The organism is Rhizobium sp. SRDI969, assembly GCF_025152725.1.
In the GTDB taxonomy this organism is placed as follows: Bacteria; Pseudomonadota; Alphaproteobacteria; order Rhizobiales; family Rhizobiaceae; genus Rhizobium; species Rhizobium leguminosarum_I.
The window spans coordinates 1,120,860-1,572,150 of sequence record NZ_CP104035.1 but is presented as its reverse complement, the minus strand read 5'-3'; the positions used below and the strand labels follow the sequence as shown (position 1 = coordinate 1,572,150).

At 61.1% G+C, this 451,291-nt stretch carries 438 protein-coding genes, 9 tRNA genes and 5 pseudogenes (2 of these 452 only partly in view); 212 read left to right on the top strand and 240 right to left on the bottom strand.

The genetic code is table 11. The annotated features are described in order from the left end of the window. Both N2A41_RS07930 and N2A41_RS07925 read right to left on the bottom strand, forming a co-directional pair. Window positions 1-617, bottom strand: the 5' end (the start) of a protein-coding gene (locus N2A41_RS07930) for an acyl CoA:acetate/3-ketoacid CoA transferase (RefSeq protein ID WP_222384805.1). It extends 997 nt beyond the left edge of the window; only the first 617 of its 1,614 coding nucleotides appear in the window; it begins with the start codon at window positions 615-617; its stop codon lies off the left edge, out of view. Between the two features lie 9 nt (window positions 618-626). Further along, the gene (locus N2A41_RS07925; protein WP_260110660.1) at window positions 627-1,673 is read right to left on the bottom strand and encodes a LacI family DNA-binding transcriptional regulator; all 1,047 of its coding nucleotides are present in this window, start codon (window positions 1,671-1,673) and stop codon (window positions 627-629) included. Window positions 1,674-2,045: 372 nt separating this feature from the next. Here N2A41_RS07925 and N2A41_RS07920 point away from each other — a divergent pair, with 372 nt between their 5' ends. The 3 genes from N2A41_RS07920 (at window position 2,046) to N2A41_RS07910 (ending at window position 4,924) form a co-directional block, all read left to right on the top strand. After that, complete coding sequence (locus N2A41_RS07920) at window positions 2,046-2,450, top strand: Imm6 family immunity protein (protein WP_222384803.1); 405 nt, start codon at window positions 2,046-2,048, stop codon at window positions 2,448-2,450. 251 nt (window positions 2,451-2,701) lie between these two features. After that, on the top strand, window positions 2,702-4,237 hold the full coding sequence (locus N2A41_RS07915) for a sensor histidine kinase (protein ID WP_260110659.1): 1,536 nt from the start codon (window positions 2,702-2,704) through the stop codon (window positions 4,235-4,237). A gap of 63 nt (window positions 4,238-4,300) precedes the next feature. Next, complete coding sequence (locus N2A41_RS07910) at window positions 4,301-4,924, top strand: carboxymuconolactone decarboxylase family protein (RefSeq protein WP_222384801.1); 624 nt, start codon at window positions 4,301-4,303, stop codon at window positions 4,922-4,924. 70 nt (window positions 4,925-4,994) lie between these two features. Here the strand turns inward: N2A41_RS07910 and N2A41_RS07905 are convergent, their stop codons facing one another. Next, the gene (locus N2A41_RS07905) at window positions 4,995-5,969 is read right to left on the bottom strand and encodes an alpha/beta hydrolase (protein ID WP_222384814.1); all 975 of its coding nucleotides are present in this window, start codon (window positions 5,967-5,969) and stop codon (window positions 4,995-4,997) included. Window positions 5,970-6,318: 349 nt separating this feature from the next. On the opposite strand from N2A41_RS07905, the gene N2A41_RS07900 reads away from it, so the two are divergent. Then, window positions 6,319-7,323: a ketopantoate reductase family protein gene (locus N2A41_RS07900; protein WP_260110658.1), complete on the top strand. Its 1,005-nt coding sequence runs from the start codon at window positions 6,319-6,321 to the stop codon at window positions 7,321-7,323. Between the two features lie 43 nt (window positions 7,324-7,366). Here N2A41_RS07900 and N2A41_RS07895 read toward each other — a convergent pair whose 3' ends face one another. Next, on the bottom strand, window positions 7,367-8,362 hold the full coding sequence (locus N2A41_RS07895) for an alpha/beta fold hydrolase (RefSeq protein ID WP_260110657.1): 996 nt from the start codon (window positions 8,360-8,362) through the stop codon (window positions 7,367-7,369). A gap of 396 nt (window positions 8,363-8,758) precedes the next feature. Between N2A41_RS07895 and N2A41_RS07890 the strand changes: the two genes are divergently transcribed. Further along, a complete protein-coding gene (locus tag N2A41_RS07890) occupies window positions 8,759-9,067 on the top strand; it encodes a DUF1883 domain-containing protein (RefSeq protein ID WP_017963919.1) in 309 nt (102 codons plus the stop codon). Window positions 9,068-9,079: 12 nt separating this feature from the next. Here N2A41_RS07890 and N2A41_RS07885 read toward each other — a convergent pair whose 3' ends face one another. Together N2A41_RS07885 and N2A41_RS07880 are read right to left on the bottom strand one after the other, a co-directional pair. After that, window positions 9,080-10,396, bottom strand: a complete 1,317-nt coding sequence (locus N2A41_RS07885; RefSeq protein ID WP_222384798.1) for a replication-associated recombination protein A — start codon at window positions 10,394-10,396, stop codon at window positions 9,080-9,082. Then, the gene (locus N2A41_RS07880) at window positions 10,393-11,796 is read right to left on the bottom strand and encodes a DegQ family serine endoprotease (protein WP_222384797.1); all 1,404 of its coding nucleotides are present in this window, start codon (window positions 11,794-11,796) and stop codon (window positions 10,393-10,395) included. The genes N2A41_RS07885 and N2A41_RS07880 overlap by 4 nt, the downstream gene beginning before the upstream one ends. A gap of 146 nt (window positions 11,797-11,942) precedes the next feature. Here N2A41_RS07880 and N2A41_RS07875 point away from each other — a divergent pair, with 146 nt between their 5' ends. Both N2A41_RS07875 and N2A41_RS07870 read left to right on the top strand, forming a co-directional pair. Continuing rightward, complete coding sequence (locus tag N2A41_RS07875; RefSeq protein ID WP_222384796.1) at window positions 11,943-12,323, top strand: YkvA family protein; 381 nt, start codon at window positions 11,943-11,945, stop codon at window positions 12,321-12,323. 23 nt (window positions 12,324-12,346) lie between these two features. Beyond that, window positions 12,347-12,700 (top strand): lysozyme inhibitor LprI family protein, encoded by a 354-nt coding sequence (locus N2A41_RS07870; protein ID WP_222384795.1) that lies wholly within the window; start codon window positions 12,347-12,349, stop codon window positions 12,698-12,700. 56 nt (window positions 12,701-12,756) lie between these two features. Here the strand turns inward: N2A41_RS07870 and ilvD are convergent, their stop codons facing one another. Beyond that, the gene (gene ilvD, locus N2A41_RS07865; protein ID WP_260110656.1) at window positions 12,757-14,595 is read right to left on the bottom strand and encodes a dihydroxy-acid dehydratase; all 1,839 of its coding nucleotides are present in this window, start codon (window positions 14,593-14,595) and stop codon (window positions 12,757-12,759) included. 428 nt (window positions 14,596-15,023) lie between these two features. On the opposite strand from ilvD, the gene msrP reads away from it, so the two are divergent. Both msrP and msrQ read left to right on the top strand, forming a co-directional pair. Then, window positions 15,024-15,971: a protein-methionine-sulfoxide reductase catalytic subunit MsrP gene (msrP, locus tag N2A41_RS07860; protein WP_260110655.1), complete on the top strand. Its 948-nt coding sequence runs from the start codon at window positions 15,024-15,026 to the stop codon at window positions 15,969-15,971. Beyond that, complete coding sequence (gene msrQ, locus N2A41_RS07855; protein WP_222384792.1) at window positions 15,971-16,627, top strand: protein-methionine-sulfoxide reductase heme-binding subunit MsrQ; 657 nt, start codon at window positions 15,971-15,973, stop codon at window positions 16,625-16,627. Before msrP ends, msrQ begins: the two co-directional genes overlap by 1 nt. Before the next feature lie 113 nt (window positions 16,628-16,740). On the opposite strand, the gene N2A41_RS07850 is transcribed toward msrQ, so the two are convergent. The 32 genes from N2A41_RS07850 to rpsL form a co-directional block, all read right to left on the bottom strand. After that, window positions 16,741-17,157 (bottom strand): DUF2809 domain-containing protein, encoded by a 417-nt coding sequence (locus tag N2A41_RS07850; protein WP_260110654.1) that lies wholly within the window; start codon window positions 17,155-17,157, stop codon window positions 16,741-16,743. Window positions 17,158-17,241: 84 nt separating this feature from the next. Continuing rightward, the gene (rplQ, locus tag N2A41_RS07845) at window positions 17,242-17,664 is read right to left on the bottom strand and encodes a 50S ribosomal protein L17 (protein ID WP_003558556.1); all 423 of its coding nucleotides are present in this window, start codon (window positions 17,662-17,664) and stop codon (window positions 17,242-17,244) included. A 178-nt stretch (window positions 17,665-17,842) separates the two neighbouring features. Then, complete coding sequence (locus N2A41_RS07840) at window positions 17,843-18,853, bottom strand: DNA-directed RNA polymerase subunit alpha (RefSeq protein WP_003547579.1); 1,011 nt, start codon at window positions 18,851-18,853, stop codon at window positions 17,843-17,845. A 97-nt stretch (window positions 18,854-18,950) separates the two neighbouring features. Beyond that, window positions 18,951-19,340, bottom strand: coding sequence for a 30S ribosomal protein S11 (rpsK, locus tag N2A41_RS07835; RefSeq protein WP_003547577.1), 390 nt, complete (start codon window positions 19,338-19,340; stop codon window positions 18,951-18,953). 133 nt (window positions 19,341-19,473) lie between these two features. Beyond that, a complete protein-coding gene (gene rpsM / locus N2A41_RS07830; protein ID WP_003573772.1) occupies window positions 19,474-19,842 on the bottom strand; it encodes a 30S ribosomal protein S13 in 369 nt (122 codons plus the stop codon). A 222-nt stretch (window positions 19,843-20,064) separates the two neighbouring features. Further along, window positions 20,065-20,715: an adenylate kinase gene (locus N2A41_RS07825; RefSeq protein WP_017963910.1), complete on the bottom strand. Its 651-nt coding sequence runs from the start codon at window positions 20,713-20,715 to the stop codon at window positions 20,065-20,067. After that, on the bottom strand, window positions 20,712-22,052 hold the full coding sequence (secY, locus tag N2A41_RS07820; RefSeq protein ID WP_018067985.1) for a preprotein translocase subunit SecY: 1,341 nt from the start codon (window positions 22,050-22,052) through the stop codon (window positions 20,712-20,714). Before secY ends, N2A41_RS07825 begins: the two co-directional genes overlap by 4 nt. Before the next feature lie 234 nt (window positions 22,053-22,286). After that, complete coding sequence (rplO, locus tag N2A41_RS07815; protein WP_003547567.1) at window positions 22,287-22,763, bottom strand: 50S ribosomal protein L15; 477 nt, start codon at window positions 22,761-22,763, stop codon at window positions 22,287-22,289. A 16-nt stretch (window positions 22,764-22,779) separates the two neighbouring features. Continuing rightward, on the bottom strand, window positions 22,780-22,989 hold the full coding sequence (rpmD, locus tag N2A41_RS07810) for a 50S ribosomal protein L30 (protein WP_003547566.1): 210 nt from the start codon (window positions 22,987-22,989) through the stop codon (window positions 22,780-22,782). Between the two features lie 14 nt (window positions 22,990-23,003). Continuing rightward, a complete protein-coding gene (gene rpsE, locus N2A41_RS07805) occupies window positions 23,004-23,573 on the bottom strand; it encodes a 30S ribosomal protein S5 (RefSeq protein ID WP_017963908.1) in 570 nt (189 codons plus the stop codon). 131 nt (window positions 23,574-23,704) lie between these two features. Then, the gene (gene rplR / locus N2A41_RS07800) at window positions 23,705-24,067 is read right to left on the bottom strand and encodes a 50S ribosomal protein L18 (RefSeq protein ID WP_003547564.1); all 363 of its coding nucleotides are present in this window, start codon (window positions 24,065-24,067) and stop codon (window positions 23,705-23,707) included. 12 nt (window positions 24,068-24,079) lie between these two features. Next, complete coding sequence (gene rplF, locus N2A41_RS07795; RefSeq protein ID WP_017963907.1) at window positions 24,080-24,613, bottom strand: 50S ribosomal protein L6; 534 nt, start codon at window positions 24,611-24,613, stop codon at window positions 24,080-24,082. Between the two features lie 42 nt (window positions 24,614-24,655). Then, on the bottom strand, window positions 24,656-25,054 hold the full coding sequence (rpsH, locus tag N2A41_RS07790) for a 30S ribosomal protein S8 (protein ID WP_003547562.1): 399 nt from the start codon (window positions 25,052-25,054) through the stop codon (window positions 24,656-24,658). A gap of 12 nt (window positions 25,055-25,066) precedes the next feature. Beyond that, window positions 25,067-25,372, bottom strand: a complete 306-nt coding sequence (gene rpsN / locus N2A41_RS07785; RefSeq protein WP_003547561.1) for a 30S ribosomal protein S14 — start codon at window positions 25,370-25,372, stop codon at window positions 25,067-25,069. Window positions 25,373-25,404: 32 nt separating this feature from the next. Further along, a complete protein-coding gene (gene rplE, locus N2A41_RS07780; protein ID WP_003547560.1) occupies window positions 25,405-25,962 on the bottom strand; it encodes a 50S ribosomal protein L5 in 558 nt (185 codons plus the stop codon). After that, the gene (gene rplX / locus N2A41_RS07775) at window positions 25,955-26,263 is read right to left on the bottom strand and encodes a 50S ribosomal protein L24 (RefSeq protein ID WP_003547559.1); all 309 of its coding nucleotides are present in this window, start codon (window positions 26,261-26,263) and stop codon (window positions 25,955-25,957) included. Before rplX ends, rplE begins: the two co-directional genes overlap by 8 nt. Window positions 26,264-26,274: 11 nt before the next feature. Beyond that, the gene (rplN, locus tag N2A41_RS07770) at window positions 26,275-26,643 is read right to left on the bottom strand and encodes a 50S ribosomal protein L14 (RefSeq protein WP_003547558.1); all 369 of its coding nucleotides are present in this window, start codon (window positions 26,641-26,643) and stop codon (window positions 26,275-26,277) included. A gap of 258 nt (window positions 26,644-26,901) precedes the next feature. Continuing rightward, complete coding sequence (rpsQ, locus tag N2A41_RS07765) at window positions 26,902-27,141, bottom strand: 30S ribosomal protein S17 (RefSeq protein ID WP_003547557.1); 240 nt, start codon at window positions 27,139-27,141, stop codon at window positions 26,902-26,904. Between the two features lie 12 nt (window positions 27,142-27,153). Further along, the gene (gene rpmC, locus N2A41_RS07760; protein ID WP_003558545.1) at window positions 27,154-27,354 is read right to left on the bottom strand and encodes a 50S ribosomal protein L29; all 201 of its coding nucleotides are present in this window, start codon (window positions 27,352-27,354) and stop codon (window positions 27,154-27,156) included. 12 nt (window positions 27,355-27,366) lie between these two features. Continuing rightward, a complete protein-coding gene (gene rplP / locus N2A41_RS07755; RefSeq protein ID WP_003547555.1) occupies window positions 27,367-27,780 on the bottom strand; it encodes a 50S ribosomal protein L16 in 414 nt (137 codons plus the stop codon). 36 nt (window positions 27,781-27,816) lie between these two features. Further along, window positions 27,817-28,548 (bottom strand): 30S ribosomal protein S3, encoded by a 732-nt coding sequence (gene rpsC / locus N2A41_RS07750; RefSeq protein ID WP_003547554.1) that lies wholly within the window; start codon window positions 28,546-28,548, stop codon window positions 27,817-27,819. After that, window positions 28,548-28,937: a 50S ribosomal protein L22 gene (rplV, locus tag N2A41_RS07745; RefSeq protein WP_003547553.1), complete on the bottom strand. Its 390-nt coding sequence runs from the start codon at window positions 28,935-28,937 to the stop codon at window positions 28,548-28,550. Before rplV ends, rpsC begins: the two co-directional genes overlap by 1 nt. A gap of 2 nt (window positions 28,938-28,939) precedes the next feature. Beyond that, window positions 28,940-29,218: a 30S ribosomal protein S19 gene (gene rpsS / locus N2A41_RS07740; RefSeq protein ID WP_003547552.1), complete on the bottom strand. Its 279-nt coding sequence runs from the start codon at window positions 29,216-29,218 to the stop codon at window positions 28,940-28,942. 15 nt (window positions 29,219-29,233) lie between these two features. Continuing rightward, a complete protein-coding gene (gene rplB, locus N2A41_RS07735) occupies window positions 29,234-30,070 on the bottom strand; it encodes a 50S ribosomal protein L2 (RefSeq protein WP_003547551.1) in 837 nt (278 codons plus the stop codon). Between the two features lie 11 nt (window positions 30,071-30,081). Further along, complete coding sequence (locus N2A41_RS07730; RefSeq protein ID WP_003547550.1) at window positions 30,082-30,375, bottom strand: 50S ribosomal protein L23; 294 nt, start codon at window positions 30,373-30,375, stop codon at window positions 30,082-30,084. Next, window positions 30,372-30,992 carry a 50S ribosomal protein L4 gene (rplD, locus tag N2A41_RS07725; RefSeq protein ID WP_017963906.1) on the bottom strand — a complete coding sequence of 207 codons (621 nt, stop codon included), beginning with the start codon at window positions 30,990-30,992 and terminating at the stop codon, window positions 30,372-30,374. The genes N2A41_RS07730 and rplD overlap by 4 nt, the downstream gene beginning before the upstream one ends. Before the next feature lie 13 nt (window positions 30,993-31,005). Beyond that, a complete protein-coding gene (rplC, locus tag N2A41_RS07720) occupies window positions 31,006-31,647 on the bottom strand; it encodes a 50S ribosomal protein L3 (protein ID WP_003547548.1) in 642 nt (213 codons plus the stop codon). 39 nt (window positions 31,648-31,686) lie between these two features. After that, window positions 31,687-31,995, bottom strand: coding sequence for a 30S ribosomal protein S10 (gene rpsJ, locus N2A41_RS07715; RefSeq protein ID WP_003547547.1), 309 nt, complete (start codon window positions 31,993-31,995; stop codon window positions 31,687-31,689). Window positions 31,996-32,149: 154 nt separating this feature from the next. After that, window positions 32,150-33,325 (bottom strand): elongation factor Tu, encoded by a 1,176-nt coding sequence (gene tuf / locus N2A41_RS07710; RefSeq protein WP_017963897.1) that lies wholly within the window; start codon window positions 33,323-33,325, stop codon window positions 32,150-32,152. Window positions 33,326-33,393: 68 nt separating this feature from the next. Beyond that, window positions 33,394-35,493, bottom strand: a complete 2,100-nt coding sequence (gene fusA / locus N2A41_RS07705) for an elongation factor G (RefSeq protein WP_260110653.1) — start codon at window positions 35,491-35,493, stop codon at window positions 33,394-33,396. Between the two features lie 29 nt (window positions 35,494-35,522). Next, window positions 35,523-35,993, bottom strand: coding sequence for a 30S ribosomal protein S7 (gene rpsG, locus N2A41_RS07700; protein WP_011651422.1), 471 nt, complete (start codon window positions 35,991-35,993; stop codon window positions 35,523-35,525). 77 nt (window positions 35,994-36,070) lie between these two features. Further along, window positions 36,071-36,442 (bottom strand): 30S ribosomal protein S12, encoded by a 372-nt coding sequence (gene rpsL, locus N2A41_RS07695; protein WP_003547537.1) that lies wholly within the window; start codon window positions 36,440-36,442, stop codon window positions 36,071-36,073. Window positions 36,443-36,939: 497 nt separating this feature from the next. Here rpsL and N2A41_RS07690 point away from each other — a divergent pair, with 497 nt between their 5' ends. Continuing rightward, a complete protein-coding gene (locus N2A41_RS07690; protein ID WP_003547528.1) occupies window positions 36,940-37,233 on the top strand; it encodes a hypothetical protein in 294 nt (97 codons plus the stop codon). A 123-nt stretch (window positions 37,234-37,356) separates the two neighbouring features. Here the strand turns inward: N2A41_RS07690 and rpoC are convergent, their stop codons facing one another. From rpoC to N2A41_RS07620, 14 genes are all read right to left on the bottom strand, one after another. Then, window positions 37,357-41,565, bottom strand: coding sequence for a DNA-directed RNA polymerase subunit beta' (gene rpoC / locus N2A41_RS07685; RefSeq protein WP_260110652.1), 4,209 nt, complete (start codon window positions 41,563-41,565; stop codon window positions 37,357-37,359). Window positions 41,566-41,755: 190 nt separating this feature from the next. After that, window positions 41,756-45,895 carry a DNA-directed RNA polymerase subunit beta gene (rpoB, locus tag N2A41_RS07680; RefSeq protein WP_170278542.1) on the bottom strand — a complete coding sequence of 1,380 codons (4,140 nt, stop codon included), beginning with the start codon at window positions 45,893-45,895 and terminating at the stop codon, window positions 41,756-41,758. A gap of 263 nt (window positions 45,896-46,158) precedes the next feature. Then, complete coding sequence (rplL, locus tag N2A41_RS07675) at window positions 46,159-46,536, bottom strand: 50S ribosomal protein L7/L12 (protein ID WP_017963902.1); 378 nt, start codon at window positions 46,534-46,536, stop codon at window positions 46,159-46,161. Window positions 46,537-46,594: 58 nt separating this feature from the next. Next, complete coding sequence (gene rplJ / locus N2A41_RS07670) at window positions 46,595-47,113, bottom strand: 50S ribosomal protein L10 (RefSeq protein WP_003547522.1); 519 nt, start codon at window positions 47,111-47,113, stop codon at window positions 46,595-46,597. A 328-nt stretch (window positions 47,114-47,441) separates the two neighbouring features. Further along, window positions 47,442-48,143, bottom strand: coding sequence for a 50S ribosomal protein L1 (rplA, locus tag N2A41_RS07665; RefSeq protein ID WP_017963901.1), 702 nt, complete (start codon window positions 48,141-48,143; stop codon window positions 47,442-47,444). 4 nt (window positions 48,144-48,147) lie between these two features. Then, window positions 48,148-48,579, bottom strand: a complete 432-nt coding sequence (rplK, locus tag N2A41_RS07660; protein WP_003547518.1) for a 50S ribosomal protein L11 — start codon at window positions 48,577-48,579, stop codon at window positions 48,148-48,150. A 176-nt stretch (window positions 48,580-48,755) separates the two neighbouring features. Beyond that, window positions 48,756-49,286, bottom strand: a complete 531-nt coding sequence (gene nusG / locus N2A41_RS07655; RefSeq protein ID WP_003547516.1) for a transcription termination/antitermination protein NusG — start codon at window positions 49,284-49,286, stop codon at window positions 48,756-48,758. A 17-nt stretch (window positions 49,287-49,303) separates the two neighbouring features. Continuing rightward, window positions 49,304-49,504, bottom strand: coding sequence for a preprotein translocase subunit SecE (gene secE / locus N2A41_RS07650; protein ID WP_003547514.1), 201 nt, complete (start codon window positions 49,502-49,504; stop codon window positions 49,304-49,306). 195 nt (window positions 49,505-49,699) lie between these two features. Then, window positions 49,700-49,775: transfer RNA gene (locus N2A41_RS07645), tRNA-Trp, on the bottom strand. Between the two features lie 167 nt (window positions 49,776-49,942). Then, window positions 49,943-50,836: an NAD-dependent epimerase/dehydratase family protein gene (locus N2A41_RS07640; RefSeq protein WP_170283009.1), complete on the bottom strand. Its 894-nt coding sequence runs from the start codon at window positions 50,834-50,836 to the stop codon at window positions 49,943-49,945. Window positions 50,837-51,007: 171 nt separating this feature from the next. Then, complete coding sequence (locus N2A41_RS07635) at window positions 51,008-51,142, bottom strand: hypothetical protein (RefSeq protein ID WP_017963898.1); 135 nt, start codon at window positions 51,140-51,142, stop codon at window positions 51,008-51,010. Between the two features lie 202 nt (window positions 51,143-51,344). Then, window positions 51,345-52,520 carry an elongation factor Tu gene (tuf, locus tag N2A41_RS07630; protein ID WP_017963897.1) on the bottom strand — a complete coding sequence of 392 codons (1,176 nt, stop codon included), beginning with the start codon at window positions 52,518-52,520 and terminating at the stop codon, window positions 51,345-51,347. 347 nt (window positions 52,521-52,867) lie between these two features. After that, window positions 52,868-52,941 (bottom strand) — tRNA-Gly (locus N2A41_RS07625). A 24-nt stretch (window positions 52,942-52,965) separates the two neighbouring features. Beyond that, window positions 52,966-53,050: transfer RNA gene (locus tag N2A41_RS07620), tRNA-Tyr, on the bottom strand. A gap of 201 nt (window positions 53,051-53,251) precedes the next feature. Between N2A41_RS07620 and rlmB the strand changes: the two genes are divergently transcribed. The 3 genes from rlmB to N2A41_RS07605 all read left to right on the top strand — a co-directional run bounded on the left by rlmB (window position 53,252) and on the right by N2A41_RS07605 (window position 55,149). Further along, window positions 53,252-54,142: a 23S rRNA (guanosine(2251)-2'-O)-methyltransferase RlmB gene (gene rlmB, locus N2A41_RS07615; RefSeq protein WP_017963896.1), complete on the top strand. Its 891-nt coding sequence runs from the start codon at window positions 53,252-53,254 to the stop codon at window positions 54,140-54,142. A 27-nt stretch (window positions 54,143-54,169) separates the two neighbouring features. Continuing rightward, window positions 54,170-54,862 (top strand): protease inhibitor Inh/omp19 family protein, encoded by a 693-nt coding sequence (locus N2A41_RS07610; RefSeq protein ID WP_260110650.1) that lies wholly within the window; start codon window positions 54,170-54,172, stop codon window positions 54,860-54,862. A gap of 128 nt (window positions 54,863-54,990) precedes the next feature. Next, a complete protein-coding gene (locus N2A41_RS07605) occupies window positions 54,991-55,149 on the top strand; it encodes a hypothetical protein (protein ID WP_003558513.1) in 159 nt (52 codons plus the stop codon). Window positions 55,150-55,384: 235 nt separating this feature from the next. On the opposite strand, the gene N2A41_RS07600 is transcribed toward N2A41_RS07605, so the two are convergent. Together N2A41_RS07600 and N2A41_RS07595 are read right to left on the bottom strand one after the other, a co-directional pair. After that, window positions 55,385-55,834 carry a hypothetical protein gene (locus N2A41_RS07600; protein WP_260110648.1) on the bottom strand — a complete coding sequence of 150 codons (450 nt, stop codon included), beginning with the start codon at window positions 55,832-55,834 and terminating at the stop codon, window positions 55,385-55,387. Between the two features lie 112 nt (window positions 55,835-55,946). Next, window positions 55,947-56,022: transfer RNA gene (locus tag N2A41_RS07595), tRNA-Thr, on the bottom strand. A 158-nt stretch (window positions 56,023-56,180) separates the two neighbouring features. Here N2A41_RS07595 and N2A41_RS07590 point away from each other — a divergent pair. The 3 genes from N2A41_RS07590 to N2A41_RS07580 are packed head-to-tail and all read left to right on the top strand — an operon-like array spanning window position 56,181 to window position 58,528. Then, window positions 56,181-56,954 carry an NAD kinase gene (locus N2A41_RS07590; RefSeq protein WP_170256828.1) on the top strand — a complete coding sequence of 258 codons (774 nt, stop codon included), beginning with the start codon at window positions 56,181-56,183 and terminating at the stop codon, window positions 56,952-56,954. 4 nt (window positions 56,955-56,958) lie between these two features. Further along, window positions 56,959-57,474 carry a hypothetical protein gene (locus N2A41_RS07585; RefSeq protein WP_260110647.1) on the top strand — a complete coding sequence of 172 codons (516 nt, stop codon included), beginning with the start codon at window positions 56,959-56,961 and terminating at the stop codon, window positions 57,472-57,474. A gap of 34 nt (window positions 57,475-57,508) precedes the next feature. Further along, window positions 57,509-58,528, top strand: coding sequence for an alpha/beta hydrolase family protein (locus tag N2A41_RS07580; RefSeq protein ID WP_222384788.1), 1,020 nt, complete (start codon window positions 57,509-57,511; stop codon window positions 58,526-58,528). A 57-nt stretch (window positions 58,529-58,585) separates the two neighbouring features. Here N2A41_RS07580 and prfB read toward each other — a convergent pair. From prfB to N2A41_RS07565, 3 genes are all read right to left on the bottom strand, one after another. Continuing rightward, a protein-coding gene (prfB, locus tag N2A41_RS07575) for a peptide chain release factor 2 (RefSeq protein WP_112902571.1) occupies window positions 58,586-59,717 on the bottom strand; the annotation gives its coding sequence in 2 pieces (ribosomal slippage) (window positions 58,586-59,647 and window positions 59,649-59,717; 1,131 coding nt in all). A gap of 102 nt (window positions 59,718-59,819) precedes the next feature. After that, window positions 59,820-62,279, bottom strand: coding sequence for a penicillin-binding protein 1A (locus tag N2A41_RS07570; RefSeq protein WP_170280156.1), 2,460 nt, complete (start codon window positions 62,277-62,279; stop codon window positions 59,820-59,822). 373 nt (window positions 62,280-62,652) lie between these two features. After that, window positions 62,653-63,909, bottom strand: a complete 1,257-nt coding sequence (locus N2A41_RS07565; protein ID WP_260110644.1) for an N-acetylmuramoyl-L-alanine amidase — start codon at window positions 63,907-63,909, stop codon at window positions 62,653-62,655. Between the two features lie 624 nt (window positions 63,910-64,533). Here N2A41_RS07565 and N2A41_RS07560 point away from each other — a divergent pair. Both N2A41_RS07560 and N2A41_RS33415 read left to right on the top strand, forming a co-directional pair. Then, the gene (locus tag N2A41_RS07560) at window positions 64,534-67,416 is read left to right on the top strand and encodes an Rne/Rng family ribonuclease (protein WP_260110643.1); all 2,883 of its coding nucleotides are present in this window, start codon (window positions 64,534-64,536) and stop codon (window positions 67,414-67,416) included. A gap of 189 nt (window positions 67,417-67,605) precedes the next feature. Further along, window positions 67,606-67,764, top strand: a complete 159-nt coding sequence (locus N2A41_RS33415; protein ID WP_441005670.1) for a type II toxin-antitoxin system VapB family antitoxin — start codon at window positions 67,606-67,608, stop codon at window positions 67,762-67,764. A 55-nt stretch (window positions 67,765-67,819) separates the two neighbouring features. Here the strand turns inward: N2A41_RS33415 and N2A41_RS07555 are convergent, their stop codons facing one another. Continuing rightward, window positions 67,820-69,478 carry an acyl-CoA dehydrogenase family protein gene (locus N2A41_RS07555; protein WP_260110642.1) on the bottom strand — a complete coding sequence of 553 codons (1,659 nt, stop codon included), beginning with the start codon at window positions 69,476-69,478 and terminating at the stop codon, window positions 67,820-67,822. A 178-nt stretch (window positions 69,479-69,656) separates the two neighbouring features. On the opposite strand from N2A41_RS07555, the gene N2A41_RS07550 reads away from it, so the two are divergent. From N2A41_RS07550 to rpmG, 9 genes are all read left to right on the top strand, one after another. Then, on the top strand, window positions 69,657-70,613 hold the full coding sequence (locus tag N2A41_RS07550) for an aspartate carbamoyltransferase catalytic subunit (protein WP_017963884.1): 957 nt from the start codon (window positions 69,657-69,659) through the stop codon (window positions 70,611-70,613). Continuing rightward, window positions 70,610-71,899 (top strand): dihydroorotase, encoded by a 1,290-nt coding sequence (locus N2A41_RS07545; RefSeq protein ID WP_260110641.1) that lies wholly within the window; start codon window positions 70,610-70,612, stop codon window positions 71,897-71,899. Before N2A41_RS07550 ends, N2A41_RS07545 begins: the two co-directional genes overlap by 4 nt. A gap of 75 nt (window positions 71,900-71,974) precedes the next feature. Next, window positions 71,975-72,595 carry a glycerol-3-phosphate 1-O-acyltransferase PlsY gene (gene plsY / locus N2A41_RS07540; RefSeq protein WP_260110640.1) on the top strand — a complete coding sequence of 207 codons (621 nt, stop codon included), beginning with the start codon at window positions 71,975-71,977 and terminating at the stop codon, window positions 72,593-72,595. Then, on the top strand, window positions 72,595-73,737 hold the full coding sequence (gene dprA, locus N2A41_RS07535) for a DNA-processing protein DprA (protein ID WP_170280150.1): 1,143 nt from the start codon (window positions 72,595-72,597) through the stop codon (window positions 73,735-73,737). The genes plsY and dprA overlap by 1 nt, the downstream gene beginning before the upstream one ends. 248 nt (window positions 73,738-73,985) lie before the next feature. Next, the gene (topA, locus tag N2A41_RS07530; RefSeq protein WP_222384784.1) at window positions 73,986-76,640 is read left to right on the top strand and encodes a type I DNA topoisomerase; all 2,655 of its coding nucleotides are present in this window, start codon (window positions 73,986-73,988) and stop codon (window positions 76,638-76,640) included. A gap of 1 nt (window position 76,641) precedes the next feature. After that, on the top strand, window positions 76,642-79,014 hold the full coding sequence (gene rnr, locus N2A41_RS07525; protein WP_170256824.1) for a ribonuclease R: 2,373 nt from the start codon (window positions 76,642-76,644) through the stop codon (window positions 79,012-79,014). A 19-nt stretch (window positions 79,015-79,033) separates the two neighbouring features. Beyond that, on the top strand, window positions 79,034-79,486 hold the full coding sequence (locus N2A41_RS07520) for a DUF983 domain-containing protein (RefSeq protein ID WP_260110639.1): 453 nt from the start codon (window positions 79,034-79,036) through the stop codon (window positions 79,484-79,486). Window positions 79,487-79,735: 249 nt separating this feature from the next. Beyond that, window positions 79,736-80,920: an MFS transporter gene (locus N2A41_RS07515; protein ID WP_260110638.1), complete on the top strand. Its 1,185-nt coding sequence runs from the start codon at window positions 79,736-79,738 to the stop codon at window positions 80,918-80,920. A gap of 91 nt (window positions 80,921-81,011) precedes the next feature. After that, window positions 81,012-81,179 (top strand): 50S ribosomal protein L33, encoded by a 168-nt coding sequence (gene rpmG / locus N2A41_RS07510; protein ID WP_003547442.1) that lies wholly within the window; start codon window positions 81,012-81,014, stop codon window positions 81,177-81,179. A gap of 742 nt (window positions 81,180-81,921) precedes the next feature. On the opposite strand, the gene N2A41_RS07505 is transcribed toward rpmG, so the two are convergent. Beyond that, on the bottom strand, window positions 81,922-83,295 hold the full coding sequence (locus tag N2A41_RS07505; RefSeq protein ID WP_260110637.1) for a PleD family two-component system response regulator: 1,374 nt from the start codon (window positions 83,293-83,295) through the stop codon (window positions 81,922-81,924). Between the two features lie 18 nt (window positions 83,296-83,313). Beyond that, window positions 83,314-83,685 carry a response regulator gene (locus tag N2A41_RS07500; protein WP_003547430.1) on the bottom strand — a complete coding sequence of 124 codons (372 nt, stop codon included), beginning with the start codon at window positions 83,683-83,685 and terminating at the stop codon, window positions 83,314-83,316. A 132-nt stretch (window positions 83,686-83,817) separates the two neighbouring features. On the opposite strand from N2A41_RS07500, the gene N2A41_RS07495 reads away from it, so the two are divergent. Together N2A41_RS07495 and N2A41_RS07490 are read left to right on the top strand one after the other, a co-directional pair. Further along, a complete protein-coding gene (locus tag N2A41_RS07495; protein ID WP_260110636.1) occupies window positions 83,818-84,126 on the top strand; it encodes a DUF3572 domain-containing protein in 309 nt (102 codons plus the stop codon). A gap of 2 nt (window positions 84,127-84,128) precedes the next feature. Beyond that, window positions 84,129-84,790, top strand: a pseudogene (locus N2A41_RS07490) (hypothetical protein). Here the strand turns inward: N2A41_RS07490 and N2A41_RS07485 are convergent. Beyond that, entirely contained in the window at window positions 84,765-85,352 is a 588-nt protein-coding gene (locus N2A41_RS07485; RefSeq protein ID WP_260110635.1) for a GNAT family N-acetyltransferase, read from the bottom strand. The pseudogene N2A41_RS07490 and the gene N2A41_RS07485 sit on opposite strands and share 26 nt — an antisense overlap. 76 nt (window positions 85,353-85,428) lie before the next feature. Here N2A41_RS07485 and N2A41_RS07480 point away from each other — a divergent pair, with 76 nt between their 5' ends. Beyond that, window positions 85,429-86,721: a DNA polymerase IV gene (locus N2A41_RS07480; protein WP_260110634.1), complete on the top strand. Its 1,293-nt coding sequence runs from the start codon at window positions 85,429-85,431 to the stop codon at window positions 86,719-86,721. 92 nt (window positions 86,722-86,813) lie between these two features. Beyond that, on the top strand, window positions 86,814-88,070 hold the full coding sequence (locus N2A41_RS07475) for a L,D-transpeptidase family protein (RefSeq protein WP_260110633.1): 1,257 nt from the start codon (window positions 86,814-86,816) through the stop codon (window positions 88,068-88,070). Between the two features lie 74 nt (window positions 88,071-88,144). On the opposite strand, the gene dnaE is transcribed toward N2A41_RS07475, so the two are convergent. Further along, entirely contained in the window at window positions 88,145-91,639 is a 3,495-nt protein-coding gene (gene dnaE, locus N2A41_RS07470; protein ID WP_260110632.1) for a DNA polymerase III subunit alpha, read from the bottom strand. A 501-nt stretch (window positions 91,640-92,140) separates the two neighbouring features. Here dnaE and N2A41_RS07465 point away from each other — a divergent pair. Continuing rightward, complete coding sequence (locus N2A41_RS07465; RefSeq protein WP_222384775.1) at window positions 92,141-92,605, top strand: DUF5680 domain-containing protein; 465 nt, start codon at window positions 92,141-92,143, stop codon at window positions 92,603-92,605. Between the two features lie 233 nt (window positions 92,606-92,838). Here the strand turns inward: N2A41_RS07465 and N2A41_RS07460 are convergent, their stop codons facing one another. From N2A41_RS07460 to N2A41_RS07335, 26 genes are all read right to left on the bottom strand, one after another. After that, the gene (locus tag N2A41_RS07460; RefSeq protein ID WP_017963867.1) at window positions 92,839-93,522 is read right to left on the bottom strand and encodes an ABC transporter ATP-binding protein; all 684 of its coding nucleotides are present in this window, start codon (window positions 93,520-93,522) and stop codon (window positions 92,839-92,841) included. Window positions 93,523-93,536: 14 nt separating this feature from the next. Then, window positions 93,537-94,841, bottom strand: coding sequence for a lipoprotein-releasing ABC transporter permease subunit (locus N2A41_RS07455; protein ID WP_260110631.1), 1,305 nt, complete (start codon window positions 94,839-94,841; stop codon window positions 93,537-93,539). Window positions 94,842-94,856: 15 nt separating this feature from the next. Further along, window positions 94,857-96,179: a proline--tRNA ligase gene (gene proS, locus N2A41_RS07450; protein WP_260110630.1), complete on the bottom strand. Its 1,323-nt coding sequence runs from the start codon at window positions 96,177-96,179 to the stop codon at window positions 94,857-94,859. Window positions 96,180-96,769: 590 nt separating this feature from the next. Next, window positions 96,770-97,045, bottom strand: coding sequence for a DUF1467 family protein (locus tag N2A41_RS07445; RefSeq protein WP_017963864.1), 276 nt, complete (start codon window positions 97,043-97,045; stop codon window positions 96,770-96,772). A gap of 135 nt (window positions 97,046-97,180) precedes the next feature. Beyond that, a complete protein-coding gene (mce, locus tag N2A41_RS07440) occupies window positions 97,181-97,585 on the bottom strand; it encodes a methylmalonyl-CoA epimerase (protein ID WP_170278529.1) in 405 nt (134 codons plus the stop codon). Between the two features lie 2 nt (window positions 97,586-97,587). After that, window positions 97,588-99,258 carry a ribonuclease J gene (locus tag N2A41_RS07435; protein WP_260110629.1) on the bottom strand — a complete coding sequence of 557 codons (1,671 nt, stop codon included), beginning with the start codon at window positions 99,256-99,258 and terminating at the stop codon, window positions 97,588-97,590. A gap of 17 nt (window positions 99,259-99,275) precedes the next feature. Continuing rightward, on the bottom strand, window positions 99,276-100,040 hold the full coding sequence (locus N2A41_RS07430; RefSeq protein WP_260110628.1) for a biotin--[acetyl-CoA-carboxylase] ligase: 765 nt from the start codon (window positions 100,038-100,040) through the stop codon (window positions 99,276-99,278). Next, window positions 100,040-101,485 carry an NADH-quinone oxidoreductase subunit NuoN gene (nuoN, locus tag N2A41_RS07425; protein WP_260110627.1) on the bottom strand — a complete coding sequence of 482 codons (1,446 nt, stop codon included), beginning with the start codon at window positions 101,483-101,485 and terminating at the stop codon, window positions 100,040-100,042. The genes N2A41_RS07430 and nuoN overlap by 1 nt, the downstream gene beginning before the upstream one ends. An 18-nt stretch (window positions 101,486-101,503) precedes the next feature. After that, entirely contained in the window at window positions 101,504-103,015 is a 1,512-nt protein-coding gene (locus N2A41_RS07420) for an NADH-quinone oxidoreductase subunit M (RefSeq protein WP_260110626.1), read from the bottom strand. After that, window positions 103,015-105,015, bottom strand: coding sequence for an NADH-quinone oxidoreductase subunit L (nuoL, locus tag N2A41_RS07415; protein ID WP_260110625.1), 2,001 nt, complete (start codon window positions 105,013-105,015; stop codon window positions 103,015-103,017). The genes N2A41_RS07420 and nuoL overlap by 1 nt, the downstream gene beginning before the upstream one ends. A gap of 7 nt (window positions 105,016-105,022) precedes the next feature. Then, on the bottom strand, window positions 105,023-105,331 hold the full coding sequence (gene nuoK / locus N2A41_RS07410; protein WP_027685143.1) for an NADH-quinone oxidoreductase subunit NuoK: 309 nt from the start codon (window positions 105,329-105,331) through the stop codon (window positions 105,023-105,025). A 23-nt stretch (window positions 105,332-105,354) separates the two neighbouring features. Continuing rightward, window positions 105,355-105,969 carry an NADH-quinone oxidoreductase subunit J gene (locus N2A41_RS07405; RefSeq protein WP_017963856.1) on the bottom strand — a complete coding sequence of 205 codons (615 nt, stop codon included), beginning with the start codon at window positions 105,967-105,969 and terminating at the stop codon, window positions 105,355-105,357. Window positions 105,970-106,113: 144 nt separating this feature from the next. Next, on the bottom strand, window positions 106,114-106,605 hold the full coding sequence (nuoI, locus tag N2A41_RS07400; protein ID WP_017963855.1) for an NADH-quinone oxidoreductase subunit NuoI: 492 nt from the start codon (window positions 106,603-106,605) through the stop codon (window positions 106,114-106,116). Between the two features lie 40 nt (window positions 106,606-106,645). Continuing rightward, entirely contained in the window at window positions 106,646-107,689 is a 1,044-nt protein-coding gene (gene nuoH / locus N2A41_RS07395) for an NADH-quinone oxidoreductase subunit NuoH (RefSeq protein WP_260110624.1), read from the bottom strand. Window positions 107,690-107,701: 12 nt separating this feature from the next. After that, a complete protein-coding gene (gene nuoG / locus N2A41_RS07390; protein ID WP_260110623.1) occupies window positions 107,702-109,783 on the bottom strand; it encodes an NADH-quinone oxidoreductase subunit NuoG in 2,082 nt (693 codons plus the stop codon). Window positions 109,784-110,001: 218 nt separating this feature from the next. Further along, window positions 110,002-110,670: a 5' DNA nuclease gene (locus N2A41_RS07385; RefSeq protein WP_260110622.1), complete on the bottom strand. Its 669-nt coding sequence runs from the start codon at window positions 110,668-110,670 to the stop codon at window positions 110,002-110,004. A gap of 2 nt (window positions 110,671-110,672) precedes the next feature. Next, window positions 110,673-111,977, bottom strand: coding sequence for an NADH-quinone oxidoreductase subunit NuoF (nuoF, locus tag N2A41_RS07380; protein WP_003558451.1), 1,305 nt, complete (start codon window positions 111,975-111,977; stop codon window positions 110,673-110,675). A 10-nt stretch (window positions 111,978-111,987) separates the two neighbouring features. Continuing rightward, on the bottom strand, window positions 111,988-113,154 hold the full coding sequence (locus N2A41_RS07375) for an NADH-quinone oxidoreductase subunit E (RefSeq protein WP_260110621.1): 1,167 nt from the start codon (window positions 113,152-113,154) through the stop codon (window positions 111,988-111,990). A gap of 16 nt (window positions 113,155-113,170) precedes the next feature. Then, window positions 113,171-113,440 carry a hypothetical protein gene (locus N2A41_RS07370; RefSeq protein ID WP_260110620.1) on the bottom strand — a complete coding sequence of 90 codons (270 nt, stop codon included), beginning with the start codon at window positions 113,438-113,440 and terminating at the stop codon, window positions 113,171-113,173. After that, entirely contained in the window at window positions 113,440-114,630 is a 1,191-nt protein-coding gene (locus N2A41_RS07365) for an NADH-quinone oxidoreductase subunit D (protein WP_017963849.1), read from the bottom strand. The genes N2A41_RS07370 and N2A41_RS07365 overlap by 1 nt, the downstream gene beginning before the upstream one ends. A gap of 79 nt (window positions 114,631-114,709) precedes the next feature. Continuing rightward, window positions 114,710-115,033, bottom strand: coding sequence for a four helix bundle protein (locus N2A41_RS07360; RefSeq protein WP_206120164.1), 324 nt, complete (start codon window positions 115,031-115,033; stop codon window positions 114,710-114,712). Between the two features lie 84 nt (window positions 115,034-115,117). After that, window positions 115,118-115,720 (bottom strand): NADH-quinone oxidoreductase subunit C, encoded by a 603-nt coding sequence (locus tag N2A41_RS07355; protein WP_260110619.1) that lies wholly within the window; start codon window positions 115,718-115,720, stop codon window positions 115,118-115,120. 18 nt (window positions 115,721-115,738) lie between these two features. Further along, a complete protein-coding gene (locus tag N2A41_RS07350) occupies window positions 115,739-116,323 on the bottom strand; it encodes a NuoB/complex I 20 kDa subunit family protein (RefSeq protein ID WP_003547368.1) in 585 nt (194 codons plus the stop codon). Further along, window positions 116,314-116,679: an NADH-quinone oxidoreductase subunit A gene (locus tag N2A41_RS07345; RefSeq protein WP_010055493.1), complete on the bottom strand. Its 366-nt coding sequence runs from the start codon at window positions 116,677-116,679 to the stop codon at window positions 116,314-116,316. Before N2A41_RS07345 ends, N2A41_RS07350 begins: the two co-directional genes overlap by 10 nt. 246 nt (window positions 116,680-116,925) lie before the next feature. Then, a tRNA-Asp gene (locus N2A41_RS07340) sits at window positions 116,926-117,002 on the bottom strand. Between the two features lie 84 nt (window positions 117,003-117,086). Beyond that, window positions 117,087-117,163 (bottom strand) — tRNA-Asp (locus tag N2A41_RS07335). Window positions 117,164-117,568: 405 nt separating this feature from the next. Here N2A41_RS07335 and N2A41_RS07330 point away from each other — a divergent pair. Next, a tRNA-Val gene (locus tag N2A41_RS07330) sits at window positions 117,569-117,644 on the top strand. Between the two features lie 99 nt (window positions 117,645-117,743). Then, window positions 117,744-118,142 (top strand): hypothetical protein, encoded by a 399-nt coding sequence (locus tag N2A41_RS07325; protein WP_162117237.1) that lies wholly within the window; start codon window positions 117,744-117,746, stop codon window positions 118,140-118,142. A gap of 59 nt (window positions 118,143-118,201) precedes the next feature. Here the strand turns inward: N2A41_RS07325 and N2A41_RS07320 are convergent, their stop codons facing one another. Continuing rightward, entirely contained in the window at window positions 118,202-118,750 is a 549-nt protein-coding gene (locus N2A41_RS07320) for a glutathione peroxidase (protein ID WP_260110618.1), read from the bottom strand. A 132-nt stretch (window positions 118,751-118,882) separates the two neighbouring features. Next, entirely contained in the window at window positions 118,883-119,236 is a 354-nt protein-coding gene (locus tag N2A41_RS07315) for a hypothetical protein (protein ID WP_260110617.1), read from the bottom strand. A gap of 164 nt (window positions 119,237-119,400) precedes the next feature. Between N2A41_RS07315 and N2A41_RS07310 the strand changes: the two genes are divergently transcribed. Continuing rightward, on the top strand, window positions 119,401-120,006 hold the full coding sequence (locus N2A41_RS07310) for a class I SAM-dependent methyltransferase (protein ID WP_017963844.1): 606 nt from the start codon (window positions 119,401-119,403) through the stop codon (window positions 120,004-120,006). Here the strand turns inward: N2A41_RS07310 and N2A41_RS07305 are convergent, their stop codons facing one another. Together N2A41_RS07305 and N2A41_RS07300 are read right to left on the bottom strand one after the other, a co-directional pair. After that, a complete protein-coding gene (locus tag N2A41_RS07305) occupies window positions 120,007-120,408 on the bottom strand; it encodes a (R)-mandelonitrile lyase (RefSeq protein WP_246726208.1) in 402 nt (133 codons plus the stop codon). Beyond that, a complete protein-coding gene (locus N2A41_RS07300) occupies window positions 120,408-120,593 on the bottom strand; it encodes a hypothetical protein (RefSeq protein ID WP_260110616.1) in 186 nt (61 codons plus the stop codon). The genes N2A41_RS07305 and N2A41_RS07300 overlap by 1 nt, the downstream gene beginning before the upstream one ends. Before the next feature lie 47 nt (window positions 120,594-120,640). Here N2A41_RS07300 and N2A41_RS07295 point away from each other — a divergent pair, with 47 nt between their 5' ends. After that, window positions 120,641-121,627 (top strand): aldo/keto reductase, encoded by a 987-nt coding sequence (locus tag N2A41_RS07295; protein ID WP_260110615.1) that lies wholly within the window; start codon window positions 120,641-120,643, stop codon window positions 121,625-121,627. An 84-nt stretch (window positions 121,628-121,711) separates the two neighbouring features. On the opposite strand, the gene N2A41_RS07290 is transcribed toward N2A41_RS07295, so the two are convergent. The 5 genes from N2A41_RS07290 to clpP form a co-directional block, all read right to left on the bottom strand. Then, window positions 121,712-123,910 carry an esterase-like activity of phytase family protein gene (locus tag N2A41_RS07290; RefSeq protein ID WP_260110614.1) on the bottom strand — a complete coding sequence of 733 codons (2,199 nt, stop codon included), beginning with the start codon at window positions 123,908-123,910 and terminating at the stop codon, window positions 121,712-121,714. Between the two features lie 212 nt (window positions 123,911-124,122). Continuing rightward, window positions 124,123-124,398 carry a DNA-binding protein HupB gene (hupB, locus tag N2A41_RS07285; RefSeq protein ID WP_003558438.1) on the bottom strand — a complete coding sequence of 92 codons (276 nt, stop codon included), beginning with the start codon at window positions 124,396-124,398 and terminating at the stop codon, window positions 124,123-124,125. A gap of 206 nt (window positions 124,399-124,604) precedes the next feature. Then, window positions 124,605-127,022, bottom strand: coding sequence for an endopeptidase La (lon, locus tag N2A41_RS07280; RefSeq protein ID WP_162117231.1), 2,418 nt, complete (start codon window positions 127,020-127,022; stop codon window positions 124,605-124,607). Between the two features lie 400 nt (window positions 127,023-127,422). Further along, complete coding sequence (gene clpX, locus N2A41_RS07275) at window positions 127,423-128,700, bottom strand: ATP-dependent Clp protease ATP-binding subunit ClpX (protein ID WP_017963839.1); 1,278 nt, start codon at window positions 128,698-128,700, stop codon at window positions 127,423-127,425. A gap of 303 nt (window positions 128,701-129,003) precedes the next feature. After that, window positions 129,004-129,633 (bottom strand): ATP-dependent Clp endopeptidase proteolytic subunit ClpP, encoded by a 630-nt coding sequence (clpP, locus tag N2A41_RS07270; RefSeq protein WP_017963838.1) that lies wholly within the window; start codon window positions 129,631-129,633, stop codon window positions 129,004-129,006. Between the two features lie 465 nt (window positions 129,634-130,098). Here clpP and N2A41_RS07265 point away from each other — a divergent pair, with 465 nt between their 5' ends. Together N2A41_RS07265 and N2A41_RS07260 are read left to right on the top strand one after the other, a co-directional pair. Next, window positions 130,099-131,352 (top strand): sensor domain-containing diguanylate cyclase, encoded by a 1,254-nt coding sequence (locus N2A41_RS07265; RefSeq protein WP_260058105.1) that lies wholly within the window; start codon window positions 130,099-130,101, stop codon window positions 131,350-131,352. A 59-nt stretch (window positions 131,353-131,411) separates the two neighbouring features. Continuing rightward, the gene (locus tag N2A41_RS07260) at window positions 131,412-132,656 is read left to right on the top strand and encodes a cytochrome P450 (protein WP_260058104.1); all 1,245 of its coding nucleotides are present in this window, start codon (window positions 131,412-131,414) and stop codon (window positions 132,654-132,656) included. Window positions 132,657-132,892: 236 nt separating this feature from the next. On the opposite strand, the gene N2A41_RS07255 is transcribed toward N2A41_RS07260, so the two are convergent. The 4 genes from N2A41_RS07255 to N2A41_RS07240 all read right to left on the bottom strand — a co-directional run bounded on the left by N2A41_RS07255 (window position 132,893) and on the right by N2A41_RS07240 (window position 137,474). Further along, window positions 132,893-135,022, bottom strand: a complete 2,130-nt coding sequence (locus N2A41_RS07255) for a bifunctional diguanylate cyclase/phosphodiesterase (protein WP_260110613.1) — start codon at window positions 135,020-135,022, stop codon at window positions 132,893-132,895. 255 nt (window positions 135,023-135,277) lie between these two features. Continuing rightward, complete coding sequence (locus N2A41_RS07250) at window positions 135,278-135,622, bottom strand: cupin domain-containing protein (protein ID WP_222384758.1); 345 nt, start codon at window positions 135,620-135,622, stop codon at window positions 135,278-135,280. A gap of 22 nt (window positions 135,623-135,644) precedes the next feature. Next, complete coding sequence (locus tag N2A41_RS07245) at window positions 135,645-136,928, bottom strand: O-acetylhomoserine aminocarboxypropyltransferase (protein ID WP_222384757.1); 1,284 nt, start codon at window positions 136,926-136,928, stop codon at window positions 135,645-135,647. A 117-nt stretch (window positions 136,929-137,045) separates the two neighbouring features. After that, entirely contained in the window at window positions 137,046-137,474 is a 429-nt protein-coding gene (locus N2A41_RS07240; RefSeq protein WP_170261164.1) for a CoA-binding protein, read from the bottom strand. A 121-nt stretch (window positions 137,475-137,595) separates the two neighbouring features. On the opposite strand from N2A41_RS07240, the gene N2A41_RS07235 reads away from it, so the two are divergent. Both N2A41_RS07235 and N2A41_RS07230 read left to right on the top strand, forming a co-directional pair. Then, window positions 137,596-137,919, top strand: coding sequence for a hypothetical protein (locus N2A41_RS07235; RefSeq protein WP_260110612.1), 324 nt, complete (start codon window positions 137,596-137,598; stop codon window positions 137,917-137,919). Between the two features lie 476 nt (window positions 137,920-138,395). Beyond that, window positions 138,396-139,232, top strand: coding sequence for a DMT family transporter (locus N2A41_RS07230; protein WP_260110611.1), 837 nt, complete (start codon window positions 138,396-138,398; stop codon window positions 139,230-139,232). Here the strand turns inward: N2A41_RS07230 and N2A41_RS07225 are convergent, their stop codons facing one another. Next, window positions 139,233-140,063 carry an enoyl-CoA hydratase gene (locus tag N2A41_RS07225; protein ID WP_260110610.1) on the bottom strand — a complete coding sequence of 277 codons (831 nt, stop codon included), beginning with the start codon at window positions 140,061-140,063 and terminating at the stop codon, window positions 139,233-139,235. Window positions 140,064-140,159: 96 nt separating this feature from the next. Continuing rightward, window positions 140,160-140,390: a DUF1127 domain-containing protein gene (locus N2A41_RS07220; protein WP_170278509.1), complete on the bottom strand. Its 231-nt coding sequence runs from the start codon at window positions 140,388-140,390 to the stop codon at window positions 140,160-140,162. A 73-nt stretch (window positions 140,391-140,463) separates the two neighbouring features. On the opposite strand from N2A41_RS07220, the gene N2A41_RS07215 reads away from it, so the two are divergent. The 7 genes from N2A41_RS07215 (at window position 140,464) to N2A41_RS07185 (ending at window position 147,255) form a co-directional block, all read left to right on the top strand. Beyond that, window positions 140,464-141,363: a LysR family transcriptional regulator gene (locus tag N2A41_RS07215; RefSeq protein WP_260110609.1), complete on the top strand. Its 900-nt coding sequence runs from the start codon at window positions 140,464-140,466 to the stop codon at window positions 141,361-141,363. Window positions 141,364-141,679: 316 nt separating this feature from the next. After that, window positions 141,680-142,144: a 50S ribosomal protein L13 gene (gene rplM, locus N2A41_RS07210; protein ID WP_003558420.1), complete on the top strand. Its 465-nt coding sequence runs from the start codon at window positions 141,680-141,682 to the stop codon at window positions 142,142-142,144. Window position 142,145: 1 nt separating this feature from the next. Next, window positions 142,146-142,613, top strand: a complete 468-nt coding sequence (gene rpsI, locus N2A41_RS07205; RefSeq protein ID WP_017963826.1) for a 30S ribosomal protein S9 — start codon at window positions 142,146-142,148, stop codon at window positions 142,611-142,613. Window positions 142,614-142,920: 307 nt separating this feature from the next. Next, complete coding sequence (gene cml, locus N2A41_RS07200) at window positions 142,921-144,108, top strand: CmlA/FloR family chloramphenicol efflux MFS transporter (protein ID WP_260110608.1); 1,188 nt, start codon at window positions 142,921-142,923, stop codon at window positions 144,106-144,108. A 220-nt stretch (window positions 144,109-144,328) separates the two neighbouring features. After that, window positions 144,329-145,291 (top strand): agmatinase, encoded by a 963-nt coding sequence (gene speB / locus N2A41_RS07195; protein WP_260110607.1) that lies wholly within the window; start codon window positions 144,329-144,331, stop codon window positions 145,289-145,291. Between the two features lie 60 nt (window positions 145,292-145,351). After that, the gene (argC, locus tag N2A41_RS07190) at window positions 145,352-146,284 is read left to right on the top strand and encodes an N-acetyl-gamma-glutamyl-phosphate reductase (RefSeq protein ID WP_170256790.1); all 933 of its coding nucleotides are present in this window, start codon (window positions 145,352-145,354) and stop codon (window positions 146,282-146,284) included. A 182-nt stretch (window positions 146,285-146,466) separates the two neighbouring features. Then, on the top strand, window positions 146,467-147,255 hold the full coding sequence (locus tag N2A41_RS07185; protein ID WP_260110606.1) for a sulfite exporter TauE/SafE family protein: 789 nt from the start codon (window positions 146,467-146,469) through the stop codon (window positions 147,253-147,255). Window positions 147,256-147,280: 25 nt separating this feature from the next. On the opposite strand, the gene N2A41_RS07180 is transcribed toward N2A41_RS07185, so the two are convergent. Further along, complete coding sequence (locus tag N2A41_RS07180; RefSeq protein ID WP_260110605.1) at window positions 147,281-148,384, bottom strand: COX15/CtaA family protein; 1,104 nt, start codon at window positions 148,382-148,384, stop codon at window positions 147,281-147,283. Window positions 148,385-148,499: 115 nt separating this feature from the next. On the opposite strand from N2A41_RS07180, the gene N2A41_RS07175 reads away from it, so the two are divergent. Further along, entirely contained in the window at window positions 148,500-148,709 is a 210-nt protein-coding gene (locus N2A41_RS07175) for a DUF2842 domain-containing protein (RefSeq protein WP_012756929.1), read from the top strand. Window positions 148,710-148,932: 223 nt separating this feature from the next. After that, window positions 148,933-150,171: a GNAT family N-acetyltransferase gene (locus tag N2A41_RS07170; RefSeq protein WP_260110604.1), complete on the top strand. Its 1,239-nt coding sequence runs from the start codon at window positions 148,933-148,935 to the stop codon at window positions 150,169-150,171. A gap of 4 nt (window positions 150,172-150,175) precedes the next feature. Here the strand turns inward: N2A41_RS07170 and N2A41_RS07165 are convergent, their stop codons facing one another. Beyond that, entirely contained in the window at window positions 150,176-152,356 is a 2,181-nt protein-coding gene (locus N2A41_RS07165; protein WP_260110603.1) for a GumC family protein, read from the bottom strand. Window positions 152,357-152,547: 191 nt separating this feature from the next. Here N2A41_RS07165 and N2A41_RS07160 point away from each other — a divergent pair, with 191 nt between their 5' ends. From N2A41_RS07160 to N2A41_RS07145, 4 genes are all read left to right on the top strand, one after another. After that, the gene (locus N2A41_RS07160; protein ID WP_260110602.1) at window positions 152,548-153,123 is read left to right on the top strand and encodes a polysaccharide biosynthesis/export family protein; all 576 of its coding nucleotides are present in this window, start codon (window positions 152,548-152,550) and stop codon (window positions 153,121-153,123) included. Between the two features lie 3 nt (window positions 153,124-153,126). After that, entirely contained in the window at window positions 153,127-154,293 is a 1,167-nt protein-coding gene (locus N2A41_RS07155; protein ID WP_260110601.1) for a glycosyltransferase family 4 protein, read from the top strand. Window positions 154,294-154,366: 73 nt separating this feature from the next. Continuing rightward, window positions 154,367-155,929, top strand: coding sequence for an undecaprenyl-phosphate glucose phosphotransferase (locus tag N2A41_RS07150; protein ID WP_260110600.1), 1,563 nt, complete (start codon window positions 154,367-154,369; stop codon window positions 155,927-155,929). Beyond that, window positions 155,926-157,167: an O-antigen ligase family protein gene (locus N2A41_RS07145; RefSeq protein ID WP_260110599.1), complete on the top strand. Its 1,242-nt coding sequence runs from the start codon at window positions 155,926-155,928 to the stop codon at window positions 157,165-157,167. The genes N2A41_RS07150 and N2A41_RS07145 overlap by 4 nt, the downstream gene beginning before the upstream one ends. Before the next feature lie 57 nt (window positions 157,168-157,224). On the opposite strand, the gene N2A41_RS07140 is transcribed toward N2A41_RS07145, so the two are convergent. From N2A41_RS07140 to N2A41_RS07130, 3 genes are all read right to left on the bottom strand, one after another. Next, the gene (locus N2A41_RS07140; protein WP_020486073.1) at window positions 157,225-158,058 is read right to left on the bottom strand and encodes a carbohydrate ABC transporter permease; all 834 of its coding nucleotides are present in this window, start codon (window positions 158,056-158,058) and stop codon (window positions 157,225-157,227) included. Beyond that, entirely contained in the window at window positions 158,058-158,951 is an 894-nt protein-coding gene (locus tag N2A41_RS07135) for a carbohydrate ABC transporter permease (protein WP_170256836.1), read from the bottom strand. The genes N2A41_RS07140 and N2A41_RS07135 overlap by 1 nt, the downstream gene beginning before the upstream one ends. Window positions 158,952-159,075: 124 nt before the next feature. Continuing rightward, complete coding sequence (locus N2A41_RS07130; RefSeq protein ID WP_017963812.1) at window positions 159,076-160,413, bottom strand: extracellular solute-binding protein; 1,338 nt, start codon at window positions 160,411-160,413, stop codon at window positions 159,076-159,078. 177 nt (window positions 160,414-160,590) lie between these two features. Between N2A41_RS07130 and N2A41_RS07125 the strand changes: the two genes are divergently transcribed. The 3 genes from N2A41_RS07125 (at window position 160,591) to N2A41_RS07115 (ending at window position 163,311) form a co-directional block, all read left to right on the top strand. Continuing rightward, complete coding sequence (locus N2A41_RS07125) at window positions 160,591-161,205, top strand: GNAT family N-acetyltransferase (protein ID WP_020486072.1); 615 nt, start codon at window positions 160,591-160,593, stop codon at window positions 161,203-161,205. Window positions 161,206-161,750: 545 nt separating this feature from the next. Then, entirely contained in the window at window positions 161,751-162,932 is a 1,182-nt protein-coding gene (locus N2A41_RS07120; RefSeq protein WP_017963810.1) for an ROK family transcriptional regulator, read from the top strand. A gap of 85 nt (window positions 162,933-163,017) precedes the next feature. Next, complete coding sequence (locus N2A41_RS07115) at window positions 163,018-163,311, top strand: helix-turn-helix domain-containing protein (protein WP_017963809.1); 294 nt, start codon at window positions 163,018-163,020, stop codon at window positions 163,309-163,311. A gap of 92 nt (window positions 163,312-163,403) precedes the next feature. On the opposite strand, the gene N2A41_RS07110 is transcribed toward N2A41_RS07115, so the two are convergent. Further along, window positions 163,404-163,616 carry a hypothetical protein gene (locus N2A41_RS07110; protein WP_032985048.1) on the bottom strand — a complete coding sequence of 71 codons (213 nt, stop codon included), beginning with the start codon at window positions 163,614-163,616 and terminating at the stop codon, window positions 163,404-163,406. A gap of 196 nt (window positions 163,617-163,812) precedes the next feature. On the opposite strand from N2A41_RS07110, the gene N2A41_RS07105 reads away from it, so the two are divergent. After that, window positions 163,813-164,046 carry a DUF982 domain-containing protein gene (locus N2A41_RS07105; RefSeq protein ID WP_260110598.1) on the top strand — a complete coding sequence of 78 codons (234 nt, stop codon included), beginning with the start codon at window positions 163,813-163,815 and terminating at the stop codon, window positions 164,044-164,046. 6 nt (window positions 164,047-164,052) lie between these two features. Here N2A41_RS07105 and N2A41_RS07100 read toward each other — a convergent pair whose 3' ends face one another. Further along, complete coding sequence (locus N2A41_RS07100; RefSeq protein WP_017963806.1) at window positions 164,053-164,271, bottom strand: hypothetical protein; 219 nt, start codon at window positions 164,269-164,271, stop codon at window positions 164,053-164,055. A 536-nt stretch (window positions 164,272-164,807) separates the two neighbouring features. Between N2A41_RS07100 and N2A41_RS07095 the strand changes: the two genes are divergently transcribed. After that, window positions 164,808-165,440, top strand: coding sequence for a class I SAM-dependent methyltransferase (locus N2A41_RS07095; protein WP_017963805.1), 633 nt, complete (start codon window positions 164,808-164,810; stop codon window positions 165,438-165,440). 185 nt (window positions 165,441-165,625) lie between these two features. On the opposite strand, the gene N2A41_RS07090 is transcribed toward N2A41_RS07095, so the two are convergent. From N2A41_RS07090 to bcsN, 7 genes are all read right to left on the bottom strand, one after another. Beyond that, a tRNA-Pro gene (locus N2A41_RS07090) sits at window positions 165,626-165,702 on the bottom strand. Window positions 165,703-165,800: 98 nt separating this feature from the next. Further along, window positions 165,801-166,469, bottom strand: a complete 669-nt coding sequence (locus tag N2A41_RS07085) for an HAD family hydrolase (protein WP_222384741.1) — start codon at window positions 166,467-166,469, stop codon at window positions 165,801-165,803. Window positions 166,470-166,544: 75 nt separating this feature from the next. Next, window positions 166,545-168,899 carry a cellulose synthase gene (locus N2A41_RS07080; RefSeq protein WP_260110597.1) on the bottom strand — a complete coding sequence of 785 codons (2,355 nt, stop codon included), beginning with the start codon at window positions 168,897-168,899 and terminating at the stop codon, window positions 166,545-166,547. After that, on the bottom strand, window positions 168,896-169,942 hold the full coding sequence (locus N2A41_RS07075) for a glycosyl hydrolase family 8 (RefSeq protein WP_222281010.1): 1,047 nt from the start codon (window positions 169,940-169,942) through the stop codon (window positions 168,896-168,898). Before N2A41_RS07075 ends, N2A41_RS07080 begins: the two co-directional genes overlap by 4 nt. Continuing rightward, the gene (locus tag N2A41_RS07070) at window positions 169,939-172,428 is read right to left on the bottom strand and encodes a cellulose biosynthesis cyclic di-GMP-binding regulatory protein BcsB (protein ID WP_017963801.1); all 2,490 of its coding nucleotides are present in this window, start codon (window positions 172,426-172,428) and stop codon (window positions 169,939-169,941) included. Before N2A41_RS07070 ends, N2A41_RS07075 begins: the two co-directional genes overlap by 4 nt. Then, window positions 172,425-174,617, bottom strand: coding sequence for a UDP-forming cellulose synthase catalytic subunit (gene bcsA / locus N2A41_RS07065; protein ID WP_032985274.1), 2,193 nt, complete (start codon window positions 174,615-174,617; stop codon window positions 172,425-172,427). The genes N2A41_RS07070 and bcsA overlap by 4 nt, the downstream gene beginning before the upstream one ends. Window positions 174,618-174,675: 58 nt before the next feature. After that, window positions 174,676-175,656: a cellulose biosynthesis protein BcsN gene (gene bcsN, locus N2A41_RS07060; protein WP_020486071.1), complete on the bottom strand. Its 981-nt coding sequence runs from the start codon at window positions 175,654-175,656 to the stop codon at window positions 174,676-174,678. A gap of 326 nt (window positions 175,657-175,982) precedes the next feature. Between bcsN and N2A41_RS07055 the strand changes: the two genes are divergently transcribed. After that, window positions 175,983-176,297 carry a DUF1236 domain-containing protein gene (locus N2A41_RS07055; protein WP_260110596.1) on the top strand — a complete coding sequence of 105 codons (315 nt, stop codon included), beginning with the start codon at window positions 175,983-175,985 and terminating at the stop codon, window positions 176,295-176,297. 39 nt (window positions 176,298-176,336) lie between these two features. Here the strand turns inward: N2A41_RS07055 and N2A41_RS07050 are convergent, their stop codons facing one another. After that, complete coding sequence (locus N2A41_RS07050; protein ID WP_260110595.1) at window positions 176,337-177,983, bottom strand: ATP-binding protein; 1,647 nt, start codon at window positions 177,981-177,983, stop codon at window positions 176,337-176,339. A 379-nt stretch (window positions 177,984-178,362) separates the two neighbouring features. Between N2A41_RS07050 and N2A41_RS07045 the strand changes: the two genes are divergently transcribed. After that, window positions 178,363-178,710: a response regulator gene (locus tag N2A41_RS07045; protein WP_170256774.1), complete on the top strand. Its 348-nt coding sequence runs from the start codon at window positions 178,363-178,365 to the stop codon at window positions 178,708-178,710. A gap of 8 nt (window positions 178,711-178,718) precedes the next feature. Here the strand turns inward: N2A41_RS07045 and N2A41_RS07040 are convergent, their stop codons facing one another. The 6 genes from N2A41_RS07040 to N2A41_RS07015 all read right to left on the bottom strand — a co-directional run bounded on the left by N2A41_RS07040 (window position 178,719) and on the right by N2A41_RS07015 (window position 183,212). After that, window positions 178,719-179,258 (bottom strand): MerR family transcriptional regulator, encoded by a 540-nt coding sequence (locus tag N2A41_RS07040; protein WP_017963795.1) that lies wholly within the window; start codon window positions 179,256-179,258, stop codon window positions 178,719-178,721. A 149-nt stretch (window positions 179,259-179,407) separates the two neighbouring features. After that, the gene (locus N2A41_RS07035; RefSeq protein WP_017963794.1) at window positions 179,408-179,746 is read right to left on the bottom strand and encodes an integration host factor subunit alpha; all 339 of its coding nucleotides are present in this window, start codon (window positions 179,744-179,746) and stop codon (window positions 179,408-179,410) included. A gap of 106 nt (window positions 179,747-179,852) precedes the next feature. Then, complete coding sequence (locus N2A41_RS07030) at window positions 179,853-180,824, bottom strand: beta-ketoacyl-ACP synthase III (protein WP_026154102.1); 972 nt, start codon at window positions 180,822-180,824, stop codon at window positions 179,853-179,855. Window positions 180,825-180,844: 20 nt separating this feature from the next. Next, entirely contained in the window at window positions 180,845-181,891 is a 1,047-nt protein-coding gene (plsX, locus tag N2A41_RS07025) for a phosphate acyltransferase PlsX (RefSeq protein WP_026154101.1), read from the bottom strand. A 98-nt stretch (window positions 181,892-181,989) separates the two neighbouring features. Then, window positions 181,990-182,544 carry a YceD family protein gene (locus tag N2A41_RS07020; RefSeq protein WP_170261186.1) on the bottom strand — a complete coding sequence of 185 codons (555 nt, stop codon included), beginning with the start codon at window positions 182,542-182,544 and terminating at the stop codon, window positions 181,990-181,992. Between the two features lie 11 nt (window positions 182,545-182,555). Continuing rightward, the gene (locus N2A41_RS07015; protein WP_260110594.1) at window positions 182,556-183,212 is read right to left on the bottom strand and encodes a ubiquinol-cytochrome C chaperone family protein; all 657 of its coding nucleotides are present in this window, start codon (window positions 183,210-183,212) and stop codon (window positions 182,556-182,558) included. A 136-nt stretch (window positions 183,213-183,348) separates the two neighbouring features. On the opposite strand from N2A41_RS07015, the gene N2A41_RS07010 reads away from it, so the two are divergent. Beyond that, window positions 183,349-183,882 (top strand): outer membrane protein assembly factor BamE, encoded by a 534-nt coding sequence (locus N2A41_RS07010; protein ID WP_017963789.1) that lies wholly within the window; start codon window positions 183,349-183,351, stop codon window positions 183,880-183,882. 91 nt (window positions 183,883-183,973) lie between these two features. Here the strand turns inward: N2A41_RS07010 and N2A41_RS07005 are convergent, their stop codons facing one another. The 3 genes from N2A41_RS07005 to ribH form a co-directional block, all read right to left on the bottom strand. Then, window positions 183,974-186,112 carry a sodium-translocating pyrophosphatase gene (locus N2A41_RS07005; RefSeq protein WP_260110593.1) on the bottom strand — a complete coding sequence of 713 codons (2,139 nt, stop codon included), beginning with the start codon at window positions 186,110-186,112 and terminating at the stop codon, window positions 183,974-183,976. A 198-nt stretch (window positions 186,113-186,310) separates the two neighbouring features. Continuing rightward, window positions 186,311-186,793 carry a transcription antitermination factor NusB gene (gene nusB / locus N2A41_RS07000; protein WP_017959878.1) on the bottom strand — a complete coding sequence of 161 codons (483 nt, stop codon included), beginning with the start codon at window positions 186,791-186,793 and terminating at the stop codon, window positions 186,311-186,313. Window positions 186,794-186,796: 3 nt separating this feature from the next. Next, complete coding sequence (gene ribH, locus N2A41_RS06995) at window positions 186,797-187,252, bottom strand: 6,7-dimethyl-8-ribityllumazine synthase (RefSeq protein WP_170261188.1); 456 nt, start codon at window positions 187,250-187,252, stop codon at window positions 186,797-186,799. Between the two features lie 345 nt (window positions 187,253-187,597). Here ribH and N2A41_RS06990 point away from each other — a divergent pair, with 345 nt between their 5' ends. From N2A41_RS06990 to N2A41_RS06950, 9 genes are all read left to right on the top strand, one after another. Further along, window positions 187,598-187,957: a hypothetical protein gene (locus N2A41_RS06990; RefSeq protein WP_162117198.1), complete on the top strand. Its 360-nt coding sequence runs from the start codon at window positions 187,598-187,600 to the stop codon at window positions 187,955-187,957. A gap of 214 nt (window positions 187,958-188,171) precedes the next feature. After that, window positions 188,172-188,672, top strand: a complete 501-nt coding sequence (locus N2A41_RS06985; RefSeq protein ID WP_162117197.1) for a cupin domain-containing protein — start codon at window positions 188,172-188,174, stop codon at window positions 188,670-188,672. A 26-nt stretch (window positions 188,673-188,698) separates the two neighbouring features. Next, entirely contained in the window at window positions 188,699-189,214 is a 516-nt protein-coding gene (locus N2A41_RS06980) for a GNAT family N-acetyltransferase (RefSeq protein ID WP_260110592.1), read from the top strand. 310 nt (window positions 189,215-189,524) lie between these two features. Continuing rightward, complete coding sequence (locus N2A41_RS06975) at window positions 189,525-191,501, top strand: glycosyltransferase family 1 protein (RefSeq protein ID WP_162117195.1); 1,977 nt, start codon at window positions 189,525-189,527, stop codon at window positions 191,499-191,501. A 24-nt stretch (window positions 191,502-191,525) separates the two neighbouring features. Then, window positions 191,526-192,092, top strand: a complete 567-nt coding sequence (gene rfbC / locus N2A41_RS06970) for a dTDP-4-dehydrorhamnose 3,5-epimerase (RefSeq protein WP_162117194.1) — start codon at window positions 191,526-191,528, stop codon at window positions 192,090-192,092. Between the two features lie 17 nt (window positions 192,093-192,109). Next, window positions 192,110-193,165, top strand: a complete 1,056-nt coding sequence (gene rfbB, locus N2A41_RS06965; protein ID WP_260110591.1) for a dTDP-glucose 4,6-dehydratase — start codon at window positions 192,110-192,112, stop codon at window positions 193,163-193,165. A gap of 3 nt (window positions 193,166-193,168) precedes the next feature. After that, entirely contained in the window at window positions 193,169-194,056 is an 888-nt protein-coding gene (rfbD, locus tag N2A41_RS06960; protein WP_260110590.1) for a dTDP-4-dehydrorhamnose reductase, read from the top strand. A 10-nt stretch (window positions 194,057-194,066) separates the two neighbouring features. Further along, a complete protein-coding gene (gene rfbA / locus N2A41_RS06955) occupies window positions 194,067-194,936 on the top strand; it encodes a glucose-1-phosphate thymidylyltransferase RfbA (protein ID WP_026154098.1) in 870 nt (289 codons plus the stop codon). Between the two features lie 141 nt (window positions 194,937-195,077). After that, a protein-coding gene (locus tag N2A41_RS06950) for an IS630 family transposase (protein ID WP_162115351.1) occupies window positions 195,078-196,026 on the top strand; the annotation gives its coding sequence in 2 pieces (ribosomal slippage) (window positions 195,078-195,413 and window positions 195,415-196,026; 948 coding nt in all). A 39-nt stretch (window positions 196,027-196,065) separates the two neighbouring features. On the opposite strand, the gene N2A41_RS06945 is transcribed toward N2A41_RS06950, so the two are convergent. The 7 genes from N2A41_RS06945 to N2A41_RS06915 form a co-directional block, all read right to left on the bottom strand. Then, a complete protein-coding gene (locus tag N2A41_RS06945; RefSeq protein ID WP_162117191.1) occupies window positions 196,066-196,677 on the bottom strand; it encodes a riboflavin synthase in 612 nt (203 codons plus the stop codon). Further along, window positions 196,677-197,984: a bifunctional diaminohydroxyphosphoribosylaminopyrimidine deaminase/5-amino-6-(5-phosphoribosylamino)uracil reductase RibD gene (ribD, locus tag N2A41_RS06940; protein WP_222384731.1), complete on the bottom strand. Its 1,308-nt coding sequence runs from the start codon at window positions 197,982-197,984 to the stop codon at window positions 196,677-196,679. Before ribD ends, N2A41_RS06945 begins: the two co-directional genes overlap by 1 nt. Window positions 197,985-197,987: 3 nt before the next feature. Next, a complete protein-coding gene (nrdR, locus tag N2A41_RS06935) occupies window positions 197,988-198,464 on the bottom strand; it encodes a transcriptional regulator NrdR (protein WP_003547190.1) in 477 nt (158 codons plus the stop codon). Between the two features lie 9 nt (window positions 198,465-198,473). After that, window positions 198,474-199,772 (bottom strand): serine hydroxymethyltransferase, encoded by a 1,299-nt coding sequence (glyA, locus tag N2A41_RS06930; RefSeq protein WP_260110589.1) that lies wholly within the window; start codon window positions 199,770-199,772, stop codon window positions 198,474-198,476. 216 nt (window positions 199,773-199,988) lie between these two features. Beyond that, a complete protein-coding gene (locus N2A41_RS06925; RefSeq protein WP_222384729.1) occupies window positions 199,989-201,290 on the bottom strand; it encodes a L,D-transpeptidase family protein in 1,302 nt (433 codons plus the stop codon). A 444-nt stretch (window positions 201,291-201,734) separates the two neighbouring features. Continuing rightward, entirely contained in the window at window positions 201,735-202,250 is a 516-nt protein-coding gene (gene ldtR / locus N2A41_RS06920) for a transcriptional regulator LdtR (protein ID WP_003547156.1), read from the bottom strand. A 128-nt stretch (window positions 202,251-202,378) separates the two neighbouring features. Next, window positions 202,379-202,816, bottom strand: a complete 438-nt coding sequence (locus tag N2A41_RS06915) for a DUF6163 family protein (protein ID WP_026154097.1) — start codon at window positions 202,814-202,816, stop codon at window positions 202,379-202,381. A 274-nt stretch (window positions 202,817-203,090) separates the two neighbouring features. On the opposite strand from N2A41_RS06915, the gene hemB reads away from it, so the two are divergent. The 6 genes from hemB (at window position 203,091) to N2A41_RS06885 (ending at window position 207,167) form a co-directional block, all read left to right on the top strand. Further along, complete coding sequence (hemB, locus tag N2A41_RS06910; protein WP_017963773.1) at window positions 203,091-204,104, top strand: porphobilinogen synthase; 1,014 nt, start codon at window positions 203,091-203,093, stop codon at window positions 204,102-204,104. Between the two features lie 73 nt (window positions 204,105-204,177). Further along, window positions 204,178-204,636, top strand: coding sequence for an RDD family protein (locus tag N2A41_RS06905; RefSeq protein ID WP_017963772.1), 459 nt, complete (start codon window positions 204,178-204,180; stop codon window positions 204,634-204,636). Between the two features lie 192 nt (window positions 204,637-204,828). Continuing rightward, the gene (locus N2A41_RS06900; RefSeq protein ID WP_260110588.1) at window positions 204,829-205,605 is read left to right on the top strand and encodes an arginyltransferase; all 777 of its coding nucleotides are present in this window, start codon (window positions 204,829-204,831) and stop codon (window positions 205,603-205,605) included. Beyond that, window positions 205,606-206,493, top strand: a complete 888-nt coding sequence (locus tag N2A41_RS06895) for a DMT family transporter (protein WP_222384728.1) — start codon at window positions 205,606-205,608, stop codon at window positions 206,491-206,493. A gap of 57 nt (window positions 206,494-206,550) precedes the next feature. Beyond that, a complete protein-coding gene (locus N2A41_RS06890; RefSeq protein WP_003547144.1) occupies window positions 206,551-206,772 on the top strand; it encodes an AbrB/MazE/SpoVT family DNA-binding domain-containing protein in 222 nt (73 codons plus the stop codon). Continuing rightward, window positions 206,772-207,167 carry a type II toxin-antitoxin system death-on-curing family toxin gene (locus N2A41_RS06885; protein WP_222384727.1) on the top strand — a complete coding sequence of 132 codons (396 nt, stop codon included), beginning with the start codon at window positions 206,772-206,774 and terminating at the stop codon, window positions 207,165-207,167. Before N2A41_RS06890 ends, N2A41_RS06885 begins: the two co-directional genes overlap by 1 nt. Here the strand turns inward: N2A41_RS06885 and N2A41_RS06880 are convergent. Both N2A41_RS06880 and parC read right to left on the bottom strand, forming a co-directional pair. Beyond that, entirely contained in the window at window positions 207,151-207,609 is a 459-nt protein-coding gene (locus N2A41_RS06880; RefSeq protein WP_017963768.1) for an SRPBCC family protein, read from the bottom strand. The two genes, N2A41_RS06885 and N2A41_RS06880, sit on opposite strands and share 17 nt — an antisense overlap. 156 nt (window positions 207,610-207,765) lie before the next feature. Continuing rightward, entirely contained in the window at window positions 207,766-210,021 is a 2,256-nt protein-coding gene (gene parC, locus N2A41_RS06875; RefSeq protein WP_260110587.1) for a DNA topoisomerase IV subunit A, read from the bottom strand. A 235-nt stretch (window positions 210,022-210,256) separates the two neighbouring features. Between parC and N2A41_RS06870 the strand changes: the two genes are divergently transcribed. Beyond that, a complete protein-coding gene (locus N2A41_RS06870) occupies window positions 210,257-211,444 on the top strand; it encodes a membrane protein (RefSeq protein ID WP_017963766.1) in 1,188 nt (395 codons plus the stop codon). 234 nt (window positions 211,445-211,678) lie between these two features. Here the strand turns inward: N2A41_RS06870 and aspS are convergent, their stop codons facing one another. Next, on the bottom strand, window positions 211,679-213,469 hold the full coding sequence (gene aspS, locus N2A41_RS06860) for an aspartate--tRNA ligase (RefSeq protein ID WP_170280083.1): 1,791 nt from the start codon (window positions 213,467-213,469) through the stop codon (window positions 211,679-211,681). 253 nt (window positions 213,470-213,722) lie between these two features. Here aspS and N2A41_RS06855 point away from each other — a divergent pair, with 253 nt between their 5' ends. From N2A41_RS06855 to N2A41_RS06840, 4 genes are all read left to right on the top strand, one after another. Then, on the top strand, window positions 213,723-215,114 hold the full coding sequence (locus tag N2A41_RS06855; RefSeq protein ID WP_260110586.1) for a multicopper oxidase family protein: 1,392 nt from the start codon (window positions 213,723-213,725) through the stop codon (window positions 215,112-215,114). 161 nt (window positions 215,115-215,275) lie between these two features. Then, window positions 215,276-216,421: a ribonuclease D gene (rnd, locus tag N2A41_RS06850; protein WP_162117182.1), complete on the top strand. Its 1,146-nt coding sequence runs from the start codon at window positions 215,276-215,278 to the stop codon at window positions 216,419-216,421. 184 nt (window positions 216,422-216,605) lie between these two features. Continuing rightward, window positions 216,606-217,667, top strand: a complete 1,062-nt coding sequence (locus N2A41_RS06845) for an adenylate/guanylate cyclase domain-containing protein (RefSeq protein WP_260110585.1) — start codon at window positions 216,606-216,608, stop codon at window positions 217,665-217,667. Between the two features lie 153 nt (window positions 217,668-217,820). Continuing rightward, window positions 217,821-219,179: an esterase-like activity of phytase family protein gene (locus N2A41_RS06840; RefSeq protein WP_260110584.1), complete on the top strand. Its 1,359-nt coding sequence runs from the start codon at window positions 217,821-217,823 to the stop codon at window positions 219,177-219,179. A 268-nt stretch (window positions 219,180-219,447) separates the two neighbouring features. Here N2A41_RS06840 and ppx read toward each other — a convergent pair whose 3' ends face one another. The 4 genes from ppx to N2A41_RS06820 form a co-directional block, all read right to left on the bottom strand. Further along, entirely contained in the window at window positions 219,448-220,968 is a 1,521-nt protein-coding gene (ppx, locus tag N2A41_RS06835; RefSeq protein ID WP_260058033.1) for an exopolyphosphatase, read from the bottom strand. A gap of 12 nt (window positions 220,969-220,980) precedes the next feature. Beyond that, window positions 220,981-223,143 (bottom strand): RNA degradosome polyphosphate kinase, encoded by a 2,163-nt coding sequence (locus N2A41_RS06830; protein WP_441005718.1) that lies wholly within the window; start codon window positions 223,141-223,143, stop codon window positions 220,981-220,983. Window positions 223,144-223,251: 108 nt separating this feature from the next. Continuing rightward, a complete protein-coding gene (gene hdaA / locus N2A41_RS06825) occupies window positions 223,252-223,965 on the bottom strand; it encodes a DnaA regulatory inactivator HdaA (protein WP_260110582.1) in 714 nt (237 codons plus the stop codon). Further along, window positions 223,958-225,082, bottom strand: coding sequence for an AI-2E family transporter (locus N2A41_RS06820; protein ID WP_026154094.1), 1,125 nt, complete (start codon window positions 225,080-225,082; stop codon window positions 223,958-223,960). Before N2A41_RS06820 ends, hdaA begins: the two co-directional genes overlap by 8 nt. A gap of 246 nt (window positions 225,083-225,328) precedes the next feature. On the opposite strand from N2A41_RS06820, the gene purM reads away from it, so the two are divergent. The 3 genes from purM (at window position 225,329) to N2A41_RS06805 (ending at window position 228,282) form a co-directional block, all read left to right on the top strand. Then, entirely contained in the window at window positions 225,329-226,402 is a 1,074-nt protein-coding gene (gene purM, locus N2A41_RS06815; protein WP_260110581.1) for a phosphoribosylformylglycinamidine cyclo-ligase, read from the top strand. Beyond that, a complete protein-coding gene (gene purN, locus N2A41_RS06810; protein WP_260110580.1) occupies window positions 226,399-227,073 on the top strand; it encodes a phosphoribosylglycinamide formyltransferase in 675 nt (224 codons plus the stop codon). The genes purM and purN overlap by 4 nt, the downstream gene beginning before the upstream one ends. A gap of 270 nt (window positions 227,074-227,343) precedes the next feature. Next, the gene (locus N2A41_RS06805; protein ID WP_260110578.1) at window positions 227,344-228,282 is read left to right on the top strand and encodes an IS110 family transposase; all 939 of its coding nucleotides are present in this window, start codon (window positions 227,344-227,346) and stop codon (window positions 228,280-228,282) included. Between the two features lie 208 nt (window positions 228,283-228,490). Here the strand turns inward: N2A41_RS06805 and N2A41_RS06800 are convergent, their stop codons facing one another. Further along, window positions 228,491-229,660, bottom strand: a complete 1,170-nt coding sequence (locus tag N2A41_RS06800) for an alpha-D-ribose 1-methylphosphonate 5-triphosphate diphosphatase (protein WP_260110577.1) — start codon at window positions 229,658-229,660, stop codon at window positions 228,491-228,493. Between the two features lie 179 nt (window positions 229,661-229,839). Between N2A41_RS06800 and N2A41_RS06795 the strand changes: the two genes are divergently transcribed. Beyond that, window positions 229,840-230,079 (top strand): type II toxin-antitoxin system Phd/YefM family antitoxin, encoded by a 240-nt coding sequence (locus tag N2A41_RS06795; RefSeq protein WP_017963751.1) that lies wholly within the window; start codon window positions 229,840-229,842, stop codon window positions 230,077-230,079. Then, window positions 230,079-230,534 carry a type II toxin-antitoxin system VapC family toxin gene (locus N2A41_RS06790; protein ID WP_260110576.1) on the top strand — a complete coding sequence of 152 codons (456 nt, stop codon included), beginning with the start codon at window positions 230,079-230,081 and terminating at the stop codon, window positions 230,532-230,534. The genes N2A41_RS06795 and N2A41_RS06790 overlap by 1 nt, the downstream gene beginning before the upstream one ends. Here the strand turns inward: N2A41_RS06790 and N2A41_RS06785 are convergent. Together N2A41_RS06785 and N2A41_RS06780 are read right to left on the bottom strand one after the other, a co-directional pair. Then, window positions 230,479-231,069 carry an NUDIX domain-containing protein gene (locus N2A41_RS06785; RefSeq protein ID WP_260110575.1) on the bottom strand — a complete coding sequence of 197 codons (591 nt, stop codon included), beginning with the start codon at window positions 231,067-231,069 and terminating at the stop codon, window positions 230,479-230,481. The genes N2A41_RS06790 and N2A41_RS06785 overlap by 56 nt on opposite strands. After that, entirely contained in the window at window positions 231,066-233,204 is a 2,139-nt protein-coding gene (locus N2A41_RS06780) for a molybdopterin-containing oxidoreductase family protein (RefSeq protein ID WP_260110574.1), read from the bottom strand. Before N2A41_RS06780 ends, N2A41_RS06785 begins: the two co-directional genes overlap by 4 nt. Window positions 233,205-233,285: 81 nt before the next feature. Between N2A41_RS06780 and N2A41_RS06775 the strand changes: the two genes are divergently transcribed. Next, window positions 233,286-234,155, top strand: coding sequence for a 23S rRNA (adenine(2030)-N(6))-methyltransferase RlmJ (locus N2A41_RS06775; RefSeq protein WP_260110573.1), 870 nt, complete (start codon window positions 233,286-233,288; stop codon window positions 234,153-234,155). Between the two features lie 59 nt (window positions 234,156-234,214). Beyond that, window positions 234,215-234,811: a glutathione S-transferase gene (locus N2A41_RS06770; protein ID WP_170261213.1), complete on the top strand. Its 597-nt coding sequence runs from the start codon at window positions 234,215-234,217 to the stop codon at window positions 234,809-234,811. Window positions 234,812-234,895: 84 nt separating this feature from the next. On the opposite strand, the gene N2A41_RS06765 is transcribed toward N2A41_RS06770, so the two are convergent. Further along, window positions 234,896-235,531 (bottom strand): outer membrane protein, encoded by a 636-nt coding sequence (locus N2A41_RS06765; protein WP_017963745.1) that lies wholly within the window; start codon window positions 235,529-235,531, stop codon window positions 234,896-234,898. Between the two features lie 365 nt (window positions 235,532-235,896). Here N2A41_RS06765 and N2A41_RS06760 point away from each other — a divergent pair, with 365 nt between their 5' ends. The 5 genes from N2A41_RS06760 to N2A41_RS06740 all read left to right on the top strand — a co-directional run bounded on the left by N2A41_RS06760 (window position 235,897) and on the right by N2A41_RS06740 (window position 240,398). Then, window positions 235,897-236,664: an SDR family oxidoreductase gene (locus tag N2A41_RS06760; RefSeq protein WP_017963744.1), complete on the top strand. Its 768-nt coding sequence runs from the start codon at window positions 235,897-235,899 to the stop codon at window positions 236,662-236,664. Next, the gene (gene uvrC, locus N2A41_RS06755) at window positions 236,661-238,706 is read left to right on the top strand and encodes an excinuclease ABC subunit UvrC (RefSeq protein WP_260110572.1); all 2,046 of its coding nucleotides are present in this window, start codon (window positions 236,661-236,663) and stop codon (window positions 238,704-238,706) included. The genes N2A41_RS06760 and uvrC overlap by 4 nt, the downstream gene beginning before the upstream one ends. A 192-nt stretch (window positions 238,707-238,898) precedes the next feature. Further along, window positions 238,899-239,489 carry a CDP-diacylglycerol--glycerol-3-phosphate 3-phosphatidyltransferase gene (gene pgsA / locus N2A41_RS06750; RefSeq protein ID WP_017963742.1) on the top strand — a complete coding sequence of 197 codons (591 nt, stop codon included), beginning with the start codon at window positions 238,899-238,901 and terminating at the stop codon, window positions 239,487-239,489. Then, window positions 239,486-239,740 carry a molybdopterin converting factor subunit 1 gene (gene moaD / locus N2A41_RS06745; protein ID WP_260110570.1) on the top strand — a complete coding sequence of 85 codons (255 nt, stop codon included), beginning with the start codon at window positions 239,486-239,488 and terminating at the stop codon, window positions 239,738-239,740. Before pgsA ends, moaD begins: the two co-directional genes overlap by 4 nt. A 196-nt stretch (window positions 239,741-239,936) precedes the next feature. After that, a complete protein-coding gene (locus N2A41_RS06740) occupies window positions 239,937-240,398 on the top strand; it encodes a molybdenum cofactor biosynthesis protein MoaE (RefSeq protein WP_260110569.1) in 462 nt (153 codons plus the stop codon). Window positions 240,399-240,407: 9 nt separating this feature from the next. Here N2A41_RS06740 and N2A41_RS06735 read toward each other — a convergent pair whose 3' ends face one another. Next, window positions 240,408-241,304, bottom strand: a complete 897-nt coding sequence (locus tag N2A41_RS06735; RefSeq protein WP_222293310.1) for a branched-chain amino acid ABC transporter permease — start codon at window positions 241,302-241,304, stop codon at window positions 240,408-240,410. 65 nt (window positions 241,305-241,369) lie between these two features. On the opposite strand from N2A41_RS06735, the gene N2A41_RS06730 reads away from it, so the two are divergent. Both N2A41_RS06730 and N2A41_RS06725 read left to right on the top strand, forming a co-directional pair. Beyond that, window positions 241,370-241,915, top strand: coding sequence for a CGNR zinc finger domain-containing protein (locus tag N2A41_RS06730; RefSeq protein WP_260110568.1), 546 nt, complete (start codon window positions 241,370-241,372; stop codon window positions 241,913-241,915). Continuing rightward, window positions 241,912-242,415: a hypothetical protein gene (locus tag N2A41_RS06725; RefSeq protein ID WP_017963737.1), complete on the top strand. Its 504-nt coding sequence runs from the start codon at window positions 241,912-241,914 to the stop codon at window positions 242,413-242,415. The genes N2A41_RS06730 and N2A41_RS06725 overlap by 4 nt, the downstream gene beginning before the upstream one ends. Before the next feature lie 84 nt (window positions 242,416-242,499). Here the strand turns inward: N2A41_RS06725 and ndk are convergent, their stop codons facing one another. Together ndk and N2A41_RS06715 are read right to left on the bottom strand one after the other, a co-directional pair. Next, window positions 242,500-242,922, bottom strand: coding sequence for a nucleoside-diphosphate kinase (gene ndk, locus N2A41_RS06720; protein ID WP_004680549.1), 423 nt, complete (start codon window positions 242,920-242,922; stop codon window positions 242,500-242,502). A gap of 81 nt (window positions 242,923-243,003) precedes the next feature. Further along, window positions 243,004-243,693 (bottom strand): glutathione S-transferase family protein, encoded by a 690-nt coding sequence (locus N2A41_RS06715; protein ID WP_260110567.1) that lies wholly within the window; start codon window positions 243,691-243,693, stop codon window positions 243,004-243,006. 136 nt (window positions 243,694-243,829) lie between these two features. Between N2A41_RS06715 and N2A41_RS06710 the strand changes: the two genes are divergently transcribed. From N2A41_RS06710 to N2A41_RS06680, 7 genes are all read left to right on the top strand, one after another. Beyond that, window positions 243,830-244,339: a DinB family protein gene (locus N2A41_RS06710; protein ID WP_260110566.1), complete on the top strand. Its 510-nt coding sequence runs from the start codon at window positions 243,830-243,832 to the stop codon at window positions 244,337-244,339. A 184-nt stretch (window positions 244,340-244,523) separates the two neighbouring features. Next, on the top strand, window positions 244,524-245,573 hold the full coding sequence (locus tag N2A41_RS06705) for a GGDEF domain-containing protein (protein ID WP_260110565.1): 1,050 nt from the start codon (window positions 244,524-244,526) through the stop codon (window positions 245,571-245,573). A 114-nt stretch (window positions 245,574-245,687) separates the two neighbouring features. Further along, complete coding sequence (locus N2A41_RS06700; protein ID WP_260110564.1) at window positions 245,688-247,571, top strand: ABC-F family ATP-binding cassette domain-containing protein; 1,884 nt, start codon at window positions 245,688-245,690, stop codon at window positions 247,569-247,571. A gap of 128 nt (window positions 247,572-247,699) precedes the next feature. Then, window positions 247,700-248,545: a polysaccharide deacetylase family protein gene (locus N2A41_RS06695; RefSeq protein WP_222293300.1), complete on the top strand. Its 846-nt coding sequence runs from the start codon at window positions 247,700-247,702 to the stop codon at window positions 248,543-248,545. A 167-nt stretch (window positions 248,546-248,712) separates the two neighbouring features. Further along, on the top strand, window positions 248,713-250,755 hold the full coding sequence (locus N2A41_RS06690; RefSeq protein ID WP_260110563.1) for a prolyl oligopeptidase family serine peptidase: 2,043 nt from the start codon (window positions 248,713-248,715) through the stop codon (window positions 250,753-250,755). Window positions 250,756-250,844: 89 nt separating this feature from the next. Then, on the top strand, window positions 250,845-251,771 hold the full coding sequence (locus N2A41_RS06685; protein WP_170278208.1) for a Gfo/Idh/MocA family protein: 927 nt from the start codon (window positions 250,845-250,847) through the stop codon (window positions 251,769-251,771). Window positions 251,772-251,843: 72 nt separating this feature from the next. Then, on the top strand, window positions 251,844-252,341 hold the full coding sequence (locus N2A41_RS06680; protein WP_222384809.1) for a hypothetical protein: 498 nt from the start codon (window positions 251,844-251,846) through the stop codon (window positions 252,339-252,341). 122 nt (window positions 252,342-252,463) lie between these two features. Here the strand turns inward: N2A41_RS06680 and N2A41_RS06675 are convergent, their stop codons facing one another. Then, on the bottom strand, window positions 252,464-252,913 hold the full coding sequence (locus N2A41_RS06675; RefSeq protein WP_260110562.1) for a DNA polymerase III subunit chi: 450 nt from the start codon (window positions 252,911-252,913) through the stop codon (window positions 252,464-252,466). After that, window positions 252,913-254,403 (bottom strand): leucyl aminopeptidase, encoded by a 1,491-nt coding sequence (locus N2A41_RS06670; protein ID WP_222384704.1) that lies wholly within the window; start codon window positions 254,401-254,403, stop codon window positions 252,913-252,915. Before N2A41_RS06670 ends, N2A41_RS06675 begins: the two co-directional genes overlap by 1 nt. 144 nt (window positions 254,404-254,547) lie before the next feature. On the opposite strand from N2A41_RS06670, the gene N2A41_RS06665 reads away from it, so the two are divergent. From N2A41_RS06665 to rsmA, 7 genes are all read left to right on the top strand, one after another. Beyond that, the gene (locus tag N2A41_RS06665) at window positions 254,548-255,321 is read left to right on the top strand and encodes a phosphatase PAP2 family protein (protein ID WP_260110561.1); all 774 of its coding nucleotides are present in this window, start codon (window positions 254,548-254,550) and stop codon (window positions 255,319-255,321) included. Between the two features lie 100 nt (window positions 255,322-255,421). Further along, window positions 255,422-256,603 carry an LPS export ABC transporter permease LptF gene (lptF, locus tag N2A41_RS06660; protein ID WP_017963725.1) on the top strand — a complete coding sequence of 394 codons (1,182 nt, stop codon included), beginning with the start codon at window positions 255,422-255,424 and terminating at the stop codon, window positions 256,601-256,603. Then, window positions 256,600-257,688, top strand: coding sequence for an LPS export ABC transporter permease LptG (lptG, locus tag N2A41_RS06655; protein ID WP_017963724.1), 1,089 nt, complete (start codon window positions 256,600-256,602; stop codon window positions 257,686-257,688). The genes lptF and lptG overlap by 4 nt, the downstream gene beginning before the upstream one ends. Next, window positions 257,688-260,015, top strand: a complete 2,328-nt coding sequence (locus N2A41_RS06650) for an LPS-assembly protein LptD (protein ID WP_222384702.1) — start codon at window positions 257,688-257,690, stop codon at window positions 260,013-260,015. Before lptG ends, N2A41_RS06650 begins: the two co-directional genes overlap by 1 nt. Window positions 260,016-260,199: 184 nt before the next feature. Then, window positions 260,200-261,144 (top strand): peptidylprolyl isomerase, encoded by a 945-nt coding sequence (locus tag N2A41_RS06645; protein ID WP_017963722.1) that lies wholly within the window; start codon window positions 260,200-260,202, stop codon window positions 261,142-261,144. Window positions 261,145-261,150: 6 nt separating this feature from the next. Further along, a complete protein-coding gene (pdxA, locus tag N2A41_RS06640) occupies window positions 261,151-262,179 on the top strand; it encodes a 4-hydroxythreonine-4-phosphate dehydrogenase PdxA (RefSeq protein WP_170280063.1) in 1,029 nt (342 codons plus the stop codon). Continuing rightward, window positions 262,179-263,006 (top strand): 16S rRNA (adenine(1518)-N(6)/adenine(1519)-N(6))-dimethyltransferase RsmA, encoded by an 828-nt coding sequence (rsmA, locus tag N2A41_RS06635; RefSeq protein WP_222384701.1) that lies wholly within the window; start codon window positions 262,179-262,181, stop codon window positions 263,004-263,006. Before pdxA ends, rsmA begins: the two co-directional genes overlap by 1 nt. 63 nt (window positions 263,007-263,069) lie before the next feature. Here rsmA and gmk read toward each other — a convergent pair whose 3' ends face one another. From gmk to fabD, 7 genes are all read right to left on the bottom strand, one after another. Next, window positions 263,070-263,732 (bottom strand): guanylate kinase, encoded by a 663-nt coding sequence (gene gmk, locus N2A41_RS06630; protein WP_017963719.1) that lies wholly within the window; start codon window positions 263,730-263,732, stop codon window positions 263,070-263,072. Between the two features lie 3 nt (window positions 263,733-263,735). Then, on the bottom strand, window positions 263,736-264,623 hold the full coding sequence (locus N2A41_RS06625) for a YicC/YloC family endoribonuclease (protein WP_260110560.1): 888 nt from the start codon (window positions 264,621-264,623) through the stop codon (window positions 263,736-263,738). Between the two features lie 18 nt (window positions 264,624-264,641). Next, window positions 264,642-265,859 (bottom strand): endolytic transglycosylase MltG, encoded by a 1,218-nt coding sequence (gene mltG / locus N2A41_RS06620; protein WP_260110559.1) that lies wholly within the window; start codon window positions 265,857-265,859, stop codon window positions 264,642-264,644. A gap of 181 nt (window positions 265,860-266,040) precedes the next feature. Continuing rightward, window positions 266,041-267,303, bottom strand: a complete 1,263-nt coding sequence (gene fabF, locus N2A41_RS06615; protein ID WP_222384698.1) for a beta-ketoacyl-ACP synthase II — start codon at window positions 267,301-267,303, stop codon at window positions 266,041-266,043. A 93-nt stretch (window positions 267,304-267,396) separates the two neighbouring features. After that, complete coding sequence (locus N2A41_RS06610) at window positions 267,397-267,633, bottom strand: acyl carrier protein (protein WP_003547058.1); 237 nt, start codon at window positions 267,631-267,633, stop codon at window positions 267,397-267,399. A 286-nt stretch (window positions 267,634-267,919) separates the two neighbouring features. After that, window positions 267,920-268,657 carry a 3-oxoacyl-[acyl-carrier-protein] reductase gene (gene fabG, locus N2A41_RS06605; protein WP_017963715.1) on the bottom strand — a complete coding sequence of 246 codons (738 nt, stop codon included), beginning with the start codon at window positions 268,655-268,657 and terminating at the stop codon, window positions 267,920-267,922. Between the two features lie 30 nt (window positions 268,658-268,687). Beyond that, a complete protein-coding gene (fabD, locus tag N2A41_RS06600) occupies window positions 268,688-269,632 on the bottom strand; it encodes an ACP S-malonyltransferase (RefSeq protein ID WP_162118494.1) in 945 nt (314 codons plus the stop codon). A gap of 214 nt (window positions 269,633-269,846) precedes the next feature. Between fabD and N2A41_RS06595 the strand changes: the two genes are divergently transcribed. From N2A41_RS06595 to N2A41_RS06570, 6 genes are all read left to right on the top strand, one after another. Further along, window positions 269,847-270,890: an aldo/keto reductase gene (locus N2A41_RS06595; protein ID WP_260110558.1), complete on the top strand. Its 1,044-nt coding sequence runs from the start codon at window positions 269,847-269,849 to the stop codon at window positions 270,888-270,890. Between the two features lie 314 nt (window positions 270,891-271,204). Further along, window positions 271,205-271,672: a 30S ribosomal protein S6 gene (gene rpsF, locus N2A41_RS06590; protein WP_003547040.1), complete on the top strand. Its 468-nt coding sequence runs from the start codon at window positions 271,205-271,207 to the stop codon at window positions 271,670-271,672. A 14-nt stretch (window positions 271,673-271,686) separates the two neighbouring features. After that, on the top strand, window positions 271,687-271,935 hold the full coding sequence (gene rpsR / locus N2A41_RS06585) for a 30S ribosomal protein S18 (RefSeq protein WP_003547038.1): 249 nt from the start codon (window positions 271,687-271,689) through the stop codon (window positions 271,933-271,935). A 156-nt stretch (window positions 271,936-272,091) separates the two neighbouring features. Beyond that, the gene (locus N2A41_RS06580; protein WP_017963712.1) at window positions 272,092-273,078 is read left to right on the top strand and encodes a DUF2232 domain-containing protein; all 987 of its coding nucleotides are present in this window, start codon (window positions 272,092-272,094) and stop codon (window positions 273,076-273,078) included. Between the two features lie 22 nt (window positions 273,079-273,100). After that, the gene (gene rplI / locus N2A41_RS06575; RefSeq protein WP_162118496.1) at window positions 273,101-273,679 is read left to right on the top strand and encodes a 50S ribosomal protein L9; all 579 of its coding nucleotides are present in this window, start codon (window positions 273,101-273,103) and stop codon (window positions 273,677-273,679) included. Window positions 273,680-274,051: 372 nt separating this feature from the next. Next, window positions 274,052-275,548 (top strand): replicative DNA helicase, encoded by a 1,497-nt coding sequence (locus N2A41_RS06570; RefSeq protein ID WP_026154092.1) that lies wholly within the window; start codon window positions 274,052-274,054, stop codon window positions 275,546-275,548. Between the two features lie 24 nt (window positions 275,549-275,572). Here N2A41_RS06570 and N2A41_RS06565 read toward each other — a convergent pair whose 3' ends face one another. From N2A41_RS06565 to N2A41_RS06555, 3 genes and pseudogenes are all read right to left on the bottom strand, one after another. Beyond that, window positions 275,573-275,875: an AzlD family protein gene (locus N2A41_RS06565; protein WP_260111116.1), complete on the bottom strand. Its 303-nt coding sequence runs from the start codon at window positions 275,873-275,875 to the stop codon at window positions 275,573-275,575. Beyond that, a pseudogene (locus N2A41_RS06560) lies at window positions 275,872-276,577 on the bottom strand (AzlC family ABC transporter permease). Before N2A41_RS06560 ends, N2A41_RS06565 begins: the two are co-directional and overlap by 4 nt. A gap of 67 nt (window positions 276,578-276,644) precedes the next feature. After that, window positions 276,645-277,463: pseudogene (locus N2A41_RS06555) on the bottom strand (AraC family transcriptional regulator). A gap of 188 nt (window positions 277,464-277,651) precedes the next feature. Here N2A41_RS06555 and alr point away from each other — a divergent pair. Continuing rightward, a complete protein-coding gene (gene alr, locus N2A41_RS06550) occupies window positions 277,652-278,815 on the top strand; it encodes an alanine racemase (RefSeq protein WP_260110557.1) in 1,164 nt (387 codons plus the stop codon). Window positions 278,816-278,827: 12 nt separating this feature from the next. On the opposite strand, the gene N2A41_RS06545 is transcribed toward alr, so the two are convergent. Then, window positions 278,828-279,463, bottom strand: a complete 636-nt coding sequence (locus tag N2A41_RS06545; protein ID WP_026154091.1) for a LysE family translocator — start codon at window positions 279,461-279,463, stop codon at window positions 278,828-278,830. 234 nt (window positions 279,464-279,697) lie between these two features. Here N2A41_RS06545 and radA point away from each other — a divergent pair, with 234 nt between their 5' ends. The 4 genes from radA to N2A41_RS06525 all read left to right on the top strand — a co-directional run bounded on the left by radA (window position 279,698) and on the right by N2A41_RS06525 (window position 284,274). Continuing rightward, on the top strand, window positions 279,698-281,098 hold the full coding sequence (radA, locus tag N2A41_RS06540; RefSeq protein WP_026154090.1) for a DNA repair protein RadA: 1,401 nt from the start codon (window positions 279,698-279,700) through the stop codon (window positions 281,096-281,098). 89 nt (window positions 281,099-281,187) lie between these two features. Then, on the top strand, window positions 281,188-281,814 hold the full coding sequence (locus N2A41_RS06535; protein ID WP_017963702.1) for a CvpA family protein: 627 nt from the start codon (window positions 281,188-281,190) through the stop codon (window positions 281,812-281,814). Window positions 281,815-281,962: 148 nt separating this feature from the next. Then, a complete protein-coding gene (purF, locus tag N2A41_RS06530) occupies window positions 281,963-283,453 on the top strand; it encodes an amidophosphoribosyltransferase (RefSeq protein ID WP_017963701.1) in 1,491 nt (496 codons plus the stop codon). Between the two features lie 80 nt (window positions 283,454-283,533). Further along, on the top strand, window positions 283,534-284,274 hold the full coding sequence (locus N2A41_RS06525) for an SDR family NAD(P)-dependent oxidoreductase (RefSeq protein WP_162118499.1): 741 nt from the start codon (window positions 283,534-283,536) through the stop codon (window positions 284,272-284,274). Window positions 284,275-284,283: 9 nt separating this feature from the next. Here the strand turns inward: N2A41_RS06525 and N2A41_RS06520 are convergent, their stop codons facing one another. Continuing rightward, window positions 284,284-285,033: a glycoside hydrolase family 25 protein gene (locus N2A41_RS06520; RefSeq protein ID WP_260110556.1), complete on the bottom strand. Its 750-nt coding sequence runs from the start codon at window positions 285,031-285,033 to the stop codon at window positions 284,284-284,286. A 353-nt stretch (window positions 285,034-285,386) separates the two neighbouring features. On the opposite strand from N2A41_RS06520, the gene cysS reads away from it, so the two are divergent. The 7 genes from cysS (at window position 285,387) to rarD (ending at window position 292,298) form a co-directional block, all read left to right on the top strand. Next, the gene (gene cysS / locus N2A41_RS06515; RefSeq protein WP_260110555.1) at window positions 285,387-286,778 is read left to right on the top strand and encodes a cysteine--tRNA ligase; all 1,392 of its coding nucleotides are present in this window, start codon (window positions 285,387-285,389) and stop codon (window positions 286,776-286,778) included. A gap of 208 nt (window positions 286,779-286,986) precedes the next feature. Next, window positions 286,987-287,463 carry a GFA family protein gene (locus N2A41_RS06510; protein WP_162118502.1) on the top strand — a complete coding sequence of 159 codons (477 nt, stop codon included), beginning with the start codon at window positions 286,987-286,989 and terminating at the stop codon, window positions 287,461-287,463. Continuing rightward, window positions 287,460-287,948 (top strand): GFA family protein, encoded by a 489-nt coding sequence (locus tag N2A41_RS06505; RefSeq protein WP_222384689.1) that lies wholly within the window; start codon window positions 287,460-287,462, stop codon window positions 287,946-287,948. The genes N2A41_RS06510 and N2A41_RS06505 overlap by 4 nt, the downstream gene beginning before the upstream one ends. After that, window positions 287,945-288,421, top strand: coding sequence for a GFA family protein (locus N2A41_RS06500; RefSeq protein WP_170256720.1), 477 nt, complete (start codon window positions 287,945-287,947; stop codon window positions 288,419-288,421). Before N2A41_RS06505 ends, N2A41_RS06500 begins: the two co-directional genes overlap by 4 nt. After that, window positions 288,418-289,380, top strand: a complete 963-nt coding sequence (pip, locus tag N2A41_RS06495; protein ID WP_222384688.1) for a prolyl aminopeptidase — start codon at window positions 288,418-288,420, stop codon at window positions 289,378-289,380. Before N2A41_RS06500 ends, pip begins: the two co-directional genes overlap by 4 nt. Before the next feature lie 187 nt (window positions 289,381-289,567). Then, window positions 289,568-291,184: a citramalate synthase gene (cimA, locus tag N2A41_RS06490; protein WP_162118506.1), complete on the top strand. Its 1,617-nt coding sequence runs from the start codon at window positions 289,568-289,570 to the stop codon at window positions 291,182-291,184. 202 nt (window positions 291,185-291,386) lie between these two features. Continuing rightward, complete coding sequence (rarD, locus tag N2A41_RS06485) at window positions 291,387-292,298, top strand: EamA family transporter RarD (protein WP_260110554.1); 912 nt, start codon at window positions 291,387-291,389, stop codon at window positions 292,296-292,298. Between the two features lie 78 nt (window positions 292,299-292,376). Here the strand turns inward: rarD and N2A41_RS06480 are convergent, their stop codons facing one another. The 3 genes from N2A41_RS06480 to N2A41_RS06470 form a co-directional block, all read right to left on the bottom strand. Beyond that, window positions 292,377-293,309 (bottom strand): hypothetical protein, encoded by a 933-nt coding sequence (locus N2A41_RS06480; RefSeq protein WP_260110553.1) that lies wholly within the window; start codon window positions 293,307-293,309, stop codon window positions 292,377-292,379. A 90-nt stretch (window positions 293,310-293,399) separates the two neighbouring features. Beyond that, window positions 293,400-294,407 (bottom strand): alpha/beta hydrolase, encoded by a 1,008-nt coding sequence (locus N2A41_RS06475; RefSeq protein WP_260110552.1) that lies wholly within the window; start codon window positions 294,405-294,407, stop codon window positions 293,400-293,402. Continuing rightward, the gene (locus N2A41_RS06470; protein WP_260110551.1) at window positions 294,400-295,293 is read right to left on the bottom strand and encodes an MBL fold metallo-hydrolase; all 894 of its coding nucleotides are present in this window, start codon (window positions 295,291-295,293) and stop codon (window positions 294,400-294,402) included. The genes N2A41_RS06475 and N2A41_RS06470 overlap by 8 nt, the downstream gene beginning before the upstream one ends. 89 nt (window positions 295,294-295,382) lie before the next feature. Between N2A41_RS06470 and N2A41_RS06465 the strand changes: the two genes are divergently transcribed. Next, window positions 295,383-296,318, top strand: a complete 936-nt coding sequence (locus N2A41_RS06465; protein WP_017963688.1) for a LysR family transcriptional regulator — start codon at window positions 295,383-295,385, stop codon at window positions 296,316-296,318. Window positions 296,319-296,363: 45 nt separating this feature from the next. On the opposite strand, the gene N2A41_RS06460 is transcribed toward N2A41_RS06465, so the two are convergent. Then, window positions 296,364-296,987, bottom strand: a complete 624-nt coding sequence (locus N2A41_RS06460; protein WP_003558142.1) for a TIGR00730 family Rossman fold protein — start codon at window positions 296,985-296,987, stop codon at window positions 296,364-296,366. A 155-nt stretch (window positions 296,988-297,142) separates the two neighbouring features. On the opposite strand from N2A41_RS06460, the gene N2A41_RS06455 reads away from it, so the two are divergent. From N2A41_RS06455 to N2A41_RS06435, 5 genes are all read left to right on the top strand, one after another. Further along, on the top strand, window positions 297,143-299,167 hold the full coding sequence (locus tag N2A41_RS06455; protein WP_260110550.1) for a LysM peptidoglycan-binding domain-containing protein: 2,025 nt from the start codon (window positions 297,143-297,145) through the stop codon (window positions 299,165-299,167). 212 nt (window positions 299,168-299,379) lie between these two features. Next, window positions 299,380-301,257, top strand: a complete 1,878-nt coding sequence (locus tag N2A41_RS06450) for an ABCB family ABC transporter ATP-binding protein/permease (protein WP_017963686.1) — start codon at window positions 299,380-299,382, stop codon at window positions 301,255-301,257. Between the two features lie 131 nt (window positions 301,258-301,388). Then, window positions 301,389-302,087 (top strand): phosphatidylserine decarboxylase, encoded by a 699-nt coding sequence (locus N2A41_RS06445; protein ID WP_222384683.1) that lies wholly within the window; start codon window positions 301,389-301,391, stop codon window positions 302,085-302,087. 79 nt (window positions 302,088-302,166) lie between these two features. Further along, on the top strand, window positions 302,167-303,012 hold the full coding sequence (gene pssA, locus N2A41_RS06440) for a CDP-diacylglycerol--serine O-phosphatidyltransferase (RefSeq protein WP_026154087.1): 846 nt from the start codon (window positions 302,167-302,169) through the stop codon (window positions 303,010-303,012). Window positions 303,013-303,341: 329 nt separating this feature from the next. Beyond that, window positions 303,342-303,488, top strand: coding sequence for a hypothetical protein (locus tag N2A41_RS06435; protein WP_170280042.1), 147 nt, complete (start codon window positions 303,342-303,344; stop codon window positions 303,486-303,488). A 224-nt stretch (window positions 303,489-303,712) separates the two neighbouring features. Here the strand turns inward: N2A41_RS06435 and N2A41_RS06430 are convergent, their stop codons facing one another. Together N2A41_RS06430 and N2A41_RS06425 are read right to left on the bottom strand one after the other, a co-directional pair. Then, window positions 303,713-304,477 carry an SOS response-associated peptidase gene (locus tag N2A41_RS06430; RefSeq protein WP_260110549.1) on the bottom strand — a complete coding sequence of 255 codons (765 nt, stop codon included), beginning with the start codon at window positions 304,475-304,477 and terminating at the stop codon, window positions 303,713-303,715. Between the two features lie 41 nt (window positions 304,478-304,518). Continuing rightward, window positions 304,519-304,839 carry a YnfA family protein gene (locus N2A41_RS06425; RefSeq protein ID WP_260110548.1) on the bottom strand — a complete coding sequence of 107 codons (321 nt, stop codon included), beginning with the start codon at window positions 304,837-304,839 and terminating at the stop codon, window positions 304,519-304,521. 72 nt (window positions 304,840-304,911) lie between these two features. Here N2A41_RS06425 and N2A41_RS06420 point away from each other — a divergent pair, with 72 nt between their 5' ends. The 8 genes from N2A41_RS06420 to N2A41_RS06385 all read left to right on the top strand — a co-directional run bounded on the left by N2A41_RS06420 (window position 304,912) and on the right by N2A41_RS06385 (window position 309,978). Then, window positions 304,912-305,328 carry an NUDIX hydrolase gene (locus tag N2A41_RS06420; protein WP_162118512.1) on the top strand — a complete coding sequence of 139 codons (417 nt, stop codon included), beginning with the start codon at window positions 304,912-304,914 and terminating at the stop codon, window positions 305,326-305,328. Window positions 305,329-305,362: 34 nt separating this feature from the next. Next, on the top strand, window positions 305,363-305,806 hold the full coding sequence (locus tag N2A41_RS06415) for a TIGR02301 family protein (RefSeq protein WP_017963680.1): 444 nt from the start codon (window positions 305,363-305,365) through the stop codon (window positions 305,804-305,806). A 103-nt stretch (window positions 305,807-305,909) separates the two neighbouring features. Then, window positions 305,910-306,167, top strand: coding sequence for a hypothetical protein (locus N2A41_RS06410; RefSeq protein ID WP_003546972.1), 258 nt, complete (start codon window positions 305,910-305,912; stop codon window positions 306,165-306,167). Between the two features lie 18 nt (window positions 306,168-306,185). After that, entirely contained in the window at window positions 306,186-306,944 is a 759-nt protein-coding gene (locus N2A41_RS06405; RefSeq protein WP_260110547.1) for a hypothetical protein, read from the top strand. Between the two features lie 98 nt (window positions 306,945-307,042). Beyond that, window positions 307,043-307,897: a CAF17-like 4Fe-4S cluster assembly/insertion protein YgfZ gene (gene ygfZ / locus N2A41_RS06400; protein WP_260110546.1), complete on the top strand. Its 855-nt coding sequence runs from the start codon at window positions 307,043-307,045 to the stop codon at window positions 307,895-307,897. After that, entirely contained in the window at window positions 307,894-308,502 is a 609-nt protein-coding gene (locus tag N2A41_RS06395) for a YfbR-like 5'-deoxynucleotidase (protein WP_018070590.1), read from the top strand. Before ygfZ ends, N2A41_RS06395 begins: the two co-directional genes overlap by 4 nt. Continuing rightward, complete coding sequence (locus tag N2A41_RS06390; protein ID WP_260110545.1) at window positions 308,499-309,029, top strand: tyrosine phosphatase family protein; 531 nt, start codon at window positions 308,499-308,501, stop codon at window positions 309,027-309,029. The genes N2A41_RS06395 and N2A41_RS06390 overlap by 4 nt, the downstream gene beginning before the upstream one ends. A gap of 58 nt (window positions 309,030-309,087) precedes the next feature. Then, complete coding sequence (locus N2A41_RS06385; RefSeq protein ID WP_170256708.1) at window positions 309,088-309,978, top strand: mechanosensitive ion channel family protein; 891 nt, start codon at window positions 309,088-309,090, stop codon at window positions 309,976-309,978. An 8-nt stretch (window positions 309,979-309,986) separates the two neighbouring features. Here the strand turns inward: N2A41_RS06385 and N2A41_RS06380 are convergent, their stop codons facing one another. Further along, entirely contained in the window at window positions 309,987-310,502 is a 516-nt protein-coding gene (locus N2A41_RS06380) for a superoxide dismutase family protein (RefSeq protein ID WP_170256707.1), read from the bottom strand. Between the two features lie 128 nt (window positions 310,503-310,630). Further along, complete coding sequence (locus N2A41_RS06375) at window positions 310,631-310,984, bottom strand: hypothetical protein (protein ID WP_170257615.1); 354 nt, start codon at window positions 310,982-310,984, stop codon at window positions 310,631-310,633. A 439-nt stretch (window positions 310,985-311,423) separates the two neighbouring features. Between N2A41_RS06375 and N2A41_RS06370 the strand changes: the two are divergent. The 3 genes and pseudogenes from N2A41_RS06370 to N2A41_RS06360 all read left to right on the top strand — a co-directional run bounded on the left by N2A41_RS06370 (window position 311,424) and on the right by N2A41_RS06360 (window position 315,104). Continuing rightward, a pseudogene (locus N2A41_RS06370) lies at window positions 311,424-313,327 on the top strand (putative bifunctional diguanylate cyclase/phosphodiesterase). Between the two features lie 265 nt (window positions 313,328-313,592). Next, on the top strand, window positions 313,593-314,237 hold the full coding sequence (locus N2A41_RS06365) for an HD domain-containing protein (protein ID WP_407767257.1): 645 nt from the start codon (window positions 313,593-313,595) through the stop codon (window positions 314,235-314,237). Between the two features lie 9 nt (window positions 314,238-314,246). After that, window positions 314,247-315,104, top strand: a complete 858-nt coding sequence (locus N2A41_RS06360) for an MOSC domain-containing protein (protein ID WP_222281048.1) — start codon at window positions 314,247-314,249, stop codon at window positions 315,102-315,104. Window positions 315,105-315,172: 68 nt separating this feature from the next. Here the strand turns inward: N2A41_RS06360 and N2A41_RS06355 are convergent, their stop codons facing one another. The 12 genes from N2A41_RS06355 to rpoZ all read right to left on the bottom strand — a co-directional run bounded on the left by N2A41_RS06355 (window position 315,173) and on the right by rpoZ (window position 325,660). Further along, window positions 315,173-316,168 (bottom strand): aldo/keto reductase, encoded by a 996-nt coding sequence (locus N2A41_RS06355; RefSeq protein ID WP_260110543.1) that lies wholly within the window; start codon window positions 316,166-316,168, stop codon window positions 315,173-315,175. 101 nt (window positions 316,169-316,269) lie between these two features. Next, window positions 316,270-317,040 (bottom strand): DNA repair protein RecO, encoded by a 771-nt coding sequence (gene recO / locus N2A41_RS06350; RefSeq protein WP_260110542.1) that lies wholly within the window; start codon window positions 317,038-317,040, stop codon window positions 316,270-316,272. Window positions 317,041-317,136: 96 nt separating this feature from the next. Further along, a complete protein-coding gene (locus N2A41_RS06345; RefSeq protein WP_170257620.1) occupies window positions 317,137-317,622 on the bottom strand; it encodes a hypothetical protein in 486 nt (161 codons plus the stop codon). A gap of 206 nt (window positions 317,623-317,828) precedes the next feature. Further along, window positions 317,829-318,581, bottom strand: a complete 753-nt coding sequence (locus tag N2A41_RS06340) for a Crp/Fnr family transcriptional regulator (RefSeq protein WP_260110540.1) — start codon at window positions 318,579-318,581, stop codon at window positions 317,829-317,831. A gap of 72 nt (window positions 318,582-318,653) precedes the next feature. After that, window positions 318,654-319,595, bottom strand: coding sequence for a GTPase Era (gene era / locus N2A41_RS06335; RefSeq protein ID WP_260110539.1), 942 nt, complete (start codon window positions 319,593-319,595; stop codon window positions 318,654-318,656). Window positions 319,596-319,602: 7 nt separating this feature from the next. Then, window positions 319,603-320,322 (bottom strand): ribonuclease III, encoded by a 720-nt coding sequence (gene rnc, locus N2A41_RS06330; RefSeq protein ID WP_260110538.1) that lies wholly within the window; start codon window positions 320,320-320,322, stop codon window positions 319,603-319,605. After that, complete coding sequence (gene lepB / locus N2A41_RS06325; protein ID WP_131702305.1) at window positions 320,319-321,062, bottom strand: signal peptidase I; 744 nt, start codon at window positions 321,060-321,062, stop codon at window positions 320,319-320,321. Before lepB ends, rnc begins: the two co-directional genes overlap by 4 nt. Before the next feature lie 248 nt (window positions 321,063-321,310). Next, window positions 321,311-321,715 (bottom strand): holo-ACP synthase, encoded by a 405-nt coding sequence (gene acpS, locus N2A41_RS06320; protein WP_260110537.1) that lies wholly within the window; start codon window positions 321,713-321,715, stop codon window positions 321,311-321,313. A 38-nt stretch (window positions 321,716-321,753) separates the two neighbouring features. Beyond that, a complete protein-coding gene (locus N2A41_RS06315; RefSeq protein WP_222384664.1) occupies window positions 321,754-322,344 on the bottom strand; it encodes a DUF2062 domain-containing protein in 591 nt (196 codons plus the stop codon). A gap of 161 nt (window positions 322,345-322,505) precedes the next feature. Beyond that, on the bottom strand, window positions 322,506-322,655 hold the full coding sequence (locus tag N2A41_RS06310; RefSeq protein ID WP_003558084.1) for a DUF3563 family protein: 150 nt from the start codon (window positions 322,653-322,655) through the stop codon (window positions 322,506-322,508). 184 nt (window positions 322,656-322,839) lie between these two features. Next, entirely contained in the window at window positions 322,840-325,074 is a 2,235-nt protein-coding gene (locus N2A41_RS06305) for a RelA/SpoT family protein (protein ID WP_017963662.1), read from the bottom strand. Window positions 325,075-325,255: 181 nt separating this feature from the next. Next, complete coding sequence (rpoZ, locus tag N2A41_RS06300) at window positions 325,256-325,660, bottom strand: DNA-directed RNA polymerase subunit omega (protein WP_017959757.1); 405 nt, start codon at window positions 325,658-325,660, stop codon at window positions 325,256-325,258. Window positions 325,661-325,958: 298 nt separating this feature from the next. Here rpoZ and N2A41_RS06295 point away from each other — a divergent pair, with 298 nt between their 5' ends. Further along, window positions 325,959-326,540: a LabA-like NYN domain-containing protein gene (locus tag N2A41_RS06295; protein ID WP_003546927.1), complete on the top strand. Its 582-nt coding sequence runs from the start codon at window positions 325,959-325,961 to the stop codon at window positions 326,538-326,540. A 120-nt stretch (window positions 326,541-326,660) separates the two neighbouring features. Here the strand turns inward: N2A41_RS06295 and smpB are convergent, their stop codons facing one another. Beyond that, complete coding sequence (gene smpB / locus N2A41_RS06290) at window positions 326,661-327,140, bottom strand: SsrA-binding protein SmpB (protein ID WP_026154084.1); 480 nt, start codon at window positions 327,138-327,140, stop codon at window positions 326,661-326,663. 209 nt (window positions 327,141-327,349) lie between these two features. Further along, window positions 327,350-328,234 carry a 4-hydroxy-tetrahydrodipicolinate synthase gene (dapA, locus tag N2A41_RS06285; RefSeq protein WP_162118525.1) on the bottom strand — a complete coding sequence of 295 codons (885 nt, stop codon included), beginning with the start codon at window positions 328,232-328,234 and terminating at the stop codon, window positions 327,350-327,352. A 214-nt stretch (window positions 328,235-328,448) separates the two neighbouring features. Here dapA and N2A41_RS06280 point away from each other — a divergent pair, with 214 nt between their 5' ends. Continuing rightward, complete coding sequence (locus tag N2A41_RS06280; protein ID WP_260110536.1) at window positions 328,449-330,524, top strand: lytic transglycosylase domain-containing protein; 2,076 nt, start codon at window positions 328,449-328,451, stop codon at window positions 330,522-330,524. A 64-nt stretch (window positions 330,525-330,588) separates the two neighbouring features. Beyond that, a complete protein-coding gene (locus tag N2A41_RS06275) occupies window positions 330,589-331,485 on the top strand; it encodes an alpha/beta fold hydrolase (RefSeq protein WP_260110535.1) in 897 nt (298 codons plus the stop codon). 613 nt (window positions 331,486-332,098) lie between these two features. Here the strand turns inward: N2A41_RS06275 and N2A41_RS06270 are convergent. The 4 genes from N2A41_RS06270 to N2A41_RS06255 all read right to left on the bottom strand — a co-directional run bounded on the left by N2A41_RS06270 (window position 332,099) and on the right by N2A41_RS06255 (window position 336,511). Further along, complete coding sequence (locus tag N2A41_RS06270) at window positions 332,099-333,166, bottom strand: porin (protein WP_260110534.1); 1,068 nt, start codon at window positions 333,164-333,166, stop codon at window positions 332,099-332,101. A 566-nt stretch (window positions 333,167-333,732) separates the two neighbouring features. Further along, a tRNA-Ser gene (locus tag N2A41_RS06265) sits at window positions 333,733-333,823 on the bottom strand. Between the two features lie 169 nt (window positions 333,824-333,992). Then, complete coding sequence (locus N2A41_RS06260) at window positions 333,993-335,210, bottom strand: NAD(P)/FAD-dependent oxidoreductase (RefSeq protein ID WP_260110533.1); 1,218 nt, start codon at window positions 335,208-335,210, stop codon at window positions 333,993-333,995. Between the two features lie 185 nt (window positions 335,211-335,395). Further along, the gene (locus tag N2A41_RS06255; protein WP_017963655.1) at window positions 335,396-336,511 is read right to left on the bottom strand and encodes a Gfo/Idh/MocA family protein; all 1,116 of its coding nucleotides are present in this window, start codon (window positions 336,509-336,511) and stop codon (window positions 335,396-335,398) included. Between the two features lie 206 nt (window positions 336,512-336,717). On the opposite strand from N2A41_RS06255, the gene N2A41_RS06250 reads away from it, so the two are divergent. The 8 genes from N2A41_RS06250 (at window position 336,718) to N2A41_RS06215 (ending at window position 345,379) form a co-directional block, all read left to right on the top strand. Next, the gene (locus tag N2A41_RS06250; RefSeq protein ID WP_222387266.1) at window positions 336,718-337,593 is read left to right on the top strand and encodes a MurR/RpiR family transcriptional regulator; all 876 of its coding nucleotides are present in this window, start codon (window positions 336,718-336,720) and stop codon (window positions 337,591-337,593) included. Between the two features lie 92 nt (window positions 337,594-337,685). After that, a complete protein-coding gene (locus tag N2A41_RS06245; protein WP_260110532.1) occupies window positions 337,686-339,620 on the top strand; it encodes a bifunctional 5-dehydro-2-deoxygluconokinase/5-dehydro-2-deoxyphosphogluconate aldolase in 1,935 nt (644 codons plus the stop codon). A 192-nt stretch (window positions 339,621-339,812) separates the two neighbouring features. Beyond that, the gene (iolD, locus tag N2A41_RS06240; protein ID WP_260110531.1) at window positions 339,813-341,663 is read left to right on the top strand and encodes a 3D-(3,5/4)-trihydroxycyclohexane-1,2-dione acylhydrolase (decyclizing); all 1,851 of its coding nucleotides are present in this window, start codon (window positions 339,813-339,815) and stop codon (window positions 341,661-341,663) included. Between the two features lie 167 nt (window positions 341,664-341,830). After that, window positions 341,831-342,748 (top strand): myo-inosose-2 dehydratase, encoded by a 918-nt coding sequence (gene iolE, locus N2A41_RS06235; protein WP_222387269.1) that lies wholly within the window; start codon window positions 341,831-341,833, stop codon window positions 342,746-342,748. Between the two features lie 190 nt (window positions 342,749-342,938). Further along, window positions 342,939-343,736 (top strand): 5-deoxy-glucuronate isomerase, encoded by a 798-nt coding sequence (gene iolB, locus N2A41_RS06230; protein WP_260110530.1) that lies wholly within the window; start codon window positions 342,939-342,941, stop codon window positions 343,734-343,736. A gap of 89 nt (window positions 343,737-343,825) precedes the next feature. Beyond that, entirely contained in the window at window positions 343,826-344,053 is a 228-nt protein-coding gene (locus tag N2A41_RS06225; RefSeq protein ID WP_162119002.1) for a DUF1127 domain-containing protein, read from the top strand. A 164-nt stretch (window positions 344,054-344,217) separates the two neighbouring features. Then, window positions 344,218-345,054, top strand: coding sequence for a helix-turn-helix transcriptional regulator (locus N2A41_RS06220; protein ID WP_260110529.1), 837 nt, complete (start codon window positions 344,218-344,220; stop codon window positions 345,052-345,054). A 163-nt stretch (window positions 345,055-345,217) separates the two neighbouring features. Then, window positions 345,218-345,379, top strand: coding sequence for a hypothetical protein (locus N2A41_RS06215; RefSeq protein ID WP_222387270.1), 162 nt, complete (start codon window positions 345,218-345,220; stop codon window positions 345,377-345,379). Between the two features lie 44 nt (window positions 345,380-345,423). Here N2A41_RS06215 and N2A41_RS06210 read toward each other — a convergent pair whose 3' ends face one another. Together N2A41_RS06210 and N2A41_RS06205 are read right to left on the bottom strand one after the other, a co-directional pair. Continuing rightward, window positions 345,424-346,791, bottom strand: coding sequence for an MATE family efflux transporter (locus N2A41_RS06210; RefSeq protein WP_260110528.1), 1,368 nt, complete (start codon window positions 346,789-346,791; stop codon window positions 345,424-345,426). 85 nt (window positions 346,792-346,876) lie between these two features. Then, complete coding sequence (locus tag N2A41_RS06205) at window positions 346,877-347,317, bottom strand: glyoxalase superfamily protein (protein ID WP_017963646.1); 441 nt, start codon at window positions 347,315-347,317, stop codon at window positions 346,877-346,879. A gap of 354 nt (window positions 347,318-347,671) precedes the next feature. Here N2A41_RS06205 and N2A41_RS06200 point away from each other — a divergent pair, with 354 nt between their 5' ends. After that, window positions 347,672-348,004 carry a hypothetical protein gene (locus tag N2A41_RS06200; protein ID WP_260110527.1) on the top strand — a complete coding sequence of 111 codons (333 nt, stop codon included), beginning with the start codon at window positions 347,672-347,674 and terminating at the stop codon, window positions 348,002-348,004. Here N2A41_RS06200 and N2A41_RS06195 read toward each other — a convergent pair. Next, window positions 347,955-348,218, bottom strand: a complete 264-nt coding sequence (locus N2A41_RS06195; RefSeq protein ID WP_260110526.1) for a hypothetical protein — start codon at window positions 348,216-348,218, stop codon at window positions 347,955-347,957. The genes N2A41_RS06200 and N2A41_RS06195 overlap by 50 nt on opposite strands. A gap of 90 nt (window positions 348,219-348,308) precedes the next feature. Between N2A41_RS06195 and N2A41_RS06190 the strand changes: the two genes are divergently transcribed. Further along, window positions 348,309-349,175: a LysR family transcriptional regulator gene (locus N2A41_RS06190; protein WP_260110525.1), complete on the top strand. Its 867-nt coding sequence runs from the start codon at window positions 348,309-348,311 to the stop codon at window positions 349,173-349,175. Between the two features lie 133 nt (window positions 349,176-349,308). On the opposite strand, the gene N2A41_RS06185 is transcribed toward N2A41_RS06190, so the two are convergent. Next, window positions 349,309-349,755, bottom strand: a complete 447-nt coding sequence (locus N2A41_RS06185) for a host attachment family protein (protein WP_260110524.1) — start codon at window positions 349,753-349,755, stop codon at window positions 349,309-349,311. Between N2A41_RS06185 and N2A41_RS06180 the strand changes: the two genes are divergently transcribed. The 3 genes from N2A41_RS06180 (at window position 349,742) to N2A41_RS06170 (ending at window position 351,833) form a co-directional block, all read left to right on the top strand. Beyond that, a complete protein-coding gene (locus N2A41_RS06180; RefSeq protein WP_020486063.1) occupies window positions 349,742-349,894 on the top strand; it encodes a hypothetical protein in 153 nt (50 codons plus the stop codon). The genes N2A41_RS06185 and N2A41_RS06180 overlap by 14 nt on opposite strands. A gap of 319 nt (window positions 349,895-350,213) precedes the next feature. Then, complete coding sequence (locus tag N2A41_RS06175) at window positions 350,214-350,645, top strand: PilZ domain-containing protein (RefSeq protein ID WP_260110523.1); 432 nt, start codon at window positions 350,214-350,216, stop codon at window positions 350,643-350,645. A 72-nt stretch (window positions 350,646-350,717) separates the two neighbouring features. Then, on the top strand, window positions 350,718-351,833 hold the full coding sequence (locus N2A41_RS06170) for a pyridoxal phosphate-dependent aminotransferase (protein WP_260110522.1): 1,116 nt from the start codon (window positions 350,718-350,720) through the stop codon (window positions 351,831-351,833). Between the two features lie 252 nt (window positions 351,834-352,085). Here N2A41_RS06170 and N2A41_RS06165 read toward each other — a convergent pair whose 3' ends face one another. Next, a complete protein-coding gene (locus N2A41_RS06165; RefSeq protein ID WP_018071017.1) occupies window positions 352,086-352,352 on the bottom strand; it encodes an SEL1-like repeat protein in 267 nt (88 codons plus the stop codon). A gap of 441 nt (window positions 352,353-352,793) precedes the next feature. On the opposite strand from N2A41_RS06165, the gene N2A41_RS06160 reads away from it, so the two are divergent. The 4 genes from N2A41_RS06160 to N2A41_RS06140 all read left to right on the top strand — a co-directional run bounded on the left by N2A41_RS06160 (window position 352,794) and on the right by N2A41_RS06140 (window position 355,815). Further along, on the top strand, window positions 352,794-353,132 hold the full coding sequence (locus N2A41_RS06160) for a DUF2147 domain-containing protein (RefSeq protein ID WP_170280458.1): 339 nt from the start codon (window positions 352,794-352,796) through the stop codon (window positions 353,130-353,132). Between the two features lie 70 nt (window positions 353,133-353,202). Continuing rightward, window positions 353,203-353,472 (top strand): CopG family ribbon-helix-helix protein, encoded by a 270-nt coding sequence (locus N2A41_RS06155; RefSeq protein ID WP_260110521.1) that lies wholly within the window; start codon window positions 353,203-353,205, stop codon window positions 353,470-353,472. Window positions 353,473-353,959: 487 nt separating this feature from the next. Continuing rightward, entirely contained in the window at window positions 353,960-354,139 is a 180-nt protein-coding gene (locus N2A41_RS06145; RefSeq protein ID WP_017963636.1) for a hypothetical protein, read from the top strand. A gap of 173 nt (window positions 354,140-354,312) precedes the next feature. Next, window positions 354,313-355,815, top strand: coding sequence for an AMP nucleosidase (locus N2A41_RS06140; RefSeq protein WP_260110520.1), 1,503 nt, complete (start codon window positions 354,313-354,315; stop codon window positions 355,813-355,815). A 46-nt stretch (window positions 355,816-355,861) separates the two neighbouring features. Here the strand turns inward: N2A41_RS06140 and N2A41_RS06135 are convergent, their stop codons facing one another. After that, window positions 355,862-356,029, bottom strand: a complete 168-nt coding sequence (locus tag N2A41_RS06135; RefSeq protein WP_170280456.1) for a hypothetical protein — start codon at window positions 356,027-356,029, stop codon at window positions 355,862-355,864. Window positions 356,030-356,184: 155 nt separating this feature from the next. Between N2A41_RS06135 and N2A41_RS06130 the strand changes: the two genes are divergently transcribed. From N2A41_RS06130 to N2A41_RS06115, 4 genes are read left to right on the top strand one after another with little or no spacing between them, the layout of a single operon-like run. Next, entirely contained in the window at window positions 356,185-356,535 is a 351-nt protein-coding gene (locus N2A41_RS06130) for a YciI family protein (RefSeq protein WP_170278253.1), read from the top strand. A gap of 12 nt (window positions 356,536-356,547) precedes the next feature. After that, complete coding sequence (locus N2A41_RS06125) at window positions 356,548-356,907, top strand: YciI family protein (protein ID WP_170278254.1); 360 nt, start codon at window positions 356,548-356,550, stop codon at window positions 356,905-356,907. Window positions 356,908-356,909: 2 nt separating this feature from the next. After that, window positions 356,910-357,269: a YciI family protein gene (locus tag N2A41_RS06120; protein ID WP_017963631.1), complete on the top strand. Its 360-nt coding sequence runs from the start codon at window positions 356,910-356,912 to the stop codon at window positions 357,267-357,269. A 19-nt stretch (window positions 357,270-357,288) separates the two neighbouring features. Beyond that, complete coding sequence (locus tag N2A41_RS06115; RefSeq protein ID WP_170280477.1) at window positions 357,289-358,524, top strand: RNA polymerase sigma factor; 1,236 nt, start codon at window positions 357,289-357,291, stop codon at window positions 358,522-358,524. Here N2A41_RS06115 and N2A41_RS06110 read toward each other — a convergent pair. Next, on the bottom strand, window positions 358,514-359,482 hold the full coding sequence (locus N2A41_RS06110) for a flippase-like domain-containing protein (protein WP_260110519.1): 969 nt from the start codon (window positions 359,480-359,482) through the stop codon (window positions 358,514-358,516). The two genes, N2A41_RS06115 and N2A41_RS06110, sit on opposite strands and share 11 nt — an antisense overlap. Window positions 359,483-359,653: 171 nt before the next feature. Here N2A41_RS06110 and N2A41_RS06105 point away from each other — a divergent pair, with 171 nt between their 5' ends. The 4 genes from N2A41_RS06105 to N2A41_RS06090 all read left to right on the top strand — a co-directional run bounded on the left by N2A41_RS06105 (window position 359,654) and on the right by N2A41_RS06090 (window position 365,300). After that, a complete protein-coding gene (locus tag N2A41_RS06105; RefSeq protein WP_260111115.1) occupies window positions 359,654-361,147 on the top strand; it encodes an ArnT family glycosyltransferase in 1,494 nt (497 codons plus the stop codon). 135 nt (window positions 361,148-361,282) lie between these two features. Further along, entirely contained in the window at window positions 361,283-362,299 is a 1,017-nt protein-coding gene (locus N2A41_RS06100) for a glycosyltransferase family 2 protein (protein ID WP_222387275.1), read from the top strand. A 12-nt stretch (window positions 362,300-362,311) separates the two neighbouring features. Continuing rightward, complete coding sequence (locus N2A41_RS06095) at window positions 362,312-363,811, top strand: glycosyltransferase family 39 protein (protein WP_260110518.1); 1,500 nt, start codon at window positions 362,312-362,314, stop codon at window positions 363,809-363,811. Window position 363,812: 1 nt separating this feature from the next. Further along, window positions 363,813-365,300 (top strand): ArnT family glycosyltransferase, encoded by a 1,488-nt coding sequence (locus N2A41_RS06090; protein ID WP_260110517.1) that lies wholly within the window; start codon window positions 363,813-363,815, stop codon window positions 365,298-365,300. Between the two features lie 6 nt (window positions 365,301-365,306). Here N2A41_RS06090 and N2A41_RS06085 read toward each other — a convergent pair whose 3' ends face one another. Continuing rightward, a complete protein-coding gene (locus N2A41_RS06085; RefSeq protein ID WP_260110516.1) occupies window positions 365,307-366,674 on the bottom strand; it encodes an aspartate aminotransferase family protein in 1,368 nt (455 codons plus the stop codon). An 81-nt stretch (window positions 366,675-366,755) separates the two neighbouring features. Between N2A41_RS06085 and N2A41_RS06080 the strand changes: the two genes are divergently transcribed. Further along, a complete protein-coding gene (locus tag N2A41_RS06080) occupies window positions 366,756-368,108 on the top strand; it encodes a glutamine synthetase family protein (protein WP_260111114.1) in 1,353 nt (450 codons plus the stop codon). A gap of 17 nt (window positions 368,109-368,125) precedes the next feature. Here N2A41_RS06080 and N2A41_RS06075 read toward each other — a convergent pair whose 3' ends face one another. Next, window positions 368,126-369,070 (bottom strand): diacylglycerol/lipid kinase family protein, encoded by a 945-nt coding sequence (locus N2A41_RS06075; RefSeq protein ID WP_017963622.1) that lies wholly within the window; start codon window positions 369,068-369,070, stop codon window positions 368,126-368,128. A gap of 300 nt (window positions 369,071-369,370) precedes the next feature. On the opposite strand from N2A41_RS06075, the gene N2A41_RS06070 reads away from it, so the two are divergent. Further along, window positions 369,371-370,597, top strand: a complete 1,227-nt coding sequence (locus tag N2A41_RS06070) for an MFS transporter (protein ID WP_260110515.1) — start codon at window positions 369,371-369,373, stop codon at window positions 370,595-370,597. Here the strand turns inward: N2A41_RS06070 and N2A41_RS06065 are convergent. Then, entirely contained in the window at window positions 370,556-370,960 is a 405-nt protein-coding gene (locus N2A41_RS06065; RefSeq protein ID WP_222387280.1) for a winged helix-turn-helix transcriptional regulator, read from the bottom strand. The two genes, N2A41_RS06070 and N2A41_RS06065, sit on opposite strands and share 42 nt — an antisense overlap. Before the next feature lie 103 nt (window positions 370,961-371,063). Between N2A41_RS06065 and N2A41_RS06060 the strand changes: the two genes are divergently transcribed. Continuing rightward, complete coding sequence (locus N2A41_RS06060; RefSeq protein ID WP_222387281.1) at window positions 371,064-372,077, top strand: zinc-binding alcohol dehydrogenase family protein; 1,014 nt, start codon at window positions 371,064-371,066, stop codon at window positions 372,075-372,077. Window positions 372,078-372,402: 325 nt separating this feature from the next. Beyond that, window positions 372,403-373,776, top strand: coding sequence for a magnesium transporter (mgtE, locus tag N2A41_RS06055; RefSeq protein WP_260110514.1), 1,374 nt, complete (start codon window positions 372,403-372,405; stop codon window positions 373,774-373,776). A 24-nt stretch (window positions 373,777-373,800) separates the two neighbouring features. Here mgtE and N2A41_RS06050 read toward each other — a convergent pair whose 3' ends face one another. Next, window positions 373,801-374,322, bottom strand: a complete 522-nt coding sequence (locus tag N2A41_RS06050; RefSeq protein ID WP_260110513.1) for an Lrp/AsnC family transcriptional regulator — start codon at window positions 374,320-374,322, stop codon at window positions 373,801-373,803. A gap of 97 nt (window positions 374,323-374,419) precedes the next feature. Here N2A41_RS06050 and N2A41_RS06045 point away from each other — a divergent pair, with 97 nt between their 5' ends. Beyond that, the gene (locus N2A41_RS06045) at window positions 374,420-375,325 is read left to right on the top strand and encodes a DMT family transporter (RefSeq protein ID WP_222293137.1); all 906 of its coding nucleotides are present in this window, start codon (window positions 374,420-374,422) and stop codon (window positions 375,323-375,325) included. Between the two features lie 200 nt (window positions 375,326-375,525). Here N2A41_RS06045 and N2A41_RS06040 read toward each other — a convergent pair whose 3' ends face one another. Together N2A41_RS06040 and N2A41_RS06035 are read right to left on the bottom strand one after the other, a co-directional pair. Then, window positions 375,526-376,140 carry a L,D-transpeptidase gene (locus tag N2A41_RS06040; RefSeq protein ID WP_260110512.1) on the bottom strand — a complete coding sequence of 205 codons (615 nt, stop codon included), beginning with the start codon at window positions 376,138-376,140 and terminating at the stop codon, window positions 375,526-375,528. Between the two features lie 136 nt (window positions 376,141-376,276). Next, window positions 376,277-377,941 (bottom strand): electron transfer flavoprotein-ubiquinone oxidoreductase, encoded by a 1,665-nt coding sequence (locus N2A41_RS06035; protein WP_222293135.1) that lies wholly within the window; start codon window positions 377,939-377,941, stop codon window positions 376,277-376,279. A 251-nt stretch (window positions 377,942-378,192) separates the two neighbouring features. Between N2A41_RS06035 and N2A41_RS06030 the strand changes: the two genes are divergently transcribed. Next, on the top strand, window positions 378,193-378,981 hold the full coding sequence (locus tag N2A41_RS06030) for an SDR family oxidoreductase (protein ID WP_017963613.1): 789 nt from the start codon (window positions 378,193-378,195) through the stop codon (window positions 378,979-378,981). Between the two features lie 10 nt (window positions 378,982-378,991). On the opposite strand, the gene N2A41_RS06025 is transcribed toward N2A41_RS06030, so the two are convergent. Beyond that, window positions 378,992-379,870, bottom strand: a complete 879-nt coding sequence (locus tag N2A41_RS06025; protein ID WP_222293132.1) for a phosphotransferase family protein — start codon at window positions 379,868-379,870, stop codon at window positions 378,992-378,994. Window positions 379,871-380,175: 305 nt separating this feature from the next. On the opposite strand from N2A41_RS06025, the gene N2A41_RS06020 reads away from it, so the two are divergent. The 6 genes from N2A41_RS06020 (at window position 380,176) to N2A41_RS05995 (ending at window position 387,664) form a co-directional block, all read left to right on the top strand. Next, window positions 380,176-381,486, top strand: a complete 1,311-nt coding sequence (locus N2A41_RS06020; RefSeq protein WP_222293129.1) for an efflux RND transporter periplasmic adaptor subunit — start codon at window positions 380,176-380,178, stop codon at window positions 381,484-381,486. Next, window positions 381,483-384,599 carry an efflux RND transporter permease subunit gene (locus N2A41_RS06015; RefSeq protein ID WP_260110511.1) on the top strand — a complete coding sequence of 1,039 codons (3,117 nt, stop codon included), beginning with the start codon at window positions 381,483-381,485 and terminating at the stop codon, window positions 384,597-384,599. Before N2A41_RS06020 ends, N2A41_RS06015 begins: the two co-directional genes overlap by 4 nt. A gap of 228 nt (window positions 384,600-384,827) precedes the next feature. Next, complete coding sequence (locus tag N2A41_RS06010; protein WP_222293122.1) at window positions 384,828-386,120, top strand: Hsp70 family protein; 1,293 nt, start codon at window positions 384,828-384,830, stop codon at window positions 386,118-386,120. Between the two features lie 68 nt (window positions 386,121-386,188). After that, complete coding sequence (locus N2A41_RS06005; protein ID WP_222387289.1) at window positions 386,189-387,085, top strand: uracil-DNA glycosylase; 897 nt, start codon at window positions 386,189-386,191, stop codon at window positions 387,083-387,085. A gap of 131 nt (window positions 387,086-387,216) precedes the next feature. Further along, window positions 387,217-387,408, top strand: a complete 192-nt coding sequence (locus tag N2A41_RS06000) for a hypothetical protein (protein ID WP_017963605.1) — start codon at window positions 387,217-387,219, stop codon at window positions 387,406-387,408. Window positions 387,409-387,505: 97 nt separating this feature from the next. Further along, window positions 387,506-387,664 carry a hypothetical protein gene (locus tag N2A41_RS05995; RefSeq protein ID WP_168724950.1) on the top strand — a complete coding sequence of 53 codons (159 nt, stop codon included), beginning with the start codon at window positions 387,506-387,508 and terminating at the stop codon, window positions 387,662-387,664. Window positions 387,665-387,754: 90 nt separating this feature from the next. Here the strand turns inward: N2A41_RS05995 and N2A41_RS05990 are convergent, their stop codons facing one another. Together N2A41_RS05990 and N2A41_RS05985 are read right to left on the bottom strand one after the other, a co-directional pair. Further along, on the bottom strand, window positions 387,755-388,627 hold the full coding sequence (locus tag N2A41_RS05990; RefSeq protein ID WP_162118970.1) for a hypothetical protein: 873 nt from the start codon (window positions 388,625-388,627) through the stop codon (window positions 387,755-387,757). 244 nt (window positions 388,628-388,871) lie between these two features. Further along, window positions 388,872-389,810, bottom strand: a complete 939-nt coding sequence (locus tag N2A41_RS05985; protein ID WP_162118969.1) for a DMT family transporter — start codon at window positions 389,808-389,810, stop codon at window positions 388,872-388,874. 344 nt (window positions 389,811-390,154) lie between these two features. Between N2A41_RS05985 and N2A41_RS33305 the strand changes: the two genes are divergently transcribed. The 3 genes from N2A41_RS33305 (at window position 390,155) to N2A41_RS05970 (ending at window position 396,598) form a co-directional block, all read left to right on the top strand. Further along, entirely contained in the window at window positions 390,155-391,261 is a 1,107-nt protein-coding gene (locus N2A41_RS33305; protein ID WP_170261269.1) for a methyl-accepting chemotaxis protein, read from the top strand. 187 nt (window positions 391,262-391,448) lie between these two features. Beyond that, window positions 391,449-394,097 (top strand): aminopeptidase N, encoded by a 2,649-nt coding sequence (pepN, locus tag N2A41_RS05975; RefSeq protein ID WP_222387290.1) that lies wholly within the window; start codon window positions 391,449-391,451, stop codon window positions 394,095-394,097. A gap of 191 nt (window positions 394,098-394,288) precedes the next feature. Continuing rightward, entirely contained in the window at window positions 394,289-396,598 is a 2,310-nt protein-coding gene (locus N2A41_RS05970) for a PAS domain-containing sensor histidine kinase (protein WP_222387291.1), read from the top strand. A 12-nt stretch (window positions 396,599-396,610) separates the two neighbouring features. On the opposite strand, the gene N2A41_RS05965 is transcribed toward N2A41_RS05970, so the two are convergent. From N2A41_RS05965 to N2A41_RS05905, 13 genes are all read right to left on the bottom strand, one after another. Then, window positions 396,611-397,261, bottom strand: a complete 651-nt coding sequence (locus N2A41_RS05965) for a glutathione S-transferase family protein (RefSeq protein WP_260110510.1) — start codon at window positions 397,259-397,261, stop codon at window positions 396,611-396,613. Between the two features lie 103 nt (window positions 397,262-397,364). Further along, complete coding sequence (locus N2A41_RS05960) at window positions 397,365-400,322, bottom strand: bifunctional [glutamine synthetase] adenylyltransferase/[glutamine synthetase]-adenylyl-L-tyrosine phosphorylase (RefSeq protein WP_260110509.1); 2,958 nt, start codon at window positions 400,320-400,322, stop codon at window positions 397,365-397,367. Between the two features lie 139 nt (window positions 400,323-400,461). Next, window positions 400,462-401,871 carry a sensor histidine kinase gene (locus N2A41_RS05955; RefSeq protein ID WP_017963596.1) on the bottom strand — a complete coding sequence of 470 codons (1,410 nt, stop codon included), beginning with the start codon at window positions 401,869-401,871 and terminating at the stop codon, window positions 400,462-400,464. Next, window positions 401,868-402,614: a response regulator transcription factor gene (locus tag N2A41_RS05950; RefSeq protein ID WP_311202878.1), complete on the bottom strand. Its 747-nt coding sequence runs from the start codon at window positions 402,612-402,614 to the stop codon at window positions 401,868-401,870. The genes N2A41_RS05955 and N2A41_RS05950 overlap by 4 nt, the downstream gene beginning before the upstream one ends. Before the next feature lie 76 nt (window positions 402,615-402,690). Further along, entirely contained in the window at window positions 402,691-404,271 is a 1,581-nt protein-coding gene (locus tag N2A41_RS05945) for a Do family serine endopeptidase (protein ID WP_260110508.1), read from the bottom strand. A 246-nt stretch (window positions 404,272-404,517) separates the two neighbouring features. Next, entirely contained in the window at window positions 404,518-404,979 is a 462-nt protein-coding gene (locus N2A41_RS05940) for a cytochrome c-type biogenesis protein (protein ID WP_260110507.1), read from the bottom strand. Window positions 404,980-405,158: 179 nt separating this feature from the next. Beyond that, window positions 405,159-407,147 carry a heme lyase CcmF/NrfE family subunit gene (locus N2A41_RS05935; protein ID WP_260110506.1) on the bottom strand — a complete coding sequence of 663 codons (1,989 nt, stop codon included), beginning with the start codon at window positions 407,145-407,147 and terminating at the stop codon, window positions 405,159-405,161. Then, window positions 407,144-407,656 carry a cytochrome c maturation protein CcmE gene (gene ccmE / locus N2A41_RS05930; RefSeq protein WP_260110505.1) on the bottom strand — a complete coding sequence of 171 codons (513 nt, stop codon included), beginning with the start codon at window positions 407,654-407,656 and terminating at the stop codon, window positions 407,144-407,146. Before ccmE ends, N2A41_RS05935 begins: the two co-directional genes overlap by 4 nt. Further along, window positions 407,653-408,828, bottom strand: a complete 1,176-nt coding sequence (gene ccmI, locus N2A41_RS05925; RefSeq protein WP_441005717.1) for a c-type cytochrome biogenesis protein CcmI — start codon at window positions 408,826-408,828, stop codon at window positions 407,653-407,655. Before ccmI ends, ccmE begins: the two co-directional genes overlap by 4 nt. Window positions 408,829-408,963: 135 nt before the next feature. Continuing rightward, window positions 408,964-409,386 (bottom strand): lipA protein, encoded by a 423-nt coding sequence (locus N2A41_RS05920; RefSeq protein ID WP_017963589.1) that lies wholly within the window; start codon window positions 409,384-409,386, stop codon window positions 408,964-408,966. Between the two features lie 118 nt (window positions 409,387-409,504). Then, complete coding sequence (locus N2A41_RS05915) at window positions 409,505-410,908, bottom strand: sensor histidine kinase (RefSeq protein WP_017963588.1); 1,404 nt, start codon at window positions 410,906-410,908, stop codon at window positions 409,505-409,507. Then, entirely contained in the window at window positions 410,898-411,569 is a 672-nt protein-coding gene (locus N2A41_RS05910; RefSeq protein ID WP_003546765.1) for a response regulator transcription factor, read from the bottom strand. The genes N2A41_RS05915 and N2A41_RS05910 overlap by 11 nt, the downstream gene beginning before the upstream one ends. 55 nt (window positions 411,570-411,624) lie before the next feature. Then, a complete protein-coding gene (locus tag N2A41_RS05905) occupies window positions 411,625-411,873 on the bottom strand; it encodes a hypothetical protein (RefSeq protein ID WP_017963587.1) in 249 nt (82 codons plus the stop codon). Between the two features lie 346 nt (window positions 411,874-412,219). On the opposite strand from N2A41_RS05905, the gene N2A41_RS05900 reads away from it, so the two are divergent. Next, window positions 412,220-413,443: an MFS transporter gene (locus N2A41_RS05900; protein ID WP_260110502.1), complete on the top strand. Its 1,224-nt coding sequence runs from the start codon at window positions 412,220-412,222 to the stop codon at window positions 413,441-413,443. 243 nt (window positions 413,444-413,686) lie between these two features. Here the strand turns inward: N2A41_RS05900 and N2A41_RS05895 are convergent, their stop codons facing one another. Further along, a complete protein-coding gene (locus N2A41_RS05895) occupies window positions 413,687-413,992 on the bottom strand; it encodes a Dabb family protein (protein WP_162118052.1) in 306 nt (101 codons plus the stop codon). A 51-nt stretch (window positions 413,993-414,043) separates the two neighbouring features. Beyond that, window positions 414,044-414,748, bottom strand: coding sequence for a hypothetical protein (locus N2A41_RS05890; protein WP_260110500.1), 705 nt, complete (start codon window positions 414,746-414,748; stop codon window positions 414,044-414,046). A gap of 157 nt (window positions 414,749-414,905) precedes the next feature. On the opposite strand from N2A41_RS05890, the gene N2A41_RS05885 reads away from it, so the two are divergent. Then, window positions 414,906-415,037, top strand: a complete 132-nt coding sequence (locus N2A41_RS05885) for a hypothetical protein (protein WP_260110499.1) — start codon at window positions 414,906-414,908, stop codon at window positions 415,035-415,037. Between the two features lie 142 nt (window positions 415,038-415,179). Here the strand turns inward: N2A41_RS05885 and N2A41_RS05880 are convergent, their stop codons facing one another. The 4 genes from N2A41_RS05880 to N2A41_RS05865 form a co-directional block, all read right to left on the bottom strand. Beyond that, window positions 415,180-415,740: a TetR/AcrR family transcriptional regulator gene (locus N2A41_RS05880; protein WP_260110498.1), complete on the bottom strand. Its 561-nt coding sequence runs from the start codon at window positions 415,738-415,740 to the stop codon at window positions 415,180-415,182. A 20-nt stretch (window positions 415,741-415,760) separates the two neighbouring features. Further along, window positions 415,761-416,222: a nuclear transport factor 2 family protein gene (locus tag N2A41_RS05875; protein WP_017963583.1), complete on the bottom strand. Its 462-nt coding sequence runs from the start codon at window positions 416,220-416,222 to the stop codon at window positions 415,761-415,763. A 105-nt stretch (window positions 416,223-416,327) separates the two neighbouring features. Further along, complete coding sequence (locus tag N2A41_RS05870; RefSeq protein WP_260110497.1) at window positions 416,328-417,260, bottom strand: pyridoxamine 5'-phosphate oxidase family protein; 933 nt, start codon at window positions 417,258-417,260, stop codon at window positions 416,328-416,330. A 60-nt stretch (window positions 417,261-417,320) separates the two neighbouring features. Further along, on the bottom strand, window positions 417,321-417,932 hold the full coding sequence (locus tag N2A41_RS05865; RefSeq protein WP_170261255.1) for a glutathione S-transferase family protein: 612 nt from the start codon (window positions 417,930-417,932) through the stop codon (window positions 417,321-417,323). A 143-nt stretch (window positions 417,933-418,075) separates the two neighbouring features. Between N2A41_RS05865 and N2A41_RS05860 the strand changes: the two genes are divergently transcribed. Next, window positions 418,076-418,975, top strand: coding sequence for a LysR family transcriptional regulator (locus N2A41_RS05860; protein WP_260110496.1), 900 nt, complete (start codon window positions 418,076-418,078; stop codon window positions 418,973-418,975). Window positions 418,976-419,073: 98 nt separating this feature from the next. Here the strand turns inward: N2A41_RS05860 and N2A41_RS05855 are convergent, their stop codons facing one another. From N2A41_RS05855 to N2A41_RS05845, 3 genes are all read right to left on the bottom strand, one after another. Then, complete coding sequence (locus tag N2A41_RS05855; protein WP_017963579.1) at window positions 419,074-419,442, bottom strand: DUF983 domain-containing protein; 369 nt, start codon at window positions 419,440-419,442, stop codon at window positions 419,074-419,076. Between the two features lie 319 nt (window positions 419,443-419,761). Further along, window positions 419,762-421,165 (bottom strand): aminotransferase-like domain-containing protein, encoded by a 1,404-nt coding sequence (locus N2A41_RS05850; RefSeq protein ID WP_260110495.1) that lies wholly within the window; start codon window positions 421,163-421,165, stop codon window positions 419,762-419,764. A gap of 349 nt (window positions 421,166-421,514) precedes the next feature. Then, entirely contained in the window at window positions 421,515-422,474 is a 960-nt protein-coding gene (locus tag N2A41_RS05845) for an SDR family NAD(P)-dependent oxidoreductase (protein WP_260110494.1), read from the bottom strand. Window positions 422,475-422,598: 124 nt separating this feature from the next. On the opposite strand from N2A41_RS05845, the gene N2A41_RS05840 reads away from it, so the two are divergent. Both N2A41_RS05840 and N2A41_RS05835 read left to right on the top strand, forming a co-directional pair. Next, complete coding sequence (locus N2A41_RS05840; RefSeq protein WP_260110493.1) at window positions 422,599-423,543, top strand: AraC family transcriptional regulator; 945 nt, start codon at window positions 422,599-422,601, stop codon at window positions 423,541-423,543. A 156-nt stretch (window positions 423,544-423,699) separates the two neighbouring features. Continuing rightward, window positions 423,700-424,605, top strand: coding sequence for a S1C family serine protease (locus N2A41_RS05835; protein WP_026154076.1), 906 nt, complete (start codon window positions 423,700-423,702; stop codon window positions 424,603-424,605). Between the two features lie 67 nt (window positions 424,606-424,672). Here N2A41_RS05835 and N2A41_RS05830 read toward each other — a convergent pair whose 3' ends face one another. Then, complete coding sequence (locus N2A41_RS05830) at window positions 424,673-425,674, bottom strand: LacI family DNA-binding transcriptional regulator (RefSeq protein WP_260110492.1); 1,002 nt, start codon at window positions 425,672-425,674, stop codon at window positions 424,673-424,675. 206 nt (window positions 425,675-425,880) lie between these two features. On the opposite strand from N2A41_RS05830, the gene N2A41_RS05825 reads away from it, so the two are divergent. Genes N2A41_RS05825 through N2A41_RS05815 form a run of 3 tightly spaced genes read left to right on the top strand, consistent with a single transcriptional unit; the run spans window position 425,881 to window position 428,936 of the window. Continuing rightward, window positions 425,881-426,795, top strand: coding sequence for a sugar phosphate isomerase/epimerase family protein (locus tag N2A41_RS05825; RefSeq protein WP_222351198.1), 915 nt, complete (start codon window positions 425,881-425,883; stop codon window positions 426,793-426,795). A 43-nt stretch (window positions 426,796-426,838) separates the two neighbouring features. Continuing rightward, window positions 426,839-427,762 (top strand): sugar phosphate isomerase/epimerase, encoded by a 924-nt coding sequence (locus tag N2A41_RS05820; RefSeq protein WP_260057860.1) that lies wholly within the window; start codon window positions 426,839-426,841, stop codon window positions 427,760-427,762. A gap of 10 nt (window positions 427,763-427,772) precedes the next feature. Further along, a complete protein-coding gene (locus N2A41_RS05815; protein ID WP_170280416.1) occupies window positions 427,773-428,936 on the top strand; it encodes a Gfo/Idh/MocA family protein in 1,164 nt (387 codons plus the stop codon). A gap of 80 nt (window positions 428,937-429,016) precedes the next feature. On the opposite strand, the gene N2A41_RS05810 is transcribed toward N2A41_RS05815, so the two are convergent. From N2A41_RS05810 to N2A41_RS05795, 4 genes are all read right to left on the bottom strand, one after another. Further along, window positions 429,017-429,187 carry a hypothetical protein gene (locus tag N2A41_RS05810; RefSeq protein WP_222386221.1) on the bottom strand — a complete coding sequence of 57 codons (171 nt, stop codon included), beginning with the start codon at window positions 429,185-429,187 and terminating at the stop codon, window positions 429,017-429,019. 65 nt (window positions 429,188-429,252) lie between these two features. Then, the gene (locus N2A41_RS05805) at window positions 429,253-429,639 is read right to left on the bottom strand and encodes a hypothetical protein (RefSeq protein WP_222386220.1); all 387 of its coding nucleotides are present in this window, start codon (window positions 429,637-429,639) and stop codon (window positions 429,253-429,255) included. A 66-nt stretch (window positions 429,640-429,705) separates the two neighbouring features. Next, window positions 429,706-431,331, bottom strand: a complete 1,626-nt coding sequence (groL, locus tag N2A41_RS05800) for a chaperonin GroEL (RefSeq protein ID WP_222386219.1) — start codon at window positions 431,329-431,331, stop codon at window positions 429,706-429,708. 49 nt (window positions 431,332-431,380) lie between these two features. Next, the gene (locus N2A41_RS05795; protein WP_017963568.1) at window positions 431,381-431,620 is read right to left on the bottom strand and encodes a co-chaperone GroES; all 240 of its coding nucleotides are present in this window, start codon (window positions 431,618-431,620) and stop codon (window positions 431,381-431,383) included. Window positions 431,621-432,131: 511 nt separating this feature from the next. Between N2A41_RS05795 and N2A41_RS05790 the strand changes: the two genes are divergently transcribed. The 6 genes from N2A41_RS05790 to N2A41_RS05765 all read left to right on the top strand — a co-directional run bounded on the left by N2A41_RS05790 (window position 432,132) and on the right by N2A41_RS05765 (window position 434,904). Next, the gene (locus N2A41_RS05790; RefSeq protein WP_170278297.1) at window positions 432,132-432,395 is read left to right on the top strand and encodes a hypothetical protein; all 264 of its coding nucleotides are present in this window, start codon (window positions 432,132-432,134) and stop codon (window positions 432,393-432,395) included. Beyond that, on the top strand, window positions 432,392-432,727 hold the full coding sequence (locus N2A41_RS05785; RefSeq protein ID WP_170278298.1) for a hypothetical protein: 336 nt from the start codon (window positions 432,392-432,394) through the stop codon (window positions 432,725-432,727). The genes N2A41_RS05790 and N2A41_RS05785 overlap by 4 nt, the downstream gene beginning before the upstream one ends. Continuing rightward, entirely contained in the window at window positions 432,724-433,053 is a 330-nt protein-coding gene (locus N2A41_RS05780; RefSeq protein WP_222386218.1) for a hypothetical protein, read from the top strand. Before N2A41_RS05785 ends, N2A41_RS05780 begins: the two co-directional genes overlap by 4 nt. After that, on the top strand, window positions 433,044-433,292 hold the full coding sequence (locus tag N2A41_RS05775; protein ID WP_222386217.1) for a DUF1488 domain-containing protein: 249 nt from the start codon (window positions 433,044-433,046) through the stop codon (window positions 433,290-433,292). The genes N2A41_RS05780 and N2A41_RS05775 overlap by 10 nt, the downstream gene beginning before the upstream one ends. Before the next feature lie 54 nt (window positions 433,293-433,346). Beyond that, window positions 433,347-434,189: a transglutaminase-like domain-containing protein gene (locus N2A41_RS05770; RefSeq protein ID WP_260110491.1), complete on the top strand. Its 843-nt coding sequence runs from the start codon at window positions 433,347-433,349 to the stop codon at window positions 434,187-434,189. Window positions 434,190-434,523: 334 nt separating this feature from the next. Beyond that, window positions 434,524-434,904: a VOC family protein gene (locus tag N2A41_RS05765; RefSeq protein WP_222386215.1), complete on the top strand. Its 381-nt coding sequence runs from the start codon at window positions 434,524-434,526 to the stop codon at window positions 434,902-434,904. Window positions 434,905-434,908: 4 nt separating this feature from the next. On the opposite strand, the gene N2A41_RS05760 is transcribed toward N2A41_RS05765, so the two are convergent. Further along, on the bottom strand, window positions 434,909-435,871 hold the full coding sequence (locus N2A41_RS05760) for a LysR family transcriptional regulator (RefSeq protein WP_260110490.1): 963 nt from the start codon (window positions 435,869-435,871) through the stop codon (window positions 434,909-434,911). A 123-nt stretch (window positions 435,872-435,994) separates the two neighbouring features. Between N2A41_RS05760 and N2A41_RS05755 the strand changes: the two genes are divergently transcribed. The 5 genes from N2A41_RS05755 (at window position 435,995) to N2A41_RS05740 (ending at window position 440,154) form a co-directional block, all read left to right on the top strand. Further along, a complete protein-coding gene (locus tag N2A41_RS05755; protein ID WP_260110489.1) occupies window positions 435,995-437,395 on the top strand; it encodes an MFS transporter in 1,401 nt (466 codons plus the stop codon). Window positions 437,396-437,490: 95 nt separating this feature from the next. Continuing rightward, the gene (locus N2A41_RS05750) at window positions 437,491-437,904 is read left to right on the top strand and encodes a hypothetical protein (protein ID WP_260110488.1); all 414 of its coding nucleotides are present in this window, start codon (window positions 437,491-437,493) and stop codon (window positions 437,902-437,904) included. A 4-nt stretch (window positions 437,905-437,908) separates the two neighbouring features. After that, window positions 437,909-438,172 (top strand): hypothetical protein, encoded by a 264-nt coding sequence (locus N2A41_RS33300; protein WP_311202877.1) that lies wholly within the window; start codon window positions 437,909-437,911, stop codon window positions 438,170-438,172. 466 nt (window positions 438,173-438,638) lie between these two features. Continuing rightward, window positions 438,639-438,782, top strand: coding sequence for a hypothetical protein (locus tag N2A41_RS05745; RefSeq protein ID WP_003546677.1), 144 nt, complete (start codon window positions 438,639-438,641; stop codon window positions 438,780-438,782). 304 nt (window positions 438,783-439,086) lie between these two features. Further along, on the top strand, window positions 439,087-440,154 hold the full coding sequence (locus tag N2A41_RS05740; RefSeq protein WP_168724878.1) for a fatty acid desaturase: 1,068 nt from the start codon (window positions 439,087-439,089) through the stop codon (window positions 440,152-440,154). A gap of 97 nt (window positions 440,155-440,251) precedes the next feature. Here the strand turns inward: N2A41_RS05740 and N2A41_RS05735 are convergent, their stop codons facing one another. Then, the gene (locus N2A41_RS05735; RefSeq protein WP_260110487.1) at window positions 440,252-441,166 is read right to left on the bottom strand and encodes an SDR family oxidoreductase; all 915 of its coding nucleotides are present in this window, start codon (window positions 441,164-441,166) and stop codon (window positions 440,252-440,254) included. 119 nt (window positions 441,167-441,285) lie between these two features. On the opposite strand from N2A41_RS05735, the gene N2A41_RS05730 reads away from it, so the two are divergent. Next, window positions 441,286-441,846, top strand: coding sequence for a TetR family transcriptional regulator (locus tag N2A41_RS05730; protein WP_260110486.1), 561 nt, complete (start codon window positions 441,286-441,288; stop codon window positions 441,844-441,846). 6 nt (window positions 441,847-441,852) lie between these two features. On the opposite strand, the gene N2A41_RS05725 is transcribed toward N2A41_RS05730, so the two are convergent. Then, on the bottom strand, window positions 441,853-442,326 hold the full coding sequence (locus N2A41_RS05725; RefSeq protein ID WP_222386210.1) for a YcgN family cysteine cluster protein: 474 nt from the start codon (window positions 442,324-442,326) through the stop codon (window positions 441,853-441,855). A 204-nt stretch (window positions 442,327-442,530) separates the two neighbouring features. Here N2A41_RS05725 and N2A41_RS05720 point away from each other — a divergent pair, with 204 nt between their 5' ends. The 3 genes from N2A41_RS05720 (at window position 442,531) to N2A41_RS05710 (ending at window position 446,160) form a co-directional block, all read left to right on the top strand. Continuing rightward, window positions 442,531-444,729, top strand: coding sequence for a transglycosylase domain-containing protein (locus N2A41_RS05720; RefSeq protein ID WP_222386209.1), 2,199 nt, complete (start codon window positions 442,531-442,533; stop codon window positions 444,727-444,729). Between the two features lie 302 nt (window positions 444,730-445,031). Continuing rightward, window positions 445,032-445,619, top strand: coding sequence for a DUF1214 domain-containing protein (locus N2A41_RS05715; RefSeq protein ID WP_260110485.1), 588 nt, complete (start codon window positions 445,032-445,034; stop codon window positions 445,617-445,619). Further along, complete coding sequence (locus tag N2A41_RS05710; RefSeq protein WP_162118071.1) at window positions 445,612-446,160, top strand: DUF1254 domain-containing protein; 549 nt, start codon at window positions 445,612-445,614, stop codon at window positions 446,158-446,160. Before N2A41_RS05715 ends, N2A41_RS05710 begins: the two co-directional genes overlap by 8 nt. 13 nt (window positions 446,161-446,173) lie before the next feature. On the opposite strand, the gene N2A41_RS05705 is transcribed toward N2A41_RS05710, so the two are convergent. Beyond that, complete coding sequence (locus N2A41_RS05705) at window positions 446,174-446,341, bottom strand: hypothetical protein (protein WP_222386207.1); 168 nt, start codon at window positions 446,339-446,341, stop codon at window positions 446,174-446,176. Between the two features lie 539 nt (window positions 446,342-446,880). Here N2A41_RS05705 and N2A41_RS05700 point away from each other — a divergent pair. Then, complete coding sequence (locus N2A41_RS05700) at window positions 446,881-447,087, top strand: hypothetical protein (RefSeq protein ID WP_260110484.1); 207 nt, start codon at window positions 446,881-446,883, stop codon at window positions 447,085-447,087. Between the two features lie 247 nt (window positions 447,088-447,334). After that, window positions 447,335-448,384 (top strand): DUF2336 domain-containing protein, encoded by a 1,050-nt coding sequence (locus tag N2A41_RS05695; protein WP_222281945.1) that lies wholly within the window; start codon window positions 447,335-447,337, stop codon window positions 448,382-448,384. Between the two features lie 70 nt (window positions 448,385-448,454). Here N2A41_RS05695 and N2A41_RS05690 read toward each other — a convergent pair whose 3' ends face one another. The 4 genes and pseudogenes from N2A41_RS05690 to N2A41_RS05675 all read right to left on the bottom strand — a co-directional run. Then, window positions 448,455-448,799, bottom strand: a complete 345-nt coding sequence (locus tag N2A41_RS05690) for a DUF1491 family protein (protein WP_017963546.1) — start codon at window positions 448,797-448,799, stop codon at window positions 448,455-448,457. 62 nt (window positions 448,800-448,861) lie between these two features. After that, window positions 448,862-449,416, bottom strand: a pseudogene (locus N2A41_RS05685) (methyl-accepting chemotaxis protein); the annotation flags it as partial. 257 nt (window positions 449,417-449,673) lie between these two features. Further along, the gene (locus tag N2A41_RS05680) at window positions 449,674-450,627 is read right to left on the bottom strand and encodes a peptidoglycan-binding domain-containing protein (protein ID WP_260110483.1); all 954 of its coding nucleotides are present in this window, start codon (window positions 450,625-450,627) and stop codon (window positions 449,674-449,676) included. After that, on the bottom strand, window positions 450,599-451,291 hold the 3' portion of the coding sequence (locus N2A41_RS05675; protein ID WP_017963543.1) for a sensor histidine kinase. 888 nt of this gene lie beyond the right edge of the window; the window shows 693 of its 1,581 coding nt (coding positions 889-1,581); its start codon lies beyond the right edge, outside the window; it ends in the stop codon at window positions 450,599-450,601. Before N2A41_RS05675 ends, N2A41_RS05680 begins: the two co-directional genes overlap by 29 nt.

Genomic DNA, 451,291 nt, shown 5'->3' with positions numbered 1-451,291 from the left:
TCGAGGCCGCCGAGATAGGCGCCTTCATGTTCGTATGTCAGGTTGCCGCGCACGTCGGCGGTGGTGGCGCGGATGATGGCGACCTCAGGGACGATCGAGGGAAAGAACAGCCAGTCGTCGCCCTCGAAACGCACGCGCTTGACCACCGGATGCTCCGAAGCCAGCCCGTTCATCGCGCAACCCTGCCGCTCTGGATCGACGAATGTGTCGATGCCGATCTTGGTCAGGACACCCGGCCGCTTCGCGGCGGCTTCGCGATGGATGTCGAACATGATGCCGGACGGAATGTTGTAGGCCGGGATTTCGTTGTTGGTGATCATTTTCCAGATCAGCGGCGGCTCTGACGATGACGGACCGGACGGATAGGAACCACCGATGATGCGCTTGAGCAGACCCTTCTTGGCGATATGGTCGACGCCCTTGATGCCGCTCATGTCGCCGGCAGCGATAGGATGAAGGGTCGTAATATCACGGGGATGGCCGGTCGCATCGAAACGTTCGCCAATCGCCTTCAGCATGAGGTCCGGGCAGCCGAGACCGCTCGAGGAAGACACCGTTACAACAGCGCCATCCGGGATCAGCGCGGCCGCTTCGGTGGGGGTGAGATGCTTCTTCATCAGCGCTACTCAGAGTCCTGTTTCAATTTTTACGCTCCTGCGGGCTCCGCAGCTCTCGCGAACAACCAGCCGAACCGCCGTCGTCACCGCCTCCGCCTCGGCCTTTCCCGCGTTGATCTGCTTCAGAAGCAGCTGCGCACCTCGGCGCCCGATGCCCTGCGGATCGACCGAGACCGTCGTGAGCGCGGGAACCGCCGCCTGAGCCTCTATGACGTCGTCGAAACCCACGACCGCGAAGTCGGAGCCGGGTTCCAGATGGCGCGCGCGCAATCCGTCGCAAACACCGAAGGCGACGGCATCGTTGAAGCAGACGGCTGCCGTGGGTTTGTCGGCAAGAACGAGTGCTTTTCCGATCGCCTCTACCCCGCCGGCTCGCGAAGGCGCGGACGAGATGACAAGCTCTTGGTGATAGCCGAGCCCGGCTGCCTCCATGCCGCTTCGGTAACCGGCAAGGCGGTCGTCGAAGACGGCGGTATCTAGGAAGCCGCCGAGAAAAGCGATGCGCTGGTGACCGAGCTCCGCCAGGTGCTTGACCGCGGACATCATGCCCGCCTGGTTGTCGGAGACGACGGACGAGACCTTGGCGCCAGGCAGGTTTCGCACGACGACCACCACCGGAATCCCTGCTGCGACAAGCGGCTTGAAGTCTGCGGCATCGGTGGCGCGCGCCGGCGACACGATGAGCCCCGAAATGCCATGTTCCCGCATCGACGCGACAACCTCGCGCTGCCTATCGATGCTCTCGCTGGTGTTCGACAGGAACTGCACGAATCCGGCCGACTGAACGACCATATCGACGCCGACTGCCAGCTCCGCGAAGAAGCTGTTCGTCAGGTCGTTGACGACGACCCCGATGATCCTCGACTTGGCACTGGCCTGCCGAAGATTGGCGGCGCCGCGATTGTAGACATAGCCCAGCTCGCGCATCACCGCATTGACCTTGGAACGCGTCCCCTCATTGACCAGGGAGGAACCCTGAAGCACCAGCGAAACCGTCGATTTCGAGACGCCTGCGGCTTTCGCAATGTCGATGACGGTTACCCGCGCCTTTGTCATTTCCCCTCCCGACGCCAACGTCGACTGATCATTAGATATTTGGAACGTTCCAATTCTGTCAAGAGAAATTTGTACGGATTGTTATTAACTAGCTATTCCTTGGCAAATTTTGGCCTTCTCCTACCGCCGGAATCCCATCGTAGAAATTGGAACGATCTAAATATTGACCTTGGCTGAGAAGCCTATGTCGATGTTTTTTGACTGGAAAATCGTAGGTGGCGCACGACCGACAGATGCGTTGGCTGCAAAATGTGGAAAATTCGGGCTCGTCCGTTATTTCCGTCAAAGCGACAAGACCTTCTGAGAAAAGCAGGGGGGCTTCTATTCTGTGTTGATAAACTTTGCGACAAACCCAGTGGAGGACATGGCGACATGAAACTGCGCGCCGAGTTGACCGTTCTGCCACCACGCGAACAAGCACGGCGCTTGGCAGCCGTCGCCGCGTCCTTGGTCGCACAAATCGAGCGCACCGAACCCCACGCGCCCGAAGCCGAAGCCGCCTTGGGGGCAATCCGCACTTGGGGTGATGGCGCACACCTGATGGGCCGATACTTCTCGGATCTTATCTACAGTGACGATGAGCGCGGGACGCTCCGTCGGCTCTCCGAGGCAGCCGGAAAACCCAGCGAAGACGGCTGGAACGCCCTGACGACGGCAACCATGTATGTCGCCTGGCTTGTTTACCAGGAGACCGGCGAGCCCATGCCGAGTGACGTCAACGAGGTCGGAGAGGACAGCCTTGACCTTCTGGACAAGCGACTGGCCAAACTCGGCTAAAACCAAGCGCGCGATCCCCTCTCGAAACACATCGGCTTTTACACGAATTCGTTGACATGTCGGGAGGGGTCATCCCACGCCTCTCGATGCGAGCTCGAACATCCCGGAACGCTGGTTCGCCTATCGCAAAACGATAGGAGGGTCTCCAGGATTCCGTCGAGGAATTCCCGACGATAGCCATTAGCGAAACTTTATCGTTTGTGACGAATGCTACGGATACGTGCAACGCGCCAGATCTGAAGCAGGGCCGGATGATGTCACACTCGTTTGAATCCATTCTGGAGAGCCTGCCTCAGGGCATAGTTCTGCTTGATCCTGCCGGTACAGTGACGGCTTTCAATTCACGCACGTTAGACATTCTCGGCCTTCCGCAAGGAGCTATCCGCGAAGGCATGAATATCGACGGATTGCCGGGCACTGCAGACTGCCGTGCAGTGGCATCCCGCCGGTCGATGGTCGGTGGACCGCCCACGTCTCAGTTTGCCCTTTCCGACGGAGGGATGGTCTCACTGACCTGTGCCCCGTCGAGGGATGGAGGCTGGATCCTCAGCTATGAAGACATCTCGACTCTCATTCGCGTCGAAGACAGCCTGACCGAGCAACATCGCCGGTTCGACGCAGCCTTCAGCAATATGCCGCATGGGCTGTGCATGTTCGATTCGACAAAGAATCTCATCCTGTGCAACGCCTCCTATGCACGGATGTACAATCTGCCGGACCTTCTGACGCAACCGGGAACGCCACTTGTGGATATCCTGGCCTATCGCAGCCGCGAGGGAAATGGCCCGGCCGATACCACGACCTATTTTGATGTAGTCTTCGAAGCGACAACCCGCGGTGCGCCGGCCAGCCAGAACATCGTCCTGGCCGATGGGCGCATTATCAAGATCACCCACAATCCGATGCAAAACGGTGGATACGTGGCCCCCCATGAGGACGTCACCAAGACCGTCCGGCTGGCGGAAGAGCTGCGCCGGCATCACGATCAGCTCGAAGCGACGGTGAAGAGCCGCACGGCGGAAGTCGAGCGGCAGGCGCGCGAACTCAAGCGAATGCTGGCGCAGGAGCGAAACATCAACGAACTGCAGCGGCAGTTCGTGGCGATGGCATCCCATGAATTCAGGACGCCGCTTGCAATCATCGACGCTGCTGCCCAGCGGCTGCTGCGAAAAAGAGGGGCGGTCGAGCCCGAATTTCTCAGCGACAAGGTCGATCAAATCCGCGCATCAGTGACCCGAATTGTCGATCTCATGGAGAGCATCCTGTCAGCCGGACGCCTCGATACCGGCAAGATCGATATCAATTACGACGCCTGCGCATTGAAATCATTGATAAACACCTGTTGCGAGCGGCAGTCGACGATTGCAAAGTCGCATAGGTTTGTGTTGGATATCGATGGGCTGCCGGAGTTCATCGATGCCGATCCTCGGACGTTGGCACAGGTCTTTACCAACCTGCTTTCCAATGCTGTCAAATACGCGCCCGGAACCTCCGAAATTCGCGTCACGGCATGGGCAGAGACGGGAAACGTCAAAGTTTCGATCAGCGATGATGGAGTGGGGATCGATGCCGAAGACGTGCCGCGGCTCTTCCAGCGCTATTTTCGGGCCCGGACTTCGACCGGGATTGCCGGAACCGGTATCGGCCTCAATCTGGTGAAGCAGATCATCGAAATGCACAACGGCTCGATAGAGGTTCGAAGCGCAAGAGGATGCGGATCGACATTCACCGTAACGCTTCCAATCAAGAGAAACGGCGACGCTTCCGCGGCCAATAACGCCGCCTGATGTTTCAGGATTGCTGTCCTGCATATCTACCCTATCCTTCTTACAATAGAGGAGGATCATGCCATGGCTTTCATTCACACCCCCAATGCATCCGCCAGCGAGAAGACGACGTCGATGTATGCGTCGGCCGAGGCGAATTATGGTTATCTGCCGAACATGTATCGAGCCTTCGGCCATCGGCCTGAGGTGATGGAGAGCTGGGCGGCGCTGCTTTCGAGCATTCGCGGCCATATGAGCCTGCGGCGCTACGAACTGGTGACGCTGGCCGCGGCCAAGGAGCTGAAATCCTCATATTGCATGCTGGCGCACGGCTCGGTGCTGTTGCGCGAGGGTTTCACCGGCGATAGTTTGACGGCTGTTGTCAACGAGACGGAGAAGGCGCCGATCGATGCCGGCGAACGCGCGATCATGGCTTTTGGCGCCAAGGTGGCGCGCGATGCGACATCGGTCACGCAGCAGGATATAGACGGGCTGAAGAAACACGGCCTGAGCGATGCCGAGATCTTCGACGTCACGGCAGCGGCAGCGGCCCGGTGTTTCTTCTCGAAAATGCTGGATGCGCTGGGCGCTGCACCCGACCACGCCTATATCGAGCGGCTGGAGCCGAACGTGCGAAAGGCGCTCAGCGTCGGCCGGGAGGTCGAGCGGCCTCTGGCGCCCTCACCGTCCCGTGGCACACAGCAATGATGTGATGCCTGAGGACGTCGCATCTGCTCTTTTGCGGCTCCAACTCCTCCAGGCCCCATTCCTGCGGCCTCTACTCCTGCGGTTTGTCCGCAAAATGCCGGATTGCAAACTCGGCGATATTCTGGCTCGACCGATCGGCATCGTCGAGCAGCGATGGAAACAGCTGCCACTGATGGGGCATGCCCGGCCAGACCTCGGTGGTGACATCCACGCCCGCCTGGCGCGCCTTGTCGGCAAGCCGCAGCGTGTCGTCCAGCAGGACTTCACCGGAGCCGACCTGCAGCAGCAGCGGTGGAAAGCCGGTCATGTCGGCATAGAGCGGAGACACCCGGGGATCGGCCGGAGACCGGCTGCCGAGATAGGTCTTGCGCAAGGTCTCGATCCAGGCCTTGTCGACCAGCGGATCGCTTTCGGCATTTGTTGTCATCGATCCGCCCGTCGCGGCAAGATCGGTGATGGGGCTGAGAGCAATCACAGCTGCCGGCAACGGCTTTGCCGCCTGCATCTGCCGTAGAACCGTCTCGATCGCGATATTGCCGCCGGCGCCGTCACCCGCCACGACCACGTTCTCGCTGCGATAGCCATTATCGAGAAGCCAGCGATAGGCCGTCAGCGCGTCGTTGATCTGCGCGGGATAGCCATATTCGGGCATCAGCCGATAGTTGATGAGAAAAACGTCGCTGGATGCGGCTTTGGCGAGCGAGCCGGCAAGCAGGCTGTGCGTGCGGATCGAGCCGCTGGAAAAGCCGCCGCCATGAATATAGAGGATCACCCTTTGGCCGATCGGATGATGAAGACGAGCGGGCCACATCAACTCGGCATCCACGCCGTCGGCATCGACCTGCCGAACCTGGATGCGCGTCGGCCCCGGCGTCGCCTCCATCAGCGCCCTGAAAGCAGTCCGCCGCTCCTGCAGGCTATCGGCGCCGGCAAAGTGATCTTTCCAGAGGCCGACGAGTTTTTCGACCTGCTCGTGCGAGGCTGGGCTTTGCGGTCCAATGTCCCGCCCGACCGCAGCCGAGGCGAGCAGCATCAGCACGGCCAACGCGGAAAACAGACCGCTGGGCCACTTTGGTCCTCTTCGATTGGCAGTTGGCAAAATCCGACGGTTCATCAACCTCTCCCGATGATGTTGGCTGTGGTGGCCATGGCGGCATCTTTGGCCAGTTCACGCGTCGGAGTCAAAAGGATGACGGATACGAATCCCGATTTTCCGAGCGATGCAACGACCTCGGCCTGAAGACCGGCATTACCCGTCGCATCCCCATATCTCGGGGATCCGGCGGGCAGCGCCGCTGTGACCGCAGGAAAGCGCATCATGCGGCAAATTAGCATTCGCCTCACGTCTGGAATGACCTAGATCTAGGTTCGATCATCACCGCAAAGAGGCGAGCATGTCCATCAAGTCCATCTGCATCTATGGCGCTGGCGCACTCGGCGGCGCTATCGCCGTCAAGCTTGCAAGCCAAGCCGCAAACGACGCCACCATCTCCGTCGTCGCGCGTGGAGCGCACCTCGACGCCATCCGCGACAACGGTCTCAGCCTGCGCGAAGCCGATGCAGAAAGGCCGCTCAATGTCCGCCTGACTGCGACCGACGATCCCAGCACATTGCCACCGCAGGATCTCGTCATCACCGGCCTCAAGGGGCATCAGCTGGCACCCGCTGCCGAAGGCATTGCAAGCCTCCTCAAGGAAGGTACCCGCGTCGTCATGATCCTCAACGGCATTCCGTGGTGGTATTTTCACCGCGATACCCAGAGCCGGCATGCCGAGCTGCAGTTCGACGAGCTCGATCCCGGCGGCAGGCTCTGGCGGCTGATCGGGCCGGAACGCGTCATCGGCTGCGTCGCTTATCAGGGCGCAGAGGTGATCAATCCCGGCGAGATCCAGCTTGCCAACAACGGCCGCTTCGTGCTCGGCGAGCCCTCGGGCGAAATCTCGCCCGATCTCGAGGCGATCGCCGCGGTGCTGACCGACGCCGGCCTCAACATCACGACGACGCCTGTTATTCGCGACGAGATCTGGAGCAAGCTGATGGGCAATACCGCCTTCAACCCGATCAGTGCGCTGACCAGGGCGCTGATGACCGACATCATGGCAGATCCAGCACTTTCGACCACAGTCGGCACGGTGATGAACGAGGTCCGCGCCGTCGGCGAGGCCTTAGGCGCGCGTTTCAGCATGACCGTCGAGCAGCGGCTCGAACAATCGCGCCATATCGGCGCCGTGCGCACGTCGATGCTGCAGGATCTGATCGGGGGCAAGGCGCTCGAAATCACGCCGCTGGTCGGTATGGTGGTGGCGCTCGGACGCCTCGCTGCCGTGCCGACCCCGGTCTCGGAAACGATCCTGGCGCTGGTGACGCAATTGGATCGGGAAAACCAGCGCGGTAACTGATCGCAGAGGAAAGGGCGGCCGGGGAGAGCCCGGCCGTCTTCCCTTACTTTCCGACCTGCTCGGCCCAGTTCGGCGCCTTGCCGCCGCCATCGAGGAAGGTCACTGCCATATTCGCCATCAGGGGAGAGGCGAAGGTCTCGTAGTGAGTGAGATCGGGCAGGATCGCCAGCCGGTTCTTCGACATGTTTTCCCGCATCCAGCCCGCATCGCCCAGACCGCCGCCGAGCTTGTGGTAGAAGTCGATCATATGCTCGGGCCGGATCATGTCGGCATCGCCGTAGATCAGCATAACCGGCATGGTGAGCTTGGCGACGGCATCGCTATAGTCGATAGGTTCGCGCATCAGGGCGCCCATGGCATCGAGCAGCTTCGGAAATTCGGAAACGTCAGGTGCTACCGCCTTGTAGGAGAGGAACATCGGCGTGTCCTTCATCATGTCGGCCATACCGGCGCCGACGGCCGCCTGCTGCGGCAGCATTTCCGGGAAGAAGCCGTTCTGCGCATAAGGCGCCGACAGTATCACCAGCCGACGCACCTGGTCGGGCGCGTTCGCCGCCATGTTCAACGCTACCCCGCCGCCGAATGAATAGCCGAAGACGTCGACCCTGTCGTAACCGAGCTGCTTCACCAGGATCGCGAGATCGGCGCCGATGGCCGGAAGCTCGATCGGCCGCTTGCCGAGGGGCGTGCGGCCATGGCCCTGCAGATCGACGGCGATCACCTGCCGGTGGTCGGTGAAAACAGGCATGACCGGCGCGAACATCTCGATCTGCCCGAGGCCGCCGTGCAGCAGCAGCAGCGGTTCACCCTCGCCACGGATCTCGTAATAATAGTCGATACCGTTGACCGGCACGCTGCCTTTCCTGACGATCGGCGCGGCGGCCTTCTTCTCCTCGGTGACAGGCGCGGCACCGCCGGCACCCGCCATATCGGGCGCGGCCAAGAATGCGGCAGTGGTTGCGATCATCGAAATCAGCGTCATCTTCGACATGTCCTTGCTCCATGTTTGCATCGATACCGCAAGGACGGCGGTGCTCATGCCTTTCCGACATCACGCTTCGAGATTTCTCGCTTCGGCCTTTATGCCATTCCTATATTTTCATGCCCCGCTCCGAATGGATTTCCTATCGGCCGCAGCAGTAGACTTTCGCCATCACTGCAAAGGTCAAATGCCATGCGAAATGTCATGTCCTCAGGTTTTCAGTTCCCTCGCCCACACAGGATGACTCGCGGCAGTAAGCAGATGCGCGAGAAACGCACCGCCCAGGCGCTGCTCGTCTTTGGCGTAGTGCTCGCCTGTGTCGAACTCTACGTCATTTTCGGCGTGCTCTGAGGCGGAGCGCGAAGACACGAGCTGAAAAGCCGAGTTCCAACTTTTCCTTAACCGACATACTGGTAAAATCGCGTCGCAGAGACTTCAGACGCCACGAGACCGATGAAACCGAATTTCCGCTTCACCCATTACGATCTTAAGGAACAACGCGCCGGAACGATCATCGAGGTGTCGTTGAATGCGGTGAACAATGTCCGCCTGATGACGGCGCCGAATTTCCAGCGGTTCACCGAGGTTCTCGATTTCAAATATATCGGCGGCGTGGCGCGCAAATCGCCGATCAAGATCGCCGTTCCGGAAAGCGGCCACTGGCATGTCATCGTCGATATGGAAGGGCATCACGGGCTTGCGGAATCGTCCGTCAAAGTGATCGCCGCGCCGGCAAATCAAAAGACGCCGCGCGCCTCCTGAGTTCGCCGGGCTTCAGCGCGGATTGCGCTCCTTGCGAAGCTTTGCCCACCACTCCAGCCGCTTGCGGATATCGCGCTCGAAGCCGCGCTCCGGCGGATCGTAGAAGATCTGGCGACCCATCTTCTCCGGGAAATAGTCCTGGCCGGAAAAGGCATCCGGCTCGTCGTGGTCGTATCGGTAGCCGTCGCCGTAACCCTCGCCCTTCATCAGCTTGGTCGGCGCGTTGAGGATATGCTTCGGCGGCAACAGCGAGCCGTTCTGCTTTGCCGCCTGGCTTGCCGCCTTGAAGGCGGTGTAGACGGCATTCGATTTCGGGGCGGTGGCGAGATAGACGCAGGCCTGCGCCAGCGCCAGCTCGCCTTCCGGCGAGCCGAGATACTCATAGGCATCCTTGGCGGCGTTACAGATCACCAGCGCCTGCGGATCCGCAAGACCGATATCCTCCACCGCCATGCGCACCAGCCGCCGGCCGAGATAGAGCGGGTCCTCGCCGGCATCGAACATGCGGGCGAGATAATAGAGCGCGGCATCGGGATCCGAGCCGCGTACGGATTTATGCAGCGCCGAGATCAGGTTGTAGTGGCCGTCCTGCGCCTTGTCGTAGACCGGGGCACGGCGCTGGACGATGCGTGTCAGGCCTTCGGTATCGAAGCTCTCGCCTTCGCGCGCCGCCCGCCAGACTTCTTCGGCGAGCGTCAGCACCGCGCGGCCGTCGCCGTCGGCCATGCGGATCAGGCTGACGCGGGCATCCTCCGCCAGCGGCAGCGGCTTCTGCTCGATCGCCTCAGCACGCTTCAGCAGTTCCTCAAGGCTCTCCTCGTCATGCGACTTGAAGGTCAGCACACGGGCCCGCGACAGCAGAGCGGCGTTGAGCTCAAAGGATGGGTTCTCGGTGGTGGCGCCGACGAGGATGACGGTGCCATCCTCCATGACGGGCAGGAAACTGTCCTGCTGGGCGCGGTTGAAACGATGGATCTCGTCGACGAAGAGCAGCGTCTGACGGCCGTCCATACGCCGCAAGCGGGCAGTCTCGAACACCTTCTTCAGATCGGCGACGCCGGAGAAGATCGCCGATATCTGCTCGAAGGCGAGGCCCGCCTCGCCCGAAAGCAGCCGTGCCACCGTCGTTTTGCCGGTGCCGGGCGGACCCCAGAAGATCATCGAGCCGAGCGAGCCGCTTTCGATCATCCTTTTCAGCACGCCATCCTCACCAGTCAGGTGTTCCTGACCGGTGACATCGGCAAGCGTCTTCGGCCGCAGCCGGTCGGCAAGCGGCCGCCTGGCAGCGACCTCCTCCGGAACACGCGGCGCGAAGAGATCGTTGCTCATCGGAAGAATTGCCGGATGCGCTGGCCGTTGCGCTCTATCTCGACCCGCCAGAGGCCGGGGTCGCTATCGGCGATCTCGGACAGTTCGCTGGTCGACTTCACGTCCGTGCCATTGATCGAAACGATGATATCCTTCGGTTCGAAACCGAGACGGGCAGCAGGCGAATCGTCCTTCACCTCGGATACGACGACGCCTGCCGATTCCGGTGGCATGCGCAGTTCGTCGGCGACCCGCGGCGACAGGTTCTCGACGACGGCGCCGGTAAACGGTGTGTGTCCGCCGATCGTGCGCTGGTCGCGTGGCGAGGTTTCCGGGGCTCGGGCAAGCACCAGCGGCAATTGCTGCTCGCGGCCATTCTCGACGACGGTGAGCTTGACCGAGTTGCCGAGACCGGCCGTCGTCAAGCGGTAGAGCAGCGCATCCGGATGCTCGACGGAAATTCCGTCGACGGCGGTGACGATCTCGCCAGCCTTCAGCCCGGCCTTGGCCGCCGGCCCGCCTTCCGAAACCTTGACGACGAGGGCGCCGCGAGCCTTGTTCAAGCCGAGCGCTTCGGCCACCTCCGATGTCACGGCATCGAAGCTCGCGCCGACATAGGGCCGCTCGAAGGATTTGACGCCGGCATCGGCGGAAGTGAGGAAGACCTTGACCAGATTGGCGGGGATGGCAAAGCCGATGCCGTTCGAGCCGCCGCCGCGTGAGAAGATCGCCGTGTTGATGCCGATCAGCTCGCCCTTCATGTTCATCAGCGCGCCGCCGGAATTGCCGGGATTGATCGAGGCGTCGGTCTGGATGAAGAAGCCGAACTCGTTCCTGACCACCTGGTTGCGAGCAAGTGCGGAGACGATGCCGCTGGTCACCGTCTGGCCGACGCCGAAGGGATTGCCGACCGCCAGCACGAGATCGCCGACCTCAACCGTGTCGGAATTGCCGATCGGTAGCGTCGGGAAGCTCTCCTTGGTATCGATCTTCAGGACGGCAAGATCGACGCGATCATCGCGCAGCACCACCTTGCAGGGGAATTCGCGGCCATCCGACAGCGCTATCTTGATGTCGTCGGCGCCCTCGATGACGTGATTGTTGGTCACGACAGTGCCGTTCGCCTCGACGATGACGCCGGAACCGAGCGAAGACTGCTTTTCCGAACGGTTCGGCATCTGCTGGCCGAAAAACTGCTCGAAGAAGGGGTCGCCGGCAAAGGGCGACTGGCGCTGGACGGTCTTCTCCGCATAGACATTGACGATGGCGCCTGCCGTCTGTTTGACGAGCGGCGCGAAGGAGAGCTGCATCTGCATCTGGCTTTCGGGCACTGTCTTTGCCGTCTGCGCATGGGCGACAGCCGGCAGTACGAGCATCAGAGCGAACAGCGAGACGAAGGCGCGCTTAAAAAAGCCTTGCATGGGTATTCCTTTTGAATCCTCTTGAGGAACGTTGTAGCGCCCGACGCTAGAAAGGAAAGAGGGCGGAAGCATGGAAGAATAAGGCAACGGAACGTCGCGGAAGTGCCACTTAAAGCGATTGCGAATTTGATTCAGGAAGTACGGCCATGCAACTGATATCAAAAGCCAAAATCTGGGCGAAGTCACTGAAGCGTGACATCGTGGCCCTGTGGCTTGCCGCGCGCGATCCGCGCGTGCCGTGGTATGCCAAAGCGGTGGCCGGCGGCGTTGCCGCCTACGCGCTGTCGCCTATCGATCTCATCCCCGATTTCATCCCCATCCTCGGCTATCTCGACGATCTCCTGATCGTTCCGCTCGGCATCATGCTGGCGATCCAGCTCGTGCCAGTAGAGGTGATGAACGAGCTTCGTATGGAGGCGACAAGGCGCATCGAGCGCCCCTCCAGCCGGGTCGGATTGATCTTCATCCTTGCCGTCTGGCTGATCTGCATCATCTTCCTGGCTCTGGCACTGCGCAAGCTCGCCTGATCGGCGGCAACAGGAACATAGGAATGATCACGACACGAACGACGATAGTGGCCCTCGGCTTTGTGATCCTGCTCATCGCATCGGACCTGGCGCAGGCAGCAAGCTTCGATTGCGATGCGAAAGAATTGAAGCCGGATGAAAAAGCGATCTGCGACAACCGCGCGCTCAACGATGCCGACGTGAAGATGGTGACGACCTTCGAGCTGCTCTCCGGCCTGCTGGCGATGGGTTCGCGCGGAACATTGCAGGACGAACAGACGGCCTGGCTGAAGAAACGGCAGGAATGCGGGGCGGATGCCGTCTGTATCAAGGCAGCCTATGACGAGCGGCTGAAGCAGCTTGGCGAGACCTATAAAAACATCAACCGGCCGCTTTGAAAGCGACCGATTGGAAGAGCAACTGACTCTTCATCAGCGGGTCGTAGGTGGATGACCTACCGCGCGTTCAGATCCCGCACAGCGCCGCGATCGGCGCTCGTTGCGAAGGCCGCATAGGCCTTCAGGGCGGTGGTGACGTTGCGCTTGCGGACTTCTGTGGGATACCAGCCCTTGGCATCCTGCTCGGCGCGGCGGGCGGCGAGTTCGGTGTCGCTGACACGCAGGCCGATCGTGCGGTTGGGGATGTCGATGTCGATCATGTCGCCTTCGCGCACCAGGCCGATCGTGCCGCCATTTGCCGCTTCCGGCGAGGCGTGGCCGATCGAGAGGCCGGAAGTGCCGCCGGAGAAGCGGCCGTCGGTGATGAGCGCACAAGCCTTGCCGAGGCCCTTCGACTTCAGATAGCTCGTCGGATAGAGCATTTCCTGCATGCCCGGGCCGCCCTTCGGACCTTCGTAGCGGATGACGACGACGTCGCCGGCGTTCACCTCGTTGGCAAGGATCGCCTTGACCGACGCATCCTGGCTTTCGAAGACGCGGGCGGGGCCGGAGAATTTCAGGATCGATTCATCGACGCCGGCGGTCTTGACGATGCAGCCGTCAATCGCAAGGTTGCCCTTGAGCACGGCAAGGCCACCATCCTTGGAGAAGGGATGCTCGACCGAGCGGATGACGCCGTTTTCGCGGTCGGTGTCGAGTTCATCCCAGCGGGCCTCCTGACTGAAGGCGACCTGGGTCGGGATGCCACCGGGAGCGGCGCGATAAAAGTTGCGCACGGTCTCGCTGTTGGTGCGGGTGATATCCCAGCGATCGATCGCATCGCCCAGCGTCTCGGCATGGACGGTCGGGCAATCGCGGTTCAAGAGACCGCCCTTGTCTAGTTCGCCGAGGATCGACATGATGCCGCCGGCGCGGTGGACGTCTTCCATGTGAACATCGCTCTTGGCGGGTGCGACCTTCGACAGGCATGGCACCCGGCGCGACAGCGCATCGATATCAGTCATGGTGAAATCGATCTCGCCTTCATGGGCGGCAGCAAGGATGTGCAGGACCGTATTGGTCGAGCCGCCCATGGCGATGTCGAGCGCCATGGCATTCTCGAAGGCCTGCTTGGAGGCGATGGTGCGCGGCAGCGCCTTGACGTCGTCCTGCTCGTAGTAACGGCGGGCGAGATCGACGATCAGATGGCCGGCCTCGACGAAGAGGCGCTTGCGGTCGGCGTGGGTGGCAAGCGTCGAGCCGTTGCCAGGCAGCGACAGGCCAAGCGCTTCCGTCAGGCAGTTCATCGAATTGGCGGTGAACATGCCGGAGCAGGAGCCGCAGGTCGGACAGGCAGAGCGTTCGATGGTCTGGACGTCCTCGTCGCTGATCTTGTCATCGGCTGCGGCGACCATGGCATCGACGAGGTCGAGCGCATGCGTCTTGCCGTGCAGCACGACCTTGCCGGCTTCCATCGGACCGCCCGAAACGAAGACGGTCGGGATATTAAGGCGCAGCGACGCCATCAACATGCCAGGGGTGATCTTGTCGCAGTTGGAGATGCAGACCATGGCGTCGGCGCAATGGGCATTGACCATGTATTCGACGCTGTCGGCGATGAGCTCACGCGAGGGCAGCGAATAAAGCATGCCGTCATGGCCCATGGCGATGCCGTCATCAACGGCGATCGTGTTGAATTCCTTGGCGACACCGCCGGCCGCCTCGATTTCGCGGGCAACGAGCTGGCCAAGGTCCTTCAGGTGCACGTGGCCGGGCACGAACTGGGTGAAGGAATTCACCACGGCGATGATCGGCTTGCCGAAATCCGAATCCTTCATGCCCGTGGCGCGCCAAAGGCCGCGGGCGCCTGCCATGTTGCGGCCATGGGTCGTGGTTCTGGAACGGTAAGCTGGCATCGGTGTCTTCCTCAACGTGTCGGAATTATCAGGCGAAGCCGGGCGGCATGGAGCCTGCGGGCCGGCAAACGCTGCTTTTTGGGATTGTCCTAATCCAATCGACAGGGGCTGTCACTACCGGGAAGCCCAAATCCGGTACGCCGGGGAGAAGCGCCATGAGACCCATCGATCATATACGCTTCGACACGGCGTTTTGTTACAGCCTATTCCATCACGACCGAACACAAAAAATTGGCTTCCCGTCAGCAATCTTCAAGGCTTAGACACTATAGCGCCGCACGTCGTTTCAGATGCGCACAGGACGCAGTACACGTTGAATTGCTGCATAATTCCTAAATCGATTCTGATTAGGAATTATGCAGCAATATAGACATGCCGGCGGTTCGTTTAAGGGCTATATTTCAGGATATCCGCCGAGGAGGTTCGACATGCCAAACTATTGCCCACCGAAGATCGCGTCGTCGGAGATCACGCCGCGCCAGATCTATGTGCGCCGCCGTGAATTCCTGGGCGCGGCAGCGCTTGGCGCCATGGCGCTCTACGGCGCTGGCAAGGCAAGCGCTGCGGCGCTCTCCGCCGTTGAGAGCAAGTACAAGGTCGACGAGAAGGCGACGCCGATCAAGGACGTCACAACCTACAATAATTTCTACGAGTTCGGCCTCGACAAGGGCGATCCAGCAGCTCTTTCCGGCGATTTCAAGCCGCTGCCCTGGACGATCAAGGTCGACGGCATGGTCAACAAGCCAGGCACCTTCGACCTCGAGGCGCTCATAAAAGAATTCCCGATCGAGGAGCGCACCTATCGCATGCGCTGCGTCGAGGCCTGGTCGATGGTCATCCCCTGGGACGGCTTTCCGCTGGCATCGCTGCTCGACAAGGTCGAGCCGCTGGGCAGCGCCAAATACGTCGCCTTCGAAACCGTGGTGCGGCCGGAGGAGATGCCTGGGCAGAAGGGTTTCTTCCAGTCACTCGACTGGCCCTATGTCGAGGGTCTGCGCCTGGATGAGGCGCGCCATCCGCTGACACTGCTGGCTGTCGGGCTCTATGGCGAAACGCTGCCGAGCCAGAACGGCGCGCCGATCCGGCTCGTCGTGCCGTGGAAATACGGTTTCAAGGGCATCAAGTCGATCATCAGGATCACACTCACCGACCAGCAGCCGAAGAATACCTGGCAGGTCACCAACGCGCAGGAGTATGGCTTCTACGCCAACGTCAACCCTGAGGTCGACCATCCGCGTTGGAGCCAGGCCAGCGAACGGCGCATCGGCGAGAGCGGCTTCTTCGGCGCGAGCCGCCATCCCACCCTGCCCTTCAACGGCTATGCCGACGAAGTGGCAAGCCTTTATGCCGGCATGGACCTGAAGGCGAATTTCTGATGGCGGAACTGTCGCTCGCCATCCCGAAGCGCTGGCAACCCGCCTCCGTCTGGCTGCTTTATGTCGTTGGGCTCTTGCCTGCGGCGTGGACGTTCTATCTCGGCGCAACCGATCAGCTCGGCGCCGATCCGGTCAAGACCTTCGAGCGTTTTCTTGGGCTCTGGACGATCCGTTTCCTGATCGCAACACTTGCCGTTTCCCCTGCCCGTGAGCTCTTCGGCTGGAACTATCTCCGCTATCGCCGCGCGCTTGGCCTGCTGGCCTTCTATTACGCGCTGATGCATTTCACCGTCTACATGGTCCTCGATCAGGCGATGGATATTTCCGCCGTCATCAACGACGTGCTGAAGCGCCCCTTCATCATGTTCGGCATGGCCGGGCTTGCGATGCTCATTCCGCTGGCGGTGACATCCAACAATCTCTCGATCCGCCGCCTCGGCAAGAACTGGATCTGGCTGCACCGCCTCGTCTACATCATCGCCGCCTGCGGGGCGCTGCACTTCGCTCTCTCGACCAAGATCCTCGACCTCGAGCAATATATCTATGTCGGGCTGATCATCGCGCTCATCCTCTATCGCTCCTACCGGCCAATCGCACGCAACAGGCAGAAGGGCAAAGGGCGGACGCGCAATCGCGCAATGGCGTCGGCTTCGTGAGACGGCAGGTTTGGCGCATAACCCCGAAAATCGGAATCGATTTTCGGGAAGGGTTATGCGCTGTTTCAAAGCGATAGAGCGTCCTTAGCGCGTCTGAAAAGACGCGCGGCGCTCTAACGAGGACGCAACGCAGTCCGGCGCGCCGGATCCAAGGCGCAGGCCGCAGCTATGCCGATTGCATAAGCCAGCATGTTCCAAAGCGAAAAGACTCGGCCAAGCAGCAGCGCACCGGCCGTGGTCAGCCGAAACGCGCCGAGCCAGGGCGTGTGATAGAGCCGGAACAATTCAACTGAGATTGCTGTGAACAGAGCCGTGACAGCAATTGCTGCCGGCCGTAACCTTGCGACAAAGAGCGCCACGAGCAAATAGACCATCGCTCCCCAGAGTGCGGATCCACCATATTTGACGACGGTGAAGGGCAGATCGGCTGCATAGCCAAACCAGCGGAGCACCAGCCCGAGAACGATGACGAGAAACAGGGCGGCGAGACGAAGGAACTGCGGTGAGCGAGCCTGAATGATTTTGCGCAATGGAGCCGGTCCCGTCACTATATCAGAAACAAAAACAGCCGGGCTTTGCAGCCCGGCTGTTTTGTTTCCGCCGAAGCGGAAGACTTAAGCAGCGACGGCCTGCTCTTCGGCAGCGACGCGGGCCTTGTCGGCTGCGCCCTTGGCATAGGCATCGCGGTCAACGAATTCGATCACAGCCATGGCGGCATTGTCGCCCTGGCGGAAGCCCGCCTTCATGATGCGCAGGTAGCCCCCGTTGCGGGTGGCGTAGCGGGTTGCGATCGTGTCGAACAGCTTCGAAACGACGGCCGCATCGCGGATCTGCGAGATCGCCTGACGGCGAGCATGCAGGTCGCCGCGCTTGCCGAGCGTGACGAGCTTCTCGACGATCGGACGGATTTCCTTGGCCTTCGGCAGGGTCGTGACGATCTGCTCGTGGGTAATCAGCGAAGCCGCCATGTTGGCGAACATCGCCTTGCGGTGGCTTGCAGTTCTATTCAGCTTGCGGCCGGCTTTACCATGGCGCATTGCTATTCTCCTTTAATGCAGGTGCCCTTGACACTAAGTGGGCCTGCCGTTTCCTGGCACATGCAGGCGATCGGCCTGCTGTTTGACGGGGAAAGGCAGCCGAAAGAGCCTGCCTTTTGTTATGTTCTTGCGATCGGCGTGCGGGCGGAAAACCGCTTTACACTTTTCCTCACGCCGCTCAGTACTGGTCTTCGTAACGCTTGGCGAGATCTTCGATGTTCTCGGGCGGCCATGCCGGCACTTCCATGCCGAGGTGCAGGCCCATGGAAGCGAGAACTTCCTTGATTTCGTTCAGCGACTTGCGACCAAAATTCGGCGTGCGGAGCATTTCTGCTTCGGTCTTCTGAATGAGGTCGCCGATGTAGACGATGTTGTCGTTCTTCAGGCAGTTTGCCGAACGGACCGACAGTTCGAGTTCGTCCACCTTCTTCAGGAGAGCCGGGTTGAAAGCGAGTTCGGTGACTGCTTCCTCTTCGGTTTCCTTCTGCGGCTCGTCGAAGTTGACGAAGACGCCAAGCTGATCCTGGAGGATGCGCGCCGCAAAAGCGACGGCGTCTTCGCCGGTGATCGAGCCATCGGTTTCGATGGTCATGTTCAGCTTGTCGTAGTCGAGAACCTGTCCTTCGCGGGTATTTTCAACCTTGTAGGACACCTTCTTGACCGGCGAATAGAGGCTGTCGACCGGGATGAGACCGATCGGAGCATCTTCCGCACGATTGCGTTCGGCCGGAACGTAGCCCTTGCCGTTGTTGACGGTGAATTCCATGCGGATCTCGGCACCCTCGTCGAGCGTGCAAATGACATGCTCGGGGTTGAGGATTTCGATATCGCCGACCGTCTGAATGTCGCCAGCCGTGACAACGCCCGGGCCCTGCTTACGCACGACCATGCGCTTCGCGTCGTCGCCATCCATCTTGATGGCGATTTCCTTGATGTTGAGCACGATGTCCGTCACGTCTTCGCGGACGCCCGGAATCGAGGAGAATTCATGCAGCACGCCATCGATCTGCACCGCCGTGACGGCAGCACCGCGCAGCGAGGAGAGCAGAACGCGACGAAGCGCGTTGCCGAGGGTGAGGCCGAAGCCGCGCTCCAGCGGTTCGGCAACAAGCGTCGCCCTGGTGCGCGAGCTCGAGGAGAACTCCACCTTGTTCGGCTTGATCAGTTCCTGCCAGTTCTTCTGAATCATGAGTTTGCCTTCCGTTCGTTGCCACCATCCAATCGTGGCAACCGAGCTTGAAAACCACCGGGAACGCGCAAGCGCTCACCGGTGACGAGAGCGATGATCAGACGCGGCGCTTCTTGCGCGGACGGCAGCCATTGTGCGGGATCGGGGTCACGTCGCGGATGGACGTGATCATGAAACCTGCAGCCTGGAGCGCGCGCAGAGCCGATTCACGACCCGAACCCGGACCGCAGACTTCGACTTCCAGCGACTTCATGCCGTGCTCCTGGGCCTTCTTGGCGCAGTCTTCGGCAGCGATCTGGGCAGCGAACGGGGTCGACTTGCGCGAGCCCTTGAAGCCCTTGGCGCCAGCCGACGACCAGGCGATCGCATTGCCCTGCGCATCGGTGATGGTGATCATCGTGTTGTTGAAGGTCGAGTTGACGTGAGCGACACCCGACGAGATATTCTTGCGCTCGCGACGGCGAACGCGGACGGCTTCCTTAGCCATGGTATTCCTTTCGTTGATCTCTTCACCGCCGTAATGCCAGCGGCTACACCGGAACGGCGCCTATATGGTCCCGCTCCAAACTCAAAAGAGGCCGGCGCAGACCACCAGCCTCCCTACCCCGGTTTCCCGGAAATTACTTCTTCTTGCCAGCGATTGCCTTTGCCGGGCCCTTGCGGGTGCGGGCATTGGTGTGCGTGCGCTGACCGCGGACCGGAAGGCCGCGGCGATGACGCAGGCCGCGGTAGCAGCCGAGGTCCATCAGGCGCTTGATGTTCATCGCGGTATCGCGACGAAGATCGCCTTCGACCTGATAGTCGCGGTCGATGGCTTCGCGGATCTGAAGGACTTCTGCGTCCGTCAGCTGATGCACACGACGTTCGGCCGGGATACCGACCTTTTCGACGATTTCCTGTGCGAATTTCGGACCAATCCCGTGAATGTAGGTCAGCGCAATAACAACGCGCTTCGCAGTCGGGATGTTGACGCCAGCGATACGTGCCACGCCTGTTCTCCTTGCATTCCAGTTGCCATCCGGCAAGTGGGCTTCGTTATGCGGCTCTTGAGAACCGCCCGTTCAGATTTACGTCCGTAACATGTCAAAACGACCGCACCCGGACTTCCTTGGGAAATCCGCGCCGATCGCATGGAATGTCGCGAGTTGGCGCGGTGTTTAGCGGAATCACTGCTGAAAAGCAACCGTTCCGCCAAGTTTATTTTCAAAGCCTTAAAGCTTGGAAAGAATGCTTTCGACCTCGGCCGTCACCTGATCGATCTCGGCCATGCCGTCCACGGACTTCAGTTTGCCCTTGGCATGGTAATAGCCGATCAGCGGCGAAGTTTCCTTGTAGTAGACCTGCAGCCGGGCCGTCATGGTCTCCGGAGTGTCATCAGGACGGCGCTTGAAGTGCGTCGAACCGCACTTGTCGCACACGCCCTCAGCAGCCGGAACCTTATCGGTATCGTGATAGACGCTGCCACACTGTGCACAGGAGTAGCGACCGGCAACACGTCGAATCAACTCATCATCATCGACACGGAATTCAATGACGACGGAGAGGCCGAGACCCTTTGCCTTCAGCATCGCCTCGGTAGCATCAGCCTGGACGAGCGTCCTGGGGAAGCCGTCGAGAATGAAGCCGTTGGCGCAATCGGGTTGATCGATACGCTCGGAAACGATGGCAATGACGATCTCATCCGAGACGAGCTTGCCGGCGTCCATGACCGCCTTCGCGCGCTTGCCGACATCCGTGCCGGCGTTAACCGCTGCACGCAGCATGTCCCCCGTGGAAAGCTGCGGAATGCCGTGCTTTTCCACGATCCGCTGGGCCTGGGTTCCCTTACCCGCGCCCGGCGGCCCCAAAAGGATAAGTCTCATCGCCCCCTCTTTCCTCCACGCAACTTCGATTTCTTGATCAGGCCTTCGTATTGCTGCGCGATCAGGTGACCCTGGATCTGTGCAACCGTATCAAGAGTTACGCTAACCACGATCAAAAGCGAAGTCCCACCAAGGGATAACGGGATGCCGGTTTGCGACACCAAGATCTCCGGAAGGATGCAGACGAAGACGAGATAGATTGCGCCGATCACCGTGATGCGGGTCAGCACGTAGTCGATATATTCGGCGGTGCGCTCGCCCGGACGGATGCCGGGAATGAAGCCGCCATGCTTCTTCAGATTGTCGGCCGTGTCCTTCGGATTGAAGACGATGGCCGTATAGAAGAAGGCGAAGAAGGCGATCAGCGCGCCGTACAGCACCATGTAGAGAGGCTGACCATGGCCGAGAGCCGCGACGATCGATGTCACCCAGGAGGGCATTGCCGAGGTGTTGGCGAAACCCGCGACCGTTGCCGGCAGCAGCAGCAGCGACGATGCGAAGATCGCCGGAATGACACCCGATGTGTTGAGCTTGAGCGGCAGGTGCGAAGTATCGCCCTGGAACATCCGATTGCCAACCTGACGCTTCGGATACTGAATCAGCAGCCGGCGCTGGGCGCGCTCGACGAAGACGATGATGCCGATGACGGCGATCGCGACGATGATGACGAGCAGGATGAGGAAGGTCGACAGCGCACCGGTGCGGCCGAGTTCGAGCGTGCCGGCAAGGGCAGTCGGAAGGCCGGCGGCAATGCCGGCGAAAATGATCAGCGAGATGCCGTTGCCGATGCCGCGCGAGGTGATCTGCTCGCCGAGCCACATCAGGAACATCGTGCCGCCGAGCAGCGTCAGAACGGTGGAAACACGGAAGAACCAGCCCGGCTCGACGACGAGGCCCTGGCCACTCTCAAGGCCGGCGGCAATGCCATAGGCCTGGAGCGCACCGAGGATGACGGTACCATAGCGGGTATACTGGTTGATGATCTTACGGCCCTGCTCGCCTTCCTTCTTGAGGTTTTCGAGCGCCGGCACGACCGAGGTCATGAGCTGCACGATGATCGAAGCGGAGATATAGGGCATGATGCCGAGCGCGAAGATCGCCATGCGCTGAACAGCGCCGCCCGAGAACATGTTGAAAAGGCCGAGAATGCCACCTGCCTGGCCGCGGAAAGCCTGGGCATAGGCTTCGGGATTGAGACCCGGAAGCGGAATATGCGTGCCAAGTCGGTAGACGAGGAGAGCGGCCAGTGTGAACCACAAGCGCTTCTTCAGATCCTCGGCTTTGGCGAAGGTCGAAAAATTGAGGTTGGATGCCAATTGTTCCGCTGCAGAAGCCATGCGTTTCTCCGCGCTACCAATTCCGGCGTCTCTGAGGGACAGACCGGACCCGGAATCAGTATGAAATTATTCAAAACCGGGCTCAGGACGGATTGCGGCGCAACCCCATGCCTCACCCTTGTTTTCGAGTCTTACCGGCATGACGCGGGCGCGCCAGCCAAGTTTTTGTGAGGCCCACATATGGGAGCAAAATCGCCCGGTGTGAAGCACCCCGGGCGATATATCATCAGATTATTATTCGGCTGCAGCCGGAGCCGAAAGCAGCGTCACTGTGCCACCGGCCTTTTCGATCTTCTCGACGGCAGGCTTGGAGGCGCCTGCAACGACGATGGTGATCTTGGCCTTGATCTCGCCGTCGGCGAGAACGCGAACACCATCCTTGACGCGGCGGATGACACCAGCAGCCTTGAGGGCAGCTGCGTCAACGGTCGTCTTGGCATCGAGCTTGCCGGCGTCGATCGCCGTCTGGATACGGGCCAGCGACACGACAACAAAATCGGAAGCGAAAATGTTGTTGAAACCGCGCTTCGGCAGGCGACGATAGATCGGCATCTGGCCGCCTTCGAAGCCATTGATGGCGACGCCCGAACGGGACTTCTGACCCTTCACGCCGCGACCACCAGTCTTGCCCGAGCCCGAGCCGATACCGCGGCCGAGGCGCTTGCGGCTGTGGGTCGAGCCTTCATTGTCCTTGATTTCATTGAGTTTCATGAGCGTTTCCTCCGTCTCACTTCTCGTCGACGACGCGAACGAGATGCTGGACAGCACGGATCATGCCACGAACGGAAGGGGTATCCTCCAGCGTGCGGCGACGGTGCATCTTGTTCAGTCCGAGACCGATCAGCGTGCGCTGCTGGACATCCGGACGGCGGATCGGGCTGCCGATCTGTTCGATCGTGACAGTCTTCGCTTCAGCCTTCTTAGTAGCCTTGGCCATCTGTCAAACTCCTCTTATTCTTCAGAGGCGTTGCCGGAGGCGCCACGACGAGCCTGCAGCGTTGCATACTTGATGCCGCGCTGAGCTGCGATGTCCTTCGGGTGAACCTGGTGCTTCAGAGCGTCGAAGGTGGCGCGAACCATGTTATAGGGGTTCGACGAACCGGTCGACTTGGCGACGACGTCATGCATGCCGAGCGTCTCGAATACGGCGCGCATCGGACCACCGGCGATGATGCCGGTACCAACCTTGGCCGAGCGCAGCAGAACCTTGCCGGCGCCATGGCGGCCATGGACGTCGTGATGCAGCGTACGGCCGTCACGCAGCGGTACGAAGATCAGTTCGCGCTTGGCGGCTTCGGTTGCCTTGCGGATGGCTTCCGGCACTTCACGTGCCTTGCCATGGCCGAAGCCGACGCGGCCCTTCTGGTCGCCAACGACGACGAGTGCTGCGAAACCAAAACGACGGCCGCCCTTGACGACCTTGGCGACGCGGTTGATCGCGACAAGCTTGTCGACGAATTCGCTATCGCGCTCTTCGCGGCTCTGGCGGTCGTCCCGCTGCGGCCTTCTTTCCTGTGCCATTGTCCTCTTCCTTTTTCTTTTCCGGGTGCAATCGGCAAACAAATGTGGACCGCATCAGCCTCCCCTTTCGGAGAGCGCCTGCGGTCCGGCGAAAATCCGGCCGGCGCCTGAGGCATCCGGCCGGAAACTGATCAGAAGGTGAGACCGCCTTCGCGGGCCGCTTCGGCGAGAGCCTTGATGCGGCCGTGATAGATGAAGGCGCCACGGTCGAACACGACTTCCGTAACACCGGCCTTGGAGGCGCGCTCTGCGAGGAGCTTGCCCACAACGGTAGCGGCGGCGGTATCGGCACCGGTCTTCAGAGAACCGCGCAGATCCTTCTCGAGGGTGGAGGCAGACGCAAGCGTCTTGCCGGCCACGTCATCGATGACCTGGGCGTAGATGTTCTTCGAGGAGCGATGAACCGACAGGCGCGGACGGCCGTTGGCCACCGACTTGAGATGACGGCGCACGCGGTTGGCACGACGTGCAAGTGCTTCTTTCCTGCTAGCCATTTCGCGTGATCCTTACTTCTTCTTGCCTTCTTTGCGGACGATCCGCTCGTCAGCGTACTTGACGCCCTTGCCCTTGTAGGGCTCAGGACCGCGATATTCGCGGATTTCGGCGGCAACCTGACCGACCTGCTGCTTATTGATGCCGCTGACGACGATTTCCGTCGGCTTCGGAACAACGATCGAGATACCGACCGGCGGCTCGTAGATCACGTCATGGCTGAAACCGAGGGCCAGCTGCAGGTTCTTGCCCTGCATGGCGGCGCGGTAACCAACGCCGTTGATTTCAAGCTTGCGCTCGAAACCGTCCTTGACGCCCTTGAAGATGCCTTCGATCATCGTGCGGGACATGCCCCACTTTGCGCGCGCATCCTTGGTCTGGTTCACCGGCGTCACGACGACGGCGTTATTTTCAAGCTTGAGGCTGATTTCGTCGTTAGCAACGAAAAACAGCTCGCCCTTCGGGCCCTTTGCAGTCACCTTCTGGCCATCGACCGTAGCCGTGATCCCAGCAGGCACCTGAACGGGCTTTTTACCGATACGAGACATGTTTCAATCCTGTCTGTTCGCTATGGAGATCCCTGCTCGATCTTAGAAGACCGAGCAAAGAACCTCGCCACCAACGTTCTGTTCGCGAGCCTGGTGATCGGCCATCACACCCTTCGGAGTCGAAAGGATAGTGATGCCGAGACCGTTCGCGACCTGCGGAATGGACTTGACCGAGACATAAACCCGGCGGCCCGGCTTGGACACACGGCCGATCTCACGGATCACCGATGCGCCTTCATAATATTTCAGCTCGATGCTGAGTTCCGACTTGCCATTGCCGAAATCGACAACGGAGTAGCCACGGATGTAGCCTTCGGACTGCAGAACATCGAGAACACGTGCACGGAGCTTCGAAGCAGGCGTCGAGACCGACGACTTGCGGCGGGAAGCGCCGTTACGGATGCGAGTGAGCATATCGCCCAACGGATCAGTCATTGTCATGTAACCTGCTCCTTACCAGCTCGACTTGACGATACCCGGCACCTTGCCGAGATTGCCGAGTTCACGCAGCGCAATACGCGACATGCGCAGTTTGCGGTAATATGCGCGCGGACGCCCCGAAACTTCGCAACGGTTGCGAATACGGGTCTTCGATCCATCACGCGGCAGGGATGCCAGCTTGATCGAGGCCTTGAACCGCTCTTCGATCGGAAGAGCCTGGTTCATGATGATCGCCTTCAACCCAGCCCGCTTAGCGGCCTGGTTAGCGACCGTAGTACGGCGGCGCTTGTTCTTTTCAACTGCGCTTGTCTTCGCCATGTCAGGTTCCTTTTCTACGCTCGTCGTTACGGTTATTGACGGAACGGGAAGCTGAACTCTTTCAGAAGAGCCCGTGCTTCGTCGTCGGTCGTCGCCGTCGTGCAAACGATGATGTCCATGCCCCACATCTGATCAACCTTGTCGTAGTTGATCTCAGGGAACACAATGTGCTCCTTGATGCCCATGGCGAAGTTGCCACGGCCGTCAAAGCTTTTCGGGTTCAGGCCGCGGAAGTCGCGAACGCGCGGGAGCGCGATGTTCACGAGACGGTCCATGAACTCGTACATGCGGGCGCCGCGCAGGGTAACCTTCGCGCCGATCGGCATCTGTTCGCGGACCTTGAAGCCTGCGATAGAGTTGCGTGCGCGGGTGATGACCGGCTTCTGGCCGGCGATCGCTGCGAGGTCGGCGGCAGCTACCGTCGGCTTCTTCGAGTCAGCGGTCGCTTCGCCGACACCCATGTTGATCACGATCTTGTCGAGCTTCGGAATCATCATCTCGTTGGCGTAGGAGAACTGCTCCTGCAACGCCTTGCGGATGCGCTCGACATATTCCTTCTTGAGCCGCGGCTCATATTTTGCCTCAGCCATCGATCACTTCTCCAGAACGCTTGGCCACACGGACCTTCTTGCCGTCAACAACCTTGAAACCGACGCGGGTCGGCTTGCCGTCCTTGTCGATGATTGCAACGTTGGACAGGTGAACCGGGGCTTCCTTGTTGATGATGCCGGCTTCCTGGGTCTGCGTCTGGCGCTGGTGGCGCTTGACGACGTTGACGCCACGAACAACGGCACGATCTTCCTTCGGCATGACCTGAACAACTTCGCCAGTACGGCCCTTGTCCTTGCCAGCGAGCATGACGACCTTGTCGCCCTTACGAATCTTCTGCATCGCTTCGCTCCTTACAGTACTTCGGGAGCCAGCGAGATGATCTTCATGTGGTTCTTGGCGCGAAGTTCGCGCGGAACCGGTCCGAAGATACGGGTGCCGATCGGCTCTTTCTTGTTGTCGATGAGGACTGCTGCATTGGTGTCGAAGCGGATGACGGAGCCATCTGCACGACGGATGTCCTTGGCGGTGCGAACGACAACCGCCTTCATCACGTCACCCTTCTTCACGCGGCCGCGCGGGATCGCTTCCTTGATCGAAACGACGATGACGTCGCCGATCGAGGCATACTTGCGCTTCGAGCCGCCCAGCACCTTGATGCACATGACACGACGTGCGCCGGAATTATCCGCGACGTCGAGGTTTGTTTGCATCTGAATCATATCAGGTCGCCTTCTTGGTTTACCGGAATGGTTGGGCTAGCCCCCTACTCCGGCTTATGAAAATTTTCGCCGGCCGAGCTGCCGTGAGGCAGCACTGACGCGGCAATAGCTGAATAGCGCGGGGTCGATCGTGCCAGGGTGGTTTCCCGAACGGGACCTTCCGTGCGCTCAAAGCAAAAGAACGCCCGGCATTCGAGCGTTCTGACGCTGCTTCATACAGATATTTCGGCGAGACGCAAGGCCTCGCGCAAAATTCTGTTACTTGCCCTGGGCGGAAATCACCGTCCAGCGCTTGTCCTTGGAGATCGGCGCGCATTCCTCGATGGATACGGTATCGCCGATCTTGTACTGGTTATTCTCGTCGTGGGCCTTGTACTTCTTGGAACGACGAACGGTCTTCTGGAGCAGCGGGTGAGCGAAACGACGCTCGACGCGAACCACTACCGTCTTCTCGTTCTTGTCGCCAACGACGACGCCCTGCAGGATGCGCTTCGGCATATTTTTCTTCCTTTAGGCCTTAACTTCTGCCGCCTTCTGGCGGGCAATGGTTTTCACGCGGGCGATGTCCTTGCGGACTTCGTTGATGCGCGAGGACTTTTCGAGCTGGCCGGTCGCCTTCTGAAAGCGCAGGTTGAACTGCTCCTTCTTCAGCTTGGCAAGCTCGTCCTTGAGTTGGTCGGCGGTGAACGCGCGAACATCTGAGGCTTTCATGAGCTCAATTCCTTACTCTGCAATGCGCTGAACGAAGCGCGTCTTGACCGAGAGCTTGGCAGAGCCGAGGCGAAGCGCCTCACGGGCGATTTCTTCGCTGACACCGTCGATCTCGAACATCATACGGCCGGGCTTGACCTTGCATGCCCAGTATTCAACGGAGCCCTTACCCTTACCCATACGGACTTCGGTCGGCTTTTTGGTTACCGGAACGTCCGGGAACACGCGGATCCATACACGGCCGGCGCGCTTCATATAACGCGTGATCGCGCGGCGGGCCGCTTCGATCTCACGCGCATTGACGCGGTTGGGTTCCTGTGCCTTCAGGCCGAATTCGCCGAATGCCAGGTCAGAACCGCCCTTGGCGACGCCCTTGATGCGGCCCTTGAACTGCTTGCGGTACTTGGTACGCTTTGGCTGCAACATTTTCTTATTCTCCGAACTTCTCTGCCACGCGCGCTATCAAGCGTTGTCGCGGCGACGGTCTCTGTCGCGGTCACGATCACGGCTTGCCGGACCCTGGGCGTCACCTTCCATCGCGCGGCGCTCGGAAGCCATCGGATCATGCTCAAGGATTTCGCCCTTGAAGATCCAGACCTTGATGCCGCAGATGCCGAATGCGGTTTCTGCTTCAGCCGTGCCGTAGTCGATGTCGGCGCGCAGCGTGTGCAACGGCACACGACCTTCGCGGTACCATTCCGTACGGGCGATTTCAGCGCCGCCGAGACGGCCGGCGCAGGTGATCTTGATGCCTTCGGCGCCAAGACGCATCGCCGACTGGACGGCGCGCTTCATGGCGCGGCGGAAAGCCACGCGACGCTCGAGCTGCTGGGCGATCGACTGAGCGACCAGCGTCGCATCGACTTCGGGCTTGCGCACTTCGACGATGTTGAGGTGCGTCTCCGAATTCGTCATCTCCGACAGCTTCTTGCGGAGCTTGTCGATGTCTGCGCCCTTGCGGCCGATGATCAGGCCCGGACGTGCCGAGTGGATCGTGACCCGGCACTTCTTGTGCGGACGCTCGATGACCACCTTGGAGATCCCGGCCTGCTTCAGTTCGCTCATGACGAACTTGCGCATCTTCAGGTCTTCGTGCAACAGCTGGCCGTACTCGGCATTGTCCGCAAACCAGCGGCTATCCCAGGTACGGTTGATTCCGAGACGGAAACCGATTGGATTGATTTTCTGACCCATTATGCGGCCTCCTCTGCTGCCTGCACTTCACGAACGACGATCGTCAAATGCGCGAAGGGCTTTTCAATGCGCGACGCGCGACCGCGGCCACGAGCGTGGAAACGCTTCATGACGATCGACTTGCCGACATAGGCCTCGGCGACAACCAGCGAGTCGACGTCGAGATCGTGGTTGTTCTCGGCGTTGGCGATCGCAGATTCGAGCGTCTTCTTGACGGCGCCCGCGATGCGCTTGCGGGAGAACTCCAGCTCAGCGAGTGCGCGCTCGACCTTCTTGCCGCGGATAGCCGCAGCAACCAGGTTGAGCTTCTGCGGGCTGACGCGGAGCGTGCGGGCGACTGCTTGCGCCTCGTTGTCCTTCAGCCGGCGTTCGGCTTTTGCCTTGCCCATTGTTACTTCCTCTTCGCCTTCTTGTCCGCGCCGTGACCGTAGTAGGTGCGGGTCGGAGAGAATTCACCGAATTTGTGACCGACCATGTCTTCATTGACGCTGACCGGGATATGCTTGCTGCCGTTGTAGACGCCGAAGGTGAGACCGACGAACTGCGGCAGGATCGTGGAGCGACGGCTCCAGATCTTGATCACTTCACTGCGACCGCCTTCACGAACCTTCTCAGCCTTCTTGAGAAGATAGCCGTCAACGAACGGACCTTTCCATACTGAACGAGCCATTGGAGACTTCCTCTCTTACTTCTTACGCTGATGACGCGAGCGCATGATCATCTTGTCGGTCGACTTGTTCGACCGGGTGCGCTTGCCCTTGGTCGGCTTGCCCCACGGTGTCACCGGATGGCGACCACCGGAGGTGCGGCCTTCGCCACCGCCGTGCGGATGGTCGACCGGGTTCATGACGACACCGCGGTTATGCGGACGCTTGCCGCGCCAAACGGTACGACCGGCCTTGCCGTCGTTGATGTTGGCGTGATCAGGGTTGGAGACGGCGCCGATCGAAGCAAGGCAGGAGCCATGAACGAGACGCTGTTCACCGGAGTTCAGGCGAAGGATCGCCATGCCCTGGTCGCGGCCGACGAGCTGTGCGTAGCCACCGGCGGAGCGAGCGATCTGACCACCCTTGCCCGGCTTCATTTCCACGTTGTGGATGATGGAGCCGACCGGGATGAACTGCAGCGGCATGGTGTTGCCGGGCTTGACGTCGACAGCCTTCTCGGAAGCGATAACCTTGTCACCGGCAGCGAGACGCTGGGGAGCGAGGATATAAGCCTTCTCGCCGTCAGCATAGTTCACCAGCGCGATGAAAGCCGTGCGGTTCGGATCGTATTCGATACGCTCGACCGTGCCTTCGACGTCGAACTTGCGACGCTTGAAGTCAATCAGACGGTAGGTGCGCTTGTGACCACCGCCGATGAAGCGGGCGGTGATGCGGCCGAGGTTGTTACGACCGCCGCTCTTGGTCAGACCTTCCGTCAGCGCCTTGACCGGCTTGCCCTTGTAGAGGGCCGAGCGGTCGACGATGACCAGCTGGCGCTGGCTCGGGGTGATCGGATTGAAAGTTTTCAATGCCATTTTCTTATACCTCAGAGACCGGTGGAGACGTCGATCGTCTGGCCTTCAGCCAGCGTCACAACAGCCTTCTTCACGTCCTTCTGCTTGCCGACGAAACCGCGGAACCGCTTGGTCTTGCCCTTGCGCAGCAGAGTGTTGACAGCCGTGACCTTGACGCCGAACAGCGCCTCGACCGCAGCCTTGATTTCCGGCTTCGTCGCCTGCTTGGCGACATTGAAAACAACCTGGTTGTTTTCGGATACCAGCGTGGACTTTTCGGTGATCGCCGGAGAGACGATCACATCGTAGTGGCGAAGATCGGTCACTTGAATCGCTCCTCTAGCGCTTCAACCGCGGCCTTGGAAAGCACGAGCTTGCCGCGGCGCACGATGTCGTAAACGTTGATGCCCTGGATCGGCAGAACATCGATGTTTGGGATGTTCTGAGCTGCGAGCTTGAAGTTGCCGTCAAGCTCTGCGCCGCCGATGAAGAGGGCGTTGGTCAGGCCGAGCGTCTCGAAAACGGACGCGAGAGCCTTGGTCTTGGCTTCGGTGGCAATCAGGTTGTCGATGACGATGACGTCATCGGCCTTGATCTTGGCCGAAAGGGCGTGGCGAAGGCCGAGTGCACGAACCTTCTTCGGAAGATCGTGCTCGTGGCTGCGGACGACCGGGCCATGAGCCTTGCCGCCGCCGCGGAACTGCGGAGCGCGAGCCGAATGGTGGCGGGCGCGGCCCGTACCCTTCTGCTTGTACATCTTGGCGCCGGTGCGCGAAACTTCCGCGCGGCCCTTAGCCTTGTGCGTGCCCTGCTGCTTCTTGGCAAGCTGCCAGCGGATGACGCGGGCGAGAATGTCTTCGCGGGGCTCGAGGCCGAAAATCGCGTCCGAAAGGGAAACCTTCCCGGCGTCTTTTCCCTCGAGGGTCTTGACGTTGAATTCCATTGATCTGGCTCCCTTACTTCGCGGCCGACTTGACGGCGTCGCGCACGATGATCCAAGCACCCTTGGAACCAGGAACAGCACCCTTGATCAGGATCAGACCACGATCTTCGTCGGTCGAAACCACTTCCAGGTTCTGCGTCGTGACGCGCGTCTGGCCCATGTGACCAGCCATCTTCTTGTTCTTGAAAACCTTGCCCGGATCCTGGCGCGAGCCGGTCGAACCGTGCGAACGGTGAGACACCGACACACCGTGCGTGGCACGCAGACCGCCGAAACCGTGGCGCTTCATGGCGCCGGCAAAACCCTTACCGATCGTCGTGCCCGTCACGTCGACGAGCTGACCGGCTGCAAAGTGACCCGCCTTGATCTCAGTGCCGACCTCGAGCAGCTGATCTTCCGACACGCGGAATTCCGTCAGCTTGGCCTTCGGCTCGACGTTGGCGATGGCAAAGTTGCCGCGCATCGCCTTCGACGTGTTCTTCACCTTCGCCTGGCCGGCACCGAGCTGAACTGCGGTATAGCCATTCTTTTCGACAGTGCGCGTGGCTACGACCTGGCAGCCTTCCATACGCAGTACCGTTACCGGGACATGCTCGCCGGCGTCGTTATAGACGCGGGTCATTCCCACCTTCTGTGCAATCACACCTGAACGCATCGGTTCAATCCTTCTCACTCAGCCCGAAGACCCGAGGTCTCAGAGCTTGATCTCAACATCGACACCGGCGGCGAGATCGAGCTTCATCAGCGCGTCTACCGTCTGCGGGGTCGGGTCAACGATATCGAGAAGGCGCTTATGCGTGCGCATCTCGAACTGTTCGCGGCTCTTCTTGTCGATGTGCGGGGACCGGTTGACCGTAAACTTCTCGATGCGGGTCGGAAGCGGAACGGGGCCCCGGACGCTTGCACCGGTGCGCTTAGCCGTCGATACGATCTCGCGCGTGGAGGCATCGAGAATCCGGTGATCGAACGCCTTCAGGCGGATGCGGATATTCTGGCCGTTCATTCGACTTTATCCTTGTGTCTGTTATCCGCGTGTCACCACTTAGGGACACGACTTACCTTCAGTTACGTTAGCGGGCCACCGGTTTCAAAGATCGAGAGGGACACCGAGATCGGCGTCCCTATCCTTTCCTTGGGCCAGGTGGCCCAGCCGCTAATTACTCGACGATCGAGGCGACGATACCGGCGCCGACGGTGCGGCCGCCTTCGCGGATGGCGAAGCGCAGCTTTTCTTCCATCGCGATCGGAACGATCAGCTCGACCGATACCGTGACGTTGTCGCCCGGCATCACCATCTCGGTGCCTTCCGGCAGCGTCACGATGCCGGTCACATCGGTCGTGCGGAAGTAGAACTGCGGACGGTAGTTGGTGAAGAACGGCGTATGACGGCCACCCTCTTCCTTCGTCAGGATGTAGGCTTCAGCCATGAACTTCTTGTGCGGCTTGACCGAACCCGGCTTGCACAGAATCTGGCCACGCTCAACGCCGTCACGGGTAACGCCGCGGATCAGCGCGCCGATGTTGTCGCCAGCCTGGCCCTGGTCGAGCAGCTTGCGGAACATTTCAACGCCGGTCACCGTCGTCTTCGTCGTCGGGCGGATGCCGACGATCTCGACTTCTTCGCCAACCTTGACGATGCCACGCTCGACGCGGCCGGTCACAACCGTGCCGCGGCCAGAGATCGAGAACACGTCTTCGATCGGCAGCAGGAACGGCAGGTTGATCGGACGCTCAGGCGTCGGGATGTAGGCGTCGACCGCAGCCATCAGCTCGCGGATCGCGTCTTCGCCGATCTTCTTGTCGGAATCTTCAAGAGCAGCCAGCGCCGAACCCTTGACGATCGGGATTTCGTCGCCCGGGAAGTCGTAGGACGACAGCAGTTCGCGAACTTCGAGCTCGACCAGTTCGAGGAGCTCGGCGTCGTCAACCTGGTCGACCTTGTTCAGGAACACCACGATTGCCGGAACGCCGACCTGGCGGGCCAGCAGAATGTGTTCGCGCGTCTGCGGCATCGGGCCGTCAGCGGCCGAGCACACCAGGATCGCGCCGTCCATCTGGGCAGCACCGGTGATCATGTTCTTGACGTAGTCGGCGTGGCCGGGGCAGTCGACGTGCGCATAGTGGCGCGCCGGCGTCTCATACTCGACGTGCGCCGTCGAAATCGTGATGCCGCGGGCCTTTTCTTCCGGAGCCGCGTCGATCTGGTCGTACGCCTTGTACTCACCGAAGTACTTCGTGATCGCTGCCGTCAGAGACGTCTTGCCGTGGTCAACGTGGCCAATCGTGCCAATGTTGACGTGCGGCTTGTTGCGCTCAAACTTACTCTTTCCCATTTTCGGGTCTCCGTTTTGCTAGTCCCCGAAGGGATCTAATTCTTGTTATCGGTCAATTGGTATTCCGGTCACTTCTGACCGGAATACTTTGCCTGGATTTCAGTTGCGACGTTCGACGGTACCGGCGAATAGTGATCGAAGGTCATCGTGTACTGGGCGCGGCCCTGGGACATGGAGCGCAGGTTGTCGACGTACTTGAACATGTTCGCGAGAGGAACGTTCGCATTGATGACAACGGCGATACCGCGGCTTTCCTGGCCCTGGATCTGACCGCGACGGGAGTTCAGGTCGCCGATAACGTCGCCGACATAATCTTCCGGGGTGACGACTTCGACCCTCATCATCGGCTCGAGCAGCTGAGCGCCGGCCTTTTTGGCTGCTTCACGGAAGCAAGCACGCGATGCGATTTCGAAGGCGAGAACCGAAGAGTCGACGTCGTGGAAGGCGCCATCGATGAGGGTTGCCTTGACGCCGAGCATCGGGAAGCCTGCGAGCGGACCCGAAGACAGAACGCTTTCGATGCCCTTCTGAACGCCGGGGATGTATTCCTTCGGAACGGAACCGCCGACGATCTTGGATTCGAACTTGAATTCGTCGCCTTCCGGGTTCGGTTCGAAGACGATCTTGACGCGCGCGAACTGGCCGGTACCACCGGACTGCTTCTTGTGGGTGTAGTCTTCTTCATGCTTCCGGGTGATGGTTTCACGGTAGGCAACCTGCGGCGCGCCAACGGTTGCTTCGACCTTGAATTCACGACGCATGCGGTCGACGATGATGTCGAGATGCAGTTCGCCCATGCCGGCGATGATGGTCTGGCCTGATTCCTGGTCGGTCTTGACACGGAAGGACGGATCTTCAGCAGCCAGGCGGTTGAGCGCAAGGCCCATCTTTTCCTGGTCGCCCTTGGTCTTCGGCTCGATGGCGATCTGGATGACCGGCTCCGGGAATTCCATGCGCTCGAGGATAACCGGCTTCAGCGGATCGCAGAGCGTGTCGCCCGTCGTGGTTTCCTTGAGGCCGGCGAGAGCCACGATGTCACCTGCGAAGGCTTCTTCAATGTCTTCGCGCGAGTTGGAGTGCATCTGCAGCATGCGGCCGACGCGCTCGCGCTTGTCCTTGACCGTGTTGATGACCGAGGCGCCCTTTTCGAGCTTGCCGGAGTAGATGCGGGCGAAGGTCAGCGAACCGACGAAGGGGTCGTTCATGATCTTGAAGGCGAGCATGGAAAGCGGCTCGCTGTCGTCGGCATGACGCTCGATTTCGGCTTCCGTCTTGAAGTCGATGCCCTTGATCGCCGGGATGTCCATCGGCGACGGCAGGTAGTCGACGACGGCGTCGAGCAGCGGCTGCACGCCCTTGTTCTTGAAGGCGGTGCCGCAGAACATCGGGTGGAACTTGACGTCGATCGTGCCGCGGCGAACCAGCGCACGGATCTGATCGTTGTTCGGCAGAATGCCTTCGAGGTAAGCTTCGGTGGCGGCTTCGTCGATGTCGACGACCGTCTCGATCAGCTTTTCGCGATATTCCTCAGCCTTGGCCTTCATGTCCTCGGGGATCTCGACGACATCCCACTGGGCGCCGAGCGACTCGTCGCGCCAGATGAGTGCGTTCATCTCGACCAGGTCGATGACGCCCTTGAATTCGGTCTCCGCACCGATCGGCAGCTGCATAACAACAGCCGTTGCACCGAGACGGGTCTTGATCATCTCGACGGAGCGGTAGAAGTCCGCACCGGTCTTGTCCATCTTGTTGCAGAAGATCATCCGCGGGACATTGTACTTCTCGGCCTGACGCCAGACGGTTTCCGTCTGCGGCTCAACACCGGCGTTAGCGTCGAGCAGCGCGATGGCGCCGTCGAGAACGCGCAGCGAACGCTCGACTTCAATGGTGAAGTCGACGTGGCCGGGAGTGTCGATGATGTTGAAACGGCGCATTTTGCCGTCACGGCCCTTCCAGTAGGTCGTGGTGGCAGCAGAGGTGATCGTGATGCCACGCTCCTGCTCCTGCTCCATCCAGTCCATGGTGGCTGCGCCGTCGTGGACTTCGCCGATCTTGTGCGACTTGCCGGTGTAATAAAGAATACGCTCGGTGGTCGTGGTCTTGCCGGCGTCGATATGCGCCATGATACCGAAATTGCGGTAGTCTTCGATTTTATATTCGCGAGCCATGGTGGACTGCCTTTCGATACCGTTCGGAATTACCAGCGATAGTGCGAGAACGCGCGGTTGGCGTCAGCCATCTTGTGCGTGTCTTCGCGCTTCTTGACGGCGGAGCCGCGGTTGTTGGACGCATCGAGCAGCTCGCCGGAAAGGCGGTCAACCATAGTCGTTTCATTGCGCTTGCGGGCAGCAGCGATCAGCCAGCGAATAGCAAGAGCCTGGCGGCGCTCCGGACGAACATCGACGGGGACCTGATAGGTCGCACCACCGACACGACGCGAGCGAACTTCAACGTGCGGGGCAATGTTCTCAAGCGCAGAATGGAAAACCGTGAGCGGCTCCTGCTTGGCCTTGCCCTGGACAACGTCGAACGCACCGTAGACGATGTTTTCAGCAACGGACTTCTTGCCGTCGAGCATGATGGCATTCATGAACTTGGTGACGACGAGATCGCCGAACTTCGGGTCCGGATTGATCTCGCGCTTTTCTGCTTTATGACGTCTGGACATACTTTTGTCTCTTCAACCGTTAAGGCGCTTCATGACGCGGAGGACCTCGCGCAGCGCCGGATTATTCAAAACCCGAATTACTTCGGACGCTTCGCGCCGTACTTGGAGCGGCGCTGCTTGCGGTTCTTGACACCCTGGGTATCGAGAACGCCGCGGATGATATGATAACGGACACCCGGAAGGTCCTTGACGCGGCCGCCACGGATCATGACGACAGAGTGTTCCTGAAGGTTGTGACCTTCGCCGGGGATGTAACCAATGACTTCGAAGCCGTTGGTCAGGCGGATCTTTGCGACCTTACGCAGAGCCGAGTTCGGCTTCTTCGGCGTCGTCGTGTAGACGCGCGTGCAAACGCCGCGCTTCTGCGGGTTCTCCTGGAGTGCAGGAACCTTGTTACGCTTTACGTTCGCCTGGCGAGGCTTGCGGATCAGCTGGTTTACGGTAGGCATTCAACCATCCCTTACGTTTTATCTCAGTACCCTTGCGGGCTTGAACTCGCGCCGTCTCCGGCAGTGACGTACGCTTTCCGTCAATGCGCAAAATATGGCCCGATCCGCTTCCGCAGATGGACCACAAGGAGCAGAGGACGCATAGAACATGCGTCGTGCGTGCAGCATCATGACTTCAACGTGCGTTTAGAACCTTGTTTGAGGTGAACTTCAGGGCGAGTCGCCCCGAACAGCCAAGCCTCACATGGGATCTGATGGCCGGGGTACTACTGGTTTCCACCCGTCTCGTCAAGGCCGGTTAAGAAATAAACTCGCCGTATCGCCTTGATATGCCGGCCGAACGCCCTGTTTCATTCTTCTAGACGAAATCACGGCCGTGCTCGAACATAAAAACTTGGGCATTGCAGCAAAAGCAGTTAAGGAATCAGCAATTGCGACGTTCGGCCCTCACAGCGGGATTCGAGCGACCGAATCGTCAAAGAGCCGAAGGACAGGCGATGATCACGACACCTGATAACGACAATAATTTCGACGGCCCGATGATCTTCATCATCATCGGCAAGGGCTACGAGTCCGACGCCAGCGAAGGTATCGACCTGCACATCATGCTGAAGGCGCCTGACGACGACACTGCCGTACGCGAGGCCTTGAACGCCCTTGCCGAGGAAGGCTTCATCGAGGCCGATCTCGACCAGATCGGCATGCTGACCGAGGTCCCGGCCGAAGAGCCGCACGCATCTGCCTACCAGGGAGCCGTCGAAGGCGAAGTCGCGATCATCCGGTTCAACTGAACGGAGCCGCCGCTGGCGCTTTCAAGGCAGCATAAGCGGAAGCAGCCTCAGAGCAGACCAAAAAATGAAAAACCGCCCGGATCGCTCCGGGCGGTTTTTCAATTCGTCGACTTCAGCCGCGGGTTATTCCGCAGCCGGAGCCTTTTCGGCCATGTCCTGCAGCATCGGCGTGGCGACGGCAGCACCCGTGCCCTTGCGGCGCTCTTCGAGGATCATCTCGTCGCGCGACGTGGCGATGCGGCGGATCTGGGTCATGGTGCCGCCGGTACCGGCCGGGATGAGGCGGCCAACGATGACGTTTTCCTTCAGACCCTGCAGGCCGTCGGTCTTGCCGGCGATCGCAGCTTCCGTCAGCACCTTCGTCGTTTCCTGGAAGGACGCGGCCGAGATGAAGGACGGGGTCTGCAGCGACGCCTTGGTGATGCCGAGAAGAACCGGATCGCCATAGGCTGGCTTCTTGCCCTGCTCGATCAGGTGATCGTTGACGTCTTCGAGCTCGATCCGGTCGACATTGTCGCCGACGATATAGGTCGAGTCGCCTGCATCGGTGATTTCCACCTTCTGCAGCATCTGACGGACAATCACCTCGATGTGCTTGTCGTTGATGACGACACCCTGCAGGCGGTAGACTTCCTGGATCTCGTTGACGAGGTAGGAGGCCAGAGCCTCCACACCCTTGATCGCCAGGATGTCGTGCGGAGCCGGGTTACCGTCGAGGATGTAGTCACCCTTTTCGATATAGTCGCCTTCCTGAAGGTGGAAGGGCTTGCCCTTCGGGATCAGGTATTCGACAGGCTCGACACCGTCTTCCGCCGGCTCGATGATGACGCGACGCTTGTTCTTGTAGTCGCGGCCGAGGCGGATCGTACCATCGATCTCTGCGATGATGGCGTGGTCCTTCGGACGGCGGGCTTCGAACAGCTCGGCAACACGCGGCAGACCGCCGGTGATGTCCTTGGTCTTGGCGCTTTCGAGCGGCGAACGGGCGAGAACGTCACCCTGGGAGACCTTCGTGCCCGGCTCGACCGACAGAATCGCATCGACCGAGAGGAAGAAGCGGGCGTCACCACCACGGGACAGCTTCGCGATATTGCCGCTAGCATCCTTGATGACGATCGCCGGCTTGAGGTCCGAGCCGCGCGGGGTCGAACGCCAATCGATAACCTGACGCTTGGTGATGCCGGTCGATTCGTCGGTCGCTTCCAGAACGGAGAGACCGTCGACCAGATCTTCAAACTGAACGGTACCGGCCACTTCCGTCATCATCGGACGGGTGTAGGGGTCCCACTCTGCCAGGCGCTGGCCGCGCTTGACCTTGTCGCCTTCGTCGACATGCAGTTTCGAACCGTAGGCCACACGCTGCGACGACCGCTCGACACCACGTTCGTCCAGGATCTGGACGGTCATGTTGCGGCCCATGGCAACGAGGTTGCCATCGGAATTGCGCAGGATGTTGCGGTTCTTGATCTGCACCGTACCTTCGTACGAGGCTTCGAGGAACGACTGGTCGACCACGGTTGCCGTACCGCCAAGGTGGAAGGTACGCATGGTGAGCTGGGTACCCGGCTCGCCGATCGACTGAGCAGCGATGACGCCGACGGCTTCGCCCATATTGACCGGCGTACCGCGCGCGAGGTCGCGGCCGTAGCAGACCGAGCAGACGCCCGTCTGGATTTCGCAGGTCAGCGCCGAGCGGATGCGGATCGACTGGATGCCGGCCTTCTCGATTTCGACGACGTCGGGCTCGAGAATCATCCTGCCCGCATCGACGATCCGCTCACCCGTGACCGGATGATCGATGTCGTCGAGCGCCGTGCGGCCGAGGATACGGGCGCCGATCGAGGCAACCACCTGGCCGGCATCGACGATGGCGGTCATGGTGAGGCCCGTCTGCGTTCCACAATCGACGTGCGTGACGATGCAATCCTGAGCGACGTCGACGAGACGGCGGGTCAGGTAGCCGGAGTTGGCGGTCTTCAGGGCGGTGTCTGCCAGACCCTTGCGGGCGCCGTGGGTCGAGTTGAAATACTCGTTGACGGTCAGGCCTTCCTTGAAGTTCGAGATGATCGGGGTCTCGATGATTTCGCCCGACGGCTTGGCCATGAGGCCACGCATGCCGCCCAGCTGGCGCATCTGGTTCGGAGAACCGCGGGCACCGGAGTGGCTCATCATGTAGATCGAGTTCATCGGCTTCTGGCGACCGGTCTTCTCGTCGAATTCGACCGCCTTAATGCGGGCCATCATCTCTTCGGCGACCTTTTCGGTCGCCTTGCCCCAGGCGTCGACAACCTTGTTGTACTTTTCGCCCTGGGTGATGAGGCCGTCATTGTACTGCTGCTCGTATTCCTTCACCAGGTTTTCGGTGTCGGCAACGATCTTGGCCTTGGCGTCCGGAATGACCATGTCGTCCTTGCCGAACGAAATGCCGGCGCGGCAGGCGTGGGCGAAGCCGAGCTGCATGATGCGGTCGCAGAAAATGACCGTGTCCTTCTGGCCGCAATGGCGATAGACCGTGTCGATCATCTTCGAGATGTTCTTCTTGGTCATTTCCTGGTTGCAGATATCGAAGGGCACCTTGCCGTTTTTCGGCAGCAGTTCGCCGATGAGCAGACGGCCAGGCGTCGTCTCATAGATCTTCGAGTAAGGCTTGCCATCCTCGTCGATCGACTTGAAGCGGCCACGGATCTTGGTGTGCAGCGTCACGACCTTGCTTTCGAGGGCGTGATGCAGCTCGCCGAGATCAGAGAAGGCCATGCCTTCGCCCGGCTCGTTCTGATTGAGGATCGACAGATAGTAGAGGCCGAGAACCATGTCCTGCGAGGGAACGATGATCGGCGCGCCGTTGGCCGGATGCAAGATGTTGTTGGTCGACATCATCAGCACGCGGGCTTCGAGCTGAGCTTCGAGCGACAGCGGCACGTGAACGGCCATCTGGTCGCCGTCGAAGTCGGCGTTGAAGGCCGTGCAGACGAGCGGATGCAGCTGGATCGCCTTGCCTTCGACCAGGATAGGTTCGAAGGCCTGGATACCCAGGCGGTGCAGCGTCGGTGCGCGGTTCAAGAGAACCGGATGCTCGCGGATGACCTCGTCGAGGATATCCCAGACTTCCGGCTTTTCCTTCTCGACCAGCTTCTTGGCCTGCTTGACGGTCGAGGAGTAACCCTTGGCGTCAAGGCGGGCATAGATGAACGGCTTGAAGAGCTCGAGCGCCATCTTCTTCGGCAGGCCGCACTGATGCAACTTCAGTTCCGGACCGGTGACGATAACGGAACGGCCGGAATAGTCGACGCGCTTGCCGAGCAGGTTTTGACGGAAGCGGCCCTGCTTGCCCTTCAGCATGTCGGAGAGCGACTTCAGCGGACGCTTGTTGGCGCCGGTGATGACACGGCCGCGACGGCCGTTGTCGAACAGCGCGTCAACGGATTCCTGCAGCATGCGCTTTTCGTTGCGGATGATGATGCCAGGCGCACGAAGCTCGATCAGACGCTTCAGACGGTTGTTACGGTTGATGACGCGGCGGTAGAGATCATTCAGATCCGACGTCGCGAAACGGCCGCCGTCGAGCGGAACCAGCGGGCGCAGATCCGGCGGGATGACCGGAACGACCTTCATGATCATCCATTCCGGACGGTTTCCCGACTCCATGAAGTTCTCGACGATCTTCAGGCGCTTCATCAGCTTCTTCTGCTTGAGATCCGACGTGGTGTCGGCAAGCTCTGCGCGCAGGTCGCCAGCGATCTTTTCGAGGTTCATCGACGCCAGCATCTCGTAGATCGCCTCAGCGCCGATCATCGCGGTGAACTGGTCTTCGCCGTATTCGTCGACAGCGAGCATGTACTCTTCTTCCGAGAGGAGCTGGTGCTCCTTCAAGGCGGTCAGGCCCGGCTCGGTGACGATGTAGTTTTCGAAGTAGAGGACGCGCTCGACATCCTTCAGCGTCATGTCGAGCAGCGTCGAAATGCGTGATGGCAGCGACTTCAGGAACCAAATGTGGGCAACGGGAGCTGCGAGCTCGATATGGCCCATGCGCTCACGGCGAACGCGCGACAGCGTGACTTCGACGCCGCACTTTTCGCAGATGATGCCCTTGTACTTCATACGCTTGTACTTGCCGCACAAGCATTCGTAGTCCTTGATCGGCCCGAAGATGCGCGCACAGAACAGACCGTCGCGTTCCGGCTTGAACGTACGGTAGTTGATGGTTTCCGGCTTCTTGATCTCACCGTAAGACCAGGAGAGGATCTTCTCCGGAGACGCGATCGAAATCCGAATGGAATCGAAATTCTGTGCAGGCACCTGCGGATTGAAAAGATTCATGACCTCTTGGTTCATGCCTGTCTCCTTCATGGGCTAAAGCGCCCTCAAAATGCGATGGTCGGCGGCAAATTCCCGGGAGCCGCCTTCCTCGCTTAAACGAGAATAACCGCTGGATGCGGCGAAACTTCCCTTCCGGGCCGACACGGATACGGCGCCCGGCGGGACCGGCGTGCGCCGCATTGGCAGCGCACGCCCTATCAAGTGCTTACTCGGCCGCGTCGGGCAGCTGAGCTGCCTGCGCCTCGTCAAGCTTGGTGTTCTCGAGCTCGACGCTGAGGCCCAGCGAGCGCATTTCCTTGACGAGAACGTTGAAGCTTTCCGGAATACCGGCTTCGAACGTGTCGTCTCCGCGGACGATGGCTTCGTAGACCTTGGTACGGCCGGCGACGTCATCCGACTTCACCGTCAGCATTTCCTGCAGCGTGTAGGCCGCGCCGTATGCTTCGAGCGCCCAGACTTCCATTTCGCCGAAGCGCTGGCCGCCGAACTGCGCCTTGCCGCCCAGCGGCTGCTGGGTCACGAGCGAGTAAGGACCGATCGAACGAGCATGGATCTTGTCGTCGACCAGATGGTTGAGCTTCAGCATGTAGATGTAGCCCACCGTCACCTGGCGGTCGAACTGCTCGCCGGTACGGCCGTCATAGAGCGTCGACTGACCGCTATCCTTAAGACCTGCCAAACGCAGCATGTCGTTGACGTCGGCTTCGTTCGCGCCGTCGAAAACAGGCGTCGCAATCGAAACGCCGCGCTTCCACTGGTCGGCGAGACGCAGAACCGAGTCGTCGTCGAACTCGTGCACCTGCTCGGCCTTGGGGCCGTCTCCGACGACATCGCCGATGGTCTTGCGCAGCGGCTCAATGTTGCCATTGGCCTTGTATGCGTCGATCAGTTCGCCGATCTGGCGACCCATGCCGGCGCAAGCCCAACCCAGATGGGTTTCCAGGATCTGGCCGACGTTCATACGCGAAGGCACGCCGAGCGGGTTCAGAACGACGTCGACATGCGTGCCGTCTTCGAGGAACGGCATGTCCTCCACCGGCACAATGCGCGAGACGACGCCCTTGTTCCCGTGACGGCCGGCCATCTTGTCGCCAGGCTGGATCTTGCGCTTTACGGCGACGAAGACCTTGACCATCTTCATGACGCCAGGGGGCATTTCATCGCCGCGCTGGACCTTTTCGACCTTGTCCATGAAGCGCTGTTCGAGGCGCGACTTGGATTCGTCGTACTGACCGCGGAGCGCTTCGAGCTCGCTCTGGACCTTTTCGTCTTCGACCGCGAACATCCACCACTGCGAGCGGGGATATTCGGAGACGACGGCGTTCGAAAGCTCGCTGCCCTTCTTGAAGCCCTTCGGGCCAGCAATAGAGGCCTGGCCGCGCAGCATTTCGATCAGACGGCCGTAGACGTTACGGTCGAGGATCGCCTGCTCGTCGTCACGGTCCTTTGCCAGACGCTCGATCTCTTCGCGCTCGATCGCCATCGCGCGCTCGTCCTTTTCAACGCCGTGGCGATTGAAGACGCGAACTTCGACGATGGTGCCGTAGGTGCCGGGCGGCATGCGCATGGAGGTGTCGCGCACGTCGGAGGCCTTTTCGCCGAAGATGGCGCGCAGAAGCTTTTCTTCCGGCGTCATCGGGCTTTCGCCCTTCGGCGTGATCTTGCCAACGAGGATATCGCCCGGCTGAACTTCGGCGCCGATATAGACGATGCCGGCTTCGTCGAGGTTTTTCAGCGCTTCTTCCGAAACGTTCGGAATATCGCGGGTGATTTCCTCAGGACCAAGCTTGGTGTCGCGTGCCATCACTTCGAATTCCTCGATGTGAATGGAGGTGAACACGTCGTCGGCAACGATACGCTCGGAGAGCAGGATCGAGTCTTCGTAATTGTAGCCGTTCCAGGGCATGAACGCGACGAGCGCGTTGCGGCCGAGCGCCAGGTCGCCGAGATCGGTCGATGGGCCGTCGGCGAGGATGTCGCCGCGGTTGACCTCGTCACCGACGGTGACCAGCGGGCGCTGGTTGACGCAGGTGTTCTGGTTCGAACGCTGGAACTTCTGCAGACGGTAGATATCGACGCCGGACTTGCCGGCTTCGAGGTCTTCCGTGGCGCGGATAACGATACGCGTCGCGTCGACCTGGTCGACCACGCCGCCGCGGCGGGCGCCGATGGCAGCACCCGAGTCACGGGCGACGACCGGCTCCATGCCGGTCCCGACGAACGGAGCTTCGGCACGCAGCAGCGGCACTGCCTGACGCTGCATGTTCGAGCCCATCAGCGCGCGGTTGGCGTCGTCGTTTTCCAGGAACGGGATGAGCGCGGCTGCGACCGAAACAACCTGCTTCGGCGAGACGTCCATCAGGTTCATGCTGTCGCGCGGAGCGAGCATAACTTCACCGGCATGACGGCAGACGACGAATTCGTCGACGAAGGACCCGTCAGCGTTCATCTCGGCGTTGGCCTGGGCGACGTAGTACTTCGCCTCTTCCATGGCGGAGAGGTAGAGCACGTCGCTCGTCACCTTGCCGTCGACGATTCGGCGGTACGGGCTTTCGATGAAGCCGTACTTGTTGACGCGGGCAAAGGTCGCAAGCGAGTTGATCAGACCGATGTTCGGGCCTTCCGGCGTTTCGATCGGGCAAATGCGGCCATAGTGGGTCGGATGCACGTCGCGGACTTCGAAGCCGGCGCGCTCACGGGTCAGACCGCCCGGGCCAAGAGCCGAAAGACGGCGCTTGTGGGTGATTTCCGAGAGCGGGTTGACCTGGTCCATGAACTGCGAGAGCTGCGAGGAACCGAAGAATTCGCGCACGGCGGCGGCTGCCGGCTTGGCGTTGATCAGATCCTGCGGCATGACCGTGTCGATCTCGATCGAGGACATACGTTCCTTGATCGCGCGCTCCATACGCAGCAGGCCGAGACGGTACTGGTTTTCCATCAGCTCGCCGACCGAACGGACGCGGCGGTTGCCGAGGTTGTCGATGTCGTCGATCTCGCCCTTGCCATCGCGCAGTTCGACCAGCATCCTGACCACGGCCAGGATGTCGTCCTTGCGCAGGATGCGGACGGTGTCTTCGACGGTCAGGTCGAGGCGCATGTTCATCTTGACGCGGCCGACGGCGGAGAGGTCGTAACGCTCCGCATCGAAGAACAGCGAGTTGAACATGGCTTCCGCCGATTCCATGGTCGGCGGCTCACCCGGACGCATGACGCGGTAGATGTCGAACAGAGCGTCCTGACGGTTCTCGTTCTTGTCGGCTGTCAGTGTGTTGCGGATATAGGCGCCGACATTGATGTGGTCGATGCCGAGAACCGGGATCTCGTCGAAGCCGTTCGCCAGGATGATGCCAAGCGTCTTCTCGTCGATTTCGTCGCCAGCCTCGAGGTAGATTTCACCCGTCGAGTAGTTGACGATGTCACCGGCAAGGTAGTTGCCGTAAAGATCGTCGTCGGCGGCCTTGAGTGCCTTCAGGCCCTTGTCGGAAAGCTGGCGCAGCAGGCGCGGGGTCAGCTTCTTGCCGGCTTCCACGACGACTTCGCCGGTATCGGCGTCGACCATCTCGGTGATCGCCTTGGCACCCTTCAGCGTTTCCGGCTTGAAAGGAATACGCCAGCCTTCGCCGTCGCGCTTGTAGAGCGACTTCGTGTAGAAAGTGTCGAGGATTTCCTCGCCGTCCATGCCGAGCGCCATCAGCAGCGACGTCACAGGGATCTTGCGGCGGCGGTCGATACGGGCGTAGACGATGTCCTTGGCGTCGAATTCGATATCGAGCCAGGAACCGCGATAAGGGATGACGCGCGCAGCAAAGAGCAGCTTGCCGGACGAATGGCTCTTGCCCTTGTCGTGGTCGAAGAAGACGCCCGGCGAACGGTGCATCTGAGAGACGATGACGCGCTCGGTACCGTTGACGATGAACGTGCCGTTGTTGGTCATGAGCGGCATGTCGCCCATGTAGACGGACTGTTCCTTGATGTCCTTGATCGACTTCGCGCCGGTATCCTCGTCGATATCGAACACGATGAGGCGCAGAGTCACCTTCAGCGGCGCCGCATAGGTCAGGTCGCGCTGACGGCATTCGTCAACGTCGAACTTCGGCGGTTCGAATTCGTAGGACACGAATTCCAGCATCGATGCGCCGGAGAAATCGGTGATCGGGAAAACCGACTTGAAGACGGCCTGAAGGCCCTCGTCGGGCCGGCCGCCCTTCGGCTCTTCAACCATCAGAAACTGGTCGTAGGACGCCTTCTGAACCTCGATGAGGTTCGGCATTTCTGCGACTTCGGGGATCTTACCAAAAAACTTGCGTACGCGCCTGCGACCGTTGAACGAAAGGGTCTGAGCCATCGTCGCTCCTTCAAAATCTTGCACCCGGGCCTGCAACGGACGGGAACCGATGGCCAGTCGATCCCGTCAATCAATGAGTAGTTCAATCTCGTCCGACCCCGGAAAACGCTCAGCTCGGATTGCTGTGCTGCCCTCGGTGGGAGACCATCCTTTTGAAGAACCCATTACCCAAAAGCCGTTTCGACGCGGCTTTTGGGTAATTCGTTCAGAAAAACGGCAAATGGGAGGCAGTAGAAATACTGCCTCCCAAAAGCAGTTCAAGATTACTTGACGTCGGCCTTGGCGCCAGCGTCTTCAAGCTTCTTCTTGATGTCAGCGGCTTCAGCCTTGTTGACGCCTTCCTTGACAGCCTTCGGAGCGGCTTCAACGAGATCCTTGGCTTCCTTGAGGCCGAGACCGGTGATGGCGCGGACTTCCTTGATGACGTTGATCTTGTTGGCGCCGACATCCGTGAGGATGACGTCGAATTCGGTCTTTTCTTCTTCAACGACAGCAGCAGCAGCACCGCCACCAACGGCAGCAACAGCTACCGGAGCAGCGGCGGAAACGCCCCACTTTTCTTCGAGAAGCTTCGACAGTTCTGCAGCTTCCAGAACGGTCAGCGAGGAGAGGTCGTCAACGATCTTTGCGAGATCAGCCATTTTACTAGTTCCTTTTGTTCGGTTCGAACCGGTTGATTATAAACAGCGAAAAACCGCCTTACGCGGCTTCGTCCTTCTTGGCGTAGGCCGCAAACACGCGAGCAAGCTGGCTTGCCGGTGCTGCAACAACCCCAGCGATGCGGGTAGCCGGTGTCTGGATCATGCCCAGCAGCTTCGCACGCAACTCATCGAGCGAAGGCAGGGTCGCAAGCGACTTGACTGCATCGGCGTTGAGCGTGGTTGTTCCCATGGCGCCGCCCAGAACAATGATCTTGTCATTGGTCTTGGCGAAATCCATGACGACCTTCGGAGCGGTGATCGGATCGGTGCTGTATGCAATCAGCGTCTGACCCTTGAAGAGATTGGACATCCCTTCCGCTTCCGTACCCTGAAGGGCAATCTTGGCCAGGCGGTTCTTCGCGACTTTGACGGTGCCGCCAGCTGCGCGCATCTTCGAACGAAAATCGTTCATCTGCGCGACTGTGGCACCAGCATAGTGGGCCACGACAACTGAGCCCGAAGCCTTGAAGACTTCGTTCAGTTCCGTGACGAATTCGCGTTTTTCCGCTCTTTCCACTGCCTATCTCCAGTTGGCGGGACCGAAAATGGGCCCGCCGGTTGCCTTTTGCCTCCTGGGATCAAGCGAGATCCCAAGCGACGCTTGAGGATCCTGTCCCCCCGCGCTCTCGCGCCAATCAAGGCTAAAGAGGCACAAGGCATCCAAGGCTCGAACCGAGTTCCTAGAAGCGAACTTCTTGCAATTCGGGTCTTACCCGTCTCATGCAGGCACAGTGATTAAGGGAAAACCACCTGCAATCTCGGACAGGATTCCGGATTTCTCCGGAATATTCCGGCCCCTTGCGAGGCCGGAAATTCAGTCGCCGGACTTAAAGCCCGGCATAAACTTATGCGGTCGGCGCTCCGGTGACCGAGCCGGGCTCGATCTTGACGCCCGGGCCCATGGTCGACGAAATCGCCACGCGTTTGACGTAGTTGCCCTTGGCGCCAGCCGGCTTCGCCTTGATGACGGCGTCGGCAAAGGCGCGGATGTTTTCTTCCAGAGCCTTGGCTTCGAAAGAGGCCTTGCCGATACCGGCATGGACGATGCCAGCCTTCTCGACGCGGAACTCGACAGCGCCGCCCTTGGAAGCCTTGACGGCACCAGCGACATCCATAGTAACGGTGCCGACCTTCGGGTTCGGCATCATGCCGCGGGGGCCGAGAACCTTACCGAGACGGCCGACGAGCGGCATCATATCGGGGGTGGCAATGCAGCGATCGAATTCGATCTTGCCGCCCTGGACGATTTCGACGAGGTCTTCGGCGCCAACGATATCGGCACCAGCGGCCTTGGCTTCGTCAGCCTTGGCGCCACGAGCGAAAACAGCGACGCGAACCGTGCGGCCCGTGCCGTTCGGCAGGTTGACGACGCCACGAACCATCTGGTCCGCATGGCGCGGGTCGACGCCGAGGTTCATCGAGACTTCGATGGTTTCGTCGAACTTGGCGACAGCCCGTTCCTTGACCATGCCGATGGCCAGGGTCAGAGCGTAGAGCTTGGTGGGATCAACACCTTCGTTGATCTTCTGCGTGCGCTTACCAGCCATGATCTTAACCCACCACTTCCAGGCCCATGGCGCGGGCGGAGCCCTCGATCATCGCCATTGCACCTTCGATATCCGCTGCGTTCAGATCCTTCATCTTGGCTTCTGCGATCGACTTGATCTGAGCCTTGGTGAGGGAGCCGGCCTTGGCGCCCTTGCCGGGCGTCTTGGAACCGGATGTGATCTTCGCTTCCTTCTTCAGCCAGTAGCTGACCGGCGGCTGCTTCATCGCGAAGGTGAAGGACTTGTCCTGGTAATAGGTGATGACGACCGGAATCGGCATGCCCTTTTCCATTTCCTGCGTGGCGGCATTGAACGCCTTGCAGAATTCCATGATGTTAATGCCACGCTGACCAAGCGCCGGACCAATCGGCGGGGACGGGTTTGCCGATCCTGCCTTGACCTGAAGCTTGAGCTGGCCTGCAACTTTCTTAGCCATATCTCTCTGCCTTTCATGAACGGCCGGTCGCCCGGCCCGTGATGCCGGATCTCTCCGGCGGCTGCGGTTGCGTGGTGCGGATCATTAGGGTCCGGCTAAGACCCCTCACCTTCCACGCGGGTGCGGACAACGTCCGCAGGAAACAGGCCGCAAGAGCCAGCCTCCAATTTCTGCAATCAGACCTTCTCAACCTGAGCGTATTCCAGCTCGACTGGCGTCGCTCGGCCGAAGATCGACACTTCCACCTTCAGGCGCGAACGCTCTTCGTCCACATCCTGAACCGTGCCGTTGAACGAAGCGAACGGACCGTCGGAAACGCGGACCTGCTCGCCGATCTCGAAGGTAATGGAGGCCTTCGGCCGCTCGACACCTTCCTGGACCTGGCCGAGAATGCGCTCGGCTTCATAATCCGGAATCGGAACGGGCTTATTGTCGGAGCCGAGGAAACCTGTGACCTTCGGCGTATTCTTGATCAGGTGGTAGGCTTCGTCCGTCAGATTGGCACGAACCATGACATAGCCCGGGAAAAACTTGCGCTCGGAATCGACCTTGCGGCCGCGACGCACTTCCACCACCTTTTCGGTCGGCACGAGGATCTTCTCGAACAGGTGCTCAAGCCCTTTCTGGCGAGCCTTATTCTCGATGTCTTCAGCCACCTTCTTTTCAAAATTGGAATATGCGTGGACGATGTACCAACGTGCCGCCATTTTCATCTCCACCCGTATCAGTTGCCGGTATTCAGCACGAAGCTCAGAGCCCAGCCGATCAGCTGGTCAGCGGCAAAGAAAAACAGCGCGGCGAAAACCACCATCACCAGCACCATGACCGTCGAGATCATGGTCTCGCGGCGCGACGGCCATGTAACTTTCGACGTCTCGGAGCGAACCTGCTGCAGAAACGCAAACGGATTGGATTTGGATGCCATCGACTGCCCACGCAATTACGGCGCGTAAAGCTGAAACTATCAGCCCCACGCACCGCGTGTCTGTTGAACCCTAAATAAACACCGATTTCCGAATACACAAGAGGGAAACCGAAGTTTAACGAAATTACTTACCACCAATCAATCCCCGGCCGGAAATGCCGCGAGCATGTGCGCGCTGTCCCGCATCCAGGAAAATGGCAGGGGCAGTAGGGCTCGAACCTACGACCTGCGGTTTTGGAGACCGCCGCTCTACCAACTGAGCTATACCCCTTCATACCGATCATTCAGCGCCTGAGCCAAGGCCCGCAAATCGCTGCTGAAAAGCATGGCGCTCCCTTTAAGACGGCGACAAGGGATTGGCAAGCACGATTTTCGATTTTCAAAGCCATTCTCCTGATATGCGAACGATCGGCTTTTCAATCGGCGACCAAGGTCGGTTCAGACCTTCACATATTTCCGCCAATCGTGCTCTTCCTTAAAGCCCAGCACCTCGCGGATCTTGCGGTTGGAGAGCAGGCCCTCATATTCGCCGATCTCGCGGGTGAAGGGCACGTTCGGGAAGAATCGCTTTGCGAGCTCCTTCGATGGCGTATTGGCCGAGACGGTGTCGTTGGCGGCATTGAACACCTGGTAGCCGAGACCGTCCTTCTCGACGCAAAGATGGCAGATCTGCCCGAGGTCGCGGGCGTCGATATAGCTCCAGGCGATACGCTTGCGCATCTCGGGATGGGCGAAATAGGTCGGGAACTTCTCGTATTCGTCAGGCTCGATGACGTTGCCGATGCGCAGCGCATAGATGTCGAAGCCCGAACGTTCGGCAAAGGCGCGCGCCGTCTTTTCGTTGACCACCTTCGAAAGGCCGTAGGAATCCATCGGATTGACGTCGTAGTCCTCCTCCAGCGGGAACTGGTGGAAATCGCGATGGCCTTCGGCAAAGCAGACTCCATAAGTCGTCTCGCTCGATGCCACGATAATCTTCCGGATGCCGAGCTTCACCGCCGCCTCGATGACATTATAGGTGCCCATCGTGTTGATGCGGAAGGTTTCGTTGTCGGGCTTGATCAGGATGCGCGGGATGGCGGCGAAATGCACGACGGCGTCGAAGGGCTGCACGCCCCTGCCCGCGTCGAGATCGGGAAAATCGCGATGCATCGAAAGCGCGTTGAAGACCTGACCGCTATCGGTGATGTCGGCGATGAGATTGGTGACGCCGGGGCTATCCAGCGGCACGAGATCGAGGTTGTGAACCTCGTAACCTGATTTGACGAGCCATGGCACAGCATGGCGACCTGCCTTGCCCGAACCGCCTGTGAACAGAATACGTCTCTTCATGGAATATCCTCCGCGTCATGAAATCGGAGGCATAGATAGACGCTTCCGCGCGAAGAGCAAGCGAGCGTCCGGCAGGGGTTCACCCCCGCGTCGCCAGGAGCATCCTATCCGGGAGCACCTGGCCAATCATTTCCGGTCACCGCAGAACCCTGCGATGGCCTGTAAGGGTCGTTACTTGACGACACTTACCTCGTCGATCTGCACTCCGGCTGACTGAACAACCTCTTGCGGAATTGCAGCGATGAAAAACATCGTAAAAACATACATCGCGAATATCGTCGCAGCGAATGTGGCCTTGGGAATCATCCGGGCTCTCCTCTTTGCAAGGAGGAGTCTGGACTAAAATGGTCCAATCACAAACCGGTTTCTGAACGTGAGATGAACAAAATACTGTGACAGGCATATTTAACGATATTTTTACAACACCTGTTAAACCTACAAGAAGCCATGAAAATCAAAAACCCCGCTGTTTCCAGCGGGGTCTTCATAATTGCGGATAACTCGAAAGTTACTCGACGATGGAGGCGACGATACCGGCGCCGACGGTGCGGCCGCCTTCGCGGATGGCGAAGCGCAGCTTTTCTTCCATCGCGATCGGAACGATCAGCTCGACCGATACCGTGACGTTGTCGCCCGGCATCACCATCTCGGTGCCTTCCGGCAGCGTCACGATGCCGGTCACATCGGTCGTGCGGAAGTAGAACTGCGGACGGTAGTTGGTGAAGAACGGCGTATGACGGCCACCCTCTTCCTTCGTCAGGATGTAGGCTTCAGCCATGAACTTCTTGTGCGGCTTGACCGAACCCGGCTTGCACAGAATCTGGCCACGCTCAACGCCGTCACGGGTAACGCCGCGGATCAGCGCGCCGATGTTGTCGCCAGCCTGGCCCTGGTCGAGCAGCTTGCGGAACATTTCAACGCCGGTCACCGTCGTCTTCGTCGTCGGGCGGATGCCGACGATCTCGACTTCTTCGCCAACCTTGACGATGCCACGCTCGACGCGGCCGGTCACAACCGTGCCGCGGCCAGAGATCGAGAACACGTCTTCGATCGGCAGCAGGAACGGCAGGTTGATCGGACGCTCAGGCGTCGGGATGTAGGCGTCGACCGCAGCCATCAGCTCGCGGATCGCGTCTTCGCCGATCTTCTTGTCGGAATCTTCAAGAGCAGCCAGCGCCGAACCCTTGACGATCGGGATTTCGTCGCCCGGGAAGTCGTAGGACGACAGCAGTTCGCGAACTTCGAGCTCGACCAGTTCGAGGAGCTCGGCGTCGTCAACCTGGTCGACCTTGTTCAGGAACACCACGATTGCCGGAACGCCGACCTGGCGGGCCAGCAGAATGTGTTCGCGCGTCTGCGGCATCGGGCCGTCAGCGGCCGAGCACACCAGGATCGCGCCGTCCATCTGGGCAGCACCGGTGATCATGTTCTTGACGTAGTCGGCGTGGCCGGGGCAGTCGACGTGCGCATAGTGGCGCGCCGGCGTCTCATACTCGACGTGCGCCGTCGAGATCGTGATGCCGCGGGCCTTTTCTTCCGGAGCCGCGTCGATCTGGTCGTACGCCTTGTACTCACCGAAGTACTTCGTGATCGCTGCCGTCAGAGACGTCTTGCCGTGGTCAACGTGGCCAATCGTGCCAATGTTGACGTGCGGCTTGTTGCGCTCAAACTTACTCTTTCCCATTTGAATGCTTCCTGTGAACGAAAATGGTGGCCCCGGCGAACCGGTTTAGTGCCGCCGTTTAAGGCTTTCGGCGAGATTGCGCAAGACTTAATTGCAGACGCCATTCTTGGCCTGAGAGCGCATATGGGAGACAATTTGCCGCCTGCAAGGCGATTCGCCAAAGCCCCCTTGAAAATCGCTGAAATCTTAAAGAAAATCGCATCGAACACCGGGGACGCGCCATAGACGTTCGGCGTCGAGCGCCCTTCCCTGCCAGCCGATAACCGCAATCATCAGCGTCTCCGCCAGCGCCGGAGACATCTTGAGATGACCGCGGCAGCTGTCGTATGAAGTGGCTTAACGGAAAATGGAGCGGGTAGCGGGAATCGAACCCGCGTATTCAGCTTGGAAGGCTGCTGCTCTACCATTGAGCTATACCCGCGGGGTGGTCCGATCCGATGACGAATGGTGGAGAGAGTTGGATTTGAACCAACGTAGGCTGAGCCAACGGATTTACAGTCCGTCCCCTTTAACCACTCGGGCATCTCTCCAGTTTTCGTCCGGATCGCAAGACCAAGTTCGTCAGACTTCGAAGCGTTGCCGCCCGTCGTCTGCGCCGCGTATATGACCGGAGCATTTCAGTCTGTCAACACGATGACAACGGAAAAAACACGAAAAATTTCATTCGCCACCGAAAGCCGGCATATGAAAGAAAGCCTATGCGGCAGCGAGCGCCATGGCTATAAAGCTGCATGAGCAAAGACAACAAATCCGGCGGCAAGACCGCGACAGACCCATCCGCCAAGGATACGCATTACGCCACTCTGCGGCGCGCCCACCGTGACGCCAAGCGCGAACGCGGCGAGATTCCGACACCCCAGCCGCAAAAGCGCAAGCGCGGCGGCGAAGACTGGAAGCCGCCGGCGCTTGCGCCCGACCAGGTGCATCTCTATGGCCTGCATACCGTGCGCGCGGCCCTCGACAATTCCGAACGCAAGAAGATCAAGCTGTTCGTGACGCAGAATGCGCTAGCGCGCCTCGAAGTCGATGTCGAGGCGCTCGGCATTCCCTTCGAGATCGTCTCGCCGCAGGAGATCGACAAGGTGCTCGGCCCCGAGGCGATTCATCAGGGCGTTATGCTGGAAACACGGCCGCTTCCGGTACGCCGGCTCGAAGCGCTGAAGGACAGCCCTCTCCTGCTCGTCCTCGATCAGGTGACCGATCCGCACAATGTCGGCGCGATCATGCGCTCGGCCGTCGCCTTCAACGCGGGTGCGGTCATTACCACGCAGCGACACAGCCCGACCGAATCGGGCGTGCTCGCCAAGTCTGCCTCGGGCGCGCTGGAGCTGATACCTTATATACAGGTTACCAATCTCGCCGATGCGCTCGGCGAATTGCACAAGCTCGGTTTCTCCACCATCGGCCTCGATTCGGAAGGGCCGGCGCCGCTCGAAGGCACCTTCTCCGGCGAGAAGGTGGCGCTGGTGCTGGGATCCGAAGGCAAGGGGCTTCGGCAGAAGACGCGGGAAACCGTGAACGCACTTGCCCGTCTCGACATGCCGGGCGCGATCAAATCGCTCAATGTCTCGAATGCGGCGGCGATCGCGCTTTATGCGGCGCGGCTCCACTTGAAGGTATAGGCTGGCTGCGGGCAAAGGGTAATTGTCATGGTCCGTTTCCTCCCTAAACTGGTGGCTCCGGCAGCGGCGCTGCTTGTCTGTGGACTTGCATATGGACAGGGTATCGATCCCGATATTCTCAAAGCACAGGCCGGAACCTATCTCGTTGCCCCGGAAGACGGTGCGACCGGATGTCGGTTGACGCTGGAAACCGGCGAAGCGATCGGCGGCCATTCGCTCTCCGGCCAGGACTCTTGCATGATGCCGCTGCCTGCACTTGCCGAAGCCTACTCCTGGAATTTCGACGGCAATGGCGGCGTTATCCTGATCGATGCGACACGCAAGGTGCTCGCCCGTTTCGTCGAGAACGAAGGGCAGCCGATGAAGACTGAGGATGGCGCGCCGCTGTTGCTGATCGCCGCACCTGACGGCGTCGATCGCCTGCCGACTGTCGCCAGTCTTGCCGGGACATGGGCGATGCAAAGACCGGACGGCGAAAGGCTTTGCGGCGCGACGCTCAACGGCCGCGTCGATGCGGAGGGCAACGCGCCGCTGTCCCTTTCGGGAGACTGCGCTGCCAACGTCGCCAGACTGAAGCTCGCCCTCTGGCATATTGAGGGTTTCGGGCTGACGCTGATGAGCCTTGACGGTTCGTCGCTTGGCTTCGACATGCGCGCTGACGGCAATTTCGACAAATCGAAGGAGGAAGGCGGCAAGCCGCTTTCACTCGTTCGCCACTAACCCATAGTCAGTCGGCTCCGATGCCAGAAAAATCCACTTTTGCCTTGGAATGACGCCCCGGAGCACTATGATCGAGCAATGATCGGTTGCCGCAACCGGCCCAGAAGCAAGAAGGAACGATCTCTATCATGGCCATTCGACCACTGATTTTCGGTATCCTCTTCATCGCGGTCTTCGTCGTGATTATCATCAGCATCATCTGGGTGGACACGTCACACCCCATCCACCAGCCCGATCCTCTGTCGCCGACGGCGCCCGGCCCCGCGACGCCGGGACAGGTACAATAATTACTGGCAGGAACGCGGACTGCGATCATGCGTTAATCCCGGAATCGAACGAGGATTGAACGCTTATGCGCATAATGATAGCCGTCGTCTCCCTCATGGCTGCCTCCGTGCCCAGCATCGCGATGATGTCGCCCTCTCGCGCCGGACAGGCCGGCAATGGCGACAAGGATCGAGGCGAGCGTCAACGAACGCATCACTCAATGACTAGAGGCCCGGATGACCCGGGCCGTTATCGTCAGCTGCGGTAGAGCCAGAACGGCATGCCGCGATCGCGCCACTCGCGGCGCTCCTGCCAACGCTCGGCACGCCACCGCCGCCAGTGACGGCGATCATCGCGCCAGTCGGAGCGGCGCCAGTCGCGCTGATCGCGCCAGCCACGGTCGTCACGATAGTCACGGTCGTCACGATAGTCACGATAGTCACGGTCGCGATCATATCGCCAGCCACGATCGTCACCGTCGCGATCACCTTGCCAGCCATCACGAATTTGAACGATATCGCCCTGCGTCGACACCGCCGGCCGCTCGGCCGGCATGGCGGCCGCCGGTGCGACGGACGCGAAAGCCGCACCGACGGAAATGGTTGCGGCGAGAAAGAGATGAGCGAGCTTCATGGCTGTTTCCTCATTGATGATGAGGCGAAGATATGCGGGCGCGCCTGAATTGGCGCTGAAGCAGCCCTTCACGCGCGGTTCATCAAGCGATGCGTGCTATCTGAAAAGATCTGCGGTGCGAGATTGAGCGAAGCAGCGTCGAACCAACGTCATGAGTTGGCAGGCCGTATCGCCCGGAAAAGAATGGTGCCCCCGGCAGGGTTCGAACCCGCGACCCCCTGATTACAAATCAGGTGCTCTACCAACTGAGCTACAAGGGCGATAGTTGCCCCAACTAGCAGATTCTGTGATTCTGTAAAGGGAAATCAGCGGTCGCGCGGACTGGTATGCTGCAGCTCAAAACGCTTCGCGATAGAAAACGTCCTTGTCGCGCAAGGCCTTTATCCTTTAGCTAAGACAGCATCATAAAGGGCATTGCATGGGCCGTTCATTTCAGACGCTTTCCTTTCTCGCTTCACCAACGACGGAGGCGCTTGCCGCGCGCGAGGAGTTGATTGGCATCTATGGTGACGTCCCGGCTGACGAAGCCGACGTCATCGTCGCGCTCGGCGGTGACGGTTTCATGCTGCAGACGCTGCACAACACCATGAACTCGGGCAAGCTGGTCTACGGCATGAACCGCGGCTCGGTCGGCTTCCTGATGAACGACTATCGCAGCGAACGACTTCAGGAGCGCATCTGCGCTGCCGTCGAAAACGTCTTCCGGCCATTGCAAATGACGACGGCCAATGCCGACGGGACCAACTCGACGGCGCTCGCCATCAACGAGGTCTATCTTTTCCGCCAATCCTATCAGGCGGCGAATCTGAGGGTCACGGTAGACGGGCGTGTTCGCCTGGAGGAACTCATCTGCGATGGGTTGATGGTGGCGACCCCTGCCGGATCGACGGCCTATAATCTTTCCGCCCATGGCCCGATCCTGCCGCTCGAAGCGCCACTGCTCGCCATGACGCCGGTGAGCGCTTTCAGGCCACGGCGCTGGAGGGGCGCACTGCTTCCAAATAAGGTGACCGTCGATATCGACGTCCTCGAGCCGGTGAAGCGGCCGGTGAACGCAGTGGCCGACAATACCGAGGTCAAATCGGTGCTGCATGTCCGCATCGCCCAGTCGGAGCATATGACGGCACGCATCCTTTCTGATCCCGACCGCTCCTGGTCCGACCGTATCCTCGCCGAGCAGTTCAAGGATTGAGACGATGGCAATGCGACGGGTATTAATGACGAGCCTCCTGCTTGCGGGATGGAGCATTGCAGCTGAGGCCGCGTCCCTCCAGGATGCCATCCTGCCGGCATCGGTGATTTTCGCGACCAGCACCGGCTACTGGGAGGATGACGGCAACGCACCGGCGATTGAGCGCGCGCCGACGGGCACCGAGAGCGTTGCCGACCCCGAAGGAAAGGCCGCGCAGCGCCACGGCTATTACAAACTTTTTGCCGTGCGCCAGCCGGACAGGACTTCGAAGGTTTACCTGCAGCAGATTGCCCAGACCGAGACCGGCCCGGTGATCGCCTCGACCATCGAGTTGCAGGAGTTCAGCGAACTGAAGCCTTACGTGACCGATATCCGCCCTGAGAATTCGAACGGCATCATCAAGGAACCAGGGCTCTTCGCCACGGTCTATCTGAAGACCGACCCTGCGGCGGAGCCGGATGGCTGGACCGTGCTGATCGACGAATTCGGCGACATCACCGTGGAGAAAGCGACGAATTGAAGGGCTTGGAAGTGTTCAGCGAGGCATCCAAGAGATGAAACTGGGCTTTCGTGACGGCGTCCTCTCCGACGAGAAAAGGTCGAACTGGGACGCAGCCGGCCCCAGACCCATTAGTTGGTCCCTCTGGTATCCCGCCGCCGATGACGCGCGAGAAAGCGAAATGCCGGAAAGAAGCTGGTTCCAGAAAGCGGCCGTCGCCCGCGATGCCCCGATCCGACCGGAGGCCGTGCCCTATCCCCTTGTTCTTCTGTCGCATGGCACCGGCGGATCCGCGGCCGGACTGGAGTGGCTGGCTCGACGCCTGGTCGATCGCGGATTTGCAGCGCTCGGCGTCAGCCATCACGGCAATACCGGCATCGAGCCCTATCGCGCTGAAGGCTTCGCCTGCCTTTGGGAGCGGGCGCCGGATCTAAGCTACATGCTCGACCATCGCGACGACTGGCTCAGCGATCTCTCAGGCCATATCGATACGAACAGTGTCTTCGCAGCCGGATTTTCGGCCGGAGCCTATAGCGTGATGCTGCTGCTTGGGGCTGTCGCCCAGTTCTCGCAGTTCGAACCGTCGAGGCTGAAGCCGGGTGGCGCGCGCGGACCACGGGAGTTTCCCGACCTTGCCAATCATATCCCGGCATTGCTGCGCACCAGCGATGTATTTCGCGATTCGTGGTCCCGGATGTCGAAGTACTACCGAGATGACAGAATCAAGGCCGCACTCATCTGCGCGCCGGGCCGGTCCGTTCTCGGGTTCAGCGAGAAAAGCCTGAAAGCTGTCGATGCGCCTGCCCTTATCCTGGTCGGTGATGCCGACAGGGCCGCTCCGGCCGAAGAATGTTCGTCGTGGCTGCATGCGCGGCTCCGGCGCAGCGCCCTTAAAATCTTCGGCGGCGGCCTCGGACACTATGTCTTCGTGCCAGAGGGCACAGCGCTCGGCCTCGCCTTTGCGGCAGAACTCTTTACCGATCCGCCGGGCATCGAACGCGCAGCCGTTCATGAAGAGATTGCCGATCTTTCGGCAGCGCTGTTTCAAAACGTCGATAAAGCCGCGATGGCTTGAACAAAACAAAAACCCGGTCTCCGGAGCTTTTGTTGTCTCAATCCATCGTCAATCCGATCAGTCGACATCCTCGACAACCGCGTCGGCGGCGCCGCTGATGCGGTGAGCGAGTGCTGCTTCCATGAACTCGTTCAGGTCGCCGTCGAGCACGTCATCCGGCGCGCTGCTGGCGACGCCGGTGCGCAGGTCCTTGACCAACTGATAGGGCTGCAACACATAGGAGCGAATCTGGTGGCCCCAGCCGATCTCGGTCTTGGAAGCGGCTTCGGCGCTGGCGGCATCCTCACGCTTCTTCAGTTCCGCTTCGTACATGCGGGCGCGCAGCATGTCCCACGCCTTGGCGCGGTTCTTGTGCTGCGAGCGCTCCTGCTGGCACTGCACGACGATGCCCGTCGGAATATGCGTGATGCGCACGGCCGAGTCGGTGGTGTTGACGTGCTGGCCGCCGGCACCCGAGGAACGGTAGGTGTCGATGCGGCAGTCGCTTTCGTTGATCTCGATCTGGATCGAGTCGTCGACAACCGGGTAGACCCAGATCGACGAAAAGGAGGTATGGCGGCGCGCATTGCTGTCGTAGGGCGAGATGCGCACCAGGCGGTGCACGCCCGATTCCGTCTTCAGCCAGCCATAGGCATTGTGGCCCTTGACGAGCAAGGTCGCGGACTTGATGCCGGCTTCTTCGCCGTCATGGACTTCGAGAAGCTCGACCTTGAAACGCTGGCGCTCGGCCCAGCGGGTGTACATGCGCAGCAGCATGTTCGCCCAGTCCTGGCTTTCGGTGCCACCGGCGCCGGAATGGACTTCGAGATAGGTATCGTTGCCATCGGCTTCGCCGGAGAGCATGGCTTCCACCTGGCGGCGCGCGGCCTCGGCCTTCAAGGCCTTCAGCGTATCCTCGGCTTCCTTGACGACGCTCTGGTCGCCCTCTTCCTCGCCAAGCTCGATCAGCTCGATATTGTCGTTCAGCTGCTGTTCGAGCTGCTTGACGCCATTGATGCCGTCATCGAGCTGCTGGCGCTCGCGCATCAGCTTCTGCGCTTCGGAAGCGTCGTTCCAGAGGTTCGGATCCTCAGCCTTGTTGTTCAACCAATCCAGCCGTCTTATTGCCTGGTCCCAGTCAAAGATGCCTCCTCAGCAGGGTGATAGCCTGCTTGGTTTCATCGACCACGTTTTCGATTTCCGCTCGCATTATCCTGCTTCTCTATCTCGGTCTTCTCAAGTGCTGGTGACATAGAGACGCCCGCCGCGGATGTAAAGGGCCGCGGCGGGCGTTCAAAAATTCGGGCCTCGATCAGAACAGGCCGGGCGTGCCGGTCTGGACGGCCTGGTTGGCCTGCGGCGAGGTCTTCAGGATTTCTTCAGGCGCCATGGTGCTGTCCATGCCGATGACAGAGAAGCTGTCGGCCGGGCCGGTGCCGGGCTTGAAGGCCTCGATGATGGTGTTCGGATCGCCGTCGACGGCCGCCATGCCGGTCTTGCGGTCGATCGGGATCAGATTCATGCCTGATGGAATGACGAATTTCGATTCTGGCATGTCCTTGACGGCCGCCTGCATGAATTCGTTGAAGATCGGGGCAGAGAGAACACCCCCGGTGCCGCCGCGGCCGAGCGGGGCCGGCGTATCGAAGCCCATATAGAGGCCGGCGACCAGATCCGGCGTGAAGCCGACGAACCAGGCATCTTTCTCGTCGTTGGTGGTGCCGGTCTTTCCGGCGACATCGCGACCGCCGAGATCGACCTTGCCGGCGGCGGTGCCGCGCTGGATGACGCCCTGCATCATCGAGGTGATCTGGTAGGCGGTCATCGGGTCGAGCACGGTTTCGCGGTTGTCGACGATATTCGGCTCTTCCTGGTTCTGCCAGTCGCCGGCATTGCAGCCCTCGCAGAGACGCTCCTCATGCCTGAAGATGGTCTTGCCGTAGCGGTCCTGGATGCGGTCGATCAATGTCGGCTTGATCTGCTTGCCGCCATTGGCAATAACCGAATAGGCCGAGACCATCCGCAGCACGGTCGTGTCGCCGGCGCCGAGCGACATGGAGAGAACCGGCAGCATGTGATCGTAAATGCCAAAGCGCTCGGCATATTCGGCGACGATGTTCATGCCGAGATCGTTGGCGAGGCGCACCGTCATCAGGTTGCGCGAATGCTCGATGCCCGAGCGCAGCGTCGACGGGCCGCTTACTTCGCCGCCGTAGTTTTCCGGCCTCCAGACCTGGCCGCCCGAGACGATTTCGATCGGAGCGTCCATGATGACCGAGGCCGGCGTATAGCCATTGTCCATCGCCGCCGCATAGACGAAGGGCTTGAAGGAGGAGCCCGGCTGGCGCATCGCCTGAGTGGCGCGGTTGAATTCGGACTGGCCGTAGGAGAAGCCGCCGACCATGGCGAGCACGCGGCCCGTCTTCGGGTCCATCGCGACGAGACCACCCTGCACCTTCGGGGGTTGACGCAGGCGATAGGAGGTCGAGGTGTTATCGCCGAGCTTCTCGACATAGACGACGTCACCGGCAGCTACGGCGCCGACCGGCGACTTCGTGGACTTGCGGGCGCCGTCTGCCGAACGGAAGGCCCATTGCATATTCTTGGCGTCGATCGTGCCGCGTTGACGGTCGGCCGCAACCTTGCCGCTTCCATCCTTGGCCGGCTGCAGGCCGATGTCGACGGTCGAGTCGGAAACTGCGAGTACGACGGCAAGCCGCCATTCCGGTACGTCGGACAGTGCGGGGATATCGGCAAGCGCCTTACCCCAATCGCCGCTTGCATCGATCTGCTTGATCGGGCCGTGGAAACCGCGGCGCTCGTCATAGGTAACCAGACCGTCCTGCAGCGCCTTGCGAGCAGCGAGCTGCATCTGCGGATCGAGCGACGTCCGTACCGAAAGGCCGCCCTCATAGAGGACTTTTTCCCCGTACTGGTCGATCAACTGGCGGCGCACGGCTTCGGCGAAATAATCCGAAGCAAAGAGCGAGGGGCCGGTGGTGCGGGCGGTGACGCCAAGCGGCTGTTTCTTGGCTTCCTCGCCGTCAGGCTGGCTGACATAGCCGTTCTCGACCATCCGGTCGATCACCCAGTTGCGGCGCTCGAGCGCAGCTTCCGGATGGCGGAAAGGATGATAATTGGCAGGTCCCTTCGGCAGCGATGCCAGATAGGCGGCTTCGGCGACGGTCAGTTCGGTGACGGATTTGTTGAAATAGGTGAGTGCCGCGCCAGCGATGCCGTAGGAATTCAGACCGAAGAAAATCTCGTTCAGGTAGAGTTCGAGGATCTTGTCCTTGCTGTAGGCCTGCTCGATGCGAAAGGAGAGGATTGCTTCCTTGATCTTGCGGTCGATCGTCTGGTCCGAACTCAAAAGGAAGTTTTTGGCCACCTGCTGGGTGATCGTCGAGGCACCGACCGGGCGGCGGCCGGAACCGAAATTCTGCAGGTTGACGAGGATTGCACGGCCAAGGCCGGTGAGATCAACGCCCGGATGATTGTAGAAATTCTTGTCTTCGGCCGACAGGAAAGCGGCCTTCACGCGGTCGGGAATGGCCTGGATCGGCAGGAAGAGACGCTTTTCCTTGGCGTATTCGGCCATAAGCGCGCCGTTGCCGGCATGGACGCGGGTCGTCACCGGCGGCGCGTAGCTGTTCAGAACGGCATAATCCGGGAGATCCTTCGCGACATTGGCGAGATAGATGGCAACACCCGCCGCCGCGACCAGAAACAGGACGCAGGCCATTCCGAAGAAATATCCAAAAAGTCTAACCATATTTCAGCTACCGGTCTCTTCGATCTTCAATCGGCGCAGCCGCAACGATTGCACAGATCAAGGCAATTTGCACGTTGCGCGGCTTACTCTATGAGCGCAACCGCCACAAGCCGATTTCGCGCCTCAGGCTGCGAAACATAAGCCGGAGTAACGGCGCGAATGTGAGCAAAATAGGGCTGTCTGCGCCGCATTCACCGCTGCGGCCGCGTTTCATTAGGACTGTCACATCCAAGCAACGCCGTCCCAACTGCCGATCTGGGTATCCTGCTCAGAATTTGATTCATGCGGCGGACTTAAATCTTTGTTTTTATGAATCTTTGTTTTTATGCGGGCCGCCGTGCCGCAACCGCTACAGATTTTTGGGCGGCGGCTGTCAGCCGCCATTCGCCATGACGGCGGCTCGGTATCGCTTCACTGCGTCGGTCAAGAGACCGGCGATCTTGCCGCGCCAGGCCTCGTCGAGCAGCAGTTTCTCGTCTTCGGCATTCGAGAGGAACCCGATCTCGAGAAGGATCGACGGCACGTCGGGGGCCTGCAGCACGCGGAAGCCGGCATGACGGTGCGGATTGTTGATGGTGCCGACCTGATCCTTGAAGGAATTCAGCACACTCTCGGCCAGCGAGATCGAGAACGCCTGCGTCTCGCGCCGTGTCAGATCGAGCAGGATGTCGGCGACCTCGGGCGGCTCGGCAACCGTCTCCTTGCCGGCGATCTGATCCGAGAGGTTTTCACGTTCGGCGAGATCGGCGGCGAGCTTGTCGGATGCCTTGTCGGAGATCGTGTAGACGGTGGCGCCGCGGATATCCTTCTGCTTCAGCGTGTCGGCATGCAGCGAAATGAATAGGCCGGCATGGTTCTGGCGGGCGATCAGCACGCGCTGCGAAAGCGACAGGAACTCGTCATCCTCGCGCGTCAGGAAAGCCTTGATGCCCGGCTCCTTGTTCAGCCGGTCGGTCAAAGCCTTGGCGAAAGCAAGCGTCACCTGCTTTTCCTCGGTCTTGGTGTCGACGCCGATGGCGCCGGTATCGATGCCGCCATGGCCGGCGTCGACGGCGATGACAAAATCGCCGGGGGCAGCTTTTTCCGGTGCCGGAATGGCGCTCGTCGTCTGCTCCGCCTCAGTCCGATCGCTCCAGGATTGCGTCTTTACCAGTTCGGCAAAGGCCTTCTTGTCGATCATCTCCGCATCGAGCACGAGGCGATGGCCGTTGCCCGTCTCATCGGCCTGCACCTTGGCAAGCGCCAGCTTCACCGGCCCTGCCGTCGTCAGCACGATGCGGGCGCTCTCCTCGTCCATCTTGCCGTAGCGGATATCCTTGAACAGGCCGCGGGCGGCAAGATCCTTCGCCGGAAAACCGAAGGCGGTCGCCGGCAGGTCGACGACGATGCGTTCCGGATTGGCGATATAGTGGACCGAAAAACGCGGCTCGCGATCGAAATCGATGACGATGCGGGTCCTTGCGTCGTCGCCGACGATGCGCGCGCCATAGGCAAGCAGCGGATCCCTGGCCTCGACGGAGCTGACAGCGACCGGCAGGAGACTGGCGGCCAAAAGCGCCGCCAGAACCCGCCTTGCGATTATCGATCGCCGCGCTGCGGATTTCGTCGCGATCCGAGCCCTCTTAAACAATAAACCGCCACACCCTATTTGTAATGCGATGGACCCGACGCCGCAGCAGTGAACGTCGGTGTGACGAAACACCCGCTGCAGCCTGCCGAATCGCGATCACTTTATCCCCAGCTTCTATGCGTTGCGAAATCCATCAATATTATGGCACATTTGGCTTTTCCCTTGCTATTGTGACACAGAAAACATACAACGAATTTCAGGGTAAAGTGTTGACGGGATAGAGTCGCCGCAAAGGCTGCCAGCCAGATCAGGACCTGGCGCCACACCGGTCATCGTCCGCCGTCTCATGCGCTTAATCCCTAAAACTGGATCCTGATTTTCCGGCTTATTGTCGGAATTCATTGGTGGATCAGCCACCACGCTCTCAGGGAGCAAACTCATCGGACCCGAACGGGTCTTCACATTTGTCGATCACGCTTGGTTGTTGATGGTTTCGCAGCAGGTTTTATCTGAAGTGTACAGGCCCCGGACCGAAATGGTTCCGGCTGCGGTCTGGCTGCTGCCCTCCCCCTCGCATCAGGCGCGACTTTCATTATCCGGCGCGGCCACTGCGGACCGCATTCTTTCTGTCTCAACAGCAGTCGGGAATGCGCTCTCGCGGCCACGCCGAGGAGCACAGCTTACATGGCAGACAAAATGCTTATCGATGCGTCTCACGAGGAAGAGACGCGCGTCGTTGTCGTTCGCGGGAACCGCATAGAAGAATTTGACTTCGAGTCCCAGCACAAGAAGCAGATCCGCGGCAACATCTATCTTGCAAAGGTAACGAGGGTCGAGCCCTCGCTGCAAGCCGCCTTCGTCGATTACGGCGGCAACCGGCACGGCTTCCTGGCCTTCGCCGAAATCCATCCCGATTATTATCAGATACCGCTTGCCGACCGTCAGGCGCTGCTTCGGGCCGAAGCCGAAGAGCATCGCCGCGACGAAGACGTCGAGCATGTCGAAACCGCGCCGATGGTCGATCTTTCCAAGCAGGATCAGCCGGATGTCGGCATCGTTCCGGCAGAGGCGCCAGAAACCGATGCCGCAACGGAAGAGACGGCAGCGGTAGAGACCGCGGCGTCGCCCGCGGCCGCCGAGGAAGCGCCTGCGAAGAAAGCAAGGCCGCGCCGCAGCCGCAAGAAGGTCGTAGAACCGGCCGCCGAAACGACCGAGACCGAAGACGCTGTTCCCACAGACGTTGAAGCCGAAGGCGCTTCAACCGTCGACAATGAGGATGACGGCTCGACCGGCGGCGCAATGGCCGCGATGGTAGAAACCGACTCGATCTCCGAAGACGTCGATACCAGCAAGCGTCGCAACGACGATGACGACGATGATGACGATCACGGCGAAGAGGAAATCATCGAATCCGTCGGCGCCGAAGACGCGATGGAAGAGGTGCCGGACCGCGTGCAGCGCAAGCCACGCAAGCAGTACCGCATCCAGGAAGTCATCAAGCGCCGCCAGATCCTGCTCGTGCAGGTCGCCAAGGAAGAGCGCGGCAATAAGGGCGCAGCCCTTACCACCTATCTCTCGCTCGCCGGTCGCTATTCCGTCCTAATGCCGAACACGGCGCGCGGCGGCGGCATTTCCCGCAAGATCACCAATCCTGCCGACCGCAAGCGCCTGAAGGAAATCGCGCGCCTGCTCGAGGTGCCGCAGGGCATGGGCGTCATCCTTCGCACCGCCGGTGCCAACCGCACCAAGGTCGAGGTCAAGCGTGACTTCGAATATCTGATGCGCCTGTGGGAGAACGTGCGCACCCTGACGCTGGCGTCTACCGCTCCCTGCCTCGTCTATGAGGAAGGCTCGCTGATCAAGCGCTCGATCCGCGACCTCTACAACAAGGATATCAGCGAAGTCATCGTTTCAGGTGAAGAAGGCTATCGTGAAGCGAAAGACTTCATGAAGATGCTGATGCCGAGCCATGCCAAGGTGGTTCAGCCGTACCGCGACATCCATCCGATCTTTTCGCGTTCCGGCATCGAGGCTCAGCTCGACCGCATGCTGCAGCCGCAGGTGACGCTGAAGTCCGGCGGCTACCTGATCATGAACCAGACCGAAGCGCTGGTTTCGATCGACGTCAACTCCGGCCGCTCGACCCGCGAACATTCGATCGAAGACACCGCGCTGCAGACGAATCTCGAGGCTGCAGACGAAGTCGCCCGCCAGCTTCGCCTTCGCGACCTTGCCGGCCTGATCGTCATCGACTTCATCGACATGGAAGAGAAGCGCAACAACCGCGCCGTCGAGAAGAAGCTGAAGGAATGCCTGAAGAACGACCGCGCCCGCATCCAAGTCGGCCGGATCTCGCATTTCGGCCTGCTCGAAATGTCGCGACAGCGTATCCGCGCGTCGGTTCTCGAATCGACCACGCAGGTCTGCTCGCATTGCGGCGGCACCGGCCATGTGCGCTCGCAGTCCTCCGTCGCCCTGCATGTCCTGCGCGGTATCGAGGAATATCTGCTGAAAAACACCACGCACAACATCACCGTGCGCACCACGCCTGACATCGCGCTCTACCTGCTCAACCACAAGCGCCAGACGATCATCGATTACGAAAGCCGTTTCGGCGTCGCTATCGTCATCGATGCAGACGGTTCGGTCGGCGCACAGCATTTCGCGATCGATCGCGGCGATCCGGTGGAAAACCCGGTCAAGATCGAAACGCTCTTCAACTTCGCAGCCATTCCCGAGGATGACGACGACGATATCGTCATCGAAGTGGATGAGGAGGAAGACGAGGAACTCGAGGAAAAGCCGGCCGTTGCCGAACGGCCCGTCGCAGCACGCTCGGAAGGCGAAGCTGACGGCAACCGCAAGCGCAAGCGCCGCAGGCGCCGCCGTGGCCGCAACGGCACTGCCGAGCAGCCGGCATCGGCAGCAGGCGAAGCCGGCGACGAGGATGAGGACGGTGACGACGAGGGCAGCGAAGGTGATGAAAACGCCGAAGCTACGCCTGAGACACGCGCTGAAAGCGAGGAATCGCAGCGCCGCAAGCGGCGCCGTCGCGGCAAGCGTGGCGGCCGTCGCAATCGCGCCGAAGATGGTTCCGAACTGACGGCCGGCGAAGCCGGTGAAGCCGGTGAAGACAATGGCGGCGACGAGGACGAAGGCGACGACGTTTCGAACGACGGCGCTCCGAGCGAAGCCGTGGCGGTCGAGGCGATTGCCGAACAGGCCGACGAAGGCCAGCCCGCAATGGCAGCTGTCGAGAGCGCACCTGTCATAACCGAAGAGGTGAAGCCCGCCCGCAGTCGCGGCCGCCGCAAACCGGCCGCATCGCCGGTCGAGGAACCGATTGCAGAGACGGTACCTGCGGTCGAGGCCGAACCGGAATTGGTGGAAGCCTCCGCCGATCTCGCACCGCCAGTCCAGGAAGAGGCAAAGCCGCTTCGCGCCAACCGTGAATCCAACATCTCCTCCTCCGAGCCGACGGTGAAATCCACCCGCGTCGAGAATGGCGAAGGCGATGACGGCAAGCCGAAGAAAGCCGGCTGGTGGCAGCGCCGTGGCTTCTTCTGAACGCTGATTTTCGGACGTATACACTGAAATCCGGCCGTGGCGACGCGGCCGGATTTTTGTTTATGCCGATGGAGATCGTTGCCAAACTTGAACCGTCGTGAGGTGGACGTGTATCTCTGATGATGATCACAAATTGGGCGCGATCATGCGGACGATATCGATATCGATGACGCCTTGCTCGACGCGGCAATGACCACCGCGCGATTGGCGACGAAAAAAGACACTGTTCGAGCAGGCTTTGCGAAATCTTGTCGAGAAATACCGGCGGAAAAATGCGATCGCGCGCGGATAGGCTGGGAAGGCGACCTCAACGAGAGGCGTCACGACCGGTCTGAAGATACAAAGTGATCGTCGTCGACAGTTCAGCGTCTCGGTGCTCGGGATCGCCTGACCCCGCTTATGATCAGGCGGCCGGGGGATAGAGCAGGTCGACGATGTAGCTGGCGTCGAAGCGGGAATCGAGCATGCCGTAGGTGGAGCGCCAGCCGCCGGCAAGACGCGTCTCGATGAAGGCATCGGCAATGCGCCCTGCCCCCAGCCGGTACAGTTCGGCGGCACCGGCGGCGAGCGCCAGTTGCTCGACGAGCAGGCGCGCGGCGCCCTCATCCTGTTCGCACAGCGCGATTGCGGCGCGCAGCACGTCGATGGTCTTCTTGCCGGCAGGGCCGAGATCGCGGGCAAGGCCGGCAAAGACCGTCTCGAACAGATCCTTGCCGCGGTTGAGCACACGCAGCACGTCGAGCGCCATGACGTTGCCGGAGCCTTCCCAGATGGCGTTGACCGGAGCCTCGCGGTAATGGCGGGCGATCGGGCGCTCTTCGATGTAGCCGTTGCCGCCGATACATTCCATCGCCTCATAGATCAACGCTGGCGCGATCTTGCAGCACCAGTATTTGGCGACCGGCGTCATGACGCGGGCATAGGCCGCTTGCTCGGCATTGCCGCGCGCCTTGTCGAAGGCGTCGGCCAGACGGAAGGACAGCGCCGTCGCGGCGGCGACGTCGAGCGCCATGTCGGCGAGCACGCGCGTCATGATCGGCTGGTTGACGAGCATCTTGCCGAAGACGCTGCGGCCGCGGGTGTGGTGCACGGCTTCGGCGAGCGAGCCGCGCATCATGCCTGAGGAGGCCAGCGCGCAGTCGAGCCGGGTCAGCGTCACCATGTCGAGGATCGTGCGGATGCCGGCATCCGGACCACCGAGCAGGAAACCAAACGTATCGGTGAACTCGACCTCGGCCGAGGCGTTGGAGCGGTTGCCGACCTTGTCCTTCAGCCGCTGGAACTGCAGCCCGTTGGCGGAACCATCCTCCAGAAGGCGCGGCACGAGAAAGCAGCCCATCCCCTCTTTCGTCTGCGCCAGCATGATGAAGGCATCGCTCATCGGCGCGGACATGAACCACTTATGCCCGGACAGCCGGTAGATGCCCTCGCTGACCTTTTCGGCAGCGCTCCTGTTGGCGCGCACATCCGTGCCGCCCTGCTTTTCCGTCATGCCCATGCCGATGGTCACGGCCGATTTCTGCATGGCCGGCTTGTTCGACGAATCATATTTGCGCGAGAGAATTTTCGGCGCCCAGTCCTTCTGGACCGCGGGCGAGGCCGAGAGCGCCGCGACGGAGGCGCTCGTCATCGTCAACGGGCAGAGATGGCCGGACTCCAACTGCGACGTCAGGTAAAACCGCGCGGCGCGAACTCTATGGGCCTCGTCCTTGGCCTCGGTATCGGCCTGGGGGTCCCAGACGGAGGAATGCAGGCCGACCGACATGGAGCGGCGCATCAATGCATGCCAGGCGGGGTGAAACTCGACGACGTCGAGGCGCTCACCGCGTGGACCATGAGTGCGCAGCTGCGGCACGCCCTGGTTTGCCATGCGCGCCATCTCCTGCGCCTCCGGCGAGGTGACGTAGCGGCCCATATTTTCCAGGTCTTCGCGGATGCCGCGCGGCAGAGCCGCCGTCAGATCGACGATCAGCGGATCGGATCGATAGGCGTTGATGCCGGACCACAGGCTCGGCTGGTTGAGTTCTGCGAGTTTGTCGTCAATCCGGTTGGCGGAGGTCATAATTCGCTTCTAGTGTAAGAACCCGGCAAAGGGAAACCGGAAGTTATGATTCGGTTCATTCTGCTCTATCGGAATTCGGGCAAAAATGCATGGGGACATAAGCCTTTGCCCACAGCGCATGCTTGCCCCGGCGGGCCGCACTCTTTATAGACCGCCAGAGACAGCAAGAGGCAGGGTCATGGTCTTTTTCCCCCACCGCCACCTCATCGGCATCAAGGGCCTCACCGAGCAGGATATCACCTATCTTCTCGACAAGGCGGACGAGGCCGTCAAGATCAGCCGCCAGAGAGAAAAGAAGACGTCGACGCTGCGCGGATTGACGCAGATCAACCTCTTCTTCGAGGCATCGACCCGCACGCAGGCCTCCTTCGAGCTTGCCGGCAAGCGGCTCGGCGCCGACGTCATGAACATGTCGGTCGGCAATTCCTCGGTGAAGAAAGGCGAAACGCTGATCGACACGGCGATGACGCTGAATGCGATGCGCCCCGACGTGCTGGTAATCCGCCATTCGAGCGCCGGTGCGGCCGCCCTTCTCGCCCAGAAGGTCTCCTGCTCTGTCGTCAATGCCGGTGATGGGCAGCATGAACATCCGACCCAGGCGCTGCTCGACGCGCTGACGATCCGCCGTGCCAAGGGCAAGCTTTCGCGCATCATCGTGGCGATCTGCGGCGACGTGCTGCATTCGCGGGTGGCGCGCTCCAATATCCTGCTGCTCAATGCGATGGGCGCCCGCGTGCGCGTCGTCGCACCGGCGACCCTCCTGCCCGCCGGCATCGCCGAGATGGGCGTCGAGGTCTTCCATTCGATGCAGGAAGGGCTGAAGGACGCCGACGTCGTGATGATGCTGCGGCTGCAGCGCGAGCGCATGTCCGGCGCCTTTGTGCCTTCGGTGCGCGAATACTTTCACTTCTACGGTCTTGACGCCGAAACGCTGAAAGCGGCGAAGGACGATGCCCTGGTCATGCATCCCGGCCCAATGAACCGCGGCGTCGAGATTGCCTCGGAAGTGGCGGACGGGCCGCAGAGCGTGATCGCCGAACAGGTGGAAATGGGAGTCGCGGTGCGCATGGCTGTGATGGAGACGCTGCTCGTCTCGCAGAACCAGGGTCCCCGAAGCGATGGAATGATGGCATGAGCAACCCGATCGTCCTCAAGAACGTCCGCATCATCGACCCGTCGCGCAATCTCGACGAGGTGGGGACGATCATCGCCGAAAACGGCGTGATTCTCGCCGCCGGCCACAAGGCGCAGAACCAGGGCGCGCCTGATGGCGCCGTCATCCGCGACTGCACGGGCCTTGTCGCGACGCCCGGGCTCGTCGATGCGCGCGTCCATGTCGGCGAACCCGGCGGCGAACACCGTGAGACGATCGCCTCGGCGAGCCGGGCGGCAGCGGCTGGCGGCGTCACCTCGATCATCATGATGCCGGACACCGATCCCATCATCGACGACATCGCGCTCGTCGAATTCGTCAAAAAGACGGCGCGGGATACGGCCGCCGTCAACGTCTATCCGGCAGCCGCCATCACCAAGGGCCTTGCCGGCGAGGAGATGACGGAGATCGGCCTGTTGATGCAGGCAGGCGCCGTCGCGTTTACCGATGCCCATTCCAGCGTCCACGACACGCAGGTGCTGCGCCGGATCATGACCTATGCGCGTGAATTCGGCGCCGTCGTCTGCTGCGAAACGCGCGACAAATATCTCGGCGCCAACGGCGTCATGCATGAGGGGCTTTTCGCCAGCTGGCTCGGGCTTTCCGGCATTCCAAAGGAAGCCGAGCTCATCCCGCTCGAACGCGATCTCAGGATCGCGCAGCTGACCCGCGGCCGTTATCACGCCGCGACGATCTCGGTGCCGGAATCGGTCGAGGCGATCGAGCGCGCCCGCAGCCGCGGCGCCAAGGTCACCTGCGGCATCTCGATCAACAATCTGGCGCTCAACGAAAACGACATCGGCGAATACCGCACCTTTTTCAAGCTCTATCCGCCACTGCGCCCGGAAGATGACAGGGTGGCCATGGCCGACGCCCTTGCCAGCGGCGCGATCGATATCATCGTTTCCTCACACGACCCGCAGGATGTCGATACGAAGCGCCTGCCGTTCGGCGAGGCGGAGGATGGCGCGATTGGCCTTGAAACCATGCTGGCGGCAGCGCTCAGGCTTCACCATGGCGGCCAGGTGAGCCTGATGCGCCTGATCGACGCCATGTCCACCCGCCCCGCGCAAATCTTCGGCCTCGCGGCCGGCACGTTGAAGCCGGGCGCTGCGGCCGATATCGCACTGATCGATCTCGATGAGCCTTGGCTTGTCGCCAAAGACATGCTTCTCTCCCGCTCGAAGAATACGCCGTTCGAGGATGCGCGCTTCAGCGGGCGGGCGGTCGCGACATACGTCTCGGGAAAGGTTGTCCACGCAATTTAGGATCGACCTCACCGTCCATCCCGCAGCGGGAGAAGGCTGACTCGAGGATAGGCCACGGAGGGGCTGAGGGGACATATGTTATCCAATCTCATATCATGGCAGATCACGCTGCCGATCGCGCTTGCTGCCGCCGTTATCGGTTATCTCTTCGGCTCGATCCCGTTCGGCCTGATCCTGACGCGTGCCGCCGGCCTCGGCGACGTGCGCAGCATCGGCTCCGGCAATATCGGCGCGACCAATGTACTCAGAACAGGAAACCGATCGCTCGCCGCGGCGACGCTGCTGCTCGATGCGCTGAAGGCGTCGGCGGCGGCCTGGATCGTCGGTTATTTCCTTGGTGAGGAGGCCGCGATCATCGCCGGCTTCTTCGCCTTCATCGGCCATCTCTTCCCGGCCTGGATCGGCTTCAAGGGTGGCAAGGGTGTCGCCACCTACATCGGCACCCTGCTCGGCGTCGCGCCGATCATGGTCGTGCTCTTCGCCGCCGTCTGGCTGGCGGTCGCCTTCACCACCCGCTACTCCTCGCTATCGGCGCTTGTCGCCATGCTTGTCATTCCGGTTGCGCTGTGGATACTGGGTAACGAAAAGGTTGCGGCTGTCATGGCGATCATGACCCTCATCTCCTACTGGAAGCACAAGGCGAATATTTCCCGCCTGATGAGCGGGACGGAAAGCAAGATCGGGGCAAAGGGATAATGGATGCGCTGAGCGCCGGACCAAAAGGCGTGGTGCTGACCGAACGGCAAAGAATTGCCTGGCTGCGCCTTATCCGTTCCGACAATATCGGCCCTGCCACCTTTCGCGACCTCATCAATCATTTCGGCTCGGCCGAGGCAGCGCTTGCCGCACTGCCGGAGCTTTCGGCGCGTGGCGGCGCCACGCGGGCAATCCGCATCGCCAGCGAGGCCGAGGCGCATCGGGAACTGGAGGCGGCGCATCGCTTCGGCGCCCGCTTCGTCGGCATCGGCGAGCCGGACTACCCGCAAGCGCTGAAGCAGATTGACGGCGCGCCGCCGCTTCTCGCCGTCAAGGGTGCGCTTGCCGCTGCCAAACGCCCGGCCGTCGGCATCGTCGGCTCGCGCAACGCCTCGATCGCGGGCGCGAAATTCGCGGCGATGGTGGCGCGCGACTGCGGCCGGGCTGGATATACCGTGGTCTCCGGCCTGGCGCGCGGCATAGACACTGCCGCCCACCGGGCAAGCCTCGGCACAGGAACGATCGCGGCGCTCGCCGGCGGCCTCGACCAACCTTACCCGCCGGAGAATATCGACCTGCTCGAAGAGATAACCGGCGGCAACGGCTTGGCGGTGAGCGAGATGCCCTTCGGCTGGGAGCCCCGCGCCCGCGACTTCCCGCGCCGGAACCGGCTGATCGCCGGCATCGGCCTCGGCCTCGTCGTCATCGAAGCGGCGGCGCGTTCGGGCTCGCTGATCACCGCACGGCTGGCTGGCGACTTCGGCCGCCTGGTGTTTGCCGTGCCCGGCTCACCGCTCGATCCGCGCTGCCATGGCACCAACGGCCTGCTGAAGGACGGAGCTTCGATCGTCACCGCACCCGCCGATGTCGTCGAGGCCCTGGCGCCGCTTGCGCAATTCGACCTGTTCCCGTCATCGATGGCGGAGGAGCCGGCGCCTGGCGGTAAAGCAATGTCGGTGCCACCAGGCGATTCCGATCGATACCGCATCATCGATGCGCTCGGGCCGACGCCGGTCGAGATCGACGACGTCATCCGCCATACCGGCCTGTCGGCATCCGCGGTCTATCTCATCCTTCTGGAACTCGATATATCAGGCAGGCTGCACCGGCATCAGGGCGGCCTCGTCTCGCTCTCCGATTGAACCTGGGTACGACATCGGATGGCGGCTTTTCGCATTGTCGAACGCTGCGTCGAAAATCTTAGGACATATACTATAATCGTATTTTGCTGGTTTCCGCCCTTTGGTTGCAATAGACACAAGAGGTAAAATTGTAGCAAACCCCTTGACCGCGGCGATTTCCCTGTCCATGTCGGGTGGCCGATATCCATGTTGCGGTGTGTGTCGCGCTGGCTTCAACGCTGGCGTCGTTTCCCTTTTAGAGAATCATCATGAATGTTGTAGTGGTGGAATCGCCTGCCAAGGCCAAGACGATCAATAAGTATCTCGGTCCGGGATACAAAGTGCTCGCCTCCTTCGGCCATGTGCGCGATCTGCCTGCCAAGGATGGCTCAGTTCTTCCTGATCAGGATTTCGAAATGCTTTGGGAGGTCGATAGCGCCTCCGCCAAGCGGATGAAGGACATTGCCGACGCGGTGAAGTCCGCCGATGGCCTGTTTCTCGCGACCGACCCGGATCGCGAAGGCGAAGCGATTTCCTGGCATGTTCTCGACATGCTGAACAAGAAGCGCGTGCTGAACGGTAAACCGGTCAAGCGCGTCGTCTTCAATGCGATCACCAAGAAAGCCGTGCTCGACGCGATGGCCGATCCGCGCGACATCGACGTGCCGCTGGTTGACGCTTATCTCGCCCGCCGCGCGCTCGATTATCTCGTTGGCTTCAATCTTTCGCCGGTGCTGTGGCGCAAGCTGCCCGGCGCGCGTTCGGCCGGCCGCGTTCAGTCAGTGGCGCTTCGCCTGGTCTGCGACCGCGAATCCGAGATCGAGCGCTTCATTTCGGAAGAGTACTGGAACATCTCGGCGCTGCTGAAGACGCCGCGCGGCGACGAGTTCGAGGCAAGACTGGTTTCGGCGAGCGGCAAACGGCTGCAGCCGCGCGCAATCGGCAACGGCGAAGATGCCGGCCGGCTGAAGGCATTGCTCGAAGGCGCGAGCTATGTCGTCGACACGGTCGAGGCGAAACCGGTCAAGCGCAACCCGGGACCGCCGTTTACGACCTCGACGCTGCAGCAGGCGGCCTCCTCCAATCTCGGCTTCTCCGCTTCGCGCACCATGCAAATCGCGCAAAGACTCTATGAGGGCGTCGATATCGGCGGCGAGACGGTTGGTCTCATCACCTATATGCGAACCGACGGCGTGCAGATGGCGCCCGAGGCGATCGATGCTGCGCGTAGCGCCATCGTCGACCAGTTCGGCGAGCGCTACATGCCGGAAAAGCCGCGCCTCTACTCGACCAAGGCGAAGAACGCCCAGGAGGCGCACGAGGCGATCCGGCCGACCGATTTCTATCGTTCGCCCGACCGCGTACGCAAATTCCTCGATGCCGACCAGATCCGACTCTACGAGCTGATCTGGAAGCGCGGCATCGCCAGCCAGATGGCATCGGCCGAGATCGAGCGCACGACGGCTGAAATCACCGCTGACAACAAAGGCGAGAAGGCCGGTCTGCGTGCCGTCGGTTCGGTCATACGCTTCGATGGTTTCATCGCCGCCTATACCGACCAGAAGGAAGATGGCGAGCAAAGCGACGACGGCGACGAGGATGGCCGCCTGCCGGAGATCAATGCGCGCGAGGCGCTCGCCAAGCAGAAGATCAATTCGACGCAGCATTTCACCGAACCGCCGCCGCGTTATTCGGAAGCCTCGCTGATCAAGAAGATGGAAGAGCTCGGCATCGGCCGCCCCTCCACCTATGCCGCGACGCTCGCGACGCTGCGCGACCGCGACTATGTAACGATCGACAAACGCAAGCTGATCCCGCAGGCCAAGGGCCGGCTGGTGACGGCATTCCTCGAGAGCTTCTTCACCAAATATGTCGAATACGACTTCACCGCCGATCTCGAAGAGAAACTTGACCGGATTTCCGCCGGCGAGTTGAACTGGAAGCAGGTGCTGCGCGATTTCTGGAAGGATTTCTTCGCCCAGATCGAGGACACCAAGGAACTTCGCGTCACCAACGTGCTGGATTCGCTGAACGAGGCGCTGGCACCGCTCGTCTTCCCGAAACGAGAGGACGGTAGCGATCCGCGCATCTGTCAGGTCTGCGGCACCGGCAACCTGTCGCTGAAGCTCGGCAAATACGGCGCCTTCGTCGGCTGCTCGAACTATCCGGACTGCAACTACACCCGCCAACTCTCCTCCGAAAACGGCGGAGAAGCGGACGGTGCCGCCCTCAACGAGCCGAAGAACCTCGGCACCGATCCGACGACCGGCGAGGAGCTGACGCTGCGTTCCGGCCGCTTCGGCCCCTATATCCAGCGCGGCGACGGCAAGGAAGCCAAACGCGCTTCGCTGCCGAAGGGCTGGAAGCCTGAGGACATCGATTATGAAAAAGCGATGGCGCTGATCTCGCTACCGCGCGATATCGGCAAACATCCAGAAACCGGCAAGATGATCTCGTCGGGCATCGGCCGCTACGGGCCGTTCCTCCTGCATGACGGTTCCTATGCCAATCTGGAAACCGTCGAAGACGTGTTTTCGGTCGGTCTCAACCGTGCCGTGACTGTTATCGCCGAAAAGGCGAACCAGGCCCCGGGCCGAGGTTCGCGCGGGACACCGGCAGCGCTGAAGACGCTCGGCGATCATCCTGGTGGCGGCGCCATCACCGTTCGCGACGGTAAGTACGGCCCCTATGTCAACTGGGGCAAGGTCAACGCCACGCTGCCGAAGGGCAAGGATCCGCAGGCGATCACCGTCGAAGAGGCGCTTGCGCTGATCGCCGAGAAGGCCGGCAAGACCCCTGCGGGCAAGGCGGCCAAGGCGAAAGCCAAGCCAAAGGCCGCAGCCGCCGAAGCCAAGAGCACCAAGACGGCCGCCAAACCGAAGATAACGAAGGCGAAAGCGCCCGCGAAATCGAAAAAGGGCTGACGTGAGCAGAATACCGCGCGAGAGAACGAACCCTGCGGGCAAGCGCCCGGGCAAGACCGGCCGCGCCGGCAAGGATGCTCCCGCCGTCGAGCCGCTGAACATCGTCCACGGCGCGCTGCCTTCCCGCGAGGTGATCCTGCGCTTCATCGCCGATCATCCGCAGAAAGCGTCCAAGCGTGAACTCGCCAAGGCGTTCGGCCTGAAAGGCGATAGCCGCGTCGAGCTCAAGCAGATGCTGCAGGAGCTCGAGCAGGAAGGCATGCTGCAGAAGAACCGCAAGTCGCTGATCCGGCCCGGTGCGCTGCCGCCCGTCACCGTTCTCGACATCACGACGCGCGACAAGGACGGCGATCTGATCGGCCGGCCGGCAGAGTGGCCGGAGGACCAGGGCGTGGCACCCGCCGTCGCCATCCGCCAGCAATCGCCGGCAGGCCGCCAGGGCAAGGGTAAGGCGCCGGTCGCAGGCCTCGGCGATCGCATCCTGGCGAAGATCTTCCCGGCTGTCGATCGCGGTGGGCCGGCCTATACGGCACGGATCATCAAGGTGATCGACAGGCGCCGCGGCGCCTCGATGGGCGTTTTCCGCACTGCGCCGGGCGGCGGCGGGCGGCTGCTGCCGATCGAACGGCGCGGCGAGGAGATGGTGATCGATCCCGATTTCACCGGCGGCGCCACGGACGGCGATCTGGTCGAAGTCGAAATCGCCCGTCTCGGTCGTTTCGGCCTGCCGCGTGCCAAGGTGCTTTCCATCGTCGGTTCCGTCGGTTCGGAAAAGGCGATCTCGATGATCGCCATCCATGCGCACGGCATCCCGCATGTCTTCCCGCCTGCCGTCATCGCCGAGGCGGAGGCCGCAAAGCCCGCCACCATGTCGCATCGCGAGGACTGGCGCGACGTGCCGCTGATCACCATCGACCCGGCCGATGCCAAGGACCATGACGACGCGGTTTATGCCGAGCTCGATCCCTCGCCCGACAATCCCGGCGGCGTCATCGTCACCGTCGCGATTGCCGACGTCTCCTGGTATGTCCGCCCGAATTCGCCGCTCGACCGCGAGGCGCTGAAGCGCGGCAACTCTGTCTATTTCCCCGATCGTGTCGTGCCGATGCTGCCCGAGCGCATCTCCAACGATCTCTGCTCGCTGAAAGAGGGCGTCGACCGCCCGGCGCTCGCCGTGCGCATGAGCTTTTCCGGCGAAGGCCGCAAGATCGGCCACATCTTTCATCGCATCATGATGAAGAGCGCGGCCAAGCTGTCCTACCAGCAGGCGCAGGCGGCGATCGACGGCAAACCGGACGATCAGACCGGACCGATGCTCGAGCCGATCCTGAAGCCGCTCTGGCACGCCTATGAGGTGATGAAGCGCGGACGCGACCGGCGCCAGCCGCTGGAACTCGACATGCCGGAGCGCAAGATCCTGCTGAAGCCCGACGGCACGGTCGACCGGGTCGTCGTGCCGCCACGGCTCGACGCGCATAAGCTGATCGAGGAGATGATGATCCAGGCGAACGTCTGCGCTGCCGAGACCCTGGAAAAGAAACGTCAGCCGCTGATCTACCGCATTCATGACGGCCCGACGCTTGCCAAGCAGGAGATCCTGCGCGAGTTTCTGGCCACGCTGGGGATCTCGCTTGCCAAGGGCGGCAACATGCGCGCCAACAACTTCAACGGCATCCTGGCGAAGGCGGATGGCACGCCGCATCAGACCATGGTGAGCGAGATGGTGCTGCGTTCGCAGAGCCAGGCGATCTACGGTCCGGAGAATATTGGCCATTTCGGCCTCAACCTGATGAAATACGCCCACTTCACCTCGCCGATCCGCCGTTATGCCGACCTCATCGTGCATCGCGCCCTCGTCGGCTCGCTAGGCTTCGGCGAAGGCGGCATCACGCCCGACGAAGAGGCGGCGCTCGACGATATCGCCGCCGAAATCTCGACCTTCGAGCGCCGAGCCATGGCAGCCGAGCGCGAGACGGTCGACCGGCTCATCGCCCATCACCTCAGCGGCCGGGTCGGCGAGGAATTTGCCGGACGGGTCTCGGGCGTGACAAAATCGGGGCTTTTTGTCGCCCTGCCGGACTATGGTGCCGACGGTTTCGTCCCCATATCTACGCTCGGCACCGATTACTTCATTTACGACGAGGCACATCAAGCGCTCTCGGGTGAACGAACGGGGCTCGGCTATCGCTTGGGCGACAGCGTCACTGTGAAACTTGCCGAAGCGATCCCGCTTGCCGGCGCGCTGCGTTTCGAAATGGTCAGCGAGGGCCGCGAGATGCCGGCGGCAGTGCGCTCCTTCCACAAGGCAGGTCGCCGCGACAGGGGCCAGGTCCGCAAGAAGCCTGGGACAAGGCCGCCACGCGGACGCCACTAGATCCGAAGAGGAACATGCGATGAGCACACCGACCGATCCGGCCCTCCGCTACGGGGACACGCCCGAGGTCGAGCGCCCAGTTGGGCGCTCCATCATGCGCGGGCTGATGAATCGTTGCCCGGCCTGCGGCAGCGGCAAACTCTTTCGCGCCTTCCTGAAGTCGGTTGATCATTGCGCGGCCTGCGGCGAGGCGATGCATCACCAGCGCGCGGACGACCTGCCGCCCTATATCGTCATCCTCGTCCTCGGACACGTCGTGGTCGGCGGCTATATGCTGACCGACATGACCTTCGTGCTGCCGGTCTGGGCCCATTTTGCCATCTGGGCGCCGATCACCGTCATGACAGCGCTCGCCTCGATCCAGCCGATCAAGGGCGGGGTCATCGGCCTGCAATGGGCGCTGCGCATGCACGGCTTCGGTGGCGAGAGTGATGGCCCGGACGATTATGACATTCCCCAACGGCCTGATTGAGCGCCTTCACCTTCCAGACATATTTAACGTGTAGTGCCAGCCCTCCACCGACCCGCCGGGGTAGCCGGCGATCCTCAACGACTTGACAAGGTAAGCTTTTCTTGTCTGAACAAGCTTTACATTCCGCAGGTGGTCACTCACATCGGAAATACTGCGAAACGCTGCCCGTCACCTGGAATTGGCACGCCTGTGTCTTTCTATGCGAGGCGATCGGCCGATTCGCTCGCACAGCTTTCTAAGGATGCATAAATGTCTCAGCCGAGAAACGGCACACCGGGCGATGTCGAAGAAATCCATTGGCCTTCTCTGGTGGCAGCCATCTCGTCCATATCAGCCGTTGGCATAGCAATCGGCCTCGGTCTGCCCCTCCTCAGCATCATCCTCGAAAAACGCGGCATCTCGTCCACCCTGATCGGGCTCAACACGGCGATGGCTGGCGTCGCGGCGATGGCCGCCGCACCGATCACCACCAAGCTTGCCCATAAATACGGCGTGGCGCCGACAATGCTCTGGGCCGTGCTGATTTCGGCGCTGAGCGCGCTCGGTTTCTATTACGCCCAAGATTTCTGGATGTGGTTTCCGCTGCGTTTCGCCTTTCATGGCGCGACGACGACGCTCTTCATCCTCTCCGAATTCTGGATCAACGCCGCTTCGCCGCCGTCCAAGCGCGGTTTCGTGCTCGGCATCTATGCGACGGTGCTTTCCCTCGGCTTCGCCGCCGGACCACTGCTCTTTTCAATCCTCGGCAGCGACGGCATCTTCCCCTTCCTGATCGGCGCCGCCGCCATCCTGCTTGCGGGCATTCCGATCTTCATCGCCCGCGACGAGAGCCCGGTGCTCGAGGAAAAACCGGAACTGCATTTCATGCGCTATGTTTTCCTGGTGCCGACGGCGACGGCGGCGGTCTTCATCTTCGGCGCGGTCGAAGCGGGCGGACTGTCGCTCTTTCCGATCTTTGCCGTGCGCGCCCATTTCACCGAATCGCAGGCCGCACTGCTGCTCACCATGATGGGCGTCGGCAACGTCATTTTTCAGATCCCGCTCGGCCTGCTTTCCGACCGCATCGCCGATAAGCGGCCGCTTCTGGCCGGCATGGCGCTGATGGGCTTCATCGGCTCTATGATGTTGCCGCTACTGCTCGACAATTGGCTGCTGATGGCCGGGCTCCTGCTTTTCTGGGGCGGCTGCGTCTCAGGCCTCTATACGGTCGGCCTCAGCCATCTCGGCTCGCGGTTGACGGGTTCCGATCTTGCGGCGGCCAATGCTGCCTTCGTCTTCTGTTATGCGATGGGAACCGTAGCCGGGCCGCAGGCGATCGGCGCGGCGATCGATGTCGCTGGAAATAACGGTTTTGCCTGGGCGATTGCCGCTTTCTTCGGTCTCTACGCCCTACTTTCCGGCATCAGACTGATGTTCATTCGAAAACGGACTTGACTTTTCGGGCGGGATTCGTAGTTTCGCGCCAGAATTTGCCGTGGAGCCCTCCGGCTTCCACGGCTTTCATTTTCTTAAAGGCAGGACGACCATGGCCAAGGCTACAACAATCAAGATCAAGCTGCTGTCGACAGCCGACACCGGTTTCTTCTACGTCACGACGAAAAACAGCCGTACGATGACGGACAAGATGACGAAGACGAAGTACGACCCGGTTGCAAAGAAGCATGTCGAGTTCAAGGAAACCAAGATCAAGTAATCACTTGGCCTGACGGATTTCAAAAAGCGCGCGCCTTCGGTGCGCGTTTTTTATTGCCAGTTTGTGGTCTTTGAAAAATGATAGCGCAAACAGACAAAACGCCGCCCTTCCATCTTCGGGAAGTGGCGGCGTTTTCTTGAAAGGGGGTCGGCCAGCATGCAAAACGGCACGAGGAACCGCTATAACTTGCCTACTAGCCGACCGACCCCACGACCCAGGAGATGCGGCGGACCTGAGCATCATGGGGTATCGACAACTCCTCACGGGAGCGCTTCTCTTATGAGCCGATAATTTGCGCAAAAATGAAAGAAAATCAACAAATTCTTAATGATGAATTTTCTTATCTTGATTCTATGGTTAAAAGTCCAGATTTGGGACATACAAAGATTGATCGGCTCTGCTTGAGCTTGAAGCGTAGCGCCTCGCCCTTCGAAGAAATTCGACAATATAGCTTAACAACTTACGCCTGCCCTACCCTTACGTGAGGTGACGTCGCCGCAATCTATTTGACACTGTCGGCGGCAGGCATTTTTTATAGTCTCCATTTCACTCTGAGCTACGGCCTGATGCTCGCAAGACTATCGCGTCGCACATCTCCGCAGCAACGCGGCGAGTCCATTTTTGGGCTATTGAGTTGCGAAATTTTCGCCCCGCATTGCCCAGGCGAAGATTAAAAATCGGTAACAATTCGCTTACCGCAGTGGAAAACTCGCAAATGGCACATATGGCGGCAGGTGATTCGTCACGCGGCCGCGGCGACCACACGGTTGCGGCCGGTATTCTTGGCCTCGTAAAGGGCCAGATCCGCCTGTTTCATCAGCTGGCCGGGGGTCAGCACCGACGCAATACGCGAGGCGATGCCGAAGGAAGCAGTGACATTCAGCGCTTCCCCGGAGTGTTTCAGCATGAAGGGAGCGCTTTCGATCGCCGCGCGCAGGCGCTCGGCGACGGCGGCGGCAATTTCCGGCGAGGTGTCGGGCATCACGACGACGAATTCCTCTCCACCGTAGCGGCAGGCGAGATCGGCACCGCGGATGGTCGAACGGACGCGATTTGAAAATTCCCGCAACACCTCGTCGCCGCCGTCATGGCCGTAGGTGTCGTTCACATGCTTGAAGCGGTCGATATCGGTGATCAGCACCGAAAGCGGCCGGCCACGCGCCATCGAACGGTTGAAGAGCACGTTCAGGTGATTGTCGAGATAGCGCCGGTTATAAAGGCCGGTCAGCGGATCGGTCACGGCAAGCTCGATCGTCTGCTTGACGCTGGCGCGCAGCCGGTCGTTGTAGCGCTTGCGGCGGATTTGCGTCAGGCTGCGGGCGACCAGTTCATTGGCATCGACCGGGCGGATGAGGTAGTCATTGACGCCGAGATCGAGTGCGCGCACGACCATGTCGTCAGCGCCCTGCTCGGTGATGATCAGGATCGGCAGGAAGCGCGTGCGCTCCAGAGAGCGCAGCTGTGAGCAGAGGCGAAGCGGATCGTAATCGTCGAAATTGGCGTTGACGATGACGAGATCGAACGCGCTTTCGGCCGCCTCGAAGAGGGCGGCCTGCGGATCTGAGAGGGCAAGCACGTCGGCGACGGGCTTCAACGCCTTGATGATGCGCTCCTGCGAATTGGCGCGGCCGTCGACGAGCAGGACCTGAGCGGTCTCGTCGGCGCGGCCCTCGCCTGCCCGCGTCAGGTCGTCGATACCCATCGTATGGGCGGTTTCGGCGCGAATGCGCAGCTCATCGCTCAACGTCTTCAGCCGCAGCAGACTCTTCACCCGGGAGATCAGTTGCAGATCGTTGACCGGCTTGGTGAGAAAATCGTCGGCGCCGGCCTTCAGGCCTCGTACGCGATCGGTCGGCTGATCGAGCGCGGTGACCATGACGACTGGAATATGGGCGGTCTTCTGGTTGGCCTTCAGCCGTTCGCAGACCTCGAAACCGTCTATGCCGGGCATCATGATGTCGAGCAGGATGAGATCGACCTGGTTGCGCTCGCAGATCGCCAGTGCCGTGTAGCCGTCCGCTGCGGTCATCACGTCGAAGTACTCCGCAAGCAGCCGCGCCTCGAGCAGCTTCACGTTGGCCGGAATATCGTCAACCACCAGTATTCGCGCAGTCATAAGCGTCTTTCCGATGCGTCAGGCATCGCCCAGATAGGTCTTGATCGTCTCGATGAATTTCGGAACCGAGATCGGCTTGGAAACATAGGCCTCGCAGCCGCCCTGGCGGATCCGCTCCTCGTCGCCCTTCATCGCGAAAGCCGTAACGGCGATGACGGGAATCACGTGCAACTCGTCATCTTCCTTCAGCCATTTCGTAACTTCGAGGCCAGAGACCTCGGGAAGCTGAATATCCATAAGGATGAGGTCGGGGCGATGCTTGCGCGCCAGGTCGAGCGCCTCCATGCCGTTTCTGGTCTGGATTGTCGTATAGCCGGACGCCTCGATGAGGTCGCGAAAGAGCTTCATGTTGAGCTCGTTATCTTCTACAATCATCACCTGTTTGGGCATGACATGCTGTCCCTACGTCCGTTCGCGCAGCGGTTCGTCCCATGAGAAAGGCACATGCGGACAAAAGCTGCGTGAAACCGATAGCGCACGCTACCGGTATTTGGTTGAAGAAAAGGTAACTTACCCCGCGAAATGCAAAGCAACTTCAAGACTTCGAAACAACAGGCTGCCGACCCGCACGAGACGGCGATCGCCGTGCTTGGCTGGCTTGCCGGTGATTCCGACATGTTCGGCCGCTTTCTCGCCCTGACGGGTGTGGCGCCCGGCCAGGTGCGCAACGCCGTCAACGATCCGGGATTCCTCGCCGGCATGATGGATTTCCTGATGAACCATGAACCAACGGCGATGGCCTTCTGCGCGGCGAGCGGTATCAGCCCGGAGACGGTGACGGCGGCCTGGCAGCATTTCTCTTCGCCGGGTCTCGATTCCGGAGAGGACTGACCGTGACCTCCGGGGAATTCGACATCTCGCATATCCGCCTCGGCGAGCGGCCGTTGATCGTCTGCGACGTCGACGACGTCGTGCTGCAGTTCATCGGTCCCTTCCAGCTTTTCCTTCAGAGCCAGGGCCACGCGTTTCTGCCGCGATCGTTCCGGCTTCACGGCAACATCGTCTCGCAAGCCGACGGCGTGGAGATCGAGGATCAAGAGGTCAGCCGGCTGATCGAGGAATTCTTCGAGGCCCAAGAACTGTGGCAGACGCCGCTCGATCGCGTCGTCGAAACGCTCGGCCGGTTTTCGGAAGAGGCCGATGTGCTTTTCCTGACAGCCATGCCGCCGCGGTTCCAAGACCAGCGCCGTCGCCTGCTCGACAGGATGGGCCTGCTTTTTCCGCTGCTTGCCACCGAACAACCCTTCACGCATTGCATGCCAGCCGCTCCCTTCCCGTCGTCTTCATCGATGATATGGCGCGCAATCTGCATTCCGTCAGGGATCACGTCGCCGATTGCCTGCTGATTCACCTGATGCCGAACTCGCCCGTCCATCGTTTCGCACCGGCCGCCGCTGACGACATCACGCGCGCCAGCGACTGGACGCATGCGGCCGCTCTCATCGAGGCGCATTTTGTCTCCGGCACTGTCAGGTGCGCAGTTCCAGCCGCATGAGCGGACGGCCGTCCTTGCGCCGTGCCACAGTCTCGAAACCGGCGGCTTCGAAAACTGCGGTCGAGCCGACGCAGAGCGTCACTGATTTCGACTGCTTGACATGATCGATCGGACAGGCTTCGAGCATCCGTGCTCCCTGGCGCCGGGCATGATCGATCGCGCCGGCGAGCAGACGATGGCTCATTCCCTTGCCGCGTAGCTTGGGCAGCAGGAAGAAGCAACTGACGGCCCAAATGGATGGATCATGCGCATCGCCCTCCTCCAGCGGTCGCGAGACGGTGCGCGGCGAATTGAACTGCGGCACGTCATGGCGCGGCCCGACCTGCACCCAGGCGACCGGCGCGCCGTCGGCATAACCGAGGATACCAGGCGGCGGACCCACGTTGATCCTCCCCCGCATATGCGCCTTGCGCTCGTCGGCCGCCATCTTCGTCCTGACTGCATGCGGCAGGCGCAGCGCGACGCACCAGCAATTATAGAAGGCACCCTGCGGCCCGAACACGATTTCGAAATCGTCCCAGCGTTCTGCCGTCACCGGCTCGAAACGAAGATCGTTATCCAAAGGCAAAGCTCCCGCCCTCTCTTGAGACTCGGAAGCATAAGGCGTAACCTCGCGACGTTCAATCTTTGTTCTCATCATGACACCCGCGCCTGACAAGACACCCGGCTTCTGTCGCGACTGCCTTGCCGAGCAGAAAGGCGAGGCGCGCCGTTGCGTTTCCTGCGGCAGCCCGCGCCTCGTGCGCCATCGCGAACTCTACGCATTGACGCTTGCGCATATCGATTGCGACGCCTTCTACGCCGCGGTGGAGAAACGCGACAATCCGAAGCTTGCCGACAAGCCTGTCATCATCGGCGGCGGCAAACGCGGTGTGGTTTCCACCGCCTGCTATATCGCCCGTATCCACGGCGTGCGTTCGGCCATGCCGATGTTCAAGGCGCTGGAGGCCTGCCCTGAGGCGATTGTCATCCCTCCCGATATGGAAAAATATGTCCGGGTCGGGCGGCAGGTGCGCGCAATGATGCAGGATCTGACGCCGCTGGTGCAGCCGCTGTCGATCGACGAGGCCTTCCTGGAGCTCGGCGGCACCGAGAGGCTGCATCACGATCCGCCAGCGCGCACGCTGGCCAAATTTGCCCGTCGCATCGAAAGGGAGATCGGCATCACCGTTTCGGTAGGGCTTTCCTATTGCAAATTTCTCGCCAAGGTCGCCTCCGATCTGCAGAAGCCGCGCGGCTTTTCCGTCGTCGGCCGCGAGGAAGCGGTCGAGTTCCTGGCACCGCGTCCCGTCACTACGATCTGGGGCGTCGGCAAGGCCTTTGCGGCAACGCTGGAGGCGGACGGCATCCGCACCATCAGCCAATTGCAGCAGATGGAGGAAAACGATCTGATGCGCCGCTATGGCAGCATCGGCCAACGGCTCGCGCGGCTGTCGCGCGGCATCGACGACCGCGAAGTGCATCTCAATGATGCCGCCAAGAGCGTGTCGTCCGAGACCACCTTCTTCGATGACATCTCGCGTTATGACGATCTGGTGCCGATCCTGCGCAACCTCTCCGAAAAGGTCTCCTGGCGGCTGAAGAAAAACGGCATTGCCGGCCAGACCGTGGTTCTGAAGATGAAGAGCGCCGATTTCAAATCGCGCACCCGCAACCGCAAGCTCGAAGACCCGACCCAGCTTGCCGACAAGATCTTCCGCACCGGGCTCGAGCTTCTCGAAAAAGAGACTGACGGTACGAAGTTCCGCCTGATCGGCATCGGCGTCACCGATCTCGGCGATGCCGCCCGCGCCGATCCGCCCGATCTCATCGACCAGCAATCGGGCCGGCGAGCGGCGGCCGAAGCGGCGATGGACAAGCTGCGCGACAAGTTCGGCAAGAAAACGGTCGAGACGGGCTATACCTTCGGCAGCGGCAAGCGCGATCACTAACGCGTGAGGGCAGCCGGCGATCCGGCCTATAAAATCTTCCTTAAACTTCGTCTCATAATGTGCCGGGCAAGTATTGCGTATGGTTGGGTTTCATGTTCTCGCGTCTCGTCTTCGGCCTCGGCTTGCTGTCGGCCACCGCACTCGTGCACCCCGCTCTTGCCGCGGATGCGCGCACGCTGCAGATCATCGTTTCCAAGGATAAGCAGTCGCTTGTGGTCTATGACGGCACCGAGGTCGTCGCGGCCTCGAAGGTCTCGACCGGCAAGGACGGCCACACGACGCCAAGCGGCATCTTCTCGGTGCTGGAAAAGCAGAAATATCACGAATCCAATCTCTATTCGGCGGCGCCGATGCCGTTCATGCAAAGGCTGACCTGGTCCGGCATCGCGCTGCACGAATCCAATTCGGTGCCGCGTTATCCGGCCTCGCATGGCTGCGTGCGCATGCCCAGCGCCTTCGCAAAAATGCTCTATGGGATGACCGATCCCGGTGTCCCCGTCATTATCAGCGACGGTGAACTGGTGCCGCAACCGATCGATCATCCGACTCTTTTCCATCCGGATGCACCGGCGGCGATGCCGCTACTTTCGGATGTGGAACTGCGGCCCTCCATGCCCGACAGCCCTGAGAAGCCGGTGCAGGTGGCGATGAACGATACCGCTGCGATGCCGATGCCGGCAGTGCAGCCGATTGCAGCGCCCGAACCCAAGCCGCCGTCCGAGCCGATCAGCATGCTGATTACGCGCCGGACGTTGCGCGAGACGGTGATTGACATCCAGAGCCTGCTCAACCAGCTCGGTTTTTCCGCTGGCAATCCGGACGGCTTGCTCGGTTCGTCGACCATGCAGGCGATCAAGGCTTTCAAGACGCTACGGCCGGCGGAATTTGCCGGCGACAGGAGCCTGGTCTCCGACACGCTCCTCAGAGAAGTCTATGCCGCGGCTGGCAAGGGCGAGCCGCCGAACGGCGTCATCATGGTGCGGCAGGCCTTCAAGCCGATCTTCGAAGCGCCGGTGACGATCGCCGATCCGAGACTGGCGCTCGGCACACATTTCTTCACGCTGCATGCGGTCGATGAAAAGGCCGGCACCGCCGACTGGCTCGGTATCACGCTCGAGAACAATCTCTCGCGGGAGACTATGAAACGGCTCGGCATCACCAATCAGGAAAGCTCGATCGTCACAGGCGAGCCGATCGCTCGATCGCTCAGCCGAATTACCATCCCCGACGAGACCCGCCGCCAGATCGACGCCCTCGTCGCGCCCGGCTCGACGCTGACGATCTCCGATACCGGCCTCGGCCGAGAGACCGGCGAAGGCACGGATTTCATCACGATCACCCGCGGATGATGGCCATCACGCTCTTTGTTTTATGCATGTCGTTATCCCGGAACCGCTGCACACTTCCGAGGCACATACATTAATCAGACAAGCTCGACGTCGACGACGCCGGGGGCGGCGCGAAGGGCGGCGGCGATCTCCGGCGTGATGCGGTATTTCTCCGGCAGCGCCACCTCCACCTCGCGTTTGCCCTCTTCCTTGATGACGATGAAGGAAACGAGGCCATCGCCCTTGGCGTTCAAATGGCCGGCAACCATTCCCAGCGGTCCGGAATCGCGGACATAAACGCGTAGCGCCTTCTGCATCTGCAGCGACTTTTCCTCCAGCGACTGGATCGTCTGGATGCGCAGGCCAATGCCCTCCGGCCGCTCCTCGCCGGTCGCAGTCAGCACGAAGGATTTTCCAGACTCAAGCACGTCGCGATACTGGTTCAGCATTTCCGAAAACAGCACCGCTTCGAACTGGCCCGAAGAATCGGAGAAGACGATGATGCCCATCTTGTTGCCGGTGCGGGTCTTGCGCTCCTGCTTCGAGATGACGGTACCGGCAAGGCGCGCATTGGCCGCGCCCTGTTTGATGGCGGCGGAAAATTCGGCAAAGGTCTGCACCCGCATCTTCTGCAGGATATTGTTGTAGGAATCGAGCGGGTGGGCTGTGAGATAGAAGCCCAGCACCTGGAACTCCTTGAGCAGCCGCTCGGAGGGGAGCCAGGGCGAGAACGGCGGCAGTGAGATTTTCTCAGGCCCCGACGTCAACGTACTGCCGAAGATGTCCGACTGGCCGCTCAGCTTGTTCTCCTGGGCGCGTTGGGCATAACCGAGAATGCGATCAAGGCCGGCTGCTAGCTGGGCGCGGTCCATGTCGAAACAATCGAAGGCGCCGGCATAGATCAGGCTTTCGAGCACGCGACGATTGACCTGACGCGGATCGATGCGCAGGCAGAAGTCCTCGATGCTCGCAAAGGGCTTGTCGCCACGCACCTCGACAATATGGTCGACGGCGGATTCGCCGACGCCCTTGAGGGCGGCGAGCGCGTAGTAGATGCGGTTGTCGCCGGTCTCGAAATGACGGAAGGAGCTCTGCACCGAGGGTGCGATCACCTCGATGCCGAGGCGCTTAGCATCCTGACGGAAATCATTGACCTTTTCCGTGTTGGACATGTCGAGCGTCATCGAAGCGGCCAGGAATTCGACCGGGTAGTGCGCCTTCATGTAGGCCGTCTGGTAAGAGACAATGGCATAAGCGGCGGCATGCGATTTGTTGAAGCCGTAATTGGCGAACTTCGCCAGCAGTTCGAAGATATTGTCGGCCTGCGGCTTCGATACGCCGTTCCTGACGGCGCCAACGACGAAGCGCTCGCGTTGCTGGTCCATCTCGGCCTTGATCTTCTTACCCATGGCGCGGCGCAGAAGGTCGGCCTCCCCCAGCGAATAGCCTGATAGAACCTGGGCGATCTGCATCACCTGTTCCTGATAGACGATGACCCCTTGCGTTTCCTTGAGCAGGTGGTCGATCATCGGATGGATCGATTCCAGCTCTTCGTCGCCGTGCTTGCGAGCATTGTAGGTCGGGATGTTCTCCATCGGGCCTGGACGATAGAGCGCCACCAGCGCGATGATGTCCTCGATGCAGTCCGGCTTCATGCCGATCAACGCCTTGCGCATGCCGGCACTTTCCACCTGGAACACACCGACCGTCTCGCCGCGCGACAGCATCTCGTAAGTCTTCTTATCGTCGAGAGGAATGGCCGCGAGATCGACCTTGACGCCGAGCTTGGCGACGAAATCGACCGCGACCTTCAGCACCGTCAGGGTCTTCAGGCCGAGGAAGTCGAATTTGACCAAGCCTGCCTGCTCGACCCATTTCATGTTGAACTGAGTAACCGGCATATCGGAGCGCGGATCGCGATACATCGGCACCAGCTTGGAAAGCGGCCGGTCGCCGATGACGATGCCGGCGGCATGGGTCGAGGCGTGGCGGTATAGCCCCTCGATCTTCTGGGCGATGTCGAGCAGGCGCGCGACAACAGGTTCCTTCGCCGCCTCCTCCTGCAGCTTCGGCTCCTCCTCGATCGCTTTGGACAGCGGCGTCGGATTGGCGGGGTTGTTCGGCACGAGTTTGCAGATCTTGTCGACCTGGCCGTAGGGCATCTCAAGCACGCGGCCGACGTCGCGAAGGGCGGCACGTGCCTGCAGCGAACCGAAGGTGATGATCTGCGCCACCTGCTCACGGCCATATTTGGCCTGGACGTAGCGGATCACCTCTTCGCGGCGGTCCTGGCAGAAGTCGATGTCGAAGTCCGGCATCGAGACGCGTTCCGGATTGAGGAAGCGCTCGAAGAGCAGCGAAAAACGCAAGGGATCGACGTCGGTGATCGTCAAGGCATAGGCGACCAGCGAACCGGCGCCCGAACCACGGCCGGGGCCGACCGGAATGTCATGCTGCTTGGCCCATTTGATGAAGTCGGCAACGATCAGGAAGTAGCCGGGAAAACGCATGCGCTCGATGACGCTGAGTTCGAAATCCAGCCGTTCGCGATAATCCTTTTCCTCGTAACCCGGCGACATGCCGAGCGTCGCAAGCCGCATGTCCAGCCCTTCGACCGCTTGGCGGCGCAGCTCGCTCGCCTCGGCGCGTTCGGCCTCCTCGGCATCGTTGGTCGCACCGGTGAAGCGCGGCAGGATCGGCTTTCGCGTCTTCAGCACGAAGGAGCAGCGCCTGGCGATCTCGATGGTATTTTCAAGCGCTTCCGGCAGGTCGGCGAAGAGCTTGGCCATTTCGGCCCGGCTCTTCAGATAGTGATCCGGCGTCAGGCGAAAGCGGCTGTCGTCGGAGACGATGGCGTTGTGCGCGACCGCCATCAGCGCATCATGGGCGTCGTAATCGTCGCGCGTCGGGAAGAACGCCTCGTTGGTCGCAACCAGCGGCAGGTCGTGAGCATAGGCGAGCCCGATAATCTTCTGCTCGTGCCGCTTGTCGTAAGTGCCGTGCCGCTGCAGTTCGACATAGAGCCGGTCGCCGAAGAGACGCTTCAGCGTGAGCAGCCGGGCTTCCGCCTGAGCGGGATGGCCCTCCTTGATCGCCACGTCGACTGGCCCGGTCAGGGCGCCGCTCAATGCGATCAGCCCTTCCGTGCCTGCCTCCTCCAGCCAGGAGGTGCTGATATGAACAGCCTGGTTGCTCTCGCCGCCGAGATAGGCCCGGCTGACGAGATCGACCAGCCGTTCGTAACCGGCATCCGTCGCAGCGAGAAGAACGATCGCCGGCAGCTTGACCAGAGCCTGCTGACCGCCGCGCTTTTCGGTTTCCAGCCCGTCTTCCATGTCGATCGAGACCTGGCAGCCGATGATCGGCTGCAGGCCGTCCTCCATCGCCTTCTGGGAGAATTCGAGGGCGACGAACAGATTGTTAGTGTCGGTAATCGCAATCGCCGGCTGGCTGTCGCCGGTCGCCTTGTAGAGGATCTTCTTCAGCGGCAGAGCGCCCTCGAGAAGCGAATAGGCGGAATGGACCCTCAGGTGGATGAAGCCCGGCGTGCCGGCCGCCTCACCCGTTGAACCCTTTGCCGTATCCGCCATGACATGCCTTCCCAATCACCCGAATGAATCGGACGCATTGTCGGGCATAAAGGGCGATGATGTCCAGAAGAAGTCCCGCGTCCGGACCGCATGATTGCCATGCGATCCCCTGAAAACTTTAGAACGCCATGACGATGAGCGAGAAGCTGGCAACGAACATTGCGATGGAGGTGAATGCTGCGATATCACGGATCATGTCAGTCACCGGGCTCTCCTTTACTCGTTATGTTTTCAGTTTGTTCTATGTATGTTCTGTTGTCAACAGGAATCTTTTCCTTCTTTCTTGTGTTGGAAAAATGCCGGGATGTGCACCTGTGAATCGCTGCGAGCCAGCGCCCAATGTGACGGCTAGCAGGTTTCCCCTTCTCGGCCCGTCCCGGATCCTCACGGCGCCTAGACGGCCAGCCTCCTCGGCCGTCCGTCTAATTCCGGCCATCGTTCCCTTTTTGTTCTTTACACTTCGCAGCGTATTTGCCAGCATCTAGCGGAGAGGAGAATGGCATGTTGGATATTGCGATGCTGAACGCATTCGTGGTGGAGGCGAAGGCTGCAACCTATGTCGGCGGCGGCGTGGCGCGCCCGCCCTGCCGGCCAAGCTCCCACGACATCGGTTACGAACGCGGCAACTGGCGCTATCTCGACAGCTATTTCGGCGGCACCGATTTCGCCGGACAGGAAGTGGTATGGTTTGCCGACGAGCCCGTCTGGGCGATGAATTATTTCGGCTGCGTCATTGCGCCTGATCTCATCAACGGCGCAGCAGCCGGAACGGTGATCAAGGCGGCCCTTTCGGCGATGTATCGAGAGGGCCGGTTTCTCGGCGGAATGGAATTCGACCATCCGTTCGGCCGCTATATCGATCGCAGCGAAGGCGACTGCGCGCGGTTCGCCGGGCACGAATGCATCATGGTCTACGGCCAGAAGCCCTATATGCTCGACTATCGCGGCGGACTGATCATCCCTTGATCGCTGCCCACTGCTGTTCTGTCAAAAGTGCATATTGTCCGGCCAGGAGGTCGACGAGATCAGCCCCTCATCCGGCTGCCGCCACCTTCTCCCCGCTCGCGGGGCGAAGGGACATGCCGCAACGGCTTTCCCTACCCTCGACGCTGCGTTTGGCACGTCCCCTCGCCCCGTTTTTTACGGGGAGAGGGTGAGGGGCAGCCATCGGCGCAAACCGGACACCGTGAGCCGCAGTCTCAGAAATCGACGATCTTGCCGTCGGAGATCGTCACGCGCCGATCCATGCGGCGGGCGAGCTCGTGATTATGGGTGGCGATAAGAGCCGCAAGGCCGGACTGGCGCACCAGCGCTTCCAGCGCGTCGAAGACATAGCTTGCCGTCTCAGGGTCGAGATTGCCGGTCGGCTCGTCGGCAAGAAGCAGGGTCGGCGCATTGGCGACGGCGCGGGCAATCGCAACCCGCTGCTGCTCGCCGCCGGAAAGCTCGCCCGGGCGATGCGAGCCGCGATGGCCGATGCGCATATAATCGAGAAGCTGGCCGGCCCGCTCTCCGGCCTCCTTCCAAGACAGCCCGGCGATCAGCTGCGGCATCATGATATTTTCGAGCGCCGAGAATTCCGGCAGCAAGTGGTGGAACTGGTAGACGAAGCCGATTTCGCTGCGGCGGATTGCGGTGCGTTTCTCATCGCTCAAGCCGTCACAGGCATGGCCGTTGATGTTGACTTCACCGCCGTCCGGATGCTCCAACAGGCCGGCGACATGCAGCAGTGTCGACTTGCCGGTACCGGAAGGGGCGACGAGAGCGACAATCTCCCCCTTCGATATCGAAAAGTCCGCGCCCTTGAGGATCGAGAGCAGCGTACCGCCCTGCCCATAATGGCGCTCGACGCCGGTAAGCTTGAGAACGACGTTGCGTTTCATGAAGGCGGCATTCCTTATTCGTAGCGCAGGGCCTGCACCGGATCGAGCCTGGAGGCTCGCCAGGCCGGGAAGATGGTCGCGATGAAGGAGAGCGTCAGCGCCATGACGACGATCGAGATCGTTTCGCTGAGATCCATCTCGGCCGGCAGTTGGCTGAGGAAATAGACCTGCGGACTGAAGAGCACGGTGCCCGAAATCCAGGAGAAGAACTGGCGGACGGATTCGATGTTGACGCAGACGAGAACACCGAGCAGCACACCGGCAATGGTGCCGACGATGCCGATGGCCGCTCCGGTCATGAAGAAGATGCGCATGATCGCGCCGGCGCTGGCACCCATGGTGCGCAGGATGGCAATATCGCTGCCCTTGTCCTTCACCAGCATGATGAGACCGGAGATGATATTCAGCGCCGCGACAAGCACGATCAGTGTCAGGATCATGAACATGACGTTGCGCTCGACCTGCAGCGCCGAGAAAAAGGTCTGGTTGCGCTGGCGCCAGTCGGTGATGGCAATCTGGCGGCCGGCCGCCTCCTCCACCTTGGGCTTCAGATTGTCGATATCGTCGGGGTGGTCGACGAAGAGCTCGATCGACTGCACCAGTCCCTCGGCATTGAAATAGAGCTGCGCTTCCTCGAGCGGCATGAAGATGATCGAGGAATCATATTCCGACATGCCGATCTCGAAAAGGCCGGAAATCTTGTAGGACTTGATGCGCGGGCTGACGCCCATCGGCGTAATGTCACCATCTGGCGACGTCAGCGTAATGAGGTCGCCGACGCGCAGACCGAGTTGGTCGGCCATGCGGGTGCCGATCAGGACGCCGTCGCCGGAGGCATACCCCACCATGTCGCCGGATTTGATGTTGTCGGAGATCGTCTTGAGCTTGGTCAGGTCCTCGGCGCGGGCGCCGCGCACCAGAGCGCCGGTGCTGCCGCCGGCCTGGGAGGAGGCGAGCACCTGGCCTTCCACCAGGGGCAGCGCCATCTTGACGCCGGGCACGGCGGCGAGCTTGCCGCTGAGAGCGGGATAATCGGTGAAGGGGCCGTCGACCGGCTGGACGATCATGTGGCCATTAATGCCGAGGATGCGCGATACGAGCTCGGTTCGGAAGCCGTTCATGACGGCCATGACGATGATCAGTGTCGCAACGCCCAGCATGATGCCGACGAAGGAGAAGCCGGCGATCACCGAGATGAAGGCCTCCTTGCGGCGGGCGCGCAGATAACGCCACGCCACGAGTCGTTCGAAGGTGGAAAATGGCTTGCCAGCCGGACCCAAGCCGGATTTTGAACTCCGGTCCACTGCTGCCTCTGCCATTTCGCCTCCGTTTCCTTAAGCCACGAACCGATTGATCGCCGCTTCGATGGTCATCGTTTCGCGGGCGCCGGTCTTGCGGTCCTTCACTTCCACTTCGCCGTTTGCGACCGCGCGCGGGCCGGCGATGATCTGGACGGGTATACCGATCAGGTCGGCGGTCGCGAATTTCGTGCCGGCCCGATCGTCGGTATCGTCATAGAGCACATCCTTGCCGGCCTTGCTCAGCGCGGCATAGATCAGCTCGCAGGTATCGTCACAGGCCTGATCGCCCGCCTTCATGTTGATCACAACGATATCGAAGGGCGCGACGGATGCCGGCCAGATGATTCCGTTATCATCATGCGATGCTTCGATGATGGCGGGAACAAGGCGTGTCGGGCCGATACCGTAGGAACCCATATGAACGAAGTGTTCCTTGCCGTCAGGTCCCTGCACTTTCGCGCCCATCGGCTCGGAATATTTCGTGCCGAAATAGAAGATGTGGCCGACCTCGATGCCGCGTGCCGACAGGCGGTTGCCTTCGGGAACGGCGTTGAAGACCGCCTCGTCGTGCATTTCCGAGGTCGCGGCATAGAGCGAGGTCCATTTGTCGAAGATCGCCTGCAGGCCCTCGACGCTATCGAAATCGGTGTGTGCACCGGGAATATCGAAATCGACGAAATCCTTGTGGCAGAAGACTTCGGATTCGCCGGTGTCGGCGAGGATGATGAATTCATGGCTGAGCTTGCCGCCGATCGGGCCGGTATCGGCGCGCATCGGGATAGCGCGCAGGCCGAGCCGGTCGAAGGTTCTGAGATAGGCGGCGAACATCTTGTTATAGGAATGCTCCGCCGCTTCGCGCGTCAGATCGAAGGAATAGGCATCCTTCATCATGAATTCACGCGATCGCATGGTACCGAAGCGCGGACGGATCTCGTCACGGAACTTCAGCTGAATATGATAGAGATTAAGCGGCAGGTCCTTGTAGGACTTGACGGAGGAGCGGAAAATATCCGTCACCATCTCTTCGTTGGTTGGGCCGTAGAGCATCGGCCGATCCTGACGGTCCTTGATGCGCAGCATCTCCTTGCCGTAGGCGTCGTAGCGGCCGCTTTCCTGCCAGAGTTCGGCCGATTGCAGTGTCGGCATCGACAGCTCAATGGCGCCGGCGCGGTTCTGCTCGTCGCGGATAATGGCGTTGACCTTGTCGAGCACGCGCTTGCCCAGCGGCAGCCATGAATAAATGCCCTGCGATTGCTGGCGGATCATGCCGGCACGCAGCATCAGCCGGTGGGAGACGATTTCCGCCTCCTTGGGGTTTTCCTTAAGGATGGGCATGAAATAACGGGACAGACGCATGGCGGATTCCGGAGCAGTTGAGATCCCGCAGCAGGCGGAATCGAAAGACCATTGTTAATGTCGGGAGCGTTCATAGCCGCTTCGCGGCAGGAAGGAAACCCGCAACGGATGGCGGCAACCTCCCGGAAGCGCATGTTCGCACCCGCAAAATAAAAGGGCATGAAAAAGCGCGTGTTTATAAGGACTTGAACGAAAATCTTGTCAACAGAAAAATTTTACTAGAGTGTAGCAAAAATGCAAAAAAAGCTGATGACAAAGCCCAATGTTTGAGCTAGTTTTAGCTCACAAAACAGGCAGGAAGTTAAATTCTTGTCGAATTCGCGGTCAAGTCTTGGGAGGATCAGATCTTAGGCGCGCTCGTCGCAGCCCCGGCAACGGTTACAGATCACGCGATACTTAAAACAAGGCTTTTAGCCTTGTTTTTTTTTGGCTTTTCGTCATCCATCCCATCCAAAAACCCGACCGACTTCCGTAAGGGAATAGCCGTCATTCCGTTAGGCGAGCTCTTTGCCGCAACAGCGTGACGCTGGTATGACGAAACTCGCCTTCAATAGGTTGCATCTGCTCAAAGTTTGAGCAAAAGCTACGATTCAATAGAAGCTAGGACCGAGCTGCGGCAGGGCGTCGAAGCCCCAGCCGAAATAGGTGTCGCAGACGTACCAGAGGCCATAGACCAAGGCCGAAATCAGCGTCGTCAGCGAAAACACGAAAGCGGCGCGAAACCGGGTGGGCGCGCTCGGGACGGTGCCGAGCACGACATTATCATCTTCCGCCTGGGTGCGCAGGCCGATTGGCAGGACGGCAAAAAGCGTCATCCACCAGATGACGAAGTAGACGGCAAATCCCTGAAGAAAGATCTGGAGCATTATGGTTCCCGTTGATGCCGCGCTGATATCGCGTCGTTATACGGCGGAATCGCGACCAACTCAAAGCGAACGAAAGGTTTAGCCGTCTTCGGGTCACTCTGCCGCAGCAGGGCTATCATTCTGCCGTTGCAGGGCTCAGGCCTGTTCGAGTTCGATCAGCGTGCCGAAGAAATCCTTGGGGTGCAGAAAGAGCACCGGCTTGCCGTGCGCGCCGGTCTTCGGCCGGCCGTCGCCGAGCACCCTTGCGCCCGCATCGACCAGTCGGTCACGGGCGAGAAGGATATCGTCCACCTCGTAGCAGATGTGGTGCATGCCGCCGGACGGGTTCTTTTCGAGGAAGGCGGCGATCGGCGAGGTAGCCCCGAGCGGCTGCAGCAACTCGACCTTGGTGTTCGGCAATTCGACGAAGACGACGGTGACGCCATGCTCCGGCAGAGCCTGCGGCTGCGATACGGCAGCACCCAGCGTATCGCGATAGGCCGCCGTCGCCGCGGCCAGATCGGGCACGGCGATGGCGATATGGTTGACCCGGCCGAGCATGGTCAGACCTTGGTGACGAAGGCGGTGACAAGGGGTTTCTTGCCCCAGGTGTTGTTCGCGGCCGAGCGGATGGCGCGGCGCACGGCCTCCTGCAGCATGTCGATATCCTTGCGGCGGGCGCGCGGAATGCTCTCGATGGCGCTGACCGCCGCGTCGAAGAGCATATCCTCCATATCCTCTCCCTCATCATCGTAGGTCGGCAGGCCGATCGAAATGAGGTCGGGTTCGCCGACGATGTCATAGCGGGCGTCGAGCACGACGTTAACAGCGACATGGCCGACATAGGAGAGCTTCTTGCGCTCGCCGATCCCCATCTCGTCGAAATCACCGATCAGCGTGCCGTCCTTGTAGATGCGACCATGCGGCGCCTCGCCGATCACCTCGACCGGACCGGGCGCCAGCCGCAGGATGTCGCCGTTGCGCACCCGCGGCACCAGCGCGATGCCGGATTGCTCGGCAAGCTCCTTGTGGGCCGTCAGATGTATCGCCTCGCCATGCACCGGCACGACGATCTTCGGCCGCGTCCATTCATACATCCGCTGCAGCTCGTTGCGCCGCGGATGGCCGGAAACGTGGACCAGCGCCTCGGTATCCGTGATGATGTGCACGCCTTGCTCGACGAGGCCGTTCTTGATGTCCTGGATCGCCTTCTCGTTGCCGGGAATGGCGCGCGAGGAAAAGACGACGATATCGCCCGCCGCAAAGGCCACATTACGCATTTCGTCGCGGGAGAGCTTGGCAAGAGCTGCCCGCGCCTCGCCCTGGCTGCCGGTGAGAATGACGACGACCTTGTCACGCGGGATATAGCCGTATTCCTCCTCGGAGATGAAGGGCTTCACCCCTTCCATCAGGCCGACATCCTGGGCGACGTCGACGACGCGCTTCAGCGAACTGCCGAGCAGCAGCACTTCGCGGCCTGCCGCCTCGGCAGCCTCGGCTACGGTGCGGATACGCCCGACATTCGACGAGAAGGTGGTGATCGCCACCCTGCCCTCGGCATCCTCGATGATCTTGCGCAGGCTTTCGGACACATCCTTTTCGGAGGGCGAGACGCCGTCGCGCAGCGCATTGGTGGAATCGCACATCAGCGCCAGAACGCCCTCGTCGCCGAGCTGGCGGAAACGTGTCTCGTCGGTCAGGGGTCCAAGCGAAGGCTCGTGGTCGATCTTCCAGTCACCGGTATGGATGACATTGCCGACCGGCGTGCGGATCATCAGCGACATCGGCTCGGGGATCGAATGGTTGACGGCGACGCCTTCGATGCTGAAGGGGCCGACATTGATCGTATCGCCGGCTTTGAACGGCGTCACCGGCACTTCGCCGATCTTGGCCTTCTCGAAATTGCGCTTGGCTTCGAGCAGACCTGATGTAAAACCAGAGGCATAGACCGGCACGTTGAGGCCGGGCCAAAGGTCGGCGAGCGCACCATAATGGTCTTCATGCGCATGGGTGATGATGATCGCCTTGAGGTTCTTTCGCTCGCTGGCGAGGAAGCGGATATCGGGCAATACGAGGTCGACGCCCGGCAGGTCCGGCCCCGGAAAAGTGACGCCGCAATCGACCATGATCCACTGGCGATGCTCGGGCGGGCCGTAGCCATAGAGAGCGAGATTCATGCCAATCTCACCGACACCGCCCAGAGGCAGGAATACCAGTTCGTCCTGTTTCGCCATAATTTTTGTTTTTTCCGCTATCCAAAAAACACATCACCGGCAGCAATGGGCATTATCCTGCCAGTGCCGGTATCGAGCATCAACAAGCCATTATCATCAATTCCGGCGAATTGTCCGGAAATCGATCGGTCCGGCAAATTCACCGTAATCTTTTCGCCGATGCCGCAGGCGATCGCGCGCCAGAGCGCCGTGATCTCGCCGATGCCGCGGCCCTGGTCCCATATTTCAAGCACTTCCGCCGTGGCGGCGAAGAGATGCGCGAAGAGCTCCTCCGGCGAAGCCGCACTTCCCTGCTGGCGCAGGCAGGTGGCGGGGTAGAGCGGATTGTCCGGCATCACAGAGATATTGATGCCGATGCCGACGATCAGCGCGTAACGTCCGTCCGGCAGCCCCTCGCCTTCGACGAGAATGCCGCAGGTCTTCTTTCGGCCGATGAGAATATCGTTCGGCCATTTGACCTCGAGCGGTTCGGCACCGAGCGGCAGCACCCTGCGGATCGCCTGGTGCACGGCAACGGCGATCGCCAACGGCAGGGAGCCAAGGCGCTCCATCGGGGCGGGGTCGATCAGAAGAAGGGAAGCGTAGAGATTGCCGCGCTCGGAAACCCAGAGCCTGCCGCGGCGGCCGCGGCCGCCCGTCTGCCTCTCAGCGGTCACCCAGAGATTGCCGCCATCGCCCGCCCGAGCCCGGGCGAGGCATTCGCTGTTGGTAGACGATGTTTCCGACAGAGCCTCGTGCCTGAAATCGCCGAGCGATATCCGGCGCCGTCCGTCGGCAGCCATCAAAAGAGCGTCGCGGCGGCAAGCTCTGCCGCGCCGCCGATCGGGCCGCCGATGAGGACATAGGCGGTGACGAAGAGACCGGAGAGGCCGAAGACCAAACGCAGCGCTCCGGAGACACGGGCGAATTCGCCGGTGGCCTCATCGAACCACATCAGCTTGATGACACGCAGATAATAGTAAGCGCCAACGACCGAGGCGAGAACGCCAATGATGGCGAGCGCATAGAGCTTGGCTTCAATGGCGGCGACGAAGACGAAGTACTTCGCGAAGAAGCCGGCGAGCGGCGGGATGCCGGCAAGCGAGAACATCAGCGCCGTCAGCACCACGGCCATAAACGGGTTCGTTGTGGAGAGGCCGGCGAGATCATCGACATTTTCGACGATGGTGCCGTCCTTGCGGCGCATCGACATGATGATCGCAAAGCTGCCGAGCGTCATGACCATATAGATGACCATATAAAGCATCACGCCGGTGACGCCGGTCTGGTTGCCGGCGGCGAGGCCGACCAGGGCATAACCCATGTGGCCGATCGAGGAATAGGCCATCAGTCGCTTGATGTTCTTCTGGCCGATCGCGGCAAACGAGCCGAGCAGCATTGAGGCGATCGAGATGAAGACGACGACCTGCTGCCAGTCCGCCAGAACCGGCTGGAAGGCGGTGATGACGATGCGGGTCATCATCGCCATGGCGGCGACCTTGGGTGCGGCGGCCAGGAAGGCGGTGACCGGTGTCGGTGCGCCTTCATAAACATCCGGCGTCCACATATGGAAGGGAACGGCGGAGATCTTGAAGGCGATGCCGGCGAGGATGAAGACCAGGCCGAAGATCAGGCCGAGCGAACGCGCGCCCTCGACGGACAGCGCCTGGGCGATCTCGGAGAAGTGGGTATGGCCGGTGAAGCCGTAGACCAGCGACATGCCGTAGAGCAGCATGCCGGAGGAAAGCGCGCCGAGGACGAAATATTTCAGGCCGGCTTCGGTCGACTTCAGGCTGTCACGGTTGATCGCTGCGACGACATAGAGCGCCAGCGACTGCAGTTCCAGCGCGAGATAGAGCGAGATCAGGTCGTTGGCCGAGATCATCAGCAGGATGCCAAGGGTCGCAAGCACCAGGAGAACCGGGAACTCGAACTTGTCGAGCTGATTTTCACGGGCGTGGCCGATCGACATGAATATGGCGACCAGCGAACCGATCAACGCCACCAGCTTCATGAAGCGCGAGAAGCCGTCGGCCATGTAGACGCCGCCATAGGCAAGGCCTTCTGCCGGCACGAAGAGCAGCCACAGGCCGGATGCCAGGAGCAGGACGATCGCCAAGCCGGTGACGACAAGGCCCGACCGCTCGCCGGAGAAGACGCCGACCATCAACAGGACAAGGGCGCCGACCGCGAGGATGAGCTCCGGCGCGGAAAGATGCAGACTGAGGAGAATTGTTTCAGCGGTCATGTCCAATAAGTCCCGTCATCATTTCATAGACAGCGCAACATTCTGCGCTGCGTGCACGGCGGCCGTGTAATTGTTGACCAGCAGATCCACCGAGGCGGCCGTCGCATCGAAGACCGGAGCCGGATAAACGCCGAAGAAGATGGTCAGCGCGACCAGTGGGTAGAGGATCAGCTGTTCGCGCCTGGAAAGGTCGAGCAGCGCCTTCAGCTTTTCCTTCTCCAGCGCGCCGAAGATCACCCGGCGATAAAGCCAGAGCGCGTAGGCGGCTGAGAGGATGACGCCGGTGGCGGCAAAGAGCGCTACCCAGGTGTTGACGCGGAAGACGCCGATCAGCGTCAGGAATTCGCCGATGAACCCCGACGTGCCGGGAAGCCCGACATTGGCCATGGTGAAGACCATCATCGCCACGGCATATTTCGGCATATTGTTGACGAGGCCGCCATAGGCGTTGATCTCGCGGGTGTGGGTACGGTCGTAGACCACGCCGACGCAGAGGAAGAGCGCGCCGGAGACGATGCCGTGCGACAGCATCTGGAAGATCGACCCCTGAACACCCTGCATGTTGGCGGCAAAGATGCCCATGGTGACGTAGCCCATGTGGGCCACGGAGGAATAGGCGATCAGCTTTTTGATATCGTCCTGCATCATCGCCACCAGGGAGGTGTAGATGATGGCGATGACGGACATGGCGAAGACGAGCGGCGCGAAATAATCGGACGCGACCGGGAACATGCCGAGCGAGAAGCGGATGAGACCGTAGCCGCCGAGCTTCAGCAGCACGCCGGCCAGGATCACCGAGCCTGCCGTCGGCGCCTGAACGTGGGCATCAGGAAGCCAGGTATGGACCGGCCACATCGGCATCTTCACCGCAAAGGAGGCGAAGAAGGCAAGCCATAACCAGGTCTGCAGCGCCGGTGGGAACTTGTGGTCGAGCAGCGCGGCGATATCGGTCGTGCCAGCCTGCCAGTACATCGCCATGATGGCGAGCAGCATCAGCACCGAGCCGAGCAGCGTATAGAGAAAGAACTTGTAGCTCGCATAGACGCGGTCCTTGCCGCCCCAGACGCCGATGATCAGGAACATCGGAATGAGGCCCGCCTCGAAGAAGACGTAGAACAGCACGATATCGAGCGAGACGAAGACGCCGACCATCATCGTTTCGAGGATGAGGAAGGCGATCATGTATTCCTTCAGGCGCTTCTCGATCGAGAGCCAGCTCGCCAGCACGCAGAAGGGCATGAGGAAGGTCGAGAGGATGACGAACAGCATCGAGATGCCGTCGACGCCGAGGTGGTAGCCGATGCCGGTGCCGAGCCAGTCATGCTTCTCGAGCATCTGGAAGCCTGGATTGGCATTGTCGAACCTGGTCCAGACGAAGAGCGAAACGACGAAGGTGAAGACGGTGGTGATCAGCGAGATCCACAGCACGTTCTTGCGACCGCTTTCGCTCTCGCCGTTCATCAATAGCAGGAGCACCACGCCGACCAGCGGCAGGAAGGTGACCGTTGAAAGAATAGGCCAATCGGTCATCAGAAGGAACTCCCGAGCATCATCCAGGTAACGAGCGCCGCAATGCCGATCAGCATGGCGAAGGCGTAGTGATAGAGGTAACCGGTCTGCAGGCGAACCACGCGATCGGTGACGGCGACAACGCGAGCGGCGACGCCGTTCGGGCCGTAGGTGTCGATGACGCCGACATCCCCCTTCTTCCACAGGAAGCGACCGAGCGCCTTGGCGGAGCGGACGAAGAGGAAATCATAGAGTTCGTCGAAATACCACTTGTTCAACAGGAACTGGTAGAGCACGCGGTGCTGCTGCGCGAGGATGCGCGGCGTCTGCGGCGAGCGGATATACATGTACCAGGCGGTGACGAAGCCGAGAACCATGGCGATGAAGGGGCTCAAGCCGACGAGCGCCGGAACATGGTGGAACTCTTCGACGAGTTCGTTCTCTGCGCCTGTGAAGAGCGCCCCCTTCCAGAACTCGGCATATTCCTCGCCGTAGAACCGGCCTTCGAAGATCACGCCGGCAACTACCGCGCCGATCGCCAGAAGATAGAGCGGCACCAGCATGACCTGCGGCGACTCGTGGACGTGGTGCATCACCTCGTGCGAGGCGCGCGGCTTGCCGAAGAAGGTCATGAAAATCAGGCGCCAGGAATAGAAGCTCGTAAAGAGAGCCGCGATGACCAGCAACGCGAAGGCGAAGCCCGCGACCGGCGAATGCGATGCATAGGTCGCCTCGATGATCACGTCCTTGGAGAAGAATCCGGCAAAACCGATCGGCGTGAAGGGAATGCCAAAACCGGTGATTGCCAGCGTGCCGATGATCATCAGCACGGCGGTAACTTTAATATGCGGCCACAGGCCGCCCATGTAGCGCATGTCTTGCTCGCCATCGACGGCATGGATAACCGAACCGGCGCAGAGGAAGAGTAGCGCCTTGAAGAAGGCGTGCGTGAAGAGATGGAAGATCGCTGCGCCATAGGCTCCGGCTCCCAGTGCCACGAACATATAGCCGAGCTGCGAGCAGGTGGAATAGGCGATGACACGCTTGATGTCGTTCTGCACGAGAGCGACGGTTGCCGCAAAGAAGGCGGTGATGGCGCCGATGACGGTGACGACAACCAGCGCATCCGGCGACAGTTCGAAAAGCGGCGACATGCGGGCGACGAGAAAGACGCCGGCGGTGACCATGGTGGCGGCATGGATAAGGGCCGAGACCGGAGTCGGGCCTTCCATGGCGTCCGGCAGCCACGTGTGCAGCAGGAACTGCGCCGACTTGCCCATCGCGCCCATGAAGAGCAGCAGGCAGATACCGGTCAGTGCATGCGCCTTGTCGAGTTGCATGCCGAAGAGATTGAGGATCACCTCGCCCGCTTCGCCGCCGCCCTCATGCGGGGCGAAGTTCGAGGCATTGGCAAAGATCGTGTCGAGGTTGATCGAGCCGAACAGCGCGAAGACGCCGGCAATGCCGAGCACGAAGCCGAAGTCGCCGACGCGGTTGACGATGAAGGCCTTCATCGCCGCAGCCGTCGCCGACGGCTTCTTGAACCAGAAGCCGATCAGCAGATAGGAGGCGAGACCGACGCCTTCCCAGCCGCAGAACATCTGGGCAAGGTTATCAGCAGTCACCAGCATCAGCATGGCGAAGGTGAAGAGCGAGAGATAGGCGAAGAAGCGCGGGCGATGCGGATCGGTATGCATGTAGCCGATCGAATAGACATGCACCAAAGTCGAGACCGTGTTGACGACGATCAACATCACCGACGTCAGCGTATCAACACGCAGCGACCAGGAAACGTCGATGCCGCCGGACTGGATCCAGCGCAGCACCTCGACCTTGATCGGGCCGCCTTCGGCATGACCCATGCCGACGGTGAAGAAGACGACCCAGGACAAGATGGCGGCGATGATCATAAGGCCGCTGGTGACATATTCCGAAGCCTTGGCGCCAATCGCGCGGCCGAACAGGCCGGCGACGATCGCACCGATCAAGGGAAGAAAGACGATAGCCTTATAGAGGAACATGAGCCACTCAGCCCTTCATCATATTGACGTCTTCGACCGCGATCGAGCCGCGGTTGCGGTAGAAGACAACGAGAATTGCAAGACCGATCGCCGCTTCGGCAGCCGCCACTGTCAGGATGAACAGCGCGAAGACCTGGCCGACGATGTCGTTCAGGAAGTGGGAGAAGGCGACCATGTTGATGTTGACGGCAAGCAGGATCAGTTCGATCGACATCAGGATGACGATAACGTTCTTCCGGTTCAGGAAGATGCCGAAGACGCCGAGCGTGAAGAGGATGGCGCTGACCGTCAGGTAGTGGGAAAGTCCGATGACCATGTTCTTTGTTCCTTGACCTGCCTTTAGACGCCCTGCCCGGGCTTGACCGAAACCACCTCGACGGCGGTGGCGGGCGTGCGGGCAACTTGCCTCGGAATATTCTGCCGCTTGATGTTGGTGCGGTGTCTCAACGTCAGCACGATCGCGCCGATCATCGCGACCAGGAGCACCAGACCGGCGATCTGGAAGAAATAGATGTAGTTGGTGTAGAGCACGTCACCGAGGGCGGCGGTATTGGTGCGCTCGCTCAACGCCGGAATCGGCATGGCGACTGATTTGGCGATTTCAGGCGAGATGACGCTGCCGCCGATGACGACGATCAGTTCGGCCGCCAGGATCACCCCAATCAGCCCGCCGATCGGCGCATATTCGAGAACGCCGGCCCTCAGTTCGGTGAAGTCGATATCCAGCATCATCACCACGAAGAGGAAGAGAACGGCGACGGCGCCGACATAGACGACGAGCAGGATCATCGCCAGGAATTCGGCACCGGCCAGCAGGAAGAGGCCGGCCGCGTTGAAGAACACCAGGATCAGGAAGAGAACCGAGTGAACCGGGTTCTTCGCCCAGATGACCATGAACGCCGACGCCACCGCGACAAAGGCGAAAAGATAGAAAAATAGAGCCTGCAGACCCATGTTGGTGCCTTTTTCATCTTCCCCCGGGCAGCCGGGAGTTTCCCTGCCCGATGGAGCTTTCGCTGGTGCTAACCGGCAAAGCTCCTGTGCATGTTGACCACGACAGGAGCACTTAAGCTCCATCGCGGCATTTCAAAATCTCAATCAGCGATACGGCGAGTCGATCGCGATGTTGCGGGCGATTTCGCGCTCCCACCGGTCTCCGTTGTCCAGAAGCCGCGCCTTGTCGAAATAGAGCTCTTCGCGGGTTTCCGTCGCAAATTCGAAATTCGGGCCTTCGACAATCGCATCGACCGGGCAGGCTTCCTGGCAGAAGCCGCAATAGATGCACTTCACCATGTCGATGTCATAACGGACCGTGCGGCGCGTACCGTCATTGCGGCGCGGCCCCGCCTCGATGGTGATTGCCTGGGCAGGACAGATCGCCTCGCAAAGCTTGCAGGCGATGCAGCGTTCCTCGCCGTTCGGATAACGGCGCAGCGCATGCTCGCCGCGGAAACGCGGGGAAACTGGACCCTTTTCGAAGGGATAGTTGATCGTCGCCTTCTGGCGGAAGAAATAGCGCATCGACAGAAAGAACGCGCCGACGAATTCCTTGAGAAACAGCGAGCTGATGGAGCCGGACATGCTTGCCATCTTCAACCTCCAATTTTGCCGGAAACGAGAGCGGGCACCATCATGCCCAACCCATCAGTTTCAGCACGAATGCAACGATGACGACCATGCCGAGCGACAGCGGCAGGAAGACCTTCCAGCCGAGGCGCATGAGCTGGTCGTAGCGGTAGCGTGGAACGAAGGCCTTGACCATCGCGAACATGAAGAACACCAGGCAAGCCTTCAGCGTGAACCAGATGATGCCTGGGACCCAGTTGAGGATCCAGATATCAACCGGGGGCAGCCAGCCGCCGAGGAAGAGGATCGTCGTCAGCGCACACATCAGGCAGACGGCCGCATATTCGCCGAGCATGAACATCATGTATGGCGACGAGCCGTATTCGACCATGAAGCCGGCGACGAGTTCCGATTCGGCTTCCGGAAGGTCGAAGGGCGGGCGGTTTGTCTCGGCAAGTGCCGAGATGAAGAAGATGATGAACATCGGGAAGAGCGACAGCCAGTGCCAGTCGAGGAACGACGCCGGCAGGCCGAGCATGGTGCCGAGGCCGGTATGCTGCGCATTGACGATATCGGTCAGGTTCAGCGAGCCGACGCAGAGAAGCACGGTGACGATGACGAAGCCGATCGAGACTTCATAGGACACCATCTGTGCCGCCGAGCGCAGCGCGCCGAGGAACGGATACTTCGAGTTCGAAGCCCAGCCGCCCATGATGATGCCGTAAACCTCAAGCGAAGAGATCGCGAAAATATAGAGGATGCCGACATTGATGTTGGCGATTACCCATCCATCGGCCAGCGGCACCACCGCCCAGGTGGACAGTGCCAGAAGCACCGTCACCAGCGGAGCAAGCAGGAAGACCGCCTTGTTGGCGCCGGCCGGAATGATCGGCTCCTTGAAGACGAACTTCAAAAGGTCGGCGAAGGACTGGAACAGGCCGAAGGGACCGACGACGTTCGGGCCGCGGCGCAGCTGAACGGCCGCCCAGATCTTGCGGTCGGCGAGGAGCACATAGGCGATGAAGACGAGCAGGCAGACGAGAAGCAGCAGCGACTGGCCGACCATGATGATCGTCGGCAAGACATAGCTTGAAAAGAAAGAATCCATAGTCCCCTGCCCTTACTCTGCCGCGACTTTGAAGTTGTTGCGGGCCAATGCCGAGCACTCCGCCATGACAGCCGAGGCACGCGCTATCGGGTTCGTCAAATAGAAGTCTTTCACCGGCGACGCAAACCCGGATTTGTTCATCTTGCCGGCTTTTTTCGCAACTGCGGCAATTTGGGCGCTATTGGTTTCGGCGATCTCGTCGATGGCGGCGAAATGCGGGAAAGCGGTATAGAGCCGGACACGCAATTCGCTGAGCGAATCGAAGGGAAGCTTCTTGCCGAGCACATCGGAAAGGGCACGGATGATCGCCCAGTCCTCGCGGGCGTCACCCGGCGCAAAACCTGCGCGGTTGCCCATCTGGACGCGGCCTTCGGTATTGACCCAGGTGCCGGACTTTTCGGTATAGGCTGCCGCCGGCAGGATGACGTCGGCATGATGCGCGCCATTATCACCATGCGAGCCGATATAGATGGTGAGCTTGGCCTTCTTGGCGGTGAAGTCGAGCTCGTCGGCGCCGAGCAGGAAGAGCACGTCCATCGCCGTCAGCATCTCGGCGGCATCGACACCCTTGGCGCCCGGCACGAAGCCGAGATCGAGGCCGCCGACACGCGCGGCAGCAGTATGGAGGACGGCAAAGCCGTTCCAGCCTTCGACGACCGCGCCGACCGAGCCGGCGAGCTTGGCAGCACTGGCGAGAACGCCGGGGCCATCGGTGCGCGACAGCGCGCCCTGGCCGATGATGATCATCGGCTTGGCGGCGTTCTTCAGCACGTCCGCGAAGGCGTGGGTGCCGTCGACCAGATCCTTCAGCGTGTCGGGACCGCCGCCGAGGTAATCATAGCTGTAGCGCAGTTCAGCACGCTCGCCGATCACGCCGATCGGGAACTTGCCGCGGCGCCAGCGCTTGCGGATGCGGGCGTTGAGGATGGCCGCCTCGAAGCGCGGATTGGCGCCGATGATCAATAGCGCATCGGCCTGGTCGATGCCGGATATGGTCGGGTTGAAGAGATAGCTTGCACGGCCGAGCGAAGGATCGAGTGCCGCCCCATCCTGGCGACAGTCGAGATTGGCCGACCCCAGCGACTTCACCAGTTCGGAGAGCGCATACATTTCCTCGACGGAAGCGAGGTCGCCTGATATCGCGCCGATCTTGTCGCCCGAGGTTGCGCCGACGGCGGCCTTGATAGCGCCGAAGGCTTCGGCCCAAGTGGCGGGCTGCAGGCGGCCGTCGCGGCGAACATAGGGCCGGTCGAGGCGCTGGGTCTTCAGGCCGTCCCAGATGAAGCGGCTCTTGTCGGAAATCCACTCCTCATTGATCGCCTCATTGACGCGCGGCAGGATGCGCATGACTTCGCGGCCGCGGGTGTCGACGCGGATCGCCGAACCGACGGCATCCATGACGTCGATCGATTCGGTCTTGTTCAGCTCCCACGGGCGCGCGGTGAAGGCGAAAGGCTTCGAGGTAAGCGCACCGACCGGGCAAAGGTCGACGACATTGCCCTGCAGCTCGGAGGTCATCGCCTGTTCGAGATAGGTGGTGATCTCGGCATCCTCGCCGCGGCCGATCAGGCCGAGCTCGGAAATGCCGGCGACCTCGGTGGTGAAGCGGACGCAGCGCGTGCAGTGGATACAGCGGTTCATCACCGTCTTGACGAGCGGGCCGATATACTTGTCCTCGACGGCGCGCTTGTCTTCCTGGTAGCGCGAGGTGTCGATGCCGAAGGCCATCGCCTGGTCCTGCAGGTCGCATTCGCCGCCCTGGTCGCAGATCGGGCAATCCAGCGGATGGTTGATCAGCAGGAATTCCATCACACCTTCGCGGGCCTTCTTGACCATCGGGGTGTTGGTGAAGACCTCAGGCAGTTCGCCGTTCGGGCCGCCGCGGATATCGCGCACGCTCATGGCGCAGGAAGCCTGCGGCTTCGGCGGGCCGCCCTTCACCTCGACAAGGCACATGCGGCAGTTGCCGGCAACCGACAGGCGCTCATGGAAGCAGAAGCGCGGAACCTCAGCGCCGGCATCCTCGCACGCCTGCAGTAGCGTGTAATGATCCGGAACTTCGATCTCGTTGCCGTCAATCTTCAGTTTTGCCATCGTCGCTCAGTCCTGTTTCCCGTTTGCCTGATGACGGCAAACAAACCTATTTTTGCAGCACTCTCATTGCCAAGCCGGATCTTTCGTCCTGCCGGCAGCTGATGTCGCTCAAATTCTCTGTCGCGCGTTCCAGATCCGGAACCCGCACCGGCATCTTGAGGCCCCCGCCCGTCCGCCGACCTGCCCATCTTTCCGGCCGATCGACACGGCCGGACAGTTCATTTCTTCCTGCGGCCCCGTCCTGCCAGAACTTTTGCTTGACCGGTCCAGTCGTCACGGCCGATGCGGCCGTTGAAGCCGAGTTCGACGTCGAGCCGGGCGATTTCCTCGTCGGTCCAGGCGGCAATCTCGGCGAAGCTACGAATGCCCTTGGCCTTCAGCACCTGCTCCAGCTTCGGGCCGATGCCGGCGATCAGCTTGAGATCGTCTGCCTTTCCTGCCCGCGCAACCGGTTTTGCCTTCACTGCCGGCTTTGGCTGGCTGACGGATATCGGCGCGCTGATCGACCTGACAACAGTCAGTGTCGGCTTTGCCTTCTTCTCGGCCGGCGGCTTGGTGAAAGGCTTGACCTGCGAGCGAATATTCTCCGGCCGGATATCGACATCGGGCATCGGCTCGTCCGGCGGCGTGTCATCGAGGGCGGCCGCGACCTTGCCGGTGGTTTCCAGGGCGCTGTGCCAGGCCCCGAAGAAAGCGCCGGCCATCTGGGTCGAGATACCGAATCCGATCGCCGTTGCGGCGGCAAAGGCTGCCGCGGGCTGCGCCATCAGCGGATGCACCGGCATCGCCCGTGCATTTTCCAGCATCTCGGCGGCTAGACGGCCGAAACCGGCCGCGAAATCGGCGACTTCTTCCTTCTTCCCATCCTTGGATGCGTTGTCCGCCATGATTATTCAGCCGCCTCCAGAACCGCACCGTGATCAAGCGCGCTTGCCGTATACTGGTCGATACGCTTTTCGATCTCGGGACGGAAGTTACGGATCAGACCCTGCACCGGCCATGCGGCGGCATCGCCCAGCGCACAGATAGTGTGGCCTTCAATCTGCTTCGTCACCTGGAACAGCATGTCGATTTCGCGCTTCTGGGCATTGCCCTTGGCCATGCGCTCCATCACGCGCCACATCCAGCCGGTGCCTTCGCGGCAGGGCGTGCACTGGCCGCAGCTCTCATGCTTGAAGAAGGCGGAGATACGGGCGATCGCCTTGATGACGTCGGTGGACTTATCCATGACGATCGCGGCGGCCGTACCGAAGGAAGAGCCGACGCCGCGCAGGCCGTCGAAATCCATCGGGCAGTCGATGATGTCCTTGGCCGGAACGATCGGGCAGGATGCGCCGCCCGGAATGACGGCGAGCAGGTTGTCCCAGCCGCCGCGGATGCCGCCGGCATGGCGGTCGACCAGTTCGCGGAAGGTGATGCCCATTTCCTCTTCGACCGTGCACGGCTTGTTGACGTGGCCGGAGAGCATGAACAGCTTGGTGCCGACATTGTTCGGACGGCCGATGGCCGAGAACCAGCCGGCGCCGCGGCGCAGGATCGTCGGCGCGACAGCGATCGATTCGACATTGTTGACCGTCGTCGGGCAGCCGTAGAGGCCCATATTGGCCGGGAACGGCGGCTTCAGGCGCGGCTGGCCCTTCTTGCCTTCGAGGCTTTCGAGCAGCGCGGTTTCTTCGCCGCAGATATAGGCGCCGGCGCCGTGATGGACGAAGATATCCATGTCCCAGCCGAGCTTGTTGTTCTTGCCGAGCAGGCCATAATCATAGCATTCGTCGATCGCCGCCTGCAGCGCTTCACGCTCGCGGATATATTCGCCGCGCACATAGATATAGGCCGCATTGGCGCCCATCGCGAAGCTCGCAACGACGCAGCCTTCGATCAGCGTATGCGGATCGTGGCGCATGATGTCGCGGTCTTTGCAGGTGCCGGGCTCGGACTCGTCGGCGTTGACCACGAGGTAGTGCGGGCGGCCGTCGCTTTCCTTCGGCATGAAGGACCATTTGAGGCCTGTGGGGAAACCGGCGCCGCCACGACCGCGAAGGCCTGACGCCTTCATCTCGTTGATGATCCAGTCGCGGCCCTTTTCGAGGATCTGCTTGGTGCCGTCCCAATGGCCGCGGCTCATCGCGCCCTTCAGGGATTTGTCCTTGAGGCCGTAGATGTTGGTAAAGATGCGGTCTTTATCTTGTAACATGCTTCACCTCTTACCGCGGCTTCTTGCCGAAGACCTTGATATATTCCGCTTCCCCGCCCTTGGCGAGCGCCTTGGCCTGCTTGACCCAGTCGTCGCGCTCGATGCGGCCGCGGAAATTCAGATAGCCGTCGACCCATTCGCGTTCGGCCTTCTTCCAGCCTTCGACCTGCGCGAAGGTGAAGATGCCGATTTCGTTCAACGTCGCCTCGATCTTCGGGCCGACGCCCGAGATCATCTTCAAATCATCCGGTGCGGCGGGCTTTTCGATGCCGACCGGCCGATTCTTGTCGGTCAGAGCGGGCTTTGCCGCGGGGGCAGCTTCCGCTTTGACGGCAGCTTTCGGCGCCGGTTCGGCAGCCCCAGTGCCCGATATCGGCTGCTGCTCGGCTGCCTTTGAGTTTTTCGCAGCCGCCTTCGGCGCCGTTGCCGGCGTCTTCAGGGCGGCATTGGTTTCGGCATCGGTGCTTTTCGCGCGGCCGGCCTCGGAGGGCGGAACGGGAGCGCGGTCGACCGGAGCCGACACGGTTTCGACGTCGGCCTTCTTGGCGCGCGTCCTTGCCTTCGGCTCTTCGGTCGTCAGCGAGGTCAGGCCGCCTTCGGGCGCCGAAAACACCCGATCGATCTGGGTGCCGGGCTTGATGCTGGCGCCATTGCCGGCGGCAAAGATGTCGATGATCTCTTCGAGACGCTCGGGCGTCAGGTCTTCATAGGTGTCCTTGCCGATCATCACCATCGGCGCGTTGACGCAGGCCCCGAGACATTCGACCTCTTCCCAGGACAGCGTGCCTTCGGCATTGCGCTCGAAGGCATGGGCATGGATCTTGCTCTTGCAGACCGACATCAGCGCTTCGGAGCCGCGCAGCATGCAGGGCGTCGTGCCGCACACCTGGACATGGGCGCGCGTGCCGACCGGATGCAGCTGGAACTGCGTATAGAAGGTCGCGACCTCGAGCACTCTTATATAGGCCATGTCGAGCATGTCGGCGATCTTTTCGATCGCCGCGCGCGTGACCCAGCCGTCCTGCTCCTGCGCCCGCATCAACAGCGGGATGACCGCCGATTGCTGGCGGCCGGCGGGGTATTTCTGGATCGTCTTGTCCGCCCAGACCGCATTCTCATCGCTGAATGCGAATGCGGCAGGCTGGAATTGATCTTCGGCTAATCGACGAACGGACATTCTTCCTCACGCCTTGTCAGTTTAGGGTTCCACACCGCGAAGCGGTCAAAGACTGCATTTCGCAGGCATAGGCCGACTGGTCTTTTTGCAAAAACACTACGAATTTGCTGCCGTTCGGAATGGCAGCCTTGATCTGATAGCCCTTGGACAAAAGCTCGCCCATGGACGATTGCTGCGCCGGCGGCGTCTCTTCCTTACGGCCCAGCGGCGTGCCGAGATTATCGGAGTCCTGAGCCGAAACCCCGGATGCCGAAAGAAGAATTGCGATGGCCAGCAGAAGCTGCATCAGCGGTCCACCTCGCCGAAGACGATGTCGAGCGAGCCGAGCACGGCCGCGACGTCGGCAAGCTGGTGACCGCGGCACATGAAGTCCATCGCCTGCAGATGGGCGTAACCCGGCGCGCGGATCTTGCAGCGATAGGGCTTGTTGGTGCCGTCGGAGACGAGATAGACGCCGAACTCACCTTTCGGCGCCTCGACGGCGGCATAAACCTCGCCGGCCGGCACATGGTAGCCTTCGGTATAGAGTTTGAAGTGGTGGATTAGCGCTTCCATCGAGCGCTTCATCTCGCCGCGCTTCGGCGGTACGACCTTGCCGTCGATCGACGAGAAGGGACCGGTCTTTGCATCCGAGAGCAGGCGGTTGACGCATTGCTTCATGATGCGGACCGATTCGCGCATCTCGATCATGCGGATCAGATATCGGTCGTAGTTGTCGCCATTCTTGCCGATCGGGATGTCGAATTCGAGATCGGAATAACATTCATAGGGCTGGGCGCGACGCAGATCCCAGGCCGCACCCGAACCACGCACCATGACGCCGGAGAAGCCCCAGGCCCAGCATTCCTGCAGCGAGACGACGCCGATATCGACGTTGCGCTGCTTGAAGATGCGGTTGCCGGTCAATAGGTTGTCGATGTCGTCGAGCGCCTTCAGGAACGGGTCGCACCAGTTACCGATATCCTGCACAAGCTGTTCGGGCAGATCCTGGTGGACGCCGCCCGGACGGAAATAGGCGGCGTGCATGCGTGAGCCGCTGGCGCGCTCGTAGAACACCATCAGCTTTTCACGCTCTTCGAAGCCCCAGAGCGGCGGCGTCAGCGCGCCAACGTCCATGGCCTGCGTGGTGACGTTCAGAAGATGCGAGAGGATGCGGCCGATTTCCGAATAGAGAACGCGGATCAGCTGGCCGCGAATCGGGATCTCGATGCCGAGCAGCTTTTCGACAGCCATCGCATAGGCATGTTCCTGGTTCATCGGCGCGACGTAATCGAGCCGATCGAAATAGGGCACGGCCTGAAGATAAGTTTTGGTCTCGATCAGCTTCTCGGTGCCGCGATGCAAAAGGCCGATATGCGGATCGACACGCTCCACAATTTCGCCGTCAAGCTCCAGGACAAGACGAAGAACGCCGTGCGCCGCCGGATGCTGCGGTCCGAAGTTGATGTTGAAGTTGCGGACGTTATGTTCGGTCATGCTGCGTGCTCCATGCCAAACGCGTTGCCAATCAAGCGAATAGCGAATGGCGAATAGCGAATAGTTTCGTTCGGTCTCATTACTTCTCCTGGAGACTCCGTATCAGCGCCCGAATCATTCGTCCGATCTCGTCGCACTTTCCGGTCATCTGCCTGAACTCACTCTCGTCGATCAGGCCGATGCGATGAGAAATGAGCATATGCGTTTCCAATTCCTTCAACGAACCTTGAGAGATACGCAGAAACTGAATGAAACTTCCCGTGACCTCACGTCCGTGTCCTTCAGCAATATTGGCTGCGATCGAACTCGCCGCCCTGCGTATCTGAGCTGTCAGACCGTAAACCTCCTCCCTGGGAAATTTTCTGGTCAGTTGATAACAATCCACCGCGAGATCGATCGCAATCTGCCAGACCTTAAGATCCTTGTAGGAGTTTATCGTCTGCCCGCCCCTTCCAACTATTCGCTATTCGCTACTCACTATTCGCCGCTACGGCTTCGCCTTCTCATCGCCCGGCAGCACATATTCCGTGCCTTCCCAGGGAGACATGAAGTCGAAATTGCGGAATTCCTGTTTCAGTTCGACCGGCTCGTAAACGACGCGCTTTGCCGCATCGTCATAGCGAACCTCGACGAAACCGGTCGTCGGGAAGTCCTTGCGCAGCGGGTGGCCTTCGAATCCGTAGTCGGTCAGAATGCGGCGCAGGTCCGGATGGCCGGTGAAGAGCACGCCATACATGTCCCAGGTCTCGCGTTCGAACCAGTCGGCGCCCGGATAGACCGGGCAGGCCGACGGGACCGGCGTATCCTCGTCGGTCGCGACCTTGACGCGGATGCGCAGGTTCTTCTTCGGCGACAGCAGGTGATAGACGACGTCGAAACGCAGCTCGCGCTGCGGCCAATCGACCCCGCAAATATCGATCAGGTTGACGAAACCGCATTTGGCGTCGTCGCGCAGGAAGGTCAGCAGGGCGATCAGGTTCTCACCCGTCGTCGTCAGCGTCAGTTCGCCATACTTCATCTGCGATGCGGCAATCAGATTAACGCGCGCTTCGCCAAGGTAGGACGCAAGCTCAGTCAGGGCTTCACTCATATGCCTTGTCCTTAACCCTTAGCGTTCGATCGTGCCGGTACGCCGGATCTTCTTCTGCAGCAGAAGCACGCCATAAAGCAGCGCCTCTGCCGTGGGGGGACAGCCCGGCACGTAGATGTCGATCGGCACGATACGGTCGCAGCCGCGCACCACCGAATAGGAATAGTGATAATAGCCGCCGCCATTGGCGCAGGAGCCCATCGAGATGACATAGCGCGGCTCGGGCATCTGGTCGTAGACCTTGCGCAGCGCCGGCGCCATCTTGTTGGTCAGCGTGCCGGCGACGATCATCACGTCGGACTGGCGCGGCGAGGCGCGCGGCGCAAAACCGAAGCGCTCGACGTCATAACGCGGCATCGACAGCTGCATCATCTCGACGGCGCAACAGGCAAGGCCGAAGGTCATCCACATCAGCGAGCCGGTGCGGGCCCAGTTGATCAGTTCGTCGGTCGAGGTGACGAGAAACCCTTTGTCAGCAAGCTCGTTGTTGATCTCGCCAAAAAACGGGTCGTTGCTGCCGATTGGCTTGCCGGTCGAGGGATCAATGATCCCCTTCGGCTGCTGTGCCACAAGCGGCTGATTGCTCACAGGGGCTACTCCCATTCCAGGGCTCCCTTCTTCCATTCATAGATAAAGCCGATGGTCAGCACGAGAAGGAAGACCATCATGGACCAGAAGCCGAACCAGCCGATGGCGCCGAAAGACACGGCCCAGGGAAAGAGGAAGGCGACTTCGAGGTCGAAGATGATGAAGAGGATCGACACGAGGTAGAAACGGATGTCGAACTTCATGCGGGCGTCGTCGAAAGCGTTGAAGCCGCACTCGTAAGCCGAGAGCTTTTCCGAATCGGGCGCTTTGAACGCCACGGCGAACGGCGCAATGAGCAGCGCCAGGCCGATAACGAGCGCAATAGCAATGAAGATAGCGATCGGAATATAAGAACTGAGCAGTTCAGTCATCATGTTCATCCCTGCTTGCCGGTGACGCCAGGCGGCGCATTTGGGCAAATGCCCGGCAAGCGAATGTGCGTTGCAACAAGCCGTGGTTAGCGCAGCCGAGGCCTCGGCGCAAGACTTTTACGGAGGCAATTCGACGCGTGTCGCGCGGACATTATCAAGCAGGTGCAACGATGTCGCGACAAATCCGTGCAAGCCGCTTCAGCGCGCATGGCTGACCACTGGAAACTGCATGGCTTTCGGAAGAAATGGCGCGAGTGACGGGGCTCGAACCCGCGACCTCCGGCGTGACAGGCCGGCACTCTAACCGACTGAGCTACACCCGCGCATTGATCGGCCATTTTACGGCCGCGAGGATTAGGAAATCCGGACAAACGACAAATCGCATTTGCGTTTTACAAGACTTGAAATGGCGCGAGTGACGGGGCTCGAACCCGCGACCTCCGGCGTGACAGGCCGGCACTCTAACCAACTGAGCTACACCCGCAATTCATTTCAAGCAGTCCGGATGCCTTCGCACCCTCTCCAAAACGGCTGCCCGTTTCGATGAGCGGCTAACTACGGGGTTCGCCTTTTAGTGTCAAGCAGGTTTGGAGACAAAACAATGACAGTCGGTGAATTGTTTCGGCGGGTTGGGCGCCAGACGAACAAAAGCCGGCACTTCCGTCTTCCGCAGCGATGCTCAGCCGCAGACGCAACGCCTTCGAAACGGGAATGCTCGCCGCCCCTCCCCTCACTTTTCAACAGCCGAGCCCAGCCTAAGGGTCATTGCAAGACACGGGACCACCACCAAAAAAATCAAAAAATCTTCACAAACACTCTTGCGGTTTTGCCTCGATCCGCATAGATCACGGCCACCAACGCGGCAGGCCGATCCGGCTTCGTTTGCGATGGGCGATTAGCTCAGTTGGTAGAGCGCCTCGTTTACACCGAGGATGTCGGCGGTTCGAGTCCGTCATCGCCCACCATTTCTAAAGTTCCCGCTGCTTGTCCATCAGAGTGGGATTCCGAATTAGTTCGCTAATCCGGTCACGATCTGCGCAAGGTGTTTCGTCAGGAGACACTTCATGAAAATCGCTATCAAAATCTCTGCGCTGCTTATCGCCAGCGTGGCTGCGCCCCCGTGCATTGCCAAAGAGCCGGCCCAAGAGGTTTTCCTGTCTGCCGGGGACCAGACGATCAAGACCTCGGGAGAAACCCCGGCCCGTGAAGCCAGGACCTATCTCCTGAGAATGCCGTCGGATCTGCCGATTAATTTTTCGGTCGATGCCGACAATTCAGCCTGCAGCCTGGAAATCAGCAAAGCCAGCCAGCGCGGCGTCTTAAGCACAATCAGCCGATTCCCCGCGTCTTTCAGAGACAGCGGTCAAAGTGGCGATGAATATACATTTTCGTTTTTCCAAAACCGGGTTTCATTTATGAGCGGCGCGCGATGCGCCTTCTCATTTTCTCTGACGCAGATGTGACCATGTTTTTGGGGTGATGGGCATGCCTCGCCGTCCACAGGCACTCATCGCCCACCATTTCATCTCTTCGCCAGTTCTTTCTCCACCGCCGAAACCAGCCGCGAATCATCCGCCGTCACGTCAGGCGCGAAGCGGGCGGCGACTTTGCCGTCGCGGCCGATCAGGAATTTTTCGAAGTTCCAGAGGATGTCGTCCTCATCTCCGCCTGTCAGCCCATGGGATTTCAGGCGTTCTCGCATCGGGCCGTCGCCCGTCGTCGCGACACCCGACTTGGTCAGTTGCCGGTAAAGCGGATGCTGGGCTTCGCCCTTGACCGAGATCTTCGAGAAGATCGGGAAGGTGACGTCGTAGGTGCTGGTGCAGAAATCGAGGATCTCGGCGTCGGTGCCGGGCTCCTGACCCTTGAAGTCGTTAGCGGGAAAGGCGGCGATGACGAAGCCGCGCTCGCGCTTTTCCCCATAGAGCTTTTCCAGCCCCTCATATTGTGGCGTGAGACCGCATTTCGAGGCGACATTGACCACCAAGAGCACCCTGCCCTTGTATTCGTTGAGCGTGGTCTCGCGACCATCCGCAGTTTTGACCGGGATATCCAGCGCATTGCCCGTCACGGGAACCTCCAATTTCGTAAGGATATGTTTCGCCAAGCTTAGCGATATCGCCGCTGTTGTCATCAGCGTCGGGATCAACTTGGCTTCCACAGGACGCCGGTGCGGCTTCCGGCCGCACCGGGCCTCAGCACCTCAGGCGGGAGACGTTTCCTTCACGTCGTCGAGCAGGAAGTGCACGACGAGATAATCCGTCTTGTAATGGCGGCCACTTTCCGACACGGAATCGACGCTGCCGCCGTCCTTCGGGTGCCAGGGATGATAGTGGGGGTTGGTGGTAATCAGCGTGATGGCCTTGCCATCTCTTTCGCCAAGCCGGAAGCGCATCTCGGCGAGCGGCCAGATCCGCTCGTAATCCTGCATGGTGATTCGCGCCTTCAGCGCCTTGCGCTGCAGCGGCGCTTCGCCGGCCTCGGCTGGTGTTTCCAACATCACCTCCTCAGCTCCGCTGATGATGGCGTTGAATTCTTCAGGCCACATGCGTCTCATGAAATCGCTCCTCCCGAGGCTTTTTCGTCAGTTCACAGATGGAACTTAGCGGTTTGTTCGAAAGAAGCAAATTCCTGTCATGCGGTTGTCATCGGTGCCGGCTGCTCCTACCTTCCCGTCAAACCGCATCAGGGCCGTCAGTCGCCCGCAATCCCGGGATCAAGATGAAGACACGTGAAGAAAGGCAGGCGCTCCGGGCGAGCATGCCGCGCACCCCGCTCAGCGCCTACCACATGGAAAACGCCCGGCTGCTGCCGGATCGCGGCGAACTGCTCTATCGGATTCCGAACGGCGGTATCGGCGTCGAGGTAGGAGCAGCCTTCGGCGAATATACGGCGGAGATCCTGGAAAAGAATCGCCCGGCAGAGCTCTATCTCATCGATCCCTGGTCGATGGATCGCTACAGCTCCGGGCTCGACGCGATCCACACGAATTTCGCGGCCGAGATCGAGGCCGGCCGGCTGCATCTGATGCAGGGCACATCGCTTGAGAAGCTTGCCGAATTCGCGGACGATTTCCTCGACTGGGCCTATATCGATACCGATCATTCCTTCGAGCTGACCTGGCAGGAATTGCTGCTCTGCGAAAAGAAGGTGAAGCGCACGGGGCGTATTGCCGGGCATGATTTCTGCACCGGCAATACGGTCAAGCCGATCGTCTATGGCGTCGTCGAGGCGGTCACCAAATTCTGCAAGGATTACGGCTGGCAATTCGAGTTCCTGACGGTCGAATCGCACGCGCATTTTTCCTATTGCCTGAAGCGGCTCTAATCAGACCTTGCCGGAATATTGCTCGTCGCTGACCTTTTCCATCCAGTCGACGTGGCTGCCGTCCAGCGCTTCATGGATGGCGATGTGCGTCATCGCCGTGTCGGGGGCAGCACCATGCCAATGTTTTTCGCCCGGCGCGAACCAGACGGTATCGCCAGCGCGGATCTCGCGGATCTCCCCGCCCCAGCTCTGGGCGAGACCTTTGCCTGATGTCACGATCAACGTCTGGCCGAGCGGATGCGTATGCCAGGCCGTGCGGGCGCCGGGTTCGAAGGTGACGGAGACCGCCCTCGCCCGTGCTGGCGCCGGCGTCTCCATCAGCGGATCCTGACGAACGGCGCCGGTGAAATAGTCGGCCGGTGGCTTCGTCGAGGGGCGAGAGCCGGCGGGTTTGATCTCCATCATCTGTCCTTTTCCATCCATGCGGTTGAAGCCTTGTAGCAGAACGATATTTCATCGGGGCGACCAATCAAAGCCTGATCGGCAATTGCCGCGGAGTCGCCCGGCTGATAGTGCCAGTGTCTTTCATCAGCGCGTTGCATCTTGCTTGAATCATGCGACGCGCTTTGGCTCTTTGTTTCATGCATGTCGTTGTCCCCGCACTTCCGGCGACATGCAGTAGGGAGGATTTTTCATGAAACACCATGCTTTTGGCCGCATGCCCTTCACCGTCACCAACGTCGGCTTCGGCGCCTGGCAGATCGGCGGCTCCTGGGGCGACATCAGCGAGGCCGACGGACGCGCGGCGCTGAATGCCGCGCTCGATGCCGGCATGACATTCATCGACACGGCGGATGTCTATGGCGACGGCCGCTCGGAAAAAATCATTGCCGACGTGTTGAAGACGCGCGGCGGCGAACGGCCGATGGTTGCCACCAAGGCGGGCCGTCGCCTCAACCCGCATGTCGCCGAAGGCTACACCAAGGCTAATCTCGAAGGCTTCATCGACCGCAGCCTGACGAATCTTGCCGTCGACAGTCTCGACCTCGTACAGCTCCACTGCCCGCCGCGCGACGTGCTTTACCAACCGGAGGTATTCGGGGGCCTGGACGCGCTGCAGAAGGCCGGCAAGATCAAGGGTTACGGCGTCAGCGTCGAAAAGGTCGAGGACGGCCTGAAGGCGATCGAATATCCCGGCGTCGTCAGCATCCAGATCATCTACAACATCTTCCGCCAGCGCCCCAATCACCTGTTCTTCCAGGAAGCACGCCGCAGGAATGTGGCGATCGTCGCCCGCGTGCCGCTCGCAAGCGGTCTTCTCTCCGGCAAGATCACCCGGGACACACATTTTGCCAGCGACGACCACCGCAATTTCAACCGCAACGGCGAAGCCTTCGATGTCGGCGAGACATTTGCCGGCGTGCCGTTCGAGGTCGGCCTGCAGGCGGTGGAAGAGGTGCGCAAGCTGGTGCCCCAGGGCGCGACCATGGCCGCCTTCGCGCTCCGATGGATCCTGATGAGCGATGCGGTCATCGTCGTCATCCCCGGTGCCCGCAATGGCGAGCAAGCCAAGGCCAACGCGGCGGCCGCCGACCTTGCGCCGCTGTCGGCCGACGTCATGGCGGCAACGCGCGAGATCTATGAGCGGCTGATCGCGCCGCATGTGCATCAGCGCTGGTAGGCGTCCAACACTTCAAAATGCAAATGGCCGGGTTTTCGCCCGGCCATTTGCATATTATCGATCCGTCAAGGTCTGTTGGTGGGCTCAGTTGGTGCCGACCAGATCGACCGGGAAGAACAGGGTCTCGCCGGAGGAGTCGCTGACGCCGTCATTGTCGGTGACCGCGTAGGGCTTGCCCGACGCGTCGAAAGTGAAGCCTTCAAGCTTGTCCAGCACATAGCCGTTGGTGGCAGACTTCAGCTCGCCGAGGAAGTCGTGCGCTTCGGTCTTCTTGACGACCGGCAACTCACCGCCGAGCTTGGCGGGCTTCAGGTCCGATATCGCGATCTTGTAGAGCTTCTTCAGCCTGGCGGCATCGCCGATGAGGTTGTCGCGCTCGATGATGTAGACGCTGTCGCCTTGAGCCGAGATTTCCGACAGGCCGACCCAGCCGCTTTCCGTCTTGTCGAGCGGATAGCGAACGGCACCCCATTCCTTCTTCTTCGGATTGTAGGAGACGAGCTTGACGAAGCCCTTCTCATCGTCGCTCCACTCGCGCTGGACCGCCATCCAGAGCGTGGTGTCGTCGCCGGTGCCGATAATGGTCACGCCTTCGAAGCCGTAGCGGATTTCGTTGGCGACGAGCTCCTTCGGCAGGGCGATCTCGGCCTTGATGCCACCCTTGGCATTGACGTTGTAGAGCGCGTGCGGAACGAGACGCTCGCTGTAGCCTTCCGAGGCGAGCCAGAAGGAGCCATCGGCGGCAGCCGCGATGCCTTCGATGTCGAGCTTCTGGGCTGGGGCACCGTCACGCTTGACGACGAGGGCGTCGGTGATGACGGCCGGCTTCTTGCTGGCGTCGATCGTGTAGATCGTCGGCTGCGAGCCCAGAACGCTGTCGCTTACCGCGTAGAGCATGCCCGGCTCGCCCGGAACGGCGGCGAGACCCGAAAGGGCTGCGAAGCCGATCGGATTGCCGTCCTTTTCGGCAGAGACGATCTGCGGATAGGCCTTCTCGCCTTCCGAGCGCTCGTAGATCATCACATGCGAACGCGCGCCGCCGTCCTTGCCGAGGTCGAGTTCGTTGGCAGTCGCAAGAAGATTACGCGCGGGAATGGCGATCGCGCCTTCCGGCGAAATGCCCGACGGCAGCAACTGGACGAGCTCGGGACCGGCGCCGGTATCTTTGTAGACGCCGACGACCGAGGCACGCTCGGCGAGCAGAAAGAAATACTGATCATCGCCGAACTTGGCGGCTTCAAGGCCTTCGGGCTCGACGCCCTTCGATCCCGAACGGCTTTCCGGATAGTGGCCGATATGGGCAACGGCGCGTTCGAAAGATGCGCCTGATTCGTAGAGAAGCTTGCCCGTCTTGTCGAAGATGGTGAAGCCGCGCGAGCCGCCCTGGTAGTCGCCTTCATTGGCGACGACAAGGCGGTTGTCGTCCAGCCACTTCACGGCGTCGGGCTCGCGCAGCACGCCCTTGGCTTCGCCCGAGAATTTCAGGGCGCCGTCACGCTTGGTGTCGATACCGGAGAGATCGACGCTGCCGGCGGAAAAATGCGTCTTCACGTCAGCCGTGTTGGCGTCGATGATGACGATCTCATTGTTCTCCTGCAGCGTCAGGGCAATTTCGTTCAGGCCGTTGAAGGCGACAAATTCCGGCTCCGGATCTTCAGGGGCGACGCCGGTAAGCCCGGTCAGCGCCACGTGCTTGATGGTACCGCAGTCGACGGTGCCGTTCTTGACCTGGAAGACGACGAGGTCGCCGGCCGGCATTTGCGGGATCTTGCCGTCATTGACGTCTTCGTCGCGCTCGTTTTCGATTGCGATGGCGCCGAGCGTCTTGTCCTTGTTGAGGGCGATCGAATCCGGCTGGCCGCCGAGATCGCAGGTGCTCTCGATCTTCTTGGTCGCCACGTCGACGATCGCGAGACGGCCCGAGGGCTTCGCCTTGCTTTCGGAGGTGTTGACAGCAACGAGCGCCTTGCCGGCGCTGGAGGTGACCGATGTCGGCTCGCCGTCCATCATCACCGCGCCGCCGGCCTTCGGTGCCTTGGCGTCGGTAATGTCGATGAAGCCGATCGCGCCGAGCGGGCTGTCGCTATAGATCAGCGTGTTGCCGTCGTCGGTCGCGGTGATGATTTCTGCGGAGCTCGCCGACAGCTTGTCCTTGTCGGCCGGCAGGTTCGCCGCAACCGGAAAGGAGGCGATGCGGTTGAAAACCGGTTCGGCCGCGGCCGGAAAAGCAACGGATGCGAGAAGCACGGCAGCAAGCGCTGCCTTGCGCGATGAAATTGTCATGAAATCCCCCATGTATCGAACATTCGAAACATAGGTTTTCTGGGGGAGCGGCATGACACAGGCATGACAGATGCGGCATTTTGCACCTGATCACGTCAGGCGATTGTCCGCTCGCTTCGCACCGACCGCCAAGCAAAAGGGGTCCGGCAAAGCCGAACCCCTCTCAAATCCTGCACAGCCGGTCTCGTTTCCGACTGGTGGATAATCTCAGATCAGCCGTTGACGGCGTCCTTCAGGCCCTTGCCGGGCGTGAATTTCGGCACGTTGCGAGCCGGAATGTCGACTTCAGCGCCCGTTGACGGATTACGGCCCTTCGTTGCGGCACGATGAGAAACGGTGAAGCTGCCGAAACCCGCGAGGCGGATGTCGCCCTTGTTCTTGAGCTCAGCCTGGACAACGTCGAAAACCGCGTCAACAGCGGAAGCCGCGTCAGACTTCGTCAGTCCTGCCTTTTCGGCTACTGCGGACACGAGTTCATTCTTGTTCATGTTTCCACCCCTTTCTAAATGGTATGAAACGACTCAAAAGTAAGCTAGGCGCAGAATAGGTTTCATCAGGCCCGCCGAAAACCCAAAAGCCCTGCAAATCAAGGAAAAGCAAGCGTCTACATGACGTTTTCACAAAAAAGGCTGGCGTTTCCGCCAGCCTTTTTCCGTGTTTTGTCCCAATGGGGCATAAATGTGGCAAAGGCCACTCAATGCGCTATGGTTGCGCCTGTCTCATCGAGGCCTTCGACCGTTGCGATGACCGGCGTTTCCACCGTACCATCCCATTCGATCGGCTCCGGCCGGCGGATCAGCGCATGCTTGATCACCTCGCCCATGCGGGATACCGGGATGATCTCCATGTTGTTCTTCACGTTATCAGGAATCTCCGCCAGGTCCTTGGCGTTTTCCTCCGGAATCAGCACCTTCTTGATGCCGCCGCGAAGCGCTGCGAGCAGCTTTTCCTTGAGACCACCGATCGGCAGCACACGGCCACGAAGGGTGATTTCACCAGTCATGGCCACATGCCTGTCCACCGGAATGCCGGTCATGATTGAGACGATCGCGGTTGCCATGGCGACGCCGGCCGAGGGGCCATCCTTCGGCGTCGCGCCTTCCGGCACGTGCACGTGGATGTCGCTCTTGTCGAAGCGCGGCGGCTCGATGCCGAAATCGACAGCGCGCGAGCGGACATAGGAGGCCGCTGCCGAGATCGATTCCTTCATGACTTCCTTCAAATTGCCAGTGACCGTCATGCGGCCCTTGCCCGGCATCATCACGCCTTCGATGGTCAGCAGTTCGCCACCGACTTCCGTCCAGGCAAGACCGGTCACGACGCCGACCTGATCCTCGCCCTCGGCTTCGCCATGGCGGAAGCGCGGGACGCCGAGATAGTCGGAGATGTTGGCGGCCGTCACATGAACGGACTTCGCCTTGCCCTTGATGATTTCGGTGACCGCCTTGCGGGCGAGCTTCATCAGTTCGCGTTCGAAGTTGCGGACGCCGGCTTCGCGGGTGTACTGCTGGCTGATCGCCATCAGGGCGTCGTCGCTGACCGAGAATTCTTCCGGCTGCAACGCATGTTCCTTGATGGCCTTCGGCAGCAGGTGCCGCTTGGCGATTTCGCGCTTTTCATCCTCGGTGTAGCCGGCGATACGGATGATCTCCATGCGGTCCATCAGGGGCGCTGGAATATTCAGCGTATTCGCCGTCGTGATGAACATCACATCCGACAGGTCGTATTCGACTTCCAGATAGTGGTCCATGAAGGTCATGTTCTGTGCCGGATCGAGCACTTCGAGCAGGGCCGAGGACGGATCGCCGCGATAGTCCTGGCCGAGCTTGTCGATCTCGTCGAGCAGGAAGAGCGGGTTGGACTTCTTCGCCTTCTTCATCGACTGGATGACCTTGCCGGGCATCGAGCCGATATAGGTGCGGCGGTGACCGCGGATTTCGGCTTCGTCACGAACGCCGCCAAGTGCCATGCGGACATACTCACGGCCGGTCGCCTTGGCAATCGACTGGGCAAGCGAAGTCTTGCCGACACCCGGAGGACCGACGAGGCAGAGGATCGGGCCCTTGATCTTGGTGGCACGGGCCTGCACGGCCAGATATTCGACGATGCGCTCCTTGACCTTATCGAGACCGAAGTGATCGGCTTCGAGGATCTTCTCGGCATTGTTGAGATCGGCCTTGATCTTCGACTTCTTGCCCCAGGGAATGCCGAGCAGCCAGTCCAGATAATTGCGCACGACGGTGGCTTCCGCCGACATCGGGCTCATCTGGCGCAGCTTCTTCAGCTCCGCATCGGCCTTTTCACGGGCTTCCTTGGACAGCTTGGTCTTGGAGATGCGCTCTTCCAGTTCGCTCATCTCGTCGCGGCCTTCCTCGCCGTCGCCGAGTTCCTTCTGGATCGCCTTCATCTGTTCATTGAGGTAGTATTCGCGCTGGGTTTTCTCCATCTGGCGCTTGACGCGCGAGCGGATCCGCTTTTCGACCTGCAGGACCGAGATCTCGCCTTCCATGAAGCCGAGGGCTTTTTCGAGGCGCTGCTTGACGCTGGTGGTCTCCAGCATCTCCTGCTTCTCGGTGATCTTGATCGACAGATGCGAAGCGACCGTATCGGCGAGCTTGGAATAGTCGTCGATCTGGCTGGCGGCGCCGACCACTTCAGGTGAAATCTTCTTGTTGAGCTTCACGTAGCTCTCGAATTCGGAGACGACCGAACGCGACAGGGCTTCCAGCTCGACCGGATCGTCATGCGGCTCCTCGAGCACATGGCCGAGCGCCTCATAGAAATCCTCGCGGCTGGTATAGGTGTCGATCTCGGCGCGGGCGCGGCCCTCCACCAGAACCTTCACGGTGCCGTCGGGCAGCTTCAAGAGCTGCAACACGTTCGCCACGGTGCCAACATTGTGGATCGCGGAAGGATCCGGATCGTCGTCGCTGGCGTTGATCTGTGTCACCAGCATGATCTGCTTGTCGGAACCCATGACCTCTTCGAGCGCACGGATCGACTTTTCCCGTCCCACGAATAGCGGCACGATCATATGCGGGAAAACCACGATGTCGCGCAGGGGCAGAACAGGGTAGGCAGTGCTGGTCGCTACAGACGTTTTCTTCGTCATTTTATGTCCTTTCCATCGTCCCGTTGCCGGGCTCTGTGCACGGCCGCTTGGGACCGGCCGGCAATCTCACTTGTTCCTACAAGTGGAGGTTCTGACTACGCTTTTCAAGCACGCCAACGCCCGCGTCCCTCGGATGTGACAGCTTTATTACAACGGAACGCCAACACTATGACGCGTGTGGCTGGACCGGCGCTTACCACTTCCGACCCGGCTAAATGCAAACGCCAGCAAGAGACTTACGGATCATTGCATCATTGCCAGGCACGAACCTTGCGCAACATCGGCAAAAGCAACTTCGGTTCCCACCGGCAAATACTAACAGCGCCTCGCATGGTTTTTCAAATAGAAAGGGGCCTGCCTATGGCAAGCCCCCAAAATAATCACACGAAAGCCATCAAGCTCACGCCGAAGCGTTTGCCTTTTCTTCCTGGCGATCGGCATAGATGTAAAGCGGACGGGCCGAACCGCGCACCACTTCCTCTGATATGACGACCTCGCGCACGCCTTCCAGCGTCGGCAGTTCGAACATCGTGTCGAGCAGGATCTTCTCCATGATCGAGCGAAGGCCGCGGGCGCCGGTCTTGCGCACGATCGCCTTACGGGCGATTTCACGCAGAGCGTCCTCATGGAAGTTCAGTTCCACATCCTCCATCTCGAACAGCCGCTGATACTGCTTGATCAGCGCGTTCTTCGGCTCGGACAGGATCTGGATCAGTGCGTCCTCGTCGAGGTCCTCGAGCGTCGCCAGAACCGGCAGACGGCCGATGAATTCCGGGATGAGGCCGAACTTGACCAGATCTTCCGGCTCCAGTTCGCGCAGGACCTCGCCGACGCGACGGTCGTCCTGGGACTTGACGGTGGCGCCAAAGCCGATCGAGGTCTTCTCGCCGCGAGCCGAAATGATCTTGTCGAGGCCAGCGAAGGCGCCGCCACAGATGAACAGAATGTTTGTTGTGTCGACCTGCAGGAATTCCTGCTGCGGGTGCTTGCGGCCGCCCTGCGGCGGAACGGAAGCAACCGTGCCTTCCATTATCTTCAGCAGCGCCTGCTGCACGCCCTCGCCCGAGACGTCGCGGGTGATCGACGGGTTGTCAGACTTGCGCGAAATCTTGTCGACTTCGTCGATGTAGACGATGCCGCGCTGCGCACGCTCGACATTGTAGTCGGCCGACTGAAGGAGCTTCAGGATGATGTTTTCGACATCCTCGCCAACATAACCGGCCTCGGTCAGCGTCGTCGCATCGGCCATCGTGAAGGGAACGTCGATAATACGGGCGAGCGTCTGGGCAAGATAGGTCTTGCCGCAGCCGGTCGGACCGACGAGCATGATGTTCGACTTCGCCAATTCGACTTCGCCGTTCTTGGAGGCGTGCGCCAGGCGCTTGTAGTGGTTGTGAACGGCAACCGACAAGATCTTCTTCGCCTGCCGCTGGCCGATGACGTATTCGTCGAGGACCTTGATGATGTCCTGGGGCGTCGGAACGCCGTCGCGGGACTTGACCATCGAGGATTTGTTCTCCTCGCGGATGATGTCCATGCACAATTCGACGCATTCATCGCAGATGAAGACGGTCGGTCCGGCAATCAGTTTCCGGACTTCGTGCTGGCTCTTTCCGCAGAACGAACAATAGAGAGTGTTCTTGGAGTCGCCGCCGTTGCTGCCGCTGACCTTGCTCATATCATTTTCCTTCCAGCACGCCGCATTTCAAGGCGAAATCGCGGTCCACTCTATCAGCTCCTGGCGGCACTCCGTTTCCGGAGCCTTTGCCGAGAAGGGCTTCAGGGGGTACGAACCGGCCCCAACCAATCATGTCCGGGTTCCGGCGGCAACGAATTCCCCTTCGAATACCGAATGCTATGTCATAAAAATTCAACATAGCATTAATAGTTACTATTAGCGTCTTCGTCGCCGGATGAAAGCCCTTGTTCAATCACAAATGGGATAGAACTGTGGCGAGGAAAACACCATCCCTATTAATTACTAGGCCTGTTCGCCTTCCATTTCGAGGCGCGACGTCAGAACCTTGTCGATCACGCCCCAGCTCTGCGCTTCGTCCGCATCCATGAAATGGTCACGATCGAGCGTCTTTTCAACTTCCTCGTAGGTCCGGCCGGTGTGCTTGACGTAGACCTCGTTCAGGCGGCGCTTCATTTTGAGGATGTCGCGGGCGTGCCGCTCGATGTCCGAGGCCTGCCCCTGGAAGCCGCCCGAGGGCTGGTGCACCATGATGCGGGAATTCGGCGTCGCAAAGCGCATGTCCTGGTGGCCGGCCGCCAGCAGCAGCGAGCCCATGGATGCGGCCTGGCCGATGCAGAGCGTCGAAACCGCGGGCTTGATGAACTGCATCGTATCGTAGATCGCCATGCCGGCGGTGACGACGCCACCGGGCGAATTGATGTAGAGGGCGATTTCCTTCTTCGGGTTTTCGGCCTCGAGGAAGAGCAGCTGGGCGCAGACGAGCGTTGCCATATGGTCTTCGACGGCACCCGTCAGGAAGATGATGCGTTCCTTCAACAGACGGGAATAGATGTCGTAGGAGCGTTCACCGCGGTTGGTCTGTTCCACGACCATCGGCACGAGGGCCATTGCGGTATCGACTGGGTTTCTCATGTGCGTCCTTTGTCAGCGTCTCGCCGGCCGGCGCCGGGAATCAAAGAAAAATATCTTACCCCTACATAGAGTGTCCCGGCCCTCCTCTTCAAGACACGCATGAGGATAACGTTAAGAAGGCGGGGCCAAGCGGCTTTAGCGCCTTCTTCATGCATGTCGCTATCCCGGAACCGCTGCACACTTCCGACCGACATGCATTAAGTTTCGGCTCCTGGTAGCCTCTTTCCCCCAAACGCCTGTTAACGGCGAGCCCTCGGCCTGATCTCCCCCATCTTTTCTCCATGGCAGGATGAAGGAAGGCTTACTCTATTCGATAATACTCATGCACGTTTACCCAACGGAAAGCCTACCGGCAGATATCGGCCCAAAACAATGCCGCAGCGCAGCGACATTAAGGAAGTGGCGAGCTTCCTCGGCAAGGATGCAAGCCAACAGAAAAGAGCGGACAGACAAGGGGTTGCTGCCGTGTTCAATATTGCTACAGGTCTCGCCATCTGGTGTTCAGAGGCCATGACGCTCGCTTTGGTGCTGTTCGTCGCCTGGCGCCACAACGTCAGGAACGAGGCCTATCTCTATTGGGGCTTGGGCTTCCTCCTGACCGGCATTGGCTTTGCGATGGTCGCGCTGCGCGGCGAAATCCCCAGCGTGCTTTCCGTAGAGGCGGGCAACGCCATCGCCTTGCTCGGCCAGAGCGCCTGGGTGGCGGGTTTTCTGGCGCTCGACCGCAAGCGGATCGAATGGTGGGCGCTGCTGCCGCCGGCAATCTGGCTCGCCGGGGTCTTCCTGCCCTGGGTCAACAGCGATTATTCAAACCGGGTGGTGCTCTATAACCTTGCTTCGGCGACGGGTGCGACGGCACTTGCAATGGCGGTCGCCGCCGGCGACATGCGCCGCGAGCGTACCCGCCGTAAGCTGATGGGCGTGTTCGTCCTCCAGGGCTGCCTGTGCTTCGGCTCGGCGCTGATGATGGCGCTGACGATGCCAAGCGATATCGAAGCGACGAATCTCGGCGGCGTTTCCGCCATGGCCAGCGCCTTCCTGCTCACCATCGCGTTCGCGTTCACCTGCCGGCTGATCATGGAGCGTTCCGAACGGCACCTGCGTGCGCTCACCCTGACCGATTCGCTGACCGGCGTGCTCAACCGCCGCGGCCTGCTCGGCTATTTCGACGCCACCCAGGAAAAGGCCCATGACGACCGGCGCCAGGTCGCGGTCATGCTTTTCGATCTCGACCATTTCAAGCGGGTCAACGACCGTTTCGGCCACCAGTCCGGCGACGCGGTGCTGACCGCATTCGCGCGGATGGCCCGCCAGTATATTCCAAACAACATCTTCGGCCGCATGGGCGGCGAGGAATTCGCCGCCTTCGCCGCGGTCACGGACCAGACGGAAGCCGAGGCGATCGCCGAAGCGATCCGCACCGAATTCTGCAGTCTTCCCGTCAGCACCGGCGAAGCTATCGTTCCGGTCACGGTCAGCATCGGCATCGCGCTCGCCTCCTCGATCGAAGCCAATATCGACAAGCTGATCTCGGCTGCCGACCGGGCGCTCTATGCGGCGAAGGCCGCCGGCCGCAACTGCACGGTCACCTTCGGCGAAGCGGAGGCCGCGGCCCCTGCCCCGGCTGCGCCGCCAAGCACCGCCGGCGAACTCGTACCGACGGTCGACGACCAGGTCGAGGCGCTGCGACGCATGGGCACACTGTCGCGGGCCGGGTAGTCCGGGATCCCTCTCCCCACATCTTTTCGAGGCTTACCAAATCCGCTAAGCCTCGGGGCATGATGATCCCATCCTTTCTCTCGATCGACCGCGCCAACCGTCATGTCTCTCTGGACGGCCGCAACCCGGCCTTCTACAGTAACCCGAATGCCGTCTATGCGGCCCTTCACGCCCATTGCCCGACCTTCTACTGGCTTGAGCAGAAGCAGTGGTTCTTCACGGGTTACGACCATGTGAACGGTCTGCTGCGCGACCGCCGCTTTGGCCGGCAGATCCTGCATATCGCCAGCCGCGAGGAGCTCTGCCTTGCCGAGCCGATGCCGCATCTTGCCAGTTTCGATCTCTCGGAACGTTATTCCCTGCTCGAACTCGAACCGCCGGAGCACACGCGGCTGCGTACGCTCGTCAACCGCGCCTTCGTTTCCCGCCATGTCGAGAAGATGAAACCGGAGCTTGCCGAACTCGCCAATCGGCTGATCGACGGTTTCGCGGAGAAGCGTGAGGTCGAGCTGCTCTCGGCCTTTGCCGACATCATCCCGGTGACGATGATTGCCCGGATGATCGGTATTCCCGAAGAGATGGGACCGCAACTTCTCGCCTGGTCGCACGCCTATGTCCGCATGTACATGTTCGGCCGTACGCGCGAGCAGGAGGACGAGGCCGAACGGGCGGCGAAGGAATTTTCCGACTACGTCAAAACGGTCATCACAGAACGCCGCACCGAACCGCGCGACGACCTGCTGACCCACATGATCCATACCGAGCACAAGGGTCAGTATCTGACCGAAGAGGAGCTCGTCTCGACAACGATCGTGCTGCTCAATGCCGGGCATGAGGCGACCGTGCACCAGATCGGCAATTCCGTACGCACCATCCTCGACAGCGGCTGCGATCCGGCGGAACTCTTCCGTGACGAGGCGACGACGGAGCGCACCGTAGAGGAAACCTTGCGCATCTGCGCGCCGGTCCACATCTTCCAGCGCTGGGCGCTGGAGCCAGCCGAAATCGACGGGGTCTCCTTCAAGCGCGGCGACAAGGTGAGCCTCATCCTCGCCGCCGCCAATCTCGACCCGACGAAATTCACCGATCCGCTGACCTTCCTGCCTGGTCGTAACGAAGCGGCGAACCTCTCCTTCGGCGCCGGCATCCATTTCTGCATCGGCGCGCCGTTGGCACGGCTGGAGCTCAACGTCGTGCTGCCGATCCTGTTCGAACGGCTGGCCGGACTCAAGCTGGCAAAGACACCCGTGGTCAAGGACGTCTACCATTTCCACGGGCTAGACCGGCTGGATCTGCAATGGTGATCGATTCCTCCTTCGGGCATCGCTGAAGCGATCCCGGGATTGCGGATCAGCCGTAACGGCCGGTATAGTCTTCCGTGCGCTTGACCTTCAGCGACTGGCAGCAGGACAAATGTTACCGGTTAACGGTGAAGACGTCCGGCAGCGAGTGAAAGGGAGTCACGTTCAGCGGTCACCGCTCTGCTGGAACGCCGGTAACGAGCCATCAACACCGAGTCTATGCCACGACCTTGGCGGCATCATGCGGCTGACTCTTCTAACAGCCTGCTGGATATGTCATATGCCGACATAGGCTTTCCCATCAGATATCCTTGAAGCTGATCGCAGCCGGCATCGCGCAAGATCGCCGCCTGGCGAGCAGTCTCGATCCCTTCCGCGGTCACGGGAACCCGCAGCGCGGTCGCGAGCGAGATGGTTGCCCGCAGAACATCGGCGCCATTTGAGTCTTCGTCGAGAGCAGACACGAGCGAGCGGTCGATCTTCATGCGATCGAACCCGAACTGCCGCAATGCGCCAATGCTTGCGTAGCCGCAGCCAAAGTCATCAAGCGCGAACTTGATGCCGACATGCTTGAGCTGGTCTATCGACCGCCGGGCCTGATCCGGATTTGTCATCAGAACGCCTTCGGTGATTTCCAATGTCAGGCGGTTGGGATTAAAATCGAGCTCCTGCAGGACCGAGATCACTTCAGCGGCAAATTCCGGATTGCAGAGCTGGATTGGCGAAACGTTCACCGACAATGCCAGATCGGGCCAGCTCTTGGCGTGCTCGATCGATGTTCTCAGCATATGAACGCCGAGCGCATCGATGAGGCCGCACCTCTCGGCAAGAGGGATGAAAATCTCCGGGCTGATATTTCCGGTTGCAGTTCGCCAGCGCGCCAGTGCTTCAAGACCGGTCACAGCGCCGGTCGAAGCAGAGACGAGAGGTTGGAAAACGGCTTCGATTGCGCCACTGCTGATGGCGCTCTTCAACAGGCCTTCCAGTTCGGCGACCCGTTGGCGTTCCCGGTCCAGTTCGGGGTCGTATTCGATCGCCTGGCCCCGACCATTTGCCTTGGCACGATAGAGGGCCATGTCCGCTCTGCGGAGCAGCTCCAAGGGCGGGACGTCGCCGCTGCGGGCAGCAGCGCCGATGCTTGCGCCAACCTCGATCGTTCGTCCGTCGATTTTGAAGGGCTCGGCAAACAGCGCCAGAATGGTCTTTTCCATCTCTCCGCGCGTGGCAGAACCGACGTGCACCAGCGCAAATTCATCGCCCCCGAGCCGCGCCGTGGCAATGATCTCGGGGTGGCAGGCGGCTAGCGCCTTCGAGACCAGCCGGATCAAATCGTCCCCCACCGCATGGCCCCAGGCATCGTTGACGGCCTTGAAGCCATCAAGGTCGACCAGATAGAGCCGATGTGGCGAAGAGGCCGAATTTTCCAGCCCTTCCAACAGGTTGAGAAGCCCGTGTCTGTTCAACAGACCGCTCAGGCTATCGTGGTCGGCTTCGAAAATCGCTGTTTGCGCCAATTGGCGCAGGCGCCGCGCCTCGGAGGCGCCAACCAGCAGAACGCCGATCAGGAACAGCGCGAGGATGACGATAGCGGCTGCAACATAGGGGTACACCTGATGAAACACGGCGCTTCCCGGCGCTTTGCTGGGCCAGACGAGATAGCCGATGACGGCCCCCTTCATGTCGGTGATCGGCGTGTTCAAGAACTCAGGCTTCGGCGTCGTCTCAAGTCGCAAGCCTTCAAGTTCATGTTCATTCGAAAGCGTGTCGATAACTTCCGATGTAAATTCCTTGTAGAAACTCAGCGTGCTAAGCTTCGGAAGCTCCGCGGTCGCTTGGAAAGGCTGGATTGCCTGCGATGCGATCAGAGCGATACCGTTTTCGGTCTTGATGAAATTGATCACTGGCGCCCGCTCCGGATCGGCAGCCACATTGATCTGCTGATAAAAACCTTGCCCGAAAAACGCGCTCGGCTGGAAGGGCTTGCCTTTGGCATAGGCCGAGACGATCGAAGACCGATCAGGGCCAATCACGATCGCGCCATCATAGAGCGCGTAATCCTCGCTGGTTTTCCCCCAATTCTCATAGGCCCAATCCGCGGCAGCCGAAGATGAGACAGCGCTATAGGCATCATCCCATACGGCATTATCCGTCGTTGTCGCGCTCAGGCGACTGACAAACGCACCGATTGCCGCGCGGGCGGCGCGACTGGCCCTGGCATCATCGATTTCGTTCGCAGACCGGGTCATCGTAACGACGACATGTGCCACCAGGCCGGTCAGTACGAGGGCGACGACAAGGAAGAAGACCGTTGTTGCGATGATGGAAGACGTCTGGGTGCGAACGTACCTACCTGCAAGATTCGACGACATGCAAATTCCGGAAAGATTAATTGCAAGGCCATGTCTGTGGGACGGCAGGAGACATCATGTCCGCAATGCGCTGCAGATAATGTTTAGCATTTGTCGATGTAGGCGCGATTAATGGGATTGGTTAAAAGCATTTCAATCCGGGACAACGCGTCACGAACACCGTCGTTGCCCGCTTGCCGTTGCGGAGCACCGCCGTGAAAGTGACGACAAAGGCGAAGCCGAAAACGGGACAGGCTCGGCTTCGTTCGCCCCCGCTCAAACCTTGATCACATAATCCTTGCGAGTCGTTTCAACGACTTCCCACGTTCCCTTGAAGCCGGGCTTGAGGATCATCCGCTCGCCCGTCTTCAGATGAACCGGTTCACCGCCATCCTCCGTCACGATCGAATGGCCGGACAGCAGACTGAAATATTCCCATTCCTCGTAGGTGATCCGCCACTTGCCCGGCGTCGCCTCCCAAACGCCGGAATAGAGGCCGCCTTCGGCTTCCTCCAGATTCCATGTGCGGAAATGCGGATCGCCGGAAATGATCCGGCCGGGCTCTGGGGCGCCGAAATCGGGTTCGACGCCGTCGATATCGAAGGTGATGAAATTTGTCATGGTCGCCGTAGATCCCTCTGACTCAGATCTTGGACAATGCCTGTTCGAGATCGGCTATGATGTCCTTGACGTCCTCGATGCCGACGGAGAGGCGCACGACGTCTGGCCCGGCGCCGGCAGCAATCCTCTGCTCGTCGGTTAACTGCCGGTGCGTCGTCGAGGCCGGATGAATGACGAGCGAACGGGTATCGCCGATATTGGCAAGATGGGAGAAGAGCTCCAGCCCCTCGACCAGTGTCTTGCCCGCCTCATAGCCGCCCTTGACGCCGAAGGTGAAGACGGAGCCGGCGCCCTTCGGCGAGTAGCGCTGCTGCAGGGCGTGGTTCGGGTCGTCGTCGAGGCCGGCATAATTCACCCAGGCGATCTTGCTGTGCGCCTTCAGCCATTTGGCGACGGCGATCGCATTGTCGCTGTGGCGCTGCATTCTGAGCGGCAGCGTCTCGATGCCGGTCAGGATCAGGAAGGCATTGAAGGGCGAGATCGCCGGCCCGAGGTCGCGCAGGCCAAGCACGCGTGCAGCGATCGCGAAGGCGAAATTGCCGAAGGTCGCGTGTAGCACCATGCCGTTATATTCCGGCCGCGGGCTCGACAGCATCGGGTAATTGCCGGATTTCGACCAGTCGAAGGTGCCGCCGTCGACGATGAGGCCGCCCATGGAATTGCCGTGGCCGCCGAGAAACTTGGTCAGTGAATGCACGACGATGTCGGCACCGTGCTCGATCGGGCGGATGAGATAGGGTGTCGCCATCGTATTGTCGACGATCAGCGGCAGGCCGTGGCGATGTGCGACGTCGGCAATCGCCGCGATATCAACGAAGGTGCCGCCGGGATTGGCCAGGCTTTCGATGAAGATGCCGCGTGTCTTGTCGTCGATCTGGCTTTCGAAGCTTGTCGGATCGGCGGCATCGGCCCAACGCACCTGCCAGCCAAAATTCTCGAAGGCATGGCCGAACTGATTGACCGAGCCGCCATAGAGCTGGCGGGCAGCGATGAAATTCTCGCCGGGGCGCATGATGTTGTGGAAGACGATCACCTGCGCCGCGTGGCCGGAAGCAACGGCAAGGGCTGCCGTGCCACCCTCGAGCGCTGCGACGCGCTCCTCAAGCACGGCTTGCGTCGGGTTCATGATGCGGGTGTAGATGTTGCCGAAGGCCTGCAGCCCGAAGAGGGCGGCGGCATGATCGGAATCATTGAAGACGAAAGCGGTCGTCTGGTAGATCGGCGTTACCCGCGCCCCGGTCGTCGGGTCGGGCTGTGCGCCGGCATGAATCGCCAACGTATTGAATCCCGGATCATTCTTGGCCATGTCGTCCTCCCGTTGTTGCTGACGGGCGGGATCATAGCCTGTCGCTTACGAAAGTTAACCGCGATCCGTTTCAACCCATGGGCCTTCGGTGGAAAATCCATCTCAGCAGACCGCAACTCAGGCAATAAGACGAGGATACTCGATCGCAGGGCAGCGGTTCATCACGACCTGGATGCCGGCAGCCTCCGCCTTTGCCGCAGCCGCATCGTCGCGGACGCCAAGCTGGGCCCAGATGATCTTCGGCAGCGGCTTCAGCACCAGCGCCTCCTCGACGACACCATCCAGATATTCGGAGGCGCGAAATACGTCGACCATGTCGATCGGCACGGGAATGTCGGCGAGTCGGGCATAGACGGTACGGCCTTGGATCTGTTTGCCCGCCTGCCCTGGATTGACAGGAATGACCTCGTAGCCACGCGACAGCAGATAGCCCATGACGCCGTTGCTCGGTCGGGCCGGATTGGGCGAAGCGCCGGTCAGCGCGATGGTTTTTGCCGAATGCAGAATTCCGGCGAGGTATTCATCCGTGTAGGCGTCGTGATTCATGTCCGCTTCTCCATTCCCGAAAGCCCTTCGGCACAGCCGACATGTTTTTTTTGCGTTTTCATGAAACCGGCGGTGTGTCTCTTTCGTATATATGCATTGGCTGCTCTCTGAGGATGATTCGATGAAAAAAATCGCTCTTGCCCTCATGCTCGTGCTCGCCGCATCGCCGGCGCTGGCGATCTCGCGTTACAATCCGCTCGCCATGATCTGTGCCAGCGTGCGCGCTGCCATCCACAATCAAGGCGCCGTCATCTTCCGCTACCAGTCTCCGCGTGACTTGCCGCTCTATGATCGCTATGTCCGCAACAGCAATTATTGCGACGCGACCGATTATGCCGAATGGACGCATATCCCTTCGAAAGACAATCCCCGCTGCCAGGTATTGAACTGCCAGAGCATAGACAACCTTGACGGGATGCTCTTCGTTCCGCATCATCAGCTTTGATTTTTTCGCCGTCGTGACAGCCGCCTAAACTGTACGTCTTTCGCGTTTGCGAAAGGCCTGAGCTCAATTCCGCGCTGCGATTTCTTGAAGATTGCACAACCAAAGGCTTTAATTTTCCCCCTATGTCAAAGCTATAGAATAATATCTATATTTCAGTAGCATAGAATAACCGCCTCCCGAATTCTCGCAGATATTTTCTCCTTCTGTTCGCGATAATTCCGCCATTTGTTCCCTCGTCCATTAGAAACATCTCATAGTTGAAAGCATCGCGTGGATTGAACGTATATCGCGCGCACGCAAAAATTGCCGCAATGCCCACCATTGTTCACATCCTGAAAGGATGCTATTCGACATATGAACGCATAAGCGACCGCAGCCGCACGTTTTCGTGCAAATCCCAGTTGTCTTTTCAGAAATTTCAGACGCCGAAGGCGAGGCGTATTCCGCTTCCTCTCATCTTTTCCGGACTTACTCCCTTGCCTCTCGACGTTATCCTGCTCGTTCTCTTCGGCGCACTGCTGCACGCGACATGGAACGCCATCGTCAAGGCAGGGAGCGATAAATCCCTGGATGCGGCGCTGATCTCTGCCGGCGGCGCCGTTTCGGCACTGCCGTTGCTGGCGTTCCTGCCGCTGCCACACGCCTCCGCATGGCCGTTCATTGGCGCCTCGGCCATCCTGCAATTCGCTTATTTCCAGCTGGTCGCCGCCGCCTATCGGGCAGGCGACATCGGCCTCGTCTATCCGCTGATGCGTGGCTGTGCTCCTCTCCTGATCGCCGCGACAAGCGGTTTCATCCTCAAGGAAAATCTTTCCGGCGGCGCTCTTGCCGGCACAATGACAATCTGCGCCGGCGTGCTGATGCTCGCCTTGGAGGCGCGACGCGGCAGCCGCAGCGCAGTCGTCCTCTCGCTTGCCAATGCCTGCGTCATCGCCAGCTACACCTATGTCGACGGCGTCGGCGCGCGCATCTCCGGCAATGCGGTTTCCTACACCTTGTGGATGTCGCTGCTGCCGCCGGTACTGCTGTTTTCCTGGGCGGTGTCGCAGCGCGGCGCTTTCGCAGTCGTGCGTCACGTTCGCCGCAACTGGTGGCGCGGTCTTATCGGCGGCGCCGGCTCGATCGCTTCCTACGGGCTGGCACTCTGGGCAATGACGAAAGCCCCGGTCGCGACCGTTGCAGCCCTGCGCGAAACCGCGATCCTCTTTGCGTTGGTGATCTCGATCACCGTCTTCAAGGAAAAAGCCAGCATCTGGCGCTACGTCGCCGGCGTCGTCATCGCGATCGGCGGGCTGGTTCTGAAACTGGCGTGATTACTCGCAGTTCCATTCAGGTTTACGCTTGCCGAGGAAGGCGCTGATCCCTTCCTGCGCATCCTGCGTCAGCATGTTCTCGACCATCACCCTGGCGGTATAATCATATGCCGCTTCCACCGGCAGTTCGAGCTGCCGGTGGAAGGCTTCCTTGCCGATCTTCAGCGTCAGCGGCGATTTGCTGGCGATCACAGCCGCATATTTGGAAACCACCTGCGCCAGATACTGCTTCGGCACGATACGGTTGACGAGGCCGAAATCCTTGGCGGTCGAGGCGTCGATCGTCTCGCCGGTCAGCAGCATCTCCATTGCCTGCTTTCGGTGCGCTGCACGCGAAACGGCCACCATCGGCGTCGAACAGAAGAGGCCGATGTTGACGCCCGGCGTGCAGAATGTCGAACTATCCGTGCAGATCGCCAGATCGCAGGAGGCAACGAGCTGGCAGCCTGCAGCCGTCGCCAGCCCATCGATCTCGGCAATGACGGGCTTCGGCAGATGGGCGATCTTCAGCATCAGATCGGCGCAGAGCCGGAAGGTCTTTTCGAAGAAACCGGCACCCTGATCTTCATCGGCGCGATGGGCCGTCAGCTCTTTCAGATCATGTCCCGCGGAAAAGACGTTGCCGGTCGAGGCGATGACGACGACACGCACATCCGGCTCCGCTCCGGCCGTATCGAGCTCTTCCATCAGGCCTTCGAGAAGCGCGATCGAAAGCACATTGGCCGGCGGGTTATCGAGCACGAGCCGCAGCACGCCGTCGCGCAGAGAGCGGGTCAGCAGTCCGCCCCCCTCCGCTCTGGCTGCGTCCGGGAAGGATACGATTTCGGCCATGATGCTGCTCCCTGCGCTCGATTCCAGTCAGACGTTTTGCCACAAGGCGCCGGCAATTTCGAGCAGGATCCGCACTCCCCGCGTAGCTGCGGGACGTCAGGACCAGAACCACGACTTCGATGTCTCGGCCCGCGCCTGCGCACGGGTCAGACCGACATCAGAAAGCTCGTCGTCAGTGAGTTCCGAAAGCGTGCGGCGGCTGCGGCGCTTTTCGAGGTGATGTTCGATCGTCATCAGCAGCCGCAGGCTCCAGCGCGCCATGCCGCGAAGTCTCGACCGAGCGATATCGCGAGGTGTGTCAAGGATCCCGCTCAATTCCAGGGCCATCTCTTCTTCCTTTCTTCAACGGATGAAAGATGCGCTGGAAGATGCCGCGAAAGAAGCTTATGGATATTATGATATGCATAAGGATTTCTTTTGTATGCCTCTCCACCTCGATCAGCTTGCCGCCTTCGTCAACGTCGCCGATCTCGGAAGCTTTACGGCTGCGGCCGACAAGGAAGGCCTGACGCAACCGGCCGTCAGCCTGCAGGTCAAGGGGCTCGAACAGCGGCTCGGCGTCCGGCTGATCGAGCGTGTCGGGCGGCGGGCGCAGCCGACCGCGGCAGGCCTCGACCTGCTCGTGCACGCAAGGCGGCTGCTCCAGGAATCGGCCGCCGCGGAAGAAGCGATGATGCCGTACAGAGATGGAGCCAGCGGCCGCGTGCGCATCGGTAGCGGCGGCACGGCGTCGATCCATCTGCTTCCTCGCACCATCGCCGTCGCCAGAAAATCCATGCCCGGCCTCGAAATCACCGTGCGCATCGGCGATGCCGACGACATTCTGCGCGATCTGGAGGCCAACAGCCTCGATATCGCCGTCGTCGCCCTGCCGGCATCGGGACGGAACTTCGAGATCGAACCGTTCTACGAGGAGGAATTGCTGGCCGTTGCCCCCGCGGGCAGTCTCATGCCCGACGGCGGACCGGACGCCGCGTTCATGCGCGACAGGACACTGCTGCTTTATGAGGGAGGCAATACCAGGCGGGCAATCGACACGTGGCTGGCTGCACCGGATACCAGGATCCGACCTGCGATGGAGTTCGGCAGCATCGAGGCGATCAAGGAGCTGGTGGCCGTGGGGCTCGGCTGGTCGATCCTGCCGGGGCTGGCGCTGAAGCGCGACCGCGCCGGCCTCGTCACGACTTCATCGCTGAACCCGCAGCTCACGCGCCGCCTCGGCATGGTTCTACGGCGAGACAAACATCTGACCCGCGGTCTTCGCGAAATGATCAAATGCCTGCGCGAGTTCGAGGATTAAAACGGCTTTCGGCCGTGGAGCGTTGGTTCAAACCCGGTGAAAGCGACGCGGAAAAGGCCAAACACGGCAGATCTCCGGCCGACAAATGTGAGGTATTATAATACCATATACATAACTCGTTGTTTTCACTTATTCTTTTTTCCGATCTCTCAGAAAAGTCGATATTGACCGAATATCACATTCCCTTTATACACCGCGCCAGAACGCAGCCTATCCGGGCTGCTTTCTTTTTGGCATGCCTCAAGCCTGCCAATCCAAGCAACAAGAAACGCCCTTCAAGCCTTCGGGCCAAGGGTCCCAAAAGAGAGTATTCACTATGGCAACCTTCTCCCAGAAGCCTGCAGAGGTGGAGAAGAAGTGGGTGATCATCGACGCCGAAGGGCTGGTCGTTGGCCGTCTCGCTTCCATCATCGCTATGCGCCTGCGCGGCAAGCACAAGGCAACCTTCACGCCTCACGTTGACGACGGCGACAACGTCATCGTCATCAATGCCGAAAAGGTCGTTTTCACCGGCAAGAAGTATTCCGACAAGGTCTACTACTGGCACACCGGTTATGCCGGCGGCATCAAGGAACGCAGCGCACGCCAGATCATCGAAGGCCGCTTCCCGGAGCGCGTCCTCGAAAAGGCCGTCGAACGTATGGTTCCGCGTGGCCCGCTCGGCCGTCGCCAGATGAAGAACCTGCGCGTTTACGCCGGCTCCAACCATCCCCATGAAGCCCAGCAGCCGGTCGCCCTCGACGTTGCCGCGCTCAACAAAAAGAACGTAAGGAGCGCCTGATATGGCTGACCTCTCCTCCCTGAAGGATCTCGGCACGGCTTCCGAAGCTGCTGCTCCGGCCCACGTCCGCAAGGTCGATTCGCTCGGCCGCTCCTACGCGACCGGCAAGCGCAAGAACGCCGTCGCCCGCGTCTGGGTCAAGCCGGGCTCCGGCAAGATCACCGTCAACGGCAAGGAATTCGCGGAATATTTCGCACGTCCGGTGCTGCAGATGATCCTGCGCCAGCCGATCGTTGCGGCTGCCCGTGACGGCCAGTTCGACATCGTCGCAACCGTTGCCGGCGGCGGCCTCTCCGGCCAGGCCGGTGCCGTTCGCCATGGCGTGTCCAAGGCGCTCACCTACTTCGAACCGGGCCTGCGCGCGGTGCTGAAGAAGGGCGGCTTCCTGACCCGCGACAGCCGCGTCGTCGAACGCAAGAAGTACGGCAAGGCAAAGGCCCGCCGCTCGTTCCAGTTCTCCAAGCGTTAATCGCTTCGGACAGACGGAATTTACGAAGGCCGGGGCAACCCGGCCTTTTTGTTTTGCGCTGCTTAAATCAATCGGAAGCGTGTTGGCATGCCATTGTCGCATACCAGTTCTGCTGGTAGAAACTTGGCAAAGCGCTTCGGGAATGAGCGGAGCCGCAGTCAGGGGCGCATGATGGGAACAACCAAGTCCGCAGACAAATAGGCCGCAACAACTTTGTCCTGTTGTTGCGGCGTCTGTCCGGTGAATCCCGATACCGATGAAGAGACAGATCGCCGCCGAATGAAATCATTTGAGCGGGTTCTTTCCCATGTCTTATCCCAAAATCCAGCACTGGACTTATTCCCTGCCGACAGCCTTGCTGCTGATGGCACCGTTCGACATCCTGGCCTCGCTCGCCATGGATATCTATTTGCCGATCGTGCCGATGATGCCGGAGGCACTCGGCACTTCGCGGGCCATCATCCAACTGACCCTCAGCCTCTACATGATCGTGCTCGGTGTCGGCCAGATCGTCTTCGGCCCAATTTCCGATATTATCGGACGACGGCCTGTCCTGCTTGGAGGTGCTGCACTCTTTGCCGCTGCATCCTTTCTGCTTGCTGGCTCCTCGTCGGCGCCGCTCTTCGTCGTCTTGAGATTGCTGCAGGCAGTCGGCGCGTCGGCGACCCTCGTCGCAACTTTCGCAACTGTGCGTGACGTCTACGGCGGGCGTCCCGAAAGCAGCACGATCTATAGCCTTCTCGGCTCCATTCTCTCGTTCGTGCCCGCATTGGGTCCGATCGCTGGAGCTCTGATATCGGATCGCTTCGGCTGGCGCGCCATCTTCCTCGTCATCGGTCTCCTTTCCATCGCCGCGCTTTTCAACGCCAGCATGCGGTGGCACGAAACCCGCCCTGCCGTTACCGCGAAGATCGATGTCCGCCCGATCCTTACAAGCCTTCCCTTCTGGGTCTATACGGGTGGCTTCAGCACGGCGATGGGCGCCTTCTTCGTCTTCTTCTCGACGGCACCTCGTATCTTGATCGACGAAGCCGGCTTCTCCGGCATCGGCTTCAGCTTCGTCTTTGCTACGGTGGCGCTGGTGATGATCGTGACGGCGCGTTTCGCCAAAGGCTTCGTGATGCGCTGGGGCATTGCAGGCAGCCTTGCCAGAGGCATGGCAGTACTGCTTCTCGGCGCCGCGCTGCTTGTCTTCGGAGAGTTGTTTCTGCAGCCTTCCCTGGTCAGCTTCGTCATGCCGATGTGGATCATCGCAATCGGCATCGTCCTTGCAACGGCGGTCACGGCCAACGGCGCGCTCGCCGCCTTTGGCGACACGGCGGGAACGGCGGTCGCGTTCTATTTCTGCGTCCAGAGCATCATCGTCGGCTTTGCCGGAACCTTCTTTGTGATTCTGCTCGGCGGCGACAATGCCTGGCCGCTCGCGGGCTATATCTCAGCGACCGCGCTGACGACGCTGGCTGGATTGTGGTGCCTGTGGGAGCCGGCCCGATAGGCAGCGGGCGAATGACGGTCGCTCGACGATCACGAGCGGCCGTCGTCCGAACGATTGCTTGAAATCCGTCCGCACCTCGCCTACCCCTTTCTGCGCGCAGAGGATCGGCCAATTCCTTCGCGAGAGACCCGCCGCCGACACCTCGCGTCGAACGGCAATCCTGCAATGCAGAGTCCGCATCGAACGCGACTATGGTTTTGCGGCGAAAAAGGAGCATGACTTGGCGAACAGATCGATTGACCACGCCTTCACGGCGACCAGCCTCACCTCCGCTGCCAGCGACCCGACCTTTGCCGGCGCGCTGTCCTTCATGCGCCGCCGCTTCACCAAGGAGCTCGCCGGCGTCGACGTCGCCGTCTGGGGCATTCCCTTCGATGCCGCGACATCGAACAGGCCGGGCACACGTTTCGGGCCGCAGGCGATCCGGCGCGCCTCGGCGATCTTCGACAATGATGCGCAATATCCCTTCAACCGCGACCTCTTCGCCGAAATGGCCGTGATCGACTATGGCGACTGCCTGCTCGATTATGGCAATCATCAAGACACGCCAGCCGCTATCGAACGCCAGGCAAATGTCATCCTCGACAGCGGCGCCTTCCTGCTGACGCTCGGCGGCGATCATTACGTCACCTGGCCGCTGCTGAAAGCCCATGTAGCAAAACATGGGCCGCTGGCGCTCGTGCAGTTCGACGCGCATCAGGACACCTGGTTCGACGAGGAACGGCGCATCGACCATGGCTCTTTCGTGGCGCGGGCCGCCCGCGAAGGCATCATCGATCCCGACCGCTCCATTCAGATCGGCATCCGCACCCACGCGCCGGAGGATTGCGGCGTCAATATTCTCTACGGTCATCAGGTCGAGGAGATGAGCGCCAGCGATATCGCCTCGGCGATCATCTCCCATACGCGGGGGGCGCCGGCCTATCTCACCTTCGATATCGATTGCCTCGATCCTGCCTTTGCGCCGGGCACCGGCACGCCGGTTTCAGGCGGGCCGTCGAGCGCCAAGATCCTCTCGGTGCTGCAGCGTCTGCACCAGCTCGATATCCGCGGCGCCGATGTCGTCGAGGTGTCGCCGCCCTATGATCATGCCGATATTACCGCCGTTGCGGGGGCAACGGTGGCGATGTATATGCTGGGGCTTCATGCCGAGCGACGCGCCATCGCCGTGTCACAAGGCTGACTTATCATCCTCAAACTGAATCCGGAAACCTTCAGAACCCATTGAAAGCGCAGGTTTAACATGGCACCGAAAATCTTCATCGACGGCGAACACGGCACGACGGGTCTGCAGATCCGCACCCGTATGGCCGGCCGCCGCGATGTCGAGCTTCTGTCAATTCCCGAAGCAGAGCGGCGCAACGCCGCGATGCGCGAGGACATGCTGAACAGCGCCGATATCGCCATCCTCTGCCTGCCCGACGACGCGTCGAAGGAAGCCGTGCAGATGGTTTCGGCCAACAACAATGTGCGCGTCATCGACACCTCGACCGCCTTTCGCGTCAATCCCGGCTGGGCCTATGGCTTTGCCGAAATGGACGGCGCACAGGCCGACAGAATCAGAGCCGCCCGTTTCGTCGCCAATCCCGGCTGTTATCCCACCGGAGCGATCGGCCTCATTCGGCCGCTGCGCGCCGCCGGCATTCTGCCGGACGGCTATCCGGTTACGGTCAACGCGGTTTCCGGCTATACCGGCGGCGGCAAGCAGATGATCGCGCAGATGGAAAACCCGGATCACCCGGATGCGATCACCGCGCCGCATTTCCTCTACGGCCTGCCGCTCACCCATAAACACGTGCCCGAGATGACCGTGCACGGCTTGCTCGATCGCGCACCGATCTTCTCGCCGTCGGTCGGCAAGTTCGCCCAGGGCATGATCGTGCAGGTGCCGCTGCATCTCGACGATCTCGCCGAGGGCACGACGATGGAAAGCATTCATACCGCACTCGTCGCCCATTATGCCGGCCAGGATATCGTCAGTGTCGTGCCGCTGGCCGAAAGCAAGGCCCTGCCCCGGGTCAACGCCGTCGAACTCGAAGGCAAGGATACGATGAAGCTCTTCATCTTCGGCACGCCAGGTGCTTCGCAGGTGAACCTCGTGGCGCTGCTCGACAATCTCGGCAAGGGTGCCTCGGGCGCTGCTGTGCAGAACATGGACCTGATGCTCGCCTCGTAAAGCGCGACGGCGGCGACATGGATGCCGCTCGAGCTTTGTGTCGATCTCTTCATCATGATCTTTCCTGCGGCCGCTCGCCTCGGCGGTCGCAGCATCGCTTTCGCGCTCGATCGCCGATGACGATTGGGTTATGAAAACGGACCCTTCCTCGCTACCAATCCCGAATCACGGAGCCTGACGTCATGACGCTCGATGCGCTTATCGCTGGCGTAGGCGCATGGTTTGCCACCGCCCTGCCCGATCATGGCATCTATGCGCTGATGGCGTTTGCCTTCATCGCCGGGCTTGCCCGCGGCTTTTCGGGCTTCGGCGCCGCATTGATCTTCATTCCGCTCGGTGGCGCGATCGTTGGGCCGAAGCTGATCTCGCCGATCCTGCTCGTCATCGACGGCATTGCGGCGCTTGGGATGATCCCTTCCGCCTGGCGCGGCGCCAACCGACCCGAGGTCTTCGTCATGGCGGCGGGGGCCGCCCTCGGCGTGCCGGCCGGCACGGCGATACTGGCGTTGCTCGACCCGCTGCTCTTGCGCTGGAGTATCACGATCATCGCCATCTGCCTGCTTGCGCTGGTATCGGGATGGCGCTATCACGGGGAGCCATCCGCGCCGCTGACCTGCGGCATCGGCTTGATCGCCGGGCTTTTCAGCGGCACCGCGCAGCTCGGCGGACCGCCGGTCGTCGCCTACTGGCTCGGCGGCAAAAGCGACTTTACCCGCGTCAGGGCGAATGTCGTGCTCTATTTTTCGATCTCGTCCGTTTTCAGCGCCATCAGCTATTATGTCGGCGGACTGTTCGTGCCTGCCGTCTTTGCGCTCACCGCCGTCATCCTGCCGAGTTATGCGGTCGGGCTTTACGGCGGCTCGAAACTGTTCGGGCTTGCCGAAGAGCGGACCTTCCGCATCGCCTGCTACATCCTGATCGCCGCCGCCGCGATCATCGGCATGCCGCTGCTCGACGGCGTGCTGCGGTAGATCCGCCCCGAGAAGGCCGCTCGCTTCAGTCGCGTTCGGCGATCATCGTTCCGTGCGGATATTCGCCGCAAAAGCCGCGCCAGTTGGCGACGGCGAAGCCGAAAACCACAAGCGCGCCGGCCTGATGCAGCAGGCCCCAGTGAAGCGGCACCTGCATCAGCAGCGTCGCGATGCCGATCGCTGCCTGCAGCGTCACCAGCACGAAAAGCAGGACGGCGCGGCGTGCATGGGTCGTCCATGGCGCTGCACGAAGGGCGATCACCATGTTGATCAGCGTCAATGCGAAGAGCGTATAGGCGCCGATGCGGTGAATGAACTGCACCGTCTTCGGGTTCTCGAAGGCATTGATCCAGAAGGGCTGCTGGATCAGCAGATCGGAGGGAATGACGGCGCCATCCATCAGCGGCCAGGTATTGTAGGAAAAACCGGCGTCGAGGCCCGCCACCAGCGCGCCGAGATAGATCTGGAACAGCGCAAAAATGGCGATCGCGGCGGCAAAACCGCGCGAGCTTCGTGCCGGCGCCGGATCGTCGGAATGTCTGGAGAGACCACGCATGATCCACATGCAGCCGGCAAAGATCAGGCAGGCCATGACGAGATGCGTCGCCAGCCTGTACTGGCTGACGTCGGTGCGGACGGACAGGCCCGAGGACACCATCCACCAACCGATAAAACCCTGCAGGCCGCCGAGCGCCAGGATGCCGACGAGCGGCCACCGCAGACGTTTTTCGATCCGCCCCGTCAGCCAGAAATAGATGAGCGGCAGCGCGAAGATCACGCCGATACCGCGGGCGATCAGCCGGTGCGCCCATTCCCACCAGAAGATGCCTTTGAACTCATCGACGGTCATGGAGTTGTTCAGCTGCTGAAATTCAGGAATGCGCTGGTAGAGACGGAATTCCTCCTCCCATTCGGCAGCCGACAGCGGCGGGATGACGCCGTGGATCGGCTTCCATTCCGTGATCGACAGGCCGGAATTGGTCAGCCGCGTGGCACCGCCGACGAGCACGAGACAGAACAGCGCCAAAATCACGAAACCGAGCCAGAGGCGCAAGGCGCGGCGGTCGCGGTTCTGCTTGCGCACTTCGCTCAGGATCGCCTGTTCCGTGGTCGGGTTTGCGACGGCCATGATGTCTCCTTCTATCCGGCAGTTGATTTGCCCCACCGGCTCATGCAAAACAAGCCCCGAACCTTTGCGGCATGCCGTCGCGCCGGTTCGATCCGTCCATGCCGAGAGATAACCGATGCCCGTCCGCCTCCGCAAATTCATCGGCACGATCCTCATCATCGTGCTCGTGCTCGTCTATGCGCTGGTGGCGAATACGATCGCGGTGGCAACGCTCGGCAACGCGCCGTGGTGGGGACATCTCCTCTACTTCCTGCTCACCGGACTGCTATGGGTGTTGCCGGCGATGGTGATCATCAAATGGATGGCCGGCCCCCCGCTGCGCTAAAGCGCGTCGCGATCTTTCAGATTCGCTTGTTGCGCTTCAGGTCTTTGCTTTTACGCATGTCGTTGTCGCAAAAACCGCTGCACGCTTTTGCGCGCATACTTCAGGGGCATTAACGGCCGAATAACCGTGATCTGCGGAAAACCTCGCCCATCGCGTGCGGTTAAACCAAATATACGTCTGCCGTATCTACCTTCCCGTTCAGCATTCTTGACCGGAGAAAACCGTGCAGACGCAAAAGCTCGACGTCCATGAACAGCCATCCGACAAGGCGCTGGCCGACATGGCCATTTCGCGCCTGCGCCAGCTGAGCATGAAACTCGCCATGGCTGAAATCAACATCGAAGTCTTCGACACGATGCCGCTGCTTGAGGATGAATGGCGGGCGCTGGAGCGCGACAATCTCCAATCACTCCATCAGAGCTACGACTGGTGCGCCGCCTGGGTGAGCGCTTTCCAGCGGCCGCTTGCGATCCTCAAAGGCGTCCACGCCGGCCAGACTGCCTTCATTCTGCCGGTCGAGATCGTCAAGTCTCGCGGGCTCACGACAGCGAAATTCATCGCCGCCGATCACAGCAATATCAATACCGGCCTGTTCGCAGAAAGCTTTGCCGAAGCCGGCAGAACCATCGACTCCCATGAGTTCGCCGGCCAGCTCCAGCGTGCACTGAAGGGCCGCGCCGATCTCCTGCTGCTGCAGAACATTCCGGTGGAATGGCGCGGGCGCGAGAGCCCGCTCGCGGGGCTGCCGATGGTGCACAACCAGAATCACGCCTATCAGCTGCCGTTCCTTCCCGATTTCGAGGACACGCTGAAGCAACTCAATGCCAAGAACCGGCGCAAGAAATTCCGCGTTCAGTCGAAGCGCTTCGAGGCGGCCGGCGGGTTCGAATACGTCATTCCCGAGACACCAGAAGAACAGCATAGCCTGCTCGATATCTTCTTCCGGCTGAAGAGCGCCCGCTTCGCCAGCCTCGGCCTTCCCGACGTCTTCGCCGAAAGGAAAACGCAGGCCTTCCTGCACGGTCTCATCGACAAGCGGGATGACACCAGGCAGTACTTCGGGCTGCAGATGCATATGCTCCAGCTCAAGGGCGAGCTTGAGGGTAAGATCGCCGCGATTTCAGGCATTTCGCGCAAGGGTGACCACATCATCTGCCAGTTCGGGGCGATCGATGAAGAGCTCGTGCCGGATACGAGCCCCGGCGAATTCCTCTATTGGCAGACTATCTCGGGATTGCATGGCAAGGGTGTGGCGCTGTTCGATTTCGGCCTCGGCGACCAGACCTACAAGCGTTCCTGGGCGCCGGTCGAGACCGCACACTACGACGTGGTGCTGCCGGTTTCGCCGTTCGGTGTGATCGCCGGCGCCGCACACCGGATCGTCACCCGCGGCAAGGCACACATCAAGGCGCGCCCGAAACTCTATAAATTCGCCCAAGGCATTCGGGCACGGATCGGCTAACCGTTCAAGCAGCCCGGCCGAGCGTCTGCTCGGCCCCTTCGCCGCCGGACATCAGCACGACGCGCTCATAGCCTGCAGCCTGGAATTCCGTCATCAGAGCCACAAAGACGGTTTCCTCGACCTCAGGCAGCGAGAGGATGATCTCGACGTCCCGGCTGCGCGTCAGCCGCGAGACGCCGGCGACATCGGCCGAACCGCATTCGACCACCACGAGGTCATAGGCGGCGGCGAGTGCATCGAGCAGCAACGACAGCCGGTCGACGCCGCGCATGGCGCGGCGCACATCGCTCTGGCCTTGAGGGATGAGATGGGCATCGGAAAGGCGGTCGCCGTGGATCGTATCGCCGAAGGCGGCCTCGCCGCAAAGCAGATCGGTGACACCGAGAGCGGCCCGGTCCTCGGCCATCAGTTCTGTGGGGTAGCCGGAACCTGTCATGTCGATCAGGATGACGCGACGGCCGGCGTCGGCGAGCATGCGGGTCAGCGAAACCGTCGCCGCCGAGCCATTGTCACCGGTCGGAGATATCGCGATAGCAAGTGATGCGCGGCTGCCAGTGAGATAGTCTGCAACTGAGGCGACGGAGAATTCATTCTCGTCCTCCGGCTCGTCCTCTGGCGCCTCCTCGGCGGCCTTAACGTGCTCGATCACATCCTCTTCGTCCGCGACCACGGCAAGCATGCTCGGCTGGACGGGCTTTTTGGCGGCAGCGACGGTCGCAACGGCCTGCGGCACATGCTTCTCCTCGACGTACGCTTCTGCCTCGATTGTCTCCGGAGCCGCATCTGTCGGGCGGAGTGCCCGGCCGCTGAAGAGTTCGGACAGCATGATGGCGATGGCGCTGATGATCAGCGTCGCGACGGCAGCAACGACGACGATCGGCACCACTTTCGGGAAATAGGGATCGACCGGCTCGATGGCCTTGGAAACGATACGGGCATCCGCCGGGCTCGAATTGCTGTCGGCGCGGGAGGCGGCCTCACGGTAGCGCACCAGATAGGTTTCGAGCAACTGGCGCTGGGCGTTCGCCTCGCGCTCCAGCGCATTCAGGCCGACCTCGTCCTCGCCGGCACGGGCGCTGTTGGCTTGCGCAGTGTCGGACTGGCGCTCCAGTTCGTTCGCCCTCAGATCCGCAACCTTGGATTCATTCTCGATGCTCGCCAGTATCTTCTGCGTCTCCTGGCGGATCTGGGTGCGGATATCGGAGAGCTGAGCGCGCAGGCTTTTCAGCCGCGGATGGTTGTTGAGAAGGCTGGTCTGCAGATCGGAGATCTGCGACTGCAGGCCGGATTCCGTCCCCTTCAGCCGCTGGATCGCCTGTGAGGACATGATGTCCGGCAGCGTATCGAAGGCCTCGCCCGAGGACAGTGCATTTCGAACCGCCTGCGCCCGCGCCTCGGCATTGGCCTTATCGCCCCGCACGCGGGTCAGCTCGGCGGAGATATCGTTCAATTGCTGGGCCGGAAAAGTGGTCGTGCCGTTCGTCTGCAACAGCCCGTGCGACGTGCGATATTCGGCGACCTTCTTCTCGGCTTCGCTGACCTTCTGGCGCAAGCCCTCGATCTCCGGCTCCAGCCAGCGGGTCGCCTCGGAGTTGGAATCGAGCTTGGCGCCGCTTTGGGTCGAGAGATAGACATTCGCCATGGCGTTCGGGATGGCGGCCGCGAGCTTCGGGTCCTTGGAGGTGAAATTGATGCCGATGACGCGCGAACCCGGCACCTGATAGACCTGCAGGCGTTCGACGAACGCGTCGATGACGCGCTCTTCCGGCGGGTTCTCCAGCGGGTTCTTCTTCAGATGCAGCTTCACCAGGATACTGCCCATCGCCGAGCCGCTGGCGGCATCGTCGAATTCCGGCAGGTTATAAAGCTTCAGGTCGTTGATGACCTTCTTGAGGAGATCGGCCGATTGCAGAAGCTGCACCTGGCTGGCGATGTTCAGTTCGTCCATCAGCGGACCGGCGCTGGCGTCATTGATCTGCTGGGTGCTGGCGAAGGCCGGCGCACGGGGTTCGATGAGGATGCGTGTTTCGCTGCGATATTGCGGCGACATGATCTTGGCGCCGGCAAAGGCGACGCCCGCCCCCACGAGGGTGATTGTCAGAATCCGCAGACGGCGCGCCCAGACCGCACGGACCAACTGGCCAAGGTCTATGTCCACATCCTGATCACGAGCTACGCCGGACATGCTCTTACTCCACAACAAAGGTGCCGCAAGCGTAAACGACCATGGTAACTCAACGGTTAATGACAAGCTCGCCAAGAGAATGGCCGATGATCGATGAAGGAAACCGGGAAATTGCAAGCGCCCTTTACCGGGCATTAACCCTAACGGATCGATAACGACTGCACCGAGTTCATTTTTGTGAGCACAAGCGGATGTCTGTCGTCCAGCCCAAGATCCTTTTGGCCCTGAGCCTTGCAGCCACGACCGCAGCATTGGGCGGCTGCACGACGTACAAGCCTGCGCCGAAGGCCTTCAACGAGGCAACTATTCAGCCTTATACGCTGGACAGCGGCGATCGACTGCGCATCACCGTCTTCGACCAGCAGAGCCTGACCAACACCTATACGGTAGATCAGGCCGGCTATGTCGCCTTCCCGCTCATCGGCCAGGTCCCTGCCCGCGGACGAACCCTGCAGCAACTCTCGGGGCAGATCGCCCAAAAACTGCAGCAGGGCTATCTTCGCGATCCCGACGTCACGATCGATGTCGATCGCTACCGTTCGGTCTTCATCATGGGTGAAGTGGGCCAGCCCGGCCAGTATGCCTATGTTCCCGGCATGACAGTGCAGAATGCCATCGCGGTTGCCGGCGGCTTCACCAGCCGCGCCAACCAGCGCGTGGTCGATGTCACCCGCAAGATCAATGGACAGGTGCTGACCGGCCGCATCAACATATCGGGGCCGATCATCGCAGGTGACACGATCTACGTTCGCGAACGGCTTTTCTGAGCGATGGCACAGCAGCCGCTCCGCATCCTCCATTGCTTCAGGTCGCCGGTCGGCGGAATTTTCCGCCATGTCCGCGATCTCGTCGAGGAGCACAGCAAGGCCGGCCACGACATCGGCATCCTCTGCGACAGCTCGACCGGCGGCGAGTACGAGGACAGCCTGTTCGACGATATCCGTCCGTATCTCTCGCTCGGCCTGACACGCGTGCCGATCCGGCGCTCGATCAGTCCGTCCGATATTGCGACGATGTGGGATACATACAAGAAAATCAAAAGTTTGCGGCCGGATGTGCTGCACGGACACGGCGCCAAGGGCGGCGTGCTCGCGCGACTTGCCGGCTCAGCGTTGCGGGTGAACAGGTATCGCGTAGCCCGCCTCTATACCGCGCATGGTGGAAGCCTGCATTATTCGCGCTCCTCGCTCAGCGGACAGTTCGTTCTCAGGATGGAGCGCCTGCAGGAATATTTCACCGATGCGCTGGTCTTCATCTGCGAATATGAGCGCGATACCTATGCGCGCAAGGTCGGTCGACCGCGGACGAAGACGAGGCTGATCTACAACGGTATCAGCGAGCGCGATTTCGAGACGATCCCGACCCGCTCGGATGCCGTGCATTTCATCTATGTGGGAATGCTGCGGGACCTCAAGGGTCCCGATCTGTTTGTCGATGCCTTCGCCAAGACCGAGCGGCTGCTCGGCAGGCCACTATCGGCGCTGATGATCGGCGACGGGCCGGATCGCGACCGCTACCGCGAGATGATGGTCGAACGCGGCCTTGGCAAACGCATCGGCATGCTGCCGGCAATGCGGGTCCACGAAGCCTTCTCCATGGCGCAGAACCTCGTCGTTCCCTCGCGCGCCGAAGCCATGCCCTATATCGTGCTCGAAGGGCTCGGCGCCGGCAAGACGATCATCGCAAGCCGTGTCGGCGGCATTCCCGAGGTGCTCGGCGCCGACAGCGCGGCGCTTGTGGAGCCCGGCAATTCCGACGACCTCGCCCGCGTCATGGCGGAAACGCTGAGCACACCCGACTGGCACGTCAGGACGATGCCGAAGCCCGAAGCGGTGAAGGCGGTGTTTTCGTCCGCCGTCATGGCGCTTGATGTCCTGAAATTGTACCATGAGCTCGTCAACCCGGCTGCCGGCCAAGCCATGCCCGCCGCCTCGTAAATATTTCTTAGGGGCTTTCTGGTATTTCGCTCGGTGACAACGAGCGACAATGCCCCATGAACAAACTGGCCCCATGAACAAGCTGGAAAAAGGCGATCAATTCGACGTGGAAGCACTGCGCAAGCAGGTCTCCGACATCGAGGTTCGCGGCGACGCGGTTCAGGAGAATTCCTCCGAGCCGACCGAAATTAATCCCTATGCCCGCCAGATCGCCGAACAGTTCCGCGACGGAACTCATTCGCCCGCGATCATCATCGGGCAATTGCGGCTGCTGGAATTCCTGGCACTCTTTGCGATTGCCCTGACCATTCACTATTTCTGGCCCGGCGAGGGCAACGATTCCACGCTGGTGCTGGCGGGCATGGCGGTGATCGCTTCGGCCTTGACCGTTATCGGCCTGCAGCTTGCCGACACCTACACCATTCCCGCACTTCGGGCGAAGCTGCGGCTGATGCCGCGCATCGTCGCCGCTTGGACGATCGCGCTTCTCCTGAGCGTCGGCCTGTTCGGGCTCATTCGCGGCACCACGTGGGCGATGGTCGACGCCTACATCCCTTGGTTCGTCGCAGGCGCGCTCTTCCTTGCAGCCGAACGCTTTGTCGTCGCCTACGCCATCCGCAACTGGGCGCGCAACGGCATCATGGAACGCCGCGCCGTCATCGTCGGTGGCGGCGAGCCGGCCAAGGACCTGATCCGCGTCCTCGAACAGCAGGCCGACAACGACATCCGCATCTGCGGCATCTTCGACGACCGCGGCGAGAACCGCTCGCCGATCATGGTCGCCGGTTATCCGAAACTCGGCACTGTCGCCGAACTCGTCGAATTCGTACGGCTGACACGCATCGACATGCTGATCATCGCCCTACCGCTGTCGGCCGAGGCCCGTATCTACGACCTTTTGAAAAAGCTCTGGGTTCTGCCGGTCGATATCCGCCTTGCCGCGCATGCCAACCGGCTGCGCTTCCGGCCGCGCGCCTATTCGCATGTCGGCTCGGTGCCGATGCTCGACATTTTCAAGAAGCCGATCCGCGACTGGGATTCCGTTGCCAAGCGCGGCTTCGACATCTTCTTCACGATCGTCGCACTGGCGCTGCTCTGGCCGATCATGGTCGCAACCGCGATCGCCATCAAGGCGACCTCCGCGGGACCGGTGTTCTTCATGCAGAAGCGCCACGGCTTCAACAACGAAATCATCAATGTCTTCAAGTTTCGGTCAATGTACACCAACATGGCCGACCCCACGGGCAAGGCCGCGGTGACCAAGGGCGATCCGCGCGTCACTCGCGTCGGCCGCTTCATCCGCAAGACCTCGATCGATGAACTACCGCAGCTTTTCAACGTGCTGAGGGGCGATCTCTCGCTCGTCGGCCCGCGTCCGCATGCCGTTCTCGCCCAGGCGCGCGACCGCGCCTTCGGCGATGTCGTCGAGGGTTATTTCGCCCGCCACCGCGTCAAGCCCGGCGTCACCGGCTGGGCCCAGATCAACGGCTGGCGCGGCGAAGTGGACAATGACGAGAAGATCAAGTTCCGCACGGCCTACGACCTCTATTACATCGAGAACTGGTCGCTCTGGTTCGATCTCAAGATCCTGTTCCTGACGCCGATCCGGCTGCTCAACACGGAAAACGCCTATTGAGCGCGATCGAGGCGACATATCCCCGTGTCGCCCAACCGCAGCGGATGACGCTGCGCCTGATCGGCTCGGCCTTCGTCGCCTTCGGCGTCTTCCTCTCCGGTTTCGTGATCGACGAGCCGGCGCCCTATGAACTCTGGATGGCCGGGCTGATCGGCCTCTGGTTCATCCTGGGCCTCCGGATTTCGCGCGGCGTAGCACCACTGCTCGCCCTGCTGCTGACCTTCAATATCGGCGGCATGCTGTCGCTGACGCAGATGAAGGACCTGGCAACGGCGCCGATGTATATCGCAGTGTCGACCTTTCTGGCGCTGACGGCGGTCTTCTACGCGGCAATCATCGAGGACAGCTACAAGCGGCTGCCGCTGATCTTCAACGCCTGGACCTTTGCCGCTGTCGCCACCTCCGCGCTCGGCATACTCGGCTATTTCCATGCCTTTCCGGGCGCGGAAATTTTCACGCTCTACGACCGCGCCAAGGGCGCCTTCCAGGATCCAAACGTCTTTGGGCCCTTCCTGGTGCCGCCATCGCTCTATCTCGTCCACGGTATCCTGGCCGGCGATTTGAAGAAATCGCCGTTGAAGGCCGCCGCCCTGCTCGTGCTTGCGCTCGGCATCTTCCTCTCTTTCTCCCGCGCCGCCTGGGGGCTCTTCGCGCTTGGCGTGGTGCTGCTGATCTTCATCATGCTGCTGAAAGAGCGCAGTGGCGCTTTTCGCCTGCGAGTCCTGGTCCTGTCGCTGGCGGCGATCATCATGTTGGTCGCCTCGCTGCTGGTAGCACTGCAGATCCCCAAGGTCGCCGAACTGTTTTCGGCGCGCGCCCAGCTGGTGCAGCAATATGATGGCGAACATCTCGGCCGCTTCGAGCGCCACCGGATCGGCTTCACCATGATGATGGAGCGCCCGCTCGGTATCGGGCCGCTGGTGTTCGGCACGATGTTTCCCGAGGACGAGCATAATATCTGGCTGAAATCGCTCACTTCTTATGGCTGGCTCGGCTTCGTCAGCTATGTCGGCATGCTTCTCTGGACGCTGGCTCTCGGCTTCCGAAACCTGCTGCTCGACCGGCCATGGCAGCCCTTCCTGATGATCGCCTGGATCTCGGTTCTCGGCCATGCGACAATCGGCAACGTCATCGATATCGACCACTGGCGCCATGTCTATCTGCTGCTTGGAACCGTCTGGGGCTGCGCGGCGCTGGAAGTGCGCCACAAGCGCGATCAAAGACGAAGGGCAGCGTGACCTCTTGCTGTCCAAGTAGGCGTGTGGCTCCGAAACGACACCTTCGCATATGGCTGTTTATTTTGTCGCTCCTGCCGTCAGGCCGGCAATGAACCGTCGCTGGAAAACCAGATAAGTCAGGATGAGCGGGAAAATCACGATCACCGCACCGGCGGTCAGAACCGGTGTGTTGACGGTATAACGCCCCTGGAAAAACAGCATGCCGAGGGGCAGCGTCCGATAAGCGTCGTCGTTGACCAGAATGAACGGAATGAGAAACTCATTCCAGGTCCATATGAACAGAAACAGCGCCAGCGTCGACATTGCCGGCACCATGAGCGGGATAACGATCTTGCGCAGGATATAGAAGCGTCCGGCGCCATCGAGAACCGCCGCTTCGAGAACTTCTTCCGGCAGTTGCTGCATCGCGCTGGCGAGGAAGATCGTCGAGAATGGTATCGACATCGCGATCTGCGGCACAATGAGAGCCGCATAGGTATTGATCAGTCCGAGATACCGCATTTCATAATAAAGCGGGATGATGAAGGCTTCCGCCGGCACCATCATGCCGAGCGTCAGGATAGCGAACAGCGTACGCCGCAGCGGAAATGACAGGTATGCGAAGGCAAAGCCGGTCAGCAGGCCTAAAATGACGCTTGCAGCAACGACGGGTATGACAACGATGATCGAATTCCAGAAGTAAATGTTGAAATGTCCGGCATTCCAAGCATCGACGTAATTTTCGAAATGTGGATATGCCGGCAACGCGAATGCACCCTGCAGAACGTCGGCCTTGCTCTTTATTGAGGTTAGAAGCAGGAGCAGGAAGGGGATGATCGTGACGAAAGCAAGAAGCCAGAGGACAATGCGGAGGAATAGCGGACCGGAGGAAATGTTAAATGAACGGCTCATCAAGCCAATCCCTTATGCTGCGATCCCACAAATCGGTGAATTGCATAGTTGATGACGAATGTGAGTATCGCGCCGACAATGGCGATGGCCGCCGCGGCGCCGAACCGATTGAGCTCGAAGCCGAGCTGATACATGTATATGTTCGGCACGAGCGTAGCGTTGGCGGGTCCGCCCCGGGTCATTGTAAAAATCAGGTCGAAGCTTTTGATCGACGCTATGACCGTCAAAAGCAAAACCACCCTTATTTCAGGCAATAGAAGCGGCAGCGTTATCCAGAAAAAAGTTTTTCGCGCCGAAGCACCATCGACCTTGGCAGCGTCGAAAAGCGACGGGTCGATGCGTTGGATTCCGGTCAGGAAAATGACCATGCAAAAACCAAAGAAATACCAAGTGGCAACGATCCCGACCGCGGGAAGAACAAAATTGAAATCTCCCAGCCACGGGAGTGCGAAGGCGCCTAACCCTACTGCTCTGAGAAACTGATTGAACGGGCCGAATGCAGGATTGTAGAGCCACGCCCAGATGATGCCCAACACGGCAGTCGGCATGATATAAGGCAGGAACAAGAATGTGCGTAGGGCGAGTTGTTCGCGTTGCTTCAGATTCCAGACGCAAGCAGCAAGAGCGATACCGAGCACGAGCGGCAGGACACAGTAGAAGATCATAAGCTCGGCATTGTTACGCAAGGCAGTATAAAAACGACTGTCAGAAAAGAGATCGGCGTAATTGCCCAAACCAACCCATTTGGGCATGGCCAAGCCGTCCCAGCTGGTCAGGCTCAAACCCAAAGCCGCGAGGATCGGTCCAAAGACAAAAGCCGCGTAGAACAGCAATCCAGGCAATAAATAGATAAAATTGGTATGTTGCGAGCCATCAAGTGCGGAGCGTTTCATCCAGTACTCCATAAAGCCAAAGCTGTGGTCATCGCGCAGCAAGCCGATCGCGATGTTCATTTATCTCGATCGACGAGACTGAGGTCACGACCGCAGGGGGCGGCCGTGACCTGCGTCGCAATCTTTATTTCTTATCCTTCAGGTAGGCCTGATAATCCTTGTCCATAGCATCGACAAAGGCTTCGGGCGTGATATTGCCGGACAGGAGAAGCGGCGTGTTGTCGTCTATTGTCTTCAGCATCGTTGGGCTCGACCAATCGGGGTAATGGCCGAGAGCGTCGTTTGCGTTGAGTGTCTTCCACATTTCGATGCCGGAGCTGAGGAGCGGCGTGAGCTTTGGCTTTGCGTCAGCCGCGAGCGAAGTTGCCGGGAGATAGCCAGCATTGGCCCAGGTTTCAGCAGCCTTTTCTGAGACCATATAGTCGATATATGCGCCGGCTAGGTCCTGTGTCGGCTTCGTTTTGGCAAGGCTCGTTATCGCCCAGGCAAGATCCACGCCCCCGACACTCATGGGCTTGGAAATGCCTTTCGGGGCGGGAATGGCCATAAAGCCGATATCCGGATTGTGCTGCATGTCACCGAAATACCAGGTCCCGGAGATCAGGAACGCGCCCTGCCCGGAAATGAAAAGCTGGACGGCGTCGTCACCTGAGATGCCTTCGAAACCGGGGAAAAAATAACCGCCCTGTGCCCACTGCTGCACGAGTTTGGCGGATTCGATGTTTCCCTTGGTGTTCCAGGAGCCGCCACGGCCGTAAATCAGGTCGTCAAGCTCGGCGCGATTGCTCGCGTCGATATGCGCTTGGTCGATGGCGCCGATCATGTGCAAGGCCAGATGCTGCTTTGCCGAGCCCATCATGAAGGGCGGAATGCCCTTTTCCTTCAGCTTGTCGAGATCGGTTAGAAGCTCCTCGAAGGTTTGCGGCAGCGCTACTCCCGCATCGCCGAGGATCTTTTTATTGTAGTAGAGGCCAACGATCTCGCCGAGGCCTGATATGCCGTAGGTCTTACCGACCCCAAATTTTCCATCTCCCCAGCGGTCTCGAGCAAGCACGGAATCCGACTGGAGTTTATCCCAGCCATATTGTTTGATGTAGTCGTCGACCGGCAGGAGCAATCCCTCCTTGACCATTGCCCCCATGTCACCGGCGCCCTGGTTGACCTTCGTGATGACCGGGCCATCACCCGCCGAAACCGCAAGCTTCAACGTCAACTTCATGTCATCAAAGGTGCGGGCGGTGCGTTTGATCGTGACGCCGGGGTGGGCAGCTTCGAACTCCTTGTTAAGTTGCTCTATGACCGCACTCTGGCCTTCATAGGTTTGGTCATCCCACACAGCCAGGTCGTCAGCACGCGCGGCTGCCGAAAGGCCAAAACTCAAAAGCGCCGCGCCAGCAAGCGCGACAGCTGCTTTCAATCGGTATGCCGGCAGTATGCTGATCGATTTCACGGTTCTGTTCATCTGCTCCACCTCATCTGGTTTATTCTCCACTCTCCGCCCAGGCCTTGTGCTAGGCACCGGCCGAACGTTTTCTTCCCCCAGAGCTTTGCCTGGCTGGCGAATCTGAGGTAATCGTCAATGCATCGGCTCCTCTCGCGACCTAAAATGACCAAGCGCCACGCAGGAGGTGGCAAAGTGATGGACACCAGCTGCTTCATCCGCCCCGCGATTGAAGCGGATATCGACGCTCTTTTCGACATCTGCCTGAAAACCGCGAATGGCGGTCAGGATGCCAGCGCGCTTTATAGCGACCCGCATCTGCCCGGCTACATCTGGTCGGTACCCTACCTGAAATTCGCCAAAGACTTTGCCTTTGTTCTCGTTCAGGACGGTCGGCCGGTCGGCTACGTTGTAGGGGTGCCGGACACAGGTGGGTTCGACAGAGACTTGCAAACAAACTGGTGGCCGTTCGTCCGCCAGCAGATTGCGGGACTGGCACCCACCCGTCCGCGCGACGCCGACGTGATGGAACGAATTCAAAATCCGCGCAGCGGAACGGCGTGGCTTCAAGACCAGTACCCGGCGCATCTTCACATCAACATTCTTCCCGGACTTCAGGCAAGCGGTTGGGGGCGCAGGATGATCGACACGGAGCTTCAAGCGCTTCGGAATCACGGGGTCGGAGCCGTGCATCTCGGGGTCGACCCAAACAACGAACGCGCCAAGGGTTTTTACCGTCACCTTGGCTTTTCCGAATTCGAGCGGGACGGCTCCGTCGCCTTTGCTATGCGGATTGATCAGGGATTGGGTTGAAGCATTTCCTGGTTTCTCCGAGGCATGGAAAGGCCCTATCTCGTAGGTACGAGAACCCTTGATTGGCGAAAATCTCACACGCCCAAAGCTGCTTGCCCCGCACAAGGCGAGATCAGCGGACCCGTCTGGATGAACGTCCGCCGGAAGGCGTGGCGCCGTTATCGGCAGTAAAACAGGTTTCTCGGCTCTATCAATCGAGGGCTTCATCATGAGCAAATCCTCGGCAGCTAGGTTCAAGGAGTCGGCGGAACGCAAATAAGGAAAATAGCCAGGTAGGCCTAGGCCAGTTCCTCTTCGAGCTATCTTGACGGGCGCACGGCTAACCAGACGATACGTATGGCGCATACTTCTACTCGACCCTCTTTATTTCATCGCGCATTTTCATCGCACGTTAATCCAAAGCCTACAGCTGGCCTCCCATTTGTCAAGGACATAGACAAATTGCCTGCTTCGATGTATTGAAATCCGGTTGGCCGCGATAGTTGTGAACTCGATATCGCCCCCAATAAGTATGTGCTCCGAACTAATTGGACTGAGCTAGCCGGATGGCAATGACATCTTCTGTCGCACAGACTCCGATCGCACGAAAAATTTCAACCAATGCCGTCATCCGAACCGTGTTCGCGAACGGGTCGATCTCTCGCGCCGATATTGCCAAGCTAACCGGCTTATCAAAGCAGACGATTTCCGATGTCGTTCGCGACCTTGAGGATGACGGCTGGCTGAAACCAGTCGGGCAGACTGATGGCCGCCCGGGCCGGAATGCGATCACCTATGAAATCAATGCCAGGGCGGGACTGGCCGTCTCTATAGATCTCGGGAGCACCAAGATTGCTGCGGCTATTTGCGATCTGTTGGGGAATGTGGTTGCTGAAACCAAAGTATCCACCGACCCGCGCGGCGGAATGCATCTCGTCAATCAGTTCAGCGATCTTATCGTGGAACTCGCGTCTGCTGCCGGGACGAGTGCCGACAAACTGCGCCTCATCGTTCTAGGCAGTCCCGGTGTGCTCGATCCGGCCACCGGACATATCAACGTAGCGCCAAGCATCCCAGGCATCGACGCAATCAATCTGCGGCAAGTCTTCAGCGACCGAATGGGTATACCCGTGATCGTTGAAAATGATGTCAACCTGGCCGCGCAAGGGGAGAGATGGCGGGGACACGGTATCGAAACCAGCAATTTTGCATTCGTTGCTCTCGGCACGGGCGTCGGCATGGGCATCATCGCCAACGGAACTCTGTTGCGCGGCGCGCGTGGGGCGGCCGGCGAAATCGCCTATCTTCCGATCGGCGGAGACGTTTTTGATCCTGGCGGATTTACGCTTGGAACCTTTGAGAGTGCGGTCGGCAGCGCCGCGATGTTGCGCCGCTACGTCGGTTTCGGCGGGCGCAACGCATCCACCGTGGCCGATCTCTTCGCCGCGTTTAGTGCAGGAGAGACAAGCGCCGCGGCTGCAATCGAAGAGACGGCAAGGCTGGTCGCGGTCGCCATTGCGGCAATCGGAGCGGCTCTCGATCCTGAACTGGTGATCACCGGTGGCAGCATCGGAGCAAGACCGGAACTCGTAAACGCCATCCGTGGTTTCCTGCCGCGCTGTACGCCTTATCCGCCGCGCATCGAGATCAGTCGCTTTGGGAACCGGGCCGCCCTGATGGGAGGAATGGGGATCGCGGTCGAACGCATGCATGACGATCTTTTTGGTGTAAAATTGAGGGAAGTTTGAAGAGCGAGTGCCTTCGGCACCGAAACCGCCCAACGTGAGAGCGCGGCCACTTGAGAAGTGCTGGAAATGCGCTAGATTTTCCATCATGATAACAGCAACGCAGATACGCGGCGCGCGCGCCATGATCGGAATGAGCATCGAAGAGCTCGCGGCCGCCAGCGGCCTGCCGGTCGAGACTGTGAGAGCGCTGGAAAACGGCGAATTCGCCGGCGAGCCACATGCGCTGTTCGATGTGCGCAGCACGCTCGAGGCGAACGGCATCATCTTCCTGTCGAGCGGTAATCAGGATGAAGGCGGACCCGGCATCCGCTTACGCGCCCGCACCTTCAGCGATGACGGCATCCGGCCCGAAAACCTCAACGCCGCCAACGACGATTGACGGAGCTAATCGGGCGCCCGGGCGTTTCGCTGTCCCATAATTTATCGGGGGTCATCGGCAAGAACGGTGTCTCGATCGAGCAGAACTAATCGTCAAAGATAAGTTTTTGCAAGATCCGCGAGTTTGCCGCCATCCTTCACGCCCTGCCTGTAGAGCTGAATGATGACCGCACCGATCCGCTCGGCCTCCGGCGTCGTTTTGACGAGGCCGCGTTCGTAGCAGACCTTGTCGAGCACCTGCGAAAGCAGATCGAGATCTTCCGAAAATAGCGGTAAATCATGCGGATGAATTGATGATCGTAACATCACGCCGCATATCCTCCGAGGGCAAACGCATCCACGCTTGCATCGCCGGCCGCCCTCCGCAACCGTCATAAAGCCATTATGCGCGAGGGCCTGAACTTTAGCAACCGCGCAAATTTCAGCAGGACAAAATTATGGAACAAAATTTTGTCCTGCGCGTTGTGAGCGCGTTTTGTGGCAGGAATCGGTGAGTGCAGACGTGAGTGAAAAACGCTTTCCCTCCCCCGTCCGGGTCCTTTCTCCAAACAGCAGCCCGATCGTTTCGACTGTCTGGGAGGCCGTCGAATATCTGAAAAGGTGGCCGAGCAAGCGTGGGCGCGACTATCGCATTGCGCGCCAGCACTGCCTGGATGCGCTCGACGGACTGCGCAGCCCGCGCGCAGCGCAGGCTTCCTTCGTCACGGCAGCGAAAACCGCAGGATTGCTGGTTTAAGATCGGTTAGCCGTTACGACCGCCGGCGGCGATGCGCTGGGGATGGATGAAACCTTCCATGATCACCTTGGCGGTCACTTCGATCACCCGCTCCTCGGCGAGTTCGGCGAGCGCGAGGGCGACATCGCCCTCCGACCAGCCGGCTTTGACGGCCTCGTCCGACAGAGCCTGGAACGCGTAGGCGAGACTCTGTCTGCAAGTTAGATTGTGCTTCATATCCGCCATGCGCTCGCACTAGGCTATCTGTGACAGGGATAATGTTAATCTACACAAGTTCGCGAGAATGCGAAGAGGTTTCGGATTTGCTTCAATTCAAAATTAGTTTATTCACTTCTAATCTTTGTATAACCTTAACAAAAATCGACAAATACCGTCTATCCCAACTAAGGGAGCACCAAAAAGAACTAAAGGATTTATTTGCGACGCACCTTCAAATGGTATTTCATCGCCTTATTTAGTTTAAATGGTCGAAGCGCCCGGAGCCGATGCAGCGGCCCATTGACTGACGAGAATACGGTAGACCCGGACGCGGCCCGTTTTCAGCATCTTCTTGGCACCCTGTCAATCAGCTTCGGGATCTTCTCTAGGGCGAGCGTTGGGCACACTGGAGGATGTCGCGCATGGTCGATACAGCCAGTCGGCGGCTGGCCTCCCGCGAATACCTTCGGCCTTAATCACCTTAATACCACAACGGCACCACACTCCGGTCAAAGTCCGCCGTACCATTGGCAGCTCACTTCTTCAGCTTTTCAGGAGGTAAAATGTCTATCGAACTAGACGCTACTACCTATGTACACGCCAAGCCGGCGACCGCCCATTCCTATATTTTGCCGGCCGTTGTCGATGTTCTCGAGAACAGTTTCCAGGAGGCAAATGAAACGGCTGTCTTCGACCTCGGTTGCGGCACCGGCGGTGCTGCAGCTGTGCTTGCAGAAAAAGGCTATGACGTCGTCGGTGTCGATCCGTCGAAGGACGGCATCGCGAAAGCGAGAACGGCCCACCCCGATCTTCCGCTGGAAATCGGTTCCGGCTACGAGGATCTTTCCAGCCGGTATGGGACCTTCGACGCGGTGATCAGTCTTGAAGTGGTGGAACATGTCTATGATCCCAAGGCCTTCTCGACGACCATTTACGATCTGGTGAAGCCTGGCGGCATCGCGGTCGTATCGACGCCTTTCCACGGCTACTGGAAAAATCTGGCTCTGGCCGTGAGCGGAAAGATGGACGACCATTTTATGCCTCTGAAGGACCATGGCCATATCAAATTCTGGTCTCCCGGAACGCTCAGTACGCTCCTGGTTGAAACAGGCTTCGAAGACGTCGACTTCGAATATGTCGGGAGAATTCCACTGCTGGCGAAATCGATGATCGCGATCGCTCAGAAACCGCACTGAAGGCGGTCGGGGGGCCACCACTCTTTGCAAGGACGATGCTACAGCTGACTTGCAACATGAACAATGACATTTTCGTTCGGGACTCTCAGTTCCCGTTTCAACATTTCCGCCGATGTCTCGTTCCGTTTTCCGCTGCCAGCGGGACGAAGAAAGTGACATTCTGACTGGGACTTCAAGGGGATAAATGGTCGGGGCGACTGGACTCGAACCAGCGACCCCTTGACCCCCAGTCAAGTGCGCTACCGGGCTGCGCTACGCCCCGACCTGCCGAAACGGCTTGCTTCGTTTAGTTTTTCAGCGCGTGCAATGCAAGCGGAAAAATCTTGCCTCCAACAAAAAGGCAGCGGTTTGCCCGAATGGTCAGATCGCAGCCAGCGCCAACTGGCCTTCGGCGGTCTGGCGGGGCTGCCATGCCTGGTAGTTGACGATCGAAAAATGCGGTGTTTCGAACGGCGTGGCGTGGGTTTCGGTGATCACGGTGACATCGGCGCCGGCGGCCTCGCCGGCAAGGATGCCGGCGACGGCATCTTCGAAGACCAGGCATTTTTTCGGATCGACGCCGAGGCGGCTTGCGCCGAGCAGATAACCTTCGGGGCTGGGCTTGCCTGATTTGACCTCCTGGCCGCTGACGATGACCTTCGGCATCGGGATGCCGGCGGCGGCCATGCGGCGCCTGGCGAGCTCGATCGGCGCCGAAGTGACGATTGCCCATCTGCCCTCAGCGATGGCGGAGAGGAAGCGGACTGCGCCGGGGATCTCGACGATGCCGGAGACATCCTCCATTTCCTCGACGAGCAGCAGATCCGCCTCATGGGCCGGATCGACACTGGGCAGGCCGAGCCCGCGTATAACGTCGGAGGCGCGGATGCCATGGATCGTCTTCAGGAATACCTCGGGCTCGAAGCCGTGGCGTCTTGCCCATTCGCTCCAGACGCGTTCGACGACGGCGATAGAATTCAGCAACGTTCCGTCCATGTCGAAAAGGAAAGCGTCGTAGGACCTATCGAGGATGTCATGGAGAGCGGGCACGGGTGTTTCCTTCCAGCATGAGGCCGGGGCAGCCCCTGCGCAGGCGAGTAGCGGAGAGCGGCGGTGGCGTCAACGTCAGTCGTTGACGTCGGGGTGTGTAACGTTTCTGACGTCGGCAAGACCGCGGGCAGCATCGCGGCTGCCGGTCGCGGCAGCGGCCTCGAAAATGCGAGTCGCATCGCCGTACAGTTTGAGATTGAGGTAGCAGTAGCCGCGCAGAACCATCAGGTCGATGCGTTCCTGCTGCAGCTGGGCGCGCTGATCGAGATAGATGAGGGTTTCGCGGTAACGCCCGGCGTCGAAGGCTGAAAGCGCACGGTCGGCGAGGATCGCCACCTGGAGTTCGGCGGCGCGCTGCCGGTTCTGCGGCGCCTTGGTGGCCGCGACGGCCGCATTGGTGGAAAGGCCGGCGCGCAAATAGGCAAGGCTCTGGCCGTAGGCTGCGTCTTCGCGGACCTTGCGCGCAGGGCTGTGCAATGCCGCCTCGAACGCCGAGATTGCCTCCATCGGCCGGTTGATATCCATCAGGCACCAGCCGCGCGACAGCGCATCGGCCGGCTCAAGCTGCGCCGCATCGATTGTCGTCGAGCAGCCGCGCGTCTGGCGCGGACCGCGCGGGACGGTCACCGTCTCCATCGCCGGCCTCGCCGCGCGAACGACCACTTCCGACCCCGGCTGCAGGGTGATGCGGCGATCGGCCGGAAGCGGCTCGGTCGGGGGACGCTGCGTCGGCTGCGCCGGTTGCTGTGCGGCAAGCCCGCCCTTCTCCGGCGGCGGCGTGACGGCATTCGGCATTAGGGAGGATGTGTCTTCGAGATTGGTGATCCGGCTCGACCGGCCGGCCCAGGCGCGCTGAAGGTCGAGCACGCCCTTGCGATCGCTCAGTTGCTCGCGGGTGACGACAAGGCCATAGGCGGACGGTTCGTCATCAGGTTTCCAGGCAAGCGCCGTCTCGAACCAGCGCGCGGCGGTCTGGAACTGGTTGAGGGAGCGGGCATACCAGCCGAACTGCTGCGCCGTCGGCACATATTTCCGGGCGATGACCTCGGTGGCGATGCGGTGCAGCACGTCTTCGGCCAGATCGGCCGGCGGCTGTAACGCCATCAGGTTGGCGGTGGCGGCGAGATAGGTTGATGTCGCATCCTCGGAATCGGCGCGCCAGCGGAACATCACGTCCTCGGCTTCCTCAGGCGCCTTGCGGGCAATCAGCGCCAGCGCCAGCCCCTGCGAAGCGGCCGCCGAATCTTGCTTGGCTCGGGCAGCGCGGAACCACTTCTCGGCATCGGCATCGTTGTTGCGGCGAAGCTGATACCAGCCGAGCAGCAGCGCGTCGGAGGCGAGCCCCTCGGTCTCGGCGAGTTTTTCGAGACGGGCGATGTAGTCGGGTGCGATAACAAGCTTCAGATCGTCATTGCCCTCGGCCACGAAGCGTCGGGTGAGATTGCCGCGGATCGCATCGAATTCCTTGCTGCCGTCGGCAGCAGGCCTCTCCAGCGTGAGCAATGCCTGCATCGGCTGGTAGCCAAGCAGCGTCGAGGCTTTTTCGACCGTCGCCTGCCGCTCGGCGGGATTGGTGCAGTTCTTCAGGATATAAGCGTAGGCATCCTGGCCGCGCTGCACCCTCTCCGTCCGGATGAAGGCTTCGGCGACACGCCAGAGGACATCGATCTCGCTACAGGTGAGCAGGCTCGGTGTTGCAGCAGCGATATCGACGACCGTCGCATGTTGCTTGAGGTCCGAGGCATTGACGAGACGGGCACGGGCCTCGGCGACGTCGAGCCGGTCGAGCAGATCGGCCGGCGGCTGCCATCCGGCATCGGCTGCCTGGCGGTCGGCGACGGCCTTGCGCAACTCCGCATAGCGGCCGTCGGAATAGAGCTGCCACATGGCCTCAAGCCTTTTGTCGCCATTCTGCGGCACGGCGAGCGGATCGGCCGGCGGAACCCAGTTTGGGTAGAGCGCCTGAAGGCGGGAGATTTCGGCCTGCAGGCGCACCTTGTCGCCGCGGCTGGCGAAATAACGAAGCGCACTTTCATCGACGGCAGGCTGCGCAGGCGCGGCCGCCTGTTGCGGTGCTGGCGGCGCGGAAACGATGGGCGGCGTGACCGGCGCCGGCTGGGCGACCGTCTGAGGTGTCGCGGGCGGTGCCGCCGGTTGCGGTGCTGCGGCATCCGGCTCGCGCACGCCCGGTGCTGGCGGCGACGGAGATGTGATCGCCTCGATCTTGTCGGCCACCAGCTGCGCATTGAATTCAGGATCGCCGGCGGAAGCATCAGTCGGCTTGATGCGGCCCATCATCATCAGCTCCGGTGCCGGCTTGCCGGCAGACTCAAGGCCGAACTTTTCCTGCAGAGCGACACGATCTTTCAATCCGGTGACGAGGGTTGCCACCACGACTGCCGCTGAAACCGCCACGAGAGAAGACTTCACAGACACTCCGGATGCTTCTCCCCAATATAGGCCAGCCCCAGCAGTTGAAGCGTGGACGGATAATAGAGTGCGGGCGCAAATTGCAGGGCCGAGACCGGCAACTTGGTCCCATCGACCACACAGGCCACAACATCATTAACAATTCGATAACCTGGGTCCGGCAACACGGTCTTCGTCCGGCCGGTGGTCAGATCGATGGTGGCGGGAACGCCGTCTTGCGACATCCCCTGCTGCAGACGGGTCAACAGCGCCTTGTCGGTGACGCCGCCACGAACAAGATAGAGCGGGATGCGGATGGCGTTATAGGCAAATTCGGCGTCGAAACCCTGCGCCGGCTGCGGCTGACCGCTGAGACTCACCCATTCGGCGGGAAGTTTGCGCGGGCCGAACTGCATCGTCTTCAACAGCGTTAGGCCACCATCCGACAGTTTTTGCCAGGCGTCCGACGGAGCGAGCACCGCCATCACCGGGATCGCCTCGTAAATCCAGTAGGACGGGTTGACGACGGGGCCATCCTCACGGTCGGTAGCGGCAAAACCCTGGCTCCCCGGCAACAGGAGTGTGTGGCCGGCCGAGCGCACGACGGTTTCGGCAAGCAGCGCCTGCGCCATTCGGGAGGCGGCGAGGATATAGTCGTTGCGTTTCCACGCCGTGCCGGCAAGCGCCAGCGCATAGGCGATCAGCATGTCGCCGTCCGTGGCGTTGTTAGCGTCGGTGACGTGCGGCTTGCCGTTCGGATCCCATTTCCACACGGCCAGGCCATCGTCGCGCAGCAGCAGCTCCGTGCGGGTAAAATACCAGATCTGTTCGAAATCGGCGGGGCTGGCTGAGAGATAGGCGAGCAGCATGCCATAGCCCTGCCCTTCGCTGTGGCTGATATTGCCGTTGCCGTTATCGATGATGCGGCCGGTCGCATCGAGAAACTTCGCCTTGTAGGCCGACCATGCGCCGGCATTGATCATCGCTTGCTGCGCAACAGCGGGCGGGCCTGCCGGGGCAAGCGCGACCGTTGCCGCCATCAGGAGCGCGCGCCACTGCCTCATTTGGACCGGCCCAGTTTTCTGAGCATGCTCGAGGTGGTGATCCCGATAAGCAGCACGAAGACGACCAGCAGGAAGGAGTAGGAGAGGATATTCGTCGATAGCCAGTTGGCGGCGATCAGACGGTAATTGGCGATCGACCAGGGGGTGGACGGCACGAAATCGAAACGGGTAACGGGCAGGGTTTCGATCTTGCCTGTCTTGCTCGAATAGGTGGTGATGTGGCCCGATATCTGCGGCCAGTTCAGTTGCGCGGTCAAAACCTCGAGCCCTTCGCGCAGGTCCTTTGCCGACGGCGCCGCCACCACGGTCCAGGCGCCGGACCCTGCGGGGCTGGAGCCCTGGGCAACCAGCAGCGTGTCGGCGTTGGCCGGCGTGAAAATCTGCTCGGCGCCCGGGATGAATTGCAGCGAACTGCGGGAGATATCGAAATTGCGCGACAGCCACTCGCGGATAGCCGTGATCCGGCTGCGCAAGACACCGCCGCTGACCTTGGAATTCCATTCCTCGAAGGCCGTACCGGTATCGACGACGCCCACCTGCGTATCCACCACCGAACGCCACGAGGCTTGGCTCGCCGTGGAGATGTTGGTCTGTGACAGCGCCGTTGTCGGCATCTGCGAGATGGAGCCGATGAAGATTGCGTCACGATCGCCGATCGCATTCGGCGAGGCGACGGTTTCGACGACGATCGGATGGCCGGCGGTGATCGCCATCTGGCCGAGCAGCGTGGCGGCGGCCGAAAGCGTATCGGCATCGACGCGGTCGATGAAGAGCGGCGTCGGTTCCGTGACCCGACCATAGGGATAGGCAGTGCCGGCCATTGCCGCCAGATTCGGACGCTGACCGACGCGGGCGAAATCCGGAATCTGCAGCTCGGAGGTATCGAACAGGGCAAAACGCGGGGTGGTGCCGGTAGCCGCGCCCGGCGCGCAGACGGCATCGTCCTTGGTCATCAGGATCGCTTCGATCGCCACCGAATTGAGACCTGGCTTGAAGTGCCGCATCGTCACGCGGATCGGCAGATGACGCAGAATGCCGCCTGATGTCGTGGTGATCGGGACGGTGGAGGCGATGTTGTCGTTGACGTAGATATCGATGTGGCTGCCGGGCATCACGTTATCGGTATAGGCGGCGTCGAGCAGCACCTTCGCCTCGCCATAGGCATTGGCATAAAAATCGGCCGGCACAGCGATATTGAAACTCGTCCGCAACCGCCGGCCGGAGAATTCGGTGGTCTTCACACCGAGCTGAGACAAGGCGATGTTTGTATCGGAAAAGACCAGAGGCGCGTTCGGCGCGCTCCAGCGCTCGGTGGTCAGCACGTCGCGGCGAACATCCGAGGACCGGTCTGTCGATGAAACGATGGTGTCGATCGCCGAGGAGACCGCCTGCCAGGAGGGGCCGCTGATCAGAAGGATCGGCGAGCCGCTGCGCGGGTCGGTGACGAAAGCGGCGAGTGCCGCACTTTCGGCGCCGGGTGGCAGGTCGGGAAAGAGCGGCCGCAGTTCTGCCGCGGTGCCGACGAGCACGCTGAGCTTACCAGGCCCGGCGGCCGGAAGCGACGCGGTGCTGAAGGCAAAAATCTGGTTCGGCATACTGCTCAGCACCGACAGGCCCTGCGCCAGCCGTAGCAGCGGCTTGGTGGTTCCCGGCTGCTCCAGTGCCGGGACAACGAAGTCGAACTCCGTCTTGCCAGCGCCGTTGACGCCGATGGCGCGGATTGCATCGGCGCTCGATAGCTGGGCGGCGTCCCTGCCGGCAAAGCTCAGATAGGTTCCGGCCGGATCGATATTCGACCACAGTTCATAAGTGGATTGGATGCTGCAATCGGTGCGATGCCGCTGATCGGCTTCGAACGTGACGAGGTTGGCGCCCGGCTGCAGCAAACCGGGCGGAACCTCGAAGGTGACGGCCGAAGAGCCATCCGGCGAGCCGACGCGCTGCTGGCCGATCGGGCGATTGTTGAGATAGACGGTCAGCGCGGAGGCCTCGGGCGCAACGACGATCGAATTCTGGTAGGCGAAGGTGAAGCTTGCCTTGGCCCTCGCCTGCTCCGGTGTCAGATAAACAGTCCATGACCGGCGATCGTATTCGCCGCCAAGGCCGAGTTTCGAAAAGGGCACGACAAAGCGACGGACATCGCCTGTATGCAGCGGCGCAACGCTGTTTGCGGCTGCGGCAGGCCGGGGCGCAGGCATCGCCGGCTGCGCCTGAGTGGCAACCGGCGAAGCAACAGGAGGGGGAGCAGCCGGGGTTGCAGGAGGGGGAGCACCCGGGGTTGCAGGCGCGGGTACGACGGGAACTGGAGGCGTGAGGGGAACGGGCGCAATGACCGCAGGCGGCGCGGCCTGTGTGGGCGGCATCAACCTCGGGGTAACGGACGCACCAGGCGGCCGCTCGCCGGACATGTCGAAGGGCGCCGTCTGCGCCTGGGCGAAGGCGGAGGCATTCAGCAGGAAAAGCGAGGCGACGACGATCCTTCTCATCCGGCGTTGACCTTTGCCGCCTGCTGCTGGGCTTCCCGCTCCGGCCGCATGCTGCGGAAGAAGTAAACGAGGCCTCGGCTCGTCTGGTAGAACGCCATGCCGAGAAACCAGATGGTGCCGCGGATCAGGCCCGGATTGCGGCGGCGCGAGGCCTGAAACTGGGTCCACTGGTCGGAATTGGCAAACATCAGATCGGCGATCAGGCGATGGTCGAGCGCGCTTTTCGGCACGTATTGGCAGCCGACATTGCTGATGTCGCCCGACGGCTCGATGTTGCGGACGATGAGCGGCAGGGTTTCCAGATCCGCGCCGCTATAGGGCCGGAAGCGGATTTCGCCGACGGCGCCGACCAGCATCTCGTCGAGATGCTTGTTGAAGATGTGCAGCCTCGCGCCATGCACGGAGACGTCCTCGATCGAGGCCGTGTACCACTTGCCGTTGGCGCCGAATTCGCAGCGCCGGTTGACGCGGACGCGACGGGACGAGGCGCGCTCGCCGCGCTCCGATACGACTCCAAGCGCGCAGCCGGCCATGATCAGGTTGATGACATTCCATCCGCCGACGACGAGCGTGACGTCGGCCTTATAGGGCTCGGCATAGATCTTGTAGATGGTGATGACGAGCGCGACGATCTGCACCGCAAAGATGACGAAGAACGGGCGGCTGATCTCCGACAGACGGCTGACGGCGATCGATTCGTCCTTGGCGGTGACCTTGAAGGTCGGCTTCCTCGGATTGAGCATGACGGAGACGACAGCCGGCAGCAGATGTACGGTCTGGACATATTCGTAGAGCTCGGAAATCCAGGGCCAGCGGAATGACCCATAGAGGTAGTTCTGCATCATCAGATTCACGAGCATATAGGCAAGCGTATAGGCGAGGAACTCGCCGCCCGAGGCGGTGAAGATTTCCAGATCGAAGAACAGATAGAAGAGCGGCGCAAACAGAAAGATCGTGCGCGGGAACGGGAAGAGCCAGAACAGCGTGGAGGACATGTAGCAGAAGCGCTGTGGGATCGTCAGGCCGCGCTTCAGAAGCGGAAAGCGGAAGCGCAGGATCTGCATCATGCCCTGCGCCCAGCGACTGCGCTGGCCGATGAAGCTTGCGAAGGTGGCTGGCTGCAGGCCGGCGATCAGCGGCTTGTCGACATAGATGCTGTTCCAGCCGCTGCCATGGAGCGCCAGCGCCGTCTCGCAATCCTCGGTGATGCTGATTCCGGAAAACCCATTCTGGGATTCGAGCGCCTTACGGCTCAAAACCGCAGCCGAGCCGCAAAAGAAGGCCGCGTTCCATTTATCGAGGCCGCGCTGGATGATGCCGTAGAACATCTCATTCTCGCTCGGCATCTTGTCGAAGGTGCGAAGGTTGCGCTCCAGCGGATCGGGATTGATGAAGAAGTGCGGGGTCTGGACGAGGAAGAGCTTCGGATCGTCTTCGAAGTAACCGACGGTCTCGAGCAGGAAATCGCGGGCCGGCGCGTGGTCGGCATCGAAGACGGCGATAAGTTCACCGGTCGAATGTTTCATGCCGTTGTTGAGATTGCCCGCCTTGGCGTGCTCGTTACGGTCGCGCGTGAGGTAGTGGACATCGAGATCGTCGCAGAGCTGCTTCAGCTCGATATGTCGGGCAGCCGCCGCCTGGGCTTCGAGCAGCTTGCCGGAATTGCGCTTCTGCAGGGTGCCGCCGTCGTCGAGCAGCCAGACATGCAGTTTCTCGGCCGGATAGTCCATGGCCTTGGCGGCGGCCAGCGTGTTTCCGAGAAGACCGGCATCCTCATTGTAGGATGGCACGAAGACGTCGACATGAGGAAGGCGCCCGGGATTGGCGGCACGCGAGGGGCGCGACGGCAGCGGGGTGGCGACGATGAACAGGCTGAGCGCCAGCATCGCGACGCTATACATTTCGGCCAAATAGAGCAGCAGGCCGGGAATGAAGTTTTCCAACTGATTCAGAGGCGGCAGCGTATTGGTGGTGCGCCAGTAGACATAGCGCAGCACGATCGACGTGCCGAAGGCGAGCGCCACCAGGCGCCACGTCCCCTCACCCTTCAAAACTTTGATCAGCGCCATGACGGTCACGACCGTGATGCTGGTGATGAGCTGGGTCTGCAGGTTGACCGGCAGCGTGATCAGCACGATCATGCAGAGCGAAACCACGGCCCATATGATGACACTGCGGGCTTTGCGCATCGACGTTCCTTCGAAATTGCTCAACCGGGGCACCAACGGGCGCCCGCGGGCATGCTCACTATCTCCGGCAGGCGGCCGTCATGGCCGCGTCGCCTATGCAGTCCGGCGAAGGCACGGTGACGCCGATTGCCCTTTCCGATTGTTCGATTGGCGCAGCGGCCGCATTCGGCCGTGCGCTCGTCTGCGGCGCCTCGCCCGGCAGCGGCACGCGCGGGCCGATGGGTGCAGGCACCGATGCGGCGCCTTGAGCCGGTTGCGAGGTCGCAGCGCTGCCAACGGCAGCGGCCCGCGGCCGGCTGACGAAGGCAGGCGCCGGCTCGTAACCGATCGGCATCGGGCTGGCGCGGTAACCACCCTCGTCCGGATAGATCGGCTCTCCGGTGCGCCCGAGTGCTGCGTCGGCGGGCGGCGGATTGCCGTAAGCGTTCCAGACCTCGCCCTCGAAGGTGCCGGTGACGGTGTAGCCATAGACGATGCCGAGCAACTGGCGCTCGCTCGCTCTGGCATCGCAAAGGCGCAGGCGCAGCTGGATCATGCCGAAATTGCGCGCCTGGGTATTGGCAGCGGTGCTGGAGCGGATCTGCTGCCAGGCATAGACGCAGGTGTCGCCGGCACGGCTGCGGCCGGAGGCATAACCGAAGGGGCCATAGGCGTTCTGCAAGAAGGTCGCCGACGTCGCCATCCGCACGCCGGGGGCCGAACGGGCCACCTCGCGGCTAATACCGCTCTCGTTGATCGTGCTGAAGCCGGCATTGCCGGTACCGGGATTGGCTCCGGAAGCGCCTAAGAACTGGACCTTCAGGAAATTCTGGCCGGGCACGGAGGATGAGGTAAACAGCGAGATCGTCTGCTCGACGCCGTTGCCGCGCTTGCGCTCGACGACGCTGACGATCGACGGGCCGCCCGGCGGCGGCAGGACCAGCGCCTTTTCAGGCGCCACCGTCTCTGGCCCGGAAAGCTGACGTACGCCGCCTGTCGATGTGCAGCCGGCCATCACGCCCGCCACGGCCAACAGCAATATGGTCTTCCGCAAGCGCATGTCTCGAGCCGCCGCAATCGTCTCTCTAGAGATCCATTCGCAAGCCGAAACGCGACGGATCGTCGAATCAACGACCGGTTGGTCGTCCGTTCAGAATAAACGTCCAACATGGTTAGCGAAAAGTAAACAAGCGGGCTCTAACATCATCGGCTGGAGTCTTTTCGAACTTTGTTCAGACAGCTCAACCGTACGACGCATAAATCAATTTAGTAACAACTTAATTACTCTCATTGCGCCTGTGTTCCGCTACGGCGAAAAGCTCGCGGGGAACCATGCCGCATGGCCGGCGTTGCCTTGAGGTCTGGGGTAGAAAAGGAGACCATCCCATGCGCAAGACCATGCTGGCTGCGGCCGCCATACTGACCATCAGCTCCGCCGCCTTCGCGCAGAGCACCGTCATTGTCACTGATCCCGCACCGACCGGCTCAGTCGTATTGCCCGGCGAGGTGCGCACTTATGTGATGGAGCAAAACACTCCGTCCATCGCCTATGACGGCGACATCACGGTTGGAACGACCCTTCCCGATACCGTCGAAGTGCACACCGTGCCAAAGAACGACGGCTACGGCTATGCCGTCGTCAATGAGCGGCGGGTGATTGTCGAGCCGAAGACGCACCGCATTATCCAGGTCCTGGAATAACGCGATCGGGAATTGTGGACGTGCGGCCGTATTCCGGCTTCACGTCCGCTCGTCTCCCACCCTCGCCGGTACATTCAGAAGTTCGCGAATCTTATGGGCGAGTTGCTCCAGACTGAAGGGCTTGGCGAGCAGGGAAACGCCGTGATCGAGCACACCATTGTGGACGATGGCATTACGGGTGTAACCCGTCGTGTAAAGGATCCGGATCGTCGGCCATTTCTCCTGGACGACATCGGCAAGCTGACGTCCGCTCATCTGCGGCATGACGATATCGGTGAAGATCAGGTCGACTGCCGGATTTTCTTCGAGCAGCAGAAGCGCCTCTATGCCGCTTGCCGCCTGCAACACGGCGTAACCGAGTTCATGCAGGCTTTCGGCGGTCATGGTGCGGACGTTCTCATCGTCCTCCACCACCAGGATCGTATCATTGACACTGCCGTGAGGAATCGGCTGGGCGCCGGCCGCGCCCGACCGGGAGTCCGTCATGGCGACACGACGGGGAAGATAGATCTTCACGGTCGTGCCCCTGTCGATCTCCGAATAGATCTTGATGTGGCCGCCGCTCTGCTTGATGTAGCCATAGACTTGGCTGAGGCCGAGGCCAGTGCCCTTGCCGGGTCCCTTGGTCGTATAGAACGGGTCGAAGGCGCGCTCGATCACCTCCGGCGACATGCCGGTGCCAGTGTCGGTAATGCTGATCATTACATATTGGCCTGCCTCGACCTCCGAATGCATGCGCGAATATCGCTCGTCGAGTTCGGTATTGGCTGTCTCGATCGTCAGATTTCCGCCGCCCGGCATAGCATCGCGGGCGTTGACGGCAAGGTTCAAGATGGCATTTTCGAGCTGGCTCAAATCGGCAAAGCTCGGCCAGAGACCCCCGGCAAGCACGGTCTCGATCCGGATCTGCTCGCCGAGCGTGCGCCGCAAGAGCTCAGACATGCCGCCGACCAGCTTGTTGAGGTCGATCACCTCCGGGGCGAGCGGCTGCTGGCGCGAGAAAGCAAGAAGACGCGCGGTCAGTACCGCCGCCCTCTGCGCACCGTCTTTGGCATTCTGGATGGAGTATGGCAGGCGGGGATCCTCGCTGCCGCTCAGGCGCCGCTGCGCGAGATCGAGGTTGCCGATGATGATCGCCAGCATGTTGTTAAAATCATGGGCGACGCCGCCGGTCAGCTGGCCGATCGTCTCCATCTTCTGCAACTGGCGGACCTGCGCCTGAGCGGCAGCATTCTCTTCCATCTCATGCCTGAGCTCAGCAGTGCGCTGAACCACTGTCTCTTCGAGGCGCGTGTTGAAGCTGTTGAGTTCGCTGCGAAGGCGGCTCTGTCGCTCATGTGCGATAATGATCATCTCCATCAGGCCGACGATGATCGCGGCATTGATGAAATAAGTGGAAAGGCCGACCCATTGGCTGGCGCTGACCGGCCAGAAGACATTGTGCGGCTCGACGAAAAACTGCTGGACTACGAAACCGGCAACCAAGGCCGCGACAAGGCCCGGCCCCACGCCACCTATGAAACTGGCGAGCAATATCGCCGGAAGAAAGCTTAGGAAGGGAAAGCCGGAGAGAGTGTCGCTGGCGGCAAGCCTTAGAAGAAACGTCAGGCCAACGAAGGCAATGGCCAGCGGATATGTATAATCCGGCCTGTGACGCAGCCAATCCGTGGCACTCAGCAAATCCATTCGACACCCCTTCTTACAGCGCCGCCATGTCTTTTCAGACGCGCAAAGGGCGCTGCAACGCTTTGAATTGCTGCATAATTTTATTCCTCGAATCGATGCCGGTTTAGGAATTATGCAGGAGCCGCTGCGGAAAACGGCATCCCAGCTTTTGCACATCGAATTTCAACCGGCAATATGCTGTTTCTCGTACTGGCGGGCACAACGTCTTGACGAGCCGTGCAGGCAGTCCACATAAATCTCCGTGCCTAAAGCGCGTCGCGATCTTTCAGATTCGCTCCTCGCGCTTTAGGTCTTTGTTTTTACGCATGTCGTTAGCGCAAAACCGCAGCACACTTTTGCGCGACATGCTTTAGCAAGGGGGCAATGGGTGGACGGGATCATGAAAGACATATTCATCGTCGAAGACGACACGCTGATTGCCATGCTGCTTGAGGACATGCTCGCCGATTTGGGTTACCGGGTCTGCGCAAGCGCGCCCGATCTGGAACGGGCGCTTGCAACCGCCAGGGATACGGAGTTCGACGCTGCCATCCTCGACGTCTCGCTTGCCGGGCAGAGCTCGCTGCCAGTCGCAAAGCTGCTCGACGAACGCGGAAAACCCTATCTCTATGCAACGGGATATGGCGCGCCGCCTGATGGCAGCGGCCCAAGCATGCTGCCCGTTCTGCAAAAACCCTTCCAGCTCAGCGAACTCGAACAAGCGATGAAGCGGCTTACTGAAACCTGAGTTCCTGTTCAACGCACCTGATCAAGCAGACGCTTGCATTCCAGAAGGTCGTAGAGCGCCTCCTGCAGCAGCGCTCGGTCTTCCTTGCCAACGCTCGATTTGCCGATCGAGACTTCCTGCTCGTCGTCTCCAGCGACGAAGTTGAAGAACCTGCGGGTGATCGGCGGTTTGGCGCGACCGACAATCTGGTCTTCATCAGCCATGCCGACGCGCGGTTCCCCGGCACCCACCTCCTGCACGCCCGACGCAAGCGCCTCGACGCTGGCGAGATCGCCGTGGCCGACCGATATGACAAACTTGTTGCCGTTGGTCTTCAGAAGCTTCTGCACACCCTTGATCGTATAGCCGTGATCATAGAGCAGATGCCGGATGCCCTTGAGGAGATCCACATCTTCCGGCCGGTAGTAGCGACGGCCGCCGCCGCGCTTCATCGGCTTTATCTGGGGAAAACGCGTCTCCCAGAAGCGCAGCACATGCTGCGGCAGATCAAGATCGTCTGCGACTTCGCTGATGGTGCGAAAGGCATCGGGGCTCTTGTCCAACGTCATACTGCTACGCGACCTCGCGGCTCGATCCTACGGCGACTCATCATATTTCAACGGTTTGGCGCCGACAATTCAAGTCATGTCTCGACGTTGCGCACAAGGATGGTCAGTGCGAGAGAGAAAAAAGCCGTTTCGAAACGGGAAGCCGATTGTCAAGGAGACGGATTCAGCGGCTTCAGCTTGATCTTGCGAGCGACATGCGCCTTGAGGATCCGCGTCTTCAGCACGTTCGACGCTTTGAAGGTCATGACCCGGCGGGGGGAAATCGGAACCTCCTCGCCAGTCTTTGGGTTGCGGCCGATTCGTTCGTTCTTGTCGCGCACCTGGAAGGTGGCGAAGGAGGAAAGCTTGACGGTTTCACCACGCACGATGGCGTTGCAGATCTCGTCGATGACAGTTTCGACCAGTTCGGCAGATTCGGTCCGGGACAGCCCAACCTTTCGGAAAACGGATTCCGCCAGGTCTGCTCGCGTCACTGTTTTTCCGGTCATGGTTTCCCCGCCCATACAAAATATTTTGTGAAATCGCACGAAGAGTATTTGTCTTGCGCCTTACGGTCAAGCTCTTGTTCGCCGCCAGTTTTTTAGGATTCGTGCCTTACCAGCGCAGCAGAACCGCACCCCAGGTAAAACCGCCGCCCATCGCTTCGAGCATCACCAGGTCGCCCTTCTTGATGCGGCCGTCGCCGGCAGCGGTGGCAAGTGCCAGCGGGATCGAGGCGGCCGACGTATTGCCGTGCAGGTCGACGGTGATGACGACCTTCGCCGCATCGATGTTCAGCTTTTTCGCCGAACCGTCGATGATGCGGCGATTGGCCTGATGCGGTACCAACCAGTCGAGATCATCGGCGGTGGTCCCGGTCGCATCGAAAGCCGCCTGAATGACATCGGTGATCATGCCCACGGCGTATTTGAAGACCTCGCGGCCTTCCATGCGCAGCTTTCCGACAGTGCCCGTCGTCGACGGCCCGCCATCGACATAGAGCTTTTCCTTGTGCGAGCCGTCGGAGCGCAGATGCGCGGTCAGCACACCGCGATCGGCAACTGTGCCCTCGCCTTCGGTCGCTTCGAGTATGATCGCGCCGGCGCCGTCGCCGAAAAGCACGCAGGTGGTGCGGTCGTTCCAGTCGAGAATGCGCGAAAAAGTTTCGGCGCCGATGACGAGAACGCGCTTGGCAAGCCCGCCACGGATATAGGCATCGGCGGTCGTCACCGCGTAGACGAAACCGGTGCAGACGGCCTGGACGTCGAAGGCGAAGCCGTGGCTCATGCCGAGGCGGTTCTGGATGTTGACCGACGTTGCCGGAAAGGTGTTATCCGGCGTCGAGGTGGCACAGATGACAAGATCGATATCGGCAGGCGTCAGGCCGCCATTGGCAAGGGCTGCGCGCGCGGCGGCCTCGCCCAGCGACGCCGTCGTTTCGTCATCGCCGGCGACATAACGCTGGCGGATGCCGGTGCGCTGGACGATCCATTCGTCTGATGTGTCGACGATGGCCTCCATGTCACGATTGGTCATCACGCGCTTCGGAAGTGCGGCTCCGAACCCGCGAACCACTGAACGGATCATCTTTGATTGAACCCTATCGCTCATGCCGCTTCCGGGCCCATCGGGGGCAGCCGCTTGGCATGGTATTTCTTAAGATCGTTTTCTATTTTCTGATTGAGGCCGTTCTTGGCCATGTCGTAGCCGACTTCGATGGCGGCTGCGATGCCTTCGGCATTCGCCCCGCCATGGCTCTTGATGACGATGCCGTTCAGGCCGAGAAACACGCCGCCATTGACCTTGCTCGGATCGAGCTTCTCGCGAAGCATATCAAAGGCGCTTTTGGCAAAGAGATAGCCGATGCGGGCCAGCAGCGTGCGCGACATGGCGGCACGCAGATATTCGCCGATCTGCTTGGCGGTGCCTTCGGCCGTCTTGAGAGCGATATTGCCGGAAAACCCTTCGGTGACGACGACGTCGACCGTGCCCTTGCCAAGGTCGTTGCCCTCGACGAAGCCGGAATATTCGAGCGAATCGATGTTCGCCTCGCGCAACAGCCGGCCGGCCTCCTTGACTTCCTCCTGGCCTTTCATCTCCTCGACGCCGACGTTCAGAAGGCCGACCGTCGGACGTTCGACCTCGAAAAGCGCGCGCGCCATGGCGCCGCCCATCAGGGCAAAATCCATCAGCTGCTGTGCATCGGCGCCGATCGTTGCACCGACATCGAGCACGATGCTCTCACCCTTCAGCGTCGGCCAGATCGCAGCAATCGCCGGACGCTCGATATTGGCCATGGTGCGCAGACAGAACTTCGCCATTGCCATCAGCGCCCCGGTATTGCCTGCCGAGACGGCGACATCGGCGTCACCCGTCTTCACCGCCTCGATCGAACGCCACATGGTGGAGATATAACGGCCACGGCGCAGCGCCTGGCTCGGCTTCTCATCCATGGCGACGGCAAGCTCGCAGTCGTGAAAGAGCGACTTTTCCTTGAGCTTCGGAAACTTGGCGAGAACCGGATCGCACTGTTCCTTGAGACCATAGAGAACGAAGGACATATCAGGATGCCGATCCAGCGCCTTGGCGGCCCCGGGGATGACAACCTGGGGACCAAAGTCGCCACCCATGAGGTCGAGAGATATTCTGATCACGCGTCCCTGATCCTTCTTTTCGCCGAGGGCGAAATTTCGGCCAAAATACCGGTTTTGGCGTCGCTTACAACTGAATTGTGTCAAATGCCAGCGGGGCTTCAGTCCTTTTTCCAGTCCTTGAGGGCTGCGAAAGCGGAGGGCTTTTTGTCGTCCTCGCCGCTGTCCTCGACATGGCCGGCGAATTCGATGCCCTGCTTGCGCGGATAGGGATCGATTGCGAGAGCGGCGAATTCGGCAACCACCTCGCCGGCGTCGATCGTATCGCCGACGAAGGTCTCGGGCAGATCGGGACCATCCGGATCAAGCAGCATCTCGCCGGCGTCGTTACCCGCCTGGCGGGCAAGCTTGGAGCCCTCCGGCACGAAGATCTGCTCGAAGCTCTCGTCGATGGCTGATTCGACCGGTTCCAGCGTCACGACGCAGGACTGGACGATCTTCGCCTGCACGCGGCCCTTGATGCGCACGCCGTCGCGCTTCCAGCGGGCAATCTGCAGATCGGCGCGCAAATCATCCACGGAGACGACGTTCCAGGTCTCGGCAAGCGCCTTCAGTTCGCTGGTGTCGGCCTCGACATGAACCTCGACGGGGTTGGCCGAGATGTGGCCGACCTTGACGTGATAGGAGAAGGGAACACCGTCCCGATCGTTCTTCATCGTTTCCTCCTTCAGGTGACCGGTGGGTGGGCGACCGGCGGGAGCGTCGCCGAACCGGTAGCGATCACCTCTTCGGGGACGGCAGACAGATGCGATTCTGCGGCCATCATCCATCCGGCGAGGCCGGACATATCTGCAGGCGCCGAGGTTTCGGGGTAGATATTGCGCTGAAGAGCGAGAGCGAGCGCTTCGGCATCGCCTGTGTCCATCGCCTTCGAATAGGCTTCAAGCCGGCCGTAAAACATACCGGCGAGCTTCTTCATGCGCTTCGGCACGCTGTTGTCGCCGATGCCGAGTTCGCGGATCGAATAGTCGATATCCTGGAAGAAAGCATCGACGATCTCCTGGGCGATCTCCTGGCCGCTGGTGGTCGAAGCACGTGTGCGGCGAAAAAACAGAATCATGGCTATCGACAGCATCTCGAAACGGCCCATGACCGTATCCGGCACATTGAGCCGCTCGTAGAGTTCCGGCATGCGCGCAGCCGCCGCTAACGCCGCATATTGCCGATCGACGATCGCCTGATTGTTGTTTTTCTTGCGGAAGAGCCCGAAGATCATTGTTTTTTCCGGAAATGCCTCATTCTTCATGCCGGCTGGCGCCTGGCCTTGTTGCATGATTTCGAAAGCTGGTTTACCGAAGCAGGCGCGAATTGCAATGCCGCTCATGGCCAGTTTCGGGACGACGCCTTCGATGCGTCAGCGAAGCGAATTCGGGACATTCGACCCGGAATGGCCACAATGGTTTTGCAGGAGGAAAGCGTGCAAGGCCCCAAATGGCTGCTATCGACACTCAAGGGAGTAGATGTCGTTGAATAAACGGTATTTCAAGTCTGACGTGAAATTCTTCAGCAGTGCGGCCATTGCCTTCATAATCGCCTCCACATCAGCTCTTTCCGGTTGCCAGACCAGCACCGTGCTCAATGGCGGCTACGTCGCCGACCAGCAGTCGCTGAACCTCGTTCCGGAAGGCTCCAGCCGCGAGCAGGTGCTGCTTTCGCTCGGCACCCCGTCGACGACGGCGACATTCGATGGCGAAGTCTTCTATTACATCTCGCAGCGGCGTACGCGTGCCGTCGCCTTCCAGAAACTGAAGGTCGTCGATCAGAGCGTTCTGGCCATCTACTTCGACAAAGACGGCGTCGTCAGCCGCCGCGCCAACTATACGCTGCAGGACGGCAAGGTGTTCGACACGATCGGGCGCGTCACGCCGACCGGCGGCAAGGAACTCACCTTCCTGCAGCAGATGCTTTCCGGCGGCAGCGCCGCGAGTGCTGCCCGCAGCCTGTTCGGCGGTGGCGCCGGCGGCACGCCGCAGAACCCAAGCAGCCTGCGCTGATCGGATGCGCCTTATACGAAAACCCCGCCGGATCGCTCCGGCGGGGCTTTTAATGGTCGCTATTCCGGTTTGCCGCGCTGAGCGGCATGCCTCATCCAGCAAGAATGGCGAGCAGCAGCAGCGCGACGATGTTGGTGATCTTGATTGCCGGGTTGACGGCCGGGCCGGCAGTATCCTTGTAGGGATCGCCGACTGTATCGCCCGTGACGGAAGCCTTGTGCGCATCCGAACCCTTCATGTGGCGCAAGCCGTCCTTGTCGACGAAACCGTCCTCGAAGCTCTTCTTGGCGTTGTCCCAGGCACCGCCGCCCGAGGTCATCGAGATGGCGACGAAGAGGCCGTTGATGATGACGCCGAGCAGCGATGCGCCGAGGGCGGCAAAGGCGGAGGCCTTGGAGCCGGAGATGAGCAGCACGCCGAAATAGACGACGATAGGCGCCAGCACCGGCAACAGCGACGGCACGATCATCTCGCGGATGGCGGCCTTGGTCAGAAGGTCGACCGCCCTGCCGTAATCCGGCTTTTCCGTGCCCTGCATGATGCCGGGTTTTTCCTTGAACTGACGACGTACTTCCTCGACGATCGCGCCGGCCGCCCGGCCGACGGCGGTCATGGCGATGCCGCCGAAGAGGTAGGGAATGAGACCTCCGAAAATCAATCCAGCCACCACGTAAGGGTTGGAAAGATCGAAGGAAATTTCGCCGATGCCGGCAAAATAAGGGAACTTGTCGCCATTCGCCGCAAAATATTTGAGGTCGTAGGAGTAGGCTGCAAAGAGAACCAGTGCGCCGAGACCGGCGGAACCGATGGCATAGCCCTTGGTGACGGCCTTGGTCGTGTTGCCGACGGCATCGAGCGCATCGGTGGATTTGCGCACCTCCGGCGGCAGGTGCGACATTTCAGCGATACCGCCGGCATTGTCCGTCACGGGTCCGAACGCGTCGAGCGCGACGATCATTCCGGCGATGCCGAGCATCGCCGTGACCGCAATGCCGGTGCCGAATAGGCCGCCGAGCTGGTAGGTGGCGAGAATGCCACCAACGATGACAATCGCCGGCAGTGCCGTCGATTCCAGTGAGACGGCGAGACCCTGGATGACATTGGTGCCATGACCGGTGACCGATGCCTGGGCGATCGAGACGACCGGGCGCTTGCCCGTGCCGGTATAATATTCAGTGGTCACCACGATCAGCGCGGTGACGACGAGGCCGATGATGCCGCAGAAGAAGAGGTGCGCGCCTGATATGTCGGCGCCTCCGACGGCGCCGATCGATCCCCAGCCGATGGTGAGGGAGGTAGCAGCACCAAGGCCGACGATCGACAGCAGTCCGGTGACGATGAGGCCTTTGTAGAGAGCGCCCATGATCGAGCCGTTCGCGCCAAGCTTGACGAAGAAGGTGCCGATGATCGAGGTGATGATGCAGGCACCGCAGATCGCCAGCGGATAGACCATCGCAGACTGGAGGATCGGCGCGCCGGCGAAAAAGATCGCGGCGAGAACCATGGTGGCGACGACCGAAACCGCATAGGTCTCGAAAAGGTCGGCGGCCATGCCGGCACAGTCGCCGACGTTGTCGCCGACGTTATCGGCGATGGTTGCGGGGTTGCGCGGATCGTCTTCGGGAATGCCGGCTTCCACCTTGCCGACGAGATCGCCGCCGACATCGGCGCCCTTGGTGAAGATGCCGCCACCGAGACGGGCGAAGATCGAAATCAGCGAAGCGCCGAAGCCGAGCGCCACCAGCGCATCGATGACTTCGCGCGAGCCGCTCTCATGGCTGAGCCCGACGGTCAATACCGTATAGTAGATGGAGACGCCGAGCAGCGCCAGGCCGGCCACCAGCATGCCGGTGATCGCACCCGACTTGAAGGCGATGTCGAGGCCGGCGGAAAGGCTGACGGAAGCCGCCTGGGCGGTGCGCACATTCGCGCGGACGGAGACGTGCATGCCGATGAAACCGGCAGCACCGGAAAGCAGGGCACCGATCAGGAAGCCGATCGCGGCCTCGGCGGAAAGAAGCAGCCAGGCTAAGATGAAAACGACAACGCCGACAATGGCAATGGTTCTGTACTGGCGCGTCAGATAGGCTTGAGCGCCTTCGCGGATATAGCCCGCGATCTCCTGCATGCGGCTATTGCCCTGATCGGCAGCAAGCACCGACCGGGTTGCCCAGGCGGCATAAACCACCGAGAGCAGACCGCATGCGATTACGCATAAAAGAATCGTCATTTCGCTCTTTCCTCCCAAAGGCCGGAGCTCACTCCTTCTCCGGCAGATACGCCGCCGAATCGCCTTCCTCTCCACAGAAATGCCACAGCTAAGCGCTGCGGAGATTGCGTGGTCGATCACGTGGCGTCAAGACCGCAACGGGCGAAAACTATTGCGGTGCGAAGAAAGACGCAGGCGGATTGTTTGGCGACTAAAGACTTATTTCTTCGCCTCGCCGCGGACCTGCTTTGCGATGCGGTCGAGCACGGCGTTGACGAGCTTCGGCTCATCGTCATCGAAAAAGGCCTGGGCGATCTCGACATATTCGGTGACGATGACCGCCACCGGAACGTCCTTGCGATCGGTGATCTCGAAGACGCCGGCGCGCAGGATGGCGCGCACGGTGCTGTCGAGGCGCGACAAGGCCCAATCATCCTGCAGGGCTGCGGCAATCAGCGGATCGAGGCGAACCTGATCGCGCACGACACCGGAGACGATGGAACGGAACCAGGCGGCATCGGCCTTCAGATAGGTCGCGCCATCGATTTCCTGACCAAGACGGTGCGCCTCGTATTCAGCCACGATTTCCAGAACGCCCGTGCCGCCGACATCCATCTGATACAGGGCCTGAACAGCAGCAAGACGGGCAGCGCCCCGCTGGTTCGCAGTCTTGACCGGCCGTTCCGTCTTGTCGTCGTTCATTCGTTATGCACCCAGTTTCTGCTTCAGCTCGATCATGGTCAGAGCTGCACGAGCGGCAAATCCGCCCTTGTCCTTTTCCAAGCGGCGCACGCGCGCCCAAGCCTGTTCGTCGTTTTCGACGGTGAGGATACCATTGCCGATGGCAAGGGACTCGCTGACCGCGAGATCCATCAAGGCGCGCGAGGATTCATTCGACACGATATCGAAGTGATAGGTCTCGCCGCGAATGACCATGCCGAGGGCGACATAGCCGTCATAATGCGTTCCGCCATTGTCGTCTCCATCGAGCGACATGGCAATCGCCGCCGGAATTTCCAGTGCGCCGGGAACGGTGACGACCTCGAATGTAGCGCCGGCCTCTGTCAATGCGAAGGTCGCGCCTTCGAGCAGGGCGTCGGCCATGTCGTCGTAGAAGCGGGCCTCAACGATCAAAATATGGGGAGCGGTCTCTCTCGGCATGGTTCACCTTCGGTTTGCGGGACATTTACCCACTCGGCAGCCCGCGGTCAAAACATGCCTTCGTCCGAATGGCAAGCAATTTCGCCCGATGCCGCAATAGGAAAGAGGAAATATCTGCAAGGGGATAGCGGGACCACAGATGCACAGCTGGGCAAGCCTCTGAAATCAGCTTTCTCCGACGCCTGGAAAGCGACAATTCGAAGGCGGCTTTCATGAACAATTCTTAATGTGTTTTCAGTGGCTTAACCCATTGAATCGCGAAACGGAGAGAGCCAATTCCATGTCGTGACGCAGACGATCCCTGCAACGACAGCCGACCGTCTAAGCAGATGAAAGGATACCATCATGAACCGCGTTGTCACCATTACTATCGCTGCAGCCCTCTCCTCTCTCGCATTTGCCGGCGTCAGCCGGGCCGAAAGCCTTGGGATGAACACGGCCCAGGGCATCGAGCGGACACTCAGGACCTTCCAGGGCAATGACTTCAATGTCGAGCAGGTCCATAACTGGCGCAATCTCGATGACGAGACGACCGGTCCGCGCTCGGCACCGGAACGTTCCAGCCAGGCCGTCCACGGCATCCAGGCCTCGATCGACGCCAACAGGTCGCTTGCCCACAGGCTTAACAACGAAGGCGTCGACGTCCGCAACATCGTCAACGCCGAGCAGGCAGCCGACGGAAGCTTGACCTTCTACGTCCGCTGACGCGCCAGCGCATACCACCCGAGGCCGGAATCGATCGTCGGGGGTATGCGTGGGTTGAGTGATCGAGCGTCCCTCGCGTTTCCATTCGACGCACGGCTCTCAAAGCATGGGCGCGGTCTCCTCTCCGCCCATGCTGGGGATATCGGAGATAGGCCCAGATAATCATTGAATTCTCCTGGGATGACGGCTTCTCTTGCTGAAACAGGAGGACGTCATGACGGAATCGAAGGCGGTGATCAATACCGCCGATCTCAAGCTCGACCACTGGAAACAGGGCGAGCTCTATGAAAGCACCGACACCTCTTTCAGCACGCTTATCGGCCTTGTCGGCCTCGGCGTCAGCTACAACGAGGTGCCGCCGGGCAAATCGGGCTGCCCCTTCCACAACCACCACGTCGAAGACGAGCTCTTCTATGTGATCGCGGGTACCGGCGAATACCGCTTCGGCGATGCGCGCCATGCGATCAAGGCGGGCGACGTACTCGGCGCGCCGGCCGGCGGGCCTGAAACGGCGCACCAGATCATCAATACCGGCATGGTCACACTCGTCTATCTCGGCATTTCGACGATGGCGAAGACCGAGATCGTCGAATATCCCGATTCCGGAAAATTCCTTGCCAAGACGAATAGGGACGGTGCAGAAAACAAGCGCTTTCGTCATATCGGACGGCCGGAAGGCGATCTCGACTATTGGGACAGCGAGCCCGGCGCCTGAGGACGTGTTTTTTTATAAGGACCGATGTGACCGACATTCCAATCCTCGAAACGGAGCGGCTGACGCTTCGCCCTCACCGCCTCGACGATTTCGACGCACATGCGGCACTATGGGCGGACGAGGATGTCGTGCGCTTCATCACCGGCGTGCCGTCGACGCGCGAGCAGAGCTGGAGCCGCATGCTGCGCGTCGCCGGCATGTGGCATCACATGGGCTTCGGCTTTTTCGCGATCGTCGAAAAGGAGAGCGGCCGGTTCATCGGTGAAGCGGGCTTCCAGGAATCCCGGCGCGAGCTGGAACCGTCGATCGAGGGGACGATGGAGGTCGGCTGGGCGCTGATGCCCTCGGCGCACGGCCGCGGTTATGCCACTGAGGCGCTGAAAGTCCTGATCAGCTGGGCGGAAACGCATTTTCCCGAAAAACAAATGAGCTGCATCATCGGTCCCGAGAACCAGGCGTCGCTACGGGTCGCAACCAAGCTCGGATTCCGCGAGACGGCGCGCACGCAGTACAACGGCGAGATCATCCAGTTTTCGCGGTAGGGAATGAGAATTGGCTACCGTGTCGAATGATGGGGTCTACAAAAGCGGCGTATAATCCGAGGCGGCCCAATTCCAAATGTGCCATCGCAGCTCTTTGCGATACTGGCAGCAGAAGCGGCTGAGCCAATAAAGCTGGCTAGAGAAAACTGAGCAAGGAAGTCCGGCGCCCACACCCGCTCCATGCTGACCAGCGAAAGTTCTGCGAACAGTGTGGCGCAAGCTTCATCTCAAATAGTAGGCATCAAACAGGCTCGAATTGCCGTTCTGCGGATTCCCCATGCAGACGGCAGCTCTTCGCAAAGGACATACCTTGACGATCAATCAGCCCATTTCTTCTTTGCCGGCCGGTCTTCCCGACCTAGCGCTTCTCACGGAGAAGGCTGCCGGCACGGGATCCGTCATTGTCTATCAGCCTTATCTCGATCTTTCGCAGCGCAGCCAGCTCGATGCGGCTGCCATGCCGCTCGACATCTCGTTCAATACGCAGGCTACGACCCGCGAATATGAACTCTTCCTCACCCTGCATCAGCATCACGAGGCGATCGGCCTCGGTGAAGACGTGTTTTGGGGGCTGCTCTCCAGCAAATTCGAGATGAAGTCGGTGACGAGCTTTCCATCTTTTGTCACGGAGGCGGAAAAGGCCAGGGCAGAAGGTGCTGACGCCTATCTTTACAACCCGCTGATCGGCCACGCGGCGATCTACAGCAACGTCTGGGAGCATTCACTGCTTGGCGGTCACCCCGGCATGGAGCCGATCTTTCTGCATATCCAGGAGCTCGGCTATCCGATCGCGCCGCCGCAGGACAAGACTGCCTTCATGTTCTGCAACTATTTCTGCGGCAACCGCAAATTCTGGTCGGGGTATTTCGCCTTTTGCGAACGCATTCTCGAATCGCTGGAAAACCAAGCCCGCACCGGCACGGCAGCGGGCGCCGCCTATGCCGGTTCGGCTCACTATTCCCGCGATGCCAGCGCGCAGATGCGCCCCTTCGTGATCGAGCGTCTGCTCGGACTTTATGTCCAGCAGGCTATCGCCTCCGGACTGAAGATCGCCGCCTTCGTACCGACCGTTGCCGATTTCGAATGGAAGTTCGGTGTCCGCCTCGGCCGAATGCTGCATGGCCTCTTCGCCGCCAAGGAAGCTTTTCTGCAGAGCCGTGACGAGGCTCTCCTGACCTCGTGGCAGCAAGGCCGCCAGCCCCTCATCAAGCAGCCGCACCTGATCTGGGGGGCTGATGATCCGCCCGGCTGGATGCCGCGCGGCCAATTTATCGGCGGCCGCGAATTGATGCGCACCTATGCCCAGCAGGCCTCAGACGCTTCCCCGGTATCGCAGCAGCCGGTGCGGACGGAAAGGCCCGCGATACCAGCCGCGCCGAAGATCGAGCAGCCGCTCCGCAACCTTTTGCAGCCCTTTGCCGGCGGATGGCAGGCACACAGGGACCGTCATTGCATCTGGATCGTGACGCCCGACAACTACAATCACAGCCACGCCTTCGACGAAGTCGCGCTTGGCCTACAGGGCGCCTTCGAGGAACTCGGCGGCACGGCACCGATCACCCGGGACATGAACGCATTCGCCGGTCGTGCGCCGATCATCTATGGCGGCAATCTTCTCCCGGCCGAAATCGTCAGCCATCTGCCGAAGGACAGTGTCGTCATCAATCTCGAGCAGGTGTCCGAAGAAAGCATCTGGATCAATTCGCGCTACACCTCGATCCTGAAGTCGTTTCCGGTTCTCGACTACAGCCCGCGCAACCGGGAAAATCTCGCCGCCAAGGGCATTGATCACGCCGGCGTGCTCGAAATCGGCTATAGCCGCTGCCTCAGCCAGATACAGCACGCCGCTGTCAAAGATATCGACGTGCTCTTCTACGGCTCGATGAACGAACGCCGCCACCATATCCTGAAGACGCTGAAGGACGGCGGGCTCGAGGTCGCGCATCTCTTCAACATCTATGGCACGGAACGCGATGCGGCGATTGCGCGCGCCAAGATCGTGATCAACATCCATCATTATGCGAGCGGCGTCTTCGAGATCGTGCGCATTTCCTATCTGCTCGCCAATCGCGTTTGCGTGCTGACGGAAGGCAACATCCGCGATCCGGACCTTCAGCCCTTCATCGGCGGCTTGGCAATTGAGCCCTATGGCGACATGATCGAGCGCTGCTACAAGCTGGTCGCAGATGCCGACGAGCGCCATGCCATTGCCGCGAAGGGCCTTGCGGCTATGCAGAGCCGCTCGCAGGCGGACATGCTGATGAGCGTCATGAGGGCGGACGCTTGATGAAGGCCGCAGAAAAGGTAAATCATGCGTATTGAGACCACGGTCATCGAGGGCATCATTGCGATCACGCCGCCACGCTTCGGCGATCACCGCGGCTACTTCTCCGAGGTATTCAAGGATGCTTGGTTCCGGGAAAATGTGGCAGACGTCACATTCATCCAGGACAATGAATCGCTTTCGGCGCAGGCGGGCACCGTTCGGGGGCTGCATTTCCAGATACCGCCCTTCGCACAGGGCAAGCTGGTACGCTGCCTTGCCGGCCGGATCATGGATGTCGTCGTCGATATTCGCGAGGGATCGCCGAGCTTCGGCAAATGGCTCTCTCAGGAGCTCTCGCCGGAAAACGGCATGCAGCTCTGGATACCGGCCGGTTTCGCTCACGGATTTGCAACCATCGAGCCGAACAGCGTCATCAGCTACAAGGTAACCGCACCCTACAGCCCGCAGCATGATCGGGGCATCGCGTGGAACGATCCGGCGATCGGCATCCGCTGGCCCTTCGATGAGGGAGACATTGTGTTGTCCGACAAGGACAAGACGCTGCCGTGGCTCGCCGATCTGCCAAGCCATTTTTCCAATTCAGCACAGTAACCAGGGATTGATTCACTATGCGCATACTGGTCACGGGCGGAGCGGGCTTCATCGGATCGGCATTGGTGCGCCATCTCGTCAGCGGGATCGGCGCCGAGGTGCTGAATGTCGACGCGCTGACCTATGCCGGCAACCTGGCATCGCTGAAATCCGTCGAATCGGCGCCGAACTATCAATTCCTGCACGCCGACATATGCGACCGCGCCAGGATGCAGGAAGCATTCGCGTCCTTCCGCCCTGATACCGTCATGCATCTCGCGGCAGAGAGCCATGTCGACCGCTCGATCTCGGGCGCGGACGATTTCATTCAGACCAACATCGTCGGCACATTCAGTCTGCTGGATGCCGCACGGCACTATTGGGATGGGCTTGAGGCTCGCCGCAAGAGTGCCTTCCGCTTTCTGCAGGTGTCGACCGATGAGGTCTACGGCTCGCTCGGCGACGAGGGCCTCTTCGAGGAAACGACGCCTTACGATCCCTCCTCGCCCTATTCCGCCTCCAAGGCCGCGAGCGACCATCTGGCGATCGCTTGGCACCGAACCTACGGCATGCCCGTCGTCGTCTCCAATTGCTCCAATAACTACGGCCCGTTCCATTTCCCCGAAAAGCTCATTCCGCTGATGATCCTGAACGCACTGGAGAGCAAGCCTCTTCCGGTTTACGGCAATGGCGCGAACGTCCGCGACTGGCTCTATGTCGAAGACCACGCCCGCGCGCTCTTCACGATCGCATCCAGAGGGCGCCCCGGCGAAAAATACAATGTGGGCGGTCGCAATGAGCGCAGGAACATCGATGTCGTTCATCGCATCTGCGCTATTCTCGACGACGTCTACAGTGACAAGAGACGGCATAAACGTCTGATCAACAACGTCACCGATCGTCCCGGACACGACGCACGCTATGCGATCGATGCCTCCAAACTCGAAAGCGAACTCGGCTGGAAGGCGCAAGAGACCTTCGAAACTGGCATCGAGAAGACCGTGCACTGGTACTTGGAAAACGAATGGTGGTGGAGGCCGCTGCGCGAAAACGTCTACTCCGGCGAACGCCTCGGCGTTTTCAAGGGACGATAAGCGATGCGCATTGCCGTCACCGGCAAACAGGGCCAGGTCGTTCAGTCGCTGCTCAGACGTGGCGCCGAAATGGGCGTCGAAATCAGCGCGGTCGGGCGCCCGGAAATGGACCTCGCGGATCCTGCAAGCATCGCAGCCGTCTTCTCGGCTCTGCGGCCGGATGTGATCGTCTCCGCCGCCGCCTATACGGCGGTCGACAAGGCCGAGAGCGAACCCGAGCTTGCTTTTTCCGTCAACGCAGCAGGCGCCGGGGCGGTTGCCGAGGCTGCCGCGCGGATCGGGGCCCCGGTCATCCACATTTCGACCGACTACGTCTTCAGCGGCGACAAGGCCTCAGCCTATTCCGAAGAGGATGCGACGGCGCCGATCTCCGTCTATGGGCGTTCGAAGCTCGCAGGCGAGAAGGCCGTCGCGGCGGCGAACCCGAACCACGTCATCTTGCGCACCGCCTGGGTCTATTCGCCCTTTGGCACTAATTTCCTGAAAACAATGCTGCGGCTTTCCGAGACGCGCGATCATCTTCGCGTTGTCGCCGATCAGACAGGATGCCCGACCTCGGCACTCGACATCGCCGATGCGATTGTTGCGATCGCAACCCGAGTTGTAGCGGACCCTGAGCCATCGCTCCGCGGCACTTTTCACCTGACCGGCAGCGGCGAAGCAAGCTGGGCTGATTTCGCCGAAGAGATATTCACGGAGCTTTCCCAATCCGGCGGCAGAAACGTCGGCGTCGAGCGCATCCCGACCGCGGACTATCCGACACCGGCCAAGCGTCCCGCCAATTCACGTCTCAACGGTGACAAGCTCGCCAGAACATATGGTATCCGGCTGCCGGAGTGGAAGCAGTCTATGAAGATTGTCATGCAAGACCTCTTGAATAAAGGTCTTTAGGGAGATGGGCATGAAGGGGATTATTCTCGCCGGCGGCACGGGCACGCGTCTGCATCCGATCACGCAGGCCGTCTCGAAACAGTTGATGCCGGTCTACGACAAGCCGATGATCTACTATCCGCTGACGACGCTGATGCTCGCCGGCATCAGGGAGTTGCTGATCATCACTACGCCTCACGACATCGAAGCCTTCAAGCGCCTTCTCGGCGACGGCTCGCAATGGGGAATTTCGCTGACCTATGCCGTACAGCCGAGCCCGGACGGCCTCGCCCAGGCCTTCATCATCGGCGCCGACTTCTTGCACGGCGACAGCTCGGCACTCGTTCTCGGCGACAACATCTTCTACGGGCACGGACTGCCGGAAATCATGAAATCCGGCACGAGCCGGCGGGAAGGCGCGACGGTATTCGCCTATCACGTCACCGATCCGGAACGCTATGGCGTTGTCGGCTTTGACGAAAAAATGAATGCGCTGTCGATCGAGGAGAAACCGAAGGAGCCAAAATCGAACTGGGCGGTGACCGGCCTCTATTTCTACGACCAGCAGGTGGTCGATATCGCCGCCAACCTGAAGCCATCACCGCGCGGCGAATTGGAAATCACCGACGTCAACCGCACCTATCTCGAGCGCGGCCAGCTTTTTGTGGAGCTGATGGGCCGGGGCTATGCCTGGCTCGATACCGGCACGCCGGACAGCCTGCTCGATGCCGCAGGCTTCGTCAGCACGCTGGAGAAACGCCAGGGCTTCAAGATCGCCTGTCCTGAAGAAGTCGCCTGGCGCATGGGCTACATCTCGCAGGACGACCTCGCCAAGCTCGCCGAGAAGCTCGGCAAGAGCGCCTACGGCCAGTATCTGACGAAGCTGTCCCCGGATTGGTGAGCTATCCGGCCGGCGCAGTACAACGGCGAGATCATTCGATTTACGTGTTAGAGCGTATCCGGATTTAGTTGAATCGGAAGGGATTCCGTTTTTGTGTGTTTTGTGATTCAAGATGCTGGCTGGAGTGGAGGCCAGCATCGAATGACGCGACCTCTTTCCAATGATCTTCGTGAGCGTGTTGTTGCTGCAATCGAAGCCGGTGAGAGCTGCCGGTCGGTTGCGGCGCGGTTCGGTATTGCCGTGTCTTCAGCGGTAAAGTGGTCGCAGCGTTATCGTTCGAGCGGATCTGTCGCGCCTGGGAAGATGGGCGGCCACCGCAAGCGGGTTCTGGAGCCGCATCGGGCGTTTATCGTGGAGCGGATCAACCAGACGCCGCATGTGTCACTGCACAGGTTGAAGGAAGAGCTGGCCGCGCGAGGGGTGAAGGTATCCCACGATACGGTATGGCAGTTCCTGCGACGTGAGGGATTGCGGTTCAAAAAAAACACTGTTCGCCCTTGAGCAGGCGCGCGCTGACGTCGCGCGACGGCGACAGCGCTGGCGATCCTGGCAGGCTGGCCTCGATCCAAGACGGCTGGTCTTCATCGATGAAACCTGGATCAAGACCAACATGGCGCCGCTTCGAGGGTGGGGGCCGAAGGGCAAACGCCTGCGCAGCTTCGCGCCGCACGGACATTGGCGCACCCTGACTTTCCTCGGCGCGTTGCGCTGCGATCGGCTTACCGCACCCTGTGTCTTCGATGGACCGATCAACGGTGAGTGCTTTCGCGCCTATGTCGAGCAGCAACTCGTACCGGTGCTCAAACCCGGCGACATCGTCGTGATGGATAATCTCGGCTCCCACAAGTCGGTCGCCATCCGTCAGATGATCCGCAACGCTGGTGCTCGGCTCTGGTACTTGCCGCCATACTCCCCCGACCTCAATCCGATCGAACAGGCTTTCGCCAAAATCAAGCACTGGATGCGCCTGGCTCAGAAGCGAACCATCGATGACACCTGGCGCCACATCGGACACCTCGTCACAACCATCGAGCCCAGCGAATGCAGCAACTACTTCGACAATGCCGGATACGCTTCCGTCAAAACCTGAAACGCTCTAGAGCGCCGCGTCCAATTCCGGTTGGCGGCGTTATCCAGCAGGGAATTCCGCCAGCCGGGCGGCGTAGCGCGCCATGGTGTCGACTTCGAAATTGACGAAATCGCCGGCCTTGCGCTCGCCCCAGGTGGTGACTTCGAGCGTGTGGCGGATGAGCAGCACGTCGAAATCCGTGCCGTCGACCGCATTGACCGTCAACGAAGTACCGTCGAGTGCGATCGAACCCTTGGGGGCGACGAATTTCGCCAGATGTTCGGGCGCGCGCAGGCGGTAGCGGGTGGCGTCGCCCTCTGCTGTCACCGAGAGGATTTCCGCCTTGCCGTCGACATGGCCGGAAACGATGTGGCCACCGAGTTCATCACCGATCTTCAGCGACCGTTCGAGATTGATGCGGCTGCCTTCCTGCCAGGTGGCGATCGTCGTCAGCCGCAGCGCCTCTTCCCAGGCCTCAACCTCGAACCAGCGGCCATTGCTGCCTTGCTGCGGCAGGCCGGTGACGGTGAGGCAGATGCCGGCATGGGAGATCGAGGCACCCATGTCGATGGTTGAGGGATCATAGGCGGTCGCGACCCGCAGGCGGATGCCTTCCTTCAGGGGAGAAACGGATTCAACCGTGCCGACATCGGTGACTATTCCAGTGAACATCAAAGCCCTCTTTCGTATTCGTCCAGGCGATCGCCGCCGAACATCAGCGTGCCCGTATGGGCAAAACCCGATGGTATGTCGGATCTCGTCAGCGGCGATTCAATACCGCGCTCGCCGATGACGACAGGCGCCTGATAAAGCTGGATGCGGTCAACGAGGCCAGCCTCGAGGAAAAGCCGCGCCGTCTTTGCGCCGCCCTCGACCAGAAGCGAGGAAATACCGCGCGTCGCGAGTGCCGGCAGCAAGACTTCCGGATGATAGGGATTGCAATGGACGACCTCAACGCCGGCGGCCTCGAGGGCTGCACGGCGGGAGTCCAAGTCGGTGGGTGCGGCACCCCCCTCTGCCCTGCCGGGCATCTCCCCGACAAGGGGGGAGATCGGATCGGGGTTAGCCCCTTGCCCCACGTCTTGCCTCAAGGCGAAACCATCACCATCGGAAACAGGGGAATTCGGATCGCGCCTCTTGCCGATCTCCCCCCTTGTGGGGGAGATGCCCGGCAGGGCAGAGGGGGGTAATCCCTCCGCATCCGATGACAACGGCCACACTTCCTCCCTCGCCACCACGATAACAGGCACTTCCCGCGCTGTCTCCACAAGCTTGCTGGTCAACGGCAATGCCAGCGAGGGATCGAGCACGATGCGGATCGGCGATTGCGATTGAAGACCTGGCAAACGCACAGTCAGCAGCGGATCATCCGCAATCGCGGTACCGATGCCGACCAGGATGGCATCGGTTTCGGCGCGCAGCGCCTGCACCTGGGCGCGGGCCTCCGGGCCTGTTATCGCCACCTGCCCCTCCCCCTCGCGGCCGATCATGCCATCGGCGGAAACGGCAAGTTTGAGAGTCACATAGGGCCGGTTCTTCGTCTGGCGGGTGAGATAGGCGGCAAGCGACTGCCGGCCCTCCGCCTCCAGCACGCCGGCATCCACCTCTATGCCGGCTTCGCGCAGCATGGCGATACCGCGGCCTGAAACCCGCGGATCGGGATCGGTGACGCTGATGACGACGCGGGCAACGCCATAGTCGATCAGCGCCTCGGAACACGGCGGCGTCCTGCCGTGATGCGAGCAGGGTTCGAGCGTCACATAGGCGGTGGCGCCGCGGGCAAGCGCGCCGGCTTCAGCGAGTGCCTGCGTCTCGGCATGCGGGCGGCCACTGAGCGCCGTCACCGCACGGCCGACGATGACGCCATCCCTGACGATCAGGCAGCCGACGGAAGGATTGGTGGCGGTGCGGCCGAGATGCCAGCGCGACAGGCGGATCGCCGCCGCCATGAAACGTTCGTCATGCGGCGTGATGCTCATGGCTCACCTGTCCAGCGGGTCGCGGGCAATCTTGGCGTTGATCTCGGAAATGACCTTCTCGAAATCCTCGGCAAGCGAGAAATCCCGGTAGACCGAGGCGTAGCGCACGAAGCCGACATCATCGAGGCTCTTCATGGCTTCCAGCACCTGCAGGCCGATCTGCTCGGAGGAGATCTCGGTCTCGCCGGAGCTTTCAAGCCGGCGGACGATGCCTGAGACGGCGCGCTCTATGCGGTCCCGCTCGACGGGGCGCTTGCGCAACGCCACTTCGAAGGAGCGCACCAGCTTGTCGCGGTCGAAGGGCACTTTGCGGCCGGTCTTCTTGATGACCATCAGCTCGCGCAACTGCACGCGCTCGAACGTCGTGAAGCGGCCGCCGCAATCCGGACAGATGCGCCGCCGGCGGATGGACGTGTTGTCCTCCGCCGGGCGCGAATCCTTGACCTGAGTATCTTCCGAACCGCAATAGGGGCAGCGCATCCCTACTCCTTATCCCAAGTAATCATACATGGGGAAGCGGTCGGTGAGGTTGACCACCTTGCCGCGCACCGCGGCTTCGACGGCAGCGTTGCCTTCATCGGAATTGGCGACCTTCAGGCCGTCGAGAACCTCGACGATCAGATTGCCGATCTCGCGGAATTCGGCTTCCTTGAAGCCGCGGGTCGTGCCGGCCGGTGCGCCCAAGCGCACGCCGGAGGTGACGAAGGGCTTTTCCGGATCGAAGGGAATGCCGTTCTTGTTGCAGGTGACGTAGGCGCGGCCGAGAGCTGCCTCGGCGCGCTTGCCGGTGGCGTTCTTCTTGCGCAGGTCGACCAGCATCAGGTGGTTGTCGGTGCCGCCGGAGACGACGTCGAGGCCGCCCTCCATTAACGTTTCAGCAAGCGCCTTGGCGTTCTTGACGACCTGGGCGGCGTAGTCTTTAAATTCCGGCTGCAGCGCCTCGCCGAAGGCCACAGCCTTGGCAGCGATGATATGCATCAGCGGGCCGCCCTGAAGACCCGGGAAAACGGCCGAATTGAACTTCTTCGCCAGATCCTCGTCATTGGTGAGGATGACGCCGCCGCGCGGACCGCGCAATGACTTGTGGGTCGTCGTCGTCGCGACATGGCAATGCGGGAACGGGGACGGATGAACGCCACCGGCGACAAGGCCGGCGATGTGGGCCATGTCGACCATCAGATAGGCGCCGACGCTGTCGGCGATCTCGCGGAAGCGCTTCCAGTCCCAGATACGGGAATAGGCAGTGCCGCCGGCGATGATGAGCTTCGGCTTGGTTTCTTCGGCCTTGCGGGCAACTTCATCCATGTCGAGCAAGTTGTCGCCTTCGCGCACGCCGTAGGAGACGACGTTGAACCACTTGCCGGACATGTTGACCGGCGAACCATGCGTGAGGTGGCCGCCCGAATTCAGGTCGAGACCCATGAAGGTGTCGCCGGGCTGTAGCAGCGCCAGGAACACGGCCTGGTTCATCTGCGAACCGGAATTCGGCTGGACGTTGGCGAAATTGACGCCGAACAGCTTCTTGGCGCGCTCGATTGCCAGTTCTTCGGCGATATCGACGAACTGGCAGCCGCCGTAATAACGCTTGCCGGGATAACCCTCGGCATATTTGTTGGTCATGATGGAGCCCTGGGCTTCCAGCACGGCGCGGGAGACGATGTTCTCAGAAGCGATCAGTTCGATCTCGTGCCGTTGGCGACCGAGTTCCTTTCCGATCGCGCCGAAAATGTCCGGATCGACGTCCGCAAGCGAGCGATTGAAGAAGGATTCGGTGGAAGCATTGGTCATGGGCGGGCTCCTCAACTGGAATGCGCTGAGGTATTAGCCTTCCGCCGGGGCGAGGGCAATACGAAGAACGACATTTGCTGAGCAAAGCGCGCGCTCACGCTCTTTTGCGGTCGCGCCGCGCTGATCCTTGGCGACCACATCGAGGAGTGTCTCCTCGGACTTAAAAAAACCGCGCCCGAAGGCGCGGTTCTCAAATCACGATGCAGGGGCGGCCGCTTACTGGACCGGCTGTTCCATACCGGCCGTGGTGTCGAGCGCCAGCTCGGCATTGCCGTCCATCTGATAGATGTCGTCGCGGAACTGGACGATGCCGTCGGGCATGCCCCAGGCAGAGATATAGACGAAATAAACCGGAACTTCCGTGGCGAGCTTGACCGGTGTGTTGACGCCGGTTGCGATCACCTGCTCCATCTGCTGACGGCTCCAGCCGGGGGTCTCGCGCAACAGCCAGTTCGACAAGTCGCGGACGTTCTGGACGCGGACGCAGCCCGACGATTCAAAGCGCATCAGCTTGTTAAACAGGCCCTGCTGCGGCGTGTCGTGCATATACTCGCCATTCTTGTTGTAGAAGTTGATCTTCGTCGAGGCCATGGCGTTGGTCTTGCCGGGGTCCTGACGGAACATCAGGTTCGGCGCCTCGCCGTTCCAGTCGATGGTCTCGGGGGCGACTTCGTTGCCCTTGCCGTCGATCAGGCGGATGGCGTTCTTTTCGAGATAGGTCGGATCCTTGCGCATCAGCGGCATGATGTCCTTCTCGACGATCGAGCGCGGCGCAGTCCAGTAAGGATTGAGGATGACCTCGTAAATCTTCGAATTGACGAGATGCGTCGGGCGGCTGAGACGGCCGACAACCGCCGTGTGGCGCGTCGCGACACTGCCATCTTCAACAGCCTCCACATAGGCGGCCGGGATGTTGACCATCAGGTGACGGCGGCCCATGTCTTCGGGGAAGGTCTGCAGGCGAATCAGATTGGTGTTCAGCTGCTGCAGGCGGACATCGGCAGGAATGTTCATCGCCTTCAGCGTGAATTCGCCGAGAACGCCATCGGCCGGCAGGCCGTGACGCGCCTGGAAGCGCTTGACCGCACCATCGACATAGGAATCAAAGGCGTTGGACAGGCCGGCCTCGCGCGGCAGGTCGCCGGTGATCGCAAGGCGCTGGCGCAGCGCCTGGACGGTGGGAGAGCTGACGCCGAGCTGCAGGCGCTGGTCACCGGGATTGACCTCAGGCCAGCCACCGGCTGCGGCAATCTGCTGATACTGCATAATCGCCTGCTGCGCGCTTGCGACCGATTGGGGTCCGAGAATCGGCGTGTTGGAAACCATGGCGGTCGCCGTGCGCGACGCCGCCTTGGCGTCGAACTGGTCGTCCCAGTTGCCGCGGCGCGGCGCATTGATCAGCGTATCGAGCGCCGATTGCGCGAATGCCGGCGCGGCAAGCGCGCCGGCGCCAATCGTTGCCGCGGACGCCAGGAAAGCGCGGCGCGAGAGAGCTTCAATTCCGTTTTTCTTCGACATAGTCCCAACCACTGAATGCCGCTATTAAAGAGAATCTGCGGCTCTTTGCGATATCACTGCGCTTCAACGCAGATCCCAGTCCATTAGTTGTCCCGGCGCACCGAAAAATTCCGCTTGCCCCATCACAAGATTGCGATGCGGCAGCCTGAACATTCCTGATCGGTCTATTGAAAGCGCCGGTTGTTAAGCCTTCCGCTGCCACACCAATATGGCCAATTCGTGTTGCCGGTTGGGTAGAAGGACTGCCGGCTACCGGAAACACGACGCAACGAACCATATGACGGGTAAAGCGTGCCGGTTAATAACGGCTAAAAAACGGCTTGAATACAGGCCTTTGCGCTTGCCTGCCATGCGTTGCAAAGATGCCACGCAGATATAAACGGCAAATCGGACGTGCAGGGAACACGTCCGATTTTCTGCAACCCTGGAAGGAGGTCAGGGGTCTTAGAGACGGTACAAGATCTGGTCGTTCCAGAAACGGTCCAGACGCTGGAGCAGCTTGTTCATCTGGGTGAACTCGTCCGTGCCGATCCCGCCGACCTTGTCGATCGAGGCGATGTGGCGTTCGTAGAGCTTGGCCACTGTTTCGGCGATGTCCTGGCCGGTTTCGGTCAGGCTGATGCGGACCGAGCGACGGTCGATGCGCGAGCGCTGATGGTTGATGAAGCCGAGATCGACCAGCTTCTTGACGTTGTAGGAAACGTTGGAGCCGAGATAGTAGCCACGCGAGCGCAGCTCGCCCGCGGTCAGCTCGGAATTGCCGATGTTGAAAAGGAGCAGCGCCTGGATGGCGTTGACGTCGCTGCGACCCTGACGGTCGAATTCGTCCTTGATGACGTCGAGAAGACGACGGTGCAGACGTTCAACGAGATGAAGGGATTCCATGTAAAGATCACGGATGTCGTGGTCCTGCTGGTCACGGAAGGTCGATACCGCCTGCGGCTTGATTTTCGTGTTCATATTGACTGCCTCACTGTTTGTTTGGCGGTGTGTTCTCTTCCCGCCTTGAGTGAGACCCTATCGAATACATATAAAATTCGACTTAAACCGCAGGCTTAACGGAGCCTTACCGGTAACCCCACGTTGTCTCAGGGTAAATCAACACTTACCTGGCGGCGGTGCCGGCGTTTTTCCAGCCACAGCAGCAGGCGGAAAATCAAGTAGACGACGGCGACCATGACATGCAGCAGGATGATCAGCTGGTTGGGGCCGAAAATATCCGGCAGCAGGCCATACATGAGGATTTGTCCGCCGGCGGCCAGCACCCAGATGACCGGTCCCCAGGAGACGGTGAGCCAAAGGCCGAGGGAGGCGACGGGGAAGAGCACGGCGAGGCTGGTGCTCGCCACCTTCCATGGCAGGCTCAAAAGATCGAAGCGGCCGGCGCCGACCAGCGAATAACCGACGAGCATCGCCCAATATTGCAGGCCGAACCAGAAGCAGGATACGGCAACCAGTCTCAAGAAGAGAATGAAGAGAATATCCGCCAGTGTGTGTTTCGGTATCGTCGGAGAGTCGGTTTCCATAGCGCAGACATCGGTTCGGGGTTGCATCTTCGCAAAAGCGCCGCGCGTCGGACAAGACGCACCAAGGACGCTCTATAACATTGCGTTGGCGCATAACGCTGAAAATCCGCTCCGATTTTTGGGATTATGCAATAAAAGCACCTTGTTTTTATGCATGTCGTTATCCTGGGCGACATGAATGGGTTTTCAGCCGCGGCCAATCGTCCGGTTTGGATTTTCCAGGCGCCATGATAATGAGCGCTCCGATAAATGGAATGGGCCGAGGACAGATATCATGCAGGACAGGACGCATCTCGTCGACGACATCACTGGTCATCGCCGTATGCGGCGCAACCGCAAGGCGGATTGGACACGTCGGCTGGTGCAGGAGAACCGGCTGACCGTCGATGACCTGATCTGGCCGATCTTCATCGTGCCGGGTTCCGGCATCGTCGATCCGATCGCGGCCATGCCCGGCGTCAACCGCATGAGCATCGACAAGGCTGTCGAAGCCGCGCGGGAAGCGGCCGGCCTCGGCATTCCGGCCCTCGCCACCTTTCCGAATATCGAGATGGAACTGCGTGACGAGACCGGCTCGAACAGCCTCGAAGCCAACAACCTGATCAATCGGGCGACGGCGGCGATCAAGAAGGCGGTACCTAATATCGGCATCATCACCGACGTCGCGCTCGATCCCTTCACCAGCCACGGCCATGACGGCATCCTCAGAGGCGGCGAGATCGTCAATGACGAGACGGTCGACCAGGTGGCACGCGCCGCCGTGATGCAGGCGGATGCGGGCGCCGACATCATCGCGCCGTCAGAGATGATGGACGGACGCATCGGCGCGATCCGCATGGCGCTCGATGCAGCCGGTCACCAGAGCGTCGGCATCATGAGCTATGCGACGAAATTCGCCTCCGCCTTCTACGGTCCCTATCGCGAGGCGATCTCGACCGGCGGGCTGCTGAAAGGCGACAAGAAGACCTACTATATCGACCCCGCCAACGGCACCGAGGCGATCCGCGACGCTGCCCTCGACGTCGAGGAAGGCGCCGACATGCTGATGGTCAAGCCCGGCCTGCCCTATCTCGATATCTGCTGGCGGATGAAGGAGGCCTTTGGCCTGCCGACCTTCGCCTACCAGGTGTCAGGCGAGTATACGCAGATCAAGGCGGCGGCGATGAATGGCTGGATCGACGGCGAGCGGGCGATGCTCGAAACGCTGCTGTCGTTCAAGCGGGCGGGATGCGACGGTGTCCTCACCTATTTCGCGGTCGAAGTGGCGAAAATTCTCGCAAAGCGGTGATTTTGGGGCAGATTATTGCATTTGGCCCTGCCGATACCATATCAGCGGCATCGCTTTTCCTGAGGAGATTGAGATGAGCTACAACCCCAATCCGCTTTATGCCGCACCGGAGGACTGGCGCGCCTATAGCGGCGTGTTGAGCCGCCGGGTCTTCGCCTTCATCCTCGACTACGTCATCGTGGCGCTGCTCTGCATTCCCGCGGCGATCGTGCTGTTCTTCGTGTCGATCGTCACGCTGGGGCTCGGCTTCTTTCTCTACCCTGCTCTTTTCGTCATCGTCGCCGGCATTTACTTCGGCCTGACGGTGGGCGGGCCGAGCCAGGCCTCGCTCGGCATGCGGGCCATGGGAATTGCGATCGTGCGCGTCGACGGACGGCCGATGGATTTCATGACAGCGATCGTGCATCTCGCACTGTTCTGGATCCTCAACTCGGTGCTGACGCCGCTCATCCTGCTTGCCGGCCTGTTCATTGAACGCAGCCGTCTCGTTCACGACCTGCTTGTGGGCACCGCGACGGTGCGCACGGCCTGAGACCCTAACTGTGACCCCGGGCGGAGACCAAATAAAGTCTCCGCCTCCCTTTGCCGATGGGTGCAGGCGCTCCATATCTGAAATTAGAAGACTGATATGAAGGGCGAAACGCGCCCCGCTGTTGACGTTTTTTATTCTTAGGTCATGCTGTCAGGAAACGGCACGGTCTCGACAGGGAAATTTCCGCGACAAATGAATACGCAGACGACGCCATCCCCGCAGTTTTATCTGACGGCTCCGGCTGCGTGTCCGTACCTGCCGCATGAGATGGAACGCAAGGTGTTCACCCATCTGGTCGGCCCGCGCGCCGCCGAGATGAACGACATCCTGACACAGGGCGGTTTCCGCCGCTCGCAGAACATCGCTTATCGCCCGGCCTGCGAATCCTGTCGCGCGTGCGTTTCCGTGCGAATTCTCGCCCAGGAATTCGAACCGACCAAATCGATGAAACGGGTGCTTGCCGCCAATTCCGACGTCATCGCCACCGAATTCGCGGCCCAGCCTTCCAGCGAGCAATATTCGCTCTTCCGGCGCTATCTCGATTTTCGCCACCAGCAGGGCGGCATGTCCGACATGACCGTGCTCGACTATGCAATCATGGTGGAAGACACGCATGTGAATACGAGAATCATCGAATATCGCCTGCGTGAGGAAGGCTCAGGACTGGAGCAGCGCCCGAAGGGCGAGCTGCTTGGCGCTGCGCTGACCGACACGATGAGCGACGGGCTGTCGATGGTCTATTCCTATTTCAATCCGGCACTCGAGCGCCGTTCGCTCGGCACCTTCATGATTCTCGATCATGTCAGGCGCACGAAAGCGCTGGGACTGCCGCATGTCTACCTCGGCTACTGGGTTCAAGGGTCGCGAAAAATGGATTACAAGACGCGCTTTCAGCCGCAGGAGCACCTGACCCCGCGCGGCTGGGAACGCTTCGATCCCTCGTCCATGCCCGAGAGCACCCACGGCTGAATGTTCCCCACCGCTCTTTCCGACCACCGGAAGGGCCTGCTGCTGACGACAATCGGCGGGCTGGCGCTTTCCGTGGATATCCCGCTGATGAGGCTCGCCGACGGCGAGCTGTGGTCGATCCTTGCCGTAAGAAGCATAGCGACCCTTGGCGTGACGCTTCTGGTCGCAACCGCGCTCAGGATTGCCAAGGGGCGATGGCCAATGCTGGTGCCGGGCTGGCCGGGCCTCTTTACCGGTCTGCTCTACGGGCTGACGACGGTGATCTTCATTCTCGCCGTTTTCAACACGTCGACGGCCAATGTCGTTTTCATCGTCGCCTTCAATCCGATGTTCGCCGCGCTGCTTTCCTGGATTTTCCTCAAGGAGCGGCCGGCGCCAGCAACGCTGATCGCCATGGCGGCGATGATTTTCGGCGTCGGCCTGATCGTGCGGGACGGGCTTTCGGGCGGCCATGTCTTCGGCGATATCATGGCGCTGCTTACCGCGTTCATCATCGCCGCCGCCATCACCGTCAGCCGCGCCTCACGCCGGGAGATGGGCTTCGTCTCGCTGCTTTCGACGGTTCTGCCGGCGGCGGTCGGCCTGATCTCGGTCATGCCGGCAGGCGGTCTTTCGATCGAGCATCCTGTCTGGATCCTCTTCAACGGCGCGGTGATGATGCCGCTTGCCTTCTGGTGCCTGGCGACCGGGCCGCGTTACCTCTCCGCGCCTGAGGTCGGCATGTTCTACCTGCTCGAAACCGTACTCGCACCGATCTGGGTGTGGCTGATCTTTGCGGAAACGCCGACGCCGATGACGCTGGTCGGCGGCGGTATCCTGGTGACGGCGATCGCGGCGCACTCGGTCTGGATGGTGCGGAGGAAAAGCATCAGGCAAATGGCAGGATAGGACGTTGTTGCCCGCTCGGCCTCATGTTATAACTCCGTTACCACAGAGGACAAAGCGATGAACGTCACAATCCGCAAGATCGGCAATTCAGAGGGTATTATCATCCCTAAGGAAACCCTCGACCGTCTTGGGTTGAAGACCGGCGATTCATTGGAATTGCAGATGGAAAACGGCGGCATCACTTTGAAGCCGGCCGATGAGGATTTGTCTCGTCAACTCGAGGCGGCGCGATATTTCATGGACAAATATAAGGTCGCCTTGAAAAAGCTGGCCGAATAATGGCCTTCAAATTCCTGACGAGACCATTGGTGGCGAGCCTGCAGAAAATGCAGATCGAGCGCTTCGGCGGTCTCGCAGGACTGCGTAACGAAGGCGCGCTGGATTCGGCGCTCGGCCGGCCGATCCACAAGGCAAACTATGGCTGCGACGACGTCATTGAGCTCGCCGCCGCCTATCTTTTCGGCCTCGCCCGCAACCACGCATTCGCTGACGGCAACAAGCGAATCGCAATCGTAACCGCCGGTGTGTTCCTTCTCGAAAACGGCTACGAGATCGAAACGACCGATGCCAATCTCTACGCTTTCGTTCTTGCCGTCGCCGCCCGCGAGATCGACGAAGAAGGTGCGACCCGCTTCCTGCGGGATTTCTGCATACCGCTCAACCCGTCGCCTTGAACTGCTGCTGCTCCAGTTCCCTGCCAAGCCCCTCGACCACATGCGCCCAGCCCTTCCGGGTCTTTTCCTCGTGTTCAGCCCATTCGGCGCACATTTCATGGGTCAGCGTCAGACGGCTGCCGCTGCCGAGAGGTTCGATGTCGATCTCGACGCGGTCGCAATTGTGATCGTGCTCCTCGACGGAAAGGCTGAAGACCATGCGTCGCGGGCGCTTCAGCTCCAGGAAGACGCCCTGGTGAAAGGCGTCGCCGGTCGGGCGGCGATCGACGACGAAGAAACGGCCGCCGACATGGGGATCGATATCGGCGCGGATGACATGACCCTCGTCAGTAGCAAACAGGAAGCGGCGGGCTATTTCGGGGTTGAGCCAGGCGTCATAGACAACGGCAGGCGGCGCTTTATAGGTGTGCGTGACATGCAATTTGATGGTGCTGGCGGGCATCGATTTTCCTCCGTTAAGGCGCGCGCACTTCCCCAAGCGCACGGGCCGCGGCCATTCCGTCCGCCCTCGGAGCCGGCCTGTTTGTATTTTTGGTAACAGGAGAGAAATAGAGGCATTGCCGCGCCCGCCAAGAGTCGGGCGCGGAATTTTTAAGCCTCAGCCGGCGAATTTGCCGCTGCGCGGGAAGCCCTTCGGCACGGTGCGGCCGGCGGTGGCGCGGTCGGCCAGCCATTCGGCGAGCTCGTCCTTGTTCTTCGTGAACGTGCGGCCGGCGCTGTCTTCCCAGACGAGACCGTCCGATATCGCAAAGCAGCGGACGTCGGAAATGCCGCCATCCTTGTAACGCTGCAGACGCACGCCCTTGCCGCGCGACATTTCCGGCACCTGCACCAGCGGGAAGACCAGCAGCTTGCGGTTTTCGCCGACGACGGCGACATGGTCGCCGCTGACGGGCACGAGCAGCTGCGTTTCCTCGGGCAGCGCGACGTTCATGATCTGCTTGCCCTTGCGCGTATTGGCGACCAGCTCGGCCTCCGGTACGACGAAGCCGTTGCCGGCGGTCGAGACGATCAGCTGCTTGCGCGAGGGCTCATGGACGAAAGCGGTCAGCACCGCCTGGTCGTTGTCCATATCGACGATGATGCGCAGCGGCTCGCCGTGACCGCGACCGCCCGGCAGCTTGTCGCCGCCGAGCGTGAAGGCCTTGCCACCGGTGGTGACGATCAGGATCTTGTCCGTCGTCTGCGCCGGGAAGGCGATCTTCAAGCCGTCACCTTCCTTGAAGGTCAGCGTCGCCGTATCGGCGATATGGCCCTTGAGCGCACGGATCCAGCCCTTCTCGGAAATGACGACGGTGATCGGTTCCTTCTCGATCATCGCCTGCTGGATTGCTTCCTCGTCGGTCTCGGGCGCGTCGGCAAACTGGGTGCGGCGGCGGCCGACCTCGGTCGCCTTGGCGAATTTCTTCTTCACTTCGCCAATTTCCCAGGCGACCGTCTGCCACTGCTTGTCGTCGGAGGAAAGCAACGCTTCGATCTCGCCCTTCTCCTTGGTGAGTTCGTCGAATTCCTTGCGGATCTCGAACTCTTCGAGCTTGCGCAAGGCGCGCAACCGCATATTGAGGATCGCCTCGACCTGATTGTCGGTGAGATCCCAGCGCGCCATCATGACCGGCTTCGGCTCGTCCTCCTCGCGGATGATGCGGATGACCTCATCGATGTTGAGGTAGGCGACCAGCAGGCCGCTGAGGATTTCGAGGCGCCTATCGATCGCCGCCAGACGGAAGCGCGAACGGCGCTGCAGAACTTCGCGGCGGTGGTCCAGCCACTCCTTCAACACCTCGTTCAGCGCCATGACCCGCGGGATGCGGCCCATGGAGAGCACGTTCATGTTGAGCGGGAAGCGGCTTTCGAGTTCCGTCAGCTTGAACATCGATTCCATCAGGATCGTCGGATCGACGCTGCGGGTCTTCGGCACCAGCACGACACGAATATCTTCGGCCGATTCGTCGCGGATATCTTCCAGCAGCGGCAGCTTGCGGGCGATCAGCAGCTCGGCGATCTTCTCGATCAGCCGCGATTTCTGCACCTGGAACGGAATTTCGGTGATGACGATCTGATAGCCGCCGCGGCCGAGATCTTCCGTCTGCCATTTCGCCCGCACGCGGAAACCGCCGCGCCCCGTGCGGTAGCTCTCGATGATGCTGTCGCGGCTGTCGATAATGATGCCGCCGGTGGGGAAATCCGGGCCGGGAATGAATTCGACGAGCTTTTCGACGGTCGCATCGGGATGCTTGATCAGATGCAGGGCGGCATCGCAAAGCTCGTGGGCATTGTGCGACGGGATCGAGGTCGCCATGCCGACGGCAATGCCGGAGGAGCCGTTGGCGAGCAGGTTCGGGAAGGCGCCGGGAAGGACAACCGGCTCGGAATTCGATTCGTCGTAAGTGTCGCGGAAATCGACGGCATCCTGGTCGATGCCTTCGAGCAGCAGTTCGGAGACCGCCGTCATCTTCGATTCGGTGTAACGCATGGCGGCCGGGCTATCGCCGTCGATATTGCCGAAATTGCCCTGGCCGTTGACCAGCGTGTAGCGCTGCGAGAAGTCCTGGGCGAGACGGGCAAGCGCATCGTAGATCGACTGGTCGCCGTGCGGATGGTAATTACCCATCACTTCGCCGACGATCTTGGCGCATTTTCTGAAGGCCGAGTTCGGCCTCAGCCCCATCTCGTTCATCGCATAGACGATGCGGCGATGGACAGGCTTCAGCCCGTCGCGCACATCAGGCAGGGCGCGGTGCATGATGGTCGACAGCGCATAAGCAAGGTAACGCTGCTCGAGCGCCGCCTTGAGGTCGACCGGTTGGATGTGATCGTCGTCTCCGCCTGAAGGCGGCAAAATCTCTTGTCCCATAGGTTCTGACTAGCTCAGAAGCGGCCGGTGGGCAAGGAAACCGGGCCGTTGCAGCTGTGGATGAAGTCTTGGGACTGACATCAAAGGATGAGACAAACGCTCCGCCGCAATTTGGACTTCGTTTGCCGTTCCTCTCAATAGAAATTTAGAGATCCGCAAATATAAAGTGGGCCCAATCCGTAGTAGCGTCACTGCAGATTTCCAACCGCCACCACGCCACCAGAGGAATCACCCCATGAATTTTTACCGGACAACGCGGCTGATGCTGTCGGGCGCCGCCTTTTTCTCACTTGCCGGCTCGGCTTTCGCTCTCGACAGCGCCGACCTGCTGAAAAAGATCAACGCTGCCTATGCCGCGCAGGGCGGAACGATTTCGGCCGACGGCGTCGATATCGATGGCACGACCGTGACATTGAAGAATGTCAGCGTCAAACCGGCCAACGGCGAAAGCCTGCCCATCGGCGAGGTCACCCTATCGGGCGTCGAAGAAGACGAGGATGGCGGCTATTACATCGAAGAAGCCGCCTTCCCCGACATCAACAAGACGGAAGACGGCGTCACGGTGACGGCGGAAGGACTGACGCTTGGCGGCATCTCGGTCCCGGCAACGGCGGGCGGCGATACGCTCGATACCATGATGCTTTACGAGACCGCCCATACCGGCCCGCTGAAGGTGGTCAAGGACGGCGAGGAAATGTTCTCGCTGCTCGAAAGCGACGTCAATCTGACACTGCGTGAAGACGAATCCGGCTTCGATTTTGACGGCGCCTTCAAAAGCATGAAGGCCGATCTCAGCAAAGCCGAAGATCCGCAGAGCAAGGACGCGATCGAGAAGCTCGCCCTGCAGCACATCCAGGGCGACATCACCATGAAGGGCGCCTGGGAACTCGCCCCCGGCACGATCGACATTTCTGAGTTGGCGTTCGACTTCACCAACATCGGCAAGCTGAACCTCGGCTTCAAATTCTCCGGCTACACGATGGCCTTCATGAAATCGATGCAGGATGCGATGAAGCAATCCGAAGCCGGTGCGAACAAGGAACAGTCGCAGCAGGCGCTTGGCCTTGCCATGCTCGGCCTGATGCAGCAGCTGTCCTTCGAGGCGGCGCAGGTGCGCTTCGAAGATGCCTCGATCACCAAGCGCGCGCTCGATTATGCCGGTTCGCAGCAGAACATATCGGGCAAGCAGATGGCGGATTCGCTGAAGGCGATGACGCCGATCATGCTGGCGCAGCTCAATATCCCGGAACTGCAGAACGCCGTTTCGGCTGCCGTCAACACCTTCCTCGACGACCCGAAGAGCCTGACCGTCAAGGCCGCTCCTGAAAAGCCGGTGCCGTTCCCGACGATCGTGGGCGCCGCCATGGGCGCTCCGAATACGCTGCCGCAGGTGCTTGGCGTCAAGGTGACCGCCAACGACTGATCGCTTCGATCTTGCGATGAAAGGCCCGGCAGTCCTTCTGCCGGGCCTTTTCGTATTCAGGCGCGGTGCCGGGCGACTTCAGAAATGGCAAGGGCTGCGATATCAAGCAATTGCCCGCGGGATGCTCCGTGCCTCGCCTGCACCGACACATTCCCTGAATGATGGCGCCTGAGCGACCGAACCAAAAGAAAAGCCCGGCGATTGTCGGGCGTTTGCACTCGGGATCAGGCGATCTCAGTCCTTCTTGACCGGCGGGATCGGCCGGATCGAGAGCTCGCGCAGCTGCGTCGGCGTTGCCGGGCTCGGCGCGCCCATCAGAAGGTCCTGGGCCTGCTGGTTCATCGGGAACAGCGAGATTTCGCGCAGGTTCTTCGCGCCGACGAGCAGCATGATGATACGGTCGATACCGAAGGCAGCACCGCCATGCGGGGGCGCGCCATACTGGAAGGCACGGTAGAGGCCGCCGAAACGATCCTCGACATCCTGCTGGCTGAGGCCGACCTTCTCGAAGGCGGCGACCATGGTTTCCGGCGATTGGTTACGGATCGACCCCGAGGCGATTTCGAAGCCGTTGCAGACGGCGTCATACTGGAACGCCTTGATGGTCAGCGGATCCTGGTTCTGAAGCGCATCGAGGCCGCCCTGCGGCATCGAGAACGGATTGTGGGCGAAATCGACCTTCTTTTCTTCCTCGCTCCATTCGAAGAACGGGAAGTCGACGATCCAGCAGAGTTCGAAACGGTCGCGGTCGACAAGGTTCAGCTCTTCGCCGGCCTTGGTGCGGGCTTCACCGGCAAACTTGTAGAACTTGGCCGGATCGCCGGCAACGAAGAAGCAGGCGTCACCGTCATCGAGGCCGAGCTGGGTACGGATCGCGTCGGTGCGCTCCTCACCGATGTTCTTTGCAAGCGGGCCGGCGCCCTCGAGCTTGTCACCTTCCTTGCGCCAGAAGATGTAACCGAGACCAGGCTGACCAGTCGACTGCGCCCAGGCATTCATACGATCGCAGAACGCTCTGGAACCGCCGGTCTTTGCCGGGATCGCCCAGATCTCGACCTTCGGGTTCGAGGCGATCATGCCGGCGAAGACCTTGAAGCCGGAGCCGGCGAAATGTTCGGTCACAGCTTCCATGACGATGGGATTGCGCAGGTCCGGCTTGTCCGAACCATATTTACGGATCGCCTCGTCATAGGGGATGCGCGGCCATTCCTTGGTGACCGGCTTGCCGTCGGCGAATTCTTCGAAAATGTTGGTCATCAACGGACCGATCGTGTTCCAGACGTCTTCCTGGGTGACGAAGCTCATTTCAAGGTCGAGCTGGTAGAATTCGCCCGGCAGGCGGTCGGCGCGCGGGTCTTCATCGCGGAAGCACGGCGCAATCTGGAAGTAGCGGTCGAAACCCGCCACCATCAGCAGCTGCTTGTACTGCTGCGGCGCCTGCGGCAGCGCGTAGAAGGTGCCGGGATGGATGCGGCTCGGCACCAGGAAGTCGCGCGCGCCTTCCGGCGAGGAAGCCGTCAGGATCGGCGTCGTATATTCGGTGAAGCCGACATTGCTCATTTCGCGGCGCATGGCCGAGATGACCTGGGTGCGCTTGACGATGTTCCGATGCAGCGTTTCGCGGCGAAGGTCGAGGAAGCGATATTTGAGGCGGACGTCTTCGGGATAGTCCGGCTCGCCGAAGACCGGCAGCGGCAATTCCTTGGCGGCGGAGAGGATTTCGATCTCCTGCGCGTAGAGCTCGATCTCGCCTGTTGCCATGGTCTTGTTGACGGTATCTTCGGTGCGGGCCTTGACGAGGCCGTCGATACGGATGACCCATTCGCCACGCACAGTTTCCGCCATCTTGAAGGCCGGGCTGTCGGGATCGGCAACGACCTGGGTGATGCCGTAATGGTCGCGAAGGTCGATGAAGAGAACGCCGCCATGGTCGCGAACGCGGTGGACCCAGCCGGAAATACGGACGGTCGAGCCGACATCCGACTTGCGGAGGGCGGCACATGTGTGGCTGCGATAGCGATGCATGATCTCAAATCCTGGGCTATGCTGAGACGGCAGCAAGGGTTCCAAGAACCCTCAAGCGCCGACAAGAAAATCGGGCGGAAAAGCGCATGGACGCTCCGATTTGTCAAGGCTTGGCGCACGCGGCCGGGCGTTTGGCAGGCGTTTATGGCGAGGCTGCGGCGGAGAGCACTGCGGCAGTTTGGCTGCGCTTCGCGTATTGCTGAAGGCTCCAGTCAACTTTAAAAGGGTCGGCATCGTCACCGCGGAGCATCCCATGCCTCTTCTCACCCGCCGCAATCTCCTGAAGGCGTCCGCCGTCGCCGGCGCTTATGGAGTGGGCATCGGCATCGCCGGCAGATTCGGGCTTGCGGAGGCGGCACCGGAGCCGCAGCTGCTGAAAGCCTTGAAAACCGAGGCCATGCTGACGGAAGCGGGCCCGACCAAAGATATCATGAGCTGGGGCAATGACGGCATGCCGCCGGTTCTCAGAATGACCAAGGGCCGGCCCTATGCGGCACGGCTGACCAACGGGCTCGACGAGCCGACAACGATCCATTGGCACGGGCTTCGCATCGACAACCGAATGGACGGAGTGCCCTTCATGACGCAGCCCTACGTCTATACCGGCGACAGCTTCGATTATGCCTTCACGCCGCCCGACGCCGGCACCTTCTGGTATCATCCGCATTGTAACACGCTGACGCAGATGGGACACGGCATGACCGGCGTCATCGTCGTCGAGAACCCGGCCGATCCGGAGTTCGATGCGGAGGTGGTGCTGAACCTGCGCGACTGGCGGCTCGGCGGCGACGGCCAATTCATCGCCCCCTTCCGCCCGCGCGATGCGGCCAAGACCGGCACCTACGGCACGGTGCGCACCGCCAACTGGCATCAGGAACCGCGATACGACGCGCCAGCCGGCGGGCTGGTTCGGCTGCGCATCGCGGTCACCGACGTAACGCGGATCTTCTCCCTGAAGATGGAAGGCGCCGACGCCACCGTGATTGCGATCGACGGCAATCCGGTGCCGAAGCGTTTTTCCCTCGACCTGCTGCAGATCGGACCGGGCCAGCGGCTCGATCTTGCCGTGCGCATGCCCGACGGCGAAGGCGCGATCGCGACGCTGGAAGATATCCGCGGCACGACGCCGAAGACGATCGCCAGCCTGCGCGCGGTCGGATCATCATTGAAGCGCGCCATCGGCGATCTCGGGCCGCTTGTCGACAACCCCATCCAGAAGGCCGATCTAACCGCCGCCGAGCAGATCCCGCTGATACTGAGCGCCACTGCCGAGAATGCTAGCGTCGAAAGCATCTGCGGCACGCTAGGCTACAGTTTCTGGGCAATCAACAAGGTGCCGTGGCCAGGCGACACGCCCGATCCGACAGCGCCGCTTGCGGAATTGAAGCTCGGCAAGAGCTATGTCTTCAATCTCGAAAATACCACGCCGCATGCGCATCCGATCCATCTGCACGGGATGAGCTTCACGGTGATCTCCTCCTCGACGCGGCAGGTAATGCCGCTGGTGTCAGATACCTATCTCATCCAGCCGGACGAGAAGGTGCAGCTTGCCTTCGTCGCCGACAATCCCGGCGACTGGCTGCTGCATTGCCATATCATCGAGCATCAGAAGACGGGGATGACGAGCTATCTCAGGGTAAGCTGAGGCAGTGCGCTTTCACTGAGGTTGGGCTGTGCTTCGCGCCTTGCCTCAGTTTGGACGTGATTCTTAGCCAGCAATGCTCGAAGCGTATGCTGTTGTATTGACATATCGAACCGAAAGGAGAAGGAAGGTTTAACCGACCTTTTCCTTGCGAATGAAATGATATGATCGAAACCACCGCCGATTTGGCGGCCGCCTGCAAAGAGCTGGCCAAGTCCGACTTCATCACCATCGACACCGAATTCCTGCGCGAAACGACCTTCTGGCCGGAGCTCTGCCTGATTCAGATGGCAAGCCCGACGACGGAAGTTCTCGTCGATCCGCTGGCCAAGGGCATCGATCTCGCCCCCTTCTTCGAGCTCATGGCCGATACGAAGGTGCTGAAGGTCTTTCATGCGGCCCGCCAGGACATCGAAATCATCTTCAATCGCGGCAATCTCATTCCGCATCCGATCTTCGACACGCAGGTCGCCGCCATGGTCTGCGGCTTCGGCGACAGCGTCTCCTATGACCAGTTGGTCAGCCGTATCAAGAACGTGCATATCGACAAGTCGTCGCGCTTCACCGACTGGAGCCGCCGGCCGCTGTCGGACAAACAGCTGGATTATGCGCTGGCCGACGTCACCCACCTGCGCGACGTATACCTGTCGCTGAAGGCGGAACTTGATCGCGAAGGCCGCACCTCCTGGCTCTCCGAGGAAATGGACATTCTCGAGTCGCGCGAAACCTACGACATGCATCCCGACGATGCATGGCAGCGGCTGAAGATGCGCCTGCGCAAGCCGCAGGAGCTGGCGATCCTCAAATACGTCGCTGCCTGGCGCGAACGCGAGGCGCGGGCCCGCAACGTGCCGCGTTCGCGGGTGCTGAAGGACGATGCGATCTACGAAATCGCCCAGCAGCAGCCCAAGGATACCGAGGCGCTCGGCCGGCTGCGCACCATTCCGAAGGGCTGGGAGCGCTCGGTCTCCGGCGCTGCGGTCATTGAGGCCGTCAACACCGCTCTTGATCTTCCGAAGGCCGATATGCCGCATGTGCCGCGCCAGGCGCAGGCGCCCGAAGGGGCCGCTGCTGCCGTCGAATTGTTGAAGGTGCTGCTGAAGCTGATTTCGGAAAAACACGGCGTGGCGCCGAAGGTGATCGCCAACAGCGAGGATCTCGACAAGATCGCCGCCGAGGGCGAGAAGGCCGAAGTCGCTGCCCTGCACGGCTGGCGGCGCGATCTTTTCGGCGAGCCGGCACTGCAGCTGATCCAGGGCGCGATCGCCCTGCGCTTCGTCGGGCGGAAGGTCGAAACCGTCAGCCTCTGAGACGGCTGCAGAATTCCTTAAATCTGAATCGATTTGAGGATAAATTGTGCGGCAATTCAAAGTGCTACGGCGTCCTTTAGCGGCTCTCGAAAAGACACGCTAAGGACGCAGTAGTTTCGAATTCGCTTGACGGTTTTTTCCGGCCTGAAACAATGGCCGGGAAAACTCACGGCGCAGAGGCGGCATGCGGGAAATATCTCCGACACAGAATTGGATCCTCATCGCGATCGTCCTCGCGGCCAGCGGCGTCGTCTATGATCTGATGTTCTACTCCAATCAGACGCCGGTTATCGGGGCGATCTTCGCGCTGTTCATCGGCATGCCGATTCTCGCCTTCGAGCGCAAGGTGCTATTTCGGGCGCTCTATAGACGCATCCAGAAGCTGCCGACCTTCGCCTTCATCATCACCGAACTGGTGATCTATGAGATCCTGATGAGTATCGGCTTTGCCTGCGCCGGCCTGTTGCTCTGGTCGCTCGGCATGCTGAAGCCGGCGTCGCTCCTCGACCTCATCATCATGCCGTTCGAGGTGTTCCTATATGCGCTTGCGGTCTGCACGATGCTGATCTTCGTCTTGCGCGTGCGAGAACTGCTTGGTCGTGAAGTCTTCCTCAGCATGCTCATCAGCCGCTACCGCAATCCGGTCAAGGAAGAGCGCGTCTTCCTGTTCATCGACCTCGTCGATTCGACGGCTTTTGCCGAGAAGCATGGCGACCTCAGGGCGCAACAGCTGCTGAACTCGCTGTTTGCGACCTTCGCCGAGCCCGTCAGGCGCCACAAGGGCATGATCAACGACTATGTTGGCGATGCGGCGATCATCACCTGGCCGCTTGCCCGCGGCGTCAAGGAGGCGCGTTGTGTGCGTTGCATTTTCGATATCCTTGCCGACATCGAAGCCAATGCCGCCGGCTGGCGGAAAAATTACGGGCAGGTGCCAAAGCTCCGTGCCGCCCTTCACGGCGGCGAGATCATCACCGCCGAAATCGGCGTCGACCATCACAAGATCAGCTATTTCGGCGATACGGTGAACACCACCGCCCGGCTGGAGACACTCTGCCGCAGTCTGAACCGATCGGTTCTGATCTCCAGCGAACTTGCCCGGCGCATGAATTTTCCCGACGACATCACCTGCGAGGATCTCGGCACCCATGCTGTGAAGGGACGCGGCCAGGCGCTCGGCGTCATGGCGCTTACCTCGCGCGCGGTCACCGTGCTGAACACGCCGGCGGTCGTTCTGCACGGCTGATGCGTAAATTCAAAGTGTTACAGCGTCCTTTGCGCGTCTGAGAAAGACGCGCGACGCTGTAGTACGTCACCAAAGCTTCACCCAACCGTCAATTCGCTGACACGGAAGCCCTGCTAAGCGGAAGGCCTTTGCAATCCGTTCCACGGGGATATTATGAAGAACGTCCTTTTTGCTTCCGTATCGCTTTTCATCTTGGTCGCAGGCTCCGCATCGGCCGACCAGCAGCAGTTCCCGGCCAAGCTCGCCGGCCAGGCGATCCTGCCTGCCAACACCATGGTTCCGGCACTGGCCGATGCCCCCGAATTCCTCAAGCATTCCGGCAAGTTTACGACGCCGGACCGCAAGCGTGCCGAAGCGCTCGGCACCGTTCCCGGCAAGGACGGCGCCCGCATAACCGATCTGAAGCTTCCCTTCGACGGCCAGCCGATCCAGGGTTTCTCGGGCGTCAAGACGATGGCCGACGGCACCTTCTGGACACTCTCCGACAACGGCTTCGGCTCGAAGTCCAACTCGTCGGATTCCATGCTCTTCCTGCACCAGATGAAGTTCGACTGGGCCGGCAACAAGGCTGAAGTCGTCAAGAACCTCTTCCTTTCCGACCCCAATAAGATCGCCCCGTTCCCGATCGTGCTTGAAGGCAGCGACACGCGTTATCTCACCGGCGCCGACTTCGACATCGAATCGATCCAGCCGGTTGCCGACGGCTTCTGGCTCGGAGACGAATTCGGTCCCTACATCCTGAAGTTCGACACGTCAGGCCGCCTGACCGACGTCATTCCGACGACGCTCGACGGCAAGCCGGTGCTTTCGCCCGACAATCCGCTTCTCTCGGTTCCATCAAACCCGGCCGCCAAGATGCCGGTCTTCAATCTGAAGCGCTCCGGCGGCTTCGAAGGCCTCGCCATGTCGAAGGACGGCGCCAAGCTCTACGGCCTGCTCGAAGGCGCCATCTACAAGGATGACGGCACGGTGGAAACCAACGATGGGCACACTGCCGTCCGCGTCATCGAGTTCGATGTCGCCTCCAAGAAGTGGACCGGCCGCAGCTGGCTCTATCCGTTCGAAGACAAGGGTGTCTCGATCGGCGACTTCAACATGCTCGACGAGGCGACCGCTCTCGTCATCGAGCGCGATAACGGTGCTGGCACAACGGACAAGGCCTGCGCCGATCCGAAGCAGCCGAAGCCGGATTGCTTCGAAGCTCCGGCCGTGCTGAAGCGGGTCTACAAGATCGAATTCAACGACGCCAATGTCGACAAGGCCGTCCGCAAGATCGGCTATATCGACCTGCTGAACATCCAGGACCCCGACAACAAGAAGAAGGCCGGCGGCAAGGACGGCGTCTACGACATGCCGTTCGTGACGATCGAAAACGTCGACCGCGTCGACGCCACGCACATCATCATCGGCAACGACAACAACCTGCCCTTCTCGGCCGGCCGCGCCGTCGACAAGGCCGACAATAACGAGTTCAGCCTGCTCGAAGTCGGCGAGTTCCTGAACGCGAAGTAGTTTGGGTTGATATGAGATAGAGGGCGGTGCGTGGGCGCCGCCTTTTTGTTGACGCTGTGCCGTGTGTGCCCCCCTCTGTCCTGCCGGGCATCTCCCCCACAGCTGGGGAGATTGGCTGGGCGCAACGACTCGCCAAAACAACAGCGGCTCAGCTCGGCTTGACGTTCAAGATGCGGGAAGGTCATGCCACTTGTGCTCTCCCCACCTGTGGGGGAGATGCCCGGCAGGGCAGAGGGGGCTGGTCCGGCACAACGGTCGCAAATCAAACCTATTCGAACCGAAATGCCAACCGCTTGTTCGTCAGCCTCGACAGCTGCTGCAGGCGGCCGTCCAGGCGTTCGCCGGCGAAATCGCGATATTCGGGAGGCACGACGAATTCGAGGTCGAGGTCTGGGCTCGATGATTTGCGGAAGGTCAGGTTCTTGACGATGCCGGGCATCGAAGCCGAGAAGAGGTAGACGACGCGCAGCATGCCGCCGAGCAGCTTGGCGCGCTCGACGAGCTGGGGCGTGGCGATCTGCGCCAGCGGACCGGTGGCGCCGTCGTCATGCAGGCCTTCAAAACGGTAATAGTTGGAAAGCGCGATGAAGGCGCGGCCGGGATGACTGATGCCGACGAAGGAAGAGTGGGCGATGACGTTCAGCGCCTGCAGGCCGCGATAGTCAGGATGAGCGCGCCAGCTGATATCGGCAAGCAGACAGGCGGCCTGACGGTAGCGGCTTTCCTCTTCGGTTTCCTGGATGCCGAAGAGGGGCATCATGCGGCCTGTCCATTCCGCCAGCTCGCGCGCATGCTCCGGCGAACGGGCACGCAGGATCGCCAGTTCTCCGGCGGCGGCAAGCAACGGATCCAGGCGGCGCTCGGCCTCCGACAGCAGCGAATAAAGATATCCCTCGCGCACACCCTGCGCCGAGAAGGAAATCAACGACGGCTTCATCGCGCTCAGCACTTCCTTCATGGCGACGGCGCCGAAGGGCAGCAGCGACCGGCGGTGCTTGGAAACGGCCTGCAGCGCCGGCTCCCTGGAATCGCGCGCGGCAACCACCTGGTCGAGGAACTGCATCATTCCTTCGAGCGGCACTTCATAACCCTGCATCATGTGCAGCGGATAATGGGTGATTTCCATGTGCAGCTTGGCGATGTTTCGCCAGGTGCCGCCGACGGCGTAGAAGGTGCGCCCCTCGCCTTTCGACAACAGTTTTGCCGTCTTCAGCTGCTTGCGGGCAAAGGTCTGGGCCTTGGAAAGCGAGCCGCCGGCATATTCCGACAGGCGCAGGCCGCCGAGCGGCAGCGTGATGCCCTTGCCGACCTCTTTGCCCTTGATATCGATCAACTCCAGCGAGCCGCCGCCGAGATCGCCGGCAATGCCATCAGGATTATAGAAACCGCTGATGATGCCGAGCGAGGCGAATTTTGCCTCCTCCTCGCCCGAGAGCACGCGGACCTTGCGGTTAAGGATGGTTTCCGCCTGATGGATGAAATCAGGACCGTTGCTCGCCTCGCGCGCGGCCGCCGTCGCCAGCACATACATGGTGGCGGCGCGCGCCTGATCTGACAGAGCCTTGAAACGGTGCAGCGCCGCCAGAGCCCGGCCGACACTGTCTTCGTCCATCTTGCCGGTAAGGGCGACGCCTTTGCCCAGGCCGCAGAGGACCTTTTCGTTGAAGAGGACGGTTGGCGAACGGGACATGCCTTCGTAGACGACAAGACGAATGGAATTCGATCCAATATCGACGACGGAGACCGGGGCGATCCCCGGAAGGCGCCCCTGGGCTTCAGATTCAACCATTTAGGTCCAGTTTTACTTGTTGTTGCGGCCTTCGAGCAGGCCGGCGATCAGCTTCGGCGCACTGGACTTCAGAGCTTCACCACGGCCTGACAGGCTCGGATTGGTCATGAAATATTGCTGCGCATTGAACGGTTCTTCGCCCCTGCGCACTTCCATGCGTCGCGACGTACCGTCGGGCAATATCTCGTAGCTTTGTTGATTGTCAATCACGTTGCCGAGCATAATCTGTGACAAGACCTGCTCGTGAACCGTCGGATTCGTCAATGGAACCATCGTTTCCACACGGCGATCGAGGTTTCGCGGCATCATGTCGGCCGAGCCGATGTAAACCAGCGCCTTGTCGGACGGCAGGCCGTGGCCGTTGCCGAAGCAGAAGATGCGGCTGTGTTCGAGGAAGCGTCCGACAATCGACTTGACGCGAATCTTTTCCGAAAGGCCGGGCACCTGCGGACGCAGGCAGCAGATGCCGCGCACGACGAGATCGATCTCGACGCCGGCATGGCTGGCGCGATAGAGCGCATCGATGATGTCAGGATCGACAAGCGAATTCATCTTCATCCAGATCGCTGCCGGCGTGCCGTTCCTGGCATGCTGGACCTCTTCCTCGATGTGACGCAGGATGCGCGAGCGCATCGTATAGGGCGAGATCGCGAGCTGCATACCCTGTTCCGGCTCACCATAGCCGGTGATGAAGTTGAAGATGTTCGCCATGTCGTGGGCGATGACAGGATTGCAGGTGAAGTAGGATAGATCGGTATAGATCTTCGCGGTGATCGGGTGATAGTTGCCGGTGCCAAGATGGCAATAGGTGCGCAGTTTGCCATCCTCGCGACGGACGACCAGCGACATCTTGGCGTGGGTCTTGAGCTCGATGAAACCGAAGACGACCTGGACGCCGGCACGTTCGAGGTCGCGCGCCCAACGGATGTTCGCCTCTTCGTCGAAGCGGGCCTTGAGCTCGACCAGCGCCGTCACCGACTTGCCGGCTTCGGCGGCATCGATCAGCGCGCGAACGATCGGGCTGTCGTTGGAGGTGCGGTAAAGCGTCTGCTTTATCGCCAGGACGTCAGGATCGCGCGCAGCCTGGAGAAGAAACTGGACCACCACGTCGAAAGATTCGTAGGGGTGATGGACAACCATGTCCTTTTCGCGGATGGCTGCGAAGCAGTCGCCGGCATGTTCGCGGACGCGCTCGGGAAATCGCGCATTGTAGGGGGCAAACCTGAGATCGTCGCGCGGCGCCTTGGCAATCTCCGACAGCGTGTTCAGCGCCAGAAGACCCGGCAGAACGGCGACGCGGTTGTCGGGGATACTCAGCGCCTGGACGACGAACTGGCGCAGCGAGGCCGGCATTTCCGAGTCGGTCTCGATGCGGATGACCTTGCCGCGACGGCGGCGCTTCAGCGCCGTTTCGAAGAAGCGGACGAGATCCTCGGCCTCTTCCTCGACTTCGATATCGCTGTCGCGGATGACGCGGAACGTACCGGAGCCCTGCACCTCGTAACCCGGGTAGAGCCGGTGGATGAAGATGTTGGCGACATCTTCCAGCGTGATGTAGCGGATCGTGTTTCCATCATCCGGCAGGCGGACGAAGCGGTCGAGCGCCACCGGCAGGCGCAGCAGCGCCGTCATCGGCTCGCGGCCATTCTTGCTGACGAGCTGCAGACCGATCGAGAAGCCGAGATTCGGGATGAAGGGGAACGGATGGGCCGGATCGATCGATAGCGGCGTCAAAACAGGGAAGATCGCCTGTTCGAATTCGGCGGCCAGCCACTGGCGGTCGCCATCGCTCAAGGCGCCGGGGCGCACGATCAAGATGTCTTCCTTGGCGAGATATTGTTGCAGCACCGCGAGCGAGGCCTGCTGCTCCATCTGCAGATGGTCGATCTCCTGCAGGATCGAATCGAGCTGCTCGGCCGGCGTCTTGCCGTCGGGGCTGCGGATGGCGATATTCTGGCGTACCTGGCCCTCGAGGCCGGCGACACGCACCATGAAGAATTCATCGAGGTTGGCGGCCGAAATCGACAGGAAACGGACGCGCTCGAGCAGCGGATGCTCGGTATTCAACGTTTCTTCCAGGACACGGCGATTGAACTGCAGCCAGGAGAATTCTCGATTGATGAAGCGCTCGGGGCTCTTGAGCAGCTCTTCCAGCGGGGGGGTGTTGTCGTTGATTTCCGGAGTGAGTTCCTGATGTTCTGCGACTGCGCTGTCCATGGTCCGCTTACCCCGTTTTCAATCGCCAAAGGCAATTATATCAGTTTGACGACGGAACTGTGACAGTCAATCGGCTGGTTCCGAATTTCCCAATTCATTCAATACTTCGGCAGCAAGAGACCGGGTGATTTTCGTGCCCCGCGACAGGGCCAGCCGGTCAAGCCTTTCGACGATCGTCTGGGCCGCGTTCAGCGACCGCTCCATCCGGTTGACGATATAGAGCACGAGTTTGTCATCTATATAAAGCTGCCGGTCGGCGAAGAGCTTGACGATCACCTGCGACAACAGCGCCTCATCGGGTTCGCCGATCTCGACGACGGTCGCTGCTTTCAGGCGCGAGCGCAGATCGGGCAGCAAAACTGGCCACGACATCGGCCAGAGACGGCTGGTGATCAACAGGCTGGTGCCATTTTCGCGGACGCTGTTAATGACGTGAAAGAGCGCGTTGTCGTCGAAACCAAGACGGTCGGCGTCCTCGAACAGCACCGGCCCGGCGGCGGCGGCAACCGCGGCATCCGAGCCAAGCTCGGGATGGATGCTCACCGCCTCGCTCAATTCCCGCCAGATGCGGGCGAGATGCGATTTTCCCGAGCCGACGGGGCCGGCGAGCACGACGACCGGCGATGGCCATGCCGGCCAGGCGTCGACGATCGAAACGGCGGCGGCGAGACGCTCCGAGATCAGGAGGTCGTCACGCCCGCTTGCGGCATCGTGCGAAAAGACCAGCGGCAGCTGCTCTCCGGCCTTGCGCTTCGGATCAGCGTTCTTCACGTCATTCATTAGGAACTGACTTCGTCTTCCGGGCGCGGTTACTGGGCGACCCGCCAAAGTAAAGATCGCTCTGAAGGTAGCGTGAAAGTGCGAAGCGGACAAGGACGCCGACGGCCGCCGCCGCCGGCACGGCGACCAGAAGCCCGACGAAACCGAAGAGCGCCCCAAAGGCAAAGAGCGCAAACATCAGCCAGACAGGATGCAGGCCGACGCTCGAGCCGACCAGCTTCGGCTGCAGAATGTTGCCTTCGAGGAACTGGCCACTGAAGAAGACGACGAGCACCAGGCCGATCCACGGATAATCGGGCCAGAACTGCACAAGCGCGACGCCGACGGCCAGCACGAGCCCAACCATCGAGCCGACATAGGGAATGAAGCTGATCATGCCGGCGAAGAGACCGATCAGCAGGCCGAAATTCAGCCCGACGAGAGAGAGGCCGGCGGCATAATAGATGCCGAGGATGAGGCAGAGCGAGCCCTGTCCGCGGATGAAACCGGCAATCGCCTGGTCGATCTCCTTGGCGATCTGGCGGACATCGCGGACGTAATCACGCGGGACCCATTGGTCGACCTTGGCAACCATGCGGTCCCAGTCGAGCAGGATGTAGAAGGCGACGACGGGGGTGACCACGAGCAGCGATATGACGTCGACGATCGCCTTGCCGGAATTCCAGATCTGCGCAAAGAGCCCGGTGAGGAAGCCCATGCCCTCCGACAGGATGCCCGAGAGATTGTCCTTGATCGTGCCCATCTGGTTCTCGACCCAGTCCGGCAGCAGCGAATTTTGCGCCTGCGCGATGAACTGCTGTAATTGGCTGATATAACCCGGCAGACGCTGAGCGAAATCGTTGAACTGGCTGATCAGCACCGGAATGAGGATCATCAGCGCCAGCGCGAAGACGATGACGAAGGCGACGAGAATGCCGATGGTCGCCATCATGCGGCTCAGACCCAGGCGCTCCAGCCGGTCGGCCACCGGATCGAGGAAATAGGCAATCGCCATGCCGGCAATGAAAGGCAGCAGGATCGAGCTGAAGACATAAAGAAAGACGATGAAAAAGACGAGCACCGCCAGCCAGAAGAATATCTGACGCTTGAGAATGTTTCCACTGACTTGCTGTGGCATTGCCTTCCCCGTTGGTCGCTCGCCGCCGCCTGGCGCCGCATCCGATCCGAAGCGGCCATTCAGCACATAGGATGCAGGCGCAAAGATGGTCAACCCTGCCGCGCCGAATCCCCAAAAGGCTCAGGAAAGACGCGGGAAATTGGGGGCTTTTGCCATGCAACGCTTGCATAAACGCCCCTGTCATGCAATTGCGACCGGCAGATGACGCGGCACGTTTGCCGCCTGAAATAGCCATCGGAGACCAGCATGAGCCAGTCTGGGAAAAACGGCCTGACATATAGCGATGCGGGCGTCGACATCGATGCCGGCAACCTCCTCGTCGAGAAGATCAAGCCGGCGGTGCGCTCGACCCGCCGTCCCGGCGCCGACGGCGAGATCGGCGGCTTCGGCGGGCTTTTCGATCTCAAGGCGGCAGGCTTTACCGATCCGGTTCTCGTCGCCGCCAATGATGGTGTCGGCACCAAGCTGAAAATTGCGATCGACGCCGACTATCACGACACGGTCGGCATCGACCTCGTCGCCATGTGCGTCAACGATCTCGTGGTGCAGGGCGCCGAGCCGCTGTTCTTCCTCGATTATTTCGCGACCGGCAAGCTCGACCCCGACCAGGGCGCTGCCATCGTCGGTGGCATTGCCGCCGGCTGCCGCGAGGCCGGCTGCGCGCTGATCGGCGGCGAGACGGCCGAAATGCCCGGCATGTATTCCTCCGGCGACTACGACCTCGCCGGCTTTGCCGTCGGTGCTGCCGAACGCGGCAAGCTCCTGCCATCAGGCGATATTGCCGAGGGTGACGTAATCCTCGGCCTTGCCTCCTCCGGCGTCCATTCCAACGGTTTCTCGCTGGTGCGCAAGATCGTCGAATTGTCCGGTCTCGATTGGGATGCACCGGCGCCGTTCGCCGAAGGCAAGAAGCTCGGCGAAGCGCTGCTCGAGCCGACCCGCATCTATGTGAAGCCGCTTTTGAAGGCGATCCGCGAAACCGGCGCCATCAAGGCGCTGGCGCACATCACCGGCGGCGGCTTCCCGGAAAATATTCCGCGCGTGTTGCCGAAGCATCTGGCAGCCGAGATCGATCTTGCCGCCGTCAAGGTCCCCCCAGTGTTTTCATGGCTCGCCAAGACGGGCGGTGTCGAATCCAAGGAAATGCTGCGCACTTTCAACTGCGGCGTCGGCATGATTGCCGTCGTCGGCGGTGAGAATGTTGCAGCGGTTTCCGCCGCACTCGAAGCCGAAGGCGAGACTGTCGTCACGCTCGGCCGCATGATCGCCCGCGACGAGGGCGCTGCCGGCACGGTCTACAAGGACACGCTTGCCATATGAGCTCGCCGCGCAAACGCGCCGTCGTCTTCATATCAGGCAGCGGCTCCAACATGATGGCGCTGGTAGCGGCGGCAAAGGCAGCCGACTACCCGGCCGAGATCGTCAGTGTCATCTCCGACAAGGCGGATGCCGGCGGGCTTGCCAAGGCCGCAGCCGAAGGTATTGCCACCTTTGCCTTTCCCCGCAAGGACTATGCCAGCAAGGACGCGCACGAAGCGGCGATCTTTTCGGCGCTCGATGAACTTTCGCCCGACATCCTCTGCCTGGCAGGCTATATGCGGCTGCTGACGCCGACCTTCATCCAGCGTTACGAAGGCCGGATGCTCAACATCCACCCTTCCCTGCTGCCGCTATTTCCCGGCCTGCATACCCATCAGCGGGCGATCGACGCCGGCATGCGCATCGCCGGCTGCACGGTGCATTTCGTCACCGAAGGCATGGATGAGGGGCCGGTGATCGGCCAGGCGGCCGTCCCTGTTCTTTCCGGCGACACGGCCGAAAGCCTTGCCGCGCGTGTGCTCACCGTCGAACACCAGATCTACCCGCAAGCGCTGCGGCTTTTGGCCGAAGGCCGCGTTACGATGGAAGGCGGCAGGGCCGTCGGTGCGGCGGAGGCCTCGACCGCAGCACCCAAAGCTCAACTCATCTCGCTGATCGGCGACCGCGCCTAAACGCATCGCCACACGACGCGCTTCAGACTGGTGACAAAGTCGGCCAGCTTGCCGCCTGGTTCGAATGGCCGCCCCTTGTATCTGCATGTTAGATTTTATGTGCGATGGAAGCGATTGAGCCTCTGGCTGGGTGGCCACCCAGCCAGAGGCGTGACGAAGTCGCCCGTTTCCCCCTCCGGTTACAACCGTGGATGAGCCTGGGATCTTCGTCATCGTCACGTACGACCGAATAGTCGCTTGGCTTCAACCGCACGCACAAGGCAGGTTACCGTGAACAGAGTTATATGTGGAGTGGATGTTTCGAAGGACTGGCTGGATGCGTTTATCCGCCCGTCCGGGGTTTTTGAGCGTTTCAGCAACGATGCGGCCGGCATCGGTGCGCTGGCTGCGCTCTGCCGGGAGCAGGGTGTCGAGCTCGTCGTCATGGAGGCGTCGGGCGGCTACGAGCGTTCGGCCTTCCTGCTGTTGTGGGAGTTGGGGATTGCCTGCGCGCTTGCCAATCCGCGCCATGTGCGCCGCTTTGCCGAGGCCATGGGGTTTCTGGAAAAGACCGACCGCATCGATGCGGCGATGATCGCCGATTATGCCGAGGCCAGGCGGCTGTCTGCCCTGCCGCCGCCGAAAGCCGCGCAGCTGCGGCTGTCGGCGCTGATGACGCGGCTGTCCCAGGTCACCAGCGATCTGACCGTCCAGAGGCAGCGCCGCAGTGCTGCCCGCGATCAGCAGAGTGTGGCAAGCCTCGACGAAGTGATCGCGCTTCTGGTGCGCCAGAGCCGCGCCCTTGAGGGCGAGATTGCCTCGATGATCGACGACGATCCGCTCTGGGCCTGCCTCAACCAAGCCTTTCGCTCGATCAAGGGGGTGGCGGACCGTACCGTTGCCCGGCTGATGGCCGAACTGCCCGAAATCGGCCGAATCTCCAACAAGGCGATCGTCAAACTGGCCGGCCTGGCGCCGATTGCCAACGATAGCGGCAAACGCAGCGGACCCCGGCCGGTGCGCGGCGGGCGCTCCGGACCGCGTGGCATCCTGTTCCTGGTCGCCGCCACCGCGGCCAGGTACGATCCGCATTTGGCTGCCTTCAGGCAAAGGTTGCAGAGCGCTGGCAAGCCGAAAATGGTTATCCGCATTGCGCTCGCCCGAAAACTGCTGGTCATTCTCAATGCAAAAGCACGGGATGCGCGAAGAGAATTCGAATGCGCAACTTGACAACCCAGATAGTCGCTCATCCGGCTGCGGCCACCTTCTCCCCGTAAACGGGGCGAAGGGACCATGTCGCAACCTCCGTTCCCCGCAACCTGTCGTATGGCACGTCCCCTCGCCCCGTTTACGGGGAGAGGGCTAGGGTGAGGGGCAGCCATCTTTCATTGCTTTATGCATGTCGTCGTCCCAAAACTGCGGTTTTGGGCGACATGCATTAAGCCGCCAGCGCCCGCAGCGGATGCAGCGTGCCGTCGCTATAGACGAAGCGGCCGGCGCGGAAGGTGGCGCGGATGCGGTTGATGTCGCCAGGCTCGACCACGACCAGATCGGCGCGTTGGCCGATGGCGATCTCGCCGCGATCCGATAGGCCTGCGGAACGGGCCGCGTTGCCGGTCGCCATGGCAACGGCGGCTGGCAGGCCGCCCTCCACCATGTCGGCAAGCTTGAAGATACCGGGTACGAAGGCAGCCGGATGATAATCGGCGGCAATGACGCTCAGCAGACCGGCCCTCGCAGCATCGAGCGCGCTGAGATTGCCCGACATCGACTGGCCGCGGAGTGCGTTCGGCGCGCCCATCAACGTCCAGAGACCGCGACGGCGCGCCTCTTCGGCCGCAGGTGCGGTGACCGGAAACTCGCTGATGGTGACGCCGAGTTCGTGCATTTCGGCGACTTTTTCAACACTGTCATCGTCATGCGAGGCAAGCGACAGCTTGTGCTTCAGCGACAGCGCGACGATCTCCTTCAGCTTGGCTTCGATGTCAGGATTGCTGCGCATGGCGATGCGCTTGGCGACGATCTCCGCCGCCATTTCCTCGGAGACGGCGCGGCGCTCGGAAATGCTGAGGATATAGCTTTGGAGGTTGTTGTACTGGCCCTGGCCCGGCGTGTGGTCGGTGAGCGAAACCATGTCGATCTGATCGGCATTCAGCAGGCGCTCGAGTGCCGCGGCTGCGCCGACGTTGGTGATTTCGTAGCGGGCGTGGACGCGGTGGTCGATCAGCAGATCGTCCCGCAGGCGGTTGATGCCTTCGATCACAGCTGATGTCGTCTCCAGCGAACGGACGTGACCGTAGACGCTTTCGGTTGCAAAGGAGACGGCGGCGAACGCCGTCGTGACACCGGCAGCGGCAAGCTTCTTGTCGAGTTCGTGGATGCCGAAATCGATCGGCATCGTCGCGTTCGGCCGCGGGGCGATTTCGCGTTCGATCATGTCGCCGTGCAGATCGACGAATCCGGGCATCAGCAGCCGTCCGCCGCCATCGATGGCGGCACCGGCGACCGGCTCCGGCCTGATCTCGGCGATGGCACCATCCTCAACACGCACGGAACCTTCACTCACCACTTCGTTTGGGAGAACGAGGGTGAAATTGCTGAGCCACATGGGCTTTCTCCTGACCGCATCCGATGATTGACAAACCGCAGCGCATAGAACTGCTTCGTGACAACTGCATGAAGAACTTCCAAACTTCTTACTCTTTCCGTTCTTGCTTCGCCATACTTGACCAATCAGTTGACCAAGTTTTGACGTGACATTACATTAAACACAAATGGACGGTGGCTATGACGATCAAAGTGAAAGTGGCGGAGGCAAAAACGCATCTCTCGGAGCTTCTGACAAAGGTGGAAGCAGGCGAAGATGTGGTGATATCACGCGGCAACAACGCGGTCGCCCGCATGATCAAGATCGATGACCATCGCCAGAGGCTCGACGCCATCCGTGCGCTCCGCAGCGAACGGGCAGAACGCGCCGGAGCAACCGCGGCCGAAATTCAAGCCTGGCGGCGCGAAGGCCAACGCTGATGCCGTTCGTGGTTGATGCTTCGGTTGCGGCGGCTTGGTTGCTTGTCGATGAGGAAAGCCGGACTGCCGAAGAAGCCTTGTCGTTTCTCGAAACGGAAGACGCCTTGGTGCCCGATCTCTTCTGGCATGAGATACGCAACATCCTGTTGACCGCGGAACGGCGGAAACGCATCTCCAACGAGGATGTGCTCGCTTGTCTCATGCGACTCACCAGCCTGCCGCTGCGCACTGTCTCAAGCGAAGACCATCTTCCGATCTTGCGACTTGCCGGAAAATATCAACTATCGGTCTATGACGCCGCTTATCTGGCGCTTGCGGTCGCAGAGAACGTATCGCTTGCGACGCTGGACGCCAGACTGGAACGTGCCGCGTCAGCGGAAAGTCTCACTTCGGGCTGGGTTAGAAAAGCGTTCCCCTGTTCAACAGCGCCCATTGCAGAAGCACGATCGTTTTGACGTCGAAGATCTCGCCGGTTTCGATCATCGCCGCCGCTTCGTCGAGCGGGATTTCGAGGACCTCTATATCCTCGTGCTCCTCATCCAGGCCGCCGCCTTCCGCCACGCGGTCGGCGATGTCGATGAGGGCTGCGAAGAAATGCACGACTTCGGTGACGGCGCCCGGCGAGGGATAGGATTTGAACAGGAAGCGCGCATCGCGTAGGCGATAGCCGGTCTCCTCCATCGCCTCGCGACGGATCGCCGCCTCGGGATGGTCGTCGTCGAGAAGGCCGGCAGGCACCTCGATGATCCAGCTGGGATCGCCGTTGAGATGAACGGCGAGGCGGAATTGGCGGACGAGAACGACGAGGTCGCGCTTGGGATCGTAAAGCAGGATGCAGGCGGCCGGCGTGCGGTGATAGACTTCCCGCTTCAACCGCTGGGTCGCGCCCTTGCGGTCGATATAGTCGAGTAGGTAGCTGCTCAGCCGCGTCCACCCATTCGACAGGATTTCTTCGCTGACGATCTTCACGCGTGATTTCGGCTGCATCATGCTGCGTCCCTGCGAAGCCAGACCTTGTTGTCGTGTACGGCCGCCCCGCCATAGGGCGCAACGGGGTCGGCACCGGTCAAGACGTTGATGCCCTCGCCGTCGACATGCGCCTTGTTCGGCCAGAGCCCCTCGGCGATCAGCACGCCGGATTTGACTTCGGTGGTGATGCGGGCATGGAGGCGCAGATCGCCGCGGCTGTTGCCGATGCGCACAAGATCGCCATCGGCTATGCCATTGGCTTCGGCGTCGGCCGGATTGATCATCACTTCAGGGCGACCTTCCTTCTGGCGAGAGGTCTTGGTCTCGGAGAAGCTCGAATTCAGGAAGTTGCGCGCCGGCGACGTGGCGAGCCGGAAGGGATGCTCGGGATCGGCGACTTCGATGACATCGACCTGATCGGGGAAGGCCGGAAGCTCGGAATGCGGACCTAGCGCGCCGATAGAAGCCGGGGGCTTGTTCGGCGCCGGCTGATCGATCCAGTCCGGGCGGAAATGGAACTTGCCATCCGGATGGGCAAAGCCGTTCAGATAATGCGCCTCCTCGAAAGCGGGCTGACGATCGAACCATTTGTGTTCGAGGAAATGGTCGTAATCCGGCAGGCCGCTCGATTCCAGAATGCGGTCGACCATCTCGCGGGCGGTGAAGCCGAAGCCGGGGCGATCGGCGACGCCGAGGCGTTTTGCCAGTTCCTCGATGACGAAGAGATTGGTGCGCACCGTTGGCGGCGGCTCGACCAGCTTCGGCCCCAGCAGGATATGGTTCTGGCCGCCGGCGCGGTAGATGTCGTCGTGCTCGACGAACATCGTCGCGGGAATGACGATATCGGCGATCTCAGCCGTTTCGGTCATGAACTGTTCATGGACCGCGACGAAGAGATCGTCGCGGGCGAAGCCGCGTCTGACGAGGCGCTGCTCGGGCGCGATGTTGGCGGGATTGGTGTTCTGGATCAGCATCGCCGTCACCGGGCCGCGATGACGCAGCGCCACCGGATCGCCGGTCAGCACGCGGCCGATCTGGGATTGATCGAGCGTGCGGATATCGGCATCCTTCATCGACCGGCCGGTCAGTTCCGCATTGTTCATGCGGAAGATGTCGCTGTTCGAATGGAAGGCGCCGCCGCCCTCATATTTCCAGGAGCCGAGAACGGTGGCGATCGAGGCGGCCGCATGCATGGCGACCGCGCCGTTGCGCTGGCGGGTGAAGCCATAGCCCAGGCGGAAAAAGGTCTTCTTCGTCGTGCCGACGAGGCTGGCGAAGGCTTCGATCTCCTCGACCGAAAGACCGGTGATGGCAGCCGCCCATTGCGGCGTCTTGGTTTTCAGATGCGCCTCGAGACCGGCGGGATCATCGGCATATCTCGCCATATAGTCACGGTCGGCGTAACCGTCGCGGAAGGCGATGTGCATGACGGCGCAGGCGAGTGCTGCGTCGGTGCCCGGCTTAACGATCAGCGCCATGTCGGCCTGCTTCATCGTCGGATTGTCGTAAATGTCGATGACGACGATCTTCGCGCCGCGCTCCTTGCGCGACTTGATGGCGTGGGTCATCACGTTGACCTGGGTGGAGACCGCGTTGGTGCCCCAGATGACGACGCAATCCGTGCGGCCCATCTCGCGCGGATCGGGGCCGCGCAACGTGCCGGTCGCCATGGTGAAGCCGGTCCAGGCGGGGTTGGTGCAGATCGAGGAGAAGAAGCCGGAGTAACGCTTGGCATGACGAAGGCGATCGATGGAATCGCGCTGCACCCAGCCCATGGTACCGGCGTAGAAATAGGGCCAGATCGCTTCGCTGCCGTCCCTTGCCTCGGACTTGACAAAGGCTTCGGCGATCTCATCCAGCGCATCGTCCCAGGAAATCTGCTGCCACTGCCCTGCCCCCTTGGCGCCGGCGCGGCGTAGCGGATGCATCAGGCGGTCGGAATGGTAGAGCCGCTCGGCATAACGGGCGACCTTGGCGCAGATGACACCCGACGTGTAGGAATGGTCATTGGCGCCGCGGACACGGCCGATGCGGCCATCCTCCGATATCTCGACCTCCAGCGCACAGGTGGAGGGACAGTCATGCGGGCAGGCCGTGTGGCCCACCCTGTTTTCCGGCTTGGATGATTTGGCATGGATGGGGGTCGCAATGTTCATGGCATTTGTATATTCCAAGGCTTGCACGGCCAAAAGCCACAAAAATTCCCATGACGCGAATTCATACGGACATCAGCAAAAATGAACTACCGCCACATCTATCACGCGGGCAACTTTGCCGATGTGCTGAAACATGTCGTGCTGACGCGGCTGATCCGCTACATGCAGAAGAAGGATGGCGGCTTCCGCGTGCTCGACACGCATGCCGGCATCGGGCTCTACGACCTCTCCTCCGAAGAAGCGCAGAAAACCGGCGAATGGCTCGATGGCATCGGCAAGCTGATGGAGGCAGAGCTCGGCCCTCAGGTCTCTGAACTGCTGGAGCCCTACCTCTCGGCAATCCGCGAACTCAATCCTGAAGGCGGCATCCGCTTCTATCCCGGCTCGCCGAAACTTGCGCGCATGCTGTTTCGGCCGCAGGACCGCCTGTCGGCGATGGAACTGCATCCCGAGGACTATGTCAGGCTGCACCGGCTGTTCGAGGGCGATCACCACGCCCGCATCACCGAGCTCGACGGCTGGCTGGCGCTCGGCGCACATCTGCCGCCGAAGGAGAAGCGCGGCATCGTGCTCGTCGATCCGCCCTTCGAGGAGGAGGACGAATATCGGCGGCTGGCCGAGGGGCTGGAAAAGGCCTACCGGCGCTTTCCCGGCGGCACCTACTGCCTGTGGTATCCGCTGAAGAAGGGCGCGCCGATCAAGGAATTCCACGAGAGGCTACAGGCGCTCGACATTCCGAAAATGCTCTGCGCCGAACTTGCCGTTCGCAGCGACCGCGGCATTACCGGACTGACGGGCTCCGGACTCGTCATCGTCAACCCGCCCTTCACACTGAAGGACGAGTTGCACCAATTGCTGCCCGCATTGAAGGACCATCTGGCGCAAGACCGCTTCGCCTCGCACCGCGCCTTCTGGCTGCGCGGCGAAAACAAGGCCGTCAAGGACGATTGACCAGCCAATCGCCTTAAGGGATAGTCCGTGCCGCAGTCTACAACCTCATCCGGTGTCCCATGAAGCTCCTTTGTTCGCCCGCTTCACCCTATTCCAACAAGGTGCGGATGGCCGCGCATTTTCTGGGCCTGGAGTTGAACGCCATCCGGGTCGACACCAATACCGGACCGGCGATCCTGGTGGACAACAATCCGCTCGGCAAGATCCCGACGCTTCTGAACGATGACGGGATTTCGATATACGACAGCGTGGCGATCATGCATTATTTCGACCGGCTGACGAAGGGTGGGCTCTACCCTTCGAAGAACGGCAAGCGCACGGATGCGGAAATCCTCGAGGCGCTGTGCGACGGCATCTGCGACTGCCTGCTGGCGATCGTCTACGAGCGGCGCTTCCGCGACGAGGAAAAAATTCACCAGCCGTGGATCGACCGGCAATGGAAGAAGGCGACGAGCGGGCTCGCTCATCTCAGCGCCAATCCACCGAAAACAGGCAAGAAGCTCAATGGCGGACATTTCGCGCTGGCCGCGACGCTCGATTATCTCGAGCTGCGCTTCAAGGACCAATGGGAAGCCGATCATGCGCCTCTGATCGACTGGCAGCGGCAGTTCGACAAGAAATTCCCTGCCCACAGCGAGCTTAAGTCTGAGGGCTGAGCGGGCTCAGCGTCTGAGCAACGAGCACACAGCAAAAAGCCGGGCGACGTGCCCGGCTTTTCCATGTTCGAATATTCAACTCGCTTAGAACTTGACGCCGATGCCGAGCTTGACGCTGTTCTCGTCGTAACCGCGCGAGAAGCTGCCGGAGTCGAGGTCGTAATCCTTGCTCTGGTAGTCGGTGTAGCGATATTCCAAGCGCGTCGTGATGTTGTTGGTCACGAAGGCTTCGACACCAGCGCCGACCGTATAGCCGTAATTCGTCTTGCTTTCGTCCGAGGTACCGTCGGAAACCTTGACGTCGCCGATGGCAAGACCAGCTGTGCCGTAGAGCAGGAAGGGATTCATGTCGTAACCGACGCGGCCACGGACGGAGCCGTTCCAGCCATACTTGTTCTTGACGCCGCCTGAGGAGACATCGTCGCCGCTGTAGCCGAGATCGGATTCAACGCCGTAAACGATCTGGCCCTGCTGCCAGTTGTAGCCGGTGAAGACCTGGCCACCGAAACCGTAGGTGTGACGGTCGGAACCGAAGTCACCCATGTTGTAGGTGCCGGCGCCGCCGAGGTAGAAGCCTTCCCAGTTGCCAGCCGGCTTGACCGGAGCTTCCTGGGCGACCGGTGCTTCCGGAACCTGGTCGACGGCATCGGCCGCCTGAGCTGCCGAGACGCCCGCAATTGCAAAAACGGAGGCCATGAGGCCAGCAATGAGTACACGCATACTTAGTCTCCTTTCAGTCCCGCGCCGCTTACCATCTGTCTATCAGTGAAGCATTGGCGGGATATTGCCAGATGTCCCTTCCGGATCGAGATTGAAATTGGAACTGAAATGCGGATTTGAAAGAGCCAAATTGTGATATCATTGTGGCTGCCGCATGGCTGAAATTCGATGTTGCTTTGGCGCAACATACACTTTGTTAACCCTACCGAAGAGTTAAACTTAAAATACCTATTTTAGGAAATCGCATTCTTAAATAATACATAGAATATCCGGCTCTCCGACGCAACCGCAACGGCCTATTTATATAATCTCCGCCCGCCCCTATATAGTCTGCTGACAGACTCGCGGGATCAGAAGGCAAGATTTTGAACCACAAAAGACTTCGCTCGGCCCTTATAACAGGGGCTGCAAAAAGAATAGGCCGGGCAATCGCCGAAGACCTTGCCGCAAATGGCTTTTCCGTTGCGATCCACGCGAACGGCTCCATCGGTGAGGCCGAAGAGCTGGTGGCGGAATTGCGGCAAAAGGGACAAAGGGCGATCGCGCTGCAGGCCGACCTTAGCGATCTCGGCGAAACGGGCGCATTGGTCGCGAAGGCGTCGGAAGCGCTCGGACCGCTCGATCTGCTCGTCAATAATGCGTCGGTCTTCCAGCATGATTCCGCGCGTAGTTTCAATGCCGCCACATGGGCATTGCACTTCGACCTGCATGTCCGTGCGCCCTCTATCCTTGCGGCGGCCTTCGCGCAGCAGATGCCCGCTGAGGCAGCAGGGCTGATCGTCAATATCATCGACCAGCGGGTCTGGGCGCTGAGGCCCAGCTTCTATTCCTATACCCTCTCCAAATCCGCGCTGTGGACGGCGACGCAGACGCTTGCACAGGCGTTGGCGCCACGCATCCGCGTCAATGCCATCGGCCCCGGCCCCTCGATGCCGAGCGAGCGGCAGGCGATGGAGGACTTCCAAGCGCAGGTCTCAGCCCTTATCTTGCAGCGAGGGCCGGCGCTGGAGGAATTCGGACAAACGATTCGCTTCCTTTACGACACGCCCTCGATCACCGGCCAGATGATTGCCCTCGACGGCGGCCAGCACCTCGCCTGGCAGACGCCCGATGTGGCGGAGATTACGGAATGAATGGACGAAAGCTGCCGGATGGCGGCGTTCTCTACGACGAGACGGATGAGAGCGAAGACGATATCGAAGTGGAAGGCGACGTTTCCGCCGTCGCCCCGCTTGCGGCTGCGGTCGACTGGAACGCGGGCAGCCTTAACGAGACCGGGCTTATCGGCGCGGAACTGATCGCCGAATTCGTCAAGCGGCTCCCCAACAGCCCCGGCGTCTACCGCATGTTCAACGCCGAGGGTGACGTGCTCTATGTCGGCAAGGCGCGCAGTCTGAAGAAGCGCGTCAACAATTACGCCGTCGGCCGCGTGCATTCCAACCGCATCGCCGAGATGGTGCGCCAGACGGCCAACATGGAATTCGTGACGACGCGCACGGAAACCGAAGCGCTGCTGCTGGAAGCGAATCTGATCAAGCGCTTGCGGCCGCGCTTTAACGTGCTTTTGCGCGACGACAAGTCGTTTCCCTATATTCTCATTACCGGCGACCACCGGGCGCCGGCGATCTTCAAGCATCGCGGCGCCAGAGCGCGAAAGGGCGACTATTTCGGACCTTTCGCTTCGGCCGGCGCGGTCGGGCGGACGATCAACTCGCTGCAACGCGCCTTCCTGATCCGCACCTGCACCGACAGCGTCTTCGAAACGCGGACGCGTCCCTGCCTGCTCTACCAGATCAAGCGCTGTTCCGGTCCGTGCACGCATGAGGTTAGCGACGAGGGTTACGGCGAACTGGTGCAGGAGGCGAAGGACTTCCTGTCCGGCAAGAGCCAGAAGGTGAAGTCGCATATGGCCGAGGCGATGAACCAGGCGGCCGAGGACCTCGACTTCGAGCGGGCGGCGATCTATCGTGATCGCCTGGCGGCATTGTCGCATGTGCAGAGCCATCAGGGCATCAATCCGGCCGGCGTCGAGGAGGCTGACGTTTTCGCCATCCATCATGAGGGCGGCATCTCCTGCATCCAGGTGTTCTTCTTCCGCACCGGCCAGAACTGGGGTAACCGCGCCTATTTCCCGAAGGCCGATCCGCAGCTTTCGAGCGCCGAAGTGCTGAATTCCTTCCTCGCACAATTCTACGACGATAAGCCGGTGCCGAAGCAGATCATGCTGTCGCAGACGGTCGAGGAGCTGGAACTGCTCGCCGCAGCACTCAGCGAAAAGGCCGGCCACAAGGTTTCCATCCTCGTGCCGCAGCGCGGCGAGAAGCGCGATCTCGTCGACCATGTCGTCGGCAATGCGCGCGAGGCGCATGGGCGAAAGCTCGCCGAGACGGCATCGCAGTCGCGGCTGCTCGAAGGTTTCAAGGAAACGTTCAAGCTTGCCTATACGCCGCAGCGCATCGAGATCTACGACAATTCGCATATCATGGGCACCAATGCCGTCGGCGGCATGGTGGTCGCGGGGCCGGAAGGTTTCGTCAAGAACCAGTACCGCAAGTTCAACATCAAATCGACCGACATCACGCCCGGCGACGACTTCGGCATGATGAAGGAGGTGATGACGCGGCGTTTCTCGCGGCTGATCAAGGAGGAAGGCATTCCTGACCGGACGGCGCAGGCGGCGACCACCCCCGACGCTGCCGACATGCCCTTCCCGACCTGGCCCGATGTGATCCTCATCGACGGCGGCCAGGGGCAGATGACGGCAGTGCGCGCCATCCTTGCGGAACTCGGCATCACCGAGAGCGTGACGGCGATCGGCATCGCCAAGGGCATCGACCGCGATGCCGGGCGCGAACGCTTCTTCCCGCCGGGACGAGAAAGCTTCACGCTGCCGCCGCGCGATCCGGTGCTCTATTTCATTCAGCGCATGCGCGACGAGGCGCATCGTTTCGCGATCGGCTCCCACCGGGCTCGGCGCAAGAAGGAAATGATCAAAAACCCGCTCGACGAGATCGGCGGCATCGGCCCATCGCGCAAACGCGCGCTGCTCCAGCACTTCGGCACGGCAAAGGCGGTTTCGCGCGCCGCCCTGTCCGACCTGATGGCGGTGGAAGGCATATCGGAAGCCGTCGCCAGGCAGGTCTATAACCATTTCCACGACGACGCCGCGAAATAACCGGCGTCCGTCGCAAATTCCACGCAAAGGCGGTGAAAAGACAGAAAGAATGTTGACGGTCCGCGGCCAAAGCCGTCATCTACCGCAACGACCCGAGCACGATGCGGAGGTCCTAAAGTGTTACAGCGTCCTTGGCGCGTCTGAAAAAAGGCGCGGCGCTGTAGCAGCGCATCAATTCAGAGAAACGATCCCATGGCATCGCGTGCGTACAGCATTCCCAATCTTCTGACCTACGGCCGTATCCTCGCCGTGCCGCTGATCGTTCTCTGCTTCTTCATCGAGGGCAGGCTGTCGATCAGCAACACGGCGCGCTGGGTGGCGCTGTGGATCTTCGTCATCGCCTCGCTCACCGATTTCCTCGACGGCTATCTCGCGCGCATCTGGAACCAGACGTCGAATATCGGCCGCATGCTCGACCCGATCGCCGACAAGCTGCTGGTAGCCTCGATTCTTCTGCTGGTCGCGGCCGACCAGACGATCGCCGGCTGGTCGATCTGGGCGGCGATCACCATTCTCTGCCGCGAGATCCTGGTTTCGGGCTTGCGCGAATATCTGGCGGCGCTGAAGGTCAGCGTACCCGTGACGCGGATCGCCAAGTGGAAGACGACGCTGCAGCTTGTCGCCATCGCCTTCCTGCTCGCCGGCCCGGCCGGCGACGAGATTTTCCCCTATACGACGCAGATGGGCATCGCGCTGCTGTGGATCGCGGCGCTGCTGACGATCTACACCGGCTATGATTATTTCCGCGCCGGACTGAAACATATCGTGGATGACGAGGAATGACGCGGCTTATCTATTTCGCTTGGGTGCGCGAGCGCATTGGCAAGGGCGAGGAGGAGATCGACCTCCCCTCCTCCGTCGTCACCGTTGCCGATCTCCTCACTCATTTGAAGACGCTGGGCGAAGAATATGAGACCGCACTTCAATATCCCGACATGATCCGCGTGGCGCTCGACATGGAGCATGTCGAGCATGACGAGCCGATATCAGGGGCGAAAGAGATCGGGATATTTCCGCCGATGACGGGGGGATGACTGGGATGAGATCCGGTGCGGCATATTCCCTTCCCTTCTCCCCTCGGGGAGAAGGTGCCCGAAGGGCGGATGAGGGGGCCGCCCCGGCAGGTACTGCCCTTCGCTTGCGCTCAGTGCGTTCGCGGCTTGCGCCACTCACCCCCCTCATCTGTCCTTCGGACATCTTCTCCCCGCTGGGGAGAAGAGGGAGGCTGTATTGACCATCATCCCCACCATCCGCGTTCAGCAGCAGGACTTCGACCTGCAAGCCGAGGTCGATCGCCTCTCCAAGGGCAAACCCGGCGTCGGCGCCGTCGTCACCTTTTCCGGCCTCTGCCGCGATGAAGGCGGGACGCTGGCAGCCCTCGAACTCGAGCATTATCCTGGCATGGCTGAAGCGGAGATGCGGCGCATCGGCGATCTGGCCATCGCGCGGTTCGGACTTCTCGGCCTCACCGCCATCCACCGCTACGGGAAGATCGCCGCCGGCGAGAATATCGTGCTCGTCGTCGCGGCCGCACCGCACCGGCAGGCGGCGTTCGACGGCGCCAATTTCGTCATGGATTTCCTGAAGACTGCTGCCCCCTTCTGGAAGAAAGAGCACGCCAGGGGTGGTGCCACCGGCGACTGGGTCGCGGCGAAGGACGCCGACGACGCAGCGCGCGACAAGTGGAAGTAAATTAGTAAATTAGAGCACCACACGCTCCCTGCGGCTCATGACCAGTAGCAGGACGAGTAGCGAGAAGATAACCAGATCCCGCCAGACGAAGGGGCCATAGGCGCCCCACATGGTTTCGGCGACGGCAAGCGCGGCCGCGCCGCCGGCCGAGCGCAGCGGATCGGAGTAGCCGCCGACGGCTGCGATCAACAGCACCTTCAGTCCGAACATCAGGCCGGAGCCGAAATCCATCGAGCCGTAATAGAAGGTGGCGAGGATGCCGCAGATCGTGGCGACGAGAGCGGCTGCCGCATAGGCGACGAGAAAGACGCGGTCGGCGCTGGTGCCGCAGAGTTCGGCTGCCAGCGGGTCATCGGTGACGGCGCGCCAGATGCGGCCCCAGACCGTGCGCCTGAGGATCAGCGTACCGATCGCGACGATGGCGCACATCAGCGCCGTGTCGATCAGTTGGATATGGGTGAGCGTCACCTTGAAGGGGCCGTCGCTCCAGAAGACGACCGTGTCGTTCAGGAATGGCGGCAGCCAGATGGCGCGGGTATTGGCGGCAAGCCGGGCAGTCTCCATCAGCACGATCATCATGCCGAGGGCGGCGACGATGACTGTATTCGGCGATTTGCTGACCAGCGGCAGCATGATCGAGCGGCCGATCCATAGGCCCGCCCCCAGTGAATAGACGATGGAAGCGCAGGCGCCGACGGCAAGGGCGGCCGGCAGCACCAACCAGAAGCGGTTGAAAGCAAGTTCGGTGAAGAGCAGCAGGATCTGGCCCGCGAAGGCAAAGATCGCCCCATAAGTGATGTCGGCCCGCTTCGTCACGCCAAAGGCGACGGCATAACCGAAGGCAAGCGCGGCATAGAGGGCAGCAAGTGGAACCGCATTCGCCAGCTGCTGCAGAAGATAGGCCATTCGAGACACTCCGCGTCATTAAAATTATAACTGGTAAAACCTATTTCGCTAGTTATAATTTCATCATGAGCTTTTCCTGGACCCCTCACCGCTTTGCCGGCGGCGCATTGGCGCTCGATGTCGTCAACAGCGTCGTTCTGCGCCACGATGCAACGCGGCGGATCGACCGCTTCGCGGTCAGGGATCAAATGCGGAGCTTTCCGCGCGCCGCAGCCGAATTCTGCGCCGAGCGCGCCCTTTTCGGCGATATCGCGCCGGTGGCGGCGGAAAGCGAAGCGGATTTCATCGCGCTGCGGGAAGCGATCGACGCCTATTTCCGCGAGCGTATACTGAATGGCGGCGACGACCAATTGCTGGCCGGGCTGCTGGAAGCGCTGGCGAAGACATTGCGCGACGCGGGCCCCAACAGCCTGGCCGCGGCGACCGCCCATTCGGCACTGCGGCTGATCGCCATGCCCGATCCGGAGCGCATGAAGATCTGCGGCAATTGCGGCTGGCTGTTCATCGACCGCAGCAAGAACAGAAGCCGGGCCTGGTGCGACATGGCGGTCTGCGGCAACCGCGCCAAGGCGAACCGTCACTATCGCCGCAAGAAGGAGGAGACGCCATGAAGAAATATATGATCGTAGTGGTCGCAGCAGCGGCCCTTCTGCTTTCCGCCTGCCAGCGACAGGCGGAAAACCTGGTCGAGGTCACCGGCCATCTCTTCGTCTTCAACTATCGGGTGGCGAGCGCCACCTATCTGCTGACGCTGAAGAAGACAGGCCCCATCCCCGACGGCTCGGTCATCATCGCCGAATTCGAAAATCCGCAAGGAGGCGATCCGTTGGTGCTGAACCAGAAGATCTACCCGATCGACGACAAGATCGCTCTGCAGAGCGAAAAACTGCACTGCGTGCGCAAGGACCGCCCCTATTCCGTCAGTGTCCGGCTGGTCGACAAGGACGGCAAGGTGCTGCAGGAATTGAAGACGCAGTTCCGGTCCGACCTCGACCAGACCGTCCTGCCGAGCAAGCCGCTCGTCGTCGGCGCGCTTTATGACAAGAACCCGGAGGTCTTCAAGCCTGATGGCAGTGTCGATTTCTCGAATACCGACAAATGCCCGGCATAGAGAAATGTATAGAAAAAGCCGGAGCAAGGCCCCGGCTTTCGAGAGTCAATTCAAGGCATTGCCGGCGAATGCCGAAGCGTGGCCTCAGCCGACGATTTCGGTATCGGAGAACCAGTACTTGATTTCCTGGGCAGCTGTTTCAGGAGCATCCGAGCCGTGAACGGAATTTTCGCCGATCGACAGAGCGTGAACCTTGCGGATCGTGCCTTCGTCAGCGTTTGCCGGGTTGGTCGCGCCCATGATCTCGCGGTTCTTGAGGATTGCGCCTTCGCCTTCCAGCACCTGGACGACGGTCGGGCCGGAGGTCATGCCTTCGACCAGTTCGCCGAAGAAGGGACGGTCCTTGTGAACGGCGTAGAAGCCTTCGGCTTCGCGACGGCTCATCCAGACGCGCTTGGAAGCGACGACACGCAGACCGGCATCTTCGAGCATCTTGGTGATAGCGCCTGTCAGGTTGCGCTTGGTTGCATCAGGCTTGATCATCGAGAAGGTGCGTTCAATCGCCATAGTCAAATCCTCTGTTTTCTCGGGAAAAGTGGGCGGTCTTTACCCGCCCCAACGCCCGAAAACAAGAGGTAGGCGGCAATTTCACGCCGCTGTCACAGTCCTGCCGCGGCTTTGGTGAAGATCGAGGCATCGTTCGAACCAGGCCATGACGGGATCGTCGGCAGCCAGCATGGCGAGACCGGCGGAGACACGCAGCCATTGCAGCGCGCCGAAGACGATATAGTCGGCAAAGAGCGGTGTCTGCCCGCCGATGAAGGGTTGGAATTTCAGCATGTGCCGGAGCGGCTCCAGCCTGGCGCCGAAGGCGGCCTTCTCCACCTCGCTATCGGCGGCAGCCATTTCCAACGGCTTGCCGAGCCGAGCCTCCCGGCTTTCGCGGAAATAGGCCTTGTCTCCCTCGTCGAGGTTCGTATGGATGTCGAGAAGGGCGATGCGCATGATCGCCGGATGGATGATCATCTGCGAATAGCCTTCCACCATCCGCGACAACGCCTTGCCGCCTTCGCCGTTGAACAGTGACGGCCGCTCGGGATAGGCCTCCTCCAGATAGAGCGCAATGTCGAAGCTGTCGGAGACCAGCCGGCCATTGTCGTCGAGAACGGGCACGATCGACGAGACGCCGCCGCCGATCGCGCTGATGCGGGCATAGGTGGTCGGAATCTCCTCGAAATCGAGCCGCTTGTGCGCGAGCGCCATGACAGCCTTCCAGCAATGGGGCGAAAAGAAGCGCCGCTCGTCGGCGCCGCAGAGGGAATAGAGGGCTCTGGTCATGACAGTCCTTTCGAGATCGCAGCTCTATCCATTCCACGACAGAAAGCGCCTGCGATCATCAGGAAATTTCATGGCGTCATCACTCGGCTTTCTGCGGAAACCGGCTAGACTGCCGCTACGACACGGGAGGGACAGGATGCTCAGACATTACAGGATGTTCGCCGCCTATAATCGCTGGGCCAACCGCCAAGTCTATGCGGCTGCGGCCGAACTCAGCGATGCAGAATTCCGCAGCGACCGTGGCGCCTTCTTCGGCTCGTTGCATCGCACGCTCAATCATCTGCTCGCCGCAGACCGGATATGGATGAAGCGCTTCACCGGTACCGGCGAGGCACCGACGACGCTGAATGCTGTGCTCTTCGAAGATCTGGATGCGCTTGCCGCCGCGCGCAAAATCGAGGACGAGCGTATCATTGCCTGGATGGACACGCTGGACGAGGCAGCTCTTGCCGCCGACTTCACCTATGTGCCGGTGACGCAGCCGGGCGAATTCACCCAGCCGCTGGCTCCAGCGCTTGCGCATCTCTTCAACCACCAGACCCATCATCGCGGCCAGTGCCACATGACGCTGACCGCGCTCGCCAAGCCGAGCCTTACGCTTGATCTCATCTACTTCCTGCGCAGCGAGGGTTGCGAGTGGATGTGAGGCACGATCTAAATTAAGAAGCCTCCCACTTTTCGGAGTCATGGTCTGGCCATCAAGACTGAATTAACCGCCATTGCCGGTTCTGCCGCCAATCCTGGGCTATCCCGGCGAAAGTTCAGCCTCTCTTAAAAGCTTACGGGCATAACGTGATGTGAGAGATGAGGCTGGGTCGCGAGGGATCGTCATGCAGAATGCAAGCGCAAACGCATTGTTGCCGCGCGAGGCTGTGCGCCCGGCGCCGAAGGGGGATATTCAGAAGATCGCCCAGCACATGGCGCGCCTCAACGTCGCCGCGCTGCCGCGCAATTACGAGCTCTTTCACGAGGTGATCGTCGGGCTGAATGCCGGCCTTGCGCAGGATATCGCAGCACTCGGACCGCAGCCGCAACAGCCCATGCTCGACGAGCTCGGCCTGAGATACCGCCTCGTCGGCCATTGCGGGCTGGCAGGCGAGACCTCACGGAATGAGGCGAGCCGAATGCTGCGCGATGTGGCGGAAAGGCTTGCCGAAGGGCTGAAGCACAAGAATACCTTTGCGCGCGCCTGCAGCGCTATCCTGAAATCCGTTTCCGGCCAGAGCGACCAGAGCCTTGCCGCTTTCCTCAGCGAGGTCGATTATCTCACTGCGTCGCTTTCGACCGTTCTTGCGGCCGAGATGGAAATCGGCGCGAAGCTGCAGGACGATATCAAGACGCTGGAAACGCTGGAGCGCGGCATTTCGGCAATGCAATCGGCCGCCATCGCCGACAGGATCACCGGACTTCCGAACCGCATTGCGCTGAACCGGACGATCGCCGATCTCTACGAGCGGGAAGAAGGTGCCGCCGGCAGCGCACTGATCATGATCGATATCGACAAATTCACCGATCTCAACGACAAATACGGCACGCAGGCAGGCAACAAGCTCCTGAAGAAGCTCGCCGGCCTCCTCCAGAAGTCGATCAAGAAAAACGATTTCATTGCCCGCACCCAGGGTGATGAATTCGCCCTGTTGTTTTCCAATGTCGGCATGCAGGATGCGATGGCGATTGCCGAGCGCCTGCGCGCCTCCGTCGAAGACAATCTGGTCTTCGCGACATCCGACAAGACCGATCGCGGCAGGCTCACCATCTCGATCGGCGTGGCGCTCAGCACCGATGCGGCAACGCCAGGGCAGTTGCAGGCCAATGCTCGCGTGGCGCTTCTCGCCGCGCAATCGAACCCCCGACTGCCGGTGCAGGCTTTCGGCCGCTGAGGCGGCGGACACGTGTTCTGGCCGCGGGACAAGCAAACTTGCGGCGCACAAGCAAGCTTGGCGCGGGGATAAGCGCTCTTGCCTTGGCGAGCGCTTTCAGCCAAAACGCCGGCCATGATCACGCTCACCGATATTTCCGCCCGCATTGCCGGGCGCCTGCTTCTCGACAATGCCAGCGTTTCGCTGCCTTCAGGCACGAAGGCTGGGCTCGTCGGGCGCAACGGCGCCGGCAAGTCCACGCTTTTTCGCGTCATCACCGGCGATCTCGGCTCGGAGAGCGGAACGGTGTCGATCCCGAAGGCCGCACGCATCGGCCAGGTGGCGCAGGAAGCGCCGGCGACCGAAGACGCGCTGATCGAGATCGTGCTTGCCGCGGACAAGGAACGTACCGCCCTCGTTGCCGAGGCGGAAACGGCAACCGATCCGCACCGCATCGCCGAAATCCAGATGCGCCTCGTCGATATCGACGCGCATTCGGCCGAAGCGCGTGCGGCGAGCATTCTTGCCGGCCTCGGCTTCGACAAAGAGGCGCAGGCTCGCCCCGCCTCCTCCTTCTCCGGCGGCTGGCGCATGCGCGTCGCCCTTGCCGCCGTGCTGTTTTCCGAGCCGGATCTACTTCTGCTCGACGAGCCGACCAACTATCTCGACCTCGAAGGCACGCTGTGGCTGGAAGACTATGTCAGGCGCTACCCGCATACCGTCATCATCATCAGCCACGATCGCGACCTGTTGAACAACGCGGTCAATGCGATCGTCCATCTCGACCAGAAGAAGCTCACCTTCTATCGCGGCGGTTACGATCAGTTCGAGCGGCAGAAGGCGGAAGCCGACGAGCTGCAGACGAAAGCCAAAGCCAAGAACGACGCGGCGCGCAAACATCTGCAGGGCTTCATCGATCGCTTCAAGGCCAAGGCTTCGAAGGCCCGGCAGGCGCAATCGCGCGTCAAGGCGCTGGAGCGCATGGGAACGGTCGCCGCTGTCATCGAGGACCATGTGCAGCCGATCACGTTTCCCGAGCCGGAAAAGCAGCCGGCTTCGCCGATCGTCGCGATCCAGAGCGGCGCCGTCGGCTACGAGCCCGGCAATCCGATCCTGAAGAACCTCAATCTGCGCATCGACAATGACGACCGCATCGCCCTGCTCGGCTCGAACGGCAACGGCAAATCGACCTTCGCCAAATTCATCTCCGGCCGGCTGGCGCCGGAGAGCGGCGAAGTGAAGATCGCGCCGAGCCTGAAGATCGGCTTCTTCGCGCAGCACCAGCTCGACGACCTCATCCCCGAGCAATCGTCGGTGGAGCATGTGCGCCGCCTGATGCCCGGCGCGCCGGAAGCCAAGGTGCGCGCCCGCGTCGCCCAGATGGGGCTTGCGACCGAGAAGATGGCGACGGCCGCCAAGGATCTTTCCGGCGGCGAAAAAGCCCGCTTGCTGATGGGGCTTGCCGCCTTCAACGCGCCCAACCTGCTGATCCTCGACGAGCCGACCAACCACCTCGACATCGACAGCCGCCGCGCGCTGATCGAGGCGCTGAACGACTACGAAGGCGCCGTCATCCTGATCTCGCACGATCGCCATCTGATCGAGGCGACGGTCGATCGGCTGTGGCTGGTCAATGGCGGTACGGTGACGACCTTCGAAGGCGATATGGACGAGTACCGCGACCTCATCGTCACTTCCGGTAAAAAAAAAGAAGAAAGGCCGCAGCTAGCTGAAGACGCGACGTCGAAGGCCGACCAGCGCAAGCTCAATGCCGAACGTCGCGCCTCGCTGACGCCGCTCAGGAAAAAGATCAATGAAATCGAATCCTTGACGGCGAAGCTGGAGAAACAGATTCAGGCGCTTGACGCGGAACTTGCGGACCCGGCCCTTTACGAGAAGACGCCCACTAAAGCGGCCGAGAAGGCAAAGCAGCGCGGCGAAGCTGCGGCAAAACTGGCGGCTGCCGAGGAAGACTGGCTGATGCTGTCTGCCGAATACGAAGAAGCGATGGCGGGATAGTCACAAGTCTTAAGGAAAGCGTGGCGAAGTGCCGCGCTACAACACAATTTTTGCCGATCTCAACCGATCGTTAACCATAATCCGAAAGGTTGTCTCAACATTCATTACCGATTTGTTGAGCCCTTTCCATGTATCGTTTTTTCGTTCTGTCCTGCATGGCCCTCACGGCCGCCCTCTCCGCCTGCAGCACCGCCAGACAAGCCGCTCCCGATACCACGATCAAGACCTCGTCGGTGATCGCGCCCGAAGAGCGGAAACTTGCCTATGCCGGCGACGATGCGACCCCGCGCCTTGCCGGCCCGCATCATCTGGCCGGACGGATACTGGAGGTCTCCTCGCTCGCAGATCTCAAGCTGCAGGACAAGGAAGTGATCCTCAGCTTCGACGACGGCCCGATCCCTGGCCGGACCGACAAGGTGCTGGCAATCCTCGACCAGTTCGGCGTCAAGGGTGCCTTCATGATGGTCGGCGAGATGGCCGATATGCATCCGGCGCTCGCCCGCAAGGTCGCCCAGGATGGCAACACGATCGGCAGCCACACCTATGACCACGCCAACCTGAGTTCGCTGAGTTTCGACGCGGCGATGGCCGAGGTGATCAAGGGCGAATTGGCGGTGACCAAGGCGACCGGAACCGACGTCTCCTTCTTCCGCTTCCCTTATCTTGCCGAGAGCCACAGGCTGCGCGCCGCGATCGCCATGCGCGACATGGTGGTCATGGATGTCGATATCGACAGCAAGGACTACTTCACCACGACGCCGGTCTCCATAACCCAGCGGACGATGAACCTCTTGCACAAGCGCGGCCGCGGCATCATCCTGATGCATGACATCCACAAACGCACGGCGACGATGCTACCGACCCTGCTCTCGAAACTCGAAGCCGAAGGTTACAAGGTGGTGACGCTGAAATTCAAGAAGACCGAGGTGCCGAACACCGTCGTCGCCTCGGCCGATTTCGTGACGACCCGCTAGCGCATGAGCCCGAAAATCGAAATCGATCTTCGGGCCTATGCTAAGATTCAAAGTGTTACGGCGTCCTTCGCGCATCTGAAGAGACGCGCGGCGCAGTAAGGCGGGTTGCCAATTCGGGGTCGGCTGCCTAGATCTGTCCGACATCAACGGAAGCTGGCAGGCCGGACATGAACCTTCATCTCGAAACGGACGACGATCCGCGCACCCGCCAGTTCATCGACGAACACAACGCGCTTTCCGACGCGGCGTTGAAAACTCCGGAATTCGCTGGCGATCGCGACGCGATCAAGGCGCTGATCGAGCGGCAAGACAGGCTGACCGTTCCGATGCGCCGAGGCGAGTGGCTGTTCGATTTCCGCCAGAGCAAGGACAATCCTCTCGGCGTCTGGCTCCGCCTGCCGGCGGACCAGGAGCCGCTGCCGGACGCCGCCTGGGAGCCGGCCTTCGATCTCGACGCCTTCTGCGTGAGGGAAGGCAAGCGCTGGAACTGGCGCGGTGCCGTCACCTGCCCGTGGGAACCCACGCGGGTGCTGCTCACACTTTCGGACGGCGGCTCCGACCTTCTCCGGCTGCTCGAATTCGATGCCGAGCGGAGACAGATCGTCGAGGGCGGCTTCGACACCCCGGCCGCACGATCGCATGCCACTTGGCTGAGCCGCGACGAAATCTGCTATTTCGGTTCCATCGACCGGTTTTCGGCGACCCGTTCCGGGTGGCCGCGGGTCGGGCGGCGATTGAAGCGCGGGCAGCGGCCGGAAGATGCCGCCGTCATGTTCGAAGCAGCAGATGAGGACGTCTACGGCTTCAATCTCGTCATCGACCCTGCCCTGTCAGGCGCTTCGGCGGGTCACGAATTGATCGACATTTTCGTCGCCGCCCACGAGATCGGCGTCGCCAGCGCTTTCCTGATCGCCAGCGACGGGACGCGGCGGCGCATCGATCTGCCCGCCGAGGCCGATTTCCAGTTCAATCGCGATCATTGCCTTTGGCGGGCAAAGACCGATGAGCGCGTTGCGACCGGCAGCCTCGTGCTGCAACGCTTCGATCCCGGCTCTGAGACGGCCCTGCTCGGGCCGGAACGGATCCTGTTTCAGCCTGCCGAGGGCCAGTCCATTTCGCAAATGATGCTGATGCGCGAATGGTGCGTCTTCCTCATCTCCGATCGGCTGCGTCCGCGTCTCATGGTGCTCGACCTGACGAGGCCCGATGCCGAACAGCGCGAGATCGCGCTACCGGCGGACATGCAGACGGCTCACTTCAGGCCGCTCCATGCGGATCTGCATCTTGGCGACGATACGCTCCACATCGTCGGCCAGGGCTTCCTGCAGCCTCCCGCCTGTTATCGCCTCGAGCTGTCGGATCGCAGCAAGCAGGCCGAACTGATTTTCGTCGCCGCGGCGCCAAGCTATTTCGATGCGACCGACATGTCATCCGAACTGCTGGAGGCTGTTTCCGAGGATGGAACGAGGGTTGCCTACCGGCTGGTCCTGCCGAAGCAGTGGACCAAGGGCGCGCTGCCGGTCCTGTTGTACGGCTATGGCGGATTCGATGTTTCGCTGTCGCCGAGCTATTCAGGCGTGACAGGACGCTGGCTGGAGCAAGGCGGTGCCTATGTGCAGGCCTATATCCGCGGCGGCGGCGAATTCGGGCCGGACTGGTATCGCAGCGCCAAGCGGCAGGGGCGAGACCGGGCGTTTGCCGATTTCGTCGCCATCGCTCGCGATCTCGTCGCCCGCGGCTACACCGTACCGTCGCGGATTGCCTGCCAGGGCGGCAGCAACGGCGGCCTGCTGACCGGCGTGATGCTGACGCGTTATCCCGACGATTTCGGTGCCGTCTGGTGCCAGGTGCCGGTTCTCGACATGACACGCTTCCACCTGTTCAGCGCAGGGCAAGCCTGGATGGACGAGTACGGCGACCCGGAGACGCCCGTGGACCGGGATTTCATGCTCGGCTATTCGCCGCTTCACAATGTCAAGCCGGCGACCGAGGTCAGCTATCCGCCGATCTACGTCGAAAGCTCGGCCAATGACGACCGCGTGCATCCCTCGCATGCGCGCCGCTTTGCCGCGCTGCTGGAGGAGAAAGGACACCGGCCGCTCTTCCATGAATTCGGTTCGGGCGGGCATGGCGGCGACGGCAATTCCGAAGAGCGCGCCGCCCGCGCAGCAATGGGCTACAGCTTCCTTCGCCAAACCATCATGCGATAGAATGGAGCAGGAGAGCTTGTCGGCGCTCCTCTTTCTGATACAAACCAAGTCAATAATCATACTTTTCATACAGGCTCGAGCGAAACACCATGTCTCCAATCAACCTCGCCATCGTCGGCGTCGGCAAGATCGTCCGCGACCAGCACCTTCCCTCCATCGCCAAGAACCCGGATTTCGAACTCGTCGCCACGGCAAGCCGCCACGGCACGGTCGAAGGCGTCAAGAGTTATACGACGATCGAGGCGATGCTCGACGCCGAGCCCTCGATCGATGCCGTTTCGCTCTGCATGCCGCCGCAATATCGCTACGAGGCCGCCTATAAGGCGCTCGTCGCCGGCAAGCACGTCTTCCTGGAAAAGCCGCCTGGCGCGACGCTGAGCGAAGTGGCCGATCTCGAAGCACTGGCGAGCAAGCAGGGTGCGTCGCTCTTTGCCAGCTGGCATTCGCGATATGCGCCGGCCGTCGAGGCCGCCAAGGCATTTCTTGCTTCGACGACGATCAAAAGCGCGCATGTGATCTGGAAGGAGGATGTCCGCCACTGGCATCCGAACCAGGATTGGATCTGGCAGGCTGGCGGCCTCGGTGTTTTCGATCCCGGTATCAACGCGCTGTCGATCGTCACCCATATCCTGCCGCGGCCGATCTTCATCACCGAGGCCGTGCTCGAATTTCCTGAGAATCGCGATGCGCCGATCGCGGCCGACATTCGCTTCCGCAATGCCGACGGCCTGCCGGTTCACGCCGAATTCGACTGGCGCCAGACCGGCAAGCAAAGCTGGGATATCGTCGCGGAGACGGCAGCCGGCCAGATGGTGCTCGCCGAGGGCGGCGCCAAGCTTCTGATCGACGGCGCGCTGACATTCGCCGAGCCGGAGCAGGAATATCCGTCGCTCTACCGTCGATTCGCCGAAATCATCAAGGCCGGCAAATCGGATGTCGACCTCGCACCGCTGCGCCACGTCGCCGATGCCTTCATGCTCGGCAAGCGGAAATTCGTCGACGCGTTCCACGACTGAGCGTCGCAATAACGTCATAGAAACCGGCAAGATTTGCCGGCCTATGGCAATTATGTTCGGGGGCAGCCGCTCATGAGCAACAAAATCCGCCGCAAGGGCCGATTTTTCCGCGTGTTGAAGATTGGCATCCTTGTGGTGCCGCTTCTCGGCCTTGCAGTATGTTCGAGCGAACTGGACGTCATGCCTCCTGATGCACCGGGCGTTTCCCGATCCGAGGAATATTCCTTCGGATCGGCGACCCAGGCTCAGGATTGGCAGGCCACCCGAAAAGTGCTGGGCCAACTGGAAGGGCGGTTCGGAGAGAAGTCCGTGCGGATACTGGCCCGCAATCTCGCCAGCACCACCGACCCGCAGACCATCAAGGCCTATTATGCCGACCGCCTTGTCCATCAAGCCGGCTGGGCGGAAATGCCGGTCAGCACCTTCGCCGACAAGGCGTGGTCCTTCGCTTTTGTCAGTCCGAATGGAAAGCGGGTTTTGGCAGTGGAAGCGCTTAATCCGTCGGAAGGTGCGGGAGGGATCGTCCCCCTCAACATCCTGACGAACCTCGACGAGGACAAAGGGTCGTAGGGATAACGGCTTCCGCCGGCGCGCGAGAACGAAGCTGGAAGGTTTCAAGCGGCATTCGAAGCGTTACGGCGTCCTGGCGCGTCTGAAAAGACGCGCCATGCTGTAGTATCGTGGCAAAACGGTCAGGCCTTCTTCTCCCACCGCCCTTCTGACGTCTGCTGCCAATAGGTAAGGTTATGCCCCTCGCCTTTCAGCTTCTTCCACTGCGCACGGGCGGCTTCCAGTTGCTCCTGATCGTGACCGTCGAACATGAAGACGATGCGCTCATAGGCGTCGGCCGGCGGCGGCTCGGCGCCGTCGACGATGAAACGCACGGTCGCTGCATTGGCATTGTCTGGCGTCACCGTCAAAAGCACCGGCTGGCTTTCGGCAAAATCGGCCTCGTCGGTACCATGCGGCAGGAAACTCTCCTGGCGGAAAGTCCAGAGATGCTGGTCGAGAGCATCGCGCCGCGTCGGCTCGCGCGTCTGGACGACAACGCGCCAGCCGCGCTCGACGCTTTTGTCGATGAGCGGCGGAAGCGCGTCCTCCAGCCTGGTTTCGGTCAGATGATAGAAGAGAACGTCCGTCATCAGGATTCATAATGGGCGCGAACGAGTTCGTCGAGCAGGCGCACGCCGAAACCGGAACCCCAGGACTGGTTGATCTCGTCCTGCGGCGAGCCCATCGCCGTGCCGGCAATATCGAGATGCGCCCACGGCGTCTCCTGCACGAAGCGCTTGAGGAAATGCGCGGCCGTAATCGAGCCGGCCTGTCGGCCGCCGGTGTTCTTCATATCGGCGAATTTGCTGTCGATCAACTTGTCGTAGTCCCTGCCGAGCGGCATCCGCCAGAGCTTCTCATTGCTCGAAAGGCCGGCGGCCGTCAGTTGGGCGGAAAGCTGGTCGTCATTGGAGAACAGGCCGGCATGGACATTGCCGAGCGCGACGACGATTGCCCCGGTCAGCGTGGCGAGATTGATCATGAACTGCGGCTTGAAGCGGTCGTTGCAATACCAGAGCGCATCGCAAAGCACGAGGCGGCCCTCGGCATCGGTGTTGATCACCTCGATCGTCTGGCCCGACATTGACGTGACGATGTCGCCCGGACGCTGGGCGTTACCGTCGGGCATGTTCTCGACCAGGCCGATGATGCCGACCGCGTTAACGGCGGCCTTGCGGGAGGCGAGCACATGCATGAGGCCGGTGACGGCTGCCGCACCGCCCATATCGCCCTTCATGTCCTCCATGCCGGCGGCCGGCTTGATCGAAATGCCGCCTGTATCGAAGACGACGCCCTTGCCGATGAAAGCCACGGGACGATCCTTGCCCTTGCCGCCCTTCCACTGCATGACCGCCAGGCGCGGCGGGCGCACGGAGCCCTGGGCTACGCCGAGAAGGGCGCCCATCCCAAGGCGTCGCATCTCCCGCTCCGTCAGGATTTCCACTTCGACGCCGAGCTTTTCCAGCTCCTTCGCCTTGGCGGCGAACTCGACGGGGCCGAGCACGTTCGGCGGTTCGTTGACGAGGTCGCGGGCAAGATTGACGCCGCCGGCAATCGCTTCGGAATCGGAAAACGCCTTCTTGGCACCAGCCGGATCGGCGGTGACGATCGTCACCTTGACGGATTTCGCCGGCTTCTCCTCCTCGTCGCCCTTCTTCGTCTTGTAGGTATCGAAGCTATAGGCGCGCAGCAGCATGCCGAGCGCGAAATCGGCGGCTGCCCGCGCGTTCGTCTCAAGCCCAGGCACGTCGATGAAGGCAGCAGCCTTGTCGGTGTTCTTGATTCTCGATGCCACAGCACCACCGGCCTTCAGCCAGTCATGGGCAGTGAGTTCGGCGGCCTTGCCAAGTCCGACGACCACGATGCGCTCGACGGGCGCGCCTTCGGGGGCAACGATATCGAGCGCGGCCATGGATTTCGCGGAGAACCGGGCGATCCTGGCAGCCTTGGCGATCACGCCTGCCGGATCGACCGCTTCGGCGCCGGCAGCGCCGTCGGCCTCCGCAGTCTTCAACAGGATCGCCAGGCCGCCATTGAGCTTTGCCGACTTCGAGAATGAAATTTCCAACTTTACTGACATGTCTTCTCCGCTGGGATTCTTTGAAATCCGCCCCTCGCGGATAATTTCGCGTTTGGCGGGTCTGTCAATGGCTTGCGACAATTGTTATGGTCGCCCGCGGCCATCATGGCCCTCATGTTTTCGTCAGTTTCGTAGATATTCGCGTTGACAGTTTTTTCGAAAAATCGATGGCCGGACGTGGCAATCCGCCTGCCGAAAACGACTTTCGGTGCCTTCATGCTGCTGTTTTGGACGTGGTGGGCGCTGCTTGTGGTGTTCCGCGCCTTCCCCGGAATAGACATCTATTTTTCCCAGCTTTTTTTCGTGGGTGCAGATTGCGACGCGACGGCCGCCACTGGGAGCATCTGCGGCGGCTTTCCCTATCGCGACGTCGCGACCTTCGACCTGCTGCGTACCGTCTTCTTCCGGCTGCCCTATGTGGTGGCAATCGTGATGCTGTGGAAACTCGTCGAATGCTATCAGCAGCACGGTGCGACCTTCAACGCCGAGCGGGCGCAAAAGCTCAAAGTCGCGCTCGGAACGCTGCTGATCGGGCCGGTGCTGCTGGTCAATGTCATCCTGAAGGAACATTGGGGCCGGCCGCGGCCGATACAGACGGACATATTCGGCGGTGCACTGCATTTCGTCGAGGCCGGTTCGCTTGCCGGCAAATGCGTTTCGAACTGTTCGTTTATCTCGGGCGAGGCAGCAAGCGCCGGCTGGCTCATCTGCCTTCTGCTCTTCGTTCCCAAACGGCTGCGTTATGCGCTGGCGGCGCCTGTGGCGGCGATCTCGATCCTCACCCCGGCGATGCGGCTATCCTTCGGCGCGCACTACATTTCCGACGTTGTCCTTGGATGGCTTTCGTCGCTTGTCGTCTTCGCCGCGTTGCTGGCGTTAACTGAGTCGCAACAGCATCAAAAAAATTCTGAAATTTGAATGAATTTTTGACACCAGCTTGTCGCAAAAGCGCGACAAAGAGCGTAGAGGGATTCTCCTGCAAAGCCGTTTGGGCGTGTAGGTGCTTTCAAGGGCAGGCATGAAACTACTCGAGACATACATATTGCGGCGCGTCGGCCAGATGTTTCTCGTGGCGCTCCTGCCCGTTCTGGCGATCATTTGGACGACACAGGTTTTGCAGCGCATCAATCTGGTCACCGACAGCGGCCAGTCGATCGGCTCGTTCGCCAAGCTGGCAACGATGATCCTGCCGTCGATCATTCCCGTCGTGCTGCCCTTCGCCCTCGTTATCGCGATCACCCAGACACTGACAACGATGAACAACGATTCCGAGCTCACCGTCATCGACGCGGCCGGGGCGCGGCGAAGCGTGCTGATCCGACCGATCCTGCTGCTTGCCGCCGTCATCAGTGCCCTTTCCTTCTTCGTCGACAACGTCGTCGAGCCGCGCGCAAAGACCGTCGTGCGGCAGATGATCGCCGAGACCTATGCTGACCTTCTCTCTTCGGTGATCGAGGAAAAGACCTTCCGCAAGCTTGATGAAGGCCTTTACGTGCAGATCTCGAAGCGGATGGCCGGCCGCATGCTGAAAGGCCTTTTCGTCGCCGACGAGCGCGATCCGGCCTACGAACTGATCTATTATGCAAAGGAAGGCGCCGTCGACGATACCGGCACGACGCTGATCATGCATGAGGGCGAAGTGCACCGCAAAACGCCCGATGGCAACGTCTCGGTCATCAACTTCGATTCCTATTCCTTCGACCTTTCGGACATGACGGAGAATCGCGGTCAGGCGACGCTGCGCGCCAGCGACCGTGACCTGTGGTTCCTGTTCAATCCAGATCCGGCCGACAAGGACTATACGATCCGGCCGCAGAGCTACCGCGCCGAACTGCACCGCCGGCTGACGGACTGGATCCTGCCCGTCGTCTTTGCGCTGTTTTCACTGGCGATCGCCGGCGATGCGCGCTCACACCGCGAAGCGCGGCTGCATCCGATGGTCAGCGCGCTTGCCTATGCCTTCGCGATGCGGTGGGCGGCCTTCTACGCGGCCAATCAGATCGACACCGACCCTGAATATATCGCCGTCCTCTACGCCATTCCGATCGTCAGCAGCGTCGTCTCGATCGCCTTCCTCGGCCTGCATAAGCGACTGGTCATGCCTTCGTTCATTCGGGACCGGATTTCGTCCTTCTGGAGAGGGATGCAGGAAAGGCTGCTTGCCGTGACCGGCAGGACCGGCGGGGGCGCTGCCCAATGATGTTCGGGACATTGTCGCGTTATTTCTTTCGCCGCTACCTGGTGACGACGGGCTGGTTCCTGATCGGCGTCTCGGCGATTTCCTTCCTCCTCGATTTCAGCGAGACGGCGGGCCGCATGTCCGGCCTTCCCGGCTACACGATCGGCGGCGGCGTCCTGATGACTGCGGTGCGCCTGCCGCTCATCCTGCAGCAGACAGTGCCGTTCATCGCTCTCTTCGTCGGCATGACGGTGCTGATCGGGCTCAACCGCAAATATGAACTCGTCGTCACGCGCGCAGCCGGCATTTCGGTCTGGCAGTTCATGTTCCCCTTCATCGCCGGCTCGCTGGCGCTCGGCCTGTTGACGATGGCGGCGTTGAACCCGCTTGCCGCCTGGGGACAGCGCCAGGCGCTGCTGGTCGAATCCGACTGGCGCGGCGAGAACGCGGTTTTGCGCAAGGCGCCGCAGATTCCGTGGCTGCGCCAGATCAGCGGCCGCGACGATGTCATCATCGGCGCGCATACGGTCCAGGAGAACGGAACCAAGCTGATCGACGCCGTGCTGATCCATTTCGATTCAAGTGGTCAGGTCATTCTGAGACAGGACGCCGCGACGGCAAAATTGGAAGATGGTTACTGGCAACTTAACAATGTTGTCGAGCGCAAGCCTGGCGAAATCCCCGTGCGCAAAGCTTCGGTTCAACTTCGCACCAATCTGAAACAAGACTTCGTCCAGGAGCGGCTGACAGCGCCGGAAACGATTGGTTTCTTTGACCTTTCCAATCGGATCGCGGCGGCCAAATCCTTCGGCATCTCGACCAAGGCATTGGAGACTCAATTCAACTCCTTGTTGTCCCAGCCATTGCTGCTGGTAGCCATGACTTTTATTGCTGCAACAGTGTCCCTAAAATTTAGCCGGTTCAACCAATCCCGCTCCGTGATTCTGGGTGGCATCCTTTCGGGCTTCATGCTTTATGTCATCACCGTGCTTGTAAAGGCATTCGGAAGCAGTGGAGTCGTGCCCCCCTTCGTGGCGACGTGGATACCGGTGGTCGTCGCGCTGGCCTTGGGTGCGACTATTCTGCTTCATCAGGAGGACGGCTAGTGGCGGCAGGCGACCGCAAGTATTTTAGTAAACAGTTGGTTGCCCTGCTTGTCGGCGCGGCTTTATGTTCCTATTTCGGCAGCGCCCCGGCCTCTTTCGGCCAGGCCAGCGCGCCCGAACAAAATATAGAGAAGAAGATTCCCGAAGGGGCCAAGCTTCTGCTTTCGGCCAATGAACTGGTCTATAACCGTGACGCCGATCTGGTGTCGGCGGTCGGTGGCGTGCAGATCAATTATGCCGGCTACAAGATGGTCGCGCAGAAGGTCGAGTACAATCAGAAGACCGGCCGGATGATGGCGATCGGCAATATCGAGCTGGTCAGTCCCGACGGCAACCGTATCTATGCCGACAACCTTGACGTGACGGACAATTTCGCCGACGGGTTCATAAACTCGCTGCGGATCGAAACCGCCGACAATACGCGTATTGCCGCCGAAACCGGCGAGCGCGTCGGCGGCACCAAGATGATTCTCAACAAGGGCGTCTACACGGCCTGCCTTCCCTGCGCCGAAGATCCGAAGCGCGCCCCTTTCTGGCAGGTCAAGGCCCAGCGGGTGATCCAGAATGGAGAGACGCATACGATCCGTCTGGAGAGAGCGCGCTTCGAGTTGCTCGGCCATCCGATCGCCTTCCTGCCGTTCATCGAAGTTCCCGACAATACGGTGAAACGCAAGTCCGGCTTTCTGTTTCCGACGATGAGCCTGTCGCAGAATCTCGGCTTCGGTCTTTCCGTTCCTTATTACTATGTGATCTCGCCGAGCATGGATGCGACGGTCACCGCCACGGGCTACACCGCCCAGGGCTTCCTCATCGAAGGCGAATTTCGCCAACGCTTCGAAAATGGCACGCATATTCTGCGCGTCGCCGGCATCGACCAGGCAAAGCCGGGCAACTTCAGCTCCGGCACCAGCGATGCCGAAGCCGGCCAGCGTGGCATGGTGGCATCGAAGGCCGAATTCCGCATCAATCCGCGCTGGACGTTCGGCTGGGATGTCATGATGCAGAGCGACAACAATTTCTCGAAAACGTATAAGCTGCGGGGCCTGGCCAGTACGGATCGGACCAATCAGATTTATTTGACGGGACTTGGGAAACGTAATTATTTCGACATGCGGGCGTTCTATTTCGACGTCCAGGATGCCGACCGGACGAACACAGCCGAAAAACAGCAGGCGATCGTCTATCCGTCGCTTGACTATCATTACGTGGCGCCGCAACCGCTTGCAGGCGGCGAGCTTTCGGCTGATGTCAACCTGACGAATATTTCGCGCACCCATGACGACTTCTATACCGTCGACGGCTTCGACCGCTTCCGCGGCCTGAAGGGACAAACCTCGCGGCTGACTGCCGAGCTGCAGTGGAAGCGCACTTATGTCACGCCGACCGGCCTGGTGATCACGCCACTGCTGGCCGCGCGCGGCGATGCCTTCGCGCTGAACATGGACGACCCCACAGGTTACGCCGGCAACTACGACGACGGCAATTCTGCCACCCGCTCGATGTTCACCGCCGGGCTGGAGATGCGTTATCCGATCCTGATGACGACTGACAATAGCACCCATATCCTCGAGCCGATCGCACAGATCTATGCCCGCCCCGACGAGCAGTTGGCAGGCCGCCTGCCGAATGAGGATGCGCAGAGCTTCGTCTTCGACGCCACCTCGCTGTTCGACCGCGACAAGTTCTCGGGCTACGACCGCGTCGAAGGCGGGACCCGCGCCAATCTCGGCATCCAGTACACCGGTTCATTCGACAGCGGCTACAAGCTGCATGGCATCTTCGGCCAATCCTATCAGATCGCCGGCCAGAACTCGTTTGCGACCGATGACCTCGTCAATGTCGGTGCGGATTCAGGCCTTGAAACCGACCGCTCCGATTATGTCGGCCTTGGCGGCGTCGAGACACCGTACGGCGTTTCCGTCGCAGCCTCCTACCGGCTCGACGAAAAAGATTTCGAATTCCGCCGCGGCGATCTGACGACGGCCTACCAGAACGACACCTTCGCGACGCAGTTGACCTACACCCATCTCAGCGCCCAGCCGGCATATGGCTTTGCCGAGGACAATGACGAGATCCAGACCAACAGCAGCGTCAAATTCAAGGATTACTGGTCGATCTTCGGCGGCATTGCCTGGGATCTGAACAATGATGTGATCAGCCGGCGGACGATCGGCCTCTCTTATGACGACGAATGCACGATCTTCACGATCGCCTATACGGACAGCAGAGATTCCGAAGACGAGTCGGGAAGCGACTGGACGATCGGCGCACGGCTGACCTTCCGCACGCTCGGCGACATCAAGATCGGTTCCGACACCCTCGAATGACGGGCGATCGGCGCAAACAGGGCCTGAAGCCATTCTTTCGCCGTAAGCCTGTGCAGGACATTGCCGCCAGTCGGTATCTGAGGCATAGGGGTTTCGCGCCGTGAGGGAAGCGATTTCTGCGTGTCTCGTACTGTGGTAAGAACGCCGCGAACAACGGCTCGCGACGCTATCGGGAGGTCAACAGATGATTGACGCGAAAAAAGCCATAACCAAGTTCCTCGCCGGGGCAGCGCTTGCGTTGCTGACAGGCCTTGCCGGACCAGCGCTCGCGGTCAGTGAAGTCAAGGCCGTGGTCAACGGCACCGCCATCACCAGCGGCGATGTCGCCAAGCGCCAAGCCTTCCTGCGCCTGCAGCATACGAAGGCCGACGCCAAGACCGCCGAGGAGCAATTGATCGACGAGGCGCTCAAGCGGCAGGAAGTCTCCCGCGTCCATATGTCGGTGTCGCAGCAGGACGTCGATGCGTCTTTCGCGCGCTTTTCGAGCGGCAATAAGCTTTCCCCCGAGCAGATGTCGCAGATCCTCGATCGCGCCGGCGTCGGCGTCGACCATTTCAAGGGTTTCATCGCCGTGCAGATGAGCTGGCCGCGTGTCGTCAACGCCCGCTACGGCTCGACCTCGCGGCTGTCGAACTATGATCTCGTCTCGCGCATGATGCAAAACAACAAGCAGAAGCCGGTGACGACGGAATATATGCTGCAGCAGATCATCTTCGTCATTCCGCAAGCCAAGCGCGGGGCCATCACCGGCAAGCGCAAGGGCGAGGCCGAGGCGTCGCGCTCCAAATTTCCGGGCTGCGATCAGGCAAAGGTGTTTGCTGCGACGATGCGCGACGTTTCGGTGCGCGATCTCGGCCGCATGCTCGCCCCCGAAATCCCGCCGGATTGGAAGCCGCTGGTCGAGCAGACCAAGGGCAACACGACAGGGACCCGCGTTACCGACAAGGGTGTCGAATATCTGGCAATCTGCAGCCAGCGGCAGGTCTCCGACGACCAGGCAGCCGAAATGGTCTTCCGCCAGGAAGATCTCGATAAGTCCAAGGGCGGCAAGGACGCCAGCCCGGAAAACGAAAACAGCAAGAAATACCTGGATGAACTGCGCAAAAAGGCGCAGATCGCCTATCGCTGACCGACAATGGCGATACCGTTTTCTCGACCGCTTGCGCTAAGCCAGGGCGACCCCGCCGGCATCGGGCCGGACATTACTCTGATGGCCTGGCTCCGGCGGCGTGAACTCGGGCTGCCGCCTTTCTTCCTGATCGGCGATCCCGATGTCTTGGCGCTGAGAGCCCGGGAGCTTAATCTGGCGGTGTCGATCCGCGAGACCGATAGCGCCAGCGAGGCTGCCGGTATGTTTGCTGACGCACTGCCGGTCATGACTATACCGGCCGGCATCGAGGTCGTGGCTGGCGAGCCGCATGCGGCAACGGCGAAAGGTACGATCACGGCGATCGAAAAAGCCGTGTCGCTTGTCATCAACGGCGAGGCGCTCGCGGTCGTTACCAACCCGATCGCCAAGGCCGTACTCTACGAGGCGGGTTTCCGGTTTCCCGGCCATACCGAATTTCTCGCCGATCTCGCCGCCAGGGCGACCGGCCGGCCGGTGACACCTGTCATGATGCTGTCCGGACCGAAACTCAGGGCCATTCCCGTCACCATCCACATTCCGGTCCGGGATGTGCCGCAGGCGCTGACGGGCGAACTGATCATGGAAACCTGCCGGATCGCTCATGAAGACCTGAGGCATCGCTTCGGCATCGAGGCGCCGCGGCTTGCAGTTGCCGGTCTCAACCCGCATGCGGGTGAAGGCGGGGCGATCGGCAAGGAGGACGAAGACGTCATCCGTCCGGCGATCGAGCGCCTGCGCGACGAGGGCGTCGATGCGATCGGTCCCCTGCCCGCCGACACGATGTTTCATGACGAGGCGCGGGCGCGATACGACGTTGCCGTCTGCATGTATCATGATCAGGCATTGATCCCAGCCAAGGCACTCGGTTTCGACGACAGCGTCAACGTGACGCTTGGGCTTCCCTTCGTACGCACCTCGCCGGATCACGGCACCGCTTTCGGCATCGCCGGCAAGGGACTGGCGCGCGAACAGAGCCTCGTTGCGGCGCTGAAGCTCGCCGCCCAGCTCGGGCGCAGTGCGGAAAGCCGCCGCTGATGGCAGCACTCGATGGCCTGCCGCCGCTTCGTGACGTCATCCAGCGTCACGGCCTTGATGCGCGCAAGGCGCTCGGGCAGAATTTCCTGCTCGACCTCAACCTCACCCAGAAAATCGCCCGCACAGCGGGGGCACTCGATGACGCGACCGTTTTCGAGGTCGGCCCCGGCCCCGGCGGACTGACGCGCGCGATCCTGGCGCTCGGCGCCAGGAAGGTTATTGCCATCGAGCGGGATACACGCTGCCTGCCGGCGCTGGCCGAGATCGCCGATCATTATCCCGGCAGGTTGGAAGTGATCGAAGGCGATGCGTTGAAGACGGATTTCGAGACATTGGCGCCGGAAGGCCCGATCAAGATCATTGCCAACCTCCCCTACAATGTCGGCACGCAGCTCTTGGTCAACTGGTTGCTGCCGAAAGCCTGGCCGCCGTTCTGGCAGTCGCTGACGCTGATGTTTCAGAAGGAGGTCGGCGAACGCATCGTCGCCAACGAAGACGACGACAATTACGGCCGTCTCGGCGTGCTCTGCGGTTGGCGAACGGAGGCACGCATGGCGTTCGACGTGCCGCCACAAGCCTTCACACCGCCGCCGAAAGTGACGTCGACGGTCGTGCATCTGGTCCCCCGCGAAAACCCCATCCCCTGCGCTGTCGCCAATCTGGAAAAAGTGACGCAGGCCGCTTTCGGCCAGCGTCGCAAGATGCTGCGCCAAAGCCTGAAACCGCTCGGCGGCGAGAGCCTGCTCGTCAAGGCCGGGATTGACCCGGCGCGACGGGCTGAGACCCTTTCCGTCGAGGAATTCTGCCTGTTGGCGAACAGCCTTTAGAGCCTTTCCGGGTTAGATCCAGGATGACGTCATCCGAAACCGCACACGTTCCGGTATCGCGTTTTAAAGCGACGGCGTCTCTTCCAAGAGTTCGCGGACAAAGTCGAACATGCCATGGCGGCGATCGCGGCGCAGGCGTTCGGCCTTGACGATCGACTGGACAGCGTCGAAGGCAGCGTTGAGGTCATCATTGATGATGACGTAGTCGTATTCGCGCCAGTGGGCGATCTCGGCACGGCTGTTGGCGAGGCGCGTCTGGATGACCTCTTCGGAATCCTCTGCGCGGCGGTGCAGCCGCGACTGCAGCTCGGTCATGGTCGGCGGCAGCACGAAGATCGACACGACGTCGGCCGACATCTTCTCCTGCAATTGCTGGGCACCCTGCCAGTCGATATCGAAGAGCATATCGCGACCTTCCGCCATGGCCTGCTCGACTGGCTCACGCGGCGTGCCGTAGAAATTGCCGTGCACCTCGGCCCATTCGAGCAACGCGTCGCTATCGCGCAGCCGCTCGAACTCGCGTACACTCTTGAAGTGGTAATGCACAGCCTCGACCTCGCTTGGGCGGCGCTGGCGCGTGGTGACGCTGACGGAAAGGCCGATTTGCCTGTCTGTCTCCAGAAGCGTGCGCGCGATGGTGGATTTGCCGGCGCCCGACGGCGACGATATCACAAGCATCAGACCGCGGCGGGCGATCTGCACGGGCGAGGATTTCGCCGGTTTCATGTCTTACTCCAAATTCTGGACCTGCTCGCGGAACTGGTCGATCACGACTTTCAACTCGATGCCCGCAGCGGTAACTGCCGAAGCATTCGACTTCGAGCAAATGGTATTCGATTCGCGGTTAAATTCCTGTGCAAGGAAGTCCAGGCGACGCCCGGCAGGGCCACCTTTCACCAGAAGATCGCGCGCTGCAGCGATATGAGCCTTCAGACGATCGATTTCCTCGCGCAAATCCGCCTTGGTTGCCAACAGTGCGGCTTCGGCATGCAGCCTGTCGCGGTCAAGTGCGGCCATGCCGTCCATCAACAAGGCGACCTGCGCGGCAAGCCGCGCAGCAATCTCCTGCGGCGAGCGCGAGGGATCAAGCTCGATCGTCCGTGTCAGGCCTTCGATCATCGTGACATGGTCATGAAGAATACGGGCGAGCGCTGCCCCTTCCTGTTCGCGCATTACTCTCAGATCGGCAAGCGCGGCCAGCATGCCGGCAGCAATATCTGCGTCGCGGGCGGCAAGCGCCTCCTCGCCATCCTCACTTTCGCGGAATTCGACGATGCCGCGCACCAGAAGCAGCGTATCGAGCTTCAGCGGCGACGGATCGATGACGCCGTCCAGTTGCTCGCGCATGGCCAGCACGGCCGCGAGCGCTTGCTTGTTCAGCACCGCCTCGAAGCGGTTCTCGTCGGCCGTCACAGACAGCGATGCCTGCAGGTTGCCGCGGCTGAAGCTTTCGCCGGCGAGGCGGCGGACGTCCGCCTCCATGCGTTCAAGCCCGGGCGGCAGACGCAGGCGCAGGTCGAGGCCCTTGCCGTTGACCGAGCGCAGTTCCCATGCCCAGCGCCAGCGGCCGCTCGTTCCCTCGCGCCGCGCAAAACCAGTCATGGACTGCAAAGCCATGCGAGTCTCCCGAAAGTCTCAGTTGATCTTCTTTTTCTTCTGCGGCGCGACGGTCGCGCCACTATCCGCCGGCTGCTCTTCCGGCTGGCCGTCGACTGCGATGTTCGGATCCGAGCCCTTGTCGGCTTCGAGCTTGCGCCAGCGCTTGACGTTGGCATTGTGCTCCTCGAGCGTGGCGGCGAAAACATGGCCACCGGAGCCGTCGGCGACGAAATAGAGGTCCTGCGTCTTCCAGGGATTGGCGACGGCTTCCAGCGCATCCTTGCCGGGATTGGCGATCGGCGTCGGCGGCAGACCCTTGATGACATAGGTGTTGTAAGGTGTGTCCCGCTTCAGATCCGACTGGTAGATCGGCCGGTCGGCCGGTTTGCCTTCGCCGCCGAAGAGGCCGTAAATGATCGTCGGATCAGACTGCAGGCGCATGCCCTTGCCGAGCCGGTTCAAAAAAACGGAGGCGACATGCGCACGCTCGTCGGGAACGCCAGTTTCCTTTTCGACGATCGAGGCGAGTGTCACGAATTCCTCCTTGGATCGCAGCGGCAGCGAGGAATCGCGCTTGTCCCAGATCTGATCGACGAGTTTCTGCTGCGCAGCCGCCATCTGGTCGATGACTTCCGAGCGTTTGGTGCCGCGCGAGAATTTGTAGGTATCCGGACGCAGGCTGCCCTCGGTCGGCAATGCGGCCGGCAAGTCGCCTTCCAGCACGGTATCCTGCAGCATGCGGTCGAACATCTGGCGGACCGTCAGACCCTCGGGGAAGGAAACGGAATAGAGAATGGACTTGCCCGATTTCAGAAGCTCCATGATATCGCTCATGGAGGCCCTCGCCTTGATCTCGTATTCACCCGCCTTCAGGCTTTCACCGGCAGACAGATGCGTTGCCGTGAGATAGCGGAAGATGCGGGCATCGCTGATGATCGCGTTGCGCTCGAGGTTCGAGGCGATTTCGGCCAGCCCAGCGCCGTTGCGGACGATGAAATTGGTGTTGGTCTGCAGCGGACCGGGGTTCCGATAGGTCGATGTGGCGTAGTAGAAGCCGATGACCGCAACGACGCAGACCAGAACCGCCATCGTCATGATGAAATTCAGGAAAAGAACGATCTGGCCGCGGGCTTTCTTGGACCGCTTCGGCGGCTCCGGAACGCGCTCAGGACGTAGGGCTTCGCTCGGCGACTTCGGGATGATCGGTCCCTTCTGCGCCTGGGTATCGTTGCTCTGGTTCGTCGTATCGCTCACCGGCAATCCTCTAAAACTTGACCCTCACTTCGCTATTTCGCGAAGCAATGCGGCAAAAGCAGGTTCTGCCGCCGTTCAACGACGCCGTTGCCGGTCGTTATGCTTTCGCACGCCCTCCTACGCAAGGTAGGGCACGGCCGGTTTGCGATGTAAGGGAGACCCGCTACACCGCACAGGGCTTTTATTGCGCGTAACGGCGCAGCACGAGAGACGCGTTCGTGCCGCCGAATCCGAACGAGTTGGACAGCGCCACATTGATGTCTCGCTCACGAGCCTTGTGCGGAACAAGATCGATCGCCGTCTCACGTTCGGGATTGTCAAGGTTGAGCGTCGGCGGCGCGATATTGTCGCGGATGGCGAGCGTGGTGAAGATTGCCTCGATGGCGCCGGCAGCACCGAGAAGATGTCCTGTCGCCGACTTGGTCGAGGACATGGAGATCTTCGACGCCGCATTGCCGACCAGCCGCTCGACGGCGCCGAGTTCGATCGTATCGGCCATGGTCGAGGTACCATGGGCGTTGATATAATCGATATCGGCCGGCGTCAGCCCGGCGCGCTTCAGCGCCATCGCCATGCAGCGGCCAGCACCCTCGCCGTCTTCGGAGGGTGCGGTGATGTGATAAGCATCGCCCGACAGGCCGTAGCCGACGACTTCGGCATAGATCCTGGCGCCCCGCGCCTTGGCGTGCTCCAGTTCTTCGATCACGACAATGCCGGCGCCCTCGCCCATGACGAAGCCGTCGCGGTCGCGGTCATAAGGACGCGACGCTTTTTTCGGGTCGTCATTGTGCTGGGTCGACAGCGCCTTGCAGGCGGCAAAACCTGCCAGCGAAATGCGGCTGACCGGGGATTCCGTGCCGCCGGCGACCATGACGTCGGCGTCGCCGAGCGCGATCATCCGCGCGGCATCGCCGATCGCATGCGCACCCGTCGAGCAGGCGGTGACGACCGAATGATTGGGTCCGCGCAGCTTGTGGCGGATCGAGACCTGGCCGGAGACGAGGTTGATCAGGCGGCCAGGAATGAAGAAGGGTGATATGCGGCGCGGGCCTTTGTCGCGCAGGGTATAACCCGCCTCGACAATGCCTTCGATGCCGCCGATGCCGGAGCCGATCAGCACACCGGTGGCGATCTGGTCCTCATCGGTTTCGGGATGCCAGCCGGCATCGGCGAGCGCCATGTCGGCGGCGGCCATGCCGTAGATGATGAAGGGATCGACCTTGCGTTGCTCCTTCGGCTCCATCCACTGATCGACATTGAAGGTGCCGTCAGTGCCGTCACCGACAGGGATACGGCAGGCGATCTTGGCGGGAAGGTCATCGACCTCGAATTCGGTGACGAGGCGGGCGCCGTTCTGGCCGGCAAGCAGCCGCGACCACGTCACCTCTGTTCCGCATCCCAAGGGTGATACCATGCCGGTACCGGTGATGACGACACGTCTCATCGCGTGCTTTCCCCCGTCTCTTATGTTCTATGGAGAAATATGCCGAAAAGAAAAGGGCGGACTCCAGGCCCGCCCTTTCTCAATTTCACAGGATCAGGCCTGGGCCTTCTCAATGAACTTCACGGCATCGCCAACCGTCAGGATCGAGTCGGCAGCGTCGTCAGGAATTTCAACGCCGAATTCTTCTTCGAAAGCCATGACAAGTTCGACCGTGTCGAGCGAGTCGGCGCCCAGATCGTCGATAAAGCTGGCGCTCTCGACGACCTTGTCGGCATCGACGCCAAGATGATCAATAACAATTTTCTTTACGCGTTCTGCGATATCGCTCATGTCGGTTTCCTCGACCTTATGTCCTGATCGGAATGCCGTTGCGGCACCCCTACCCTGTTTCAGCCTGCGATGTTTTCAGACATCCTCGGCAAACTCGTTTACCCGGCTTCAGAGATGTTCCAGGCTTGCAAAAAGCCCGCCGGTCCGTCTGCTTTCTCGGGACGACTGTTCACAGTCATGGCCCGCTTAACATGCTTTAAGTCTGCCGCAAAGCCAGAAAATCAACGGTTCGTGATTGCTCAACATGCTATTGGCGGAAATATTCCCATGCCAGCGGTTTGTCGTTTCAGATCATCGCCATGCCGCCGTTTACGTGCAGTGTCTGGCCGGTCATATAGGCAGCCTCGGAGGACGCGAGGTAAGCAACCGCCGAAGCGACCTCGCCGCCCGTGCCCATGCGCTTCATCGGGATCGCTCCCATGATCGCTTCCTTCTGCTTGTCGTTCAGCTTGCCGGTCATGGCGCTCTCGATGAAGCCCGGCGCGACGCAGTTGACCGTCACGTTGCGGGTGGCAATTTCCTGCGCCAGGGACTTGGTGAAGCCGATCATACCGGCCTTGGAGGCGCAGTAATTGGCCTGGCCCGGATTGCCGGTGACGCCGACGATGGAGGTGATGTTGATGATGCGGCCATAGCGGCGGCGCATCATCGGATGCGTCAATTCGCGCGTCAGGCGGAAGGTCGCCGTCAGGTTCACTTCGAGGACGCTGTCCCAGTCCTCGTCGCTCATGCGCACGAACAGGCCGTCGCGGGTGATGCCGGCATTGTTGACGAGGATGTCGACGCCTTCAAGGTCGGCCTCGGCCTTCTGGCCGAGCGCCTTGACCTCATCGCGGTCGGAGAGGTTGGCCGGGAAGATCTTGACACGCTCGCCGAGCTCGGCCGCCAGGGCTTCCAGCTTCTCGACACGGGTGCCGTGCAGGCCGACGATGGCGCCCTGCTTATGAAGAAGGCGGGCGATTTCCTCGCCAATACCGCCCGATGCGCCTGTGACGAGAGCCTTGCGGCCGGAGAGATCGAGCATGGAAACGTTCCTTATATCTGGAAATACCAATCAGGCCATGAGGGCGGCGACGGCCGCGTCGATATCCGCCGGACCGTTGACGGAGATGCCGTTGATCGTCTTGTCGATGCGGCGGGCAAGGCCGGTCAGCACCTTCCCGGAACCGACTTCATAAAGCGTCGTGACGCCATTTCCAGCGAACCACTCCACCGTCTCGCGCCAGCGGACCTGACCGGTCACCTGCTCGACCAGGAGGCTGGCGATCTCGTCGGCGCCGGTCACGGGAGCGGCACGGACATTTGCAATGAGGGGCACGATAGGATCGGATTTCGAAACCGTTGCCAGCGCTTCACGCATGGCGTCGGCGGCCGGCGCCATCAGTGTCGAATGGAACGGAGCGGAGACCGGCAGCAGAATGGCACGCTTGGCGCCCTTATCGGTCGCAAGCCCCGCGGCCTTTTCGACGGCTGCCTTCTCGCCCGAGATGACGATCTGGCCACCGCCATTATCGTTGGCGATCTGGCAGGCGCCGACAGCGGTGGCTGCCTCGCAGACGGCAACGACGTCGGCATGTTCGAGGCCGATGATCGCGGCCATGGCGCCGACGCCGACAGGAACAGCCGCCTGCATGGCATTGCCGCGAATGCGCAGCAGCCGCGCGGTATCGGTGAGCGAAAAGGTGCCGGCGGCGCAAAGTGCCGAATATTCGCCGAGCGAGTGGCCGGCGACGTAAGCGACCTTCGACTTCAGATCCAGCCCTTTGGCCTCCAGAACGCGGACAACGGCGATCGAGACGGCCATCAGCGCCGGCTGGGCGTTCGCCGTCAATGTCAACCTATCATCGGGACCGTTGAACATGACGTCCGAAAGCTTTTCACCGAGCGCCTCATCGACCTCTTCGAAGACGGCTCGGGCTTCGGCAAAATTCTCGGCGAGATCCTTGCCCATGCCGACGACCTGACTGCCCTGGCCGGGAAAAGTGAAAGCAATGGTCATTCTCGTGTCCCTGGCTCCTGCCCCTGATTGCGCCCCTTAAGGCTGTTTTGCCTCCAATTGACATTCTTTCCGACAGAGTCAAGTGGCGGCCCATTCTCCGCAAAGCCTTTCGCAGCGGCGCAAAGGCCCAGTTTTTGCTCTTGCGCTCGGCCAAATCCAGCCTAGATTTGCCCGGACCTCCCCAAGGCTTTCACCTCTCTCCCAAGGTTTTTCCATGAAGTACAATTCACTAGGCCGCACCGATATTTCCGTTTCAGAGATTTGCCTTGGCACCATGACCTGGGGCTCGCAGAACAGCGAAGCCGATGCGCATGCGCAGATGGACTACGCCGTCGACAAGGGCGTCAATTTCTTCGATACGGCCGAGCTTTATCCAACCACCCCGGTTTCGGCCGCGACACAGGGCTGGACCGAAGACTATATCGGCAGTTGGTTCAAGAAGACCGGCAAGCGTGGGGATATCGTGCTCGCCACCAAGGTCGCAGGCCGCGGCCGCGACTATATACGCGGCGGCGAAGGTGCCGATGCGAAAAATATCCGCCTAGCGCTCGAGGCCAGCCTGGCGCGGCTAAAGACCGATTACGTCGACCTCTACCAGATCCACTGGCCGAACCGCGGCCATTTCCATTTCCGCCAGAACTGGAGCTACAATCCCTTCAACCAGGATCGCGACAAGGCCGTCGCCAATATGCTCGACATCCTGGAAACGTTCGGCGCGCTGGTGAAGGAGGGCAAGATCCGCGCGATCGGCCTTTCCAACGAAACCACCTGGGGCATACAGAAATACCTGACGCTTTCCGAACAGAAGAGCCTGCCGCGCGTTGCCAGCGTCCAGAACGAATATAATCTGCTCTACCGTCATTTCGACCTCGATCTCGCCGAGCTCTCGCATCACGAGGATGTCGGGCTGCTCGCCTATTCGCCGCTCGCCGGCGGCATCCTCTCCGGCAAATATATCGACGGCGGCAGGCCGAAGGGTTCGCGCGGTTCGATCAACCACGATATCGGCGGCCGCCTGCAGCCGCTGCAGGAGCCGGCGACCAAAGCCTATCTGGAGATCGCGGCAACCTTCGGTCTCGACCCGGCAGCCATGGCGCTCGCCTTCTGTCTGTCACGTCCCTTCATGGCCTCGGTCATCATCGGTGCGACGTCGATGGAGCAGTTGAAAATCGATATCGGCGCGGCCGACATTACGCTTTCGAACGAGATCCTGGCGGAAATCGCCAAGGTGCACCGGCAGTATCCGCTGACGCTTTGATCCTATTTGTTTTGCGCCGGCCCGATGCCGACCATGGCCGGCAACGGGTTCGGGTGTTCGATTGCGCTTGCCTTTGCCCAAAAAATCCGTATAAGCCGCCCTGTTCGTTAACCCGGTCTTCTGGCTGGTGGCTGAACGGAGGGCCGGTTTCCTCATGGAAATCGTTCGGAACGGAAGCGTTCCAGCCTCCCGTGTCTCCGCTCTCGACCGTCTCGGAAACGCTTTCTTGCCTGGGTCCGCCCAATCAGGAGCAGTCGTTGAGGCTTAGCCGCCGAATATCGGGTTGAACCAAACGCAAGAAAGGCAAAGCTGTCATGGCTCTTTATGAACATGTATTCCTTGCCCGGCAGGATATTTCCGCTCAGCAGGTCGATGCCCTCGTAGAACAGTACAAGGGTGTGATCGAAGCGAATGGCGGCAAAGTCGGGCGTATCGAGAACTGGGGCCTCAAGTCCCTCACCTACCGCATCAAGAAGAACCGCAAGGCGCACTACGCCCTGATGGACATCGATGCACCGGCTGCTGCCGTCCAGGAAATGGAACGTCAGATGCGCATCAGCGAAGACGTTCTTCGCTACATGACGATCGCCGTCGAGAAGCATGAAGAAGGTCCGTCTGCCATGATGCAGAAGCGCGACCGTGACGACCGTCCGCGTGAAGGCGGCCGTGGCCCGCGTGAAGGCGGCTTCGGTGATCGCGACCGCGGCCCGCGCCCGCCGCGTGAAGGTGGCTTCGGCGACCGTGACGACCGTCCGCGCCGTCCGCGCGAAGACCGTGTATAAGGGAGATCTGAGATATGTCTGAAACTTCCTCAGCTCCGGTCCGCCGCCCGTTCCATCGCCGGCGCAAGACCTGCCCGTTCTCCGGCGCCAACGCGCCGCGGATCGACTACAAGGACGTACGCCTGCTGCAGCGCTACATTTCCGAGCGCGGCAAGATCGTTCCGTCCCGCATCACGGCCGTTTCCCAGAAGAAGCAGCGCGAACTCGCCCAGGCGATCAAGCGCGCCCGTTTCCTCGGCCTGCTTCCCTACGTCGTCGCCTAATCGGTCGACGCCAACACCTTTGAGGGAAGGCATTCGTGCCTTCCCTTCTCCCTTCCGCGATGGGCGCGGATCGGAACTCTTAAAACCCATGTTGAGACGTTTCTGAATTTGATTCAGCAACATCCTCTAACTGCTTGATGAAGCAGGACAGCGACCTTGAAACGACCGAACATTAGAACGCTGCTGATCGGCGCACTCGCCGGATTGACCGCCGCCCTGCTGGTGCTGGGCGCGAGCATGCAGCCGTCGTTTTTCAGCGCGCTCCTCTATACGGCATCGGCGCTGCCGATCCTGATTGTCGGGCTCGGCTGGGGCAATGCCGCCGCGGTCTCGGCCGTCGTCACCGCTGCAGCACTCGGCGCGATCTTGATCTCGCCGTCCTTCGCGCTGATTATGACGCTGGTGACGCTTCTGCCGGCCGGTTGGCTCAGCCATCTCGCCAATCTGGCGCGTCCGGCCTCCGAACTCGGCGGCCCCGACCATCTGCTTGCCTGGTATCCGCTCTCCGATATCCTGCTGCATCTCTGCGGGCTGGTGACGCTCGCCGTCATCGTCATCGGTGTGATCATCGGCTACGGGCCTGAGATCACCGATCCGATCGTCGACTTGCTGATCACCTCGGTCAAGCAGCAGCAGCCGGAGTTCATGCCCGATCCGGCAGCGACCGCACAGACCAAGTCGCTAATCCTGCTGATGCTGCCGGCTTTGCAGGGCGGCATGTGGGTCAGCATGCTGTTTGCCGCCTATTATTTCGCCGTGCGCATCGTTGCCGCGTCCGGCCGCGGCCTTCGTCCGCGCGAGGACATTCCCTCGTCGCTGCGGATGAACCGCAACTCGATCTTCATCTTCCTGGCCGGGCTTGCCGCCTGCTTTTTCGGCGGCGTTCCGGCGCTGGTCGGTGCGACCTTGATCGGCACCTTCGGTGCCGGCTTCATGCTCTCCGGTTTCGCCTCGCTGCATTTCCGCACGCGCGGCAAGGACTGGCGCATACCGGCTCTCATCCTCAGCTACCTGGCCTCGATGCTCATGCTGCTGCCAGCTCTCCTCATCCTCGTCCTCGGTCTCAGCGATACGCGGAAGGCGATCGCGCTGACCCCGACGAAAGATGCTGATGCCCCCAACCAATCCGATACGAAAATCTGAGACACAAGAAAGGAAAAAGAAAATGGAAGTCATCCTTCTCGAACGCATCTCCAAGCTCGGCCAGATGGGCGAAACCGTAAAGGTTCGCGACGGCTTTGCCCGTAACTACCTGCTGCCGCTCGGCAAGGCGCTGCGCGCCAACGCCGCCAACAAGACCCGCTTCGAAGCCGAGCGCGCGACGCTCGAAGCCCGCAACCTCGAGCGCAAATCGGAAGCCCAGAAGATCGCCGACGTTCTCGACGGCAAGTCCTTCATCGTCGTGCGTTCCGCCGGCGAAACCGGCCAGCTCTACGGTTCGGTTGCTGCCCGTGACGTCGTCGAGATTCTCGGCGCCGAAGGCTTCAACATCGGCCGCAACCAGGTTCACCTCAACACGCCGATCAAGTCGATCGGCCTGCACAAGGTCGAACTGCAGCTGCATGCCGAAGTCGAAATCCACGTCGAGCTGAACGTTGCCCGTTCTGCCGAAGAGGCAGAGCGCCAGTCCAAGGGCGAAGAACTCACCTCGGTCGACGCGATCTACGGCGTCGACGAAGACGCGCTGCGTCCGGAAGACTTCTTCGATCCGGAAGCTGACGGCGTCGACGAAGACGAAGCATAATTTCGCCGGAGCGATCCGCGAGAGGAAAGCCCGGCCACCGCGCCGGGCTTTTTCGTTTTCACCCCCTCGATATGAGCAGCCGATCGGGTCGCTTTTTTAAGGGGATTTTCCGGATGTTTTTGCTGCGTGCCTTATCGCATCACGCTAAAATAACATTCTCCGAAACGGATGGGCTGAGTCGCCGCCATACCGTGTCGTGCGGGTGACACTGCCAGTATTTCTCCTTTGTGTCGCCCGAGACTGTGGAGAAGTCGAACAACGTGCACAGCGTTCAGGATTTAGGCGAAGCGAGCCCCCGCTCCTTTCGTAGCCTCTTGATTTTCGCGTCCGGAATTGCAACTCCGGAGCTGGAAAAAGACAGAACGGATGATGATGAACGACGCCGCTCGAAAGATTGCAGCCGTTGCTCCGGCGGAGCAGCATTATCGCGAAGCACCCAACAATATCGAAGCCGAGCAAGCGCTTCTGGGTGCGATCCTGATGAACAACGACGCCTATTACCGGGTGTCGGACTTCCTGAAGCCGATCCATCTCTATGAACCGCTGCACCGGAAGATCTTCGAGGTTGCCGGCGATATCATCCGCATGGGCAAGATCGCCAATCCGGTGACGATCAAGACCTTCCTGAAGGCCGACGAGAAGGTCGGCGACATGACGGTTTCGCAATATCTGGCGAGCCTCGTCAGCAATGCCGTCACCGTCATCAATGCCGAGGATTACGGCCGGGCGATCTACGATCTGGCACTGCGCCGGGCGCTGATCACCATTGGCGAGGACGTCGTCAACATTGCTTATGACGCGCCGCTCGACATGCCGCCGCAGTCGCAGATCGAGGATACCGAACGCCGCCTCTTCGAACTGGCGGAAAACGGCCGCTACGATGGCGGCTTCCAGGCCTTCAACGATGCGGTTGCGCTGGCGATCGACATGGCGGCCGTCGCCAAAGAACGTGACGGCGGGCTTTCCGGCATTTCCACCGGCATCCATTCGCTGGATTCCAAGATGGGCGGCTTGCAGCGGTCGGACTTGATCGTGCTTGCCGGACGCCCCGGCATGGGCAAGACCTCGCTTGCCACCAACATCGCCTACAATATCGCCGCCGCCTACGAAGGCGAAGTCCAGTCGGACGGCAGCATGAAGGCGAAGAACGGCGGCGTTGTCGGCTTCTATTCGCTCGAAATGTCGTCCGAACAGCTTGCCACCCGTATCATCTCCGAGCAGACGGAGGTCTCCTCCTCGAAGATCCGCCGCGGCGACATCAACGATGCCGATTTCGAAAAGCTCGTCGCCTGCTCGATGATGATGCAGAAGGTGCCGCTCTATATCGACCAGACTGGCGGTATCTCGATCGCCCAGCTTTCGGCCCGCGCGCGCCGTCTGAAGCGCCAGCGCGGCCTCGACGTGCTTGTCGTCGACTACATTCAGCTGATGACCGGCTCGGGCAAATCCAGCGACAACCGCGTGCAGGAAATCACCCAGATCACCACCGGCCTCAAGGCGCTCGGCAAGGAGCTGAACGTTCCGATCATCGCGCTGTCGCAGCTCTCGCGTCAGGTCGAAAGCCGCGACGACAAGCGGCCGCAGCTGTCTGACCTTCGCGAATCCGGCTCGATCGAGCAGGACGCCGACGTCGTGCTCTTCGTGTTCCGCGAGGAATATTACGTCAAGAATTCGGAGCCGCGCGACATCCACGATCCGAAATATCCGGAATGGGAAGCGCTGTTCGACAAGGTGAAGGGCACGGCCGACGTCATCATCGCCAAGCAGCGCCACGGGCCGACGGGCACGGTGAAGCTCGCCTTCCAGGCGGAATTCACGCGCTTTGCCGATCTCGCCGATCCCTCCTTCACCCAATATGAGGAACATTGACGCGGTATTGCCGCGTCAATTTCTTTAGAGACCCACAGCCCTCAATAGGGTGACCGTTGCGATGCCAACCACGACGCTCGCGAGCATCGGCAGGCGGGGTGCTGCGATCGCCGTTATCGCGCAGGCCAGCGTCTCCGCCCAGCCGGTCGCAAAGGCGGTCGGGGCGATGACGGCCATCAGCACGGCCGGCGGAATGGCCTCGATCGCCGTTCTCCGGCGCTCATCCATCTCGACATGGCGGATCAATACCAGGCCGCTGACACGGGTGAGGACCGTTGCGGCGGTCATTGCGAGGATGGCGATCAATGTGTTGAGATCGAGCGTCATGCCGCCTGCTCCCGCGCCCCTGCCCTGCCAGAGGGCCGTTGCCAGCCCGGCCAGCGCACCGGCGGCGATATACCAGACGCCGGGCACCAAGTGGTGGACCGCCACGGATGCGACACCGCTTGCAGCAAGGACCGCGCCGGTTTCCGGCCCCTTCCAGAAGCCCATGACGAGCACGACGAAGACAGCCGGAAAGGCGAAGTCGAGGCCGATAACGGCAGGGTTGCCGAGAAAGGCGCCGAGCAGTGCGCCTGTCAGCGACGAGCCGACCCAGGTGAGATAGAAGGGCGTGACGATACCGGCATACCAGGCGGGCGTCAGCCGCGTGCTGCCGGCGCGGAATTCCGCCATGGCCCAGAGTTCATCGGCAAGGAAGAGCATGGCGATATAGCGTTTGACGCCGGAGAAGGACTGCATCTTCGTGCCGATCGACGCGCTCATCAGCACGTGGCGGATATTGACCAGAAGGGCCGCGAAGCCGACGCCGACCCAGCTTACCGGATGCGTCCAGATGTCCATGGCGACGAATTGCGAACCTCCTGCGAAGACAAGCGCGCTCATCAGCGTCGTTTCCAGCGGTGAAAGGCCCTTGGTGGCGGCGACCGCGCCGAAGACCAGACCGATCGGCGGGACGGCGACAACAAGAGGAAAAATGGCACGCGTTCCGGCAATAAATTCGCCGGATCGCCGGCTGTGCTGCAACATGGCAACCTCCTGATTGGGATCGCGCAGGCTTAGCCCAGCCCGAAACGGCAGTATTGAACAAAAGTGATCAGCCCGTGCGGAATTGGCCGGGTGTCACGCCCGTGCGTGCTTTGAAGTGCCGTGTGAAATGCGCCTGGTCGGCAAACCCGCATTCGAGCGCGATGTCGGCCGGCGCACGCCCCTGCCGCAGCAGCCGGCGCGCCACCTGCACGCGCCGATCTGTCAGGAAGGCGTGCGGCGATGTGATATTCCTTGCTGAAAGCGCGGATGAGGTGCGCGCGACTCAACCTCGCCACGCCGGCCAGTTCATCGAGGCCGACATCGCTGTCGAAATTCTCGATCAGGTAGTCGCGGGCGCGAGCGACCGCGCTACGCTCCTGCGTATCGATAGGAACGATGATGGCGCTGCCGTGGCGCGCAAAGATCGCCGCCAGCACCGAGAACATGCTCTCATCGGATTCCAGCGCGCCTGCGCCACTCTCGAGCGTTCGATGAGCGGCGTGAAAGGCATTGGCGAGTTGCGGATCGCGTGGAAGCCCGCCGGCGAAGGACGGCGTTGCATGAAAGGCCTTGCCGGGACATCCTCCAGAATATCGACGAACAGCTTCATGTCGGGATAGATCATGCGGTAGCGGTAGCCCTCGCCGCCGGGAGCACCGTCATGGACGACGCCGGGATCGATCAGATAAAGGTCGCCAGGCCCGGTTTCCTCCCGCCTGCCGCTGAGGGTGGCGATCTGGCTGCCGCTTTCTATCGTGCCGATGCTGAAGGTATCATGCGCATGCGGCGCATATTCATGCGTCAGGAAGGTGGCGCTCAGGCACTCCATGTCGCGGAAGCGGCTGTCCCGCCAGAAGCGGGCCGATTCAACATTGGCAAGCGGCATGGCCTCCGCCGCCCCTCTCTGCGATACGTTCTGCATCCAGCGAGATTAGCGCGGAAGCCTGCATGCGTCTTGAACAAAAGTGATCGTGCAACAGGCAAAGGATGGTATGTGCCCGCTTCCGCTTTTTCTTGGCCACAATGCTCTCTAGACTGGGCGAGGTGGTTTCCTTCGATTCTCTACGGCGATTCATGACAGATTTTCCTATCCCCTTCGAAGACGACGATCTTTTCGCTTCCGCAGGCCTGCGGCTGACCGTCGACCTGACCGCCCTGACGGAGAACTGGCGCGACATGGCGCGCCGCTCCGGCGCGGCGCGCGCCTCGGCGGTCGTCAAGGCCGATGCTTACGGCATGGGCATCGAGGATGCCGGCGAAGCGCTGTATATGGCCGGCGCCCGCGACTTCTTCGTCGCGACCGTCGACGAGGGCGTAACACTTCGCCTCTATGCGCCCGAGGCGCGCATCTTCGTGCTTTCCGGCATCTGGCCGGGCACCGAGCGGCGCTTCTTCGACAATGATCTGGTGCCGGTGATTTCCTCCGACGAACAGCTCGCCTTCTGGATGGCGGTGCTTGCAGATTACGGCGACTACCCCTGCGCGCTGCATGTCGATACCGGCTTCAATCGGCTCGGACTGCATATCGACGATGCGATCGCGCTCGCCGACGACGTCTCGCGGCCGGCGAGCTTCGCGCCCGTGCTTGTCATGAGCCACCTCGCCTGCGCCGACGATCCCGCCCATGCGATGAACCGGCAGCAGCTCGAATCATTCCACAGGGTTAGCGCCGCCTATGAAGGCATCGATTCAAGTCTTGCCGCCTCGGCCGGCATCTTTCTCGGTGAGGATTATCACTTCGACCTGACCCGCCCCGGGATCGCGCTCTATGGCGGCGAAGCGGTCAGCGGCATGGCAAACCCGATGCGGCCGGTCGCGACAGCGGAAGCGCGCATCATTCAGGTGCGCAGCGTCAAGGCCGGCGAGACCGTCAGCTATGGCCGGGCGCTGCAGCTTCGCCGCGAAAGCCGGCTGGCGATCGCCTCGGCCGGCTATGCAGACGGCTACATGCGCAGCCAGTCGAGCGGCGGCGTGCCGCTGCGCCATGTGGTGCCGCAAGGCGGGCAAGGTTTCATCGCCGGACAGAAGGTGCCGGTTGCCGGCCGGATCACCATGGACCTGACGATCTTCGATATCACCGACCTGCCTGACAATGCCGTGCGCGCCGGGGATTATGTCGAACTGTTCGGGAAGAACATGCCGGTGGACGATGTGGCGCGGGCATCCGGCACGATCGGATACGAGATCCTGACCAGCATGGGGCTCCGCCACGAGCGGCGCTACGTGGCCGAGGAATAACGGCCGCCATGTTCAGCGGCTGCTGAGGGCGAGACGGACGCCGAGCGCGAGGAAAAGCGCACCGAGGCCGCGATCGAGCCAGAGTCCGATTTTTTGATTATGCCTGATCGCGTCAGCAAGGCGCCCTCCGAGAAGGACGAGCGGTGGTTCGATGAAGGCGGCAACGACGATGATGAGCCCGCCATGCAGCAGGAGTTGGGCCCATGCCGGCCCTGCCCCTTCTACCACGAATTGCGGCAGGAAGGCCAGGAAGAATATCGCCACTTTCGGATTGAGCAGCGACACCAGAATTCCCTGTCGGTAGATCCTTGCCACCGGCAACCTTTCACCGACGGCCTTTATCAGGCCATCGCCGCCACCGGAGCGCAAAGCCTGAATTCCGAGCCAGACGAGATAGGCGGCGCCGATCCATTTGACTGTCGAGAAGGCGACTGCGGAAGCCGCAAGTATGGCCGAGAGGCCGAGTGCCGCCATCAGAACATGCAGGCAGGCGCCGGACCAGACGCCGAACAGCGCCGAAAAACCGGCGCGTTTTCCGCTTCTCATCGTGTGACCGAGGATGAAGGCGATGTCGGGACCGGGCGAGAGATTGAGCAGAACTGCCGCCGACAGAAATGCAAACCAGTGCGCAAACGAATAATCGAACATCTTCACCATTCCCGGACTACAGCGCCGCGTGTCTTTTGAGACGCGCAAAGGGCGCCGCAATACTTTCAATCTCGCATCGGCCCGATGCGCCAGAGGCAAAGGATAGGCACGGGTGCGCTGATGGGGAAATCATTAGTTTTGATCCGTCGCGACAGCCATTATCTCAAGCGCGATATTGATTCGATGAGGCGGCGCGTCTGCTTCACTTGGAAACCCGGACTGAAAGAGTAATTGATGGCGAAGGCCAGGACACAATTCATTTGCCAGAGTTGCGGCACGGTTCATAACCGCTGGGCTGGCAAATGCGAGAACTGCGGCGAGTGGAACACCATCGTCGAGGAAGACCCTATGGGTGGGATCGGCTCCGGTCCCGGCAAGACGCCGAAGAAGGGCCGGCCGGTGGCGCTGACGGCGCTCTCCGGCGAAATCGAGGAGGCGCCACGCATCCATACCGCCATGCCGGAGCTCGACCGGGCGCTCGGCGGCGGCTTCGTGCGCGGGTCGGCGGTGCTAATCGGCGGCGATCCCGGCATCGGCAAATCGACGTTGTTGATGCAGGCAGCCGCCGCCCTTGCGCGGCGCGGCCACAAGATCATCTACGTCTCAGGCGAAGAAGCCGTGGCGCAGGTCCGGCTGCGGGCGCAACGCCTTGCGGCGGCCGATACCGACGTGATGCTGGCGGCCGAAACCAATGTCGAGGATATTCTGGCGACGCTCGCCGAGGGCAAGCGGCCGGACCTCGTCATCATCGATTCCATCCAGACGCTGTGGAGCGAACTTGCCGAATCCGCGCCGGGAACGGTGACGCAGGTGCGCACCGGCGTCCAGGCAATGATCCGTTTCGCCAAGCAGACGGGGGCAGCCATGGTGCTCGTCGGCCACGTGACCAAGGACGGGCAGATCGCCGGGCCACGCGTCGTCGAGCACATGGTCGATGCCGTGCTCTATTTCGAAGGCGATCGCGGCCATCACTACCGAATTCTGCGCACTGTCAAGAACCGCTTCGGCCCGACCGACGAGATCGGCGTCTTCGAAATGTCAGACAAAGGCTTGCGCGAAGTCGCCAACCCCTCGGAACTCTTCCTTGGCGAACGCAACGAGAAATCGCCGGGCGCTGCCGTATTCGCCGGTATGGAGGGCACGCGTCCCATTCTCGTCGAGGTGCAGGCGCTGGTAGCGCCGACCTCACTCGGCACGCCGCGGCGCGCCGTGGTCGGTTGGGACTCGGCACGGCTGTCAATGATCCTGGCGGTGCTGGAAGCCCATTGCGGCGTCAGGCTCGGCCAGCACGACGTCTACCTCAACGTCGCCGGCGGTTACCGCATCTCCGAACCGGCGGCCGATCTTGCCGTCGCCTCGGCGCTCGTTTCCTCGCTTGCCGGTATTGCCCTTCCCGCCGATTGCGTCTATTTCGGCGAAGTCAGCCTGTCGGGCGCCATCCGGCCGGTTGCGCACACCGCCCAGCGCCTCAAGGAAGCCGAGAAGCTGGGTTTTTCTGCAGCACTGCTTCCATCCGCCTCCGCCGAACTGCCGAAAGGCTCCGGCGGGCGCTGGAGCGAAGTCGGAAGCCTGCCGGATCTGGTCGCGCGCATCGCCGGATCGAAGGGAGCGCTGCGTGTGGAAGACGAGGTTTGATCCTTTCATTGCCGAGAGTGGTGATGATATAGGAGCACACGATAAGGCACGACACGGCCGCCAAGCGGCAGTCCTGGAGTTGAATTTACATGCCCATTACGATTTTCGACGGTATTGTCATCGGCGTCGTGCTCTTCTCCGCCGTGCTGGCGATGGTCCGCGGCTTTTCGCGCGAGATTCTTTCGATCGCAAGCTGGGGCGGTTCGGCCGCGGCTGCCTATTACCTTTATCCGTACCTGCTGCCTTATGCGAAGAAATATACGGATGACGACCGTATCGCGATCGTCGGTTCGGCAGCGGTCGTCTTCCTGATCGCGCTGATCGTCATCTCCTTCATCACGATGAAGATCGCCGATTTCATCATCGACAGCCGTGTCGGCGCGCTCGACCGCACGCTCGGCTTCCTGTTCGGGGCGGCGCGTGGCGTGCTGCTCCTGGTCGTTGCCGTCGCCTTCTGGAATTGGCTCGTCGATGTCGACCACCGTCCGGCCTGGGTCAATGAGGCGAAGTCAAAGCCCTTCCTGGATTCGATGGTCGTGAAGCTGAAATCGGTTCTGCCGGAGCAATTTGCCCAGATGATACCGGAAAGCATCCGTGATAAGCTGCAGCCACCGGCACAGGGCGCTGGAGGCACCACTCCGCCGACGGGCGACCAGGCTCCGGCGGAAGACGCACCGACCGCGCCGGCAGGCGGCGCACAGCAGCCGGCGAATTGACACAGTGTTCAAGAGCTTGACCCGCCTTCCGGCAGTTGCCATTTGAGCGGAACATGAAATGAGGGTCCGGCCGGGCATTCCAGCTCCGCCGGGCTCAGCTGTTTCTGGAAATGCCGATCCATTCTTGTGAGAGCAGAGGCCCGCAGAAATGAACCAGTCCCATTCCTTCCCGACCGACGATCCGCTCGACGGAGATACGCTGCATGAAGAATGCGGGGTTTTCGGAATTCTGGGACATCCCGATGCCGCCGCGCTGACAGCTCTCGGCCTGCATGCCTTGCAGCACCGTGGACAGGAAGCGGCCGGCATCGTCTCCTTCGACGGCAAGCGCTTTTATCAAGAGCGCCACATGGGCCTCGTCGGTGACCACTATACCAATCCGATGACGCTTGCCCGCCTGCCCGGCAGCATTACGATCGGTCATACCCGCTACTCGACAACCGGCGAAGTGGCCATGCGCAACGTCCAGCCGCTCTTTGCCGAATTGGAAGAAGGCGGCATCGCCATCGCCCATAACGGCAATTTCACCAACGGCCTGACGCTGCGCCGCCAGATCATCGCGACCGGCGCCATCTGTCAGTCGACCTCCGACACCGAGGTCGTCCTTCACCTCATCGCCCGCTCCCGTCACGCTTCGACATCCGACCGCTTCATCGACGCCATTCGCCAGATGGAAGGCGGCTATTCGATGCTCGCCATGACGCGCACCAAGCTGATTGCCGCGCGCGATCCGACCGGCATCCGCCCACTCGTCATGGGGGAATTCGACGGCAAGCCGATCTTCTGCTCGGAGACCTGCGCACTCGACATCATCGGCGCCAAGTTCATCCGTGACGTTGAGAACGGCGAGGTCATCATCTGTGAAATCCAGCCCGACGGCTCGATCAGCATCGATGCGCGCAAGCCCAGCAAGCCGCAGCCGGAACGCCTCTGCCTGTTCGAATATGTCTATTTCGCTCGCCCGGACTCGGTGGTCGGCGGCCGCAACGTCTATACGACGCGCAAGAGCATGGGCATGAACCTCGCCAAGGAATCGCCCGTCGATGGCGACGTGATCGTGCCGGTGCCGGATGGTGGGACGCCGGCAGCGCTCGGCTATGCCCAACAGAGCGGCATTCCGTTCGAATACGGCATCATCCGCAACCATTATGTCGGGCGCACCTTCATCGAGCCGACGCAGCAGATCCGCGCCTTCGGCGTAAAGCTGAAGCATTCGGCCAACCGGGCGATGATCGAAGGCAAGCGCGTGGTGCTGGTTGACGATTCCATCGTGCGCGGCACGACGTCTCTCAAGATCGTCCAGATGATCCGGGAAGCCGGCGCGCGCGAAGTCCATGTCCGCGTCGCAAGCCCGATGATCTTCTTCCCGGATTTCTACGGCATCGACACGCCTGACGCAGATAAGCTGCTGGCAAACCAATATGCCGATGTCAAAGCCATGGCCAAATACATCGGCGCCGATTCGCTCGCCTTCCTGTCGATCGACGGCCTCTATCGCGCCGTTGGCGGCGAGGACCGCAACCCGGCCCGGCCGCAGTTCACCGACCATTATTTTACCGGCGACTATCCGACCCGCCTGCTCGACAAGAACGGCGAGTCCATGGGCAACAAGATTTCGATGCTTGCCAGCAACGGCTGACACGGCGCGCCGGCTTTTCCATTGTCCCATCCCGAGGGGTTCAATCGAACCCCTCTCCCTTCGTGAGGGAACACGGCATCATGAATATCAATCTTGAAGGCAAGATCGCACTCGTCACCGGTGCGTCGCGCGGCATCGGCTATTTCACGGCGCTGGAACTTGCCAAAGCCGGCGCCCATGTGATTGCCTGCGCCCGCACGGTCGGCGGGCTCGAGGACCTCGACGATGCGATCAAGGCTGTCGGGGGCACGGCAACACTCGTGCCCTTCGACCTTGCCGACATGAATGCGATCGATGCGCTCGGCGGCTCGATCTTCGAGCGCTGGGGCAAGCTCGACATCCTCGTTGCCAATGCCGGCGTGCTCGGCGTCATTTCGCCGATCGGCCATATCGAAGCGAAAGTGTTCGAGAAGGTGATGACCATCAACGTCACCGCGACATGGCGGCTGATCCGCTCGGTCGACCCGTTGTTGGCCCGCTCGGATGCCGGCCGCGCGGTGATCATCTCGTCGGGTGCTGCCCACAAGTGCCGCCCCTTCTGGGGCGCCTATTCCGCTTCCAAGGCTGCGGTCGAAGCGCTGGCACGCACATGGGCCGGCGAGAGCCAAAGCACACCGCTGCGGGTCACCAGCGTCGATCCGGGGGCGACACGCACGGCGATGCGGGCGCAGGCAGTGCCGGGCGAAGATCCGCAGACGCTGCCGCATCCCTCCGAGGTCGCAAAGGCAATCCTGCCGTTGCTCGGGCCTGGTGTGACGGAGACGGGCAAGCTGTTCATCATCCGGGAGAACAAGCTCGTCGATTATCGCCTACCGGAATAAGCTTGACGTTCAGTTCGCTGCAACGGCTGGAAACAGCTGCGCCAGGCCCGTTTCCGACGGGCATAGCGCATTCAGGTCAACCGGTCCCTGGATGCCGTCCAAGGTGCCGTTATCGGCAAATTGCCAGATCGACCAACGACTGCACTCTTCCTGCCTCGGCTCTCTGAACACGCTGCGCAGCCACAGATAGTGGTCGGGGAAGCGTGATTCATTGCCTTTCAGATATTGATCGAAGAACTCCTGCGTGACGTAGAAAATAGGCTTTTCCGGAAAAGTGCCGTTCAGCTCGGTGAAAAAGGCGTTCACCTCGGCAACCATTTCCTCGAGCGTCGGGATCTTGTTGCAATTGCCGACAAACTCCAGATCGACGGCGATCGGCAGAGTTCCCTGCTCCTTCGGCACGGTCGCCAGGACATTCTGCGCCTGATCCTTGCCCGGGCGGCAGAAGGTGAAGAAATGATAGGCGCCCCTGACCACTCCAGCATCTCCAGCGCGCTGCCAGTTGTCGGCGAACTTGGAATCCCAATGGTCTCCGCCTTCGGTCGCCTTCATGAAGGCGAAACGGACATTCGGCTGCGCGGCAACAACCTTCCAATCGATATCGCCCTGGTGATGGCTGACATCGATGCCTTGGATTGGATAGTTGCTAAGAGAGGGGTTGTTGAAGCGAAGCATCCCGAAATCGTATGCGAAATATGCAGCGAATGCGACCACCAGAACCGCAGTCGCTCCGATCGTCGATCGCGCAAGTCTCCGCATCCCTTCCCCCTATTTTCAACAGCTTCTCAACTGGCTATGCGAGATTTGTGCTCCGAAAATGGCGGACGAATTTCAAGGAGCGCGCTGATCGGTTTCAAAGACGTTGGTTGCTGAAATCGATTCACCGGATAGATGGATCCCGTTGCCGCTGGATCGCTCTTCGCCCCTTGACCGGAAGCACGAACCGGGCCATAAAACGCGCCATGAAAACGGTTATCTGCATTATCTGCCGGAAGATTATTCGCTAGCGCGAGCGCTGGCCCGGCCGTTTTCGTCTCCCAAATAGTCAAGATGCGAAACGCCCCGGTCCGCCGGTCGCACTATTTTTCTGATCGTGCATTTGGGAGAGTGAAATGGACGCGACGCCGGAACTGAAGCTGTACAACACGCTGACACGGGAAAAATCTGTCTTTTCGCCGATCGATCCCAACAATGTCCGCATGTATGTCTGCGGCCCGACCGTCTATGACTTCGCTCATATCGGCAATGCCCGGCCAGCCATCGTCTTCGATATGCTGTTCCGGCTGCTGCGCCATGTCTATGGCGAAGACCACGTCACTTATGTCCGCAACATCACCGACGTCGACGACAAGATCAATGCGCGGGCGCTTCGAGACCATCCGGGCCTGCCGCTCAATGAAGCGATCCGCGCGGTCACCGAAAAGACGGAGACGCAATATCACGCCGATGTCGCCGAACTCGGCTGCCTGGAGCCGGGCTTCGAGCCGCGCGCCACCGACAATATCGTCGAGATGACCGAGATCATCGAGAAGCTGATCGGCAACGGCCATGCCTATGTCGCATCAGGGGAAGTGCTGTTCGACACCAAATCCATGGCGGATTACGGTCAGCTTTCGAAACGTCCGCTCGACGAGCAGCAGGCCGGCGCCCGCGTCGCCGTCGACGCGCACAAGAGGAACCCAGGTGATTTCGTGCTCTGGAAGCTGTCGAGCCACAGCGAACCCGGCTGGGAGAGCCCATGGGGCCGCGGCCGGCCCGGTTGGCACATCGAATGCTCGGCGATGAGCAAGCGTTATCTCGGCGATATCTTCGACATTCATGGCGGCGGGCTGGACCTGATCTTCCCGCATCATGAAAACGAGATCGCCCAGTCGCGCTGCGCGCACGGCACCGAGGTGATGGCGAATGTCTGGATGCATAACGGCTTCCTGCAGGTCGAAGGCCGCAAGATGTCGAAATCCGAAGGCAATTTCATCACCATCAACGAGTTGCTTCAGACGGAAATCTTCGGCGGCCGCAGATGGCCGGGTCAGGTGCTGCGCCTTGCCATACTGATGACGCATTACCGCGAGCCGATCGATTTTTCGATCAAGCGACTGGAAGAAGCCGAACGTCTGCTCGCCAAATGGCCGGCGGCAGAAGCCGGCGATGCGCCGCCCGATGAAACCGTGCTGAACGCGCTTTCCGACGACCTCAACACCGTCGCGGCGGTGCAGGCATTGCATGCGCTGGCGCAGGCTGCCCATGCGGATTCCGCAGCCCGCGCCGTCTTTGCCGCAACGGCCGACCTTCTGGGCCTGCTGCCGAAAAAGATGGAGATCGACGAAGCCGTCGCATCGGCGGTCGATGCGCTGGTCGCGATGCGGCTCGAAATGCTGAAGGCGAAGAACTTCCCCGAGGCTGACAAGATCCGCGACGAACTGACGGCGAAGGGCATCCAGTTGAAGGATGGCAAGGATCCGGTGACCGGCGAGCGGGTGACGACCTGGGAGGTCAAGCGGTGAGAGTGGCGTGTTGGGATAAGACCCCTCCCCAACCCCTCCCCACAAGGGGGAGGGGCTACGGTGCCGCGCTGCTCCGATGCGAGATCACCACGACCGCAAACATTCGAGGCGGAAGCGAAGGCGGTGCCACGAGAGAGCCCTCCCCCTTGTGGGGAGGGTTGGGAGGGGTCTTGGCGCCTAGGCTGAAATCCCAAGGGAGACATACTCGATGACGACCTATACAGGCGGCTGCCAATGCGGAGCGATCCGTTTTCGCGTCAGCGGCGACATCAAGGATTCGTCGATCTGTCATTGCCGCATGTGCCAGAAGGCGTTCGGGGCTTATTATGCACCGCTGGTCTCGGTGCGCGGCGCCGATTTCGAATGGATACGTGGAGAGCGGAAAAAATTCCGCTCTTCCAACTTTGTCGAGCGCGGCTTTTGCGGCGATTGCGGCACGCCACTCACCTATGAGGCGCCGGATGGAATAGCGATTGCCGCGGGCGCCTTCGACGATCCCTCGGCATTTCCGCCGGTGGTCCAATTCGGGATCGAAGGCAAGATCGGTTTCGTCGATCATCTGCACGAATTGCCGGGGCACCGAACGGAGGAGGATGCGCAGGCTGCTCCCTTCCTGCTTGAGCTCGTCTCCCAACAGCATCCCGATCACGAGACGCAGGTATGGCCACCCAAGGAGCTCGGATGACGGCGGAATCAGACAGAAGCGGCGGGTGCCAGTGCGGCGCGGTGCGCTACCGCGCCAAAGGCGAACTCGGCTATCCCCATCTTTGCCATTGCCGCATGTGCCAGAAGGCGGCCGGTAATTATTTCATGCCGCTTGCCGCCGCGATGCGGAGCGATTTTACCCTGACGCGCGGCGCACCGAAATGGTTTCAGTCCTCGGATCTGGTGCGGCGCGGCTTCTGCGGCGATTGCGGCACGCCGCTGTTTTATGACATTCCGGAAGCGGAATTCATCAATATCACGCTCGGCTCACTGGATGATCCCGATGCGATCAAGCCGGTGATGCAATCGAACACCGGCCGCAAGATGTCCTGGTTTCATACGCTCGACGGCCTGCCGCTGGAACCAGAGGCTGAAACGCGCGATCGCGGGAACGCGATCGCGGCAAGCAACCATCAGCACCCCGACCACGACACGAAAAGCTGGCCCCTCGGAGAAACCTCATGACGGACACGATAAAAACAGGCGGATGCCAGTGCGGTGCCGTGCGCTTCCGCATCTCGGGCAGACTGGGGCGACCCTCGATCTGCCATTGCCGCATGTGCCAGAAACAGTTCGGCGGCTTCTTCTCGGCGCTCGTCACCGCGCCTGAGGAAGGGATGGAGTGGACACGTGGCGAGCCGAGCTACTTCCAGTCCTCGGTCAATATCGACCGCGGCTTCTGCAGCAATTGCGGCACGCCGATGACCTATCGTCATCCGGGCGGGCTGGAGCTTGCGATCGGCACTTTCGACGACCGCAGTGACCTCGCACCGCTGATCCAGGTCAATTACGAGGCCCGCCTGCCCTGGGTCGAGGAAATCTTCGAGGCGCCGGTGCTGAAGGATCAGGATTTCTACTCACGACAGGAGGCGATCATCTCCTTCCAGCATCCCGATCACGACACCGAAGTCTGGCCCACGAAAGGCGTGAAGATATGACCGAGATACTGCGCACGCTCTATCCCGAAATCGAACCTTATGCTTCCGGCCATCTCGATGTCGGCGACGGCCATGTGATCTATTGGGAGCGCTCGGGAACGCCTGGCGCCAAGCCCGCCGTCTTCCTGCATGGCGGCCCGGGCGGCGGCATCTCGCCCGCCCATCGCCGGCTTTTCGATCCCGCTCTCTACGACGTCATGCTGTTCGACCAGCGCGGTTGCGGCAGGTCGACGCCGCATGCGGAACTCCGTGCCAATACGACCTGGCACCTCGTCGCCGATATCGAGCGGCTGCGCGAGATGATAGGCGTCGACAGCTGGCAAGTGTTCGGCGGCTCCTGGGGCTCGACGCTGGCGCTCGCCTATGCCGAGACGCATCCGGAGCATGTCTCCGAACTCATCCTGCGTGGCATCTATACGCTGACCAAGGCCGAGCTCGACTGGTACTACCAATTCGGCGTCTCGGAAATGTTCCCTGACAAGTGGGAGCGGTTCATCGCTCTCATTCCTAGGGAAGAGCGGCATGAGATGATGCATGCCTATCATCGTCGCCTGACGCATGAGGACAAGAATGTGCGCCTCGCGGCCGCGCAGGCCTGGAGCATCTGGGAAGGCGAAACGATCACGCTGCTGCCGGAACCTTCGACGAGCTTCAAATTCGAGGAGCCGGAATTCGCCTATGCATTTGCTCGCATCGAGAACCATTTCTTCGTCCATGCCGGCTGGATGGACGAGGGACAGTTGATCCGCGATGCTGGCAGGCTCAGGGACATTCCCGGCGTGATCGTGCATGGCCGCTACGACATGCCCTGCCCGGCCAAATATGCCTGGCTGCTGCACAAGGCCTGGCCGACGGCGGAGTTCCACCTGATCGAGGGCGCGGGCCATGCCTATTCGGAGCCTGGGATTCTCGATCGGCTGATCCGGGCGACGGATAGGTTTGCGGGGAAGAAAGACTGATGTCGCACGCTGTGGCTAACCCCCTCTGCCCTGCCGGGCATCTCCCCCACAAGGAGGGAGATCGGCTGGGCGCAAGCTCCTTGCCAGAGCCTCGATGGTCTGCACCACAGCTCAGCGGATTTCCGATCTCCCCCCTTGTGGAGGGTAAGTCCCGAATAAAAGCAGTCAATGCCTGGGAGGCATCGTGGTGACTAAGGAAAAAATCTACCTCTTCGACACGACGCTCCGGGACGGGCAGCAGACGCCCGGCATCGATTTTTCCGTCGAGGACAAGATCGCGATCGCCGCCATGCTGGACGAATTCGGCATCGATTACGTCGAGGGCGGATATCCCGGCGCCAATCCGACGGATACCGCCTTCTTCAGCGAGAAACGCACCAGCCAAGCCAGTTTCGTCGCCTTCGGCATGACGAAGCGGGCGGGCGTTTCGGTCTCCAACGATCCCGGCATTGCCGGGCTGCTGCAGGCGAAATCCGACGCCATCTGTTTCGTCGCCAAGAGCTGGGATTATCATGTCGCGGTAGCGCTTGGCTGCACCAATGAGGAAAACCTCGAATGCATCGCCGAAAGCGTCAAGGCAGCGGTTGGCGCGGCCAAGGAGGCGATCGTCGATTGCGAGCATTTCTTCGACGGCTTCAAGGCCAATCCGGCCTATGCGCTCGCCTGCGCCAAGACGGCCTATGAGAGCGGCGCCCGCTGGGTCGTGCTCTGCGACACCAATGGCGGCACACAGCCGCCGGAGGTGCGGGCCATCGTCGAGGCGGTGATCGCCTCAGGCGTTCCCGGCCACTGTCTTGGCATCCATGCGCATAACGACACCGGACAGGCAGTTGCCAATTCGCTTGCCGCAGTCGAAGCCGGCGTCCGGCAGATCCAGGGTACGCTGAACGGCATCGGCGAGCGCTGCGGCAATGCCAATCTGGTGACGCTGATCCCGACGCTGGCGCTGAAGAGCGCCTACAACACACGTTTCGAAACGGCGATCGATGAGGAGCGGCTGCTCAACCTCACCCGGCTCTCGCATGCCTTCGACGAGCTGCTCAACCGCTCGCCCGACCACCAGATGCCCTATGTCGGCGCCTCCGCCTTCGCCACCAAGGCCGGCATCCATGCATCGGCGCTGATCAAGGACCCACGGACCTACGAACATGTGCCGCCGGAAACCGTCGGCAACTTCCGCAAGGTCATGGTCTCCGACCAGGGCGGCAAGGCGAACTTCATCAATGCGCTGAAACGGCGCGGTATCGCGGTCGCCAAGGACGATCCGAAGCTCGACCTGCTGATCTCCATCGTCAAGGAACGTGAATCCATCGGCTATGCCTATGAGGGCGCGGATGCGAGCTTCGAACTGCTGGCCCGCCGCACGCTCGGCACGATCCCGGAATTCTTCACCATCGAAGGCTTCCGCGTGATGATCGAGCGCCGCTTCGACAGTCTCGGCCGCGTGAAGATCGTCTCGGAGGCGGTGGTCAAGATCACCATCGACGGCCAGACGCTGATGTCGGTTGCCGATGCCGAAGGCCCGGTCAACGCGCTCGACCTCGCGCTACGCAAGGATTTCGGCAAGTACCAGCACGAGATCGACGATCTGGTGCTCGCCGATTTCAAGGTGCGTATCCTCAATGGCGGCACCGAGGCGATCACCCGCGTGCTGATCGAATCCACCGACAGCGACGGCGTGCGCTGGTGGACGGTCGGCGTCTCCGAGAACATCATCGACGCTTCGTTCCAGGCTTTGATGGATTCGGTCATTTACAAGCTGATGAAGAACCGGCAGCTGGCGGGCAAGATCGCGGCGGAATAAATCTATTCCGCCGGCCCGGCGTAAAAACCCCAGCCCGAATACCATTCGCTTCCTTCGGACGCCGCCCTCCACCGCAGGGCGCCGGATCATCGCGTCGTCTCCCGCTTCAAATCCTCTCACCCTTCATTCAACGAAATGAATTGGCCTATTCACGGCGCTTAAGCTAGGCCGGATCAGAAGAAGAACAAAGATGGAAACACCGATGTCGACCGATGCATCCGTTCCTTTGGCCAAGAACGAAGACAGTCCGCGCGGGTTCGCCTTCGCGCTGACGGCCTACCTGCTCTGGGGCTTCCTGCCAATCTACATGAAGGCGGTGGCGCATATCTCGCCGGCCGAGGTGATCGCCCATCGGATCGTCTGGTCGCTGCCGCTGGCGGGCATTGTGCTGATCGTGCTCGGTCGCACGCAAGACATCCGAACGGCACTCGGCTCGCCGCGCATGCTGGCGATGGCGGCGCTGACGGCGTCGCTGATCACCGTCAACTGGGGCACCTATGTCTGGGCGATCGGCGCCGGCCATTCGCTCGATGCAGCACTCGGCTATTTCATCAATCCGCTGTTCAGCATCTTCCTCGGCGCTATGTTCCTCAAGGAAAAGCTGCAGCCGCTGCAGATCGCGGCGATCGCGCTTGCGGCGCTTGCCGTCGCCATTCTCGCGCTGGACAGCGGCGGCATCCCGTGGGTGGCGCTGACGCTGGCGATCAGCTGGGGGTTCTACGCCCTGTTGCGCAAGACGCTGCCGCTCGGGCCGAACCAGGGCTTCTTCCTCGAAGTGCTGATCCTCAGCGGACCGGCCCTCCTCTACATTCTCTATCTCGAATTCGGCGGCCAGGGCCACCTCTACCGCACCGGTCTTGCCGACACGACCCTGCTGCTCGGCTGCGGCGTCATCACCGCCGTGCCGCTGATGATCTATGCGAACGGCGCCAAGCTGTTGAAACTCTCGACGATCGGCATCACGCAGTATATCGCGCCGACGATGATCTTCCTGATCGCGGTCTTCGTCTTCCACGAGCCATTCGGCACGGCGCGCATGATCGCCTTCCCGCTGATCTGGGCGGGGTTGTTCCTCTATAGCTGGTCGATGCTGAAGGGAAGCCGCGGGCGTTAGCTGCGGGCTTTTCCTGGCCACACCCAAAGCATGTAGTCGGTGCTCCGTAACGATCCATCAAAGCAGGAGCGTGTTGGCTCAAAGCCAGGACACCAGCGCCGTGCGGACAAGGATTCCCGCCAATGCGCTCACGATGGCAACGCCTGCCACCGACCGGAGCGCTGGCACCGAAGCGATAAGGATGGAAAGACCAGGAAGGTCGAGAGCGTTTACCAGAAATGCGGATCCGCGAATTATTTTCTCAGGCTGAAGACGTAGCTCCTTGTGGACGTCGAGTAACAGGGTGACCGCTGCACTTGATCCTGCCAGGCACTTTGTGAGGAAGAACAGGACATCCTGCTGCGAAGCGCTGAGCAACTGAAGCAATGGCAGCGCGACGGACGTGAAGGCCGAAAGTGCGCCTGTGGTTTGGATAAGCCTGACCATTAGAAGTGAGATCACCAGCACCGGCAGGATTGCAGAAATGGCCCGAACGGCGTCTGCGCCACCGCGGTTGATCGCCGTCAGCAGATCGAGCCTTGCGGCGACGGGCTCATCCGCCTTGTAACAGGAACAGATCTGTCCAGACTGGAAACGGAGCCCAACCAGCCAGCAGGCAAGAGTGGAGGCCACAAGCGCTCCGCAAATACCGTTCACGATGATCAAGCCGGGATCGACACCGAGACTTGCGAGCGGAAAACTGGCATTTGCCGGCGCGGCCGCAAGCACCGCGGCAAAGGCAGCGGCCCGACATCTCTCCGACGTCCCCTTGTGCGCCATGAGCGACAGGGCCGAGACCGGGGCAGCCGAACTGACGAGGCTGAGCTGGATAATCGCCAAGGCTCCGAAACCGTCCAGACCAAACAATCCGAAGAGCGGATTGGCCCTGCCGGCGATCCATCGCAATGCGCTAATGCCTTCGAGATAGCGCATCAGCGAGAAGGTCACGATCATCAACGGCAGAAAGGTGAATATCGCGATGTCGACGGCACTTCGCCCGGCATCCAGAATGGCGGTGATCAGAATTGTCATGGAACGAGTGGCTTGGTGGCGGCGCCGGACTTGCAGCGGACTAACGGAGGAAGCGGGCTCCGAAATCCGATCCCGGAGCCCGTTCAAATTCTATTCCGGTTGGAAGGATTCATCGAAAAAGCGCTGAACCTCGGAATAGGCCTGCATGCGATTGGTCTCCATGAGAGCGAGGTGCGTCGCCTCCCCGATTTCCACCCATCGCCTGTAGGAGGCGCCGGTCAGCTGCTCGAAATAGGTCCGCGCCAGATCAGGCGGAACGTCGATGTCCCATTCACCATGCAACAGCAGCACCGGGGCGCGAATCTCGCTCGGACGATAGTAGGGATTTCCAGATCGCCAGTAGGTGCGGATGTCCTGGATCGGCCCATTCGTGGCCCGAAGTTTGCCTTGCTCCCTGTCAGCCTGCGACGTCTCTTCCGAAAGGGTCAGTTTAGCCCAGAGGTCGAACCAGCCCTCCGGCACAAGTCGGTCACGCGCGTATTCGGGTGCGGTGCTCAGCCAACGCGGCAAGGCCGCATGGACTGGGACAAGCCGATAGGAACCGAGGATCCCACCCTGATCGATCGGGATGGGAACGTCGCTCAGCCATTGCGGCGCGAGCAGTGCCAGCTTGACGATCTTGTCGCCGTTGCGCGCAGCATATGCACCGGCCACGGTGCCGCCCCAGGACATTGCGAAGACGCTGACGGCGTTGAGACCGCGAAGCCGAAGGACGAAATCGACAGCCGTTGCGAAGTCCTCGACGCCAGTGTCGGTGCCGACAAGCGGCGGGTTGAGATCGGGCTGCGCCTGCATTTCCGGCGGGCGGGTCGACTTTCCATAGCCCCGGACATCAACCGCAAAGACATCGAAGCCTTGATTGGCGAGGAAGTCGATGAAAGACATCCCGTTGAAGGGAACATCGTAAAGACTTCCGGACGAGAAGGTCGCCCCGTGCACCATTACGATTGTTTTCTCCGCGAGAAAGGCTTTGTGATCTCTCCTTCGCTTATTGCGGAGATAGAGCTTGATGCCATCGGTTCCGCTATCGACGTAATGCTCGTCGAATACGATCTCGCCTGCGTCAAAAGCTGAAGATGCGAGCTTGTTCTCAGACATAGGACCACCTGAATTTTTCGCCGTCGCGGGTCACATAACCAGCAGACGAGCCGGGGAAATGCGTGGAGAAGTAAATGGCACGATTATCGGCTGCGAACTCGAGGACACGCCGTCTGGACTGGGCAGCCTGATCCCGGAATTCGCAGAACACCGTGTTGAGGTCAGGACGCTCCACCTGGATCGGATGGTGCATGACATCGCCAGCAAAAATCGCCGCTTCCTTGCCCGATTCCAGCAGAACGGACATATGGCCGATGCTGTGGCCAGGTGTCGGCAAGAAGGTGAATCGATCCAGGAAAGGACCGCCTGCGCTGTCGATGAAATCAGCAAGCCCCGCCTCGATCACGGGCCGCACGCTGTCTTCATAGACGCCGGCACTGGGAATGTTGACGTCGTTGTGGCTTGCCGTTGACGAGTAATATTCCTGCTCGGCGCGGGGGAAGATGTAGCGCGCATTTTTGAAGGTGGGAATCCATCTTCCGTCCTCAAGCACGGTATTCCAGCCGGAATGATCGACGTGGAGATGGGTATTGATGACGAAGTCGACGTCTTCCGGCCCGACACCCGCCTGGCGCAGCCTGTCGAGAAACGGGATGGTCTGATGGTGGAAGCTGGGATTACGCGGTCTTTCCTTGTCGTTGCCCGAGCCGGTATCGATGAGGATGATGTGGTCGGGCGTCCTTACAAGCCAAGTATGTATACTCACCACAAGGGCATCGCGGCCCTCTTCCATATCGACAGCGGAAAGCCGCGGCTCGACCGCCCTAAGTTCCTCAGAAGCGGCAGCCGGATAGAGAAACGAGGGCGGGACGTTGTGCAGATACTGCTCTTGCACCTTCCTCACCGTCACGCCGGCAATACGATATTCCTTTCCAAGATCGCTCATGGAATTTCCTTTCGAGTTGAACTGGAACCGGGGACAGCGCTGTCTGATGCCTATGGACAATAGGGAGATTTCGTGCAACGATCAAATCGATGAATGAAATTGTCTCCATCGATCATTTCAATTTGTGGTCCTTTGACCTGAACCTGCTCGTCGCATTCGATGCGCTCATGAAGGAGCGGAGCGTGACGAAAGCTGCTGTTCGTCTGAAAATCCAGCAGCCTGCCATGAGCCACAATCTCGGAACTCTTCGCACACTGCTTCAGGATGAGCTGTTCGTGCGTGTCGGCCAGGTCATGCAGCCGACCCATCGCGCGCTGCGTTTCGCCGAGGCGGTGGAGCAGATACTCAGCCGTACGCAGCAGGCGATCGTAACGCCTAATGCCTTTGAGCCCGGCAAGGCCGAGCAGATATTCCGTATCGGCTTTTCCAGCGAGCTTGAGGTGCTGCTCGTGCCGCGTCTCGCCGCTATGTTGAACGAGACGGCGCCCGGCATTAGAGTGCTCGCCCGTGCGGTCAATCCCGAGATGGTCCACAAGCTTCTGGACGACAACGTCATCGATCTCGGCGTCGGCTGCTACGATGACGGCAACAATAGACATCGGCGCAGCCTGCTGTTCGAACAATCACTGATGTGCTGCTACAATCCGAAGCTTCTCGATCTTCCCCAAGCATTGGACCGCGACAGCTATGTCGGGCTGAAGCATGCACTGGTTTCACAGAAGGATGCCATCGAAGGCTGCATTGATGATGCGTTGAAGCGGATCAACGTGCGGCTCGACGTGTCGGTGGCAGCGCCGGAATTCCTGACTGTGCTGACGGCTGTCCTGGAAGCGCCCTTGATCGCGACGCTGCCGACCAGAATTGTGAAGCGGTATGCCGGCCTGTTTGGCTTGGCAGTCGCCGACGTTCCCCTCGATTTAACGGTAAGCCCGATATCGATGGTCTGGTCGGCAGCAAGCGACAATGATCCCGCCAATAGATGGATACGATCTCAGGTGACGCAGCTTGTTTCGGCTTATAGCTGAATTTGCTTGCAAAATAGCTTGACCGCGCGAGGGCCGCCTGCCCGCCTACATCTTCGAAATCACCTCGTCCTCGCCGTCACGATCGGCGGCGAGCTGGGCTGCCTGGGCCATGATCGCCGGAATGATGCCGGAGATCTCGTCGACGACGAGCGGTTGCACCCGATGGGCGGTATGCAGGAAACCTTCTTCGGTCATATGGCGCATCAGTTCCATCATCGGATCCCAGAAACCGTTGACGTTGGCAAAGACCATCGGCTTCTCGTGGCGGCCGAGCTGCGCCCACGTCATGATCTCGACGATCTCCTCCAGCGTACCGATGCCGCCGGGCAGCGCCACGAAGGCATCGGAGCGCTCGAACATGGTGTGTTTGCGCGCATGCATGTCAGGGGTTACAATGAGTTCGTTCAGCTGACCGAGCGAGTGGCGAGTCGCTTCCATATCGATCAGGAATTCGGGAATGATGCCCGTGACCTGACCGCCGCCGGAAAGCACGCCGCTGGCAACCGCGCCCATGATGCCTTTGGTACCCCCACCATAGACGAGGCGCAGGCCGTATTCGGCGATCTCTCTTCCGAGAGCACGCCCGGCCGCCATGTGGGAAGGATCGCGTCCCGGCCTTGAGCCGCAGTAAACGCAGATGGATCGAATCGATACAGATTGTTCGGTCATGAGGGCAAAACAACTATTCCATTTCAATGCAGTCAAGAAAATTGACTGAAAAGCAGCATGCCTAGCTTGCCTAATTGCTTTGAATGCTTGTGGAAAGCAACGGGAATCGCTAGCAATTTTGGGTATTACGGCAAATTGCCGCTCTGGGAGACATAATGATGAAGAACCGTGCCGGCTTGCTGGCTCTTGCAGTCCTCGCAATCGCAATCATACTGATGGTGTTTTTCGTCATGCCGCGCATCGGCGGCGATGCAGCCAAGGTCGGCGACGCCATCAACCAAGCGAGCACGGAGCTCAAGAACACGGTTAACGAGGCGGCAAAGACATCGCGCTCCGCTGTGGGCGACGCGGCTGCGGTCGCCGACCAGGTGGGCCGCCTATCGGCCGATGCCGGCGTGTCGCTCAGCGAGCTCAAGGCGCTGTTTGCCGACGGCAAGGGCCCTGCCATCGATGTCTTCACCGCCGCCAAGACCAAGGCCGTCAGCGCGCTGACCGCGCTTGCTGATTTTACAATCCCCGAGGGCCTCGATCCCGCGACCCAGACCCTTGCCGCAAAGGCCAAGGACGGCGGCGCGAAGGCGCTCGCCATCGTCCAGGCGCTGCCTGAGAACATTGCCGATGCGCTTGCCGCGATCGCCAAGGCAGAGGCTGCTCTGACCGGTGCGCCGGAGACCGCCCCTGCGGCGAACACGGCAGTGGAGAATACCGGCCCGAAACTTCCGGCCTTCGACGTATTGCGCGTCGAGCCCGACGGATCGACGGTGATTGCCGGTTCCGCCGAACCGAACGGCAAGCTCGAGGTGCTCGACGGCGAGAAGGTGGTGACGACGGCCAATGTCGATGCGAGCGGCGATTTTGCTGCCGTTCTCGACGATCCGCTTCCGGCCGGCGACCACCAACTCGTGCTCAAGTTCACGGGAAAGGACGGCAAGAGCACGCTTTCCGAAGAAGTCGCGACCATTTCCGTGCCGAAGGACGGCAATGGCGCCAATCTGCTCGCCATGGTCTCCAAACCCGGCGCGGCGAGCCGTATCATCACTGCGCCGAAGGCCGGAACCGAAGTTGCCGATGCCTCCAATCCGATGGCTCCGCCTGCGAACAAGCCGGCAACGGACGAAAGCTCGGCTGCGCCTGCTGCAACAGCTGCACCAACCGGCGAGCTGGCGCTGCAGGCGCCGAACCTCACCGACACCTCCTCCGGCGGCGCAGCTACGCCATCGGATAAGACGAATGTGCCCGATGTGATGGTCAATGCCGTCGAAATCGAGGGCAGCAAGATCTTTATTGCCGGCACGACGCGCCCCAACGCCAAGGTTATCGGTTATGCCGACGACAGCCTCGTCGGCCAGGATACCGCCGGCTCCGACGGCCACTTCGTCATCGACGGCGTGGTGGCGCTCTCGGTCGGCGACCACAAGATCCGCGTCGATGTCGTTGATCCCACAGGCAAGGTGATCGTGCGCGCGGCGGTCAACTTCAATCGGCCTGCCGGCGACCAGGTGAGGGTCGCCGCGCAATCGGTACCCGCCGACACGAACAGCGCTCCCTCGATGGTGCCGCTCGATGAAGGCGAGCTCGACAAACTCAAAGCCGAAGTCGGCAAGGCCTTCGGCCTGCTGAAGCGGCTGTTTGCCGATGGCAAGCTTCCAGGCCCCGAGCAGCTCGCCGCGGCGCGCTCGGGAACGGAATTCGCTCTGCGCTCCGTCGCCGATTTCCGGCCTGCGGCCGATGCGCCGGACGCCTTCAAGCACACGTCAGGCACCGCCTCTCAGATCGCCGGCAACGCGCTGAAACTGCTGCAGGGCCTGCCGAAGGATGCGAAATCCGTGGGCAGCGCACTCGACAGGCTCGGCGCGATGATCGCCGAACTCTCCGTGGCACCCGCGCCGGCAGCGCCGTCCGCAAACGATGTCGGAAGCGGCCAGCCGAAGACGATCGAACAGGCGCCGCTGACGGCAAACAACGCGGCAGTCATCATTCGCCGCGGCGACACGCTGTGGCAGATCTCGCGCCGCACCTATGGCCTCGGTGTTCGTTACACGACGATCTACATCGCCAACGAGGACAAGATCGTCGATCCCGATCGCATCCGCCCCGGTCAGATCTTCGGTCTGCCGAAGGATGTGTTGCCGAATGCCGAAGAGCTGCACCGCAAGCGGATGTCCGGCCAGCATCTCTAAGCTGCAAAACGACACGACGAGGCCGGGTGGGATAAACGCCCGGCCTCGTCGTTTCCTTACCCCTGCATTTGTTGTATTCGTCCGCCTGGCACCCTATCTGGCGGTGGCGGCTGCGGGTTGTGGGAAGCGCTTTCAGGCACGTCCCGGTTCCCTGCTTTTGCCGGCATCGAAGCGCCGCAATCGCGGCAAGCCCATCCGGGCTGGAGACAAGCATGGCAAACGGCAAGACAGTCTCGGAATCCAACCTGCTGCAGACGCTTCTCAACCTCTGGCCCTATATGTGGCCGGCCGGCCGGCCCGACCTCAGGATGCGCGTCGTCTGGGCCTCGGTCTTTCTGCTGATCTCCAAGTTCGTATTGCTGCTCGTTCCTTATTTCTTCAAATGGTCGACCGATGCGCTGAACGGCAGGATGGATCTTGCAGGCTCCGTGCCGCCGCTGCTGGCCGGCGCCATCGCGCTGGTGATTGCTTATAACATCACCCGGCTGATCCAGCTTGGCCTCAACCAGTTGCGCGACGCGCTCTTTGCCAGCGTCGGACAACATGCGGTGCGCCAGCTTGCCTACAGAACCTTCGTGCACATGCACGAGCTGTCGCTGCGCTTCCATCTGGAGCGCAAGACCGGCGGGCTCTCGCGCATTATCGAGCGCGGCACCAAGGGCATCGAGACGATCGTGCGCTTCACGATCCTCAATTCGGTCCCGACCGTCATCGAATTCCTGCTGACGGCAGTGATCTTCTGGTGGGGCTACGGCTTCTCCTATCTCGCCGTTACCGCTTTTACCGTCTGGGCCTATATCTGGTTCACGATCCGCGCCTCCGACTGGCGCATCGCCATCCGCCGCTCGATGAACGACAGCGATACCGACGCCAACACCAAGGCGATCGACTCCCTCCTCAATTTCGAGACAGTCAAATATTTCGGCAATGAGGAGATGGAGGCAAAGCGCTTCGACAAATCGATGGAACGTTATGAGAAGGCGGCGACCGACGTCTGGACTTCGCTCGGCTGGCTGAACTTCGGCCAGGGCGTCATCTTCGGCATCGGCACGACGATCATGCTGGTACTGTCGGCGCTGGCCGTGCAGCGCGGGGAGCAGACGGTCGGCGATTTCGTTTTCGTCAATTCGATGCTGCTGCAGCTTTCCGCACCGCTGAACTTCATCGGCTTCGTCTACCGCGAAATCCGCCAGGGGCTGACCGATATCGAGCAGATGTTCGACCTGCTTGAAGTGAAGGCCGAGGTCAACGATGCGCCCGATGCGACAGAACTTCGGATCGGCCAAGGCGCGATCTCCTTCAAGGACGTGCACTTCGCCTACGATCCGGCCCGCCCGATCCTGAAGGGCATTTCCTTTGAGGTGCCGGCAGGCAAGACGGTCGCCGTCGTCGGTCCATCGGGTGCGGGCAAATCGACGCTGTCGCGCCTGCTCTATCGTTTCTACGATATCCAGAGCGGCGCGATCACCGTCGACGGTCAGGATATCCGCACGGTGACGCAGAAGAGCCTGCGCTCTCTCATCGGCATGGTGCCGCAGGATACCGTGCTCTTCAACGATACCGTCGCCTACAACATTCGCTACGGCCGCACATCGGCCAGCGAGGGCGAGGTCTTTGCGGCGGCTGAGGTGGCGCAGATTGCGCATTTCATCGAAATGCTGCCCGAGGGGTTCGAAACCAAGGTCGGCGAGCGCGGGTTGAAGCTTTCGGGCGGCGAGAAGCAGCGGGTGGCGATCGCCCGCACCATCCTTAAAGCGCCGCCGATCCTGATCCTCGACGAGGCGACGTCTGCGCTCGACACGACGACGGAGCGGGAAATCCAGGAGGCACTCGACCTGGTTTCGAAGAACCGCACGACGCTGGTCATCGCCCACCGGCTTTCGACTGTCATCAACGCCGATGAAATCATCGTACTCAAAAGCGGCGAGATTGCCGAGCGCGGAACACATGCCGCCCTCCTCGAAAGAAACGGCCTTTATGCCTCGATGTGGAACCGCCAGCGCGAGGCGACGCAGGCCGAAGAACATCTGAAGCAGGTGCGCGAAAGCGACGAGCTGGGGGTCATAAGTCGGCTTGCTCCGGCAAGCTGAGGGGAAACCGACGCCGGCCGGCTTTTGTTGTTCAGAACCCCGGCGTGGAAACCAGGGCCGAGGCCGCAGCATTGCCCCGGAGACCGTTTTTCGCTAACAGCAAAAATGAAAACGCAAGGAGACCGGCAGCCATGAGCCTGTTCAACACGGTTCGCAACACGATCGTCCCCGTGCACAAGGAGGGTTATCCCTTCGTTGCCGCCTTCTTCGTCGCGTCGCTTGTCTTGGGCTGGATCTTCAAGCCGCTCTTCTGGATCGGCATGATCTTCACGCTCTGGTGCGCCTATTTCTTCCGCGATCCCGAGCGCGTGACCCCGCAGGACGACGATCTGGTGATCTCTCCCGCCGATGGCAAGGTCTCGGCGATCCAGATGGTGACCCCTCCGGCAGAGCTCAATCTGGGCTCCGAGCCGATGCTGCGCATCTCGGTCTTCATGAACGTCTTCAATTGCCATGTGAACCGGGCGCCGATGCGCGGGCGCATCGTCAGCATCAACTACCGCTCCGGCAGCTTCGTCAACGCCGAGCTCGACAAGGCGAGCGAGGACAATGAGCGCAATGGACTGGTGATCGAAACCCGCCACGGCCAGATCGGCGTCGTGCAGATCGCCGGCCTCGTGGCGCGGCGTATCCTCTGCTGGGCAAACCCCAACGAGCCTGTGGATGCCGGCGAGCGCTTCGGGCTGATCCGTTTCGGCTCGCGGCTCGACGTATTCCTGCCCGCCGGTGCCGCGCCACGTGTCTCGCTCGGCCAGACGGCGGTTGCGGGAGAAACCGTCATCGCCGAATTCGCCTCCGTCAAGGGTCCCGTCATCAGCCGCCGCAGCTAGAGCGGTTCAGCTTTTCACGGAAGTGCAGAAGCGCTACGCACTGTTGCTGGAATTGCCTTAGGAACGATTGGAACGCGATATGGAAACGCCTTTTCCGCCTTTCGAGCCCAATGGGCCGGATGATTCCGCCCGCGGCCCACGTCTGCGCGAAATCCCGCTCCGGCTCGTCTTTCCGAACCTCATCACCATTCTGGCGATCTGCGCCGGGCTGACCGGCATCCGGCTGGCTTTCGAGAATCGTTACGAGCTCGCCGTCTCCATGGTGCTGCTCGCCGCCTTCCTCGACGGTATCGACGGGCGCGTGGCGCGGCTGATGAAGGCGACTTCCAAATTCGGCGCGCAGATGGATTCGCTTGCCGACATCGTCAATTTCGGCGTCGCACCCGCCCTCGTCGTTTATGTGTTCGCGCTCGACCAGGCGCGCTCGCTCGGCTGGATCGCCGCCCTGATCTATGCGATCGCCGCCGGGCTTCGCCTTGCCCGTTTCAACGTCATGGCCGAACGCGAAAACAAGGCGAGCTGGCAATCCGAATATTTCGTCGGCGTGCCGGCGCCGGCTGGCGCCATGCTGGTGCTGCTGCCGGTCTATCTCGGCTTCCTCGGGCTGGCGACGGACCGCACCTTCGCCTATCTCTCGTCGATCTATACCGTGCTTATCGCCTTCCTGCTGATCAGCCGGCTGCCGGTCTGGTCGGGCAAATCGGAAGGCAACCGCTTGCGGCGCGATCTCGTGCTGCCGATGATGCTCGGCGTCGTGCTCTATGTGGCTCTGCTGATGAGCTACACCTGGGAGGTGATGGTCTTCACCGTTGCCGCCTACCTCGTATCGCTTCCCTTCGGCGCGCGGAAATGGCAGCGGAAATATGGGACGCTGACGATCGAGGAACCCGGCGTCGGCGACGACGATATCGGCCGGCACATCTGATCTGCCAGCATTTCCGGATTTCTCCAAATGACGGAAATGCTTCTTTCCCTTCGTTCTGACGGACCCCGGGAAAAGCATGCGTTTCCCCGGAGAAACCGTGCGCTTATCCGGGTGAAAACTGTTCCGCGCTTTTCCCCAGAAACCGCTTTCGCACTTTTATTGGAACCACTCTCTTCAGTAAGTTTTAACCAACGTAGGCTTCAGTTAAGCCTCGCGAATTATGGTGCGCGTTTACAAATCCTGATCACCTGCGCCCCCATTTTGTCGCTATTCGTGACGAAACATCAAACCATAAAATACCCAGGGAAGAACCACGTAAGGAGAGTATCGTGACTTCGAAGAAGAGCAGTACCGGCGAACAGCAGGCGGCCAAGCCAGATCTCGCCGCCAACTATCGCCCCGTCGGCCTGAAGGCTGTTGCCGCAGCATCGCTGATGGCGAAGCATAAGCCGGCCAGCGTCAAGAAATCCGCTTGAGGCGGAAGGCTTCACATTGGAATCATGCGTGCTTTCGGGTTACATGCGTTAGGCACCGCTGACGAAGTGAATGACGAGGCAATTGCCGGAAATCTCCTGACAACGCTCTGGCGACATCAGCACAACCCGAAAACCTGATGGACGAAGCGGCGCATCGCCACCGCTTATGTGAGACGTCGGCGCCGATAGGTCGCCGACGGGCCTGCTGGTGCGGCGGATGGTGTTCAGAAGAAGCTGAGCTGGCCGTCGTCAGGCTTTTGCTTTTCGGGCGCCTTCAGCGGCTTTTCGACGACGACCCGCTCCTGCAGGTCGGGACCCATATTGGCGACCTTGTTGACCTTGTCGGAGACCGGGACGGCCTCGAAGAAATCGTCCTGAACGGGCTGCATCAGGTCGACTACGTCGCGCGGCTCCTGTGTCTTGCAATCGAGCCAGCGCGAGAAATCCTCAGGTCTGACGACGACAGGCATGCGATCGTGGATCGCCGATATGGCTGAATTGGCGGATGTCGTCAGGATCGCGCCGGTATCGACCTCGGAGCCGTCGGCCGAGGACCATGTCTCCATCAGCCCTGCAAAGGCGATGACCCCACCCTGGCGCGGCCTGATCCAGTGGGCCTGCGGCCGCTCGCCGCTTTCCTTCGACGGGCGATGCCATTCATAGAAACCGGAGGCAGGAATGAGCACGCGGCGATGACGCATGGCGGCGCGGAAAGAGGCCTTGCCAATCGCAGTTTCAGAGCGCGCGTTGATCAGCAGCGGGAAATCTCTCGGATCCTTGACCCAGCCCGGCGTGAGGCCCCAGCGCACGAGCACGGCGCGCCGGTCGGCCAAGTTGCTGCCCTGCTCCCTGCCCTCGCCGGATATGACGACTAGGATCGGTTGCGTCGGCGCGATGTTGTAGCGCGCCGGAAAATTGTCGAGATCGAGACCGGAGAAGAAGTCGCTCAGGTCGGCGCTGGAGCTTGTCAGGGCGAGACGTCCACACATCGGCCTGTCTTTGCACCCGGCTCGTATCCGGTCAAGACGCCTCAGCCTCTCGGCGCGAAGAGGATGAGGCTTGCGCCGGCAAGGCAGATCAGCGCGCCGCCGATATCGTAACGATCAGGCACGCGGCTCTCGACCAGCCACAGCCAGAGCAGCGAGGCGAGGATATAAATGCCGCCATAAGCCGCGAAGGTACGACCGGCAGCCTCGCTCGGCACCAGCGTCAGAGCCCAGGGGAAAAGCGCCAGGGAGACCATGCCCGGCGCCAGCCACCAGACGGGCTTTTCGAGCTTCAGCCATGCCCAGAAGGCAAAGCAGCCGGCGATCTCGAAGAGAGCGGCAAAAGCAAATATGATGTAGGTCATGGAAGCACCTTTCGAATCTCCGCCGCACTCTTCATCCGATAAGATGGGCGATCACAGCAAGAGCAGGCCCCGATGACCTCCACCGCCAGAGCCGCCTCCTCCGCCATTCTCAAACGAGACGAGCGATTCCTCCTCGTGTTGCGGCGCAATCCGCCTTCCGCCGACATGTACGCCTTTCCCGGCGGGCGGGCCGAGCCCGGCGAAGCGCCGGAGCAAACGGCATTGCGCGAATTTCATGAAGAGACCGGCATTTCGGCACGCAATCCGCGGCTGTTTTCGACCTACGAGCTGAAGACGCATGCGGCCGACGGCAGCGTCAACAGCCATTTCCTGCTGTCGGTTTTTCGGGTTGATGCCGATGAAGACGCGGTGGCGGAAGCCGCCGACGACGCGGTCGCCCTCGGCTGGTTCACGGTGGAGGAAATCCGGCAACTGCCCGTGCCGCAGAGCGTGCTCGAATGCGCAGAGCGGCTGGCGAGCGGCGAATAGACGTGGAAACTTTGAAGCACGCCTTGTTGCTGTCATGCTGAGCGTATCAACTGGGAGCATGATTCCCGTTCGGCGCGTTTTCCTGTCCCTGCTCGTGCTCGCCGGCCCTACGATGGCGCAGGGCAAGAATACGCCGCCTCCACAGGAGGAGGAGATTGCGCCGCCGATCGTGAGCGTGCCCTATGACGACAAGCTGGCGCGGTTCGCCGAGGTGCTGGGTTCGGTGCATTATCTGAGAACGCTCTGCAAGGCGCCCGGCGGCGACGAGTGGCGAAACGGCATGCAGCAGCTGCTCGATTCGGAGACCGGCAACGAGCCGCAGCGCAAGGAAAGGCTCACAGCGGCCTTCAATCGCGGCTATCGCGCCTTCGCCTCGGTCTATACGGATTGCACCCCGGCGGCCATCGTGGCAGAAGAGCGCTACCGTAACGAAGGTGCAACACTTGCCACAGAAATTACCTCGCGCTTTGGAAATTGACGTTTAATTAACCTGTTTTCGCATGCGGACGTGTCGTTTTGGGAAAAGGCTGTTAGTGTTGTTAACGGTGCAGTAAGACATGAGAAGTTCTGAGGAAAAGACAATGGAAGCAAGCCTCAACGACATCGACGACATGATCGTCCACGAAAAGATGCAGGCGGCTCTGGAGTACCAGAACGAGGCTTGGGCCGATGGCATGGCCGACGGTATCGAGCCTGAAATCATCGCTGATGCCGCCATTGCGCATGCGTTGCGCGAGACGATCAGGTTGCATGGGGAAAAGAGCGCGGAAGCCCTGCTCGATTCGCTGCGCGAGCGCATGCTTGCCGGCGAATTCTCCGCAAACCGCACCCTGCAATAATTGTTATCAGAGAGCTTGATGCACACCGGTAAAGAGAAAGTTTCGCGAATTCCCCTCGCGCCGGTGCTGCTTGCGTTCAGCCTCGCCGCCGGCAATATTTTCCTTGCGCCGGCAGCCTATGCGCTTTCCGAACTGCACAAGATCCCCGGCCAGGCGGCCAACGACACGCCGCCCGCGCAGGGAAGCGCTCAGGGACAGAGCCAGCCGCAGGGCGGGACCACTCCCGGCGTTCCCATGGCCGATCCGCTGGTCAACAGCCAGAACAATCAGGGTGCCGACAAGACGCCGGGCGCTCAGGACAGCTCCAAGCCCGTCGAGGTGATCTACGACATCAGCAAGGTGCCAGAGCCGGTTCGAAAGTTGCGCGAGCAGATCGTCGAGGCGGCCGCCTCCGGCGATCTCGAACGGCTGCGGCCGCTGATGGGCACCGGCGCCGACCAGACGCAGGTGACTGTGGGCGAGCCGACCGACGATCCTATCGGCACGCTGAAGGACCTTTCGGGCGATCCCGACGGAGACGAGATCCTTGCCATCATGCTCGACATTGTCTCGACCGGCTTCGTGCATGTCGGCCAGGGCACAGCAGAAGACATGTATGTCTGGCCTTATTTTGCCGAGAAAGACCTGAAGTCGCTGACACCGCCGGAGCGCGTCGAGCTGCTGCGCATCGTCACGGCCGGCGATCTCTCCGACATGCAGGAATTCGGCGGATACAATTTCTATCGCCTCGGCATTACGCCTGAGGGCAAATGGAAATTCTTCACGGCGGGCGACTGACACTCATCTTGGCTGCGCCTTTCACGTCTCGCATGGCGCTTGCGATCCAGCTCATGAAGACATACCTCTGAGCGATGATCAACGCGACAGGTTCTGCCATGCCAGCCGTATTCCTGAAAGACCGCTCATTGCTCTTCGTCAGCGGCGCGGACGCCCAATCCTTCCTGCAAAACCTGATCACCACCGATATCAGCTCGCTTGGGCCCGACGAGGCGCGGCCCGGGGCACTCTTGACGCCGCAGGGCAAGATCCTGTTCGATTTCATGATCTGGCAGGACGGCGACGGTTACATGATCGAAACCGATGCCGGCCAGCGCGACAGCCTGCTGAAGCGGTTGACGATGTACAAGCTGCGCGCCGCCGTCACACTTGCCCCAAGCACCAAAGAGGGCGTCACCGTTTGCTGGGGCGAGGATGCCGAGGGCGTCCGGGATAGGCAGGGCGCCCGAGACAGCCGTTTCGCCAAGGCGGGCGTCACGCTGATCCGCCGGCCCGGCAAACATGGTGATGGCAAAGAAGCACTCTACGACGCGCTGCGCATCAGCCACGGCATCGTCACGTCAGGATCGGACTTTGCCCTGCAGGACGCCTTCCCGCATGACGTGCTGATGGATTTCAACGGTGGGCTCTCCTTCAGGAAAGGCTGCTATGTCGGCCAGGAGGTCGTCTCGCGCATGCAGCACCGCGGCACCGCGCGCCGGCGCGTCGTCACGGTGTCCGCCGCAACAGCCTTGCCGGCGACAGGGACAGAGATTACCGCTGGCGGCAAGCCTGTGGGAACGCTCGGTTCGGTCGAAGGCGGCAGTGGACTTGCGATCGTGCGCATCGACCGCGCCGGCGCGGCGATGGCCGCAGGCACGCCTCTGCTGGCCGGAGAAACGCCCGTTTCTCTCACCCTGCCGGCATGGTCCGGCCTTGTCTTTCCCGCCAGCGCCGACGAGGCCAGCGCGTGACAACGACGAAAGCGCCGCGTGCCTGGCAACGCATGCTGTCCGGGCGCAGGCTCGACCTGCTCGACCCCTCGCCGCTCGATGTCGAACTCGCCGATATCGCTCATGGGCTTGCGCGCGTCGCCCGCTGGAACGGCCAGACCTCCGGAGATCATGCTTTTTCGGTGGCCCAGCACAGTCTCGTCGTCGAGGATATTTTTCGCCGCTTCAACGACGCGCGGCCGCAGGAATGCCTGATGGCGCTGCTGCACGATGCACCCGAATATGTGATCGGCGACATGATCTCGCCGTTCAAATCAGTGGTCGGCGGCGGCTATAAAACGGTGGAAAAGCGGTTGGAAGCTGCCGTGCACCTGCGCTTCGGCCTGCCGCCGCATCCCTCGCGCGATCTCAAGGACCGGATCAAGAAGGCCGACACGATCGCCGCCTATTTCGAGGCGACGGTGCTTGCCGGCTTCACCCCAGCCGAGGCGCAGAAATTCTTCGGCCAGCCGCGCGGCATCAGCAAGGACATGTTGATGATCGAGCCCCTGCCGGCGATCGAGGCGCAGCGATTGTTCTGCGAGCGTTTCGCGGCGATCGAGGCCGAGCGGGAGATGGTGTCGTGACCTTTGTCGTCGTCTCGCCGCTGTCGAGCATTGCCGAAATGGCAGTGCGCCATAAGGCGCGTGATATGATCAGCCTGATCGCCAAGGAGCAGGCCTTTCACCGACCGGGCGTGATCGCGGCCGAACGTCATCTGACACTTGGCATGAACGACATCGTCTTCAAGGGCACCGGCGATCTCGTGGCGCCTGACGAGACGCATGTGCGAGCAATTATCGACTTTGCTGCCTCGTGGCGACAGGAGACGCCGTTGCTCATCCATTGCTGGATGGGCGTGTCGCGATCGCCGGCCGCAGCCCTCATCGCCGCGCTGTCGCTAGCACCCGATCAGAGCGAGGAAGCGCTTGCCCGCCGGCTCCGGGCCGCCTCACCGTTCGCGACGCCGAATGCCCGGCTGATCGAGCTCGGTGACGTGCTGCTCGGCCGCAGCGGCCGGCTGGTCGCAGCAGTACGGGCAATCGGGCGTGGCGCCGATGCCGACGGCAACGCGCCCTTCGTGCTTGCGATCCGGGACGCCGCCTGCGGTTGACGCTGCCGCCAGCCGCTCCAGTTAGGCCCCGACCACGCACAGTCGACAGGGCCAGATCATGGAACAACAGGCAGCCGATGTCCTCCTCGCCACGCAAACGGCACTCAGCCAGGCAAGTGCGCTTGCGGTGCAGTATTCCTTCTCCGTCCTCGGGGCGGTGATCCTGCTCGTCCTTGGTTGGGCGCTCGCCGGTTTTACCAGCCGCTGGGCCTATGAAGGCCTGTCGCGCGTTCATGGCATCGACGAGACGCTGGCGCGATTCTTCACCAATGTGCTGCGCTACGCCCTGCTCATCCTGGTGTTCATCACCGTGCTCGGTCAATTCGGCGTCCAGACCGCTTCGATCATCGCAGCCCTCGGCGCAGCAGGCCTGGCGATCGGACTGGCGCTGCAAGGGACACTGCAGAATATCGCCGCCGGCATCATGCTGCTGATCCTCAGGCCTTTCCGCGTCGGCGAATATATCGAGACCAGCAGCGTGGCCGGCACGGTGCGCGAAATCGGATTGTTTGCAACCGAGCTCAGAACCGGCGACGGGCTTTATCGGTTGGCGCCGAATTCGACGCTCTGGAACACACCGATTACCAACTTCAGCCGCGAGCCCACGCGGCGGGACGAGCTGAAAATCAGCGTCGCCCATGAGGATGACATCGATCTGGCGATGGAGAGGCTGATGGGCCTTGCCAAAGCCGATTCCAGAGTGCTGATGTCACCGGCACCCAGCGTCTTCATCGACAGCCTCGGTGACGGCGCGATCTCCGTAACGCTGCGCTACTGGGCAAAGACCGGCGATTGGTGGCTGGTCAGCCGTGACATGGTGAAGCGCGTGAAACTCGCCTTCGATGAGAAGGACAATCCCGCCGCTGTGCCGGATGCATCAGACGCAACTCCAGAAAAAAAGCACAACGGCAGAGCGGCGGCAGAAAAACCGACATCGGCGCGGCAGTGAGACGGCAGCTATTGAACAACGCCGCAGGCAAGCCGTTCACCAGCATCTCCTGACGGCTGGCTGCGATAGTCATCCGAATTGGCATGCACCATCAATGCGCGGCCGCGAATGCCGTCGGTCTTGCCGTCGAGTGTCACCATGGTATTGAAGATCTGTGCCCGCAGCACGCCGTCCTGCCCGACATATTGATTGGGCATATCGCCTGCGTGCGGACCGTTAGCGGCAAGGAGGCCATGCTCCGCCTTCCCGGGATTGAAATGACCGCCCGCCGATTCGAGGTGGGTCGCGGCGTCGCAGCGGCCGGTCTCATGAACGTGGAAGGCCACCCATTTGTTCGCCGGCAGTCCCGATATCTCGACTTCGATCAGGACGCCGCCATTGGCAGCAGCTGTCAGCTGCGCGCGGCCATCTTCCTTGCCGTCCTTGTCGACGAAATTGGCGACCGCCGTCTGCTTGTCCTGAGCGCCTGCCGGCAATGCAACCGCAAGCAGGCTCAAGGCGGCGATGGTGCACATGGCTTTCATGGAGATCTCCTTCCGTCCGATTGTCTTTCTGAACGTGTCAGCTTGGAAGGTGTTCCTGATTAGAGACCATCGAACAAGAAAAGCCGGCCAAACGGCCGGCTTGCAGATCACCCGAATTGAATCGCAGCTCAGGCGACGGCGTCGAAATCGAACTGGCCGTAAGTGTTGCGGTAGAGATCGTCGGACCGATTGCCTGATGTCGGCGCGATCTGTTGCAACGGATAGGAGACGGCGATGCTGTTTGCCGTGCCGCTATCGTGCGTGTCCATCATCAGAGCAATCAGGCTGCCGGAAAATTTCGGCTGCGTGTCGCTGCTGGTGTCGTCTTCCAAGATTTCTTTGATGATGCCGGGCTTCTCATCGGCGGCACGTTCGCCGCGGCTGAGGACGCCATCGCCGTTGGCGTCGAGCCGCGAAAGCGTCGCCAGATATGCATATGACGTCTCTGAAACGGATGTGGTGCTGGTCATACAAACCTCCATTCACCGCCTTTTGCCGGTGGTGTTTGTACGCAATACGAACGTGGAAAATCAGTGCTGACTCGGTGGTTAAACTGATTTGCGCAGTGCGTCAATAAGCTGTTAACTTCTCATTAACGATGATTGACAAAAGTTAACGCGGCGCCGTGAGAGTGACCTTCCGCTTGCGCCAGCCGGCCGATTTCCCACATATTTCAGCGATTTTTCACATACAAACCAATTGTCTGACGAAGTGAAGTCGCTGCTGCACTGCAACCGAATATTAATTCGGCCCATAGAAAATGGGCGTCACACAACTACCACCAGACGGTCCCGGCTTATAAAAAAGCAATTTCTGTGTTCTTTTAGAAAGGTCTTTCATGTCCGGCGCAGTGAGGCACGTGCATCAACTAAAGACGCTTTTGGTCATTGCGATCGCGATTGCTGCGCAAGATGCGTGCACATGAAAGCTGAGGCGCTTTTCTGGCAGCAATGCACCCAGGCCGTCACCGACGATGGATCGATCGATGCGCAGCGCCTGATGGATTTTGTGATCGCGACCTATCGCGTCCATGAAAGCGACTATGACGAAATCGAGAGAAGCGCGGAAACGCTGCTGCGGGAAAACCATGTGCTGAGAGGCAATATATCAGCCCTCAGTCAGGCATTCGACGGACAGAAAAAACTCTTCGAAATCATTCTCAACAACCTGCCGCTCGGTCTCAGCGTCTTCGACGCCGAACAACGGCTGACGCTTTCCAACATCCGTTTCCGTCAGCTCTTCGACCTGACAGACGAAGATGTCACTGCCGGCGCGACAATCGCCGATCTCACGGCCAAAATGCGCGGCACTGAGAGCGCCAGCGCCAAGCTCCGCCGACGGACCGGGCGACATTCCTCCGCAACAGCAAGAAGCAGTCGTCTCCGTCGGCGCGAATGGTTGATGGACGATGGCCGCATCATCCAGAGCATGGTGACCATCCTTTCCGACGGCAGCAACATTTCCATTCATGCCGATATTACCGAGGATCGAAGGGCGGCCGAGCGTATCACCTATCTCGCCCACCACGACCCGCTGACCGGCCTTCCGAACCGCATCCATTTCCGGAGCAGGTCGATGCGACGCTCACAGAGCGCAGGCCAGATCAGCAGATCGCCCTTGTTCACCTCAATCTCGACCGGTTCAAATCGATCAACAACACGATGGGCGTGTCGGTCGGCGACAAGATCCTGCAGCAGGTCACCGAGCGCATCCGCGCCTCCGCCGGTTCGGAAAACACCCTGGCGCGCCTCGGCTCGGACGAATTCGCCATCTTGCAGGCGGGCAAGCAGCAGCCGTGGAACGTGACGGCGCTTGTCGAACGGATCCGCCGTGAGCTTTCCGAACCATTCCTCCACGGCGAAAGACGGGTGGAGCTCAGCGTTTCCATGGGCATCGCAATCGCCCCTGATGATGGCGAGGAAACCGATATCCTGCTGAAGAATGCCAGCGTGGCGCTGTCACATGCCAAGGCCGACGGGCGCAAACAAGAGCGTTTCTTCGCCAGCGAGATGGAAGCGCAGATGCAACTGAGCCACGCGCTGGAGGCGGACCTCAGAGCAGCCGTAGGGAACGAGGAATTCGAGCTGCATTACCAGCCGCTTTATGACCTCTCGCAGCGGCGCATTTGCGGCTTCGAAGCTTTGATCCGCTGGAACCACCCGGTTCGAGGCCGCGTTCCGCCGATGGATTTCATTCCGCTTGCCGAAGAAGTCGGCCTCATCGTCGATATCGGCCGTTGGGTTTTGCGCCGGGCCTGCAACGATGCAGCGCAATGGCCGCAGGACATCAAGGTCGCCGTCAACGTTTCGGCAATCCAATTCAGTAGCAGCGACCTGACGCGAGATGTCGGCGAGGCGCTTGCCGCCTCCGCGCTGTCGCCGTCGCGGCTTGAACTCGAAATCACCGAGAGCGTGTTGATGGAAAATCTGAGCGAAGTGCTGCCGATCCTGCATGCGCTGAAGGAGCGCGGCATCCGCATCTCGATAGACGATTTCGGAACCGGCTATTCCTCATTGAGTTACCTCTCGAGCTTCCCCTTCGACAAGATCAAGATCGATAAATCCTTCGTCAACGATATCGTCGACAACAGGGAAGCGCATGCGATCATGCACGCGATCATCCTGCTTGGCGATGCGCTCGGCATGCGCGTCACCGTCGAGGGCGTCGAGACGGCCGCGCAGCTGGCGCTGCTCGAATGCGAGGAATGCGACGAGATCCAGGGCTATCACATCAGTCCGCCGAGACCGGCGCATGACGTGCCTCATCTTCTCTCCCTGTCGCCGAAGAACGGCGGCATGATGCGTCTTCCTGAAGCCAAGCACTGAGATCCCCCTCGATTGCGACTCGCACGGCAAGCCGTTAGAACAGGATGATTTCAGGCCGAGTCGGCCTACAATCTGAATCCTGTTCTACAATATATAGTTAGAGCATGATGTCGCCCGAAAACCGCTCACACTTTTCGGCATCATGCTCCAGAAAATCGGCTGTGATTCCGAGATCTGGTTGTCGCATTCTTTTACCCGCCCGCATCCACTTCCGCGCCGATGCCCTGTCGGCGGAAAAACGATCTTCCTCATGACAGGTGGCGCAATGTTCGAGACTGAAGCCTTCTCTCCACATGAAACGCTTGCCGCGGCGTTGATTGCGCATGCGGCCGACGGCGACGACGGCTCGCACGACCTTGCCCACATCCTGCGCGTCTTCAGGAATGCCATGCGCATCCATGAGGGAGAAGGCGGCGACGGGCGGGTGCTTGCCGCTTCCGTGCTGCTGCACGACTGCGTCGCCGTCGAGAAGAATTCGCCGCTGCGGGCAAAAGCATCGGCTTTGGCGGCGCAGAAGGCTTCGGCGATCCTGGCGAAACTCGGCTGGAGCGCCACGGATATCGAAGCCGTGGCACACGCAATCACCGCGCACAGTTTCTCGGCCGGGGTGGCGCCGCAGACGCTGGAGGCGAAGATCCTGCAGGATGCCGACCGGCTGGATGCGATCGGCATGATCGGCGTCGCCCGCTGCTTCTATATTGCCGGCCGACTGGGATCTGGGCTCTACGATCCGATCGACCCCACGGCGGCAGACCGCCCGCTCGATGACAAGCGTTATGCCATTGACCATTTCCAGACGAAGCTGTTCAAACTGGCGGAAGGATTCCAGACCGAGACCGGCCGCAGGCTGGCGGCTGCGCGTGACAAAAGCTTGCGCGACTTCCTCTCGGCCTTCATGGATGAGATCTAGGAGCATAACATGCGTGTCAGCGACCTCTTCATCTACCCGCTCAAGAGCGCCCGCGGCATTGCGCTGCCGGCCGCCGACATCGACGCCTATGGGCTTCCCGGCGACCGGCGGGCGATGATCACCGATGCGCAGGGTCACTTCATCACCCAACGCGAACTGCCGGATCTCGCACGCATCGAGGTGCGACCGGAGGCAAGCGCCTTTCGGCTGCTGATGCAGGGGAAAGCGGACATATCGGTAGCAGCGCCTCAGCCTGAAACCCGCATGGATGTGATCGTGTGGAAATCCGCCGTCAGCGCCGCCGCCGCCGATCCAGAGAGCAACCGGCAGCTTTCCGAATGGCTCGGTCGCGAGGTGCGCCTAGTCTTTTTCGACGGCCAGGCGCGGCGGACGGCGAATGCCGAATGGGCCGGCAAAGGCACGCCCGTCACCTTTACCGACGGCTATCAGATCCTGGTGACGACGACGGGCTCGCTGAAGGCATTGAATGCCGACCTCGCCGCCCATGGCGAAGGCAGTGTCGGCATGGAACGCTTCCGTCCGAACATCGTCATCGATACCGACGAAGCCTGGCCGGAGGACCGCTGGGCGGCGATCGAGATCGCCGGTATCCGCTTCGATCTCGTCAAACCCTGCTCCCGCTGCATCATGACGACGCAGGACCAGATGACCGGTTCACGCGAGGGACCAAACCCGATGCCGGCCATAGGCCGCATCCGCATGTCGGCCGACCGGCGCGTGCCCGGCCCGCTCTTCGGCTGGAATGTCACGCCACGCGGCGGTGGCAGGATCACGATCGGTGACACCGTCAGCATCATTGAAGAGAGGCCGGAAGGCTGGGCGCTCAAGCGTCGCGTCGCGGCATAAAAACAATTCCAGGAAAAGTGCGAAGCGGTTTTCCGTCCGGAATTGCGTAAAAACAAAGAGTTAGAGCGTCACACGCGCCCGAGTGCGGTGTCGATGCCTGCCATGACATCGGCCGGCAGGGGTCCCTTCTCCAGCGCGCCGGCATTTTCCTCCACCTGGGCGACGGTGCGGAAACCCGGGATGGGAAGGGTGCGCGGCGAGCGTGCCCAGAGCCAGGCAAGCGCGCCCTGCGTCAGCGTGCGACCGCCCGATGTCAGGAGATCGCGGACGGCATCGAGCCTTGCCGCGAATTCCGGGGCCATGCGGCCATCCTTGAAATAGACCATCCAGTCGAGGGCTGCACCGCGGACGTCCTTGGCGCCCACTGCCTTGTCAGCGGTGAACTTGCCGGTCAGCAGACCCATGGCCAGCGGACCGCGATTGATAGAGATAAGCCCCTTCCCCTCGATCACCGCGATCATCTCCGGCACCGGCTCGAAGACGTTCATCGTATGCTGGACCGAGACGTAGCCCTGGCGGCCGGTATGACGGGCGGCGCGATCGGGAAAATCGGTGCTCCAGCCGAACGCGTCGATCTTGCCTTCGGCGCGCAGCGCCTCCAGCGTATCGAAGACGGCATCCGATTGATCCAGCCGAAAATCATTGAGATGGAACTGCAGGAGATCGAGACGATCGCGCTTAAGGCGGCGCAACGAGGTCTCGACCGAACGGCGGATGAAGGCCTCATCGGCGAAGGCGCCGGTTGCCTGCTTGGTTTCCGGATCGGTGGCGAAGCCGAACTTGGTGGCGACGACGATATCGTCGCGATTGCCGATCGCCCGGCCGAGCACTTCCTCCGAGTGGCCGGCGCCGTAGTTCGAGGCCGTATCGAAGAAGCGGATGCCGCGTTCGATGGCACGGTTGATCGCTTCCACGGATTCATCGTCGTCGACATCGCCCCAGCCGAGCGGGGTGTCGCCGGCGAAGAAGGGACCGCCGATCGCCCAGCATCCCATGCCGAGGCGCGGAATTTCGCGGCCGTTCCAGAGCGTGATCGTCGTCGGTGATGCGGTCTTGGTCAGCATGAGGTCCTCCTTGATTGGCAATCCTTTGAAGACATAGGAAGCGCGCATGGGCAGGTAAACCGCCAAATCTGGAGGATGTTTTGCACCCGCAAAAAACGAGGTCAGGCTGAAATACCTTTCGGGCCGGAAAGCGTCCGCAAGGCTGGATTAAGCGCCTTGAGCGCCGCCTGAACGAAGCCGTCGCGGGCCGCTGCGGCCTCGATGCCGCGCGGCTCGTAGACATGGCGATGCAGAAAGAACCCTGTCAGACGGAATGCGGCTGAAAGACTATCGAAGTCGGCCGCATGATTGCCTTCGACGCTGAGGAACGGCGGCAGGAGCAGCATTTTGTCCGCCCAGGGCGCACCCGCCGCGCGGCTGACGGCGCGGCCGGATTTCGGCGAGACATAGACGAGATCGGAACGGGTGCCGGTCGCGGCGCATTCGGCAAGATCGAGGCCGAAGCCGAGATCATTCAGCACCGCAAGTTCGAAGCGTACGAAGAGTTCGCCGGCATCGGCCGGGTTGTGCAAGTGATCGAGGATGACCTCCAGCGCATCGAAGAGGTGCGGATGCGGGTCACGCTCCGGCAGCAGCCGCAGCAGCGCGCACATCGCCTGGACACCGTAGACGGCAGTCGCGGTTTCCATCAGGCGGGCGGCGCGGAGCGTCACCGGCTCGACGCGGAATTCGCCGAGATGCTCATCAAGCCGGGCACGCCAGATGACCTCGACGGCATTGCCCGCCTGCAGCACCGGCTGCATGGCGCGCGAGCGGCCGGAACGCACCAGGCCGAGATGGCGGCCGCGATCACGCGTCATCACCTCGGCAATGACACTCGTCTCGCCGTGGCGCTTGACGCCCAGAATGATCGCCTGATCCTGCCATTGCATCGAAAGAAGTCCCTGCGGCTGACGAATCCATCTTAATCCAAGGCCCGGTTTCTGTCATGGACCACTTCTGTCATGGACCACCTGTCATGGATGGGGTCAGGCTACAGTCGGGAAAAGCCTCTGCAGGAATTCACGCATCGCCGTTTCGTCGAAAGGTTTCACCAGAAGCGGTATGTGCTGCAGGTCGGACGGGAAATCGCCGGTATCGGAATAGCCGCTGACGAAGCCGAAGGGGATGCCGAGATCGACAAGATGGCGGGCAAATCCGAAGCTCATGCCCTCGCCGAGATTGACGTCGAGGAGGGCAAAATCATATTTCTCCGCAGCGATGGCAGCCCTCGCCTGGTCCAAACTGCCGACGATATCGATGCTCTCGACGCCTGCCAGGCGCAAAATATCTTCCGCCTCCATCGCGATGATCAGACTGTCTTCAAGAACCAGAACACGGATTGCGCTCATGATTCCATGCCCCTCGTCGGGCACCTGTCGCAGCGCCCCGGCCATTTCGCCAACATCATTGCCCTCCGGTGCCCCGCATGGCACGCTATCGGTGAATTCCGCCACCTTTTCTGAATAAACCATTTTTCTGCCCGGTCGATAAGAATCAAAATCGGAGGAAAGATGTCGACTGACCTTATTTTCCCTGCTGCTAATCTGCATTTAAAAAAGACATAACCAGACCGCTTGGCTAAAGCATGTCGGGCAAAACTGTGCAGCGGTCTTGCGACAACATGCGTAAAACAAAGACCTGAAGCGCCAGGAGCGAATCTGAAAGATCGCGACGCGCTTTAGATGAACGGGCGTTTGCCCTCTCCAAGCCCTTCCCAGCTGGCGATGACCATCAATTCCTCGCCGTTCAGCACCTCGCAGCCGCGCTCCTGCCAGCGGATCAACCCACGTTCGCTGAGCTTTTTCAAGGTTTTGTTGGTGTGAACGATGGAGAGACCGAGCGTGTCGGCAATGTGCTGCTGGGTGATGGGGATAAATTTGCGGCCGTTGAAAATATTGAGCTTCCGGCCGCGCTCAAACAGGAAAGCGATCAGGTAGGCTGCTCTTTCCAGCGCCGTGCGGCGGCCGATGCTCAAGAGATGCTCATCCAGGATGCGCTCCTCGCGCGCGGCGATCCAGGTAATGTCGAAGGCGAGCGAGGCGTGCTTGTTGTAGAGCGTCATCAGCCTGTCTCTTTCGAAGACACAGAGCGAAACGGGTGAAAGCGCTTCAACGGAATGCTGCATCTCGCCGCCGATGGTTCCCTGCAGTCCGATCAGGTCGCCCGGCATGATATAGTTCAGAATCTGGCGACGCCCGTCCTCCAGCATCTTGTAGCGGAAGCCCCAGCCGGAGAGCACCGTGAAGAGATGAGCGCTATGGGCTCCCTCGACGAGAATGGTGGAGCCGGCATCGACGGCAAGCTCACCCCTTTTGAAGCTCGAGACGAATTCCAGCTCGTCGCGGCTGAACTCTCTGAAATGCGGCAGCGGCCGCAAAGGACATTGCTCGCATGGCGTCTTGAACGAATTGATGGGTCTCGACGTCGCCATACGTACCCTTGCCGTCGCAAAACCGGCGCGCCAGCAGGGGCCAGCGTCTACCCGATGACATCCTTGCCATGCTTATTTCGGAAAATCGAGACCCATTTCACGGAACCGCTCGGGATCATCACCCCAATTCTCGCGAACCTTGACGAACAGAAAGAGATGGACCGGCTGTTCGAGGATCTCCGACAATTCCTTGCGGGACGCAGTCGAGATCGCCTTGATCGTTTCACCACCCTTGCCGAGCGCAATCTTCTTCTGGCTGTCGCGCTCAAGATAGATCACCTGCTCGATCCGCACCGAGCCGTCCTTGCGCTCTTCCCACTTCTCCGTTTCGACATGCGAGGCGTAGGGAAGCTCCTGATGCAGGCGCAGAAACAGCTTCTCGCGGGTGATCTCGGCAGCGAGCTGGCGCATCGGCAGATCGGAGATCTGGTCTTCCGGATAATACCACGGCCCCTCCGGGAGCGTTTTCGCCAGATAGTCCATGACGTCGTCGCAGCCGGAGCCGTTTTCGGCGGAGACCATGAAAGTGCGCTCGAAAGCGATCTTCTCGTTGGCGGCGGCGGCCAGTGCCAGCAGATCCTCACGGTTGACGCGGTCGATCTTGTTGAGCAGCAGGATCTTCGGCTGCCGGACTTCCTTGAGGCCTTCGAGGATGGCTTCGGCATCGCCGCGCAGGCCGCGCTCGCTGTCGATCAGCAGTACGATCAGATCGGCATCCCTCGCACCGCCCCAGGCCGAGGTCACCATGGCACGGTCAAGCCGGCGGCGCGGCTTGAAGATACCAGGCGTATCCATGAAGACGATCTGGGCATTGTCGTGGATCGCGATGCCGCGAACGATGGCCCGCGTCGTCTGCACCTTATGGCTGACGATCGAGACCTTGGCGCCGACGAGGCGGTTCACCAGCGTCGACTTGCCGGCATTGGTCGCCCCGATCAGCGCGACGAAGCCCGAATGCGTCGGACCATTGGTTTCTGCGGCAGCTTCGGCCGCGATATCTTCTTCTTGTGTCATTGTCCCGTCAGTTTCCGGCAGGCGATTGCTGCCAAATGCCTTCGCGCTCAAGCATCTTCGTTGCCGCGACCTGTTCGGCGGCACGCTTCGACCGCTCTACGCCGGTTTCGGGCTTAATGCCAGCAACTTCCACCGTCACCTTGAAGCGCGGATCATGATCCGGTCCGCTGCGTTCATCAACCCGGTAGATTGGCGTGACGCCGAATTTCGCGTGCGACCATTCCTGCAGCTCGGTCTTGGCGTCGCGCTTGGCGCCATCGGCCCGCACCGCCCTGCCCTGCCAGTAACGCAGAATGAACCGGCGGGCAACTTCGAGGCCGCCGTCGAGATAGATCGCGGCGATCAGGCTTTCGACGACGTCGGCGCGCACGTTCATCATGCGCTTGCCGGTCAATTTCTTCACATCGGCGCCTGTGCGGATATAGAGGTGAAGATTGAGCTCGTCGGCGACCGCCGCACAGGTTTCAGCACTAACGAGCTGGTTGAGGCGAACCGAGAGCTCGCCTTCTCCCGCCGTGCCGAAAGTGCGGAACAGAAGTTCGGCGATGCAGAGCCCGAGGACCCTGTCGCCGAGGAATTCCAGCCGTTCGTAATTGCTGCCCTTTTCGATGCGGGCGCTGGCATGGGTCAGCGCGCGATCCAGGCGTTCCTTATCAGCGAAGTCATGACCGATCAGGCCTTCAAGCTTTGCGCGTTCCGCCGCAGAAAGCGTCTGCGCCTTACTCATTCAACAACCTTGAAGAGGCGGTCCCAACGCATGTTCGTCGGCCACTTCCAGATTTCGCGGAAGGAGGTATCGTTGCCGAGCGAGAAGAAGATGACGCTAGCGCGGCCGACAAGATTTTCCGCAGGCACGAAGCCGACGTCAAAGCGGCTGTCGAGCGAGTTGTCGCGGTTATCGCCCATCATGAAATAGTGGCCTTCCGGCACGATGAACTCGCGGGTATTGTCGCCGCGCGATACCGGAGACTGATCAAGCGTGTCATAGGTCTTGCCGTTGTCGAGCGTTTCGCGGAACACCGGCACATCTGCACCCGGATCAAGCTTGTAATCCGAGGTGAAGCTGCCGTCCGCCACCTTCGGAACCGGCTTGCCATTAACGTAGAGCACGCCGTCGGTAACCTGGATATGGTCACCCGGCAGGCCGATGCAGCGCTTGATGTAATCGATCTCGGGGTTTGGCGGGAAGCGGAAGACGACGATGTCGCCACGCTTCGGATCGGCGCCGAACAGGCGGCCGCTGAAGACGTCAGGCGAGAAGGGCAGCGAATATTTCGAATAGCCGTAAGCGAACTTGTTGACGAAGATGTAGTCGCCGACGAGCAGCGTCGGCATCATCGAACCGGAGGGAATGGTAAAGGGCTGGAACAGCACCGTACGGATCACCATCGCCAAAATCAGCGCCTGGATGATGACTTTGATATTTTCCCAGAGGGCATTCGGCTTGGCTTCGACTTTTTCGGACACGCAGTCTTATTCCTTCAAGACGCCGCGGCGGCGCAGTTCTTTCTGTCGTTCTCTCTAGAGCATGATGCCGAAAAGTGTGAGCGGTTTTCGGACGACATCATGCTCTAATTCTTTAATCTAGAACAGGATTCAGATTTTAGGCCGATTGGCCTGAAATCATCCTGTTCTAGCGGCTTCGGTCGGTTGCGGCAATGGCGACAACACCAAAAGCGACGAGAGGTCGCGATCAACAGCTCCCGAGGTCGCGATCAAAGGCTCTCGGGCAACGCCTCGATAATGACGAAGGCCTGCGCCAAGGGATAATCATCCGTTATTGTCAAATGAATGGCGGGCCTGTGGCCCGCGGGCAGCAGCGATTCGAGGATCAGGGCGGCGCCGCCTGATAATACCATGGTCGGCTTGCCGCTCGGCAGGTTGACGACGCCCATGTCCTTCCAGAAGACGCCCTGCGCCATGCCGGTGCCGAGCGCCTTGGAACAGGCCTCCTTGGCGGCGAAACGCTTGGCATAAGATTCGGCACGGTTTGCCCGGCGGTCGGAACGCGCGCGCTCGATCTCGGTAAAGCAGCGATGGGTGAAGCGCTCGCCAAAGCGCTCGATGGATTTCTCGACACGGCGAATGTCGATCAAATCGCTGCCAATGCCGATGATCATGCCGGAACCTTCCGTCCCTTAAGAATTCTCGATCAGGTTCATACGCTCGGCATATCGCCGGCCAGACTGGCAAGACGCAGGCGCGCCCGCTCCATCAGCCGTATGTGGCGGCGCGTCTGAAAACCCTTCACGGTGTAGAACGTCAGCGCATAGAGCGCAACGGAGGTGACGGCCGCCGGCGGAATGGCGCCAACCAGCATCGGCTCCAGCACGGGCTTCCACAGCTCAGCGAAGTTCAGCTTGTGAAAAAGGGCAGCGAGATCCACCGTCTGACCGGCCAGATGATCCTCGCGGTTCAACAGCAAATGCCCGATTTCCCAGGTGATGCCCCAGATGAAGGGATAGGTCAGCGGATTGCCGAAAGCGGCGCAACCGAGGGCGGCGGCCACCATGCTGCCGGAGAGGAAATAGGTGATGACGAAAGCCATGACAAAATGCACGCCGATGAAAGGCGTCCACGAGACGAAGACACCCGCAGCGACGCCGGCGGCAACCGCATGCGGCGAAGCGCTCAGGCGCAGGATGCGCATTGTCAGGTAACGGATCGGGCGAAGGAAACCTTTGCGAGGCCATAAAAGCTCCCGCATCTTTTCCTTGAATCCCGCAGGCTTGCGACGGCGAAACAACATGGCCGGTATTTAGTGCAGCGCACACCACCATGACAAGAGCGGCAAATGATACCGCTCAAAAAACCACCCCTCATTTCTCTCTGCGAAGAGGAGCTTCTTCATGCCCAGGGGCATCCGTTATGCATAACGTCCCTCACTCGTCTCAAGTATAAAGTTCGGTATCAGCGATTGCGGAACAGACCGCGGTCGACCTGGCGCTGACGAAACTCGAGATCAATACGATCGAGCGAGCCGTTCAAATAAGCCATTTCACGTTCCTGTGTGGTCGGAGCGCGGAAGGCACGTGCGAATTTCTTGATAGGGTCAAACATTATCTTGTCTCATCTTCTGTTTACGTTTCGATGACCAGAAGATAGGGCCGAAAGAGGTTAATTACCACCGCCGCAACATGGACGCAGCCATGCACTCAACGCATCTCTTGCCCCGTTGATGCGCCGCTCCGATTATAAAATGTGCAATTTTTCGGCCAACCCTCTGGGGCGGCTTAACAAAAGCTTACTCGTAGAGGCGCCGGACCGTGGCGATACAATCCAGTTCCTTCATCTGGGCGAGCAACTGGTTGAGCTGACGCAGGTCCCAGACCTCGACCTCGATCATCATTTCGGTGAAATCGGCGGCCACCCGCACCGTATTCAGCAAGCGGATATTGACGTCGAGGCCTGCAACCGTCTGGGCGACCTTGGCAAGCGTACCGGGTTCATTCAACCCATTCACCATGATGCGCGCCATGAAACGCGACTTGTTGGCTTCGTCGAGGTCCCAGCGCACGTCGATCCAGCGGTCGGGCTGATCGTCGAAGCGCTGCAGGCTCGGCGACTGGATCGGATAGATGGTGATACCCTTGCCCTGATCCATGATGCCGACGATGCGATCACCGGGCACGGCGCCGGTCGGCGCGAACTTGACGTCGACATTGCCGGACAGGCCGCGGATCGGCCCGATATCGGCATCGGCGTCGATTTCCGAATGGCCGCCGTCGTGCCCTGTCTTGGTCTTGCCGGGGATCTTGAAGATCATGCCGGCGGCGCTGCGAACGTTGAACCAGCCGTCATCGCCCGACGGCTTCACGGTGACGCGCTCATCTTGATGATCGGGATAGACGGCGCGCAACACGTCGAGCGAGGACATCTCGCCGCGGCCGACGGCGGCGATCGCATCCTCGACATCCTTCTGGCCGAGACGGGGCAGCGCCGGCTTCATCGCCTCGCGCGAGAAGATCTTGCCGGCCCTGTTGAAGGTGCGCTCGAGAATGCGGTGGCCGAGGCCGGCATATTGCTTGCGGATCGCCATGCGGGTGGCGCGGCGGATGGCGGCGCGCGCCTTGCCGGTCACGACGATCTCCTCCCAAGCAGCGGGCGGAACCTGCACGCCGGAGCGGATGATCTCGACCTCGTCGCCATTTGCAAGCCGCGTCACCAGCGGCATGATACGGCCGTTGATCTTGGCGCCCACCGTGGTGTCGCCGATATTGGTGTGCACTGCATAAGCGAAATCGATCGGGGTGGCGCCGCGCGGCAGGGCAATCAACTTGCCCTTCGGCGTGAAGCAGAAAACCTGGTCCTGGAAGAGCTCGAGCTTGGTGTGTTCGAGGAACTCTTCCGGGCTGTCGCCCTCGGCCAGGGCCTCGATCGTATGACGCAGCCAAGAATAGGCATTGGATTCGCGGGACAGGATGTCGCCATCGGCATTGGTGGCGCCGTCCTTATAGAGCGTGTGGGCGGCGATGCCGAATTCGGCGATTTCGTGCATGCGCTTGGTGCGGATCTGCAGTTCGATGCGCTGGCTGGAGGGGCCGACGATGGTGGTGTGCAGCGACCGGTAATCGTTCTGCTTCGGCGTCGAGATATAGTCCTTGAAGCGGCCGGGCACGACGCGCCAGCGCGTGTGGACGATGCCGAGCGCCCGGTAACAGGACGGGATGTCCTCGACGATCAGGCGGAAGCCGTAGACATCGGAAAGCTGCTCGAAGGAAAGCGACTTCGACTGCATCTTGCGGAAGACCGAATAGGGCTTCTTCTGCCGGCCCGTGACATAGGCGCTCGTCAGGCCGCTTGCGACCAGAAGGTCGCGCAGTTCGGCCTCGATCTTCTTGACGATGCCCTCGTTGCGCTTCGAAAGCTCTTCCAGCCTTTTGGTGACGGTCTCGTAGGCTTCCGGGTTCATATGGCGGAAGGAGAGTTCCTCGAGTTCCTCGCGCATGTCCTGCATGCCCATGCGGCCGGCGAGCGGCGCATAGATTTCCATCGTCTCCTCGGAGATGCGGGCACGCTTGTCGGCCGACATGTGATCGAGGGTGCGCATATTGTGCAGGCGATCGGCAAGCTTGACGAGCAGCACGCGCACATCGTCTGATATGGCGAGCAGCAGCTTGCGCAGGTTTTCCGCCTGCTTGGCCTTTTTGGTGACGAGATCGAGCTTCTTGATCTTCGTCAGACCCTCGACCAGCCGGCCGATATCCTCGCCGAACAGCTCGTCGATCTCGGCGCGCGTCGCCGTCGTATCCTCGATCGTATCGTGCAGAAGGGCGACCGCGATCGTCGATTCATCGAGATGCATGTCGGTGAGGATCGCGGCGACCTCGAGCGGATGGGAAATATAGGGATCGCCGCTCGCGCGCTTTTGCTGGCCATGCTTCTGCATGGCATAGACATAGGCTTTGTTCAGCAGTGCTTCATTGGCATCGGGCTTGTATTGCTGAACCCGCTCCACGAGCTCGTACTGCCGCATCATTCCAAAGCCACTCCGATAAAAATAAAAGCGCGCCAATCAACGATTGGCGCACACATGGGCAATAATATGCCTAAGCAATAAAGGTGCAAGATTGACGATTGGTAATCATCGCTCTTTTGCGCCGCATGCCGCTTTTTCAGGTCGCATCTGACCGATGCGACCGGAGGTCCCGCCTGCGCGCTTAGTAGTCGTCGCTCTTTTCCGGCGGCACGAGGCCTTCGATGCCGGCAAGCAGCTCTTCTTCCGACATCTGGTCGAAAGTGATCGTCTCCGGCACGTCGTCCTGCTCTTCGCTGTCGGCCGCAGTGGCACCGCCGGCGGCGATCATGCTTGCCGGATCGGGCTCGGGCTCGTCGACTTCGACATGCTTCTGCAGCGAATGGATCAGATCTTCCTTGAGGTCGTCGGGCGAAAGCGTCTCGTCGGCGATTTCGCGCAGGGCCACCACAGGATTCTTGTCGTTGTCGCGATCGATGGTGATCGAGGCACCCTGGGAAATCAGCCGGGCGCGGTGGCTGGCGAGCAGAACCAGCTCGAAGCGGTTCTCCACCTTGTCGATGCAATCTTCAACTGTGACACGGGCCATTGCCTGTCCTTTACGGTCGTCATTTCGGGATTAACACGCCCGATACAATTAAAACCGGGCAAATACAAGTTTTTCATTCCGCCTCCCCTCGCCTTTATCCGTGGCTGAGCTAAATTTCCATGGAGAATGTCATATTTCCACCGAAGGTTGCTTGGAATATGTCGAATCGTGCCCTAAATCTTTCATATATGAATAATTCATAAAGTAAGGATCAGGTCGAAAATTGAAACACAAGCTATTGTTTTTATTGAGGTTTGATGCCTTCTGATTTCGATTGCTCTCATTGGATTGGTAAGCGATGTTTGACCCACGCGAGAAAATTGCACTCTTCATTGACGGCGCCAACCTCTACGCTGCATCCAAGAGCCTCGGCTTTGATATAGATTACCGCAAGCTCCTGAAGGCATTCCAAAAACGCGGATATCTGCTGCGTGCCTATTATTATACCGCGCTGATCGAGGATCAGGAATATTCATCAATCCGGCCGCTGATCGACTGGCTCGACTATAACGGCTACAAAGTCGTCACCAAGCCTGCCAAGGAATTCACGGATTCCATGGGTCGCCGAAAGATCAAGGGCAACATGGACATCGAGCTTGCGATCGACGCGATGGAACAGTCCGAAACGGTCGATCACCTCGTCATCTTCTCGGGCGACGGCGACTTCACGAACCTGGTCGAGGCGTTGCAGCGCAGAGGCCGCAAGGTCTCGGTGATCTCAACCATGGCGACGCAGCCGCCGATGATCGCCGACGACCTGCGCCGTCAGGCCGATCATTTTATCGACCTCTTGTCTCTGAAGGCTGAAATCGGTCGCGATCCCTCGGAGCGGGCGCCACGCCCGGCCGAAGTCGCCCCGGCCAGCGATTTCGAGGACTAAGCGGGTTTTACACTTCGAAGCCGACTGGCTCGTCAAAGCGCCGCGGGCTTCTGGCGCGCCGTTCGAAACAAGTGATGAAAACCTGGCGGATGGCGACCATTGCCAGCCATCGTCATACTGTCAGCCTCTATCCTTCAGCAGGCGGCTCTTCTGCCGATTCCAATCGCGTTCCTTCTCCGACTCGCGCTTGTCGTGCAATTTCTTACCCTTGGCGAGCGCCAGTTCCATCTTCGCCCGACCACGGTCGTTGAAATAGATCTTCAGCGGGATCAGCGTCATGCCTTCGCGGTTGATGGCGGAGCGCAGGCGATGGATTTCACGGCCCGACAACAGCAGCTTGCGGCGCCGGCGCGGTTCGTGATTGAAGCGGTTGGCCTGCAGATATTCCGGCAGGTAGGAATTGATCAGCCAGATCTCACCGCCCTCATCCGAGGCGTAGGATTCGGCGATATTGGCCTTGCCTTCGCGCAGCGACTTGACCTCCGTGCCCATCAGCACGAGGCCGGCCTCGTAGGTATCGATGATCTCGTAGTTGAAGCGGGCCTTGCGGTTTTCCGCCACAACCTTGTTCACTACACGCTGGCTGCCTTTGGGGGCCATGACGATATTCCAATTGCTTCCGAGCATGATGCCGAAAAGTGTGAGCGGTTTTCGGGTGCCATCATGCTCTATTTCTTTGATGTACGTCTGGATGGCTTTAGGCCGGTCCAGCCTAAAATCATTCGGAACTAGGGCGCGAAAAGCCGCGCCCTCATTCCTTGCCCTTTATGTAAGGGAGAGACCCTGTCTTGTGAAGAAGGCCGGTCTCGTCAGTTCAACAGGCCGGCATGGCGCATGGCGGCGTCGATGGCCGATTCCGTTGCCGGTTCCAGCGTCGAAAGCAGCGGCGAGCGGACGTTACGGCTCATCCGGCCAAGCCTGGAGAGCCCGTATTTGGCGCCGCAAAGACCCGGCTCAAGGAAAATCGCCTTGTGCAACGGCATCAGCCGATCCTGATATTCCAAGGCGCGGGCATAATCGCCTGCCAGTGTCGCCGCCTGGAAATCGGCGCAGAGGCGTGGGGCGACATTGGCCGTTACCGAAATACAGCCGACACCGCCATGGGCGTTGAAGCCCAGCGCCGTCGCATCCTCGCCAGACAGTTGCCGGAAATCCGTCCCGCAGGTGATGCGCTGTTCCGAAACGCGCTCGATCTTGCCCGTCGCATCCTTGACGCCAACGATATTCCTGTGCGCCTTGGCGAGCGCACCCATCGTTTCCGGCGTCATATCGACCACCGAGCGGCCGGGAATGTTATAGATATAGATCGGCAGATCGACGGCATCGGCGATGGCCGAAAAATGCGCGATCAAACCCTTCTGCGTCGGCTTGTTGTAATAGGGAGTGACGACCAGAACGGCGTTCGCACCGACCTTTTCGGCATGCTGGGCAAGCTCGATCGCCTCCCGCGTATTGTTCGAGCCGGCGCCAGCCATGACGGGAACGCGTTTTGCGGCAACCTCGATGCAGAGTTCCACGACCCGTTTGTGTTCGGCATGCGACAGCGTCGGGGATTCGCCCGTCGTGCCGACCGGAACGAGACCACCGCTGCCTTCCTTGATCTGCCAGTCGACATGAGCGGCGAAGCTGTCTTCGTCGATCAGTCCGGCATCGGTGAAGGGGGTGACGAGGGCGGGAATGGACCCATTGAACATGCAAAGCTCCTCACGACCAAATCCTTGCTTCGGCCGCATTCCATGAATAAGAATTGCGCACCATAGAGCGCCGAAATCATCGCGACAAGCGCGTAGAGTTCGGTTTAGGGCAAATTCCGATAGCAGATGTGAACGAATTTTACCTGGTACGGTAAGGTTTCGTTAAGATGCCTCTAGCCTAATGGCAGGGCGTGTTTTCGTTGCGAGATCCCGGATGAAGAAAGCTGTCCTGATTCTGTCCGCCTTCGGCTTCATTGCCGCTGCGTGGGGCAGCGTTGCGTCGCCGCTTCCCGGCGAGAGCCCTTCGATGCCTGAGGTCAAGCCGCTCGGCTTCATTCCCGAGACATCCATACCGGAATCGATCACAACGGGTGCCATTCCGCACAACCCGGCAATCGCGCCTGTCAACGGCGACCTGAAAGCCGGCCTCGATGCGCTTTCCGACAAGGACCCGCAGCTGGCGCTTTCGATCCGCGACGGCATGCGCGACGCTACGCTCGACCGCCATATCCTCACCTGGGCGATTGCCGTTTCCGGATTGAAGGGCGTTCCCTCCTATGAAATCGCCAGTGCCGCGCAGGAGCTCAAGGGCTGGCCGGGCGTTTCGCGGCTGCGCGCCTATTCCGAGCGCGCGCTCTATGACGAAAATCCCGCCCCTCCCGCCATACTTGCCGCCTTCGGAGATACCGCGCCTGAGACGATGCAGGGTGCGGTCGTCCTCGGCCGGGCGCTGGTTGCATCAGGCGGCCAAGCGCAAGCGGCAAAATACATCCGCAAGGTTTGGCGTGGAGAGGCTCTCGACAAGGCGACCGAGGACAAGATCCTCATCGAGTTTTCCGCGCTGTTGACACCCGCCGACCACAAGGCGCGGATGGACTATCTGATGTATCGCGGCCGGGTGGCACAGGCCAAGCGCTTCGGAGACATGGGCCAGGCGCAATCGCTCTACAAGGCCTGGGCTGCGGTCGACGCCAAAGCGGCCAATGCCGGCGCTTTGCTCAACGGAGTCGATGCGAAGTGGCGCACCGATGCCGGCCTGCTGTTTGCGCGGATCGAATATCTACGCAAGCAGGACAAATATGCCGAGGCGGCAGGACTTCTGGAGCAAATGCCGCCGGAGCGCAGCGAACTCGTCAACTCCGGCGAATGGTGGAACGAGCAACGCATCGTCAGCCGTGGTCTCGTCGACCAGGGACAATTCAAGCCTGCCTATCGCATCGTCGCAAACTACGCCGCAACGAGCCCGACGGATATCGTCGAGGCTGAATTCCATGCCGGATGGTACGCGCTTCGCGGCCTGCAGGACCCGGCAACGGCGGAAAGACATTTCCGCAAGATCCTCGAGACATCGAACGGGCCGATCTCGGTTTCACGCGCCTGGTACTGGCTGGGACGGGCAGCCGAAGCCGGCGGCCCCGGAAAATCCAGCGAATTCTATACAAAGGCCGCGGATTTTCCAGGCACCTTCTATGGCCAGCTCGCGGCCGAAAGGCTGGGGCGAAAGACGCTTAATGTCACCTATCCGTCGCCGAGCACTGCCGACCGGCAACGCTACCAGGCACGCGAAGCCGTGCAGGCAATCACCCGGCTGGAGGCCGCCGGCCATGGGTGGCGGGCCGATATTCTCTATCTCGCGCTTGCCGATCAGTTGCAGAGCCCGGGTGAACTGGCTGTCCTCGCGGCACAGGCAGAGCAATCCGGCGATCATCATCTTTCGCTGCAGATTGGCAAGATCGCTTATGGACGCGGCATCGATGTCGCGGCGCTCGCCTTTCCGGTCGGCGTTATCCCGGCGAACGCCAATATATCAGGCTCCGGCAAGGCGCTCGCCTATGCCATCGCCCGGCAAGAAAGCGCCTTCAATCCGGCCGCCGTATCGGCGGCCAATGCACGCGGACTGCTGCAGCTTCTGCCGGGAACAGCCCAGGCGGTGGCAAAGCGCCACAACATCGCCTATTCGAAGGACAAGCTGACGGCCGATGCCGGTTATAACGCCACACTCGGTGCGCACTATCTCGGCGAGCAAATCGACGCCTTCGGCGGTTCCTATATCCTCACCTTCATTGCCTACAATGCTGGGCCGAAGCGGGTACCGGAATGGATCGGCCGTTACGGCGATCCGCGCGGTAGGCCGATCGACGAAATCGTCGACTGGATCGAGCGCATCCCCTTCCCCGAAACGCGCAACTATGTGCAGCGGGTGATGGAGAATTACGAGGTCTACAAAGCCCGTCTCGGACAGCCGACCGACATCGAGCGCGACCTTGTCGGCGGACGCAGCGCCTCCTGAAGCCGTTTGGCGCGGCTCGAAAAGCAAGCTACATCTGCGGGATCAACAACTCTCGAGGGATGCGATGCCGGACACGGATGCAAGTGGTTTCCAGGAACGATTTTACGCGTCTTCGGATGGGCTGAAGCTTTATGCCCGCGACTATCGGCCCGGCGAGGTGGCAACCGCGGGACGACTGCCGATCGTCTGCCTGCCCGGCCTGACCCGCAATACGCGGGATTTTCATCCGCTTGCGCTGCTTCTTTCCCGCGACACGACGGCGCCACGCAGGGTGATTGCACTCGATTCGCGCGGGCGGGGAAATTCGGCTTGGGACGAGAACAAGGCGAACTACAATCTCGCCATCGAGGCCGGCGACGTCATTGCCGCTTGCACGACACTCGGCATCGAGCGGGCGATCTTCATCGGCACGTCGCGGGGCGGGCTGATCCTGCATCTGATCGCAGCGACGAGACCGGATCTTCTCGAAGCCGTCATCCTCAACGATATCGGGCCGGTGCTCGAGGCTGAGGGTCTGGCGCGGATCCGCGACTACCTCAACAGCGGCAGGAAGCCGGGGGACTGGAACGAGGCGGCCGTTATACTGAAGGAAAATCATGGCGCGTCATTTACCGCGCTTGCAGAAGAAGATTGGCACGAGATGGCGCTTGCCCTTTGTCGGGATATCGATGGAAGGCCTGTTGCCGATTACGATCCAGCGATTGCGGAGGCGCTGAAATCGATCGATTTCAGCCAGCCGCTGCCTGATCTCTGGGAGCAATTCGAAAGCCTGGGCCGGTTGCCGCTCATGCTGATCCGCGGTGAAAACACTTCGCTGCTTTCACTGGAAAGCGCAGGCGAAATGGCGCGGCGGCATTCGGGGTTGATCCGACATACTGCCGAAGGGCAAGGACATGCCCCGCTCCTGCATCTTGATAACATCCCCACAGCAATACGAGCTTTTCTCGCCGCCTGCCGGTAACCTCATCGAAACCGGTCAGCGGGCACAATGTGCCATTCGTCCAATCGGCATAGGGGGAGCCTCGGCGGATTTGATTTCTCGCTGCCGTGGCCCTTCGGGCTTCACCCTACCTGCCAGATCGGCGAGCTTCGCTGGCGCGACCATCTGAGACCGTTCAAATCGGATAACCAGCGGCTCTCCCTTCCACTCCTTCGGCCCTTCGTTCGCGCGCCAGTGCGCTCCCTACTACGGCCTCTGCTGACTTCTCGCTCCGGCTCGACACCGTCGCCCTTTCAGGCATGAGGCGAGATCTCCCCAGGTAAGAACGCACTCCTTCCCTGCACGACCGCCGGATTTACGCCACCGCCCCTTGGTCACAAGAGCTTTGCGGTTCATTGCCCGCTCGCCCTGGTCGGCACCGCCTCATATCCGGTTCTTGTTCATCGGCCCGCAGTTTCGATTCACGCTTCCTCCCCACGGTCGGTCGCCCTTCCGCAGTTGCGCTTCTCTTCGCTCGCTATGACCAGCTTACGATGAGACTTCCACCCACAAGAGTGCGCCCATGCTGGGCGCACCAATACAAAAAGCCCGGCTCGAGAGCCGGGCTTTCCTGACTGACCGAAGTCAGATCAAATTAGAACGAACGCTGCAGACGGAAGTAGCCCGTCGTGGTGTCGTCGCCGTCTTCCGGATCGAGCCACTGAACCGAAGCCTTGGCGTAGAAGTTGTCGACGATCTGGTAATCAACCGTCAGACCAGCCTTCCAAGCATCGCCGAGACCGTCGAAGTTTTCCGGAACTTCCGTGCCACCGCCGAAGTAGTTGCCGTAGTACTGAACGCCCGGGGTGATTTTGAGCTTGTCGGTTGCCTTGATAGCGTATTCGGCAGCGATAGCCCATTCAGCCGAGGAGTAGTACGAGTTCGGGCCGGAAGAGTATACGCCGGCGAGGCCGAGCGTGCCGGGACCGATGTCAACCGTACCCATTGCACGGATAGCGCCGTCTTCGTTGTCGACGTCCCAGCCGCCAGTGACCTGGTAGCTGAACGCACCAGCCTTGCCGCCAACGCCGAAGGCAACGCCGACATTGTTCGGACCATCGTCCGCAGTAAAGACGGTGGTGCCGGGAATGACGCCGGGAGCAAAGGTACCCTGGTAAACGCCGTCTTCCAGTTCATCGACGCTGAGGCCGGCGTAGAAGGTGCCGCTTTCATACTGATAGCGGATCGAGTTGTGCAGCGTTACGACCGAACCGATGTCGTCGGTTTCGCCAGAGAGACCATCGTCCCACCAGCTGTAGAACAGACCGGCGCGGAAGCCCGCGACGTCGAGGTAAGCGGAGTCGAGGATGGCTTCCTGATCGGTGGCATTGTCAGCATTGAACTGCATGACGATGACGCCGGTCAGCGGACCATATTCGGTGTCGCTCTTGGCCGTGAACTGAACCTGACCGCGGGTGACGGCATCCCAATCCGAATCGCCGCCGACATCTTCGCCAACGTTGACCTGGAAACGGATGTAGCCTTCGATCTTGAGGCAGGTTTCGGTGCCCGGGATGTAGAAGTAGCCGGTGCCGTAAGCGTCGCAGACGCGAACATATTCAACCGGTTCCGGCTCGGCAGCAACGATAGCGTCAGCAGCCTGAGCACCGGAAACTACTGCGAGAGCAGCAGCGGAGCCGAGAAGAAGGCTCTTGATGTTCATAAATGACCTCCAATTCAAAGTTTCGATCGGGTTTGGGATCTTTCGCTGAGCAGCGTTCCCTGCCCCATCCCCGTGTTTCAAGAAGTGGACGATCAGTCGCCCTTGCTTCCGACGCTGAAAATACAAGACGCAGGCCGTCGCGCAATCACCAACTTGCTCGGATGGGGGATTTGAGGGAGCCTTCCCGACATTCTGTTGCTGAAAGGACACAAGTCGGGCAGCCAGCCTCGATTTCCTTTATGTTTTGTTAAGAAACCCTGATTTTGCGGAGGCTTAGGTCCGGTCAACAAAGAATTGGACATGCGCTTTGCGACACATTCGTGACACTTTTTTGACAAAATGCAGCTCTTGCGGGGGATTCGTGATTACAGGAAGCGTAACCGAACGTGCACGGATCCAGCTTTCGCCACTTGCCGGGCGTGAGCGCGGGAACTGATTCCCGCAGACGATTCTCTCACTCGACGCAGAGAGATTTTTCTCGTTCGTCCGGCCAAAGGCATAGTCGACCAAGCGAACATGATTCCCTGCCGGAAATTAAAGATCGACGCATGCTCAGGAAATCAGAATGGCGGAGAAGATGGGATTCGAACCCACGATACGCTTTTGACGTATACTCCCTTAGCAGGGGAGCGCCTTCGACCACTCGGCCACCTCTCCGGTGCGGCCTAACTATGGCGACCGGTCTGGGATTGCAAGGGTTTTTTGAGCTTTCACCAGAAGAAATGCAGCGAGCGGCAATTCGGCTGGTTGCGCAAACAGACCTCGCCACCTGCCGAGATCCGCGGAGTTTGATCGCGCTTCGTTCTCTTCGATGAAGAGGCCGATCTCAGACGAGCAGGCTCTTAAGGTCAGCAGAAGGGTCGGCGAGAATCGATTTGTCGGGGTTAGTCCCGGATTCCAGCAGTTTTTTGCCGGTCACATAGGCTTTCGCGTCGTTGATGGCATCGACGGCGATCAGCATGCCTTCCCTGAAGTACCAAACCGAATGGGCGCCTTCACGGGTGCCGGGACGCAGCAACGTCTCGTCATAACCGAGATTGAAGCCGGCAATCTGCAGCTTGACGTCATACTGGTCGGACCAGAACCACGGCTTCGGCGCATAAGGCTCATTGCCGCCGGCGATGACGGCTGCCGCTGCTTCGGCCTGGTCGACGGCGTTCTGCACCGATTCGAGCCTGATGCGGCCGCCCTGCCAGGGAAGTGCGGCGCAATCGCCGGCCGCAAAGATCGCCGGATCGGAGGTGCGGGCGAATTCATCGACGACAATGCCGTTGGCGACTTCGAGGCCGGCTTCCTTGGCAAGCTGGTCGTTCGGCGCGACGCCGATGCCGACGACGGCGAAATCGAGGTCGATGACCGATCCGTCGGAAAGTGCGGCGCCGGTGACGCGGCCATCCTTGCCGATCAAATGCTTGAGCCCTGTTTTCTCGCGGATCACCACCTCATGTGTCTCGTGGATCGCGCGCATGATGTCGGCCGTCTCCTTCGCCGCGACGCGCTGCAGGATGCGGTCGGCCATCTCGATGACGGTGACTTCCAGGCCGCGATGGCGGGCAACGGCCGCCGCCTCGAGACCGATATAACCGCCGCCGATGATGAGGACGCGGCGACCGGGACGCATCTCGTCGGCAAGCAGGTCGGCATCGCGCTTGTCGCGGGCGACATAGACGCCTTCGAGATCGCCGCCGATCGCGGCCGGCAGCCGGCGCGGCGTCGAACCGGTGGTCAGCGCCAGCGTGCCGTAATCGAGAACAGAGCCGTCCTGCAGCAGGACCTGCTTGCTGTCCGGTTTGATCTGCTCGGCCCAGGTTGAACGGCGAAGATCGACGTCATTGTCTGCATACCAGTGCTCGGCGCGGAACAGCAGGCGGTCGAAGGCCATTTCACCGAGCAGGTATTTCTTTGACAGTGGCGGACGCTGATAGGGAGCTACGTCCTCGGCGCCGAGGAGGGTGATCGGGCGCGCATCCTTCAACGCACGCAGCTTGGCCGCCAATGCGAAACCGGCCTGTCCAGCGCCGATGATCACCAGTCTATCCGTCACGATCTCACTCCTGAAGCTGCGCCCGACACCCACGCCAAGGCCTGTCCTGTAAAGCGCCGCGCATCTTTCAGACACGCAAAGGACGCTGTCGCATTTTGAGTTTCTGCATAATCCCTGAAATCGATCCCGATTTCAGGGATTATGCAGTAGCCCGTGCGCCGTCAACGGAAAGCGGCCTCTTACATTCAGCCGATCTCGATCCAGCGGCGCTCGTGGAAGGACTGTGCCATGGCATGCACCGACTTCTCTATCCTGAGACCGTCTTCGAATGTCACGATCGACGACGGCTCGCCTGATATTGCCCGGATCAGCTCGCGGCATTCGATGATCTTCAGATCGTTGAAGCCGAGGCCGTGGCCTGGTGCCGGAATGAACCGATCATAAGGCCGATGGGCAGGTGCCGCCAGTATCTTGCGGAAGCCCTGTTCGGAGCCGCGGCCGTCGGCCTGATAGAGTTCGAATTCGTTCATGCGCTCCTGGTCGTAGACGATCGAGCCTTTCGAGCCGAAAATCTGCAGGGCGATGCGGCCCTTACGGCCCCAGGCGGCGCGATTCGCCATCAACACGGCGGAAATGCCGCCGCCAAGCCGCATCAGCACGTTGGCGCCATCGTGGTTTTCGACGGCACGGCGGCCACCCTCGCTCAGCGGGCGGTCGGCATAGGGTTTTACCATATCCGTTATGACGGCCTCGACATGGCCGAAGAGATACCAGAGCAGTGACAGCGGGTGGACGGCGAAGTCGTCGAGCGCGCCGTAGCCGGCGGAAAGCTCGCTCTTCCAATAAAAAAAGACATCGGCATCGGCCATGAAATCCTCATCCATCTCGACGCGGATATGATTGACCGTGCCGATGGCGCCTTCGCCAATCAGCGTCCTGATATGCCGCATGACGGGATTCTGAATATAATTATAGCCAAGGGCGGCAACCTTGCCCGATCGCTTCGCCGTTTCCAGCATGCGCTCGGCATCGGCATAGGCCGGCGCCATTGGTTTTTCGCACCAGACATGCTTGCCGGCCTCGATGGCTGCAATCGCCATCTCGGGGTGAAACTGATTGGGCGTGGTGACGGAGACCACGTCGACCTCGGGGTCGGCGATCAGCGCCCGCCAGTCGGCCGTCGCCTTCTCGAAACCGAATTCACCGGCACGAGTCTTAGCAAGCTCGGCATTGGCTTCCGCGAGATGCACAAGACGCGGACGCTCGACATCGCCGAACACCGTCTTTACCGCATTCCACGCCAGCGCATGGCACTTGCCCATATAACCAGTGCCGATCAAACCGATGCCGAGTGGCTTCATTTCCGTCTCCTCCAGAGCTGTGCGCGGATTTTTGGAATATTTGGATCATTTTGACAAGGACCTGCTCGCAGGCATTTCTACGCTCTTCCCGAGCAGATTGTTTAAAAGCCTTCAATTACAGGGGATTAAAAACAATTAGCGGTGTCGTTTGAAATCGTTTATGTTCGATAATATGGAATATTTGTTTCATCTCGTGAGCCGTAAGCATGGATAACGATCCCCAGAGGCACGCGCGTGTGCCGCGCGATTTCGAAAGCCTGCGTAGCGCCATCATCGAGCGCAAGGCGAGCATGCCAAAGCGGCTGGCGCAGGTCGCCGCCTTCGCGCTCGGCAATCCCGACGAAATCGCCTTCGGAACGACGGCAAGCATCGCGGCAGCCTCCGACGTCCAGCCCTCGACGCTGGTGCGCTTGGCGCATCATCTGGGTTATGGAGGCTTTTCCGACCTGCAGAGCATCTTTCGCGAAAGATTGCGGGACCGGACGCTGAGCTACGAAGAGCGCCTCGTCACGCTCGAGCAATCGAACGGCGACGATGAGGACGCCAATCTGCTCTCCGGCTTCATTGCCGCGGCAAACCAGTCGGTCAACCGGCTGGCGGCGACGGTGCAGAGCGATACTTTCACCAAAGCGGTGAATATCCTTGCTAACGCCGAGACGATCTATCTGATCGCCAAACGGCGCTCTTACCCTTTGACGGCGCATATGACCTACGCTTTTTCCAAGCTCAACATCCGTCATCAGATCGTCGCCTCGCCAAACGGCGTCGACCCTGAAATGGTGCAGTTCGCAACACCGAAGGATGCAGCGATCGCGGCGAGCTTCTCGCCCTATGCGGCCGACAGCCTCAGCCAGAGCCAGGATCTTGCCGACCGCGGCGTCCCCGTCATCGCGATCACCGATTCGGCCTTCTCGCCGCTTGCCGCCTGCGCCACGCACTGGTTCGAGGTGGCGGAGGCCGATTTTGCCGGCTTCCGCTCGCTTTCGGCCTCGATGGCGCTCACTATGGCATTGCCGGTTGCAATCGCTGAGCGGCGGCGCAAGGATCAGCAGTCAAAACCTGTAAAAGGCAAAATGGAATAAACATTCCGAATTGACAAAATATCGGAACCGATGTTTCATTATTGAAAATTCGCAGGCACTGGAAGCCGCGCAAAATCTAGCGGGAGGACATCATGGTACAATCGAATCCGGGTTCACAGCCGGAGCCGGCGCTTGATGTGATCACCATCGGCCGTTCCTCGGTCGATCTTTACGGTCAGCAGATCGGTTCGTGGCTGGAGGATATCGGTTCCTTCGCCAAGTCCGTAGGTGGCTGCCCGGCCAATATCGCCATCGGCACGGCGCGGCTCGGCCTCAAATCCGGCCTCATCACCCGCGTCGGTGACGAGCAGATGGGACGTTTCATCCGCGAGCAGTCGGCACGCGAAGGCGTGGCGACAGACGGCATCGTCACCGACAAGGAGCGGCTGACGGCGCTGGTGCTGCTGGCGGTCGAGGCCGAGGGCGTGTCGCCGATGATCTTCTATCGGTCGGACTGCGCCGACATGGCGCTCGATGAAGGTGATATCGACGAAGATTTCATCAGATCGTCGCGCGCCGTTCTCGTTTCCGGCACGCATTTCTCCCGGCCGAATACGGAGGCCGCACAACGCAAAGCTATCCGCATCGCCAAGGCGAACGGCCGCAAGGTGATCTTCGACATCGATTACCGGCCGAACCTCTGGGGCCTTGCCGGCCATGCGGAAGGCTTCGAACGCTACGTAAAATCCGACCGGGTCTCCTCGAAGATGAAGGAGACGCTGCCGGATTGCGACCTCATCGTCGGCACCGAAGAGGAAATCCTGATCGCTTCCGGCGCCGACGACGTGCTCGGCGCACTGAAGGAGATCCGCCGGCTGTCGCCGGCGACGATCGTGCTCAAGCGCGGCGCCATGGGCTGCATCGTCTATGACGGGCCGATCGCCGACGATCTCGAAGCCGGCATCATCGGCCAGGGTTTCCCGATCGAGGTCTTCAACGTGCTGGGCGCCGGCGATGCCTTCATGTCCGGCTTCCTGCGCGGCTTCCTGCGCGACGAGCCGCTGAAGACCTGCGCCACCTGGGCCAATGCCTGCGGCGCCTTCGCCGTCTCTCGTCTGCTCTGCTCGCCGGAATATCCGACCTGGGCGGAACTCGACTTCTTCCTGACGACCGGCAGCAAGCACCGGGCGCTGCGCAAGGACGAGGCGCTCAACCATATTCACTGGGCATCGACCCGGCGCGGCGAAATCCCGCTTTTGATGGCGCTGGCGATCGACCACCGTTCGCAGCTCGTCAGCGTCGCCGATGAGCTCGGCGTCGGCCATGAGAAGATCGTCGCCTTCAAACGGCTGGCGGTGGCGGCAGCGGCGCGGGTTTCGAACGGCCGCGACGGCTACGGCATGCTGATCGACGAACGCTTCGGCCGCGACGCTTTCTTCGATGCGGCGACGAAGAATTTCTCTTGGATCGGCCGGCCGGTGGAATTGCCGGGCTCGAAGCCGCTCCGCTTCGAATTCAGCCAGGATATCGGCTCGCAGCTTGTGGAATGGCCGCTCGGCCATTGCATCAAGTGCCTGTGTTTCTATCATCCCGATGATCCGGCTGAATTGAAGACGGAGCAGCAGGAGAAGCTGCGGACGCTGTTCGAGGCCGCCCGCAAGGTCGGCCGCGAGCTGCTGGTGGAGATCATCGCCGGCAAGAACGGGCCGCTCACCGACGATACGATCGCGACCGCGCTGGAGGAGCTCTATGCGCTCGGCATCAAGCCGGACTGGTGGAAACTGGAGCCGCAAGCATCCCGTGGAGCTTGGAAGAAGATCGATGCAGTGATCGCCAAAAATGATCCATGGTGCCGCGGTATCGTGCTCCTGGGGCTCGAGGCGCCCGCCGACGAGCTGATCTCCTGCTTCGAGGCGACGCTGGCGGCTCCCTCCGTGAAGGGTTTCGCCGTCGGGCGGACGATCTTTGCCGATCCGGCGCGCGCCTGGCTTTCAGGCGAAATGAACGACGAGGAAGCGATCGCCGATATGGCCGGCCGCTTCCGGCACCTGACAGAGGCGTGGTTGAAGACGCGCGACCTCGACTGAGAATTAAGACCCCTCCCCAACCCCTCCCCACAAGGGGGAGGGACTTAACCCGGAGCACCGCCTCACGCCATCAGCAAGCTTCCCTTTGGAGGAGACGTTGCGGCGATTAGAGAGCCCGGCAGGTTAGCCCTCCTCTTGTGGGGAGGGGTTGAGGAGGGGAAAACGCGAAAAGAAAGATTGCGGGAGGACCCGATGGGCAAGACGATACGGTTGACGATGGCGCAGGCCGTCGCGCATTTCCTGAAAGCACAGATGACGATCGTCGACGGCAAGAAAGTGCCGATCTTCGGCGGCGTCTGGGCGATCTTCGGTCACGGCAACGTCGCCGGCATCGGCGAGGCACTCTATCAGGTGCGCGAGGAATTGACCACCTATCGCGCTCACAACGAACAGGGCATGGCGCATGCCGCAATCGCCTATGCCAAGGCGAATTTCCGAACGCGCTTCATGGCCTGCACGAGTTCGATCGGCCCCGGGGCGCTGAACATGGTGACGGCCGCCGGCGTGGCGCACGTCAATCGTATTCCCGTTCTCTTCCTGCCGGGTGACGTCTTCGCCAACCGCGCGCCGGATCCGGTGCTGCAGCAAATCGAGGATTTCAGCGACGGCACGGTTTCGGCCAATGATGCCTTCCGTTCGGTTTCGCGCTATTTCGACCGCATTACCCGGCCCGAGCAGATCATCATAGCGCTGAAGCGCGCCATGCAGGTCCTGACCGATCCCCTCGATTGCGGTCCGGTAACATTGTCGCTCTGCCAGGACGTTCAGGCAGAAGCCTTCGATTATCCGGAAAGCCTGTTCGATGAAAAAGTCTGGACGACCCGCCGGCCGCAGCCGGATGCAGACGAGTTGGCGAATGCCATCGCGCTGATCAAGGCGTCGCAGAAGCCGGTGATCGTTGCCGGCGGCGGCGTGCTCTATTCGCAGGCGACGAAGGAGCTTGCCGCCTTTGCCGAGGCTCACGACCTTCCCGTCGTCGTCACCCAGGCCGGCAAGTCGTCGATCAACGAAACCCATCCGCTGGCGCTCGGCTCGGTCGGCGTCACCGGCACGTCGGCGGCGAATGTGATCGCGGAGGAGACGGACCTGGTCATCGCCGTCGGCACGCGCTGCCAGGATTTCACCACCGGCTCCTGGGCACTGTTCAAGAACGACAGCCTCAGGATGATCGGGCTCAACATCGCCGCCTATGACGCGGTGAAGCACGACAGTTATCCACTGGTGACTGACGCCCGCGAAGGGCTGAAGGCACTGTCGGCAGGGCTTTCGGGCTGGAAGGCGCCGGCAGCCCTCGTCGAGAAGGCGGCTGCGGAGAAGAAGGTCTGGATGGAGGCAGCGGACAGGGCGATGGCGACGACCAATGCCGCCCTGCCCTCCGATGCGCAGGTGATCGGCGCGGTGGCGCGCACGCTCGGCGGCGAAAATACGACGGTGCTTTGTGCTGCAGGCGGCCTTCCCGGCGAATTGCACAAGCTTTGGCCGGCGACGGCGCCGGGCAGCTATCACATGGAATACGGCTTTTCCTGCATGGGCTATGAGATTGCCGGCGGGCTGGGCGCCAAGATGGCACATCCCGAACGGGATGTCGTCGTCATGGTCGGCGACGGTTCTTACATGATGATGAATTCCGAGATTGCCACCTCGGTCATGCTTGGCCTCAAGCTCAATATCGTCTTGCTCGACAATCGCGGTTATGGCTGCATCAACCGGCTGCAAATGGGAACCGGCGGTGCCAACTTCAACAATCTGCTGAAGGACTCCTACCACGAGGTGATGCCGGAGATCGATTTCCGCGCGCATGCCGAAAGCATGGGCGCCATCGCCGTCAAGGTCGCCTCGATCGCCGAACTCGAGCAGGCGATCGCCGACTCGAAGAAAAACGACCGCACCTCGGTCTTCGTCATCGACACCGATCCGCTCATTACCACGGAGGCCGGCGGCCATTGGTGGGATGTCGCGGTGCCTGAGGTCAGCCCGCGCGAACAGGTCAACGAAGCGCGCAAGGGCTATGTCGAAGCACGTGCTGCCCAGCGCATCGGCTAATCTACTGCATAATTCCTTAATCGGGACCGATTTAAGGACAAAATTATGCAGCAATTCGAGGTGCTACAGCGTCCTTTGCGCGTCTGAAAAGGCGCGCGGCACTGTGGTGCTATCATTTCTCGGAAGAGCGTCCCGGCCCTTCCGCAATGCTTTTAAGGAGAATGTTGATGAAGGCCAAACTCGGCATGTCGCCCATCGCCTGGTGGAACGACGATCTTCCTGAGCTCAGCGACGATGTGTCCCTGGAGGAATGCCTGCGGCAATCACGCAGTGCCGGCTTTACCGGCATGGAAAAGGGCCGCCGCTTCCCCGACGATCCCGAGGTGATGCTGCCCATCCTTCGCGCCGCCGACGTCACGCTGTGCGGCGGTTGGTTCTCGGGCACGCTTGTTGACGAGGAGCTTGCCGCCAACAAGGACCGTATCGCGCCGATGATCGAACTGTTCAAGGCCGTCGCCGCACCTTGCATCGTTTATGGCGAAGTCGGCCGCTCCATCCAGGGCGACCGCTCCAAGCCGCTCGCGACCAAGCCCCGTCTTTCCGATGACGAGATGAAGGCCTATGCGCACCGCGTCACCCAGTTTGGAGAATGGTGCGCCGAGTGGGGCATGCCGCTCTCCTACCACCATCACATGGCCGCCGTGGTCGAAACCGAGCCGGAACTCGACGCCTTCATGCGCCATTCGGGCGAAGGCATCCCGCTGCTGCTCGATGCTGGGCATTTGGCCTTTGCCGGCGGCGATGTGCTGCGCGCCATCGAAAACCACCACGCCCGGATCAACCATGTTCACGTCAAGGATATCCGCAAGCCGGTGGTGGATGGGCTGGATCGCAGCCGGCAGTCCTTCCTCGATGCGGTGGCGCTTGGCGCCTTCACGGTGCCGGGCGACGGCTCGCTCGATTTCGCCGCCATCGTCCAGCGGCTGGCCGATCACGGCTATGAAGGCTGGTTCGTTGTCGAGGCCGAACAGGATCCGCGCAAGGCCCCGCCGCAGAAAATGGCCGAGATCGGCCACGCCGAGCTGATGCGCGTCATGACGGCTGCTGGTTATACCGTCGAAACGGAAGGCTTCCCCAAGGGATAGCGAGTACAAGGCCCCTCCCCAACCGCTCCCCACAAGGGGGAGGGACTTAACTTGGCACCGCCCACACCAGACAACGGCCACCTTGCAAAAGGAACACCGTAATATGGGCGAGACAGCACGGGAGGTTAGCCCCTCCCCCTTGCGGGGAGGGTTGGGAGGGGAATTTTCCAACTCAAGAGGAAAAACACCAATGCCAAATCTCAAGGTGAAACCGTCCGGCACCCACGGCCGCGTCACGCATGTCACCCCGGAAAATGCCGGTTGGACCTATGTCGGCTTCGATCTGCATCGAATGAAGCCGGGCGAGACCGTTTCGGGGGAGACGGGCGATCGGGAAGTCTGCCTTGTCTGGGTGACAGGCAAGGGCAAGGCGTCTGCCGGCACCAAGGATTTCGGCACGCTCGGCGGCCGGATGAACCCGTTCGAAGGCGCTCCGCATGCGCTCTATATCCCTAGGGAATCGACATGGTCGGTGACGGCGGAGACCGATCTGGAGCTCGCGGTCTGCTCGGCACCTGGCGGCGGTACCTATCAGGCAAAGGCTATCCCGCCCGGCACGCATCCGCAGGTGACGCGCGGCAAGGGCACGAATGTGCGCTACGTCAACAATATCATGCCGGAGGACGACAGTTCGGCGCATTCGCTGCTGGTCGTCGAGGTGATCACGCCGGGTGGACACACCTCCTCCTACCCGCCGCACAAACATGACCGGGATGACCTGCCGAACGAGAGTTTCCTGGAAGAGACCTATTACCATCGGCTCAACCCGCCGCAGGGCTTCGCTTTCCAGCGCGTCTATACCGACGATCGTTCGCTCGACGAAGCGATGGCGATCGAGGACGGCGATGTGACGCTGGTGCCGAAGGGCTATCACCCCTGCGCCGCCTGCCATGGCTACGATCTCTACTACCTCAACGTCATGGCCGGACCGCAGCGGATCTGGAAATTCCACAATGCCGCCGAGCATGAGTGGCTGCTGAAAGCGTAAGCGTCGCCTCCGATCGCTAAATAATCTGACAGCGCGAAACCGCCGCTGATGGTTCACTGCCTCCATCCAAACACGGATGGAGGATCACCATGCACAGCTCGAATTTTACGATACCGGCCCGAAATACTCGCTCTTCGCGCTCTATACGGCCCGGCCTTTTTCTTGCGATCATCACCGCTGCCCACTGGCTGGCACGCAAGGTGAGCGAACGACGCAACCTGAATGCGTTGATGGAACTTTCCGATGAGCAGCTGAAGGATATCGGCCTTTCCAGGGGGCAAACGGAAAGCGACGTTCACGTCTATAGTCGTTACTGAAACGTCAGGGTGATACCATGCCCTACAGCGTAGCCCGTCTTTTCAGACGCGCAAAGAACGCCGTAGCATTTTGAACCGCTGCATAATTCTTTCAATCAATCCCGATTTAGGGAATTATGCAGTCGGTCGCCTCGTCGGGCGGCCCGTCTGACCCGGAACAGGCAATGTCGCAGTTTTCAACAGCGCCGCTCCTGAAAACGAAGACGGTTACCATTCGTGACATCGTCTGCAATGGCGAGTGCCGGCACAAAAGCGACGAGGAATGCGCCCACAGGACGAGCCTCGTCTATCCCTATCGCGGGGTCTTCATGCGGCATGTCGGCCGCAATGATACGGTGGCCGAAGCCAATCAGGTCTTGTTCTTCAATGCCGGCCAGGGATATCGGATCAGCCATCCCATCGAGGGAGGTGACGCCTGCATCGATCTGGCGATCGACGAATCCATGCTCGAAGAGCTTACGCCGAAGGAGCAAGTGCAGCCCGGCCCGCCTTTTGCCTTCCGCCGCCAGCGCCGACGGATCGATCCGCGCGCGCAGGCCCTGGTCGCTCTCCTGCGTCATGGTCTCAGCCGCAACGTCGCCGAAACGCTGGAAGCGGAAATATTGGCGCTGACGCTCGTGCGCCGTTCGCTCGGCGAGCGCACATCGCATGCCGCGGGCGCCAGCGCCGGCCGGCAGAAACTCGTCGACCGGGCAAAGCTGGTGCTTTCCTCCGAGCTCGCGCGGCGCTGGACGCTCGGGGAAATCGCCTCCGAAGTGGGCGTCTCACCCGTTTATCTCACCCAGGTCTTCCAGCAGGTCGAGGCCACACCGCTCTATCGCTACCAGCTGCGGCTGCGGCTTGCCCGCGCGCTTGATCTGCTCGGCCAGTATAAGGATCTGACGGCGCTCGGGCTTGATCTCGGATTTTCCAGCCACAGCCATTTCAGCGCTTCCTTCAAGCAGTCCTTCGGGCAGACTCCGGCCGAATTCCAGCGAGCGGCGCAACTGCGGCGCAGGTGAAAGCCTACAGCGCCGTCATGTCTTTTCAAGAACTGTAAGGGACACTGCAGCACTTTGAATTATGCAGGAGGTCGATCGCTAAAGATTTCGACAGCGGCAATGCAGTGTTCGATGTCTTATGAGCCTGTCCCGATCGCGGGACGATCAACCGGAGGATCACCAGATGAAGAAGACCACATGCGCCGCCTGCGACTGCGAACTCGGCGCAGAGACCATTACCGTCAAGCTCGGCGGCAAGACTGTCGAAGTCTGCTGCCAGGAATGCGCCGAGGCGCTGAACGAGGCGGAAGCCGCGACTTCGGCCGCTTTGAGCGGCAAGAAATAGACAATGGCAGGAAAAGCCGCGCTGGTGAGTGCGGCTTTTCCATCTCAGGTTGGTAAAAGCCCGTAGCGCCAGCCACGGCGTTTCGCATTCTGCGACAGCACCGGGAAGGCAAGGATGAACATGCCTGCCTCGGCAACGACCGGCACCATCCAAATTCCCTGTTCGCCGAAGACGAAGGGCAGCAGGAAGGTGAGCGGCAGGGTGAGCAGATAGGGCCGCGATAGGCCGAAGATCGCCGCGCGCGGCGCATCACCGATCGACTGGAAATAGGACGACAGGATCAGCATCTGCCCAAAGAGAAAATAGGCGCCGATCGTCCACGGAAGAATTTGCCTGACCTCGGCAATGATCGCCGGATCGGCAACGAAGACGGCGCCGAGGCGGCCAGCCAACACCTCGACGGTGATCTCCACCAGAGTGCAATAGACGAGTGCCGCGAGCATGGCGATCTGCAGACTGCGGCCGACGCGGAGCCCGAGGCCGGCACCGTGATTGTTGCCGGCGATGGTCTGCAGCGCGATGGAGAGGCCAAGCAGCGGCAGGTAGGTGAATGTCATGATCCGGGTGATGATCCCATAGGCGGCCACCGTCGCGACGTAATCATGCGTGCTCCAGAGCGAGACGTTGATCAGAATCGCGGCCGAGGCCAGCGATATGCCGATGAAGCCGAGGCTCATCGGCGCGCCGAAGGCGACGATGCCGTGCCATTCGGCAAGAGCCACCCCGGGGGAAGGCCTGAGTGCCGCCGGCCGGCGCCAGCGATAGGCGAGCACGGCTGCGAGACAGAGGAATTGCGATGCGATGGAGCCGGCTGCCGAACCGAGCACACCCCAATGCATCACCGCCATGAACAGCCAATTGGCGAGGATGTTGAGCAGCGAGGCCGATAGCGTCACCAAGGTCATGAAACCGATCTTGCCTTCGCAGCGCAATCCGTCGAGATGCAGCGACAAGAAGAAGCTGACCGGCGCACAAGCGATCAACGCGCCCATGAACAGCATGGCGCTATGGGCAACAGTGGTATTGCCGGCAGCACCGGCATCGATGACCTGCCGGCCCACCGTCCAGTAGACCAGATTGAGGATGAGGGTGACGGCAAGCGCCAGCGCATGCGCACCGGCAAACACCCGACGCGCCCCATCGCGATTGCCGGCGCCGAGCCGGCGGGCGAGGATGCTCGCCATGCCGTTGGAGACCAGCGATTGCAGGGCGACCAGCAGCATCAGCCCGGGGAAAATCAGGCTGACAGCAGAGAGCGCGTCCGGGCCGATATAGGCGCCGAGGAAACAGGCGTCGACGACGGTGAACAGGCCGTTGACGGTGGTGATCGCGACGATCGGTGCCGCCGTTTTGATGAAGACGCCCGGCAGCCAGCCGGTGAGAAAGGTATTGCCTTCAGAAAGATCGGTCATGGAGAAATCCGTGCGATAGGAGGCAGGGTCCGATCCGGCTTAAAAGTCATGCGGATCCGGAGGGCCTCAAAAGGATAAAAACAATCTAGAGATCGAGCACCAGATGCGGCACGCCGTTCGAGGTCTTCCTCGGCGAGACGCCGTCAGCATCGATCTGCGCGTTCACACGCCGGCGAAAGGCCGAGAAGCTCTCGAAGGTAACGACATCCACCGGCTCGTCGAAATGGATGGTGATCCTGTGCAGATCGCCGCCCGGCAGGGCCGAAAGCGCCAAAACTTCGCCGGTGAACGGCTGATTGAGATAACGGCCGCGAATATGCGCGCCGACGAAGAGCGGCGTCTTCGGGCTAGCATTGGGCTTTGCCGCAAGGGCTGCAAGCGTATTCCAATCGCGCGCGCCATGCTGGCGGGCAATCATTTCCAGGGCCGCACTGTGGGTCAGCGGGGTGCCGCGATCGTTCATCGCCTGGCGCAGGCGCTTGGCCTGAGCCTTCAATTCGTCAATGGCAGGATAGGTCGTCGTCATGGACTGAGCCTTCGGAAGGCATGCTCTTCGACTGCGGATGGGAGCTCGCATTGCCGCCAGTCAGCATGCACAAAGGGCCGTGACCATGATCGCGAGGGCTTCACCATGGATTTTCATCCGCGAGCGGCCGGTGCCTCGAACCGGTCTTTGTATGCGCGAACGCCGCCGACATGTCAAGAATGGCGCATCTGCCTTGGGAATGCGCAACTTTGGGGCAAATCTGCACGAAATCGGTGCGATTTTCCCGCGGCTTTTACATAAGCATCCAATCTTAACGGTGTTCTTCAGCAAATGTCAGCATTCTTCAGCTAATATCCTGTCGTATTACAAGCGGAGGCTAAAAGGGCCTTTCAGATGCACCTCGACACAGAACACCCCAAGCCGGAACGTGCTTACAGGGAATTCGATCTCGACAGGCCCGGCAACATCATCTTCGTCGGCCATCACCTCAGCACCGGAACGCAGCTGCGCTGCCTGATCCGCACGATCACGCTTGCCGGCGCATTGCTCGAAGTCAGCCCGAACCTGGAAATGCCGAGCCATTTCTTCCTCGAAATCCTCGGCATCCATGACGAGATCGGTGCGACCGTGGTCAAGCGCGAGGGCGAATTGGTGACGATCAGCTTCAACATGCTGATCAATCCGGAATTCCTGCACCACGTGTTGCGATTGAACTTCGAAAGCTGAGGCTTTTTCCGATCCGTGAATCATCACGGCGCGTCGCCTTCGTTTCGCCGCCCCGTCTTGCGGCGAGACGCGCGATTGCCGGAACGGCCCAGAGAAATCCGCGCCACTCCGGCCTATCTAGCGGATCGGCAAGCGGATCGGCCAAGGGACCACGGCGGATCCGGCGATTGCGGATTTCGATCTCCCTGAAGAGAACAACCCAGTTGAGAAGCATTGCTTCATCCTCCATCTATTGCTGGAGCATTTGAGCTAAGCCTTCGCGCCCTCTCGATGTAGAGGCGCTGGGGAAAGGGGGTTTTCGTCCATGAAAGATGCGAGCTGGGACGACCTGCAACTTTTCTTCCATGTTGCCACCGGCGGCGGGCTTTCTGCGGCGGCAGTGCGTACCGGGCTCAGCGCGCCGACGATCGGCCGGCGCATGCTGGCGCTCGAACGGGTGACGGGCCGATCGCTGTTCAGCCGCGGCCCCACCGGTTATCTGCTGGCGAAGGACGGGCAGGAGCTGCTCGATCGCGTCCGGCTGATGCAGGATGCGGCGCGTGCGATTTCCGACTGGCGCGGCGAGGTGCTGACACTGCCGATCGTCTCGACGGCCGCCGACAGCTGGACCTCACGCTTCGTCGCCGACCATCTGTCTAGCGTATGGACGCCGAAGGACAGCTTCCGCATGTGCTACAAGACATGCGATGCGAGCGTCGATTTCACCTATCGCGAGGCGCATATCGCCATTCGCCACAGCCGGCCGGAGAGCGGCAACGTCGCGATCCGCCGTTCGGTCAAGGTGGTGCATGCGGCTTATCAGGCGGCCAGCTATGACCCGGCCAACTGCAATTGGATCTCGCTCGGCACCGATACCGCCATCACGCCGGCGGACAAATGGACGTTCGAACAGCCGGATTCCTGGATCACCAGCTGGACGAACACGCCGCATATGCTCTTTTATCTGATCCGCGGCGGTGCCGGCCGCGGGGTGCTTCCCTGTTTCATCGGCGATCAGGAGCGCAAGCTTGTCCGCGCCGGCCCTGTCATCGACGAACTGACCTACGAGATGTGGATCGTTGCGCATGACGACGAACGGCAACGGCCGGAGGTCAGGACCGTCATCGACCGCCTAGCGGCGCTCTTTGCCAATCATGAAGAGCTGTTTGCCGGGCAGAGACCATCGGCATGACACCAAAACGCGGGCCTCTCGACAAGCGATTCCTCAGGGTGCCGCTAGAGCGGGTAACCGCCCTACCCTTCTGTTTCTACGCAATTCCGGACGGAAAATCGCTTCACACATTTCCTGGAATTGCTCTAACGGCTCAGGCGGCGAGATGCCGCTCGATCTCGTCGACCGGCATATTGGTATAGTCCTTTGCCACTTCCGCGGTGATCACCGCCTGCGCATCGGCGCTGAGGGCGGGCCGCAGAGCGCCGAGCGCCTTCGGGGGCGCAACGAGGATGATGCGGTGGGCATCCCGCTCCGTCGCCAGTTCGTCCAGCCTTTCCGCGACCTGTTTCAGAAATTCGGCTTCGGCCTGATCCTGCCAGTTGGTCTCCTCGACAGCACTGCGGCTGAAGCCATCGGCTGCATGGCTGCGGCCGGGCTTGTCGGCGCCGATCTCGCGATCGGGCTCACTCGGCTGCGTTAGAGTTTCCAGCACCTTCAGATCCATCAATTGGGCGTCGCCAGCATTCTGCATGATCAGAGCCTTGGCTCCGTTGCAGACCACGACCCATGATTTCGAAGGGATTTTGACGTCGGTCATCTTCAACTCCTCGCTGTCGTCATTTGAAGCGCGCCGTGCTTCATCGATCAAGGCACAACGCTCGGCCATTGAAAGAGTTCGGGAAAATTGCGCCGAAATCGAACGGCTGGCGATCCGCTCGGCCTTTGCTCTTGTGTGACGGATACTGCTCGGCCTTTCTTGCCCACAGCATCTGTCGCAACCGGCGGGGTGCGCTGATTCACCGTCAGATTTTTGGGCCGAAACGGCAATTCGGCAGGGAAGCCTGCGTCCCGATAATGGACAGGAGGGCGTCCCGCACAAGAACAAAGTTTGAGCTCGTTAAATTTGTAATTTTATATTTGACGAATGCGCAAAAGATTCATGTGACCTTGGTTCGGAGCAAGACCAGCTTGCTCGGGATGAAGACCAGCTTGCTCAATTGACCGCCTGATTGAGATCACAGACCCCAAATGCGTCCTGACTGACGGAGAATGTGAATGACTATGCTCCGCGCTACACACCTTGCCACGGTCAAGTCCGCTGTCTACGACCTGCGCTGGGAAGAATTCATCGTCAAGCGGCCAGCCCGCATCGTCGCCGTGCGGCCGTGCCTGACTGGCGTCTCGATGAGAAGCGCCGAGATCATCGATATCTCCCAGGGCGGCGCCACCTTCGTCGTCTCGACCACGGCCGGTCTGCCGAAGCATTATTATCTCAACATTCTCGGCCTCGCCTATCGCATCGGATGTGCCGAGGTCTATCGCCACAAGGAACGCATCGGGGTGCGGTTCATCAACATCATGGATCCCGAGGTTCTGCGCCGCGTCGTGCGCACCGATTTCCTCGTCGGCAACATGGAAGCAATCGCCGCCCGACGCGCCGATCTTCCGCGCGTGAACCGGCCCATAACAAGCTTGTTGCAGAAATAATCTTGCTTGCGTTGGCCGTGCCCGGGCCTATTGTTGCCCCGACTGTCAACATGTCCGGGAAACCGCCTTCGCATGTCCGCCTTTTCGCGCTTCACACCTCTTGCCAGCGCCCTGCCCTCCACAGTTCCCTTCGTCGGTCCCGAGGCCATCGAGCGCCAGCGCGGGCTTGCCGTCCTGGCGCGCATCGGCGCCAATGAGAACGGCTTCGGCCCCGCGCCTTCCGTGTTTGCCGCGATGCGCGAGGAGGCCGGCAATATCTGGAAATACAATGATCCGGAGAATTTCGCGCTCAGGGAAGCGCTTGCCGCCCATCTCGGCGTCTCGGCCGCCAATATCGCTATCGGCAGCGGCATCGACGAATTGCTCGGCCAGATCGTCCGGCTGGTGATCGAACCGGGCGGGCCCGTCGTCACCTCGCTCGGCGCCTATCCGACCTTCAACTTCCATGTCGCCGGTGTCGGCGGCCGGCTGGTGACCGTTGCCTACGCAAACGACCGCGAGGATCTCGATGGTCTGCTCGATGCCGTGAAGCGCGAGAATGCGCCGCTCGTCTATTTCGCCAATCCTGACAATCCGATGGGAAGCTGGTGGGATGCCGACAGCATCGTCGCCTTCGCCCGGGCGCTGCCAGAGACGACACTGATGGTGCTCGACGAGGCCTATAGCGAGACGGGGCCGGCAGGGTCGCTGCCGTCGATCTCCTCGCTCATCGAGATGCCAAACGTCGTTCGCACCCGCACCTTCTCCAAGGCCTACGGACTTGCCGGCTCACGCACCGGCTACGCGATCTCGACGGCAGGCACGGCGCAGGCCTTCGACAAGATCCGCAATCATTTCGGCATGAACCGGCTGGCGACCGCGGCGGCGCTCGCGGCGCTGAGGGACCAGGCCTATCTCGTCGAGGTGGTCGGGAAAATCCATGCGGCGCGGGAGCGGATCGGCGGCATCGCCCGGGCGAACGGCCTCATCCCCCTGCCCTCGGCAACAAATTTCGTGGCAATCGACACAGGGCGCGACGGCTCATATGCGCGGTCGATCGTCGACGGCCTGATAGAGCACGGCGTCTTCATCCGCATGCCCGGTGTGGCGCCCCTCAACCGCTGCATCCGCATCAGCGTCGGGCCGGAGGCGGACATGGCGCTACTCGAACAGGCTCTGCCGCAGGTTCTGAAAAAGATCGGCGGATAAAACAGAAGAACCGCGGCCGGTGGAGGAAATCCGGTCGCGGTTCTCTTCTCCCGGCGTCGGCCCTGTCCAAAGCGCCCGCCAGCCCCTCTTTTTGAGGTTGTTATTGCTGCTCTTGTCGAATTCCTGATCGGAGACGGCCTCAGAGCAAGATGCCGAAAAGCGTAAGCGGTTTTCGGATGACCTCATGCTCTAACTCTTTAATTTAGAACAGGATTCAAACTTTAGGCCGAAGCGGCCTAAAATCATCCTGTTCTAGTGAACCGTCATCCACTCGCGGGCGGCGCGCAGCGCTGCCACGAGCTGCATCTTGTCCATGGCGGCGGCCACGTCGGCACGAAGCTCGGCGGCGCGATCGTTGCCCTTGATTGCGGCGATGTTCAGCCATTTGTGGGCTGCGACGAGATCGACTTCGCAGCCGCGCCCGGTCGCATACATCAGACCCATTTCACAGAAGACATCGGCGCTGTTGTCGCCACCCATGGTGGCCGTTTCAGCATTGTGCATTTCAAAGCGTGCCATCGGTTTTATCCCTGTTAGCCTGTTTATGACTTACCCTGTTTTACCTCTGGGCCTCGCCGTCTATCGCGGCTTGCGGCCCTTCCGGTTCGGCGGGTTTGCCCCGCTCGTTTGATGGCTTCACTATGCCAAGCGGCCTTCAAAAAACGCCTAAAATGCATGATTAATTCTAGACAAACAAAGTACAAATGCTTGGTAAATTTGGATTTTTGTTAAACATCAGATTCCTTGCGAATTAAGGATTTTCGTTTGAATTTTACGAAAGATTCAGATTTGAAAATAAATGGATCATTCATCATAAAATCAACAGACGATATCTTTACAAGCTCGCCGCAGGCTTTTTTCTCCCGATTCACCCGATCCGCGGAACAGCGATCGGCCCTATTTATCTCTACGTTCGCGTCAGTTATTTTCGCGACGATGAAGGACATCATGGAGGAAAAGATGATCCGCAGTTTCGTTCTCTCCAGCATGATTGCAGTGATCGCGGGTGTCGCGCATGCCGAGGAGCCGATCGTCGGCAACTGGAAGACGGCTGCCGGCGATACGGCGGTGATCGCATCCTGCGGCGGCAGTTATTGCGTGACGCTGAAGACCGGCAAATATGCCGGCCGAAAGATCGGCACGCTTGCGGGAACCGGTGGCAGCTATGCCGGTGAGATCATCGACCCCGCCGCCGAGAAGACCTATAGCGGCGCAGGCAAGGTTTCAGGCAATTCGCTGAGGATGCAGGGCTGCGTGACGAAGGTCCTCTGCAAGTCGCAGACCTGGACCCGGCTCTGAGAGAACGCGGGGATAACAGGCAAGGCCGACATGTGTTAAATTGTACACAATTCAACACAGGAGTTTCGAAATGGCCGGCAGCACGACCATGATAATTCGGATCCGCCCCGACGTAAAAGAAAAGCTCGACAGGATTGCCGCCGATTCGCAACGCAGCAAATCGTTCCTCGCCGGCGAGGCCGTAGCGGCCTATGTGGAGCGCGAGCTTGAAATCATCGAGGGCATCAAGCGCGGTATGGCCGATGCGGAAGCTGGGCGCGTTGTACGGCACGAGCAGGCTGTCGCCGAAATGCGTGAGGTCGTCGAGGATGCCAAGCGCAGGAAGCCCTCGCGCGGATGAGGCCGGTTCTTTGGTCGAAGGAAGCACACGAGGATAATCTCGAAATTCTGCGTTGCATCGCGAAGGACAGCCCCGATGCGGCCGAAAGGGTGTGGACGCCATCGAGGACTTGGCGAATTTGCAACCGGTCGACCAGGGCGAGTAACCGGCACTTACGAAAATCCCTCAGCCCGTTCCCCTACATAATTCCTATGAGCTGCAGTTGTCGCGGGACGTGAAAGCGTCGTTATCTTGCGTGTGATCCATACCGCGCGGGATTGACCGGCGGAAGAATGGCCGAACCAACTTATAAGCATATCGTAACGCACATGCGCAGCCATCATCCAAAACACCAAGCATGTCGACGCCGACATGCCTCCAAGCCCTTGGCGGTCGGCCGACCCTGCCCAGCAAGCTGAACGGCTGATGAACCGGCATCTCAGCACTGGTTCAGCCGTCGCATGCCAAAACTCTTCTCACGATAGAGTTGCGTATCGGGGACAAGGGGATGAACATCTATATTCTGGCAAGACGCTTTAGCATCATTACGCTGTTTGCGGCGATCTTCGCGATTACGTTTTCGGCGGTTGTGGTGCATAATGGCGGCGGCGGTACGCAGTCGCATTTCGGGGCAAGCTATACCTGCCTGGAGAGAAACGGTACCTTCTGCGCGCCCACGGTGCGGTAACAAAAGCGCATCGTGCGATGCGCTTTAGGTCTTTGGTTTATGCATGTCGTTGTCCCGAAACCGCTGCGCACTTTGGGCGACAGGCATTCGCACCAGACCGGCAAGAGGATAAAAAATCGGAATCCGTCGGCGCGCGTCGTTTGCTTGTCAAAAACAACTCTCTATAATGCGTCATGAACAAACGAATCTCCCCTTTGTCGCCCCTCGACATATCCTCTCCACCCCCTTTCCAGCCTGAGAGTTTCGATGATCCTGCCAAGGCGGTCGAGACGCTGACGGCGCTTTACGAGCGCAATACGGCGTTCCTGATCGAGAGCTTCACCGAACTTGCACAGGGTGCTCCGATCTCCTCGCGCTACCGCGCTTTTTATCCGCAGGTCAGCATCGAGACGACAAGCTTCGGCCATGTCGATTCCCGCCTTTCCTACGGCCATGTCACGGCACCCGGCATCTATACGACGACCGTCACCCGGCCGAAGCTCTTCAAGCATTATCTGAAGGAGCAGCTGGCGCTTTTGATGAAGAGCCACAATGTTCCTGTCATCGTCTCGGAATCGGCGACGCCGATCCCCTTGCACTTCGCCTTCGGCGAGGGTGCGCATGTGGAAGCATCGACGACAGCATTCGTCGACGTTCCGATGCGCGATATCTTCGACACGCCCGATCTCAACACCACCGACGACGAGATCGCCAACGGCGAATATATCCCGCCGCCGGGAGAGCCGTCGCCGCTTGCGCCGTTCACCGCGCAACGCATCGACTATTCCCTCGCCCGCCTGTCGCATTATACGGCGACGCATGCCGAGCATTTTCAGAATTTCGTGCTGTTCACGAACTACCAGTTCTATATCGACGAATTCTGCAGCTGGGCGCGCAAGCTGATGGCGGAAGGCGGCGACGGCTATACCGCCTTCGTCGAGCCCGGCAATGTCGTCACACTGCCCGGTTCGAACGCGCCGGAAACGGATGCCGCCCTCACCCGCCTGCCGCAAATGCCGGCCTATCATCTCAAGAAGAAGGGCCATGCCGGGATCACCATGATCAATATCGGCGTCGGCCCCTCCAACGCCAAGACGATCACCGATCACGTCGCCGTGCTGCGCCCGCATGCCTGGCTGATGCTCGGCCATTGCGCCGGTCTTCGCAACAGCCAGCGGCTCGGCGACTATGTTCTCGCCCATGCCTATATGCGCGAGGATCATGTTCTCGACGACGACCTGCCGATCTGGGTGCCGATCCCGGCGCTGGCTGAGGTGCAGGTGGCGCTCGAAGCGGCCGTTGCCGAAATCACCGGCTATGAGGGTTTCGAGCTGAAGCGCATCATGCGCACCGGAACTGTCGGCACGATCGACAATCGCAACTGGGAACTGCGCGACCAGCGCGGGCCGGTGAAGCGGCTTTCCCAGGCGCGCGCAATCGCGCTCGACATGGAATCGGCGACGATCGCCGCCAACGGTTTTCGCTTCCGCGTGCCCTATGGCACGCTGCTCTGCGTCTCCGACAAGCCGCTGCACGGCGAATTGAAGCTGCCGGGCATGGCAACGGCCTTCTACCGCACGCAGGTCAACCAGCATCTGCAGATCGGCATCCGCGCCGTCCAGAAGCTTGCCGCCATGCCGAAGGAAGCGCTGCATTCGCGCAAGCTTCGCAGCTTCTTCGAAACAGCGTTTCAATAAGATATCAGGCGCGGCCCGGCCTTATCCGCCCGGCCGCGCACTGTTCTCAAGCGCTTGCGGCAAGCTGCAGCGCTTCGATCAGGCTGGCAAACGCCGCCAGCACGATCACAGTCCTCACCAGCACCTTTATCACCTCGGCATTCTCAACAGGCGGCATCGTGCGTGCGCCACGTGTGACGATCAGATGTGCTATTCCGATTTCAAACATGCTCATTGCTCCATCTCCTCGATGTCGTCAGACGAAGCTTTGTCGAGCGCTGCCTCGGCCTTTCGACATTGCGATCGACGAAAAGATATTTTTCTTCGCTGTCGAAAAGCGCCTAGGCTGTTCGTCCAAGGGCTGTGAAAACACAGCACGGAGGACAAGGAATGAAATATCTTTGCCAGGTCTGGTTCGACGGCACGGTGCTGTCGGCCATGTCGCAGGAAGAGAAGAACAAGCTCGGCCGGGATTCGCTCGCCTATGACCGCGATCTTGCCGACAGCGGTCATATGATCGTTGCCCAGGCGCTGCAATCGCCGCAATCGGCCGTCACGGTTCGTATGCGCGGTGGCGAGATGTCGATCACTGACGGTCCCTTTATCGAGACGAAGGAGGCGCTTGGCGGCTTCATTCTGATCGACGCCAAGGACCTCAATGACGCGATCCGTGTTGCGGCCGGCATTCCGCTGGCAAAGCTTGGCGCGATCGAGGTTCGCCCCATCCATGAATTCGGCTGAGGAGGTGACGCCATGAAGTTTCTGGGCCAGATCTGGTTCGATACCGAAAAGAGCAGCCAAGTTACGCCAGAGGAATGGGAGGCCGTCACCCAAGAATGCATCGTCAGCGACGACAGCTGGCGCGAAAGCGGCCATATGTTGAGCGCGCTGGCGCTCTACGAGCCGGAGCAGGCCGTGACGCTCAGGGTTCGCAATGGCATCGTTGCCGCGACGGACGGTCCTTTCGCCGAAATCAAGGAGCATCTCGGCGGCTTCGTTGTGATCGAGGCCGGGGATATGGAGGAAGCGAAGGCGATCATTTCCACCTTCCCGATCCTCAAATATGCATCGGTCGAAATTCGGCCCGCCTATTCGATCAAGGATGGGAGATAGCCATGCGCTTCGTCTGCCTCATCTATAATTCCGCCGATACGGACGGCACACTCAGCCAGGCCGAGGGCGACGAGCTCGTCAGGGCGCATTTCCAGTATGACGAGGAACTTCAGCGCAAAGGCATCATGATCCATTCCGATGCATTGGAAGGTCCTGACTGTGCCTCTGTGTTGAGGGTGCGAGATGGCACTCTGTCTTCGACCGACGGGCCCTATGTCGAGACCAAGGAACATCTGGCCGGCATCTACATCATCGAGGCGGCCGATCTGGAAGATGCACGCAAGGTCGTTGCGGGCATTCCGAGCGTCCGGGTCGGGTCGATCGAATTGCGCCCGGTGAGACTGCTCACCCTGCCGCAGTGAGGGTCGGCCCTTGAGACAGGTGATTGGGGAACAGGTGATCGAGGATATCTACCGGCAACATTCGCGCCGGGTTCTGGCGACGCTGATCCGCCTGCTCGGCGATTTCGACCGGGCAGAGGAAGCGCTGCACGATGCCTTTGCGGCGGCGGCGCGGGCATGGCCGGTTGACGGCATGCCCAACAATCCCGTTGCCTGGCTGGTTTCGACCGGCCGCTTCAAGGCGATCGATCACCTCAGGCGGCGGGCGCGCTTCAACGCCTCGCTGCAGCATATCGAAGACGGCCTTTATCCTGATGGCACAGAAGCGGAGATCGGCGACATGGAACCGATCGAGGACGACATGCTGCGGCTGATCTTCATCTGCTGCCATCCGGCTCTTGCCGCCGATGCACAGACCGCGATGGCGCTGCGCGAGGTCTGCGGATTAACGACGGAAGAGATTGCCCATGCCTTCCTGGTGCCGGCGCCGACCGTCGCGCAGCGCATCGTGCGCGCCAAGAACCGCATCAGGACGGAGAATATCCCTTATGAAGTGCCCGTCGGAGCGGAGCTTCCGGAGCGTCTCGACCGGGTGCTGCACGTCATCTACCTCGTCTTCAACGAGGGCTATTCGGCATCCTCAGGCAACACGATCGTCCGCGCCGACCTGACAGCCGAGGCGATCCGGCTAGCGCGGCTGCTGGCAACCCTGCTGCCGCATCCGGATGTCGCAGGCCTGCTGTCACTGCTGCTCCTGCAGGAGTCGCGCCGTGCTGCCCGGCAGGATGCCGATGGCGCGCTGGTGCTGCTTGCCGATCAGGATCGCTCGCGCTGGGACAGAAGCAAGATTTCAGAAGGGCTTTCGCTGCTCGCAAGCGCCATGCGCGCGCCTGATATCGGCATCTATACGGTCCAGGCGGCGATCGCGGCGGAACACGCGAAGACCGGCAGCCCCGAGGAGACGGACTGGCGGCGCATCGCCTTCTATTACGACCTGCTGATTGCCGCCCACCCTTCAGCAATTGCCGAGCTCAACCGCGCCGTGGCAATCGCCATGTCCGAGGGGCCGGGAAAAGGACTGGCGCTTGTCGACGTCATTCTCGGCAAGGGGGAACTGACGACCTATCACCTCGCCCATTCGGCGCGGGCGGATTTCCTGCGGCGGCTCGGACGCCGGGGCGAGGCGATTCAAGCTTATGAGACGGCGCTGACATTCTGCCGGCAGGAGCCGGAACAGGTCTTTTTGCGCAAGCGCATCCTGGAGCTTACGACCTAGCCTTGCCGCGGCGGCCGAGGGGAAGCGAGATGGCCGTTCCAGTCAGGGCCGAGACAATGATCAGCAGGTGGGCGTTGACGCTCGCCTGCGCCAGCGCGGCCAAGGCCAGCCGCTCGCTCGAAGCGCCCAAGGCAATGGCGCCGGCAGTGATGCCGGCCGGATAGGTGCCGACGCCGCCCGGCGCATGCATCGGCAGCACGGAGGAGAGCTCGCCGCCGAGCGCGCCGCCGAAGCTTGCCGCCATTGGAAGCACCCCCATCAGGCCGAGTGCCCATGCCAGCACCATCACCTTCACCAGCCAGTTGACGATGGTCATCGCCCAGGCGCGCGCAAAGGCGATAGCATCGAGCGGCAAACCGTTTTCGATCTCGGCGACGAACTTCTGCGCCTTCTCCGGCAGCAGCCTGGCGGCAAGGCGCAGCAATGGCTTACGGGCGGCGAAGGCCGCGACCGGCAGCAGCAGGAAGACCGTCCAAAGCGACCAGGCAACAGCCGCATCGGCTGAAGCGATGGCAAAGCCGATGCCGGCTGCGGCCAGGAGGGCGTGCAGGTCGAGCAGCCGCATGACGAGGAGCGCCGAGGTTCCACGCGTCAGCGGAATGCCGAATTCGGTGCGCATCAACAGCGGAAAGCTGGTCTCGCCGGTGCGGAAGGGCAGCATGATGTTCAGCAGGTTGTGGATCTGCGTGACACGGAAGAGCACCGCGAACCGGCCGGCCGTTTCCTTCGGGAAATAATCATAGATGCGCCAGGTGCGGAGGAAATAGGTGCTGGTCAGGAGCACAAGCGCGCTGACGACGGGACCTGCTCCGACATCGGCCCACTGCCTGATAATGACAGGCCAACCCCAGAACCATTGGATGAAGAGGCCATAGGCTGCGACGATGACGACCGTCAGAACGGTCATGCGATTGCGCATAAACCAGGATTGCCGGCTTTCAACGATCGAACTCTTCATGTAGTAGGCATTCCTCGCTTGGCGTCGCCACAGGCATCGGTTCAGTCGCCAGGCCTTTTAGGAGAAATGAAGGTTGCGCACAACGGCGGAGTTGATGGCGGCGGCGGACACGCTTGCACGTCGACGATCCGATCGGCGGTGATGGCGCCTTGCCGGCTTGACGTGGAGACGATGTTGGAGCGGATTACCAAAAGCATTACGAGCGCAAGCATTTTTCTGGCAGGCTATTTCCTGCTGAACATCGCGCTTCGCATCGCCTTGCCGCATACGCTCGATCTCGACGAGGCGGAGCAATCCTTCTACTCGCAATACCTGCTTGCCGGCTACGGCTCGCAGCCGCCCTTCTACAACTGGATCCAATATGCCATCGTTTCGGTGACCGGCATATCGATGTGGGTGCTCTCGGTGCCCAAAAACATCATTCTCTTCGGCTGCTATCTCTTCTACGGGCTTGCTGCCCGCGAGGTGCTGAAGAGCCGATCGCTCGCAGCCGTCGCCATGCTGAGCCTGATTACCCTGCCGCAGGTCGGTTTGATGGCGCAGCGCGAATTGACGCATACCGTCGCGCTGCTGTTTGCAACGTCGCTCTTCCTCTTCGGCTTTTTCCGCACGCTGCGCCAGCCGACGATCGGGAGCTATCTCATCATCGGCATCGCCACCGGCATCGGGCTCATCTCGAAGTATAATTTTGCCATCCTGCCATTTGCCGCCCTGATCGCCGTGCTGCCGGAGCGGGAGTGGCGCAGCCGTCTCATCGACTGGCGTTTGCTGCCGGCGGCCGTGCTTGCCATTCTGATCGTGCTGCCGCATGCGCTCTGGCTGCCTGACAATCTCGTCAGCGCCTCTGCGCCGACGCTGGAGCGGATGACCGCCGAACACCTGGCCCCGGCCGGCCTCCCCCGCATCGGGCAAGGACTGTTATCTCTCGTCATCGCCGTCCTCGGCTTCGTCGCATTGCCGATCGTTCTCATCGCGGCCGCCTTCCGGCGCGACTTCTTTCGCGCGCTCTCCTCTTCCAGCCCGATGATCCGGGTAATCGAGCGGATGATGGTCATCAGCCTGCTCGCCTTCGTCGGCGTGGTCCTCTTCGCCGGCGCCAGCGATATCCACGAGCGCTGGCTCGACCCATGCCTGCTCGTCCTGCCGATCTACCTGTTCCTGAAATTGAAAACCGCAGGCCTTGATCTTTCCGCCGGTCTTGCGCGCTTCCGGCCCGTGGTGCCGGTCTTCATGGTCGTCATCCTGTCGATCCTTCTCTTCCGGATCGTCGGCATTCAATACATCGGCACGTATACGAGAACGAACGTTCCCTTTTCCGGTTACGTGGCCGAATTGACCGCGACCCGCAAGCCGGTTCTCATCGTGGCGGGAACCAAGTTCGTGGCCGGCAACATGCGGCTGGAGTTTCCCGACATCCCCGTCGTGATCCCATTCTTCCCCGGTCCCGGAGTTCCTGAATATGCGGACGCGAAGGGACCGGTGCTCGTTATCTGGCGCGGCGAGACTGCAGATGACCCGACAATTTCCCCCAGCTTCGCCAACGATCTCGTGAGATCGGGCATTCATCTGCAAGAGTTGAACACGCTGACGCTGCCTTATCTCTTCGGTGACGGCAAACGTAGCTTCTCCATTGGCTACTCCTGGGTGGAGGGCGGCGCCAAATAGCGCCCAGGCAGATCAGCCGATTGCGGGAAACCGCCATTGCCGCTGGCAACGGGCGGACACTTCATGTAGTAGCCTTCCGCAAGTGCGGCGGCAGCAGTAAAGCTTGCTCGGCCGTCCGGCCTTTTGGAGATGAAGTTGCAGACAACGGTAGAGCCCATTCGCGGTACGAATGATCCGGTACAATCGCTCGAGCTGTCGCTGGTCGTACCCATTTTCAACGAAGAGGAAAGCGTCGGCCCGCTTGTCGAGCGTGTCGTGGCTGCGATGGCAGGCTATACCCATCCCTGGGAGCTGATCCTCGTCGATGACGGCAGCACGGATGCGACGCTCGTCAACGCCCGCAAGTACGTCGGAGGCGAGGGGCTGGCGCTCAGGATCGTCGAACTCCAGCGCAACTTTGGCCAGACTGCCGCCATGCAGGCAGGCATCGATACTGCCCGAGGCCGTCTGATCGCGACGATGGACGGCGACCTGCAGAACGACCCGAAGGACATTCCCTCGATGGTCTCCGAGCTGGAACGGCGTGAACTCGACCTCTTGGTCGGCTGGCGCAAGAATCGCAAGGACGCTCTGTTCCTGCGCAAGATTCCCTCCTGGTGCGCCAACTACCTGATCGGCCGCATCACGGGCGTCAAGCTGCATGATTACGGCTGCAGCCTGAAGATCTACCGTGCCTCGATCATCAGACAGGTAAAGCTGATGGGCGAAATGCACCGCTTCATCCCCGCCTGGGTCGCCGGTGTCGTCCCGAGCTCGCGCATCGGCGAGATGGCCGTCACCCACCATGCCCGCGAGCACGGCGTTTCGAAATACGGCATTTCGCGCACCTTTCGCGTCATCCTCGATCTGCTGTCGGTGATGTTCTTCATGCGTTACAAGGCGCGGCCGGGGCATTTCTTCGGTTCGCTCGGTCTCGGCCTCGGCGCGCTCGCCATGCTGATCCTGCTCTATCTCGGCTTCGACAAGTTCATCTTGGGCAACGATATCGGCACGCGCCCGATGCTGATGGTCGGCGTCGTGCTGCTGCTGTCGTCGGTGCAGATGATCACCACCGGCATTCTGGCAGAAATGATCGCGCGTACCTATTACCGCGACGACGCTTCTCCGAATTATATCGTGCGGCAGATCTTCGACGATCAAAGCCAAGCCTAAGCTGGCAGCACGATGCTGGAGCGCGTGACGAGGACGATCAGAACCGCGGGCCTGCTGCTTGCAGCTTATTTCGTGCTCAACATCGCGCTGCGCATCGCGCTTCCGCATTCGCTGGAGCTCGATGAAGCCGAGCAGTCTTTCTTCTCGCAATATCTGCTGGCAGGCTACGGCCCGCAGCCGCCCTTCTACAACTGGATGCAATATGCCGTCGTTTCGGTGGCGGGCATGTCGATCGGCGCGCTGATCGTTCCGAAGAACATTCTGCTGTTCCTATCCTATCTCTTCTACGGCCTTGCCGGGCGACGCGCGCTGAAGGACGAGGCGCTTGCCGCCGTCGGCATGCTGGCGCTGCTCACCTTGCCCCAAGTCTCCTACATGGCCCAGCAGGATCTGACCCACACGACGGCGCTGCTCTTTGCCAGCTCGCTGTTTCTCTACGGCTTCTTCCGCACGCTCGACCGACCCGATATCGGCAGCTATCTCCTGCTCGGGCTTGCGACCGGCATCGGGCTGATCTCGAAATATAATTTCGCTCTGATGCCTGTCGTCGCCTTGATCGCCATCCTGCCCGATGCCGAATGGCGGCGCAGGGCGCTCGACTGGCGCATGCTGGCAGCAGCCGCCGTCACGCTCGTCATTGTCCTGCCGCACGCGATCTGGCTGCAGGACAATCTCGCATTCGCCTCGTCGGACACTCTGGTCAAGATGGCTGCCGGCAGTGAACCCGCCGGCGCCGTACGGATCGGCAAAGGCCTTCTCGCCTTTCTCGTCGCCATCATCGCCTTTGCGGCGCTGCCGGTCGCAATCTTCGCCGCCACCTTCCGCCGGGATTTTGTCCGGGCGCTTTTTGCGGGTAATCGCTGGACTGGGATGATGGAGCGGATGATGCTCGCAAGCCTCGCCGGCATCGTTCTGATCGTGTTGTTCACCGGCTCCACCACGGTGCGCGAGCGCTGGCTCGACCCGTTCCTGCTGGTGCTGCCGATCTATTTCCTGGCGAAGATGCAGGCGGCCGGGCTCGACCTTTCCGCCGGGTTGCGCCGCTTCCGGCTGGTCGCGCCGGTGCTGATGGCCTGCGTGCTGATCGCGCTCGGCTTTCGTGTCGTCGGCGCCGGGCTGATCGGTGCATACAGCAGGCCGAATGTACCGATGGCGGGTTTTTCGCGCGAGATGACGCGACAGGCGGAACCGGCGCTGGTGATCGCTTCCGACACCTATATCGGCGGAAACATGCGGCTGCAATTTCCCGATGTGCCCGTGGTGATCCCGGATTTTCCGACACCCGGCATTCCGGCCTATGCCGAGGCCAAGGGGCCGGTGCTGATCGTCTGGCGCGGCAAGAAGACGGCGACTGCTGCGGATGCGTTCATGCCGGAGCGGTTTTCATCGGCGCTGACGGCGGCCGGCATCGCGCTGCAGGAGATCGGCTCGCTCTCGCTTCCCTATTATTTCGGCCGTCAGCGCGATAATTTCGCGCTCGGCTACGCCTGGGTTCGGCCGGAGACCAAATAGGATGACCGAGACCAACCGTCGCGACATCAGTTGGGTTTTCGTCCTGCTGGCGGCCTATTTCGTGCTTCAGGTCGGCGTGCGGCTCGCAACCTCGCATTCGCTCGATCTCGACGAGGCCGAACAGGCCTTCCGCTCGCAATGGCTTGCCGCCGGCTACGGCCCGCAGCCGCCCTTCTACAATTGGCTGCAATACACCGTCTTCCAGTTTGCCGGCGTCTCGCTAACCGCCCTTTCTATCGTGAAGAACCTGCTGCTTTTCATCTCCTATCTGCTGTATGGCCTGACCGCGCGGCTCGTGCTGCGCGACAAGGCGCTGGTGGCGATCGCCACACTCGGGCTGCTGACCATCCCGCAGATGGCTTTCGAGATGCAGCGCGACCTGACGCACACGGTCGCGGTGTTCTTCTCGGCCAGCATCTTCTTCTACGGCTTTATTCGCAGCCTGAAGCAGCCGAGCCTTGGCTCCTATCTCATCGCCGGCATCGGCATCGGTTTCGGTCTGCTTGCCAAATATAATTTTGCGATCCTGCCGGCGGCAGCGCTGATCGCGGCGCTTTCGGATGTGCGCCTGCGGCCGCGGATCTTCGACTGGCGGCTGGTGCTGACGGCGGCAGTGGCGCTCGTCGTCACCCTGCCGCATCTCTTCTGGCTGAAGGACAATCTCGATTTCGCCACCGCCCGCACGCTGGAGAAGATGACTGCGAGCGGCCATGCGAGTTACCTCGCGCAGGTCGCCATGGGCGTCAGTTCGCTGGCTCTCGCCATCATCAGCTTTGCCGCATTGACCGTGGCGGTGTTCGCGCTCGTCTTCGGCAAGAGCCTTCGTCCGGCACTGGTGGCCAGTTCGGAATGGACGCGGCTGCTCGAGCGGATGATGCTCGTCTTCTTGGCCGGCATTCTGCTTCTGATCGTCTTCGGCGGCGCGGCGGGCATCAAGGATCGCTGGCTGGTGCCGATGCTCTTCATCCTGCCGCTCTATTTCTGCCTGAAGATCGAGGCCTCAGGCGTCGCGACAGACAGGCCGTTCCGGCGTTTCATACCCATCGTCGCCGTCATCATGATCGGCGTGCCGGCGGCCCTCTACGGCAGCGTCGCAGCCGCACGCTTCACCGGCCATTACGAGCGGCTGAACAGGCCCTATGCCGGCATGCTGGACATCCTGCGCAAACAGGCCGAACCGGCGGCAATCCTTGCCGGGGACAGCCTGCTTGCCGGTAATCTCAGGCAGGATATTCCCGGCGTGCCGGTCCTTTCGGTGGATTATCCCGGTTTCAACCCGGATCTCTCCGGCCGGCGGCCACTTCTCCTGGTTTGGCTCCTCCCGCAGAAGGGGGGAAGCGAAGCGCTTCCGCCTGATATGGCTCAGTGGCTGCAGGCCAATCTCGGCTCATCCGCACCCGAGGCATCGGTGATCGACGTGCCTTATTTCTATGGGCGCGGCGACGACCGCTATCGTTTCGGCTATGCCTGGATCAACCAGCCGGGCTGAGCGGCATCAGGATTTCAGTTCCTTCCAGGCCAAATCCAGCGCCAGCCTGGTAATCCTCGCCATCTCGTCCACCTCGGCATGGCTGATGACGAGCGGCGGCGAGGCGAGCATGCGGTCGCCGGTGGCGCGCAGCACGAGGCCGTTCGCCAGCGCGTAGTTGCGCACCAGCGCACCGACCTGATCGGGCTTGGCATAACGGGTGCGCGTGCTCTTCTCGGCGGCAAGCTGCAGGCCGCCCATCAGGCCGATACTATCGGCCTCGCCGACCAGATCATGGTCTACCAGCGCTGCCCAGGCCCTGCCGAAATAGGGACCGATATCGTTGCGCACGCGTTCGACCAGTCTTTCCTCCTCGATGATGCGCAGGTTTTCGAGGGCGGCGGCGGCGCAGACCGGGTGGCCGGAATAGGTGAAGCCGTGGTTGAAGTCGCCGACCTCGTTGATCAGCACGTCGGCGATGCGGTCGCTGACGAGGACGCCGCCAATCGGCAGGTAGCCGGAGGAAAGCCCCTTGGCGATCGGCGCCAGATCGGGCTCGACGCCGAAATACTGGTGGCCGAACCAGGCGCCCAGCCGGCCGAAACCGCAGATCACCTCGTCGGTCACCAGTAGGATATTGCGCGCCTTGCAGATGCGGTCGATCTCCGGCCAGTAGGTCTCGGGCGGGATGATGACGCCGGCAGCGCCCTGCACCGGCTCGGCGACGAAGGCAGCAACGTTCTCCTCGCCGAGTTCGTCGATTTTCGCTTCGAGCTCGCGGGCGACCTTGAGGCCGAATTCGGCGGGTGAGAGATCGCCGCCCTCTCCGTACCAATAGGGCTGGCCGATATGAACAATGCCCGGGATCGGCAGGTCGCCCTGCTCATGCATGTATTTCATGCCTCCGAGGCTGGCGCCGGCGACGGTCGATCCGTGATAGCCGTTCTTTCTCGATATGACGATCTTCTTCGCCGGCTTGCCGACAGCGCTCCAATAGACGCGCGCCATGCGGAACCAGGTGTCGTTCGCCTCCGAGCCGGAGCCGGTGAAGAAGATGTGATTGAACCGCTCGCCGGCATGGGAAGTGACCTTCTGCGCAAGCAGCGTCGCCGGCGTCGAGGTCGTGCCGAAGAAGGTGTTGTAATAGGGCAGCTCATTCATCTGCCTGGTGGCGGCGTCGGCAATCTCCCGGCGGCCATAGCCAATATTGACGCACCAGAGGCCGGCGAAGCCATCAAGATATTTCCTGCCGTGATTGTCGAAGATGTAGACGCCCTCGCCGCGCTGGATGATACGCGTGCCCTCGGCATTCAGCTTCTTCATGTCGGCGAAAGGGTGCAGGTGGTGCGCGGCGTCGATCGCGGCAAGGTTCGAGGGTGGGTAAGTATCGGGCATGATGGTAAAGACCCTCGCGGATTGAAAGGCTGATATCGATGAGATAGGAGCTTGGCCTTGTCCCGGAGGATTTTCAAGGTCATGGCGAGCGACAGGATGGACGGCAAGGCCGACGGCGGCGATCCGCGTTTCGAGATCTTGATCGTCGGCATGAATGGCGACCTGCGCGGCAAGCAGCTTCCGCCGAGCGCCGAAGACAAGGTCTGGGTCGGCGACATCCGCCTGCCGACCTCGACGCAATCGCTCGACATCTGGGGCGACGACAATGACGACATCACCGGCCTGTCGCTGACGATCGGCGATCCTGACGGCAAGGTCGTCCCCGATCGGCGCAGCCTGGCGCCGATGCCCTGGGCGCCCGAGGGCTCGATGCAGGTGCTCGCCACCATGCACGAATTCGACGGCAGCCCGAGCTTCATGGATCCGCGCGCCATCCTCGCTTCGGTGCTGGAGCGCTATGCGGCGCGCGGGCTGACGCCCGTCGTCGCCACCGAGCTTGAATTCTACGTGATGTCGGGAGACTGGCGCGAGACCGGACGCCCTGCCCCGCCGGAAAGCCTCACCTATCGCGGCGAAGCGAACGGTTTCCAGCTCTACGACATGAGCGCCGTCGACGCGCTCGATGGCTATTTGCAGACGTTGAGGGCCTATGCGAAGGCGCAGGACCTGCCGGCGGATGCGACGACGGCGGAATTCGGTCCAGGCCAGTTCGAGGTCAACCTGCTGCACCGCGCGGATGCGCTGGCTGCCGCCGACGATTGCCTCTATCTCAAGCGCATCGCCGAACAGGCGGCGCGCCGCCACGGGCTGAAATCGACCTGCATGGCCAAGCCCTATTCCGAACATGCCGGCTCCGGTCTGCATGTGCATGCGAGCATCATCGACGGGCAAGGCCGCAACATCCTCGATGCCAGGGGCGGCGAGCCGAAGCTCATCAAATCGGTGATATCAGGCCTGCTCGACACCATGCGCGCGGCGCAGCTGATCTTCGCCCCCTTCGCCAATTCCTACCGGCGCTTCCAGCCCGGCTCGTTCGCGCCTGTCGATCTGACTTGGGGCAGCGGCCATCGCGGCACGGCGATCCGCATCCCCGACAAGGATGGACCGGCCGCACGCATCGAACACCGCGTCGCCGGCGCCGATGCCAATCCCTATCTGCTGCTGGCGGCGATCCTCGGCGGCATGCTCACCGGTCTCGACGGCGATCTCGACCCCGGCGAAGAGACGACGCCCTCGCACACACCGGCGAATACGGCGCGACTGACGCATGATTTCCTGAGCGCCGTCGACACCTTCCGCACCTCGCCCTTCATCGCCGATATCTTCGGCGCGCGTTATCAGGCGCTCTATGGCGACACCAAGCGCAAGGAGGCGCTCGCGCATCTGCGCACCGTTTCGGATTTCGACTACCGCACCTATTTGCCGCGGCTCTGAAATTACGCGGGGCCGACTTACGCGGCGGGCTCGCGGCGTTCGTCCGCATTCACTTGAGCGGCGAGACCCTGCTTGACGAGAACCTTCAATTCGCCCGGATGCAAGCGGATCGAGACGTCCCGTTCGAGCGGCAGCAGCTCGCCGTCCATGACGCAATTGGCCTTGGAGCGCAGTTTGGGGAAATGCAGGTGCACTTCGGCCGGGTGCATCACCATGACATCGGCATTCTCGCGGACCTTGCCGCGCAGCATGTCGATGGCGAGACGGGCGACGCCGAGAGGCTTCAGCGGATTTGCCGTGTAGAAGCCGAGTTCGCCGCTCGTCAAATTATCGGCGTAAAGCAACGCGTTCTCGCCAAAGGGATTGTTGGAGACTGAGATCGCCGACACTCTGCGGCGCTCGCGCATGCCGGCAGCCTCGAACTCGACCTCGAATTCCGGGGGATTGAAGATGACGCCCAAAGCCGCCTTCGTGCTCGCCCGCATCTTGCCTAACCGAGAACGATAGCTGTAGGCGTTGCGGTAGCGCACCATGCGGGCATGCAGGCCGGCGGAAAACTGGTGGATGAAGGGCCGGCCGTTGGCGCTGGCGATATCGACATTGTCGATCTCGCCGGAGGCAAGCACATCGAGCGCCTGCCAGATATCGAGCGGCACACGCAGCGAGCGGGCAAAGAGGTTCATCGTGCCGGCCGGCACGACGCCGAGCGCAATGCCGTTTTTCCAGGCGATCGATGCCGCCGCCGAAATCGTGCCGTCGCCGCCGCCGGCGACGATGCCGTCGATATCATCGCGCTTGGCCGCCCGCTCCATGGCAGGAATGATTTCCTTTCCGGAGAAGACGATCGCGTCGAAATCGTGCCCCGCTTCGCGGAAAGCCGCCTCCGCCCTCTTCTCATAGGCCGGCATGTCGGTGGTCTTGAAGGTCCCGCCGTCGCGATTGAAAAAGCCTACAAGCTTCATAAGAGCTCCCGTCTCGGGCGTGGAAATGCTCCTGCCTCGCCCCTGAGATGGTTGCGATACCGGCTATTTCAAGCGCAGCCATTTTTCCTGGCAAAGGACAGAAATGCAAAAATTGCAATAGACGTATGCAGATAGCAGGACGCTGCACTGCAAAAATTGCACTCGACGGCAGCCGAGACCTCACGGATAGATGGCCTATCGGAGACATCGTCTCCACCTCCCGCCATTCCCACCGATCGGCTCGCGGCTGCGCCTGCGCCAGGGGTCATTGCCAAGCAGAAACCGCCTCGAGGAGCTCTCGTGAGTGAGATTGCCGCCAATATTTCAGTCGATAGCCAGGATGAAGCGCTGCCGTCGGCAATGACCGTGGCGCTGGTTCAGCTGGCGCTCGCCTGCGGCGGCTTCGGCATCGGCACCGGCGAATTCGCGATCATGGGGCTGCTGCCCAACGTTGCAGATACCTTCTCGGTCACCACGCCGCAAGCCGGTTACGTCATCAGCGCCTATGCGCTCGGCGTCGTCGTCGGCGCGCCGGTCATTGCCGTGCTCGCCGCGAAGATGGCGCGCCGCACGCTGCTTTTGATGCTGATGCTGATCTTTGCCGCCGGCAATATATCAAGCGCCATGGCGCCGACCTTCGAAAGCTTCACGCTGCTGCGCTTCGTCAGCGGCCTGCCGCATGGCGCTTATTTTGGCGTCGCGGCCCTTGTCGCCGCCTCGATGGTGCCGGTGCATCGCCGCGCCCGTGCCGTCGGCCGCGTCATGCTCGGCCTGACCGTTGCGACACTTCTCGGCACGCCGTTGACCACGTTCTTCGGCCAGTCGCTCGACTGGCAGGTGGCGTTTTTCTCGGTCGGCATGCTCGGCCTGCTGACGGTGGCGCTGATCTGGTTCTACGTTCCGAAGGACAGGGTTTCCGAGGAGGCGGGGTTCCTCCGCGAACTCGGCGCCTTCCGCCGGCCGCAGGTGTGGCTGACGCTCGGCATCGCCGCCGTCGGTTACGGCGGTATGTTCGCGATGTTCAGCTATATCGCCTCGACGACGACTGAGGTGGCGTTGCTGCCGGAAACGGCCGTCCCGATCATGCTGGTCCTCTTCGGCGTCGGCATGAATGCGGGCAATTTCATCGGCTCGTGGCTCGCCGACAAATCGCTGCTCGGCACGATCGGCGGGTCGCTCGTCTATAATATCATCGTGCTGACCACCTTCTCGCTGACCGCGGCCAATCCCTATATGCTGGGGCTTTCCGTTTTCCTCGTCGGCTGCGGTTTTGCCGCCGGCCCGGCGCTGCAGACGCGGCTGATGGATGTCGCCGCCGACGCGCAGACGTTAGCTGCCGCTTCCAACCATTCCGCCTTCAACATCGCCAATGCGATCGGCGCATGGCTCGGCGGCCTCGTCATCGCCGGGGGTTACGGTTTTGCGGCAACCGGTTATGTCGGTGCAGTACTATCCTTCCTCGGCCTCTTCGTCTTTGCAGCCTCGCTACGCCTCGAGCGCCGCGACCGGAGCGCGCAGGCCGTCTGAGGCCAGGCGCAGTTCGCGGCCTTCCGGGCTGCAAAAGACATAATCGTCTCCCCAGACGGCCAACGCCTGGATGACCGGCTTCAGCGTCATGCCGAGCGGCGTCATTGCATATTCGACCCTCGGCGGCACAACCGGATAGACGGCGCGTGATACCAGGCCGGATTCTTCCAGTTCCCGCAACTGCTTGGTCAGCATGCGCTGGGTCACGGCCGGCAGCTTACGCCGCAATTCGTTGAAGCGCAGAGTTCCCTCCATCAGATGAAAGAGGATCACACCCTTCCACTTCCCGTCGAGGTAAGTCAGCGTCGCTTCGACCGGGCAGCCGGGAAAATTCTTGACGAGCTTGGCGCGCGGCAATGACATTTTACAGTATCCTTTTGGGTACTACGTACAGAATTTGTGCATTCTTGCGTTGTCGGACCATAGTGCGCATCTAGCTTCCGTGCAACGAACACAGGAGTTTCCCATGCGCGCCGTCGCCTATAAAACGCCCCAGCCGATTTCCGCCGAGACCTCGCTGATCGATGTCGAGCTGCCGATGCCGGAGGCCAAGGGCCACGATCTGCTCGTCGAAATAAAAGCCGTTTCGGTCAATCCCGTCGATGTGAAGGTGCGCGCCCATTCCGCACCGCCCGCGGGCGAGTTCAAGGTGCTCGGCTGGGATGCCGCCGGCATCGTCAACGCCATCGGCGCTGATGTCACCCTGTTCAAGCCCGGCGACGAGGTGTTCTATTCCGGGGTCATCAGCCGCCCGGGCAGCAATGCCGAATTCCATCTCGTCGACGAGCGTATCGTCGGCGCCAAACCGAAGAGCCTCGACTTTGCGGCCGCGGCCGCCCTGCCATTGACCTCAATTACGGCCTACGAAGCGCTGTTCGACCGGCTGAAAGTACAGGACGCGGTTTCGGGAGCGGGACGATCCATCCTGATCATCGGCGGCGCCGGCGGCGTCGGCTCGATCGCCATCCAGATCGCCCGGGCATTGACCGACCTGACCGTGATCGCCACGGCCTCGCGGCCGGAAACGCAGGACTGGGTGAAGGAACTCGGCGCGCATCACGTCGTCGACCATTCCAGGCCGATTGCGCCGCAGGTGGCAGCGCTTGGCATCGGCGCGCCGGGATTCATATTCTCGACCACCAATACCGATAGGCATATCGGCGACATCGTCGAAGCGATTGCGCCGCAGGGCCGCTTCGCGCTGATCGACGATCCGAAGACGCTCGACATCGTGCCCTTCAAGCGCAAGGCCGTCTCCGTTCATTGGGAGCTGATGTTCACCCGCCCGCTCTACGGCACGCCTGACATGATCGAGCAGCACAAGCTGCTGAACAGGATTTCCGAGCTCGTCGACGCCGGAATGATCCGCAGCACGCTTTCAGAGATCGTCGGGCCGATCAATGCGGTAAACCTCAAGACGGCGCATGCCATGGTCGAAAGCGGCAGGATGAAGGGCAAGGCGGTGCTTGCAGGGTTCTGAGATCGCAGCCGGCGGGCCGGTGTTTTCGACCCGCAAGGTCTACAAGCCACCCGCCTGGCCATACCCGCCTGGAATGCCGCATCGCGGGGGTGCGGCATTCTGGCGTTAAGCATTTACCCCGCTTGACTTTTTCTGCATTCGGGACCACCTAGCATTCACGTGGATGACACTCGTCAGCCACGGATTTCAACGGAGCCATCATAACGATGCCAAGCGACAGTAGCAGTCGATTGCCTTTGCCGTACGCGGCCCTCGTGCGCTGACCGACTCCTGTCGGCTCGCCCGATCGGACGCTACGGCGGATCGACGGAAAGGCGAGCCTCAAATGAACATCAATCGCTTCCCTCTTCGGGCAGGCCATGCCGCCCGTGCCTTCATCAACAACAGCCGCGGCGCAACGATCGCCGAGCGCGTCGAATCGTTGAACGCGCTGAGCGTCCAGGACGCCGGGCGGGTGCTGACCGGCATGCCGCTCGACTATGCGGTCAACATTCTCGACCGGCCGGAGCTTCGCAACGCCGCACAGATCCTTGCGCTGATCAGCGCCGAGGACGCCGCGCGGCTGCTGCACGGCATGTCCAACGACCGCGTCGCCGACGTGCTGCTCGAACTCGACGGCGAGACCCGCGCCCGGCTGTTCTCCAGCCTCGACGAACCGGTGCGCATCGCCATCCAGCACCTGATGGGCTATCCGCCGCGCACGGCCGGCGGCATCATGACGACGGAGTTCGTCAGCGTGCCTGACAGCTGGACCGTTGCCCGGACGCTCGATCATGTGCGCCAGGTCGAACGCTCGCGCGAGACCATCTACGCCATTTATGTGCTCGACGACGTAAGCCATGCACTGATGCATGTGGTGACGCTACGCCGCCTCATCACCGGCGAGCCCGACGCCTCCATTCTGTCCGTGGCTCAGAAGGGCGTGCCGGTTTCGGCCGATCCGCTGATGAAGCAGGAGGATGTCGCCCGGCTGATCCGCAAGCACGACCTGCTCGCCCTCCCCGTCACCGACGAACATGGGCAGATGCTCGGCATCGTCACCGTCGACGACGTGATCGACACGATGATCGCAGACACGACGGAAGCGGCCCAGAAGTTCGGCGGCATGGAGGCGCTCGGCCAACCCTACATGAAAATCAGCTTCGCCGGCATGATCCGCAAGCGCGCCGGCTGGCTCGCCGCCCTGTTTCTCGGCGAAATGCTGACGGCGAGCGCGATGCAGCACTTCGAAGGCGAGCTGGAAAAGGCCGTGGTGCTGACGCTGTTCATCCCGCTGATCATGAGCTCGGGCGGCAACTCGGGTTCACAGGCGACGTCGCTGATCATCCGGGCGCTGGCACTCGGCGAACTGAAGCTTTCGGACTGGTGGAAGGTGCTTTTGCGCGAACTGCCGACCGGCATCGTCCTCGGCGCGATCCTCGGCCTGGTCGGCTTCATCCGCATCGTATTCTGGCAATCGGCCGGGCTCTACGACTACGGCCCGCACTGGCAAATGGTCGCCGTCACGGTCTTTGCCGCCCTGATCGGGATCGTCACCTTCGGCTCGATCTGCGGCTCGATGCTGCCTTTCGTGCTGCAGAAGCTCCGGCTCGATCCGGCCAGCGCCTCAGCCCCCTTCGTCGCCACGCTGGTCGACGTCACCGGGCTCGTCATCTACTTCTCGGTGGCGCTGCTCATCCTCAGCGGAACGCTGCTCTAAACCCGCACGCAAGCCCGAGGGGAATTATTTTCCCTCGGGCAGCTTCAACGGCCCATGCGTCTTCATGCTGCGGATGGCGAAGTTCGAGCGGATGTCGCTGACATTCGGCAAGGTCAATAGCGTTTCCGTCAGAAGCCGTTCGTAGGCGGCGAGATCCTCCACCACTACTTCGGCGAGGAAATCGGCCGTACCCGAAATCAGGAAGCAGGAGACGATCTCGGGGATGGCGAGCAGCGCCTTCTGCTGCGCCTCGGAATTTTCGCGGCTGTGCTGGACGACCTTGAATTCGACGAAGACGGTGAGGCCGAGACCGACCTCATTGCGGTCGATATCCGCCGTGTAGCCGCGGATGATACCGGAGCGTTCGAGATTGCGGATGCGGCGCAGGCAGGGCGACGGTGAAAGGTTCACCGTCTCGGCGATCTCGACATTGGTGGCCCGCGCATCCTCCTGCAGGCACTTCAGGATGGCGATATCGAATTTATCGAGATTTGGCATTTTCGCGATCCCCATTGGCCTCGATTGGCAGAAGATTGCGCATAGCATGATTTTAGAGCTAGAGATAGCAAGGACATGCCTTGGGCTCTGGCGCTAATCTTTTCTTCAACCGGACAGGCTCCGGATGAAGGAAAGGACTAAGACGATGACCACCATTGCATTTTCCAACGACAAGTCGCCGTCGCAGGTACTGGGTTATGCCGGCGGCACCATTACCGTGCTGATCTGGGCGACATGGTTTCTCGTCACCCGCCACAGCGCAGCAACACCGCTCGGCTCGATCGACATCGGGCTGATCCGCTTCGGAATTCCGGCTCTGGTGCTTTCGCCTGTCTGGCTGAAGACGGGGCTGCTGCCGAAGGGCCTGCCGCTTCACCTACTGGCGATCATGGTGTCCGGTTCCGGCGCCGTCTTCTTCCTGCTGACCACGCTGGCAATCCATTCGACGCCGGCCGCCTCCTCGGGGATTCTGCTCGGCGGCTCGATGCCGCTCGCCGCGGCGCTGATCGGAATCGCGCTGTTTCGCGAAAGACCCGACGGCACACGCATTGCTGGGCTCGTTGCGATCGTCGCCGGCGTGCTGATCCTCCTCACGCAGAGCCTTGCGGACGCCTCGCTGCCTTGGACGAGCTTCGTGCTGCTGCCGGCCGGCGCCATTCTCTGGGCGAGCTATACGCATGCCTTCCGCCGCTCCGGCCTGACCTCCGTGCAAGCGAGCGCCCTGATCGCCGTCTGGTCCTTTCTGATTATGGGCACGCTTGCCCTCAGCTTCGGCATCTCGCTGCCGCAGGCTCCGCTTCACGAGATCGGCCTGCAGGTGCTGAGCCAGGGCGTTCTTTCCGGTCTCGTCGCCATGGTCGCCTACGGCACCGCCGTCAGAACACTCGGCGGAACACAGGCTGCCGCCTTCACGGCGCTGACGCCCGTGCTTGCAACCCTCGGCGGCGGCTTGCTGCTTGGCGAAGCGATCGGCATGACGGAAATCAGCGCCGCCGTGATCACCGGCATCGGTGTGGCGCTTTCGACGGGTATCGCCGCACCGCGCCGCTGAAATCCAACACCAACAGCAGATGGAAAGCCGGCTGCAGCCATCGCTGCGGCGGCTTTTTCAATGGAGAGGGCGTCCTAGAACTTTTCCGTTTTTCTTCGAATCACGGAAATGCTCTATCTCTTTGTTTTCCCGCAATTCCGGACGGAAAACCGCTTCGCACTTTTCCTGGAATTCCTCTAACCGAGCTTGGAACGGACACGTCAGGCCTGGATGACGACGACCCTGGCGCCGACTTCGACGCGGCTATAGAGGTCGATCACGTCGTGGTTCATCATGCGGATACAGCCGCTCGACATGGCAAGACCGATCGATTGCGGCTGGTTGGTGCCATGAATGCGAAAATGCGTATCGTTGCCGCCGCGGTAGAGATATATCGCCCGCGCACCGAGCGGGCTGTTCGGGCCGCCCGGCATGCCGCCGGCAAGCTTGCGATAGCGCTCTTCGCGGCGCTGCATGTTTTCCGTCGGCGTCCAGCTCGGCCACTCGGCCTTGCGGCCGATATAGGCGTTACCGGCAAATGCCAGCCCCTCGCGGCCGACACCGACGCCATAACGCATCGCCCTGCCGTCGCCGAGGACGTAATAGGCGCGGCGCGCAGGCGTGTCGACGATCACGGTGCCGGCAGCATGCGTGGTTTCGTAGGCCACTTCCTGGCGGCGAAGTTCCGGCTTGATCTTGTCGATCGGCACCTGCCCCAAGGGGAATTTTTCATCCGGAAGTGCGGCGTAATTCGTCTGGCTGTTCAGGCCGGTCGAAGAACAGCCGGCCACGAAAAGCGGTAGAGCGATCAGGAAGCCCCGGCGCGAGATCGTCATGAATGTGTCCTTAGTGCGTCAACATGATGTCGCAAGCTAAGGAAATTATGGTTAACGAACGGCTAACAGCCTCCGGCAGGAGGCGATCACGAAGGCGTCAGCACGCAAGAATTGTCGACCGCGAGGACAATCCGCCTCACATATTCGGATAGACCGGCCCCTCGCCGCCCTGTGGCGGCACCCAGTTGATGTTCTGGTTGGGGTCCTTGATGTCGCAGGTCTTGCAGTGCACGCAGTTCTGGGCGTTGATGACGAAGACGTCTTTGCCGTCTTTCTCCACCCATTCATAGACGCCGGCCGGACAGTAACGCGTCGACGGGCCGGCATAGATGTCGTGTTCCGAACTCTTCTGCAGCGCCATGTCCTTGACCTGCAGATGAACCGGCTGGTCTTCCTCGTGATTGGTGTTCGACAGGAACACCGAGGACAGGCGATCGAAGGTCAAGACGCCATCGGGTTTCGGATAGGCGATCGGCTTGTGCTGCGAGGCGGGCTCAAGCGATTGGGCATCGGTCTTGCCGTGCTTCAGCGTGCCGAAGAAGGAGAAACCGAGGAGCTGGTTCGTCCACATGTCGAGCCCGCCGAGCGCTACGCCGAGTGCCGTGCCGAACTTCGACCACAGCGGCTTGACGTTGCGTACACGCTTCAAATCCTTGCCGATGTCGCCCTTGCGCCATTCATTCTCGATCTCGATCACGTCGTCATGGCTGCGGCCTGATACGATCGCCGCGGCGATCTTTTCGGCCGCCAGCATGCCCGACAGCACCGCATTGTGGCTGCCCTTGATGCGCGGCACGTTGACCAGACCGGCCGAACAGCCGATCAGCGCCCCGCCGGGGAAGGAGAGCTTCGGCACCGACTGGTAGCCGCCCTCGGTAATGGCGCGAGCGCCGTAGGACAGCCGCTTGCCGCCCTCGAAGGTGGTGCGGATCGCCGGATGCGTCTTGAAGCGCTGGAATTCCTCGAAGGGATTGAGATAGGGGTTCTTGTAATTGAGGTGGACGACGAAGCCGACGGCCACCAGATTGTCTTCCAGATGATAGAGGAAGGAGCCGCCGCCAGTCTTCATGCCGAGCGGCCAGCCGAAGGAGTGCTGCACCAGGCCCGGCCTGTGGTTTTCCGGCTTGACCTGCCAGAGCTCCTTGATGCCAATGCCGAATTTTTGCGGCTCACGGTCTTTCTGCAGATCGAACTTGGCGATCAACTGCTTTGCGAGCGAGCCGCGCACCCCCTCGCCGATCAGCACATATTTGCCGAGCAGTTCCATGCCGCGGGTATAGTTCGGGCCGGGCTCGCCGTTCTTCTCGATGCCCATATCACCGGTCGCAACACCGATGACGGCGCCCTCGTCGTTGTAGAGCACTTCGGTTGCAGCAAAGCCTGGATAGATCTCGACGCCGAGTTCTTCGGCCTTCACCGCCAGCCAGCGACAGACGAGCCCAAGCGAGACGATGTAGTTGCCGTGGTTGTTCATCAGCGGCGGCATCAGCACATTCGGCAGGCGAACAGAGCCGGCCGGGCCAAGCAGCAGGAAGTGATCGGCGCTGACCTCGGTCTTAAAGGGATGATCGGCCTCGTCGCGCCAGCCGGGCAGCAGCCGATCGATACCGATCGGATCGACGACGGCGCCAGACAGGATATGCGCGCCCACTTCCGCACCCTTCTCCAGCACGACGACGGAGAGCTCCGGATTGACCTGCTTCAACCGGATCGCCGCCGCAAGACCGGCAGGACCTGCGCCGACGATCACCACGTCGAATTCCATGCTCTCGCGTTCTGGCAGCTCAGTCGTCTCGGTCATTCACTCGTCTCCGCTTGGCGGCACGCGGCCGTCATCCCGTCATGGCACTTTCTTGTCAAAACGAGAAAGCATTGTCGAGCCGGGATACGACAGCCAATCTTCCAATTCGCACAATGATGACGCCTCGTGAGGCAGAATTGCATAACGCTTACGTCAACATCAATTATCAAACATCCCCAGTCCGGTCACATCCCCTTTCCTTTTCCGCCGCTTGCGCCTTATACATCGCTCGACACTATCGGAGGACAATCATGGATCTCGGCATCAAAGGCAAACGGGCACTCGTCCTCGCCTCTTCGCGCGGCCTCGGCCTCGGCATCGCCGTGGCGCTGGCGCGGGAGGGCGCAAACGTGCTGCTCTGCGGGCGCAGCGGCGAACAGCTGGAGGCCAATTGCAAGGCGATCAATGATGAAGGCAACGGCCGGGCCAACTGGATCTGGGCCGATCTCGGGGACGAACGCTTCGTCGAGATGACGACGACGGCGGTGAAGGAGAAGTTGGGCGGGCTCGATATCCTCGTCAACAATACCGGCGGGCCGACGCCCGGCACCACGGAGGAGATGACGGGCGAAAAGCTCGAAAGCTATTTCCTCTCCATGGTCGTGCGGGTGATCACGCTCACCAATGCGCTGCTGCCCGGCATGAAGGCGCAGGGCTGGGGCCGCATCCTGACGGTTGCCTCATCCGGCGTGATCGAACCGATCGCCAACCTGGCGCTGTCGAATACGCTGCGCCCGGCCCTTGCCGGCTGGAGCAAGACGCTTGCCTCCGAAGTGGCGGGCTTCGGCGTCACCACCAACCTGCTCTTGCCCGGCAGCATCCTGACGGCGCGGCTCGACGATCTCGACGGAGCGGCGGCAAAGCGGACCGGCAAGAGCCTCGACGAGATCCGTACCGACAAGGAGGCGCGTATTCCGGTCGGCCGCTACGGCAAGGTCGAGGAATTCGCCGCAACGGCTGCCTTCCTGTGCAGCCAACCGGCAAGCTACATCACCGGCTCGCTCATCCGCTGCGACGGCGGCGCGGCACGATCCGTCTGACCATTCCCTCTCAGCCGACGCGGACCGCCGTCGCCCATGTCGCCACACTTCGGATCATCTGTTCGACGTTCGCCGGATCGTCCGCAAGTTCGGCGAGCTCGGACAGACGATGGAAGCCGGTCAGGATCGCAATGCGCCGCCGGTCGAGCCTGCGTCCGGTCAGCATTTCATAGGCCGATATGATGCGCGCGGTCAGATCGGGCGAGATGAAGTTCGAGTAAATGAATTCCTGGTGCAGCGGGCCAAAGCCGGAATCGGCGAAATCGTAAATGCCGTTCAGCCTCCTTTGCGCATGATCGAAGGCCATGTTCCAGCCGTGACCGTCGAAGAAGCCGTAGATGTTGCCGTAGGGATCGGGAGGCAAGGCTTCGAAATCCGAAATAATGGCCTGCGCAAAACTCCTGATGTCAGGCGGCAGCAACGGCAAAGCCTTTATTCGCACCGTCTCGGGCAATTGCCATGGCTGGATTGCCCCGGCACCCGCCGAGCGTATGCGATCGGCATCGAGCACATGCAGCTCGGCGTAAAAACGCGCGAGATCTTCCGCGAGGCGCTGACGATCGCTTGCGCCAAGCGCATCGTAATCTTCGGCAATGAGATGTTCGCCCTCGATCTTGGTATGGCTGGAGAAGATCGGCGGCCCGTCGTGAATGCGCATGTCGGGAACCGCCATCGACAGCGACGGTCGAACAATGTCGAGCAAGGCGGCTTCTTTCACAAGCGCTCTTTCCGCGCCGAGATTGCGGGGAAATTTGAAGATCAGCGTGTCATCGACGTCGACGGCAAGCGAATCCCAGCCCCTGGCCGCCAGCTTAAAGACGGAGGCCGTCAGTTCAGGAAACACGCTTATTATGAGAGAGCGAAATTCGCTGGTGTCCAACTCGGTCATGACGACCTGCCTTCTTGGTTTTTCCCATGTTCTTCCCGTGCGCTGAACGGCAGGCGGATCGACATCGCCTTCTGCCGAACCGCTTGCGTCGCTTCCGCCAAACGGCATTGGGTAACACTGAGGCTATATTAGTACAGTTTGAATATTACGGAATATTCATTACAAAAATTTAAGCCGTTATAACCACTTAGTGATCACACCCCCGGGAATTATGTCTTTTTTGAGCCGCAATATAAGTGGCTTAATCGGGGTATAATATTCGCAACCTTGCTCCCCGCAACCTTGCCCAAACACCGGTCTCGCCCATGAAGAAATTTTGGATCACCGTCAGCGTTATCGCAGTTGCCGCCGTCGGCGTCTGGCAATTCGGGAATCTGGTCCCTTATGCCTCCCGCATTCCCTACCTCTCGCAGTTCATCAAGCAGCCGGAAGCCGGCAATGTCGGCGGGCAGCAGGCGCAGGCCGATCAGGGGCAGGCCAATCAGGCGCAGGACGGTGGGCAACATCAGGGCGGCGGGCGCAGACGCGGCGGCGGGGGCCCGACCGTCGTCAAGACGGTTGCGGCCGTGAAAACGACGCTGCCGATGGATGTGACGGCGACCGGCTGGGCCGATGCCGATGACAACACGACCATCGCCGCGCAGGAGCAGGGTCTGGTCGTCAGCATCGATGCGCCGGATGGGGCGACCGTGAAAGCCGGCGACCTGATCGCCAAGCTCGACGACCGGACGGCCAAGGCGACCGTCGACAAGGACAATGCGATGATCGTGCGCGACGCGGCAACGCTTTCGGAAGCCGAAACCGCATTGACGCGCGCGCAGGATCTCTTCAATCAAAAGGCCGGCACCCAGCAGAGCCTCGACCAGGCGGTTGCCGCCCGCGACACCGCTGCAGCCACTGTTGACGCCGACAAGGCGTCGCTTGCCTCCGATCAGATCTTACTCGAGCACACCGATATCCGCGCGCCCTTCGACGGCCGGCTCGGCGATATCGCTGTCAGCAAGGGTGCATTCCTCAGTGCCGGTGCGGCAATCGTCACCATTGCCAAATACGATCCGATCTATGTGAAATTCCACCTGCAGGAGCGCTATCTGCGGGAGCTGAAGAGTGCTTTGGCAAGCGGTCCGGTCAAGGTCAGCACGGCTCCCAATTCCACCAAGGGCAAAATCCGAAAGGGCGAGATCAGCTTCTACGACAATACGGTCGATACGGCCTCGGGCACGATCCTCGCCAAGGCGAAATTCGAAAATGCCTCCGGCGCGCTCTGGCCCGGCCAGTCGGTCAACATCGTCGTGCATTTCAACAATGACGAACAGCAGGTGGTGGTGCCGACGGTTGCCGTCAGCCCCGGCCCGGAGGGTTTCTTCGCCTTCGTCGCCAAAGACGGCAAATCGCATCTGACGCCCGTCACCATTGCCCGCGCAAATGGCGGCTTCACCGCCATAGAATCAGGTCTTCAGGCAGGCGATCATGTCGTCGTCGAGGGCCAGGGCCAGCTCAGCGACCAGCAGGCGATCAACGAGCAGTTCGACGAAAAGGCGCTGGATGTCGCCTCCGCCGAAGCGCCTCGGCAACAGCAGCCCTCCGAGACGATCGCGGTGGGAGCTCAGCAATGATCCCGAATTTCTGTATCCAGCGCCCCGTCGCAACGACGCTGCTTGCCATCGGCGTCATTCTGGCCGGTCTTGCCGGTTATCAGCTCGTACCTGTCGCGGCGCTGCCGCAGGTCGATTTTCCCACCATCAACGTTTCGGCGCAGTTGAGCGGCGCCTCGCCGCAGACGATGGCGACCTCGGTTTCGACACCGCTGATCAAGCAGTTCGAGACCATTCCCGGGATCACTGAAATCAGCGCCTCCAGTTCGCTCGGCAGCACCAGCATCGTGCTTCAGTTCGACCTCAGTCGTAATATCGATGCGGCCGCAGCCGACGTGCAGGCCGCGATTTCGCATGCCACCCGGCAACTGCCCGACAATCTGACGACGCCGCCGAGCTATCGCAAGACCAACCCCGCCGATGCGCCTGTCATGCTGCTCTCCGTACAGAGCAACACTATGCCGCGCAGCAAGCTTGACGAGATCGCCGAGAACATCATCTCGCCGTCGCTATCGACACTTCCCGGCGTTGCCCAGGTCAGCGTCTACGGTGCGCAGACCTATGCCGTGCGCGTCGAGGTCGATCCCAACAAGCTTTTAACCCGCGGCATCGGCATCGATACCGTCAACAAGGCGCTCGCTGCCGCCAACAGCCAGCAGCCTGTGGGAACGCTGCAGAATAATTCACAGAGCATGACGATCACGGCGAATACCCAGCGCACCAATGCCGAACAATTCCGCTCGCTCGTCATTGCCAATCCGAACGGTGCACCCGTCCACCTTGGCGATATCGCCGATGTGCAGGACAGCGTTCAGAACCAGTATACGGGCAGCTGGTATGACGGCCAACGCGGCATCATCCTCGCCATCCAGCGTCAGCCAGATGCCAACACGGTCGATGTCGTCGATGCGATCAACGCCAAGCTGCCGCAGCTTCACGCCGAAATTCCGCCTTCGGTCAACACCGTCGTCATGAACGATGCCGCAAAACCGATTCGCGATGCCATCTCCGACGTGAAGTTCACGCTGCTGCTGACGATCGGCCTCGTCGTTCTCGTCATCTACCTCTTCACCGGCCATGCCACAGCAACCATCATCCCGGGGCTCGCCGTTCCGCTGTCGCTGATCTCGACCTTCGGCATGATGTATGTGCTGGGCTACAGCATCGACAACATCTCGCTGCTCGGGCTGACGCTCGCGGTGGGGCTCGTGGTGGACGACGCGATCGTCATGCTCGAAAACATCCTGCGCCATGTCGAAGAAGGCATGCCGGTGCGGGAAGCGGCGATCAAGGGTGCGGGCGAAGTCAGCTACACCATCATTTCCATGTCGGTGTCGCTGATTGCGGTGTTCATCCCGATCCTGCTGATGGGCGGCGTCGTCGGCCGCGTGTTCAACGAATTCGGCATGGTGGTTGCCATCGCCATCATCTCCTCGGCCATCGTCTCGCTAACCGTGACGCCGATGCTCGCCTCACGTCTGTCCAACCACCAGAGCCGCCCGCCGCTCCTCATCCGCATCTTCGATGCCGGCTTTGAACGGACGCTGCGCGGCTATGACAGGGCTGTCGGCTGGTGCCTTCAGCATCGCCTGACGATCCTCGGGGTTTTCCTCGGCTCGGTGGCGCTAACGATCTATTTCTTCATGGCGCTGCCGACGAGCTTCTTCCCGCAGGAAGATATCGGCCGCCTGACGATCAGCACACAGGCCCGGCAGGACATTTCCTATTCCGCCATGGAGGCGCTGCAGCAGCAGGCGGCAGCCGCCGTCAAGGCGAACCCGGCGGTCAACCACGTGATGTCGACGATCGGCGGCAATCCCAACAAACCACAGAACAACGGCTCGATGTTCGTCGAACTCAAGGACAAGAAAGAGCGTCCGCCGCTAGATCAGACACTGCGCGAGCTGCGCACGGCGATCAACAAGATCCCAGGCGTCCAGGCCTTCGTGACGCCGAACCAGAGCTTGCGCTTCGGCGGCCGCCAGACCGCGAGCCAGTATCAGCTGGTGGTGCAGGCGCTGAGTGCGGATCAGACCAACCTCTGGGCCGGCAAGATTCAGGCGGCGATGCGCAAGGAGCGGCTGTTCACCGACGTGACATCGGATGCCCAAAACAACGCCCTGCAGGCCAATATCGTCATCGATACCGAGCGGGCAGCCGCCTACGGGATCGACAACGACACGCTACGCACGACGCTGCAGGAATCCTTCAGCGGATATCCTGCCGCGGAAATCCAGTCGACCGGCGACAGCTACGACGTCATCGTCGAATACGATACCAGCAAACCCTGGGACGATCAGAAGCTCTCGGAGATCCGTGTCGCCTCTGCCAATGGCAGCCTGGTGCCGCTTTCGAACTTCGCGCATGTTCAACGCACCACCGGGCCGGTCACCATCAACCAGACGGGCCAGCTGGTCTCGACCACCGTTTCCTTCAACCTGCCGGAAGGCGTCTCGCTCAGCGATGCGACGGCGGCGATCGACCAGATCAAGAAGGACATCGCCACGCCGGCAGACGTCTTCACGTCCTATGGCGGTACGGCCGAGATCTTCCAGCAATCGCAGGGCAATACGCCCTATCTGATCCTGGCGGCGGTGCTGACTATCTACGTCGTGCTCGGCGTGCTCTATGAAAGCTTCATCCATCCGCTCACCATCCTTTCCGGCCTACCGGCCGCAGCATTCGGCGCACTGCTGGCGCTTAAGATCATGGGCTTCGACTTGTCGATCATCGCCCTCATCGGCCTCTTGATGCTGATCGGCATCGTCAAGAAGAACGCGATCATGATGATCGACGTGGCGGTGGAGACCATGCGCACGACAGGTGAAAAGGCGACGGCTGCGATCCACGAAGCCTGCGTGCGACGCTTCCGGCCGATCATGATGACGACCTTCTGCGCCCTGCTCGGCGCCCTTCCGATTGCGCTCGGCACCGGCGCAAGCTCGGAACTGCGCCAGCCGCTCGGCATCGCCGTCGTCGGCGGCCTGATCGTCTCGCAGATGCTGACGCTCTTCATCACCCCCGTCATCTTCGTCGAGATGGACCGCTTCGGAAACTTCCTCGGCCGGCTGACTGGCCAGAAGAAGGTCGAGGAGCCGGAGTTGCAAGAGGCAAGGGCGATGGCCGCCGAGTAACGGCGGTCTGCAAGCCTCGGCAGTGCTGACTTGCCTTGCGACGACCCTCTTCGCCCGCCAGGGAGAAGAAGGGAAGGCAGCGTAGCTACGAGACATATAAGCCCTTAAATCCCCTTGAATGTGTCACGCCCCTGTGGCATCACCCGCCCTCCTGAATCCGGGCGTCTCACGCCCTTTTGCGGAGCGATGCTCCGTCTCCAATAACAATCGGCATGAAGAGGTGCGGGCATGGCTCAGGCGCTGGGTTTCGACTTCGGCACGACGAATACGGTTCTCGCCATGGCGGACGGCGGGACGACGCGCTCGATGGCGTTCACGAGCACGGAGGGTACGGCAGACAGCATGCGCACGGCGCTTTCCTTCATGAAGGATGCCCAGCTCGGCGCTTCCGCGCTGAAGGTGGAGGCCGGCCATGCGGCGATCCGCCAATTCATCGACAATCCCGGCGAGTGTCGCTTTCTGCAGTCGATCAAGACCTTTGCGGCGAGCGCGCTGTTCCAGGGCACGCTGATCTTTGCCAAGCGGCATAATTTCGAGGATCTGATGGAGGTCTTCGTGCGGCGCCTGCGCAACTATGCCGGCGACAACTGGCCTTCAGACGTCAGCCGCATCGTCACCGGCCGACCGGTGCATTTTGCCGGCGCCAGCCCCGATCCGGCGCTGGCGACCGAACGCTACAATGAGGCGTTGTCGCGCTTCGGTTTTCCCGAGATCCACTATGTCTATGAGCCGGTCGCCGCCGCCTTCTACTTCGCGCAGAACCTAAAGCGGGATGCCACCGTGCTGGTCGCCGATTTCGGCGGCGGCACGACCGACTATTCGCTGATCCGCTTCGAAACCGTCGCCGGCAAGCTGACGGCAACGCCGATCGGCCATTCCGGCGTCGGCGTCGCCGGCGACCATTTCGACTACAGGATGATCGACAACATCGTCGCGCCGATGATCGGCAAGGGCAGCCATTTCAAAAGCTTCGACAAGATCCTCGAAGTGCCGTCCAACTACTATTCCAGCTTCGGCCGCTGGAACCAGCTGTCGATCTTCAAGACGACGCGCGAATTCGAGGATCTGAAGAAGCTGGTGCGCACCAGCCTGGAGCCGGAAAAGCTCGAAATCTTCATCGACCTCATCGACCATGACGAGGGCTACCCGCTTTATCAGGCTGTGTCGGCGACGAAGATGGCGCTGTCGGCCTCGGAGGAAGCGCCTTTCGATTTCGCGCCACTCGGTCGCGGTGGACATCGCAGCATCAAGAGGAGCGATTTCGAAGGCTGGATCGCCGACGATCTCGCCCGCATCGAAGGCGCGCTCGACGACGTGCTCGACAAGACCGAAACGAAGCCTGCGGAGATCGACAAGGTGTTCTTGACCGGCGGCACTTCCTTCGTGCCGGCGGTGCGCCGCATCTTCACCGAACGCTTCGAGCGCGACCGGATCGAAAGCGGCGGCGAACTGTTGTCGATCGCCCATGGTCTGGCGCTGATCGGCGAACGCGACGACATCGCGCAATGGACTGTGCAATAGCGAAGACAAGGGCGGGCAATCTGCCACCCGCCCTTTCAATGCCCCTGTCACTCCGCTAGACTTGCCGCATGATCTCCGCCAACGACCTTTCCCCCGCCGAGCTTGCAGCGCTTCTGCATTTCCATGCGGATGCCGGCGTGGAATGGCTGCTGGAGGAAGAGGCGATCGACCGCTTCGCCGAGTTCGAGGCGATGAAGGCCGCCCGCCGCCCGGCGGCGGCGGCGGCGCAGCAGCAACCTGCCGCTGGGGAACGCCCTGCGGGTCAGGCACCGCCGCGTCCGAATGCAGCGGCCCGCCCAGCGCCTGCCGAACGCGCAGCGCCCGGCCCACAACCTGCGATCCCTGACGGCGAGGCGGTGCAGCAGGCGCGGTTCGTCGCCGAAACCGCGCGATCGCTTGTCGAACTCAAGACCGCGATCGAAGCCTTCAACAGCTGCAACCTCAAGCACAGCGCCCGCTCGACGATCTTTGCCAGCGGCGATGCCGAAAGCGGGATCATGGTGATCGGCTCGGCGCCGAGCGCCGAGGACGATCGCGAGGGCATGCCCTTCTCGGGGAAATCCGGCCAGCTGTTCGACAAGATGCTGGCGGCGATCGGGCTGAAGCGCTCAGCCATTCTGCTGACGCAGGTCATCCCCTGGCGCCCGCCTGGCAATCGTGCGCCTTCGGCGGCGGAAATGGATATCTGCCGCCCCTTCATCGAGCGGCAGATCGCACTTGCCGAACCGAAGGCGATCCTGCTTCTCGGCAATTTTTCGGCGCGTTTCTTCTTCGGCGAAAACGATACGATTCACGGGTTGCGTGGCCGCTGGAAGGAGATTGCCGTTGCCGACTGTGTCATTCCTGCCATAGCCAGCCTGCATCCGCAGGATCTGTTAACTGCACCTGTAAACAAGCGGCTGGCCTGGAACGACCTGCTGGCTTTTCAAGCGAAGCTTAAATCCCTCTCTTTGCTTGGAAATTAGCCAAAGTTGAATAATTTATGAATCAACCTATGCATTCTTCGCATGACTGCATCCCGTCATGATGCATTGCGGAATTAATGCTGCATTGCAATATGAGCTGTGTCTTGGGAGGAATCACAGGAACCAAGGCCATGAGCAAACGTTTTCGTCCTATCCATAGCGGGTTTGAAACCCTTCGCCTCGCCGGCGACCAGGTTCGTTCCACTCAAGGCTACAGCCGTTTCGGCTTTGCCACGAACGAACAGATGATTGCCCGCGGCACCGGCATCAACAGCCGCACTGCGCGTCCGAACGCCATTTTTTCGGACTTCCAGCAGTATTGAGCAGGAATTCAACATGTCGCAGCGTCCTTTGCGCCTCTTAAAAAGACGCGCGGCGCTGTAGGCGCATTGCCTGCGCTTCGTATAAGAGTACCCCAACATGTCGACGATCCTGATATCGCTTCTGCGCCACATCGAAACATTCGAGCATATCCGCGTCGCCGTCTGTGCCGCGCGGGAATATGAGCGCGAACTTTCGGTCAAGCCGGCCGATGCCGGATCCCGCATTGGCGCAGGTACAGCGGCGATCGTTCTCTAGAACATTTCCGAGTCACGGAAATGCTCTATCTCTTGTTTTCACGCATTCCGGACGTAAAACCGCTGCGCACTTTTGCTGGAAGTGCTCTGGTCAAATGGCCATTTCCTCGATCTGGGCCTTCGCCCATTCAAAGGCTTCGTCGACATAGGCGAACTTGACCGCCTGCCAGGCGCAATATTCCTCGACAAAATCCCGCGATATCCAAAGATGCGTCTTGCGCGGTTCGTCATACCAGCCGACGCAGCCGCGTTGCGCCGCCTTTGCCAATAGCCGTTGCAGATGGGTGCGCGACATCATGAAATCGGCGGCGAGCGCACGGGTTTCGACGCGGCCGACCGACAATCTCCTCGGCTCGCTGCCTTCCATATCCATCCGGGCGATGAAATTATCGACGACGAGGCCGCCGGCTTCCGTCCAGAGGAACAGCGCCACCTGTTCCGGCGGTTCGCGCCAGGCGGCATCTTCGAGGCAATGGCGGGCAATGCGCGGCTGAATGAGCCGCATCACTGATGGATTTGCCTGGAAAAAGGCTGCCCTTTGACCGCCGTCGAGCAGGTCGAGCGCACCGAGATTGGAGAAAAGCCAGGCAAACATCCCCTGATGGCTGACATCGGCCGGTTCGAAATGACGTGGCCGCCGCCGCTCGTCGCCGGGCGTGTGGGTTATGAAGCGGTAGGTATAGAGTTCTTCGATGAAGGCGAGCACCGTGTTGCGGCTCGCGACCTTGTGTGCGGTGATGCGCCCGGTCAGCCGCACGGCGGTGAAACCCGACGTCGGGTCGCGCGGATCATATTCCAGGTGGAGGGCATAGGCAGTCTGGGTCAGAACCCAGCGTTGATGAGAAGCGAGCAATCGCGCCAGCCGCGGACCGGCATCGAACATGCCGCGCATCTGCCCAGCCAAAAAGCGAATGCTCATCAGAAAGGAAGAGTTCCCCACCAATTGCTCCGCTGTGAATGCCATTCTGCTTTTCTCCACCTCCGCTCGCTGGCCAGCGTTCGGAGCAACGATACCGAGAGCTCATCCGGCATCAGCGGCCATTCAGACATGCACAGCTTGGAATAAATGATACTCTCTCATCTTCAACAATCATATTCCACAGGCCGACGGTATCCCAAGAATTCACCACTCTTTTCGGTCGTTGAGAGCAAGTTTCAAGCCACCGCAATCCCCGCGTTAAAACCTTGATAACATGCGCCTGTCGCTCTCAGGCTTGCGGCGTCGTGGCCTTGCGCGCCTCTCTCTGCTCGATGCCCAGCTGATGCTCGCGATAGATGATGAAGATGCCGGCGGCGATAACGATGACGGTGCCGATCAGCATGGTCACGCTCGGCACGTCGCCGAAGACGAAATAGGCGACGATGCCGCCGAGCAGGATCGACGTATATTCGAACGGCGCGATGGTGGAGACATCGGCATGGCGATAACTTTCCGTCAACAGGATCTGCGCGACGCCGCCGCAAAAACCGGCGGCGATCAGATAGAGCGCTGTCGGCCATGGCAGGATGAGCCAGCCGAAGGGAAGAGAAGCCAGCGAGAAGACCGAGGCGGTGATCGAGAAATACAGCACGATCGTCGCCGTTTTCTCCTCTTCGACGAGGCGGCGCACCTGGATCATCGCCATGCCGCCAAGAACGGCCGAGAACAGCACGCAGAGCGCGCCGACGGCCTGTTCGGCTTCCATGCCGCCGTCGCGAAACAGCGTGAGTTTCGGCCAGGAAACGATGGCGACGCCGACGATGCCGACCAAGACGGCGCTCCAGCGATAGATGCGCACGGTCTCGCCGAGGAAAACGGCGGCGAAGATGACGGCGACGAGCGGCAACGCGTAGCCAAGCGCGATCGCCTCCGGCAACGGCAGATGCAGGAGGCCGTAGAAACCGAAAGCCATCGACAAGATGCCGATCGTGCCGCGCTTGAGGTGACCGATTGGATTGGCCGTGTAGAAGGCGGCGCGCAACTGCCTGTTATAGGCCAGATAGGCCATGATCGGGAAAAGCGCGAAGAACGACCTGCAGAAGGTGACCTGGCCCGGCGGGATGTCCGAGCCCGCCAGCTTGATGAAGGTCTGCATGGCCAGGAAGACCACGACCGACGAGACTTTCAGCGCAATGCCTCTCATCGGGTTTCTGAGAACCGAGTGCATGATTCTGGCTCTTGATACTGACTTAACCGGAACGGGGGGACGCGTTCGACTCGGGAACGCAACGGGTGACGGCTTCCATCGTAGCGAAAGAAAAACCGATTGGCGAAAAAATCCTGAGCAAGGCGGGAGAATCGCAAATCGCCTTTCAGCCGCAGGCTCAATCGTGACGTGTCTGCGCCACAGCTCCGAAATCACCCTCTTTTCTGTCATTCCCCCTAAAAAGTTCACCTCTGACTGTTCGACGTTAACCAATTGAAAACCATAGGTAAGCATCGTTTTTATCGCTGATCTCGAAGTTTTCTTCACCGCACAAACAATACCCGCTCCTTTCAGGATCCCATTTGATGAAGCCGCTTAGCGCCGAAACCATTTCCCAGTCGCAGAATGCGACACCGCGCTCCATGCGCGTCGTCACCGACGGCATCAGCACCGACCTCGAGCGCTTCAGCGCCGACAACACCCATATCGTCAAGCAGATCAAGTTGCTGGCGATCAATGCGCTGATCGAGGCGGCCAGGGCCGGCGAGACCGGAAAGGGCTTTGCCGTCGTTGCCAACGAGGTGCAGAGGCTGGCGCAAATCGCGACCGACATCACCGGCAGGTTCGAGAGCAACGTGCTCGGCCGTATCGGCCTCAGCCGCGCCATGGCCGATTCGCTGGTCGAAGAGATGGAGGGCGTTCGCCTCACCGATCTGGCGCAGACGCTGGTGCAACTCATCGTCCGCAATCTCTTCGAGCGCACGGCCGATGTGCGCTGGTGGGCGACGGACCCGTCACTCTGGCAGGCGCTGCAGAATCCGAGCCGGGAAACCGTCGCCTTTGCGGCGGAGCGTCTCGGCGCCATCAACCGCTTCTACACCGTCTATCTCGATCTCGTCATGACCGATCTCTCGGGCAAGGTGATCGCTTCCGCCAATCCCAAGTTCCAGCGCAAGATCGCAGGCACGAGCCTTGCCGGCGATCCGTGGTTCCGCGCGGCGTCGGTCTGCTCCTCCGGCGACGCTTATATCGTCGATGATGTCAAAGCGAGCCCGCTCCACGACGCCAGGCATGCGCTCGTTTATGCAACAGGCATCCGCGAAGAGGGCAAGCTCGACGGGCGGCTGGTCGGCACGCTCGGCGTCTATTTCGACTGGCAGAACCAGGGCCAGGCGATCGTCGAGAAAGAGGCGAACCTGCCGCCGCAGCTGGCGGAAAGAACGACGGTCATGCTGCTCGACGGCAAGAGCCGGGTCATCGCCACCACCAATCCCGCCTTGTTGTTTTCCCATTTCGCGCTCGCCAATCCGTCCGGCCAGGCGAAAGGCAGCTACTACGACAATAACGGCTCGATCGTCGCCTTCGCGCACACTCTTGGCTACGAAGATTACGACGGGCTCGGCTGGTACGGCGTCGTCGTCCAGCAGACCGAAAACGACGCGACAATAAAGGCCGCACTCAATCTGAAGTAGCGGCATTTTCCCGCTGCTGCGTTCATCCGTTGCCAATAAGATATTTTGCCCGCAAACTTGGTGTTCGCGGGCAATTTGCTTTAAGTTTAGTTCAGACTTTAATGTAATCATCCCCGGCATAATTTAAGGCAGAGTGCGCCCGCCTCTGTATTCCGCGGTTGTCAAATAACGGTCTTCAGGAAACACCATGCGAACAGATACCGGCCAGGTCATTCATCTGGCAGATTACCGTCCCACCGACTTCGTGCTGGAACGCGTGGACCTCACTTTTGAACTCGACCCGACAGAGACCAAGGTCGAGGCGCGCCTGATCTTTCATCGTCGCCCGGGCGCCGATCCGGCGGCGCCGATCGTTCTCGACGGCGACGAACTGACGCTGTCGGGGCTGCTGTTAGACCAGGTGGAGCTGGACCCTTCGCGTTACAATGCAACACCGGAAAGCCTGACGGTGCGCGACCTGCCGGAGAGCGCGCCCTTCGAGTTGACGATCACCACGATTATCAACCCCGAGGCCAATACCGAACTGATGGGCCTTTACCGCACCAGTGGCATCTACTGCACGCAGTGCGAGGCGGAGGGTTTCCGCCGCATTACCTATTTCCCGGACCGGCCCGACGTGCTTGCGCCATTCACGGTCAACATCATCGCCGACAAAGACGCCAACCCGCTGCTTTTGTCGAACGGCAACTTCCTCGGCGGCGCCGGCTACGGCCCCGGCAAGCATTTCGCCGCCTGGTTCGACCCACATCCGAAGCCGAGCTACCTCTTCGCGCTCGTCGCCGGCGATCTCGGTGTCGTCGAAGACACGTTCACGACCATGTCCGGCCGCGAGGTGGTTCTGAAAATCTATGTCGAGCACGGCAAGGAACCGCGCGCAGCCTATGCCATGGACGCGCTGAAACGCTCGATGAAATGGGACGAAGAGAGGTTCGGACGCGAATACGATCTCGATATTTTCATGATCGTCGCCGTCTCCGACTTCAACATGGGCGCAATGGAGAACAAGGGCCTCAACGTCTTCAATGACAAATACGTCCTAGCTGATCCGGAAATCGCGACGGATGCCGACTATGCCAATATCGAAGCGATCATCGCGCATGAATATTTCCACAACTGGACCGGCAACCGCATCACCTGCCGCGACTGGTTCCAGCTGTGCCTCAAGGAAGGCCTGACGGTCTATCGCGACCACGAATTCTCTTCCGACCAGCGCTCGCGCCCGGTCAAGCGCATCGCCGAAGTGCGCCACCTGAAATCGGAGCAGTTCCCGGAGGACGGCGGCCCGCTCGCCCATCCGGTGCGGCCAACGACATATCGTGAGATCAATAATTTCTACACGACGACCGTCTACGAAAAGGGTAGCGAAATCACGCGCATGATCGCGACGCTGCTCGGCAAGGACGGCTTCAAGAAAGGTATGGACCTCTATTTCGACCGCCATGACGGTCAGGCCGTGACGATCGAGGATTTCGTCAAATGTTTTGAGGATGCAAGCGGACGCGACCTCTCGCAATTTTCGCTCTGGTACCATCAGGCCGGCACGCCGCTCGTCAGCGCATCGGGCAGCTATGATGCGGCGGCCGGCAGCTTCACACTGTCGCTCGAACAGATGATCCCGGCAACGCCCGGCCAGCCGAGCAAGGAGCCGATGCATATTCCGCTCAGCCTCGCGCTGTTTGGCGAAAACGGCGGCAAGATCGAACCGACTTCGGTTGAGGGCGCGGAATATGCTGGCGGGGTGCTGCATCTCACCGGCCGCACGCAGACGGCGGTGTTCCATGGCATCGGCTCGCGGCCGGTCGTTTCGATCAACCGCAGCTTCTCGGCGCCGATCAACCTGCATTTCGATCAGAGCCCGGCCGATCTTGCCCATCTCGCCCGCCATGAGACCGATCATTTTGCCCGCTGGCAGGCGCTGACCGATCTGGCGCTGCCGAACCTCTTGAAAGCGGCACGCGACGCTCGCGAGGGCAAGCCTGTCGTCTGCGAGGCGACCTTCATCGAGACGCTGATCACGGCCGCCGACGACGACAACCTCGAGCCTGCCTTCCGTGCCCAGGCGCTGGCTCTGCCGAGCGAATCCGATATCGCCCGCGAACTTGGCAGCAACAACGATCCCGATGCCATCCATGCCGGCCGGCAGGCGATCCTGAAACAGATCGCCGATGCCGGAAAGGACGTCTTTGCCGGCCTCTACGCCGCGATGACGACATCAGGCGATTTCAGCCCGGATGCAAAAAGTGCCGGCCTGCGGGCGCTGCGCAATAGCGCCCTCACCTACCTCTCGTATGCCGAACAGACGCCGGCGCGCGCCAAGGCCGCCTTCGATGTGGCCAACAACATGACCGATCTCAGCCATGCGCTGACGATCCTCGCTCATCGTTTCCCCGACAGCGCGGAGACGAGCGAGGCGCTGGCAAGCTTCCGCGACCGCTTCGCGGAGAACGCGCTCGTCATCGACAAATGGTTCGCGATCCAGGCCGGCATTCCGGGCGCCAAAACCCTGGAACGGATTCGCACCCTGATGGATAATCCGCTCTTCAAGCGGACCAATCCGAACCGAATGCGGGCGCTGGTCGGCACCTTCGCCTTTGCCAACCCGACAGGCTTCGGCCGCGCCGACGGCGAAGGCTATCGCTTCCTCGCCGGTCAAATTCTCGATATCGACGAGCGCAACCCGCAGCTTGCCGCCCGCATTCTCACCTCGATGCGCTCCTGGCGGTCGCTCGAACCAATACGTGCCGATCACGCCCGCTCGGCGCTGATCGAGATCGAGCGGGCCGCCGATCTTTCGACCGATGTTCGCGATATCGTCGAACGCACGCTTAAAGGGTAATTTGATTCGACCGGCCGTCCCGAAAAATTCGGCGGCCGGTCGCTCAGCGCCCCGAATCACCTGGAAAAACCCGAAATTATAAATAGTTAACGGATTTTTACCTTTGCCTCTGGACAAGGCGAATCACCCATGATTCTCTAGGTCAGGTTCGAGCGAGCGGCGCGCGAATCACATGAGGACAAGGCGAAGAGATGATGGACGTGCGGCGGGCAACCGTGGCCGGAGGACGGCTGCGTGTCGATTTTGGCGGGTTGAAAGCCTGGCGCGACAGCCTTTCCGGCCATGCGACATCGGAACCACTTCTGCGTTATCTGCCGAAGGCCGAGATGGTCTTGAAGCGAGCCATTCCGGCGCTGATTGTCGCCTTCCTCTCGGTTGTCGCCGCCTCGCATTTCTTCGGCATGATGAGCGAATACGGGCGACTGGAGGCCTCGGCGCGCCATGCCACTGCACTTTCGGCGGCGACCGCCTCTGCGGTGTTTGCCGATACGACCGATGTTTTCGACAGCGGCGATATCGCCGAGGTGCAGGCCCGTCTCGCCAAATACCTGCCGCAGGACCGGCTGGACAGCGGCGCTTTCGTGCTGCTCGTGCAGGCAAGCGGCAAGGTTTTTGCGGCGACCACCGCCGGGCTTTCGCATGTCGGCAGCAATGTCGGTGATTTCTTCCCCGAGGTCTCGGCGATCCGGCGCTTCGGCGATCGCGCCGGTGTCATCGAAACGACGATCGGCGGCGTGCCGCACTATGCCGAGATCACGCTGATGGGCAATGCCGGCGGTTTTATCGTCGCCGCCACCTCGCTTGACGAGGTCGGCCGGCTCTGGCGCGAGGAACTGGCGCTCAACGTGACGCTGTTTGCCGGCATCTCCTCGATCCTGCTCGTCATCCTCTATGCCTATTACACGCAGGTAAAGCGCGCCCGCGATGCCGACGACATCTTCGTGGAATCGAACCTGCGCGTCGAGACGGCGCTGTCGCGCGGCCGCTGCGGCCTCTGGGACTTCGATTTCGAAACCCGCGAATTCTTCTGGTCGCGCTCGATGTACGACATGCTCGGCCTGCCGGGTTCGGACAAGACGATGGGCTTCGGCGAAGCCGCCCGGCTGATGCATCCCGATGACGGCGGGCTCTACGAGATCGCGCGCGCCATCGGCAAGGGCGCTTCCGGCCAGGTCGATCAGATCTTCCGCATGCGCCATGCCGGCGGCCACTATGTCTGGATGCGGGCGCGTGCCCAGGTGATCCGCAGCAATTCCGGCCGCATGCACCTGATCGGCATCGCCATGGACGTGACCGAACAGCATCGGCTCGCCCAGCGCTATGCAGAAGCCGACCAGCGCCTGGCCGACGCAATCGAATGCACTTCGGAAGCCTTCGTGCTCTGGGACAAGAACGATCGCCTCGTCATGTGCAACACGCACTTCCAGCAGGCTTACGGCCTGCCGGACAGCGTGCTTGTGCCCGGCACCGAGCGCTCGACCGTCAATGCGGCCGCCGCCCGTCCTGTCATCGAGCGGCGGATTTCCGATGCCGACGGCTCCGGCTATTCGCGTACGACGGAGGTGCAGCTTGCCGACGAGCGCTGGCTGCAGATCAACGAGCGGCGCACCCGCGACGGCGGCAAGGTCTCGGTCGGAACAGACATCACGCTGATGAAACGTCATCAGGAGCGGCTGCGCGAATCCGAACGCCGGCTGATGGCGACAATCGGCGATCTTTCCGCCTCGCGCCAGACGCTGGAGATCCAGAAATCCGAGCTTTCGACGGCCAACGCCAACTACCAGGCGGAGAAGGAACGCGCCGAGGCCGCCAACAAGGCGAAATCGGAATTCCTCGCCAACATGTCGCATGAGCTGCGCACGCCGCTCAACGCCATCCTCGGCTTCTCCGAAATCCTGCAGAACCAGATGTTCGGGCCGCTCGGCTCGCTGAAATACGACGAATATGCCCGCGATATCCATGACAGCGGCAAACATCTGCTCAACGTCATCAACGACATTCTCGACATGTCGAAAATCGAGGCCGGCCATGTCAGGTTGCATTGCGAGAGCATCGACCTCGTGCCGCTGATCGAGGAAAGCCTGCGCTTCACCGCCATGCCCGCGGCTGAAAAGAACATCGTCATCGAACAGCGCATCTGCTCCGGCCTGACGCTGATGGCGGACCGCCGGGCGATGAAACAGGTGCTGCTCAACCTGCTCTCCAATGCGGTGAAGTTCACCGACAATGGCGGACGCATCGCGGTGCGCACCCGCCGCGTCGACGGCGCCGTCGTCGTCACCATCGCCGACACCGGCATCGGCATTCCACGCTCGGCGCTGTCGAAGATCGGCCAGCCCTTCGAGCAGGTGCAGAGCCAATATGCGAAGAGCAAGGGCGGCTCCGGCCTCGGGCTCGCCATTTCCCGCTCGCTGACCTTGCTGCATGGCGGCCGCATGAAGATCCGCTCACGCGAAGCGGTCGGCACGGTGATCTCGCTGCGCATTCCCGACGATATCTAGAGCCGACCCTCTTCAGCCTGCTGATGCGGTGGTGAAAACAGCCAATTGAGCGGCGAAAGCACGCTTGTATGCCGGCCGCGACTCGCCGCGGGCGACATAGGCGGCGAGGTTCGGATATTCTTCCAATATGTCAGATCCCTTCAACCTGAGCAGCACCGACACCATCAGCAGGTCACCGGCGCTGAACGCACCATCGAGCCAGTCGGCATCGCCAAGGCGGCGGGAGAGGCCGATCAGCCGTTTGCGGATGCTGTCCTCGAGGGCAGCAAGGCGCTGGTCGTACCAAGGCTTGTCGCGCTCGAGGATCATGAGGAGAGCGCGGTCGAAGATCGGTGTTTCCACCGTGTTGAGCGCGGCAAACATCCATGTGAGCGCGCGCGCCCGGGCATTCGCATCGTCCGGCAGCAGGCCCGCATAGCGCTCGCCGATATTGAAGACGATGGCGCCGGACTCGAACAGTGCGAGATCGCCTTCTTCATAGGTCGGAATCTGCCCGAAAGGCTGCAGCGCCAGATGCGCGGGCTCCTTCATCTCTTTGAATGAGACAAGACGAACCTCGTAAGGCTGGCCCACTTCTTCGAGCGCCCAGCGAACGCGCATGTCGCGCGCCAGACCCCTGCCGCGATCGGGCGACCGTTCAAAAGCGGTAATGGTAATCGTCATTGGTGTTCTCCATCGCTTGCCTATCCTGAAGACGATTGGCTAAGCGAGATTCCGACAGGCGATGCTCGCGATAATCCTCGCGATCGTTCCGCCTGGTGTGAGATCAGGCTTTCACGACATTCAAGAATATTTTCCGAACCGCTTTGGACAGCCGCTTTACCTCCCCTTCCAGCGTTTTGATATCAGGGCAGTCGCCGGCGCGGCAGACGAGTTCGACGAGGCCCGCCGGCGCATCCTTCGGATCGAACAGGCCGTCGATGGAGAGGCGGATCAGTTGCGAAAGGCCGGTATAAAGCGTGAAGGCCTCCAGGCATAAGTCGAGATCGACGGTTGCCATCAGCCGGTCGCCAAGCACCTTCAGGGCCTCGCCGGTGCTCATCCCATTGACGGCACTGCCGACGCCGCTGGTCGGCGCGATCAGCGCCAGGTACTGGGCGATGAATTCGAGATCGATGACGCCTCCGGGGATCAGCTTCAGGTCCCACGGGCCGGATGGCGGCTTTTCCTTGTCGATCAGTTCGCGCATTTCGGCGACGTCACGCGCCACCTTGGCGATATCGCGATCGGCCGACAGCACCTCCCGGACGATCAGTTCCGCCTCGGCGACGAGGCTCTCATTGCCGCAGATCAGCCGGGCGCGGCTGAGCGCCATATGTTCCCAGGTCCATGCCTCTTCGCGCTGATACTTGCCGAATGCATTGATACGGGTGGCGACCGGCCCCTTGTTGCCGGATGGGCGCAGCCGCATATCGACCTCATAGAGCACACCTTCGGCGGTCGGCGCCGACAAAGCGGCCATCAGCCTCTGGGTGATGCGGGTGAAGTAACGCGTCGCGTCGAGCGGCTTCGGCCCATCGGATTCGGAGGCCGCGTTGTCATAATCATAGAGCAGGATCAGATCGATGTCGGAACCGGCCGTCAGCTCGAAACTGCCGAGCTTGCCCATGCCGGCGACCGCGATGCGCCCGCCGGGATAATCGCCGTGTGCTGCCCGCATCTCGCTCACCACGGCATCAAGTGCTGCTGCAATGACGAGGTCGGCGAGATGCGTGAAGGCGCGTGCGGCCATCACGCCGTTGATCGCACCGGTGAGCAGGCGGATGCCGATCAGGAAGCGCTGCTCGGCGGCGAAGATGCGTAGCCGGTCGAGCACCTCTTCATAGTGGCGGGCCTGGGCAAGCGAGCCTTTCAGCCGCTCGCCGAGATAATCGCGCGTCGGCAGCTCGGCCATCAGGCCGGGATCGAGCATGCCGTCGAAGACATGCGGCTTGGCGGCGATCACCTCGGCAAGCCGGGGTGCCGAGGACATGATGTTGACGATCAGCGACAGCAGCGCCGGATTGCTGCCGAGCAGCGAGAACAGCTGGATGCCGGAGGGAAGGCCGGAGATGAAACTGTCGAAGCGCAGCAGCGCCTCGTCGGCGCGCTTGCTTTCGCCGAAGACCCGCAAGAGCTCCGGCGCCAGTTCGGTCAGCCTTTCACGCGCCTCCACCGATTGCGTCGCCCGGTAGCGGCCGTAGTGCCAGGTGCGGATGATGCGGGAAATGTCGGACGGCCTGGTAAAACCGAGCCTCCTCAGCGTCTCCAGCGTATCCGGGTCGTCGCCCTGGCCGGTGAAGACGAGGTTGCCGGTGTCGGTGGAAAGCCTGCTCTCCTGTTCGAAGAGGTGAGCATAACGCCGCTCGACCGTCTTCAGCACGCCGACCAGTCGTTCGGAGAAGCTCGGCGTGTCGGAAAAGCCCATCATGAAGGCGATGCGCTTCAGGTCGGCATCGGTCTCCGGCAACAGGTGGGTCTGCTCGTCGCGCACCATCTGGATGCGATGCTCGACATCGCGCAGGAACCAGTAGGCCTCCGTCAATTCGTCACGGGTTTCCGCGTCGATCCATTTCGCCTTGGTGAGTTCACCGAGCGTTTCCTCCGTCGCCCGGCCGCGCAAGGCCGGCATGCGGCCGCCGGCGATCAGCTGCTGGGTCTGGACGAAGAACTCGATCTCGCGGATGCCGCCGCGGCCGAGCTTGACGTTATGACCCTTGACCGCGATGGCACCGTGGCCCTTATGCGCATGGATCTGCCGCTTGATCGAATGGATATCGGCAATCGCCGCGTAGTCGAGATATTTGCGGAAGACGAAAGGGGCAAGGCCGCGCAGGAAATCGCCGCCCGCCGTGAGGTCGCCGGCAACGGCGCGCGCCTTGATGAAGGCCGCCCGCTCCCAATTCTGGCCCCTGCCCTCGTAATAGATCATCGCCGCATCGACCGGAATCGCCAGCGGCGTCGAACCGGGATCGGGGCGCAATCGGAGATCGGTGCGGAAGACGTAGCCGTCGGCTGTCCGCTCCTGCAGGATGCGGACCAAGCGTCGCATCATTCTCGGGAAGATCTCGATCGCGTCGTCCGGGTCAGGCACGATACCGGCCTCCTCGTCGAAGACGACGACGAGGTCGATGTCGGAGGAATAGTTGAGTTCGGATGCGCCGAGTTTGCCCATGCCGAGCACGATCAGCCCGGAGCCGTCGCTCGGTGCTGCCAGATCCCGCAACCGCAGCTTTCCACCCTCATGCGCCGCCAGCAGCAGATGGTCGATCGCGGCGGCAACCGAAGCTTCGGCAAGCTCACTCAGCCAAGCCGTCGTCGCCCGGCCGTCGAAGATGCGCGAGAGATCGGCGAGTGCGACGAGGAATGCCACCTTGCGCTTGATGATGCGCAGCCTGCTCATCACCACGGATTCCGAAGGCGCCGTCCCCTCGCCGTCCCGCTGCCAGCAGCGCCGCGCCTCGGCGACCAGCGCCTCGATTTGCGGCTCCAGCGGTTGAGTGATGGCGCCGGCGAGGATGGCGGGATCGAGATTGACGATTTCGCGCAGATAAGGCGACAGCGTCAGCGCGGCCGCGATGAAATCGCGAAGCGGGCCTTCCGTCTTCAGCATCGCCGCCACCGACGGCTCGTATCTGCCGGCCTCCTGAAGGTCGGCCAGCGCCAGCTTCAATTCCGTCTGGTTCAGCGGACGCAGCAGCCCTTCGGCCACATCCTCCAGGCCATGCGTCGATTTCGTCAGCATGCGCTCTCCCTGCTTTAGCACGTCAGGAACCGATCCCGCAGAATCGCGGGAACCCCTCCTTCAACCGGCATTAAACTAGGGTCTTGGCGGCAAACCGCCAATATACGATTCAACCGGTCGTATTTGGGCGGAAAAAAGCTCAGGCAGCCTTGGCGGGGAAGATCATGCTGACGGTCAATCCACGCTGTTCGGGTTTGTCGGGATCGGTATCGGAGAGTTCCAACCGGCCATTGTGCAACTCCATCACCGCCTCCACCAGCGAAAGCCCGAGCCCCGTCCCCGGCTTCGACCGGCTTTCATCGAGGCGGACGAAGCGCTTCACCACGTCGTCTCGCCGGTCGGCGGGAACGCCCGGTCCGTGATCGGCCACGGAAAGGCAGATACCGTCCGGGCGGCGGGAAAGTTTCAGCGACACTTTGCCCGCGCCTTCGGTATCGGAGGAATATTTGATGGCATTGTCGAGCAGATTGAAGATCGCCTGGCCGATCAGCTCGCGATTGCCCTGCACTTCGACATCCGGCTCGATGCTGGAGCTCAAGCCAAGCCCCGCCTCCTCCGCCGCCGGTTCGTAAAGCTCGGCGCTATCGGAGACGATGGCCGAAAGCTCCACGGGCGTCATCTCGGCGGCGACCGATCCAGCCTCGACGCGGGAGATCATCAACAGCGCGTTGAAGGTGCGGATCAGTTGGTCCGATTCGGAAATAATGCCTTCGAGCGCGGTGCGCCGCGTCTCGCCGTCGGAGATATCGAGCGCATCGGCTGCCTTGTTGCGCAGCCGCGTCAGCGGCGTCTTGAGATCATGGGCGATGTTGTCGGAGACCTGCCGCAGGCCCTCGTCCAGCTTCTCGATGCGCTCCAGCATGGTATTCAAAGACATCGACAAGCGGTCGAATTCATCGCCCGATCCGCCCACCGGCAGGCGTTGCGACAGGTCGCCGGCCATGATCTTCTTGCTGGCATCCGACATGCGGTCGATGCGTTTCAGCGCGTTGCGGCCGATGGCGAACCAGATGATGATGGCGCCAAGTCCCATGATCGCCAAAGCCACCATCAGTGCCTGGCGCACCAGCAGACGGAAACGCTCGGGGTCGCCGAGATCGCGGCCGATCAGGATTCTCAGGCCGTTGTCGAGCACGAAAATATTGGCGATCGCCCTGTGGCGGCGTTCGATGCCGCTGTCGGTATAACGCTGATAGATGAAGGGCGCGGAGGTCCAGCCGACCTCCTCGAAGACACCCGGCTGCACTGAGGCGACGTTGCCGGCGAGAATATCGCCCGAGGGGCCGGCAATGATGTAGAGGTTGGCGCCGGGCTGTCGGGCACGCCGCTCCATGGTGCGCAGCAGGAGGTTCATGCCGCCGGTGTCATAGGCCCGTTGCACCTGCTCCACCTCTTGCCTGACGGCGTCGCGGATCTGGCCCGTCAGCAACCGTTCCGACATGGCCGTCACATAGAAGACGAGCGTCGCGGCGCAGATGGCGAAAAGCAGGATATAGAGTGCCGAAAGGCGGACTGCGGTGGACTTGAAGAGAACCCTGAAACGGCTCATCCCTCATCCTTGATCATATACCCCGCGCCGCGAATGGTCTTCAGGAGCGGCTGGCTGTAGTCCTTTTCGATCTTCGAGCGCAGGCGCGAGACATGAACGTCGATGACGTTGGTCTGCGGGTCGAAGTGATAGTCCCAGACGTTTTCGAGCAGCATGGTGCGGGTCACCACCTGGCCGGCATTCTTCATCAGATATTCGAGCAGGCGGAATTCGCGCGGCTGCAGCGGGATCTCCTTGCCGCCGCGGCGCACCTCGTGGGATAGCCGGTCGAGCTCGAGATCGCCGACGCGATAGACGACATCCTGATCCGGCGTGCCCTTGCGGCGGCCGAGCACCTCGACGCGCGCCAGCAATTCGCTGAAGGCATAAGGCTTCGGCAGGTAGTCGTCGCCGCCGGCACGAAGACCGGTCACGCGGTCATCGACCTGGCCGAGCGCGGAGAGGATGAGGACCGGCGTATGGATGGCCTTGCGGCGCAACTCGCTGATGACGGAAAGCCCGTCGCGGCGCGGCAGCATGCGGTCGATGACGATGACGTCATAGGTATTTTCCGACCCCATGAACAGGCCGCTCTCGCCGTCGCTGGCGTGATCGGCAACGATGCCCGCTTCGCGAAAGGCTTTGGTGAGGTAGACCGCGGCTTCGAGATCATCTTCGATGATGAGAATCTTCATGCGGCCGACATTACCCACCGGCTGCGTTTCGGCAAGGCTCAAAGCATCTTCCTGGGAAGCGGCGGTCATGGGGATCATCCTTCAAAGATCAGAAGAATCGAGCCGCGCGGAGTTTCGTCCGCACGGCTCCAAGCTATCTTAGGGATCAGCCCTGTCCGTTGATCGGAAGCGCGACGAAACGGCTTCCTTCACTGGACTGGATCTGGAAGAGCGCCCGAGTGCGGCCGTCCTTCTTGGCCTGGTTCAGTGCCTTGACGACATCGTCGGGGGTGGAGACTTCCTGGTTGTTGACCGAGGTGATCTTCTCGCCTTCCTTGATGCCCTTGTCGGCAGCCTCGGAATCCGGGTCGATGCCAGTTATCGCCAGGCCCTTGCCGTCGTCGGAAGGACCGACCGTCAGGCCGAGATCGGCAAGCGCCTTCTCGGAAGCCGGTGCCTCAGGCTGCTGTGGCTGGTTGTTGTCATCGGCAGACGCATCCTTCTGGTCGGCCGGCAGCGTGCCGAGTTCGACGGTGAGAGGCTGGGCCTTGCCGGCGCGCCAGACTGAAAGCTCGACCTTGCTGCCCGGCTGCATCGCGCCGATGCGGCGGCTGAGATCGCGGGCATCCTTGATCGTTTCACCGTTCAGCGCGGTGACGACGTCGCCGGCCTTCATGCCGGCCTTCTCACCCGGCGATCCGGCCTGCGGGGCGACGACAAGGGCGCCGCTCGGCTCGGAAAGGCCGATGGATTCGGCGATGTCCTTGGTTACCGGCTGGATCTGGACACCGAGCCAGCCGCGCGAGACCTGGCCGTCCTTCATCAGATCGGCGACGACGTCCTTGGCGGTCGAGGCGGGAATGGCGAAGGCGATGCCGACGCTGCCGCCCGACGGTGAGAAGATCGCGGTGTTGATGCCGACGACTTCGCCGTTGAGGTTGAAGGTCGGGCCGCCAGAGTTGCCGCGGTTCACGGCGGCATCCACCTGCAGGTAATCATCATAGGGACCGGAGCCGATATCGCGGCCGCGGGCCGAGATAATGCCTGCCGTGACCGTGCCGCCGAGGCCGAAGGGGTTGCCGACGGCGACGACCCAGTCGCCGACGCGGACGTTATTGTCGTTGGCCCAGTTGACGTAGGTGAACTTCTTGCCCTTGCCGTCAACCTTCAGCACGGCGAGGTCGGTGCGCGGATCCTTGCCGATCAGCTTGGCATCGAGCTCGGTGCCGTCATTCATGACCGCGACGAAGGCTTGGCCATCGGAAACGACGTGGTTATTGGTGACGATGTAACCATCCTCGGAGATGAAGAAGCCGGAGCCCTGGGCGACGGGGCGGAGGCGACCCTTGCCGCCCGGACCATTCGGGCCGTTCTGGCCGAAGCGCCGTTGATGACCCTGCTGATCATTCGGATCCTGGCCGAACTGCTTGAAAAACCGCTTCAGCGGATGATCGTCGGGAAGGTCATCGAAGCCGCGACCGTTGAAATCGAAGGAGAAGCCTTCATTGTTGTCAGCGACGGGATTGACGCGGTTTTCGACCCGGACAGAAACGACGGCCGGCGAAACGGCATCGACGACATTGGCGAAGCTCGGAACGGCAGGCGCCTGAACCTTGACAGCTTCGGCATAGGACCGGGTGATTTCGAGCGGAACGCCGGTTGCGAGCACAGCGGCTGCGATACCGGCGACGGTAGAAGCCTTGAGCACGGTGGCGAGGGACGGACGTCCGTTGAAATTCTTGAGCATTGGAGCACCTTCTCTTGTTCTTGGATCTTCAGACCGGCGACGCCGGATCAGTCGATGACTGAAGATATAGAACGCCGCACCTTACTGCGAACTGTCCGGCCAATGAAAAGTTCGTAATGTTTGCAATGTTTGTCTACGGCAAACTCATATGGATTTCACCCGCAACAGCTTCTCGTCAGGGATCCTGCGCTGCGCGCCCGCCTTTTCGCTGCCGCCGGTCATGATGGAGGATTAGCGGCTAACCGTTTACTTTTTCAGAAGCTCGCTCAGCTTCGCCTGCTCGTCTGCCGTCAGCTTGCTGCCGGTCGGTTTGCCGGCCCTGTTGCGGGCAAAGACCAGCAGTGACAGCCCGCCCACAAGCACCAGCAGCAGCGGTGCACCCCAGAGCAGCCCCGTCTTCAGGCTGAGACGCGGTTTCAAAAGCACGAATTCGCCGTAGCGCGAGACGATGTAGTTCAGCACCGCCTCGTCGCTGTCGCCATCGCTGATGCGCTCGCGCACCAGCAGCCGCAGGTCCTTGGCCAGATCGGCGTTGGAATCGTCGATCGACTGGTTCTGGCAGACCATGCAGCGCAGCTCGGCCGAGAGAGCGCGGGCGCGGGCCTCGAGCGCCGGATCGGCCAGCACCTCGTCGGGATTGACGGCGAAGGCGGAGACGGGCGTGAAGAGGACGAAAAGGACGATGAGGAGCCGGGAGAGAAGCCGCATTCCCCTTCGCCCCTCGGGGAGAAGGTGCCCGACAGGGCGGATGAGGGGGCCACCCTTCGCAGCACAGGCGACCTTTCGCTTGCGCTCAAGCTCCTCGCAGCTCCGCCGCTCGGCCCCCTCATCTGCCCTTCGGGCATCTTCTCCCCGATGGGGAGAAGGGGAAGAAAGGTGTGAGCGCGTCATTCCGCCGGCTCCATGGCAGGAGCTGCCGGCTTCGCCTTGCGGCGCGGGGCGCCGACACGCAGGCGCCGGTCGCTGAGCGAGACCAGGCCGCCGAAGGCCATGAACACCGCGCCGCCCCAGATGCAGAGAATGAACGGCTTCCACCAGATGCGCACGACGATGCCGCCGTCCTTGGTGGCGTCACCCAAAGAGACGTAGAGCTGGCTGAGGCCGAAGGTCAGAATACCAGCCTCCGTCGTCGGCATCTGCCGGGCGGTATAGAGCCGCTTGGCCGACCAGGTATCGGCAACCGCGACACCGGCGCGGCGGATGGTGAAGTGGCCGCGCTCCTCGGTATAGTTCGGCCCGGTCCCCGGCTGCATGCCGTCGAAATGCAGGCTGTAACCGCCGGCCTCGGTCACCTCGCCGGGCTTCATCTCAATGACATGCTCGCTCTCAAACGTCGTCACCGCGACGATGCCGAGCACGGTGACGCCGAGCCCGGCATGGGCTAGCGCCGTGCCGAAGGCGGAACGCGGCAGGCCGGAAAGCCGCCGCCAGGCAAGGCTGCCCGCCACCTTGCCGATGCCGGCGCGATACCAGAGATCGGCGACCGCGCCGAGGATGAGGAACAGCCCGGCGGCCAGGCCGAGGACGGCAAGCACCGGCCCGCCATGTTCGATATAGAAGAAGATCAGCGCGGCAAGGAAGGCGAGACCTGCGACGACATAGAGCCGCTGCAGGGCACCCAGCAGATCGCCGCGCTTCCAGGCCAGCATCGGCCCGAAGGGTACGATGACGATCAGCGGTGCCATCAGCAGGCCGAAGGTCAGGTTGAAGAAGGGCGGCCCGACGGAGATCTTGTCGCCGGTCAGCGTTTCCAGCAGCAGCGGATAGAGCGTGCCGGTGAGCACCGTGCCGCAGGCGACCGTCAGGATCAGATTGTTGACGACGAGCGCGCCCTCGCGCGAGATCGGCGCAAACAGCCCGCCGGCCGAAAGCTTCGGCGCGCGGAAGGCAAACAGCGACAGCGCCCCGCCGATGAAGATCAGCAGGATGCACAGAATGAAGACGCCGCGGGAGGGGTCGCTGGCAAAGGCATGCACCGAGGTCAGCACGCCGGAGCGCACCAGGAAGGTGCCCATCAGCGACAGCGAGAAGGTGAGGATGGCGAGCAGCACCGTCCAGATCTTCAGCGCCTCGCGCTTTTCCATGACAAGCGCCGAATGCAGCAGCGCGGTGCCGGCGAGCCACGGCATGAAGGAGGCGTTTTCCACCGGGTCCCAGAACCACCAGCCGCCCCAGCCGAGCTCGTAATAGGCCCAGTAGGAGCCCATGGCGATGCCGAGCGTCAGGAAGGTCCAGGCCGCCAGCGTCCAGGGCCGCACCCAGCGTGCCCAGGCAGCGTCGATGCGCCCTTCCATGAGCGCAGCAACGGCAAAGGAGAAGCAGACGGAGAAGCCGACATAGCCGAGATAGAGCAGCGGCGGGTGGATCGCGAGGCCAACATCCTGAAGGACGGGGTTGAGATCGCGGCCCTCGGCCGGCGCCGGATCGAGCCGCAGGAAGGGATTGGAGGTCAAAAGAATGAACAGCGTGAAGGCGACCGAAATCCAGGCCTGCACGGCCAATACATTGGCTTTCAGCGTCTCCGGCAGATTGCGGCCGAAGACGGCGACCAGCGCGCTGAACAGCGTCAGGATCAACAGCCAGAGCATCATCGATCCCTCGTGATTGCCCCAGACGCCGGAGTATTTGTAGATCAGCGGCACCAGCGAATGCGAATTCTCCCAGACGTTTTCGACCGAGAAATCCGAGACGACATGGGCATAGGTCAGCACGGCGAAGGAGAAGGCCACAAGCGCAAACATCGCCAGCGAGCCGACCGCCGCCACATCCATCATCGCCCGGTCGTGACGACGGGCTCCGATCACCGGCACGATGGAAAGGATGAGCGCCGTGGCCAGCGCCAGCACCAGCGCGTAATGGCCGATCTCGATGATCATGGCGTCGCCTTCACTTGCTGCGCTTGGCTTTCCTTTCCTGGGCCTTGCTTCCCAGGACCTTCCTGGCCTTGGCCTTCCTTCCACAGTCCCTGGGCTTTCAGCCTGTCGGCCACCTCCTTCGGCATATAGGTCTCGTCATGCTTGGCAAGCACGGTATCGGCGACGAAGACGTTCGTTCCGGCAGTGAACATGCCCTCGGTGACGACGCCCTGGCCCTCGCGGAAGAGATCGGGGAGGATGCCGGTATATTTGACCTTGACGGCGTTGGCGCTGCCGTCGGTGACGGCAAACTCCACCGTCGAGCCGGCGCCGCGCACGACGCTGCCCTCGCCGACCAGGCCGCCGAGGCGGATGCGGGTTTCCGGCGCCACCGGCGTCTTGGCGAGATCGGCCGGCATGTAGAAATAGGCGACCGACTGGCTGAAGGCGAACATCACCAGCAGCACGGCGGCGGCAATGAAGCCCATCCCGCCTGCAATCACCGCCAGGCGTTTCTGTTTGCGCGTCATTGCGTCGCTCCCTCCGGGGCTATGCCGAGTTCCCTGGCCAGCGCCAGCAATTGCCTGCCCTGTTCGCCGGGCGGCGGAAAGGCCGCCAGCCCGCGCTTCAGGGCGCCGGCGGCGCGATCCTTGTCGTTCAATACGGCGTAAGAGCGGACGAGCCGCATCCAGCCCTCGAAATTGTTCGGATCCTCGCTGAGCTTGGCATCGAGGCTTTCGACCATGCCGCGGATCATCTGCTGCCGGTCGCCGGCGTTCATGGTCTCGGCCGCCGTCACATCCTGCTGCGTGGGATTGCCGGGAGCCGGATTGGCGCCCGAGGCAGATGGATTGGCGCCCTGGGCAGCCGAACCAGGGCCTGCCGGCGCGCCGCCGTTCATGGCGATATGCTGGTTGACCAGCGGCAGCCACGGCGCATCGGCCGGCGATTGTTTTGCCAGTGCCTCGAAGGCCTGCCGCGCCTCATCGGGCCGTCCCGCCTGCTCCATGCTGAGGGCGATATAGAAACGGGCGCGCGGATTGTCAGGCTCCAGCGTCAGCGATTGCTCCAGCACTTGCCGCGCCTCCTCCGTCACCACCCCGTCGGAGACAGCGATCAGCGTCTCGGCAAGGCCATCGAGCCGGACCGGGCTCGGGCCGAGAAGCCGGATGGCGTGGCGGTAGGCCACTTGCGCGTCGTTGATGCGCATCGTGCGGAAATAGATCGGCGCCAGCACGTCCCAGCCCTTGCCGTCATCAGGTTTCTCAGCCAGGTGCCGTTCCGCTTTGGTGATCAGCACCGCTACGTCATTGCCAGGGTTTTCCAGCCGCGCTTCCAGCGGCTGCGAGGGCAGGTCCGGCCTGCCCGTCGTCAAATAAAGACAGAGGCCGAGAACCGGCAGGAGCAGGAGGACGAAGGCCTCGGTGAAACGGTGATGCCGCGCGGGTTTCAGTGTCTGCGCCGGCTCGTCGGCAGAGACGGCGATCAGCCGCCGGCCGATTTCCGCCCTGGCATAATCAGCCTCCTCCGGGGTGATCAGCCCGCCATCGAGATCGCGGTCGAGCTCGCGCAACTGGTCGCGATAGACAGCCGTCTCGCCCGCACGGATATTATCCGCCGCCTTCGCTCCGCGCAGAAGGGGGTAGAGCAGGATGACGGCGAGGGCTGCCGTCAAAGCGGCAACGAGAATCCAGAACAGCATGTCGCCCAAATACGTGAAGCGCGCCTTCATTCCAACTGCCAAAGCCGGAATGACGAAGATTTGAGGTTAGCACATAATTCCCATGTGCTGGTTTAAAGCGATAGATCGTCCTTAGCGCGCTCTATTGGCCGCAATTCAGAGCGGCGACCAGCTGCCGTCGTCGTTGCGGCAGGCAGCGCCCCGCGCCACCGTGTCCTTGCCGTCGACGGTCAGCGTATGGGTATATTGCCGGCAGTTCTGCGAACCGACCTGATAGGGTGCAGCCGCGACGACCTTGCCGGTCACGTCCTTGCCGGTCCAGAGCACGGGCTGGCCGACGGCGGCCCCTTCCAGTGCCCGATATTCCGCCTCAAGCGCCCGCTGCTTGTCGCTGTCACCAAGCGTCACGCCGCTGCGGCCGACGATGCCGCCCTGCAACGCGGTGATGAAGGCAGCCGATGCCGAGGGCTTGCTCGAAAAAATGCCGCGCGAGGCGGCGCCCTTCGTCGTCGTGCAGCCGGACAGCGCGACGGCGACGAGAAGAGCAGAAACGATCATGCCTTGCGAGCGTAAAATCATTGCGTCGAACCACGATCAGGGGTCAATTTCAGCCGATCGAAGTGCAGCGTCCCCGTGTCAGCATTAAGGCAAAGCATGCTATACATTTGCTAGTATCTTTGTGACATCAAGCAGTTGCTCATGCAACATCCTTTGTGACGCCAGGCAGGATAAGCTTCGCCTTCAGCCCGCCCCATTCACCGCGGGAAAGCTCGAGTCGTCCCTGGTACTCATTGGAAATCTCGGTGACGATCGAAAGGCCGAGCCCGGTTCCCGGCTTGCTTTCGTCGAGCCTGCGGCCGCGCTTCAGCGCCTCGCGGATCTGATCCGGCTCCAGGCCCGGCCCGTCATCCTCGACGGCGAGCTCCACCCAGTGGCGGCGCGCGCTCGCCTCACCCCCCTTCACATCCTCGCCGGCCTCGACGGCCGAAAGCCGCACCCGGCTCTTGGCAAAGCGCGCTGCATTTTCCAGGAGATTGCCAACGGTCTCCTCGAGATCCTGCTGCTCCATGGCAACGGCCAGATGCGGGGGCGAGACGACGAGATCGAATTCAGTATCGACGTTCAGCCGGCGCATGACGCGCACCAGTCGCTCGAGCGCCGGCTCGGCATCGGTGCGGGCGAGCACGGATTCGCGCTGCGCGGCGATGCGCGCCCGATTGAGATAGGACTGCACCTGCCCCTGCATCGATTCCGCCTGGCTGCGGACCAGCTCACCATGGGATTTTTCGAGGACGCGCGCCTCGTTGAGCAGCACGGCGATCGGCGTCTTCAGCGAATGCGCGAGATTGCCAACCTGCATGCGGGCCCGCTCGACGATGCGGCGGTTGCTATCGATCAGCGCGTTCACCTCGTTGGCAAGCGGCAGGATTTCGCGCGGGAAGTCGCCTTTCAGCTGCTCGCTCTCGCCGGCGCGGATGCGCTCCAGCGCGGCGCGGGCCTTGTCGAGCGGCTTCAGGCCATAGAGAATCGCCAGTGCGTTGACGATCAGGCTGCCGACGCCGAAACCGGCAAGCGCCAGATAGAGGCTGTGGGAAAAGGTGCGCACGTCGTCCTCGACGACATCGACATTGCCGGTGACGCGGACGCGCGCCGCGCGCCCGTCGGTATCAAGCACCACTTCGGTCTCGGCCACCTGCACACGGTTCCCGGAGGCATCCGTCACCTGATAGTACCGCTCGTAATTCTTGTCGAAAGGCGCCTCGACGACGGAGGGAACCGGGATGAGCGCCGAGCCGAGCGAAGGCGACACCAGCGGAGCTGTCGTATAGGTGCCGAGCGGTTCCACCACCCAGTACCAGCCGGTCTTCGGCTGGGCAAAGCGCAGGTCGCCGAGCTGCGGGCTGCCGCTGAGTGCGCCCTGATCGCCGATCGTCACCGAATTGATGACATTGTAGAGCTGCGCCCTCAACAGATCCTGGAAACCGCGTTCGGCGCTCTTGCGGTAGAGGGTGGAGATCAAGAGGCCGATCACCACCAGCGCCACCGTCGACCAGACCGTGGTCAGCAGCAACACACGTGCGGTGAGCGACTTAATTCGCATGTTTCGGCGCTTGGATGCGGTAACCGAGACCGCGCACCGTTTCGATCAGGTCGACGCCCATTTTCTTGCGCAGGCGGCCGACGAAGACTTCGATCGTGTTGGAATCACGGTCGAAATCCTGGTCGTACATATGCTCGACCAGTTCCGTGCGCGAGACGACCTCGCCCATGTGATGCATGAGATAGGAAAGCAGTCGATATTCGTGCGAGGTCAACTTCAGCGTCGTGCCGTTGACCGTCGCCTTCGAGGATTTGGTATCGAGGCGTACCGGCCCGCAGATGATCTCGGATGAGGAATGCCCGGCCGCACGCCGGATCAGCGCCCGAATGCGGGCCAGCACTTCCTCGACATGGAAGGGCTTGGTGACGTAGTCGTCGGCACCGGCATCGATGCCGGCGACCTTGTCGCTCCAGCGGTCGCGCGCCGTCAGGATCAGCACCGGCACGCCGCGGCCGGCGCCGCGCCATTTTTCAAGAACGGTGACCCCGTCCATCTCCGGCAGGCCGATATCGAGGATGATGGCGTCATAGGGTTCGGTGTCGCCGAGGAAATGGCCTTCCTCGCCGTCGAACGCCTGGTCGACGACATAGCCCGCCTCCTTCAGCGTGTCGGCCAGCTGCCGGTTCAGATTAACGTCGTCTTCGACTACCAGGATGCGCATCGGTCCACTTTCGTCCGCTTCAAATCGATCAATGTCCTGAATAAGCCGATTCCGCCTACATCGGAACCTTTACCGTGACTTTGCGTGGGCGCTGGCCATTGCCCTGCACAAGAACGGTGATGATGCAGGTATCGCCCACCGGTTGCACGGACAGCAACTGGCCGCCGGTCTGCTCGACGACCTGGGCGGCGGCGGCGCTGCAATCGCCTCCGACACGCACGACAAAAGTGCTCGTGGCGTCCGGTGAGGGCGCCGATACCACCAGTCCGGCGGCCAATGCTGCGACGCTCAGAGGAAAGGCCATGTGTTATGCTTTCAAGGTAATGCCAACTTGCCCCGAATATGTACTCACGCGACCTGAATGGCAAATGAATGCGCTGTAATGCAGGGTGTCCAGAACTGTTCTCGACTGTTCGGGACAGCCTGTTTCAGCGCCTGGAAACTGCCGCCATAGCGTCCCCAAACGATGCCCTCCAGCCTTGGAATCCGCGCGTTCTTTATCACCTCCCGTAAAGGTGGGGAGCCGGCGGGACCGACACCATAGTCTTTGTCTGTCCGCGCTCATCGCATTCTGCCGACCGCAGCTTTCGCCGGCCGGTTGAAACTGTTATGTCCTTGCAGCCCCCGCATTTCAGACCGTTTCAACACCAATGCCAAAATCCTCCTTCCGCTCGGCGCAGACGGTCACCGTCCTTGCCGTTACCCAGCTGATCGGCTGGGGCACGACTTTCGACATGCTCGGGGTCATGGGCCGCGTCGTAGCGCCGGATCTCGGCTTGGCGAACGAGGTGGCATTTGCCGGCCTGACGATCATGATGGTGGTTAGCGCCATTGTCGGTCCCGCGACCGGCCGATGGCTCGGCCGCTATGGTGCTGCCCGAGTACTTTCGGCCGCCTCGCTGACCTTTGCGCTTGGCCTGCTTCTGCTTGCCGCCGCAAACGGCATCGTGCTCTATGCCAGCGCCTGGGTCATCATCGGCCTCGGCGGCGCACTTGGCCTCTCGGCACCAGCCTATACCGCCGTCGTCGAGCGCGAGGGCGCGAACGGCAAACGCGTCATCGCCATCCTGATGCTGTTCACCGGCCTATCGAGCGCCATCTTCTGGCCGATCCTCAGCCTGCTCAACGAGACGGTCGGCTGGCGCCTGACCTTTCTCGTGTGCGCGGCGCTGCATTTCTTCGTCTGCCTGCCGCTGCATCTTTTCGCCCTGCCGAAACCGATCGCAACGCATGTCGAAGGCGGCACGGCTGAAATCGCCCCGGTGCCACTATCGAAAGCGGCGCAGCGCAAGGCCTTCTTGCTGATTGCCGCGGCGACGACGATCTCGACCTTCATCACCTTCGGCATCTCCCCATCTCTACTCGAGATCTTCCGCCAATCCGGCGCCTCGCCGGCCTTTGCGCTGCAGCTCGGCTCGGCGCGCGGCGTCCTCGGCATCTCGGCGCGTTTCCTCGACATGCTGCTCGGCCGGCGCGGCAACCCCATGCTCAGCGCGGCGATGGGTATCAGCCTCATGGCAATGAGTTTCCTGATGATGCTCTTCGCCAGTCCGTCGACACCGCTGCTCGTCACCTTCATCCTGCTCTACGGCTTCGGTGCCGGCGTCATGACCGTCGCCCGCGCGCTGCTGCCGCTGGCACTGTTTTCACCGGGCGAATTCGGCCTGCAATCGGCCAGGCTGTCGCTGCCGCAAAATCTCGCCAACGCCATCGCCCCGGTCGTCTTCACCGCCATCCTCGACCGCGCCGGCACCGGCCCGGCGCTCGTCGCCTGCGCCGTTCTCGCGGCATTGTCGCTCATCTTCGTGCTGACGCTGATGGCGCTGGTGCGCGGCGCCCGCGCATCGGAGTCAGCCATTCTTAATGTCTCCTGATTATCATCCACGCATGAACGAGAGAGGCTTTTCGCCCGCGCGCCGCAACCGCTGCGGCAGCCAGACCATGAAGCAGCAGCCCCTTTTTGACGAATCTTTCGAATCGCTTGCCGCCGCTTTTTCGAAAGTTGAGTTCGGTGGCTCAGAAGCTGAGTCAGCTTGGCGACGATCCGAATCCGGACAATCAGTCATCCATTTGAAATTTCAATGGAATGTAGCTTCCCAGTTAAATGCTTGGGCAATTCAGAGCGGCCGCGTCACCGCCGTGCGGCTGTCGTAATCGGCGGCGATGCGTTTTTCCCGGAGCGGCCGTACGCGCTCGATCGAGAGCTGGTAATCGGGATGCGCCTTGTAGGCGGCAAGGGCCGCCTCATCGTCGAATTCGCCGTAGACCACGAGATCGATCTCGGTGCCCAACTGATCGGTCTTCACGTTGCTGCCAATTTCCAGCAGCCGCGCATGCGGAATGCCGGTCAGGATCGAAAGCCCGGCCCTCACCTCCTGCAGATGTTCCTCCTGCACGGTGAAGAAGACGATATGACGGATCACGCGGAAGCTCCTGTCGGATTTGTCAAAATGATGGAGCGGCCTTGGCGCATCCTATCGGACGCGCGGCACTCCGGCTGTCAGCCGGGCGATAACATGCGCGCCCCAGGCCTTCAACCGAGCGAGCATGCCATGGGCCGCATCGGGACGTATCGCCGCATCGAAGACCATGGCATAGGCTGCGAGCTTTTCCGCCCGGTCGGTGCCGTTGACGATGCGGCGCGCATTCACCCAGTCCGCGGTCGTCGCGTTCAGATGATCGGCGAGTTTGTGGCCGGTAAAGCTGCCCTGCAGCATGCCCTCGATCAGGATCGTCACCGCCGCATCCATCTCCATCGCCCGGTCGGGTTCGGCAACGAGGTCGATCCCCGTCAGCACGCTCATCGCCTCATAGTTCCACTTATGGGTGAGCTGCACCAGGCCGCGGCCGAGCCAGCTGCAGCCATCCTCATCCGGCCGCCAGTAGGGCGTCTTCACCCAGGAGAGCCGGCCCGCGGCAAAGGCCGTCTCCAGAATCTCGACCGCGCGCGCATCGCTTTCCGCCAGCGTCTCACGCACCGGCTGCATCGTATAGGCAGTCTCGTGATAAGCGGTTGCGAGGATATAGGCGAGCCACCGACGGTCGGCATCGGCAAAGCGTTCTTCCCAAGCGTCGAGAATCGCCGTGATGCCCACTACCTGAGGCTGAGTCAGGTTTCCTTTGAAGAGCCGGTGCCGTACCGTATCGAAAAAGAATGTCCGGTCCATGTGGACAACCATTCCGCGCTTCCCTCGAAATATCATGGTTAAAACCGTCTTAATCGATTAAATTCAATTTAATCGTTTAAAGTGTTTAAGCCACTGATTTACACGCCTTTTGTCTTATGCAATGCATCTTCTTGCCCCGAAGCCTTACCACGAACAGAGGAGACTTCCGATGCAGACGCCCGCCAACAGCCAAACCACCATTCCCCAGCATGTCGTCGATCAGATGGAAAACGAATGGCGCCAGGTTCGCCCTGAACGCGAAAATGCGCGCCCGGCCCAGCAGCCTCAACAGCAACGCTGAAATAGACGCAAAACGCTACCAATGTAAGCTCGAGCGCCTGCCAGCGCCCGATCAATGCCCCGGCCAGTCACTCGTGGCCGGGTGAATTTTTCCCAATTGCAATCAACGTCCAGCGGTTTGCCCCTCATCACATTACCGCCCCTCATCTCATCACAGCATCGAGCCGCTTCGCCAACGTGTCCAACGATCGGATGAAAACCATTCTATCATCAAGCGCCCGTGACAGCACCAGCGCGCCTTGAATGCCCGCGACGCCCTCCTCGGCGAGCGTTTGCGCCTTCCCCTCGGGGCAGCCTGCCCGCATCAGCGCCGACCGCAAGGCGTCGATCCAGCGGATGAAATAATCACCGATCGCCGCTGAAAACCGCTCGCGGGTCTTGTCAAGCGCAAAGGCGCCGACGAGGCAGATACGACGACCGGAGCGGAAATAATCGTTCACATTCGTCCACATCGCGGCGATCGCCTGATCGGCGTCGTCCTTTCTCAGCGGCTGATAAATCGCATGTTCGAACCAGGCATCGACATCGGCGAGCACGGCACCCGCCATCTCCTCCTTGCCGCCGGGAAAGAAGTGGTAGAGGCTGCCCTTGCCGATGCCGGTGCGTTCGGTGATGCGGCTAAGTGACGTGCCCTCATAGCCGAGCTCGCGGAAGATTTCCGCCAGCAGCGGCACGATGTCGGCGCGTTCGTAGACGGTCTTCACCCGCGGCTTCCTTGGCTTGTTCAGAGGCCGAGTTCGGTCAGACCGGGATGGTCGTCCGGCCGCCGGCCGAGCGGCCAATGGTACTTGCGCTCCGATTCCCGGATCGGCAGGTCGTTGATGCAGGCGAAGCGGCGTTGCATCAAGCCGGCGGCGTCGAACTCCCAGTTCTCGTTGCCATAGGAGCGGAACCAGTTGCCGCTGTCGTCGTGCCATTCATAGGCGAAGCGCACGGCGATGCGATGATCGGTGAAGGCCCAGATCTCCTTGATCAGCCGGTAATCCAGCTCCTTTGCCCATTTGCGGGTGAGGAAGGCGACGATCTCGGCGCGGCCGGTGATGAATTCGGCACGGTTCCGCCAGCGGCTGTCCGGCGTATAGACGAGCGAGACGCGCTCGGGATCACGGCTGTTCCAACCATCCTCGGCAAGACGGACTTTCTGGGTGGCGGTCTCAAGGGTGAAAGGCGGGACGAGGCTGGACATAGGTTCTCCGGGCTCCTGTACTGAACGGTTATCCCTGTACTGAACGGTTATCATTGTGCTGATCGGTACAATGATTGACAAGCCGATTCGAGGCGGCGTTTGCCCTCAGAGGTTGGAATGCAGGCTCCACCGTAGCGGCAGGGCATCCGGGCGCAGCACGATCTCTTCGGGCGTGAAACGCCACAGCCGTTCCGCCCTTTGAAAGGAGGCGATCTCAGGCGAATCCAGCAGCACCTCGACCCTGCCCGTCATCTGCAGCGTGTCGCCGCTTTCGAAATCGATGAACACCAGACCCGCCTTCGGGTTGACGAGGAAATTGCCGAGCGTGTTGAAGAACCGATTGCCGGGAAAGTCGGGAATGGTCAGCACGCCGTCGGCGCCGACACGGACGAAGCCGGCATTGCCGCCGCGATGGGACACGTCCACTTGCCGCTCGCCATTGTCGCGGTCGACATAGGAGGCGACGAAGAAGGTATCGGCGCCCTCGATCATCCCTAGCGCCCGATCGTCGAGTTGGCCGGAACGAATGGATGGCATCGTCGAGGACATATCGGGATCGCGGACGAAGGCGGAAGAACGAAGCTGGATATATTGCGGGCAATTGCCGAAGCTCTGGCCGACGCGCACTTGGAAAGCTCCAGCATCCGCCCTGCGGATCACGCCGTTCAGCCGGTTGCGGCGCCGGGTCTCGAGTTGGATGCCGAGCATTCCGATCGCGTCGCCATCCTCCATGCCGGCATCGGCAGGATCGGCTGCGTCGCGCGGCAGGCGGACCTCGAGAATCTCCGGCTCCGGCGAGGCCATGAAACCAGGGCGCTCAGCCCTGACCGTTGCCCAGACATTGCCCATAGAATCGACGGCGCCGAGCACGACGAAAGGCAGCATCGGAAAGAAGGCGCGGTGCTGCTCCGGCATGGCCTTGCGGACGAAATTCCGTCCCGGCCCGTCCATGCGTTCGGCGACACCGACACTGCGCTGCATGGCGAGTTCACCCACATGCCAGGGCGATGTGGCGTCCTGTCTTGTCTGCTCCAGCATCACGGCCTCCTTTTGGACAGCATTTAGGGAACCGGGACAGCGACCTGCCCCGGCGGCTTGTCACGCGGCAAGGCCGATCTTGGTCTTGCGAAAACCGACGAAACCCGGCAGCGCCTCAATGCGCGCAAGCCAGGCACGAACACTTGGATAGGCTGAGATATCGACATTGCCCTCCGGGGCATTGGCGATGTAGCTGTAGAGCGCCACGTCGGCGATCACAGGATTGTCGCCGAGCAGGAAGCTGCGGCCGTGGAGCTCCGCCTCGATCAGCGCGAGAATGCGGTGCGCCCGGGCGATCACCTCGTCGGTGCGGAAATCGGCGCCGAAGACGGTGACCAGCCGCGCGGCGCATGGTCCGTAGGCGATCTCGCCTGATGCAACCGAGAGCCATTTCTGTATCCGCGCCGCCACCACCGCCTCTTCCGGCAGCCAGTCGGTGCGGCCGTATTTGCGCGCGAGATAGACGAGAATGGCAGAGGAATCGGCAATGACAGTGCCATTGTCGTCGAGCACCGGCACCTGGCCAAAGGGATTGAGCTTCAGAAAGTCCGGCGCCTTATGGGCCCCTGCCGCCATGTCGACCTCGACCAGTTCATAGGGCACGCCAAGCAGCGACAGGAACAGGTGAGCCCGGTGCGAATGGCCGGAAAGCGGGTGATGATAGAGTTTCATGATGGTTCCTTTGGTCTTCCGATTGACGGGACGCGGTTGGCGATGGCCGCTTCGAACCATCTGTTGCGTAATTTACTGCCTTCCATCTGGCTGCAGTAGAATGCTAATCTGGAAGGCATGCTACCAATTCATGGAAGGATAGAATGGACCGCCTCGATGCCATGACCGTGCTCCTTGCCGTCGTCGAACAGGGCAGCCTGTCAGCCGCCTCACGGCATCTGCGATCCCCGCTCGCAACCGTCAGCCGCAAGGTTTCAGAACTGGAAGCACATCTCAACGCCCAGCTGCTGCAACGGAGCAACCGGAAGATCACGCTGACGGAAGCCGGCCGCTCCTATGTCGAGGCGGCGCGGGAGATTCTCGATCGAGTGGAAGAGGCGGAACGGACGGCAGCCGGTGAATACAGCGCGCCGAAGGGCGAGTTGACGATGACCGCGCCGATCGTCTTCGGGCGGCTGCACGTCCTGCCTGTCGTGGTGGATTTCCTGAAAGCCTATCCCGATATCAATCTGAGGCTGATGCTTGGCGACCGGATATCGAACCTCGTCGAGGATCATATCGACGTAGCGCTCAGGATCGGCAACCTGCCGGACAGCAACCTGATCGCCACAAGGCTCGGCGCGATCCGCCGTACGGTCTATGCCAGCCCGGATTATCTGACACGGCACGCCCTGCCCCGGCATCCAGGCGATCTCGCTGGGCATGCCTGCGTTACCTTCGAGGGTATGGCCTCGATGCTGAGCTGGACATTCACCGAGGGCAAACATGATCTCGCGGTGCCGATCCGCTCGCGGCTGGCCGTCAACACCGCCGAGGCCGCGGTCGATGCGGCTGTCGCCGGCCTCGGCATCACCCGCGTGCTCTCCTACCAGGCCGCACGCGCCGAGATGGCCGGCCTGCTGGTGCCGCTGCTCCAAGATTTCGAACCGCCGCCGGCGCCGGTCCATCTCGTCTATCCCGCGCAAGGCCTAGTGCCCCTGAAACTGCGGGCGCTGCTCGATTTCGCGACGCCGCGTCTGCGCGCGACGCTAAACAAGTCCTAAAGCGCGTGGCGATCTTTCAGATTCGCCCTCGCGCTTTAGGTCTTTGTTTTTACGCATGTCGTTTGCGCAAACCGCTGCACACTTTTGCGCGACATGCTTTAGGCGAGCTTGCCCTCTTCCGCCTTGTAGAAATACTGGCTGGCGACCAGCCAGCCCTTCAGCGGCCGGAGCGGCGGAATGCAGGTGGCGAGCATGAAGGGACCGGTGACCAGAAGCTGCACCCAGATCGGCGCCGAAAAGGCCACCTCCAGCCACACGCCAAGCAGCACGCTCGGGATGCAGGCGAAGCAGATGACGAAGAAGGCCGGACCGTCGGCCGGATCGGCGAAGGAATAATCGAGGCCGCAGGCTTCGCATCCCGGCCGCAGCGTCAGGAAGCCTTTGAACATATGGCCCTGGCCGCATCGCGGGCAGCGCCCCCTGATGCCGGTCTGTATCGGAGGAAGTGGGGGATATTCCGTGTCCATGACGATTTCGCTTTGCTGATACGGTGAACATTGATGCTATCAATGCAATTAATGTATGCATGCAATATACTTACATTGCGTGGATATTGCCAGTCAATTCGCCAGAATGCCGCAGATCTTCCAGCGCAGGCCGGCAGCAAGCTGGCTGCAGATTTCTGAAACAGCATTTGGAGCCGCAGCCAAGGCTGGCAGCCTGGGCGGGGCAGACGTGAACGTGACGGCTATGCTTCGCCCATGCCCGGACGGCTTGGGGCGGCCGCTCTGATCCTCACCGGTTCCGCTTTCGTCCGGCCCCGATCAGCCTCGGCAGAGTTCGGCGTCAGAAGAACGACGCCGCCATCTCAGGCGGGCCTTCGAGCGCATGGGCCATGAATTCCAGTGCGCCGCGCAGTTTCTCCCGGGTGATCGGTCCGCCAAGGCAGACGCGCACCGTCTCGGGTGCCGTGCCCTCGACCGTGAAGGCATCGCTTGCGACGACGCCGATGCCGGAAGAACGGGTATGGCTGCCGAAGGTAGAGCGGGTCCAGCCGTTGGAGAGCGGCAGCCAGATGTTGAAGCTGATCGGATCGGCGCGGTAACTGCCGGCCGGCAGGATAGCGGCAAGCATTTGCTGGCGGGCGGCGGCCTCAGCGCGGATGAAACGCAGGATCGTATCGGCGGTGCCGTCCTCGATCCAGCGGGTGGCGAGTGCCACGGTCAGTGGCGAGGCCATGACATTGTTGGCGCGCATGGCGCTGACGAAGGGCCACACTGCCTTACTGTCAGGCGCCACGACATAGGCAAGGCGCAGACCCGCGCCGATGCATTTCGCCAGCCCGCCGATATGCCAGGTCAGATCGGGTGCTGTTGCGGCGAGCGGCGCCGGGCCTTGCTGGGGAATGAAGCCGTAGGCATCGTCTTCGACGATCGGCACATGATATTTGCGGGCGACGGCTGAGATTTCCTCGCGGCGCCTGGCCGGGATGGTCAGCGTCGTTGGGTTCTGCAGCGTCGGATTGAGATAGAGCGCCTTCGGCTTCAATCTCTCACAGGCGTCTGCAAAGGCATCCGGCAGGATACCGTCCTCGTCCATCGGCAAGCCGGCCAGATTGAGCCGCAGCTGGGCGGCGATCGAGCGCATGCCGGGATAGGTGATGATTTCCGAAAGCACCGTTTCGCCCGGTTTTGCCAGCAGGCCGAAGATCGCCAGCAGGGCCGGATGGGCGCCGGGTGTGACGAAGATGCGCTCCTGCGAGGGCACCAGCCCGCGACGGCTGAGCCAGGAGGCAGCAGCCGCCTTGTCCATGCTGGAGCCGCCGAAACCCTGATAGCGCAAAAGCGGAATGAGGCTCGCCGCTACCGCCGACATGCCCTCGCGCATGCGGGCGATCAACTCGGGATCATCAGGTTCCGGGGGCATGTTCATCGAGAAATCGACGATGGAGGCGCGGCGGGGATCGGGCGCGGCGTCGGGCGCGAATCCCCGGCGCTCCTTGTCCGCGCCACCGGTAACGAAGGTGCCTCGGCCGACATGCGAATCCACAAGCCCGCGCTTCTGCGCCTCGACATACCCTCTGGCTACCGTCGTGAAATCGACATTCAGCCGCTTGGCGAGTTCGCGCTGCGGCGGCAGCCGATCCCCAGCCACCAGATGTCCGCTGCGCAGATCCATTTCAATCACATCGGCGATCGCCATATAGCGGGGGCTGCTGCTGCGGCTGAGATCTGGATGCCAGTCTTTCATGTCGTGATCCGTGTCAGTCTGATTCCTGATGAGATTGACCGTATATTGTTGCACAATGTCGCTGTCACGAAAAATGTCGCGCCTCCGGGTCCGCAGAGCGACGCAGGACGGAATGCCACAGTTTTTGCGTACAGTTTGAATACGTTTTAAAGACGGATTGTCGCCGGATTTGACTGCTATTTGCGCAAATACAATCTGGCACGGCGACCGCGCTGTTGCAGGCCGATTTCGGCAGCGTGCGCGCCAATGACGCCTTCACCCGAGAAGGCCCGGGTGAGGCGCGAGGACGGCAAGACAATCGGCTGTGTCTTCGGCGCACATTGACGAGGGTTTGCCGCGCGCTATGGGTTCAGGCATGCGCCGCGAAAGCATCAATGCCGGTCAGCCTTGCCGACAAGATCCACAGGCGTGCCGCCTCCTCGGGATCGGCCGCATGGTCGCTGACGCCGCCGGGTTCTCCATCGGTTGCGCGGATGGCGATATCGCAGTCCTCGCAATAGAGGCCTCCCATACCGTCGAGTTGCGGCGAGGTCGCCGCCCAAACCTGCGTGGCGGCACCCTGGGATGGGGTCTTGAATGTCGGGTCAATCGGATTGCCGTCCGCATCGATCCAGCTAGCACTGACCATTTCCTCCTTTGCGAGATGGCGCTGCAAGGGGGTGAGGATCTTGCCCGGGTGCAGCGAGAAGGCGCGGATGCCGGTGTCGCGCCCGAGCCTGTCCAGATGCACGGCGAAAAGTGCGTTGGCGGTCTTCGACTGGCCGTAAGCCTGCCATTTGTCGTAACCGGTCTCGAATTGCACATCCTCCCATCGCATGGCGGAGTTGCGATGGCCACCGGAGGAAACCGAAACGATGCGAGCGCCGCGCGAGAGCGCCGGCCAAAGGCGGTTGACCAAGGCGAAATGGCCGAGATGATTGGTCGCGAACTGTGCCTCCCACCCGTCGCCGACACGCGTTTCCGGGCAGGCCATGATGCCGGCGCTGTTGATCAGGATGTCGATGCTGCGGCCAGACGCGACGAACCGCTCGGCAAAGACGCGAACGCTTTCGAGGTCGGAAAGGTCGAGCCGATCAATCTCTACGCCATCGATACCGGCGACCGCGCTGCGCGCCGCCTCGATGCTCCTTGCGCCGATGGTCACCTTGGCGCCGGCGCCCGCCAGAGCGCGTGTGGTTTCGAGCCCGAGGCCGGAATGGCCGCCGGTGACGATGACGCGCTTGCCGGAAAGATCGAGACCGGCCAGAACCTCGCCGGCCGTCGTGTGGGGTCCAAATCCGGAACCGATGGGGACTTGTTTATCACTCATGATAATTACCTTTGTTCTGCGACGTTTCCGTCGCTCGGGATGACGGTCGCGAGAATAAGGCGTGGTCTCCAGACGATCCATGCGCTAAAGTCCAACATCTCTTCGCCATCGTCCGGAATTTTACATGGACCCGTTATCCGATGTTCTCGCATTGCTCAAACCGCGCAGTTATGTTTCCGCGGGGCTTGACGCTGGCGGCGCTTGGGCGATCGATTTTCCGCCTCCGGATGGCATCAAGTTCAACGCAGTGATTTCAGGCGCCTGCTGGCTGAGCGTCGATGGCGTTGCCGAAGCTGTCCGCCTGGAGGAAAGCGACTGCTTTCTGCTGACGAGCCGCCGAGCTTTTCGTCTCGCCAGCGATCCGGCGCTCGAAGCGATCCCGTCCGATGCGATCTATTCGATCGCCCGCGACGGCATTGCGACGTGCAACGGCGGCGGCGATTTCTTCCTGATCGGCAGCCGTTTTTCCTTTTCGGAAGGAAATTCGGACATCCTTCTCGGAATCCTGCCACCGATCGTCCATGTGAAGAGGGATTCCGATCACGCCGCCGTGCTGCGCTGGTGCCTCGATCGGATGACGCGCGAATTGCGCGACCAGCAGCCGGGCGGCTTTCTGATGGCGGAGCATTTTGCTCATGTCATGCTCATACAGGTGTTGCGTCTCCATATCGCATCGCCGAATGCGCGCGGCGTCGGCTGGCTTTTCGCGCTTACCGACCGGCGGATCGGTGCGGCTATCGGTGCCCTGCATGCCGATCCAGCCCGCAAGTGGACGTTGCAGTCGCTGGCTGAACAGGCCTCGATGTCCCGGTCCAGTTTTGCTCTCCACTTCAAGGAAAAGGTCGGGCTTGCGCCGATGGATTATCTGACGCGCTGGCGCATGCTTCTCGCAGGTGACCGATTGACAAACTCAGCCGAAGCAATTGCCGGTGTCGCCCTGTCTCTCGGTTATGAATCCGAAAGCGCATTCAGCACCGCTTTCAAGAGAGTGATGGGATGCTCGCCGCGGCAATATGGTCGCGCTCAGCCGCCTGCCGGTGCCATGCGCAATAGTCTCGGCGTTCAGTGAAACCTTGATTGGTGCAGGCATCGGAGGGAGGTCGCGCGTTGGCCTGCTGAAATTCCCTCCGATACGGTCTTGCACCCGCCGTCCATTCTCTTACCTATTCAAGGAGGAATGCGCCGGCTTTCGGCCTTTCGCGCCGGCGCCTATCGGGATGAAAGCATGAATATCGATCCGATTTTGCGGTCAGTCGTGGCCGTCCGTTCCTCCATTCCGGAAGATGCCTTCACGGCGGAGACGCTGGGCACCGTCCGGGAAGGCAGCGGCGTGGTCATTCGCGACAACGGGCTGGTGCTGACCATCGGTTATCTCATCACCGAGGCCGAAGAGGTCTGGCTGACGACCCATGACGGGCGCGTGGTTCCCGCGCATGCGCTCGCCTATGATCAGGAAAGCGGTTTCGGTCTGGTGCAGGCGCTTGGCTCTCTGAATGCGCCTGCGGTGGATCTCGGCGACGCGGCGACGGCCAAGGCCGGCGATCCCGTCGTTCTGGCCGATGGCATCGGAGAATTCGTCGAGGCAAATATCGTCGCCCGGCAGGAATTCGCCGGCTATTGGGAATATCTGCTCGACGAGGCGATTTTCACGGCACCGGCCCATCCCTCATGGGGCGGTGCGGCGCTGATCGGCTCGGACGGCAAGCTTCTCGGCATCGGTTCGCTTCGCCTGCAGATGAGCCAGGGCGACGAGGTCGCCGATATCAATATGGTCGTGCCGATCGACCTTTTGCCGCCGATCCTCGACGATCTCTTGAACCGGGGTCAGGTCAACAGACCGCCGCGGCCCTGGCTCGGCGCCTTCTCCGCCGAGAGCAATGGCGGCGTGGTGGTCATGAGCGTGGCCGAAGGCGGCCCGGCCGCCGAGGCGGGCCTGCGTCAAGGCGATATCATTTCGGAGATCCGCGACGAAGAGGTCGATGGCCTGGCCGATTTCTACCGCAAGCTCTGGAGCAGCGGCCCGGCCGGGGCGGAAATCCCCATGCGGATACTGAGGAACGGCCGGGAAGCCTGGCTGCGCATCAAGTCCGCCGACCGCAACAGCTTTCTCAAGAAGCCGCAGCTGCAGTAAGGTCGCGCCGGCGTCGTGACAGACACGGGCGCTCGTTCGAGCGGATGTCCGTGCATCCTATCCCGCCTCAGAGATTTTCCGATGTGATCGTCAGGAAGCGCACCGGCTCGGCGCTGACCTCCACCTCGATGAGACCAAGCCTGTTCAGCGCAAGGTCTATCGAGCGTCTCGCCTGCACCTCCGGCGCCTGGTCGAGCACGATCGACATGATGCCGCGGCTGAGATAGTCCTGCGTCTCTCGCGTCAATTCGTGGCCGACCCAGAACGGCCGCCCAGCCCTGTTGGCCGCGAGCACGCTCGCAACACCCTTGTTGTCGCCGCCTGCACTATAGACGCCGATGATGCCCGGTTCGCGCCGAAGTGCCGCTTGCAGCAGCTCCATGGCATTGTGCTCGTCATCAAGGTCGAACATGACCTCGATGAAACGATGCTCGTTTGAACCCTTCTCCGAGAGATAGCTGGAGAAGCCGCGGATCCGCTCCTTATGGTTCTCATAGGCGCCGCTGTGGCAGAGAGCGACGAACGAACCGGGGCGCTGCGCCAGCATGCCCGACATATAGTGAGCCGCGGTGCGTCCGGCAGCATAATTGTCGATGCCGACATAGGGCAGTTCGGGGGCCGGACGGGTCATGATCTGGACGACGGGAATGCCGAGACCGGCCGCCTTGCGCACACTGGTGACGACATCGGCATGGTCGGGGGCAACCACGATTAACGCCGACCGGCGTGCCGTCGGGTTGGCGATGTAGCGGGCGAATTGCGCCGGCTCGTTCTCGCGGACGAAGGTGCGGTGAACGACGATGCTGTCGTCGAGCGAGGCGGCGATGCGCTCGAATGCCCGGTTCAGACGCGAATAGAAGCTGGTCTCAGGGCGAACGAGGATCACCTCTATCCGGATCAGGCCGCGATGGGCGACCGGCAGGCTCTGCCGGTATTCAAGCCGTCTTGCCGCCAAGAAGACCTTCTCCACCGTTTCAGGCCGCACGCCGCCGCGGCCGTTGAGGACGCGCTCGACGGTCGCGGTGCCGACGCCGGCTTGCGTCGCAACATCTTTCAAAGTCACCTTCATCAGGCTCACTCACTCCCAAAGCTGACACAGCAGAGCATCGGCCTGCGGTGAGGTCAATGATCAAATTTGATCAAGGAAGCATTGGAGCATGGGGGCGCCGCAGCCGTATCGTGCCAGCAATCCGGGAGGAGCACCGGACGTCCGAAACAAACGAGATCAAGGATTATCCGCTGGCCCGATGCGGCCGGGGATGACGGAGGAGCCAGATGAAGATCGCACTCGACCCGCATATGCACCGTCACCTCAACCTGCGCGACCTCTGCCGCAAGGCGGCGGAGCTCGGCTACGCGCATATCGAGCTGTCACCGCGTGACGACTTTCTGCCTTGGTGGGTGCGCCCGCGAGCACACAAGGAACGCATCGCGGAATTCAAGTCGGCCCTGAAGGATCACGGCGTCCAGCTCGCCTCGATCCTGCCGATGTACCGCTGGGCGAGCCCGCATGAGGACGAGCGGCAGGCGGCACTGCGCTACTGGAAGGAAGCAATCGCGATCGCGGCCGAGATGGGCTGCGATACGATGAATTCGGAATTTGGCCGCGGGCCGTCGCCGGATCGCAGCCACCGCGCCAGCTGCTGCGGCGGCATACATACCCACGAGCACAGCGAGGCCGCCTGGTGGCGCTCGATCGAAGAGCTCGTCCCGGTGTTCGAACGCGAGGGCGTCACCCTCAATATGGAACCGCATCCGGAAGACTGGTGCGAGACGCTGCATCCGGCGATCGACATGCTGAAGACCATCGGCTCGAACAACGTCAAATTCCTCTACTGCGCGCCGCATACCTTCTATTTCGGTGACGACATGGCGCGGATGATCCGCGATGCCGGCCCGCTGATCGCCCATGTGCATGTGGCCGATACCTATAATCACAAGGCGTCGTCCGGGCTGCGCTATATCATCAATCCGCCGGGCGCCAAGGTCACCATCCATCAGCACATGGATATGTACCAGGGCGAGATCGATTGGGATGTCTTTTTCTCGTCGCTCGCCGCTGTCGGGTTCGACGGCATCATCACCGCCTGCGTCTTCGGCTGGGAGGAGCGCGCCGACGATTCCGGCCGCTTCATGCGCTCTGAAATCCAGAAATATGTCGACAAATACTGGCCCGGGAAACTTGGCTGATCGTCAACATCCGCCCCGGCACCCCACTATCAGGAACAAAACCGTGACCATCACGATTACGACCGCCCCCTGCTGCTGGGGCGTTGATGACGTCAACAATCCAAACCTTCCCGCCTGGGAACGCGTCTTCGACGAGGCGGTAGCGGCCGGCTATGGCGGCCTCGAACTCGGGCCTTATGGTTACGTGCCGCTCGATGATGCGCTCGTCGCCAAGGCGCTCTCCGAGCGCAATCTCTTCATCGTCGCCGGCACGATCTTCGACGATCTCGTCTCTTCTCAAAATCGGGAGGCATTGCTGCGACAGACGGACGAAATCTGCGCCGTCATCACGAGGCTGCCGCAGCCGGAACAGGTGGCGGGCCAGCGGTTCAGGACGCCCTATCTCACGGTCATGGACTGGGGGCACGACGAGCGGGACTATGCCGCCGGCCATTCCGATCGTGCGCCGCGTCTCGACGACAAGGCCTGGGCCGGGATGGTCGCCAATATTACGGCGATCGCCGAACTCGCCGAGCGCAAATATGGCGTGCGCGCCGTCATCCACCCGCATGCGGGCGGCTATATCGAATTCGCCGATGAGATCGAGCGGGTGGCCGCTGACATTCCGCAGGAGATCGCCGGCTTCTGCCTCGACACCGGCCATAGCTATTATGCCGGCATGGATCCCGTGGACATGCTTCGCCGATATGCCGGCAGGCTCGACTACGTCCACTTCAAGGACATCGACCAGACCGTCTTCGACCGTGTGCTCGGCGAGAAGATCCGCTTCTTCGATGCCTGCGGACAGGGTGTGATGTGTCCGATCGGCCGCGGCGTCATCGATTATCCTGCCGTCAAACGAGTGCTCGAGGAGATCGGCTATCACGGCTTCATCACCGTCGAGCAGGAGCGCGATCCGCTCAATGTCGCCGGCAGCCTCGAAGATGTGAAGCAAAGCCGCGACTATCTCAGGTCAGTTGGGTTCTAAGGACAACATTATGGCGAACAACAGGAGAAAGCCGATCCGCTGGGGTATGGTCGGCGGCGGCAGAGGCAGCCAGATTGGCTATATTCATCGCTCGGCAGCGCATCGCGACGACGTCTTTGCCCTTGCGGCGGGCGCCTTCGATATCGATCCGGAACGCGGCCGCGCCTTTGGCATCGATCTCGGGCTCGACGAAGCCAGAAGCTACCGGGACTATGCGACGATGTTTGCGGCCGAGGCCGGGCGGGCCGACGGCATCGAGGCCGTGTCGATCGCAACACCCAACAATACCCATTTCACGATCTGCAAAGCAGCACTCGACCATGATCTGCATGTGATCTGCGAAAAGCCACTCTGCTTTACGATCGCCGAAGCTGAGGAACTGAAGGCGCTATCGGAGGCGCGCAGCCGTATCGTCGGCGTGACCTATGGCTATGCCGGCCACCAAATGATCGAGCAGGCGCGCGCGATGATCAGGAATGGCGATCTTGGTGAGATCCGCATCGTCAACCTGCAATTCGCCCATGGCTTCCATAGTGCTGCGGTGGAGGAGCAGAATCCCGCGACGCGCTGGCGCGTCGATCCGAAATTCGCAGGTCCCAGTTATGTCCTCGGCGATGTCGGGACCCACCCGCTTTATATCGCCAAGGTCATCCTGCCGCATCTGAAGATCAGGCGGCTGCTCTGCACCCGCCAGAGCTTCGTCAAAAGCCGCGCGCCGCTCGAAGACAATGCGGTGACCCTGATGGAATATGACAATGGCGCGATCGCCACCATCTGGTCGAGCGCCGTCAATGCCGGCTCCATGCATGGCCAGAAGATCCGCATCGTCGGCTCGAAGGCCAGCATCGAATGGTGGGACGAGCGGCCGAACCAGCTCTCCTACGAAATCCAGGACGAACCGGCCCGCATCCTCGAGCGCGGCATGGACTATCTCTATCCCGAGGCCAGGATCGACGACCGGATCGGCGGCGGTCACCCGGAAGGTCTCTTCGAAGCCTGGGCGAACCTCTATCGCCGCTTCGGCTTTGCCATCAACAATGAGCGCGGCCTCGCCCCTGCGGGCATCGAAGACCTCGTCTTTCCCGATGTCGATGCCGGACTGGAAGGGGTGCGCTGGGTGGAAAACTGCGTGCGCTCCGCCGATGCTGGCGGGATCTGGCTGGATTACAGCTAGGTCATCTCCTCAGATCGCACCGTATGCCGGCTTTACACGGCTGCGCTTGAGATCTGTCCAAGAACGCCTTCATATCCCTCTCAGATAAGCTGATCGTCATCTCCCGTTGCCCGGGGCGCGCGGCGACGCGTGCTGTCGTTGGCGGCTTTCTTATGCTCGTCGGCAGCTGCCTCGCGGATTTTCTGCAAGCGGTTGTCGCCCGCGTCTACTGCGGCTGGTTGCGAGTCGGTCTTTTTCACGAAACGGATCATGGATCATTTCCTGCTTTGACAGTGGCAGCGCTCCGCACCATATCGGAGCGCTCTGGAAAATGGTGTCAAACGGCAAGCGCAGTGGCGCAGCCTTGAACACTTCGGCTGTCGGGTGAGGTCTGCCCAGGCATGGTCGCCCAACCGCCGGCCTCGACAAACTGACGCTGCTTGTAGCCTTCGGTAATCGCCTTGAACTCGACGAGTTTAGCGGCCGCATCCGGTGCCGCCTTGAACCGCTCGACGCAAATGGCCGACGCCAGTTCTCCGCGTGCGGTATCGCCGGCGGCGGCTACCGCTTTGCTTGATGTGCCGCCTGTTACCCAACCTCCCCAGCTGAATCCGATGATCATCGTGGCGATCGCCGTGACGACGCAGGCCCAGGAGAGAAGCGTCTTGGATGGCTGGTAACTGTCGAAACGCTGGGTAATCTTGCTGCTGCTCTGCACGGACATTGGAATTCTCCGTGTCTGTTGTTCAGGTTGTGCCATCCGGCGACGCCGGACCGGTTCAGTTCATCCTCAGTACCCCATGCCGCCATTTCCGGCAGCAGACGCAGTGTCTCTTGCGGGAATGTTGGCGATCATTACCTCGACGGTGATCAGCAGCGCCGCGATCGAACCAGCGTCCTGCAGAGCGGTGCGCACGACCTTGGCAGGATCGACGATGCCGGCCTCGATCATATCGACATAGGTCTCCGTCTGTGCATCGAAGCCCTGATTGTGATCATTGCTGCCGGCGAGTTTTCCGACGACGATCGAGCCCTCGAACCCGGCATTGTCGACGATCTGCCGGATCGGGGCTTCGAGCGCCCTGAGCACGATCGAGATGCCCGCCGTCACGTCGGCGTTCTCCCCGGTCAGTCCCGTGAGCGCCGACTTCGCGCGCAACAGTGCCACGCCGCCGCCGGGCACGATGCCCTCTTCGACCGCCGCACGGGTGGCGTTCAGCGCGTCGTCGATGCGGTCCTTCTTTTCCTTGACCTCCGTCTCGGTCGCGCCGCCGACGCGGATGACCGCGACGCCGCCTGCGAGTTTCGCCAGGCGTTCCTGCAGCTTTTCCTTGTCGTAGTCGGAGGTGGTGTCTTCGATCTGCGCCTTGATCTGCTGGATGCGCGCCTGGATGGCCGCTTTCTCGCCGGAGCCGTCGATGATCGTGGTGGTCTCCTTGTCGATCAGCACACGCTTGGCGTGGCCGAGCATATCGAGCGTGACGTTCTCGAGCTTGATGCCGAGATCCTCGGAAATCATCTGGCCGGCGGTTAGCACGGCAATGTCTTCCAGCATGGCCTTGCGGCGATCACCAAAGCCCGGCGCCTTGACGGCTGCGACCTTCAGGCCGCCACGCAGCTTATTGACGACAAGCGTCGCCAGCGCCTCGCCTTCGACGTCTTCCGAGATGAGGAGCAGCGGTTTGCCGGTCTGTACGACGGCTTCCAGGATCGGCAGCATCGCCTGCAGGCTGCCGAGTTTCTTCTCGTGAACGAGGATATAGGGCTCCTCCAGTTCCACGCGCATCTTCTCGGCATTGGTGACGAAATAGGGCGAGAGATAGCCGCGATCGAACTGCATGCCCTCGACGACATCGAGTTCGGTTTCGGCGGTTCGCGCCTCTTCGACTGTTATGACGCCCTCATTGCCGACCTTGTCCATCGCCCTGGCGATCATCTCGCCGATGGTGGCGTCGCCATTGGCGGCAATGGTGCCGACCTGCGCGATCTCGCCTGACGATTTGACCTTCATCGCCCTCGCCTGGATTTCCTTGACGACGGCGGTAACGCCGAGATCGATGCCGCGCCTGAGATCCATAGGGTTCATGCCGGCAGCGACAAGCTTTGCGCCTTCGCGGAAGATGGAGGCGGCGAGCACCGTTGCCGTCGTCGTGCCGTCGCCGGCAAGATCATTGGTCTTCGAAGCCACCTCGCGCACCATTTGCGCGCCCATGTTCTCGAACTTGTCTTCGAGTTCGATCTCCTTGGCGACGCTAACGCCGTCCTTGGTAATGCGCGGTGCGCCATAGGCCTTGTCAATGACGACGTTGCGACCCTTCGGGCCAAGCGTCACCTTGACGGCGTTGTTGAGCAATTCGACGCCGCGCAGCAGGCGGTCGCGCGCGTCGGTGGAGAATCTGATTTCCTTGGCAGACATGATATTTCTTCCCAGTTCGGTCTTGAGATGCGGGTCGGAAATTCGACCCTCAGGCGGCTTTGTCGGCAGCCGTTTCGGTCTTTTCGACGATGCCCATGATGTCGCCGACCTCGACATCGCGCGGGACCAGAGTGCCGCCTTTGTCGCGCAAGCCCGGGCCGACTGCGACCACTTCACCTTGCTGCGGCTTCTCCCTGGCGGTGTCTGGAATGATGATCCCACCCTTGGATTTGACATCGCCTTCCGCACGTCGAATGACGACGCGGTCGTGAAGTGAGCGGAATTTCATAGAGGTCTTTCTGCTGCCGGCGCGTATGGCGGCTGCAGTACATAAATAGCATCCGTGGCACTCGATTGTTAGGAGTGCCAAGAAATATTGTTCACCCAGGGAATTTCTTGAAAAATTCAGGAAATCAATTTGAGCGGATATTTTGTATTAATCTGGAAATGAATAGAATTTTTTTCGCCGCAGCGCTCAACTTTATTTAGCATGTCGTCGCGTTAATTTGGCGTTTTTTATAGATAAATCCGAATTATCTTGATTTAAACTCAATCAAGGCGTAATGATGGGCCTCGTCGATTTGGCCGACTTGGCTTCGCGGTGTCAGAGACCTACGACCCGCCATCACCACTGAATTCTCGATAGCGAATGTATGACGTCGTTCCGGCGTTCATTTCGCCTGTTCCGATCCGGAATGAGCTTGGCGCTGACCGCGGATGTACCGGCAGCCTCGAGTTCGTCCGGCTCGGATCTCAACGATACAGGAACGCATCAGTGTATTCCTGCGGAGGCCTCAGCCGTGACAAGTCGCACCACAGAAACCGTCGTCCGTTTTTCATCTCCATTCCGCCTGCCCGGTTTCGACGGGGCGCAGCCAGCCGGAGAATACCGCGTCGACTATGACGAGGAATCGATCGACAGCGTTTCCAGGCTTGCCTGGCGACGGGTCGGCGCCTTCATCCACCTGCCGGCGATCGCCGCGCAGAGTTCGACGCAGCAGATGATGCCTGTCCACCTTTCAGATCTCCAAACCGCGCTCGAAAAGGACCACAAACCATCATGACCGCTACGCGCATCCCGCAACGCAATGGACGCTCGATCCGACGCGAGGCGGCAACACATATCTTCAAGGTGGGGCAAACCGTCCGGGTGAAGGACGGGTTCCTGGTCGTTCCCTCCAAGCTCCCCGAGACATATCGCATTACCGCCACACTGCCTCTGAGAGGAAATGTGCTGCAATACCGCATCCGCAGTGACGATGAACGTCATGAGCGGGTCGCGACGGAAGACAGTCTGGAACTGGTAAACCTTTCGCCCGCCGGCAGCGGCGCAACACTGATCGAGAGGACGTTTGGCCTTGGCCACGGCCCGAATGACGAAAGGTTGACATCGTGAACAGCCATGAAGACGAAGCCGAACGAAGACGGAATGCCTTTGCCGTCGGCACATGGGAAAACAAATGTGGCGCGTCCGGCCGCTACTCCATGGAGATCGAACACGACCGCCGGATCGAATCCGCCCGTTCGTGGACCGTCTATCGTGTATCCGCAGGCGTTCCAGTGCACGCCGACCATGCCCTGACCGGCAAGAGCCGTTCGGACGCCGGAAAAGACGTGATGTCCTTCAATCTTCTCAACATAGGATACCGGAAGGAATGGCTCAGGCTGTCGGACGCCGCTCGGAGTGCTCGTGAGACCCCGCCGGCTCAACCGTGGCGCTAGCCTTCCTGAACCAAAGCCGTAGCTTCGATGCGGCGCGAAATGCTGTGCGCTTCGTCGGCCATGACGGCATGTTCCAGGTGTTGTTCTTCATCGAGGTTGGCGCTCTGGCGAAATCCGACACCGCATTGCAAAGAACCGAGCCTTCGGAAACGAATTGGCTTTCGTTATTCGACGTCCTGCGCAACTCCATTCAGGACGTGGCACGCAAAGCCTACTCCTACCGCCGCCGCGCCTTCTAAACTCTAACTGCGGCGGATTTCCGCTAGGCGGATCCGGACGCGAGAGAACGCTCTATGTTGATCCGTTACGGCTATGAAATGACACTGACCTGCCCGCAGCCGACCGCATTGGTATGCCTGTTGTCGGTTCATGATGATCGTGCGGCCGACATCAGAATTCCGGAAACGGTCTTCACCACGCCGGATGTTCGCACTTCGACTTACCGTGATCTCTTCGGCAACCGCTGTCTCCGGCTGGTTGCCCCAGCGGGCGACCTGACCATATGGGGCGATGCGACGATCGAAGACGACGGCAAACCGGACAGGTCGCTGCCAGGCGCCAGGGAACTCCCGGTTTCGGAATTGCCGGATGATTGCCTCGTCTACCTGATGGGCAGCCGCTATTGCGAGACGGATCGTCTCAGTCAAATTGCGTGGGATATGTTCGGCACAGTCTCACCGGGTTGGGGCCGCGTTCAGGCGATCTGCGACTTCGTCCACCGCCACGTCCAATTCGACTACATGCAGGCGCGATCGACGCGGACAGCCTTCGAGGCGTTTCACGAACGTGTCGGCGTCTGTCGCGACTTTGCGCATCTCGCAGTGGCGTTGTGCCGTTGCCTCAACATTCCTGCCCGATATATCAATGGCCATCTCGGCGACATCGGTATTCCGGTCGTCGATCCGATGGACTTCAGCGCCTGGATCGAGGTCTTCCTGGACGGTGCATGGCACACATTTGATCCACGCAACAACACGCGGCGGATCGGTCGTATCATCGTCGCACGCGGGCGCGACGCCGCCGACATACCGCTCATCAATTCCTTCGGGCCGCACATGCTGAAGGCGTTTCGCGTCTGGACCTATGAGGTGACGAACCTGCAGCCGATGCAAAGCGTCGCCGGGGGCGCTGTTTAGAACGAGACCTGGGCGGATGCGCGGCAATGTCCAGCCTCAGGCATTGCCGCAGGCAGCTGCAGTCGGAGGACTGCGTTTTTCGCCAAGGCGCTGGACAGGATCGCCGGCCATGAATGATCCACACCCACGATACAGGCCCCTTCGTTGATTTAAAGCGCATCGCAATCTTTCAGATTCACTCCTCGCGCTTTAAGTCTTTGTTTTACGCATGTCGTTGTCGCAAATCCGCTGTAGACTTTTGCATGACATGCTTTGGTTGAAAGTTGTTGGCGTCGAGCCATCTTGGGTGTGAGCAGTCCCTCGGGGATTAGCGGAAGATAGGAGTTCGCAGTTGATGTTCGATCATATCTCCATCGGCGTAAAAGACCTCGAAAGAGCTCGCCGTTTCTACGATGCGGCGCTGGCGCCGCTCGGATATGAGCGCCTGTCCAATTCCGACACCATGATTGGCTACGGCCCTGAAAGGGTCGGGCTCTGGGTGATGCAGGTCGAACAGCCCGTGGTTGCCGACATGCGATCCGGGCTGCATTTCTGCTTCGTCGCGCCTAATGAGGCCGCGGTCGATGCCTTTCACTCGGCGGCCGTCGCATCCGGCGGCACGGATAATGGTGAACCGGGTGTGCGGCCGGATTACGGGCAATTCTATTATGCCGCCTTCATCATCGACCCGGACGGCTACCGCCTCGAAGCGTATTTTCACAAAGGCGAACTTTAAGGGGTCAGGCGGCAACTCTCGAGATCGATACGCGGCAGCCGGAGGCTTCGAGCGCCTGGCTGGCGACCTCGAGGAACAGGCGACGGAACCAGCGCGCCCGGCCGTCGGCCTGGTCGATACGGCGATAGAGCATCGTCACCGGATCGGCGGGGAGAGGAAGCGGCGGCTGACAGATCGTCAACCCATGCAATTGCGCCATGCAGCGGCCGATCGATTCCGGCACGGTGGCGATGGCGGGCATGGCCCGCAGCGCAGTCGGCAGGGCGGAAAAGCGCGGCACTGTCGCCACCACCTGTCTGACGTGCCCGGTGCGGCTCAGCGCGATGTCGATGCTGGTCGCGGCATTGCCTTCGAACGAGACCGTGACATGGGCGACATTGGCAAAGTCCTTGAGGCTCAGCGGCGCCTTTAGCCGGAGTTGAGCTTCGTCGTAAATACAGATTGAGGCCTGGTCGAACAAGGGCGCGCGAATGTGCCAAGAGGCCGGTTCGTCGTGCACGGAGACGCTGAAGTCGAAGACGCCCTCGTCCAACCGGCGCGCGGCATCGCGTTTCTCGGAGGCGACGCCGATCAGCCGGGCGCCGGGTGAAAGCTGGAGAAGACGGGCGGCAAGCGGGCCGAAGAAGGCCGATTCGAGATTGTCGCACATGCCGATGCGGAACTCGCCCTGCCAGCTTGCCGGATCGAATTCGGCCTGCGGGCGGATGGCGCGCTCGATGCCCGACAGTGCATCCTCGATCGCCGGGGCGATGGAAAGGGCGCGCGGCGTCGGCTGCAGGCCGCGGCCGACACGTACGAACAATTCGTCGTCCAGGGCCTCGCGCAGGCGCCGCAAAGCGGCCGACAGGCCGGGTTGGCCAAGCAGCAGCCGTTCGGCGGCACGACTGACGTTGCGCTCCTGCATCAGCACTGAAAAGGCCAGCAGGAGATTGAGGTCGATCTTGCGAAGAGTGGCATCATTCATCATCGTCAGCAATACCTGGCATGGCTACTATCAATTTGCAATAGGAAAGGAAGCTGTACATTTTCTCGTTCCCTGCCGTCCGGCAACCTCCCCCGATGAGGCGGCAGCGAAGAAGGAACGATTTCGATGACTCTTTCCAAATCGCCAAGCGGGGCGGGGCTGGCATTGCTGCTGCTCTGCGCCGCCAATTTTCTCGACGCCATGGACGTCTCCACCATCGGCGTTGCGCTTCCCGCCATCCAGGCCGAACTCGGCATGGAGGCGACATCGCTGCAATGGGCCGTCAGCGCCTATGTGCTCGGCTATGGCGGCTTCCTGCTGCTCGGCGGCCGGGTCGCCGACGTCTTTGGCCATCGCCGCGTCTTCCTCTGGTCGCTGGCGATCTTTGCCGCCGCCAGCATCGCCGGCGGCTTCGTCGATAGCGGGCCGACGCTGATCGCCGCCCGATTGATCAAAGGCATTGCCGCCGCCTTCACGGCGCCTGCAGCCCTAGCGCTGCTTCTCTCCGTCTTCGGCGAGGGAACCGCACGGGCAAAGGCGCTCGGTGTCTTCTCCTCCACCGGCGCCGCCGGCTTCGTGCTCGGCATGGTGCTCGGCGGTGCCGCGACGATCTTCAGCTGGCGGGCGACGCTCGTCATGGGCGCGCCCGTCGCCATCCTGACGCTCGTTCTGGCGCCGCTGGTGCTGCCCGCCGACCCGAAAAGGGCGGGACCGAGACCTGCCTTCGACTGGGCCGGCGCGCTGACGATCACGCCCGGGCTGCTGCTCTTCGTTTTCGGCATCACCAACGCCGCGGCCGCCGGCTGGCAGGCGTTCCCGACCTGGGGTTCGCTCGCCGCGTCGCTGGTGCTGATCCTGCTCTTCCTCCTGGTCGAAGCGCGCCATGCCGATCCGATGGTGCCGCTCGGCATGTTCCGCCGCGCCAAACTCCGGCATGCCAATGCGATCGCCGCCCTCTTCCAGGGTGCCTATGTCGGCTTCCAGTTTCTGGCGACGCTCTACTATCAGAACGTCATCGGCTGGTCGGCCTTCACGACGGGCTTCTGCTTCGCGCTTGGCGGTGTCTTCGTGATGTTCCTGGCGCCACGTTTTGCGACGGTCGCGCAAAATCGCGGCGCTACCCGGCTGATGGCAGTGGGTGTCGGCCTGCAGGCCTTCAGCTACGTCTTCTGGGTTACCGCACTCGGACATGTCGATCCGATCCTGCTGGTCGTGTTCTCGCAGATCCCGCTCGGCCTGGGTTACGCCCTGACCTACCCCTCGGTGCAGGTTGCGGCCCTTTCCGATGTGGAGGATGACAAGGCGGGGCTCGCCTCCGGGCTGCTCTTCGCCTCCTTCCAGATCGGCGGCGGCATCGTGCTTGCGGCCGCCTCGGCGGTCTTCGGCGCCGCACCGCATTTCGGCTGGAACCCCTACGTCGCCGGCATAGCCTTCGTGGCAACGCTTGCGGTGGCGATCACCCTGCTTGCCGCCGCCGGTCCGCGGACATCGGCCGCCCGGAGGCCTGCTTATCAAGCGGCGGAATGATCCTCACAGCCCGCACTCTGACCGGTGCGGGCTGCTCATGAACCGGAGCTAGATCTGCGGCAAGAATCCCGTTGCGTTGCCTCGGCGAAAGGCGCATGGTCGCAACTTCGGCAGCCATTGAACGGGCGCTGCCGACTGAGGATCTTCGTATCCTCGCCCCGATGAAAGGAGGACCGATGTCTTCCACTTCCGAAAAATCGCATCTGACCTCATCCGATCTCGACATGCTTCAAGGCGTGCTCGACGACGCCGGTTACGACGCCAGAATCCTGATCGACGACGAAAGGGTCTTCAACGTCGCGGCCGTGCTGCTGATCAGGCTGTTCGAGGAGGGCGTCACCTCGCCGGCCATGCTCTCGCTGGCGCTCGAACATCATTTCGGCAAGCTGAAGACGCCGCCGAAACCGGTAACCCCCATCTTTAACCGATATGCGATACAGGGATTGCCCCGCCACGACGCGCCGGCAAGGGCGCCGCGCGTCTTTTCAGACGCACTAAGGACGCTCTAACACTTTGAGTTTGCGCGTAATCCTTTCGGAAAATCGATTCCGATTTCGGGGTTATGCGCTAGCGGCAAGCGAGCCGCTCGGCCCGAAGAATTATTGTGCGAAAACCCTCTTGCTTTGTACGCAAGTGGATTTGCTTTTGTCGATGCTGGTACCGCTCGATATCGGACGGGACATAGAACTCTGTTTGGCCCGCGGTATCATGTCGGCATCGGGCCGAGCGGAGATGGAAAGAACGAAGCTGATCCGCCTGTTTCCCGTAAATGACTGAGCGCGTCGCAAGATTCACCCTCGCGCTTCGGGTCCTGTTTTTACGCATGTCGTTATCGCAAAGCTGCATCATAGTTTTGCGCGGCATGTTTAATCCCTGTGGAAATATGGCTTTCCTGCGGCAGCGGCCTTAATGGCACCTCAATTTTATTCTATAAGGAGGGCTCGCTGATTTGGCCGATGCGGCATTTGCGGTGGCCGGGTTTCCGGCCCCGCCATTTTCCCGATCGCGAAAGCATGGTGACGTCCCGTCTCAACGTCGGGTTTGGCTTTCGGTGACCTCTCCGGTCATCCGCCTCCAGACTGCGATGCGGTTTCAGCAGGCATCATTTTCATTCCATCCCTGCGGCCCGGTGTTGTCGGGTTGCCCCTCATGACGATCCCGCGATCTCTGATCGCGACCGACAAGCGGGGCGAATACCACGCAGGCTGCGGCTTTCAATTTCGATCTAAGGGAGATTTTATCGATGGCAAAAGGACAAGTAAGAAGCAATCGTGAGGTCCGGAAGCCGAAGAAGGACAAGCAGGCAGCGAAGGTGGAAAGCACATTCGCCAATCAGATGAAGACGGCGACCAAGACCGCCCCGCAGGGCAGTGCTCCAAAGAAATAGAACTTCTTATCGAGCCCCCCGCTCCGCCCCCCGTGCGCATAACAGCGCAAGTGCTAGCGCGTCTTGTCGAACGCGCCGCGCTCCGGCGTGACACCATCACCCATTGACATGTTCTCAGAAAAACAGGAATTGCTGCAACTATGACCACTCTTCATACCATGTACCACTTCGACTATCCGCTCTTCCTCATTCGCTCGGCCGTGGTGATTGCACTCGGCCTTTCGGCGATCGCCGCCTTTCACGGCGTCACTCTGTGATCGAATCTGCGCGCCGCAGCGAGTGCGAGGAAATCCAAGTGGCCCCTTTGGGCGAGCCCGACGACAACTCGGAGCGATCCGAAAACCCGGATCGATCCGCCGAGCAAGCCGCGCTTTTCGCTGAAAAGCGCTGGCTGAAGATCCTTGCCGGATATCGCCAGCCGCGGGCCGGACGCAGCGCCTTCGAGCTTGCCGTTACCGTCGTCCCCTTCGCGCTGTTCTGGGCTGCCGCATGGGCAGCGGTTCATTACAGCTTCTGGCCCGGCCTGATCCTCGTCTTTCCCGCCGCCGCTTTCCTGCTCCGACTGTTCATGATCCAGCATGATTGCGGCCACGGCTCGTTTTTCGCCCGTCGCCGCGTCGACGACTGGGTCGGTCGCACGATCGGCATCCTGACGCTGACGCCCTACGACTATTGGCGCCGGGCGCATGCGGAACACCATGCTTCGGCCGGGAACCTGGACGAACGCGGCGTTGGCGATATCGAAACGCTGACGATTGCCGAATATAACGCGCTGTCACGCTGGGGCCGGCTCGGCTATCGGCTCTACCGGAACCCGATCGTGATGTTCGGGATCGGACCGGCATGGCTGTTCCTCTTCAAGCAGCGCCTGCCTTTCGGCATGATGCGCTCCGGCGCCCTGCCCTGGGTCTCGACCATGGCGACCAACCTTGCCGTCGCAGTGGCCGCCGCGCTGTTGATCTGGGCGATCGGGATCATTCCCTTTCTTTTGGTGCATTTGCCGATCGTGCTTCTGGCAGGTGCTGCCGGCGTCTGGTTGTTCTACGTCCAGCATCAGTTCGAGGAAACGCACTGGTCGAAGAAGCCGGACTGGCAGTTCCAGCATGCGGCCCTGCACGGTGCCTCGCATTACGACCTGCCGCCGGTGCTGCGCTGGATCACCGGCAATATCGGCATCCACCATGTGCATCACCTGTCGAGCCGGGTGCCCTACTACCGGCTGCCGGAGGTGCTGCGGGACCATCCTGAGCTTGCCGATATCGGCCGCATCACGCTCATGGAAAGCCTGCGTTGCGTCAAGCTGGTGCTATGGGACGAACAGACGAAGCGGCTGGTCTCGTTTCGCGAGGCAGCGCGGCTTGCCGCAGCATGATAGCGGGCGTTAGAGCGGTTTAGTTTTCACGGGAGCGCAGAGCCGACCTAACCTTTTGCTTGCATCCAATTCCAGAAAGCTGTTTTCCTGGAGTTATTTAGCGATAACCCGTCACGTCAGCCGGTCTGCCCGGCTCCTGCACTTCCACCATGTAGCGCCAGCAATCCGGCCGCGAACCGTCGATATCGTCGAAGCCGTAGGTCTTGGCCACTCCGCCGCTCGACAGCGACTGGCCGTTCCAGCGGGCGCGGTCGGGATCGGCGGCGATGGCGGCAACGGCGCGGCCGACAAAGCGGGGGGTTTCGGAAATGGCGAAATGCGGCTGCACATTGGTCGCCTCGCGCCAGTTCTCCTCACGGACACCGTAAGCATCCAGCATCATTTCGGAGCGCAGCCAGCCAGGCGTGATCGAAACAGCGGTGGCGCCGTGTTTTTCCAAATCTTGCGCATGCGCCCAGGCCATGCGGGTGACACCCGTTTTGACGAGGTCGTAAAAGGGCGAAAGCCGGTAATGCGTGGCATTGTAATCAGCCGTGCCGTCCGTCATCTCCACCAGCAGCCCGCCGGGCCGCTCGATCATCAGCGGCAGGGCGTAATGGGCGGTGATCAGATGTGTCTCGATGCCGAGCTGCAGCATGCGCAGGCCCTTGTCCAGCGAATGCTCCCAGACGGCCTTGTCCCATTCGAACAGTTTCTCGCAGCCCCAGATGTCGTTGACGAGAATATCGAGCCGGCCGGCCTCAACGCGGATGCGGGCGACCAGCGCCTCGACCTGTTGCTCGACGAGATGATCCACCTGCACGGCGATACCCTTGCCGCCTGCGGCGGTTACAAGTTCAGCCGTCTCTTCGATCGTCTCCGGCCTGGAATATTCGGATTGCTGAGCGCGCGTCGTGCGTCCCGTTACATAGACGGTGGCGCCGGCAGCACCGAGTTCCACCGCGATGCCTCGGCCGGCGCCGCGCGTAGCACCCGCCACCAATGCCACTTTCTCCCGCAAGTTCGCTGTCACTTCTCCATCCTCCACGCTAAAGCGCCTCATGCTGCAATGGTTGCACCAGGAATTACCCGGCGCTCCTTGCTTATAAACGAATGATCGTTTACATATGACGTGAATGCAAGAGGAATTTCATGCCGCGACGCCGCACACTGTCCGACGAACAGCTTCTCGCCATGGTGCTGGCGCTGATCCAGGCCGAGGGCCCGGACGCGGCGACCTTTGCGGCGGTGGCGAAAGCCAGCGGACTTTCCGGTTCGACGCTGGTGCAGCGTTTCGCCACGAAAGCGGCGATGCTGCGCACCGCGCTGCTTTATGCCTGGGACAGGCTGGATGCGGAAACGGCGCGGCTTGCCGAGACCGTCCCGAAAACGCCGAAAGGCGCCATCACGCTGCTCGTCGGCCTGTCGCAGGACTACGGCGACAATGCCGCTGCCTATGGTGAGGGACTGCTGGTGCTTCGCGAGGATTTCCGCGATCCGGTGCTGCGCGCCCGAGGGGCCGCGTGGGGAACGGCCCTGACGGCGGCGATCGCGCGATGTTTCGGATCGGCGACTGCGCCGGAGACGATCGCCCGGCTGTTGCTTTCGCAATGGCAGGGTTCGCTCATCTGGTGGGGTTTTGGCGCGGAGGGGCCGGTGGCCGCCTATGTGGAGACGGAGCTGCGGTGCTTCCTCGCGGCAATAAAGCCCTGAGCCCGCTTATGCTTCCTCATCGTCCTTCTCGCCCACGGTCAGCGGCCAGTCGACGACGTAATCTTCGAGATCGTCGATATCGATTTCACTTTCGTTGATCGTGCGGCCTCGCGCAGAAATACCGGCGGCATGGACGGTCTCCGGGTCGCCGGAGACGAGCGGGTGCCACCAGTAGAGGTCGTGGCCTTCATTGACCAGCCGATAGCCGCAGGTCGGCGGCAGCCAGGCGATATCGGGCACGTTCTCCTTCGTCAGCTGAACACAGTCCGGCACGAAATCCCAGCGGTTCTCATAGCTTGAGCAGCGACAGCTTTCGCCGTCGAGCAGCTTGCAGCTGACCGAGGTGAAATAGATATCGCCGCTATCCCATTCCTCGATCTTGTTGAGACAACAGAGGCCGCAGCCGTCGCAGAGGCTTTCCCATTCGGCGACGGTCATTTCGGCAAGCGTCTTGCTCTTCCAGAAGGGCAGATCGTTCATCGTTCGTTTCTTGCAACAGCGGCCCGCAAATTCGCGTGACCCTCATGCATCTCTCTTGTTATCGGCCGCAAAATCAATCAATCCTTCAGTATACTCCTGGTACTCGGAGAATTCTCTCCTGATATCGGAGAGATTTGCGGCCATATGCGGGCCTCGCGCTTTCGTCGGATATGACCGAAGCGCGATCAGGCGGGAATACAGGACGTGCAGGATCCGGACAACCCAGGAAATGGGCCAGAAAACGGGCCAGAAAACAGGCCCGGAAAAGCGGCGAACGAGGCGGCGGAAAAGCGGCCGGCGAAGAGCCGTCACATTCTGCTGCGCATCGATTCCTGGATCGATTCGACCGTCTGGAACGCCGGCTTCCGCGCCGCCGAGATCTGGGAAGACATCACCATCTTCTTCCGCCGCTTTCGCGTGCGCGGCTGGAAGCGCATGGTCTTCGAACTTGCCGGCGAAGGGCTGACGCTCGGGGCGGCCGGCTCCGTGCTGATTTTGCTGCTTGCCCAGCCCGCCTTCGAGGCGACCAAGGAGGACTGGCGCAATCGCGGCGATTTCGCCGTCACCTTCACCGACCGCTACGGCAACGTTATCGGCCATCGCGGCGTGATCCACCAGAATTCCGTGCCGATCGATGAGCTGCCGGATTCGCTGATCAAATCGGTGATCGCCACCGAGGACCGGCGGTTCTTCGACCATTTCGGTATCGATTTCATCGGTCTCTTCCGCGCCATGAGCGAGAATGCGCGCGCCGGCGAAGTCGTGCAGGGCGGCTCGACGCTGACGCAGCAGCTCGCCAAGAACCTGTTCCTGTCCAATGAACGTTCGATCGACCGCAAGGTCACCGAGGCGTTCCTGGCATTGTGGCTAGAGGCGAACCTTTCCAAGAAGGAAATCCTCTCCACCTATCTCGACCGCGCCTATATGGGCGGCGGCACTTTTGGCGCAGCCGCAGCGGCGCAGTTCTATTTCGGCAAGAATATCACCGATGTGAACCTTGCCGAATCCGCCATGCTCGCCGGCCTGTTCAAGGCGCCGGCCAAATATGCGCCGCATGTCAACTTGCCGGCGGCGCGTGCACGCGCCAACGAGGTGCTGACCAATCTCGTCCAAAGCGGGCTGATGACCGAGGGTCAGGTGATCGCCGCCAGGCGCAACCCCGCCACCGTCGTCGATCGCAACGAGGTGGAATCGCCCGATTTCTTCCTCGACTGGGCCTTCGACGAGGTGCAGCGGCTTTCACCGCGTTTCCACCAGCATTCGCTGATCGTGCGCACGACGATCGACATGGGCATCCAGCAGGCGGCCGAGGATTCGGTCGAGACGTCGCTGCGCGAATATGGCGAAGCCTATCACGCCAAGCAGGGCGCGATGGTGATGATCGAAAACGGCGGCGCCGTGCGCGCCATGGTCGGCGGCCGAGATTACGGCGAAAGCCAGTTCAACCGCGCCACCAGAGCGCTGCGCCAGCCGGGGTCCTCCTTCAAGGTGTACACCTATTCGGTGGCGATGGAGAGCGGGATGACACCGAAGACGACTATCGTCGACGCCCCGATCTCCTGGGGCAATTGGAGCCCGCATAATTATGCCAATCACTATGCCGGCCGCATAACGCTTGAGACCGCGATCGCCCAGTCGATCAACACCGTGCCGGTGCGGCTTGCCAAGGAAAAACTCGGAATTCAGCCGATCCGAGCGATGGCGAAGAATCTCGGCGTCGAAACGCCGATCCGCGACGACGTCACCATCCCGATCGGCACGTCCGAGGTAACGGTGCTCGACCAAGCAACGGCCTATGCCACCTTCCCGGCCGGCGGCTACCAGTCGCGCCGCCACGGCATCACTCAGATCCTCGATTACGACGGCGACGTGCTTTACGATTTCGACCATGACGAACCGGCGCCGAAACGCGTGCTGTCCGAACAGGCCGACGCCTATATGAACCAGATGTTGTCGCGCGTTCCCTATGTCGGCACGGCGCGCAAGGCCGCACTCGACAACGGCATCCTGACGGCCGGCAAGACCGGCACGACCCAGGCCTATCGCGACGCCTGGTTCGTCGGGTTCACCGGCAATTACACCTGCGCCGTCTGGTTCGGCAATGACGACTACACCTCGACCAACAACATGACCGGCGGCTCGCTGCCGGCGATGACCTTCAAGCGTGCCATGGACTACGCCCATCAGGGCGTCACGCTGCGCGCCATCCCCGGCGTCGAAAACCCCCTGCCCTCGGAAAAGGACCTCGCCAAGACGTCTGCCGCCAAGCCGCAGGACGGATTGCCGCAGCTTGTCCGGCCGCGCATGCTCTCGGTTCAATCGACTGACATCCTCAAGACACTCGGCGAAAAGCTGAAGGATGCCGCCCCGCTCGCGCCGGCGAAGGTGGCGAGCGCGGAGTAGTTGGCCCAGGAGATTGCCGGACTGCCCCTCATCCGGCTGCCGCCACCTTCTCCCCGTAAACGGGGCGAAGGGACCATGTCGCCACCTCTCCGTTCCCCGCACACCTCTCGTAGGCCACGTCCCCTCGCCCCGTTTACGGGGAGAGGGTTAGGGTGAGGGGCAGCCATTCGCGCAAACCGGACAGCCCTGTTGCCGCACTTTGCATAACGTGGATCAATCGGCCTCTACGGCACGGCTTGGCATTCCACCCTGCCAGAATCAGTGGTAACCCTTTCATCCGATATGGTTTCCAAGGTCATGACGTGTTTCGATTTCCCCTTTTTATCGCGATCATGCTGATCGTCGCCTTTGGCGGCGGGATCATGATTTCGCTTTATGCGCTGGATGCGACGCAGGGTTTTGGGGCGATCAAGCTCGGCGCCTGGGAGGCCTTTCCGGCGTTGCAGACGGTCGAGGCCGATCCCTATGCCAAGTCGCACCGGGCGCGCGCCGGCAAGCTGCTCTACGGCAGCGCCGAGGGCCTGACCTTCACGGCGAGCGTCGACGACGAGGGCGCGCGGCTGAATGCCGGCTGCCGCTACCGCATCAGCGGGCAGACGCCGCCTGCCCGGCTCTGGACGCTCTTTACCGCCGACAATGGCGGCAATCCGGCGGCGGTGACGACCGGGCATCCCTCTGCGCTCAATTCTTGGACGGTGCTGCGCCAGCAAGACAGCAGCTTCTCGATCGAGATCTCCGCCGTCGCCCAGCCGGGCAATTGGCTGGCCTTACCACAGGCCGGCTCCTTCCGGCTGGTGCTGACGCTGTTCGACACCCCGACCGCCGGCAGTTCCGGCGTGATCGACCTCGCCATGCCGAAACTCACCAAGACCGGATGCGGCAATGCTTAGGATATTCTTCGCCGTCCTGACCGGCCTTTTCGGCGCAGCCCTGCTGCATCTCGTCATCATCCTGTCGCTGCCGCATTTCACCGGCAGGGATGCGGCAACCCGCGTGGAGGCGGAGGGCGATCTCAACAATTTCTACCTGCTCGGCGACCAGTATGACGAGGCCGGCCTTGCCAATGGCGACCCCTTCCTGCGCACCGCCGTCTGCTCCTTCGATGTCGAGGATGCTCCGGTGCATTTCACCGCCAAGGGCAATGTGCCCTTCTGGTCGATCGCGATCTACGACAGCGCCTCCAACGAGGTCTTCAGCATGAACGACAGGACATCGGTCGGCGGTGCGCTCGATGTGCTGGCCGGCAGTCCGATCCAGCTGACCGACCTGCGCAAAAATCTGCCGCAGGAGCTGCAGCAGGCGATCCTGGTGGAAATGGCACGGCCGGACGGTTATGCCGTGCTGCGGACGCTGGCGCCGCAGGCGAGCTTCAATGAGGCTGCGCGCAACTTCCTGACGGAAGCCGGCTGCGAGCAATTCGCCGCTCGCTAAGGTTGAAGAGCGGTTACTTCTTGTTGACGCGCGGCGCGGGCGCCGGACTAGGTCTAGGGCTCTCGGCCAACCGCTCGTAGCGGACGCCGGTGAACCAGAGGATCTTGGCTTCGCGGGGCTCTTTGTCCGGGCGATGCGGCGCCCGCGGCTGCCGATCCGCCAATGCGACTACTATTGCCATTCTCGTCTCCATGCACTGCCCGAGACGGATGAACTTGCGATGGATTTCACCCTGCCCGCCAATGTGCGGGCCGGCGCGTCCTGCGGTGCCGGAATGACCGGACCGAGGGCATTCGCGCCTTTCCCACGGCACCTGATTGAAATACCGTGATGCGGAGTTTCGACGATCCAACTACTCAAATCGCGTCGTTCCTATCCGAATTGAGACACATGACAGTTAACAGTTTACTAATGTTCGGCGATGCCAAACACCGTTCGACTCGCCTTCCCTTTAACGCTCGAAGAGTCGATTTGGTTTCACGCCGCCTGCGCAAGGGGCCTGGCTTGGCATCGCCGCTAAAATTAGAAATAATTCATATAGTTGGCATTGGCGCGGCAATCTCTCTACCTCGAAAAAGGCAGTGTTGCAAAAATGCGTCATGAAAATATTTAATTGCGAGGCGCTCAGATGCGCGTATGTTTCGTTCGGTCGATCACAGTTCCCGGGCACCGATCGATCGGGGATTTTCTACGCTCTTGCCGGAATGCGGAGGGTAAGCGGTGTCTTTGCTGGTCAATTCATCCTTCTCGCCTGACGATCTCGACGTGCTGCGCAGTGCGCTTGATGCCTGGTGCTCGGAACGGCGCATCGACATCAAAAGCGTCGACGCGCAGTTCGCGGCATCCGCGGCCCTCAACCTTTATCAGCCCGGTTATGACAGCCGCGAAAAGCTGCTGCACGCGCTGCGCGATCACAGGATTGCCTGAACTTTTCAACCATCACTTCGGCGGTGAGGAATCCTCATAGCGCCGTTCCAAACCGCGCATTTTTATATCGCCGGCTAACTATGCAACAACACGCTGAGCGTGTATATTTCTGTTGCTTTTTAATAAAATCTTCAGCATGCATTAACCCTACCGGTCTAGGATTTGTTCATCACCGTATGGCCTGACATGCGTTCCGCCAGCGCATATGGCCCATGGTCCCGTTGTTCTGCGTTTTCGGGGTGTTTTTGTGCGTGACCGGTTTCGAGACCTAGAAGGCCCCTTGGCCGTCAGGAAAAAGGACGTGGTGTTGATGGCGACTGTCAGCAGTTTCGAGAACCTGTCTCATCCGACACGGTCCGAACTGCGCCAATTCGCCGAACTTTTCATGCCGCTGTTCCAAGCCTCGTCCGACGAGGCCAAGCGGCAGGCGGTCGCAGCGCTGTCCCAATGCGAGAACATGCCGGCCGCAGTGGCACTGTTTATCGGCAACCAGCCGATCGAGATCGCGGCCCCTTTTCTTGCCGCCTCCAAGGCGATCGCCGACGATACGCTGATTACCATCGCGCGGATGCAGGGTGCTGCGCATGTCAAGGCGATCGTCAGCCGCGATTCACTCTCGCCGAAGGTCATCGATGCGCTAGTGGCGCTGCGCCAGAGCCAGCCTCGGGCCGTGGGCGCCTCGGCGCCGATCATGGAATCGCCGGCGGTCCCGCTTTCGCCGGTGCCGGCCGAGACCAACGAGGCCGATGCGTTGGAGGAACAGCGGGTTGCCAATGAAGAGGCGTTGCGCGAGCGTATCCTCGGGCTTGCCGGTCATCTCGGCCGTGCCGACGAAGACAGGCTCGGTCTGCGCACGCTCAGCGACATTCAAGAGGCGCTGCTGGTGCGCTTCGCGCGCTCACGCGAGGCGACGCATTTCGCAACAGCACTTGCCGATGCGCTTTCCGCCAGCCGCTGGCTTGCCGAGCGCATCATGCTCGATCTTTCCGGCCAGCAGCTCGCCACGACACTGACGAGCCTCGGCATGGGCTTTCTTGATGCCGTTTTCGTGCTCGAAAGGCTCTATCCGCACCTGGCCGAACAGCAGCACAACGTCACTCGCGGCTGGATGGTGCTCGATGCACTCGACCCGGAAGAATGCCACGAACGCGTCGAAGCCTGGCGGCGTGCCGATCGCTACACCTATAGGCACGACGTGCCCAATGTGCCCGCACCTCAGGAAACGCCCAACCACCGCTTCATCCGCCAGGCGCCGCCGCAGCGCGACATGCGCATCATGGGACGGCGGTCTCGCTGAACCGCGGTTTAGCGGCCTTGCCACATATGAACTGCCCGAAATGGCGCTGAACTGACGAGCGCCTCGGCTCTCAGCCGCCCTTCGCAAGTGGGATCATATCTCCGAGTTCATCCGCCTCCAGTTCGACGATCCAGAGATCGGGATCGAATTTGCGTTCGCGCTCCAGCATCGCGCGCACCGCTTCCGGTTCGCTGCGCAACAGGCGGATCTCGAACAGGCGGTCGCCGGCCTGGCCTTCGTCGAAAGCGGTCTGCGGCGCCGGCGCATAGAGAGTTTCCAGGCCGTCGCGGCAGTGCTGACGGATGAAGATCGCACCCGCCTCCTCCGCACCCTTCTTCTCGACGGCGGCGAAATCGCCGCTGGCGAAGACGCGGCGCAGGAGGGCGGAAACGAAGATGTCGGCGCGTAATCTCATCGGCGCGGTATAGACCGGCGCGCCGGTGGCGGCAATGCACGGTCTGAGTTTGACTCCAGCGGTCAGACCTTGACTGCCAGCCGCAATCCTCCCCAATGCCGTCCCCGGACGGTGATCGGGGCGGAGATATCCTTCATCATCACGAAATTGCCGCCGCCCATGTCGCGCCTGTAGGTCTGGACGAGGAAGGGCGCGGTGCCGCGGCCAGCTGCAAGGCCGACGCGATCGGCGAAGATGCGGCGATTGCGGCAATTGGCGGTGTTCCAGACGGTGTCGCCAGGCCGCTGGGCTTGCGAGAATTTCCGGTTGTGGGTCGGCAGATAGCCGTTCTCGTCGATCGCCGTGCAGAAGGCGATGCGCTCGTCCAAGGCTGTGACGGGTTCCTGGATCGGCGGCAGCAGGCGGTCGGCGAGTTCGGTGAAGGCTGCCGGATCTGTGCCCGGTATCGGCCGATAGCGTCGGTCGAAGAGAGCATCGAGCCCGATCTGCCCTTCAGCGACGGCGCGCTCGAAGGCGCCGGAAATCTGCCTTGCCGCCGACTGCGCTTCCTCGATCCAACGGCTGTCGGCGGTCTTGACGCCGGCGCTCGCCGTCAGCTGGATCAGGGTTTCCGAGAGGATCCGGCAAGAAAACAAATTTCATTGCGGGTCCGCTTTGCGGGCGGCTTCGGCGGCAAAGCCCCGCAGTCTGGCCCGGATCGTTTCAAACGGCACCGATGCGCCGGTTTCAAGATACCGCTGCCGCCGCCCTTCATCCTCAGCCTGTTCGCTGATCGTGCGCTCCGCTTCAACTTATTCAATCGGGTAAAAAGGCTTTTTGCCGATTTAGAACAGGATGTCGTCCGAAAACCGCTCACACTTTTCGGCATTATGTTCTATATCGCGCCGATTTCCTTGAGTTTCTTCAGCACCGCCTGGTTCGGCTCGCCGTCTTCGGGCAGGTTGTAGTGCTTTTGAAAATGGCGGATAGCCGCGCGGGTCTGCTCGCCGGCGACGCCGTCGATGCCCACATTGGCATAGGCCATGTTGGAAAGGCCCTTCTGGATCTTCAACACCAGGTCGACATTGGTGATTTCGCTTGATGGAACCTGCTTTGCAGCTGACGAAGCCGTTTTGACCGTCTTTTCAGCGCTCCGGATCGCGGCCGCCACCGGATCTTCCGCCGCCGCCTTCGAGCTCACATCCTCGGGCGGCTTTTCGGCGGGCACGGTCGAGGGGCCGGCGGCATCGGTCTTCAGCGCCGCCAGTACCTCCGGCGTCGGATCGCCGGTTTGGGTCATGCCGACGGTCTCCTCGAAGAAGAGAATAGCCGCACTGGTGCGCGGGCCGATGATGCCGTCGGGTATGCCGTTATAGAGGCCGCGGCGCACCAGCTGCTGCTGGATGTCCATGACGAGTTGGCTCGGCTGCTGGCCAGGCGCGGCAGGCGCCGGCGTCGCATTGGTGGTGGCTGTATCCTGCGGCCGTTCGATCCGGAATGTGGTGACCTCGCCCTGCTGCTCCTCAGCCGGGCGGCGGGCACCGAGCACGGTCGGAGACTGCGGATCGCGGGTGCGGAAAATCGGATGCGGATGCAGGCCCGGCTGATACCAGAGCGCATTGGCGGCGACGAAGGAGAAGATGACGACGAAGGTGATCGTGCCGCCGGCGACCGACGGATTGCGGCCGATGACGCCGCCGAGCACGGATGCGCCCTGCAGGCCGAGCCCGCCGAGCACGGAGGCGCCTTGCAGGCCGAGCCCGCCGAGGGCGGCAGCGCCTGACATCAGAAGGCCCGGCTGCTGCCGTCCCCTTTTTCCCTTAGGCGATTTTCGCTTGCGCGCGGCCATCGAAACGCCCCTCTTCCAATTCTGCACCACTATTGACCGCGCCCTTCAGCCGCGGCGGAAACTCGACAGTCGCGCCATGACCGGCGTCTTCGGCGTGCTGGGCGCCCGAGCCGTCCACCGCGATCTCAATGGTGATGATCGTGCCCTCGCCCGGCTGGCTGGCGATGGCGAAATACCCGCCATGCAGCGCCACCAGCCCCTTAACCAGGGAGAGGCCGAGGCCGGAGCCTTCGAAGCGGCGGGTATAGTCGTTCTGGATCTGGACGAAGGGCTGGCCGAGCAGCGCCAGCTTGTCGGCCGGGATGCCGATGCCGGTATCGCTGACCGTCAGCTTGAGGATGCCGTCGCGCGCTGCCGCATCGACCGAGACAACGCCGCCAGCCTCGGTGAATTTTATGGCATTGCCGACGAGGTTGATGAGGATCTGCTGGATGGCCCGCTGATCGGCGACGACCTCGCCGAGATCGCGCTGGATACGGCTCGTCAGGGTGAGGCCCTTGGTCTTGGCCTGCAATGCCAGCATTGATTCGCAGGATTTGACGGAGCTTGATATATCGAAGGCTTCGAGGATCAACTCGTAGCGGCCCGCTTCGATCTTGCTCATGTCGAGCATGGTGTTGACGACGGAGAGCAGATGCGCGCCGGATTCGCGGACCAGGCCGAC

What these genes read in the sequence shown, in the direction of transcription:
- N2A41_RS07305 (WP_246726208.1), bottom strand. Translation starts at nt 120,408, where the DNA reads ATGGAGATCAAACCCGCCGGCTCTCGCCCCTCGACGAAGCCACCGGCC.
- clpX (WP_017963839.1), bottom strand. Translation starts at nt 128,700, where the DNA reads ATGAGCAAGGTCAGCGGCAGCAACGGCGGCGACTCCAAGAACACTCTC.
- N2A41_RS07840 (WP_003547579.1), bottom strand. Translation starts at nt 18,853, where the DNA reads ATGATTCAGAAGAACTGGCAGGAACTGATCAAGCCGAACAAGGTGGAG.
- N2A41_RS05945 (WP_260110508.1), bottom strand. Translation starts at nt 404,271, where the DNA reads ATGCTCAAGAATTTCAACGGACGTCCGTCCCTCGCCACCGTGCTCAAG.
- N2A41_RS07900 (WP_260110658.1), top strand. Translation starts at nt 6,319, where the DNA reads ATGTCCATCAAGTCCATCTGCATCTATGGCGCTGGCGCACTCGGCGGC.
- N2A41_RS06410 (WP_003546972.1), top strand. Translation starts at nt 305,910, where the DNA reads ATGGAAGCAAGCCTCAACGACATCGACGACATGATCGTCCACGAAAAG.
- N2A41_RS05745 (WP_003546677.1), top strand. Translation starts at nt 438,639, where the DNA reads ATGGCAAAAGGACAAGTAAGAAGCAATCGTGAGGTCCGGAAGCCGAAG.
- rpsQ (WP_003547557.1), bottom strand. Translation starts at nt 27,141, where the DNA reads ATGCCGAAGCGCATCCTGCAGGGCGTCGTCGTTGGCGACAAGAACGAG.
- nuoN (WP_260110627.1), bottom strand. Translation starts at nt 101,485, where the DNA reads ATGACCGCTGAAACAATTCTCCTCAGTCTGCATCTTTCCGCGCCGGAG.
- N2A41_RS06105 (WP_260111115.1), top strand. Translation starts at nt 359,654, where the DNA reads ATGTTGGAGCGGATTACCAAAAGCATTACGAGCGCAAGCATTTTTCTG.
- N2A41_RS06890 (WP_003547144.1), top strand. Translation starts at nt 206,551, where the DNA reads ATGAACGTCACAATCCGCAAGATCGGCAATTCAGAGGGTATTATCATC.
- N2A41_RS07110 (WP_032985048.1), bottom strand. Translation starts at nt 163,616, where the DNA reads ATGTTACGATCATCAATTCATCCGCATGATTTACCGCTATTTTCGGAA.
- N2A41_RS06030 (WP_017963613.1), top strand. Translation starts at nt 378,193, where the DNA reads ATGGATCTCGGCATCAAAGGCAAACGGGCACTCGTCCTCGCCTCTTCG.
- hdaA (WP_260110582.1), bottom strand. Translation starts at nt 223,965, where the DNA reads ATGAATGACGTGAAGAACGCTGATCCGAAGCGCAAGGCCGGAGAGCAG.
- N2A41_RS07880 (WP_222384797.1), bottom strand. Translation starts at nt 11,796, where the DNA reads ATGCAAGGCTTTTTTAAGCGCGCCTTCGTCTCGCTGTTCGCTCTGATG.
- N2A41_RS06610 (WP_003547058.1), bottom strand. Translation starts at nt 267,633, where the DNA reads ATGAGCGATATCGCAGAACGCGTAAAGAAAATTGTTATTGATCATCTT.
- N2A41_RS07325 (WP_162117237.1), top strand. Translation starts at nt 117,744, where the DNA reads ATGAAAATCGCTATCAAAATCTCTGCGCTGCTTATCGCCAGCGTGGCT.
- N2A41_RS06595 (WP_260110558.1), top strand. Translation starts at nt 269,847, where the DNA reads ATGAAGTACAATTCACTAGGCCGCACCGATATTTCCGTTTCAGAGATT.
- N2A41_RS06310 (WP_003558084.1), bottom strand. Translation starts at nt 322,655, where the DNA reads ATGTTTGACCCTATCAAGAAATTCGCACGTGCCTTCCGCGCTCCGACC.
- N2A41_RS06680 (WP_222384809.1), top strand. Translation starts at nt 251,844, where the DNA reads ATGAGCAACAAAATCCGCCGCAAGGGCCGATTTTTCCGCGTGTTGAAG.
- N2A41_RS33305 (WP_170261269.1), top strand. Translation starts at nt 390,155, where the DNA reads ATGAAGCCGCTTAGCGCCGAAACCATTTCCCAGTCGCAGAATGCGACA.
- N2A41_RS06145 (WP_017963636.1), top strand. Translation starts at nt 353,960, where the DNA reads ATGAACATCTATATTCTGGCAAGACGCTTTAGCATCATTACGCTGTTT.
- rfbC (WP_162117194.1), top strand. Translation starts at nt 191,526, where the DNA reads ATGCGTATTGAGACCACGGTCATCGAGGGCATCATTGCGATCACGCCG.
- N2A41_RS07260 (WP_260058104.1), top strand. Translation starts at nt 131,412, where the DNA reads ATGATGATCCCATCCTTTCTCTCGATCGACCGCGCCAACCGTCATGTC.
- N2A41_RS06785 (WP_260110575.1), bottom strand. Translation starts at nt 231,069, where the DNA reads ATGATGCAGCCGAAATCACGCGTGAAGATCGTCAGCGAAGAAATCCTG.
- rplL (WP_017963902.1), bottom strand. Translation starts at nt 46,536, where the DNA reads ATGGCTGATCTCGCAAAGATCGTTGACGACCTCTCCTCGCTGACCGTT.
- N2A41_RS06420 (WP_162118512.1), top strand. Translation starts at nt 304,912, where the DNA reads ATGACCTCCACCGCCAGAGCCGCCTCCTCCGCCATTCTCAAACGAGAC.
- N2A41_RS05865 (WP_170261255.1), bottom strand. Translation starts at nt 417,932, where the DNA reads ATGAAACTCTATCATCACCCGCTTTCCGGCCATTCGCACCGGGCTCAC.
- purF (WP_017963701.1), top strand. Translation starts at nt 281,963, where the DNA reads ATGAACCAGTCCCATTCCTTCCCGACCGACGATCCGCTCGACGGAGAT.
- N2A41_RS06165 (WP_018071017.1), bottom strand. Translation starts at nt 352,352, where the DNA reads ATGGCACGCTTTGAAATGCACAATGCTGAAACGGCCACCATGGGTGGC.
- rplX (WP_003547559.1), bottom strand. Translation starts at nt 26,263, where the DNA reads ATGCAGAAGATTCGTAAGGGCGACAAGGTCGTCATGCTCGCTGGCAAG.
- N2A41_RS07310 (WP_017963844.1), top strand. Translation starts at nt 119,401, where the DNA reads ATGAAGACACGTGAAGAAAGGCAGGCGCTCCGGGCGAGCATGCCGCGC.
- N2A41_RS07640 (WP_170283009.1), bottom strand. Translation starts at nt 50,836, where the DNA reads ATGAAGAGACGTATTCTGTTCACAGGCGGTTCGGGCAAGGCAGGTCGC.
- N2A41_RS07365 (WP_017963849.1), bottom strand. Translation starts at nt 114,630, where the DNA reads ATGACCGAACATAACGTCCGCAACTTCAACATCAACTTCGGACCGCAG.
- rpmC (WP_003558545.1), bottom strand. Translation starts at nt 27,354, where the DNA reads ATGAAAGCCTCAGATGTTCGCGCGTTCACCGCCGACCAACTCAAGGAC.
- N2A41_RS07120 (WP_017963810.1), top strand. Translation starts at nt 161,751, where the DNA reads ATGGCAATGACATCTTCTGTCGCACAGACTCCGATCGCACGAAAAATT.
- N2A41_RS07435 (WP_260110629.1), bottom strand. Translation starts at nt 99,258, where the DNA reads ATGGCGAAACAGGACGAACTGGTATTCCTGCCTCTGGGCGGTGTCGGT.
- N2A41_RS06735 (WP_222293310.1), bottom strand. Translation starts at nt 241,304, where the DNA reads ATGGCCTATCTTCTGCAGCAGCTGGCGAATGCGGTTCCACTTGCTGCC.
- N2A41_RS06520 (WP_260110556.1), bottom strand. Translation starts at nt 285,033, where the DNA reads ATGCGGAGACTTGCGCGATCGACGATCGGAGCGACTGCGGTTCTGGTG.
- clpP (WP_017963838.1), bottom strand. Translation starts at nt 129,633, where the DNA reads ATGAGAAACCCAGTCGATACCGCAATGGCCCTCGTGCCGATGGTCGTG.
- N2A41_RS07035 (WP_017963794.1), bottom strand. Translation starts at nt 179,746, where the DNA reads ATGACCGGAAAAACAGTGACGCGAGCAGACCTGGCGGAATCCGTTTTC.
- N2A41_RS07915 (WP_260110659.1), top strand. Translation starts at nt 2,702, where the DNA reads ATGATGTCACACTCGTTTGAATCCATTCTGGAGAGCCTGCCTCAGGGC.
- N2A41_RS06190 (WP_260110525.1), top strand. Translation starts at nt 348,309, where the DNA reads ATGAAAGATGCGAGCTGGGACGACCTGCAACTTTTCTTCCATGTTGCC.
- bcsA (WP_032985274.1), bottom strand. Translation starts at nt 174,617, where the DNA reads ATGCGCAAAGCCCGCAGTGTCATCATATGGGCCGTGGTTTCGCTCTGC.
- N2A41_RS05825 (WP_222351198.1), top strand. Translation starts at nt 425,881, where the DNA reads ATGAAGATCGCACTCGACCCGCATATGCACCGTCACCTCAACCTGCGC.
- N2A41_RS06795 (WP_017963751.1), top strand. Translation starts at nt 229,840, where the DNA reads ATGACGATCAAAGTGAAAGTGGCGGAGGCAAAAACGCATCTCTCGGAG.
- rplV (WP_003547553.1), bottom strand. Translation starts at nt 28,937, where the DNA reads ATGGGCAAGGCAAAAGCCGAACGCCGGCTGAAGGACAACGAGGCGCAA.
- mce (WP_170278529.1), bottom strand. Translation starts at nt 97,585, where the DNA reads ATGCTCGGCCGGGTCAACCATATCGCCATCGCCGTGCCCGATCTGGCC.
- N2A41_RS07100 (WP_017963806.1), bottom strand. Translation starts at nt 164,271, where the DNA reads ATGGCGGATATGAAGCACAATCTAACTTGCAGACAGAGTCTCGCCTAC.
- rplQ (WP_003558556.1), bottom strand. Translation starts at nt 17,664, where the DNA reads ATGCGCCATGGTAAAGCCGGCCGCAAGCTGAATAGAACTGCAAGCCAC.
- N2A41_RS05885 (WP_260110499.1), top strand. Translation starts at nt 414,906, where the DNA reads ATGCAGACGCCCGCCAACAGCCAAACCACCATTCCCCAGCATGTCGTC.
- N2A41_RS07245 (WP_222384757.1), bottom strand. Translation starts at nt 136,928, where the DNA reads ATGGCCAAGAATGATCCGGGATTCAATACGTTGGCGATTCATGCCGGC.
- N2A41_RS06010 (WP_222293122.1), top strand. Translation starts at nt 384,828, where the DNA reads ATGGCTCAGGCGCTGGGTTTCGACTTCGGCACGACGAATACGGTTCTC.
- nusG (WP_003547516.1), bottom strand. Translation starts at nt 49,286, where the DNA reads ATGGCGGCACGTTGGTACATCGTCCACGCATATTCCAATTTTGAAAAG.
- rplN (WP_003547558.1), bottom strand. Translation starts at nt 26,643, where the DNA reads ATGATTCAGATGCAAACAAACCTCGACGTCGCGGATAATTCCGGCGCA.
- N2A41_RS07070 (WP_017963801.1), bottom strand. Translation starts at nt 172,428, where the DNA reads ATGAGAAGGATCGTCGTCGCCTCGCTTTTCCTGCTGAATGCCTCCGCC.
- N2A41_RS06130 (WP_170278253.1), top strand. Translation starts at nt 356,185, where the DNA reads ATGAAATATCTTTGCCAGGTCTGGTTCGACGGCACGGTGCTGTCGGCC.
- rlmB (WP_017963896.1), top strand. Translation starts at nt 53,252, where the DNA reads ATGAGCAAAGACAACAAATCCGGCGGCAAGACCGCGACAGACCCATCC.
- N2A41_RS06895 (WP_222384728.1), top strand. Translation starts at nt 205,606, where the DNA reads ATGTTCCCCACCGCTCTTTCCGACCACCGGAAGGGCCTGCTGCTGACG.
- N2A41_RS07045 (WP_170256774.1), top strand. Translation starts at nt 178,363, where the DNA reads ATGAAAGACATATTCATCGTCGAAGACGACACGCTGATTGCCATGCTG.
- nrdR (WP_003547190.1), bottom strand. Translation starts at nt 198,464, where the DNA reads ATGCGCTGCCCCTATTGCGGTTCGGAAGATACTCAGGTCAAGGATTCG.
- N2A41_RS06765 (WP_017963745.1), bottom strand. Translation starts at nt 235,531, where the DNA reads ATGCGTGTACTCATTGCTGGCCTCATGGCCTCCGTTTTTGCAATTGCG.
- rpsL (WP_003547537.1), bottom strand. Translation starts at nt 36,442, where the DNA reads ATGCCTACCGTAAACCAGCTGATCCGCAAGCCTCGCCAGGCGAACGTA.
- N2A41_RS07225 (WP_260110610.1), bottom strand. Translation starts at nt 140,063, where the DNA reads ATGGCCGAAATCGTATCCTTCCCGGACGCAGCCAGAGCGGAGGGGGGC.
- N2A41_RS07350 (WP_003547368.1), bottom strand. Translation starts at nt 116,323, where the DNA reads ATGGGAGTAGCCCCTGTGAGCAATCAGCCGCTTGTGGCACAGCAGCCG.
- N2A41_RS06645 (WP_017963722.1), top strand. Translation starts at nt 260,200, where the DNA reads ATGATTGACGCGAAAAAAGCCATAACCAAGTTCCTCGCCGGGGCAGCG.
- N2A41_RS07040 (WP_017963795.1), bottom strand. Translation starts at nt 179,258, where the DNA reads ATGACGTTGGACAAGAGCCCCGATGCCTTTCGCACCATCAGCGAAGTC.
- rpmG (WP_003547442.1), top strand. Translation starts at nt 81,012, where the DNA reads ATGGCCAAGGCTACAACAATCAAGATCAAGCTGCTGTCGACAGCCGAC.
- N2A41_RS06305 (WP_017963662.1), bottom strand. Translation starts at nt 325,074, where the DNA reads ATGATGCGGCAGTACGAGCTCGTGGAGCGGGTTCAGCAATACAAGCCC.
- rpsC (WP_003547554.1), bottom strand. Translation starts at nt 28,548, where the DNA reads ATGGGTCAGAAAATCAATCCAATCGGTTTCCGTCTCGGAATCAACCGT.
- N2A41_RS05920 (WP_017963589.1), bottom strand. Translation starts at nt 409,386, where the DNA reads ATGATTTTACGCTCGCAAGGCATGATCGTTTCTGCTCTTCTCGTCGCC.
- N2A41_RS05970 (WP_222387291.1), top strand. Translation starts at nt 394,289, where the DNA reads ATGATGGACGTGCGGCGGGCAACCGTGGCCGGAGGACGGCTGCGTGTC.
- N2A41_RS07185 (WP_260110606.1), top strand. Translation starts at nt 146,467, where the DNA reads ATGACGCTCGATGCGCTTATCGCTGGCGTAGGCGCATGGTTTGCCACC.
- N2A41_RS06135 (WP_170280456.1), bottom strand. Translation starts at nt 356,029, where the DNA reads ATGAGCATGTTTGAAATCGGAATAGCACATCTGATCGTCACACGTGGC.
- N2A41_RS06080 (WP_260111114.1), top strand. Translation starts at nt 366,756, where the DNA reads ATGGCGAGCGACAGGATGGACGGCAAGGCCGACGGCGGCGATCCGCGT.
- N2A41_RS07295 (WP_260110615.1), top strand. Translation starts at nt 120,641, where the DNA reads ATGAAACACCATGCTTTTGGCCGCATGCCCTTCACCGTCACCAACGTC.
- cml (WP_260110608.1), top strand. Translation starts at nt 142,921, where the DNA reads ATGTCTTATCCCAAAATCCAGCACTGGACTTATTCCCTGCCGACAGCC.
- N2A41_RS06015 (WP_260110511.1), top strand. Translation starts at nt 381,483, where the DNA reads ATGATCCCGAATTTCTGTATCCAGCGCCCCGTCGCAACGACGCTGCTT.
- N2A41_RS05810 (WP_222386221.1), bottom strand. Translation starts at nt 429,187, where the DNA reads ATGATCCGTTTCGTGAAAAAGACCGACTCGCAACCAGCCGCAGTAGAC.
- ygfZ (WP_260110546.1), top strand. Translation starts at nt 307,043, where the DNA reads ATGCCAGCCGTATTCCTGAAAGACCGCTCATTGCTCTTCGTCAGCGGC.
- N2A41_RS06525 (WP_162118499.1), top strand. Translation starts at nt 283,534, where the DNA reads ATGAATATCAATCTTGAAGGCAAGATCGCACTCGTCACCGGTGCGTCG.
- fabG (WP_017963715.1), bottom strand. Translation starts at nt 268,657, where the DNA reads ATGCTCGATCTCTCCGGCCGCAAGGCTCTCGTCACAGGCGCATCGGGC.
- N2A41_RS07890 (WP_017963919.1), top strand. Translation starts at nt 8,759, where the DNA reads ATGAAACCGAATTTCCGCTTCACCCATTACGATCTTAAGGAACAACGC.
- N2A41_RS05760 (WP_260110490.1), bottom strand. Translation starts at nt 435,871, where the DNA reads ATGATGAATGATGCCACTCTTCGCAAGATCGACCTCAATCTCCTGCTG.
- nuoG (WP_260110623.1), bottom strand. Translation starts at nt 109,783, where the DNA reads ATGGCAAAACTGAAGATTGACGGCAACGAGATCGAAGTTCCGGATCAT.
- N2A41_RS06880 (WP_017963768.1), bottom strand. Translation starts at nt 207,609, where the DNA reads ATGCCCGCCAGCACCATCAAATTGCATGTCACGCACACCTATAAAGCG.
- N2A41_RS06565 (WP_260111116.1), bottom strand. Translation starts at nt 275,875, where the DNA reads ATGACGCTCGATCTCAACACATTGATCGCCATCCTCGCAATGACCGCC.
- N2A41_RS07480 (WP_260110634.1), top strand. Translation starts at nt 85,429, where the DNA reads ATGACACCCGCGCCTGACAAGACACCCGGCTTCTGTCGCGACTGCCTT.
- ribD (WP_222384731.1), bottom strand. Translation starts at nt 197,984, where the DNA reads ATGAGCATCACGCCGCATGACGAACGTTTCATGGCGGCGGCGATCCGC.
- N2A41_RS06200 (WP_260110527.1), top strand. Translation starts at nt 347,672, where the DNA reads ATGCACCTCGACACAGAACACCCCAAGCCGGAACGTGCTTACAGGGAA.
- fusA (WP_260110653.1), bottom strand. Translation starts at nt 35,493, where the DNA reads ATGGCTCGCGAATATAAAATCGAAGACTACCGCAATTTCGGTATCATG.
- N2A41_RS06690 (WP_260110563.1), top strand. Translation starts at nt 248,713, where the DNA reads ATGAACCTTCATCTCGAAACGGACGACGATCCGCGCACCCGCCAGTTC.
- rplF (WP_017963907.1), bottom strand. Translation starts at nt 24,613, where the DNA reads ATGTCTCGTATCGGTAAAAAGCCCGTTCAGGTGCCTGCTGGGATCACG.
- N2A41_RS06415 (WP_017963680.1), top strand. Translation starts at nt 305,363, where the DNA reads ATGCTGAGCGTATCAACTGGGAGCATGATTCCCGTTCGGCGCGTTTTC.
- rpmD (WP_003547566.1), bottom strand. Translation starts at nt 22,989, where the DNA reads ATGGCCAAGGCTACTAAGAAGGCTGAAGCGAAGACTGTCACGATCGAA.
- N2A41_RS07570 (WP_170280156.1), bottom strand. Translation starts at nt 62,279, where the DNA reads ATGGTTAGACTTTTTGGATATTTCTTCGGAATGGCCTGCGTCCTGTTT.
- rplD (WP_017963906.1), bottom strand. Translation starts at nt 30,992, where the DNA reads ATGGAATTCAACGTCAAGACCCTCGAGGGAAAAGACGCCGGGAAGGTT.
- N2A41_RS05860 (WP_260110496.1), top strand. Translation starts at nt 418,076, where the DNA reads ATGGACCGCCTCGATGCCATGACCGTGCTCCTTGCCGTCGTCGAACAG.
- N2A41_RS05990 (WP_162118970.1), bottom strand. Translation starts at nt 388,627, where the DNA reads ATGGCATTCACAGCGGAGCAATTGGTGGGGAACTCTTCCTTTCTGATG.
- secY (WP_018067985.1), bottom strand. Translation starts at nt 22,052, where the DNA reads ATGGCTTCTGCAGCGGAACAATTGGCATCCAACCTCAATTTTTCGACC.
- N2A41_RS06175 (WP_260110523.1), top strand. Translation starts at nt 350,214, where the DNA reads ATGACTATGCTCCGCGCTACACACCTTGCCACGGTCAAGTCCGCTGTC.
- N2A41_RS05950 (WP_311202878.1), bottom strand. Translation starts at nt 402,614, where the DNA reads ATGACCGCCGCTTCCCAGGAAGATGCTTTGAGCCTTGCCGAAACGCAG.
- N2A41_RS06270 (WP_260110534.1), bottom strand. Translation starts at nt 333,166, where the DNA reads ATGAACATCAAGAGCCTTCTTCTCGGCTCCGCTGCTGCTCTCGCAGTA.
- uvrC (WP_260110572.1), top strand. Translation starts at nt 236,661, where the DNA reads ATGAATGGACGAAAGCTGCCGGATGGCGGCGTTCTCTACGACGAGACG.
- N2A41_RS05985 (WP_162118969.1), bottom strand. Translation starts at nt 389,810, where the DNA reads ATGCACTCGGTTCTCAGAAACCCGATGAGAGGCATTGCGCTGAAAGTC.
- N2A41_RS06430 (WP_260110549.1), bottom strand. Translation starts at nt 304,477, where the DNA reads ATGTGTGGACGTCTCGCCCTGACAAGCTCCAGCGCCGACCTGAGCGAC.
- N2A41_RS06220 (WP_260110529.1), top strand. Translation starts at nt 344,218, where the DNA reads ATGTCGCAGTTTTCAACAGCGCCGCTCCTGAAAACGAAGACGGTTACC.
- rarD (WP_260110554.1), top strand. Translation starts at nt 291,387, where the DNA reads ATGTCGACCGATGCATCCGTTCCTTTGGCCAAGAACGAAGACAGTCCG.
- N2A41_RS05850 (WP_260110495.1), bottom strand. Translation starts at nt 421,165, where the DNA reads ATGAAAGACTGGCATCCAGATCTCAGCCGCAGCAGCAGCCCCCGCTAT.
- N2A41_RS06250 (WP_222387266.1), top strand. Translation starts at nt 336,718, where the DNA reads ATGGATAACGATCCCCAGAGGCACGCGCGTGTGCCGCGCGATTTCGAA.
- N2A41_RS07515 (WP_260110638.1), top strand. Translation starts at nt 79,736, where the DNA reads ATGTCTCAGCCGAGAAACGGCACACCGGGCGATGTCGAAGAAATCCAT.
- N2A41_RS06445 (WP_222384683.1), top strand. Translation starts at nt 301,389, where the DNA reads ATGAGCCTGTTCAACACGGTTCGCAACACGATCGTCCCCGTGCACAAG.
- N2A41_RS06705 (WP_260110565.1), top strand. Translation starts at nt 244,524, where the DNA reads ATGCAGAATGCAAGCGCAAACGCATTGTTGCCGCGCGAGGCTGTGCGC.
- N2A41_RS06870 (WP_017963766.1), top strand. Translation starts at nt 210,257, where the DNA reads ATGAATTTTTACCGGACAACGCGGCTGATGCTGTCGGGCGCCGCCTTT.
- N2A41_RS07610 (WP_260110650.1), top strand. Translation starts at nt 54,170, where the DNA reads ATGGTCCGTTTCCTCCCTAAACTGGTGGCTCCGGCAGCGGCGCTGCTT.
- rpsH (WP_003547562.1), bottom strand. Translation starts at nt 25,054, where the DNA reads ATGACAATGACTGATCCGTTGGGCGATATGCTCACTCGCATCCGTAAC.
- N2A41_RS07870 (WP_222384795.1), top strand. Translation starts at nt 12,347, where the DNA reads ATGATCACGACACGAACGACGATAGTGGCCCTCGGCTTTGTGATCCTG.
- N2A41_RS06360 (WP_222281048.1), top strand. Translation starts at nt 314,247, where the DNA reads ATGCGTGTCAGCGACCTCTTCATCTACCCGCTCAAGAGCGCCCGCGGC.
- N2A41_RS07495 (WP_260110636.1), top strand. Translation starts at nt 83,818, where the DNA reads ATGCAAAGCAACTTCAAGACTTCGAAACAACAGGCTGCCGACCCGCAC.
- N2A41_RS06020 (WP_222293129.1), top strand. Translation starts at nt 380,176, where the DNA reads ATGAAGAAATTTTGGATCACCGTCAGCGTTATCGCAGTTGCCGCCGTC.
- rpsN (WP_003547561.1), bottom strand. Translation starts at nt 25,372, where the DNA reads ATGGCGAAGACAAGCGCAGTTGAAAAGAACAAGCGCCGCCGTACTACG.
- N2A41_RS06245 (WP_260110532.1), top strand. Translation starts at nt 337,686, where the DNA reads ATGGTACAATCGAATCCGGGTTCACAGCCGGAGCCGGCGCTTGATGTG.
- N2A41_RS07345 (WP_010055493.1), bottom strand. Translation starts at nt 116,679, where the DNA reads ATGACTGAACTGCTCAGTTCTTATATTCCGATCGCTATCTTCATTGCT.
- rfbD (WP_260110590.1), top strand. Translation starts at nt 193,169, where the DNA reads ATGCGCATTGCCGTCACCGGCAAACAGGGCCAGGTCGTTCAGTCGCTG.
- msrP (WP_260110655.1), top strand. Translation starts at nt 15,024, where the DNA reads ATGCCAAACTATTGCCCACCGAAGATCGCGTCGTCGGAGATCACGCCG.
- N2A41_RS07050 (WP_260110595.1), bottom strand. Translation starts at nt 177,983, where the DNA reads ATGGATTTGCTGAGTGCCACGGATTGGCTGCGTCACAGGCCGGATTAT.
- N2A41_RS07550 (WP_017963884.1), top strand. Translation starts at nt 69,657, where the DNA reads ATGGTCTTTTTCCCCCACCGCCACCTCATCGGCATCAAGGGCCTCACC.
- N2A41_RS06000 (WP_017963605.1), top strand. Translation starts at nt 387,217, where the DNA reads ATGAGCAAACGTTTTCGTCCTATCCATAGCGGGTTTGAAACCCTTCGC.
- N2A41_RS07075 (WP_222281010.1), bottom strand. Translation starts at nt 169,942, where the DNA reads ATGAGGCAGTGGCGCGCGCTCCTGATGGCGGCAACGGTCGCGCTTGCC.
- N2A41_RS06170 (WP_260110522.1), top strand. Translation starts at nt 350,718, where the DNA reads ATGTCCGCCTTTTCGCGCTTCACACCTCTTGCCAGCGCCCTGCCCTCC.
- N2A41_RS05770 (WP_260110491.1), top strand. Translation starts at nt 433,347, where the DNA reads ATGTTGATCCGTTACGGCTATGAAATGACACTGACCTGCCCGCAGCCG.
- nuoI (WP_017963855.1), bottom strand. Translation starts at nt 106,605, where the DNA reads ATGGCAAGCATGTCCGGCTCCATCAGCTCGCTGTTTCTCAAGGAATTC.
- radA (WP_026154090.1), top strand. Translation starts at nt 279,698, where the DNA reads ATGGCGAAGGCCAGGACACAATTCATTTGCCAGAGTTGCGGCACGGTT.
- N2A41_RS07580 (WP_222384788.1), top strand. Translation starts at nt 57,509, where the DNA reads ATGAAACTGGGCTTTCGTGACGGCGTCCTCTCCGACGAGAAAAGGTCG.
- N2A41_RS05795 (WP_017963568.1), bottom strand. Translation starts at nt 431,620, where the DNA reads ATGAAATTCCGCTCACTTCACGACCGCGTCGTCATTCGACGTGCGGAA.
- N2A41_RS05890 (WP_260110500.1), bottom strand. Translation starts at nt 414,748, where the DNA reads ATGGTTGTCCACATGGACCGGACATTCTTTTTCGATACGGTACGGCAC.
- rplA (WP_017963901.1), bottom strand. Translation starts at nt 48,143, where the DNA reads ATGGCTGGTAAGCGCACGCAGAAGATCAACGAAGGTGTTGATCCCACC.
- N2A41_RS07010 (WP_017963789.1), top strand. Translation starts at nt 183,349, where the DNA reads ATGTCGTTGAATAAACGGTATTTCAAGTCTGACGTGAAATTCTTCAGC.
- N2A41_RS07160 (WP_260110602.1), top strand. Translation starts at nt 152,548, where the DNA reads ATGTCTGTCGTCCAGCCCAAGATCCTTTTGGCCCTGAGCCTTGCAGCC.
- rpoZ (WP_017959757.1), bottom strand. Translation starts at nt 325,660, where the DNA reads ATGGCCCGTGTCACAGTTGAAGATTGCATCGACAAGGTGGAGAACCGC.
- N2A41_RS06075 (WP_017963622.1), bottom strand. Translation starts at nt 369,070, where the DNA reads ATGAAGCTTGTAGGCTTTTTCAATCGCGACGGCGGGACCTTCAAGACC.
- iolD (WP_260110531.1), top strand. Translation starts at nt 339,813, where the DNA reads ATGGGCAAGACGATACGGTTGACGATGGCGCAGGCCGTCGCGCATTTC.
- N2A41_RS05875 (WP_017963583.1), bottom strand. Translation starts at nt 416,222, where the DNA reads ATGTCCAGCCTCGTCCCGCCTTTCACCCTTGAGACCGCCACCCAGAAA.
- smpB (WP_026154084.1), bottom strand. Translation starts at nt 327,140, where the DNA reads ATGGCCCCCAAAGGCAGCCAGCGTGTAGTGAACAAGGTTGTGGCGGAA.
- N2A41_RS05730 (WP_260110486.1), top strand. Translation starts at nt 441,286, where the DNA reads ATGCCGCGACGCCGCACACTGTCCGACGAACAGCTTCTCGCCATGGTG.
- N2A41_RS07590 (WP_170256828.1), top strand. Translation starts at nt 56,181, where the DNA reads ATGGGCCGTTCATTTCAGACGCTTTCCTTTCTCGCTTCACCAACGACG.
- argC (WP_170256790.1), top strand. Translation starts at nt 145,352, where the DNA reads ATGGCACCGAAAATCTTCATCGACGGCGAACACGGCACGACGGGTCTG.
- N2A41_RS07300 (WP_260110616.1), bottom strand. Translation starts at nt 120,593, where the DNA reads ATGCATGAAACAAAGAGCCAAAGCGCGTCGCATGATTCAAGCAAGATG.
- cysS (WP_260110555.1), top strand. Translation starts at nt 285,387, where the DNA reads ATGGACGCGACGCCGGAACTGAAGCTGTACAACACGCTGACACGGGAA.
- N2A41_RS07635 (WP_017963898.1), bottom strand. Translation starts at nt 51,142, where the DNA reads ATGATTCCCAAGGCCACATTCGCTGCGACGATATTCGCGATGTATGTT.
- N2A41_RS06040 (WP_260110512.1), bottom strand. Translation starts at nt 376,140, where the DNA reads ATGACGATCTCGCGCCGGGGCTTCCTGATCGCTCTACCGCTTTTCGTG.
- N2A41_RS05830 (WP_260110492.1), bottom strand. Translation starts at nt 425,674, where the DNA reads ATGAAGGTGACTTTGAAAGATGTTGCGACGCAAGCCGGCGTCGGCACC.
- N2A41_RS05765 (WP_222386215.1), top strand. Translation starts at nt 434,524, where the DNA reads ATGTTCGATCATATCTCCATCGGCGTAAAAGACCTCGAAAGAGCTCGC.
- N2A41_RS05965 (WP_260110510.1), bottom strand. Translation starts at nt 397,261, where the DNA reads ATGACGATTACCATTACCGCTTTTGAACGGTCGCCCGATCGCGGCAGG.
- N2A41_RS07240 (WP_170261164.1), bottom strand. Translation starts at nt 137,474, where the DNA reads ATGAATCACGACGCCTACACGGATGAATACCTCGCCGGAATTCTGCAT.
- N2A41_RS07220 (WP_170278509.1), bottom strand. Translation starts at nt 140,390, where the DNA reads ATGGCCCTGGAATTGAGCGGGATCCTTGACACACCTCGCGATATCGCT.
- N2A41_RS06120 (WP_017963631.1), top strand. Translation starts at nt 356,910, where the DNA reads ATGCGCTTCGTCTGCCTCATCTATAATTCCGCCGATACGGACGGCACA.
- N2A41_RS05835 (WP_026154076.1), top strand. Translation starts at nt 423,700, where the DNA reads ATGAATATCGATCCGATTTTGCGGTCAGTCGTGGCCGTCCGTTCCTCC.
- era (WP_260110539.1), bottom strand. Translation starts at nt 319,595, where the DNA reads ATGACACAAGAAGAAGATATCGCGGCCGAAGCTGCCGCAGAAACCAAT.
- purN (WP_260110580.1), top strand. Translation starts at nt 226,399, where the DNA reads ATGAGCTCGCCGCGCAAACGCGCCGTCGTCTTCATATCAGGCAGCGGC.
- N2A41_RS07555 (WP_260110642.1), bottom strand. Translation starts at nt 69,478, where the DNA reads ATGACCTCCGCCAACCGGATTGACGACAAACTCGCAGAACTCAACCAG.
- purM (WP_260110581.1), top strand. Translation starts at nt 225,329, where the DNA reads ATGAGCCAGTCTGGGAAAAACGGCCTGACATATAGCGATGCGGGCGTC.
- N2A41_RS05840 (WP_260110493.1), top strand. Translation starts at nt 422,599, where the DNA reads ATGGACCCGTTATCCGATGTTCTCGCATTGCTCAAACCGCGCAGTTAT.
- rfbA (WP_026154098.1), top strand. Translation starts at nt 194,067, where the DNA reads ATGAAGGGGATTATTCTCGCCGGCGGCACGGGCACGCGTCTGCATCCG.
- N2A41_RS07235 (WP_260110612.1), top strand. Translation starts at nt 137,596, where the DNA reads ATGAAAAAAATCGCTCTTGCCCTCATGCTCGTGCTCGCCGCATCGCCG.
- dprA (WP_170280150.1), top strand. Translation starts at nt 72,595, where the DNA reads ATGGATGCGCTGAGCGCCGGACCAAAAGGCGTGGTGCTGACCGAACGG.
- N2A41_RS07055 (WP_260110596.1), top strand. Translation starts at nt 175,983, where the DNA reads ATGCGCAAGACCATGCTGGCTGCGGCCGCCATACTGACCATCAGCTCC.
- N2A41_RS06255 (WP_017963655.1), bottom strand. Translation starts at nt 336,511, where the DNA reads ATGAAGCCACTCGGCATCGGTTTGATCGGCACTGGTTATATGGGCAAG.
- N2A41_RS06985 (WP_162117197.1), top strand. Translation starts at nt 188,172, where the DNA reads ATGACGGAATCGAAGGCGGTGATCAATACCGCCGATCTCAAGCTCGAC.
- ccmI (WP_441005717.1), bottom strand. Translation starts at nt 408,828, where the DNA reads ATGCTGTTCTGGATTCTCGTTGCCGCTTTGACGGCAGCCCTCGCCGTC.
- dapA (WP_162118525.1), bottom strand. Translation starts at nt 328,234, where the DNA reads ATGTTCAATGGGTCCATTCCCGCCCTCGTCACCCCCTTCACCGATGCC.
- fabD (WP_162118494.1), bottom strand. Translation starts at nt 269,632, where the DNA reads ATGACCATTGCTTTCACTTTTCCCGGCCAGGGCAGTCAGGTCGTCGGC.
- N2A41_RS07215 (WP_260110609.1), top strand. Translation starts at nt 140,464, where the DNA reads ATGCATAAGGATTTCTTTTGTATGCCTCTCCACCTCGATCAGCTTGCC.
- rplB (WP_003547551.1), bottom strand. Translation starts at nt 30,070, where the DNA reads ATGGCATTGAAAACTTTCAATCCGATCACCCCGAGCCAGCGCCAGCTG.
- N2A41_RS06990 (WP_162117198.1), top strand. Translation starts at nt 187,598, where the DNA reads ATGAACCGCGTTGTCACCATTACTATCGCTGCAGCCCTCTCCTCTCTC.
- N2A41_RS06945 (WP_162117191.1), bottom strand. Translation starts at nt 196,677, where the DNA reads ATGTTCACTGGAATAGTCACCGATGTCGGCACGGTTGAATCCGTTTCT.
- N2A41_RS06160 (WP_170280458.1), top strand. Translation starts at nt 352,794, where the DNA reads ATGATCCGCAGTTTCGTTCTCTCCAGCATGATTGCAGTGATCGCGGGT.
- nuoK (WP_027685143.1), bottom strand. Translation starts at nt 105,331, where the DNA reads ATGGTCATCGGACTTTCCCACTACCTGACGGTCAGCGCCATCCTCTTC.
- N2A41_RS06425 (WP_260110548.1), bottom strand. Translation starts at nt 304,839, where the DNA reads ATGACCTACATCATATTTGCTTTTGCCGCTCTCTTCGAGATCGCCGGC.
- N2A41_RS07825 (WP_017963910.1), bottom strand. Translation starts at nt 20,715, where the DNA reads ATGAGACTTATCCTTTTGGGGCCGCCGGGCGCGGGTAAGGGAACCCAG.
- N2A41_RS06505 (WP_222384689.1), top strand. Translation starts at nt 287,460, where the DNA reads ATGACGGCGGAATCAGACAGAAGCGGCGGGTGCCAGTGCGGCGCGGTG.
- rsmA (WP_222384701.1), top strand. Translation starts at nt 262,179, where the DNA reads ATGGCAGCACTCGATGGCCTGCCGCCGCTTCGTGACGTCATCCAGCGT.
- N2A41_RS05785 (WP_170278298.1), top strand. Translation starts at nt 432,392, where the DNA reads ATGACCGCTACGCGCATCCCGCAACGCAATGGACGCTCGATCCGACGC.
- lon (WP_162117231.1), bottom strand. Translation starts at nt 127,022, where the DNA reads ATGACGAAGAAAACGTCTGTAGCGACCAGCACTGCCTACCCTGTTCTG.
- N2A41_RS06455 (WP_260110550.1), top strand. Translation starts at nt 297,143, where the DNA reads ATGATGAAGAACCGTGCCGGCTTGCTGGCTCTTGCAGTCCTCGCAATC.
- rplI (WP_162118496.1), top strand. Translation starts at nt 273,101, where the DNA reads ATGGAAGTCATCCTTCTCGAACGCATCTCCAAGCTCGGCCAGATGGGC.
- rpsI (WP_017963826.1), top strand. Translation starts at nt 142,146, where the DNA reads ATGGCTGACCTCTCCTCCCTGAAGGATCTCGGCACGGCTTCCGAAGCT.
- N2A41_RS07155 (WP_260110601.1), top strand. Translation starts at nt 153,127, where the DNA reads ATGGCACAGCAGCCGCTCCGCATCCTCCATTGCTTCAGGTCGCCGGTC.
- N2A41_RS06090 (WP_260110517.1), top strand. Translation starts at nt 363,813, where the DNA reads ATGACCGAGACCAACCGTCGCGACATCAGTTGGGTTTTCGTCCTGCTG.
- N2A41_RS06800 (WP_260110577.1), bottom strand. Translation starts at nt 229,660, where the DNA reads ATGTGGCTCAGCAATTTCACCCTCGTTCTCCCAAACGAAGTGGTGAGT.
- N2A41_RS06775 (WP_260110573.1), top strand. Translation starts at nt 233,286, where the DNA reads ATGAACTACCGCCACATCTATCACGCGGGCAACTTTGCCGATGTGCTG.
- N2A41_RS06095 (WP_260110518.1), top strand. Translation starts at nt 362,312, where the DNA reads ATGCTGGAGCGCGTGACGAGGACGATCAGAACCGCGGGCCTGCTGCTT.
- N2A41_RS05755 (WP_260110489.1), top strand. Translation starts at nt 435,995, where the DNA reads ATGACTCTTTCCAAATCGCCAAGCGGGGCGGGGCTGGCATTGCTGCTG.
- N2A41_RS06770 (WP_170261213.1), top strand. Translation starts at nt 234,215, where the DNA reads ATGAAGCTCCTTTGTTCGCCCGCTTCACCCTATTCCAACAAGGTGCGG.
- N2A41_RS06725 (WP_017963737.1), top strand. Translation starts at nt 241,912, where the DNA reads ATGAAGAAATATATGATCGTAGTGGTCGCAGCAGCGGCCCTTCTGCTT.
- N2A41_RS05940 (WP_260110507.1), bottom strand. Translation starts at nt 404,979, where the DNA reads ATGCGGCTTCTCTCCCGGCTCCTCATCGTCCTTTTCGTCCTCTTCACG.
- N2A41_RS07560 (WP_260110643.1), top strand. Translation starts at nt 64,534, where the DNA reads ATGGCAGACAAAATGCTTATCGATGCGTCTCACGAGGAAGAGACGCGC.
- N2A41_RS06855 (WP_260110586.1), top strand. Translation starts at nt 213,723, where the DNA reads ATGCCTCTTCTCACCCGCCGCAATCTCCTGAAGGCGTCCGCCGTCGCC.
- N2A41_RS07925 (WP_260110660.1), bottom strand. Translation starts at nt 1,673, where the DNA reads ATGACAAAGGCGCGGGTAACCGTCATCGACATTGCGAAAGCCGCAGGC.
- N2A41_RS05705 (WP_222386207.1), bottom strand. Translation starts at nt 446,341, where the DNA reads ATGGCAATAGTAGTCGCATTGGCGGATCGGCAGCCGCGGGCGCCGCAT.
- N2A41_RS06110 (WP_260110519.1), bottom strand. Translation starts at nt 359,482, where the DNA reads ATGAAGAGTTCGATCGTTGAAAGCCGGCAATCCTGGTTTATGCGCAAT.
- gmk (WP_017963719.1), bottom strand. Translation starts at nt 263,732, where the DNA reads ATGAAACCGGCGAAATCCTCGCCCGTGCAGATCGCCCGCCGCGGTCTG.
- N2A41_RS06925 (WP_222384729.1), bottom strand. Translation starts at nt 201,290, where the DNA reads ATGTCGAAGAAAAACGGAATTGAAGCTCTCTCGCGCCGCGCTTTCCTG.
- N2A41_RS07920 (WP_222384803.1), top strand. Translation starts at nt 2,046, where the DNA reads ATGAAACTGCGCGCCGAGTTGACCGTTCTGCCACCACGCGAACAAGCA.
- N2A41_RS07030 (WP_026154102.1), bottom strand. Translation starts at nt 180,824, where the DNA reads ATGATCCGTTCAGTGGTTCGCGGGTTCGGAGCCGCACTTCCGAAGCGC.
- hemB (WP_017963773.1), top strand. Translation starts at nt 203,091, where the DNA reads ATGCAGGACAGGACGCATCTCGTCGACGACATCACTGGTCATCGCCGT.
- glyA (WP_260110589.1), bottom strand. Translation starts at nt 199,772, where the DNA reads ATGACCAATGCTTCCACCGAATCCTTCTTCAATCGCTCGCTTGCGGAC.
- N2A41_RS05910 (WP_003546765.1), bottom strand. Translation starts at nt 411,569, where the DNA reads ATGCGCATCCTGGTAGTCGAAGACGACGTTAATCTGAACCGGCAGCTG.
- N2A41_RS07605 (WP_003558513.1), top strand. Translation starts at nt 54,991, where the DNA reads ATGGCCATTCGACCACTGATTTTCGGTATCCTCTTCATCGCGGTCTTC.
- N2A41_RS06045 (WP_222293137.1), top strand. Translation starts at nt 374,420, where the DNA reads ATGACCACCATTGCATTTTCCAACGACAAGTCGCCGTCGCAGGTACTG.
- pepN (WP_222387290.1), top strand. Translation starts at nt 391,449, where the DNA reads ATGCGAACAGATACCGGCCAGGTCATTCATCTGGCAGATTACCGTCCC.
- N2A41_RS06280 (WP_260110536.1), top strand. Translation starts at nt 328,449, where the DNA reads ATGAAGAAAGCTGTCCTGATTCTGTCCGCCTTCGGCTTCATTGCCGCT.
- N2A41_RS07015 (WP_260110594.1), bottom strand. Translation starts at nt 183,212, where the DNA reads ATGAGCGGCATTGCAATTCGCGCCTGCTTCGGTAAACCAGCTTTCGAA.
- N2A41_RS06780 (WP_260110574.1), bottom strand. Translation starts at nt 233,204, where the DNA reads ATGAACATTGCGACCCCCATCCATGCCAAATCATCCAAGCCGGAAAAC.
- N2A41_RS07175 (WP_012756929.1), top strand. Translation starts at nt 148,500, where the DNA reads ATGCCCGTCCGCCTCCGCAAATTCATCGGCACGATCCTCATCATCGTG.
- iolE (WP_222387269.1), top strand. Translation starts at nt 341,831, where the DNA reads ATGAAGGCCAAACTCGGCATGTCGCCCATCGCCTGGTGGAACGACGAT.
- N2A41_RS06205 (WP_017963646.1), bottom strand. Translation starts at nt 347,317, where the DNA reads ATGACGACGACCTATCCTGCCATTGACGAATTGAAGGCTCAGGCCAAG.
- N2A41_RS05710 (WP_162118071.1), top strand. Translation starts at nt 445,612, where the DNA reads ATGCTTAGGATATTCTTCGCCGTCCTGACCGGCCTTTTCGGCGCAGCC.
- N2A41_RS05995 (WP_168724950.1), top strand. Translation starts at nt 387,506, where the DNA reads ATGTCGACGATCCTGATATCGCTTCTGCGCCACATCGAAACATTCGAG.
- N2A41_RS06225 (WP_162119002.1), top strand. Translation starts at nt 343,826, where the DNA reads ATGCACAGCTCGAATTTTACGATACCGGCCCGAAATACTCGCTCTTCG.
- pdxA (WP_170280063.1), top strand. Translation starts at nt 261,151, where the DNA reads ATGGCGATACCGTTTTCTCGACCGCTTGCGCTAAGCCAGGGCGACCCC.
- N2A41_RS06915 (WP_026154097.1), bottom strand. Translation starts at nt 202,816, where the DNA reads ATGGAAACCGACTCTCCGACGATACCGAAACACACACTGGCGGATATT.
- rplP (WP_003547555.1), bottom strand. Translation starts at nt 27,780, where the DNA reads ATGTTGCAGCCAAAGCGTACCAAGTACCGCAAGCAGTTCAAGGGCCGC.
- rplK (WP_003547518.1), bottom strand. Translation starts at nt 48,579, where the DNA reads ATGGCTAAGAAAGTTGCAGGCCAGCTCAAGCTTCAGGTCAAGGCAGGA.
- plsY (WP_260110640.1), top strand. Translation starts at nt 71,975, where the DNA reads ATGTTATCCAATCTCATATCATGGCAGATCACGCTGCCGATCGCGCTT.
- lptG (WP_017963724.1), top strand. Translation starts at nt 256,600, where the DNA reads ATGATGTTCGGGACATTGTCGCGTTATTTCTTTCGCCGCTACCTGGTG.
- N2A41_RS05845 (WP_260110494.1), bottom strand. Translation starts at nt 422,474, where the DNA reads ATGAGTGATAAACAAGTCCCCATCGGTTCCGGATTTGGACCCCACACG.
- N2A41_RS06470 (WP_260110551.1), bottom strand. Translation starts at nt 295,293, where the DNA reads ATGAGCGATCTTGGAAAGGAATATCGTATTGCCGGCGTGACGGTGAGG.
- N2A41_RS05905 (WP_017963587.1), bottom strand. Translation starts at nt 411,873, where the DNA reads ATGGCCTTTCCTCTGAGCGTCGCAGCATTGGCCGCCGGACTGGTGGTA.
- N2A41_RS07875 (WP_222384796.1), top strand. Translation starts at nt 11,943, where the DNA reads ATGCAACTGATATCAAAAGCCAAAATCTGGGCGAAGTCACTGAAGCGT.
- ldtR (WP_003547156.1), bottom strand. Translation starts at nt 202,250, where the DNA reads ATGAACACGAAAATCAAGCCGCAGGCGGTATCGACCTTCCGTGACCAG.
- N2A41_RS06140 (WP_260110520.1), top strand. Translation starts at nt 354,313, where the DNA reads ATGAACAAACGAATCTCCCCTTTGTCGCCCCTCGACATATCCTCTCCA.
- N2A41_RS06730 (WP_260110568.1), top strand. Translation starts at nt 241,370, where the DNA reads ATGAGCTTTTCCTGGACCCCTCACCGCTTTGCCGGCGGCGCATTGGCG.
- N2A41_RS06340 (WP_260110540.1), bottom strand. Translation starts at nt 318,581, where the DNA reads ATGGCGACGTCGAGACCCATCAATTCGTTCAAGACGCCATGCGAGCAA.
- N2A41_RS06840 (WP_260110584.1), top strand. Translation starts at nt 217,821, where the DNA reads ATGAAGAACGTCCTTTTTGCTTCCGTATCGCTTTTCATCTTGGTCGCA.
- N2A41_RS05960 (WP_260110509.1), bottom strand. Translation starts at nt 400,322, where the DNA reads ATGCTGACGAAATCGACGCATGGCCTGGAGGATGTGGCCGAAGGGCTG.
- N2A41_RS06385 (WP_170256708.1), top strand. Translation starts at nt 309,088, where the DNA reads ATGGAACAACAGGCAGCCGATGTCCTCCTCGCCACGCAAACGGCACTC.
- pgsA (WP_017963742.1), top strand. Translation starts at nt 238,899, where the DNA reads ATGGCATCGCGTGCGTACAGCATTCCCAATCTTCTGACCTACGGCCGT.
- N2A41_RS06185 (WP_260110524.1), bottom strand. Translation starts at nt 349,755, where the DNA reads ATGACCGACGTCAAAATCCCTTCGAAATCATGGGTCGTGGTCTGCAAC.
- N2A41_RS07460 (WP_017963867.1), bottom strand. Translation starts at nt 93,522, where the DNA reads ATGAAACGCAACGTCGTTCTCAAGCTTACCGGCGTCGAGCGCCATTAT.
- ilvD (WP_260110656.1), bottom strand. Translation starts at nt 14,595, where the DNA reads ATGCCAGCTTACCGTTCCAGAACCACGACCCATGGCCGCAACATGGCA.
- nuoL (WP_260110625.1), bottom strand. Translation starts at nt 105,015, where the DNA reads ATGTTCCTCTATAAGGCTATCGTCTTTCTTCCCTTGATCGGTGCGATC.
- N2A41_RS06355 (WP_260110543.1), bottom strand. Translation starts at nt 316,168, where the DNA reads ATGCTGACCAAGACCGCATCACCGACGACGATCACGCTCTGGAACGGC.
- rpsJ (WP_003547547.1), bottom strand. Translation starts at nt 31,995, where the DNA reads ATGAACGGCCAGAATATCCGCATCCGCCTGAAGGCGTTCGATCACCGG.
- rplC (WP_003547548.1), bottom strand. Translation starts at nt 31,647, where the DNA reads ATGCGTTCAGGTGTGATTGCACAGAAGGTGGGAATGACCCGCGTCTAT.
- N2A41_RS06065 (WP_222387280.1), bottom strand. Translation starts at nt 370,960, where the DNA reads ATGTCATTGCCGCGCGCCAAGCTCGTCAAGAATTTTCCCGGCTGCCCG.
- N2A41_RS06670 (WP_222384704.1), bottom strand. Translation starts at nt 254,403, where the DNA reads ATGTCAGTAAAGTTGGAAATTTCATTCTCGAAGTCGGCAAAGCTCAAT.
- N2A41_RS06475 (WP_260110552.1), bottom strand. Translation starts at nt 294,407, where the DNA reads ATGTCTGAGAACAAGCTCGCATCTTCAGCTTTTGACGCAGGCGAGATC.
- N2A41_RS07545 (WP_260110641.1), top strand. Translation starts at nt 70,610, where the DNA reads ATGAGCAACCCGATCGTCCTCAAGAACGTCCGCATCATCGACCCGTCG.
- nuoF (WP_003558451.1), bottom strand. Translation starts at nt 111,977, where the DNA reads ATGTTACAAGATAAAGACCGCATCTTTACCAACATCTACGGCCTCAAG.
- N2A41_RS05870 (WP_260110497.1), bottom strand. Translation starts at nt 417,260, where the DNA reads ATGCTGGAGCAGACAAGACAGGACGCCACATCGCCCTGGCATGTGGGT.
- N2A41_RS06900 (WP_260110588.1), top strand. Translation starts at nt 204,829, where the DNA reads ATGAATACGCAGACGACGCCATCCCCGCAGTTTTATCTGACGGCTCCG.
- N2A41_RS06210 (WP_260110528.1), bottom strand. Translation starts at nt 346,791, where the DNA reads ATGACCGATCTTTCTGAAGGCAATACCTTTCTCACCGGCTGGCTGCCG.
- N2A41_RS06500 (WP_170256720.1), top strand. Translation starts at nt 287,945, where the DNA reads ATGACGGACACGATAAAAACAGGCGGATGCCAGTGCGGTGCCGTGCGC.
- recO (WP_260110542.1), bottom strand. Translation starts at nt 317,040, where the DNA reads ATGCAATGGCAGGATCAGGCGATCATTCTGGGCGTCAAGCGCCACGGC.
- N2A41_RS06050 (WP_260110513.1), bottom strand. Translation starts at nt 374,322, where the DNA reads ATGCTATGCGCAATCTTCTGCCAATCGAGGCCAATGGGGATCGCGAAA.
- ndk (WP_004680549.1), bottom strand. Translation starts at nt 242,922, where the DNA reads ATGGCGATTGAACGCACCTTCTCGATGATCAAGCCTGATGCAACCAAG.
- N2A41_RS06715 (WP_260110567.1), bottom strand. Translation starts at nt 243,693, where the DNA reads ATGACCAGAGCCCTCTATTCCCTCTGCGGCGCCGACGAGCGGCGCTTC.
- tuf (WP_017963897.1), bottom strand. Translation starts at nt 33,325, where the DNA reads ATGGGAAAGAGTAAGTTTGAGCGCAACAAGCCGCACGTCAACATTGGC.
- rpoB (WP_170278542.1), bottom strand. Translation starts at nt 45,895, where the DNA reads ATGGCTCAGACCCTTTCGTTCAACGGTCGCAGGCGCGTACGCAAGTTT.
- moaD (WP_260110570.1), top strand. Translation starts at nt 239,486, where the DNA reads ATGACGCGGCTTATCTATTTCGCTTGGGTGCGCGAGCGCATTGGCAAG.
- N2A41_RS07445 (WP_017963864.1), bottom strand. Translation starts at nt 97,045, where the DNA reads ATGCTCCAGATCTTTCTTCAGGGATTTGCCGTCTACTTCGTCATCTGG.
- N2A41_RS07020 (WP_170261186.1), bottom strand. Translation starts at nt 182,544, where the DNA reads ATGAAGAACGATCGGGACGGTGTTCCCTTCTCCTATCACGTCAAGGTC.
- N2A41_RS07885 (WP_222384798.1), bottom strand. Translation starts at nt 10,396, where the DNA reads ATGAGCAACGATCTCTTCGCGCCGCGTGTTCCGGAGGAGGTCGCTGCC.
- N2A41_RS07095 (WP_017963805.1), top strand. Translation starts at nt 164,808, where the DNA reads ATGTCTATCGAACTAGACGCTACTACCTATGTACACGCCAAGCCGGCG.
- N2A41_RS06625 (WP_260110560.1), bottom strand. Translation starts at nt 264,623, where the DNA reads ATGGCTTTGCAGTCCATGACTGGTTTTGCGCGGCGCGAGGGAACGAGC.
- rpsK (WP_003547577.1), bottom strand. Translation starts at nt 19,340, where the DNA reads ATGGCTAAGGAAGCCGTCCGCGTTCGCCGTCGCGAGCGCAAGAATATC.
- dnaE (WP_260110632.1), bottom strand. Translation starts at nt 91,639, where the DNA reads ATGGCGGATACGGCAAAGGGTTCAACGGGTGAGGCGGCCGGCACGCCG.
- N2A41_RS33415 (WP_441005670.1), top strand. Translation starts at nt 67,606, where the DNA reads ATGACCACCGCGCGATTGGCGACGAAAAAAGACACTGTTCGAGCAGGC.
- rpsE (WP_017963908.1), bottom strand. Translation starts at nt 23,573, where the DNA reads ATGGCACAGGAAAGAAGGCCGCAGCGGGACGACCGCCAGAGCCGCGAA.
- hupB (WP_003558438.1), bottom strand. Translation starts at nt 124,398, where the DNA reads ATGAACAAGAATGAACTCGTGTCCGCAGTAGCCGAAAAGGCAGGACTG.
- N2A41_RS06365 (WP_407767257.1), top strand. Translation starts at nt 313,593, where the DNA reads ATGTTCGAGACTGAAGCCTTCTCTCCACATGAAACGCTTGCCGCGGCG.
- N2A41_RS07475 (WP_260110633.1), top strand. Translation starts at nt 86,814, where the DNA reads ATGTTCTCGCGTCTCGTCTTCGGCCTCGGCTTGCTGTCGGCCACCGCA.
- N2A41_RS06905 (WP_017963772.1), top strand. Translation starts at nt 204,178, where the DNA reads ATGAGCTACAACCCCAATCCGCTTTATGCCGCACCGGAGGACTGGCGC.
- rpsG (WP_011651422.1), bottom strand. Translation starts at nt 35,993, where the DNA reads ATGTCCAGACGTCATAAAGCAGAAAAGCGCGAGATCAATCCGGACCCG.
- nuoH (WP_260110624.1), bottom strand. Translation starts at nt 107,689, where the DNA reads ATGGATTCTTTCTTTTCAAGCTATGTCTTGCCGACGATCATCATGGTC.
- rplM (WP_003558420.1), top strand. Translation starts at nt 141,680, where the DNA reads ATGGCAACCTTCTCCCAGAAGCCTGCAGAGGTGGAGAAGAAGTGGGTG.
- N2A41_RS05855 (WP_017963579.1), bottom strand. Translation starts at nt 419,442, where the DNA reads ATGGACACGGAATATCCCCCACTTCCTCCGATACAGACCGGCATCAGG.
- ppx (WP_260058033.1), bottom strand. Translation starts at nt 220,968, where the DNA reads ATGGTTGAATCTGAAGCCCAGGGGCGCCTTCCGGGGATCGCCCCGGTC.
- N2A41_RS05935 (WP_260110506.1), bottom strand. Translation starts at nt 407,147, where the DNA reads ATGATCATCGAGATCGGCCATTACGCGCTGGTGCTGGCGCTGGCCACG.
- N2A41_RS06035 (WP_222293135.1), bottom strand. Translation starts at nt 377,941, where the DNA reads ATGACCGAGACGACTGAGCTGCCAGAACGCGAGAGCATGGAATTCGAC.
- N2A41_RS06295 (WP_003546927.1), top strand. Translation starts at nt 325,959, where the DNA reads ATGTTTGACCCACGCGAGAAAATTGCACTCTTCATTGACGGCGCCAAC.
- ribH (WP_170261188.1), bottom strand. Translation starts at nt 187,252, where the DNA reads ATGCCGAGAGAGACCGCTCCCCATATTTTGATCGTTGAGGCCCGCTTC.
- N2A41_RS06545 (WP_026154091.1), bottom strand. Translation starts at nt 279,463, where the DNA reads ATGTTCGATTATTCGTTTGCGCACTGGTTTGCATTTCTGTCGGCGGCA.
- N2A41_RS06060 (WP_222387281.1), top strand. Translation starts at nt 371,064, where the DNA reads ATGCGCGCCGTCGCCTATAAAACGCCCCAGCCGATTTCCGCCGAGACC.
- N2A41_RS06710 (WP_260110566.1), top strand. Translation starts at nt 243,830, where the DNA reads ATGCTCAGACATTACAGGATGTTCGCCGCCTATAATCGCTGGGCCAAC.
- N2A41_RS07180 (WP_260110605.1), bottom strand. Translation starts at nt 148,384, where the DNA reads ATGGCCGTCGCAAACCCGACCACGGAACAGGCGATCCTGAGCGAAGTG.
- N2A41_RS06005 (WP_222387289.1), top strand. Translation starts at nt 386,189, where the DNA reads ATGATCTCCGCCAACGACCTTTCCCCCGCCGAGCTTGCAGCGCTTCTG.
- N2A41_RS07005 (WP_260110593.1), bottom strand. Translation starts at nt 186,112, where the DNA reads ATGACGATTCTTTTATGCGTAATCGCATGCGGTCTGCTCTCGGTGGTT.
- rfbB (WP_260110591.1), top strand. Translation starts at nt 192,110, where the DNA reads ATGCGCATACTGGTCACGGGCGGAGCGGGCTTCATCGGATCGGCATTG.
- N2A41_RS07520 (WP_260110639.1), top strand. Translation starts at nt 79,034, where the DNA reads ATGAGCACACCGACCGATCCGGCCCTCCGCTACGGGGACACGCCCGAG.
- N2A41_RS07455 (WP_260110631.1), bottom strand. Translation starts at nt 94,841, where the DNA reads ATGGCAGAGGCAGCAGTGGACCGGAGTTCAAAATCCGGCTTGGGTCCG.
- N2A41_RS07165 (WP_260110603.1), bottom strand. Translation starts at nt 152,356, where the DNA reads ATGTCCGGCGTAGCTCGTGATCAGGATGTGGACATAGACCTTGGCCAG.
- tuf (WP_017963897.1), bottom strand. Translation starts at nt 52,520, where the DNA reads ATGGGAAAGAGTAAGTTTGAGCGCAACAAGCCGCACGTCAACATTGGC.
- rpsR (WP_003547038.1), top strand. Translation starts at nt 271,687, where the DNA reads ATGTCTGAAACTTCCTCAGCTCCGGTCCGCCGCCCGTTCCATCGCCGG.
- pip (WP_222384688.1), top strand. Translation starts at nt 288,418, where the DNA reads ATGACCGAGATACTGCGCACGCTCTATCCCGAAATCGAACCTTATGCT.
- N2A41_RS07385 (WP_260110622.1), bottom strand. Translation starts at nt 110,670, where the DNA reads ATGGCGGACAACGCATCCAAGGATGGGAAGAAGGAAGAAGTCGCCGAT.
- N2A41_RS06375 (WP_170257615.1), bottom strand. Translation starts at nt 310,984, where the DNA reads ATGGAGGTTTGTATGACCAGCACCACATCCGTTTCAGAGACGTCATAT.
- acpS (WP_260110537.1), bottom strand. Translation starts at nt 321,715, where the DNA reads ATGATCATCGGCATTGGCAGCGATTTGATCGACATTCGCCGTGTCGAG.
- pssA (WP_026154087.1), top strand. Translation starts at nt 302,167, where the DNA reads ATGGAAACGCCTTTTCCGCCTTTCGAGCCCAATGGGCCGGATGATTCC.
- N2A41_RS07290 (WP_260110614.1), bottom strand. Translation starts at nt 123,910, where the DNA reads ATGACAATTTCATCGCGCAAGGCAGCGCTTGCTGCCGTGCTTCTCGCA.
- N2A41_RS06570 (WP_026154092.1), top strand. Translation starts at nt 274,052, where the DNA reads ATGAACGACGCCGCTCGAAAGATTGCAGCCGTTGCTCCGGCGGAGCAG.
- rpoC (WP_260110652.1), bottom strand. Translation starts at nt 41,565, where the DNA reads ATGAACCAAGAGGTCATGAATCTTTTCAATCCGCAGGTGCCTGCACAG.
- N2A41_RS06450 (WP_017963686.1), top strand. Translation starts at nt 299,380, where the DNA reads ATGGCAAACGGCAAGACAGTCTCGGAATCCAACCTGCTGCAGACGCTT.
- N2A41_RS06125 (WP_170278254.1), top strand. Translation starts at nt 356,548, where the DNA reads ATGAAGTTTCTGGGCCAGATCTGGTTCGATACCGAAAAGAGCAGCCAA.
- N2A41_RS07355 (WP_260110619.1), bottom strand. Translation starts at nt 115,720, where the DNA reads ATGAGTGAAGCCCTGACTGAGCTTGCGTCCTACCTTGGCGAAGCGCGC.
- aspS (WP_170280083.1), bottom strand. Translation starts at nt 213,469, where the DNA reads ATGCATCGCTATCGCAGCCACACATGTGCCGCCCTCCGCAAGTCGGAT.
- N2A41_RS06820 (WP_026154094.1), bottom strand. Translation starts at nt 225,082, where the DNA reads ATGCCACAGCAAGTCAGTGGAAACATTCTCAAGCGTCAGATATTCTTC.
- parC (WP_260110587.1), bottom strand. Translation starts at nt 210,021, where the DNA reads ATGGGACAAGAGATTTTGCCGCCTTCAGGCGGAGACGACGATCACATC.
- N2A41_RS07690 (WP_003547528.1), top strand. Translation starts at nt 36,940, where the DNA reads ATGATCACGACACCTGATAACGACAATAATTTCGACGGCCCGATGATC.
- N2A41_RS06845 (WP_260110585.1), top strand. Translation starts at nt 216,606, where the DNA reads ATGCGGGAAATATCTCCGACACAGAATTGGATCCTCATCGCGATCGTC.
- rnc (WP_260110538.1), bottom strand. Translation starts at nt 320,322, where the DNA reads ATGAGTAAGGCGCAGACGCTTTCTGCGGCGGAACGCGCAAAGCTTGAA.
- N2A41_RS06510 (WP_162118502.1), top strand. Translation starts at nt 286,987, where the DNA reads ATGACGACCTATACAGGCGGCTGCCAATGCGGAGCGATCCGTTTTCGC.
- N2A41_RS07910 (WP_222384801.1), top strand. Translation starts at nt 4,301, where the DNA reads ATGGCTTTCATTCACACCCCCAATGCATCCGCCAGCGAGAAGACGACG.
- N2A41_RS06535 (WP_017963702.1), top strand. Translation starts at nt 281,188, where the DNA reads ATGCCCATTACGATTTTCGACGGTATTGTCATCGGCGTCGTGCTCTTC.
- N2A41_RS06480 (WP_260110553.1), bottom strand. Translation starts at nt 293,309, where the DNA reads ATGACAATTCTGATCACCGCCATTCTGGATGCCGGGCGAAGTGCCGTC.
- N2A41_RS07895 (WP_260110657.1), bottom strand. Translation starts at nt 8,362, where the DNA reads ATGAGCACCGCCGTCCTTGCGGTATCGATGCAAACATGGAGCAAGGAC.
- N2A41_RS06460 (WP_003558142.1), bottom strand. Translation starts at nt 296,987, where the DNA reads ATGACCGAACAATCTGTATCGATTCGATCCATCTGCGTTTACTGCGGC.
- N2A41_RS05815 (WP_170280416.1), top strand. Translation starts at nt 427,773, where the DNA reads ATGGCGAACAACAGGAGAAAGCCGATCCGCTGGGGTATGGTCGGCGGC.
- rplR (WP_003547564.1), bottom strand. Translation starts at nt 24,067, where the DNA reads ATGGCTAGCAGGAAAGAAGCACTTGCACGTCGTGCCAACCGCGTGCGC.
- N2A41_RS06155 (WP_260110521.1), top strand. Translation starts at nt 353,203, where the DNA reads ATGGCCGGCAGCACGACCATGATAATTCGGATCCGCCCCGACGTAAAA.
- rnd (WP_162117182.1), top strand. Translation starts at nt 215,276, where the DNA reads ATGATCGAAACCACCGCCGATTTGGCGGCCGCCTGCAAAGAGCTGGCC.
- rplO (WP_003547567.1), bottom strand. Translation starts at nt 22,763, where the DNA reads ATGAAACTCAATGAAATCAAGGACAATGAAGGCTCGACCCACAGCCGC.
- N2A41_RS06380 (WP_170256707.1), bottom strand. Translation starts at nt 310,502, where the DNA reads ATGAAAGCCATGTGCACCATCGCCGCCTTGAGCCTGCTTGCGGTTGCA.
- topA (WP_222384784.1), top strand. Translation starts at nt 73,986, where the DNA reads ATGAATGTTGTAGTGGTGGAATCGCCTGCCAAGGCCAAGACGATCAAT.
- N2A41_RS07465 (WP_222384775.1), top strand. Translation starts at nt 92,141, where the DNA reads ATGTTGGATATTGCGATGCTGAACGCATTCGTGGTGGAGGCGAAGGCT.
- rplE (WP_003547560.1), bottom strand. Translation starts at nt 25,962, where the DNA reads ATGGCTGAGGCAAAATATGAGCCGCGGCTCAAGAAGGAATATGTCGAG.
- N2A41_RS05805 (WP_222386220.1), bottom strand. Translation starts at nt 429,639, where the DNA reads ATGTCCGTGCAGAGCAGCAGCAAGATTACCCAGCGTTTCGACAGTTAC.
- N2A41_RS07430 (WP_260110628.1), bottom strand. Translation starts at nt 100,040, where the DNA reads ATGGCTGCCGACGGACGGCGCCGGATATCGCTCGGCGATTTCAGGCAC.
- msrQ (WP_222384792.1), top strand. Translation starts at nt 15,971, where the DNA reads ATGGCGGAACTGTCGCTCGCCATCCCGAAGCGCTGGCAACCCGCCTCC.
- N2A41_RS07140 (WP_020486073.1), bottom strand. Translation starts at nt 158,058, where the DNA reads ATGAGCCGTTCATTTAACATTTCCTCCGGTCCGCTATTCCTCCGCATT.
- N2A41_RS06675 (WP_260110562.1), bottom strand. Translation starts at nt 252,913, where the DNA reads ATGACGGACGTTCTCTTCTATCATCTGACCGAAACCAGGCTGGAGGAC.
- N2A41_RS06685 (WP_170278208.1), top strand. Translation starts at nt 250,845, where the DNA reads ATGTCTCCAATCAACCTCGCCATCGTCGGCGTCGGCAAGATCGTCCGC.
- groL (WP_222386219.1), bottom strand. Translation starts at nt 431,331, where the DNA reads ATGTCTGCCAAGGAAATCAGATTCTCCACCGACGCGCGCGACCGCCTG.
- lptF (WP_017963725.1), top strand. Translation starts at nt 255,422, where the DNA reads ATGAAACTACTCGAGACATACATATTGCGGCGCGTCGGCCAGATGTTT.
- mgtE (WP_260110514.1), top strand. Translation starts at nt 372,403, where the DNA reads ATGAACATCAATCGCTTCCCTCTTCGGGCAGGCCATGCCGCCCGTGCC.
- proS (WP_260110630.1), bottom strand. Translation starts at nt 96,179, where the DNA reads ATGCGTCTGTCCCGTTATTTCATGCCCATCCTTAAGGAAAACCCCAAG.
- N2A41_RS07585 (WP_260110647.1), top strand. Translation starts at nt 56,959, where the DNA reads ATGGCAATGCGACGGGTATTAATGACGAGCCTCCTGCTTGCGGGATGG.
- N2A41_RS06790 (WP_260110576.1), top strand. Translation starts at nt 230,079, where the DNA reads ATGCCGTTCGTGGTTGATGCTTCGGTTGCGGCGGCTTGGTTGCTTGTC.
- rpsS (WP_003547552.1), bottom strand. Translation starts at nt 29,218, where the DNA reads ATGGCTCGTTCAGTATGGAAAGGTCCGTTCGTTGACGGCTATCTTCTC.
- N2A41_RS06315 (WP_222384664.1), bottom strand. Translation starts at nt 322,344, where the DNA reads ATGTTGTTTCGCCGTCGCAAGCCTGCGGGATTCAAGGAAAAGATGCGG.
- nusB (WP_017959878.1), bottom strand. Translation starts at nt 186,793, where the DNA reads ATGAACGACGACAAGACGGAACGGCCGGTCAAGACTGCGAACCAGCGG.
- N2A41_RS06275 (WP_260110535.1), top strand. Translation starts at nt 330,589, where the DNA reads ATGCCGGACACGGATGCAAGTGGTTTCCAGGAACGATTTTACGCGTCT.
- N2A41_RS07405 (WP_017963856.1), bottom strand. Translation starts at nt 105,969, where the DNA reads ATGGGTCTGCAGGCTCTATTTTTCTATCTTTTCGCCTTTGTCGCGGTG.
- N2A41_RS07250 (WP_222384758.1), bottom strand. Translation starts at nt 135,622, where the DNA reads ATGACAAATTTCATCACCTTCGATATCGACGGCGTCGAACCCGATTTC.
- N2A41_RS06345 (WP_170257620.1), bottom strand. Translation starts at nt 317,622, where the DNA reads ATGGTTTATTCAGAAAAGGTGGCGGAATTCACCGATAGCGTGCCATGC.
- ccmE (WP_260110505.1), bottom strand. Translation starts at nt 407,656, where the DNA reads ATGACGCGCAAACAGAAACGCCTGGCGGTGATTGCAGGCGGGATGGGC.
- N2A41_RS06405 (WP_260110547.1), top strand. Translation starts at nt 306,186, where the DNA reads ATGCACACCGGTAAAGAGAAAGTTTCGCGAATTCCCCTCGCGCCGGTG.
- N2A41_RS07130 (WP_017963812.1), bottom strand. Translation starts at nt 160,413, where the DNA reads ATGAACAGAACCGTGAAATCGATCAGCATACTGCCGGCATACCGATTG.
- N2A41_RS07505 (WP_260110637.1), bottom strand. Translation starts at nt 83,295, where the DNA reads ATGACTGCGCGAATACTGGTGGTTGACGATATTCCGGCCAACGTGAAG.
- N2A41_RS05680 (WP_260110483.1), bottom strand. Translation starts at nt 450,627, where the DNA reads ATGGCCGCGCGCAAGCGAAAATCGCCTAAGGGAAAAAGGGGACGGCAG.
- iolB (WP_260110530.1), top strand. Translation starts at nt 342,939, where the DNA reads ATGCCAAATCTCAAGGTGAAACCGTCCGGCACCCACGGCCGCGTCACG.
- N2A41_RS07375 (WP_260110621.1), bottom strand. Translation starts at nt 113,154, where the DNA reads ATGTCCGTTCGTCGATTAGCCGAAGATCAATTCCAGCCTGCCGCATTC.
- rpsF (WP_003547040.1), top strand. Translation starts at nt 271,205, where the DNA reads ATGGCTCTTTATGAACATGTATTCCTTGCCCGGCAGGATATTTCCGCT.
- N2A41_RS06885 (WP_222384727.1), top strand. Translation starts at nt 206,772, where the DNA reads ATGGCCTTCAAATTCCTGACGAGACCATTGGTGGCGAGCCTGCAGAAA.
- N2A41_RS05955 (WP_017963596.1), bottom strand. Translation starts at nt 401,871, where the DNA reads ATGAGCCGTTTCAGGGTTCTCTTCAAGTCCACCGCAGTCCGCCTTTCG.
- N2A41_RS06085 (WP_260110516.1), bottom strand. Translation starts at nt 366,674, where the DNA reads ATGCCCGATACTTACCCACCCTCGAACCTTGCCGCGATCGACGCCGCG.
- N2A41_RS07420 (WP_260110626.1), bottom strand. Translation starts at nt 103,015, where the DNA reads ATGACCGATTGGCCTATTCTTTCAACGGTCACCTTCCTGCCGCTGGTC.
- N2A41_RS06465 (WP_017963688.1), top strand. Translation starts at nt 295,383, where the DNA reads ATGAATGAAATTGTCTCCATCGATCATTTCAATTTGTGGTCCTTTGAC.
- N2A41_RS06700 (WP_260110564.1), top strand. Translation starts at nt 245,688, where the DNA reads ATGATCACGCTCACCGATATTTCCGCCCGCATTGCCGGGCGCCTGCTT.
- N2A41_RS07255 (WP_260110613.1), bottom strand. Translation starts at nt 135,022, where the DNA reads ATGTCGTCGAATCTTGCAGGTAGGTACGTTCGCACCCAGACGTCTTCC.
- alr (WP_260110557.1), top strand. Translation starts at nt 277,652, where the DNA reads ATGACAGATTTTCCTATCCCCTTCGAAGACGACGATCTTTTCGCTTCC.
- secE (WP_003547514.1), bottom strand. Translation starts at nt 49,504, where the DNA reads ATGGCATCCAAATCCAATCCGTTTGCGTTTCTGCAGCAGGTTCGCTCC.
- N2A41_RS07135 (WP_170256836.1), bottom strand. Translation starts at nt 158,951, where the DNA reads ATGAAACGCTCCGCACTTGATGGCTCGCAACATACCAATTTTATCTAT.
- bcsN (WP_020486071.1), bottom strand. Translation starts at nt 175,656, where the DNA reads ATGCGCTTGCGGAAGACCATATTGCTGTTGGCCGTGGCGGGCGTGATG.
- fabF (WP_222384698.1), bottom strand. Translation starts at nt 267,303, where the DNA reads ATGAGACGTGTCGTCATCACCGGTACCGGCATGGTATCACCCTTGGGA.
- N2A41_RS07370 (WP_260110620.1), bottom strand. Translation starts at nt 113,440, where the DNA reads ATGCAGCTTCTGCTGGCCATCGCAATTCTTCTTTCGGCATCCGGGGTT.
- N2A41_RS06695 (WP_222293300.1), top strand. Translation starts at nt 247,700, where the DNA reads ATGTATCGTTTTTTCGTTCTGTCCTGCATGGCCCTCACGGCCGCCCTC.
- N2A41_RS05690 (WP_017963546.1), bottom strand. Translation starts at nt 448,799, where the DNA reads ATGAGATTACGCGCCGACATCTTCGTTTCCGCCCTCCTGCGCCGCGTC.
- N2A41_RS07115 (WP_017963809.1), top strand. Translation starts at nt 163,018, where the DNA reads ATGATAACAGCAACGCAGATACGCGGCGCGCGCGCCATGATCGGAATG.
- N2A41_RS05900 (WP_260110502.1), top strand. Translation starts at nt 412,220, where the DNA reads ATGCCAAAATCCTCCTTCCGCTCGGCGCAGACGGTCACCGTCCTTGCC.
- N2A41_RS05725 (WP_222386210.1), bottom strand. Translation starts at nt 442,326, where the DNA reads ATGAACGATCTGCCCTTCTGGAAGAGCAAGACGCTTGCCGAAATGACC.
- N2A41_RS07315 (WP_260110617.1), bottom strand. Translation starts at nt 119,236, where the DNA reads ATGAGACGCATGTGGCCTGAAGAATTCAACGCCATCATCAGCGGAGCT.
- N2A41_RS07150 (WP_260110600.1), top strand. Translation starts at nt 154,367, where the DNA reads ATGAACAAGCTGGAAAAAGGCGATCAATTCGACGTGGAAGCACTGCGC.
- N2A41_RS07500 (WP_003547430.1), bottom strand. Translation starts at nt 83,685, where the DNA reads ATGCCCAAACAGGTGATGATTGTAGAAGATAACGAGCTCAACATGAAG.
- N2A41_RS07125 (WP_020486072.1), top strand. Translation starts at nt 160,591, where the DNA reads ATGGACACCAGCTGCTTCATCCGCCCCGCGATTGAAGCGGATATCGAC.
- N2A41_RS06195 (WP_260110526.1), bottom strand. Translation starts at nt 348,218, where the DNA reads ATGCTTCTCAACTGGGTTGTTCTCTTCAGGGAGATCGAAATCCGCAAT.
- N2A41_RS06215 (WP_222387270.1), top strand. Translation starts at nt 345,218, where the DNA reads ATGAAGAAGACCACATGCGCCGCCTGCGACTGCGAACTCGGCGCAGAG.
- N2A41_RS05750 (WP_260110488.1), top strand. Translation starts at nt 437,491, where the DNA reads ATGGTCGCAACTTCGGCAGCCATTGAACGGGCGCTGCCGACTGAGGAT.
- N2A41_RS05915 (WP_017963588.1), bottom strand. Translation starts at nt 410,908, where the DNA reads ATGCGAATTAAGTCGCTCACCGCACGTGTGTTGCTGCTGACCACGGTC.
- N2A41_RS06025 (WP_222293132.1), bottom strand. Translation starts at nt 379,870, where the DNA reads ATGACCGAGTTGGACACCAGCGAATTTCGCTCTCTCATAATAAGCGTG.